We start from the raw sequence: 461,373 nt of genomic DNA, 5'->3' as shown, positions 1-461,373 counted from the left end.
ATGTTTGGCGTCAAAATGAGCTTTGCCATACATCAGATGAACCTCCAGTTCTTCGGGCATCAGGCGCAAATACGCCTTGAGTTGTCTAATCGGCTGCACTTTGCCCTCCTCCAGCAATATTTTAGAGAATTGCAGCTGGTGTTCCGCATGTGGTGCCACTTTTGTTTTGAGATGATAGGATCGCCTGAGGTTTTTGAAAAAGTGTTCCTTCTGTGTTTCATAGATGTGGAGTTGTTCTTTTGCCATCAAGGCAATTTCCTGGTTAGGATCAAACATAAGAGCTAATTCGCAATGTTCTCTAGCTTCCTTGACCCGATTTTCCTGGAGCAAAAAGATTGCATAGCTTCCATTTGTCTCTGCATTTTGCGGCTCTAGTTGAAGTGCATGGCGATACTGCTGTTCCGCTTCCTCAGTTCTGAATAACATAAAATATATAGCTCCAAGCTTCACATGATGCTCGGCAACATCTGGATCAAGCTGGATGGCCAGATGGATTTCCTGCACCGCTTCTTCAGCTGATTTCAACAAATGAGGATTAATGACAGGCCTGCTGAAAAAGTTGGGGCGGATAAATTGGCTCATCTTGAATTGAATAGTAAACTGGAGGGAGAATTTATTGATGATATTCCCGGCCTTGGCGAAATGAAATTCGGCTATTTCCGGATCCAGGCGAAGACATTGCTCCAGATATGCAGCCTGCTCATCCCATTGCTGTAAATCTTGATGAATCTCACTAAGCAGGAATAAGATCCATTCATCTGCCGGTGCTTGTGACAACGCCTGCAAGCCAACATCAAGAGCTTCTTCGTTCCGGTCCAGCATATACAGGGTCCGTGAGAGGTAGTACAACGCTTTTGAATCTGTTGGTTGTGTCTCCAGAATTTGATAGGCAAGCTGTTCAGCGGCTATGTATTTTCCACTATCATGCAAAACAACTAATTCGTTCATTAACGATTGATGTTCTCTCTCCACATTTAAATCCTCCTATATCTTGGATGCTATTTAATATTTCGACATTCCACTCCTATTCTATAAATAATTATTCAAGAAATAAGCCGCTAATGATCCAAAAACACAGAGCAGCGATTCTCCGGTAACAGGAGAATCGCTGCTCTGTGTTTTATTACGGTTCGGAGTATGTAGAGGGCCTGGCTCCACTCGTAGAAGATCTACTTATAGGCCAGCCTGTTATTTAAACGATACAGATTCCAAAATCTTATCTGTTTCAGCCTTCGACGCATCATCTACGTATGTAAGAATAAAGTTGAATGAATAGCCTTCAATTAATGTGCTGTAATATTCTTGTGTGACTACTCCCAAGTCTCCGTTATCAATGGTACCTTTCAACATGTCCATATCTTTGCCACCGACTTTTACCGTTGTGATTTCTGTAAATTCATACGGCAGCTGGCTTGCCTTCGCCTGCTTTATATAAGCTTCCAGATAGTCCTTACCGTCCTTAATACCTTGGAGCATGCTTAACTTCTCGGCAACAGAGACAATGGAAGGCCCTACTTCACCTGAGTCTAACGAAAATTTGGAAGCCATCAGCAGGTTAAGTGTTTTGGTCTTTGCCAGATCAAGCTTTTTCTTCTTATCTGCATTATCACCGGCAACAATTTCCATGCCAGCTTCCATAGTCGCCATCATCTCGTCTGCGCTCTGGTAAACCCATTCTTTTGGAAAATTAAGAGACACACCGAAGTAATCATTTTTATAAGTACCACTTTCAGTCACACCTAAGCTAACTTCTTTATCTTTCCCCCCGCATGCCGTAACCATCATCAGCATTAACACCATTACCATTGATAATAATCCTACTTTTTTCTTCATAATACCCTCCTGATGTTTCTCTCTTTTTTAAACACCAGATAATATTAGCATGCGGTCCCATCATTTCCCACTATATAAAACTATAGGGAGTGCTAAAACAATGACATCCGAGTCGCGACAGAAACAGCTTCTGAGCTGGATCGAACATCCAGCTTATCAAAAATAATTTTCTTATGATGATTCACTGTACTCTCTTTAATTTTTAATTCTGAGGCAATCGCTTTTCCTGTCAGTCCCTGAGAAATCAGTTCGAGTACGTTTAATTGACGTTCACTTAGTTGTGCTGAAAGCTGTTCAGCGGCCTGATTTACAAGCTGGTCCTGGTAATTGATCAACATATCTGCCGGAATCAGCTTGGCAATCGCGATTAGTTCACTTTTCATATCAGCATTAATCGTGGAGACATCGAGATAACCAATAATTTCTTGATTAACAATTAGAGGGATCGAAAAACAATGCCAATCTTTAAAAAAAGAGTTCTCATGATCTTCAGGTGGTAAATACACGGGACAGCCTTGGGCAATGGCCTCTGATATTGCATTTACACCACAATGATCCTCTGTAAAAAGCATCCCTAAGTGAATAGGGGACCTGCTCACTGTTCTCTCCAAGTTAGGGCTGTAATCCATCGCGAGCAGAACTCCCTCCTCATCTGTAAGAAGAAATAAAAATGTGCCGGAAAGATGTTCTTTAATATTGAAAATACAGTCCTGGAAAACTTCAATTAAAAGTTGATTCGGAGCACTTCTCCGGATAAATTGCTGCGTATTCGATAGCAAGCAGTCTTCTTTTCCAAGTCTGCCAGATGTATCGATGATATTAATCATTACTATATTTCTCCTTCCGTATATGCTCATCCAGATTGTGGATATTCCTTTAATACTTATCGGAATAACTGAAGGAGAACTTAAATTTTATGAACAACGCTTGCGGAGAATGCAAAAAAGCCGCCAAGGTTCTGGCGGCGTAAAGTTATACGTTAACGAAATAATAAAACTTGAACAATTATGTGGGGGGTAGCCCATACTGCCAAATAAGACGATATCTAAAAAAGCCATGGATACATATTAGTCTATAAAAAAATACAATATAAGTCTATTACTTTTTTTGTATAAATTGTATGTTATATAAGCGGCCGCGGCGCAAAATGAAGAATGAAGGGAGAGCACTACATGATTACGCTCAGAAAAATCACGCTGGAAAACCGGCGGTCCATCTTTAATCTGGAGGTTTCAGAAGACCAACGCCGTTATGTTGCGTCCAATCTGTCAAGTATGGCTTCATGTTATGTTCTGACCACCAATGGGGGACATCCGTTTCCGTTTGCTATTTATGCGGATGAACAGCCTGTCGGTTTTGTTATGCTGACTTATGGAATCACCGGATACGATCTCCCGTCAGTAGCAGACGGTAATTATTGCATCCTGCGGCTAATGATTGACAAGCAATTCCAGAATCGGGGCTATGGTCGGGCAGCCATGACAAAGATATTAGAATTTATCCGCACCTTTCCAGCCGGGCCTGCAAATTACTGCTGGATCCCTTATGCAGGCGAAAATTCCGTCGCCCAAAAGCTATATGAAAGTTTCGGCTTCCGTGACAACGGCGAAATCTGTAACAACGAATTAGTAACCGTATTGCAAATCTGAAATGCTGCTTAACTATTTATACGGATCAGGAATTTCTTCCCACTGGCTGGTAAAGACATCGGCTTTAATCGTGAATTCCCTGCCCTCTTTCCTGACTTCACCGAACAAATATCCATCCCCGGTAAAGCCGGAAATCCAGTCCTTGCTCACCGGCTCGAAGCCTTCGGTATCCAGGATGGGCTGTAGCAGCTTATACAGCTCCTTCTGGTATTTGCTGCCGTCAGAGATCTCCCACAAATCTATCGCTTCCCTGTTTACAAGGCTTCTCAAGGGATTGCCGGAGATAGCGTCATAGACCGTTCCGGTAAACGGATTGATTTTATAGGTGTTACCTTGCTCTTCGCCGTTCGGCGGATCTGTGAAATCCACAGTGTATTGGCCGCCGTCTTTGCCAAAGGTCCAGCCGGTTGCCGGAAGCCTTTTTTCCATCATGGACTTGATCTCTTGCTCGCTGAGCGGCGGAGCAATGAACGAGCCATAGTACATCTGTACGCTGTCAAGGGTCAGGTCCTTGCCGTAAACGGCAACAACTTCGAGCGGAAATTCATTCATAGACGCAGCGCCGGCCAAGTGGGCCACAATACGGCCGCCTGTCAGCTCATACGAAACTATGGCGCCAAATCCGACCTTCTCCCCCCATGCTGCCTCCGTGTAATCATAAACTTTGCTCATATGCTTTCCATCCAGTTCAGCAGAGACATAGGTATGGTTATCGCGGTGTGTAATGGAGGATTTCAGCCTCCGATTCAGTGCTTCGACCGGATCCTCGACCACAAGCTCTTCCAGAGTAGCCGGCTGCAGCACATGAATGTCATTCATATAAACTCCTGTGCCAGTGCCGGTCGTAATACGAATGAAGATTTCTTTAGTACCATCCCCGTTCACGTCGGCTTCATCAATGATCGGAGGCCGCGTCTCGTCTTTACCTGCATCCCACAAGAACGTGCGGCTCACTTCACCCCGTACATTAACTGTGACTTCATGTAAAAGCGTATTCTCCCCTGTGGGCTTAGCGGTCACAGTGATCCCGTTTTTCTCTCCCAACAGGGTCCCTTTGACACCGGATGCAGGGGTATCTTTATCCTGTGAAGCTGCCGGGGAAGCAGCAGGAGTACTCTTCTCCGGGACCGGCGCAGAATTCAGCTTGGCCCCGGTCAGGGTACAGCCGCTTAAGAGCATAACTACGGCCAGGCCCAACAGCGTGTTCTTTGCTGTGATTTTCTTATGCCTTGTGATCATGATTATTCTTCTTTCCATTTCCTTTTTACTGCTCGAAATGCCAGCTGCTCCGGCCAGCCGGATCGGGCCAGGTAATGTTTCCAACAGTTTGAGAAGAGTCAGCGCGTAGCTTCTGTGGCACTCCTGTTCAAGATGTGTTAAGGCCAGTGCATCACACGCGACCTCCTGATCCGCTTTCATTTGGCGTACGGCATACCACAGCAGCGGGTTGAACCAATGCAGGGCCAGCAGCAAGCTTGTCAGCAGATTCAGCGGAATGTCACAGCGTTTCACATGCGCCAGTTCATGGAGAAATACATGGTGGAGCCCGCTTGCCACCAGAATATGCAGCGTGGATGCCGGCAGCAGCAGCTTGGGTCGCATAACGCCGAGCAGCGCCGGGACGGCAATCTGCCTCGTCTCGATCAGCTTCACCGGACGACGCACCTGCAATTCGCGCAGACAGGTTTCGAATAACAGCCGGATGTCCGGAGAAATAACCTCCGGTTCCCGCCGAACCCTCGCCGTGAACCGCAGTTGCGCCATAACCGACAGGCCCAGTACCACTGCAGCTCCACCAAGCCATACCAGTCCCAGCAAATATAGCGGCGTCCAGCCTGCATCTGCAGCCAGAGCATTGCCTGCGCCCGGCTGTGTAACATTAACCGGCGAAGTCGGATTAGCCGGTGTTAGACCCGGTGTCGTCGCTAGCGGTGAAAGTCCGGCACCTGCTGTTCCAGCATCAGGTGCCGGGCCGGATTCTCCACCGGTCAACCCGGCCTCATGCTTAACGCCAACCATTGGCTGCGTTGACGGAATGGAGGCAGTCTGCGCCGGTTCTTTCTCCAGCGGCAACAGATTAAAAATGCTGAACGCGCTTTCCGGTGTCCAAGGTATGGCCAACCTCACTACCAGCGGTATCCATAGTAGATACGTCCAGGCCGGTTTTAAACGATCCTTAAACAGAAACCGGGCAGCCAGGATCAGCAGAGCCAGTACGCTCGCCATCACGGATAGCGACATTACCTTGACGAACAGATTGTATGTTGCTTCCAGCAAGCAGCTCAGTCCTTTCGTTCATCCAAAATTCTCTTCAATTCATCAATATCTTCCCGGGACAACTTCTCATCCTGCAAAAAGTTGACCAACATCGGGCGCAGAGTTCCGCCGTAGACCCGTTTCAGAAACGATTGGGTCTCTGATTGAACGCATTCCTCTTCCCGTACAAGCGGGTAATATGAATACACCCTTCCTGTCTGGTTGTAGCCGATGGCCCGCTTCTCGGTCAGACGCTTAATCAGTGTCCGTACCGTCTTCGGGTTCCAGTGCCGGCTGTCTTCCAGCGCTTCAATAATCTCACCTGCGGTGCGCGGGGCCTCTGCCCACAGTACCTTCATTACTTCCCACTCGGCATCCGAGATTTTTGGAGTTTCCGTAGACAAATTCTTTCCACCCTTCTTTCCGTTTCATGACTACACTTGTAATCCAATTCCAATAATATACAATTATATCTTATCAATGTCAACCTGAACCAGTTCTTATCTGCGAAGGTTTCATGCATGTTCAGAGTTTTCTGGCGGAACTGGCCCGTTCCCCACATTAACCACCTTGACGTTATATTCCACTAGTGTTATATTACACTCATGTAATATAAGGAGGAAGAAAATGTATAGTCTCTCCAACGTAGAATTCATCTTATTGCAAATTATTGCGGAATCCAAACAAGCGTCAGGTTACCAGATTAATAAGCTGATCGAGCAGCGGGGTTACCGGGAATGGGCGAACATAGGCACTACTTCTATTTACAACGGTTTGCAGAAATTGAAAGACAAAGGCCTGATCCGATCCGAACAATCCGGCCACAAATCTGGCAAAGGTCCTCTCCCGTCCACTTTTGTCATGCTGGAAGACGGTATGCACACTTTGAGAAAAGAAGTCATCATTAGCCTAACTACCTCACGGGAACGGGATAACCGTTTCGATCTCGGGCTGGCGGCTCTCCCTTTTATCGGGATAAATGAAGCTGTAGAAGCATTGCAGACACGGCAAAATTTTCTGGAGGAGTCATTGAGGAACATCGCGCAAAAATATGAATCGCAAGGCGGCTGCCGTTTGCCGTTGCACGTCAGGGCTCTTTTTCTTCACCCGATGAGTCTCATCGAGAACGAAAAGATCTTTGTCGCCAATCTGATCAACGAACTAATAGGGGAATTGGAGGGTCAAGTTCATGAGGATTGAAAACTTTGCTCCTTATCAGGGAGAACACTGCGAGACCACAGCCATGGGTAATCTTCTTCAACATGCAGGTGTTCAATTATCGGAGCCGATGTTATTCGGAATTGGACAAGGATTGGGATTTATTTATTGGGATTCGAAGGGAATGGACTTTCCTTTTATTGGAGGCAGAGCGAAGCCAGATGAACTGTCTGCATGCCTGGCATCCCGGCTCCAGTTGAACATGAAGGTGAAAGAAACTTCCTCTGTCACAAAAGCATGGCAGAACGTGCAAAGCTGCATAGAGCAAGGTGTTCCCGTAGGCCTTAAATTAGATTCATATTATTTAGATTACTTTACGAATAAAATACACTTTGCCGCCCACTATGCCGTGATCTACGATATGGATGACGAATACGCCTACATGTCAGACACAGGCCAACAAGGCGGGCTTGTAACCACGCAGTTATCCAGTTTGGCCATGGCAAGGAACGCAAAGGGACCCATGAGTTCCAGAAACCGTTCCTTTACGCTTGAACTGGCAGGTGACCTTCCACCGCTTCTGCCTGCAATACGATCCTCTATTCTTAATAATGCGCACGACTATTTGAATCCGCCGATCCGCAATATGGGCAATAGAGGCATCGAAAAAATGAGCAATGAAATTCTGAAATGGCCTGCTCGCAGTAAGGACATGGAGAAAGATCTATGTTTGACTGCTATGTTAATGGAAAAGGCCGGAACCGGCGGTGCCTTATTTCGCAACCTATACAGAGATTTTCTCAAAGAATGCGCAGAATTGCTCAGTAATTCAAAAATAGAAAAGGCTTATCTGCTGTTCACGGAAATCGCCCTCTTGTGGAATAGTGTATCAGCGTCAATTGACAATGCTGGAAGAACCGGAAATCAGCAGGAGCTACAACGGGGATCCGAGCTTTTAAGCGATATTGCCCAGAGAGAACGCTCCGCCATGGAGCTTTTATTGACAATATAAACTCATGGTTGGACTACAGTTAGCTCACCTCCTTCCCCCGTCTGGAAACGCATCCAGAATAAGGACAGCAGCTCTCGCACTCAGCGTAGTTTTTATCCCAAATCCTTATTTTTTAAATTAAATTTCGTTCATTTAGATGAAAGCTATATTAAAATAGTTACAATCTTCCGACATATTCTTATGAGCTTTTAGCTTAGAAAAGATTCGGGGGAGATGGTAATATGTTGCAGCAAATAAAGAAATGGCGATTCGGCTCACCAAGCATAGCAAATACTTTGTCCATTGTACTTTTAGTTATTATTGTTGTCGTCTTCTCGATCTTGGGAACATATATGTTTTCCAGCACTCGAAGCATACTTGTGAAACAACAAGAATCCATGCTGCAGACCAAGACACAGGCACTCGTAAGTCAATTCGATGCTCTATTTAAGGAAAAGGGTTCACTTGTTAAACAAATGTCAACGAATGATATTTTTAAACAATACATTGAAACCACTGAATCTCCGGAAATGGCTAAAACTTCTCCGTCTGCTGATGAAGTAGTGAAGACTCTGGCTGCCATTGTAAAAGCAGAGCCCTCTTTTGCAGATGCTTGGATTGCAAGTATTGACGGCAAAGGCTTTTACCTCTTGAACGATGGTAATGCATCTGATGGAACTTTTAATATTAAAGAACGGCCGTATTACAAACCGGCAGTCGCAGCAGACGGGCTGTACTATTCCGATCCTTATATTGACATCACTTCGGGCGATATGCTGATGGGTATCTTTTATCCGATTAAGGATGACAACAATGCGTTAATCGGTTTTGCGGCGGTTGATATAGCATCTAAAGACATCCCTGCCATTATGGAAAGCTATAAGCTCGGCAGCACCGGTTATTCCATACTCGCCTCCAAAACAGGTGATATTCTGTATCACCCTGATCAGACTAAGGTATCCAAGGAAAAGATTAATGAGTTCCCTGGAGATCTTGGAGCGATCGGCAAGAAAATGATAGCTGGCGAATCCGGAGTACAACTGATTGATGACAACGGAGAAAGCCGTTACATCGGCTATGCTATCAGTAAAGATACCGGATGGTCCGTAGGTTTGACCATTACGGAGCGTGAAGTGCTCTCAGAATTAAAAAAGTTCACCTGGGTTACGATTGGCGGATTTACTGCAGCTGCGATCCTGCTCGTTCTATTTTCTTATATCACGCTCCGTTACCTGCTCAGATCAATCCCCATACTGCTTACTAAGATCAAGCGGGTGGAAAACGGGGATTTGACAGTTCAGTTTGATGCCCATTCCAACAACGAAATTGGCCAAATTTCAAACGGAATCTTCAACATGGTCCAGAAAATTCAAGGTATGCTCCAGATGGTTGGCACCTCCGCTGAGGTATTGAACCAGTCTTCCAAGGATCTGCAATCCATTTCTTCCAGAACGGCTATAACTATGAACGATACAGCAACGGCCATTAATGAGATTGCCAATGCGACCAACTATCAGTCGATCGAAACGGATACGATATTGCAAAAAACCGGATCCCTATCGGGCCAAATTGACGAAATCGCCAGTGATGCCATAGCCATAGAGACGATGGTGCAGGCTTCTGCCGACCAAAGCGAGCTGGGGTTGGGTGTATTGGATCAGTTATCCAAGTGGGCGGAAGAGAATCACAACTCCACTCAGTCGATATCGTCTGCTATTCATGATATTGATCTAAGCCGCCATGAAATTTCAAGCATCGTGGATACAGTACATCAAATAGCCACACAAACCAATCTGCTGGCGCTCAATGCTTCCATTGAAGCCGCTCGTGCGGGAGAACAAGGCCGCGGGTTTGCCGTTGTTGCCGGAGAGGTTCGCAAGCTGGCGGAGCAGACCGCACAGGCTACACAGGAGATTGGCAGAAAGGTACATGAAATCGAGGAAAAAACTGTTGCATCCGTTAAATACACAGCACAGGGTCTTGAAATTGCTGAAGAAAACGCAAAATCTGTGGAGGCTACGAAGCAGGTATTCTTTAGCATTAACAAGGATTTGGAGGCCTTGAAATTGCGTATGATTCAGATCAGCAGCAACACTTCCAAAGTCCATAAACATAAAGATGAAATTCTCCAGGCACTGGAAATCATCTCTTCCACTACAGAAGAGAATTCCGCTTCGACGGAAGAGGTTAGCGCAAGTACGCAGGAACAACTGGACAGCATTGAACAGGTCGCTGAACTATCCCAGCAACTCAGTCATTTGTCCAAAAAACTTCAGGATGAGTTGAACCAGTTCCAGGTCGAGTAGTGCTCAAGTTATCCACTGTTAACTCGATAACAGAATCATGCTAAGCAGGCAGCGCGCACCGATATTCCATCGGCGCGCGCTGTTTGTGTTTATTTATCTCTTTGATCCGCAGCACCAAAATTTCAATAGGTATTCGTATCAATACTATTTTCTCTGCGCAGCTTACCCTTGAATATCGGCATAACCAGCATATATTGCAACATAATGAGCGCCAGCGGAAGAATCAGCATCCATATTTTCAGGTTAAACGGCATATAATCGCCAGTCTGAAGAGATAGAATCCGCAAAATCCGTTCTGTAATAAACACCGCAAACGGAAGAGTAATAACATAGAGCAATACCAGCAGCGGTCTGTACACGTCAATCAGCAAACGGCTGATTTCGGAAGATTTGTAACCGAGCAGCCGGAGTATTCTCATATCCCGGGTACTGTCCTGAAAATTAAGCAGGAGAACCAGGTATAACAGTAAAACTCCAATTACAACGCCAATCATTTGATTAATGACAGCACTTGAACGATTTGAGACAGCGCTGCTTTCCAGCGCAGCTCTTTTATCCGCAGCAGTTACCACTTTAACGTTGGCGGAAGTATTCATTTCATTACTTAACTCGCCCGAATGCAGTGAACGCTCCACCTTCATCCAACCAGCGAGGTTATCTTTGGATGTATATATCGTATCCGTATCCCCGTTTTGGCTGATCGACTGAACGACAACCGCCACATTTTGCCGATCCAGTATAAGGTTGAGAGTAGCCCCCTTCTTGATCCCATACAACCAGCTGAATGAGCGGCTGACAATGACTCCTTTCAGGTTATCCATCCTGAGGCCCTTATTATTGGCATCGAGCAGCGTGAACAGCGTCCCCCCGCTATCGAGTCCCAGCATTTGCGCTGAGACCATACTGCCTTCCTTTTGCTTCAGTTGCACCGGTTGCTGGAGATAATACATCCGGGAGGATCTGGCATTCGCATCATCATGCTGAAATTCCGGATAGGTAATGTCATAGGTATAATCGATGCCAGCCATTTGGGCATTCATGGCTGTACCGCTGGATTGATATAAGGAATAACTTAGCAAGAACAACAAGGTAGTCAGCAGAATTGCACAAGCACTAAGGATTAAGGCATTCCATTTTCGCAGTGCAACACGGAACGGCAACCGCCACTTCTCCGGTAATAGTTTGACTAACCGGTTGGCAGCCCGCAAGACACCCTTGACCGGCCGCGGTTGCGCTGAAATGTTTAACAAAGCATGGGTTTCTTGCTTCAAAAACGGAACCGCTGCATAACACGTTATAAGAACTGCTCCCCCGGCTGGAAATAAGATGCCTTTAACGGCTGACCCGAAATGAATCCCCCGTTCAAAAAACGGGAAGGAATAAGTGCTTTCCAGCATGCCCATGAGCACGTTGGATCCAAGATACCCTAACCCCATCCCCAAGAGGCAACCTATACCCGCAATTCCCAAGGTGAACCTTATCAGGACAAAAGTTATTTGCCTCCCGGTAAAGCCAAGTGCTTTTAAACAGCCTAAATCTTGCTTGTGCAGCGACATGAATCGTTTAAAAAACATATAAAAGATGAAAAAAGATATTAAACCGAGCACAATCAAAAAAGACTGCGCCAGTCCATTATTTGATTCCAGCGCCTTTTGCAGTTCTGTATCGCTGTCTATCTCAGAGGCCAATGTTAAATATGAAAAAGCTGGTTCTGCCAGCAGGCTTTCCTTTGATAGGTGATCAACGCCCTCTCGCAAGACTCCGGCATAATATTGACTCTCCTGCCCCTCTAGTCTGTCATAGACTTTCGGTAGGACGAGAACGAACGTAGCATCGGTATCATTCTGCTGAACCTCACCAAAGGGTATAAACGATAAGTAATCCGGCAAATACATTGAACCACTAATCGTAAAGCTTACTTCTCCGATTCTCCATAAATCGCCAACTTGCAGGTTATTCTGTTGCAGAAATTGCGGCAAGACCGCAATTTCATCTGCTTGCTCCGGCAGCCTGCCCTTCACGATATAGGGTATATTCAGCCGCTGAGGTTCGCTAAGCAGAAAATAAGTCTTGTTCTCACTCTTCACTTTCTTAATGCTGCGTTCTTCGGTAATCAGTTGATTCTCTAACCCCTTCAATACCTTGTTCTTGTCTGCTGTGCCGGTGAACTGGAATCTGACATCTTCCTGTTTCTGATTTCTCAAGTAGTACTCCATATTCGTTACATTCCGGTCAACTGAAAATTGCACGAAAAAATACATAAAAGAGGTTAACAAAATAATCAACAGCAGCACTGCTCCATATGCACGGTTTTGCTTCAACAGGCTAACTATTTGTTTATTTAAATAGTGCAATCCAATCCCGCCCCATTCCCCTTCAGTCTGCACAAGCTATACCCAGCTCATCTGTTCCACAGGGATAGGATTCTTGTGATGAATATCTTTAATCAGCGATCCGTCCTTAATCGTAATCACACGATCTGCGGTTCTCGCGATTTCGTAATTGTGGGTGATGAAAAGTACAGTTACACCATATTTAACACAAATCTGATGCAGCAAAGAAATAACCTTCCTGCTGTTTGTTTCATCCAGAGCCCCGGTAACCTCATCGCAAAACAGCATACGCGGCTTCTTGATCAAAGCTCTGGCAATGGCTACCCGCTGTTGCTGGCCTCCCGACAGTTCGCCTGGATATTGGTCCAAAACACCAGAGATATCCAGAATCTCCGCCAGTTCTTGCACGGAATACGCTCCACCCGTTGCAGGCGCACCAATTCTGATGTTCTCTTCTGCCGTGAGATGGGAGAGCAGCAAATATTGCTGGAAAATTTGACCGATATCCAGTCTGCGGAAATCAGCAAGCTCATGTTCGCTGAATTGTGTAATGTCTTTGTCTCCGAAGAATACACTTCCGCTGCTCGGCTTTTGTAATCCGGACATGATGTTGAGCAAGGTGGATTTGCCTGACCCGCTTGGCCCAATGATAACCGTGAAGCTACCTTCCTCTATTTCCAGTGAAATCGCTTTGAGAACGAGTTCATTATTCCTGTATTGCTTCGTTACCTCGTTAACTGTAAGGATTGTTTTCATAAGGGGGACGGCCTCCGAACAAATTATTTTGAAACCACTTGAACTGCTCCTCCAGAAACTCATCTGTAAGATCAACGGATAAACCCAGCACCCTCAGGCCCTCTAAAAATATCAGCAGCTGATTGGCAACTGTATCCGGGGAAGCTACCTCCGTCTCTTTCCGTTCATTGCCGTACTGGATCAGCCGGCTGAGAAAAGCCGCCGATTGTATGTACTGCTGCCTTAAGAACTCCCTGTCTGAATTGCTTTTATGTGAGAGGAAAAACTCATAGGCTGCAGTCATCATGCTGTTATTAATCTGGCGTAGCTCAATTCTTTGCCCGGACAAAAATAGCTCCATGATTTCACGATAGGGCTTGCCTGCCCCCATCATAGATTCAAAGATTTCTTCTGTATGTATGGCATTTGCACGCAACAGTTCGCGGAAGATATCATCTGTAGAGCTGTAATAACGGTACAAACCACCGCGGCTGATCTGGCACTCCTCTACAATATCGCTCATCGTCACAGCATGAAATCCTTTGCAAATGAATAACTCTAGTGCTTTACTCAGAATCAATTGTCTCTTTTCCACTGATTTTTTGGCCATCCTCATTCCTCCACTCGCTAAAAGAACTTCAAATCGAAATGTGACACGACTGTCGCTTTTTGAATTTATGACACCACTGTCGCTTTTGTCAATGTACATTTGTCTGTCCACGACTGGATGAGCGCTGTATTGTGTTGAACATCACAGTATAATCAATCCGTCCATCCTCCTGGCCAAAAACTGTGCTAAAATCACTTATACTAGGCATTTGACATCCGCATTAAATTACATGAGGTGAAAAAAATGGGACAAGGCTACAAACTGACCTGTGATCACTGTACATACACTAAAGATATTTATATAGGAATTGGTTTCTATTATTTCAGCTTGGAGTCCATTGCCTCATTTGTAAAAGACCTTGCGCTCAAACAACAGATTGAACATTTTCAAAAAGATCCTGCCACGACCTTCGACGCTTATGATGCTTTATATGTCTGTCCATCCTGTAATGCTGTCCGAAATGAATTATTTATGAACATGCGATCGGACACATCTCAGTTTGTAACAATCTATACTTGTAAAAGATGCAAGGATACCATGAGGCTTACACCCTTGGAACATTTGGTGCCTGTTCATTTGAGTTGCCCGGAGTGTGAACATGGACAGTTGGAATCCACATTTTTTATGGACTGGGATTAGTATTTGTGGGGGATTCTGTGAGGCAATAAAATGAGGAGTTGTAAAATGAATAGATTTTATGAGGCACTATCCTATGTAAAAGAAATTTTGTATGAACCTAATCAATTAACGATAGAATCCGTCCGGGAAGAACCCCAAAATTCAGATTATGGAGCTGGTATATTCCAGCTGAATTCTAAATCGCTCAGATTCAGAGTTGCCAAAATAACACCAACCAAAACAGGACAATTTGTCGCCATATGGGAAAAAGATGATCATCATAAAAACCAAGCCTTTTCATATGAAAAGGCCACGGACTTATTGGTTATTAATACTTTTGATGCACCTAATAATCGCTTTGGACAATTCGTTTTTCCAAAAGATGTTCTTGTGAAACATAATATCCTTACAACAACAAAGGCAAAAGGAAAAATGGCCATTAGAGTCTACCCTAGTTGGGATACCCCCACCAGCAAACAAGCTATAGCTACACAAAGCTGGCAATTGCCCTATTTTAGTATTGCTCAGAAGGGCGATTTATTACAAAACAAAAAATTAATAGGATTATACTCCAACTGATCCCATGTGCCGCTTAAATACCTGATCCGCAGCCTGCGCGAAGGAATCGGGGGTGATCGCTTGCCCCCGCATCTCCACATTTTGCAGCGTCCCGCAGAAAAGTGCGTGACTTATAGGCAGTTCATCCTTCACCTTGTAGTGACAGCCATCCCTCACCAAAAGCCCGTCCGCTGCCAACTGCTCTACGTCAAAATAAAATCTGCCCCCTGGTGTATACTCGCAGAGGCTATCCATGCAGACGAAGCCCTTTTGCCTTGAACTCACAACAATTTCCGGCGCAACTCCGCTGCCCAGCATTACAAACTCCTGAAAATCAGAGGGATCTCCAAGGGTCAGGCCAATCGGAGCCGTTTCCCTCACACCGTTAGCCGCCTGGACCTTCTGCCAGGATTTCAAGACCCCTTCCCGGCAGATCGCCGGGTAAGCGCCTGGTGTTGTGCTGTGGACCAGAACCTTAGGTTCATAAGGACGCAGGAATCTGTCAAATGGGCTATGACCTGTATACACAGCCTTTGCTTCCTCGTAATCCTTAGGCAATGCGGTAATAATCACCTTCCGCCGGTACAGATGATGATAAGCAATATAATCCATGGCCCGAAATTGCCATCCATTGCAGTGCTTGCTCAGCTTGAAGCCGAAGATCTCTGTTTTGCCCGTGAACATTTCGTATTCGGCGCATTCATCAATAGACAGCTCTACCCAGCTTTCATCGTACAATCCATCTTCCGAATATGGATTCCTCTTAGTTACTCTGTCGGCAAAATACAAACTCCCCATTTTAGCCTCACTGCCTTTCATTACAATTCCTTAATGACTTCCTTTCCATCGCTTTTAGCGGGAGCTCTCACCATAATCATAATAGATTATAGAGTATAGAGTATCTGCAAAATATCCATTCGGTCTGAGTTAAGTCAGTATATTTCTATAAATCACTTTAGATACCTCATGTCTCACCGTCCGATGCCCTGCTTTAATCCCTTTACCGATAGCAATAAGCATTACATCCAGATATCTTTCGGAAATATTCAAAGTTTCCTTTAGCTGCCTGGAATCATAACCTGACATTGTAATCGTGTCCAGTCCGGCTTCATTCACCAGCAACACTAATGACATAGCCGCAAGACTTACATCTCTGGTTAATTCCATCCGGAGGTCCTCGTCTGATTTACTGGCATAATATCCGATGGCCGCATTTGCCAGGTAGTCTCTTAATGATTCATCGAAATAACCAGCTTGAAACCCTTCCTCGTGAATCTGAATAATGTTATCGTCCTGGAACGCTTTATAATCCCCCAGCATCACCAATACAGCGGAAGCGTCTGCCACTTGTTGCTGATTGAAGGCGATAGGCAATAGTGACTTTTGGATTTGAGGATCATCAATGATCAGGTACCGCACAGCCTGTACATTATTTCCATTGGGTGATTTGCTTGCACTTTCAATGAATGAAGCCAGCAGTTCCGGGCTGATTTTATAATCCGGATCATAATGCCGGACTGAATTACGATGCTCTAAAATATTTTTCACACTCATGTTGTTCACTCCCACCTTTATTTATCTTGCTTTTCAAATTATAGTAGTAAAGATTACACAGGAAAATAACGCACAAAATTGTGGTTTACCCACTTTTAAGTGCCTATTGGGGAGGAACGGGATTTGGTCCAATATAATTCAGGGATAAATATATTTATGAATATTGTGGGCGGAAAGTGGAAGTGTTTAATTCTTTTCTTTTTGAGCCGAAATCCGGTTAGAACCAAGGAGTTTTATGAGTACATTCCGGGAATCACACAAAAAGTATTAACCGATCAATTGCGTCAGCTGGAAAAAGACGGACTTGTAAAAAGAGAGATCTTTCAGGAGGTTCCACCAAAAGTAGAATATAGTCTAACGGAGTTGGGCCAATCATTTGTGCCCGTGTTAAATACAATGTGTGACTGGGGCCATGAATATGCAGTGTTGAAGGAAATAGCGAGAGACGGACAATTTTACTGCACGCACCAAAATAATCCTCAATAGCAGGACATAAGGTGGTGTATCGGCGGGGGCCTTCCAGTTGTGCCGGATAGCCCCCCCGATCATTCCTAGAGCTAAATATCTTCCTTCTCAAAGGGGCTTACAAGCTCTGTTTGTCTTTTAATTGCATGGTTGCAATACAGGTGTCGTCATTCTCAAAAGTGGAGATGGCGGATTCCGCGGTTTTCCCGTCATGCTCTACTGTTATATGGTAGGTTTTGTCCCGCGGCAGCCACAGATCAATAAATCCATTGTCTTGTGATTTCATTGTGGTTTTGTCCATTACGGAGTTCCCCTCTGAATCCTCAATCGCGACACTGAACTCTTCATCCGTCATTTCGCCCTGACAGCCAGTCAGGCTATGGATTGCGCAAGGGTGTGTTTTATCTATGTAAGGCGCAATGGACAGAAAAAACTCATCCTCAGGCAGATTGTAGGTGATTTCTTTTGAATCGGCACCAGTCACGATAAGCTGCCCGGAAGTGATGGAAGCCGATTGGGCCGTTGTGTTGCCTGTACTGAAATCAAGTACCATTTGTTTAATATTTGGTGCTATGTCATGTTCAGGTTTTTGTTTTTCGGTGTTTCCCGCAAATAGGTATGTCCCCAGCGCGATAGCAACTGCTCCAGCAGCCGCCAGCGTTTTTTTGTTCATCTTGAATTCATCTCCTTGTCCGTTTATTTTATTGTAACCGAGATCGTACAATTGTGCGCGTGGCACAGATGATATTCGCAAAAGAGTAACAATACCAAAGAAGGCCGGTCGTCCAACTCATCCTGAGTGGATACCGGCCTTTGACAAAGGAACAAAAAGATTATGACGTTATTACGCGTGTGTTTTTCCAGCGCAGCTTATACAGTTCAGGAAGCACAACTCCGATCAGCACTATAATAACACCAGTCCACTGCAGCCAGCTTACATGCTCATGCAGTACAAATGAGGACAGCAGAACTGCAACCGGCAGCTCGGCGGCACCAAGAATCCCTGCCATTCCGCCTCCAATATGAGGAACACCGATTGCAAACAGCACAGGCGGTATAAAAGCGCCGAACAAACCCAGCAGGAAACCATACAGCAGTAATTGTCCCCACAGCAAACCGTTGAAGATGAAGGTTGGCGGGAATAAAATACATAATAATACAAATCCGCCGGTAATCATCCAGGCACTCCGGTAGGCCGGGTGTGCGGCAGGAACGGCTTTGCCGCTGAATATAATGAACATCGAATAGCTTACCGCAGACAGCAGGCCCAAAGTGAGCCCCAACATATTGAAATGGGCGGCACCTTGATCCAAAATCCCCGCGGCCAGCAATGTTCCTCCGAACAGCAGCAGCAAAGTCAGCAGTGTAATTTTATCGGGACGCTGGCGTTTGCTTACAGCTTGAATCAGCACGCTGATCCATGTGAACTGGAACAACAGGATGATCGCCAGCGATGCCGGAATATAACGGAGCGACTGATAATACAGCAGACCAGTCAACACCGTCGGAGCTCCGGCGAGCATGAGCAGCAGTCTGTGCTTCCAGGTCAGTGCTGTTGACACACGCTGCGTTGCTGTTGCTGGAATGCCGCGGCTCTTTTGTTTGCGGTTTTCTTTGACTTTTGTATAGACTGCCAGCAGCCAAGCGAGTATGCAGCCGGTCAATAACTGTGTACCGACCACTTCCCCAAGCTGATATCCTTTTCCGTAAGCCAGCACAACAATTGTTGATAGGATACCATAGCTCATGGCACCCACTAAGACGGATATGAGGTATTTCAAATCTTTCATGTTTATTAATCCTCCTGAATCTTCTGAATCGGCCGCTGCACACAAAAAATCCCAACTCCGGGGACAAGGATCATATCATTTGATCCTTGTCATCGTAGTTAGGAAGAATAGGCTTCCTGTAGAAACCCTCGCCCTGTGTGTAGCAAATGGCTGCGAGGTTATACGAGAACAGTATGTAGTTTTCTGTGTTTCGACTGTTCATATGTTACACGGCAAGTGAGCAGACGTCAACACTAATTTCTTTAAATTTGTGGTTTTGTCTTAGGAACCCCTATCTAGCAATGGAACTGAAGTGTTACTCTTCATCACAGGACGTTTCCTGACGATGATAGATATATGCTGATATTGCCAGGAAAATTATGGAGGTACCGATGAAGATCAATCACAGAAAAGAACCTTTCCGATACACCTTTAAAGAGCCGGTCTCCTTCAACTTGTTTATTGTAAGCATAAATGGAATACCCGCTCCCGCCAAACCCGTACAGGCGCTCATGTATGACATCAGCCGTTCAGGTTGTGGTCTTAAGATGCCGCTTGCGCTTAGAGTAGACAGCAATCAAATCCGGATCAGCTTAAATCTCGTGCTGCATGAAGAACCATTGCAGTTGGAGGGCACGCTGCGCTGGGGCCGTGAGGAAGCAGATAATCATTATTACGGCGTTCAGCTGGACATCCCCGAACATGAACGCGACCGGCTTCCGCGTGAACTCCGGCTGCTGGCCGGGCAAAGCAAAATCATTGTCAAATAGAGGATTGCGGCGTCAGCTCCTTGACAACCTATGCCGCAACTGATTGACATCCCTGATTGGCGGCTGCCCAAAGAGGCGGGCATATTCCCGGCTGAATTGCGACGGGCTTTCGTATCCCACCTGAAATGCCGCCTCTGCGGCTTCTGCGGTCTCTGACAACAGGAGTCGCCGGGCTTCCTGCAACCGGACCTGTTTCAGATACTGCAAGGGACTCATCGCAGTAACTTCTTTAAAATAATAGTGGAGCGAAGATACACTCATGTTGACCATTTTGGCCAAATCATGTACTTGAAGCCGCTGCCTGTAGTCACGGTTAATCCGGTCTATAACGGCTGCGATTCGCTGGGCATGGCTGCCGCTGATAACAAAAGACTTGATAGACGCTCCCTGTTCCCCCTGCATGACCCGATACAAAATCTCCCGAATCATCAATGGTGCCAGACCTTCAATATCCTCCGGGTTATCCAGCAACCGGATCAGCCGAATGACGGCGTCCAGCAGAGAGGAGCTGACGGAACCCACCGCCAGCCCCCGGCTGGAATGGTTCCCGGCTTCCCCGCCAGAACGCGGCATCTGCAGCATATCAACAATTTGATCCGGTTGAAAATTTAACTGTAGGCCCAGATACGGCCGAAGTGCCGTCGCCTCCAGGATTTGGCCTTTGATAGGAAGATGTACGGATGCCAGCAAATACGATCTCGGGTCATAACGGTAGCTCTCCTTGGCCAACATTACCAATTTGCTTCCCTGGGCAATCATACAAAGAGCCGGCTCATAGATCGCGAACTGCGGTTCCTGCTCGCAGGAAGCGCGGAATAAATGCAGCGAAGGTATTGCGCTCAGGTGCTTCCCATCGGTTCTTGTATGCCGTTCAATCAAGGAAGCCAGTTCCCCCTGCCCTTCTAAGGACAGTTCTTCTTCCGGTTGTGTCTGGTTCATCTTTACCCCTCCTCTCTCTTTACTCTAATCCAGCTTGGAGAATTAGGCAATAATCCACGACAAACGCTATACCTCCAGCACTCTGCTTCCCCGCATAATGATAAGCAGAGTCACCAGTAACCCTATGAGGAGTGTAGCGGAAATGAACAAGAATATCTCAGGAAAAACCGTAGTTATTACAGGTGCAAGCAGTGGTATAGGTGAAGCTACCGCCCGCTTGCTGGCCCGAAGCGGCGCCCATGTTGTTATGGCAGCGCGGCGGACCGGACGGCTGGAAGCAATCGCTGCCGAACTGGAAGCAGAAGGCTGCACCGCATACTTCCGTCAGGCGGATGTCACCAAGCTGGAGGATATGCAGGCTGTAGTTGACTTCACCTGCCGGCAATTCGGACGGCTTGACGTGGTCGTGAACAATGCAGGCGTCATGCCTCTTTCCCTTCTGGAGAGTCTCAAGCTGGAGGAGTGGAACCAGATGATTGACGTGAACATACGCGGCGTACTCCATGGAATTGCCGCCGCCCTGCCTATTATGAAGGAGCAAGGCAGCGGCCAGTTCATCAATATCGCCTCGATCGGCGCTTATGAGGTTTCGCCCACGGCGGCCGTATATTGCGCCACCAAATTTGCGGTCCGGGCCATCACGGAAGGACTGCGGCTGGAAAACGTGAGCGGAATCCGGGCAACGTTAATCTCGCCAGGAGTTACTGAATCCGAGCTGGCCAATAGCATTTCGGAGGAGTATGCGAAAGAGCTGATGAAGGAATACCGGAAGCAGGCACTCCCTGCCGAGGCTGTTGCACGGACAATCCTTTTTGCCATCGAACAACCGGCCGATACCGCTATTAATGAACTTGTTGTCCGTCCCTCCTAATCTATCTGCAGCTGATCAGCAGCCTATTGCTGCTCTGCCTTTACACACAACGAAGCAAGAGCCCGCGACAGACGCGGGCTCTTGCTTCGTTGTTTAGACTGTCTTCGGCTTGTACGACGTACTTGCGTAGGTTCACAGCCCGCAGTTGCCATAGCTGAACACACCGCTAGGCAATACCGCAGCCTTCCCCTATTGCTCGGCACGGAGGACAATTTTACCAGCTGCATGATGCGTTTCACTTTTTTCATGCGCCTGCCTGATTCCTTCTTCGTTCAGCCAGAAGGTACTGTCAATTACCGCCCGCAGTTTGCCTTGATCGGCAAGCTCTGCAAGCTTCTCCAGCTGACTGCCGCTGGGCTCCATCATGAATTGAACGCCGGTGACTTGGTATTTCTCCTGCAACTGCTCATCGGGTATCTCAACAAGAGAGACCAGCCTGCCGCCGGGTTTTAAGATCTCAAAGCTTTTACGCTGAATATCCCCGCCCATCGTGTCCAGCACGAGGTCATAGTCTGAGAGAACCTTCGAAAAATCTTCTTCTTTATAATCAATAAAACGATCGGCACCGAGCGATTCCAGCAGTTCCTTGTTCCTGGAACTGGCTGTTGAGGCCACTTCTGCTCCGAAATGTTTGGCCAACTGGATAGCAAACGTGCCGACCCCGCCCGAACCGGCGTGAATTAGAACCTTATCGCCTTCTTTAATCTTTCCGTGGTCAACGAGCGCCTGCCACGCTGTCATCGCTGCCAGCGGCACGGCTGCAGCTTCTTCAAAGTTGAATGCTTTGGGCATCTTGCTCACCACATCCGCATCTACCGCGATATACTCGGCATAAGTGCCGAAATCACGCGGACGTGCGAAGACACGTTCATCCGCCTTAAACCGGCTCACATTCTCGCCTACCTCAACGACCACACCGGCGGCATCTCCGCCTAATACTAATGGAAAATCACCAGTGGCAGAGCCCATAGCGCCTTGCCGAATTTTAAAATCCACCGGATTTACAGATGTTGCCCTCAGCCGAATCAATACCTGATTGGGTTCAATCACCGGCTTGGGAATTTCTTTGCCCACCAATACTTCAGGTCCGCCAAATTGTTCAATCACAACTGCCTTCATGCTTCGGATCACGCCTCTCTTCAAGAGAATATCTTCCTGAACCAAATCCAGGTTCCTTATTGATTAGCCTCCAGACCTGATTCTGCCACAATTTGTTGTATATCCGTATAATGTATCAAAGTGTAGTTTTGGAGAAATAGGCAATAACCCGCTAACAGTGAAATATTCCTTTGGAAAATAGATACAAAATGTGTATCCTAATGAGTATAGTCTTCTATGCCAACTAAAATCTGAAGGTTCGGAGGAGAATTTATTGTTATTTGAACATACTTTGAACGGGTGGGATTCCTGGAGCAGCGTTTTCCAATCGAGGGAGGCCTTTTTCCCTTTAGCCAATGCTATCTTCCGTAAAGAAGGTTTACCTTTGGCAGAATCCTTAGAGAATCTTCCTCCAGGCACCAACGCAGTCTTCAAAGCCAATGAGCTAATCATTAAAATCTACGCCCCCATACAAACTAATATGGATACGCAACAAGACTACGCCACTGAACTGGCAGTAATGAAATTTGCTATGAATCATAATATTTCCATCCCCAAGATCATCGGGCACGGTGAGTTTATGGACAAGTATTTGTTTCGTTATCTTATTATGGATTATGTACCTGCCGCATTTTCCATTCAGGAACTTTTATTAGCTTCTTCATCCGAGAAGAAAGATTTTGCAGATCACATCAAACAGATCTCTGGAAAACTCCATCAGCCGGCGCAAAACTTGCTGCCCCGCATTGACCTCAGAAATCAAGACAACCGAATGAACCGCATGGATGGGTTGAATCCGAATCTCATCAAAGAGCTGGCAAGAAGCGCTGAGAACTTGGATTATGATGAAGTGGTTTTGGTACACGGTGATATCACGAGGGATAATCTGATCATTGGTACTGATCGCTCCGTTACGCTAATCGACTTTGCAGACTGCATCATGGCTCCAGCCTATTACGAGCTGCCTGCAATCATATTTGAATTGTTCTTGTGCGATCAAGAGCTGGTGGCGGAATATATCGGTGAAGAAGACCGGGAATTGTTCCTGGATGCACTAATTAAAGGCCTTTCTATTCATCTTTTCTGTGGTTTCATCTTGAAAGATTATTTCGAAAGAATTGACACACCAAGAGATAGTGTAGCAAGCATAGACGAATTAAGGCTGTTGTTGCAAAAACAGTTGTTTCCACATTAAACAAGGAGGTTTGCAGAAAATGAGTGAAGTAGAAAATACCTCGGGTTGGGACGCTATAGACGCAGCTTTACAGAACATCTATGGAGACCAAGAGCCCAAACACTATGGAACTATAATTCCGTATATGCTGGGAGGCCCTGACCCTCTGAATGGCATCAGTGTGTATGAAGTAAAAGAGCCTGTAGCCCATTGGCATTTTGTTACCTACGGCTTCTCAGAGCTTTACGATAAAGAGAGCAGTGATCCTGATTACAGCGGTTATGGATTTGAATTGACCTTCCGGCTGTCCAAACCAGACAACGAAGATGAGCCCCCTGCCTGGGCATTGAATCTCCTTCAGAATATGGGGAGATATGTGTTTGGCAGCGGCAATATCTTCCGTTCCGGTGATTACATGGACGCGAATGGACCTATTTGTCAGGGAGCAGATACGCTTCTGACTGCCCTCTCCTTCATTGCCGATCCTCAGCTACCGGAGATCGAGACCCCTAACGGGCGGGTGGAGTTTCTGCAAATGATCGGCATTACGCAAGAAGAGCTGCTGGCTATGCAGGTCTGGAATACGCTTGGCGTTCTTTCGGCAATCTCTGAGCATATACCGCTCTACACAACTAATCTGCTGAGAGATTCGCTGCTGAGCCTCCCTGCGGTTTCTGAAGCCGTTCGGATTGGCAGTGAGACGGAGGGTTCAAATACCGGAATTCTCTATGTTGATCAGTTGTCCTGGAATCCTTCACCTGCCGGGGGCATCTCCAAGACATTGACCATCGGCGCAAAGCAGGCTGAGGTTGTTGGTAAATTGCTGCGGGGAAGAATCTTGAAAAAGCGTAACTTGACCTTATCCGGCCCGGAGACCCGGATCGTCTTCGAGCCGGGTGAGGCCAGAGAAGTACAGGAACAGGAGGATTCAGTCACAATTAAGCTTGATCCTGCTGCGGCGACAGCAATTGCCCGGCTGCTTACCCCTGTAGCCGGAACTTTCGCGGTTCCAGCTTGGCCGGAACTCATTGTGAGTATCGTACCTACCCATATCAAAGACAGTGAAGGAAATATCGTTGAAAGTATCGGATAAGCCCTTTAAAGATTTGAAGCGCTAAGAGGCTTTAATGCTGTTTTGAGAAAGGCTTCTATTTCAGGAGTAAGCTTCTTTTTCTCTCAAACACCCTTTAATAGAATTACACTTGGCCCTTTGGCTCTACGGCATAGGTGGATTGCAGTGCATAATCACTACACTTTCACCCGCATCCCCCCCGCTGTAACCGTCTTCTCCCTGCCGGATCATACGTATATTTATTCTGCGGCGGGCGCAGAATAAAAGCTATCCATTGCATAAATATAACACCTTTTGTTAGTTTCATAGAAATTATTGATAGGCTATCAAAAAAGAATTGATTGGCAAAAGGATGTCAGGTTTTAGTAAAATTCTTTTAAATTCTTAGTAAATGATGGGTTTAACCATATCCACTATACAGACAAGGAGTGTTCATCAAGTGTCTACCCTCACACCGGAAGCCTCAGCTTCGGCCGAAAGTTATGTACGGCGTATCTATGAAGAGGTCAAACGCCGCGATCCTCAGGAACGCGAGTTCCATCAGGCTGTCAAAGAAATTTTGGATAGCCTAGTACCAGTTCTGGCCCGCCACCCCCATTACATGGAGCATGCGATTCTGGAACGGCTGGTTGAGCCGGAACGCAGCATTTCCTTCCGTGTTCCCTGGAGCGATGACTCCGGTCAGATCCGCGTCAACCGCGGCTACCGGATCCAGTTCAACAGTGCTATCGGACCTTATAAAGGCGGCATCCGTTTCCATCCATCCGTCTATTCGGGCATTGTCAAATTTCTGGGCTTCGAGCAGATATTCAAAAATGCTCTGACCGGCCTGCCGATCGGGGGAGGCAAAGGCGGTGCCGATTTCGATCCCAAGGGCAAGTCGGACCGGGAAATCATGGCCTTCGCCCAGAGCTTCATGACTGAGCTGTACCGCCATATCGGTCCGGATACGGATATCCCCGCAGGTGATATAGGTGTCGGCGCGCGTGAGATCGGCTATATGTTCGGGCAATATAAACGGATCCGCGGGGGCCATGAAGCAGGTGTGCTTACCGGCAAAGGTTTGTTATACGGCGGAAGCCTGGCGAGAAAAGAAGCTACAGGCTACGGTCTCGTTTATTTCGTGCAGGAAATGCTGGCTGCGCAAGGACTGGACTTCCATGGGCAATCCGTCGTCGTTTCCGGTTCAGGCAACGTTTCGATTTATGCCATGGAAAAAGCACAGCAGCTTGGTGCACTCGTTGTCGCCTGCAGCGATTCCGCCGGGTACATCTATGATCCGAAAGGCATCAATGTCGATACTGTCAAGCGATTAAAAGAGCAAGACCGGCTGCGGATCAGCGAATATGTCAAAGAGCATCCCCATGCGGTATATACGGAAGGCAGCACAGCCATCTGGACCATCCCTTGCCAGATTGCCTTGCCTTGCGCCACCCAGAACGAGCTGGATGAAGAGGCAGCGCGGACGCTTGTAGCAGGTGGGGTGAAGGCTGTCGGAGAAGGCGCCAACATGCCCTCTACACTGCCGGCCATTGATTACTTTCTGGAGCATGGAATCCTGTTCGCACCGGCCAAGGCAGCCAATGCCGGCGGTGTAGCCGTATCAGGTCTGGAAATGAGCCAGAACGGAATGCGGCTGTCCTGGGCCTTTGAAGAGGTAGATGAACGGCTGAGGCAGATTATGAAGAACATTTACCGCAGCGCTGTCCGGGCAGCAGATGAATACGAAGTGCCCGGCAACTTGGTGGCCGGTGCCAACATCGCCGGCTTCCTGAAGGTAGCCGACACTATGCTGGCCCAAGGGGTCGTCTAAGACTGACAGGCTGACCGGCTACTGCTTAAAGAACATTCTTAAAATCAGCTAACAAAAAGACGTGCCGGAACCCGGCACGTCTTTTTGTTATGATACTTTCAGCTCTCCTATGAGTGCATCGCGTCTGATCTGTCTGTGCTGTTGTTACAGCAATTCGCGGCGCAGGACTTCCGCAGCTTTCGGGGAAAGATAGCCCAGCGGAATATCGAATACCGTCTTCGCCCCAACTGCCCCTTCATTGCTAAACCGGTAAGCGGCTCTGGCATAAGCTATAAGTACGCTGGCCGTAAACTCGGGATTGCTGTCGAGCTTCAGACCGAATTCAGCAATTTGTTTGCTGCCGTTGCCCGTGACCGCGCTGCGGATAACAAATCCGCCATGCGGCATGCCGGAATGTTCTGCGGCAAGCTCTTGTTCTGTAATAAACGTCACCGTCGTATCATAGTCGGCAAAATAATCAGGCATGTCTGTAATGGTACGCCGTACGGCTTCCTGATCTGCCCCCTCTTGCGCTACGACGAAGCAGTCGCGGCGGTGCTTCTCGCGGGTGGACAGCTGTGGCGTCTCTCCGGAGCGAATACGTTCAATTACTGCCTGCACCGGTACAGTGTACTGGACTCCTGCCTTGACGCCCGGCACACGGCGGATCGCATCGGAATGCCCCTGGCTGACTCCGGTACCCCAGAAGGTATAATCCTGTCCTTCCGGCAGCACAGCCTGCATCAACAGGCGGTTCATGGAGAAGAGTCCAGGGTCCCAACCAGTGGAAATCACACCGACTTTTCCGCCCTCTTGTGCAGCGGCGTTTACCTTTTCATAGAAATCCGGAATCTTGGCATGGGTATCAAAGCTATCCACCGTATTAAACAGCTTCACCAGCTGCGGCGTCTGATCCGGCAGATCCGTCGCCGATCCTCCGCATAAAATCATTACATCGATTCGGCCTATGTACTGTTCAACATCGGAAAGGCGTTCTGTCAGGACACCAGTTTCCTCCGCCAACGGGCCGGGATCCCGGCGTGTAAAGATGGCGACCAGCTCCATATCCGGATTTTGTTGAATCGCCTGCTGTACCCCTCTTCCCAGATTGCCGTATCCTACGATACCTACTCTAATGTTGCTGCTCATGATGATCCTCCCCTGCCGGATAATTCCGGGTAATTTAATAACTTTAATTACAAGTATATATACATCACATGAAATGTAAACATTTTTCAAGAATTAGGATCGGATAATACGTTTACTTCCTTCTTTTATTTTTCCGCAAATTCATATACGATTAAAGCTTGAATCCAATAATTATAACAATCCGGAGGAACCATCATGGCACGACCGTTATTCGCCCGTCTGCAGGGGAACAGCCGGGGCTGTCTCGCATTCGAGCCTTTTTTCCTGATCCCGTTCAGCATGTTCTCTACCTACGCAACCTTGTATATGTACGAGCTTGGCGTTACGGAGATGAATATCGGCTGGATCACAACAATTGGGCTTATCGTTCAAGTTTTGTCTTCTTTTATCAGCGGCTATTTAACTGACCGGCTGGGCCGCAAGCGGGCGATTTTATATTTTGACCTGCTTAGCTGGAGCTTGGCGACGCTGTTGTGGGCGTTCTCGCAGAACCTGTGGTTTTTTGTGGCCGCCGCCTTCATCAACGGTTTTCAGCGTGTGCCGCATGTTGCTTTCTACTGCCTGATTGTTGAAGATACCCGGCCAGCCGACCGTACCTACGTGTTCACACTGCTGCAGATCATCAGTGTCATCGGTGGTCTGTTCGCACCGCTCGGCGGTCTGCTCGTCGCCCAGTACGGAATGGTGCAAGGTGTAAGGATTATGTACATACTCGCTTTTGTCCTGATGACGTTCCAGTTTGTCGGCCGTCATCTGACCACCCGCGAAACCGCAGCCGGGCTCCAAAAAAGACAGAAGACGCGCGAGCTTGGGTTAAAGCAGAGCCTGATCGAGTACAGTGGCGCTTTCCGCGAGCTGTGGGCTGACAGCAATCTGTTGCTGATCTTCGCTGTGTACATCCTGTTCAACTTCCAGGCCACATTGAAGACGACATATCTGTCTCTTTATCTGGCAGACTATTTGCGGCTGGACAACGGCATTCTGTCGCTCTTTCCGGCAGTGTCCTCCGTCATTATGCTGCTGACGCTCTGGCTGATTATGCCTAAAATTCCGGAGCAGGGTGCGAACCGCTCCATGATGGCGGGGTTCGCGTTGTCCGCTTTATCAAGTGTTATGCTTGTGCTCTACCCGTCATCCAGCCTGCTCTGGATCGGCCTAAGTACCATCCTGTCGGCAGTGGGATTAATGATCAGCTCGCCTTATCTGGAAACCGCTGTCCAGAATGCCATCGACGATGATAAACGCGCCAAGGTCTTTTCCATGCTGTCCGTGCTGATTCTTCTCTTCACCTCACCTGCGGGCATTATCGGCGGATGGGCTTACAAGCTGGACCCGCGGATTCCGCTGTGGCTGGTTACCGCCGCCTTTGTCCTCTCCTATACTCTGCTGCATCTATACCGCAAACGAGTTAGCAAGCTAACTGTAGGCTCGGCGTTCTAATCAAGAAACGAATTGCCGTAGCATAAGAAATACAACCAGCATCGTGTAAGAACAACCCAAAGAAGCCGCGTTCAGCCCGGCTTCTTTGGGTTTACCTATACAATTGTATGTCACATTTACTTTTTCAGCAGCATTCCTGCGGTAAACTCGGCCCACTGCGGACTGTTGAACGCCGAACATAATCCCTCTTTTTGAAACCAGGAAATATCGTCGGCCAACCGCTGCGGAGTAATTTCCACTCCACTCGCAGTGAGTTCCCGAATGAAGGTCATTGTCTTTTCAACTTCATTAGCTTTGATATAACAATACAGACAATCCATAGCCAGCTTAGGCTCCTCCTTGGACGCCCTCTCCAGATAAGTCCCCCAATCATACCAGCCCTCTTCACTTAAGTCTCTCTGGTTCTCAATTGGCGGGTAGGAGGAAAAGGAGGCGTATTCGTTCTCCTTCTTAAATCCAAGTCCCTCCGCGATGGCCCGGGAGCCGGCATTGGATGAGACGCACAACCATTCAACCCTGCTATACCCTTTGTCAAAACAAAGCTGTACGACCCCGGCAACAACCTTCTTGGCCAATCCCAGCTTTCTAAACGGACCATCTGTATGAATTCCTACAGCGATGGTATCTCCTGCGGAGCAGTCACTTAAGGACCAGCTGACAATTTGATTCTCCTTACGGATATAACAGCCGCAGCCACCTTCCTCAAACCGTTCTTCACTTCCCCAGGCTTGGGCCCACTCCAAGATCCGGTCTGCATTGCCGTAATTTTGTTGCTTCAGGTCTTTCAGGTTAACGGGCTCCATGACATAACCTTCAGGAAGCGACAATTCCGGTTGTATGAACTCCCTGCTGCTGAGACTGTATTTATACCTTGTATACTCTCTAATGAATCTATTGGGGTGAATAGCTGGGATCTTGTCTCGCCATTCGCCCGAATCGGGGGTTACGTTATCCCAAAAATCCAGCTCTTCAGTAATTTCTTTATTAAAATCGGTGTCGCCTGCATTGCCGGCAAGCAAAATAGTCTCACTCGTCGCAATAAGTACGGCATCCGGATGTTCCGCTGAATTCACTTTTACCTCGCCCGGCATTTCTCCGTTCAGCACCGAAAATACGGACAACTCGTTCCGACTTTCCACAAGATGCCTTACCTTACCATATTCCTCTTTGTTCAAAACAATCATAGGTTAATCCTCCAGATCTGCTGTCAACTGCAATGATTACATAATATTCATTTTCAGACCCCCATCCATATTTTACAAGGGATTGTTTGGTTATAACCAATAATTCCAGCCCCCGGTGAAGGCTATCAGTCTGCTTTCTGCTGAGTGACAAACCCGGAGATCGAGTTTAAATACTCGGTATTGGTCAATTTCCCGGGTGCAAAAAGAGCCGTCATCACGGTCAGCAGCTGTGAATCCGCAAGCGGTTTATTCATCATGGAGTGGTCGGCTTCCGGGATTTTGACTACTGTCAGCAGTCCGGCTGAAATCTCTTTCCGGTAGACTTGCTCTGTTTCTTCCACATCCACGTTGATATCCTTGCCTCCCAGAACAAGCAGTACCGGTGAATTAAAATAGGTTAATTCTGCGGTAGCGTCAGACTGGACGTTTTTGCTGATAAAGGTCCATCTCTCTTCCGTGATGAGATGTTCAGGATCGGCTATGCTCAAATACTCCTTGTAAGAAGCCCCTGCCTTAAGCAGGTTCAACACTTGCTGATTGTATTTTTCTTTTTGAATGATTTCCTGAGCACTTATGCCGGCCTGCTTCATTTCCTCCTTAGTATTGAATTGACCTTGAGTGATCCAGTTTATAGCCGGTGAGACGAGAATGCTGAAAGCAATATGGCGGTTTTCTCTCACTACCTTGGGTATGACCCATCCGGCTTGACTGGCCCCCCATAAACCGATGTTATCGGCATCAACCATTGACAACGTTTGTGCCCATTCTATTGCATATTGAATCTCCTGTGCCCGGTCCTCCATACTCTGATCCAGCCAATTGCCCGGAGCACCCCCGATTCCAGGCTTGTTCAGAGACAAGGAAGCATATCCGTTAGTTGCCAACACCTCCCATAAAGGCCTGTAACCTTCTTCATGATCGGCATTAACCGGGCCGTCTCCATGGACAAAAACAACAAGCCCGACCTTTCCGGAGTACTCCTCCGGCAGCACCAAAGTTCCCGTTAAGATGCCTTGCGGCGTTTCAATCCGCACGCTCTTTTCAGTCATTTCGTAGTCATTCTGATAGAGTATAAACAGAACAGCGGCAGCGATCAGGCTGCCCATGATCCATAATGTCATTTTCATCGCTTTCTTCACGTGATGTTCACTCCCTGCATGTGATTACACTCGATTCCCAGGTCATTAGATGCCAGGCTGGTTCCCGGAAGATTAGATGCCTGAGCACATTGTAACGGGTCCTCCTGATGCCGAATGACAGCTTGCGATAAAGCTGGATCGCTTGGGAATTGCTGCATGAAACATGCAGTGAAAGCACTTTGCACCGGGATTGTACAGCCATATTCTTGGCATAATTCAACAGCTGTTGTCCGGCCCCCTGATTCCGCTCCCTGGAACTGACAGCAAGATGTTCAATGTAGCATTCGGTTTCATGCGGAGCATAGCTCAGCGCACCCAGTCCTGTCAGCAGCTTCAGAACCTTTACGGGGCCATATTGTCTGATCAACTGGACTATATTCACCTGACTCTGCGGATTATTCCGGGGTTCTGAAGGCTTCCATTTTAAAGAGAGCACACCGGCGATCTTCCCGTCTTTTCGGGCAACAAATTGTTTAACAGATGCATCTCTGCAGTCAAAGGTCCAAAGCTTCATTAATAATTCTGTCATCTCTCGATCGCTCAAATGAACAAGGGCTTGAAATTTGCTCCGGAAAGAGTCAACCAGCAGCTCGCACACCTGCTCATGATCCTTCTCATGAAATGGCTCAATCTGAAACTGGGATAGATGCATCGTTTTCAGTCACCCTTTCCGATAAGCCCACTTTGGCTTGGATTTGATAATGCAGCTGCTCGTTGCTGAACATGGACAAATAGGACTTTTCAATCACCACAATTTGACCTTGGCGAGTATACCCATGTTCTTGTATATATTGTTCCAGCTGCAAAACCTCTTGTTCGATCTCTTCCTCCCGATGCACAGAAAAGTTCTTCAGCAGATAGTCACCTTCTTCAAGCACGTAATCGGCAGGTTCCATGGTCTCATAACATATCCGGATCACTCCGCCACCTGTTAAGTAATGCAGATCCTGTTCATACAAATCCGAAGGAGCGGGTCGGTGTTCATACAATGTTCCGGCAGTAAGCACTTGATGCTCATCAAGAGACAGCCAGTGTCTCAAATACCGGGGACCCAAAGAAACCATCACAACTTCCTGATCACGTCCCTCCATTTCCGCCTGTTCACTCAATACCTTATGAATGAATTGTTCCAGCTTAACCAATCTGTGGATTTCTTCCTGAACTTTGGTCAGCGACTGTTCAAAAACCTGCTTGTACTGACTGCCGGAGTATGAAGTGAGACATTGCTCGATCTGACTAACCGGAATATTCAGTTTGCGCAGCAGCAAAACATGGGATAGCTGATAAATCTCATCGATCCCATACATCCGGTATTGATTGTCTTCCGTAAATGCCGGGTATAGCACGCCCTTTTCTTCAAAATAACGCAGTTGATGAACAGAAACGTTCATTAATTGTGATAATTGGCTAATCGTAAGGGTATCTCTCAAATGCGGGGCTCCTTTGTCTCTTTTGGATATCTCTACTATAAACCTTAGGTCTGACCTAAGGTCAACCGAAACATACAAAGATATCACCCAACTCTGCGCATAACGCACATTCAACAGCAAACAGACCCCCTCCCAAAACAGGAAGACGGCCTGTTTTTGAATCTAATATTCAAAGGTTTAGATTATGGCAGATACACCTCAGAAATGCCGGTAACAAAATCATCCTTGTACGTAACTTTGCATAAGGGCGAATTGTCAGAGTATTGATTGAGAAATTCAATAAATTCCTGCTTGGTTACGTCTTTATAAGAGCCCCAGTTCTCCTGGTCAAGGATGCTGTACTTCGTTTCAGCTGTTACTTTCATAAGGTCTGTAATTGTATATTTGTTAAGAATATAGAATCCGCCCGGCAAGTTTTCCTCCGTAATGTTCAAATCCTTAAACCGCGCAGAATCCTCAAGTGTCAGCCACTCAACATTGTCAAAATCAAAGGATTCACTGTCCAAGCTGAAGTTCAGAACATATCCTAAAGTAGTGCTTTCCGGAGTGACGGCAAAGTCTGCTGCTGTTGCATTATAATCCACCTCAAGCTTATCCTTGGCAACCGTTGGCCCGATAAAAGTTTTGATATACCGAATGGCCACCTGCTGAGGATCAAGAAGCCAGGCCTCCTCCCCCTCATCAGCTTGTGCCTGCAAACGGTCATAATATTCTGCGGGCGGGAGATCACTTTGCGGAGTATGGTAGTACTCATTGCCACGGGTATCCTTCCAGCGTTCAACGGCCCAAATTCCTTTATCCCCTGCTTGCGCGGGCTGTGATAACAGCAGCTGGCTGGTCTCCCCCAGGGTCAGTGGAAATTTGACCAGAATATGCTTCCCGCTATAGGTCTCATGAGATAATAGCTGTTTGCCTTCAAGGAATACACGAAGTGCGGTCTCCTGGCCGGCAATTGTACTTATATCATATTCTGCGCTCCGGAATGAGCCCAAATAATTCGGAGTATCCTGTTCATAGGAAAAAACCATTATCGGATCGCCCATGCTGCCCTCTTCGATAAGCATTCCGTCTTTCAGATCAAATGCCCCACTTACTTTAGCCGGATCATCAGGCTTCAGGCGATACTCCAGGTGCCAGATTTGCAAAGAAGCAGGCATCAGATTATCAAACTCTGCCAGCTTTTCAAACTTTGTGATGCTGCTGTCCACAATTTTGAACTTATTCGCCTCATTGCTGGCAAAACCCGCAATCTCCTCTTCGATGAACTGCTCGGCATAATCCCGTTCAGTTAATGTGGTTTGTCTCGGATTACTCATAAGACCCACACTGACAGCAGCAATGGCAATAATAACAAGGATCACTACCCAGAACGCGGGTTTCCTGTAGTTCAGGATATTGAGAATGCGTCCTTTCGTATTATTCTCACCAAAGGCAAGCGGTGAACCGCCTATGAACCGTCTGCCCGCCGAAAGTGTTAAAAGTGAAGTGGAATAATCCTTTTTGATGCCGCTGCCCAGCTGCCGGATGACACTTTCATCGCAAGACAGCTCCATATCCTCGCTCATTAGAACAAAAGCTATCCAAACCAGCGGATTAAACCAATGTATGCATAATACAGCAAATGCTAAAGGTTTGATCAGATGGTCAAGTCTTTTGATATGCACCTGTTCATGTTTCAGAATATACCCACGCTCATGTTCTCCAAGCTCTGCCGGAAGATAAATCTTGGGCCTGATTGCCCCGAACACAAATGGGGTTGCGAGTCCCTTCATCTCGTAGATATTTCCGCTGATCTGCTGTGCAGGTTTCAAGCTCCGAACTAACCGGACCGTTGCCCTTATGCTGTAGAGGAGCAGCACCGCAATTCCAAACAGCCATACATATTGGCCCACAAGCAGCCAGATATTCGTATCGGCAGCAGTACTTGTATCCACCACAGATGCAGCGGCAGTTGCAGGTTCAGCCAGCAGGTTATTTAATGCTTGCCCGCCTCCGGCTAATCCGCTTGGAATCTGGGGCGGCTGTGTGGCGATCCGCTGAAGCGGGATCTCCTGCGCTTTGGCAGGAATCAGGCTGAATACACTTTCGAAGGAGAACGGGCATACGAGCCGGAACAACACCACTGACCACAGGGCATAAGAGAAAACCTTGGGAACTTTTCTAAGCAGCAGCCGGGCCACAATCACAAACACGATGACATAGCTGCCGGTAAGGCTCATACTCAAAAGTTGCAAAAACAGCGATTCCACCGCTATTCCTCCTTATGATCCTGAATCACTTTAAGAAACTCGTCAATCTCTGTGTCGCTCAGTTTACGGCTCCTTGTGAATGCGGCCAGAAACTTTGGCAACGATCCCTGAAAGATCTCCTCTACAAACTGCTTGCTCTGCTGGGCATAGAAATCATCTTTGGAGATGAGCGCTGCCACCACACCCTCTTTGTTTTTAAAAATCCCTTTGCTCTCCAGACGTTTCAGCATCGTATAGGTCGTCGATTTTTTCCAGATCAATTCAGATTCGCACAGCTTCACGAGGTCGCCCGACGGGACTGGCTCATGGCTCCAGATGAGGTCCGCAAATTTAGTTTCCATCTCCGTCAGTCTAATTTTGTCCATTTTACAGAACTCCTTTGGGTCTACAAGCTGTAGACTAATGTAGTCAAAGTTTACAACTTGTAGACCGTTTTGTCTACCAGAAGTTCCACTTTTTAACACACGCTATATTTGGGACAGTTTATTTATAAGTGTTAATTCCCGGAAAAGAAGCAAAGAATCCTGTTAAAATAAGGAATTATCATACCTTTTATTGGAGGGAAGCTTTTGAACACTATGCTCGCATTGGCAGAAGCAGCTTTACAGCAGTATCGCATAGAAGTAGCGTCTATTCATTTTGTCGGACAAAGTGCAAGCCAGGTTTTTAAAATTGTGGATACCCGCAACAACAGCTATAGCCTGCGAATTCATGCAGCAAAAAGTGAAACCATGGACAGAGATTGGACCTCACCGGAAACGCTCCGCTCGGAAATGATATGGCTAGAGGCCCTGTCGGCGGGGACAGACTTAACAGCACCTGTACCCTGCCGGAATCATCATAGCGAATTGGTGACGGATGTAGACGGAATGAAGTGTACACTTATTAAATGGCTGGAAGGGGAACAACAACAATTCATTACTACTGTGGAAGACGCCGGACGGATAGGTGAAATGATAGGAAAGTTGCATCAGCGGGCTTTCTCATGGATTGTACCTGAACAGTTCACAAGACCGGTCTATGATGGAAAGCGGATCGGGCAAGCGCTTGATAAGCTTCACCATTGGGGCAAGGCAGGGCAAATCGAAAGAGAAAATGCTGAGCTGCTTACAGTAGCAGGCCAACGTGTGATGAACATGATGAATACCCTCGATACCACGCCAAATTATTGGGGAATCATTCATGCTGACCTGATCCCCAGCAATTTTATTTTTTATAACCAAGAATGCCGCCCTATTGATTTTGGTGCCTGTGGGTTCGGGTATTTCCTGTTTGATCTGGGGTGGACCTTCTCCTATATTCATCCGGCATACAGGGAACAATTATTGAAATCCTACTCCGGTCATTTTATGCTGCCGCCTAATCACATTGAGCTGTTGGAGGGTTTTTTTGTAGCCGCACAGCTTGAAACCATGAATTTTTGGATAGGGCTGCCTGATGCCAAGGATTGGCTGCCGGAGCATATTCAAAGACTGGCCTCCAGAGAGTTTAAGCATTATGTTAACAAAGAACAATTTCTGTTCACATGCACACCCTACTGGGAGTAATCGCATAATAAAAGAAACATATGTTCCCTTTATTTAGTTCATATGGTATAATTCATCCAAATACATTAGATTCGCTTGGAGGTTAATTATGCGGGATTCAATCTTAGAGGAAAAGCTGGAGCATCCAAAAATCTACAGAAACCTGGCTAAGCTGAACAGTCTGGAAATGTTTTATCTGGATACACGAACGGAAGGTCCGGTAATCCTTTGTCTCCACGGCAGATGGGGCAGAGCAGAAACGTGGGTTGATTTCATGCAGCATTACGGCAAACAGTACAGAATTATCACCCCCGATCAAAGAGGGCATGGACTAAGCAGCAAACCTGTATCCAAATATACGGGTGAAGAAATGGCCGGGGACATTGTTGAACTATTGGATCATCTGAAGATCGATTCGATCATTCTGGTAGGCCATTCTATGGGCGGGAGGGTAGCCGGATATCTGACAGCCATGTACCCAAATTACATACAAGCCTTAGCGATATTGGATAAATCCCCATCCGGGCCTGCCACGCCAAGCCTGCTGCCACTGGATCAGCTACCATGTGTTGAGCCTGTAACCAAGGATTGGCCGCTGCCCTTCTCCAGCCTAAACGAAGCGATGGACTATATCCGGCAGGCCATGGAATCGGAGCTTAGCTATCAATATTTCATGAACAGTCTGATCGAAACCGTCGATGGATACCAGATGATGTTCAGTCCCCAGGCGATGGCTGCCAACATACAATATAAAGTAAATTGGTATCACCTGCTGCCGGAGATCAAGTGTCCCGTTTTACTGATTAGAGCTAAGAACAGTGAGGGCGTACCGGACGAGGATTATAACAAAATGCAGTCCCTGCTAGCGAATGGTCATGCCTATGAAATGTCCCATCCCGACCATAATGTGCATCTCAGCAACAAGGAAGAGTTTTATGCCTATATGGATGGATTTTTAGGTCAACTTTAAGCAGCCGGAAACGCAAAGAGGATCAGGAAAGTTCGCCATCGGCGATCTTCTCTGATCCTTTTTTCAGTAGTTGTGAATGAATATATAAGTTGAACTTTAGTTCAACTCATATAGCGTAGCTAAACAAACCTTACTCCTGTGTCATCCACTCTATCAATGTTTGATTAAACAGCTCCGGTTGTTCAAACATCGGATTATGTCCGCTGTGCTCAAAGATTACCTTCTTCACATGGGGGTATGTCTCGTCGATAGCCTCCCATAAGGAAACAGGCCCAACCAGATAATCATATCTTCCCAGCCCGATAAAAACCGGCATACTGACATCCTTCAGCATCTGCAGCAGATTCATCCCGGCAAATACCTCGCCCCACAAATAATCCATAACCGGCATATTTGTTTGTACCTGTTCCCACATATAGGCTGCATCAAAGGAATAGTCGTAGAAGCTCTGTGCACCCATTCGAATACACATGTGAACGAACCGGCGTTCCGGGTCTAGCCTGATGTCGCCTTCTAGCAGAGCCATGTCCTGTTCGAATCCTGTCTTTCTCTCCAGACTTGCAGTCTCATTGAAAAATGCAGCGCTCTGACTTTGCCTTTCCCGGCTATTGCTTGGCGCTGAATTCAGCAGAATTACTTTGTGAACCTGCTCCGGATATTTCCTGGCATACGCCAGCGCCATGAAAGCATGCCCTGAATGCCCCATTATGACCACATCACTCAGGCCAAGCTGCTGCCTTGCGAGCTCGAGGTCATCCAGCACCCGGTCCAGCCGGTACTGCTCCGGCTTCAAGACTGCAGACGGACTGGCAAAACCTCTATGATCAAGGAATATAAACTGAAATCGTGCAAATAAATCTGCCGAGAAGAGCTGCGGATAAAAGACGCTGCTGCCTACAACCAATATCTTTGGCCCGGTTCCTTGTACAATATAATTCAGTTTAACACCGTCATTGCTTATCACTTGTCCTCTGTTCATCTCAAAATCATCCTCATTTCATTTGTTTATTTTGCGCATCCCTCCTTTCCCTTCCTGAACCCATGATATTTTCCATTGAGCGTTCCAGCACTCTGCTCCCCCCTTTTCCAAAAGATTATATCATTCTCCTGTTGTTTACAGATGGGAGAATTTAAGTGTTTAATATTATGGAAGCTGAGAACTTTCCGGATTAAGATGAAATGAATGAGGATGTGGATTGATCACAGGGGGGAAAGTGATGGTAAAGTACATCTATAAGAACAAAGAAAGTGAAGCTAAAATGCATGATTTTTACGATACAGCACTTGCTGCTCTAGATGTGATGTACGAAGAGCAGATCATTAACACCAGTTATGGAAGCACACATTTGCTTATCGTTGGAGATAAGTTAAAGCCGCCTTTATTTACCCTGCACGGTGGAAACGGTATTAACCCGTTGAATCTAAAGCTTTTTTTGCCACTGCTTGATAACTATTGCATTTATGCACCGGATGTAATTGGCATGCCCGGAAAAAGCACCCCTTATCGAAACCTATCCCCCTCGAAAGATGATTACGGTTGGTGGATCAGTGAGCTGCTGGAAGCCTTAAGATTTAACAGTATGATGTTCGTAGTCAGTTCATACAGCTCGGCTATGATGTTATCATTGGCCAAAGTTGATCCTGGTAAAATAACCAAGGCCGTGCTGCTTGCTCCTTCCGGTATTGCTCATGGTTCACTCCTGCCCATCTTTACAAAAATGATGATTCCTATGATGACGTATATGCTTCGTCCTTCGAAAGAGCGGCTGGTAAAGATCTTCGATCCGATGCTGACGGAAAAGGATGTGCTATGGTACCAATTCTTTAATCTGCTCTTGACCTGCTACAAGATGGAAATGCGTGCTCCGAGAGAGTTCAAACGAAAAGAACTGAATGGTTACTCTTCGCCATTACTAATTATTTGTGCAGCAGATGATATTTTTTTCCCTCCCCATAAGGTCTTCACAAAAGCCCGGACAGTCCTTGGAGGCTGCGATATCAAGGAGATGATCATCAAGGGGAAACATTTGCCCACAGCAGAAATCATGTGTAATGTATGTAAGGAAATTGATCAGTTATTTAAAGAAGTACACGAACATCAATAAAACAGTCAAAACTCATATCAGCAATCTGCGCAGCAAGCTAAAAAAAGCAAACCCGGCTATAGAATACATAGAAACGGTATGGGGCCTCGGCTACCGCCTGTACAAGGAGTAAACGCTGTTCCCTGTAGTTTTCCGGCAGTTTTTCGACTGTTTGTATCCGCTTAACCTTTTCTAAACCTGCCGCCTTTACACTATAGCCAGAAAGGATTGGTGGGCATGATGAACAAATATGTGCTGCGAACAAAAGGTTTGACAAAAAGCTACAAAGGTGCAAATGCCCTTAAGGATCTGTCCCTAACGATAGAAGCCGGCCGGATCTACGGTATAATCGGGTAATAGCACTACAGAGCACGGCAGGCACAACCTCCGCTGCTCTGTTTTTTTGTGCCGATGAGATGGTTTGCAAGGGTTGAAATTATAAGATCAACGCTGTATGATATATCTAATAGTTACATATCTAATAGATACATTATAGTCAGGAGCGAGGGTTATGGCCAAATCGGGAAATACAATGTTCGCAGTTCTGGGTGTTTTAACGAAAGGAGTCTATTCCGGATATGACATCAAGAAGCATTTCAGCGGCTCGCTTCATCATTTCTGGAGTGAAAGTTACGGGCAGATTTATCCTGCTTTGAAGGAGCTTGTTGCCCAAGGATATGCGGTGGAAGCCAGCACACCCATTCAAACACGCGGCCAGAAAAAGTATCAGATTACACCTGAAGGCATGGAGCATTTCCGGAAATGGCTGTCCGCCCCCATTGGCGCCCTTAACTACCGGGATGAATTGCTGCTTAAGGTTTTTTTTGCAACCCCTCAGGATAAAGAAGTCATTAGAGGTTTGTTCGAACATGAGCTGGGTGAGCTCACAAATGCCATGGAGGTTTACCGCGAACAACAGCGTGCATTAATAACACAGAAGCAACCGCCGGAAGATTTACCGATGTGGATGTTAACCCTGAATTATGGGATCCTGTCAACCGAAGCTAGACTGCAGTGGTGCAAAGAATCAATTGAATGGTTAAATCAACAGCGTTAATGAGGGAGTGAAAAAAGTGAATCAGAGTAAACTGCATAACATCCAGGGTGTAAACTTTAACATCGAAGTACAAGGAGCAGGTGAACCGCTTGTGCTGCTGCATGGCGGCTACTCCAACCTCAAGGTGTGGGATCTCCATGTGGAAAGATTGGCTCAAGCCTATCAGGTGATCCGGTATGATCAGAGAGGATATGGACAAAGCGATGCTATCACCACTCCCTTCTCCTATTATCAGGATCTGAAATCCGTTCTGGATCATCTTGGGATTACCCGTGCCAGTCTTGTCGCCTCTTCTTTTGGAGGGAGTGCTGCGATTGACTTCGCTCTGGCCTATCCGGATCGTGTCAGCAAGCTAATCCTTGTTGCCCCTTCCGTTAACGGTGCCAAGTATCCCTTGCGGCTGTCCTGGGAAGGCATGAAGGATTTCCTGAGAGTCCGCCGGGTTGGAATCAACAAGGCTGCGGAGCATTTTATGAAGAACAGCTTCTGGCACTACCTCGTTCCACAAGATCAGACGCTTCGTGCCCAATTCAAAGAGCTTTATGTCAGTAATGAAGTCTTTTATCAAGGTAAACCCAATTTGCATCGTCCTTTAATGCCTCCGGCCTACAGTCGCTTAAATGAAATCAGTCATCCAACCCTTGTTATGGAAGCCGGGCTGGATTCACCCTTCAACAAGCAGATCTGTAGTTACGTACATAAGAACATCCCAGCTTCAGAATTCGTCCAGCTGCGTCAATGCGGCCATTATCCGCATCTTGAGCAGCCTGCTGAATTTATAGAGTTAATTATTGAATTCTTAAATAAAGACTAGATGGCTCGCCCCGGGAAAAGCACACAAAAAAGCCTGCGCCAAGGCGCAGGCTTTCGTTGTTTTTCTATCGCGTTTCATTACTGCAGTAGTGATGCTAGAGTCTCCACAAGGTAGCACAACTCGTAATACCCGCGCCTACCGACCACATAAAGAACAAGTCGCCGCGTACCAGCGTTCCGTCCTTAATCGCATGGTGAAGGGTGATAAACGGACTGCTTGTGCCTGTGTAGCCATAAATATCCCCAATGTAAGGGAATTTAACGAGTTCCTCGTCCAGCTTGCCCGCGATATCTTTAATGACGCTCAAGTTTAACTGACTAAGGATATAGTGCTTCACATCACTTTTGGTATATCCATGTTCCTGAAGCAGCTGCTCAATATTGGATACCGCTGTCGGGAAAGCCACATTGACGTTATACTCCGGATGAAGATAAATTTTCTTCTCTTCAAGCGACAGATGTTCTCCGTACATTTGCGTCATGCCTCCGGCAGGGAACTGCATATCCTCCGCCTTCTGCGTATTGGTGTAGTAAGCCGAATCTATCAGGCCGGAATCCGTGTCCTCCACTCTCTCCAACAGAACCGCACAGGCCGCATCTCCGCAAAGGCCCTTGGACGCCAGGTCCCCCTCTTTGTAGAAACGGGCAATCTGCTCCGACCCTACAATGAGTGCGTATCTCACTCTGGGAGTGGATATCATGGATCGGGCTGCTTGGTCAGCAGCGACAACCATACCTACACAGTTGGCATTGCTGTCATAGATAATGCAGGAATCTTTACCCTCCAGCGCCTGATGCACAAATGCAGCATCTGTCGGAGCGCTGAAATCATGTGTTCCTGAGGAGAATACGATCATATCCAAATCGCTTCCGCTAAGCCCACAGTTCTTCAATAGCTTTTTGGATGCTTCAATAGCCATATAAAGTGTGCTCTCTTCATAGTCCGCCGCGTAATAACGATCCTTACGGCCAAAGAACTCCCAAATGCCGATAAGCTTGTCCGCTGAAGCTCCGGCCTGCAGAGCCAATTCCTCATTGCTGATCTTATAGGCAGGATGGTACACTTCGGTGCTTACTATTTTGACACTAGCCATGGTTGACCACCCTCTGCTTTAGATTTAGGATATACGATTTAGGATTTAGGATTTAGGATTTAGGATTTAGGATTTAGGATTTAACGATTGCCCAAGCCTCTTCCACCGTATCCACAAAATGTCCTTTAAATCCGGCACTTGGAGCTACTCTCTGTAATTGAGATTTGGCTACTACTTTCTTCGGATTCACCAGAACCGCATGTTTAAATCCGTTATACAGCACATAGCAGCGTTCCAGAACCGGGAGTATCTCCGGCTTGAACGGCGCCATATCATTGCAGTCAATAATCAGAGACATCTCGTGGATTGGCAAAGTCGGCATGGACGCCTCGAATATTTCCACTTCTTTTACCGTTTCAGCCAATTCGGCAAATCCATGCAAGCTGATGAAGATGGTGTTGAATTCCGGGTACATTTTAGTTTCTGCGATCATTTTTTAATGACACTCCTCTAGTTGTTTTTTTTCAATTTGCGATTGCGGGATTCATTGGAAATAGGTTCATACCCAATATTTACCGCTTTACTACTATCGTCAAATTGCACTGTTTTTTTGATAGTTTCTGAAAATTCATTTATGGCGTTCTGACTATTGTACGAAGCACAATATAGTCATTCGCGTCGCGTGAGATCAAAGTGTCTTTATTAAAATACACAAAATTGTCCGCACTGCGGTTTCGTTCCCCAAGTAAAAAGAGTTCCCCATTTCGGAGGTTCACTCCGCGGGCTACCAGTTTATTATTCATCATTTCCGAGAACACCGCATAATTGTCACCCACGATTAAGAGATCATTCCGGTCGCCAATTACCCATTCACGTTTGAGCAATACTTTAACCGGGGCTCCGGCTTTACTGCGGTCCATCGTCATATAGATGAAGTAATTTTTGGTCTTGCCGGCAGCATCCACTTCTTTGGAGTCAATCATCCAGACAATATCTTTACCATTCGAAGCTACGAGGTTGAAGGATTCATTTTCTTTCAGCTTGTAGAGCTCAATTGTTTTTGAACTTGGCAGATCATACAGATACAACGTCCCGGTGTCCCATTTGCTATAGATGAACTTGTCATCTACAAACTGGTGGACCTGATCAAAACCAAGATCATTGATGGTCTGAGTTTCCAGCGTCGTTTTGTTAGTGAAGTAAAAATCTGAGCCACTGCTGTGTGCATAATATTTGTCACCCACACCCAGTAATTCCGGAGTTTTCACTTCCAGCGGAAGCTCGCTTGTTTTTTTGGTTTTCAAATTGTACTGTACCAGCTTCTTCGGGTAGATATTAATTCGTTTAGTCACTTCAATTGTAGACTCATAATAATAAACACTGTCTCCCATAAGCTGCAAGTTCGTTTTGAACGTGTTAGTAGAAGTGACCTTCTCCGTCGTCTTCTTCTTCCAGTTATGTAAGTACAGCTGATGAGCCCCTTTGCTATCCTTCTCCAGTGAAGCGATTGTGTCACCTGTGAACTTGTAGTTGTAGTCAATCGGCATGTTATATGCAGTTTTGACATCCGTAAAAGTGTACTTCGCAGCTGCGTGGACCGGGGTGGCAATCAGGGGCCCAGCGGCCAAGACTGTAGCCAGAATAAACGCTAAGCCAGGCCTCAATTTGTGGCGAATCTTCAAAAACATGATTTTTTCAAGCTCCTTTTGTTGTATTTAGACAACAAAAAACCAAACTACATGAGCGTCCCCGCTGTCATGCCGCTTTCGTGAGCGGTTTAGACCGGTGGCTTTGCGTCTTCCGCCTTTCGGCGGAGTTGCCTTTGTTCATCAGCTGGCGCTTCCGAATCACAAACATATTTTGGTATTTATTATCTATCTAAATTTATAATTCGACAAGAGTAGTCATTATCCTCCTTTTTTCTCACATTCAAATATTGTTCGCTGTATCTGTTTTGTTACGATAGTGCGTAGATCCGTTTGACCATAAAATCGAAAAAACGCTGATTCCAGTTCTCTGACAGCCGTTCGGTCAAGTCTGCAATCAACACCACAGCGAGGTCCACCAGCTTCTGGACACCTGAAGGGAGTGCGTCCGGTCCAAGAGCATTTAACGCTCCTGTTAACTCATCCAGTTGCTGTGGACTGAGTTTGTGATGCAGTCTCTTAATGCCGAGCTGCGCTGTAGAAGGATCTGCTACATGCCGCAGAACTATCATTAGATCTGCCGCCAGATGACTGCCAAGCCGGTGTGCCCAGAGCAAATCGCCGCGGAGATACGCGGTTTCAAATTCCAGAAGACTGAAAGTGAAACCGGAAAGGATCCTCGTAATCTCTACATCCGACATGGGGAAGCTCTCTGCCTTGTAGTTGGCAAGACAACCCTCGGGATCATGCAGGACAAGGATTTGTTCGGTTTGTTTCAGACTCTCCGCAGTCACTGTATAAAGATCGAAATGCAGACCGTCTTCAAACACGCCAACAATTTGTGGTCCTACGAAGTTAGCTTCCGACCAGAATATCAGCGGTTTATAGCTCTCCATATAGGATATTCTGCGCGCTAAAAAATCCGTCAATCCCTCGCTGTGGACCAAGCAGTACAAATCAACATCCGAGTAAGCATCCTGCTCTCCTCTGGCATGTGCGCCTTTCAGAAATACCGCCCTGACTGCCGGATCATCCTTTACGGCCAAGCCTACCTGACGGATTGCTACGTCTTGTTTCATTCTCTCTTCCCCCTGCAATGTGTAGTATGATCTGAACATAATCTTTCTTTTTTATAAAAAGTGAGAAATATTGTGGCGCTGGTGCGTCTTATATACAAATAAATTAATGGGAGGCACTGGATGAAGGCACAGGACAACGACGAACAAATCATTGCCGAAGTGCTGCAGGGCAACCGGGAGGCCTTTGCGGTACTCGTAGACAAATACAAGTCGAGCTTGTATGGTCTGCTGCTCGGTATGGGCGCCAGTCACCAGGATGCACAGGATTTGGCCCAGGAAACATTTATCAAAGCATACCAGAAACTCCGCGAGCATCATGGCCAATCAAGCTTTGCCGCTTGGCTGTACGCCATTGCGATCAACCACTTCAGGTCACTGAAAAGACGGAAATCCCCAGGCCTAATAAGCAGCACCTTGCTGCAGGAGAAGGATCGCGGGCCAACCCCTGAAGAGCAATATATGCGCAAGGAAGACGAGCTTGAAATGCACCGGAAATTGTCCAAGCTTCCAGAACGTTACCGGATTGTACTGCTGCTTCGCTATACCAATGAATTATCCTATGAGGAGATCTCAGCGATAACGGGAATGCCGATGCATCAGGTCAAAAATTGTCTCCACCGCGCCCGTCAAAAGCTGAAGAAACAATGGCCGAAATCCAGGGAGGGTTCCAATGAAAAAATGGGCTTACACCAATCACAATGACTTGTCCGGCACTGATAACGATCTACTGACGGATTCACAATTGTATACAAGCTCTAATCTAGCTGATGATTTCACAGAGCGCGTTATGGAACAAGTTCGCAATACAGAGATACAGCCCGCCTCCGGGCAAAAATTATCCGAGATATCCGGAATGCAAACGGGCCGCACCCTAAAAAGAGGTTTAAAGTGGGGCAGCTCTGTTGCTGCAGTGATAGGAATTGCTTCATTACTGTTTTTCATTGGCAAATCAGGTACAGTGTCAGAGACGTTGTCCACCCCTCCACAGAAACCGTTCCTCCTTGCCAACCAGTGGGCAAAGCTTGGTCTGCTGGACGCCAAAATACTCGGAGTGGTGCAGCACCCTGGCATAGAGAAAACCGATAAAGGCTATACCTTTGTCCTGCAGGACGTAGTGGCTGATCCTACCCGTTTGGTGCTTAACATTAGCATTACGGATAAAACCGGACATGCTGCCAACGACGCAATGTCCAAATTTAATACCAGCCAATTGGAAATCCATGATGAACAAGGACACAACATCGGAGAACTTAAAGAGATCATGCCCTTGGCCAGTGACATTTATGGAAACTCTGGTCAAGCCTCTCTGCTGTTGACTTACGTATTCCCTGATGAAGGCCCAGGAAGCACCGTAGTTATTCAAGGCAATATTCATGAACTGGCTTCAAACAGCAAAACAGAAAAGGTAGTCACCGGAGACTGGAGCTTTAGCTATGAAGCAGATATGACCGCAGCACAGGCATTATCGGTAACCACAGATTTGAAGGACCATGTCTATAAAACACCGGATGGGATGAAGCTGGAGATGGATCAAGTGATGCATACACCTGCAGGTGTCACACTGAAATTCAACACCTCGCTTACTGGAGAGGCAGCCAGCCTTATTTCTGCCAATTCCACTAATTTTAGCCACGATTTTGGGGTCATGTTCCATTTTGAGGGAGAGAATGGTGAAGAACTTTCAAGAATCAACAGTTACATCTCCGGAGGTATTATCGACACTTCCTTCGGCTACACTGTCAGATCAACAGAACAAGCCGGCAAGCAGCACTGGACCTACTATTTCAAGAGCCTTCCATATGACAGCCGGCAAGTACGGTTCATCCTGGATGGTTACAATAGTCCTGTCAAATCTAACGATTCAATGACGTTCCATCCTCATGAGCTTAATGAGAAACCCGCAGTATTTAGTGCTCAAGGTGATGTGCTGAAGGTGAACAAGATGGAGATCAAGGAAACCAAGGATGAACCGGGAATATCCGGCTGGATGTCGGTCAGCGGCGAATTCACCAACAGATTTTCCAAAGACAAGTGGGTCGCCCTCGATGGTCAAGGAAAAGAATACAAGGTTATTTTTAGAGGTGCTTACACTATGGATGAGAAAGTCATATTCGGTGAGACGGGCAATCATGCAAATGAAGCCTATCTTATAGCCAAAGGCATGACTGAACTGCCCGAGGAGCTGACGCTCCGCCGGGTCATAACGGATAAAAGATTTACCGATGTGAACTGGAGCTTTGATCTGCCAAAAATCGAAGTGAAAAAACCTTGAGTTTGCTTCTATTCTATTGTGGATCTGGAACTTCTGATCGGATATGCCATTTGATGTAGTCATCTTTCAGGATGCTGTACACCTCAAGATCGACGATTCCTTTGCCTGACCATACACTGGCTTGTCTCAAAGTTCCTTCTTTCATGAAGCCGTTTTTCAGCAGCACCTTTTTGGAAGCCCTATTGGGGGGCATTACTTCAGCTTGAATCCTATTGATATCCGCATCATTAAACAAGTAACTTATCAATAGGGATAACGCTTCTGAAGCAATGCCTTTCCCCCAATGGGCTTGCTCCAAAAAATAGCCGACCGATACCATATTTACTTTCTGATTAAAATCAAATGCCTCGATAATACCAAGCAATTTGTCATTATCATTACAGCTGAATATTTATGTAATTGCATCCCTCTTCATTTATTGTCTTTGAACACTCCCGCCACCTGTAGAGGTGGGGGATTCTTGGGTCATTGCTTCCTTGAAGCAAAATGTATCGATTTTCTCAAATGTGAAAAATCGTACACCAAGCGATCCCTGTGGTTCCCACAGTTCTTTGCAAGACGGTTAAACCGCCATCATTATAATATTCTGTGCGGCATTTTCATCACGATCATGCGTTGTATCACAACCTGGGCAGACCCATTGCCGCACTGAAAGATTTTTCACTTCGGGGTTGATGAAGCCACATACAGAACATGTTTGGCTGGTCGGGGCAAAGGTATCCGAAATCTTAACCGTGCGTCCGTACCATTTCGCCTTGTAGGAGATTTGGCGTTCGAACTCACTCCATGACGCATCGGCGATAGACTTTGCCAGTTTGTGATTTTTGAGCATATTCGCCACGCGAAGGTTTTCTATACTGATCGTTTGGTTTTCACGAATCAGTTTGATTGTGAGCTGATGCAGAAAATCATGGCGGCAATTGGCGATCTTCTCATGAATGGAAGCGACCTTTTGCTTGGCTTTGTGCCAATTAGAGCCGCCTTTGCTACGGCGAGCCATACGGCGTTGCCAATAGGCTAACTTCTTTTCGAAATGGCGATACCACTTGGGATTTTGAACCCGAAATCCATCGGAGCAGACGGCAAACTCTTTAAGCCCAAGGTCAACACCAATCTCTTTGCTGGCTTGAGGCAGGGGCTTAACGTCAACTTCACAGACGATGGATACGAAATATTTCCCAGACGCATTCCGGCGAACGGCTGCAGACAGGATGCGTCCCTCTAAGGCTCTGGAATTGGCAAAGGGCATCCATCCCAGCTTGGGAAGCTTGAGTAGACGTTCTTCCACAGCAATGTTGCCGTTGGTATATTTCGTTGTGTAGCTTTGGACAGGGTGTTTACGGTTTTTGAAACGTGGAGCTTGATTCTGTTTTTTGAAGAACCGATCAAAACTATCTGCCACGTTTCGAACCGATGATTGCAAAGCAATGCTATCCACGGTTTTCAACCATTCGAACTGTTGTTTGAGTGCAGGAAGTTGTGTGGCACAACGATTGTAGGATAAGCCTTTGCCTTTCGCCTTATAGGTATCATTCCATAAGCCTAAAAATGATTGAACACAAAACGGCAACACCCGAACATCTGATGAATGAGTTGCTGTTGTTCATTTGTAGGAAAGATACGATACTTATAGGCTTTATGAATGAGCATGCCAACACAACCTCTTTCGATGAAGTATATAGGGTTATTATAGCACATGCGTTCGTTTTCTTTGCAAAAAACACCGATTCATCCCCAACCTATAGAAGGTGGGGTGTTCTCGGCTTTCTTTGATAAATAACTTATCACACTTGATACTTTTTCCTGCCCCAATCTAATAAAGCATTGACCGATCTCCAGGGATCAGGTAATAATATACATATATAACATCAATAACGCAGAAGAAGAGTAAGTAGACATATGTGAGAGGACTTGCAGAGAGCCGGTGGTAGCTGCGAACCGGTGTCCGGCATATGATCGAATGGACTTTGGAGTTGCTTTCCCGAACCGTCGGCTACGATGTTGTAGGGAAATGCCGGGCATCCCGCCGTTATCAAGGGAGCGGTCTCGAGATTATGTATTCAGCGATCTCCGCACCGTATAGCGAAGACTGGAACGCTTGCAATTCATGCAGCGGGACGGTCATTTAAGGTGGTACAACGACAACTTCGTCCTTATGGGACGGAGTTTTTTTGCATGGATAAGGGGGTGATGGCCATGGAGGATGGCTGGTGGTGGCGATTTATAATTTCTACACAACAACATTATATCAGGAGGTTTTTTAACGATGAAAGAACGTGTACTCACAGGAGATCGGGTTACCGGCAAACTTCACCTTGGCCATTACGCCGGCAGCCTGCAGAACCGGGTTATTTTACAAGATCAATATGAATCCTATGTATTTCTGGCGGATGTTCAGGCACTGACGACCCATTTCGATAGACCCGAATTGATCCGCAGCCATATCCGCGAGATTATGCTCGATTATTTGTCTGTAGGCATTGACCCCGGCAAGACAACCCTTTATGTACAGTCCATGATTCCGGAAATCGCCGAGCTGACAATCTTCTTCTCTATGTTTGTTACGGTGAATAACCTGCGGCACAATCCAACGGTAAAAGCAGAATCGAAAAACAGCAGTCTGGATGAAATGTATTATGGTTTCCTCGGTTATCCGGTAAGCCAGGCGGCCGATATTGCCTTTTGCAAAGCCACCATCATTCCTGTTGGTGAGGATCAGCTGCCGCATCTGGAGCTGGCCCGTAAAATTGTGCGCCGGTTTAACGAGCTGTATAAGCCTATATTTGTGGAACCTCAGGCGTTGATCAGTGAAACACCCCGGCTGATTGGCACAGACGGCAACGCGAAAATGAGCAAAAGCCTCGGCAACGCCATAACGCTCGATGCTTCAACGGAAGACCTTGCCCACAAAATAAAAAGAGCAGTGACAGATCCAGCCCGCGTTCATAAAAATGATCCCGGGCATCCGGGTATCTGTCCAATTTATGCTTATCACCGGGCCTTTCTTCCGCAAGACGCCGCTGAAATCCGCGAAGGCTGCGAACGCGGGTCCATCGGTTGTTCGGCCTGCAAAGAACGGATCACCTCCGCGCTGGAAATGCTTCTGGCACCGATGCGGGAACGCCGGGCCTATTATGCGGCCAGACCAAGGCTTGTCGATGATATACTAATGGCCGGCACCCGCCATACCCGGTCTCTGGCCCAGGAAACGATGAACGAAGTCCGCGAGGCGATGAGCCTTGATTATTTTAAATAAACTCGAGATGCTTTCAACGAAGGATCTGGAATAGATGACTTAACAGCTGAATAATTGTGAATAGCAAAGAGGCCGCTTCAGCAGCGGCCTCTTCTTGTTATTACATATAAATATCAACTACAGTACCTTCTGCTGTGCGCAGATTTTCAAAGTCTGCCTGTTTGATCCGCAATCCTCCAAGACGATAAGGGTTGGCAAGCCGTTCGGCCTGAACCTCCTTGCCGCCTACGGTTACAGAGCGGAGATTGCCTTCTGCACAGTGGTAGATGAACGATACCGGTGAACCGCCATATTCGAAGTCAAAACGGGTTCCATCGAGTTCATCCGGCAGTACAGGATCAATGATGAGATCACCGCCGTCCTCACGGATACCGAGCACGTTGGAGATCAGCTGATTCATGTAGATTCCGGGACCGCTGGAATAAATTCTCCAGCCGCCTTTAACGGCTACCGAACCATTCCGCAGCTCATTGAACCGCTCCTGCGCTTCGTAACGGTTAGCAAATTTCCCGTCCGAGCTGCTGAAGTAGGCATTGCTCTGACGCAGTTCAGCATTCGGCACGGCATCGCGGATCCCAATCGGATTAATGACCGCCAGTCCGTTCCATACCTGATCCCGCTTGCCGATCTTCGCCATAGCTTCTACGAACCGGATATGCGCATGCACATATTGAAGTCCGATTTCGCGTCCGAAATTAGCCGCCTGCTCCGCCCGTTTAAAATGCGTGCTGACTCCGCCGGCATATTGCGCCGGATGGTTCATCAGCCGCACACCATCCGGGCAGAGGAATTGCTCCAGGATCAGCTTGTAATGCGACTCCATTTGCTCTGGTGTGAGCAGCTCACCGATCATGCTGCGGGTCATCGGCAGCAGCCGGTATTGAATACCGGTCTCCTGATCGTCTGGATGAAGCATAGGCTTGGCATCCTGCGGATCTTCGAAATACAGGAAGCCTGGAATCACTTCCGTTCCCAGCATGTAACGGTTGAAATCACTTTTGATCCCTTCCGCCATCTGCTTCAGCTCATTTGACCAAGCTTCATCATTGCTCTGCAGCACTCCGGATAAACCGAGCACAGTCTGATAGGTAAGTGCAACTGTCCAGCTGCTGACCATATACTGCTTCAGCTGTGCGTTCGCCGGCTGGAGCGTATCATCCCAATCCCCGTCGCCGTAAGAAGACAGGAACGTATCATGCAGGAAGTGAGATTTAATGTAATCCAGCTCTTTGTTGGCATGTTCCCGCAGCGAAGCTGTCGTTTCCGTAAAGTCAAAGCTGTGCTTGCGTGTATATGGAATCTGTTCATCCAGTACAGCAAAATCAAGGGTTGCCCGCAAGTAATCCCCCAGCACTTTAAGCGGCCAGACAATAATATCGCCGTGGCTTTCTTCCTGCTGAATGGATGTGTATTTGTCGAACATGAACCACTGTGGCCAGCTGCCGTCATCTTCATACTGATGGGCAAACACGGTCAGCAGAATCTCGCGCACCTGCTCATATTTGTGTGTGGCGAGGAAATATTCCACCGGTCCCTGGCACACATCACGCGTCCCCCATGCTGCGCCCCCATACTGCTCCAGACCATGAGGCACTGAGTAATGGACCAGCATATTGTGAGTATACCACCAGGCCAACGCATTCACTTTGAACAGTCCGCCTTCGACTCCGCTTTCCTGTGTCAGCTTGAAACCATTCATGACACCGGAGAAAAACTCACGGTAACGGGTGATTTCTTCTGTGACGGGTTTACTGGAGAGCGGACGTTCTTTGCCATCCAGCAAGCCCTGTAATGTCAGCGTCCACTCTGCGCTTTCCTCCAGTTCAAGCACCGCAAGCGAAGCACTGCCCTGAACCGGTCCGTCTGCCAGCAGACTTTCATCTCCCAGACGGTAAGAAGCCCCATCGAGGAACATCTTGTAAGTGAGCTCCGGATATACCTCAGCACTCGTTCCGGACTTCTCGCCGCGGAGGCTGATCACTCCGTTCGGATCCTGAGCCATTTGGTAAGGCACCTCATACTCGGCCACATTCATCGTAATCTGGTTGCTGACGAGGAAACGGTAGGCTTGGCCGCTTACAGATCGCACATGCAGCTTTACTTCCGGTGAATCAACTGTTGTATAGTTGGTAATTACAAGCGTGTCGGAAAGAGTTTTATAGTACCAGCGCACGTAGTTAAAGCCGATTTCAAATAGCGACGGCATCGTAAGCATACGGTATTGTCCATCCATTTCCACATAAATACGCTGTCCTGAAGTCTTGTACACATTCAGCGCGTTACGGGGGTTGGACATCATTTTATTGAAATTCGTATTACCGACTACCACCTGGGAATTGAAAATCCCATACATATACGAGGTTGTGGTCATGACCTCAGCACCCAGATGAGCATTGTCCCCGCTCATCAGAATATGCCCATGCGGACGTTCGACCAGCAATTCCTTACGCTTGAGCACAATATGCTCATAGGTGCCGGTAAAGAAGGCCAGCAGCTGGCCGCCATCACGTTCTTCCTCAAATCTCTGCGGGAACAATGAGTTCAGCTCTTCTTCAAGCATGTCTACAGTTTGCAGCGGAGCTCCAAAACGTGAAGATAAGGAGGTCTGATTCAGCCAATGACCTGTTTCCTGAACATCTCCCAGGGCTTCAGCCTCATCCCACGCTTGACGCAGTGCCGAATGAAATTCCAGCTCTGTAATGGCTGCGGGATGGTCTTCACGGAACAGTCCGTAAAAAGTAAAACATGCAGCTCCATCCAGTTGAATTTTCTCGGATTTCAACGCCGTATAGGCAAATTCATATTGATAAATCTCATTGGCCAGCTGTTCCTGGTACAATGCTTCTGGTTTGTCGGTTTCCTTGTAGGATAATCCGAAGAACTGGAATCCATCAGTGGAATATCCGGTAGCTCCGGTGAGAGCACCTTGCTGCAGGTACGGGAACTTGCCGCCTTGCGGCTGATTTTGCCGGGAGCAAACCACATATCCATACTTCTCATCCTCAAATACCGCATGATCAATATATTGCGATAAATAGGCTTCATTACTGGTGACAGCTGCGGGGGAAGCAATCCCCACATCTTGACTATAGATGACGTCCAGCAGCACATTGCTGCCTTCAGCCTTCACATCCCAGAACCACACCCCACGGCTGGACAAAGTAAATACCACCTGATAACGGATATCCGCCAATAGCCCTGGGACATCCGGACCCGCAGTAATTTCACCTTGCCACACCAGGCGTTTGCCATCCTGACGGAAACGGCTGCTCGATTTCACACCTAGCAGCGGAAAGACCTGAATGCCATCCTGCAGGTGCAAACGCGCATAAAGATTTCCGGGCGCACCGTCTACGCTATTAGACAGCAGCTGATTGATCATCATCGTCCCGCCGACAGCCTGGTACAGGTCGCCGCTTTCCAGGAAAGTAAAAGTCAATCCATCCTCGTGAAGCGACAGCTTGGAGCCAGTTCCTGTTATAGTTGTCATTTCTACTCACTTCCTTATCTGCTGCGGCAGATTGCCGCTATTCGTCAGTATTTGTGTTTAACATTTCGCATTATTTAAGCAAACGGAAAGACGCTGCCTGAACATCCTTGCTGCTAGCGCCGATGAACAGGCTGAATTGGCCGCGGTCACTGCTTACGGACAAGTCACTGTGGTGATAGCGGAGCATACTTTCGTCAATCCGGAAGACAACCTCGCTGCTTTCTCCCGGAGCCAGTTCGACCTGCTTGAAGCCTTTCAGCTCTTTAACCGGGCGGACTACCTCTGCCGATACATCACGGATATAAAGTTGAACCGTTTCTGTTCCAGCCATCTTCCCGGTATTTGTGACAGTCACCTTCGCCTCAATCGGCTGATCAGCCTTCATTGTCTCCGCTGAAAGTGTAAGTCCGTCATAGGAGAAATCCGTATAACTTAGACCGAAGCCAAATGGAAGGAGCGGTTCGTTAGGAATATCAAGGTACTGGGAAATATAACGGTTGCCTGTCTCTTCTTCCGGTTTGGGACGGCCGGTGCTGAAGGAGTTATAATAAACCGGAATCTGGCCAACGGAATAAGGAACGGACATACTGAGCTTTCCGGATGGATTAACCTTTCCGTATAACAGATCTGCCAGCGCAGCACCGCCTTCACTTCCCGGGAACCATGCTTCAAGTACAGCATTGGCAAGATCATACACACCATGCAGATCGAGCGGGCGGCCGTTAAACAGGACTACAGCTAAAGGTTTGCCCAGCCCTTTCATCAGCTCAATCAGTTCCAGCTGCGCCTGCGGCAATTTGATATTACTGCGGCTGCCGCCTTCACCGCTCATCTCTGAGGATTCACCGACCGCAAGCACGATTACATCGGCATCTGCGGCTGCTTTCAAGGCCTCATTACGCTGAGACTCGCTGATCGAATCGATGCCGCTTCCCTCGGCAATAATCACATTGCCCGGATTTTCGCTGAGTATACGCATGGATTCTCCAAGCTTGACCGCCGTCTCTTTAGAACCCGTCCAGGACCACCAGCCCAGAATATCTCCGCTATTCGCAAACGGACCAATCAATGCAACCCGTTGCTCAGGCGCCAGCGGCAGTACACCTTCGTTCTTAAGCAGTACACTGGATTTCTCGGCAAGCTTGCGGGAAACCTGGCGATGCTCGGCGGAGAACACAATCTCGCGTTCAAGAACCGGATCCGCACCACGCATTGGATTCTCGAACAAGCCCAGCTTTTCCTTCAGCTTCAGAATCCGCAGCACTGCTTCATCAATCAGCGCTTCATCCACAAGGCCTTCTGCCACCAGTTCCGGCAGATGGTTCACATAGCTTGTAGTCATCATATCGATGTCGACGCCACTCCAGATTGCCTTAAAGGCGGCTTCTTTTTCGTCTTCGGCAGCACCATGGGCAATAATTTCCTTAATGGCCGCCCAGTCTGAAATGACGATTCCCTCAAAACCCCATTCTTCACGCAAAAGGCTGCGCAGCAGCTTGCTGTTTCCGGTAGCCGGAATCCCGTCCACAATATTAAAGGAAGTCATCACCATCTCGACTCCTGCGTCTACCGCTGCTTTATAGGCCGGCAAGTAGTATTCGCGCAGCTGGCGTTCTGACAAGTCGACTGAATTGTAATCACGTCCGCCTTCTGCCAGTCCATAAGCTGCAAAATGCTTCACGCAGGCTGCAACACGGGAAACATCATTTCTCAGGTCATCCCCTTGGAATCCCTGTACAAATGCCTTGGCAAATACAGAGTTCAAATAGGGATCTTCACCGGTTGATTCCATCACACGGCCCCAGCGGGCATCCCGGACCAAATCCACCATCGGCGCAAAAGTTACATGAAGTCCTGATACTGCAGCTTCACGAGCGGCAATTTCTGCACTCTGTTCAGCGAGTTCCGGGTTCCAGGAGCAGCCGATCGCCAGCGGAATCGGAAAAATCGTCTTGAATCCATGTACAATGTCCGCCATAAACAGCAGCGGGATGCCGTGTCTGTTATTCTTCAGATGTTCTTTCTGCACAGCCATCATTTTCTCTGCACCGGCTATTCCAAGTACGGAACCAGCCGCAAGTTTTGTCTCACTGCCGATACCGAGCTCCTCCATAGGTCCGGTGATTTCCGAATGATCGCCCGGTTCGTCATAAAAGGGGGCTGCGAGCTGCAGCAGCTGCGCTATCTTTTCTTCAAGTGTCATGTGCTTAACATATTTGTGATAGAGATGTTCAGTCATGGTTGTATTCCCTCCACCGAAACGAAACGTTTCTATTCTATTATCTCTTTATTTATATGGTCTTTTCTAGTATATGTTATCTCTTTTTCATAAACGTTTCTATTAATTTCGACAGCAATACGGAGCATTAAGAGTGCCAGAATCTTCTCTTGCCCGATAAATAACCGGAAGCTTGCCGCCGCGCTAGGCCAAAAACTAAGCGTTCGGCGGGATTATCGCATCCAGCTCCGATTAACTGTTGATTTTAACCGAGCTCCGTTCAATCAGTTCGATCTTGAGCTTGTAGAAATCGTTGACCTCATCTCCGTTCAACCTTTGGAACAGCAGATGTCCGGCCAGCGAACCGGATTCGTACATTGGTTGACGAATGGTGGTCAGCCTTGGCTGAAGATATTCGGCTAACTGGATATCGTCAAATCCAATGACCGAAAGATCATCCGGCACGGAAACTCCGGCTTCCTCCAATGCCTTCATTCCCCCGACTGCCATTTCGTCATTGGCATAAAACACCGCCGAAGGCAGCTCACCCTGCACCAGCATCATCTTCGTTGCTTTATAACCGCCCTCACGGACAAAGTTGCCGCTCAGCTTCCACTTCGTTTTTTCATTTAGTCCCGCCTCACGCATGGCACGCAAATACCCCTGATAACGCAGTGCATTGTCATAAGAGTTCGCAGGCCCGCTAATATAAGCAATGGAATGATGCCCTTTTTCAATCAGATAATGGGTCGCACTGTAACCACCCTGTTCGCTGTCTACCACTACATTAATAAGGCCTTCACCGGAAATGAGACGATCCATCACGACGATTGGAAAACGCGCACCCGCAGCAGCGTGAAGAAGATCTACTGTAATATTATGAGCCAGCACAATAGCACCATCTACTCTTTTTTCGAGTAAATAACGCACAGCCGTGGAATCTTTTCCACCCATCGAACTGCAGGCAATCAGGTCATAGGAGTTGGATAGCGCAACATCCTGAATGCTGCGGATGAGCTCCGAATAATAAGGACCGGACAAATCCGTTAATATGAGTGCAATCGTATTGGTCCGGCTCCGCTTCAAATCCATGGCAAAGCCGTTTTTTTGATAATTCAGCTGTCTTGCTGCTGCCAGAACTTTTTCTCTCGTTTTTGCGCTAACCTTGCTGTCCCCGCTCATCGCATACGAAGCCGTGGACAGCGCTACCCCCGCCAGCTTGGCCACATCCTTGATTGTTGCCATCCATTTCAACCCTTCCTAAGCCCTGCATTATTTCTCTCTATACTATTTTATGCCAGAGATCGTATATCCTTCTATGATATGCTTCTGGAAGAAGATAAATATGATAATAATTGGAATGACCATAAATGCCGCACCGGCCATCTGCAGTCCAAACGCTGTACCATATTGGCCTTTCAGCAAGGACAAACCTACTGAGAGTGTATACAGTTTCTCGTCATTGGCGATAATCAGCGGCCACAGGAAGCTGTTCCAGGCCCCGATAAACGTCAAAATCCCTTGCACCGCAAACACCGGCTTCACGATCGGCACCATCAGCTGGAAAAAGATCCGCAGTTCGCCCGCTCCATCCAGCCTTGCCGCTTCCAGCAGATCCATCGGAATGGTAGTCATAAACTGACGGAACAAGAATATCGCAAACGCCCCTACCAAGCCGGGCAGAACGATACCCGCCATCGTATTTACGAGATGCATTTGATTAATAATCAGATACGTCGGGATCATGGTTACTTGTGATGGAATCATCATCGTACCCAGGATAATAAAGAAGAACTTATTTTTGCCCGGAAAATCAAATTTCGCAAAAGCATAACCGGCCATCGCATTCAAAAACAGTCCGGCGAAAGAACATAACACGATAATTAGCGTATTTTTCAAATAAATTAGAAAATCCATCTTCACGAACAAATCCCGGTAGTTGTTAAACGTTGGGTGTGCCGGGAAAAGCGACGGTGGAATCACCGTAAATTCATTCTCTGGTTTAAAGGATGAACTGATCATCCAAATAAACGGCACCATCATCAGAAGTCCTCCGACAACGAGCAGGGTAATCATAATTCCTTTTTCCATCTTCTTCATCTTCAGTGCCATGCTAGTTCCCTCCTTCTTAAGCCATCAGCATCACGCTGAAGCTTAGTATTCCACTTCTTTCTTTTTGACCGCGAATTGGATAAGTGTCGCAATAATAATGATGATGAACAGTATGAATGAACCCGAAGCCGCATAACCGAATTTGCTCAGCTGGAACCCGTTATTGTAAATAAAGAGCGCCATTGACATCGTTGCATTCAGCGGTCCACCTTTTGTCATCACGAGCGGCTCTTCGAAGAACTGAATCCAGCCGATCAGGGTCGTAATGGTCACAAAGAAAGTAGCGAATCCAAGCAAAGGAACAGTGATGTAGCGCAGCTTCTTCCAGCCGGTTGCACCGTCGATTTCCGCAGCTTCATAATACGAACGCGGAATCCCCTGAAGGGCCGCCAGGAAGATGATCATATTGAGACCAATTGATTTCCAGAACGCCAGCAGGATAAGTGAAAATTTCGCCAGCACAGGATCTTGGAGCCATTGCTGCGCAGGCAGGTCAAACCAGGAAAGAACATAGTTAAACAAACCGTACGACCCGTTGTACAAATAACCCCATACTACGGCTACGGCCACAATGTTGGTAATGGAAGGCATATAATAAATCACCCGGAAGCTTTTAAACAGCCAGCCTGTTCCGTAATTCAGCAGCAATGCAACCCCCATGGAAGCAATAACCACGCAGGGAACCCCGACCACAACATAAATAAGTGTGTTGTACATCGACTTTAAGAAAATAGGATCTTTGAAAATATTAAAATAGTTATCAAAACCAATTGCACTTATATTCGAATAATCCGCAAGCCCCACCAAATCCATATCCGTAAAACTGATGACCAGTGCGATAATTATCGGGATAATCGAAAAAAGGGTCAGCAGGATTACCGCAGGCGCGATAAACAAATATGGATACTTATGCTTGTTCCACTGCTTGACAAATGAACTCACAACATCACACCCCTTCGCATTCTTTCACTTCCTTCCGTGTGGAAGGATATACAGGCATAATGCCGGAACCTCCGTAAAAAAGAGATCCCGGCAGTCCGCCTGACACAATACTTCAATAATTATTTGTTGCCCAGCAATTCATTCGCTTTGGCGTTCAGCTTGTCCAGCTCGGTTTGTGTATCTGCACCGCCCATGGTAATCTGCTCGAAAGCAGCCATTGCAGCCTGTGCAATTTCTTCATATTCTCTGACCGTTGGAGCCGGACGGGAATTTTCAAGCTGTTTACCGAACGCTGCAATCATTGGATCCTGAAGCGCTTCGTTCTTCCAAGCTGCTTTGAGTGCCGGCATGGAGTTAGAAGTTTCGAAATACTTCAGCTGTGCATCCTGTTCGGCCATGAAAGCAATGAATTTTGCAGCTTCATCCGGATTTTTACTGTAGTTGAAGATGGACAGATCAGCACCGCCAATGGAAGAGGTGTTGGTTACTTTGGCAGGCAATGTCGTTACAGCCCATTTTCCGTCAATTTCAGGGTTTTTCTCTTTTACAGTCTGGATCATCCAAGGACCGCTGATGAACATAGCCATCGTTCCGTCTTTGAATGCTGCTACAGTATCAAGGTCAGTGCCTTTAGGCGACAATCCTTCATCGTAGAAGCTTTTCAGAAAATTAACAGTTTCCACATAGGCCGGTTGATTAAACTGTGGCTTACGGTTGCTATCAATAATATCGCTGCCGTTCTGCCAAGCAAAAATTACAGGGTAGATAGAGTCTTTACCTTCAATCGGCAAGGCATAATGTCCGGCTCCGCCTTTTTCCACCAGCTTCTTGCTTGCATCCTTCAGCTCGTCCCAAGTTTTTGGACCTTCAGGGTATCCAACATCACCAAGCATATCGGTGCGGTAGAACAGCGCCCGTGTCTCAACATAGAATGGGATACCAACCGTCTGGTCTTGATATTTCGTCGTTTCAACGGCTCCGTCAAAGAAGTTCTCCGGTTTCATGCTTGGATACTTTTCGATGTATGGAGTCATATCTTTCAAAGCTCCGGCAGCGGCGAATTCAGGAATCCATGTGGTACCCATCTGAATAACGTCCGGGCCGTTTTTGGAAGCGACTGCGGTCAGCAGCTTATCATGTGCGGTATCCCATGGGATCGCTTGCACATCCACTTTGATGCCAGGATTTTTTTCTTCATACATTTTAGCAATAGGATCTACGGTATCAGATGTACCCATGAACCATACTTTAAGCGTCTTGTTATCTCCCGATGCTGCATTGTTGGAATTGTTACCGCAACCCGCCGCAACTAATGAGAAGCTCATCAACATTGCCATCATCGTAACTCCAGTTTTTTTCTTCATTTCTCTTTCACCCCTGTTTTAGTATGAGCAAAACTTAAAAAACTATGATAAAAGCCCTTACATCGAAACGTTTCGATTATTATCGAAAAAAAATTCGAATATTATCATTCTTTTTCTTATTCCCCGAGGTAGTTACAGGTAATATTAACCAAAAAAATGTAGGATGAAACCAATTTTCAGACATTTTTCGAGTTGAATGAGCATTTCCGAGAACATATTGCTAATTCATTCGATGGTTGATTCGAATCGTTTCGATAGCCCTATTATAAATCCATGTGTTAGCGATTTCAAGTGGCTTATTAAAAAAAACAGATTTTCACAGCCAACTCAAGGACGCAGTGTTAATATCTGGATTTATCTCAGCTTTTAAAAAGTAAATAATGGAATCCGCTGTATAAATCTTTACAAAAAAGGACGTACTGTACAAAACTCAGCGCGTCCTAATTGTATTGCAGCAGACTTGAAATAACCTGACTGCCCTTCTAATTAATTCATTAATTCGTTGAAATTTGGTTAGCATTAACCGATTCCCGGCAGATCAATTCCGGGACAAGTTTCAATGTTCTGCCAGCTCCGCCGTTCATCACTTCAAGCAGCATTTCAGCAGCGAGTGTCCCCATACGTTCGTACTGATGCCGCACTGTAGTCAGCGGCGGGTTATTATATGCGGTAAAAAATGCTCCATCATAGCCCATTACAGAGATATCCTGAGGCACGGAGATGCCTTTGCGGGCAAGCTCCATAACCGCGCCCATTGCCATTAAGTCATTTGCGCAGCAAACCGCCGTCAGCTCAGGTGCCCTTGCCAACAGTTTCAGGACTGCCACCGCTCCGCTCTCCCCGCCAAAATCTCCATATTCCAGTTGGGCGGAATCATGGAGAGTCCCTGTTTCGGTTAAAAATATCTCGCTGAAGCCCTTGTAGCGTTCCTCGCATATGCTTACATCCGGGGGGCCAGTAATATAGCCGATTCTTCGATGTCCTTGCCCAATCAAATAGGCGGCTGCTATTTTCCCGCCTTCCCGGTCGTCAGAAGCAACCAGTGAGCAGCGTGGTCCTACAGCCGAGCCAAGATTTACAGAGGGAACCTGCAGCTTTACCGCTTCCTTGATGAGCGGGTGATTCTTGGCAAAGGGTGGCATAAATACACAGCCTTCCAGATTTCTCATCCGCACCCATTCGGTTAAGCTGTTGGGCTTATACTCCGTAAAGGGCACTGAGAAAATTAGAATCTCCTTCTGGTAGAGCCGTAAGGCCTTTCTTAAGGTGGCAAAAATATCGTCGAACTCACGAATCGACTCCTTTTCCATCTCCGGCATGAATACACCAACCAGGTTGCTTTTACGGGTGACCAGCTGCTTGGCACCCAAATTGGGGACGTATCCAAGGGACTGGGCCGCTTCTTGCACGCGGGCTATGGTTTTCGGATGTACACCGTAACTGCCGTTCAACGCTCTGGATACGGTACTGACCGATAAGCCCAGCTTTTCCGCAATATGCTGTATCGTCACTTCCAAGCTGATCTCATCCTTTTGCGGCTTCCGCCAAGATTTTACCCGCCTCCACCTTCAAGAGCGTTTCCACATGATAGTCCTTTCCGGTTTCCTGCTCAAGCTTGCGCAGAGCTTCGCGCTGAGTGTTAGTTGCGGGTTGATGCTCTATGAGCGCGGCCAGATTGTCATGAGCGATTTTCCGCGCAAGGACAGGATCCTCAATCAGCTCAAGCATTTGGTACATCGCGGCTATCGCCTGTTCTTCACCCGCTATTCCATACCCGGAGTCTGTGCTCAGCATAAAGCGGTCGGGGAACTTTTTCATGACAGGAATGAATTGTTCCGGTGCACCTCCCCCAGCTGGATTATAAACAGAGAACCCGGCAAAAAAGTCAGCATATAAATTGGGGTGTGCGGAAAGCAGCCGCTCAATCTCTTCCGGTGTATTGTAGGCATTTATATGCGCAAAAATCATCATCGTGTCCGGATGCTCTTCCAGTGCCTGCTCCAGCTTCTCAACCGGCATACCGCTAGGCGGATCAATGTGCAGCAGCACCGGCACCTTGTATTCTGCGGCCAAATCATAGATTTGCGGAAGATAGCCATCGAGAGGATGATTGGCCTTCCAGGCCACCCGGGATACAACCGGGGACATCGTGGAGGCAGCAGCGATTTCGCCAATGCCCATATATCCCTGCTCCAGATTATTTCTCACTACCGTCAGGCTCTCTACGCGATGCAGGTCAAATCCGCAGAAATACGGAATAATAGTCTCCGGGTGCTCCTGATAAGCCTTCCATGCAAACTTATCGGAAATAACGGCACTCGGCTCAGACACATCACCAAACAGGACTACTTGCTGCACTCCATGATCTTTCCAAGTCTTTAGCATAATCATATACTTCATTAGACTGGCATCATGATTATGGGCGTCGATAAGACCCAGGTCCTTATACTTGGCAACTAAATCTGTCAGCGGATTGTCTGCCTGATCGGGAGCAATGCTGGCTTCTGCAGCGGCAGGTTCCGCTGTATTGGGCATAGAGGACTGTATGGTCTGTTCCAACACAGGGTCTGCTATATCTTTGGCTTGCTCATTCCGCAGATACAAACCAGCCAGTGCTCCGAGTACAATAATAGTACCGAGCAGCCACACCACATTTCTGCGCATCATGATCAGATACCTCCTTATTTTCGGAAACGTTCCCGATATTTACGATAATTATAATTCTATATCTATAATATGTAAATGTCATTTTCGGGAACGTTTCCGACATAGTTGTCAAACCAGCCGCCGGCGGTTCTTTTGTAAACCACCGTGGCCGTCTGTATCCTACACTTGTTTTCTGTAGGCCTTGCCTTCTTTTATCTTTTGTACTTCATACATATTTACCGTTGTGCTGATGATAAAAGCCGGTTTCTCTTGGCCTCTGCTGTTGCGGTGGCCCTGGATATGCGCATCACTTTTCTCCCAATTCTTCCACGCTTCCTCTGATTCCCAGCGGATCAGGAGCAAGACCTCCTCGTTATCCCTGCTCTTCTTGTTCAGCGTAACGCTGATATCAATGAGCCCTTCCATTTCCTCCAGCGCCCCAGGTGCACTGAACTTTTCAATCACTTTATCGCTGTTCCCCTTCTCAATGACGATGGATCTGGTCTGAATAAACATCAATGATTCCTCCTATGATGCCATAAGCGCCTCTAGCTCTGCTGCTTTTGCTTGGCATATTCTCTTGTTTCAACTCACTGTTTTATTCTAATTGATAATCGTTATCATTTCTAGTCGGATAGAAAAACAGTCTTTCTCTATTGAATAGGTGCATACTTCTTTTTTAACTGAACTCTCTCTTGTACGAAGTTTCAGGCAAATATATACTCGGTATAATTACAACCATCCTTTACTGGAGAAAGTTGGCCTGTTATGAATGTTCAGGTCAAACTTGCGGATACAAACGAAGCTTATATAATCAAAAATCTCTATCCTTTATACTTTCATGATTTATCCGGTCACTATGGACTTACGGATGGCCCCGGCCTTAACAGGCACGGCATCTTCGAAGACAGCCAGGAAATCAGAACTTTGGCCGATCAATACGAGGTGCAGAATGTTTGGTGGGAGAAACCGGGATGCCTGTATCCTTTTTTAATCAAAGTGGGTGCTGTGCCTGCCGGCTTTGCATTCATCGCTACCCCGCCTTATTGCGCCAAAGGTGTAAACTACTTCGTAAACCGGAAAAGAACATCACCGGAAAAAAGTTCTGGAGAAAGACCGTATCGGGCTATGCAAATGGCAAGTATGAAGAGAAGCTTGAAACGACCGTTGACGGCCCTAAGATGGTATTTAGATTTAATAATGGAGACAGACAGGAGCTATAGAGAATGGAAATTATAGGCGAGCGAATACAGCTAAGGGATTTTTCCGACAGCGACCGTACTTTTTTCGGGGAATTGGAGGGCCATGAGCTGACCACCCGTTTCGAGAACCACAGACCGGATGCCGCACAAATTCAAAAGGATTTTGAAGCAGCTTTATCACATGCACAGTGCACACCCCGTGAACATTTCAATTTGATCATTTGCAGAACTGCAGATAACATACCCTTAGGTGGCATCAGCCTTAAGCTGAACTGGTCAGAAATCAGGGAATGGGAAATCGGCTGGGCGCTGCATCCGGATTATTGGCGGCAGGGTTATGCTGCGGAAGCGGTTAGGCTGATGACCGGCTATGCCTTTGAATCTCTTCAGGCCCATCGAATCGTAGCATATGCCAATGCTGATAACGTCCGCTCTGAGAACCTGATGATCCGTGTGGGCATGATCAAAGATGGCGTACTCCGGGAGACAAGATATTGCAATCAAACCTGGTGTGATGAGCTGATCTATTCGATGCTTGAAAAAGACTGGGTCCAGCTTAATCTATAGGGCAGCAGCACTCCCTCAAGTATTCAATGATACCTCTCATTTACAGGGATAAAAGGAACAGGGTCAGCACGACTATGCTGACCCTGTTTATTACTATATAGATTGAACTTAAAAACTTGAGAAAAGGGAAAGGAGCAACGGAGGGGAATTTGGGAACTGGAGGAACGGTAGTGTCCGCCTGAAAGCTTTCCGAAGGAAAGCTAGCATCGAAAGCATAAGCAGTCTTCGGATTTCTACCGCTATAGCGGTTAAAATCAAGAAATTTGAAGACAACAGCGGCCGGAAGTCCAAATATTCACTGTAGTTGCGACTGGTCCTGAAATCTAAAACCACAAGTTCAATCTATATAGTTTCAGTGTGTACAAGGCAAAGGTTATTGATTAACTACAGGAATCTTAAGCTTGATCTCCGATAGGCCCTCTTCCTCTGATCCAGTCTTAATTAACAGCTCCATAGACCTTGGGTTATCCAAAAGATTGCTGCTGAGCAGATAACTAAAACCCTCATCCGTCCCGCCCCCGGAGTACGAGAGAAGCCGACCTACTCCCTTTTTCGTCTCAGAGGCAATTTCCGTTCCCCTGATCGCCACAAACAATTTGTCTCTTATCTGCCATTGATCACGCTCGTTCTCCTGCAACGCCAAATTCACCCGGGTCATTAAGGGGGAGAATTCAACCTGGGTCAGCGTTATCTCATGCCCTTCCAGTGTAAAAGTCTTGTCCGGATATACGGTTTGGGTTGGATGCTCCTTAAACTTGGAAGCTAAAGTAAAACTGATTTTAAGACTGGGAGAATATTGTACATCTTCATAAGCAATTTCCGAATTGGGGTCCTCCATCATGCCAGGGTCTACCAAAGCAATTTTAAAATCCGCTTCCAGCTGTTCAGGGAATGGCTTGTTCCGGTCAAGATCAAACGTGCTCCGCCCGATGAATTTACTGTAACTCTTCACACCCGGTCCCCTAAAATGGCTGGCCACCCGCATCGTATCTTTCAAATAACTGTTCGTTGCCTTGTCTTCAAGCTTTGCACTATTAATACTGTGAATCTCCTGAGCGTTATCTGTGGTAGCCGTATATAGAATAATAAGCTTATTCTCGTCCGCAGTAACGGCGTTCAAGGTCACCGTAAAGCCTTCGCTGCTCACCGATTTGTTGATCTTTTGAATATATCCGTTTCTAAGTCCGGAATAAACGGTTTCGTCGTCGACATCAAATGAAGAAAGATCTTTGAAATCCTCCAGCCCTGTCCAGTCAATCGTTTGCAACGGCCGGGCCGTTTGCGGCTCTGACTCGAGATAAGGAAGGACAAACAGCAGAATGGCGACCGCAGCAGCTGCGGCAAATCCCATGAATGTGCTTCTGGAGAATAAAGCCATCTTGCTTTTTCGCTTACCCCTCTCAAGCCCCTGTTGAACCGCAAACCTTATCGCGCTGCTCTGCTGCTCCAATTCCACTTCTACCTGCTGGTGCATCTGAACCGCGTTTGATAGCAATTCCTCTTCTTCCTTGTTACTGATCATTCCAGTCACCCCGATTCCTGATAATCGTCCTAAGCTGCTTAAGCCCTTTATGCTGCCAGGTTTTGATTGTCCCTTCCGGCTTGTTCAACAATTCCGCAATCTCTGTCAACGTCATGTCATTATAGTATTTAAGCAGCAGCACATGACGGTACTTGGGTTTCACCTGTTCAAGCGCCCAGAGCATTTCCATCCTGCTGGTATTATGCATTGTAACGGGCTCCTGCATCTGTTCGTCCGCTGTCGGAACACTGCGCTTGCGTCTTCTCTGCTCATCTATGCAGACATATATCAGAATCCGGATGATCCAAGATTTAAATGCCTTGGGATCTTTCAGCGTTTTCCGCTTGATCCACGCCCGGCAGGTCATTTCCTGTACCGCTTCCAGCGCATCGTTCCGGTTGCCCAAATAACTGTAAGCTATACGATACAGCTGCTCGCTATGCTCTATCACAGTGTCATAGAACACAGATTCTTCCCGCGACACTGTACTGCTAACCCTCTTCATCTCTACCCCGGACATTGTCATCTTTCCTCCTACTCCCCCTTACCTTACATAGTTAAGACGGGGAGAACACGCAAACAGTTTTCTTAAATTGTAATTTATCCTTTTCTTCATTCCGTAAAGTGGAAATTGACAAAAAAAAGCCGTAAACCCCGCCTTTCAGCGGGACTACGACTTTTCGATAAATGTATGTTATAGCACCCAGTTTCCTTTACGGAATACGGGTTCAATGGTACCATCCGCCAGTTCGCCGTCGATATCAAGCTCAGCTGAGCCGACCATGAAATCAACATGCGTCAAACTTACATTGGCGCCTTTCGCCAGCAATTCTTCGCTGCTTAGCCCAACGCCGCCTTCAATATTGACAGGGTAAGCACTACCCAGCGCAAAATGGCAGGAAGCATTCTCATCGATGCCTGTATTATAGAATACCCGGCTCATCCGGGAGATTGGCGAGTCGTGCTGCACCAGGGCCACTTCGCCCAGGTAGGAAGCACCTTCATCCGTTTCCAGAAGAGAAGTCAGATGCTCATGCCCGGACTCGGCATCGTATGCGGTAACCTTGCCGTTTGTAAAAGTAACGGTGATGCCATCCACTAGACGCCCGTTCAAATTCAGCGGAAGGGTACTGGCCACTGTGCCGTTGACGCCTGTGCGACGCGGCATCGTGTAGATTTCTTCCGTAGGCATGTTCGCTACGAAGTATACACCGTTGCCATTCTCACCGCCGCCGCCGCGCCACAAATGGCCTTCAGGCAGTTCCACATGCAGGTCCGTACCGGGGGCGCGGTAATGCAGGCTTTTGTAGCGCTTGGCATTCATCCGGTCCTGGCTTTGCTTCAGCTGGACAATATGCTCCCGCCAGGCTGCAACAGGGTCCTCACTGCCTACGCGGTTCATCTGGAATACCGCTTCCCACATCGCTTCCACTCGTTTTTCTGCTGGAAGATCGGCAAATACCTTATCCGCCCATGCACGCGTCGGCGCTTTGATGAGGGACCAGCTGATTTTATTGTTCCGGGTATAGTTCTGATATTTCTTCCGCGCCACTGCAGCAGCCTTGACGGCTGTTGACACCTTCGAGGAATCAATGCCGCGGAAAAGCTCCGGATCGGGTACTTTAATATGTAAGATAGCTCCACCCTCTTCGGCAAAACCCTCCAGCATATCCGCATGCCATTGCGGGTAATAACCAAAAGAGTCTTCGGGAGCCTTTTCGTAACGGATGCGCGTAACCGCCTCATCATCCCAGTCCACCATGACGTATTTAGCACCGGCCTCATAGGCTTTGCCTACGATCAGGCGCGTAAGCTCGGCTGTCTCCAGGGGAGAATGGATCATCAGCACTTGTCCAGGCTGTACATTTACTCCGACCTTCACAACGAGGTCCGCATATTTCTCCAGCATCACTTCAAAATCCTTCATGACTTCTTTTCCTCCATATCTAAGATTGCTGTAGTTCTACAAATCCAAACGAACTGCTCTTGTTATTTTAACGCAAAATGATCCTCGTTGCGATTCTTTATGCTTTGACCTCTACTGTTGCTCATTCCACACCAGTTTACCGGAGTAAGTACCGGATTCGTCAGACTGTATCCTAATAAGCGCCCTGCCAATTTCAGTATGATTGCTGTAGGCAGTAAGGATCAGTTCACTCTCCCTATTCTTGCTGGGTAATGGCGACCAATAAATCGTATCTCCGGATGCAATGGCCGTCTCCGTTCCGAGCTCATGCACCACATAATCCGGCGGAGTCCAGCGAAGAAAACTGCCCTCTGTTGTCTGCAGCCTGATTTCATCCGCGCCGTCAGCCGTGATCTGTATCGGAAATCCCGGCGACCTGCTGTTGGTCACCCGATAGTCCCCGATGGGGAACTTAATTTCCGGCTGTACCTCTTGCGGCTCACCGTTTGCCGCGTACACCGTTACCGTGAAGATGTCTGACAGGAAGGGGCGTTGACCCGGCTGGCGCTGGCCGTTACTCTGGATCAGAAACAAACTAAGCAGTGAAAGAAGAACCAGCGCTGCGGCGATAATGGATACGGCAGGTTGTAGTCTATAACGGCGGGTTAGTGCAGGCTTACCTGTATCCGATTCAGCTTTTTCCTGAACGGCTTTCTTCACTATCCCTTCTGCAAGCTCTGTTGAAGCCGTAATTTTCCTCATCCCATTCACATATTTATTCATCCTCCATCCCTCCCATTACGGCTTTCAGCCGCTCTCTTGCACGCTTCAGCTGTGTGCGGACTGTACCTTCTTTATACTGCAGCATTGCGGCAATCTCTGCCGTGCTGTAATTTTCGAAATAATAGAAATGAATGACTATCCGGTATTTGACGGGAAGCTTCAGCACTGCTGATACCACTTCCCTATCCTCCTTTTCAGGTATGGGCAATTCCGGTCTTTCCATAGCAGAGATGTACCTTTTCCATGGGCTTCGCAGCATGTCCTTACACCGGTTAATGGTGACTTTTATCATCCATGCGCGTTCATGATCCTGATCTGCAAACTCAGGATGATGCTGAAACAGTCTGATAAAGACATCCTGGCAAATATCCTGCGCGTCAGCCATATTCCTGACATAAGCTAAGGCCAGCCGCAGTACCATGTCCGAATGTTTCCGGACCATTTCATTTATGTATTTCTCAGTGCAGGGCAACTGTTTCTCCAATCTCTCTCCCCCCCTTCACTGATAACACGCCGGAACCCGCGAATATGTTTCACTTCTTCACAAAAAAATACGGCCCCGTGCAGGAGCCGCTGTCTGCTTCTCATAGATAGGCCAAAGGGTTCTATTAACCTGTGGCAGCATCAGTGTCTATTGTTTATCCACCTGTAACAAGGTCACGGTCTTCACAGCGTAAGTATGCTGAATCTTTTCTTCTGCGATGATATTCAGTTTGGTCAGACTGGCCACCTTTGCCGGATCGGTCTTTGAGAGCAGACGCCAAACCTCCGGGTCGGACAACGTGTTATACAGCTTTTCATCATCATATTCCTTGCGGTTCTGCGTGACAAGCTTAACCTTGTAGCTACCAATCACTTCCTCCGTCTCCCCGCGTTCACTGCAGTAGGACAAAATGTCCTGCCGCAGCTCGGCCAATTCCTTCTCAAGCTCCTTTTGTTTTGTTTTGAGTTTATAATACTGCTGAACCTTCTTCTCCATCATTGCTCACGCTCCTCTCCAAACATATGTATGCCGGATGAGGCCAATAAATAAGTTGAGCCCTATTCCATAAACTTCTATAATAAAATAGATTCTGCTGCAGTGATTCCGCCAGTAAGCAACGTCTAACCGCAAGGGTATGTTCAAGTGCGGGTAAGCTCAGTAAACTAACAAAATGGCAGGTGAACCATGTTTCAATCGTATCTATTTCCGATCTCTTACGCCTTTATGACCTTTCCTGTAGCGGCGCTGTTCTTCACGCTGCCTTTTCTCATTGTTCAATACCGGAAGCATGGATATATCAACAAGATCAGGGCAGTTGTTCTTTATTTGCTGCTGCTCTATCTGCTGAACGCCTTTTATCTCATCATGCTGCCGATGCCGGCGTCCCGGCACAACCTGCCCCCTTCGGGCAATACAATTCAGCATATCCCACTGCAATTTATTCAGGAGATTCTGAAAGAAGGCAATTTTTCCGCTCAGCAACCCTCAAGCTATCTGGCATTGCTGCGCGAGCCTGCATTTCTTCAGACCGTGTTCAATATCGTCTTGACGATTCCCTTCGGCTTGTTCCTGGGCTACTATTTCCGCACCAGGTGGGTGGTGTGCATTCTGCTGTCCTTCTCGCTCTCATTGCTGTTCGAGATCACCCAGATCACCGGCATCTACGGTATATTTGATTATCCTTACCGTATCTTTGATGTCGACGACCTGATCACCAATACGCTTGGCGGAATGATCGGATTCAGAATTGCCTTGTGGATTTCAGGATTGCTCCCAAAGATCGAACAGCTCGACAACCACGAGGATCTGGCGGCCAAAAGAGTCACCTTCACCCGCCGCAGCATCGCCTTTATGCTGGATGCCTTCGTATGGCTGACTGGGCTCACCCTGTTGAATGCCTTGTCTGTATCAGGAGCATTCTGGATATCAACCAGTGTCTTCTGTCTGCTCGTGCCCTGTCTGGCCGGAGGAAGAACACTTGGCAAATGGATCGTGCGCATCCGTATAAGCACTCAAAGGGAACGGCTCCGGCTGTGGATGCTGATCACCAGATACTTGCTGCTGTATGGGCTACTGATTGGAATGAACCGCCTAATTCTTGTTTCTTCTCAGCTCGACGGTCTGACCTCTGCCCTAGCAACAGTTGTTCGTATTGCTGTATTACTGGGGGACATGGCATTTAGTATTCATCTATTTATTGGAATCTTTAAGAAAAAACGAGTGTTATTCTATGAGAACATAAGCCAGACCTGCAACGTAATTACATGGCCGGAGAAGAAGCAGGAATCCGCTAAGGATGTTACAAATTCAGTTGTCAATTAAGAGAGTTTTTTCATGGATAGCATAAGAGGCCATGTTCCCCACTTACCGGGGACGCATGGCCTCTTTGCATTTTGAAAGTAATTTAAAACTAGGAATCCAGTTCCTTAATCGTCAGCACCACCGGACAATGGTCGCTGCCGAGGACATTAGACTCGATACCGGCCTCCACCAGCTGCGGAGCCATCCGTGATGAAGCAAGGAAATAATCAATCCGCCAGCCGACATTGCGCTCTCTGATCTTCGGCATATAGGACCACCAGCTATAGGCCCCTTCTGTGTCAGGGTAAAAATATCTAAAGGTATCCACAAAACCTGAGTCAAGCAATGTCGTCATTTTACCGCGCTCTTCATCGGTAAATCCTGAATTCCCCCGGTTGGATTTCGCATTTTTCAAATCAATATCCTGATGGGCGACGTTGAGGTCACCGCAGACTACAACCGGTTTATGCTGATCCAGCGCCAGCAGATAATTGCGGAACCGGTCCTCCCATTCCATTCTATATTCCAGACGGGTCAAATCCCGTTTGGCATTCGGAGTATATACATTTACGAGATAGAAACCGGCAAATTCCAAAGTAATAATCCGGCCTTCCGGCTCTGTATCCTCCTCTATTCCATATCGTACGGAGAGCGGTTTGATTCTGGTAAAGACCGCCGTTCCCGAATACCCCTTCTTAAGGGCATAATTCCAATATTGCATATATTCCTCACCCTGCTCCAGGACAATTTGCCCCTCCTGCAGCTTTGTTTCCTGCACACAGAAGATGTCTGCGCCGCTTTCCTTAAAGAAATCGTTAAAGCCTTTGTTCACACAAGCTCTCAGACCGTTTACATTCCAGGACACCAGCTTTATCATGTTCATTCTCCTTACATTTCGCTAGAATTATCCCCAGTGTAACATATTATAAGCTGTTTAGAGTTGCTATGCGTGATACAATAACTGGGCTTGCTTCTTCCAATCTACTAAAATATGCGGGGGTTCCTAAGGCTATGAATATACCAAAACTGCTTCGCAGCTTTAACTTTTTATATTTTGCTCTGCTCGCCATGTTCATTCCCTTTCTTCCGGTCTACCTGGATAATCAGGGTCTGAGTCCGGCGCAAATCGGATTTGTTGTCGGCACCGGCGGTTTCATAACGATAGTCGCCCAGCCGCTATGGGGAATGATCAGCGACCGGACAAAAACCATCCGTAAAGTACTGCTGTTCCTGCTGCTGTGCTCAGCCATTGTCGGCTACCTGCTGTATGTCTCAAACAGTTACAGCCAGCTGATCCTGTTCGCTATGCTGCTCTACTTTTTCCTAATGCCGATTGATCCGTTGACAGAAAGCCTCAATTTCCGTATCGCCGAGTCTTCCGGGATCAGCTACGGCTCAATCCGCACCTATGGTGCGCTCGGTTATGGTATCATGGCGCTGCTGACCGGATATGTGATGTATTATTTTGGCGCACAAGGTCTAGGGCTGCTGTTTGCCGGCAGCAGTCTGCTAGGCTTCCTGGTCAGCTGGAACATGCCGGATGCCCCGGTTACCGGGAAACCGGTCACCCTGGACAGTCTCAAGCATTTCCTCTCCAATAAAGAAACGCTGTTATTTCTGCTGCTGGTCTTTGTCAGTTCTGTACCGGCAAGAATGAACGATACCTTTCTGGGGGTATATATTATTGATCTGGGCGGAGGATCAGCATTGGTGGGACAGTCATTTTTCCTTGCGGCAATAAGCGAAATCCTTGTGTTTGCCTTGAGCTTCTGGTGGCTGCGCAAAGGCAAGGAGCTGATTATCATCGCTTTCGCGGGAGCCTTCTATTTCCTTCGTTTCTTTATTTCTGCCTGGATTACCGATCCGCAGCTGCTCACTTACCTGCAGGTTCTGCAGTTGCTCACATTTCCCGTCTTCTACTCGGCGGCTATCCAGTACCTGTACAGCATTGTACCGGAGGAATGGCGGGCTACGGGCCAGACAGTGCTGGCGCTTCTGTTCTTTGGGGTGTCGGGCATCCTGGCCTCATATGCGGGAGGTGCCATTTATGACAGGTTCGGGGGCAAAACGTTCTTTTTATGCGTATCGGCATTGTCCTTTACCGGCATGATCTTTGGCCTCATTCTTTACCGGATTTATGGTAGACATAGCCGTAAAGGAGAACATGCAGCAACTCTATAAGACCGGAAGCCGTGTCAGCGTTAAGGAGAATCAATAAAATCTGGAGAGTACAGCGATTGGAATAACGGTCCGTTCGCGGAACGTTCTAAATTGTGCTAATCTCTTAAGTCATTCGCTGCTGCATTAATAGAAACGGAGAATATAATGTTCTATCATTGGAAAGCAGAGCTGCCTCTGATTTCTAATGTAATGCCAGAGTATCCCGCCCATACTCTCTCATTTCACTCCCCCTGCTAACATCCCTGGACGTTCAACGGCCAGGGATGTTTTGCGCGCTATAGGATAAACAGATTACATACAGCTTGTTCTTAGAACTCCCCTTCAGGCATAGGTCCCGTATATATGGATTGCGGTCGAAAAATACGGTTGTTGGCGGCTTGCTCCAGAATATGCGAGGTCCAACCCACAATTCTGCCGGACGTAAACGTAGGCGTGAAGATCTCCGGGTCCAGTTCCAGTGCCTGCAGGATCGCGGCGGCATAGAACTCAACGTTAGTGAACAACCGGCGTCCCGGTTTGTATTCCTCAAGCAGGCGGATCGCCGTATGCTCGACATGAATCGCCACATCAAAGGATGGATCCTTGCCGATCATTTCCTCGGTAGCAATCTTGAGCGCTTCAGCGCGGGGATCTTTGGTCTTGTAAATGCGATGACCGAAGCCCATAATCTTGCCACCTTTATCCAGAACCTCACGGATCCATGGCTCAGCCCGCTCCTTCGTTCCAATATCCGCCAGCATCGAGATAACTTCGGAGGGCGCTCCGCCATGCAGCGGACCTTTCATCGCCCCAATGGCACCACATACGGCTGCGCACATATCAGATTCTGTGGAGAGAACCACGCGTCCGGCAAAAGTCGAGGCATTCATTCCATGCTCCATGCAAAGAATCAAGTACGCACTTAGTGCCTGCACATGGGCTTCCTCCGGAATTTGTCCATTCAGCATATACAAATAATTAGCGGCATGCCCAAGCTCTGGAAGCGGCTCCACAATAGGCAGTCCTTTTAACCTGCGGTATCTGTAAGCAATAATCGATGGCAATAGCGCAGTCAACCGCACGGCTTGCCGGAGCGTCGGCGGCCATGTTGCATTCCCCTGCTCCCCTAACGCAGCTACTGTGCTTTGCAGAACCAGCATCATCGGAACCGAAGCCGGGAGCAGATCAACAATTCTGCACAGATACTCCGGCATCGCTCTGGCCGCTGCCATTTCCAGCTTCAACATCTCCAGCTCCTCCGAACTTGGCAGATGGCCATTCCACAGCAAATAAGCTACTTCTTCGTAACTTCGGCTTATTGCAAGTTCTTTCGCCCAATATCCGCGGTAAACCAGATAACCCTTTTCTCCGTCTACCAAACCAATTTCTGTTTCTCCAGCCACTACGCCTTCCAACCCGCTTACTGTTGCCATTGCACTTAACCCCTTTTCCGATCCAATAGGAATTGAACACTATATTAGGAGTATATGCTGTAAATCCCATATTGCATATTTATAGTTTTTTATGAATGCATAAAAATAATTTATCAGGTTAATGTATCGCGGACTGCCCGATAAGCTGCTTCAGCTTGGCTTCTGTATTTGAAGCTCCTGCGGGGGTATAGATGCTGCAGCGCAGATCTGTGCTTCCGTGAACCTGAAGTGAAGTTAGATGAAACAGCATCTTACCTGCTTTGGCATGGCGGAATTCGAGCACCACATCGGGAGCTGAGCTAACCTGGCTCTCCTCCCAAAGTGCTTGAAAAGCAGGATGTTTGCCCTTCATCTCCGCAATAAAATCATCATACCAGTGATCCTCAACATATTGCCCGTAGTACGCCCGGAAAATAGCCAGATAACCCCTGACGAATTGTTCCCAGTTCACGGCAAGCCGCTGAAATTCCTTGCGTTCGAACAAGAGGCGGATCATGTTCCGTTCTTCTTGCGGCAACGAGGCAAAATCCAGAAAAACATGTGCCGCCGCTTCATTCCAGCCGACGATGCCGCAGCGCCGGTCCGAAATAAGGGTCGGGCAGGTGGTAAGCTCCTGCAGAATTTTCTGCAGTGGCGGACTAATGACGGAAACCTCCACCTGCTCAAATGGCATATTCCCGGGACCATTCTCAAGGGCCAAAGCGAATAAATAGCTACGCTCATCCTTGGTCAGCTGCAGTGCCGAGGCAATGCAATCCAGCACAGATGCCGATACTTTAATATCACGTCCCTGTTCCAGCCAGGTATACCATGTGCTGCTGACTCCGGCAAGCTGCGCTACCTCTTCTCTGCGGAGCCCGGGCGTTCGTCTGCGCGTCCCTTCCGGCAAACCTGCGTCAGCGGGAGAGATCGCCGCCCGGCGTGATTTTAAGAAATCCGATAATGCCTGAAGCCTCGTCTGATTGGACAATATCTGTTCCTGCCTTTCTGAAACCGTCCTATAAATAGTAGTAATTATACTAGTATAAACTACAACTTGTAATAGGATAAGTAAAGTGGAAAAATACTTGTATAACCCCTATGTACAAGGATGGAGGAGGACGATTATGGAACGCGTAGTAATTACCGGGATGGGCTTGATCTCGCCCCTTGGCAACACTGTAGAGCAATTCTGGAGCCGCCTGACTGCAGGCGAATCGGGAATTTCCGAAATAACTTCATTTGATACCTCACATTTCAAATCCAAAATTGCCGCTGAAGTGCGGGACTTCGATCCTGAGGGCAGATTCGGCCGCAAGGAAGCCCGCCGGATGGACCGGTTCACCCAATTCGCACTGGCTGCCGCCGAAGATGCGTGGGCGCATTCTGGTCTTCAGCGTGATCAGATTGACAAAGAACGGCTTGCTGTATATGTAGGTTCCGGGGTAGGCGGTATTCATACCTTGATGGAGCAAGGGGATGTACTGCGGACACGGGGACCGGAACGAGTCAGTCCCACCTTGATACCCATGCTGATCTCTAACATGGCGGCTGCGACGATCAGCATTAAGCTGGGAGCGTTGGGTCCTACTCTCTCCCCGGTCACCGCCTGTTCAATCGGCAATACGGCGATCGGAGAAGCGTTCCGGTTAATCCGTTACGGCGGAGCTGATTGTGTAATTGCCGGAGGCTCCGAGGCGGCGGTCAGCGAGATTTCGTTGGCCAGCTTCGGAAACGCCACTTCCTTATCCACCTGCAACGATGAGCCCGAGAGAGCCAGCCGCCCGTTTGACGGCAAGCGTGACGGGTTCGTTATCGGCGAAGGCGGCGCGATTGTCATTCTGGAATCACTCTCCCACGCCTTGCGCAGAAATGCCGTGATTCATGGAGAAGTCATCGGTTATGGCGCCAGCTCTGATGCTTATCACATGGTAGCCACCCATCCGGAAGGCATCGGTGCTTATCAGGCGATGAAGCTTGCACTCCGCGAAGCGGGAATCAAGCCGGAGGAAGTGGATGTTATCAGCGCCCATGCAACCAGCACCATTATCGGGGACCGCTCGGAAACATTGGCGATAAAGAAGCTGTTCGGGGAAGCGGCTTACCGCATTCCGGTTACCGCCAACAAATCGATGACCGGCCACACGCTCGGAGCTGCCGGCGGGCTGGAAGCCATCGCTCTGATTCAAAGCCTGAGTAGCGGCATCATTCCGCCTACCATCAATCAGGAAACCCCTGATGAAGTATGCGACCTGGATTATGTGCCTAATATTGCCCGCAAAGGCGAGCTCAAGATTGGAATCTCCAATTCTTTTGGTTTTGGCGGCCATAATGCTGTTATCGCCCTAAGCAAGTACGAGAATAGATAACATAAGAATAATTTGTATCGTGAAGCATATAAATGCTTATATTTTGTAAAAAGCTCCAGCTCACCGTTCTTCACAGTGGGCTGGAGCTTTTGGTCAAATATATAATAATAGATTTATTTGCTCTCTGCTGCTGACGAGACATGACTTCCCCAGATAGCAATCCCCTCGGCAGAAAGTGCACTGAACGTCATGACTTGGGCCTCAACGGCTTCATTCCATTCTTGCAGGAAGACACCACTGTACACGGTCCCATCTATTGTCAGCTCAGCGTTGTGTTCTCCGTTTATCGTCCATGTTCCCGTTACCGCTCCCGATATCTTACCGTCGCCGCTCAGCTGAATCAGTTCCGACTGCACTGTATTTGCAGTAATGTCCTTGCCATGATTCACATATTTGTACGCTCCGGCGACTTCCGCTGCAGTATAAGTCCCGATCTTCTCACCGCTGTAACGATGAGGAGCGACAACCGGCCAGCCGTCCTTGTTCATGAACATCTGATGTACTCGAACTTCGTGTTCTTCTCCCCGGTTAGGGAATCGCGTATGGAAGATCAGATAATATTCCTCTTTCTTCGCATCATAATAAGCCGAATTATGTCCCGGCGACAAGTAGCCAACCTCGCTTACAGCATTCTCAGTTGAACTATTGATGAACTTAAAGTTGCCCATCAGCTTCACCCCGTAAGGTGAATAAGCCGGATCATCGAACAGCTTGTCGGCCGTGCCCTTGGCGTCAATCATCGCTTTGCCTTCGGAGTCTTCAAAGGGACCATCAGGATTCTTGGAACGCGCTACGCGGATATTATAGCCGCCTTTGGTGTCCAGTCCCCCGTAGGAGAGAAACAGATAATAGTAATCGGTTTCCGGACTGTACAGCATATAAGGGCCTTCAATCCGGGCGTGATTTGCTCCCAGCAGCTTTTTGCCATAGCCTTGGTCCGGCAACGGGAAGCCGGTAGCGGCATCCAGCTCCATAATAAAGATCCCGCCGGAATAGGAACCATACACCATCCACAGCTTGCCGTCTTTATCAAAAAACACATCAGGGTCAACCACATTCGGTTTGACAGTAGCATCATAAATCTCACCGTCATTGCCTACACCAGCCATGCCGGATTTCAGGATAATCCCCTGATCCTTATACGGTCCTTCAATCTTGTCGGCTACGGCAATACCCATTGCAGACAACGGAGAATCCCCACGGCAGGCGTTATAGTACATATAGAACTTCCCGTCCGCCAGCTGAATCACATCCGGTGCCCACAGTGTGTCCGACTGGGCCCAACTCAGGGTCTGGCTCAATTCCTCGGTCACGTTGGGAATCAGCACGTTGCCGTCCGCTACGCCGGAGGAAATTTGTTTCCATGATAACAGGTCCTTGGATTTGGCTGAAGCCAAATGGGAACCGAATACATAATATGTATTGTTCACCTTGATAACAGAAGGATCATGTACTGAAACATTATCGAACTTCGGCGTACCGCCGTCACCGCTGCAGCCTGCCAATAATGTTAACGAAATCAATGTGGTCAATGTGTATTTTTTCATTATCTTACCTCCTATGTATACCCTTACATTTTGCTGCGAAAATAACATTTAGTCAATACTTTTATTTACACATATTAGTTTCGTTTTAAATATATATAAAATATAAAATTCTGCACCCACGCAAAAAAGCGCCAAGCCTTACGAAGGCCTGACGCTAATCTCAATAGTATGCCATTACTTGATCTAATTAATTCACGCTGAAGCTTTCCACCAGAACCGGCTCCGGATAAGCATTTTTCAGCACGCGTTGTCTCTTCTTCACAACTTCAGGCGGCTCTACAGCCGGAGCCATCGGATGCATCAGCCAGGATTTCACCAAATGGGAGTCCGAAACCTTATACATTGGCGGCTCTTTCTCCATATCGATTTGCATCGCATAGGTGCTGCGCAAGGCAAAGGCGTCGCCCTTAGGCGGTTTGATCAGATCGGGAGGGGTTCCTGGAATGGCTGTAAGCTTGGTGCCTTTGCTTTCCAGACTCGGCATGGAAGCGAGCAATCCCCAGGTATATGGATGTCTTGGGTCATAGAAAATTTCTTCCGCTGTGCCCATCTCGACAATTTGTCCGGCATACATAACGGCTACACGGTCGGCCATTCGGGCCACGACACCGAGATCATGGGTGATAAAGATGATTGCCGTATCAATTTTCTTCTGGATATCCTTCATCAGGTCAAGAATCTGCGCCTGAATGGTTACGTCGAGCGCTGTTGTCGGCTCATCGGCGATCAGCAGCTTAGGGTTGGCTGCGAGTGCCATGGCAATAACAACACGCTGGCGCATACCGCCGCTGAACTCATGCGGGTACTGCTGGAAACGACGCTCAGGTGAAGGAATTCCCACCAAATTGAGCAATTCGACACCCCGTTTGTATGCAGCGTCTTTGGACATTTTCTCATGTTTGAACAGAACCTCGGTAATTTGCTTACCGACCTTCATCATCGGATTCAGCGAGGTCATCGGATCTTGAAAGATCATACCGATTTCCTTACCGCGAATCTTCTGCATTTGCTTCTCACTCTTCTTAATCAGGTCTTGACCATCGAACAAAATCTGTCCACGTTTATAAATGCCCTGCGGCTCAGGAACAAGCTTCATGACCGCTTGGGAAGTTACGCTTTTACCGGAACCGGATTCGCCTACAATCGCCAGTGTTTCCCCTTTATTTACATGGAAGTTGACGCCACGGATTGCTTGCACTTCTCCGCCGCGTGTTTTGAAAGATATTGCTAGGTCCTTTACCTCTAAAAGGCGCTCCATCCTGTCACCCTCTCTGCTCTTTTCAAGATATGATAATGATTCTCAGTATATAGAAAGGCAATAAGTATTATTTTATCTATCTTTATAGTCTTACGTCAAGTGCTTTCTGAAAATGTGTCTTTATAGATTCAAGCGGTTTCACCCTTGATTACGGCGCATTCTGCTCTTCATCAGGCCCCAGACAGCCGGTGGAGCCAGGCACAGCAACAGCAATAGCGACCAGCCTATATCCGCAAAGCTAACGGTCTCTGCCTCCAGCAGCCTGTAAAAGGCATACAGTGAATACGGCAATGCTACTAACACCGCGGTTACTACGCCGGGAGTATACAGTTTCAGATAGATACTTTGCCCCAGATGTGTAAAAACATGCAGCAGGAAAACGGCAAGAACCGCCAGATATAACCAGTAAAAAGAAAAGAATACTGCAAGTACGGTCACTGTTACTATCAGAATATACACGAACAGCACATCCATAGCAAAAGCCCGCGTCGTCATGCGCATGGTACTCCTATACATTGTGCTCATGTACTTAGGAAGAGCCGCTTCCACGCGGCTGCCGTATTTGCCTGCCCAAGACTCAACAGTAAGAATTTCTTCAAAATCATGAAACATAAAGCATACAGGCAGCAACCACAACAAGCTTATCGTATCGATATGAAGATTCAGCCAACTCAGCATTTGTAAACCAGCCTCCCACAAAAGAAGTTTTTTCCGGTTAATCAGAGCAGCAAGAAGACCGGTCTCCCTTCAGAGGACCGGCCTTCCGCGTTCTATTTTATGGCTTCACCGCTGCCTGTGAATGTTCTCCAGCTCTCCGTCAGGTTATCCAAGGTCCAGCTTACATGATTCTCATCCTTATACTGCCGTGAATAACACTCAATCACAAGGATGAGGTCGAGATACAGGTCATAGAGTTTCTTACGCCGCATCTCGTTCGGGCTGTCGAAGATGAGACCATAGCCTTTGTGGAAGGCTGCTGAGTCCTCGAAGTGGCGGAAATAATACTCCTGCAACACATCGCCCCACAGCGCTCTCTCCCAATCAATTATGGAGACAATAACTCCATCCTTCACAAACAGATTGCCATTCCACAAATCCCAATGCACAAGCCGGGGTTCGGTTACCTCATCAAGGGCGGGATAATATTGCTCCAGCACCCGTTTAATTTCATCGTGGGACGCCGGTAATTTGGCTTCCAGTCTGGCGGCATCAGCAAGCAGGTTATTCATCAGCGAGGTGAAGCTCTCCCGCCATGAGGCTACCATTCCTTCCGGCATCTGTCCGAACAGGCCAAACTGCGGTCCCTTAATCTCGTTAATCAACCGCTGATACCGTCCCAGCTCCTGCTCGATGGAGGCTCTTTGTTCGATGGACAAAGTATCTTTCACTTCACTGTAGGGCTGCCCTTCAATCTTCTCCATGAAAAAATAGGGAGATGGAATTAGCTGCAGGCTTTCGTCATAACTGTATACGGCTGGCACAGGAATACCACCGGCTGTCTTGACCAGCTGTAGGGCTTCTACTTCTGCCCGCATAATATCCTTCTCATAGCTTAACGTTTCCGTCTCATCTGCAGGAGCGATCTTCAGAATCACAGTCTGGCCATCGCTTAATTCAAGATCATAAGCCGTATTAAAAAACCCCCCGGTCAGCTCCGAACAAGAGACAATCCCAGCATCTTTGCCGAAAGCCGTCTCTACCAGCAGTGCCAGCTGCCCGTCATCCAATTTGACTTTAGTGAAGCTATCCATAGTATTTACACCCACCACATATCAGCAAGCGGCTCTTCAATCAGCACTTGACGAAGATTGTCTACCGCTTTGGAGAACCCTTCTTCGATGGACATCAGTCCATCTTCGTGTTCGATACTGACTACATAATCATAACCAACCAAGCGAAGGGCACTGATGATATCTGCCCAGACCTTCACGTCATGTCCATAACCGACTGAACGGAATTGCCAAGCACGGTCAAGCATATTGGTATACGACTGCATATCGGTCAATCCGTACATATTCACATTTACCGGATCAATCACGGTATCCTTGGCGTGGAAGTGATGAATCGCGCCCTGACGGCCGAGAATATGAATGGCCTGCACCGGATCAATGCCTTGCCACCACATATGGCTGGGATCAAGGTTGGCTCCGATAGCTTCACCTGCAGCTTCTCTCAGGCGCAGCAATGTCGCTGGCGTATGCACGGAAAACCCTCCGTGCAGCTCCAAGCCAATCTTGACGTCATGCTGTGTTGCGAACGCACCCATTTCCTTCCAGTAAGGAATAACTTTATTCTCCCACTGCCAAGCCAGAATTTCCTGATAATCGTTCGGCCATGGAGCAACCGGCCAGTTGGGGTATTTGGCATCCTCATGGTCGCCCGGGCAGCCCGAGAAGGTGTTTACCACCTGAACCCCGAGTTTTTGCGCCAGTTTAACAGAGTTCACGAAATCTTCGTGGTCCTTGCGTGCCAGCTCTTTCTGCGGATGCAGCGGATTGCCGTGGCAGCTTAACGCACTGATCATCAGGCCGCGAGACTCCACCGCATGCTTAAATTCCTTCAGCGCCGTTTCATTCTCAAGCAGCAGCTTCGGATCACAATGGCTGTTGCCCGGGTTGCCGCCGGTGCCGATCTCCACTGCCTTAAGTCCTTTGGAAACTACATAATCCAGCGCATCCTCAAGCTTGCGACCGCCGAAAAGCACCATAAATACACCAAGTTTCATTGCCCTGACGCCTCCCATAGATAATAAGTCATGTTCGTTATTTAAACCCCGTAGATATCAAAATCCTTAATAATTTCATTGCTCTCCGCAGCCTCAAAAATCGCTTCAATCAGATTCTGCACACGCAGCACTTCCGCATTCTTGACGATAGGCTCAGCCGTACCTTCAATTACAGCGACAAAATTGTTGTAGAAACCGTCCGCAAGCTCTGCTGCCGGCGGCAGCGCTTCGGTAATGGTCGAGCCTTCCGAAGGCGGTGCCATCGTCTTGGTCAAGCCGACACCGGCACGGATCGGCGTGGGCTCCCGGTGTTCACTTTCACTGTTGCGGGTAACAATTCTTCCGGTCAGCGACCAGTCTTCGATTACTGCTGAACCTTCAATCCCTTTCACATACCATCTTGGCAATGTGATGAAGTTGGTCGTGCCGACCTCAACGATCGCCTTGATGCCATTTGCGAATTGCAGCACCGCTTCAAATCCGTCATCGACATCATTGCCGAGAATATAGCTCAGCGTGCTGGTCACGCTGATCACTTTACTGTCGATCATAAACAGCAACTGGTCCAGCAGATGTACGCCCCAGTCGAGCAACATACCGCCACCCTGCTCCTTCACATGGCGCCAGTCGCCGGGAATGCCATTGGCTCCATGTACGCGGGACTCAATCTGGAACAGTGCTCCAATCGTTTCCGTCTCGTACATTTGCTTGATCACGCGAAAATCCTCATCCCAGCGTCTGTTCTGATGAACCATCAGCACGCGTCCGGCTCCATCGGCCGCCGCAGTCATCTCCTTAAACTCAGCAGAGGACATGGCTACCGGCTTCTCACAGACGACATGCTTGCCGGCTTGGAGCGCACGGATGGCTATTTCTTTATGGACATCGTTCGGGGTTGCAATCAGAACCACCTCGACAACCGGGTCAGCAAGCACTTCCTCATAGCTGGCATAAGCTTTGTAACCTGCTTCTACTGACGCTTCGCGCCGTACTTCCAGTAAGTCGAACGTACCTGCGACTTCCAAGCGCTCATTCTCACCGATCAATTGTGCATGATAACTTCCCATTCCACCATAGCCGACAATAACCACAGAATGTTTGTTTGAACTCATGGATTCCACTCCTGCTTTTCTTATTGTATCCGTGTTAAATTCTCTTAGTTGTCAGAACTTCCGTCAAAATAGACTGCACGTCCAGTGCGTGCGGATTCATAAACAGCTTCCAGAATCTGCGTCACGACAAACGCTTGTTCAGGCTTGACGACCGGGTCCTTGTCTTCAATAACCGCCTCAAGCCACAAGCGGGCTTCGCGGTCAGCCTCGGTCTCTGCAGACCCGCTGTAGAAAGCAACGCCGCCGGAAGACAGGTCCACCTTCGTTTCATACAGGCGTCCGGCGCGCTCTCCGTTAATGCGCAGGCCGTCTTTCATATCCGCACCGCCTTCGGTGCCTGCAAGCAGCGTCTTCGCTTCACCGAATTCAGCGACATTCAGTGCCCAGCTTGATTCCAGCACGATGGTCGCCCCGTTCTCCATTGTAATAAAGCCGAAGGCGGAGTCTTCAACCTTAAATTGTTCAGGATCCCATGGACCGAACGCATTTGCGGCATTTTTACGCTGACCCAGCTTGTGGAAGGTAGAACCGACCACTACACGAGGTTTATAGTTGTCCATCAGCCAGAGAGTCAGATCCAGAGCATGCGTTCCGATATCTATCAGCGGGCCTCCGCCCTGCTTCTCTTCATCCAGAAATACCCCCCAGGTCGGAACGGCGCGGCGGCGCAGCGCAATGGCACGGCCATAATAAATATCGCCCAGCTCCCCGCTTTCGCACATTCCCTTCAGGTATTCACTATCTGCACGGAAGCGGTTCTGATACGCGATTGACAGCTTCTTGCCGGTGCGGCGGGCAGCTTCCAGCATGTCCTGCGCCTGCGCCGTTGTCTTCGCCATCGGCTTTTCGCACATGACATGGTTGCCGGCTTCCAGCGCCGCAACCGTAATTTCGGAGTGGCTGTCATTGGGTGTACATACATGCACGATATCAAATCCGCCCGCTGCAAGCAACTCACGGAAATCCGTATAGACAACTGCACCTTCGGCACCATAGATTTTGGCGGCCTCCTGGGCACGTTCTTCCACGATATCGCAGAATGCTACCATTTCAGCATTCTGTTGACGGGATAGGCTTGGCATATGTTTGCCGTTTGCGATACCACCGCAACCGATAATAGCAATTTTAAGTTTGTTAGACATGAACTTTTCCCCCTTGATTGGCATAGCCTCTAACCCATTTCATACTGTCCGCAACACTTTCCAGCGCCGGACGGCTGCAATAATCCTGTTCCACTACAGCCCATTCCACTCCAGCCGCATCAGCAGCCTCCAGAATCGCGGTAAGCTTCACTTCACCTTCGCCCAATACAACAGTCTCTGCCGAGCCATCTTCGAGCTTCTTCATATCCTTTAAGTGGATAAGCGGCAAACGGCCGGCATATTTGTGAATATACTGAGCAGGGTCATAACCGCCGTAGTACACCCAGCAGGTGTCCATTTCCACCTGAAGCAGCTCAGCAGGAACCTCTTCGAAGATACCGTCAAATGCGGTGCGCTCTCCAAAATGCTCCGTGAATTCAAAATCATGATTATGATAAGCAAAAACCGCTCCTCTTGCTTTGCACTTCTCTCCGATTATGCGGAAATTAGCAACAACCTCTTCCCAGTTACGCTGTTCCTCAGTCAAGAAAGGCACAATCAGGTTCCGGTTGCCGATCTCAAGATTAAAGCTGATTTCCTGCTCCGTATCGTTCAGCATGGCATCATATGGACGATGTGCTCCGAGAGCAACCAATCCCGTTTCCTGAAGCAGTCCCTTTACTTCCTCTGCTGTCCGGCCGAAAAAGTCGTAAAATTCCACTCCCGCATATCCCAGCTCAGCCACCTTGCGCAGCGTTCCTTCGAAATCCTGCTCCAGCTCTGCTCTCAGTGTATACAACTGTAATCCAATCTTCAGCATTCTTTCCTCACTCCTAGTCGATGTAGAGTTAACTTGCGTTATTCAAAACGGCGTACCCGCTTCGGCCACACTATGGAAATCACCTGAACAAAAGGGCTGTTATACAAAATGTCCTTTATATCTATTTCCTGCGCCTTCTGAACCCCACGCCTGCTTATGTAGCTTCCAGAGCCGCCATACAGCCTCCTTCGCATCATTTATATGTTTTTGCTTAGCTACATGGTAATATGAAAGCGTATATAATAAAATGAATAATATGATTAAAACATGAACAATCTGCTTATCATTTCAACAACCCAGGAGGACTCATGACATCTGCTGCTGCCTGCCACGTATTTTCCGCGGGATTCTCTTTTCACCGCAAGCCTTTCCATTCGTCACTCAATGAAGGCCTCCAGAATTATCTCCTGCGATTGCAGACGGAGGGGCGCAGCCGGACGCGGATTGACGGTGTCATCTCCACAGTGGAGACCGGAGACCTCATGCTCTTCGCCCCGGATGATCCTTACTATTTAAGCATCGACAAAGAGAACTACCCTGTTGGCAAACCGCGGATTGAAAGCGGGGATTACCATATTTTTTGCGGCGGCCCCTGGATCGAGGAATGGTGGACACGCACACAGCGTCCTGCCCTCCTCCGCTTGCCGCGCAGCGATTATTTTCTCGGCTTATTCCGCCAGCTTGTGCTGGAGCAGCGCAGGCTCTCCGACTCCTCACCAGAGATTTCAGCATGTTATCTGCAGATTTTATGTATGGAGATTGATAGACTGATGACCGAACAGCCGGTGATCTCACCTAAAGGTTATCTTGCCTACCGGATGAAGCAATATGTGGAGGAACATGCCGCTATTTCTTTTCGGCTCGAGGATGTGGCCAGCCACGTCGACATTTCTGTCTCCCGCGCGGTGCATCTCTTTAAAGAAGCTTTTGGCACCAGCATAGTGAAATATGTAAATGACGTCCGGCTGGAAATGGCTCGGGAACGGATCACCTTCAGTCCGATGCCGCTGGAGCATGTCTCCGAAACCTGCGGTTTTGCCAACTATACTTACTTTCACCGCGTGTTCCGCAGCCGGTTTGGCATGTCGCCAAAACAGTACCGGATACACAGCAGGGCACAGACTTAAATGATGAGGCCCCGTATAATTGCAAAGGAGCACCATCCCGAGAGATCTGCTCCTTGTGTTTGATCTTATTCAATTGCTGTTGTTTGCTGGGAGTAAGACGTACATGCTGGGAGATTGCACTGTAGTCATCATTTGTTCTCCGGTTTCTTGCGGCGCACCATGTTCCGGCGCGCTCTGCCTTGAGCAAAGCTTTTTGTGTTTTCGTACGTGCCATTGCAGCAACACTCCTTTTGTATCGTTATGACCGGCAAGCCGTCTGCCGATACTTTAATTTTAACATATTCACAACCTGATTTCCCGGTATAGTTAATTATAAAAATCTGGTACCCGCTTAAATCTAGAAGCTTGCAGACCAGATAATGGTATAATACAGTATCCTTGTTTTACAGGAATTCCGTTATAAAAGCTAGGCAGAATCGGAGGAGAAATCAATGAAATATGATGTATTGTATGATGGCGCTTTTGCCATGCTCAAGGTGCATTTGAGCCCGGGTGAAAGTGTCAAGGCGGAAATGGGCGCGATGGTCGCCATGTCGCCGAATGTTGAGATCAGAGGTACGGTAGACGGCGGTTTGATGCGCGGACTCGGCCGGATGCTGAGCGGGGAAAAATTCTTCTTCCAGGAGCTTACAGCCACACGGGGTCAAAGCGAAGTGTTGCTCTCCCCCGGTGCAATCGGCGATATCCAGGCGATTGAGCTTGACGGGTCGTACAAGCTGTATGTTCAGAAGGACGGCTTCCTCGCGGGAACCCATGGTATTCAGGTCAACACCAAAATGCAGAACCTGACCCGCGGCCTGTTCTCCGGCGAAGGATTCTTCATCATAGAAATCAGCGGCAGCGGAACGGTGTTCCTCTCCTCCTTCGGGGCGATTCATGCGATTAACCTCGCCCCTGGCGAGGAAGTAATTATCGACAACGGGCACCTGGTGGCTTGGCCGGATTATATGGACTACAAGGTGGAAAAAGCCGCCTCCGGCTGGCTGAACAGCTTGACCAGCGGTGAAGCTCTGGTCTGCAGATTCCGCGGTGAGGGCGTGGTGCTGGTGCAGACCCGCAATCCGGGAAGCTTCGGAACATGGATCAAATCGTTTGTGCCAAACCGGCCTTAAGCCTGAGAAATAATAACACAAACAAGCTGCCATAATTTCAAGGCAGCTTGTTTGTGTTATTGAAGCAGACCCCGCAATTGGTAGGTTACAAGCGTGCTGAGGTCTTTCTGGGTTACTTGCTCCGGCTGGCTGATATGATGCAGCACCAGCCCGTCCACCAAGGCATGCAGCGCCATGGCTTCGGCCCTCAGGTCCAATCCCTCCTTAAGCAATCCCCGGGCCGCGAGATATTCAATGGCTTGGTTAAAGCCATCATACATAGCGTTATGTACCTCCTGTTTCAGCACCTGCAACTCAGGGTCTGTAACAGCCTTTACGGAAAATGCCAGCCAGACTTCGGCCTCCACACTCCGTTCTTCATCCAGCGGCATCAGCTCACGGATAAACCGCTCGATGTCCTGCAGTGGATGATCCGTAAATTCCATAGCTTCCATACGCGCGTTGACCCGATCCGACACCATCTTCATGGAGAAGGCAAGCAATTCTGATTGGGTGGCAAAATAATGGCGCAGCGATCCCAGAGACATGTCGGCCTCGCTCGCTACACTCCTGACGGAGACTGCCTCCATCCCTTCCCGGCGGATAATTCGCCAGGCGGCCTCGGCTAACTGTTGGCGCCGTTCCTCATGATTCACTATTTTTGGCATAAGGCAATTATATCATAGTTGAATTTATAAGGTCATCCATGCTAAACTTACAGCAATTGATTTAATACACTTGTACTATTTAGGAGGAAAATACGAAAATGGCGTTATTTATTATTGGCTGTGAGATCGCCTTTTGGGTGTTTGTCCTGGCGGGGCTGACCTTCCGTTATATCCTCCGCAAGAAGCAGATAGGAGCCATATTGCTGTTCTGCACTCCGCTGATTGATCTGGTGCTCATCGCCGTTGCGGTAATTGACCTGAGAAATGGCGCGGAAGCCACATTCATGCATAGTCTTTCCGCCATTTATATCGGTGTATCCATCGCATGGGGCCACCGGATGATCAAATGGGCGGATGAACGGTTTGCTTACCGTTTTGCCGGAGGTCCAAAACCTGCTCCCAAGCCAAAACACGGCACAGCACATGCACGCAATGAAAGAATCGGCTGGCTGCTTCATCTGCTCGCTTTTGCCATTGGCGCACTTGTGATGTACGGTATGATTGTTGTGACTGGTGATTCTTCTCGAACAGAGAATCTGTTCGAAACGTTAAAAGTCTGGGCAATTATTGTAGGGATTGATGCCCTTATAAGTTTTAGCTACACTTTCTGGCCCAAGCAGGCTAAAGGCACTGTAGAGAAATAACCATTATAAGTATATATTTCCAAAGTATGATACACCTAAAGACGCAGGCTGCCAGAGCTCTGTGTCTTTTTTAAGCCCAATATTAATCTACAGGAGCCTTAGGATACCGCCTGTTTTTGCTTGTCCGCCTTGCAGCCGTTCTGCTTGCATGTCTTGTAAGTGCCTTTGAAGTCGAGCCTGTGATCGGTGACTTTAAATCCGTACTCCACTTCCAGCCGTCTTTCCAGCTCCAGCAGCCAGTCTTCCTTGATTTCTTCCAGCCTTCCGCACACATTGCAGATCAGATGATGATGCATGTGGGCATGATCATCCCGCAGATCATAACGGGCCACGCCATCGCCGAAATTCATTTTTTCTACAATATGCAGCTCACATAGCAGCTCCAAAGTCCGGTATACCGTTGCCAGCCCCAAATGAGGATAACTGGTTTTCACACGCATGTATACCTCTTCCACACTTAAATGCTCTTCCTCATTATCAAGCAGCACCTTCACGATAGCCTCACGCTGGGGCGTCAATTTATAGTTTTGCGCAGCAAACTGTTGGCTGATATTCGCAATTGGGTTCATGGCTTCTCCCGCCTTTCCGCAAGAATTTCCTTATATCTTGTACTTATAATTAGTAATCGTTACGATATAAGCATAACAAAATTGACCATAAATGAAAAGTCTATGACATGATTATAACATCACCCGCCGAATTTCCGCACAATGAATCAAAAAACATTTCAACATATCCCGCATAATTAAAGCTGTAATTAACGCGCAAAGGAATGACGCCGATGGACTATTACTTCAGAATCCAGCAGTCGCTCGACTACATTGAAGAACATCTGCAGGAGGAACTGCGGATTGCGGAGATTGCCGCCCGGGCTTATTTCTCGGCATTTCATTTCCAGAGGATGTTCCTGGCGATTTCCGGCTTCACTGTCAACGAGTACATTCGCAAACGAAGATTGTCCGAGGCGGCTAACCGCCTGCGTGGAAGCAACGAAAGCATACTGCAAATCGCCCTGTGTCTTCAGTACCAGTCCCAGGAAGCGTTCACCCGGGCTTTTCAAAGCTTTACCGGCCTGACGCCCGGTAAATACCGCAAAACTGCAGACGTTATCCAAGGACAGCCTGTCATCAATTTTCTGGAACTCCAAAAAAAAACCAAAGGAGATGTACACGAAATGGACAAACCAACTCTGATCCACTGGGAAAGAACAAAGATTATCGGCGTAGAGTACAAAACGAATCTAAATGAAGACGCGCATTACAAGGATATTCCCGGATTCTATGATGACTTTGGAAGAAACGGGCGGTTCATGGCTATTCCGGAAAAACAGTCACCGGGGATGTCCTACGGCATCGCCTGCCACTATCAGGAGAACGGAGACTTCTCATTTATCATCGGTGAAGCGGTAGCGGATACAGCGGAAGTTCCAGCGGAAGCTTATGTCCAATTCGATATCCCGGCAGGAAACTATGCCATGTTCAAGGCCCATGGCCCAGCCGGGTTGACCCAGTCAACCCGAGACTATATCTACGGAACCTGGCTGCCGAACACCAATTATGAACGGCGGGAGGGGCCGGACTTTGAAATTACGGATGTGTTGAAGTCATCGTATCCCGATAATATGCGAATAACTATTTATATTCCTGTAGATTAAACGTCTGCCCAATCCGAAATAGGCCCGGCTTCCATACCTTATATTGAGGGATTATTTTATTGATATGAGGAGGGTCCGGATGGCAAATGCAATCGCACCTACAGCAAGACCCCTTGTGACTGGCTCCATTCTGCGCAAAGTTGCTGCGGCCATGCTGCCGTTCTACCGGAAGATAGCCGGAAGCGGCAGCTTTGCCGCGCAATGGTCAAGCGCCATCGTTAACGCAGACCTTAGTCTTATGGGCAAACTGCTCGCAAAGATTCCTACTCTGGCTTCTGTGGAGAATTACGGCACAAACGGCATCGGCTACTTTATTTCCTTCCCCTTTCCGCTGCCGGTATCCTTCTATACAAATGGGACGACGATCCCGCCGGGTACCGTACAATTTACTTTTAATGCAAGGATGCACCGCAGGATTGCCGCAGCTGTACTCCCGTTTTACCGGAAGCTGGCCAGAAGCCGCAGTTATGCCGAAAGCTTTGCCGCCGCAATCCGGCGCAACGACAGGACCGCCGTTAACAAGCTGGTTCGCAGATTCGTTAAAGCAAGTTCACTGAAATCCGTCACGATAGAGGAGTATGGTGCCGCTCTATTGTTCAAGAGCAGCCTCAGCAAGTATCCTTACCGCAACCTGATGTTTCAGGAAGTGATGTGAAAACGCAGACACAGCCATTTAAAATTAAATTGTCTGCAACCTTCTCCCCAACAATAACGTCAAAGGAGTTGATAATGGCCAAGCGGCCTACCCTACTATAGAGGTGGAATCTCCATGAAACTGAAAAAAAGTGCTTTTGCAATGATAACAACCGTATCACTTCTCTCCTTCTCGCTGGGAGGACAGATGTTTGCTGCTGGCAGCAGCTTTAAAGATATTGACAACGTATCCGGAAAGTCCAAGATCAACTCCCTGAAGGAACAAGGTCTCATAAAAGGCATCTCCGATACCCAGTTTCTGCCCGGCGCCAAAGTGACCACAGCACAAGGCGTGCAGTTTATCACTGGTGGACTTCAACTCAGTCTGGCTGCCATTGATTTCAACAAGGCACCTCTGGCCAGCGCTATATTCTCCAAGGTAAAAGATAAAACCTGGTATGCGGAAGCATTCGTCAACGCCCATTACAACGACGTTGATATTCCTGCAGATATCGATCCTTCCAAGCTAATTACTAAGGAGATGTTTACCAACCTGCTCGTTCAGGGCGTGGAGAAGGTTGGCAATCTGCCACTGATCAATATTGTTCCTGTAGATATCGCTGACGAAGCTGCACTGGAGCCTTCCTACCAAGGCAGTATACAGCGTTCGCTGAAATACAAGATCAACACGCTTGATGCAAATGGCAAGTTTAATCCGAAAAGCGAGCTCACCCGCGCCGAAGCGGCTGTTATGCTGTACAATGCACTGGAGTATCTGAATTCAGTCAATGATGCATCCACACAGAACTAAATACTATTGACCGCATTTCAGGCGCTTCCCCGCGCATCATGAGATGAACTAAATACAAGTAAAGGCAGTCCGGGTCTCCCCCTGGACTGCCTTTACTTGTTCCACGCAGCTTGGATACACTGCGACTCACAAATCATCGCCGCTCAGCCGGTTCAGAAACTGCAGGGCCCGCGGATTCTCCGTCTGCTCCAGTACCTGCTGCGGAGTTCCCTGTTCCAGGATCACACCGTTGTCCATCAGGATGATCCGGTCGGCCACATCGGCAGCAAACCTCATCTCATGGGTGACGATCACCATTGTCATGCCTTCAGCCGCAAGCTGCTTGATGACCTTCAGCACCTCGCCCACCAGTTCAGGATCGAGCGCTGAAGTGGGCTCATCGAACAGCAGCACTTCGGGATCGACCGCCATCGCCCGGGCAATAGCCACACGCTGCTGCTGGCCGCCGGACAGCTGATGAGGGTAAGCCTCCGCTTTATCACTGAGGCCTACCTTGGCCAGCAGCTCTAACCCCCGCTGCTTAGCTTCCTCCTTGCTGCGTTTCTGTACAGTAACCTGCCCCTCCATTACATTGCCAAGCGCAGTCATATGCGGAAACAGGTTGTAGGACTGAAAGACCATCCCTGTTTTTTGGCGCAGGGCCATCAGTGTCTTATGCGGAATTTTCCTGTTTTGCGTAAATTCAAGGTTTAATTCCCCCAGCGACAGGCTGCCCTGATCTGGTATTTCCAGCAGATTAAAGCAGCGAAGCAGCGTTGTTTTGCCGGAGCCGGAGGGCCCGATAATCACCAGAACCTTGCCATGCTCCATGCTGAGGTCGATACCTTTTAACACCTGTAGCGAACCGAAGGATTTATGCAGGCCGCGAATTTCAATCAAGTGCTTTCCTCCTTATCTCGCCGAATAACGGTCAAACCGCTGTTCCAGGACATTTTGCAGCGCGGACAGTACGGAGCAGAACAGCAGGTAGAATAATGCAGCCTCACTATAGAGCAGCAGCGGTTCGTAGGTGGTCGCCGTGATCTGCTGCGCTGTTTTGAACATCTCAACGTACGTAATGCTTGCCGCCAGGGAGGTGTCCTTTACGAGACTGATAAAAGAGTTCGACAAGGGCGGAACCGATACACGCGCCGCCTGAGGCAGAATAATCCGCCGCAGTGCCTGCCCCCGGCTCATTCCGACGGAAAAGGCAGCTTCCCATTGGCCTTTATGTATGGACAGGATGGCTGCCCGGACAATTTCCGAAGAATAGGCTCCAACACTGAGTGTAAAACCGATTACAGCGGCAATAAAAGGATCCAGCACAATCCCTGCCGCCGGAAGTCCATAAAAGATAATAAAGAGCTGCACCAGCAGCGGTGTCCCGCGGATTACCCAGACGTAGAACCGGGCGATCAGCTTCGGGATTCTCCATGAGGAGAGACGGAACAGCGCGGTAAGAACAGCCAGCAGCAATCCAAGCGCAAAGGAAACAAGCGCCAGCGGAAGGGTATAAGCCACCCCCGCTTTAAACAGGGGCAGCAGTGAATCCATGAAAATCCCAATTTTCCGGTCATCCATCGTTCAGACATCCTTTTTGGACACTCGGCTGCATCTTCGCGCCAGCTCCATTTATTATTTGGACACATCCGCCCCAAAGTATTTCTCCGATATTTTCAGATAGGTTCCATCGCTCTTCATTTCAGCCAGTGCATCGCTGACGGCATTAACCAGCTCTTCGTTTCCTTTGAGGAAAACTGCCGCACTTTTCGATCCCTCGGCCGTTTCATCCACCTGTTTGATCTTTGCATCTGGTTTTTGCTTCTTTAAGTCGAGATAGGACAAGCCGTCATTTACGGTCGCATCAATCCGGCCCGAGGTCAGCAGGTCTATGGCCTGGTTGAAGCCATCCACAGCGACGATCTCTGCACCGTTCTCCCGGGCGATATCGGACAGGTTGCTGGTCAGCGATTGACCTGCCTTCTTACCTTTAAGATCCGCGAAGGCTGTAATATTCTGGTTATCCTCGCGCACGATCAGCGCGCCCTTGGAGACGATATACGGCTCAGAGAAATCATATTTCACCTTGCGTTCATCCGTGATCGAAACCTCGTTGAATATCGTATCAAAACGTTTGGCATCCATGCCGGCAAACAGGCCATCCCATTGGGTTTCTATAAATTCGGGTTCCACCCCCAGCCGTTTCGTAATCTCCTTCGCAATCTCCACATCAAAACCGGTAAGCTTGCCCTCTGCATCATGAAAAGTAAACGGAGCATATGTCCCCTCCGTACCAATACGCAGCTTGCCACTTGCTTTAACAGCTTCCAGTGAGTTCTGCCCGGCCGGAGCCGCCGCTTTTTCTGTGGGCGCAGCAGTAGCCGCAGGCGCTGTATTGTTATTATTGCCGCATGCCCCTGCCGGCAGCAGAGTTAGCAGCAGCAGGATAGTCAGACTAAGCTTCTTCATCACATGAACCCCTTTCAAAATCCCTCTATTTTTCACTGCATGGACACTTGCTTATCTTGCCCAAAAGCACCGCTGCTTCATCAAGTTTTTTGCATCTTTAGTCAGACCTCTACTTATGCCAGCCGAAACGGTACAGCTCCGGCAAAGAGGCGATTCCCGCCGGTATGCTCATACTGTTCACAACCGGACTGCAGCAATGTAAGCGACTGCTTCTCTTTACAAACTGCCGGGATATGGTATATTAATTAGCAATTGCAAATTCAATATTGACCTGTTTTTTCACTAGGGGAGTCGGCCGACTGAGACGGAGCTTTAAGCTCCGGACCCTTGGAACCTGATCTGGATCATACCAGCGGAGGGAAGTGGAGCAGAATTGTTCAGCGGAGCCGCATTAAGCTAACTGACTGTGACGTTCAGACCCATTTATTTCCTCCGGAAATGAATGGGTCTTTCTTGTGTTTGCTGTTGCCGCCGATCAGGCAAGTAACGTTAAACAAACTACGCCCCCAGGAGGTTTCCACATCCCAATATGCTCACTATAACCAACCTGGCTTATTCGTTTGCAGCGACTAGGAATCCGGTATTCTCCGGTCTTTCAATGACCGTCCGCCAAGGCGAATTCATTTCCGTTGTTGGAGCCAGCGGCTGCGGGAAAAGCACACTGTTCAAAATCATTGCCGGCCTGCTAGAGCCGTCCGGCGGTGAAATAACCGTACATGGACGCTCCTCTCCTTCGACACGCTCGCGGCTTGGACAGATCGCTTATATGCCGCAGCAGGACCTGCTGCTGCCTTGGAGGACCGTGCTGGACAATTGCCTGCTTCCATGGGAGCTTAAGCAGGACTCTAGCCGGCACGAGGTACTCGCCCGGATCCGCGGAATGCTGGACGGCTTTGGCCTTTCCGGCAAGGAAAATGCTTATCCGCAGGAGCTGTCCGGCGGGATGCGCCAGCGGGTCGCTCTGCTGCGCACACTAGCTGCAGGCAACGAACTGCTGCTGCTTGACGAGCCGTTTGGAGCGCTGGACGCGATCACCAAACGGGAGATGCACCGCTGGCTGCTGGAGCTGTGGGGCGGGCTGGATAAGTCCGTTCTGTTCATCACTCATGATCTTGAAGAAGCGCTGCTGCTCAGCGACCGGATTTATTTGATGACCGGCGGCTCTGACGGCGGGCTGCAGGAGCTAATCGTCACTTTGCCGAGACCCAGACATTACAAAATGAATTATGAACCGCAGTTTGTTGCCCTGCGGGAGGATTTGGAGAGTAGATTGCATGAGAGCTCTATGGTATAAGAAACAGCTGCGGACTTATGGCCCCTTTCTACTGCTTGTGGTGCTGCTTATTGCGGCATGGGAGCTCACAGCACAGCTGAACATGATCCCTTCATTTATTCTCCCGGCGCCAAGTGCAATTTGGACAGCGCTGATTGAAAAGCGGGGACTGCTGTTCGGAGAGCATTTGCCCGCCACGTTGCAGGAGTCACTGATCGGGTTTGCCCTCTCGGTTGTTTGCGGAACACTGCTGGGTACCGGCATGCATATGTTCGCTCCGCTCGCCAAAGCACTTTATCCCATGCTGATTATCAGCCAGACCATTCCGCTGATCGCGCTCTCACCTATTTTTATTATGTGGTTCGGCTATACCCTGTGGGGCAAGGTTGCTGTCGTCTTTCTGACTGCCTTTTTCCCGGTTGTGGTAGCCGTCTATGACGGCCTGCGGCAAAGCGGCAGCCTGTACAGAGACCTGCTCCTGACGCTTGGGGCAAACCGTTGGCAGATATTGCGTAAGACGCAGATTCCGCTGGCACTGCCCTCCTTTTTCTCCGGACTTAAGCTGTCCATCGTCTACTGTGTGATCGGAGCGACGATCGGGGAATGGCTGGGCGGCAGCCGGGGGCTTGGTTATTTCAGCCGCCGGATGGCCGGCAATCTGCAAAGTGCAGAAATGTTCGCCGCCGTATTGCTGCTGTCCGTTTTGGGTGTAGCCTTGTTTCTCAGTATCGCTGTGCTCGAAAAACTCATTTTGCAGAAAAGAGGATTTTACCGATGACCCATCCTGAGCTGTATCGCAATCATTCCACACATAAGAAAACACACCGCCTTATTCCATACTTATTGTTGTTATGCCTGCTTACCCTCTTAAGCGGCTGCGCCAGCGCAAAAGACCCGGATACCTCCGCCGCTTCTTCAGAGAATTCCAGCGGCAATCCGCACAAGCTGACTATAATGCTCGACTGGTATCCGAACGCAGTTCATTCCTTCCTGTATGCCGCTCAGCAGAATGGCTATTTTGCCGAAGAAGGGCTGGAGGTGGACATTCAAATGCCGGCGGACAGCAATGATGCTTTGAAGCTTGTAGCCGCAGGCAAAGCTGATCTGGCTCTCAGCTACCAACCACAGGTACTAATGGCGCGCAGTGAAGGAATACCTGTAAAATCTGTCGCAGCGCTCGTAAGGCATCCGCTCAATCATCTTCTGGTCCCCGCAGAGAGCGCGATAACCGGCCCGAAAAAACTCACAGGCAAAAATGCCGGATACTCCTCCATTCCCCTGTATGAAGCGATGCTCCGGACAATGGTCAAATACGACGGAGGCGATCCGGCTTCACTGAACCTGATTGATGTTGGATTCGATCTTATTCCTGCCCTTTCTACCGGACGCGCAGACGGCATTATCGGCGGATTTATAAATCATGAGGCATTGATATTGGAAAAAGAAGGCCACCCCGTCACTTCATTCGATCCGACGGACTACGGAGTGCCGGACTATTATGAGCTTGTACTTGTTGCCAGTGAACAGGGCTTGTTGGATTCGGAGGATGACTACCGGAAGTTCATGAATGCGGCACGCAAAGGACAGCAATTCGTACAGGAGCAGCCTCAGCAGGCACTTGAAATATTGTTTGCACACGAAGATGCTACCGCCCCGCTCGACCAAGCAATCGAGACAAAAAGTCTGGAAATCCTTCTGCCGCTGATGGTTGCAGGAAAACTGCCTTTTGGACAGCAGGAGGAGAAATCCTGGGAGAACGTGCATACGTGGCTATCCGAGAACGGACTGTTGAGCGGAGAAACGGACAGTAAGGAAGCTTTTGTTAATCTGTAGGAGCTAAGTTCAAAGGGCCGAAGTTTAGAGTTTCATGTATGTAGACTGGACTTACGTATGGGGACTTACGTATGGGACTTATATCGTGGACCATTCTTTATGGGACTAATCCAGTGTTAGCGGGACCATTATTTTTGTGCATTATTTTCACTCAAAAGCTTACGCAACAGCGTTATCTGGAAACTGTGAATGCTGTTCTATTAGATGTATGTAGGCTGAATCTAGAATCAGCAGTGTTAGGTTAATTTCTAAAGTGCATTTTTTGGATGAGTGTATTTTGTGCAGCAGATTGCTCATTTCTCTGCGGTGATCCGCATTCTGCTGTATTTCATGCAGTAGATTTCTGCATTTCCGAGCAAAAGCCCCTTTTCTGCTAGATTCTGCTGTATAGAGTGCAATAGAAGCTGTTTTGCGGCTGATTTAGGGGCCGACTGCTGTAGAAAGTGCAATAGAATGTACCTCTCTAACACATAGAGGGATGAGATGTATGAGAACAGACATGCGCTGTAACAAAACTTTGAGGAGGACTAATAATGAGTTATTTAGCTAAAGTACGTGAAGCCAATCCGCTCGTGCACAACATCACCAACATTGTGGTGGCCAACTTTACCGCCAACGGGCTGTTGGCCCTGGGCGCTTCGCCCTTCATGGCCGATGCCCATGAGGAGGTCGCGGACATCGCCGCGATGTCGGGAGCTGTCGTGCTTAACATCGGCACGCTGAACGAGCATGCCATCACCTCGATGGTGTTGGCCGGACAAGCGGCTGGGCGCCATAAGGTACCGCTGGTACTGGACCCGGTTGGAGCCGGTGCTACCGCCTACCGCACTGAGGTCACGCATAAGCTGGTCCAGGAGCTGCGCATTACCGCCCTGCGCGGTAATGTTGCTGAGGTGGCCCATGTTGCCGGGGAAAGCTGGGCCATCAAGGGCGTTGACGCCGGTGCGGGCGATGGCGATGTCATCGCTTTGGCGAATAAAGCGGCACGAAAGCTGGAATGTGTGGTCATCATTACCGGGAAAGATGATGTAATTACCGACGGCATCAGCACCTACGTCGTCAGCAACGGTGATCCCATCCTGACCAAAGTTACCGGTACAGGCTGCTTGCTCAGCGCCGTAGTCGGAGCTTTTCTGGCGGTCAGCGGCGGGTCATGGCTGGAAGCGGCTGCCGAGGCGCTCTCCTTCTATGGTGTCGCTGCCGAGATCGCAGCCGAACGGACAGCTTTTAAAGGCCCCGGCACCTTCCAAATTGAATTCCTCAACCAGTTGGCCCTGGTCACTCCGGATACCTACAAGGAGAGAGCACGGGTACAGCTGCTCACACTATAAGTCTTGCGGTAAAGGAGTGGACTACATGACAAAAGTATTCAAAGCGCTGACAATCGCCGGCTCCGACAGCGGCGGCGGTGCAGGCATCCAGGCCGATCTGAAAACTTTCCAGGAGCTTGGCGTGTACGGCATGTCGGCACTTACCGCTGTGACTGCACAGAATACTCTCGGAGTACAAGGAGTATACCCGCTCGGAGCAGAAGCTGTCACCGCACAGCTTGATTCCGTCGGAAGCGATCTGCAGCCGGATGCGGTCAAGACCGGCATGCTTTTTAGCGGTGAAATCATCCGCGCCGTTGCCGGGAAGGTACGCCAGTATGGCTGGGATAAGCTGGTGGTTGACCCGGTTATGATCGCTAAAGGCGGTTCACCGCTGCTGCAGCAGGAAGCCGTGCAGGCGCTGATTACCGAATTGCTGCCGCTCTCCCTGGTGGCAACACCTAATATACCGGAAGCAGAAAGCTTGACCGGGATGAAGATTTCCGGCTTGGCGGAACGTGAACGGGCGGCGGTGCTCATCCATTCCATGGGCGCCCGCTTTGTTGTTCTAAAGGGTGGCCATGATGACGGAACCACCGGAGTCCTCGATCTGTTGTATGACGGAAACGAGTTTATCTATCTGGAAAGCCCGCGCATTTCCACGCGGCACACCCATGGAACGGGCTGCACCTTCTCTGCGGCAGCGGCGGCCGGATTGGCACAGGGCAACACCGTTAAGGAAGCGGTCCATACCGCGAAAGCTTTTATCCAGGCGGCCATCGAAGACTGTCTTGGCATTGGAGCGGGACATGGGCCGACAAATCATTTTGCTTATGGCAACAGAATGCGGGGAAATGTGAGATGAAGAGAATCGACAGCGAAGACATGCGCAAGCTCCTAAAGCTATACTTTATAATGGGCAGTGTCAACTGCCGGATCTCACCAGCAGTCACATTGACACAGGCCATTGAAGGCGGAATTACGCTGTTCCAGTTCCGGGAAAAAGGCCCCGGGGCACTGACCGGAACAGCAGCATTCAATCTGGCCAAACAACTTCAGCAGATATGCCGCGAGCATCGTATCCCCTTCATCGTGAACGATGATATTGAACTGGCAATCGCACTTGACGCCGACGGTGTCCATGTGGGACAAGAGGATGAGCCGGCCCGCTCCATCCGTCAGCGGCTAGGTGATCACAAGATCATCGGCGTCTCTGCCCATACACAGCATGAAGCCCGGCAGGCCATCGCCGATGGCGCAGACTACCTTGGAGTTGGCCCGGTCTACCCGACCTCCTCCAAAGACGATGCCGAGGCCGTGCAAGGCACCCGGGTCATTGAAGAGCTGCGGCGCTGCGGCCTTACCATCCCGCTGGTCGGCATTGGCGGAATTACGCCGGGTAATGCCCAGCCGGTTATCGGAGCCGGAGCCGATGGAGTATCCGTCATCTCAGCCATTGCCCGGGCGTATGACGTTAGCGCAGCTGCAAAGAATTTGTTGCAGATCATACGGTATACATGACTGCACCCGATTTTTTTCGAATAGAGTAAAGCTAACTTAAAGAGCTGCCCATTACAAAAAACGCAGATACCGTAACAGACGGCTCTGCGTTTTTTTATTGGTGAAACTTATAACTTAAACCTTCCCATAACTATCGTGTTATAGTAGTTGCCGTCAGAAAGAATCCGGTCCTTCGTGATGACCCCTTCGATTTCAAAGCCGAACCTTTTATACAGCTGCACCGCTTTTTCGTTTGTTTCCAATACATACAATATGATCTTAGTGATTCCGTTCGCGTCCGCCCAAGCAAGCGACTGTTCCAAAAGATGTTTCCCGATGCCAAACCCCCAATACTCCCGCGCTGCACAGATTCCGAATTCCACTTTATGTGAGAATCTTGTAAGATGATTCCCCTCACATCTCGAAAATGCGACAATTTCGCCTTCAGCTTCCGCCACTAAAAATAAGTTTCTGTTATCTTCCGTATCCCGGGCGATCAATTGTTCAAAGCCTGAAGTGTCGATAACCCCCTCACCCTGAACTCTGTCCATGTTTTCGGTTTCGCCGTCAATCTGCAGCCTTAATTGCGATAATTTCGCGGCATCTGCTGGGTCGGCGGATCTGATGATGTAGCTTAAGCCTTTTACCTCAAAACCTTTTTGGTCAATGTTCATGCTTTACTCCTTTATACAGTGGTAGGTAAATTATAGCATTTACATCCCGCTGTTTCAGGTGTATTATTAGTTTACTTTGTAAACTGTTCACAAACGTAACTATATTCAGCAAAGGGGGTCCGTACATATGATTGATCCGCAGCAGACGAGTGAGGTTTATCATTCCTTTTTCGCGGTGTCCCGCCAGCTCAAGAAGCTTGCACACCAAAGTGCAGCAAAGCTGGGGCTGACGGTGCATCAGATCGGCATCCTGAACTCCATTCAAGACAACCCGGGCCAATCACAGAAGGAAGTTACCGAACGGCTCGTTTTTGCCAAGAGCCGGGTAAGCACTCACATTGATGCTCTGGCAGAGAAAAATTTGGTCACCCGGGTCATTTCCGAACAGGACCGCAGAGAAACCAAACTGTATATTACTCCTGCCGGAGAAGAGCTGTGCAAGCGATATAACGAGGAGGCTTTTTCCTATAAAGTACTGGGATCGGCACTGGAGCAGTTTTCCGGGGAAGAGATTGACACCCTCCTGCGGATGAACAGACAACTACTCGACAAGCTGGCACAGGCACAGGAGCAAGAGACTTAACAACAAAATTCCACACAAAGCTGGTGATGTGTAATGTCAAGAGGTTTTGGTGCAGCAGGATTTGGTGGCGGGCCTGGGCATGGCAAGCTAAAATTTGATGATGATGAGCTGCATTCGAAGATTTCCAAGCAGCTTCTGCTGCGGATTTCTAAGTATTTTCTTCCCTACTGGAAGCAAACGCTGCTGGTTATGATCGTATTATGTGTTTCTGCAGTACTGGGGCTTTTGCCGCCCATCCTGATCCAGCATATTATCGACCAGGCGCTGCCGGACAAAAATCTGCATCTGCTGTTGTTGCTGGTCCTGGCTTCACTAGGCGCAACCGTTGTCTCGGGACTGCTGGGAGTGCTGCAAAATTATTTGAATTCTTTTATATCGCAAAATATCGTCCATGATATGAAAAACCAGATGTACAGTCATCTCCAGCAGATGCCGCTGCAATTCTACTCCAGTGTCAAACAGGGGGAAGTCATCACCCGGATGACTAGCGATATCTCGGGAATTCAAGGTGTGTTCAGCAACACGATTGTTAATTTTGCCAGCAATTTATTTATCCTTGCCACCACTGCGGTGACGCTCTTTATTATGAACTGGAAGCTGACGCTGCTTGGAATTTTTGTTATTCCTCTATTCATACTGCCTACCCGCAAAATGGGCAATTTTAGCTGGAAGCTGGCTAAAAAGACACAGGAGAAATTCTCCGAACAGAATGAAGTCATTGAGGAAACGTTAAGTATCAGCGGCTATTTGTTAATGAAGCTGTTCACCAAAGAAGAAGCGGAATATTCAAATTTCAAAACGATTAATGCAGAAGCTACAAACCTGCAAATCCGCCAATCAATGGCCGGGCGCTGGTTCATGATGGTCCTCTCCACCTTTACCAGCATTGGACCGCTGCTGATCTACTTGTATGGCGGATATCTGTTCATCCAAGGTGAGCTAACAGTCGGTACAATCATCACTTTTGTCGCCTTACTCGGCAGACTGTACGGGCCGGTCTTGCAAATGACGAATTTGTATGTTGATATTAAACGCTCCGCAGCGCTTTTCGAGCGGATCTTTGATTATTTTGACATGGATCCACAGATTGTTGATTCTCCGCTTGCCCTGCACATCAACGCTTCCGGGAAGGACATCGAATTCCGTGACGTAAACTTCGCTTATCAGCAGGATAAACCGGCGCTCCGCCATATTTCCTTCACTGCTGCTGCCGGAACCCTAACCGCACTCGTCGGGCCCAGCGGTGCCGGCAAAACAACGATCACGAACCTCATCCCGCGCCTCTATGAGCTTGATTCCGGCGCGATCACCATCGGCGGCAAGGATATCCGCGATTTCACCCTGGACTCGCTTCGCTCACAGATTGGTCTGGTGACGCAGGATACCTATCTGTTCAACGGAACGATCAAGGAAAATTTGCTGTACGCAAATCCAGAGGCCAGCGAAGCAGAGATCATGGATGCCTGCAGATCCGCTTATATTCATGAATTTATTATGGAATTGCCTGAGGGTTATGATACGGTAGTAGGTAACCGGGGCATCAAACTGTCCGGCGGTGAAAAGCAGCGAATTTCCATTGCCAGGGTGCTGCTCAAAAATCCGCCGATTATCATCATGGACGAGGCCACATCCTCGCTCGATACGGTGTCGGAATACTACATTCAGCAGGCCATGCATGTGTTGCTTCTGAACAAGACCAGTCTCGTCATCGCTCATCGGCTGTCCACGATTATGGCTGCTGATACGATTCTGGTGGTTAAGGCCGGTACGATCGTCGAAGAAGGCACACATGACTCGCTGCTGAAGAATGACGGGGTCTATAGGGATTTGTATAACAAGCAATTTGAACCGAAGATACTGTCGTGATGATCCCTGATTCAAGTGGAAGCGTAAAAATACTTATATTTTCAAAAATCCGCACAGCCCGCTGAGAGTAGCGTTCTGATGCGGATTTTATTGGCTGCATTCAGCTGTTGCTTATCCGTTCAACCGGGAAAAAAGCTCCTCCAGTTCCTCTTCGCCCAAATGTCTCCAATGTCCCCGTTCCAGTCCGTTCAGACTAATATTCATAATCCGTATCCGCTCCAGTCTAAGCACTCTGTAGCCCAGCTCTTTACACATGCGGCGAATTTGCAGGTTCAGCCCTTGGGTCAAAATGATTCCGAACTCATATTCACTAACCGCATAGGTCACGCAGGGTGTGGTCACCGTTCCCAGAATCGCGACACCGGAGGACATGTCCTGCAGGAAGGTTTCAGTCACCGGTTTATCCACACTTACCCTGTATTCCTTCTCGTGTCCATTCTCCGAACGCATCATGGTGTTCACGATTTCTCCGTCATTGGTCATCAGGATCAGACCTTCGGAATGTTTGTCCAGACGGCCGACAGCAAAGATGCGTGAGGGATAACCGACAAAATCTATAATATTGCCCTCCACCTGCCGCGCAGCGGTACAAGTGATCCCAACAGGCTTATTGAGTGCCAGATATACAGGTTTCTCCTTGCTGGGGGTTACGGTCTGTCCGTCAATGGCTACAACGTCTCCCGGCTCCACGGTGGCACCCGGTTCACAAACCTCTCCGTTGACAGAAATCCGCCCGGCGGTGATCATCCGGTTCGTCTCTCTGCGCGAGTAAAGACCCGTTTCGCTGATATATTTATTAATTCTCATGCTGATCCCGCTTCCGTCCCGGAAATGAAAAACATCTGATTTCAGCGTACAAAATCAGATGCTTCAATTCACATAATCTATGAGCACTACGCTCTGTTATTTGCTGCGACCGGATGAAGTTCCCCCGCTGCTCTTGGCAGCAGCATTTCCTTTGCTTCCTTGGCTACCGGGAGCTACACCTTTCGGTTTCACCGGCTTTGCCGTTTTGTTCCAGCGCGTCCAGCCCTTGCTGCCTGTTCCTCTGCCTGTGCCGCCGCCTTTGCTTTTTGCCACAATATCACTCCGTCAGTATTCAGTTTTCGCCTTGCATTTCTCTATCTTACCATTACTATAGGCAATGTGTCAGGAAAATACACAAACAACCCGCCGGTACGAGTCCGGCGGGTTGTTATTCAGCGGATGAAATTCAGTTGTTCAGGCGATTTATTTCGGCTGAATATAACCTTCAGCCTTCAGCAGCTCGGCAATCAGTACGGCTCCTCCGGCAGCGCCTCTCACAGTGTTGTGAGACAGGCCGACGAACTTATAGTCGTATAGCGAATCCTCGCGGAGTCTGCCGGCAGAAATGCCCATGCCGTTCTCGATATCTCTGTCGAGCTGAGTCTGAGGACGGTTTTCTTCTTCGAAATAGGTGATGAATTGTTTTGGTGCGCTTGGCAGTTCCAGTTCCTGCGGACGTCCTTTGTAGCTGTTCCAGCGTTCAAGAATTTCTTCCTTGGACGGCTTCTGCTCAAAGGAGGCGAATACTGCAGCCATATGGCCGTCAGCGACAGGCACACGGATACATTGTGAAGTGATCACCGGCTGTTCGCTCTTGACAATCCCTCCGTCCGTAACCGTTCCCCAGATCCGCAGCGGCTCCTGCTCGCTCTTCTCTTCTTCGCCGCCGATGAACGGAATCACGTTATCCACCATCTCCGGCCAATCAACAAACGTTTTGCCGGCGCCGGAAATTGCCTGATAAGTTGTCACGACAACCTTCGAAGGCTTGAACTCGTTCAGTGCATGCAGCATCCCCACGTAGCTCTGGATCGAACAGTTCGGTTTCACAGCGATGAACCCAGTTTCCGTACCCAGACGTTTGCGCTGCTGTGCAATGACCTCAAGATGCTCCGGGTTGATTTCCGGTACCACCATTGGAACATCCGGAGTCCAGCGGTGCGCAGAGTTGTTGGAGATTACCGGCGTGCCGGTACGCGCATAAGCTTCTTCCAGCGCCTTGATCTCTTCCTTCTTCATATCCACGGCGCAGAAGATCAAATCCACATCCGCAGCCACTTCCTCTACCTTGGAAGCATCCTGTACCATGATGCTCTTCACTGCTTCAGGCATAGGTGTAGACAGCTTCCATCTGCCTTTGACCGATTGTTCATACGTTTTGCCTGCCGAATTCGCACTGGCGGCAATAGCTGTCACCTGAAACCAGGGATGATTCTCAAGAAGTGCAATAAACCGTTGACCCACCATACCGGTACCGCCGACGATACCCGCTCTTAACTTACTTGACATAAGAAATTCATTTCCTTTCAAGCAGCTCCTATTGATAGGTGCTTTTTAATAACCGATTATAAATGATATACGCAGCTTACACAATATGTGAACGAAAAGTAAGTATTTCCTTTAATAAATATAGCCCAATTCATCCAGGAATTTCACGATCTCCTGAAGAGTCCGCTGGTACGGAATATTATTATAATAAAAAATCCATGACCTAGGTAGATTGAACTTGAAACTTGAGGAAAGGGAGCGACGGAGGGGAAGTTTGGAACTGTAGGAGCGATAGCGACCGCCTTTGTCTTCGGATTTCAACCGCGAGCAGCGGTGGTCATAATCAAGAAATCCGAAGACAACAGCGGCTGGAAGTCCAAACATTACCCGCAGTCGCGACTGAACCTTTACTCTAAACTTTTCAGTTCAATCTATCTAGCCCTTCAAACCGAACCAGACGCGAGTCATTGCCGGATTTCCACATGGCATCTACGAATTCCTCCACGGTTGCATAAGGAATATTCTCGTCCTGTGTCCCATGAAAGAAAAGACTTGGAGGCAAAAAACCTCTCACATGATCTTTAGGAGACGCGCCAGCGAGGTCAACCGAAAGTTCCGGAAACATTTCAATGAGTACTGCTGTGTCCACCCCACCGTTGAAGATAATGAGCACATCTGGAACACTACTAACTGACAGATCACCAGACAGATCATCGGGAAGATCAGTAACTGTTTCAATCATCGCCGTGCAAAGGGCCAGGTAACCTCCGGCAGAAGCGCCTGCAATGACAATACGGCATGGATCGATCCCGAGAAGAGCTGACTGTGCTCTAACCTGCCTTACCGCTGTTTTGGCATGCTTAATGCCCGTAACAGGTGAGAATAAACCATCAACGTGCCTCGGACGGTATTCCACGCAGATCGAAACAAAACCCAGTGCAGAAAAATAATGTGCGTGATGCTGAAACTGCTCCGGCCTTGCTTTACCCGCTGAGAACCCTGCACCATGAAAAAACAAAATGGCTGGACGCAGCTCATCACATGCCGGAGGTTCAAACACATACATTTTCAGCTCTCCATACTCCGCACTACTTGTATACACGAGTTCTTTAATCGGGAAATTGAACAGTTTCGTCACCTTCCGGTACACTGAAATTGACTCATGTTTCAACTAACAGTTGCCCCACAAACCGCTGTAGGATTATGAAGCTCCCAGACGTTTGGCCAGCTCGCCTAAATCCTGTCCTTTCAGTGCGCCTTCGACCAGTGCCGGCAGCAGCGCAGGTGTGCAGGCAAAACACGGGGTTCCGTCCCGTGACAGCTGAGCCGCCAGACGTTCGTCATAGGAAGGTTTCCCTTCATCCGACAGAGCCAGCAGGGTCATCGTCCGGACTCCCGCCTCGCGCAGCTCGCGCATCCGCCGCACCAGCCCGGCCTGATTGCCGTTCTCATAGAGATCCGAGACGATGATAAAGAGTGTCTTCTTAGGCTCTTCAATGAACTGCTCACAGTACTTCACCGATTTATGGATATCCGTGCCGCCGCCCAGCTGAATGCCGAACAGCATGTCTACGGGATCATTGGCGCATTGTTCGGTAAGATCGACAACCTCTGTATCAAAAGCTACTACACGGGTGTTAAGCGCCGGGATGCTGGCGAAGATCGAGCCGATGACCGAAGCCCAGATAATGGAGTCGGCCATGGAACCGCTCTGGTCAATGTCAACAATTACCGTCCACTCTTTGCTGCGGCGCGCCCGGTCAAAATAATAAAACCGCTCGGGAATAATGATCCGCCGTTCCGAGTCATAATGTTTCAGGTTCCGCTGTATTGTCAGCTTCCAGTCCAGCCCGCTGAGCGATGGCAGAGGAGAGTGCTGCCGCTTATTCAAAGCCCCTGTCACTGCCCAGCGGATATCCGTCTCCAGCAGCTTGACCAGTTCGTCGACCAGTGCCTGAACCAGCATTCTTGCTGTGTCTTTGGTCTTTTCCGGGATCTTGCCCTTTAGCGATAAAAGGGTACCAATAAGCTTGATATCCGGCTTCACGGCAGCCAGCAGCTCCGGCTCGAACAGCAGCTGCTTCCAGCCCTTCCGCTCCATCGCATCGCTCTGAATAATCGAAACTACATCTTCCGGGAAAAAATTGCGCACATCCCCGAGCCATTTCGAGAGGTGGACCGCGCTCCGCCCCGTTCCGGCACCTTTTCCCTTGGCGGTGCCGGCATTCCCGGAGCTGCTGCCGGCACCGGTCTCATCATAGATGGCGGCAAGCGCTGCATCCATAATCAATTCCTCTTCTGTCAGCGCAAGCCGGCCGCCTTCGCCATAACCTGATAACGCTTCTTCCGCTTCCTGACCCAGAATCAGCCGCCAGCGGGATACCGTATTCTCCTGCCTGTTCTCCGCCGTCATCTAAAAGTCACCGAAGTCAAAATCATTCAGCTCATCCAGCATTTTGGCCTCTTCCTCCTTCAGCTCCCCGGTGAGAATCTCTGCGGCCTGCTCCACATTCACACCCCACAGCTCGCCCAGCAGCTCGGAAATCATCGTTTTCTCCCTTGGAGAGAAGGTGCTGAATGCCCGGCGCAGAAAAACGAGTGCACGCTTGAATTCATCATCCGCAAGAGCATTGATATAGTTGTTCAGCTGTTCCCACAGGCTCATGCGCGACAGCAGTCCGTACCGGTTGCGCATGGAGAGCCCTTCAAACCAGCCGGCTCCAAGATCGGCCGGTATCCCCGGAGATAATCTGCGCGACACTTCCGCTGCGACTTCCTCCGCAGAAATTGCAGCCCGCTCCATCAGAATGGCGCAGGCGAAGCCGGACAGCCGCGGATTGCGGTCATCCCGCTCTGCTAGCTGCTGCAGCTCCTGCAGCCATAAACCTTCATCCAGCGTTTCGCCATGCTCAAGTGAAATCCCGTTCAGCTCATTGATGGCAGTCAGCATACTGCCGGCCGCTTCGTCGTTGCAGCCGCTGGCATCCAGCAGGAACAGGCAGCCGCGCCGGAACAACTCCTCCATCAGCGGTACCAGCGGCGCGGTATCCACCTTGCGGATATCGCCAAAGCTAATAATCGTCGACAGCTCGCTGGCGGCCGCTGCGATGCCGACTACATCCCGGCTGAGGGCAGCCAGATTCTGCAGTACTCTGCTGGCCTCCTCCATCTGGGCAGTCATGCCGCATTGGCAGGCAATACGGATGAGTGCCGAAGCTTCGGCGATAGAGCGGCATTCCTGCAGCCGTTCACGCAGCACATAGGCTCCGGCCACTTCCACCGTTTCTCCCAGCAGGGTGGATTCTACAACCTGTATCTCCACCTCCGGCGACCACTGGATCACCCAGTGCTCAGCCCAGGTAGCTCCCTCCTGACCGCTTGGCCGGTTCTTGGCAAATGAAATGCCGAGCAGAGTGAGCCGGTGGAACAGCACAGAACGGTGCAGGTCCAGATAGGCCGCCTCAACGCTTGACACCCTGCGGTTCTCCCTGAGATCAAGGGACAGTTCACTGGCTACCGTCGATTTGTATTTCTCCAGTTTATAACGTTTGAGCAGCCTGTTCAGATCATCCTGAATCGGAGTCTGGCTGACCCCTTCGGCGAGGCTGCCAATGGCTGTGCCAACGTCTACTCTGGCCAGAGCTTCGGCTACAACCGACAGCTCACCGTGGCCGAGAAGCGTCTGTGCGGCATCGCGCAGATCCCGCAGCGTGGGTGCACTGCCGCCGTGCAGCGACGCCAGCGACTCCGCCAGCCGGACCGCTTCAATAACCTCTGCGGTTGAGCGGTGTGTGCCGGAGCCGCGTACACGGCGCGCCACCGAAGACAGGTACAGATGCGGCAGTTCCTCCAGCCGCCCGGCCGCTATGGCTTCCCACATCATTTGGAAATAATGGGGAGCCCCGTTCCCCGCGCCATAGCCGGACATCGTGGACAGCTTGTAATACGAATAAGGCATCAGCGTCAGCTTCGTGCTGCGTGAAGGCAGCGCAGCCAGTTCTTCATCACTCATGCTCTCCGTAAGATCGGCCAGAGCCGAAGCATGGTAGGCACCACAGATGACGACGATCTTCTGCGGCTCATGTCCGGCGGCAATCAACTTCTTGATCTGCCGCCTCATATAAGACTCACGCAGCGCATTGTAGGCATATTCGGACGGCTGCTCCCGCAGCTCCTTCTCTTCCGCCAGTTCACGCATTTGTGCGGAGAAGGATAGGACCGCTGCACGGTATGCCCCGGCATTCGCATTATGCTCGTAATTCCGCTCCCAGTACATGTCATAATCATACTCGCCTGCCAGCCGGGCAATCCGGCTGTAGAGCGATTCTTCGTCCTGCATATCTGCTGCAGAAGGTTCTTCGGCTTCAACAGCAGCGGGCTTAGCTTCCTGCCCGCTGCCCCGCTGCTGTCTCTTCATATCCTGCAAGCCCAGCGTTACCGAAGAAGGCAAATCAATAAATAACGCCTCCGCTCCATTCTCCTTAGCCCACTTCATGCCCTGATATTCCGGAGAATAGACGGCAAAAGGCCAGAGAACGGTACGCACCGGCAGCTCATCAGTAAAGGCCAAAATTGCCACCGGAGGTTTCGTAACTTTATGAGTCAGATGGCGGATTTCCTCGGAAGCATCGCTAGGCCCTTCGATCAGCACCGCTGTCGGCTGAAGCTGATCCAGGTATTCCAGCAGATGCTTTGCGCCGCCCGGTGACAGATGCCGCACCCCGAAAATATGCACTCCAGTTTCAGCAGCCTTAATCACTCGTTCATCTCCTTACATGCCTGGTACAGGCCGCGCCACTCTGCTCCTTTTTTCTTCATCACATTGTCCAGGTATTCCTTCCAGACCAGTTTATCCTTGTCATCATCCTTGACAATCGCTCCCTGAAGTCCGGCGGCCAGATCATCGTCAGTCAGCTCGCCGCTGCCGAAGCTTGCCGCCAGCGCCATACTGTTGGTCAGCAGAGAAATGGCTTCTGCCGTAGAGATAACCCCAGCCGGTGACTTCACCTTCTCCTTCTTGTCTAACGTCATTCCGCTGCGCAGCTCCCGGAAGATGGTAACCACCTTCAGGAGCGCCTCATCCGCCGGAACGGAAGCTTGCAGCTCATACGAAGAAGCAATTTCCGCAACCCGCTTCTTCACGATGGCCAGCTCCGTCTCAAGATCGGAAGGCGCCGGCAGCACAATAATATTGAACCGCCGTTTGAGTGCGGCGGACATTTCGTTGACTCCGCGGTCCCGCGTGTTGGCTGTGGCAATAATAGAGAAGCCCTTGCGGGCCCCCGCCTCCTTGCCCAGTTCCGGCACAGAGATCGTCTTCTCCGACAGAATGGAGATCAGCGCATCCTGCACCTCGGAAGCACAGCGGGAGATCTCCTCGAACCGGGCGATTCCGCCGTCCTCCATGGCGCGCATGATCGGACTCTTGACCAGCGCTTCCGGTGTAGGACCGTTCGCCAGGAGCATCGCATAATTCCAGGAATAACGCACATGCTCTTCACTGGTTCCGGCGGTCCCTTGCACAACAAGCCCCGAGTTGCCGTAGATCGCCGCCGCCAGATTCTCAGACAGCCAGGATTTGGCTGTTCCCGGCTCACCGATTAGAAGCAGCGCCCGGTCAGTGACCAGGGTGGCAACCGCCATTTCAATCAACCTTGAGTTGCCGATATATTTCGGTGTAATGATCGTTTTCCCGGCTTTGCCGCCAGTTATGAAGGTCAGCACCGCCCGGGGAGACATCTGCCAGCCGGCAGGAATCTTCCCTTTGTCCTCCTTGCGCAGCGCTTCCAGCTCCTCACGATATAATACCTCCGCAGGCAGCCGCATGTAATCCTGAAGCTGCTCTTGTCCCGTTGACATATACTCATCTCCCTCTAATGACTTTACTCTTGGCTCCGCAAATGGTTAAGCAAATACTCAAGCTGCTGTGCGCATTCGTATCTGTATACCGGAACAATAGCTTCAATACGGCTGATATAGCTGACCGGAAAACGAAGCATCATTTGGAACACGAAATAATCAAAGATATAAGGATTATAAAGCCGATCATTCTCCAGCACAGACATTAGGAGCTCCTGGCGCTCCTCCTCTTGCATATCCGTACGCTCCAGACCAATAAAGATATTCGTGATAAATTCTTGCATTCTGCGTTTCTTCTGCCCCTGGAGCTTCTCCAGGAGGTAGCTGCGGGCACGCTCATGCCCCGGCTGGGCAAAGGCGCATACCAGCTCCAGTGCGTCACGGTCAATGAACCAGTCCAGCCAGCGCGGGTCCCACTCTGCGGCAATTCTCTCCGCAGGCAACATCTCTCTCGAGTATTGGAGCCTGTCTCTGGAAGAACTCCAAGGTGATTCGTAAGCCACCCGTTCCACATTCATAATCTGCCGCTCCAGCGTTTCCAGAAGCTGCTGGTCACGCTGCGCCGCCTCCTTCGAGACGATTGATTTCAACTTGTTCATCATCGTACCGCCGAACTGGTTGTACAATTCCTCCGGGTTCAACTGCTGCTGAGCCGCACGGAAAACATTCGGCAGATAGCGCATGTTTTGTTTCGCCAGCCCCTTCAGCAGCTCCAGCGATTCCGCGATAACCGACTTTTCAGTGTACCAGGCCGCCTGATCGATAAGCGGCAGCCAGCCAAACGAGATAAAACGGGTGTATTCTCCAATCACATAGCTGTATGCTTCATCGAGCTGCGGATTCCGCTCGCTATGGAGAGCAGTTAGGTAGGGTTCGATTCCATTCCAGTATGTTTCCGACTTCTTCTTGTCCTCGTTGTCCCGGGGAGCTTCACGCAGCTCCTCCATAAATCGAACCGACAGCTGGTCTGCAACACGCGCCGAAGGCCACTTGGAGAGCGCCTCCGCCACCAGCGCCCGGTCCTTCTTCAGCGAAAATGCTTCCAGCAGACGTTCCCCGCCCTGTAGGGAACCGCCTGCTGCCAAAGCGGCAAACGCAGCTTCCCGGATGGTCTTCTTCTTGTCCGCCGTCCATTCCAGCAGTGCCGGGATATAGGCCTCATGCCCGGCAAGACATCCGATCGCCGCCACCCGGACATCATCGCTGCCGCTCTCTGCGGCTGCGTAGATCTGTTCGAGCACGCCGGCTCCCCCCACTTTGCCAATCACCTGCAGCTTGCGTACCTCACCTCTGCCGCCGGCCGGATTAAAGTGCTCCATCAAATATTCGGCGATAGCCGGGCCGTAAGACGGAAGTATCTCTGCCGCCGCAAACTCCGCAAGCTCCGCATAAGGATCTTTCAAAGCGGCAATAGCCAGCGGAAGCAGGCGCATATCCTGAAATACACCTTCCTTAAAAGCTTCGATTACGATCTCATATCTGCCGCTTCCCGTCGTGGTCAGTGCCTGTCTCACAGCGGCCAGCTTGCGGTAAGGCAGCCGGGTCTCCGCCGGGAAATAAAAGGCCCGCAAAGGACCCGGAGTTCCGTCGGGTGCCGTAACCCCCTGGGTGTAGAGCACCGATTCCAGCAGCAGCGTCAGCTCCTGCAGCTTTGCAGCGGATACAGGTTCCGCTGTACTGCCGGGCTCTATCAGAGCCGTTATACCCTCACCCAGCCTCTTGAAGACTGGAGCACGCTCACCGAGTTGCTGAAACTGCGGAAGCAGACGCTTCAGCCGGAAATCTCCGGCTGCCAGATCACTTCCGGCAATATAAAGTCTTCTCACCTCTTGGTGAAGCTCTTGCAATAATGCTGTACTCATGGGCTGTCCCCCTATAGGTATATAAATCATGTTTATGATCTCAATGATTGGTCAGTACAAGAGCCGGGTTACCGCCTCATCCTTGATTATCGTCAGCGGTTGGGCAGTCAGCCGACCCGAATCCAAATGATGCTCGAACATCACAAGTATGGCACAGTCCGTCAGCAAGGAAGCTGGCAGAAACGGCAATAAATCCACCGTCCCCTGAGGCAGCGAAGGGATATCCTCCAGCACCAGTCTGCTGCCGGACTCATCTGTGATGACATACTGGCCGCTTTCGGTTATCCCAAGACTTGCTGCATGCAGAAGCAGCACAGGCGATTTATCACTCAGCGGATTCTTGAGCTGATTTTTCACTTGCTTGAGCACCTCCGCGTAAGAGCGGTGAGCCTTGCTGTAGACCTGATGCAAGTCAGCCTCAGTAACAGGTCTCGCTGTTATTTCTTCATATCGGACCCGGGCATTCATCTCTCCGGGGTATTTGTAGAGCAAGGGAATCCGGCCAACTTCAAAGAAGCTGTCTTCTTCCCGCATCAGTTTGGCTGCCTTGTAAGGGCGATAATATACCGTCCGGTGAATCTCTCCGCTGTTCGTTTCCAGCCAGTAGCCAAGGTCGACATATTCCTGACGGGCAAGATCATCGTAGCTGTGGAAGGCTAATTGCAGAAGCTCGACCTCTTCCTTCACCAGTCCGTATTCCTTCAGTTCAGACAACTGCCAGGCATGTCCGAGCCATTCATCAATAGTAGATTCATGATCCAGGGCAAGCTCGGGATCCTCACTCCTCGCGGTCAGATAAGCCCGCCCTTTCTTAATAAAAGCATGAAGCCGTGTCAACTGCTCCATCGCATATGTATAACTCTCTTCACGGTCACGGCCTTCATCCAGCAGCAGCGCGAACCGGCGCAGTTCAATCTGTGCTCCTGACAAATAATAATTGCCAAGCTGCTTCACATGTTCTTTAATCGTCTTCAGCGTTTTGCTGTCAATGGTCGACAATCCGCTGCGGATAAGCGACAGGACCAGCTTCTCCAGCAGGTCAAGCCCTTCAAGCTGAGCGTTGATCTTTTTCTTCAGCGCAGATTTATTAACTTTCTTAGGCTTAGCTTCCCCGCCTTCGGCAGCTTGCTTCACCTTGTTCTCTTCACGTTTCTCGGCCTTCTCGCGTTTGGCAGAGATGTCCTCGGGTACATCAGCTATTGTGAAAGGCTGACCCTCGGCATAGGCATACAGCAGGCCCAGCGCATGCTTGCAGGGGAACTGCCGGCTGGGGCAGGTGCAGCGGAACACCGGCTTATCCGGCACAACGAAGTCCGCAGAGCACTCATAAGGCGTTTTGCCGCTTCCCGAGCACTGCCCGAACAGCAATTCCCCGTTCTCCGAACGGTTCAACTGCACGAAGCTTTTCTTCTTCACCAGCCCCTGACCATTCTTCATGGCAGCGGCGTTGGGTGCGAGCGAATCTACATACGATGATGTCAGTTCAGGCAAATCAGTTTCCTCCCCAAATGAGATAGCATAATAAATCGAAAGATATCAAGCAAACAATTGGATATATCTTCTATTAACCAATTAACACGGATAAGATCACATGTTTGCATTTATCTTAACAAAAATGGTTTGCTGTTCCAATGGCAATCCCTCATCCGTGGCAAAAATAGTAAAATCGTCCCACCTCTGCAGATGAAATCCCGGGAAATGAGCAAAAAAATAGGGTGACTCCGAAAGTCCCCCAGTGATCCTCATTTGAACCAGCCTTTTTCCTTGAACCTAGTAATCGCTTCAATCCGGTTGCCCACATCGAGCTTGTCGAGAATAACCGAAATATAATTGCGGACCGTACCGGTCGTAATGTACAGCTGGCTCGCGATTTCCTTCGTATTTTTGCCGTCGGCAATCAGTCCCAGTACTTCCTTCTCCCGTTGGGTCAGGGGATTGGCCTCGTTGCTGTAAGCTTCGTCCATAAGCTCCGGCGCATACATCCGTTTGCCAGCCATAACGCTGCGGATCGAGAGAGCCAGCTCTTCACTGGGGCTGTCTTTCAGCAAATAGGCATTTACGCCAGATTTAACGGCGCGCTCGAAATATCCGGCCCGGGCAAAGGTGGTCAGAATCATGATTTTGCAGCCGGATTGCTTCAGCGCCTCCGCCGCCTCAAGTCCGGTCATTGCCGGCATTTCGATATCCATGATGCAGATATCCGGTTTGAGCTGCTGGACCAGCTTTACAGCCTCTTCACCATTAGCTGCCCGGCCCACCACTTTCATATCCTCTTCCAGATCGAGCAATGAAGCCAGGGCGCCAAGCAGCATGCGCTGATCTTCAGCAATTACAATTTTGATCATCAGTGATTCGCCTCCCGTTCCGTCTGCTGGATGACTGTGGGTACTTTAATGACAATCGTTGTCCCTCCGTCCTTCACAATGTCCAACAAACCGTTTACAAATTCCAGCCTCTCTTGAATTCCCTGCATTCCATGGCCCTTATAAAATAGAGAAGTCCCCTCAATTCCCTTGCCGTTATCCTGTATCTTAACAACCAAATCTACGCGCGAGGGTTCAATGAGAATTTTGCAGACCGTGGCACCGCTGTGCTTTACCACATTCGTTACCGCTTCCTTAATACACATGCTCAGCACATTTTCCGTAATTAGTGAAGTATTCTTCAGCTTGGGACTGCCTTCCAGCTCGAACTCAATTTCCGCAGCCTGCAGGAGCTGCTTGATCCGCACCAGCTCGTCTTCAAGCCGGATGCCCCTCATCTGTGTAATCATTTCACGGACTTCTTTGAGCGCTGTTCGCGCTGTCTGGCGGACATCGTTAATTTCGACGATAGCCTGTGCCGGATTTTTGTTGATCAGCTTGCCGGCCAGATCACTCTTGAGTCCGATGAGCGACAGCTTTTGTCCCAGTGTATCATGCAGATCACGGGAGATCCGCTGGCGTTCCTCCATGATGACGAGTTCAGAGATCCGTTTATTAGCATCCTCCAGTTGGACCTCCAGCTTATCCTGATTGTTGCGGTTATACGTTGTAGCAGGCAGCAGGACCACCGCAATCATACTCACTAGGACAAAAGGGAGCTGGGAGATGAATACCGGATTGCGTGTAATCAGTTCATAGTTGATGGCGATAATCGTGGTCAGCAGGTGAATTGAATACAGCGTAAAGAATCCGACCCGCTTCTGGATATTCCCGATAAAAAAAGCCAGGAACAATGCAAAATACATATACCCGAACAGCAAGGTCATCGTTATAGAAACAATAATCTGCACACTTGTCCAGAAGTAGACCACCCAGCCCGTTGATTTGAAGGCTAGGACATAACAGGCAAAAAATACAATGATCATGAGAATTCCGTATACCCACCGGTCCATCGAGGACGAACGGAAGATAAAATAGAAGGGAAGAATGTAAAAAATGACCCATACATAAGGGCTCAGACCTGTACTTTTATGGAATATATGGTGCCACTTCTGCATGTTAGCCATCCTTTTTGCCAGCAATATTGTACCTCCATTTTAGCATAAACCTTGCAGCAACCGGCAACCCGCAACAAAAAAGAGAAAGCTCAGCACCGGTCAGCGTTCAGCGGTTCTGGCTTCCTCTCCTGTTACAGTGTCATTTAAAAGATAAGGATGGCTCTCATTCGCCTTGAAGTCCGGGTTTGCGTACCTTTAACGCTTCCACAGCCGGCTTCGGCTCCCGCAGTCTTGCCTTGATCTCCTTAAAGCCTACAAATCTTCTATTCTCTTCATCCCACAGACGGAAATGAAGGGCCTTCAAGCTGCTGCCAATCGTGATCGTTGTCGCTTTTTGCAGCGGCGGAGTGGCATTATGGGCCAGCTCCAGATTATAATTCGGCACCTTCGGACTTAAATGATGGACATGGTGAAACCCGATATTCCCAGTGATCCACTGTAAAAGTCTCGGCAGTTTGTAGTAAGAGCTGCCTTCTACGGCGGCACTTACATAACTCCATTCGTCCTCATGCTCAAAATACGAATCCTCGAACTGATGCTGTACATAAAATAACCAGATGCCGAGAAAGCCTGAGACAAATACGATCGGCAGCTGTACCAGCAGAAATGCCTGCCAGCCGATGGCCAAAATCAAACCACTATAAAGCGCTGCGATCAAAATGTTAGTCAGATAAGTATTCATCCGCTCCTTACGTCTTGCCCCTTTGGCATTAAAACGGTATTGGATCAGGAAAACGACGATAGGTCCAGCTACAAACATCACCAGCGGGTTGCGGTAAATCCGGTAATATAAACGTTTCAAAGGCTTGGCAGCCTCATATTCTTCAACTGTCATAATCCAGATATCGCCAATGCCTCTTTTCTCAAGATTGCTGCTTCCGGCGTGATGGATGGAATGACTGTGTTTCCACTGGCGATAAGGCACCAAGGTTAATACTCCCGTGATCGTGCCTATGATATCGTTGGCTTTACGGCTTTTGAAGAACGAACCGTGGCAGCAGTCATGAAAAATAATAAAGGTCCGGATCACAAACCCCGCTGCCGGAATCGCAAACAGGAGGGTAAGCCAGTAGGAGACAGACAGGCTGAAATATGCAGCCGCCCATAACAGGACAAGCGGTCCAAGTGTATTAATAAGCTGTCTTACGCTTGTTTTGCGGTCTGTTTTCTCGTAGGGAGCCACACTTTTTTTCAAACTGGAAAGCTGGGATGTCTGTTTCGTAGTCATCGTGTTTGTTTCCTCCTCGGATGTGTCCGGTTCCGGTCACATTCATCTAACTTCATTATAGAGAAGGAAGTGTCATACCCGTAAGTCATAAGTATCAAGGAGGGAGTATGACAAATGTCATACTCCCCTCAAATTAAGCTAACTTTCTAATCCGTAGCAGCGGGAGCAAAATCAGCGTACCCATCAAGAGCAGCACACCGCTCCCTGTGAAAACAGCGAACAGCGAGAATGTTCCCTTCAGATATCCGGCCATGGACATACCGATGACCATAAATCCCATAAACATCGGTCCCATAATTCCGCCTACCCGGCCCATATAGGCAGTCTCCGTATTTTGCAGAATCAGTGTGTTGATGCCGATATGAACACAAGGATAAAAGAAGCCAGTTAACGCTTGAAGCAAAATCGCGAGCAGCACATTATGCGCCGATCCCATACCGATGGTTCCTGCGGCACTCATGAGCAGCCCAGCTGCCAGCAGTATTTGCGGCTTTACCTTTTTGCCGATTCCTATAACAAGTGTCCCGCCCAGCAGCATTGCAGCTCCGTTAACCACCATCATCCATTGCAGGAAGCTGCTGTCCTTGCCCAGATTCTCAATCATCACAAATACACCCAGAGGCTGAATAAGCCCTGCTCCCAGCCCGGCAAATGCAAACGAAATTCCCAGATTTCTCAATATCGCGCTGGAGTGCACATAATGCAGTCCTGCTATTATTTCCGTGGCAATCCCCTTACGCTCCCCGGCTGCCTCATCCGGCACATCCTTAGGCAGCAGCCCCAGAATCAGCGCCGAACCGATAAACATGACTCCCATGATCGTAAGTGAAGTTTCAATACCATAGTGTTCATATATAAAAGCACCGATCATCGGGCCAATCACCATAAAAAAAGCGGTCAGCGACTGGAAGACGGCCATCACACCCTGTAGCTGTTCTTCGGGAACATGCTGCTTAAACAGCTTCATTGCGGAAGGCTGTGAGAATTGCGACAGTACCGCCGAGACAAAGGTAGCCAGCAGCAAGGCTCTCCATGATCCTGTTAAGACCACAAGAAGCACTGCAAACACTGATAATGCGGATAACCCGTCGCTTAGAATCATCGTTTTCTTCGGACGCCACCGGTCCGCAAACGTACCACCGATCAAAGCAAATAAAAAAATCGGTGCAAATTCAGCTACAGAAATCAGCGATACGTAAAACGGATCATTGCCCGTTATCTCCGTCACATACAAGAGTATCGCGAAATTGCGCACCCATACTCCAAGCTGAAGCAACACTCTGGATGCAATAATTGTTCGTACAACTTTATTACCTAACACTAGGTTCCCCTCCATAAAAAATAAACATAAAATTATAAACATCGAGAGCTCTCGTTTATTAATATATAGACGTTTTATTATTTTGTCTATATTTAATTAGATATTTATCTAATCTATCTATTGTAAACGTAAAAAAAAGCGCACAGAGAGATCTGTGCACTTCTCAAATAGAATTCAAATCGTTGCTGCGCTTTACCAAGTGTTCCGGAAATTGCCCCCAAGCTACTATGCCTGCTTCGTATATTCCTCGCGGTACTCTGTCGGCGTCTTGCCGGTCGCTTTCTTGAACACCTGTGTAAAATAACGGGGGTCCTGATAGCCGACGAGCGGAGCTACCTGGTAGACCTTTACATTGCTGTTCTGCAAAATATATTTGGCCTTTTCCATCCGGCAGTTGGTAACGAATTCAAGAAAGGTGTAACCGGATATTTGCTTAAATAACGTGCAGAAATGGCTGATGCTCAAACCGGCTACCTCCGACAGCTCTTCAATACTGAGATCTTTATGATAATTGTCTTCAATATAACGTTTGGCTTTCTCAACAACGCTGCGTCCATCTTCACGGGCCATCACTTTGTTGCTCTCCAGCATCCACTCGCGAAATTCCTGCTTCAGCACGTTAATCATTGCCGTCAGGGTACCCAGGCCGTGCAGTTTGCCAAGCAGCCCCTCCAGCGACCAGTCCGGCTGCATGTTCAGGTTCTCAAATTGCCTGTACAGCACAACAACCATCTCGATGATGATCCGTTCGGCCAGCTCCTTGGACAGCGCCTGGGCTTCAATAAAGATGGCCATTTCATCGAACAGCACCAGCATCCGCTCCATGTTCAGCGTGCGGATGCTTTCGATCAGCGAAACCTCAAGCTCCTTCGGATACTTTACGTCCCTGCCGCCTGTATCCGGTGTCTCCTCTTCAATAAACACGCCTGCCTGGCCGGAATAGAAGCGCTGGAACAGCGCCTTGGCTGCAAGCGGATATACGGTGCTCAATTGATCGATCCCCTGCGTGCTGCGGCTAATCCCTACCGAGCAGGCCAGCTTGGAGTACCTTTTAATATCAGCAACCAACTTCTCGCCAAGCTCTCTTTTGCCTTCCCCGAGCCTTCCAGGAAAGAGCAGCACCCATTCTCCATTGTAGAACGGGAACACAGAAAGCGCGCCATTATCCATTGACCACTCTTCAAGGATATTGCGGATTGCGAACAACCAGAGATGCTTCTCCTCTGCGCTCCATCTTGCAGCAAGGGCCGCATAATCGTCAAGCCTGACGACAGCCATGAAATATTCGCCCTCCAGCTCGCTGTTCTCCAGCCATTTTAAATGCTGCAAAGGCCGCGAATTGCCGAGCGTGAACTCCGCAAACATCCGCTCCCTTGCGAGCGTCGACAGCATTTGTACAGAGAGCATCAACTGCTCGTTCTCCTTCTGTTTATCCAGTTTTACCTTCGCCCGGGTCAGCATCTCCGTTAATTCATCATGGTCAATCGGCTTCAGCAAATAATCAAATGCCCCGAGCCGCAGCGCATCACGCGCATATTCGAACTCCCCATAGCCGCTGATAAAAATAAAGATCAGCTTGGAGCTGCGGGGCAGCACCTCTTTCATCAGGGCGATACCATCGATGACAGGCATGCGTATATCACTGATGATGATCTGCGGCGCTTTCTCTTCAATCAGCCGCAGCGCCACTTCACCATTTCTGGCCTCTCCCGCAATCTCAAGTCCCAGCTCATCCCAGGGAATCGCCACCTTCAAGCTTCGCAGAATAATCGGCTCATCATCCACTAGCAGCACTTTGTATTTCTCTTGCCGTGCAGTCATTACCGGCACCCCCAGGTTTATTGAACTGTAGAACTTTGTATCAGATTCCAGTATTGTTCCGAAGCGGATTGCAGCTGCGCGAGTGCCTCGTCAGCCTGCATCCCTCCGCCGATCATCTCCTCGATGACACTGAGGAAGGTCTTCTTCACTTCTGGAGACAGCAGGTTGTCGTACGGAACAAAGCTCTGGTGATTATCCTCCATCATAGCCATTACCTGAGCGAATACCGGTCCTGTCTTATCCGGATCAATGGTGATCCGCATCGAAGGTATTCTTAATCCCTCATACACAATCTGTGTCTGAATCTCTTTTGTATAGAATGCTTTCATCAGCTCCAGCGCCGCTTCCCGCTTACTTCCGCTCAGGCTGGAGGAGAGACCGATTCCTATCGTATAACCTCCCGCGATGGACGGTTCTGTCCCTTGGTTCAGAGCGGGAAAAGGAATCACGCCTACCTGATTCTGAAAATCTGCCGGAGCCGTGTCTCCCGAGAACAGATTAATATCCCAGTTACCGTTCAAATACATCGCAGCCTTGCCGCTTGTAAATAAACGGACCGCATTCTCCGTCGATAAATCATTGGATTTGGCGCTGAATGCCTCCTCCTCAATCCACTGCTCCAGATGCTGAAAAGCCTGGGAATACAAATTATTCTGAAAGGTACTCCCGTCCTCCCCGGTAACCAGCTTCTGAATCAGCTCCGGTCCGGCATACCGGTCCATTAAATAATGGGCGAATATCCCGGCAGGCCAGCGGTCTTCATTGCCGAGAGCAAACGGGATATACCCTGCTTTCTTTAGCGTCTTAATCGCAACATCCAGTTCAGCAACCGTCCCGGGAATTTTGATGCCCAGCTTGCTGAACAGCGTTTTGTTGAAATACAGCGGCTCGGCATTTCCCTCAATCGGCAATCCGTAGATATGCTGGTTGAAGGTCCATAGATGCAGATCACTGAATTGGTTCTTCAGCCCGTTCTCCTGCACAAAATCAGTCAGATCCATCAACCGGTTGGAGCGGACATACGGCTCAATCTCCGCACCGCCGAACAGCACGAACATATCCGGCGGTGTACCCGTGACCATCTCGTTTTTCAGCTTCTGCTCACGGTGAATCGTCTGGTCGAGTCCCTCGAAATTCACTTTGACGTTGGGATGTTCCTTCTGATATTCCTGAACGACCTCTTCATATATTGCAAGCAGCGGCTTGTCATGCTCCTTTATCCAGAAATGTCGGAAGGTCAGCGTAATCTTCTCTGGAGAGTTATCTTCAATCGGCTCCCTGTTGCCAAAATTTATAAATAATACCGCTCCGGCCATAAGCAGGATATAGAGCAGTATCCAGCCCCATTTCATCACCCATTTCACAGCTCCTCGCCCCTCTTTCATCCCGTTTTCGCTTATTTTCATGGCTGGATTTTGGGAATACGGATACAGATTGTCGAACCGAATCCAGGGGACGAACAAACGAGGATACCATAAGGATTGCCGAAACGGATGTTCAGGCGCTCATGCACATTCTTCAGGCCTACTCCGCTGTCGCTGTACTTCTTCGGATTGCTGTGCTCTGTATTCCATAGGCTCATCAGTGTGGCCAGATCGAAGCCCGGACCGTTATCCTTGACGATGATAATAATATCTTTACCTGTCTCTTGTGCACCGATGGTGATCACCCCATGCTCTTCCATCTGCTCAATGGCATGATATAGCGCGTTTTCCACTATCGGCTGAACAATCAGCTTCTGGGTCATCACATTTCTGAGGGTATCGGGCAAGTCAATAGCGTAAGAGAATTTGTCTTCAAAACGGAATTTCTGAATATCCAGATAGTGGCGGACATGCTCAAACTCCATTTGCAGCGGAATCAGCTCCTGATTCTGGCTGATGCTGATCCGCAGCAGCCTGCCGAGAGAAATGACCATTTTGCTGATATCCCTGTTCCCCGCCAGCACCGCCATAGAATTGATGGATTCCAGTGAATTATAAATAAAATGCGGGTTAATCTGCGCCATCAGTGCCTGCATTTCCGCTTCCTTTTTGCGGCCCTGCTCGGTTTGCACCTGCTCAATGAGTTCGCTGATCTGCGAGCTCATCCGGTTAAAGCCGTCAATCAAGAGATCGCTTTCATCATCTGAGCGCAAAGGTGTCGTGATCGGAGTGAAGATTCCTTGCTTGACCCGCTTCATACCGTTGACCGCGCTGTTAATGCTGCGCACAAGCCTTCGGATGAAATAGCGGTCAAACAAAAAGGCGGACAGCAGCGATACTGTGGATAGAATGATGGCAAGATTGCGAATAGAGTCCGATTCCGAGGAAATCAGATTCATGGGAGTGATGGCCACCAAATTCCAGTCCAAATTATGAGAAGGAAGGAAAGTAATCAGTGATTTCTCTCCTTGATAGTTGTCAATGTAATAATCCTGAGCCTGGGCGTAACCCTCCTGCAGAAAAGGAAAATGAGTTTGTTGCCCGATATGCTCACCGGATTTGTTAAAGACGATATTCCCCTGCTTGTTGACCAGCAGAATATCCCCTTTCTTCAGTGTTGCAGCTTCCCAGAAAATTTGGTCAAGCAAATCCGGCTTAACGTAAACGACCAGATAACCGATATCCTCCAGAGAATAAGAATCCTTGATAATTCTGGACTGCACCAGTACCGGATTGCCGGTAGCTTCCGAACCATTCTCTCCGGGTCCCGACCATACCGGCCGGCCCTCCGCTTCCTCCATCGCGCGGTACCAGTTCTGATGGCGCATCTCATTGAAGGGCATAGGGGCATTGTACTGATAGATGAGGCGATCCTTGCCGTAAAGACTGAAAGAAGTGATCATCGGATGATTGATCAACAAGTTGTTAATGTCCTGCTTAATGTCGTAGGTCAGTACAAAATTCGGCTGTTTGAGCGTTTCCTGAATTTTTGGCGAAATAATAGCCGAATTTGTAATGTATGAGATTTCGCTGAGTGCAAACTTAAGCTTGCGGTCTGTCTCCAGAAGTGAAATCCAGTAAAAATTGCTTGATTTCTTCTCCATGGCACTGGAAAAATTCGCATACGTAACAATCCCCATCACGATCACAGGAATGAACACGAGAAGAATAATAGCGAACAAGATTTTGCGGCGGAGCTTCATATGCCTTTCCCTTCCTCCTGCTGTCTCTGCCCATTATTATTCTTCACGGTACTCCCTATTTCCTTGTTTAACATTAAAAACCAGTTTAGCTTTTGATTGCGCCTGAGGTCAGACCGGCAATTACCCAACGGCTGAAGAACAGGAAGACGACGAGCAGCGGAAGTGTGGCCGTAAAGGTTGCCGACATAATCATCCCATAGTCAAGACCATCACGTGCACTGAACAACTGCTGCAGCGCGATCTGAATGGTAAAATGCTCTTTATTCTTCAGGACGACGAGCGGCCAGAAGAAGTCGTTCCATACCGTCATAAAGTTAAGTATGCCAAGCGTAGCCATTGCCGGAGTAATGACAGGAACAGCAATCTTCCAGAAGATCCGGAAATGTCCGCCTCCGTCAATCCGTCCTGCTTCGATCAGTTCGGTAGGCACCGCCGAGGAGATATACTGGCGCATCCAGAAGATCCCGAAGGCATTGACCATCGCAGGCACAATAAGCGCCTTGAAGCTGTCGATCCAGTGCAGTTTGGACATAATAACATAAGTCGGAATTACACCCAGCTGCTGGGGAACAATCAGCGTAGCGATGACGAACACAAATAGCATGTTCTTTAGCGGAAACTCATATTTGGCAAATGCATAGCCGGCCAGGGTACAGAAGAACACAACCGAAATCGTGACCATGGACGAGACGAACAGCGAGTTCCCGAGAGCCAGGAAGATATCCGACCGTTCCAGCACTCTGCTGAAGTTGTCGAAGAACTGGTCACCGATGGTTAACAAAGGTGGCTTATGGAACACGGCTCCCTTGTCATTGGTTCCTACAACAAACATCCAATAGAACGGAAAGACAGAGATTAATGCTCCGAGAATGAGCAGGAAATAAAACCCCAACTTACCGAAGAAACCGAGGTCATCCGGTTTTTTTCTGAAAATTCGCAATGTGCTCACGCTTTTCTCCTCCTAGACTCTCCGCCTGTGCCTCTGCTAATCAGCATATTAAGGATGGAGAATAGAATAGTGACGAGGAACAGCATAACCGCCGTAGCCGCCGCCGTACCGAAGAATCCGTTGCGGAATGCTTCGCTGTATAAATAAGTAACCATTGTAATCCCTTCCTGGCGGGTTGATCCGGTACCGGATTGGCCCAAGAATACATATGGCTCTGTGAAGAGCTGCAGCGCACCAATCGTAGATTGGAGGGATACGAAAATAATGAATGGCTTGAGGAGCGGCAGTGTGATGGAAAACAGCTGCTGTCTTCTGTTCGCACCGTCAATCCGCGCGGACTCGTACAGATCCATCGGTATGCTCTGCAGGCCCGACAGGAAGATGATCGCGTTATAGCCCGTCCAGCGCCACATAACCATGGTGGAGATGGCAATCTTTACGCCCCACCAGCCGGAGTTGAATGCCATGCTGTCCAGTCCAAGCCCGTTCAGCATCCAGTTGATCATCCCGTTGTTGCCGAACAAGGTGCTGAATACAAGCGTAACAGCCACAATCGACGTAATATTGGGCATGAAATACAGAATACGGAAGGTTTTCTTAAACCGCGTCATTCCTGAATGCAGCAGCACTGCGAGCAGCAGCGCCAGAAACACCTGCGGCAACGTGCCCATCAGTCCCATAATCAGCGTATTGGTGAAGGAAATCCAAAAGGTCGGGTCGCTTGTGACCAGATCGTAGTTCTTCATCCCGACGAATTTCATCGGATTGAGCGCGTCCCACTTAAAGAAAGATAAATAAAACGTAAAGAAGATCGGGTACAGTCCAAATATCGAGAACAGAATAAAGAACGGAGAAATAAATGTATAAGCAGTGATGCGGCTCCGTCTTTGTTCAGTTAAAAAAGGGCGTTTGCTCTCGGCATGTGGACTCGTAATTACGGGTTCAGCCATGTCACACCTCCAGGGAATATAGCAAAAACTCCGATAGGAGTCTTGATCGATGATTAAGTCTTCCTATTTCACTAAAACCGGACTCACAGAGAGTGCGGCTCTCCATGAATCCGGCATTACAGGCATCATTTCCTTATTGAAATGCTTAGCTGCGTTCCTCAAGGGTTTTCGCTTGTTTAACTGCTTCATCCCACTCTTTGGCAGGGTCGGCTTTTTTCTCAATTACGTTCTTCAGCGCGTTCTTGAAGAAGGTATCGGTTTGGTCATGCAGCGGTCCGTAGTATACCGGTTTAACACGGTTAGCCGCCTTACCAAATTCAACTGCGATTTGTTGGCCGCCGAAGAAGTCATCTTTGAAATCTACGAATGCCGGATCTTCATACAGTGCAGGAATGGAAGGCATCAGACCCTTAGCTTTGAACGATTCGAGCTGATTGTCCTTGTTGACGAGCCATTGAATGAAATCATAAGCTTCCTTCGGATGCTTGCCTTCCTTAGGAAGGGTGATGAACGAACCGCCCCAGTTTCCGGCACCTTCGGGCAGCTGAGCAATTTTCCATTTACCGGCAGAATCAGGAGCGTTGGTCTTAATATAGCCGGCCATCCATGCAGGACCCATAACTACGGCGAACGATCCGTCGGTCATGCCTTGACCCCACTCAGGAGACCACAGCAGCATATTGCTGACCCAGCCTTCCTGAATGCCTTTAACGGTGAAATCGTAAGCTTTTTTCACTTGCGGATTGGTATCTCCGATGAATTTGCCGTCAGCTTTGCTGAAGTAGATTTCATCAGGAGATTGGTCGCGGAGTGCGTTATACGTCAGATCTGTTAAGTCAGAGAAGTATTTACCGGTTTTGTCCTTGAAGGTTTTCGCTACAGTAGCGAGCTTATCCCATGAGTCAATAGCAGCACCGAACCCTTCCGGATCGCTTGGCAGTCCCGCTGCTTCAGCCAAATCCGTGCGGTAGTAGACAACGGTAGGACCGATATCCGTTGGAAGTCCGAGCTGGAAGCTGCCGTCAACAGAGGAGGCTTGCTTCCATTTCCAGTCGAGATAATTGGCTTGAATATCTTTTGCTCCCAGATCATTCAGGTTGTAGAATTTATCCTGAGCACCCAGGAAACGTTCCATGAAACCGATTTCAAGTTGGAAAATATCAGGAGCTCCCGAATTCGCCGACAACGCAGTTGTCAGATTGTTGTGGTGGGCAGTCTGGTCACCGGTGTTCTGAATTTTGATTGTAACGTTCGGATGTTCCTTGGTGTATTCTTTCGCCAGCTCTTCATAGTTAACACTGCCAAGTGTCCAGAATGAAAGCTCAACCTTCTCAGCCGGTTCCGTTTTATCTCCTTCAGTTGCCGGCGCATTTGTACTTTTAGCGTTGTTACCTGCATTATTTTTTGCAGTGTTGTTTTCAGCGTTGTTGTTACCTCCGCATGCTGCCAGTGAACCAACGAGCATAATTGAAGCAAGTGTCAACGCCAGATTCTTTGCTTTTTTCATTCCTCTGTACCCCTCTCAAAGGTTTCTCTTACAAGTCTTAGTGTACAGTAGGAGAAATCTTTTTTTGAGGAGGCAAACTTCCGATTTGAGGTGGAAATAATTACGATATGGTAAATTCCGGTTCTAATACGCCCATTTCCACAGCCGCCTCCCGATTGGAAGCATTGGATTTCTATCCTCTGCACAGGTATACTGGTTTTATTTCAAGCAATTATTCACCCATCAAAGGAGAGTACCTTTCATGCCCATCAACCGCCCTTTACTGACAGACAGTGATTTACAGGAAGCCGTTGACCGCAAGCTGCCTGTGCGCGTCTTTCAAGACGATCATCTGGTGAATTCCGGAGCGACGGTTGTCCGCTTTACAGATTCGGATGTTGTCATCCAGTCGCGGGTCAGCGATTTAACCTACTATTCCCGGCGGAGCTGCCAATTTTTTGAGGTCAGACCCTAGCTCAAATATTTTGAGAATGGAGAGGAACTGTATCTCGTAGAGACGCATCCGGCGACAGCTTTGGGGCAACCAACATTACGACGGAAATTAACAATAGTATTGAGTATAGATTGACAGGCAGGGAGACACTATAGAGCGAGGAATGGCTGGTCAGCCAACAACAATCCATAGTGAGGTGCCCCCATGTTCAAAAGATTTGACGAGATTGCTATTGAGATTCCCGAGGTTGAACGCCCCGACCCCAATGCTGCTGCTGCTGTTCAGGAACTGCTCGGCGGGAAATACGGGGAGATGTCCACACTGAACAATTACCTGTTCCAGTCTTTCAATTTCCGCAGCAAAAAAAAGCTCAAGCCGTTCTATGATCTGCTCATGAGCATCACCGCAGAAGAGCTGGGCCATGTTGAACTGGTCTCGCATGCAGTTAATAAATGCCTCTGCGGCTCCACCTCCTATAAAGAACCGGATCAAACGCCGCTGGAGCCGTTCAAAAATGCACGCAACACCTATTTTGCACTTAGCGGTGGCCAAGGCGCATTGCCTGTAGATTCCATGGGACGCCCATGGAGCGGAGAATATGTCTTTAACAGCGGCAATCTGATTCTGGACTTGCTGCATAACTTCTTTCTGGAATGCGGCGCCCGTACCCACAAGATGAAGGTTTATGAAATGACAGACCATCCGGCTGCCCGTGAGGTGGTCGGGTTTTTGCTGGTACGCGGCGGAGTGCATGTGGTGGCCTACGCCAAAGCGCTGGAAATGGCTACAGGTGTAGATGTCAGCAAGCTCATTCCAATCCCTTCCCTCAGCAATAAAGCATTTAATGAAACGCGTAAATATGAGTCCAAAGGGATTCATACGAAGCTGTACACGAACAGCGAGGGAGATTTCACAGAGATCAAACAAATCTGGAAGGGGCCCGCACCCTGAAGACGGCCAGCCCTTAGAGGTCATTGAAGGCTCCCCTAAAGGATTTCCGATTGCCGAAGCTCCTGAAGTACCGGAAGAATTCGCTCCGGGTTTTTCAGAGGAGGATTTCCTCGCCATTGCAGCACGCCTGCAGCAGGCGGCCAATATCCGCTAAATTCAAAGAAGCCGGACAAAGACCCCCGCAGGGGGATCTTTGTCCGGCTTCTCTCATTGTCATCACTGTGTCATAAACTTCCTAATTATCTCTTCATCTCATTCGTTGATGTCTTCAGCTTCTCGTTCAGAATATCCTGAAAGCTGCGAGTCTTGTCATCGGAGTTGGAAGATTTGGCTTCGACCACGGGTTGAGGTCTAAAATACTGATGATTGAAAGCCATAAGATTATGTACTGTCATATTCATTAAGGTTCAACCTCCTTCCGTAATCTGCACCTGAATTTGCGTGGTTGCGCATTTTCTTATCTCTTATTTAACCCATCATTTCCATCCCTAAACATTTTTTTTGCACTTTCAGGAAAAAAATAACCTCCGCGCCGATAATCCGGCCGGAGGCTATAATCTTCTTCGTATCGAATATTTATTTCAAGGCTGCCCAAGAAGCTTCATTCAGCTGCTCCAGCTCATCCCTAACAAGCTGGAAACTCATGGCCCCGATGTTCTCTTCCGCATGCCGGACCTTGGAAGCGCCTGGAATGGCGACCACTGTATCCCCGTGAACATGTATGAGCCAGTTTAGGGCAATCTGGCCCGGTGTCACTCTGTATTTCTCGGCCAAAACAGATAATAGATCAATCAGCGGCTTGCTGCGGGCCAGGCTTTTCTCATCCAGACCGGATTGCATCCGCCGCATCCTCGAAACTGCACGGATCTGTGAAGGATCCTTATGGAAACGTCCGGTCAGAATCCCCTGCTGCAGCGGAGAGTATGCAATGATTGAGATGCCCAGCTCCTTCGCCGCTTCCATTGTTCCATTCTCATCAATCTTCCGGTGCAGCAAATTATATTTCACCTGGTTCGAGACCAGAGTCAGACCATACTGCTGCAATATCCTGTGCGCCTCCACCATCTGTTGGGCCGAATAGTTGCTGACCCCTGCATAACGGATTTTGCCATCCTTGACCAGACCGGCCATCGCTTTCATTTCACTGGCTATTGAGGACAGGGAAAATGGCTGGTGAATCTGGTACAGATCGATGCTTCGCCCGCCCAGACAGGTGAGCCGTTCATCAATTGTAGATGAAATAGATTTCGCTGTGCGGAGCATCGGCCACCATTTGGTGGCGATCAGCGGCTTGGCATGGAGACTGCCCTCCTGCTGCAATTGATCCAGCGCATGGGCAAGCGCCTCTTCTGATTTACCTCCGCCGTAGATCTCTGCGGTATCGACCCAGTTCATGCCGCCTTCCAGACTGACACGGACGATATCAAGGATATCTGCATCCTTAAGATTACTCCAGTACCTTCCTACGATTCCGCTTCCCCGGCTGAACTGCCAGCAGCCCAGCCCGAGCGGTGAAACGGATAACGATGATTGGCCTAAGGGGCGTAAAGTTACTGCTGTTGTCTCTGTCACCAAGTTTCATCCTTCTTTCAGAACCAAGATAGTAAAAATCACTCCAGAATCAAAACTACTCCAAAATAGAGCTCAGATCCACCAGCAAATATGGTATAATTACCCTGCTCTGCAACGCCATACTACAAACAAACCGTGTTGCAGAATGGAAACACAATCATTAATGGAGGGAATTCATGTTAAAAATCTTCGGTTTTTTCATGCTGTTAAATCTGGTCGGCAATCCTTTTCTTGCCCTAATCATCCTGCTGGTCATTCTGTATTTCCTCGACCGCCGATATGTCGGCATCTTTCCAAGCATCACGAAGCCGTTCCGCCGGAGCCGGCAAATTTCCAAGCTGCGGACAACCATCTCGCTGAATCCCAATGATGTCTCCGCCAAGTTCGAACTGGCCCGGCTGCTAACCGAACGCAAACGTTTCAGCGAATCCAAAGAGCTGCTTGTGCAGATCGCTGACCGGTACGAGCAATCCGCCGAATATTGGGTGGAGCTTGGTTATGTGAATCTCAAGCTGGGACAGCTTCCCGAGGGGGAAGCGCAGATGCTTCAAGGACTGGAAATCAACCGCAGAGCACAATATGGCCAGCCTTATCTCCGTCTCGCCGAGACTTTCCGCAATATCGACCATGACAAAGCTCTTTATTATGTAGGACAATTCCAGGAAATTCAGTCCTCTTCCAGTGAAGCCTACTATTTGGCCGGCTCTATGTACAAGGCGCTGGGCAGAAATGAAGACGCCAAACGCGCTTTTGCCGAATCTACGGCCATTTACCGCTCACTGCCAAAGTACAAGAAACGCCAGGAACGCGGCTGGGCGCTGCGCAGTTATTTCGCAAAGCTGCGTACATAAATAACCGGGATGGCTCCATTATACGCCTATTCCTTCCTGCAATCATTAACGCAAAATGTAAAACCTCCGGCTTCTGCACTCCCTGTGCATACCGGAGGTTTTTTTATGCTATTTTACAGGAACGGTCATTTCAAGCTAGGAATGTGGTGAATGGTTACCTCTACGTATAAATTTTTTTCGCCCTGTTTCTTCATAAACAGCAAAGAGCAAGCTCCACTGTCCCGGAAGCCTGCTCTTTGCTGTAATTCAAGTCATGCCGAATCTTATAAATCTAATGTTTTCGGCTGATCCTCCGCTGATGCCGAAGAAAACGGCCACCAGTTCGCCCGGCCAAACATCCGTACCATAACAGGAACGAAAAATGGCAGGAAGACCAGTGCATAAAGAGCAAGACCAGCCAGAACCACAGTAGCAATCTGCATCATCGACAATACGCCGGAAGGATACATCGAGGCAAAGGTTCCGCCCAGGATCACTACAGCCGACAGAATGACTGTCCCCATATTGCGCATGGCATGCAGGATCGCTTCACGCACATCCCAGGTCTTGTTCTCATTAAAGCGGGCCATCAGGAAGATGCTGTAATCCACCCCAAGCGCAATCAGCATAACGAAGCTGAAGAATGGAGTAGTCCAGGTAATTCCGGAATAATTCAGCAGATTCACAAAGATGGCTTCCGTAATTCCCAGCGCCGTAAAGTATGTGATAACGAGTGAAACTATCAGATAAATCGGCATGATAATCGATCGAAGCAATAATACCAGAATGATGAAAATACCGCCCAGCATCAGGATAACGGTCCGCGAGTAATCCTCATTGGAAATCTTCTGCAGATCGCTATGGGTGCTGGTCACTCCGCTGATCGCGGTCTCCGCATTCTCCAGCTTCGTGCCCTTCACAGCCCGGTCCACGGCAGCCTGAATATCTCCAATGCTGTCAATCGCTTCGGAACTATAGGGATTCTCGGCGAAAACAACATCCAGCGTCATCACCTTGCCGTCACCTGCCAGGTACGTATCAAAAATCTGCTGGATGCCCTCGGCTTCCAGCGCCTCAGACGGTACGAAGAATCCGCTCAGCTCATCATCTTTGGCCTCCTGAATTTGCCCCAGGTACGCTTGAGCAGAATTCAGCCCGCCGGTGATTTGCTTCAGGCCATCCGCACTGTCATTCAAACCGTCTGTAAGCTGGCCGATTTGTCCGGTAAGCTGGCCGAACCCGTCAGCAAGCTGCTGCTGGCCGCCCTGCAGCTGGTCGAGCCCGTTTGTGATCGAAGGAATGCGATCGACAATTTGCCCTTGCCCCGCCGCCGCTTGATTCAGGCCCGTCTGCAGCTGGCCGATTCCGGCGACAAGCTTGCCCAGACCTTGTGCCAGCGCCGTTTGACCGGCAACGGCCTTGGCATATCCGGTGTTAGCCTTGTTCAGACCGGCAGCTGCAGCTTTTAGCTGACCTGAAATCTGTCCAAGTCCTGCGGCAAGCTGGGCTGTACCCGTGCCGGTTTGCGTTACCGTTCCTTTAATCGTCTGGTAATCAACATCCTGCAGAAGATCAGGATGGCTGGCTTCCAGGCCTTTGAAGGAAGTATCCAGCCCGGTAAGTGCAGCAGCCACGCCCTGGAGCTGGGTTTGCAGCCCTGCAACGCCTCCGTCCAATGCGGTCAGCCCCGTGCCGATTTGCTTGTAGCCTGCCAGTAGTGCAGCATTGGCGTCCGCAAGCTGCTCCGCGCTGGCTGCTGCCTGCGCCAGACCGGCTTTGATCTCACCTGCTCCCGCTGATCCGCTTTTAATGCCGTTCTCTATACGGGAAAGTCCATCGCCCAGCGCGGCGATACCTTGTTTCAGCTCAGCTGTGCCCTCCGTCAGCTTCGCGCTGCCCGATACGGCTTCGTTCAACTTCGGCTCGTTGTCACTTAGCTGCTTACTTGCTTGCGCAAGCCCCGTTTGAATCTTCGTAAGCCCTTCATTGCTCTGATCCAGACCCTCTGACAGTGTAGCCACTTGAGTCGGGATCAGGAAGTCATTGATCTGTTCCCCCGTAGGACGCGACATGCTGCGCACAGCTTTGACGCCGTCGACCTTTTCCAGCTCACGGCTGATTTTTTCAGCCAGACCCATATATTCAGGAGTATCCATACGGTCATCATTTTTGATGATTATTTTGCCGGGCATCGATTCTCCCGGCCCAAAGCTCTCGGAGATAATGTTGAAGCCTTTAACCGATGCGTAGTTGGAGCCGATTTCGTCCATGCTGTTAAAGGACAGCTTGCCGCCATAAGTGACCAGGAACGGCACCACTACCGCAGCTACAATCAGCAAAGCAGCCCACGGTCTTTTTAAGGAGAAGGAACCGGCAGCCCCCCAGATACGGCTTTCGCTGTGCTCCAGCTTCCCGCGGGATGGCCAGAACATCCTTTTGCCCAATACCGCCATAAAGAATGGAACGACAGTCACGAGCGCCAGCATCATCACGGCAATCCCTACGGCCACTGCAACCGCAGAACGGTACAGCATGAATTTGGACAACCCAATGGCCAGGAACCCTACAAATACCGCAAGACCGGAATAGAATACTGTCCCCCCCGCTTTGCGGTAGGTCGTGATAATCGCACTTTTCGTATCCTCAGAGGTTGCCAGCTCTTCCTTAAACCGGCTGATCAGCAGGATGCAGTAATCCGTCCCGATCCCGAACAGTACGGCCACCATAAAGATCTGCGTAAATGTGGATAACGGAAAATCAAACCGGTCCACCAGAAAAGCCACAACCGATTGCGATACAATATAGCTCAGTCCGACCGTAAGCAGCGGCACAAACGGCGCAACGAACGAACGGAATACAACGAACAGGATCAAGAGAATAAATACAACGGTAATATACTCCGATTTCTTCAGCCCTTCCTCTGAGCTGACAATGGTATCTTCCGTGATCAGTCCTTCGCTGGTCAGATAATGACCGGCTGTTACATCACTTAACAGGGCTGCTACTTTAGCGGGGAGCTCCTTGACCACTTCTTCTCCGCCTTTTACCGACAGTGCGACCATAATGGTCTTCCCGTCCTTCGCAATCAGCGTATCCTTTAATTCGGTTTGAGAAAAGGGGTCGGTAATGGAATCCAGCTTCAGCGATTCCTTGCTCGCCGCAAGCTGCTCAACGCCCTGCTTAATGCTCTCCGTATCTTCTGCGCTCAGTCCACCCGGCTTATTAAAAACAAGGGCAACCTGGTGCAGCGTCTCACCGCCCTTGGCGTCAGCCACCTCTCTCATAATCTCGGCCGCTCTCGAAGAGGTGTAGCCATCCGGAACAGCAATCTGCCCCTTCTCGCGCACCAGATCCGACATCGCCGGCGCCGTCAAAAATAACACTACTGCTACAGCCAGCCAGACTGTAATTACAGCCCATCTAGCTTTCAGTATGGTCTTCAATTGTTTCTCCCTCCTGTTTCATGCATTAAAAATGCAAGCTTCTCAAACATGGTAATAAATTTCTCAATGTCCTTTTCCTCAAAATCAAACAGATAGGGAGAGATCACTTCCTGAACCTGCTTCTCGGCGGTCTGATGCACACTCTTCCCATGCTCCGTGAGTGTCAGATATACCTGGCGGCGGTCATTCTCGTCCCGGGTCCGCTGAATCAGTCCAGCTTCGTCCAGCCGGTTAATAATTGCCGTTATCGAACTCTTGCCTACCGCAACCGCCTCGGCCAGAAATGTGGAAGTACAAAGCTCCTGACTGTTTATCAGCCGGAGAATAATAAACTGGTCATTGGTCAGTCCTTCCGGAATCCGCTCCTTGACACGGGCGCTAATCTGCCTAGTCACCACCATGTATGCATCCAAATAGCGGTTGATCCAGTGTTCCGCCTCTTCTTTCAAAATTCAAACCTCCCAACACTATTAATAGTTCACGTATGAAACTGTTTCACAGTAAAACTATATGGTCTGCCGCCCAAAAAGTCAATATGTTCCTTTCCGTGTTCCAGCAGCGGCTAATTTGCATTTTGCATAACAAAAACAGCCATTCCGCACGGGTGACATGCGTAAATGGCTGTTTGCCGGAAGGAGGTGAGAATTCTCTCTTTTCCCCTTAGCCTATTCTCGGTTATCCTTCGTCTTCAGACTCCTCAACCTCATATACACAGCGGAACATTTCGATTCCTGCGGCATTTTCACCCAGGCTGTACACCATGAACCCAAGGCTGCGGTAGAAGTCAGCAGCTATTTCGTCTTCAGTTTCTGCCAGCAGGTAACGGGGCTGACGCGCAGTTAGCAGCTCAAGAATCATTCCGCGCGCATACCCTTTGCCCCTGTTTTCTGGCAGTACGGCGATATGGCGGATGTCCAGTGAGCCGTCTTCCGTTTCTTCAAAGCCCACCAGCCCCAGCAGCAGACCTTCCTCTTCCCAGCCGCACAGCTGCAGTGCAGCCTGTGCGCTATATTCGGCTGAAGTGCGCTGCAGTGCATCCGGTTCATCAATAACAGCATAAGCCAGCAGCTCGTCCACCTCGGGAGAACCCACGAGATGCTTCAGATCTATCAGCATTTTTAAACCTCCTAAAAGTTTTGTGAGCATAGCTTCCTGATAATACTTCGTACAAAACTCACTTCGAAAGCATACGCTTAAGTTTTGTGAAACTTTAGTTTAACGATTTACCCCATGCCAAATGAAGAAAAATATAACCTATCCACACACCCAGCAAGTTAAGCAGCAAATCGTCAATATCAAAGCTGCCGACACGCAGCAGCATTTGCATGGATTCCAGCAGCAATATCCATAAAGCCATATGTAAGGTTAACCCAAACATGGAGTTAAGCCGCTGCTTCAGCAGCGGCAGCAGGAGGCCAAAGGGAATGAACACGGCGACGTTTCCCAGCAGATTCACCAGCCGGCCGGAGAAGGGCACCCCATTGTCCAAATCAAAATAGAGTTTTATGGTCCGCAGCGGCTCCAGATTATATTGTAGCGGTCCGTCCGGATGAACGACACGGCCAAAACCGATAAACATCCAGTACACAACGGCTGCACAGTACAGCATTAGCAGCATCCACGCCCATATCCGGCGCGGCTTCGGCTGAAGTTTTCCCCGGACGGAACGGTTTCCGGGCTTCTGCGTCTTACGCGGACTAGAGATTGCTTTCACCTTCCACTATCTCGATGCTGCCGTCCTTCTTGCCGATAATGGCCAGAGCGGCAATTCCAATGAACAAGCCGTGTTCAACAACGCCCGGAATGCCCTGCAGAGACATCGCAAGTTCAGGAGCGGAAGCAATCGCTTCAAACCGGCAGTCCGCAATGTAATTGCCGTTGTCTGTCTTGTACAATTCATCGCCGCTCCGCCGCAGCTCCGGCTTGCAGCCCAGCTTGGCTAGTTCAGCGACTGTCCATTCCCAAGCGAAGGGAACGATCTCAACCGGCAGCGGAAACTTGCCCAGCGTTTCTACCGCTTTGCTCTCATCCGCCACCACAATCATGCGTGTGCTGCCCATGGCCACGATCTTTTCGCGCAGCAAGGCACCGCCGCCGCCTTTGATCAGTTGAAGCCGGCCATCGAGTTCATCCGCTCCGTCAATCGTCAAATCCAGGTGGTCAACATCACCAAATGCAACCAGTGGAATGCCCAGCTCGCGGGCCTGCTCCTCCGAAGCACGTGAGGTAGCTACTGCGGTAATCTTAAGTCCCTGCTGCACTCGTTCACCCAGCTTGCGGATGGCCCAATATGCGGTGGAACCTGTGCCGAGGCCAACCTTCATTCCGTCTTCCACATACTCCACGGCTTTTTCCGCAGCCAGCTGCTTTACATTGATACTCATTTTAATACCTCCATATTATCCGTTATAATAATGAAATAGCTTTACATTATAAAATTATCATCACCAGGAGGATTCCGGATGAGAACCGAAAATCAGATTCAGTCCAAAATCAATGAATTAACACTCCAACGCAGGTCTCTGGAGTCACGTTTGACACCACTGGCCGAGGACAGCCCGCAACGCGAAGCCCTAACCGCCCAGCTTACCCGGCTGGAGGATATGATGCTGATGCTGGAATGGGTGCTGAATGCCCCTGCAGGCAAATACCACGCTTGAACATCAGATTAGAAGAGTTCCTTACCGTAACATAAACTATCCGGATCGCCAATATAAGGTCCGAACAAATCAATCGGCCGATAGCCATGCTTCACGTAGAGTGCAATGGCTTCCGGCTGTTTGATGCCCGTCTCCAGCCGGATTTCCCGGCAGCCGGCACTAATGGCCTTCGCCTCAAGATCCAGCAGCATCTTGTTGGCTATTCCTTGCTTGCGGCTGCCCGGGTCCACATAGAAACGCTTGAGCTCCATCACCGCACTGTCCGGGTCAAGCGGGCGCAGCGCTCCGCAGCCGACCGGCTTCTCTCCTTGATAAGCTACCACGAAAGTCATCTCTTTTACCTTCGGATCGGTGAAATCCACAACGTAAATGGTCTCATGCGGATAGCGGGATTTCAGATCCTCATCCAGACGGTCAATTAACGAACGCAAATCCGTGTTCCCGGGATCAACTACAACAAAATTAACATCAGTTATAGACGTCATTACCGTCTCTCCTCCACTTCAACCATAGCGCAAGTCCAGCTATATATAATTTTTAAGCGTTTCCTCATATAATTCAGCGTTACCCTTCTCAAAGCAAATAAATGAGATCTCTTTCAGCGGCAGCAACCGGGAATCCTGGGCCACCACATACTCAATGACCGTATGAAGCGCAATTTCACAGGCCAACACTTTAGGGAAATTATAAACCCCGGTGCTGATATTCGGAAAGGCTATGCTCCTCGCACCCTTTAAGCACGCCAAGTCGAGGCTGCTGGCATAACATTTGGCCAAAGTATCGGCTTCCCCGGCGCTCCCGCCTTTCCAAATCGGCCCTACTGTATGTATAATGCCCAGCAAAGGCAGCCTGCCTGCACTCGTTAATGCCGCCTCACCAGGCAGACAGCCTCCCTGCTTCTGGCGGATTACCGCACATTCCTCAGCAATTCGTGGTCCGGCAGCCCGGTGGATCGCTCCATCAACACCACCGCCTCCATAAAGGCCGGAATTGGATGCATTCACAATCATATCGCCCTGCCAGGACGTAATATCACCTTCGCGGACAGATACCGCCACATCATTAATGATGATTTGCATGTTCGGCCTCCTCTCTTGCCGTAACCTCCAAGTTCCGAATCAGCTCTTTCTCTCCCCTGCGGTCCGCCTTCTCCGGAAAGGAAGCAAACACGACCCTTGCTCCTTCAATGGAAGCTTTGCGGATGTTGCTTCTCATCCAATTCTCCGCGTCGGTCAGAACCATCTCTCCCGTGCCGGCCGGTACACGGCATAAAGCGGAAGTCGTACCCTTTTCTCCCTTAGCGAGCTGTTCTCCCGGTCCGGAAAGCACAGTGAACTGAAATAACGGAACCGCCTCCGGCCGTTCTTCATGTTCTGCGAACGCTTGATTAACTACGGAGTACATCAGTGAACCGGTAGGTGCGGCAGATTCACTCGCCTCCCGCTCGGAAATCATCCGGCTGCTCTGGTAGGCAAGCAGTCCTGCAGCAAACAACAGAAACAACACGACGCCCCCAACTACAGTAATCATTTCTGTCACCCGCCATTCTTCAGAAAATCAACAATACCGTTTCTATATTATCATGGAGAGAACATGCCCGGGAATGGTCAAAATGGGCTGAGTTTCTTTTTTCACAGGAAATCTTCATGATTAAGGACGCCGGTCCTAACTGAAAGCGATGTATATTCTATAAAGTTATTTTGAAATATTCATATTAACAGTTGAAACTTTCTGTGGCATGATCCATAATGAAGTTGTGCATACTGTTTGTCAATCCATAAGAAATCAAGGGAGGAAATTTACAATGAAGTTTTTCTTGGATACCGGAAATATTGAAGAAATTAAACGTATTACCCGCCTCGGTTTAGTGGATGGCGTGACGACGAATCCGTCACTGATCGCCAAAGAAGGCAGATTGTTCAAAGATGTAATCAAAGAAATCGTTGCTATTGTGCCTGGTCCTGTCAGCGCGGAAGTCATTGGCCTTACAGCAGAAGAAATGCTTAAGGAAGCCTATGAAATTGCTGAGTGGGCACCCAATGTCGTAATCAAGCTGCCTATGACCGAAGATGGTCTGGAAGCCTGCTACGAATTGACCAAAAAGGGCATCAAGACTAACGTTACCCTAGTATTCTCCGCGGCTCAAGGCCTCATGGCTGCCAAAGCCGGCGCAACCTATATCAGCCCGTTTGTCGGACGTCTGGACGATATCGGCGTAGACGGCATGAAATTGATCAAGGATCTGAAGACCATCCTGACCAACTACGGCCTGACTTCGGAAATTATCGCAGCCAGTATCCGCAACATCGCACATGTAGAGCAAGCGGCAATCGCCGGCGCGCACATTGCAACAATCCCGGGCTCCTTGCTGCCTTCTCTTTGGAAACACCCGCTTACAGATAACGGTATCGAACGCTTCCTGAAAGATTGGGAGAAAGTTCCGCAAGTATAATACAGCTGCTGCTATTAACATAAAGCACCTCGTGGAAATCTTATTGGATCATAATGGGTCCGATACATTTCTATGGGGTGTTTTTTGCGTCCGGTTGACTAATTTACTTGTCTTGATTATAGTTGTTATAACAAGTATTTTTAGAAAGGATGATTCTTTTGTCTAATTCCTCTCCGCAGCAATTCCTCGGATTCTTGCTCGGGTCCACCCACCGGAGGATATCCAATGCATTTGCCCGGGCCTTGAAGCCTTACGATATTACCCCCGAACAATGGTCTGTCCTGTTAATGATTGTTGACCGTGAAGGTATTAACCAGAAGGAAGTTGCCGCTGCGGCAGCCAAAGATCAACCCACAACTGCGCGGATCGTAGAGCTGCTTCAGAAGAAAGGTTTTATTACAAAATCAACAAGTCCCAGCGACCGGCGGGCCTTTCTGCTGTATCCCACCCTTGAGGGGCAGACGCTGATCGAAAGCACAATCGCTCTGGAGCAGCAGACGATCCAAGCAGCGGTTGCCGGACTTTCACCGGAAAAGATTGAAGAGCTTCGCGTTATGCTGGAGCAGATCTATCACAACACTGGAAATTCTCACCAAGAATAGGAGCAATGGTATTGAACACAACATCTGATCGTCTCTGGACAAAATCGTTTATTCTGCTGACAATTTGCAACCTGCTGCTGTTTACAGGACTGCAAATGACACTCTCCACTCTCCCTGCCTATGCCGAAGAATCCTTGAACGCCTCTTCTGTGCAGGTTAGCCTGGTCACCAGCTTATTTGCGCTTAGCGCCATCGCTTCACGGCTGTTCTCAGCCAAGGCCATGGAGAAAGGCGGCCGCAACCTGCTGATCTTCCTCGGGCTGGCCGTATCACTTGTAGCCGTCACCGGTTATTACTGGGCCGGAAGCATAACCGTACTGCTGCTTATGCGCATGCTCTTCGGGATCGGCTTCGGGATGGCCAGCACCGCCTTTCCGACAATGGCTTCGGATGTGATCCCGATTCGCCGGATGGGTGAAGGTATGGGCTATTTCGGCTTATCGACAAGCCTGGCGATGTCTGCCGGTCCATTGATCGGTCTAAGCCTGCTGCAGGGTCCCGGGTTCGGCTCATTGCTGCTTGTTACCGCGGCCGCACTGGCGCTAATCTTCCCGCTTGGCTACCGCCTGACAGCAGTGCTTCCGGGTCAGCACAAGGAACCCGCTGCGGTTCCGGCAGCGGATTTCAAAGGCGGGGCATTTCGCAGGCTGTTTATCCCATGCCTGCTGAACTTACTGCTGTCCGTGTCATACGGCGGACTGCTGGGCTTTCTCGCTCTTTACGGCAAAGAAGCCCATTTGGAACATATCGCCTATTTCTTTCTGTTTAACGCTGTTGCCATTGTTATCATTCGTCCATTGTCAGGCAAAATTTATGACCGTTTCGGTCCAGCTGCCCTGCTAATTCCCGGCAGCCTGTTCATCATCGGCGGATTGCTGCTGCTCTCCTTCGCCTCATCGACAGCCGCCCTGTTCCCCGCTGCTTTATGCTACGGGATCGGGTTCGGATCCATGCAGCCTGCCCTGCAAACCTGGATGATTCAGTCCGTTGATACACGCCAGCGGGGAATGGCCAACGGCATGTTCTTCAACTCACTGGATCTTGGTGTAGCAATCGGCACGATGCTCCTCGGATCTGTTGCGTTGTATAACACGTATGCGGTCATGTACCGCTATTCTGCAATGGCTCCCGCACTTCTGCTGATGGTTTATATTGCATATCTCTCCATCAGACGGAGAAGCAACCGGACCGCCGTCACCTCTGCTTAATTTCTAGTCGGCCGTCAGCAAAATAACAGTAGTATAACTACCGGGCGCGCTGCGGCCAGATCTGTGGTATCCGTTCGGACAATCTTTTTGTACCCGATTGGCCCTTTTCCCCTTTTTCTCCTTTGTTGGGCGTCACGGCGAACAATGTCAACAGTCCGCCGACTGCCCCCACTCCGGCCATCGTACCAAACAGCACCCAATGCCCCCGTGTCATCAGCAGCGACACCACCGGCGGTCCCAGCGACACGCCGATGAATCGCATGCTGCTGTAAAGGGAGGTGATGGTGCCCCGCTTTTCCTGCTCAATCCCTTCAGTAATCAGCGCATCGAGACATGGCAACGCTGCGCCGATTCCAATCCCGCCCAGACTAAGGAACCCGATAATCATATAAATGCTTTTGCTGAATCCGGCAATAACCATCGCCGCTGTCAACAATACCATCCCGCTGAAGCCCAGCCATTTCATCATTGACTTGTTCCGCCCGATGATCTTGCCGCCGCCAAAGGAGGATAGACACAGCAGCGCCAGCGGAATAGCCAATACAAAACCTTTCATGGCACCATGAAGGTTGTATTTCGCCTCAAGTGTCTCCGATAAATAAAAGAGCACACCAAAGGTTACGAACATGCAAATGCCGCCAATGGCAAAGATGGCATACAGCCAACGCCCATGCTGGCGTAAAATATCCGCAATGCCCGATAAAAACTGCCGGACGGAGGTCTTCTCAGCCTCTTCCTGCTCTTCTGGCTTACGGACCAGAAATAAAACAAGCAGAAACGAGACCACACACAGTACAGGAATGGCAATAAAAGGCGCATACCAGAGCAGCAACCCTAAATAAGCACCGAGAATCGGGCTAAGCACCTTGCCGAAAGTATTTGAGGTCTCGATAAGTCCTAGGCTTTTGCTGACCACCTTTTCATCCTTGAACAAATCGCCAACAAAAGGAAGCACAATTGGAAAGGCTCCGGCTGCTCCAATGCCCTGCAGCACACGCCCGCCAAGAATGATCCAGTAAGCGGTCATCCCTTTTGTGAACCAGGCAGCAGCGACACAAACTGCTCCTCCGGCCGCAGCAATGAGCAGACTCGGCAGAATAACCTTTTTCCGCCCGTAACGATCAGACAGATAACCCGCCACCGGAATCATCAGAATGGCCATCAGGCCGTATAGTGTGATCAGCATACTAACCTGAAAAGAGCTAATCTTCAGCTCCCGGGAGATTTGCGGCAGAATCGGCAGCAGCATGGAGTTGCCTAGCGTCATAATAAGCGGAATGGAAGCCAGAGCTGCCAGATCCCATTTTCTGTCCTTCATGGATTGACCACCTTTGTTATCGTTCACAGTCTCCTTTATTGTGGTTTATTAGCAGACCCGGTATGCATCCCAGCAAGTGGAAACGGCTTCGCCGTCCTCAAAAGGACAGTATCCGTTTCAGCGAGAAATAGAAGGATAATTTATAGCGTGAAGCATATAAATTCTATATTTTAAAAAGCCGTTCCCGCATCAGGTGCGAGAACGGCCAATATGATGTTATTCAGCTCACAGCGAACCGGCGGTTACAGACTCACGTACGGCGGCCGGAAGGAAATGATTGGGTGCCCCCAGGCTATAGATATGCAGCAAATGCATCGCCCGGGTACAAGCAGTATAAAACAGCTTACGCTCGCTCTCTCTGCCATACCTCTCCGCTGAGCCGTCATAAATAATGACTGCATCAAATTCCACGCCCTTGGCTAAGTATGCGGGCAGCACCAGAGTCCCTTTTTGAAAATTAGGCGTCTCCTTTGTCACGTGTCTTACCGGCAGCCTGTTTTGCAGCCCGGCATGTACACGTGCGCTCTCCTCCGCCGTTTTGCAGATGACTGCCACATAGTGATAGCCCTCCGCATGGAGATTAAGAATATCCTGCTCGACCGAGGCAAGCAGCTGCGGCTCACTTTCGACAACGGTAAGCTGTGGCGTTTCCCCGCTGCGGTTGAAAGGAACGATCCGCTCTCCCCCTGGAATCATCGCCCGTGTGAACTCAACAATTTCATAAGTCGAACGATAGCTGCGGGTTAGAGAAATCACCTCGGTATTCTCCTCGCCGTAAATACTCACCAGTCCTGCCAGGTCGCCAAGCACCTCGCCCTGGGCATAAATCGCCTGATTCAGGTCCCCAAGCACCGTCATCTTGGCCCGCGGAAACAGGCGGCGCATAAATTCCAGCTGGAACGGAGAATAGTCCTGCACTTCATCCACAATGACATGACGAATTAGCGTATTGGTCCGGAAGCCCTGGCTCAGCTCCTTTAAATATAGAAACGGCGTTGCGTCCTCATATGCCAGCTCGTTGGCCCCTATAGATTGCAGCGTTTGTCTGCAAATCTCATCCCAAACCTCCGGCAAAGTATTGCTGTTGTTGAGGGTTTCCATTAGCTCCCGGTCAGTAAACAACCGGCTGTACAGCCCTTTAACATCGACAAACCGCCCCCGTTTGGTCCATCCGCGCAGCGGCTTCAGCCGCTGGCTGACGATATACCGGGCGAGCAGGCTTTTTTCAGTATCGAAATCATCAAAGCTCTCGTTATGGCCGCCACCCTTGCGCCGCATCATCTGGTAAGCACGTTGATATTCACTGGAATCCAGCAGCTCAATCTGGTCTTCGACCCATTGGGCACTCCGCTCCTCCATGCTGAACGCAGCAATCTTCTTGAGCAGCCAGCCTGTCATCAGATCAATCCGGTTCGCCAGCTTGATATTGGAATCGTAGCTGTAGAACTGCTGCTCCATCTCATCTTTTCCAACGATCGCCCTGCCCTGGAACATCAACGGCTTGAATTGCATGCTTTCATGCTCCAGCAGATTCACATAACGGCGGATGGCATCCAGAAAAGCCACTGATGATTTATACCCGATCCCTTCTCTGCGCACTGAGGCTTCCGGTCCGTCAGGTGTATTCAGCAAACTTTCCGTCTGGCTGAAGACATCCTCCAGTTGAAATTCGTGGCCCAGCCGGTGCTCCAGATACATCTGGAACGTTGTCTGCTGCATATTCTCTTCACCAAGCTCCGGAAGAACCGTGGAGACATAACTGTTGAACAGCGGATTTGGTGAGAACAGCAGCATTTGATCGGCTTGCAGCACCTCACGGTATTTATAGAGCAGATAGGCGACCCGCTGCAGGGCTGCTGAGGTTTTACCGCTTCCGGCAGCACCCTGGACAACCAGCATCCGGCTTTTATCGTTGCGGATTACCGCATTCTGTTCCTTCTGAATCGTCGCTACAATGCTCTTCATCCGGTCGTCCGCGCTGTGGCTTAGCACCTGTTGAAGCAATTCATCCCCGATGGTTACTCCGGTATCAAACATCACTTCGATGACCCCGTCATCAATTACGAACTGCCGTTTCAGTTCCATCGTACCGCTCACGAGTCCTCCAGGTGTATCATAGGCCGCCGGACCTGGCGCTCCGTCATAATACAGACTTGAGATTGGGGCCCGCCAATCATAAATCAGGAAGCTGCCGTTATCCTCCATCAGGGAACCAATTCCGAGATAGATCTTCTCTACCTCTCCATCCGGAGTCTCAGAGAAATCAATTCGTCCAAAATAGGGAGACACCACAAGCTTTTTATATTTTTTGAGCGCTTTGCTTGACTGCAGATGATGGCGCTCGCGTTCATTTAATATTTGCGCCTGCTGCCGCAGACTGGTTGAAGTCTCGCCCAGATCATCCGGGCTGCTGAAGTTAACCGTGACCTCTTCCCAGAAATCTTTGCGCATATCCACAACATCGCTGCGGTGCAGACCCAGCTCTTCAGACAACTGCCGGATATGGCTCTTAAGCAGCTTCGTTATACCCGTTACCCGCTCCTGCTCCTCTTTCCACTCACTATCATGTTTCTCCACTGCATTTCATCCCCTTTGGAAGGTTGACATTTATTTTTACCCATGGTATAATTATTTTGAATAATTATGCATTTTTTACAATATTCATTCAATATCCTATTATTTTAGCAATTCCACCCGACTTTATCAAGTCTTTGAGTCCATTATTATAATACTTTATGATGTCATAGCCTATTATGTATATGATCCGGTCCTTTGGGACCGGATTTTTTGTTTATATAGAGTAAGTATATCAGGTAGAAGCCTGCTATTCTTTTTCATCGGCAGATGCACGGTTGATCTGATCCGCCACTTTATCGAGGCGCTCCAGTTGGTACCCGTAATCATAGATAGCTGCTGCAACAACAGATAACCGCAACTGCCCTGATTTCTCAGCGTCATAGCCCTCAATTGCCTGCTGCAGAAATCTGTCATTGTCCTCTCCAAGCGGCTCCGAGTCACTTGAACCCGGCTTCAGCTTGTCCTCGAATTTGAGCAGAATGTACTCATGGTATTTAATCAGCTGCTCCAGATGCCTGTCGAACAGCTCATCGGTCCGCTCCGTCCGTTCTGCCTGGAAATAGTGCCGGTCTACAGCCTCCAGCACCTCATACCCCTTCTGCAGGGAGGATAACAGATTTTTGTACATCACCATTTGCCGGGTTTGGCTATATTTGGCTCTTCGCAGCTGCTTCTGCTCTTCTTCAAACAGTCCATACTTATCTGCCAGCGCTTTAATCGAGCCCTCCAGCGCATGTTTCTCGTCGCGGAAGACACTCTCTTTCATCTCATGCGATACTGCAGTCCGCAGCAGCAGCGACAGGCTGGTGAACACGCTCTCGATCTGCTGGATGTACTGCTTACGCGGCTTTGGCGGAAAGACCGTAATATTGATTAAAAATGCCGATATAATTCCTGTGAGCGTAAGCAGAAAGCGGGTCAATGCAAATTCCCACTGCCCCGAAGCTTCCATTACGGAAATTACTGTAACGAGTGTCAGTCCGATCGTATCGGCACGGTTCATTTTCATGCTGATCATAATTACGAGGATACATACCAGCCCAACCGCGATGGGCTCATTGGACAACACCATTCCCCCCAGCAGCGCGATAACTGCCCCCATTGTGCTGGTCTGTATCTGGTCCAGGAAGTAGCGCCATGAACGGTAGATGGAGGGCTGCATGGCAAAGATTGCTGCAATCGCCGCACCTACTGGAGAAGTAAATTGCAACAGTGCAGATAGATAAAGTGCGAGTGTGACAGCCATTCCTGTCTTGAGTATGCGGGCGCCGAAGGCCAAAATCATCCCTCCTTACTATTTTATTAACATCTTTTATGTATATCCTGCAGAACTTCAGTCAATTTCTAATAGGGTACAACCACTATTACCCATGGAGAAGGCCGGCGAATTTTTAGTATGGCTTAAGCTGGCTTTCAGAATTCTTTCAGCTTCCAGGGAATACTGTGTACTGCAGTACCCATAACGATCACAAGAGGTGAATCATGAGCAACAACATTAAAAGAATAACAGCCTTTGCTGCAGCCGTGATGCTCAGTCTGGCTCCAGCCGCTGCATTTGCAGACAACGCTGCCGGAAGCACACCTTCACCTGCACCAGACAGCATCCATGCGGGAAAAGAACATTCCTCCCATCCACATCATGTGCGGGGCTTTAAAGCCGGAGGTTACTTTATTCTGAATGAATCGGCCAAGCTGCTTGAGATCGACCGTACAGAATTGATCCGCAGTTTGAAAAGCGGTAAAACCCTCTACACACTGGCTAAGGAAAAAAAGGGCTGGACCGAGGAGCAATATATTCAAAAACTGAGCGAGGCCGCCAGCTTGAAGCTGGATGAGTCCATCAAAGACGGGCAGTTGACATCCGACGAAGTCCAGAAGCTAAAAGCCGGACTGCCTGCTTTGCTGAAGCTGAGCATTGCCAATGCGTCGAGTGCACATCAAGCCAAACCCTAATCGTTCAAGAAAAGAAAACCACCAAACATCAAGCGGATACAACGCAGGTCTACCTGCGGGTATCCGCTTGATTAATTGTTCCGGCAGATTTGCGCTTTCGTGAATTCCGGTAGGCTTCAAATAATGCGATAGACAGCATCAGCCACGCACCGCTTGCAGTATACCCTCCGATCACATCACTCGGATAATGCACACCCAGATAAATCCGGCTCCACCCGATGCCGCCTGTCATCAGAACCGTAAAACAAATCAGTAAAAACCGTTCACGGTGCCGCCGCAAATGCCGCCAGAGCAAATAGGCGATTACACCATACAAGGAAAAGGCGGCCATGGAGTGACCGCTGGGAAAACTGTATCCCGCCTGCTCAATCAACCGGTGAATATTGGGGCGTTCCCGGTGAAACCACAGTTTCATCATTGTATTCAGCAGCTGCGAACCTAATGCAACCCATAGGAACAAAATCAGCTCCAACCGGTGCTTCAGCAGAAAGAATAGCAACGCCATCGTCAACAGCGAGATGCCGATCGCCAGACTGGAGGAACCCACCAGTGACAATCCTTTAGCCAGCGAAGTAAGTGCAGGAGATTCTGCAGATTGGACAATATGAATAATATAGGTATCAAAGGAAGCCGTCTTGTTCAGGAATACAAGTGTCGCAATCACACTGAATCCTAACAAAAACCATAAAAACCGGCGAAAACCTCTGGACCAGTACTGATAATAAAGCATAACTACCTCCTTGTCTAATTCCGCGCCGTCCACCACATTTCCAGGAAGAGTCTTTCCCGTGTTATAATTGGCCTGGAAGTCAATTCATAAAAAAGATGGAGTGCTGCCAAAGTGGAAAGTCTAAAATTACAGGAACGTTTGTTGAACCAATGTATTTCAACAAAGGTGCCCGTGACGATTTTTACAACCAACGGAGTTAAAATGCAGGGAATTGTGACCTCATACGACGCTTACACGATCACCTTGCACGGACAGGGTGACGGCAGGCAAAATGTGCTCTTTAAATCGGCAGTTTCCACGGTTGTGCCGCTTAAGCCCGTCTCACTTAAATAACAAGCCATTTTACATCACCACTAACCACCATAACGTTACAGCCTTAATTCAAAAGGAACACCGGAGCAATTCCCCGGTGTTCCTTTTGTCGGATTTAACCCGAATGAAGTCCACTTAACCGCTCTGTCTTGTGATAACTTACGAGATGAAGAATACAGCAGGCTTAACACATACCGGCTTTGACACCTCTGCTGTATTCCCTGTGAAGCTAAGGCGCCCGCTGGCAGGATCGAGGGAAAATACCACCAGATTGTTCCCGTCACGATTGGCAACAATCAGAAATGCTCCGTCAGGGGTCACTGTAAAGTGGCGCGGATGGCCGCCGCGTGTAGACACATGCTCTACCCAAGTAAGCGCAGCCGATTCGGCATCCACAGCATAGACCACAATACTGTCATGCCCGCGGTTGGAGCCGTAAAGGTAACGGCCGTCCGGTGACAAAGATATTTCAGCGCAAGTGTTCTCCCCCTCATAATCCGCTGGCAGAGTCGGCACAGTTACAGCCGTATGCAAGGTTCCGGCACTGCTGTCATATGTAAACGAAGTAATCGTGGAATCCACTTCATTAATAACATAAGCAGATTTGCCGTCCGGATGGAAGGTAAAATGCCTTGGACCTGCTCCATTGTGCAGCGGGGTTTCGTCATGAACCTCGAGCGTCTGCCGCTCCCGGTTGATCCGGTAGGAACGAATCAGATCGAGCCCCAGATCCGACACAAACAGGAAACGCCCGTCAGGACTGAATACGGACGAATGCGGATGCGGCCGGTCCTGGCGTTCCGGATGCGTTCCATGTCCAGTATGCTGAGCAGTATCCGTAAGTGCCAGCGGCAGCCCTTGCTTATCGAGCGCCACAAGACCGATACTTCCACCATGGTAACTGCATACAACGATATATTCGTTCTCCAGATCTCTGGAGATATGACAGGTTGTGGTTTGGGTTTTGCCTGCAGCAGGCATCGTTGGAATCCGCTTCCGTTCGGTCAGCTTGCCTGTCTGTGAATCAATGGCGAAGGAGACAACCTCGCCTTCCTTGCCGCCTTCACGATTCCCCTGTTCACCAATGGCATATAGCCGTTGTCCCGAAGCATCAACATTAACAAAGGTGGGATTCGTGATACCTTGCACCGTATCCAGCAGTTCCAGTGTGCCCCCTGCCTCCCCGTTGAACTCAAACACCTGAACTCCGCTCTCTTCCGCACTTGCGTAGGAGCCAGTAAACAATAACAGTTTAGTATTCTCATTCATCTCGGTATTCCTCCTCCATGGTTTCATAACTATAGTATCATCCAAACCGCCCGCAGTTTTAACGGCAGTCATCTTTATAATTTACAATTTTTCAGCGTCTATGACAAATGCAACGTAAAAAATGACAAAAAACATTTCAAAAATAAGCCTTCTCAAATCAGATTGGATATGATATAATGAAAGCGCTAACATCAATGTAAATTTTTATAAAGGGGGAACACGAATGAGCAGCCTGCTGGAAGCCAGAAACGTATATGAGGACTTCGAGGTGGAGACGGACATTCTGTTCTTTAAAGTCGGAGATCACGACTTGGTCATTTTTCACGGCAGAAACTACAACATTAAAAAGAGAATGACTGCCGAGCAATTGAATCGTTTATTATCCAATGCCAGCTATTATCATGTGTACGGAGGCTGCTACGTTAATCTGAACAAGATCAGCGCGATTGAGGACGACTGTATCTACTTCGGTGAAATGGGCCTGTACGCCAAAAATGTCCGTGTTCCCAGACGGAAACAGGAAAGTATTCGCCATCTGCTCAGAGGCCTCAGCTCCTAAGCGGATGTACTCAGAGATATACGAATACATTCTTATATCTTCTACATAAACCGGAAGCGCGTGGTGCAACCATGCAACTCCGGTTTTTCCTTTAAAATATAAGAATTTATATGCTTCACGCTATAAATTATCCTTTTATTTCTCGCTGAAACGGATACCGTCCTTTTGAGGACGGCGAAGCCGTTTCCGCTTGTCTTAATGGAATCTTAAAAAGTAAATAGACTTTTTTATACTTTCTTAAGGTTTGGAATCCTGATTTCTGGTAAAGTTGTAGAAAGACAGGCAACACCTATATTGAAGGGAGTCATTAATTATAATGGACAAAAGAGATTTGGGCGAAAACGAACACCAGAACAACAATGGAACACCGGAGGAAAGCAACACTTCCGTAAACAACAATGAAGGGTTAGTCCAAGAAGCAGCATCTACTCCAGCAACCGGTGATGTCAACGATTCCGAAACACCAGTGTTTAAAACTGCCGAATCCGTTGAGACACCTGCTGTTAGAGAAGCTGAAAGAAATGTTCCAGTAATGAACAAAGTGGGCGCTGGAGCTCCTCCACCGTCATCTTCCCCTAAGGCTGGAAAAGGCTGGATGATCGCTTCTATTGTACTCGCAGCTGCGCTTATCATTGTACTAATTAAACCGCCTTTCCAAAAAGACGACAGCAAGACGGCTGTTGCAACCGTTAATGGAACCGACATTACGAAAGCACAGCTTTACGATAAACTCATTGAAGCCGGCGGTGAAGCTACACTGAAGAACCTGATCACAACTACCCTTGTGGATCAGGAAGCAAAGAATGCCAACGTCACCGTTACCGATGAGGACCTCAATGCGGAGATTGAAGATCTTAAGACTCAGCTCGGCGGTGAAGAGGCCCTGACCGCTGCATTGTCACAAAGTAATATGACCCTTGATGATCTGAAGAAGCAAATGCCGATGCAAGTGAAAATCCGCAAGCTGATTGAACCGAAAGTAACCGTTACGGAAAAAGATATTTCCGCTTATTATGATGAGAACAAAGCTTCCTTTAACCAGGAAGAAGAAGTCCGGGCTTCCCATATTCTTGTAGCCACCCAAGCGGAAGCTGACTCCATCGTCAAGCAGCTTAAAGAAGGAGCGGATTTTGCCAAGCTGGCTAAAGAGAAGTCTACGGATACTGCTTCTAAAGAGAACGGCGGCGATCTTAACTTCTTCAAACGCGGTGATATGGTTGCTGAATTCTCCGATGCAGCCTTTAAGCTTAAAGTCGGTGAAACCAGCGGTGCAGTAAAGAGTGATTTCGGCTACCACATTATCAAGGTAACCGACCGCAAGGAAGCAAAAGAGTATACGCTGGAAGAAAAGAAAGCAGAAATCGAAAAGACCCTTAAAGCACAAAAGGTATCCGAAATGTCAAACACTTGGCTTTCGGAGCTGAATAGCAAAGCAAAAATCACCAACACGCTCACTGATGCCAAAGAATCTGCACCTCCAGAAACGAGCGCAGAACCTTCAGCAACTGAAGCACCCCCTGCCAAATAAGGCAGTTCGCAATATTTAACAGGACAAGCTTTCCCACAGAAGAGGACCAGGCGGTTAACCGCCTGGTCCTCTTCTTGTCTAATGATTTTTCTTACGGATCTGCTTATCGTGATTTTCGCCCCACTCTTTAGCTTGTGCTGTCGCAATCGAGATGGCTCGCCCTTCCTCATAACCTTCCTCCAGCAGGGCATTGGCTATCTCAATCGCCTTGTTACGTACAGGCGCCATAAAATTCTTAAGTGAATCCGGGTAATCATCCTTGTTCCACGGCATAATGAAAACCTCCTTGATTAGGCTATAGTACTTATTAGCCCGGTCAAGGAGGTTCTAAACAGCTCTATAGGATGCTTATTTAAGCACTTTTACACGGTCTTCAATCGGTTGGAATTCTTTCTCGCCCGGAGCGGTAGCAATTTTACCGAACGGCATTTGGGCGATCAGCTTCCATTCTGCAGGAATGTCAAAGCTTGTTTTCACTTCATCGTCAATTAGCGGATTGTAGTGCTGCAGTGACGCACCTAGGCCTGCTTCTGCAAATGCTGTCCATACTACAAACTGCAGAATCCCGGAAGACTGGTTGGACCAAACCGGGAAATTATCGGCGTACAGGGCAAAATTCTCCTGCAGGCTCTTCACCACTGTCTGATCTTCGAAGAACAATACGGAACCATAACCTGCTTTGAAGGAAGCCAGTTTTTGAGCAGTGCCTTCAAACTGTTCTGTTGGAACAATCTTGCGCAGGGTTTCAGCAGTGATATCCCATAGTTTATCATGCTTGTCGCCCAGAAGAACAACGGCTCTGGAGCTTTGGGAATTAAATGAAGTTGGGCTATGTAATACCGCAGCTTCAACAATCTCTTTGATTTGAGCATCGGAAATCGGAGTTTCTTTGCTGAGTGCATATATGGAACGTCTTTCTTTTACTGCTTCCAGAAAATTTTTAGACATAAAATAACTACCTCCATTTATTTAGTAACTAACTTTTCTAAATCTTAACACTTTTATTCCGGGAACACAATACTTTTTCACAACTATTTCCTGCTTCCTCTCTTTTCACCAACACTTATTGTCGCAGGAATCCCTATATTTATACCCTCTCCACTATTTTTCTATAATCACCTATGCAGGTTTCGAAACATCGCCTTACTTTCCGATATACAATTCCGCTAGAAATAAGCTACAATAATTCAGCAAAAGTGCAGAAGGAAGGTTTCAACCATGAAATTATTGTCTCTGAAGTACCCCTTTCACCTAAAAAACACTACAACTTGGGCCTTATCTATATTGCTGGCAGCGTCTTTAGGCCTCAGCGGATGTGAAGACACAAAATTGCCACCATCTTCAACAGCGGCCCCGTCTTCTTCGGAACAAAATACCGAACCGGTATCCTTTTGGGTAGCAACCGATACCCACTACCTTGATAAAGCGCTAGAAGATGGCGGAACTGCTTTCCAGTCCTATGTCAGCGGCGGAGACGGCAAAATGCTGCCTTACAGCGATGAGCTTGCGGAAGCTCTGATCTATGATGTGCAGCAGAAGAAACCGAAATTTCTTGTTCTCAGCGGCGATCTGACCAATAATGGCGAAGCAAGCAGCCATAAGGAGCTTGCAGAGAAGCTGAAACGTATTGAGAATTCGGGTACCTCTGTGTATGTCATTCCCGGCAATCATGATCTGTTCAATCCTTGGGCGAGATCTTTTGAAGGGGACAAGCAGCTTGTTGCAGAGCATATCACTGATAAAGACTTTACTGGAATGTACGGGGACTTCGGCTATAATGAAGCCGTATCCCGGGACAAGAACAGTCTGAGTTACCTCGTAAAGGCAGCGCCTGGACTATATCTGCTGATGATTGACAGCAGCCAATACAACAACAACGAGAAATACGGCTTTCCGCAAACCGACGGGCGTATTCTTCCAGGTACGTTCTCCTGGATGGATGAATGTGTAAAGGTGGCGGCCGAGCAGCATGCTTCGATCATTACGGTGATGCACCACAACCTGTTGAGCCATACCTCGATGTCCGTTTCCGGGTTCAAGCTGAACAACGGCCAGGAAGCATTGAAGATGCTGCGCCGGAGCGGACTGAATCTGGTACTGTCCGGGCATATTCATATGCAGGATATCCGCCGTGATCCACCTGTCAGTGAAGAGAATAAGGCAGCTTCTCAAGCATTGCCGGTATATGATATCGCTACAAGTGCTATGGCTGTGAATCCCCATCAATATGGAGATATGACCTTTGATCCAAGCTCCCGTGCTGTAACCTATCTTACGTCTGCTGTTGATGTGGAGGGCTGGGCCGCAGCATCTGGAATTAACGATCCCCATCTGCTTAACTTTAAGACATATGCAGAAGAAACTTTTGCCGGATCATCCTACAACAAGGCGATGAATAAACTCAAAGAAACAACCTTTACCGAAGCAGATAAGCAGTCGATGGCTGAGGTAATGGCCAAATTAAATGTGAAATACTTTGCAGGAACTGCAGCCAGTTCGATTGATGAGATTAAAGCCATGCCGGGCTACAAACTGTGGGAAGGCATGGAAGGCGGCTTCATGTCCGGCTATATCCGCAGCATGGCCGAGAATCAGGAACAGAGCCTTACATCACTTAAGATTGTCCTCACCAAACAATAGGAACCTTGTGCAAAGAGAGGAGCACTTCCAGTGGCTGATTTCAATGAATCCAAGCTAGACAGCGATCTCCCCGCCAAATTGTCCAAGCCGGCACAGCGTGCTCTTACCGCTGCCGGATACAGCCGCCTGGAGCAGTTCACTACACTCCGCGAAGCTGAGGTGCTAAAGCTGCATGGCATGGGACCCAAAGCGATGGATCAAATCCGTCAAGCACTTGCGGCCAAAGGCCTCGCGTTTGCCGAAGGATAATTTATTGCGTGAAGCATATAAATTCTTATATTCGCAAAAAGGCCGGAACTCCTATGTACAGGAGTTCCGGCCTTCTCTTCTATTGCTTCACAATTGCTTAAGGACGGTGGATATCAATATAACCGTACTCATCTACTTTAACGGTCGCATGCAAAGCTTCTGCCAACAGACGGAGTGGCACATAGGCATCACCGTACTCGTCAACGAATACTGGTTCTGAAATCTTCACTGCCTTACCGTTGATCAAGACCTGTGCAGAGCCTACCTTGAACACGACAACGTCGCCATACACATCATCGGTAACATTAATCGCCTTGTTCACAGGATCCCATTTCACCACTGCATCCAGATCCTCTGCCAGGTAGCGCAGCGGAACATACGTTGTACCGTTTTCTACAATCGGATAATAATAATCATCATCCGGGGCAATCACAATATCTTTGGCTGTAATGCCAAAATCATCCTTCAACAGTTTGTATACTGCAGAATTCTGATCAAAGCTTCTCAGCGTCTGACCCGGTGTAAGCTGGGTTTCGGAGAGGTCCAATGCTCCCTCTTTGCTGATGGCATCGGCTGTCACAGCTCCATTTACATTCCAGGTCTGGGTTTCTGCTTTAACCGAAATGCTCTGAAGGGGCAGGTCTTCACTAGCTGGAAGTGCTACCTTCAGATCTAGGTTTTGCTTGCGGATATGGAATCCGCTGTCCACTAACAGATCCACTTGCAGTTTTGTATCCTTGCCGAGAATGGTGTTCAGCTCAGGAGTTGACTTATACAGGTTCTTCACCTGATTGTCGTACACCAGGAGAAGGGCATCCACCGCCAGCTTGGCGGCATCATGTGCGACTGTTACAACACCCTCTTTGTCATCCAGCGGGAGATCTCCCAGTCCGAGATCGCTCAAGCTTTCGTCCATTCCGGATGCCTTAAGAATCGGATACAGATAATCATAGAGGCCGCTAATCAGTGCAGTAAATCCTTCAGTATCTTTGGAAACGGATTTCAGGAAGCTTTTCACTAATGCGGGCAGCTCGTCACCTGTAATTTCCGTATGTAGCTTCGTAAGGTTCAATTGCTGACCATATACGGCTTCGTTTACGGAGGATACGTTAATTGCACCAGGGTTCGGAAGATTCTTCACCACAAACGTCGTAAGGAGCTTGGAAATCTCCTGTGCTTTTGTCGGATCAAATCCTTCAACACCAAATTCTTCTTCATAACTTTCAAGCGGGAAGTAGAACGGCTGCTTTGCCCCTTCCGCTGTAAACACTATGGCTTCTTTATCCATAAACAGTGTAAATGGCACTGTCAATTTCTTATAGCCAACTGATCCGGCAGCAGATACATTGCCGTTGTCCTGCAGTTTTACATGAGCAATATTAACGGAAAAAGAATTGATAAGATCTACCATCTCCTGATCCTCGGCGCTGATTCCAGCGGCAGGTACAGCATTCAAGGAAAAGGTTGTGCTGGATTCAGAAGACTTAACATCCAGATCCCCTAGTAACGCCTTATTGACGTCGAGTCCGCCGACCGTCTGACAGCCCGCTAGAATCAGCAGCAGTGCGAGAATCGGGAGTAACCACTTGGTTCTTGCTTTCATTTTCTTCATAGCATGTCTCCTCTTACGTTTATTTTTGTGATCTATCCATCAACTCAAAATGAGGAAGGATTTGCATAGGATACGCCATCATTTGGTAACCAGCTATAAAGTTAACAAACTCCGCCATTCTATAGTTACCCAATTCTGGAAAATCAGAATCTTCACCAAGGCGAGCACCGCTAAATGTGCCGGATAAAAGGACCACCATACCCAGCGCGGAAGGCGTTTTTTCTCCAGAAACCCCCATACTCCCGGGGTCAGAGCAATGAACAGCGTAGGCACAATGCTGACCATCTGGACCAGCCAGCCGCTGTAGAACAGGTAAAACCCGTTCAAAACAAAATGTGCCAGAACTAGCCAATAGGAACGCGCATAGCGGAAAATCAGCACCAGCAACAGACCGTAGGCATTATAATCGAGCGGAAGAACATCCATTAGAAAAACCGCTGCAATTACCACAGGAATGCCAAACCAAAGGCTAGGCAACTTATCCAGGATTACAAGCACAAGAGCAGACAGAAGCAGAGTAAATACGACATTCCAGCCCCCGGGATCCAGCGCCAGATTATATGGCACCTGTGCAATCAACGCAATCCAGAGAAGCCGCCGCAGGTATCTGGCCCTTGATGATGTATGTATATGCCCCTGCACCAGTCCGTAGCAGTAAATAGGAAAAGCAATTCTCCCTACATACCGCCAGGCAAGCTCTCCCGGAAAAAAAATATAGCCGATATGGTCGATCAGCATAGTCAGCATCGCGATGATTTGCATGTCAATCCTCCTGGTTCATAATCTACATTATATATAGCTATTCATCAAGAAGTCTTTTCTATTGTAAGGTACGGATTCAGATATGAACAGCCTCTTCTTTCCAACTATGCCAAAAAGAGCCCTCCCCGCATTTATTGCGGGAACGGCTCTCTGACAGGCACATCCTTAATTACGCCGTCTTCGACTTGTTGTAAATATCGAACCCTACGGCCAGAAGAAGTACAAGCCCTTTAATACCCTGCTGCCAATCGACGCCCAGGCCAACCAGGGACATACCATTGTTCATGACGCCCATTACCAGCCCCCCGATGATCGCTCCCACCACTGTGCCGATTCCGCCGGAAGCAGAAGCTCCCCCAATGAAGCAAGCCGCGATGGCATCCAGCTCGAAGTTGGTTCCGGCTTTTGGAGTGGCGGAGTTCAGGCGGGCGGCAAATACCAGACCGGATAAGGCTGCGAGTACGCCCATATTGACAAACACCCAGAAGGTAACGCGTTTGGTTTTGACACCGGAGAGACTGGCTGCTTTTTCGTTACCGCCCAGCGCATAAATATGCCGGCCCATCGTCATATGATTCATCACGAAGGAGTAGATCGCAATTAGCACAAGCAGGATGACGAGGATATTCGGAATCCCGTTGTATTGAGCAATCACGAAGGTAAAGAGGTTGATTACAACCACCAATGCTCCGGCTTTGGCGATGGACAACCAGACCACCGACTGCTCAAAACCGTATTTCACAGAGATTTTGCGGGTTCTGAATTCCTGGTACACCACCAGAACGGAAAGAATGATGCCCACAATAAGGGTCAGCACATTCAGCGAACCGCCGCTCACGATATCGGGGACGAACCCGGAACTGATTTTTTGGAATGTCTTGGGGAACGGGGCAATGGACTGCCCATTCAGTACGATCATCGTCAAGCCGCGAAACAATAACATTCCTGCCAGGGTGACTATAAATGCGGGGATTTTGATATAGGCAACCCAGAAGCCCTGCCAGGCACCAACCAGCGCCCCCATCAGCAGTGAAAGAATGACAGCAAGTACCGGATTCAACTGCATGTCGACCATCATAATCGCCGAAAGCGCCCCGATAAATGCTGCCACCGATCCGACGGACAGGTCGATATGTCCCGTAATGATGACAAGCACCATCCCGATGGCCAGAACCAGGATATAGCTGTTTTGCAGAATCAGATTCGTAACGTTCAGCGGCTTGAGCAAAATGCCATCGGTGAGGATTTGAAAGAAAATTGAAATAAAGATCAGTGCAATGATCATGCCGTATTGGCGGATATTCTTTTTGAAAATCCCACTAATGACTGCCATGCGGTGTTGCCCCCTTGCTTCGTGTCATGTACTTCATTAACAGCTCCTGCGACGCATCCTGCCGCTCCACTTCGCCGCTGATCCGGCCTTCGCACATTGTATAAATCCTGTCGCACATGCCGATAATTTCCGGGAGTTCGGAAGAAATAACCAGCACTCCCTTACCCTCCGCAGCAAGTCCGTTGATGATCGAGTAAATCTCATATTTCGCACCTACGTCAATGCCTCGTGTAGGTTCATCCAGGATAAGGATATCCGGCTGCGCGTAGATCCATTTGCTGAGCACCACTTTTTGCTGATTGCCGCCGCTGAGGTTGACCGTTTTTTGCAAAATGCTTGGCGTCTTGATGTTCAGCTTCCTGCGGTATTCCTCTGCAACCAGCACTTCCTCATTCTCATTAATAACCCCCCGGCGGGAAAGCTTCCGCAAATTGCTGAGCGAGATGTTGCGCTTGATATCGTCGATTAGAATAAGCCCGTACTGCTTGCGGTCTTCGGTTACATAAGCCAGTCCGCTTTCTATCGCTTTATTGATGTCGTTCAAATGCACTTCCTGTCCATGCATGTAGATCTGGCCGCTGATCTTTTTGCCATAGGACTTTCCGAAGACACTCATTGCCAGCTCCGTACGCCCGGCTCCCATAAGTCCGGCAATACCGACAACTTCCCCGCGGCGGATATGAAGATTGATCCCATGGAGCATTTTGCGGTCAGCCTGTGTAGGGTGATACGCTTCCCAGTTACGGATCTCAAAGATCGTTTCGCCCAAATCCGGTGTCCGCTCGGGATAGCGGTTCGTTAGATCGCGTCCGACCATGCCTTTGATAATGACATCCTCGGTCACTCCATCCAACTTCATATCCAGTGTCCGGATCGTTTGGCCGTCCCGCAAAATCGTTACAGAATCCGCTACCTTCTCGATTTCGTTCAACTTGTGTGAGATGATAATCGAGGAAATCCCCCGTTTTTTCAGTTCCAGGATCAAGTTGAGCAGGTTCTCGCTATCATCCTCATTCAGTGCCGCCGTCGGCTCATCAAGAATGAGCAGCTTCACCTCCTTGGAGAGCGCTTTCGCGATCTCCACGAGCTGCTGCTTGCCGACACCTATCGTTGATACTCCGGTAAACGGTGATTCTTTTAAGCCGACAGTCTCCAACAGTTCTTGGGTCTTTACCGTCGTTTCGTTCCAGTTGATCACCCCATGCTTTGCCTGTTCATTGCCGAGGAAGATATTTTCCGAAATAGACAAGTACGGAATCAACGCCAGCTCTTGATGAATAATGACTATACCCAGATTTTCACTGTCTTTGATATCCTTGAACCGGCAGACTTGGCCTTCGAATAAAATATCCCCTTCATATGTCCCATGCGGATAGACACCGCTCAGCACTTTCATCAGCGTTGATTTCCCGGCTCCATTTTCCCCGCAAAGCGCATGAATCTCGCCCGCCTTGACCTGCAGATTCACATTCGAGAGCGCTTTGACGCCGGGGAACGTCTTCGTAATGCTGTTCATCTCCAAGATATAGTCACTCATTGCTTTTCACCCAGCTTTCAATTGTCACTGTTGCAGCCGATTATTTTCCCAGCTCTTCTTTGGTATAATAACCGCCATCCACCAGCACTTTATCCACATTGCCAGCATCCACAGAGACTGGCTCCAACAGGTAGGAAGGGACGATTTTTACGCCATTGTCATAGGTAGTCGTGTCATTAACCTCTGCCTCTGTGCCTTTAAGTACGCTTTCCGTCATATCTACCGCTTTTTTGGCCAGCTCACGGGTATCTTTAAATACGGTCTGGGTCTGCTCTCCGGCTAAAATCGACTTCACGGAGGCCAGCTCGGCATCCTGACCGGTGACAACCGGAAGCTTCTTGTCCCCTGAGCCATACCCCACACCTTTTAGGGAAGACAAAATTCCAATGCTGATGCCATCATATGGGGACAGAACGGCATCAAGATTCTCGCTCGCATAATTGGCGCTGAGCAGATTATCCATCCGCGCTTGAGCGGCAGCACCGTCCCAGCGTAAGGTAGCGACCTGATCCATCGTAGTCTGTTTGCTGCGGACCACCAGCTTGCCGGAGTCGATGTAAGGCTTCAGAATGGACATCGCACCATCAAAAAAGAAATAGGCATTGTTGTCATCCGGTGAACCGCCGAACAATTCAATGTTGAACGGCCCTTTGCCGTCCTTCAGGCCAAGCTTTTCTTCGATATAGGAGCCTTGCAGCACACCGACCTTGAAGTTGTCGAAGGTGGCATAATAATCAACATATTCACTTTTTTTGATCAGGCGGTCGTAGGCGATCACTTTAACGTCTGCGTCATGTGCTTTCTGCAGTACATCAGTCAGGGCCTCACCGTCAATAGAAGCGATGACAATCGCCTTTACACCTTTGGTGATCATATTCTCGATCTGCGACACCTGGTTCTCCACGACATCCTCGGCGTATTGAAGATCCGTGCCGTATCCCAGCTTCTCGAACTCCTTCACCATGTTGTTGCCGTCATTCACCCAACGCTCTGACGACTTCGTCGGCATAGCAATTCCTACCTTGCCTTTGGAATCATCCGTGCTGCCGCCTGCATTTTTTGCGTTGCCGCAAGCGGACAAGATCAATACAACTACCAGTGTCAACATGATCAATGAGTATTTTTTCATTGCTGTATTCCCCCCTGGACTATTCTGTTGCCTTCGCGGGCGTTTCCCGTTTGACAAGTCGAGTATAACAAGGGGGATACGGCCCCGTATTTACACTCAAACTACTGTTTTTATAAAATCAAAACCTTTTTTGTCAGCGTTTACATATAAACAAAAAAACCACATGAGGCCGGAGCCTGCATGTGGTTCATTAAACCTGAAGTATACGTCTGTTCAGTGCCGGTCATGCTCAGGAAAGAAGCGTCTTGCTGAGTAACTATTGAATGCAAGAACCACCGGATACTCTAACTTGCTGCTCCCTGCCACTTACGCGTCGTCACGGCCCGCTTCTCCGGGAAGTACGCCCTTACGAAACTGCAGGGGGGACACTCCTGTCTGCTTTTTGAACGAGGTGCTGAAATAATGCTGGGTCTCGTATCCTGAACGCTCTGCTACCTCATGGATGCTCATTTCCGTGGAATGCAGCAGCTGTGCCGCTTTGCGCACTCGAATCTGTGTCAGATACGTTCCAAAGGATTCGCCGAGCTCCTGCTTGAACAGGCGGCTGAGATAGACCGGAGAGGCTTGAAGAGAGCCCGCCATCGCCTCCAGAGTCAAGCCGTATTCACTGTAATGCTCAAGGATATATTGCTTGGCCCGGCGAACCAGCGGCGATAAAGGCTGCTCCTTGGCAAGCTCCGCTCTGCATTTACGGTATGAGGAGGCCAGCTCCTCAATCTCTCCTTCAACGGGCTGAATTCCCACTTCGACGGCGATTTTGAGATGACAACGCACGGCAGCTTCGACTCCGGCCATTATACGCTCTCCCGCTTCATGCCAGAGAAGAATTACGATTAGTCCTGCCGCATCGCGAAAAATAACTTTCGGGTACGTCTCCAGCAGTTCGGCGGCAATATTCTCGATGGCGAAAAGAAACAGCTGGCGTTCCTTCTCCCCCATTCCCGAGGGGTGGGCTTCCCATCTCCAGCGGATGATGCCGATCAGTTCAGGACGCTCCAGCGGCAACTGCAGAAAATGCAGCTGCTCAAGGATTTCTTCCCGGGTCAGATTTCCGTCCAGCCATTCCTGGCAGAAGCGTTCACGCAGCAATGGAAAGTTTTTGCTAATCTGTTTGGAGGCCTGCTGCAAATGCTGGTTCCGCTCTCTCACCGCATTCAGTTCATCCCGGACACCCCGCAGCACCTGCATCAGCTGCTTTGGTTCGGCAGGCTTGAGAATATAATCATTCACCTGCACCCTTATCGACTCCTGGGCAAAGACAAACTCGTCATGTCCGGTAATCACGATGATTTTGCAGCCGGGGAGCTGCTCCCTCAGCTGCTTCATCAGCTCAATCCCATGCATAATCGGCATATTCAAATCAACGAGTGCGATATGGACGGTATGGTGAAGCGCTAGCTCAAGCGCCTCCTCACCGTCCTCCGCCTCCGCAACTACCTGCAGGCCAAGCCCTTCCCAGTCCACACATTGCTTAATTCCCTCACGAATGATAGCTTCATCATCAGCAATCATGACCTTCCAGTATTCCATATGCGCTTGCTCCCTCCATTCCATAATCAATCGCGGGGATACACTTCACGAACGACAGGATGCCGGATCGTTGCAGCGGTCCCCTCACCTTGTCTGCTGTCGATGCGGAGTCCGTATGGCTGCCCGTAGGTCAGCCTAATTCGTGCCTGGACATTGAGAATGCCATAGCCGCTCCCTGTGCTGCCGGGAAGCGGCTGTTCCGCTTCCGCCGCGTCACTGCTGCTCCCGACGGCCTCAAGCCGTTGGTTCAGGATGGAGAGCTGTGCTTCCGGAATGCCTGCTCCGTCATCTGTAACTGTCAAGTACAAATCCCCCTCACGTTCTACCACCGAAATGGTGAGTTGACCCGGACCGCGCCGCTCCTTGATTCCGTGATAAATCGCGTTCTCAACCATCGGCTGAAGCAGCAGCTTAAGCACATAGAGCTCCCGGAGCCGCGGCTCCACCTCAATGCTATACGTCAGCTTGCTGCTGTAGCGGACCTGCTGGATCTTCAGATAACTGATGATATGCTCCAGCTCATCGGAGAGCGGGACAATGTCGCTGCCTTTGCTGAGTCCCAGGCGGAACAGCTTGGATAAAGACTGGACCACCTCGGCGATATCCTCCGCCCCCTTGCTGCGGGCCATCCAGTGGATCGTATCCAGCGTATTATATAAAAAATGCGGTTTGATATGCGCCTGCAGACTGCGCAGCTCCGCCTCCCGCTTCTGCCGGGCCTGCAGCTCCGTCAAGGAGAGCAGCCTGCTGATTTGGGCCAGCATGCTGTTGAAGCTGCGGCCAAGCAGCCCGATTTCATCCGAGCGGTTGCCCCAGTAGCGGATCGTCAAATCGCCGGATTGCGCCTTGCTCATGAAGGAAGCGAGCTGGCCGATCGGGCGGGAAATCGAATACGCCAGATAAAAGGATGCCGTCATCCCCAGCATACAGACCACAAACACAAATGTTACGACATTAAACGTAATCTCCCGCACGCCATAAGCCGATTCCTCCATTGGAAAGACGCCCATCGTCGTCCAGCCTGTAAAGGCCGAGGTCCTGTAAATCAACTGCAAATGGCGGCCGTCGACAGTCTGCGAGGTGATGCCGGAGGTTTCACTGAACAGGCCAGCCGGAATCTTTTGCATAAAAGGATGCTGCGGAGCATAGATCATTTCCCCGCTGTCATCCACTACCGTCAAATAACCGGTTTTGCCCAGCGTCACATCACGTGCCGTCTCGGCGATGACCCGCAGCTTCAAATCGACCAGAACCACGCCCTGCACCACCTGCGTCTCCGGATCGACAATGGCTCTGACGGCGGATACCACTTCGCTTTCTTTATAATCAACATGGGACATGACTGCGCGCCCATAAGGATGTCCGACAATTTTGAATATCCCTTTATTATCAACAGCCTCCTTGTACCATGCTTCATTAGTCATACGGGTTTCGGGGCGGGCATACATTTCATTACTGATGAAATCGCCTTCACGGTTGACCAGCATAATTCCGGCAATTTCAGAGCTGAGCGTAGTAAAGCCCTGCAGAAACTTGCGGATATTGTACTCTGCCGATTCTCCGCTTGCGCCTGCTTCCTTCAACTGCGTTTCGTCCTTCTCGGTGCCATCCAGAAAAGCCTGCACCCCCGGATCAAAAGAAATCAGGTAGGTAATCTTCTGCAAATTCTCCACATCATTTTCCAGCGCCGTATTGACCTTACCGATCAGCTGCATCGTATTCTCGTTGCTCTGCTCTTCGATAATCCGGTCCACCGTCCAGCCAATCAGCAATCCAAGCCCGATCGAAGGCAAAATGCTGATCAACAAAAAATGGATGATCAGCTTATACCGGATCGGCAGATTGTTAAACTTCAGCTTCTCCATCGTCAAGCCGCTCTTCCGCATAAGACAATCCCCCCTGCATCAGCCTGCTTCTATTTGGCATAATAGTTGTCCACATTGGCCCGGGTCACCACATCAATGCCGGTGTCTACCGTATCAGGCACAGGAATAGGCTTGTTATTGGCGTAGGCGGCAGGGTCCTCATCCAGATCACGGTGTAAATGAAACAGCTCCGTAAGCGACCAGTAGCCCATATTCCAGGTACCTTGCGCCATCGTGGCGGCGATTCTGCCTTCTTTAACAAGATCAAGTGTGCCTTTATCCGTATCGAAGCTGATGATCTTGAGCAATGACCCGGCTCCCTGCTTCGTTTCTACCGCCTCGGCTACACCTATTCCCCCATTGGACTCCGTAGCAAAAATACCTGTAAGCTTCGGGTATTCCGCTACCAGCTGTTGTGCCGCTTCCCTGGAAGCCACCTGATCACCGCGTCCATCCTTGATTGCTACCAGCTTCATCTCAGGGAATTCGCTGCGGATGGTGACACTGAAGCCGTCCGTACGCTCCTGATGATTATGCTGCTCCGGGGTCGTAATAATCGCCACCTCCCCTTTGCCGCCGGTGAGCTGGGCCATCTTCCGCGCAGCTTCAACTCCGGCATTGTAGTTATTGGTGCCAAGGAAAGAGTAGGCCTTGCTGTCCGGTGCCCCCGAGTCAAACAGCACGACAGGGATGCCGCTGTCCACGGCCTTGTTGATCGTAGCTGTGAGCAGCTCGGAATTAACTGCCGAAATGGCAATTCCCGCCGGTTTTTTGGCTATCATTTGCTCCAATACCGTCATTTGCTCATTGGCATCATGCTGGGTCGAGCCATGGTATTCGACGGAGACGTTCAGCTCCTCCGCAGCATTTTCGAAGCCCTTCAGCACGCTTTTCCAATAATCAATTCCACTTTGAAAGGTAACCATCACATATTTATCTTCTATATTGCCGCGCAGACCGGCTGTCTCCCATGGATCCGCAGCGTCAGCCTGCAGCTTGTAATTCAGCACATATACGAGAAAAATACCGATTAGCAGCACATAGACCATCCACAGCTTTTTCAAAATGTAACCCCTTTCACAAAAGAACAAGGTAGCACAGCTATTGCCATGATACCTTGTTTAATAGGAGAAGGGAATACCCTCAGAATAGCAAATCTTGTGAATAATTCTCGCCCTCCAGCAGATCGTACTCCACCATACGGTAGTCATCCAGCAGCTGTTGCTGTTCAGGAGTGAAAGCTGTCAGTGCACCGTTGGAACCGATCAGCACCTGCTTGCTCAGACCGGGCATCTCATCCTGCACTTTCCCCAGAAGTTTGTAGTACGGGGGCATAGGCTGACCCGAGAGTCTAAAGACTGTAGGACCCAGAAAGGCCGGACTGAGAGTGTTCAGCGGCTCTTTGCCAATATTAAAATTCGCCAGCATCACCAGCTTTGTCTCGTGCTTAAGCCTTGGCTCGCTGTCCCAGCCGGCATCCGTATATATTCCGGCCGACAATGCCGGCAAATGATCACCCCAAAAAACGGCAATCGTAGGACGATCAAGAGTTAGCAGCTCCTGCTGCAGATACGCCAGCGCCTCATCGGTCAGCTTGGTATTCTGTGTGTAGGTTTCAAGCTCGTCTTTATAGGACGGTGAAGTGCCTTCAACGGATATCGTATTCGGTCCATTGTGCCCCTTCGTAAACGGAAAATGATTCTGCATGGTCACCAGATGCAAAAACGCCGGGTCAGAGGACGCCTTCAGCTCCCGCAAAGCCTCCTGTACAGCCGCCTTATCGGAAATGTATCCCTCCGGTGTGATGCGTCCGGCATTGTCCAGATCCTTCTCGCTGGTAAATGCGTCAAATCCGAGAATCGGGTACACACGGTTGCGGTTGTAGAACGTCTCGTCATACGGATGCAGCGCCAGCGCCCGGTAGCCACGCTCCTTCAGAATGCTTACAATTGAAGGCAGCGAGGACATTTTCACTATTTTTTGCTGATATGGAATGGAACCGTCGTTAAGAAAATACATGGACATCCCTGTCAACGCTTCAAATTCTATATTTGCCGTATTGCCGCCAAACTCAGGTGAGAGCAGGAAACCGGAGGGTGTGGCAGATTCTTCCTCATGGATAAACTTTAGCGGATCTTCACTAAAGGAGAGCCCCGGCAGACGGGTAGGATCAAAGAAGGCTTCGTCCATCATGAACAGGATGTTCGGCTGCTGCGTTGCCTGTACGTTCGGAACCGGATCCGGCAGCTTGCTGTATTTAGCGGCGATCTCCTCAATTGCTCTGCGGCTGTAGCCCTCAGGCTCTTCGATCAGGCTCTGGCGCAAATTGCCGGCAAAGGCAAATAAAAGACCGTTCTGTTTGTAATTCACCTTCTGGTTCCAGAAAATGTTCTGATATTTCATCGAAACAGCCAAAGAAGACTGATGGGCGACCATCGAAACAAATCCGGTTATCATCGCCACCGAAAGCGCGGCAAAGAGCATTCTCAGCGGCAGGGACACCTTAATCTTCGGCAGTTTGAAGAGCAGCCAGACCACAGCGGCAATAAGCAGAACAGCAGCTGCCAGCGCAAGCGGTGGAATCATGCCTTTGGTAATATGGCTCATCTCCCCGGCATTTTTGAGCAGCATCAAATCCCAGGGAAACAGCGGTTCTCCGGTGGTGGACAATTTCTTGTAATCGACAATACCCAGCACGATGCATAACACAGCGGCTACCGCAGATCCGGCGTAGACGCTCGGCAATATCATGGAAAATACCAGCAGGAGAAAGAAAAAGAACAGGCCTCCGGCTAAATACAACCAGTAATATTCTCCGATCCAGCTGAAAACACTCATCGCATCCATATTTAATGAAGCGGCCTGCATGAAGAAATTCAGAGCAAAGCCGCATAGCAGCAGAGCGAGCAGCAGGAAGCCCAATCGTTTGGAAGGTAAAAAATAGCGCATATAATATTCACTCCTAACTATACTAAACGTGTAGTATACGCCATTTAGCTTAAAGCTGCATTAAAAGAACGCACAAAAAAAGCCCCACAAAAGTGAGGCTTGGCTTTCCTTCCCATTTGAGACCTTAGCACCGCACACATCAGTTAGATGCACCCGGCTTGTTCAGCTATGAATCTCTACTCCCTATTTCACGTACAGACGGCTGGTTTCTTCCCAGAATTCGCCCGGCTTCAGGCCGAACAATCCGATCTCATCAGCAGGAAGATCCACCTTCGGCGCATTCACCAGGTTAATCTGCGGCTCCGGACAGAAGAATCCTTCTGTAGCGCCATTGTTCCAGATCATCCATTGCTTGTACGAGGTTCCGACATCATACACGAGCGTAACGCCGGACTTGCTGTCCGTCAGTTCCATCCGGTTGCGGCCATTTTGCGGTACAGCGGTGTAGTGGTTGTCCATCGGCGCAAAAAACGGATTAACTCCTTCATCACGCAACGCGATTTCGTCTGCCGTCAGCTCCTGGAATGCACCGGTAGGCAGCATGCGCTCACTCAACTCCCAGCGCTCGCCGATGGTTGCCTTCACGCGGTAATCCTGAGGCGAGCTGTCCGGTGCAAACGGCGCATTGATCGCCGTGTGGAAGGCCAGCAGGCAAGGCATCAGCTCGCCGCCGTCATTGTGGACCAGCAGTTGCTGGGACAGCCCGGTTGCTTCTCCCAGCGTGTAGCGCAGCTTGACCGTATATTTGAACGGCAGGTATTGATAGGACGGGTGAGTCTCGTCTACCTTGATCGCCACCGTAACGAAGCTTTCGCTCTTACCGCTGCCGAATTCTTCAACTTCCCACGCAGCCGTATGTAAAAATCCGTGCAGATGGTTGCCTGTTGCAGCCTCATTCACCGGAAACTTGTAGGTTTGTCCATTCCACGGAAATTCCCCATCTTCATAACGATTCGGAGGAAACAGTACAGGTATGCCGTGAATTCCAGGGCTGGCCTTAAAGGCCTCCATCTCTGCCGCTCCCGGCTCATGCAGGAAACGGTAACCGTTTTCGGTATCACGGAAGCAAATCAGATTGCCGCCGATGCCCGGCAGGATAGCTGCCTCGTAACGTCCCGCTTTTAGCCAGACTGCAGCTTCTCCTTCATATTGTCCTTCGAATGCAGTAATCGACATGATAACTTTATTCTCCCTTCCATATGTTCGAAATGACTATCTCCTAAATAGATTACCACATCTGCCCAGAAGCGAACATGTCATTTTTACAACTGTTCCACTTCTACGCTCATTACATGTTCAATTTTCTTCACATCATAATAAATTTCCGTCGCATAATCCTGATCAGGCGCAGACAGCACCATGTCAATCAGTTGTCTGCCGTCATCCAGATCCTTGATCTTCATCCGCCGGATCGTCCGTCCCGGTCTTCTCGTCTTTCGTTGATCGGTCATCTGACGTCCCTCGATCTTCTGGATCACCTCGGTCAGCACATAATTGGGCTCCATTATGATCTTGACGGAAATCTCATGCTTGTTCAGCACCTGTGGTCCAACGGCTTTGATCAGCAGCGGCACAGCATTGACGGCAAACATCAGCAGCACAACTGCATACCCCGCTTCCACATAAAAGCCTGCTCCAACCGCGATGCCAATCCCCGAGGCCGTCCAGATCAGCGCCGCCGAAGTTAATCCGGAAATCGCGTCTCCGCCTCTGCGCAGGATTACACCCGCGCCCAAAAATCCGATCCCGCTGACAATCTGCGCCGCCAGGCGCATCGGGTCCATGTTGGGGTGGTCCGTTCCCCCGACCTTGTCATAAGCATGGATCGAGACAAGCGTCACTAAACAGCTTGCGATACTGATGACCATACTGGTCCGAATCCCCAGCGGCTTTTGTTTTAATTGCCTGTCGATACCGATGAACAGCCCGAACAGCATGGCCACAAGCAGCTTTACTATCGATTCCGTGTGCAGATCAATCTCCATAGCTCCTCCTAAAAGTATATTTGTGAATAAACAGATAGAATCAGTATACCTGAAAACAACATGAAAGCTTAGCTTTATTTATAGCATGTTAACCCCATAAAACATTTAAATCTAAATGAACAAGAAGAAACGGCATCCCCGGCCTTTTGCGTCAGCGATGCAGCCCTCTCGGGCTGAGCCTATGACAAGGAACGGATTCCGTTTCTTCTAAGGAAGAGCTATTCAGTTCATTATATGCTTGGCTGCCCTTGGTTAGAAGAGATCAGCCATGCAGCAGCGACTCGGCTCCGTCACAATAAATCTCTGTTCCTGTAATATGATCCGAATCTGCGGATGCCAGGAACAGGGCAAGTTTGGCCACCTGATCGGGCCTTCCGGGACCTTCCTCCAGCGGCTGCCCGCCGTCCGGAAAGTTCACCTCGATCTGCACTTCTTTGAGATCGTCGGAAGGATACGTATTGTCATCAATATTCGTCTTGATCGCCCCCGGACAGATGGCATTCACACGAATTTTGTATTGGGCCAGCTCCAGTGCAGCCATCTTCATAAAAGCCACCTGACCGGCCTTCGTCGTGCTGTAGGCTGAGAAACCGATATTAGAGAACACGCGGTTACCGTTGATCGAGCTGTTGATCAGTATGCTGCCTCCGTTCTCCTTCAAATGCGGAATTGCATATTTGACAGTGGCAAAGGTTCCACGGAGGTTGATATGAATCGTCTGATCCCAGGATTCAATATCCATCGTTTCAATCGGAGTCATCGCTCCGTTTATCCCGGCATTGGCGAACACAACATCAAGCCGCCCCCACTTCGCGGCCGCTTGCTTCACCGCCGCTTCCACCTGCTGCGGTTCGGCAATGTCACATTCAATGACGACGGCTTCCCCGCCTTCCTGTTTCACCTGACGTACAACCTTCTCGGCATTTTCAACCGTCCGGTCGAGCAGTACCACCTTTGCTCCGTTTCTGGCGAACTCCAGCACCGATGCTCTTCCGATCCCGGAACCGCCTCCAGTAACAATAGCTACCTTGCCTTTTAGCTTCTGGTCTGTCATATTAGCCAATCCTCCCAATCTAGATCATCTGTATACGCTTACCGGTTAAGTTCTTTCCTTAACCTTTACCTCACATACAGGGGAGTGAATCGGTGTGCACACCTTTCCTGCTCTGCTCCAGAGCAGATCATACTTTGACTCAACCCTTCAGTCCGCTGGTACTGATACCATCCACTATCTGCTTCTGGAAGATAAAGAATATCAGCATAACCGGCGTGAGACTGAGCACAGACATCGCGAACATCGGCCCCCAATTGGAAACAGATTCACTGTCGAGAAACATTTTTAGACCCATGGATACTGTGTATTTGGATGGAGAGTTCAAATACAGCACAGGCCCGAGCAAATCCTCCCAGCGCCAGTAGAAAGAGAAGATTGCTGCAGTCGCCATAGAAGGCCGGATCAGTGGCAGAATAATCTTGTAATACAATCTGAATTTACCGCAGCCGTCAATCGTCGCCGCCTCGTCCAGCTCCGCGGGAATCGTGCGGATGAACTGCAGCATCAGGAAGATAAAGAACGGGACACCGAAAAATTGCGGAATTACAATCGGTCTGATGCTGTCCAGCCAATTCAGCTTCGTATAAATTATATATTGCGGCACCAGCACTACATCCGAGGGCAGCATCAGCGTCATCATCATGATCCCGAACCACAGGCCATGGCCGGCAAATTTGTTGCGGGCGAATCCGAAGGCAACCAGTGAGGAAGAGAACACCGCACCAAAAGTAGCCACAATGACGATAACGAATGAGTTCTTGATAAAGACGCCGAACGAATATCCTGCGACCCCTTCCCAGCCATTGGCGTAGTTCCCCCACTCCCAGGGATGCGGAAGCAGCTGCTGCGCCGTGACGAACACCAAACGGCTCTCCTTAAAGGAGCTCATAATCATCCATACAATCGGGTACAGCATGATGATGGCGAGTCCGCCGATAAGCAGGTGATAGATCGGCCATTTCATTTTATTCTTCGCCATGGCTCATTTCCCTCCTCCCGATTCATAGAAAACCCATGATCTGGATGTTTTGAACAGAATTCCAGTCATAATTCCGACGAGCAGGAGCATCACCCAGGCCATAGCCGACGCATAGCCCATATTGTTGAACATAAATGCCTGGCGGAACAAATACAGGGAATAAAGCATGGTTCCGTCCATCGGCCCGCCTTCGCCCTTGGAAATAATGTAGGCCGGCACAAATGTCATAAATGCGCTGATCGTCTGCATAACCAGATTGAATAGAATCACTGAACTAAGCAGCGGCAGCGTTATTTTGAAGAACTTGCGGAAGAAGCTTGCACCGTCTACACTGGCGGCTTCATACATTTCACCGGAAATATTTTTTAGACCGGCCAGAAAGATCAGCATCGAGGAACCGAATTGCCAGACCGATAAGGTTATCAGCATTATGAGTGCGGCACCCGGATCTCCGAACCAGCTCACGGGCCCAAGTCCGAAAAATCCCAGCAGGCCGTTGATAATTCCGGTATCGCTAAAGATGTTGCGCCACATAATTGAGACAGCCACACTGCCGCCGATGATGGAGGGCAAGTAATAAACGGTCCGGTAGGCCCCCACCATTCGCGACTTTGTATTGAGGATCATCGCCACGAACAGGGCAAATCCCAACCGCAGCGGGACACCGATGAACACGTACATCAGGGTGACTTTCAGGGAATGCAGGTATTTGGGATCACCTGTGAACATCTTGGTATAATTGTCCAGCCCCACCCATTGAGGGGGGGCGAACAGATTATATTTGGTAAAGGACAGATACAAGGAAATAATCATAGGAACCAGTGTGAAGCTCAGGAATCCAATAATAAAAGGACTGATAAATGCGTATCCTGTCAGGTTTTTGCGCAGCCTCTGCCCTAGCGGTTTCTTCGCTCTATAGACGGGAGGCTGTGCGGTAAGGGGATGGCTGGAAGGCAAGGTTCTCCAACTCCAATCTTTTTAGAATTCACAGTACGGCGGGGTTTGCCTTAACGGTTCGCGAGAATTTCATTCGCTTCCTTACGGAACCGGGCAGCGGCAGCATCTGGCTTAATCTGGCCGAAGTTCATTTGCTCGGCAAGGTCGGTCAGCAGGGCCACCACTTCCGGCGATCCCACCGGCGGACTCATTGGCGAAGTCTTCGGCTCCATGTCCGCTACGAACTGGAAGACCTGTTTGCCGGAATCTGTCAGTTCAGTGGACAGTGATTCTTTGATTTTGCTGGAAATCGGCACGCCGCGTTCACCTTTGATCAGCTTGTTGGCTTCTGCATTATTGATCCAGAAATCAATAAATTTCGCCGCTTCTTCTTTAGCCTTGGAGTTGGCCGTGATCGACCAGTACATGCTTGGCTGCATATAGAGCCCTTTTTCCATGTCCGGACCAGGCATTTGCGCCAGCGCCATCGGACGGTTCACAGCAATTTGCAGGGCCACATACTGGTTCGACCACTGCCAGACCCCGACCCCCGTTCCTTTGACCACATCCGTCTCTTCAATAACCCCTTTATTCTGGCTCAGCTTATCCTGGGAAGGTACAGCCCCTTTGACAATCAAATCAGAGAGCATTCCGAAAAAGTCACTGAACATTGCATCATCTTCATAACCCAGCGCAGAACCGTCCGTGTTGTAGAGCGACACTCCTTTGGTGCGCAGATAGTAGTTGAAAAAGACATCCGCCGCCATCGAGGTGTCTATATACAACCCGGCGTCTTTGCTCTTGAGTGCAATTTCCTTATAATCGTCCCAAGTCCAGTTCTCAGGAATGCTGTCCACACCGGCTTTCTTGAGCAGTGCCGGATCGTATTGGAAACCAAGAACATTGACACCCAGTGGAATGCCGTACTGTTTGCTGTCAATTTTACCGGTCGCAAGCACATTCTCATTCACGTCTCCGACCTGAATCGATTTGTTTAAGTAGGCGCCCATATCCTCCAGCTGACCGTTCGTTCCATATTGATTAATATAGGAAATATCCATTTGCACAATATCGGGCAAGCGGTTGGCCGCCGCCTGGGGAGCCAGCTTCTTCCAGTAATCATCAAAGGAAGCATATTCCGGTTCAATCGTAACGTTCGGATTCTGCTCTTCATACATGTCGATCACTTGCTGAGTATACGAATGACGGGTGTCTCCGCCCCACCAGGCAATACGCAAGGTTACAGGCTCCGCTGAGGTTGTAGCTGCCGGCTTGTTATCTGCTCCTGCTGTCACTTCCGAATTAGTTGCGGTGGCCGCAGTGTTATTGTTTCCTCCGCAGCCGGCAAGCATGGACAAAAGCATGGGAACCGCCAATAAGGCAAATCTCTTTTTCAATTTCAGTTCTCCCCTTTTCGCAAATGGATTAAGAAGGACCCACTTCAATGGTAACGCTTCCATATGAAAATTCTCTCAAATTCAGCAGCATACTTGAATACAAAAAACCGTTCTCTTTGTTCAATAATCAGCTTCCTTGCGGCTTCATAAAGTCTGTAGGGGTCTGGCCGGTCACTTTTTTAAACACCTGGCTGAAATATTGGGCATTCCCGCCGAACCCGAACATTTCCGCCAGCTCAAATACCTTGACGTCACCGCTACGGATAATATGCTCTGAAGCTTTTGTAATCCGGTAATTAGTCACATAGTTGGAGAATTTTTCGCCGGTGATTTTTTTGAATATTTTCCCCAGGTAATCCGGGTTCATATATAACATTTTTGCGGCCACTGAACCAAGCGAGAGCTCCGCATTCCAGTAATCGGTTTCGATGATGTGCAGCATTTTATCTACGATGGAGGATTGGCGGGTGACGAAATGCCGTTCGTACATTGCCGTTAGACGGCAGGCCGCCTCTTTCACATAATCCTTAAGACTGCCGAGGGTACGCAGCTCTGCCAGCTCCGCAAGCCCTGAAGTAAAGGCGCCTCTCTCCTCCGGTATACACAGTCTGATCATCGCCGAATACAGCTGCAGCACATAGGAACGGGTCACATTGATATCAAACCGCTCTGCCGATAATACGCCGAATAAGCGATCCAGTTCACTTTCCACCGCATGCCGGTCGCCAGCTTTGATAAGGAGACAAATTTGCTCCTCCTGCAGATCAATCTCGTTTCGTCCGCTGAGTTCATCTTCAGGAATGTCACTTCCCGTAATCAGGCTGCCTTCTTCCAGATAAAAACGATGGTTCATGCACTGCAGTGTCTGCCGGTACAGGCTGCGGGAGTGGTTCATCTGCCCCTGGTCACTGACCGCAATCGTCGGATATATTTTGTAAAAAGTATTAAAAATCTCCTTCACCTCTGAGATCCGCTCCAGCAAACCCGGCTGGTCACTGCCATCCTCCGGCTGCTCCACCAGGATTAATAGATGGTTGCCGATAGTGGTGCTGAGAAGCACCTCATGAAGCATATCCTGGGCGATATTTTGCAGCGCGAACAAATGCTCATATTCACAGCCATCCTCCAGCCGGAACAGGATCAGCCTGACTGATTTATCATCCAGCGTGAGGCCAAACAGCTCTTGATAATAATCCAGGTCACGGCTTCCATAGGTTTTGTTGGAGATCCATTCCTTAAGAAATTGCGCTTTGACATGCGGCAGCACCTTCTTCAGACGCTCTTTCATGTCACCCACAAACTGCTCCCGTCTCTTGATCTCACCCAATTCCAACGTCAATTCGCTCAGCGCTTCATGTATCTGCCGCTCGTTGCACGGCTTCAACAGGTAATGTTTGACCCCGTGCTGCATAGCGCTGCAGGCATAATCAAAATCCTTATAGCCGGTCAGCATAATGAATTTGACCTGCGGAAAGCGCACACTGCACTGCTCTACCAGCTTCAGGCCATCCAGACCGGGCATGGAAATATCGGTGATCACGATCTCCGGCTTAAGCCGCTCCATTTGGGCCAGCGCTTCAATGCCGTTGCGGGCTGTTCCTGCCAGCACTGTGCCTGCCTTCTCCCAATCCACAACCTGTGAGATCCCTTCCAGGATCAGCCTTTCATCGTCGACCAACAGCAGTTTATACATGGCCATGCTCCCCTTTCAAATAAGGAATTAGTACATGAATAACCGTACCCATCCCCGGCTGACTTTCAATTTCGGTTCCCCACTCCCCGCCAAAAACCAGTTGTACACGTTCCTTGATATTCGCCAGCCCGATTCCCTCACCCCGGGTCTGAATCCGCCCCTGCTGCAGATCGCGAATAAATTGATCCGTCATACCGGGTCCATTGTCAGCTACCCTAAGATCCAGTCCGTTTGAAGTACGGCTCACGGAAATTGTAATCGTGCAGGGTTCAATATTTGGTTCCAGCGCGTAGCGGATGGCGTTCTCTACCAGCGGCTGCAGGGTCAGCTTGGGAATCAGCGCATCCTGCAGATCGGCAGGAATGTCCATTCTGAAGTCCAACCGCTCCTCAAAACGTGTTCTTTGAATCGTGACATAACTCCTCACAATACTGAGCTCCTTCTCCAATGTGATCAGCGGGTCTTTCAGCCCTATCGAGCTGCGGAGCAGGTAACCCAGTGCCTCCACCATCTCTGAAATCTGCTCCTGCTTGTTCACCTTGGCCAGCCAGTTGATCGATTCCAAAGTGTTGTATAGGAAATGCGGATTTATCTGCGCCTGTAGCGCCTTCAGCTCTGTTTCCCGGATCACCAGCTGCTTTGCGTAGTTCTCATCAATCAGTTCTCTGATCCGGCGGATCATCATTTTGAACGTACGGTTGAGCTGGCTTACTTCATCCTGGGCATTGCGCGAGACAAGTCCCAGCGACTGCTCCTCCAGATTGTCCAAGTCACCTTTTTCGATCCGTCTCATCTTCTCCGTCAGCTTCGAAATCGGCCGTGCGATGCTTCGGGCGAGACGATAGCCAAGCAGCAGCCCTAGCAGGAGAATGCAGGCAAATACGATGACGACCATTCTTTTGAGAATAGTGATCTGCTTGAACATTTCATTGAACGGTGTCGCGTTAATATAAGTCCAATCCATATAGGAGGACTCCGTCTTAGCAATGAAATACGTGCCTTGGGCGTAGCTGCCGGTCCGGTAAGGTTCAGGCCGTCCCACTTCCACTGCCAGCTCGAGCGGTGTAAGCAGCGGCTCTGCGGGATAGATTGAGCGGTTGCTGGCCGTATCAACTACAATCAGCTGGCCGTCACCCGAGACCATATTCGTGCTGTCGGCAACGATCCTTTCTACCCGTATGCGGATAACCAGCGTCCCCAGATGATCCAGTGTAAAAGTTGAGCCTGTATAAGACTTGATCTGGCGTACGGCAAGCAGTGAGTTTTTGCTGCCCTGGGTGTACCAGACGTTGCTTCCTCCACCCTCTACAGCCAGCGGCTTCAGCTGATCCTGCAGGGACTGCGATACTCCTTCCCGGTTGCCGGCTGTCATCACACCGTCATTTGCATCCATCAGCATCATGGAATACACATACTTCTCCGCACCCGCAAAAGCCACCAGCCGGTTAATAATCTTGTTATGCAGCACCAGCCGCTGATAGGGTGTGGGATGATCCAGCAGCTTGCGCAGACAATCCTGGATCTGTTCATCCGAGCCGACCGCAAAGGACAGCTGCTCCAGCTCCTTAAGCTCACTCTCTATGCTGACTGCCGACATACCAAGGACTTCAGATGACTTTTCATAAATTTGCCGGTCGTAGATCCGGTACACGTACTGAAGAAATATAAGAGAAAACAGAAACGACAGCAGCAGTAAGAAGGAAATGAGCAGAATCATTTTGTTAAAGATCCCCGAATTCCTGTAAGCGCTTTTATTATTTCTCAAGTACATTTCTCTTTTCAATCCGCCTTTCCGTATCATTTATGAGGCCAGTTCGCTTCATGGACATTATTATCATAAACGAATGACACGGTTATGGAAATATAAACCAAAAAAGACCTGAATAGCAGTTCCATGAGAAACTGCCTATCCAAGTCTATAGGGTGATGATTGTAAATGCGTATTTAAGTAGAGCACATATTATCCCAGCATCATCCGGTCATCCGCCAGCTTATGTCCGCTGATGGTTTCGAATTCACCAAGCAGCCGTTCGACGGTCAGATCTTTTTTCCGCTCTGCATCAATGTCCAGGATAATAGTCCCTTTATCCATCATGATCAGCCGGTTGCCCAGCCGGATGGCCTGCTCCATGTTGTGGGTAACCATCAGCGTAGTGAGCTTCATCTCACGGACAATCGATTCCGTCAGTTTCGTAATCAGCTCCGCGCGGGCCGGGTCAAGGGCTGCAGTATGCTCGTCCAGCAGCAAAATCTGCGGCTGGGTAAAGGTCGCCATCAGCAGGCTTAGCGCCTGTCTCTCTCCGCCGGACAGCAAGCCCACTTGGGCGCGCAGCCGGTTCTCCAGCCCGATGCCGAGGCGGCTCAGCTGTTCACGGAACAGCGCCCGTCTGGCGCTGCTTACTCCGAAGGTCAGACCGCGGTTTTGGCCCCGTTTGAAAGCCATCGCCAGGTTCTCCTCAATCGTCATATGAGGGGCCGTACCGGCCATCGGATCCTGAAAGACCCGTCCGATCCAGCGGGCGCGCTGATACTCAGGCAAATGGCTGATCGAGCTGCCTTCGATCCGTGCTTCCCCCAGATCCGGCTTCATTACTCCGGAGATCACGTTCATCAAAGTGGATTTACCTGCCCCGTTGCTTCCGATAATCGTAACGAAATCGCCGGCTTGAAGGTGAAGGTCGATGCCCAGCAACGCTATCTTCTCATCCGGGCTGCCGGGATTAAACAGCTTGGATACATTATCAAGCTTTAGCATCGGCTGTTCCCCCTTTCTTGCTTCTTAGTGCCAGCGCCGCTAGTTCAGCGCTTCTTCTGCGGGCTGTTCTCTTCTGCTTCATATACCGCTGAAGCGACGGGAACAACAGGGCAATAATGACGATAACTGCCGTAATCAGCTTCAAGTCGGAGGCTTTTAACCACGGAACCCGCAAGGCGAGCGCTACAACTATCCGGTAAACGATCGAGCCCAGCACAACGGCCAGCGTAGCCCGGAACACATTTCTGGCGCCAAAAATCGCCTCTCCAATAATTACCGAAGCCAGTCCGATAACAATCATCCCAATACCCATGGTTGAATCGGCAAAAGAGGAAGACTGAGCGATTAGTGCTCCCGAGAGCGCCACTAAGCCATTCGACAGGCTGATGCCGAGAATAGTCGTTGTATCTGTGTTTACACCAAAGCTGCGGATCATTCTTGAATTGTCGCCTGTGGCCCGCAGGGCCAGGCCAAGGTCTGTGCGCAGAAACAGATCCATCAGCAGTTTAACAGCAACGACAATAAACGGCATGACCAGCAAAGGATTTATTGAACTAAGCAGGGTGTCTTCGCCCATGATCGAAACGTTGGGCTTATCTAATATCCGTAAATTAATGGAATAAAGAGCTATCATCATCAGGATCCCGGACAGCAACCCGTTAATTTTGCCTTTGGTATGCAGCAGGCCCGTGCACATGCCGGCTGCCATACCGCCAGCCATTGCACAGAATGTAGCCAGCCAAGGGGAATAGCCCTGAGTAATCATCACTGCGGCGATCGCCCCGCCAGTTGTAAAACTTCCGTCTACAGTTAAATCCGGAAAGTCAAGAATCCGAAAGGTTATATATACCCCCAAAGCCATAAAAGCATACAGCAAGCCCGATTCCAAGGCTCCCATTATTGAATCATACATAGGTGACTTCCTCCCTCAAGCGGCAAGGGGCGTTCTTCTCGAATCGCCCCGTCATAATATCTGAACTTATTGAATGATGTTGTTGGTCTGATCGGCGACTTCGGCTTTCATGGCATCTGTAACTTCAATGCCCTGCGCCTCTGCAGCCTTCAGGTTAAGTATAAGGTCCAGCTTCTCCTGCATGGTCACTTTCATGTCGCCTGGGCTTGTGCCGTTCTTCAGCACCTCCACAGCCATTTCACCAACCTGATAGCCGTGGTCATAATATTTGAAACCGACAGTGGCAAAAGCACCCTTCTCTACCGTATCACGGTCAGCGGAGAAGAAAGGAAGCTTCTTCTCATTCGCGGTTTGGATGATCGTATCTACAGCACTTACCACCGAATTGTCCAGCGTAATGTAGAATGCGTCTACACGTCCGACAAGCGATTCAGCCGCCTGCTTCACTTCAGAAGTATTCGTAACTGCAGCCTTCACCAGCTCAATGCCGTGTTTGTCGAGCTCTTCCTTGGCGATTCCTGCCATAACTACAGCATTCGGTTCGCCCTCATTAATGACAAGACCCAGTTTCTTCACCTTCGGGAATTGTGCCGCAATAAATTGCATCAGCCGGGTGATTGCCTCCGGATTGGTATCGGAAGCACCGGAGACATTGCCGCCCGGGTGTTCCAGATCGGTTACAAGTCTGGCATCCAGTGGATCTGTAACAGCGGCGAACAATACCGGTGTATCCTTATCTACCTTCTGCACAATTGATTGAGCCGAAGGAGTGGCAATCGCGAGCACGAGATCGTTTTTGTCGCCGGCAATCTTCTGTGCGATGGACAGGTTGTTGGCTTGATCGGCCTGTGCGTTCTGGAGATCCACCCTCAGGTTCTCGCCTTCAATAAGGCCGGCATCCTTAAGCGCGGCCATGAAGCCTTCGCGCGTCGCATCCAGCGACGGATGTTCTACGTATTGGGAGATGGCAATGCTGTAGGATTCTTTGCTGCCTGCATCTGCAGGAGCAGCCGTAGCATTTGCCGGTTTGTTAGCAGCTTTTTCCGTATTCACCGCAGCATTGTTGTTCGATCCGCAACCCGAAGCTACAAGCATCAGACACAAGCTCAATCCTACCCAAATATTCTTTTTTTTCATCATATAACCCCTTTTCTTTTACGGTATCAGCGCGTGCATCAAAGTGAGCGACTCAGCACTATCGCTTTCATCTTTAAAAGCGTTAAAGCGAAAGCTTACACTAACCTCACATAAAATACAGCCAATCTATTAAACATAATATTATATGGCGGTCGTTTATCCGTCAATGACTTATCGGCTCTCCAATTTATTCTTGCAAGATCAGGAAGCTAATCCAAGATGTTCACTCCTTCTGACCCTACAAGAAAAGCTTCGATTGATGTCATTTCGGGGATGTCGCCGAATCCTTCCTTAAAGGATGCTTTTCTTGCAAGATCAGGAAGCTAATCCAAGATGTTCACTCCACCTGATCTTATAAAAAAAATCTCCTTGCGCAAACTGAACTTACAGTCTGAACATGGAGTGTGTCCGATGACATTTACTTATCCAACTAAAACAATCACGAAAACTGCTGTGATCCTTGCCATTGTTATGTCCACCAGCGCTTGCGGGTATTACAAAAACGAGGCAAAGCCAAAAGTCAATTCGGTGACACCTGCCGGCACTTTTGCGGGCAGCTATTATGAGAAGTCCCATGTCACCGACAAGCAGGGAAAGTTCTGGATTCCGCTGAAACCCGCCGCTGCCTCAATCGGCTACCGGATGAAGGATGACACCGCAAGCGGAGGTTATGCCAAGCTCGGCTATACGGATGTGATGTACATGCTGCGCCCGAACTCCACTCAGGTCTTTTCACTGGGGGAAAAAATCACCCTGCCTGACGCGCCAGTTCGCCGTGATGGTCAAATCTATATCACCCCGACAGCTTTGTCCAAGCTGCTCCAAACCGAGGTGGGCTGGAACCCCACCAGCGGTGAGATCAATATTGCTTTACCGTCAGACAAGGAAGCCCTTAGCAATACTGAAAAGAACGGTAACACCAATATAGCCAAACCGCTGCGCATCCAGAGCGCTTCGAGCATAGATACCGGTCAACTAGTCGCCTTTGCCAAAAGATTTCTGGGTGTACCTTACGATTTTGGCGCCGGTCCTTATGAGGATACCGGACGTTTCGACTGCTCCTCCTTCACAAGACATGTATTTAAAAGGTTTGGCGTGGATCTGCCCCGGCTGGCTAAAGACCAGGACAACATCGGCAGACGGGTAAGCCGCAGTGATCTGCAGGCCGGAGATCTGATTTTTTTCACCGTGCCAGGACGTTTTGACAGTGACGCCATACCGGGGCATGTAGGTATTTATATCGGCGACGGAAAGTTCATCCATACCTGGGGTGATCCCGGTGTACAGATCAGCGAACTGGACAGCGGATATTGGAGCAACGTGATACTGCATATGCAGCGCGTGCTGTAACCACATTGCAGCGTAGGCTGCTGAAGTAAAGAAGAGCCTGGTCTCCTGCTAAAGAAGACCAAGCTCTTTTTTACATTTTAAATCAACTGATGTGATCCGGTTTCACTAGTCCCAACCTTTGCCTTTGCCGCTCAGCCGGACAAACAGCTTCACCAGTTCAACTAAAACAACGATGGACACGGCTGCCCCGCAGACAATCCACCACTGCAAACCGTTCAGATGCTGTACACCAAACCAATCGTTCAGACCCGGAATAATGATGACCAGCACCAGCAGCAGTCCGGAAATCACCGATGCGCCCAGCATATATTTGTTGCTGAACAAGCCGATCTGGAACAGAGATTTCGTATTGGATCTGACGTTGAAGGCATGTGTAATTTGAAGCAGACCGAGTGTGGCAAAAGCCATCGTAACCGCGACACCCTCATCATAGTGGGTATGCGCCCAGTAATAGACGAGCAGCGTCAGTGCCGCTTCGATGATCCCCTGATAGACAATTCCAGCCCCCACACCACCGGAAAAAATACTGCTGCTGGACTTGCGGGGTTTCTTCGTCATTACATCTTCCCCGGCTTTTTCCAGCCCCAGTGCCAGCGCAGGCAGCGTATCCGTCACCAGATTGATCCAGAGGATGTGAATAGGCTCAAGAATCCGCCAGCCGACCATTGTGGCGATGAACAAGGTCAGCACTTCCCCAAGGTTAGCGGAGAGCAGGAACTGGATGGCTTTGCGGATATTGCTGTATACCTTCCGTCCTTCTTCCACCGCAACTACAATGGTCGTGAAGTTATCGTCGGCCAGCACCATGTCGGATACGCCTTTCGCGACATCCGTTCCCGTAATCCCCATGCCCACACCTATATCCGCCGATTTCAAAGCCGGTGCATCGTTCACCCCGTCTCCAGTCATGGCGACGATCTTGCCCTTTTTTCTCCACGCTTTGACGATCCTTACCTTGTGCTCCGGAGAAACACGGGCATATACGGAATAATCCTCGACCCTATTTGCAAAATCCGCCTCGCTGATCTTATCCAGTTCGCGTCCGGTCAGTACACTCTTGTCGTCATCGATGATACCCAGCCGTTTGGCGATAGCCGCAGCGGTGTCCCTGTGGTCGCCGGTAATCATAACCGGACGGATACCCGCCTTGCGGCAGACCGCTACAGCGTCGCGCACTTCATCGCGCGGGGGATCAATCATCCCGACGAGGCCGATGAATACCAGATCCTTCTCTGTTGTGTCCGGTGAAGGTTTGTCTGGCAGCTCTGCATAATCACGGTAGGCAAAAGCCAGCACCCGCAGCGCTTCATCGGCAAGCGCCTTATTGCTTGCAGTGATCTTGCGGGAATGCTCCTCTGTGAGCGGAATGAGCTCCCCGGCCTCATAAATGTGGCTGCACTTGGAAAGCAGCACATCGGGAGCACCTTTCGTAAGCCCGCGGAACTTCCCTGCCTCCACCTGATGAATCGTTGTCATCAGCTTGCGGTCCGAGTCAAAGGGCAGCTCGCTTTTCCGGGGATACTGCTTCTCCAGCTCCCGCTTGTCAGTGCCGATGCTCAGCGCATAGTCCACAAGGGCTGTCTCCGTGGGATCCCCGATAATCGCTTTGCCGCTTTTGGTCCCGCTGGCTTTATCCCCCTTTGCGTTCTCTGAATCTTGCTTGCCGGTAGTGTTGCCTTCGTCAATGCTGGAATCATTGCACAGCGTCATCGCCTGCAGCAGCAGCTCACCGCCCGGAGTTTCCTTGAGCTGTTCGGTCGCCTCAATAGTTGCTCCATTGGCGTACAGCTTCTCGACAGTCATTTTGTTGAGTGTCAATGTTCCTGTTTTGTCGGAGCAGATAATTTCTGTACTGCCCAGCGTCTCCACCGCAGGCAGCTTGCGGATAATCGCTTTGCGTCCGGCCATGCGCTGAACGCCAAGCGCCAGAATGATCGTTACGATCGCCGGCAGTCCTTCAGGAATCGCCGCAACCGCCAGCGAGATCGAGGTAAGCAGCATATCCAGCATTTCTCTGCCCTGGAGCAATCCTACGGCAAAAATGACTACACACACGCCCAGAATAATATAGGTGAAGTATTTCCCCAGTTCATCCAGCTTCTTCTGCAGCGGAGTGACATCCGTTTCTTCCTCTGCGATAAAGCCGGCAATTCTTCCGACCTCAGTCTTCATCCCTGTGGCTGTAACAACGCCAACAGCTCTTCCGTACGTGACGCTGCTGCTCATATATGCCATATTTGTCCGGTCGCCTATTACGAGATCTGTCCCCTCCAGTTTGTCGGCATGCTTATCCGAAGGCAGCGACTCACCGGTTAACGCAGCTTCCTCCGTCTGAAGTGATGCTGTTTCCAGCAGCCTGACATCGGCAGGTACGACATTGCCTGCTTCCAGCAGTACAATATCACCGGGCACAAGCTCCTCACTCTTGATCTCCGTCACCTGACCGCTGCGGCGGACGCGGGCATGCGGCGAAGACATGCTTTTCAGCGCTTCCAGGGCCTGTTCTGCCTTATTTTCCTGGATGACTCCAAGCACCGCATTCAATATAACAACCAGCAGGATAATGATTGTATCCGTCCATTCCCCGAGAATACCCGACAATACCGCAGCCGCCAGCAGAATAAAGATCATCACATTTTTGAACTGTTCAATAAATTTGGCCAGTAACGACTTTGGCTTTGCCTCCTGCAGCATATTTTTCCCGTACCGCTCCAGCAGCTGCGCCGCCTGTTCTGAAGTTAATCCCTCTTCTCTTGTCTCCAGCCGTTTCAGGACTTCCTCTTTCTCCAGCAGATGAAACGGCTGTTGATCTTGTTGATTTGCAGAGTTCGAATTCAAGCTGTCAGCTCCTCCCATATTATAAAGTGGTGTATAGCAAATCACTTATATGGAGTTTTACCCAAAATTAACCGCAGAATTCTGAAAATTTAAGGACATTTTTCAAAGCTTGCTCAGAAACATCTGCAAACAACGACGATCAGCCTTCAGTATTTTGAAAACCGGGATGCTCAAAGCCCTTAAACCTGGTTCCCTGATATACAAGCTCCCCCCGGTCTCCTTCAACAATCAATCCAAATGCCTTATTTGGTACCTGCAGTTCGACGCGGCGTCCATCTTGAAACTCAAAAGTTACATAGTAGCTCGTGTGGGCCCCGGAGTCGCCTGATCCGCCCCAGACCTCCGTCCTTTTGGTCACGGCCGAAGCGTACGCGGAGACCAAGGGACTGGCATTATTGCTGCTCCAGATACCGATGGATTTGATGATTACAAAGATGAAAATACCAATCACCAGCAAAAACATCAGTTTGAAAAACAAAGGCATTCCATAAATAAAACTCCAAAAAAAACTGCCCTGTGGAAATTGCCCAAAACCGCTAATAAAGCTCTGTCCGTTCAAATCCATCTCTCCTCTTTCAAAAAAAATATTAAAAGTACGATTTACTTTAAAATACGCTTTATTCCTCCATCAGTTTCAGTTTTTCAGCCTTGTAAAATGAAAAAAGAGCTGATTTGAATTTGGCCCGGCACAGGAACGTATGTTATGCTTTATATACAAGATACAGTAAGGAGGTGATCTCATGAGGGCATATCTAGCGTATTTTTCCTACTCAAAACTGCTTCAGGCCGCATTTATTCCGATTCTTCTGTTTACCCTGATAGCAGGAGCCATCGGTGCTTTCAGCACTGTGGAGTATGAAGGGGAGACCCTCAAATTTGAACGCTACGAGCATAAAATGGCGACGCCGGTCCGTGCACATTCAACACCTATTAAATTTGTACCCGCTGTCCGCTTACCGCATCATGGGATCACTCCGGTAGTTCTGCCGGAACCTCCCGTACCTGTACTTGTTGTTTCGCTATCCCCAATTATTTACATTACGCTGAAGCGGCTGCTGCTGCAACCGCTTAGATATACTTCAAATTTGGTGCATCGCCCCATTTAACGACAGAAAAAGAAATGCATATTTGCTCACACAGTAGAACACTCTTAAGACATATCAATTGGAGGCTGGACTTTCATGAACTATAGAGAATCAGATCTGCCGGGAATCGGCAAAAAATTTCTGCTGCAAACACGCAGCGGCGACAAGCTAGTGGTCATTGTGCATGACGACGGCAGACGCGAGCTGTACCATTTTGATTATGATGATCCGGACCAGAGTGTATCCATGGTTACACTGGACGATGATGAAGCAAGGCATATCTCTGCCATTGTCGGTGGAGTCACCTACAAGCCCAAGGCCCTGGAGTCCATTGAGGTGGCACTGGATGATTTGATCATCGAATGGTACCGCCTCGAGTCAGGATTCAAATGTATCGGGCATACGATCGGCGAACTGGATGTACGTGCACGTGCAGGCGTCACTATTATTGCGATCATTGAAAAAAACCACCAGAAACATCTGAGTCCTGGACCGGAAGTTTTGCTGAAAGCGGACTGCACCGTTGTCGCTGCCGGGGAGAGACATCAGCATAAGCAGTTCAAACACATTCTACGAAATGGATGTGGTTAATAGATGAGCCATTATATTATTTTTGAAGTAGGCCTGGCCATTGTCCTGATTGCGCTTGCCGGAATCATCTCCACTAAACTCCGCTTTTCTGTAATTCCTTTCTATATTCTAATCGGGATGGCTGTTGGGCCTCACGCGTTCAAAATTTGGCATCTCGATTTCCGCTTTATCGAAAGTGCTTCCCTGATCGAATTTATGGGCCGCATTGGTGTACTCTTCCTGCTGTTCTATCTGGGGCTGGAGTTCTCCGTGGGCCGGCTTGTCAAAGCAGGACGTTCGATCGTAACCGGCGGTACGATATATATCCTGATCAATTTTACACTGGGGCTGGTCCTCGGCTGGGCACTCGGGTTCCCTCTGGAGGAGATTCTGATTATTGCCGGAATCACCACGATCTCTTCCAGTGCGATTGTAGCCAAGGTATTGGTTGATTTGAAGCGAACCGCAAATCCCGAGACCGAAATGATTCTCGGCATCATCATGTTTGAGGATGTATTTCTCGCAGTCTACATCTCCATTCTCTCGGGCCTTGTCCTCAGCGGCTCTTCGTCGCTTGGCGGCGTACTGCTGTCCGCGCTGCTCGCGCTTGGATATATGCTGGCCCTCCTCGTTATCGGACGCAAGCTAGTTCCCTGGCTCAACCGCGTCCTGAACATCCGTTCCAGTGAAATATTCGCGCTTGTCATTTTCGGTGCCCTCTTTCTCATTGCCGGCTTCTCCGAAACGATCCATGTCGCCGAAGCGATCGGAGCATTACTTGTCGGACTGGTGCTCGCCGAAACCGAGCATGTGAAACGGATTGAGAAACTGGTCATCCCGTTCCGTGACTTCTTTGGAGCCATCTTCTTTTTCAGCTTCGGTTTGACCATTGACCCGCTCTCCCTCGGAGGAGAAGCGTTCTGGTATTCATTAGCTGCGGTAATCATAACACTGTTCGGAAATTTCTTGGCAGGAATGCTGGCGGGACGCAGTGCAGGTCTCAGTCCGCGGGCTTCGTCCAACATTGGCCTAACTATCGTCTCCCGCGGGGAGTTCTCCATTATTATGGCCAATCTTGGCAAAGCGGGCGGACTGATGGCGATCCTTCAGCCATTCGCTGCCATGTACGTTCTGATGCTGGCCATCCTTGGTCCGCTGCTTACAAAGGAGTCCAAGACGATTTACAAGCTCCTGGATAAGGTATTCAAATTCGAAAAGCGGCATCTCGCACGCAAAGCGAAACAAGCCGCCCCTGTACTCGACAAAGAGTAAATAGAGTTCCGTGTTGAAGGGAGGGACGTGTATGAAGAAACGTTTACGCGGGGAATACACCCCGCCACAGCACAAGGGAATCCGCATTCTCTCCGTCATTGGCGGAGGACTGCTGGCCGCTGTCGGGCTGGAGCTGTTTCTGATTCCGCATAAGCTGGTCCCTGGCGGAATTGCCGGACTGTCTGCTCTGCTCGCCCATCTTACCGAAATGCGGCTTGGCCTGTTTCTGTTTCTGTTCAATCTGCCGTTTATTCTTTTGTCGCGCAGGCAGATTGACTTTCGGTTTGCACTTTATACGATGCTCGGATTGATCTGCTTGACCATAGGCTCATTGGCCTTGCATCACTTTCCAGCCGTTGTCAGTGAGCCGCTTGCTGCAGCAATAGCTGGTGGTCTCTGCCTTGGCTTTGGAATCGGTATTTCAATCCGCTTCGGCGGCATCAGCAACAAGACCAGTGAACAGGGTTATGTCTTGCTAAGCGGCAGCTTGCCGAAATCGGCGGAAACCGTCATCATGCTGCTCAACTGTGTCATTCTGCTATTCGGAGGTGTGCTGTTTGGCTGGGATCAGGCGATGTACAGCATTATCGCCTATCTGCTGGCCTTTGAAGGCATCCGGATCTCGCTTCGGGACCTATCGCGCTCCCGGGCTGTCTGGATTACCAGCAGCCACTGTGATGAAATCTCCAAAGCGCTCCACCAATCGCTCGAGCGGGAGACCAAACTTGTCCAGGCTTCCGGGCCGGCGGGACAGAAAGGTACACTCTTCTGTCTTGCCAGCAAGATGGAGGAAGCCACTTTGACTTCAATTGTGAAGGAATGCGACGAGGACAGCCTCATTGTCGTGCGCGCAGCGCAGGGCCGGGGCATCGCCGATTTTTTCCGCAAAAAAATCAGCTGATAGATGACTCTGCCGGACTTTCCTGAACTGTGAATGGCTATAACCTATGAAAAAGGCGTTCCCGCTGCTGCAGCGCGGGAGCGCCTTTTCCTATCTGCCAGATCCGGGTCTAGCAACCGCCCGTTTCTTCAACGGAACATGCCCCATAACCGGATCAGGTGAAACGTATTGCTCGGATCAATCTTCTGTGCGATCACAAATTTCACGATTTGCTCTTCCTGGGCTGACGACAGCTTCTCACCCATCACTGCCGCAGCATTGCGTACCAGCCTGCGCACAACTCCTGTGTCCTGCAGCTCTTGCTTGGAAATACCGTTAATCATATTTTTGATGCGTTCCTTGACTGCCGGATTCTTCATCTTCAGCTTGATGCGTTCCACCAGCTGCGGGCTGATTCCGTATTGCTGATAACCCAAGCGCAGCACCTCCCGTCATATCCAATCATTCACAGTATATGAGGGCCGGTTGCCGCATGTGCCTATTTAATCGATAATATCCCCCTGGAATATTTGTTCGTTCTGCAGATAGCTCCGCAGCGGTGCATAATCTGGGGATGTCCAGAAGGAAGAATCCTTCAGCAGCTCCGCAGCATCGTCGCGCGCCTGCTCCAGTATCTCAAAATCCGCAGTCATATCCGCCAGCCGGAATTCCGGCAGACCGCTTTGCTTCGTACCAAAGAAATCCCCCGGACCTCTTAGCTCCAGGTCACGGCGGGAGACCTCGAATCCGTCGTCTGTATCGGTCATGGCGGTCATCCGCTCCCGGCCGATCTCCGACTTGGGATCAGCCACAAGCACACAGTAGGACGCATGCTGACCTCTACCGACCCGCCCGCGCAGCTGATGCAGCTGTGACAAACCGAAACGGTCCGCATCCATGATGATCATCAGCGTGGCATTGGGAACATCGACGCCAACCTCCACGACCGTAGTGGAAACAAGCAGCTGAAGCTCGTTGCTGTAGAAGGCGCGCATCACTTCATCTTTCTCACCCGGCGTCATCCGTCCATGCAGCAGCCCAACTTTATAGTTCGGAAAGGCCTGGGACATCTGGACATGCAGGTCTATCGCGTTCTGCACATCCAGCTTCTCCGACTCTTCGATCAGGGGGCAGATGAGATAGGCCTGACGGCCTTGATCAATCTCACGGCTGACCAGGTTCAGCACACGCTCCATCAGATCATGCTTCACCCAATAAGTCGTGATCGGGACCCTTCCTTTAGGCCGCTCTGACAAAGTCGAGACGTCCATATCCCCGAAGACCGTAATTGCCAATGTCCGCGGGATCGGGGTCGCCGTCATCGTCAGAACATCCGGGTTATACCCTTTGCGCCGGAGGACACTGCGCTGGTTCACTCCGAAGCGGTGCTGTTCATCGGTAACCACAAGCCCCAGCCCGCGGAAGAATACATCATCCTGAATCAAAGCATGGGTGCCGACCACAACGTCCACCACGCCCATTTGCAGTGAGGCCAGCAGATCCTTGCGTTTGCGCCCTGAGACACTGCCCGTTAACAGACCTACCGTGATGCCAAACGGCTCAAACATTTTGGTCAGCGAGCGCATATGCTGCTCGGCCAGAATCTCCGTCGGCACCATCAGCGCGCCCTGAAACCCCGACCTCACGGTGGCAAAGAGCGCAATGGCCGCAAGCACCGTTTTGCCTGAGCCTACATCCCCCTGCAGCAGCCGGTTCATGCAGTACCCCGACCGCATGTCCTGCAGAATCTCCAGCTCTACATGCTTCTGCGCATCCGTCAATTCAAACGGCAGACTGCGCACAAAGGAGCGGACGGTTGAGTTATCAACTGTATGCACTACACCGTCCATTCTGCCGTGGTTCAGCACCCGGAAGGCCTGTACCTTAAGCTGGAACAAAAACAGCTCTTCATACACCATTCTGCGCCGTCCCTGCTGTCCTTCGCGGGTATCCTCCGGCTGGTGGATCGTAGCAATCGCCCGCTTGCGGGGCATAAAATCATATTTTCGCATAATGACGTGCGGCAATATTTCCGGAATCATCTCTCCGAACTGCTGCATGCCCTGATTAATAACCTTGCGGATCCAGGACTGGGTGATCTTGCCGCCCACAGAGTATACCGGCTGCAGGGTGCCTGTCTTGCCCTCCCCGCGGTCCGGGAACTCATAATCCGTCACCGTAATCTGGCTGCGCTTCTGGTCCCATTTACCGGTTAACACGATCTCCCGGCCTACAGTCAACTGCTCGCGCACATAATGCTGATTGAACCATGTAGCGGTGAACATCCAGGGTTCAGCCACCATCTTACAGCTTAAGCGCGACTTGCCGCCAAACCGCTGCAGTACGGGGATGCCAATCACCTTGGCCATCAGGGTAGCCTTGTCACCATGCTTCACTTCACTCAGCGAGCGGGGACGGAAATCCTCATAACGGAATGGATAATACTCCAGCAGATCCTTTACTGTAAAAACGCCAAAGGCGTGGAGCTCGGATTGCTTTTGAGCGCTCACGCCAGTTATTTGCTTCACTTCAATTTTTTCCAAAGACAGGTTCATGTTCATCCCCTATTTACGCGGGCCAAATGAATACGGCTAAGGTACCGTTGCCGACATGGCTGCCTACGACAGGGCCGATGTTGGTCAGCACTTTCTCATTCAGGGTGAAGTGCACGGCTAATTCCTGCAGGAATTCTTCGCCGTAAGCCGGTTCAGCCGTATGACCCACAGCCACATTGATTTTGTCCACACCCGGCAGATCGTTTTTGAACAGCTCGATCATGCGGGCTATTGCCTTCTTCCGGCCTCTGACCTTCTCTACCGCATAAATAATGCCTTCTGCATCAATGGAGAGAATCGGCTTGATATTCAGCAGCGTGCCCAATATGGCGGACGCTTTGCCGATTCTGCCGCCCTTTTGCAGATATTCCAGTGTATCTACCAGGAAATAAAGTTTGCGCGATTGGCGCAGCTTCTCCACAGCTGTCAGAATTTCCTCCGGGCTTATACCTTCTTTAGCCATTCTGGCCGCTTCCACTACCATAAAGCCGAAACCGTAGGATGCGGACAGGGAATCTACCACAGTGATGGCGTCCCCTTCCTCATCCAGCATCGATTTAGCCAGGACTGCAGACTGATAAGTTCCGCTAAGTCCGGATGATATATGAAAAGATAGAATCGTACTGCCTTGATGACGCTCCAGAATACTGCGATACAAATTCATATATTCCACCGGAGACGGCTGAGATGTGGTCGGCAGCTTCGCTGAGTGGGGAAGACGCTCATAGAACTGCTCCGGTGTCATATCCACATTGTCCCTGTACGCTTCCTCGCCGAACATTAATGTCAGCGGCACAACCTCAATGCCGTATGCTTCCGCCAGAGCCGGCGGAATATCTGAGGTGCTGTCTGTGACAATTACGGTACGATTCATGGGTTTCCTCCCCAAACTATGATTAAGCAGTCCGCACGAGGCGGAGTATGCTTTGATGCTGACAGAAGGAATTCAGTCTCCGCCTATGGCTCTACCGAGAAAAGATAATAATACAGCGGCTGCCCGCCCTCATGAACCTCAACTTCAACCTGAGGATAAGCCTCTTCCAGCCAGCTGCTGAGTGATGCGGTCACTTCCGCTTCTGCTTCAGCACCGGTCAGGACTGTAACGATCTCGTCGCCGTTCTCCAGCATGCTTGTAAGCAGTTGCTTGCTTGCAGCGAGCAATTCATCGGAAGCAGCAACGATCTTCGAATTGGAAATACCGATATACTGTCCGGATTTGATCTCCAGCTCTTCAATCACGGTATCACGTACGGCGTTCGTAACCTGGCCGGATTTCACATGTGCGATGGCTTCCAGCATGTTGCTTGTATTGGCTTCCACCGCATCATCTTCCTGGAAGGCAAATGCAGCGGCAATTCCCTGCGGGATGCTCTTACTCGGAATCACCGTGATATCCCGTTCGTCCTCAAGCAGCTCTTTAGCCTGCTGTGCGGCAAGCACGATGTTGGAGTTGTTAGGCAGAATATATACATGCTTCGCAGAGATGGATGAGATCGCATTTACGAAATCCTCCGTACTGGGATTCATGGTCTGTCCGCCTGCTAGAACCGCATCGACCCCGAGGCTTTTAAAAATATCGGTAATCCCGCCGCCGGAGGATACGGCGATAAAGCCGTACGGTGCCATATCGTCCGCCGGAGGAACCGCCGGGGCAGGCACTGTGCTCTTCTCGCTAGGGATATCTGCAAACAGATCCGGCATTGGAGCGATATCCATACCGGTTGTCAGCAGATCGCGATGCTGCTCACGCATATTCAGAATATGGATCTGGGTGATCTCGCCGTAGAGCAATGCCAGGCTCATCACTTCACCAGGAGTCTTGGAATGCACATGCACTTTGATTGTGTCGTCATCGGAAATGACGATGATTGAATCCCCATTAACTGACAACGCTTTCCGAAAAGCTTCCTCATCAAAATCCGCTTTCACGGCTGCGCCAAGCTGGCGGTTGATGAAAAATTCCATATCATATAAAAATTCGATATCTTCCGTGGACAGCTGGGATTGCGCAGAAGACTGCACGGAGGACAATATATTCTCAGGTTTGGTGAGCACAGGTGCCGTTACAACGGCAGGTGCCGGAGCTTGTCCTTGTACAGACGCCGGAGATGCGGAGACTCCGCTTGTCAGATACTGATGAAATCCTTCATAAATGTAGACCAGACCTTGGCCTCCAGAGTCAACAACGCCAACCTGCTTCAGGACAGGCAGAAGTTCCGGAGTATTGGCTAATGCCTCTTTGGCTTTGGCCAGAACCTCCGTCATAAGCTCCGTAATGTCTGTTGTGCGGCGAGCGTAATACACCGCATGTCTGGCAGCTTCTTTGGCGACCGTGAGTATAGTGCCTTCTACAGGCTTGACCACCGCTTTGTAGGCCGTATCCACTCCGGTCTGCAGCGCTGCCGCGAACTGTTGCGTGTTCAATTCATCATATTGGGCTGCGGAACGTCCAAGACCTCTGAACAGCTGTGACAAAATAACGCCAGAGTTTCCCCGTGCACCCATCAGGAGACCTTTGGAGAGTACTCCTGCACATTGTCCGACAGAGGCGGTATTATTCTTTTTCAATTCGTTCGCGCCTGCAGTCATCGTCAAGTTCATATTAGTTCCCGTATCTCCATCCGGAACCGGAAATACATTTAAGGAATTGACGTGCTCTGCATGCTGCTGCAGCTTTTCCGCTCCGGCGAGTACCATTGCGGTAAAATCTGCTCCGTTTATAGAACGCTTACTCAATGAGAATTCCCCTTCCTAACTTCATGCCTAATCAATTCTATGATTAACTGGACATAATACACTAATTTATATTGTACTATAAGAGCCAAAAGAAATAAATGTTTTTGAATCGGTTGACGTAGCAAATTTTGCTGTGATATTATATTTAAGTATTGTTTTATGCAGGTGTTAGTAACAAGGAGGTGTAATCTATGTCCCGCAAATGTACTGTAACAGGCAAGAAACCGGGCAGCGGCAACCACGTGTCTCACGCAAACAACCGCAACCGTCGTTCTTGGGGAGTTAACGTTCAGAAGGTCCGTATCCTAGTGAACGGCAAACCGAAACGCGTGTACGTCAGCACCCGTGCTTTGAAAGCCGGCAAAGTTGAACGCGTTTAGTCTTGGATTATCCTAGACCTAGCGATATCTCATATGAAGCAAAAAGCACCCTTTACATACGTAAGGTGCTTTTTTTCATGTTTTCAGTTCTGATCCTTCCTCAGCTTTTCTGAAAAGTATTCAAAATCGCTTTAACAAAACCTCCCAAGAATCTTGGCAGCTTAAACGTGTAAAATTTCATCATTAACCCTCCCATCAATTCATGCCGTACGCTAGGAGACTTTCCTGTCTTTTCTGTTTGCGCAAACGAGCTGCAGAGCTCCCTTATGGAACAAAAAAAGGCTACATGAGATTTCTGCTCATGTAACCATATTTATGCGCCAACAACTTGGCCTATACCTCAAGACTAATTAGGCGGCAGCCCGATTAACGGATTGCTGTCTCTGCTGCTTCACGAATTGCTCTGATGGCGGCTGCGCGATCGCTGCGTCCAAACACGGCATTGCCTGCGACAAGGGTGTCTGCGCCCGCTTCAGCCACCAGGGGTGCCGTTGCTTCGGCAATTCCGCCGTCGACCTCGATGCGCAGCCCTTTGTGATTGGCTTCGTTCGCCCACTCCCGGATCTGCCGGATCTTGCGCAGCGTATGGGGAATGAAGGCTTGGCCGCCAAAGCCCGGATTCACGGTCATCACAAGCACCATATCCACATCCTCAAGCACCTCGCGCACGGCTGAAGCCGGAGTTCCCGGATTGATCGCCACGCCAGCCATCAGGCCCAGCTCCTTGATCTGATGGATAACCCGGTGGAGATGCACACAAGCCTCCGCATGTACCGTAATCACTGCTGCGCCGGCAGCGGCAAAATCGGCAATGTAACGTTCCGGATTCTCAATCATCAGGTGCACATCAAGCGGTAAAGAAGTGTGGGACTTCACAGCTTTGACAATGGGCGGACCCAGCGTAATATTCGGCACAAAATGACCGTCCATCACATCCACGTGAATCCAGTCTGCACCACTGGCCTCCGCTTCCGCTACTTCAGTACCAAGTGCGGCGAAATCCGCCGATAACAAAGATGGGGCAATTATAATCATCAGTTAGTACCTCCGCTTTTTGTCTTTCATTTCATTGTAGAACAGCTTGTAATGCTCATAGCGGCTGTCTGCAATTTCTCCAGCCTGCCATGCCTCAATGACACGGCAGGCTGGCTCATGCAGATGACTGCAGCCGCGGAACTTGCAATTCTCCGCATAAGGAGCAAACTCCCGGAAGCAGACCGAAAGCTCCTCCACGCCGAGTTCCAGAAAGTCCAACTGGCTGAACCCGGGGGTATCGGCCACGAAGCCGCCATTACCGATATCCATCAGCTCCACATGGCGGGTAGTATGGCGTCCCCGGCCGAGCCGCAGGCTGATTTCACCCGTCTCCAGTTCAAGACCGGGCACCAGCCGGTTCAGCAGCGTTGACTTGCCTACACCGGATTGTCCAGAGAAGACACTGATGACTCCGGCAAGCCGGTTGCGCAGCTCATCGCTGCCAGAGCCGGTTAAAGAGCTAGTAACCATCACTTCGTAGCCGATACGCTCATAGAGCTCTTTAACCATTTGCGTTGCTTTCCCATCGTCATCCGCTAAATCCTGTTTGGTCAGCACAATCAGGGTGTTCAGACCGGAATGTTCGATGTGGACCAGAAACTTGTCCAGGAGATTCAAATTCATATCCGGCTCCCGCACCGAGAACAGCAATACAGCCAGCTTTACGTTGGCAACCTGCGGGCGGATGAGTTCCGATTCACGTGGAAGCAACTCGTCAACCATCCCTTCCCCGTTTTCGGTCAGAACATAAATTATACGGTCACCTACGAGCGGAGCAACCCCTTTTTTCTTAAGAATCCCCCGACCACGGCATTGAACGGCCTCTTCCTCTGTCGCTATTACTCCGTCCCGGAGCGGCTTAACGTAATAATATCCGCTTAACGCTTTGATAATTATTCCTTCAGGCATACATAGTGAGCCTTCCTCTCCTGATTTTGCGCAAATGACCCAAGCTTGAAGCTCCCCGGGTCATTTCGCTGCCGCAGCTTCCCTGGTCAAATTCACCAGTTCAGCTTCAGCTTTTCTCTTTAGGATTTGTTTTTTTCTTTATTTTTACCGTTTGTTTTCTTGTCATTCACCAGTACATTTGCATTCTTGGAGTTATCCGGCAAATATCCGGTCTGATTCTGACCCACTTCACCCGTATTTTCGCCTTCGCCGGTAGGCGGAGACAGAATCTCCGGTTCAATTGTCTCTTCAGGCGGACTTTCAGTTGGCGCCTGAGTAGGTTCAGGTGTAGGTACAGGTGTCGCTGTCGCTGGAGGCTCAGGCACCTGCACAGTTCCGTTTTTGGCATCCGAGTAACGGATCTCAAAAGCCTCAATATAATCTCCGTTCTGGTAGATCGAGACTGCTCCGTCTTTATTCGGGGCAAGGATCAGAGGTACGGATAAGACCTGACTCTTCGCGATCGTGCGGGTTCCCCATTCCTGCTGGGCTCCATCTTTGGTGGCATCAGAGAAAACAATACGGATTTGAGTCCTCTTACCGTCACTTGACGGAGCTACAGGCACTTTAAAGACATATTCAATAGCCTCCGGCGGAAACCCTGTGCTTATGGAAATGGAGACTTTGTCGCCTGGTGCAGCAGTATCCCCTTCTTCATAAGGCCATTGCTTCATGACCTGTCCCTTTTCAACGGAATAACTGGTATCTTCCTTGACCTCATCAAGAACAAGGCCCAGCTCCTCCAGTTTCGCTTTTGCCTGCTTCTGGGTTGAACCGGTAAGATCAGGCATAGTAACCGTGTCTTTGCCTTGACTGACATAAAGCTTAATAGAGCTCGTCTCGGGATCATAATCACTCCCCGCAGCCGGTTCAGAACGAATGACCTGTCCTTCAGGAATGTTATCGTTGTGCTCTTCAACCGGGGTGATCCGTTCTTGCTCGACACCCTCCGCAATCAGCGCTTTAACGGCTTCGTCGTAGGTTTGTGTGGACAATTCCAGCATTTTAGATGGAGTCTTTTCTGTACTGACTGACAGGATGATATGCGTTCCTTCTTTGACGATTGTTTCAGCCTTTTTACCCTGTTCCCATACGATATTCTCAGCGAAATCCGGGTTGTACTGCATAACCGGTTCCGCAATGAGTCCTGCCTCATCCAGCATGGAAGTAGCTTTCTCAAGCGTTTGGTTAACCACATCCGGCACTGTCACTTCGTCAACGACCAGCTTGGCATTTACATACCACACAACACTGCCCATAGCGAGCAAGATTACAAGTGTAAGACTAATCCATAAAGCTGGGCGGCCCCATCTCCGCTTACCCGGGTTGGAAGGAATGATCTCAGCCTCTTCCCGCTGCACTTGCATCCGGTCTTCACCGCCGTTGCGGTTGCCAAGCCCCCGCTGGAGCGGCTTGATCGCCGGTATAATCCGTGTTCTGTCCTCGTCATCCCCGTCATCGTGGAACAGGGATTTGGCTTCACTGCGCCGCTCAGGCAGCAGGCATGTCTCTAAATCCTGCAGCATCTGCTTGGCCGATTGATAACGTTCCTCCGGATTTTTGCGCATGGATCTCAAGATTACATTCTCCACACTCTGCGGAATCAGCGGATTGAGCAGACGTGGCTCCTCAAATTCCTCCTGCAGATGCTTCAGCGCAACACTGATCGGACTTTCGCCCAGAAACGGCAGGACGCCCGTCAGCATCTGATAGAGCACAATACCCAAAGAATAGAGGTCAGATTTCTCTCCAGTGGTCACACCCTTGGCATGCTCCGGGGAGAAATAGTGCACTGAACCTACAACTGAACCCGTCTGGGTGATTGTAGTGGAAGTAACAGCACGGGCAATCCCGAAGTCCGTTACTTTAACCCGTCCATTACGGCCGATTAGAATGTTATGAGGTTTAATATCGCGGTGAATGATCTGGTTCTGGTGGGCATGGTCGAGCGCATCGCAAATCTGTGAAGCGATACGCACCGATTCATCTACCTGTAGCGGAGCCCGTTCCTTAATGATCTCATTCAGGTTCTTGCCTTCTATATATTCCATTACAATATAATGAACTTCGTCTTCTTGCCCCACATCATATATACTGACCACATTCGGATGTGATAAAGATGCGGCTGATTGCGCCTCCCGCCTAAACCGGCGGATAAATTCCTCATCATGCACAAATTGATTGCGCAGCACTTTAATGGCGACGTTCCGGTTTAGTAATATGTCATGCGCTCTATAGACAAGCGCCATACCGCCTCCACCGATCCGTTCGATGACTTGGTAACGGCCGCCCAATTCGTGACCGATCATCTATTCCACTCCTTTGTTTCGGGCACAGCGGCCTCTCCTTGATGTTCTAACATAGCGAGGCTGATATTATCGCCGCCCCCAGCAAGCAATGCCAGCTGAAGCAACCGATCCGCTCTTTCCTCTAACGGTATTTCTTGTATTCCAGCAACCTTACCCATATGCTCCAGGCTGACAAAATTACTCAGGCCGTCGCTGCATAGCAGCAGAAGTTCCCCCATTGCCAGATTGACAGGAGCCAGATCAGCATGGACCTCGGGATCCGTCCCCAGTGCTCTTGTCAGCACGTTGCGGCGCGGATGGTTGTCGAGCTCCTCCAGGCTGATCTGGCCGTTCTTGAACAGCTCATTGACCAGCGTGTGATCCTCGGTTAATTGCGTAGCTGCACCGTCCTTAACCAGATAAGCCCTGCTGTCCCCTATATGGCCAATATATCCCGCTGACCCCTTCAGTAGAACAGAAACGACTGTAGTTCCCATATTATGGTACTTCTCGTCGCGCGAAGCCTCGCTGTGGACGATACCATTGGCTTCTGTAATTGCGGCAGCCAGCGCTTCCCGCAGCTCTTCCTCTGAAAGATCAGGCTGTAACCCTTCAAGGGCATTCCTCATCGTCTCCAAGGCGAGCCGGCTTGCGGTGTCGCCAGCCAAATGTCCGCCCATTCCATCGGCGATAATACCGAGGGTATAACCGTGGCGCGTCGCGCCGATCCAGACCGAATCCTCATTGACGGTACGTACCCGGCCAATGTCGCTGGCATGAACTGTTCTGATCAAATATCCTCACCCCAACTCCATATGTTTGGCGCGCAGCTGTCCGCATGCGGCCGCAATATCATGGCCCTGCTCACGGCGGATGGTAACATTCACACCCTGATCGGCCAAAATACGCTGAAATTCAAAGATATCATTACGTGAAGTTCTTACATACTTGCGCTCCGGCACGTGGTTAACCGGAATCAGGTTGACGTGGCACAGCATTGTTTTGAGCACCCCCGCCAATTCCTTCGCATGCTCTGGCTGGTCGTTTACTCCGCCGATCAGTGCGTACTCGAAGCTGATGCGACGCCCAGTCTTGGCCTGGTAGTAACGCAAAGATTCAATCACGTCGTCAAACGGATAGCGGCGGTTTACCGGCATCAGCTTGGAGCGCAGGGCATCATTTGGCGCATGAATGGAAATGGCCAGATTGATTTGTGTATCTTCCTCAGCGAATTTGTAAATGTTCGGTACAATTCCGCTGGTAGAAACGGTAATATGGCGCTGGCCAATATTCAGGCCTTTTTCATGGATCATAAGACGCAGGAATCTCATCGTTGCGTCATAGTTCTCAAAGGGCTCGCCTGTACCCATAATTACAATGCTGCTGACACGCTCGCCGCGCGCATCAAGAATTTGCTGTGAACGGACGACCTGGGCAACAATCTCGCCTGCGGTCAAATCGCGTTTCAGCCCGCCAAGTGTGGAAGCACAGAAGGTGCAGCCGATCCGGCAGCCTACCTGTGTCGTTACACACACGCTATTGCCATAGTTATGTTTCATAATAACTGTCTCGATCGCATGATCGTCATGCAGACCGAACAGGAATTTCACAGTACCGTCCTTGGACTCCAGCTTCGTAATCTCGGTAAGGGCAATGATGCTGAACTGATCATTCAGCTTCATGCGCAGCGCCTTGGACAAATTGCTCATGGATTCAAAATCGCTTACACGCTTTACATACAGCCAGTCGAAGATTTGCCCGCCGCGAAAAGCGGGCTCACCGTTATCTTTCGCCCACTGCTGCAACTCTTCCAAAGAAAAATCATATATTAAAGGTTTCATTATATTCAGCACCTGTTCTTTCATGAAGTATAAAAATGTATTGATTATACGCTTAGGATATGCGTATTATTTCTCATTCTTCCTATTTTAACACAAATTTCAGAGACGGTAAAAGAAAGCCCGCCACGCACAATACCCTGCGGGCGGGACAACTGTAAATCCCTTGCCGATTTACTATTTTACGAGAGTCGTTCCAGCCGGGCAATATAGAACCCATCGCTTCCAAAATGCTGCGGCAGGAGCTGTATGCCCTCTCCTGCGGCAACTGCAGTTTCTTCAAGACGCTCCCATACAGGGGAGCTGAAAGTCACAGGTGCAAACCCGGGATTATTCTTTAGAAAATCAGCGACAATGCCGCTGTTCTCCGCCTGCTCTGTCGTGCAGGTGCTGTAAACCAGCACGCCGCCGGGTTTCAGCAGTCTGGCAACCGATTGCAGCAGCTCGCCCTGCAGGACGGCAACACTGGCGACATCCTCCGGCTGCTTGCGCCACTTCAGGTCCGGCTTGCGGCGGATTACGCCAAGGCCGGAGCACGGGGCATCCAGCAGGATGCGGTCAAAGGATTCCGGCTCAAGCGTATCCTCAAGCTCAAGTGCATCGCGGCTGCCTGTTGTTATGGACTCCAGGCCCAGCCGCAGCGCCTGATCTGCAATCAGCTTTGCCTTATGTTCATGCAGATCATTGGCATAGATGCTGCCTTCGTCTTTCATCAGCTCAGCCATATGCGCGCTTTTGCCGCCCGGGGCAGCGCAGCAATCAAGCACGTTCATTCCCGGCTTAGGATCAACAGCTTCAGCCACCAGCATAGAGCTCTCATCCTGGATCGAGATGTATCCATCACTGTACCAGGAGGTTAATGCCAGATTACCTCCACCTTTTACAACAATCCCGTACGGGCTTACTCTTGACACAGAGGCTTCCATTCCCGCTTGCTGCATCTGTGCCAGCAGATTGTCCCTGCTGATCATCGTTGTGTTCACACGCACGCTGACCGAAGGGGGTTCATTATTGGCCGCACACATGGCTTCAGCCGTTTCCATACCATATTCAGCCGCCCAGCGCCGCACCATCCAGAGCGGATGCGAATGGAGAATGGAAATCCGCTCCTCCCCGCTGAGTCCTTCTTTTAGTACAGGCAGATCACCGGCCCTCAGCACGCTGCGGAGAACCCCGTTGACCATTCCCGAAATCCCTTGGTGCCCACGCTTCTTGGCTATATTCACAGCCTCATTTACGGCTGCATGTGATGGAATCCGGTCGAGATACATGATTTGATACAGACTCAGGCGCAGCAGATTACGCACCCAAGGCTGCAGCTTGGCGATTCCCTTGGTCACGAAATCTCCCAGTACATAATCCAGCGTTAACATCCTAGAGATGCTGCCGTATACAAGCTCTGTGACAAGTCCTGTATCTTCCCGGCTAAGCCCTGATTTCTGCAGGCTGCTGTTGAGCAGCAGGTTACTGTAAGCTCCCTGCTGTTCGACCCGGACGAGAACATCGAGAGCTACCTCACGGGCAGAATCTGCCGACGATTTGCCGCCAGCAGCGCCCTTGCGGTTTGGTTTGGCAGTTGCCCCTTTTGCGCCAGTCCCCGTATTCCCCCCTCTTGAAGAGGGGGCCTGTCCACTTCGTCCTGCGCCATTGTGGCCGCCCGCGCTCAACCGAGCACCGTCCCGGGCTTCATGGCCGCGCCACGGCTAAAGTCGCCAGCGCTCATCGCTTTTTTGCCAGCAGGCTGCACTGAGGTCAACAGCACAACTCCGTCGCCGGTCTTCACCTCAACGCCCCGCTCGTTAACAGCTAATACCGTGCCTGGCGCAGACGTTCCACCCGTGCTGTTCCCGTCAGGCTTTGCTGCCGCCCACACCTTGAACGTTTCACCGTTCCAGAGCGTAAACGCCCCGGAGAACGGGACCAGTCCCCGAATGCGGTTATAAATTTCGCGCGATCCGGCATTCCAGTCAATCCGCTCGTCTTCCCGGCTGAGATTCGGCGCATAGGTGGCTTCACTGTCGTCTTGGCGCGTAGCCTGAAGGCGACCGGTAGCCAATCGCGGCATTTCTGCCTTCAGCAGATCCCGTCCGGCAAGACTCAGCTTCTCAAACAATACCCCTGAAGTATCTTCATCTCCGATGGGAACCTCAACCCGCGATATCATATCCCCGGTATCCAGCCCTTCCGCCATGTACATCAGCGTGACTCCGGTGACCTGCTCACCGTTGATAATACAGCGCTGAATCGGCGCTCCACCGCGGTATTTCGGCAGCAGCGAGCCATGAACATTGACACAGCCATTCACGGGCAGCTCCAGCACCGATTTGGGCAGAATTTGACCGTATGCCGCAGTAACAATCAAATCCGGCTTATAGGCAGCCAGCTCCGCTACGGCTTCCGGCCGGCGCAGCCGTTCTGGCTGCAGGACTGGCAGCCCCAGAGACAGCGCCGCCTCCTTCACCGGAGTTGGTACAAGTGTCTTCTTGCGGCCTTGCGGCCGGTCAGGCTGGGTGACAACGGCCACAACTTCGTAACCTTCCTCCACCAGCATCTGCAGGGAGGGCACCGCAAAAGCCGGCGTTCCCATGAACACTATTTTCATTTCATTCACTCCTCGGCTTCACTGCGTTCAGCTGTATATTCATATACCTTCTCGGCAATATCCGTGAACACTACTCCGTTGAGATGATCGATTTCATGCTGAAAAGCACGGGCCAGCAGACCGCTTCCCGTAATCGTCACTTCCTTGCCTTCACGGTCAAGGCCACGCACCGTAACAGTCTCCGCGCGGCGCACATCGCCATTTAGCCCGGGAATACTCAAACATCCCTCAGGTCCAAATTGTTCGCCTTCCATACTGAGTATTTCCGGGTTGATCAATTTGATCAAACCATGCTCCTCATCGGCATCCACTACGATCAGCCGTTTCAGGATACCCACCTGCGGTGCCGCCAGGCCAACGCCTTCAGCGTCATACATCGTGTCCGCCATATCGTCCAGCAGCTTCTGGACATTGGGTGTTACTTTCGTTACTGTTTTCGCTGTCTTGTGCAGCACTTCATCCGGTTCTTTCACGATCAGCCTGATTGCCATTACCAAAACACCTTCCTTGTTCTGAACATTTCTATAGTTAGTAAAACGAATTAATAAACCAAATCATGCCTAGAGGCAATATTTCCTTACCCATTGTAACATGTCTTCCGGTTACATCAACATCTGCGGATCAACGTCGATGCTGACCTGCAGTCCTGTGTCACGGACCGAATCCTCCAGCTCTTCAGCCACCTGCTTGGCCAGCCCAATCGCATCTATGGCTCCCCGCCATTTAATGATGCACTGGAATCTGTATCTGCCCTTCAGGCGGGGCAACGGTGAAGCCACCGGTCCCAACAGATCAAGCGCGTCCGTGGACAGCTTATCCAAGCTGCCGTACCAGCGGAGCTGTCTCGCTTTGCCCTGAAGGTTCAGCGCATAATTCTCGGCCAGACGCAGCAGCAGCGGCAGCTGTTCATGTGACAGGGTCACGAGAATCAGCCGGCAATAGGGAGGATAATGCAATTCTTTGCGGTGCTTCAACTCTTCACGGACAAAGGAGCTGTAATCATGGCCGCTGGCATGGATAATCGAATAATGCTCGGGGGTATAGGACTGGACCACAACTTCACCGGGTAGCTGATGCCGCCCCGCCCGCCCAGCCACCTGGGTAAGCAGTTGAAACGTCTTCTCCGCCGCGCGGAAATCGGGCAAGTTGAGCGCGGAATCCGCCGTAATAACTCCGACAAGTGTAACATCGGGGAAATCCAGCCCCTTCGCCACCATCTGCGTTCCGAGCAGCACATCCGCCTTTTTGTCCCTAAACTGGTTCAGCAGCTTCTCATGCGAGCCCTTTTCCGTCGTTGTATCCACATCCATCCGGATTACGCGGATGCCGGGAAAAAGTTTGCCTAATTCTTCTTCCACCCGCTGTGTGCCTGTCCCGAAGAAGCGGATATGCTCACTTCCGCATTCAGGGCATACCTTCGGCGAAGGTTCCGCATGGCCACAGTAATGGCAGCGCAAATTGTCGCTGCGGGCATGATAGGTCAGTGAGATGTCGCATTCCGGACAGCCCGCGACATAACCGCAGCTCCGGCACATCACGAAGGTGGAAAACCCTCTGCGGTTCAGCAGCAGCACTGTCTGCTCCCCGCGTTCCAGCCTGCTCTCAAGCGCAGCGTGCAGCCTGCGGCTGAACATGGAGCGGTTGCCTTCCTTGAGTTCATCGCGCATGTCTACCACATGCACCTTCGGCAGTTCATTGCCAAGCGCACGGCTCGGCATCTCTAGCAGAACTGGAGAGAAGTGAATATCGCTTTGTGCCCGGGAAGCATGATAGCTCTCCAAAGAAGGAGTGGCTGAGCCAAGAATTACTGCAGCCCCTCCCTGCTCTGCCCTGCGGACAGCCACATCGCGGGCATGATACTTCGGATTCTCCTCCTGCTTATAGGAGCCTTCATGCTCCTCGTCCATAATAATCAGTCCAAGATTGGCGAATGGCGCGAATACCGCTGAACGTGCTCCGACGGCAACTGCCGCTTTGCCCTCACGGATTTTGCGCCATTCGTCGTATCGTTCTCCGACAGACAAGCGGCTGTGCATCACCGCCACTCCGCTTCCGAACCGGCCCTTAAACCGCTCAACCATCTGCGGAGTGAGCGCGATCTCGGGAACCAGCACCACCGCCTGCCTGCCCTGATCCACTACCCGCTGGATGCACTGCAGGTAAATTTCCGTCTTTCCGCTCCCGGTTACCCCGTGCAGCAAAAACACTTCATGCCGCTGCTCATCCACCGTCCGGACAATCCGTTTATATACGGATTCCTGTTCGTCTGTCAGTGGCAGCGGAGTGCTCGGTTTGAAATCGCGTCCCCGGTAGGGATCACGGTACACTTCAATTTCGCTGATCTCAATGAAGCCCTTGTCTTCCAGCGACTTCACGGTACCGGCTGTAACCTGCAGCACCGACAAAAGATCCTTCATCGGCATGGGTAGCATCGGCTCCATGTCGATCAGGAAGGACAGCACTTCCTTCTGCCGTGCTGAACGTGCCGGGAAGCTGCCCAGTGATTCGCGGGCTGCGGCAACGCCTATCGCCAAATCTACGGCCTTCAGCTTCTTTTTGCCCATTTTATCCTTAATCGACTGGCTCTCGGACAGCACTCCCCGCCGCAGCATGAACTTCACTGTCTCCGCCGCATCTGGAAACGTCCGGGTCAATTGTTTCATGGAGACCTCCCCGGCACGTCTGACAAAATCGGTGATCTGCTGCTCCTCCTGGTCCGTATCCAGAAACAGCGGAAACAGTTCATCCTCAGGGCTCCCTGCTTCCTCTGCCGCTTCTCCGAGGGAGATCAGACGCTCGGCTTTGCCCTTAAGGGCAGTCGGAAGCATAGCCTGCAAAGCGGAGATCCGTCTGCAGGCATATCTTTGACTCATCCAGTCCCCAAGTTCTACAAGCTCTGGCGACAAAGGCGGGAGCAGATCAAGCACTTCCTGGATGGGCTTAAGGGTAGGGCCCGAGCCGGTCTCTCCCGATTCCAGTGAGACTACAAAACCCTGTACAGTCCGGTGACCAAAAGGAACAGCCACTCTGCTGCCCACTTCAATCCACAGTTTCAGGTCAGCGGGAATCAAATAATCAAATGGCCGGTCAGTGCTGCGCACGGGAACATCGACAATGACCTTGGCTATATCCATTATAAAGCAGCTCCAGCGATACGCTCTGCTGCGAGTCCCAGCAAGCGGCGCGCCACTTCATCTTTACTTACCAGGGGAAGATCCAGCACAAGGCCTTCGGCCCCATAAATAGAGACAATATTGGTATCCGTGCCAAATCCGGCCCCTTCCGCAGCCACATCGTTAGCCACAATAAGGTCCAAATTTTTGCGGACCAGCTTGTCCTTCGCGAAGGCTTCGGCGTTTCCTGTCTCGGCGGCAAATCCGATCAGGAACTGCTTGTCCTTCATTTTCCCCAGACTCTCCAGGATGTCGGTTGTCTTAACCAGTTCAAGCGTCATTGTTTCTCCGCTTTTTTTGATCTTGGATGGGGCACTCTGCTTAGGACGGTAATCTGCTACAGCAGCGGCCTTGATCAGAATATCGCATGCCTTCCACCGGCCGGCAACCGCCTCATACATCTCCTGGGCCGACTCTACCCGTACCACTTTGATGTCCGGGTCCTGCGGGGGCTTCTCATCCGTACGCGCAGCAATCAAGGTTACCTCCGCACCCATAGCCCGCGCAGCACGGGCCAGGGCAAAGCCCATTTTGCCTGAGGAGTCATTGGAGATATAACGCACCGGATCAATCCGCTCCACCGTACCTCCAGCCGTCACAATAACTTTTTTACCAGCCAGCGGACCGGATGCAGCGCTGTTCTGAAGAGCGAAGAACGCATCCACACAGCTCACAATCGTCGCCGGCTCCTCAAGCCTGCCTTTGCCTACATAACCGCAGGCCAGCAGCCCTTCACCCGGTTCAATAAACTGCACACCACGCCCGGCAAGAGTATTCATATTGCTGATTACCGCCGGATGCTGGTACATATGGACGTTCATTGCCGGTGCAACCATAATCGGAGCGGTCGCGGCCAGCAGTGTGGTGGACAACATATCATCGGCAAGGCCATGCGCCATTTTGGCGATGATATTGGCCGTAGCCGGTGCGATCAGGACAAGGTCGGCGGCATCGGCAAGGTCAATATGCGATATCGATGACGGGTCGCGTTCCTGGAAGGTATCGCTGTATACCCGCTGCTTCGAGAGTGACTGCAGTGTCAGATCAGTAATGAACTGTTTAGCCGAGGCCGTCATAATGACATGGACTTCGGCTCCCCTTTGTGTAAGCTTGCTGGTCAAATCCGCTGCCTTGTATGCAGCAATTCCCCCTGTAATGCCAAGAATAATCGTTTTACCCTTGATGTTGTTCAACATGATCTCCCCCCTGTTCCTTTCCTGCGCCAAAGCTCTATAGTTCGGATATAAAATGAAGAAAACTTGAAATTCTAATATTTCGGGCAAGAAGAAACGGCTGCATCGGCCTATCTCGAGACGGCATCCGTTTCTGCAATAATATAAGGATAATATAGCGTAAATCCTCGAGTCTTATCTCTTTAAAAAAATAACAACCTTCCGGTTGTCAGGAACAGCCCGGTACGGGCTATGGGTCACTAGGTTCATGCGCTGCCAGCCCCTTAACCTAAGAAGAAACGGTAGCGCCGCCTTATACAAAGGCGGTGTCCGTTTCTACAGTAGGCATGGCAAGCTATCCGGACTATTCTTCGCCGCGTGTTACAATGATGCGGTCTTCATAAATTTCTTCCAGGGCAACGCCAACAAACTTGTGGGATCTCGGCGACTTGATATCAGTCTTGCCGCCTTCACGGAGAGCTCTTGCCCGGCGGGCAGCTGCAACAACCAGCGAATACTTGCTGTCGACTTTGGTCATCATTTCATCAATAGATGGATATAGCACGTAAGACACCTCTTCATCTTTTACTGTTAAATATGATCAATCTTGCTGTGCATATCATCTTACCTTACAATGTTCGGCGATAATAATGCTTTCTATTCGCTTACAGGCCAGATCAATCTCATCATTCACTACGGCATAGTCATAATGCCGGATCAGACCAATCTCATCTTCTGCTACGGACATGCGGTGGTTAATCACATCAGGATGCTCCGTACCGCGTCCGCGGATGCGGTCCTTCAATTCGTCCATGGATGGAGGAAGAAGGAACACAAAGATGCCTTCCGGGAATTTGTCTTTGACTTTGAGAGCTCCCTGAACCTCGATCTCCAGAATAATATCTCTTCCGCTCTCGAGTGTTCTCTCCACAAAATCACGCGGAGTACCGTAATAATTGCCTACGTACTCCGCATACTCCAGCAGCTGGTCCGCTTCTATCATTGCCGTGAACTGCTCTCTGCTCTTGAAAAAATAATTGACGCCGTTCTCCTCACCCTCACGCGGACTGCGTGTGGTGGCGGAAACGGAATAGACAAGCTCGGGCATCTTCGGCCGCAGCGCGGTACAGACGGTACCTTTACCAACGCCGGAAGGGCCGGACAATATGATCAGCAATCCTTTTGACATAGTACACTCCATTTGTTGTTATTCGTCGTTATCGTCATCTTTGCTGGATAAGCGGTGCGCCACAGTCTCCGGCTGAACGGCCGACAGAATGACATGATCGCTGTCTGTAATAATGACGGCCCGCGTCCGGCGGCCGTAGGTCGCATCGATCAGCATATGCCGGTCTCTGGCCTCCTGGATAATGCGTTTAATTGGTGCAGATTCCGGGCTGACAATGGAAATAATGCGGTTGGCCGATACGATATTTCCAAAGCCGATGTTGATTAATTTGATTGCCATGTTCCGGTTGTTCCCCCCATAAGTTACATCTTTGCTTGATTGAACTACCTGTTATTCTAAGTTCGCTGCTTGCTCGCGTATCTTCTCCAGCTCAGCTTTCATATCAAGCGTGAGGTTCACTAGAGTCAGATGGTTGCATTTCGACCCGATTGTATTCGTCTCCCTGTTCATCTCCTGAATGAGAAAGTCCAGTTTGCGTCCTGCCGGCTCGCTTCCCTTCAGCAAAGCTCTGCATTGTTCAAAGTGACTGTACAGCCGGGTAAGCTCCTCATCAATGTTACAGCGGTCGGCAAAGGTAGCAATTTCCATTCCGAATTTATGCTCCTCAAAAGGGAAAGTCCCGTCATTCAGCGCGTTCAGCCGCAACCGCAGCTTATCACGGTATTCAACTACTACTGCAGGAGCAAGTGCGGCCATTTCAGCGTGCAGCTCCTCCAGATGCCCTAGCCGGCGCGTTAGATCAGCGGCAAGATAACCGCCTTCCCGGGCGCGCATTTCCAGCAGGGAATGAAGGCTTTGCTCCAGCCCCAGTTCAAGCATCCCGGAGTACTCTTCAAAGGATGCAAATCCTGTGGCGGCTGCCTCCTCCTTGAGCTCCATTACACCGGGCATAGAAAGTATATCACGTAAAGTCAACTCGCCCGTAAATCCGAACTCGTCCTTCAGCGCTTCCGCGGCTTTCAGATAGGACTTGACCGCCGGGCGGCTCAGCATCTGAACGGAGGCTGTCTCTTCAGTGATTTCTCTATTAATGACGACATCTACCCGTCCCCGTTTGATATGATGCAGAACTTTTCTTCGCAGCATATCCTCATAACCCGTCCAATCCCGGGGCATCCGCAGCACAACTTCGCAGTAACGGTTATTCACCGATTTGACTTCGAACGTAATCTTGTAACCGCCGAATTGCAGGGATGATTGACCGTATCCGGTCATGCTAAATGACAACGGAATCACATCCATTACACTATTGTAATTGATTATTACTAGCGAAACAAGGGGGACAATTTGCGCCCTTGTTTCTCCCAAATGTACTCCAGCAGCTGGACGCTCATCTCGTAGAACATGAATGGCGTCATCAGATAGATGCCGTTAAAATGCTCTGTCGCCGCGTCCAGCAGCTCTTTGGCAATGGCCACGCCTTCAGCCCGGCCAACCTCTCCTTCAAGACCCTGCATCCGGCTGCGCACCTCTGCGGAGAGCTGAATACCGGGAACCTCGTTATGCAGGTATTCTGCATTGCGGCCGCTTGCCAGTGGCATGATCCCGAGGAATATCGGAATATCCAGATGCTCGGTCGCTTTGGCGATGTGGGCGATCAGCTCTGGATCATACACCGGCTGGGTCATAATATAATCCGCGCCGGAAGCGATCTTCTTCTCCAGCCGCTCCACCGCCTTGTCCAAATGTTTGACATTGGGATTAAATGCGGCTCCGATCACAAATTTCGCCTTCTGCTTCAGCGGCTTGCCGGAGAAAGCGATCCCGTCGTTCAATTGCTTAATCATCCGGATGATCTCAAAGGAAGTAAGATCATAGATCGAGCTGGATCCCGGCAGATCCCCGAAACGGGCCGGATCTCCGGTCACCGCCAGCACATGGTCGATGCCTAGCGCATCAAAACCCATGAGATGCGACTGGGTCCCGATCAGATTCCGGTCGCGGCAGGCCACGTGCACCAACGGCCGGAGTCCTGTGCGGGCCTGAACCAGATGCCCGAGAGCCATGTTGCTCATCCGTGTTACGGCGAGTGAATTATCCGCAAGGGTCAGCGCATCTGCACCTGCTCTGCGCAGCGCATCTGCACCTCTCATAAACTTGGCGATGTCCAGATCACGGGGAGGGTCAAGCTCTACAATAACGGTGTGGCGCTCCTTGACCAGATCGACAAGTGTCGGTTCGCCGCCGCTGCGGTCTTCATCCTCGCCGAGATGTTCCTGCACCACAATCCGTTCCGGGCTCTTCTTCTGAGTCGGTTCTGGCAGCGGCTGTGGAGCATAATCACGCAGTGCAGCCGAGATTTCGGCGATATGCTGCGGAGTAGTCCCGCAGCAGCCGCCGATGATCCGGCTGCCCAGCCCGGCAAACACAGGAGCCATTTGGCCGAAATAATCCGGTGTGGCGCCATAGCGGTACTGCCCGTCCACATAATCCGCCACTCCGGCATTGGGATATACCGACGCTGGCAGTGTCAGACTGCCCTGAAGCGTCTTCAATGCACGCTTGATGCCGTTGGGACCGGTCCGGCAATTGAAGCCGATCACATCCGCTCCGTCCTGTTCCAAAATGCGGAAGGCTTCCGGCAATGTCAATCCATCCAGCGTTCGCGCCGTTTCATCTACAGCAAGCTGGCAAATGACCGGAAGCCCGCTGAGCTTCCGCACTGTCCGCAGTGCCAAATGCAGCTCTTCCACATCGTAGAAGGTTTCCAGCATGATGCCGTCCGGCTGCTCTTCCAGCAGTGCGGTGATCTGCTCCGTGAAATAACGCTTCAGCTCCGACGAAGAAAGATTTGCCCGTTTGCCGGCACGAATGGAACCTACCGCTCCGACTACATACCCTGCTTCACCGGCAGCTTGCCGGGCAATCCGCACACCTGCACGGTTGATTTCCCCAACCTTTGATTCCAATCCGTATTTGGACAGCCTGTCATAATTGGCAGAGAACGTATTGCTCTCCAGCAGCACGGCTCCAGCTTCAATATAGCTGCGATGCACGTCTTCAATGACCCCCGGAGAGGTCAGATTCAATTCCTCGTAGGAGATGCCGACAGGAAACCCTTTTTGATATAAAAAGGTTCCCATGGCTCCGTCCCCGACCAAAACATTCGTATTCCACGCAGAGCGCAAATCCGGCTTCACCGCAAGAACCTCCCCTATACTGTCATTAGTTTCATACTAATGTAACATAAATCGGGTTGGATGATAAGCATTCAAAGCCCAAAAGCCTAACAGCTCCATCACTGCCTTTGCATGGCAAGGAATGAAATGATTCATACTAGCCTTATTCTTATTTAAGGAGGAACCTGCCTTGAAAAAAAGAACAAGAAGGCTGCTGCTGCGCAAATACGCTGTAATCCTGTTGTTATCCACACTTTCTTTGCTTTACTTGTATTTTGGCGACTGGCTGTTCGGCTATGGGATGGGCAACATCAGATATATCATGAACTACCTGCTCTATTCCGCCTCGGAGAAGCTGGCTGCGGCAATCATGCTGCTGTCTCTGCTGGTTCCAGACCTAATCTATTGGGTTCGCGGCAGTCAGCCCGGGCGGGGAGCCGAGAAATAGCTCTTCAACGCCGTGATTATAATCAGGATGGCTGGGATAACCACTATAAACAGAGGATATACCATATACAGCAGCCTTCCGCCTTCATCCAGATGTTCGATAAAGCTGCGGGCGTCCAGGATGGAGGTAAACAGGATAATCAGCGCGCACGGATAGATCATTCTCCGGTAAGGGATGCCGAACAGCTCGGATATTCCAATCAAGGCGGCGGCAAAAAACACGGACATTTTGAAAAACACGCCGATAATCAGCACCATAACCACAAAAATATCTACCCGCTGAATAAAATCAGAAATGGAAATTTTGCTGATTGTCGGCATCAGCGGTAGCGGCGAGCGCTGAACGATATCTGCACCCAGCACCGATATATTAAGAGCCATGGTAAAGCTCAGCAGCAGCGCGGATACCAGCATGGCTGCGGCAATAATCCATGGGCCTTTTTTTACATTGGACAAGTAGGGCATCAGCATTGTAAAACTGATCATTTCGCCAAAAGGAAACATAAAGTTCTGATGTGCGACTGAGACCAGTACCGGTTTGATCCCGTCCTCCAGCATGGGAAGCAGGCGGTGCAGGTTAATTGAGCCTGACAATACCAGCATAATTGTACTGAACACACCGATGATCATAACGATAGTGGCAAAAACAAGCGAAGTTCTGGTCAGCACCTCTATCCCTTTATGCAAGACATAGGCTCCTGATAAAATCATCAGACTGCTGAGAATAAACATCGGGGTATTATGCATGGTCGCCATGGCCAGCATCGTGCTGCCGTCACGCAAATCCCGCGCTGCCAGGTTGATATATAAAATGATGTACAGCACCGCAACCGGTACTCCCAGCGTTTTGCCCAGCAGTTTCCGGGTATAGGCTGTAAAAGGCAGCTCCGGGTGTTTCCGGTACAGATAAGTGTAGCCCGCAAACACGACAATTCCTGCCAGACAGCCGACCAGTATTGAGAGCCAGGCATCCCTCCCCGACTCCATTCCCAAATTAACGACAAGTGCCGTCCCAAGTTCAAACAGCAAGGTCAAGCTGAAAAACTGGGTTAGACCAATTTTGATGGTTCCCATCATGCCCCCCCTTTATTCCGCATCACTTATTGACCTGAAAAGAATTGCTCCTCATATCCGTATGCCTGATCACAGCATCCGCCTCGATTCTGACCTCACAATGCGCAAATACAACCTCCCAGTGATCTCTGACCTTTTTCCAGCCGCGCGGATTTCTCCGTTCTACCGCCTCTCCGAAGCCGAGATAATCACTCTTTAGCTCCCTGGCTGCCGATACCGCTGCCTCAATCTGTTTTCTCGTCTCATCGGTCAGCCGGCCCGAAAGCTCTTCCAATACCTGGGGAGAGGTAAGATTAAGCACGTTAGCCGATTCCTTAAGCGCGGCCTGCTGGGTTATTTTAATAGTAATTACAGGATGCTCCGGATCCTTCGCCTGGACCTCCAGATGAACCTGGGATTTGTATACATTGAAGGAAATATAGCCGCCCGCCGGGCTCTTTACTATTACAGGCACCTCTTTAATTTTGTTATGCAAAAGTACGGTACCGAGCGCAGCGTTGCCATCCAGCCAACCCTTCAACTTATCATCCCTAAACGCCGCCATACCAGACACTCTCAGAATAGCGCTCGGAGCAATCGTCTTCATGTTATCGTTGGTGTCTGCGGAATTCCTGTCCCCTGTGGTAAACACCCCGTTAATAATCGGACCTCCTCCTACGGTCTGAATCCCCCTGACGACATCATCCACCTCCACCCTGAAGTTGTAACCGAACTGCTTCGAGGTGGTATCCAGCTTTTCCACCAGATCATTGGCGGGGATTTTGCTGAACACAGTCATCGTTGACATTAGGTCGCTCGCCGGCTGGCCTCTGGAAATGAACATCAGGCTGGTGAGCCGTGTATCGCTCTCCCGTTCCAGCACATCCAGCATGTCCTTAATTCCCTCACGGGCAAACTCCTCCGAGATGACAAGCACCCGGACATGGGCAAGCGACAGAAATCTCGCAGTTTGCCGCGAAGCGTTGGCCAGTGCCTCGAACATCGTGCGGCCGCTGCCTGTATACAAAGACACCGGTGAAGTACTCCGGGTATTCTCTCCGGAGATTTCCTCCGAGACAATCACCTGAAAGGACAGCCGATACTTCTCTTTCTCCGAGGGACCTCTGTCAATGGCCACGCCGGAGACGATGGCCCTCCTGTTCAGCTCGACACTGTCCCAGCAGCCGGTAAGAACAAGCGGCAGTACAATCTGCAGAATGGACAATAAGATCAGACAGGAAGGCTTAATCTTCATTTCGCCCTCCTTCATCGACCGGCATAGCATCGTTTTCCTTAAGAATCAGAGGTGCGAGTTCAGAATCATGACCTGTCGTGACCCTCATGTAGTCCGGCAGTTCCGCTCGCATCTGCTGCGGGGATTTGCTTGGTCTCATCAGCCACAAGGGCAACCGCAGAATCGTATCTTTCTGCCCTTTTATAGAGAGCGGAACAAACGGCGACAAATAGGGAATGCCGAAGGAACGCAGACTGTTCATATGTGCTACGAGTACAATTAAACCAAGGGTGATGCCATAGAAGCCGAACATGGCGGCCAGCAGCAGAAAGCCGAAGCGGATAATCCGTCCGGCAATCGCCATGTTATAAGCAGGAATGGCGAAGCTCGCAATCCCTGTTAATGCAATGACAATAACCATAATCGGGGTAATAATGCCAGCTTCCACAACTGCCGAGCCAAGAATCAGCGCACCGACGACCGAGACCGTCTGTCCGATAACACGCGGCATCCGCACACCCGCTTCACGTAAGATTTCAAATGCACTCTCCATCAGCATGGCCTCTACAAAAGCCGGAAAAGGTACATTTTCCCGCTGGGCCAGCAGATTGATCAGCAGGGTTGTCGGGATCATCTCATAATGATAAGTGGTCAAAGCGATATAGATAGAAGGGCCGAGAAGCAGAACGACAAAGCTCATGTAACGGACGATCCGCATCAGTATCGCAATATCGAACCGTTGGGAATAATCCTCCGCCGACTGAAAAAATTGAGTAAACACCGCCGGCAGAATCAGCACAAATGGTGTACCGTCCACGATCACTACAACTCTGCCTTCCAGCAGATTACCTGCTGCCACATCGGGCCGTTCAGAATTGTATATTGTCGGAAAGGGCGTAAAGGTCTTGTCCTGAATCAGCTCCTCCAGGAATCCGGATTCCAGCACTTCGTCAATGGCGACTTTTTGCAGGCGGTCTCTGACCTCCTGCACCAAATCCTCACCGGCGATTTCCTTCATATACATGATGGCCACATGGGTTTGGGTTTCCGAGCCGATTTTCATATACTCCAGCCGCAGCTTGGGAGACTTGATTCTCCGGCGGATCAGCGCGATATTAGTTCCCACGGACTCTACGAAGCCATCTTTGGGCCCGCGGACAACGAGCTGCGAAGACGGCTCAGTGACAGAGCGCTGTTCGCCGCCTCTGGTCTCACACACAATAGCTGAAGTGTAACCTTCCACCAGAATCGCCGTATCTCCGGAAAGCAGTGCCAGCATGATATCGTTCCATTCCTCTTTGAAGTCCGCTTCACCTATTTCCAGAGCAGAGCTTAGGATCCGTGATGGCAAGTCCACCCCTCTGTCAGCTTCGTCCATGCCATCCGTAAGCCCTGCGGTATTATCGAGCAGTGACCCCACCACAAATTCATTGACTGCGACGGTATCTGCGAGCCCGCTCAGATGAACAGCCGCGGCTTGCACAGGGTGGACTCCGCCAATTTCGATCTGGCGGACCTTGAGATCAGGGCTGTTACCAAGCTCAGTCTGTATGTTCTCTATGCTCTGTCCAAGATTTTCTGACAGTTTTGGACCGCCGCTGCTTAAACGCTGCTCGCGGACATCCTTTGCCCCGTTTCTTGTAAGATATCGCTTCGAGTTCACCACGCTCCCCCCTCTCGTACTGGTTCTTATTATTCACGGTTAACTCTGCCATTATTCGGATATGATGCCATTCTGGAACAACAAGTGGAAACGGAAATAGAAGGATGATTTATAGGGTGAAGCATATAAATGCTTATATTTGCAAAAAAAGATGACCTGCAAGCGGGCTGCTTGAGGTCATCCTTTTGTATTGCACACCTTATTCAGTTTCGATAACGAAATCCCTGCAGGATTAAACTTCTACCGAGCCGGTATATACAACCTGGGCAGGTCCGGTCATATAGACATGGTTGTCATGCTCATTCCACTCAATAAACAGATCGCCGCCCTTCAGGCTGATCGTGGCCGAGCGGTCTGTATGGCCATTCAGTACCGAGGAGACCAGCGTTGCGCAGGCTCCGGTGCCGCAGGCCAGTGTCGGTCCGGCGCCGCGTTCCCAGACACGCATATCGACATGGCTGCGGTTTAGCACTGTCGCGAATTCTACGTTCACTTTTCTCGGGAAAAGCGGGTGCACCTCAAGCTTTGGCCCCCAGGTCGCAAGATCAAACGACACGGCATCCTCCACATAGATTACACAGTGCGGATTGCCCATGGATACGGCCGTGAACTTGAATTCCGTTCCGTCCGCCTCGATGGGCTGGTCCAGCACAGGCTCGGCATCTATTGCCACCGGAATCTGCAGGCCCGACAATACAGGTTCTCCCATATCGACCGTAACCTTCTCCACCACGCCGTTCTTCACCTGCAGGGATACCTTTTGTTCACCGGCACCGATGGTTTCAATCACAATCTGCTCCGAGCTGACGAGACCCTGCTCATATACATATTTGGAGACGCAGCGGATTGCATTTCCGCATTGCTCCGCTTCTGAGCCATCCGAATTCATAATGCGCATCATATAGTCTCCGCGCTCCGACGGAAGAATGTAGACAAGACCGTCGGCTCCGATGCCGAAGAACCGGTTGCACAAGGTAACTGCAAGCTCGGAAGCATTGCCCGGCAGCTCCTGCTCACCGAATACGATAATAAAATCATTTCCAAGTCCGTGCATTTTTGTAAATTCCATTGAAAATCCCACTCCTAAAAGTTTTGTTAGCATTCACATCTTCTGAACAAGCATACCTTAAGGAGTGGTCTTAAGCTATTGACTTTATGCTGAAATTTTTGTACTTTTTATCATCGTCCGGCCTCCGCTGCGGCTGCGGTTCTTCTTACCGCCCCACACGCTGCCCGCTCCCATCAGGAAGGTAGGGATACCGGCGGTGACCAGCACCAGACACCATTCGCGGAAGCTGAGCGGTACGGTCTTAAATACCGGCTGCAGCGGCGGCAGATACATAACAGCCAGCATTAGCAAAATAGATGACAAGACGGCCAGCACCAGATATTTATTCTGGAAAGGATTGCGGTGGAACACCGAACGGGAACTGCGGCAGTCAAATACATGAATAAGCTGAGCCATAACCAGTGTAGCAAAAGCAACCGACTGTGCGCGGATGAGCTGCTGCGGGCTGCCTGGATCAATACGCAGCGTCAACCAGAAGGCGCCCAGGGTGCATAGACCGATCAGCAGGCCCCGGCTGATGATTTTCCAGCCCAGGCGGCGGGCAAAAATATTCTCCTTCGCTCCGCGTGGCTTGTGCTCCATCAGATCCTTCTCCGGCTGATCCACGCCTAGCGCCATCGCAGGCAGTCCGTCGGTGACCAGATTGACCCAGAGAATCTGGATTGGCACCAGCGGCAGCGGCAGCCCCAGCATCATAGCGAAGAACATGGTCAGGATCTCTCCGACATTGGAAGCCAGCAGGTAACGGATAAATTTGCGGATATTCTCGTAAATATTCCGCCCTTCTTCTATAGCTGCCACGATCGTTGAGAAATTATCATCTCCGAGAATAAGCGCTGATGCTTCTTTAGTGACATCGGTGCCGGTGATGCCCATGGAAATCCCGATGTCCGCCGCTTTAATTGCCGGAGCGTCATTCACACCATCTCCGGTCATAGCCACAACATGGCCCCGCCGCTGCAGAGATTTGACGATCCGCAGCTTATGCTCAGGGGAGACGCGGGCGTATACATATACAGAGTCTGACACCTTATCCAGCTCATCATCAGTCATCCGCGTTAGCTGGGAGCCGGTCAGAACGGTCCCACCCCGCTGCAGAATACCAAGCTGATGGGCAATGGCTTCGGCGGTAGTTCCGTGGTCACCGGTAATCATCACCGTCTTGATTCCTGCCCGCCGGGTTATGCTGATCGCGTCGCGCACTTCACGGCGCGGAGGATCGATCATTCCGGCCAGTCCGACAAATATCAGCTGGGATTCCGCTTCTTTTTCACTGTCCGCTGCTTCGCCTGATCGCAGCTCACGGTAAGCCATCCCTAGTACACGCAACGCTCCGGAAGCCATCTCCTCGTTCGCTTCCAGCACCTTCTGGCGCAAAGTCGGTGTACAAGGGACAACCCCACCTTCCCACAGCATATAGGTGCAGTTGCTCAGCAGCACATCCGGCGCTCCCTTGGTGCAGATCATGCGTCCGCCGGGATGCCCCACGATCACAGACATCAGCTTGCGCTCAGAATCGAAAGGAAACTCCTTCTCTCTGGCATACGTTACAGCAAGCGACTGGGCAGTAAGCCCCATCTTCGCGGATAAAGCGACTAATGCGCCTTCGGTAGGATCGCCCTTGAGCTCCCATACCGACTGGGTGTCTGCCGCCTTGTCCGTTTCCCCCTTATCCTTTCCCTTGCGTTTCCCCCGGCTGTCACTGGACAGAGACTCAACAATTTCGGCATTGCTGCATAAAGCCCCGACCTGAAGCATGCGCCGCAGGCTTTGATCATGCTTGAGATCAACGGCTCGCCCCTTCTCCATCACTTGTCCGCTGGGAGCATAACCTTCGCCCGTCACGTCCATACTGCGTCCTCCGGTCCACAGCCGCGTTACCGTCATCTTGTTCTGGGTCAGGGTGCCTGTCTTGTCAGAGCAGATTACGGAGGCGCATCCGAGAGTCTCTACCGAAGGGAGCTTGCGTACGATCGCTTTGCGTTTGATCATCCGCTGCACACCAAGTGCGAGCGCGATAGTGACAATCGCCGGCAGACCTTCCGGAATGGCTGCAACTGCAAGACTGACGCCTGCCAGGAACATCGCTGTAGCGGGCTGACCGTGCAGAATGCCAGCAACGACGACGACAATGGTCAGACCGAGCGAAACGTAGATCAGGATCTTCCCAAGCTGCTCTAGGCGGTGCTGCAGCGGCGTTTCCTGCGATTCAGTGTTTTGGATCAGATCGGCAATTTTGCCCATCTCGGTATCCATCCCTGTACGGACTACAACCGCCCTACCTGTGCCCCGTGTTACCATCGTCCCCATGAAGCCGATATTTTTCTGGTCCCCCAAGGGAATCTCCTCGGCATGAATCGGTTCCGCGTGCTTAGAGACGGGCAGCGATTCGCCGGTCAGTGCAGATTCCTCGGCATAAAGTGCGCTGCACTCCAGCCAGCGGATGTCAGCTGGAATCCGGTCGCCGCTTTCCAGCAGAACGATGTCGCCGGGCACCAGCATTTTTGCCGGTATAACTTCCTGCTTTCCGCCCCGCAGCACTTTGGCAGAAGGTGCCGAGAGCTGCTTGAGTGCGCGCAGTGAACGCTCGGCACGGAATTCCTGGACAAAACCCAGAACTCCGTTGAGTAAAATAATGGCGATGATCGTAATTGCATCCAGATATTCACCTAAAAGTCCGGATACCAGCGTCGCTCCCATCAACACAAGCACCATAAAATCCTTAAACTGATTCAGCAGCAAGGTGATCGGAGAAATTGTCTTCCCCTCCGAAAGCTCGTTATACCCGCTCTCTTTGCGTCTCTCCTCCGCCTCCTCTCCGCTTAGGCCTACTCCAGGATGAATGTTCAGCATCCTCTGCAGTTCCTCCGCACCGAGCCGGTGCCAACTTTTTTGTTCCATGACTATTCTTTCCCCTCCCGGTCGTTTCTTGACTTCCGGCGGCGCACAGCTTTTCCACCTGTTCATGACAAAGTCTATTCATGGTCGTCCCAAAATATCACAGCTTCAGAGCTTCTCCTTTTGCGCGAATGTGTTAAAGTATGGCATCATAGAGAAGAGAAATTTATTATTATGCGACAGGAGAACATTATCATGGCATTAGACGGCATCGTTACAAGAGCGATCGTGCATGAGCTTGGGCCTTTCATCGGTGCACGCGTCGGCAAAATATATCAACCAAACGCTCACGACCTTATCTTCATCCTGCGCGGCGCAGGCGGCGGAGGCAAGCTGCTGCTGTCGGCCAATCCGACCTACCCGCGACTGCATCTGACAGACCGGAACACGGTTAACCCTGCGGAAGCACCGATGTTCTGCATGCTGATGCGCAAGCACTGCGAAGGCGGCACGATTGAGAGCATCACCCAGGTCGGCATGGAACGCATCATTCATATAAACATCAAGACACGGGATGAGCTGGGAGACGTTTCGGCCAAAAAAATTATTATTGAGCTCATGGGACGGCACAGCAATATCATTCTGACCGATCTCTCCACGGGCACGATCATCGACGGTATTCATCACGTTACCCCATCGATCAGCAGCTACCGGAATGTCATGCCCGGCATCGCCTACCTGGAGCCGCCGCAGCAGCACAAGCTGAATCCGCTGGAGATCGGCAAAGAGGATTTTGTTACATTGTTCTCCTCGGCAGAAGAAGCAGCACTGCTGGCAGGCACCCGGGAGGAAGAAGAGCCCGAAGAAATTATTGAGGGCGAGATTGCGGACCTGCTGCGGTCTCTGGAAGAGCCCAAAGCGGATGGTTCAGGCGGTCCATCGCCAACAGCCGATCCAATCGGATGGATGGTGCATGCCTTCAGCGGTATGAGTCCGCTGATTGCCGGAGAAATTGTGCGGCAGCGCAGCGCCGGCGGTTCCGAAGCCGTGGAGCCCGGACGCGATCAGCAGGATGATGCTTCTGACGACAGCAGCGGGAATCCACTCCTGTTGTGGGAGGCCTTTAATCAGGTGCTGGCTCCGGTACGGGAATTCCGGTTTTCACCGGTTATAGGGACGAATGCCAAAGGCAAACCCGTTTTCTCGGCAATTCCGCTGGCATTGCCGGATGAAAGCTTGAAGCATTACAGCTCGATCAGCGTTTGTATGGAAGACTATTACGGGGATAAAGCGGAGCGGGATACCGTGAAGCAGCGCGTCAGCGATCTGATTCGCTTCCTGGGCAATGAGCGGAGCAAAAATATTAAAAAGCTCGCCAATCTCCAGAAAGACCTGGAAGAAGCGGAAGATGCCGACCGTTACCGGATTTGGGGCGAGCTGCTGTTTGCGTCACTGTATGCCGTGTCCAAGGGCGACAAGGAAGCCCGGCTGGTGAACTATTACGATGAGAACCAGGCGGAGACGACCATTCCGCTTGATCCGCTGCTGACGCCTTCGGACAACGCGCAGCGTTACTTCAAGAAATACAACAAATACAAGAACAGCCTGCGGGTCATCGGTGAGCAGCTGATCAAAACCCATGAGGAAATTGCTTATATGGAAACACTGCTGCAGCAGCTGGCCCACGCCTCGCTCAATGATATCGAGGAAATCCGCGATGAGCTTGTCAGCCAGGGTTACATGCGCGACCGCAGCAAAAAGGGCAAAAAGAAGAAGAAAACCACCCGTCCTACCTTACAGGTGTTTACCTCCTCCGAGGGCGTGGACATCTATGTCGGCAAAAACAACCTGCAGAACGAATACGTCACGAACCGGCTGGCTTCTGCCAACGACACTTGGCTGCACACGAAAGATATCCCCGGCTCGCATGTCGTGATCCGCAGCGAGGAATTCGGTGATACCACCCTGGAGGAAGCGGCTCAGCTTGCCGCCTACTTCAGTCAGGCCAAGCAGTCAAGCAGCGTACCAGTGGACTGCACCCTGATCCGCCATGTCCGCAAGCCAAGCGGTGCAAAGCCCGGCTTCGTCATTTACGATCACCAGAAGACACTGTTTGTCACACCGGATGAGGCGCGGATCAAAAGTCTGCCGAATGCTTTGAGAAGCTAGCTCCGTGCCCTTCTTCGTTATTTCAAATATCCGGACAGACCAAAGAACCTCCAAGCCTGACGAAACATCGTCTGGGGCTTGGAGGTTCTTTATCTATTCTGGTGTTTAAAATCGTCAATGTTCATAACTATTACTTTCAGCTATTGTATTGACCCCTTTGGTTAATTGGATTAAGCAGGCATACTTAACTCTCTATCCCTTCAGCCGCTCCAGCACATCGGCAGAAACCGTAACGCTTCCCAGATCACCATGGAAGATTACACCCTGCCGCGCACCGTGAAAATCCGAGCCGCCGGTAACAACCAGGCCGAATTCTTCGGCCATCTCCAGATAACGCTCCTCATCGGCAGGAGTGTGGTCAGAATGATAGACCTCAATGCCCCGCAGAGAGCTTCGGGTCAGAATGCCGCGCACCAGCTCATCATCGCCGTAGATGCCGGGGTGAGCCAGCACTGGAGTGCCTCCGGCTTCAATAATCCATTCACAGGCCAGCTCAGGTGTTATCCGCGGGGGAGAAACATAAGCCGCTGCACCGGTTGCCAAATATTTATCGAAGGCCTCGCGCATATCCGCTGCCGCGCCCAGCCGAACGAGTTCATCAGCGATATGGGGCCGCCCGATACTTTCATCAGGCTTCAACTCACGGCCGATCCCTGCAACAACATTGTCCAGCGTAATATTGATGCCAAGTCCGCGCAGCTTGCCGATAATAGACGCATTGCGCTTGGCACGGGTATCTCTTTGCTCTGCAAGCCGCGAGAGAAACAGTTCCTGATGAGTATCGATATAATATCCAAGCACATGAATCTCCTTACCTTCTGCACGGGTGCTGATTTCTACGCCGGGTACAACAGTAATCCCGTACTTCAGGCCCGCCTCCAGCGCTTCGGCAACGCCGCTTACCGTATCATGGTCGGTAATTGCTACTGCGGCCAGCCCTTTATGACGGGCAATCCGCACATTTTCCGCCGGTGGCTGCATCCCGTCCGAAGCCTGTGTATGGGTATGTAAATCACATCGGCCATGTACTTCTGGTTTAGCACCATCTATTATGTTGCTGGCTTCCACATCGTTCTCCATCATGCCACTCCTTGTCCCAAGTTTATAATGTACCTGTTGACTCCCATTCTTCACGAAGAATCCCCATCTTTATGGCATCATAATATTCGCCCCGCACAATCCGCGCTTTGCGGACACGGGCTTCCTCCACCATCCCGCATTTGGCGGCCAGCCCCATCATCCGGACGTTGCCGGACCAGGTGCCGATGCCGAGACGGACCGTATCCAGCGAATTGAACAGATATTCCATCCACATGCTGAAGGCTTCGGTACCGTATCCTCCAGACCAATAACGGGAGTCATAAATAGCAATTCCGATTTCAAACCAATTCGTGACTTCCGAAACCCAGTATCTGCCCACGCTTCCCTTTATCTCACCATCAATCTCGATAATCAAACGGTTCCGCGGTTTATCTGTACCCACAAGTGCCAGCATCCCGTTATATTTTTCCGCAAATTGTGCATAACTTACTTGCTCCAGAGGTTCGTAGGGACCATCCCATTGCAGAAACTCGCGATCTTCTGCCTCATAATAGAAATAATAGATTTTGCGGATATCCTCTTCCCTCAGGTCCCGCAAGACAACCTTCTCTCCGCGCAGCAAAATGACCATCATCAGACTCCCCTATCCCACTATTATTCGCATACCTCTCCTCGTAAACTTCATCCAAGGGATTCCGCAATACCATCCCAATCGCCTACTGGTCGTTCGCGTGCTGGCGTAAAAAGGTCAGAAACGTAACCGCAGAGATCGGCAGCAGCGTTGATTTTAGATGAATCGCATAGAATTGTCTCTTAAAAGAAGTATCCGACAGATTCACAATCTTCAGCAGCCCCAGCGTCACCTCATGCTTAACCGAGGAGGCTGAGATTATGGTCAGACCCAGCCCGGCCTCCACCGCTGATTTTACCGCACCTGTGCTGCCCAGCTCCATCACAACTCGCATAGCGGCCGGATCCAGCCCCTTGGCTATCAGCTGTTCTTCCATCACCCGTCGTGTTCCCGAGCCCTGTTCGCGCAGCACAAACGGATACTCCAACGCTTCCTCTAGTGTAACTTCATCCCTGTCTGCCAGCGGATGCTCACTGGGAACAATCAGCTTGAGCTCATCGCCCATGACTGGTTCAATCTCCATGTCGGGATGGGACACCGGCGCCTCGATCAGCCCGAAATTTAGCTGGTGTTTGTGAATTTCCTCCATGATCTGCGACGTATTCATCACTTTCATCATGATCGAAATATTTGGATACGCTTTGCCAAAAGGGCCAAGCAGACGCGGCAGTACATATTCTCCAATCGTCAGGCTTGCCCCGAGCTGCAGCCGTCCCTCCAGCATATGGGTAAAGGCTGACATCGCCTGATCCGTCTCCCGCATCAGTTGAATGCTGCGCAGCGCGAAGGGCATAAGCGTCCGTCCGGCCTCGGAGAGCACAATTTTTTTACTCGAACGGTCGAACAGCTTGGCTCCGAAATAGTCTTCCAATGCCTGTACCTGCATCGTTACCGCCGGCTGCGTCATATGCAGTGTCTGGGCTGCAGCAGAGAAGCTCCCCCGTTCAGATACCGTATAAAAAATATGAAGCTGATGAAAATTCATGCACTCAAAGCCCCTTCATAGATCATAAATTATTTTAAAAAAGGCATGCAGCCACCCGCCGCATACCTTCTTTGTAATTGCTGTGCATTATTTGCGTTTGCGGCGCTTCTTCATCAGCTTCATGCGGCGCGAGTTGCGCAGACGCGAATAATAAGCTTGCAGGTCACGCAGTTGGGGAGTCGCGGAGATCCGCCCCAGATAAGATACGATTACCATAACATACAGCGGACGCCCGGAGAGGCTCGTTACATCTTCCAGCTCCTTAAACTCGGCAATGACTAACGTATCCTCGTCAATCAAATACGCGTTATGCTCCTTTTGCTGGTAAGGTTTGATCCGGTTTTGCTTCAGGCATTGCCACATCCATGCACTGAGTTGTCCGCTGTCACTGCTTTCCGGGTTAATCCGGTCCAGATAGCGGCTCTTGGCATGATTGGTGATCACAATATCAGCGACCCTGTAGTCATTCAGCATGATGTGGAAGGGTTCAAACGCCCCCCACCATTCCATCCCCTTGCCATGCATTATCATCACACTCCACCGAAAGGGTCTTGGCATGCTCTCTTATTGTTGTCAATCTTACCGCATTGACGCGGGTTGTTCAAGCACGCCCCTAATCAGCGAATGCGAAACACCAGTGTTAGTTGCCGGACCCGCTTGCGATTCTGTCTGCGTCATCCACAAGACTGCTGCCTTTGATCATTTTGCATTTTTTCTTGATCCGCGCCGCCTCACCTGAAATGGCTTCGATGGAATCAAAACGCTGGAAGCGGTTGGTCACTATGGCGATGGAAATCGAGACGAGCGGAATTTCTTCCATCACTCCTGAGCGGCTTTCAGTCAGCACGTACTGCTGTGCAAGATGGCCGGTATGATAAAAGCCCTTCACCGCTGTCTCAAATTCCCTGATGATGATCCTGCAGCAATCCTCATAATCATAATTATTGATGAAAATGATAAAGTCATCCCCGCCGATATGCCCTAAAAAGCCCTCCAGACGCAGCGCACAGTGCTTTAAAATTTCCGCAGTCGCCTGAATCATCCGGTCTCCTTCCTTAAATCCATAGGTGTCGTTATAAGCTTTGAAATGGTCAAGGTCAATATAAAGTACGCTGAATTGCTCCTGCAGCAGTGATTTCACCATCCATTCATTGATGCTCAGATTACCCGGCAGACCGGTAAGTGGGTTCAGAAAACTGGCGGCTACAGCCTGAATCTCGGCAAAATTAAGCAGCAAATCTCTTACACTCACGGCCCCGAACATTACACCTTCATGGATAACGATCACATAATCATAAAGATTCTCTTCATTTCTGTTCATTGCCAGCCTGCTGACCTCGGTGATCGGTGTTTTGTACTCTACGGCAAGCGGATTTCTGTCCATCACGAGCGAAACCGCTCTTCCCATATACAGCGTATAACCGTATAAAGTGCCTATCTGCTGGTAAAATCGGATCCTCATAATTAATGCAACCGGATGCCCGTTTTCGGTTACCGCTACTCCTTGGAGCTGGGGATTGCTTTTAAATATTTGATCCACGTATTCGCATTTATGATGAGGGGAAATCTCCGGAATTTGCTCCGCGATTTCACCGATCTGAAGAAACATGCTTGTAGCCTCCTCTCACCGGAACTTTAATGATATCGGAGGGGAACGATCCATGCACGGGACGATGGACGGGCCTGCCCAGAGCGTACCCTTGACCGAATTCAATCCCCGCCTGCTGCAAAAATTGCAGCTCCCCGGCTGTCTCGATTCCCTCGGCAATCACCCGGGTCGGTGAACGTTCGGCGTATTCCCGGACCAGCTCCAAAAGTTCCTGCTGTTCCCGGTTGCCCTGAATGCCGTGGATCAGAGACTTGTCCAGCTTGATGAATTCCGGCTTTAAATACACCAGTGTCTTCAAGCTGTTATACCCGGAGCCGGCATCATCGACAGCGATCCGGAAGCCCTGCTCGCGGTAGTGGGACAGCACTTTTTCAAAGCCTACATAATCCTGTACAGCCTGCCTTTCGGTCAGCTCAAAGACAATCCGCTCAGGTGACAGCCCGAGCTCCTGCAGCAGTCCCAAGGTTTCTCCGCTTTTATGGCGGGCATCATTCAGCACCCCCGGATGCACATTGATGAAGACAAGCCGTTCACTTTCCGCACCTGCTTTCGGAAGCCGCTCCACATACCGTGAAAGCGACAGCCTGCGGCAATCCTGCTCGAAGCGGAACATCTGCTCCGTCCGTCCGGCAAACTCATAGAAATGCTCTGTAGTCGGAAAATGTACCGAGCCAGGAGGCCTGTTCAGTACCTCATGTCCGATGGTCCGTCCGGAAGACAGCTGCAGTATCGGTTGAAAAAAAGTATCCAGCCGTTTGTTATTCATAATATCCAGGAAGGCGGTCAATCTTCCCAGTTCCTTGATCTCACCTCTCATCCTTCCATTGAGATGCTGGAGGTATTGGGAAATCACCGATAATTTTGGGGGCATTGCCCACGGTTTGGTCATCATATCACCTGTATGCTTTTCTACGTGAATTTTGTCACTCTCTTCCGAGTATAAACAGGAAATATTAAGCAGCGATAAAGTGACCGTCCTACACGCTCTATTTTCCCTTTCAATATGACCGCTAAAGGTTTCAAACTATATAAGTTGAACTTTAGATTTAGCGGGCCGGCATAGAATGCAACTGCGGTGAATGTTTGGACTTCCGGCCGCTGTTGTCTACTGATTTCTTGATGAATACCTCTCTTAGCGGTAGAAATCCGTAGACAAAGCATTCCTGTATACTCTTAAATTTTGACTTTGAAATTTAACGAGCACCTCCTTATGATGAAAAGGTGTCCACGACGACAACCAAAACATCTATAAGGAAGGTACTCTTATTATGAAGTTAAAACAATCGGCTCAACAAAATCAACGCATTGAACGCATTACCAGTCATCATCTTATCATTGGTATCGACATCGCCAAGTTCACTCATGTCGCTCGTGCGACAGACTACCGAGGCATCGAACGAGGAACCTATCTTGCCTTCTCTAATGACCTGGAGGGTTATGAAAAGTTGTTTCAGTGGATGCAAGCTCTCAGGGTCCAATTTAACAAGACCGATGTCATCTTCGGTGTTGAGCCAACCGGTCACTACTGGTTTAACTTGGCGCTCTGGCTTCAAGAGAAGCAACTCGAACTCGTTCTCGTCAATCCTTTCCAGGTGAAACGCAACAAAGAAAACCGGGACAACTCTCCAACTAAAAATGACGTTAAGGATGCCTTGGTGATTGCCGACATGGTGAAGAATGGCTACTACAGTGACGTTTATCTCCACGCCGAATCGTATAGGGCGCTTAGACAACTTGTCACCACCAGAGACTATATTTCCAAACAAGTCTCTAGCGTTGTCAACCAAATGTACCGGTGGACCGACATATACTTCCCCGAGTTTCAGCAGGTATTTAAAGACATCACTTCGAAGACGGCTCTGGCGACGTTGGCCGAATTTGCGCATCCCTCCGATCTTCGTTCCTTATCGGTTCAAGATGTCATTTCAGGGTGGAAAAAACGGTTAAAACGTGCGGGAAGCCGCACGGCAGCGGCCGCCCTCATCCATGCGGCGCGGCGCAGCGAACCGTAGCCATCCCAGATTTGGTAGAGGAAGCTAAACTCAGTATATCGATACTTTTGCAGCAACTACAGCTGTATAACGACCAAATGGATCAACTGAAGGAAAAGATAAATCGGATTCTTCAAAACATTCCCACAGCGAAGATCCTGCGATCTATTAAAGGGATAAATGACATTACGCTGGCTGCGTTATACAGTGAAGCGGGTGATTTAAGCCGCTTTGTTCACGGCAACCAATTGCTTCGATTAGCCGGTTTACATCTGTCTGAGAACAGCTCAGGTACCTACAGAGGCCAAGTGAAAATCACAAAGCGAGGGCGACCCGGACTGCGAAAAATCCTCTTTATAACGGTCTTTCAGATGGTCTCTGTTAATCCGGAATTTCGGGCGCTGCATCAGCATAACAAACGAGTGAAGAACATGACCGGCATGAAGTCAATTATGAAGCTGTGCGGGAAGCTTGCTCGCATGCTTGTAGCGATGTCGAAGAGCCATTCCGATTACGATGTGTACAAAGTAAACCCAGCAGCCTAATAAACCTAGCACCCGCTTGCCAACTGGCTCATTCGCAGGATTCACAATGAAGCATGAGGTACCGCTACGACCGCCTAAAGGGCTCAGACCCGTGGACAAAGCACTGACGGACTTCATCTCCTTGATAGGTGTAACGAAGGAATGTAAGGGCATAGACCCGTTGAGACATGGGAGGGTAAACCTCAAGGATGAAGATGGAGCATGCAAATAAAGGAATATAATGGGAATTTTTCATATTCCCTTATTTCGTTATGCCCGTGCCGCCATTCACCCCCCACTCTCGTCTGCTTCGTTACCACATTCGTGTTCACAACGAATGAAATCCTGCGAATTAGCGAGCTAGCGCAAGAAAACTGAATCATAAGGAGGGAGGCGGTCGCTATCGCTCCTACAGTTCCAAAATTCCCCTCCGCTGCTTTTGCCTCTAGCTAGTTCTTTAGTTCAACTGATATAGCCCGCCAACAAAAAAAACCTCTGCCTGCAAAGCAGGCAAAGGAATATGAGGAAAGCCAAACCGAGCATACAAAAAACAGGCGCCAGCGGCGCCTGTCATCCTTCGGGAGTTTCAGCTTCAGGAATTACAATCCGTAATAACGGGACTTGTCCGGTCCGTTACTGGTGTATTCCGTCTTCAACTCATTGCGGTAAGATCTTTCAATCTTGCGCACGTAGGAAAGTCTGCGGACATTCTTCATAACTTCCTCGGCACGTTCCGCATTCACATACATGACCGCATAATGCATCTTCCGCGATACATAATGCAGTGTTCCATATTTCTCCAGATTACGCGCCGCCTTAACGTCGCTAACCCATACGATATATCCTGTCCGTTCCGCAAACATTAGCTCATCCGCCTTTCTTTCTCTCCCTCTCAGAGGCGCTTATCCGCAGGAGCATTTGCCTCCGCTGCCGCATCCGCCACCCTTAGGATTCGGGTCATTGCTTGGAACCTTGATGCTCTCCGATACAGAGAACGCAATCGCTTCCGACATGGAATGAAGAATATCATCCAGCGTCTTCTCGGCCAGCTTGAAGCGGGCAACTTCCTCGAACTGTTCAAGTTCCTGCTCCACCCGCGATACCTCATCCTTGGCCGAATGATAGTTCGGGTGAAAATGTCCGAACCGCTGTGTCTCTTCGAACAGCTCCTTCTTGTTCTGCAGCTGTTTGACCATGGCCTGGATTTCCGGGTTGCAATCTACCCGGCCTTTCCAGTATAAGTAATCCGACACTTCGGCCGATTGGTTAATCATGTCGCCTAATTCATAGGCGTATGTCAGCACTTCGGCCATATCGACCGTATTCAACTCCGCTACGCTCATGAACTTCAACTCTTTTCTACGTTAATGTTCTACCGTAAACAGTAGACTACCTTATCATAACATAACCACTTGCTCCAGCAGAAGAAGAATTTCTCAGCTCCGCAGGAATCAGCAGCTTCATTTCCTCCCAATCTCCCGGGTCCAGTTCCATTTCCGCATCACGAATCTGCGAATCGGAATCCAGCAGGCATCCGGAGACTCGCCAGGGATGTCCGCTGATCCGCCCGGGAATAAAGTCGCAAACTTCATCTCTTATGGAAAGCCGGACTTTAATCCCCCACTTCAGCGCCTGCTCCATCACCTTTTGGGCCGTGGAACCGTGATACTTCCGCCATTCCTTGATCCACATTTGCGGAACGTTTTCTTCACCGGTCCAAATGCTCTCTTCCACTTCAGCTGAGGACAGCGGTAAAGACTGATAAACAGCTTCCCCGCTAAGGATTCCCCGCTTGGGGTCCGGAGCCGGGAGAACGAAGTCAGCCAATGGCAGGCCGGGATCGCCTAGATCAAATAGTTTTTGCTTCGCGTTTCCTTCCCTGCCGCCGATGATCCGCGGCGGGGCCATTCCGGCTGCCGCAAGCTCCTTGCGCACCTGCTCCACCTGATCACCCTGCACGATAAAATGAAGCGGGCCTACACGGGTGAGGCTGCCGCCAAGCCGGGGATGGGCGGCAATATCCGCTCCATCCGCCTCACTGTTGCAGGACAGCAGAATCACCTCGGAGAATGCCGTTCGGCCAATCCCCTTTGCCCACTGTCTTAAAGATAGGTCCACCTGTTCCGGCAATCCCCCTTGTGCATGGGCAGCCAGCCAGGAAATCGCCATCTCTGGAGACAGTCCCTGTTCAGCGGCATGCTCCAGCCTTTCCCGGGTCAGCCTGAAGCTCCACAGATCATCACTATGCAGCAGCTCCGAACAACCGCCAAGCGTCCACCGGACAGTGTATGGCACTTCCGGCGGCACCAGCACCTCGAAATCCGGCTGAACAATAAACGACTGAAGGGAAGAATCTTGTAATATCTGCTTCTCCACGGACGCTGGAGCATTCAGGTCTTCCACTGTCCCGCAGCCGGGAGCTGGCCTATCCGCAGTGAACAGATTCACGCAGCTGTCCCCTGCTTCCCAGCCTGGATCGGGCGAAGGCTTGGAGTCCGTCCAGCGGAAGCACCAGTCCCCGTAATCACTATACCCCAGCTCGCACCAGCCAAACCCGGCCAGACAGCTAAACCATGCCAGACAGGAGGCTTCCACTGCTGTTTCAGGATAATCTGCCGCAAGATTTAACTTATGCAACCTGTCCAGAATATCCGGCAGGGAGAACCATTGACCAGGCGGGAACTCTCCCGCGGAAATACAGTATCGAAAATGCTGCCTGACTGGCTCCTGCAAGCCGTAGCGGTTCAAGATCAGGTTATACAAAATATCGTTCATCTGCGGCTCATTGAGCGCAAACCATTGACCCAGCCTCTCCAACTCCAGCATATAAGCCTCACTCTGCCGGCTGATCAGTCCAAGCATGAGCATTAGATCAACCAAAACCATGGCTGTCAGAGGCTGGGGCTCAGCATAAGCATCTCCGGGAATCAAACCCCGTAAATGCTCTTCGCGCAAAGAGAGCAGTGCTGCCAGACGGCTGATATTCTTCTTGTGGATCACACCTTTGGCAGTCAGAGGCAATCCTTCACGCGCTGTGAACAGCAACGCACGAAACAGCTCACCCGGCAATCCGCTGCCTGCGGCAAGCTTGAGCATCACCCTTTCGCCTGCCACTGGCAACGGGCTCATGGAGAAGAAATGCTGGTGGATAGCTGCGAGCTGCCGCACGGGAATTTGATATAGCTTCTCCCCCCATATTTTCTGCCGCAGCTCCAGTATTCCAGCCTGACGAAGCTCCTTCAGTGCAAGCTGCTGCTCGGCTCGGCACAGGGTGGCAGGACGCAAGCTGTCTGCCTTCTCCACCGCAAAGGGCTGGGCCGCATAGACCGCGCATATTATTTTCAGCACTTCCTGCGCTTCGGGCGATACCCCGTTCATAAAACTGCCTCCTCTTGCGTGTCCATGCCTCTGACGGCGTAATCGTAGCCTTGCTCGGTCAGAAACAGCCGCCGCCGCAGAGCAAAATCCTGTTCTCTGCTGTCCTCCGAGACAAGTGTATAGAAATACGCTTTATTCTCACCCGGCTTCGGGCGCAGAATCCGGCCCAACCGCTGGGCTTCCTCCTGCCGTGAACCAAAGGCTCCCGAAACCTCAATCGCCACCGAGGCATCCGGAAGATTCACGGCAAAATTGGCCACCTTGGAGACCACCAGCACCCGCAGCTGCCCTTCATTGAAGGCAGCATACAATTGGCTTCTTTCCCGCTGTGGCGTTTTCCCCGTGATCAAGGGCGCCTGCAGGCTTTCGGCCAGCTGCTCCAGCTGATCCAGGTATTGGCCGATGACCAGTACCGCAGCACCGGTATGGGACTTAATGATTTTAGCGGCAGCCGCTGTCTTGGCCGGATTCCCGGCAGCAAGCCGAAACTGCTCTTTTCCGCCAGCATAGATATACTTGCTCCTTAAGCCGGAGTTCATGGGTATCAACATCTCTATGCAATCCACAGCGGCGATCCAGCCCTCTTTCTCCAGCGACTTCCAGGGCAGATCATAACATTTCGGACCGATGAGGGAGAATACATCCCCTTCCCGCCCGTCTTCTCTGACAAGCGTAGCGGTAAGCCCCAGACGGCGGGTCGCCTGTATATCCGCCGTAGCCCGGAATACAGGAGCCGGAAGCAAATGGACCTCGTCATAAATGATCAGTCCCCAGTTCCGTTCATTAAACAGATTCATATGCAGAAACGGTCCGTCTTTGGCCCGGCGAAACGTCAGTATTTGATAAGTTGCCACAGTGATTGGACGTACTTCTCTTTTCTCACCGGTATACTCCCCTACGGCATTTGCATCCAGATTCGTCCACCGCAGCAGTTCATCACGCCATTGTCCTACGGAGGTAGAACTTGAAGTCAGAATCAGCGTCTCGCATTGCAGATCTTCCAACACAGCAAGACCTACAACCGTCTTGCCCGCACCGCAGGGTAGAACGACAACACCGCTGCCTCCCGTGCCCCCAATCCCCCGAAACATACGGACAGCTTCCTTCTGATAATCCCGAAGCCCGAATGATGCTTCCGGTTCCAGTTCCAGCCCCTCTGCTCCCCTCCAGGCCAGACTTAAAGTCTGCCCTTCACGATAACCGGCATAATCCAGCACAGGATAGCCCAGCCTGGTCAGCTCTTGCTTCAGTATCCCGCGCTGTTCAGCGGGACAGACGCTTTCCTGGGGGAGGTGCCTCCGCAGACCCAATGCCTGTAAGGATTGGTTCACTTCCAATTCATCCAGCAGTTCGGGTTGATTGGCACGTAAAATAATATAGCGGGGATCCCCCGCATGAGCATACAGCTCCAAGCTGCCGTACCGGGACATCAGCTCACCAATCTCCTGCTCCAGTTCGCCAGGAATCCCCCAGCGGGAGAGCTTTTTCAGGCTGGAAATAATATTCTCCGCTGTATGACCGGAAGCGGCAGCATTCCAGAGCGACAATGGTGTAATCCGGTAGGTGTGGTAAGCGGTTGGGCTTTTGACCAGCTCCGCGTAATCCGCCAGTGCAATTCTTGCGGCCTCGAACCCGGGATGAGCGCAATCCAGCAGGATTGTCCGATCTTTCCGGGTGATGCAGGACCCTGTTCCATTCATCGAATCCCTCCTGTGCTTGTGTCATGTTCAACCTGAGTTGGGGTATGTATCCCGTATCCCGCCCGCAGGATAGCGGAAAAAGCCCATCTCCGCGCCAGCGGACATGAGCTTCCCTTGTATTCTTATCAATGCAGCTGCCGCTGCGAGATTTCGCTCAGCGCTTCTCCCGCTTCGTCCGCGAAGATACGCTTCACCGCCAAATCGCCGAGCGATACGATGCCGATCAGCTTCTTCCCCTGGACCACCGGCAGGCGGCGGACTTGTGCTGAAGCCATGAGTTCAGCCGCCTCGTCCACAGATGCAGATTCGGAAACAGTGATGACCTCTTTGCTCATCACCGTTTCCACGGAGGTTGATCCAGAATGCTTGTCCGCATAACCTCTAAGCACAAGATCCCGGTCTGTAATTACGCCAATCAATGTTTCTCCATCATTAGAATCAACTACGGGAACAAATCCGGTGTCATAGTCTCTCATTTTGACGGCAACCTCATATACATTATCGAGCAGTGTAACCGTCGCAGTGTGCGTGGTCATTACCTCTTTGACTGTCTTCAAGAAGCCTTCCTCCTGTCATGTCGCTATGTTATACGGGAGTAGGGTTTCCTCAATGTCTTCAAATTATACGGTAAAAGATTATTCGTTCAGACAAGAATCAGCCATTGCCACCAGCAGCTTGGCGCCATGCAGCATGGCCTCTTCGTCAAAATCGAATTTGCTGTGGTGATGCGGATAAACCGCCCCTTTATCCGGATTGCCTGCGCCCACAAAGATGAAGCAGCCGGGAATCTCTTTGACATAATACGAGAAATCCTCCGCCGGCATAAGCTTCTCCATAAGGATAACATCTGCGGAATCACCTAGTGCCTCAGGAGCTACCCGGAAAAAGCGGTTGAATTCCGCTTCATGATTGACCAGCGGCGGGTAACCCATGAGGTAGTCGATCTTGGATTCCGCACCATATGCTGCGGCTATAGAGGCTGTAAGCTCTTCGATTCTCCGCCGGATTAAATAACGCGTCTCCTCATCAAACGCGCGCACCGTTCCGGTTATCCGGCAGCGTTCCGCGATGATATTCTGCGCAGAGCCTCCCTGGATCGTTCCCACGCTGACAACAGCGGGACACAGCGGATCAACGGAACGGCTGACAATGCTTTGCAGTGCAGTGACAAGCGCTGCACCGGCCACAATGCTGTCGATGGTGCGATGGGGCATGCCGCCGTGTCCGCCTTTGCCGGCAATATCAATAAAAAACTCATCGGCAGAAGCCATTAGCGGTCCGGGGGCACTGCCGATGGTGCCCAGTGGAAGCGGAGTCCACAGATGCAGGCCATAGATAGCGTCCGCCCCCTCCAGTACCCCTTCGGCTATCATGCCCTGCGCTCCACCGGGGCAAATTTCTTCCGCCGGCTGGAACAGAAACCGCAGTTCTCCTGTGATCTCTTCACGGCGGGTGCTGTAATACGAAGCAGCGGCGAGCAGCATGGCTGTATGCCCGTCGTGGCCGCAGGCATGCATGACCCCTGTATTCTGTGAGGCATACTCGCTGCTGTTCTCCTCCGTGATATTCAGGGCATCCATATCCGCGCGCAGGACCACTGTTTTGCCTGGCCGCATTCCCTTAAGGATTCCTGTCAGTCCATAACCGGCTCCGCTTCTTCTGACCTCAATTCCGAATTCGGCCAATCTGGCCGCTACATAAGCTGACGTCTCCTTCTCCTGGTATGACAATTCCGGATGACGGTGCAGATGGCGGCGCCATTTCACCATTTCCGGAAGCAGTTGTTCGATTGCTAACCTGTCCATATTCGCTCCATTCCCTTCTCCCGATAACCCGCTCCGGCCAAGACAGCAAGCGCTCCGCATCTTCATATCCCGGCCGCAAAGAGCTATATTTCTTTTATTGTAGCAGAAACGCAAAAAAGTGGGTATCTCCAGGCCCCGCCTGCCCTTGCGCAACCTTGGGAAACATACTATCATGAGGTAGACGTCTATAATTGCGATCAGAAATAATCATTATACTTCATAAAGGGGATATGTGCGCTATGATATTTGAGAACACGGGCCTCGTAGGATTGAAAAGCGATCTTCTCTATCTGGACGAAAGCGCGGCCAAGGCCGGGTTCATCCGCTGGCAATGGGAATACTATCGCGCCACTTACGACTGTAAGATCGAAGATCAGCAGAACGGCGGAGAGTACTTCCTGCGGATCAATACGCGCGCTGTCGAAGGAAAGCTGGAGAAGCCGGATACCATACTTACCATTGAAGCCGTTTACTTGGGCAAAGCAACCTTTCCCCATGGCCTGGAGTATACATCCCCTGTGCCGCAGCCTGTACTGGACACTGCCGCCAAGCGGATACTTGAACTGAAAGAGCTGTTGGAAGCTTGAGTAGCGTAAAGGGAAAGACAACCAAAAAAGTCAGCCTGCCCAAAAGAGGAACACCCGACTTCCAACTGCTTATTCTCACTTTGCTCCTTGTCGGCTTTGGACTGGTTATGGTTTTCAGCGCCAGCTCCAGTCTCACCCTGGCCAGTCAAAAATTCGGCAATGATTCGTTGTATTTTGTAAAAAAACAAGTTGTCTTTGTCATACTGGGAATCATCGTCATGTTTACAGTCATGAATATCCATTACAGCAAATTCAAAAAGTGGTACGTGCCCATCTTCATCCTTACCTTGATTCTGCTGCTTGTAGTGGCTTTTACGGAGCGTATCAACGGTGCAAAAAGCTGGCTGAGCATCGGGAAGCTGGGCATCCAGCCTACCGAGCTGGCCAAACTCTCAATTATCCTTTATTTATCTGCACTCATTTCCAAAAAAGGCGAGCGGCTGAGGGATTTGCGCACCGGTTATATTCCGGTGATGGTCATTGTGGGAATTGTGGCCGGTCTGATTATGATGCAGCCGGATCTGGGCTCCTGTCTTATTCTGGTAGCTACCAGCGGGCTTGTCATTTATGCCGGGGGAGCCAGTATGAAGCATATTCTCGGTTCAATCGCCTTGCTAGTGCTGGGGGTTGGACTTGTCATGGGGGCAAAGACAGCAATTGATTCCTTGTCCCCGCCTACAAGTGAGAACATTGCCGCCAATGATTACAGAAAAGACCGGATTTCAGCCTTCCTGGATCCGGCTCAAGATGCTTCAGACAGCGGGTATAATATCATGCAGTCTTTGATTGCCCTCGGAGAAGGCGGAACTACAGGCTCCGGATTTGGACAAAGCGTGCAGAAGCTTCATTACCTGCCATATCCGTATACTGACTTTATATTTGCGATAATCGGGGAGGAACTGGGGTTTGTTGGAACCTCGATCTTTCTCCTGCTATATCTGTACTTTATCTGGCGAGGCATTCTGATTGCACTCAGGTGCACCGATCCCTTCGGCACACTCGTCGGCATCGGAGTCATGGGGCTGATTGCCATCCAGGCCTTTGTCAACATCGGCGGGGTGACGAAGACGATTCCGTTGACGGGGGTAACCCTGCCTTTCATCAGCTATGGCGGTTCCTCTCTGCTTGTTTCCATGCTGTGCATGGGAATCATGCTCAGCATTTCGAGAGAAACCAACCGTCCCGCCAAGGAGGAGGTCACGAAATCCGTGACCACTGTCAGAGGTGTCCGGGCCCGCTAAGGGTACATAAGAGGAACTCTTGGTTAAATCAAGCTGAAACGGAAGGATAATTTATAGCGTGAAGCATATAAATTATTATATTTACAAAAAGGCAGTCCGGAGAGAACCTCCCGGACTGCCTTTTTGTCATGCCCCGCGACTCACTTGGAGAGACGGGAATAACCGCTTACGAAATTTCGTCATTCTTGAAGGCTACGCCTTCCACTTTGACATTAACCTCAACAATATGAAGCCCTGTCATGCTCTCCACTGCTTCGCGCACATTCTGCTGAAGCATCCGGCATACCTCGTGGATCGGAGTTTCATAGAGAACAATAATACGCAAATCAACTGCGGCTTCAAGCTGTCCCACTTCAACGGTAACACCCTTTTGCACGTTTTTACCGCTCAGACGCTTAGCCCAGCCTTCTGACAAGCCGCCTGACATGGCCGCAATTCCCGGAGTCTCCAAGGCAGCCAAGCCGGCAATTTTCGAGACGACATCATTTGATATCCGTATGTTTCCCATTTCCAATTGAAGTTGTTCCGCCATGCCATATCCCCCCTACACTCATTATCAATTATTGTAATTCGAAAACAGGCTAAAAAGCAAATGACTTTCTATCATGCCCGTTTACACACTGGATCAATTTGGTTATATTGAATTATGAATTCAACCTACATATACAAGACTGGAGTGTGCCACACTTGAAAAAATGGATTTCACCTTCGCTAATGGTCATTACTTTCCTACTTAGCGCAATTGGTCACTATGCAGATTGGGACCACACCCTTCAGTTCGTGGTATCTGCCATCGCTGTCATTTTTGTGGCAGGCTTCCTCGGAAGGGCCACAGAAAGCGTAGCCCACTACGCCGGTCAGCGGCTCGGAGGTTTTCTTAACGCAACCTTCGGCAATGCGGCCGAACTGATCATCGCCTTCTTCCTGGTCAAGGAAGGGCTGTATGACATGGTTAAAGCCTCTCTCACCGGTTCGATCATCGGTAATCTGCTGCTCGTTCTCGGGCTCAGCATCTTTGCCGGCGGCATGAAATTCAAGGTTCAGAATTTCAATGTCACGTTGGCCGGACTGAACGGTTCCTTGATGATCGTGGCCGTCATTGCCTTGTTTGTTCCCGCCATGTTCTTCAACACCCACTCCATCACGGAGAAGGACACCGATGTGCTAAGTCTTGTTGTCGCAGGGCTGCTTATCGCTGCGTATATCGCCTGGCTGGTCTTCTCCATGATAACACACAAGAAATACTTGGAGGATGTCACTGTGGACGGCGACGAAGAGCTGCCGAACGAGCACGCGCCCGCCTGGTCGAAGAACAAATCCATTCTTTATCTTGTACTGGCTACAGTGATGGTCGCTTTCGTCAGTGAATGGCTGGTCGGGACGCTAGAGACGTTAACCGAACGTTTCGGGTTCAGTGAGCTGTTCGTCGGTGCATTCCTTGTGGCGATTATCGGTAACGCCGCGGAGCACAGTGCCGCAATCATGCTGGCGATGAAGAACAAGATCGGCGCCGCCGTGGAGATCGCCGTCGGCAGCAGCCTGCAGATTGCCTTGTTCGTAGCCCCCGTTCTGATCTTTGCCAGCTACTTTATGGGCGATACGATGGATATTGTGTTCACCATCATCGAGATCGTTGCCATCGCCGTCTCAGTGTTTATCGCTAAATCGATCATACAGGACGGTGCAACCAACTGGTATGAAGGACTTCTGCTGCTCGTTGTTTATATGATTCTAGGTGTCTCTTTCTACCTGGTATAAGGTTGACGCCCCCCAGAAGCTGCTACACTTCATACGAAACAAAAAACGCACATGAGCGGCCCGGCGGTCCTCATGTGCGTTTTTATAAATGGTTAGAGACTTGGCTTACAGCTCGCGCTCTTCCGCCTTCTTATTCAGAGCCTCGTATAGCACGGCCAAATTGCGTTCCAGCTCGCTCAGCACAAGCTTGCCCGTTTGCTCAGGCACCAGTCCCGCTCTGACCGCAAAATCGACCTCTTTGGAGAAGCCGTACATCTGGGTATCCAGCACTTCCTCATAGAGAGGGCAGTAACGTGTCGCCAGATTCTCCATCTGCACTTCGATGAGCTTCTGAATTTTATCGGCATCTTCTTGTAGAAGAGTAATCGCTTTAAGATTAAGCTGTTCCTGCAAATCCGATGAAGTCATGCATTTTCCCCCCCATGTCTAAAAGTTACAGCTGCAAATGCTATTTAATTTAATATTAGTCGAAATCCGAACCCAATACAAGAATTCAGTTTTTAATATATATAAAAACGTCCCACCGCAAGGGCAGGACGTCTTCGGAAATAGTAGATTACTCCGCAACAACTGTAAAATTCAAACCGTGTTTGGCAAAAACTTCACTCATTGCTTTTTTCGCTTCTTCGGCATCTGTGCCATGAACATGAAGCTCGTAGCTTTGGCTGGAGACCAGAGTAGTGAACAACCCAAGAATACTCTTAACATCAATATACTTGTTGTCCGCTTGAAGAACGATAGAAGAGTTGAACTGGCTTGCCGTTTGGGCAATATCCACGATTGCCGCATTGTTACTGGACATAGGAATCCCTCCGCAACTTGATTATGGAACAAAGACTTTTCTAATCAATTCCATGATACATTGAATCCGCTTACTCGCGCAAGGTGTTTTCTTTTTATTACATCTTATTTCAGGTTTTCGGGGTTCAGACCTTGAAGTTCCGGAATAACGAAGATACCATCCTTGCGGATCAGCACATCATCAAAATAGATTTCTCCGCCGCCGTATTCCGGACGCTGAATCAGCACCAGATCCCAGTGAATGGACGAGCGGTTGCCATTATCAGTCACATCATAAGCCTGGCCCGGGGTAAAATGCAAGCTGCCGGCGATTTTTTCATCGAACAGAATGTCCTTCATAGGATGCAGAATGTAGGGGTTGAAGCCAATGGCAAATTCACCGATATGGCGTGCGCCGTCGTCGGAATCCAGAATTTCGTTCAAGCGAACCGTATCATTGCTGGACGCTTCGACTATTTTGCCGTTCTCGAATTTGAATTTCACATTTTCAAAAGTCACGCCGTTATAAAGTGTCGCAGCGTTGTAGCTGATCGTGCCGTTGACGGAATCACGAACAGGAGCACTGTAAACCTCGCCGTCGGGAATGTTTTTTTGGCCGGAGCATTTCTCGGCGCCGATGCCCTTAATGGAGAATGTGAGCTCTGTTCCCGGTCCCGCGATACGAACCTTATCAGTTGCACGCATCAGCTCGGCAAGCGCATCCTGTGCTTTGTCCATTTTGGCATAATCCAGGTTACACACCTCGAAGTAGAAGTCTTCGAATGCTTCCGTAGTCGTATTTGCCAGTTGGGCCATACTCGCATTCGGATAGCGCAGAACCACCCATTTGGTGTGCTTCACGCGTTGTTCACTATGTACCGGGTGGGAATACAGGGAGTTGTACAGCTTCATGTTCTCTTCCGGCACATCAGCCAGATCATTGACATTCTCTCCTGCACGGATACCGATATAACAATCCATTTGCTTCATCCGGTTCAGATCAATCTCCGCCCAGGTCTGCAGACTCTCACGGGTAGCATATTGAAGCATGCTGCGCAGAACAGTCCGGTCCGTCAGCTGCACGAATGCGTTACCTCCGGCTTTGCCGACTTCCTCCACAACAGCTTTAATCAGATCTCTTTCGCTGCCGATCATTTCAACGAGCACGTTCTCGCCCGGCTGCACATTTACGGAATACCCTACAAGGTTTGCCGCAAGCTTCTGAATTCTTGGATCCTTCATTCTTCTCTCTTCCTTCCTCATCACTAAAAATAAACATACTATTCTATTGTAGCACGCCCGCAAAAGAGCGCAAGATCTCATGGTCAGTTAGCTCTGCTTCACCGGAACCCATAAAAATCAACTTTGGTGATGTAAGTTTCTTCGGCGTCACTTCCGGCGGCAGTTGGATATTTTACCTTACGGGTCCAGGTCAGCCGCTTGGGCAGATTGCGCTTCACATCCACCTTCAGATAATACACCGATGAAATTTCGGCTTGCTCGAGCCTCTGCCGCAGCTCCTCGTCCTTCTGCTCCCATAATGCCATCATTGCCTCATTGACCTGCTTAGGCTTGCCTGCGGCCTCCTGTGGCTTGCTGTCACCGGACGGACGGATCAGCAGCATCTCTCTCTCCAGTTCGGCAGACAGCTGTTTCCTTGCCTCTCCTGGGGTCAGCTCGATCCGAAGTTCTTTGGTCCCTCTGGCGGCTCCTGCCCGCTTCGTTACCTTTTTCTCATTGCCCTCCAGTTCTTCCAGCTGAAGCAGCGGATTGAGCGCAGGAAGCGGATTACCTGCATTGGCTGCTGGAGCACCGGTCAGCATCGTCCATTCCCCGTCTTTTTTCTCCAATTGCGTGTAGTATGCCTCGGGAGTTTGTCTCTGTTCAAGCTTTTTCAGACCAGCTTTAGCTGCTGCCTTGGTCTTCCCATTCTCATCCGGCAGCAAAGTATACAGACTTACCTTGTTGTGATCTGCAACCTTCCCACCATAATAGAGCGCCGATTCCTGAGCCGGCTTCCCTCCCAGCAGTAATGCAGCGGCACCTTCAAAGGATACCCCGTCTGTACCGTCCATCCCGGCCAGAACAAGACTCAGTTCCTGGTCAGCCGGCTTATCCGAAATGCCCCCACAGCCGCTGCATAGCAGACAATATAAAGATAGAACTACGGCAAGGATCGCCTCGCGCCGCCATAAATGTAATTTCATCGTGTTCAAGCCTTTCCCGGTCAAGTGTAGTTGCTCCTACAAATTCACCCGGAGGCGGAGCCGAGGCCAAGTAGAAATACCCGGGTGAACAATTATTAATAGGTTCCCCCTGCTGCCCGGGCTTATACTTTGATATATATCTCAAAAAAAAGAATCCCCGCCGTCAGGCCAGAGGATTCTTTGCCGTACTATCCACTTTCTTGGTATCAATGACAACCTGATTGCGGCCGTTGTTCTTCGCTTCGTAAAGTGCCATATCGGCCCTGTAGAACAGTGACTCCACACTCACCCGTTCATCTGTCCAGCTCCATTCCGCGATGCCGCAGGATACGGTAACACGAGGTTCGGTCTCACCCATTACCCGCTTGCGGATCCGTTCGGCTACATAAAAAGCCTGCTGCACCCCCAGCTGCGGCAAATAGACCGCCAGCTCCTCCCCGCCCCATCTGGCAGCAATATCGCCTTGGCGGATGGAGGACTTCACAATTTCGCTCACCTGCTTCAGAATTTTATCGCCTTTCTGATGGCCGTAGGTATCGTTGACCGTCTTAAACTGATCAATATCAACGACAATCAAAGAGCCGCAGAAATCCGTTGTCTGCCTCTCCTTGATCTCCTCATCCAGGTAATGACGGGCATAAAGTCCGGTGAGACTGTCACGGTTGGCCAGGAACCGTACCTCAGCATGAAGCCGGGCGTTGCCTACCGCAAGCCCGATGTGACCCGCCATCGCCTGCAGCAGCCTGAAGCTGTCATAAGAGAAGAAGTATGGTTCCCGGTGAGCAAGCATAATAGCACCGCGTACTTCCCCGCCTACATTAAGGGGAGTAGCAATCAGCGACTGCGAGCAAGTTGCGTCCATGAGCTTCGAAGAGGGTCCCGGCGTATTTAAATAATCCGACAAAATGATCGGCTCGCCTGTAGTGTAGACATTGCCTCCCAGCCCTTGTCCTACTTCTATAAGTTCATTGCGCAGCGGAAGATGATTGCAGGCAATCGCCTCCAGCCCGCCTTTCTCTTCATTCATATGCAGAATGCAGCAATAATCGGCAGCAAACATCTCCAGCAGCTCTTCAAAGGCATACTGAAAAATATCGCCCAACCGCAGGCTTTGGTTCAAACGCTGTGTCATTTCATTGCTCATACGCAATTCACGAATAAGCTGGTTGGAGCGTTCATACAGCTTGGCATTCTCAAACGCTGTCCCGGCCGTATCGGCAACCATCGAGAGGAAACGCAGGTCAACCTCCGAAAAAACGGGCTTATCCATAATCATATGGAAGACACCGTACACGCCTTGCTTCCCTCCGAGCGGGAGGCCGACCTCCACATGCTGACTGTCCTCGCGCCCGGCATGCAGCGCTACCCGGCCGTCCTTGAAGGCACGCGCGCAGACATCATCACTATCCCAAAGCAGTGGAAGCGGCTTTACCTGCGGATGCGTGCTGCGGTGGTCCTGTGACATAAACAGCTCCAGACGGGCACCCGGATACATCGCAGCAATGCTCTCAATGACCTCGGTTAGAACGGCGTCGACATCAATGTTGTCGTGCATCCGCTGGACAATTTGAAACAGGAGCGAACGGCGGATGCTTTCCCGTTCGGCATGCTGGTACACTCCCGCTAGATCTGATACAAAAACATGCTCAAACCTGCGGTAAAAACAGGTCTGGAAATGCATGGCCATTGCTTCAGCCGTATTCTTTCCGCCCTGCTCATACTCGACGGCTGTCATGGAGCAGGCAAGCAGAGCGAAGATTTCCCGTTGAGCTCGGGTAAACACCGGCAAGGTCAAGAGGTACACAGCTTGTCCGTTCTTCTGTTCCGGGGCAGCACTGGCCTCTCCAGAAAGCAGGCTTAGTCCTGCAGCTTCCGCCCATTGCGCATCCCAGCCCTCCTCTCGGATACTGCCGGCACCTGAGTCTAAAGGTTCAATCCATTTCCCTTCAAAATCCAGCAGACCCCAGTCCCATGATTCCGCGAAGGGAGGGACAGCCAGTCCACGCCAGTCCGCGAAGCTTTCCGCAATCAAATTGGCTGCATACGGGAAATCATAGGATACAATATCCGTTTCCCTGAGCCATGCGGCGGGATCTATCACATCTCCGCTTGACTGCATAGTGTCCTGCAACAGCATACGAGTGTCTTTGCGGCCGTATGCTTCCTGAACTGACATAAGCGGATCCCCTTTGCGTCTCATATTATTAATCTTCCGATAACATCTAATTAGCTATATTTTACTCTCTTTTTTCCTGTATTGCATTATATTTTCCTGATTTGAGGGATTTTTTTTAGGACCAAAGAACTAACGACAAAGATAGACAAAATCTCCTTAAAGATGCACTTGACTTTAACTGTTGTTTTCATATAATATTTATTGTTGAACAAGACTGTAACAAGTCTTAATTGGGCGTAACGTTGTGTCACCCTCTACGCATTTCGTTACTGCCAGGGCAGCGGCTGAACTTCCCTGGCAGTGTGAAACCATTTGACGCTTTCACGGATACGGATTGCGGCGCAAATAGGCCCTACAATGAAATTTCAAATATAAAGGAGTCTACTATAACATGGCACGTTACACCGGACCTAAATTCAAACTCAGCCGCCGTCTGGGCATTTCCCTTAGCGGTACAGGCAAAGACCTGAAACGCCCTTTCCCACCAGGACAGCATGGCGCTAACCAACGCAGAAAAGTAAGTAACTACGGAATGCAGCTTTTGGAAAAACAAAAACTGCGCCACATGTACGGCTTGGGCGAAAAGCAGTTTAAAACTCTTTTCACTAAAGCACAAAAGATCCAAGGTATCGCGGGCGAAAACTTCATGTTCCTGCTCGAAAGCCGCTTGGACAATCTGGTTTACCGTCTTGGTTTCGCTAACTCCCGTGCAGGCGCACGTCAGTTGGTATCCCACGGACACGTAACCGTTAACGGCAAAAAAGTCGACATCGCTTCTTACCGTGTAAGCGTGGGCGACGTTATCGGACTTCGCGAAAGAAGCCGCGCTATGACTTCTATCAAAGAAGCTTTGGAAAACCGCTCCCACCTTCCAGCTTACCTGGAATATGCTGACGGATCTTTCGAAGGCAAATACATCCGTTTGCCAGAACGCGCTGAGCTTTCCCAAGACATCGATGAGAAACAAATCGTCGAGTTCTACAACCGTTAAGATTTCGCTAACAGCGAATGCAAAGCAAAGCCTCCGGAGAATTCCGGAGGCTTTTTTGTATACTTGTTCTTGTGCCAGGCGAGATAATTCTATTTAACAAGTCTTTTCCATTCCTTCTGAATTAGCTTCTGTGGTAAATTCAGGATAACTACTGAATCGGAGGAACCTGAATGCATCTAATAAAAGATAATTTAGTCATTCGTGAAGCAACTGCCGACGATGCGCAAATATTGTGCAACTGGTGGAACGATGGAATGATCATGGCCCATGCCGGATATCCTGAAGGTCTCGGTACTACAGTCCAAGAGACTCTGGATATGCTTCAGACTGCTGCCGGCTGCAACCATCGCCTGATCCTGGAAATCGATGGTATGCCCATTGGGGAAATGAACTTTAGAATATTTGCCGGGCACTGTGCAGAGATTGGCATTAAAATCTGCAACTTCAACCACCATAATCAAGGACTTGGGAGTGCGTTTCTTACTATGCTTATCAGCTCCCTGTTTAAGCAGATGGAGATTCAAAAAATCATTCTGGATACCAACCTCAAGAACTACAGGGCACAGCATGTCTATGAGAAGCTCGGCTTTCGCAAAGTTGCGGTTCATCATGACTCTTGGAGAAATCAGCTCGGGGAGCTGCAATCTTCAGTTGACTACGAGTTAACTAAAGAGAATTATGTAATAAAAGCTTCGGCAGATTAGGCTGCATTATGCAAAATAAACCCTAAGCTAATGTTAATTTGGCAAACTTCCGCTTGCCTACCTGGACAATGTCGCCCTCCTGCGGCTGGATTTCTCCGTTCGGATCCTCCTGCTTCACCCCGTTCAGCTTCACTGAGCCCTGCTGGATCGAACGTTTAGCTTCGCCATTGGAGCCTGCAAAACCAAGCAGCGTTAACAGCGTGACCAGCTTGATTGTGCCGCTCAACAACTCTTTAGACGGTATGCCGATTGTCTCAATATCCTCCGGGAGCGCACGCTGCTGGAACACCGTAATGAAGTGCTGCTGCGCGGCCTCCGCGGCTGCTTTTCCATGGTACATTCGTACTAATGTATATGAAAGACGCATTTTGACATCCCGCGGATGGGCCGTCCCGTCGGCCAGACCCGCTTTCAGGGCAGCGAGCTCCTGATTGCTGATATCTGTAGCCATTTCGTAGTATTTCAGCATCACCTCGTCCGGCACGGACATCGCCTTGCCATAGATTTCATTAGCCTCTTCATCAATGCCGATGTAATTCCCGAGACTCTTGCTCATCTTCTGCACACCGTCGATTCCTTCCAGCAGCGGCATCAGTATAACAGCTTGCGGTTCCAGACCATATTCCTTCTGCAGTGTACGGCCCATCAGCACATTGAACTTCTGGTCCGTGCCTCCAATCTCCACGTCGGTCTTAAGAGCAACGGAATCCATCCCTTGCATCAGCGGGTAGAAAAATTCATGAATGCTGATGGCCTGGCCGCCCTGGAAGCGTTTGGAGAAATCGTCGCGTTCCATCATCCGGGCCACAGTTACTTTTGCCGCCAGATTTACAACATCCGAGAAGGACATCGGGCTGAGCCATTCCGAGTTGCAGAAGATCTTTGTTTTCTCCGGGTCAAGAATCTTATAAATCTGCTTCTTGTAGGTCTCGGCATTGCGCTGCACATCTTCTTCGCTAAGCTGCCTCCGTGTCTCGGATTTGCCCGTAGGATCCCCGATACGTCCGGTGAAATCTCCGATAACCAGCTGCACTTGATGCCCGAGTTCCTGGAACTGGCGCAGCTTATGAATCACAATGGTGTGTCCCACGTGAATATCCGGCGCCGACGGATCAAGACCCAGTTTGATGTTTAGCGGAATACCCGCAGCTACGGATTTGATCACTTTGCGCTTCATTTCCCCCTCTGGCACTATTTCCACGGCACCGCGCGTAATTACTTCCATCTGACGCTCGACTTCCTGCTGTTGGCTGATTGAAAGCTCTTCCCATGTCATTTCATTATCCTCCCAGTTTTTCATCACTAATCATTCCAAAGAACGCAAAAAGAGCCTCTCATTCATCCCAAGGGACGAGTAAGAGGCTCGCGGTACCACCCTAATTAAAGATTTGCCGTGCCGGAGCACAAGCATTCTCTTTCACTTCATTGCCATAACGGGCTTGCACCCGGTCCAGGACTACTGAACAAGCGAAATGCGCTTGTAGTTCCTCCGGACAGCTCCAGACTGTAATTCAAAGGGGCCTGCTGCCGGTTCGCACCACCCACCGGCTCTCTGAAACACATGGCTTTCCTTCTACTGATGTCTTTCCACGCTTTTCGAATATCCAATTGAGTAAACTTATACCATAGGACCTTTTAAAAAGTCAACACCTCATGAATTCGACTTTCAGGCAGAAGCGCATTCAAATACGCCAAATTGTGCTATAATAGTTCCGTTAAAAGGAGGATTATCGTCGATGGTTGAGGAGAACAAAAAGAAGACCGTAAAACAGCATCCACCCCGAAGATCCTGGCTCCGCAGGTTCGGTTCAGTCGTAAAGTGGATGTTTATACTCGGCATACTAGGCACTCTGTTTGCTGGTGGTGCCTTGGCAGGCTACATAACTTCCATTGTGAAAGATGATCCTGTGCGCACCGAGGAATTGATTCAGCAGCAAGTCAGCTTGAACGCCGTCACCGGGTTTGCCTATTTCCGGGATGGGCAACCGATCGGTCAGCTTCGAACCGAAGAAGACCGCAGGCTAATTGAATTCAACGATATTCCACAGCTTGTGATTGATGCCGTCCTCGCTATAGAGGACAATAACTTCTATGCCCATAAAGGAGTGGATTTCAGCAGTACCCTTCGTGCCGTCAAGCAGAAGCTGCTCAACGAATCGGTCCAGACCGGGGGCAGTACGCTTACCCAGCAGCTCGCAAGACGTGTATTTCTGAATCTGGACCGTACGGAAGACCGCAAAGTGAAGGAAATCCTGCTCTCCCTGCGGCTTGAACGTTTCTTATCCAAACAGGAAATTATTACGGCATATCTTAATAAGGTACCCTTTGGGAACGGCTCCAACGGTTATAATGTGTTCGGTATCAAAGCCGCATCCAAGGGCATCTTCGGTGTGGAGGACCTTGAGAAGCTGAATGTTGCGCAAGCTGCCTATTTGGCCGGTCTGCCCCAGCTTCCTTCCAAGTATTCCGCATTTAACGGGGTGGGTGAATTCAACGAGACGGCCTTTAACAGAGCCATGGAGCGCCAGCAGCTCGTACTGCGGCGGATGCTGGAGGAGAATAAAATCACTTCCTCCCAGTATGATGAAGCGCGCCTCTTTGACATCAAAGGCTCTCTGGCACCGCATTCTAAGAAGGCCTATGCTACATTCCCTTACTTGATGCTGGAAACCGAACGCAAGGCGGCAGAGATCCTACTGTCGATCAACGAAGACAAGAAAAAAGCGAAAGATACCACGAGTTCGGCAGAAGACACAGTGCTTCTGGAGGAAGCCCGTCAGAAGCTAATGACCGGCGGATACCGTGTATACACTACGATTGACAAAAAAGTATACAGCGCTATGCACAGCATCTCCGAGAACAGTGATAATTTCACAAAAAACAGCAAAGCCAGAGGCAAGGAACAGACAGCCGGGATGATGATTGAGAACAAAACCGGAGCCATCCTGGGGATGATCGAAGGCCGGGACTTCAACATTGAACAGATGAACTATGCTACGCAGATGGTCCGTCAGCCCGGCTCGACCATGAAGCCGATTGCTGCTTATCTGCCTGCACTTGATGCAGGTCTGATCCAGCCTGCCGGCATCCTCGACGATGCTCCAATCATATTGAAGGATGGTTCCAAGGGATTCCACATCCCCAAGAATGCCAACAACCGTTATCAGGGTCTGGTTACCGCCCGCTATGCGCTTAACAAGTCTTTGAACATTCCTGCGCTCAAGCTGTTTAATGAGAAGGTTGGCATCGAAGACTCCTGGGCTTTTTCCAAGAAGCTGGGGATTACGACCATCCAGGATGAAGACTACAGTGCAAAAACCGGCGTAATCGGCGGTCTGCGTTATGGTGTATCCGTCGAGGAACTGACCAATGCCTACTCCTCCATCGCGAACAATGGCGCTTTTACCGATGCCTATATGATCGAGAAGATCGTCGATTCGGAAGGAAAAGTCGTTTACCAGCATAAGGTCAATCCGGAGCAGGTCTACTCCAAACAGACGGCATACCTCATGACGGATATGCTGCGCACAGTCATTACCGACGGAACTGCCAGCACTGTCAGAAAGAATTATAAACACTTCAAGGACGTACCGATTGTCGGCAAGACTGGTTCTACCCAGAATTACGGCGATGTGTGGTTTATGGGCTATTCACCGGATGTCACTCTCGGAATGTGGGTTGGCTATAAGGAGCAGATCAATACGCTCCAGGGAGATGCCCAGAAACGGCAGGCCCAGACGTTATGGACCAAGGTCATGAATGCTGTTATTGACAAGCGGCCTGAGCTGTTCGTAACGAAAGAGTTCAGTAAGCCTGACGGCATCGTCAAAAAGACGGTTTCGGCGTACAGCGGCAAGCTGCCTACCTCTTTAACCGACAAGTTTACTACAGACATGTTCAATGCCAAGTATGTACCGACTGAAAGTGATGACGGTATATCCAAAGCCAAATACATCACATACAAAGGCGTGAATTATATTCCGCTGGAAGGAACCCCTGAGGATTTCCTGAAGGAGAAGATCGTGGTGAAACGCGAGAAGCCGATTCAGGATCTGGTCAAGGAGCTGCTCGCTGCTTTCCCTGCAATGAAAGAGCATAAGGATTTGTCATATTATATGCCGGCTGATGCCAAAACCGATTTCCCGACCGAGGTGGATCCGCGTGTCGACGACGGTACAGCTCCTGCTGCTCCAGGCGAAGTAAGCGTGTCTTACAACAGCGGCAAAGCCGTAATCAGCTTTACGCCTAGCAGCTCATCAGACGTTGTAGGCTACCGGCTGTACCGTTCCATGAACGGAGGCCCATTCAAGAAACAGCTTGTACTGTCAGCTGGTGAAGGCACCGCTTTCTCATCAGGCACACCTTCCAGTGTGAATGCCACCTTCTACGTGGCTGCCGTTGATGTGGCCGATCATGAGTCAGCTTCCGGCAGTGTAGCCGGAGGTGCTACCCCGACTCCCGAAGCGACGCCTGCTCCGACAGAACTGCCGGGGACAGAACCAACGCCGGAAGGGGAGATTATACCGGGTGCCACCGAAGATCCCGGTATGATCATCGTTCCGCCAGTGAACGGAACGGAGACACCTCCTGACAGCGGAAGTGGAAGTAACGCTGCCGGAGGAAATGCTACCGGCAACGGGCAATAACCGCTATAGCGGATTGCCTGAGGCAATCCACACAGAACAGCAAAAACACCGTTTCCGCAGATTCGCAGGAAACGGTGTTTTTGTGTTATGCTGCCGGCATGGCTTAGTCCTCAATGGTCGACAAATCCCCTTCAGGCAGATGCAGCTCCCAGGCTTTCAGCACCCGGCGCATAATTTTGCCGGAGCGTGTCTTGGGCAGCTTATCTTTGAATTCGATCTCCCGGGGCGCTGCATGAGCAGATAAACCGGCTTTGACAAAAGCGGCGATCTCTTCTTTAAGCTCCGTGGTCGGATAATAACCTTCCCGCAAGGAAATAAACGCCTTGATGATCTCTCCCCGCAGCACATCAGGTTTGCCGATGACTCCAGCCTCGGCTACCGCCGGATGCTCTACCAGCTTGCTCTCCACCTCAAATGGACCAATCCGTTCACCAGAGGAATTGATTACATCATCTATCCGGCCCTGGAACCAAAAATAACCATCCTCATCCATGTAGGCTGAGTCACCCGAGATATACCATCCGGGAATCCGGAAATACTCGTCGTATTTGGCCTTATTGTTCCAAATGGCGCCCATCATGGACGGCCAAGGGGTTCGAATCGCAAGATTCCCCATGGAATAAGGCGGCAGTACATTGCCCCGGTCGTCCAATATCGCTGCTTCAATGCCCGGCAGCGGACGTCCCATGGAACCCGGCTTAATATCCATCCGCGGGTAATTGCAGATTAACTGCGCACCTGTCTCTGTCATCCACCACGTATCATGAATGCGCTGATGATAGAATTTGTCACCCCAGCGGACAACTTCCGGATTTAACGGCTCCCCTACGGACAGCACATGGCGCAGGCTGCTTAGGTCGATGCCCTCCAGGCTAGCCTCCCCTGCTCCCATCAGCATGCGGAAAGCGGTAGGTGCACTGTACCATACAGTAACGGCGAACCGCTCAATCGTCTTGTACCAGTCCTGCGGGCTGAAACGCCCGCCCCGCACCACATTGGTTACTCCGTTCAGCCAAGGGGCAAAGATGCCATAAGAAGTGCCGGTGACCCAGCCTGGATCAGCCGTACACCAATAGACATCGTCAGGCTGCAGGTCCAGTACGATTTTGCCGCTATAATAGTGTTGGATCATTGCTCGTTGTACATGATAGACACCTTTGGGTTTACCTGTGGAACCCGAGGTGTAATGCATAATCAGCCCGTCATCCAAACTGAGCCACTCGGGCTCAAGTTCAGCTGAAGCTGCCACCATCTCTTGTTCAAAGCCCAATACCCCCTGCTCCACATCGGTTGCACCGCCGACAACAATAATATGGCGCAGTTCCGGCAGCTCACTCTGCTTCACCCGGTGTAGGAGCTCCGGTGTAGTCACCAGCGCCACTGCGCCGCTGTCCTCGAGCCGGTCCTTAACCGCCGTTTCCATAAATGCCTCGAATAGCGGACCAGCCACTGCTCCGATCTTAAGAATACCCAGCAGACTGAAATACAGCTCCGGCTTCCGCGGCATAAAAATAAACACGCGGTCTCCTTTGCCAATGCCGTGCTTGCGCAGAACGTTGCCGAACCGGTTGGAGCGTTCCTGCAAATCGGAGAAGGTATATCTTTCCTCTCTCGACGAATCGCTGTAAAGTAAGGCGGTTGACGCCCCACGGCCTTCCTGCACATGACGGTCCACGGCTTCATGGGCTATATTCACCTTGCCGGTACTATACCAGGAGAAGTCCCTCTCTACATCCTCCCACCGGAATTCGCTGACTGCCTGGGAATAATCCGCCATATTTGCGTTTTGCACGGTGCCCGGCAAAATTTCGCTGTGGACTTGCCCCATTACTCTTGCCTCCCTTACTAGTTTGATTTAAGCTTTAAGGGCGAGATTGATTTCCATGAAAATCCTGTCAATGTATTAAATGTGAAGTTTTTATGTCGGAATTAGTATATCACAGCAAGCGGTTACATTCCATATTTTAGTTAAGCGAAGGGAGCCCATTCATGGAGCACCGCAAAATCCGCGTTTCCCATACCTTTGTATATAACAGCAAGAATATTACAGTCAGTGGACCTTTATCTCCAGGCCTGCTGGAGGGCCTGCATATGCATCCTGATCTGGATGCCTTCCGTAAACCAAGCGAACAGCTGGAAGCACTCATAGACATCGCAGGCCTGCCTGAGGGGCGGGTGATCGCCGCTGTCGAAGACCAAACTGTTATAGGCTATGTAACCTTTCACTATCCGGATGAAATGGAGCTTTGGTCACAGGGGGGAATGATGGATCTCATTGAGCTGGGGGCTGTAGAGGTGGCTAACGGGTATAGAGGGAGCGGGCTTGGCAAGCTGTTGATTTCCACCGCCTTTGAGCGGGAGCAGTTGGAGAACTGCATCGTATACACCACGGAATATTACTGGCACTGGGACCTGAAAGGCAGCGGGCTTGATGTATGGGCCTACCGGAAAATGATGGAGAAGCTGATGAAAACCGTAGATATGGTATGGTATGCTACGGATGATCCGGAAATCTGCTCTCATCCGGCCAACTGCCTTATGGTCCGTATCGGACGGGAAGTTCCGATGTCGTCTCAGGAAACCTTTGACAGAGTGCGCTTCAGACAGCGCTTTATGTATTAGGATAACCTGCTCTGCCCGATCACATTGCCTTCAGCATATATTCAAGTATGGCATGGGAACGCTCGGAAGCCTCTACTGTGAATTCGTGATAATTGACATTCGCCGACCCGTCAGCCTTATCTGACATTGAACGTAGGATGACAAAGGGGATTTCATTCATGAAGCACACCTGTGCAACAGCAGCCCCTTCCATCTCGGCGCAGGCGCCGTTCAGCTCCAGCCGCAGCTTGGCAACCAACTCTGCACTGGCTATAAATTGATCACCGGACAACACAACTCCGGTCATGGATTGCTGCTTAAGGTCATGACAGGCTTGTTCAGCAAGCTGCACCAGTGTTTGATCTGCCGGAAAGGCGGAAATCTCCTGATAAGGAATAACCCCTCTGGGGTATCCCAATGCAGATACATCCATATCATGCTGAATACACTGCGAAGAAATCACGATATCACCGATGTTCAGTCCAGGATGAACTGCACCTGCTACTCCTGTGAACAATACCCGCGAGACGCCGAAGCTGTCCAGCAGAATTTGCGTCGTGACCGCAGCGTTGACTTTGCCTACCCCTGATTTGCACAAAACAGCCGACTTGCCAAACACCGTCCCTGTGTAGTACTTTATACCTGCCTTAACCGTTGTCACCCTATTGTCCATACTCTCCAGCAGCAGTTTAATTTCTTCATCCATGGCTCCGATTAATCCGAACACTTCACTCATCGGTACTCCTCCTGATCATTAATTATATGTATACAGCATAAAAAGCCCCAAAAGGAGCTTTTTATGATCTTATATGCTACTTGTAAGCCAGTATTATTTGTTCACATGATTGACGGACAAGCGGAGAATCGTTTCATGCGGCAGAATGACGCGCGGATTCTCAACGGTTTCCTTCTTCATCAGCTTCGTGAGCAGTCTCATAGCTACCGCTCCCAAGTCATACATTGGCTGGGCTACAGTCGTCAATAGAGGGCGAACCATCGAAGCCATGCGGATGTTATCCACACTGATGATCGAGAAATCATCCGGCACCTTAAGGCCTTCATCCTGGATGCTGTGAATGGCGCCAATTGCCATTTCATCTGTTGCGGCAAAGATCGCAGTTGGTTTCTTCTTAAGGCCCAGGAAGTACTTCATGGCTTCGACACCGGATTCGTACCGGTAATTACCGATTCGCACGAGATCCTCCTGATACTCAATACCTGCAGCTTCCAGTGCTTTCTTGTAGCCATGGAAACGTGCATAACCGTTTGCAGGATCCTGCAGCGTTCCGCTGATCATTGCAATCTCACGATGACCGTGGCGGATAAGTGTGTTGACAGCGTCAAATGCAGCATTCTCATGATCGATATCAACCGAAGGATAGGTTCCCTTCTCATCACGCGTTGCGCAAAGAACAATCGGTACGGCAGAAGTCTGGAAGGCTTGGATATGTTCTTCCGTCACTGTTCCGCCCATGAAGAGCAGCCCGTCCACTTGTTTCTCAAGCAGGGTGTTGATGACCCGGATTTCCTTCTCTTTGCGCTTGTCTGCGTTACACAGAATAATATTGTAATGATACATATTGGCGATATCTTCAATCCCGCGTGCAATTTCAGCAAAAATCGAGTTTGAGATATCGGGGATGACAACCCCAACAGTTGTCGTTTTCTTGCTGGCGAGTCCTCTCGCCACGGCATTTGGACGATAGCCCAAACGCTCAATCGCTTCAAAAACCTTCTTCCGAGTCTGCGGTTTCACATTGGGGTTATTATTCACAACCCGTGATACCGTAGCCATAGATACGCCTGCTTCTCGAGCTACATCGTAAATGGTTACCGTCAAATTACTCTCTCCATTGCGATAAATTTTATCGTTCGACTAATTAAAATTATGATACGACACTTTGTACAATTGTGCAATGATAACGCTTCATTTTCCTTTCAAAATTCTTTCAAAGGCTGAACACATCATCCTGACGCGGGCTGTATTCACTAATGCTTCAATATAGCTCTCCACTCGCAAAACTGAAATATCAGCAGCCAGGGAAGGGGTGGAAATCAGCAATAGTTCTCATCCGCGCTGCCACAATTCAACTAACCTAGTACTATCGTAACAAAAAGCGCGTGAAAAATCCAACATTCGTGAAAAATTTTCAATGATTTTGCAGAAAAAACTTTTCATTTAGCGCTTTTTGTACATTGTAACGTCAATTGTGACAGTCTTTGAGCCGTTTCTTCCATCCATTTCAGGTCAGCCAGATCCCCTGCAACGCGATAGACATCAAGTAACAGATCAATACGGCTTTGAATAGCTGAGCGAATGCTCTCTTCCAGCTCTGAGATACCGCCGTGGAAAAAGCCCGAGGAGAAAGTTTCCTTCAGCACATTGGCCCATTCATTTCTGTCAGCAAGAGAAAGATGGAGTTTGGCTGGATGCTCCCCCATCTCACCGATCAGTTCGCCCAGATCCCGTTTGATAAAGGGCAAGGGTTCGTAACGGGCACATACTCCGCAGGTGTAGACCGGAACATGGGTAATCTTTATCTTACCGCTATAAATCAATGTATGCATATGTATAGTCATAACTCCGCCGCAGCCGCATGTCTTCTTTACCAGATTGTCTTTTTTCATCTCCCACACCTCAGGAATAATATTGAAACAACACGAGAGTCCGCCTTTTCAATAGCTATATTCGACCTCTCTCTCCATAATCCCTGCTGATTTGCATATAAAGATTTATTTGGCAATTAACCCAGTGTTTTCAATCCCGTAAGATGACTTCATATTTCAAATTTGATAGAATGTACAGGACAAGAATCATAATCCTGAAAGGAGCTGCTGAACATGAGACTGGCCGGTAAAAAGGTCATCGCACTTGTAGACGATGAATTCGAAGATTTGGAGCTCTGGTATCCCGTATACCGGGTAAGAGAAGAAGGAGCCGAAGTGCATCTGGCAGGCCTAACGAAGGACAAGACTTATGTCGGCAAATACGGGGTTCCCGCCACAGCTGAATATTCCTGGGATGAGCTCAGCGCAGCCGATTACGACGGCATTCTGGTACCGGGAGGCTGGGCGCCCGATAAGATCCGCCGTTACAGCGCCGTACTAAAGCTGGTACAGGATTTCAATGAAGCCAAGAAGCCGATCGGCCAAATCTGCCATGCAGGCTGGGTGCTGATTTCAGCCAAAATCCTGGAAGGCGTAACCGTTACTTCTACGCCCGGCATCCGTGATGACATGGAAAATGCCGGAGCCATCTGGAAGGACGAGCCCGTGGTTACTGACGGGCATATTATCTCCGCCCGCCGGCCGCCGGATCTGCCGCCTTACGGCAAAGCCTTCTGCGATGCTCTAGCCGGAGAATAAGCTGAAAGCAATCTTCTCACAAAGATAATTAAGCCCTGCCTCTCAACTTACCGAGGTGCAGGGCTTGTTGCCGCGTTAAGGCAGCTATTTGCGGATGGAGAGGGATACCGTTTCCTTCAGCGGATTCGGGTAGCCGTTCAATGTGAATGTCAACGGCTGAGGAAGCTTTGCTTTGCCTAAAGCATAATAATACAATGTTGGCGGTAAGGCCGCCTTGTCTGATGACTCCTTGCGCGCCGGAATACTGATATCGGACATAATGGTGGAGTACACCTGGCCTGAGGCATCCTTAAACTCATCGTTTAACAGAAGAATTATTGAATCAGAAAATCTGGTCTTTGGTGACGGTGAATAATATTCCAGAATCATGGTGGAACCTTCTGCAGTACTGTTTACGGAGACCTTCAAATTTTTATCGGGTGCTTTAATAATCTGCTGCTTCTCTGTGTCGATAATCAATTCCGTTGCATCCTTGGCCAGCGCATGAATTCCGTCAATCTGCAGTCTGAGCGGCTGCTTGGAATTGTTATCATTTGCAAATACCAGACTCTTCTTGCCTTCTACAACTAGTGTACGGAATGAACTTAGACTCATAAATTGATCTTCACTGCCTAATAACATTCTGGGATTAAGCAGTGCGAAAATCCGCTTTGAATTCTGCGGATTATACTCCTCTTCCACATAAATACCGGTTGTTGAAATGTATACCTCATTGACATCGACCTCTTGTCCTGCAATGGTCAGAGTACGGTCTACATGGATGAGTTCTCCTGTTTTAGCCATTTTATCGTGATCAAGGGTGACCGGTACGGACAGTTGTGCCAGAGGCTTTACTCCACTTGAAGTAGCTGTCTGTGTCTTCTCACCAAGATTCAGTTCCAATGTGATCTGATCAGGCAGTGACCTGAAATCGCCGCCCCACTGCAATACCTCATAACCGAGGGTAATACCTGGCTGCACATCTTTAGGAGACCACCCGTTAGGATAGTTCACGGCTGAATATCCTTCACCCGCAAACTGCAGACGGTTCACCTGCGACTTACGGCTCGTATTGTTTTGCAGCGAATACAATATGAGGATTCCCTTGCGGTCGGCGGCGATCCCATCCACCGTTAGCACGTACCCATTCTGCTGTGCCGAAGCACCGCTGATGCGCTGTACTAATCCCGCATCGATTGCCGACGATACCGTAATATTGCTGCTTGCCACTTTACGGTATGCCTCAAATGCATTGCTGCTCTGGGCTGATACCAGCGGACTCTGGGCATTTTGCGGCTCTGACTGCTTACCGATCCAAGGGAAGGCAAACAACATCACAATTGCCAATACCGCCGCTATACCGATCGAATACCGCTTGCCTGCAGATATACGGTAACTTCGGGGTCCAGACATCCCGCTGCGTATCGCCGCATTCAATTTGATCTCCGATATCGCCTCTACCTGCCCAGACAACCCGCCAAAATATTCCTTCAGCAAATTCTCCTCGCTACCGGCCATGTACAAGTCCCCCTTTCATTTGGTCACGCAGCTGCTTTAAGCCCTTATTCAGCCAGGTCTTGACCGTCCCCTCCGGCTTGCCGAGGACTTCCGCAATCTCTGTAAGTGTCATATCACGGTAATATTTCAGCACAAGCACCTGACGGTATTTCAATTTCACACTGTCAAGGGCCTGTTCCATGTCCAGCTTGCGGTCACTGGTCATTTCCATCACTCCAGTACTGCCTGCATTCGCAGGCTCTACGGAAACTAACCGTTTTCTCCGCTTCAGTTCATCGTTGCAGCAGTTGATCAGAATTCGTGTCACCCAAGGTGCAAACCGTTCCGGATCTTTGAGACTTTTCCGTTTGCTCCACGCCCGGTACGTAGCTTCCTGCAGCATTTCGAGTGCATCTGACTCACTGCGGAAGTAACTGAAAGCGATCCCGTATAGTATTTTCTTTTGCTCTGATACGAGCCGGATAAAAGCCTGTCCACTCTCATCACCAAACTGGACCCGTTCAGCCTCCATTAGATTTTCCATTCTCCGCTTGCTTTGCCTCCCTCATACAGCAGCCTCAAAAAGCGCCTTTTTATACTTTCATCTATACTGACTCTCCCAAGGGAAAAACGGTTTTGCTTTTTTTATAAATGGCTGTTCAAGACCAGTAACGCAAAAAGCCCGGCGCGTTCGCCGGACCCTTCACTTCTTCGAATATTATTCTGATTCCCTAAGACTAGGATGTCTTCTCTTTCGGATCTTCACCCGCACTCAGCGATAGGCCGCTCCGTCCTGCAAATGCGCTTAGCATCTCTTCTGTCTGCAAACTGGTACGGTGCCGGAAACATGCTTTGGCCATCTCACTGGCTTCCGACGCGAGTGTGTTCAGTGTACGGTGCTTCACCCGGAGCAGCGCCTGCGGCGACATACTCAGCTCGCTGATTCCCAGCTCCAGCCAGAGCGGCAGAGACCGTTCATCGGCAGCCATTTCACCACAAATACTCACGCCGATGCCTACTTGCCGCGCAGCTTCCACTGTCATGCGAATCATGCGCAATACCGCTGGATGATAAGGGTGATACATATGGGCGATCTGTTCATTCATCCGGTCAACAGCCAGCACATATTGCACCAGATCATTTGTCCCAATGCTGAAAAAGTCCACTTCTTCCGCCAGCAGATCCGCGATCATAACGGCAGCCGGAACTTCAATCATAATGCCTACCGGTACATTGCGGTTATACGGAATGCCTTGCTCGTCCAGCTCTGCCTTGACCTCGTTCAGCACCGCTTTGGCAGCTTGTACTTCTTCTACGGAAGAAATCATCGGGAACATCATCTTCACATTGCCGTAGTGGCTGGCACGCAGGATCGCAGTCAGCTGTGTTTTGAACATATCTTTGCGGTCGAGACTGATCCGGATGGCGCGGTAGCCCAGGAATGGGTTCTGCTCGTCAGGAAGCTGGAAATAATCCAGATGCTTGTCTCCCCCGATATCCAAGGTACGGATTACAACGGTGTTGCTGCCAACCTTTTCGGCGACAAGCTTATAGACCTCAAACTGCTCTTCTTCTGTCGGGAAGGAATGGCGGTCCATGTACAAAAATTCCGTACGGAACAAACCAACGCCCTCCGCTCCGTACTTCAGGGCCATATCCAGCTCTTTGACCGAGCTGATATTACCGGCCAGCCGCAGAGATACACCGTCTTTGGTAATGGCCTCCACTGTAGCAAGCAGCTCCAGCTGTTCTCTCTTACGCTGCTGCTTATCGCGTCTCGCTGCGTAGTCTCTTACCGTTAGCTCATCCGGATGAAGCTGCAGAATCCCGGTTTCACCGTCGAGCACCAGCAGATCTCCGGTCTGAATCGGATTGGGCAGTTTGTTCTCCAAGCCAGCCACCAGCGGAATACCAAGCGCCCGGGCCATTATGGAGGAATGGGAAGTTTTGCCGCCCATCATGGTGACAATTCCCAGCACATAGACCGGATTCAAATGAACCAACTGAGAGGGAGATAACTCCTTCGCCACCAGTATATAGGGCTGTGTATCAGACGGCAGAGTTACCTCGGGTGCACCCAGCAAATGCTTTAGCAGACGGTTGCCGACATCCTTGATATCAACTGCCCGCTCTTTCATATATTCATCGTCCAGCAGATCAAACATCGCTACAAAATGGTCAATGGCTTCCTTGACCGCCACTTCAGCCGCCTTGTATTGGCGTTCGATAATGCCACGGATTTCACTCATGAACACGGGATCATCCAGAATTGCCAGATGGGCGTCAAAAATACTCGATTCCTCCGGCCCCACGACTTCCCTGAATTCTCTTTTGATAAACTCAATTTCATCTTTCGAGGTGCGGATTCCTTCGTATAAACGCTCAAATTCCTTGGCCAGATCCACCGGATTTACCTGCGTATCCGGCAGGCTCCATTCCCAGTTCGGCAAGACAAAGGCCTTCCCGATGGCAACACCTGCTGCAGCGCCTATGCCTTGTATCATGCTTCAATCCCTCCAACATTGCTTTCATGTAATACCACGGACATTACGGACGATTGCCCCTTTTTCACAGTTTTAAATGGAGCATAGCTCCAGGATTTCACACGGTCAGGGTTGGTAATCACCATCGGTGTAGCAAGCGAAGCCGCATGTTCACGCAAAAAGGTAAGATCGAATCTCACCAGCAACTGGCCCGGCTCCACACTGTCCCCTTCCTGCACAAGCGCCTCAAACGGCCCCTTAAGCTGTGAAGTGTCGATCCCGATATGCATAAGCACTTCCAGCCCTTCGGGCGTTGAGATGCCCACTGCGTGCATTGTAGGGTACACGTGCATCACCTTGCCAAACACGGGTGAGACCAGCTCCCCTTTATCCGGGAAAAAGGCCACCCCGTCCCCAACCAGCTTCGCGGCAAAAATATGGTCCGGCACTTCCTCAATCGGCATCATTCGGCCCTGCATTGGAGAACTGAACAGCACCTGCGGCAGATCACGAAGCATCAGCTTGTCAATCTCCTCACGGATTAGCTCTGAGTAGGTGCCGAATACCACCTGCACGTTCCCGCCGCCCAGCTTTATAATTCCGGCCGAGCCCAATCCCTTGAGCGCCCCGGTATCAATGAATCGGTCATTATGCACAGTTAATCTTAAACGGGTGATGCAAGCCTGAACTTGTACGATGTTCTCTTTGCCCCCCAGCGCCTCCAGAATGAGCGGAGCCTGATACGGGATATTCCCTGCCCAGTCGCCCAGTTCAGAGCCTTCCTCACGCCCCGGCGTCGGAATCTGGAAACGGCGGATCGCCCAGCGGAACACGTTATAATAGACAATCCCATAACCGATCCCGATCGGGATCAGCAGCCAGGCGCGCTGCGACAGGTGCAGGTTCAGGATGAAGTCAATTACCCCTGCCGAATAAGAGAAGCCATGATGGATGCCAAGCGAATAGGTCAGCACCATCGCAAGACCGGACATGACTACGTGCAGCGCGAATAAATATGGCGAAGCGAACAGGAAAGCGAACTCAATTTGCTCCGACACACCGGTCAAAAAGCAGACCATTGCGGCACGCAAAAAAGTTTTGCGGATCTTCGGCTTCAAATCCTCCCGCGCTTCCTGAATAATAGCTAAGGCGATCGCCGGCAGTGCAAACATCATGATCGGAAAAAGTCCGGCCATAAAGATGCCCGCAGTAGGATCTCCCGCAAAAAACCGCGGCAAATCCCCCTGGACGACCGCGCTGCCGTCAGGAGTAGCATAGCTGCCCAGCTGAAACCAGAACACATTATTTAGAATATGATGGAGGCCAAAGGCCGTAAGCACCCTGTAAAGCACCCCGTAGACAAACACGCCATATCCGCCGGTCGCCTGTATATCCCGGAAAAGCACGTCCAGTCCTTGCTGAAGCAGCGGAGAAACGCCGAGCATCACCCAAGCGAATAAGGCCGAGAACAGGCCCATGAACAGCAGAACAAACCGTGAACCTCCGAAGAATTGTATGGCTTCTGGAAGCTTGATATTTTTAAACCGGTTATGCGCCACTCCGGCGACAATCCCGAGTATGATTCCGATTAATGTAGCAGGCTGAATATCCCCGTTCCCCATATGGGTAACAATCCGGTCATAAGTAAACATTCCAGCCAGTGCAGCCAGCCCAGCCGGTCCGGCTTGATTAGACAACCCCCACGCTACGCCGACAGCAAACAAATAAGGCATGAAATAAAATATTCCCTGCCCCGCATATGTAGTCACTTCGGATACCGAAGAAAGTCCCCATGCAGACCACGGTAAGCTGCCCAGACTAAGCAGGATGGCGGCCGCCGGAAGCACCATGGTAGGAAGCATTATGGCTCTGCCCAACTGCTGCAATGATCCGAGCCAATTCAAGGTGACCCTCTCCTTTCATTCTATATTGAATGGTACGCGCTGCGACTGCTTTTGTCAAAAGAATGCGGCAAGAATTAGGATACCACGGTTCCCGTGATTATGGGAAACTTTATTCGAGAAATGAAAAGGTTGAATCTGGTGCAAAGAAACTCCAAATGCTGTACAATGATCGTCCGCATGCCTATATTATAAGTAACCTGGTTTGCGGCTTGCCATTATCTCCATCTAGTGTATTTAATACAGCAGATTAGCCTTTTGAGAGCTCCTATGAGCAATCTAATGCACTTCATGCAGCAGATTTCCGTAATCTATTCAAAATCGTCCAATCCTTGATATTCTGCTGTACAAAGTGCAATAGAATCGCTTTCCAGCAATTTCACAGCGATTTCTGCTGTACAAAATACAATCATTTCGTGTTGAGGTTATATTGTTCGCATCTGCTAAGACCGCTTACCAAATCTGGTCCGGATGTATCGGTTTCAATTCATAATACCGAATCCCTCTTCCACCCTCAATCGGATGAAGCAACCCTTTGGTACTTAATGCAGATAACAGCCTCCGGGCCGTACGATAATTAATCTGGAAATAGTCGCACACATCCTTGGGGCGGAGCGGTTTAGCGATACGCCAGGCCAGGCGCAGCACTTCTTTCTCTTCGGACAAAATATCTGCGGCTAGCGTCTTTCTGGCTAAATACGGCGCAAGCACCAGCTGCAGGAGCATCCGGCATACTTCAGGACGTTGCTGAACATCGTCGAAGGAAAAGTGGAGCATCCTCCAGCCCATCCCGGTGAGGAAACTATCGCGGTTCAAGGAATAGCTGAACTTCTCGCGGTCCATGTCTTTGACATGACTTTGAAAGCCGTCGCATTCGATCCCGAACCGGCCCCCATTTTGCGGCAGAAAGGCGAAGTCCAGAAACTGCGATTTGCGGTTCCAATCGTAAACTTCATATTCCGGATGCAAATGCTCAAGCGATTCAAACAGCGGCCACCACACATTCTGCAAAAACAGCCGCTCCGCATAATTGTGACCTCTGACCAGCCTCCCCTTACGCTCCCCACTTCTCTCTGTCGTATGCTGCTCGATGAATAAACGATGTGCTTCCTCAAACTCCATCTGATCCCCTCCCGTAAATAAAAAAAGAACGCCCATCTCCCGCAAAATAATCACGGCTAAATGGACGTTCTTCGTCTAATTCCAGTATAGCAACACAGCCTGGCTATTTCTAGATGGAATAGGATCAGAGCAGCAAAACTTGCTATATACCTTCCTTCCCCACCTAGGTTAAAGGGTTCCGGGGTTCCGGGGTTCCGGGGTTCCAGAATTACGAGAGTACTGGATCCTCCCCGGACTCCCCCTGAATACTACTGCCGGCTGGGCCCGTGCATCGTGATCGCTTCCTCGACCTTGATGCAGCGGTCCATGATCGCCGTCATGCCATGCTCTGCGGCGATGTCAGCAGCCTCCTTGCTGATAATGCCCTGCTGGAGCCACAGCACATGTGCGCCGATATCAGCTGCCTCCTGCGCCACTTCGGCGCAGTATTCGCTGCGGCGGAACACATTGACAATGTCCACCGGCTCCGGTATTTCAGCCAGCGTATGGTAGCATTTCTCCCCTAGAATCTCACCGTCTACTGTAGGATTAACCGGAATAATCCGGTATCCGCGGCTCTGCATCGCATAAGCCACCATATAGGAGGTACGGTCCGATTTGTCAGAAAGGCCTACAACAGCAATATTACCTGCGGAAGCAAGAATATCACCGATTTGCTCCCGGGTTGGGTTCTCAAAGCTCATGTTTGTTACCCCTTTCGCTTTAGTGCCGAATCAGCAGGTGAAACCAAAACTTCCTATTATAAGCCGACTTCACCTGGATCAGCATCCTTTATTGTTATTGTACCCACTCCACATTTGCTCCAAGCGCGCGCAGGTGGTCGAAATATTGCGGATAGGACTTGGCGACATGATGGGCGTCCTTAATCAGCAGCGGCTTGCGGGCACGAAGGCCCACTACCGTCAGTGCCATGATTACCCGGTGATCATAATGCGCATTGATCGTTACTCCACCTTCGACACCCTCAGGCATGCCATGCACGATGATCTCGTCGCGGCGTTCCTCAACCTTAGCTCCGGCACGGGTCAGCTCCGCCAGATAGTCGGTAATCCGGTCGCATTCCTTGTAACGCAGATTCTCCACGTTGTAGAAACGTGAGGTCCCTTCAGCAAATACCGCCGCCGCCACCATCGCCAGCACGGCATCGGTTGCCGCATCGCCGTCGAATTCCACAGCCTTTAGAATGCCGTTTCCCTGTACATGTACTGTGCCGTCTTCGTGAGTAAGCGGTACTTCCATCATACGCAGCACATCCACAATTGCCCGTTCCCCTTGCTTGCTCTTCTCGGCAAGCCGGTGAATTTTCACATCCGATTGGGTGACAGCCGCTGCCGCAAGTACAGCCGCAGATCCCGGATAATCCCCCTGCACAGTGTAAGATTTGGCCGCATACGCCTGGCGCCCCGGCACCTTAAAGGACATATAATCGTCAGCAGCATGAACTACGATTCCTGCCTGCTCCAGCACCTCCAGCGTCTGGCCGACAACAACCTTCGACTTCAGATCATCCAGTACGATGATCTCGCTGTCCTCTTCAAGCAGCGGCGTCAGGAAGAGCAGTGCACTAAGATACTGTGAGCTTACTGCACCGGAGACGGTAACCCTGCCGCCAACCGGCTTGCCGCCGCGAATGGTAATCGGAAGTCTTCCATTATTATGCTCCACTTGAACACCAATCTGGCCGAGCGCTGCAATGAGATCGTCATGCGGGCGTTTGCCCAGAGAATCCGGGTACGTGTTCACGAAAGTCACCTCCGGGCTCAGCGCAGCTACAGCCATCAGAAAGCGCAGGACGGCCCCGGCATTCCCTACATTAAGTTCCTTGACGTCACGGGGATGCCGGCCAAAGCCTTGAATGACAATCTTCTCTTCATCCTCCGTAAGAACCGCTCCAAGATCGGCGATACATCTGCGGATCGCATCACTGTCCTCACTATGTGCAGGATAGTAGATCGTGCTGACGCCCTCGGACAGAGCGGCAACGAGCAGGTAGCGTGTAGTGTAATTTTTGGAAGACAAAGCTCCAAATTCTCCTTGCAAAGCTGGCGTCGGCCTAACAATAACGTCCATGATATAAGCGCTCCTTAGTTAATGTAGTTGATATATAGTGCTTCGTTTGACAGGCTATTCTCCACTTGTGTTATCATTAAACCAATCTTCCGATAGAAAAGAGGTCACAACCATGAATGAGATCCCCCAAATTACACCGCAGGAATTGCGGAAGCGTCTGGAGACAGGCGAAGACCTTGTATTGATAGACGTACGTGAAGATGATGAAGTCGCCTTTGGGATGATTCCCGGCGCTCAGCATATCCCAATGGGCGAGATCCCACAGCGCAAGGAAGATCTCCCGGCAGAAACCGAAATCGTCTTCATTTGCCGCTCAGGTGCCCGCAGCCAGCGTGTCTGCGAATATCTGCAGCAGTTCGGCTTCAAAGGCTCCAACCTCAGCGGCGGAATGATTGAATGGAATGAAAGTGCAGAGGCGTAAGCCGCACACAAGTATACTTAAAAGCTCAACCGCGGTAATGCATTAAAATATGCTGCGACACTTCTGCCGCACTCAGCTCCGAAGTATCGACTGTGCAATGCGCGAAACGGTAAGCCTCCCGGCGCTGCTCCATGATGGTGCGGACCCTTTCCTGCGCGTTGCCAGCGAGCAGCGGCCGGTTCTGATCTCCGCTGACGCGGGATAAGATGACTTCTTCCGTGGCCGTAAGCGCCACAACAAGCCCTTTTTCCAACATCATCTCGGCATTCCCTGGAGCCAGTGCTGCACCTCCGCCTGTCGAAATAATTCTGCCCTCTCCTTCAAGCATCCGCTGAAGTACTGCAGTTTCAACCTTCCGGAAATACGTTTCACCGCCATCTGCAAAAATATCGGCAATGCTCCGGCCTTCACTCTCTATAATGACATGATCCAAATCAACCAGTTCAAAGCCCAGTTCCTCCGCCAGCATGGCACCCACTGTTGACTTGCCCGTGGCCATCATTCCTACAAGGATAATATTTTTATGCAAGGTATTGAAACTCTGTTGTTGTTCTAACTCCCCAGTCATGACTACCCTCCAACCGCGACATTTGTCATATCATAACACAGGGTGAAAACTTTGCACAATGCGATTCCCGTCCTGCAGATTCCGAAAAAAAAGGCCCGAAAGCCTCCCGGGTGCGGGAAGCCGTTCGGGCCGCTGTTTGCAGCTGAGCCAAATAACCTATTCAGCTAGCCAGTTGTGGTGGAAGACGCCTTCCTTGTCCACACGTTGGAAAGTATGGGCGCCGAAGTAGTCACGCTGTGCTTGCAGCAGATTCGCAGGCAGGCGTTCCGTACGGTAGCTGTCATAGTAGGCCAATGCACTTGCGAATCCCGGAACCGGAACCCCTTGAGTTACAGCAGCGGCAACAACCTTGCGCCATGCGGATTGGTACGAACCCATGATGTCTTTGAAGAACGGATCCAAGAGCAGGTTCTTCAGCTCTGGATTGGTTTCATAGGCATCGGTGATATTCTGGAGGAAACGGGAGCGGATAATGCAGCCGCCGCGCCAGATTTTGGCCAGACTGCCGTATTTCAGATCCCAGCCGTATTCGTCGGAAGCTACGCGCAGCTGCGCAAAACCTTGTGCATAGGATACGATTTTGCTCGCGAACAACGCTTTGCGCACATTTTCGATAAATTCTGCTTTGTCCCCTTGGAAAGGCTCGGTTTCCGGTCCGCTCAGCACTTTGCTGGCTTCTACACGCTCATCCTTCATTGCAGACAGGAAGCGGGAGAATACGGATTCGGTGATCATGGACAGCGGCACGCCAAGATCGAGCGAGCTCTGGCTTGTCCATTTGCCTGTTCCCTTTTGGCCGGCGGCATCGAGGATAACGTCAACCATCGGTTTGCCGGTTTCTTCATCATATTGTGCAAAAATATCCGTTGTGATTTCGATCAGATAGCTGTCAAGCTCGCCGCTGTTCCACTCTTTGAAGATGCTGTGCAGTTCTTTGGCATCCAGACCAAGCACATCCTTCAAAAGCTGGTAAGCTTCGCAGATCAGCTGCATGTCGCCGTACTCGATGCCGTTGTGCACCATTTTCACATAGTGTCCAGCACCGTCCGGTCCGATATATGTACAGCAAGGCTCTCCGTCCACTTTGGCCGAAATTGCCGTAAGGATAGGTTCAACAAGCTTATATGCACTTTCTTGACCGCCTGGCATAATGGAAGGTCCTTTAAGCGCGCCTTCTTCACCGCCGGAAACTCCGGTACCGATGAAACGAAAACCTTTTTCTTCCAGTTCTTTGCTGCGGCGAACCGTATCAGGGAAATAAGCGTTACCGCCGTCGATAATAATATCGCCTTGGTCAAGATGCGGCAAAAGCTGCTCAATTGTGGCATCGGTAGCTTTACCCGCCTGAACCATGATCAGAATTTTGCGCGGTACTTCGAGTGACTCTACAAACTCTTCAATGGAAAAAGTACCCACCAGATTTTTGCCTTCCGCTTCGGCAATAAGATCATGTGTCTTCTCCGGGGAACGGTTGAATACCGATACGGTAAAGCCTCTGCTCTCGATGTTAAGAGCCAAATTTTTACCCATTACCGCTAAGCCAATAACGCCGATTTGTTGTTTTGCCATCTGGTCCTCCACCCTTTGCATCCTATATTTTTGTGAAATCCATTTCTCGCAGTATAAGAATACCACCCTTTGTCAGATACAGCAAAGTTCCGCCTGCGAAATAGAGAGCAATTTCATTGACAAAGTCCTTAAGTTGCAGGAAATTGCTCACAATGACTATTTTAACGTTTTTACCGCCAGAAGTGAACCCCTGTCCACAAGTTGAAATACAAAGTTAAGGGCACCCCTGCTGAGGGATGCCCTTAACCAAATGAAGCCGATCTTTGCTACCATTCAAGCATATTCAGTTCCCGCTGCAAAAAGCTGAGCTCCGCCATACAGGACTCTGCAAGTGCAGCGTCTTCACTGCGAAGGGCCTCATTCAACCGGTCCAGCTGTTCATCAACCTCAATCCTCCGCTGGCGGATCCGTTCTTCTCCTTCACCGGAGTAAAAAAGCTTTGTCAGCTCCTGATCCGTGAGCATCGGCCCTTTCTGATACAGGACACGCTGCTGATACCCTGAAATTTCCACCAGACGGATCACTTCACCAAATAAAATATTCTCAATGATAATCTGGCGGTCGCGGAAACGTTTGACTACGGCATGCCCTCGCATATCGCCAATCAGCTTCTCCATCCATTCGGACAGGCGCGCATCACGGATCATATAATCGCCCACCAGCTTGTAGCCATCCTTAATCCGCTGGAAGCGGAGCTTTACCAGCTTGCGGCCGGTGCGCACCGAAATCAAAAAAACACTTTCATTCTCACTCCAGTAAAGGGAATAGCCATCCTTTATCAAGTCCTTGATAAGATCCTGTATATGCTGTCGGTCAAACCGCAGCTCCAGATTGCAATACTCCACTTCGTCGTTTTTGTTCACGGCACTCCCCCCCTAACAGCTTTGCTTCTGCAAAACCAGCTTTATTAGCTTTTTTCCTAGGTAAAATTGACTGCCGGACCTCCACTTGCGATACTTTACTTTGCGTTCGTCTTACTCTTATTTTATACTTCATTTTATGTAGCGGTAACTTGGTTTATTGACTATTTTTACCCGTTTCCTGCTAATCCCAAACGCTTCCCGCTGTTTTTACTGGATTTAGAGGCTTTGAGATGGAAATATGCTGCAGCTGCAGCAATTTCAGCAATCCTTATATGCATGCTAATCTATCTTTTGAACAAGGAGACGCTATAATGCCATTTCAAGGATTTACACATGATGATTTTGAAGTATTTCAAATTGAGGGGCGTAAGCTGAAGGAAGTCAAGAAAGCCGAGATTACGTGCGGTCTGCGGATCGACAAGGATGATCCGATTCTGTCGGATGAGGACAAGCTCCTTGAGCTTATTCAGCAGACCTTCGAGATGCTGCTGCCCCTGTACCGTATGTCCTTCTAGACACATACATAGTCTATGGCTGCAATAAAGCCGCAGGCAGACGGATGAATTCATTCCGTCAGCCTGCGGCTTATTTGGTGTCACCGATCGGTTTAACCCCCCCAGCTCAGCTAGTTCCTGTCTTTAATTTTGTCCGATGGACAATAAGCAGATGCAGTCCGAAGAGCAGCACCATCACAAATGAGCTGGCCAGAAAAGGAGCACTATGGCTGACTGAATCCCACAGTCTGCCTGACAGTACAGGGCCTGCTACCATGCCGGAGCCTTGGAGTGTCAGGAAAAGGCCCCATACGGTCCCACGCTCCCCCTTAGGCACCTGGAAAGCAATAAAGGCGTTCCAGGCCGGAAGAATAAGCGCATAACTTACACCAACCAGTGCAACGGCGCAGAAGGCCAGCGGCAGCCAGCGCACCTGGGAGAAGAAGGCCAGTGAACCGGCTGCCAGCAGAAATCCGATGTTCAGAAACACTGTAGTCCCGATCCTGTCCACCAATTTCCCGGCGGGAATGAGCGCCAGCACTGTGATCCCCCCACCGGCAATGAGCAGCAGGCTGAACTGATTCGGCGTGACATGCAGCTCTGAATGGGCAAACAACGTAACTACCGGTGTCATAAGGCCGATGGCAAAAGCCTGCAGAAATAATGCCGGGAACAGAAGCCGGCTTACCTTCAGCGAGCTTCTAACCGCGTGCATCGTCCGCTTGAGGCTCTGCAGCGGCTGAAACGGCCTGCGCTGTTCCACAGGAGCTTCTTCACTGTGGATGTCACGCACAACATGGGGAGCATGGCCACCAATTTTGGACGGGAGCAGCAGGGCAACGGCAGCAACGGCAGCTGCACATCCCATAAGCACAAGAAATACCGTGCGGTAGCCTTGACCGCCATGATCCATCAGAAAATTCATGGTGATCGGCCCGATCCCGGTTCCGGCCAGCGAGGCCATCTCTACTGCGCCCATCGCCGCACCGCTGCTGCCGCTCTTCGTAGAACCGGCCAGCTCCGTAATCCCTGTCATTGTGCAAGGCCACAGCGGCGATGTTCCAATGCCCAGAATCAGGCAGGCTATGGATAAACTGACCGCATCTTTGGCATAGACAATCATTCCTACCGCTACTACCAGCAGCAGCAGGGCGCCCGTCATTGTCCAGCGGTAGCCGATACGCTCCATCACCCAGCCGAACGGGCTGCGGAAGAGGTTGTCCCCCAGATATTGCAAGGCAAAAGCAAAGCCTACCACCGTTACCGACAAGCCGAGGATATTCTCCATATACACAGGCAGGAGGGCGACAAGCAGCGAGCCTTTCACAAATTCCACCAAAAAGATAATAGCCCACATTTCCATAATGAAGGGCGAGGCCAAGCTGATATGCATACGTTGTGCTACTTTGCCAGACATTAGATCACATCCTAGTATTATGTTGATTGATTTGTTATACTGATGCTTGCTTGAAAAAAAACTATTCGCGAAAGGTTGTGACAGCATTAAATGGATCAACACCGTACTCCCCTCTTCACTGCTCTCAAAAAGCATGCCGCTGGAAACCCAGTTCAATTTCATATTCCCGGGCATAAGAAGGGGCTAGGAACCGATGCCGAATTCCGTGAGTTTATCGGCGATAACGCTCTATCCATAGATTTGATCAATATCGCACCGCTTGATGATCTTCATCAGCCTACCGGCGTAATACAAGAAGCTCAGAAGCTGGCTGCGAAGGCTTTCGGCGCCGACTATACGTATTTTAGCGTACAGGGCACGAGCAATGCCATCATGACTATGATCCTCTCTGTCTGCTCAGAAGGAGACAAAATAATTGTGCCGCGGAACATTCACAAATCCGTGATGTCGGCAATTATTTTCTCCGGAGCCAAGCCTGTTTTCGTCTCACCTGTACAGGATGAGAATCTTGGGATAGACCACGGCATTACCACCAGCTCGCTGGAACGAGCATTAAGGCGCCATCCGGACGCCAAAGGAGTTCTAGTAATCAATCCAACGTATTTTGGCGTATGCGCTGACCTGCGTTCGATTGTTGACCTGGCCCACAGCTACGGGGTTCCCGTATTGGTGGACGAGGCACATGGAGTATTGATTCATTTTCATGAGGATCTTCCAGTATCAGCCATGCAGGCCGGTGCCGATATGGCGGCAACCAGCGTTCACAAGCTGGGCGGCTCCATGACGCAAAGCTCGGTGCTTAATGTGAATGCCAAAACCGGGCTGGTCAACCCGCAGCGGGTACAGACGATTCTCAGTATGCTGACGACAACTTCCACCTCATATATTTTGCTTGCGTCACTGGATACTTCCAGACGCAATCTGGCTCTGAACGGCCATGAAATGGCCGAGAGAACAATAGCCTTGTCCAATTATGCCCGGGAGACCATCAACAACATCGACGGTCTGTACAGCTTTGGCAGAGAGATTCTTGGCACAGAGGCCACCTTTAATATTGATCCAACCAAGCTTAACATTCATGTCCGCCATTTGGGAATAACCGGTTATGAAACAGAAAACTGGTTGCGCCAAAAGTATAACATCGAAGTAGAACTAAGCGACATGTATAATATTCTTTGCCTGATTACGCCTGGTGATACCCAAGATTCCGTAGATAAGCTGCTTTCCGCCCTGCGGGTATTGTCAGCCATCCATTACAGCAAAGGTGAGATCTATGAGCTTAAGGTGCAGGTGCCGGAAATTCCACAGCTTGCCCTTATTCCAAGAGATGCCTTTTATGCGGATACTCAGGTAGTTCCGTTCCGCGAATCCGCAGGTTATATCATTGCGGAATTCATCTATGTTTATCCTCCGGGCATTCCGATTTTGCTCCCCGGTGAAATAATTACCCAGGATAACATTGATTATATCATCGACCATGTGGAAATCGGGCTGCCGGTCAAAGGTCCGGAGGACCGCAGCATCAACTTTGTCAAGGTAGTCGTGGAAGCTGATCCGATCTCTTGATCGGCCAGCCTTCCACAAAACATAGGCATTCATACAAAAACCCGATACTTAGGTATCGGGTTTTTGCATGCAAGCCTCAGTGCTGAATTCATGCAACCTCAGGCTGTGCTACACTGAAATCTATTCTTGCTGGGCAAGCAGCTCGTTGTAAGCTTCTTCAACGGCTTTCCATTCAGCTTCATCTTCAATGTTGTAAAGCACCATCTCTTCATCTTCTTCTTCCATGCGCAGAATGATGCCATCCGCTTCAGGGTTTTCGCGTTCCAGCAACAGCGCGTATAATTTCTCGCCCACATCGAACGTTTCTACCAGCACCATTTCTACATCTTCGCCCTGCTCGTTCGTCAAGGTCAGCACAAACTCCTCGTGCTCATGGTCGTGATCATGTCCGCAACCGCATGCTTCACCATGTTCATGGCCATGCTCATGTTTGTGATCGCTCATTGAAATACCTCACTTTGAATTGAATTATCCTACATTTGGTATCGTAACACGTATGATAAGTTCAGGTCAATTTGAGGGAGGTGCAAAATACCTAATCTAGTGCAGTGATTACCTTCTCTGACACAAGTACGTAATCTACATTCTTGGAGGCTTTAATATAGAAGCCCACACGGTACTTCCCGGACTCTTTAAAATCATAGGTGAACTCCGAGGTGGAGAACCAGAAATCTTCTTTTTTCGAACCGCCCAGCTCCTGCGACTGAATGTCCTTCACATTTCCCGATGGATCGGTAATGGCTACTTTTACTGCTGCGATGCTATCTGTCAAGCTGTCCACCTGTGACAACACCTTAAATTTGAGTTTTCCGATATTCACGTTACCAAATACATCATCGCCCTTATACAGAATAATCTGTACATTCGGCTTAAGAATGGTCACTTTGCCTGAACCGTCCCAGTTCACGACGCCTCCAGCTTCCCTGGCCGGGATATAAGCCTTGCCATCAATCAAATAGCCGCCATCGGCCATTTCCTTCCCATTGCTCCATACCCTGATTTTCTGATTTACAGCGTCCGCGAACAATAATGAACTTCCCATCAGGGAAAATACAACTACGCACAGAGCAACTTTTTTCCACCTCATAAGCAGAGACCCTCCAAATAATTCATGCTGTTAATATATACTGCCAAGGGTGACACAAGTTGCGCCGAAGTGAGATGAAAATTTCATTTCTGTCATCAAAATGTTACTATATTGAAAATAAAACGTTAACCTGCTTTGGCAACAATTAGAACTGGGGGATTTTCGGTATGACTATACAACTGCAAATGATAGGTACGGGTGATGCTTTTTCCAATAACTACTATAATAACAACGGGCTGCTGCTGGATGGCAACTTCTCGCTTCTCATAGACTGTGGTGCTACGGCCCCGCTCGCCATGCATCAATTAGGGAGATCGTTCCGTGAGGTGAACGCGACGCTAATCACACATATCCATAATGATCATGTCGGCGGACTGGAAGAGCTGGCACTAGAGTTGATGCAGGATAATAACCGGAAAATGCAGCTGCTGTTGTCAGCGACACTGGTCAAACCGCTGTGGGATCACATCTGCAAGAGCGCTCACTCAAAGGAAGGCCGTGCAGATTCCCTCGAAGAAATGTTCAATATAACTGCCCTGCGTCCAGGTGAGTCTTATACCCTTTCCCCGGAAATTACACTGCAATTGATTCTCACCCCGCATATTCGCGGCCGGGACAGCTACTCGCTGCTGCTGAATGATGATATCTTTTACAGCGCCGATATGACCTTCCAGCCTGAGCTGCTGATCAAGCTTGTCCGCAAGCATGGCGTCCGGAAGATTTTTCACGACTGTGAGCTCAGCGGATCGGGTCAGGTTCATACTACACTCCGGGAACTGATGTCTTTGCCTGATGATGTACGCAAGCTGATCTATTTAATGCATTACAGCGACCGGAAGCCTGAATTTGAGGGGATGACCGGTGACATGGAGTTTCTTGTACAGCATGAGATATATGAGCTTTGAGGTTCAGTTTTGCGTATCTTTATTTTCCGCAGTTTATAACCTTGAAGCTGTAAAAAAGCCGGACAGGCAGTGTCAACTGACACTGCCTGTCCGGCTGTTCTTATCTATGCGGTTTTAGAAGTGCGGCAGCTGATCCAGATTATTCGTGGGATCGCCATCCGCATCGCCACGGATGTATAGTTCGCCATCTCTGCCTTTGAACACATTCACTCCGGCTATGCTTCCCGCTTGAACCTCCTGCAGCGCTTGCTGGTAGTCCAGCACACGTCCTGAAGAGGTCTGGAACTTCATCAGGTCGCCGTCACCGTTTCTTTGGGCCGCTGTAAACCGTTCGCGTTCATTGTTCATCACTTAGGATCTACTCCTTCGCGCTTGGATTGGCCATTAGGCTCAACTCTAGCTTGCCCTGCTAACGAAAGAATATGTACTTTGAGGTTTACAGCGTTTTCTGCATTCTCACATGCAAAATACCCGCATCATAGAATGGCTCTGGAGAGATCACTTCATACCCCAGCTTGTTATAAAAGTCTTCCGCCTGGCATTGTCCATCAAGGATGGATGATTCGAGGCCCAGCTCACGGGCAAGCTCCTCCAGTGCCAACAGCAGGATACGCCCGTATCCCTTGCTGCGGTAGTCTTTGTCGACTGCTATACGCTGCATTTTCGCAGTGCCTGCTTTATAATAAATCAATCTTCCGGTAGCTACCGGGAGACCCTCATCCATCAGCAAGATATGATGCACATTGTCGCCGATTACATCATACTCATCAATTTCCTCTTCTTCCGGTACCTTTTGCTCTTCAACAAATACTTTTTTGCGGATGTCCAGTCCCATCTGGAGCTGTTCATCTGTCGTTACATGTACGATTTCCGCCGCCATACTTCCACAGGTCTCCTCTCTTTATATAAAAACGATAGTTGACCCATTATACAGAATTTTTATTACGCTGTGAAGAGCGCCTTTATTCAACCGAATAGACCTCAGTGGAAATCGAACGGTCGTATACATCCTCCAATACAGGCGATAAAGGGCTGTCTAAACCTTCAGGCTTTCCATCCAAGCCAGTCATGCTCTGGATCTCCACAACACTCGGTGCCTGATAGGATGAAGCACATCCAACTGCCGCCAGAAGCAGAATTATACACACTACCGCTTCCCATATCTTAATTTTGCGCATCTTTTCCCTCCTATCATCTTCTGCTCTACACAGCTTTGACGATTCGTGAGGTTATTAAACTGATTCGCGGTCTTTGTTGAATCCAGATTCAAAAACCGCATTAATCGCTTGACTTCTACCGCCTTCCTCCCGTAAGATAACCATTAATTAGGATAACCACAAAAGCTAAGAAGAGAAAGAGTACCTTGGCCAATCTTTCACAGAGAGCTCCGGCCGCTGAAAAGGAGCAAAGAAAATCCAAGGGAATATGGTCTCTGAGCTGCGCATCGAACCCCTCCAGAAGGGTTGTAGGCTGCGCCGGAACCCGCATCCGTTATCGTGCTAGGGTATACCCGCGAACAGCGGACGTACCTGAAGAGGTGAATGCCGCAAGGCATTGATGAAGTTGGGTGGTAACACGTGAGCACAGGCTCTCGTCCCTTTTGGGGACGGGAGTCTTTTTTGTTGCCCAAAAATGCTTCTGGAGCGAGTTTTGTTGGAAGGGAATTCAAGGAGTAACGCTCACAAAACTTGAGCATATGCTTCCGAAGCGAGTTTTGTTCGAAGGACATTCTGGGAGTAACGCTCACAAAACTTGAGCATATGCTTCCGAAGCGAGTTTTGTTCGAAGGACAATCTGGGAGTAATGCTCACAAAACTTTAGGAGGAGATAAAATGTCCAATATCTTTATCGGAGGGGCGTGGCCTTACGCCAATGGCTCTCTGCATCTGGGAAGGCTGGCAAGCATTCTGCCCGGTGACATTCTGGCCCGCTACCACCGGGCTAAAGGTGATCGGGTGCTGTATGTGTCCGGCAGCGATTGCCATGGAACACCGGTTGCTGTCCAGGCAGCCAAAGAGGGCGTAACGCCGGGCGAATTCGCCGACCGCTATCATGAGGAATTTGTGGAGTGCTTCGGCAAGCTTGGTTTTACTTACGATTTATACACGCGGACAGATCAGGAAACCCACCACACGGTCGTTCGTGAGCTATTTCTTAAACTTCTGGACAACGGGCACCTGTACAAAAAGACAACACTCCAGTGCTACTGCGAGCAGGATCAGCGGTTTCTACCCGACCGGTACGTGGAGGGAACGTGTCCGGTCTGCGGGCAGCAGGCACGCGGTGATCAGTGCGATTACTGCTCCACCCTGCTCGACCCGTCCGATCTGCTGGACAGATCCTGTAAAATCTGCGGAACCCCTCCGGTGCTGCGGCCTACAGAGCATTACTATCTTTCTCTTTCAAGCTTTCAAAAGGAACTGGCAGACTATGCAGCATCATCTCAGGGCTGGAGGGATAATGCCGTCCGGTTGACTCAGCGTTATCTGCAAGAGGGACTTCAAGACCGCGCGGCTACCCGTGATCTCGATTGGGGCGTGGATGTGCCGGTAGACGGATTCACCGGCAAAAAAATCTACGTATGGATCGAAGCGGTCAGCGGCTATCTGTCCGCCAGCAAGCAGTGGGCCGCAGAGACAGGAAACCGCTGGGAGGATTTTTGGCTGGAGAATCGCGACAGCATCGATGAGGATGGCAAGACAACCGCTTATTATGTACATGGGAAAGACAACGTGCCTTTTCATAGTCTGATTTGGCCGGGTATACTATTGGGAGCGGGCGGACTGCATTTGCCTGACCGTCTGTTTGCCTGCGAATACATGACACTGGAAGGGCAAAAATTCTCTACCAGCCGCAACTGGGCGGTCTGGGTACCGGATATTCTCAGCCGCTATCAGCCGGATTCAATCCGGTACTTCCTGATTGCAAACGGCCCCGAGAAGCGTGATACCGACTTCTCCTGGAGGGAGTTCATCCACAGCCATAATGGCGAGCTGCTCGGCGCCTTCGGCAATTTTGTAAACCGCAGCCTGGCCTTCATAAATAAAGCCTTCGGAGGTTATGTGCCGGACGGAATACTGGAGCCTAAGTGGAGAGCGAACTTCGACAACTTATACGCTGAAGCCGGCAGGCTGATCGAATCCGGGCGTTTTAAGGAGGCTCTGGAGTTTATCTTTGGTTATATTCGCCAAGCCAATAAATACTTTGATGAACAGAAACCCTGGCTGCAGATCAAGGAAGACCGCAACGCCTGCGGAGATACCCTCTACACCTGCGTACAGATCATTGCTAATCTGGCTAATCTGCTGAATCCGTTCATTCCTTTTTCCTGTGATGAGCTCCGCACCTTCTTGTCCCTTGATGAGGCTGGATGGCAGCAGTCCTCTGTTCCGGCAGGACAAACCATCAATGAACTGAAGCTGCTCTTCGAACGCATTGATACTGTACGGATTGAAGAGGAAACAGCCCGGCTGGAGAGCCAGATGCTAAGTAACTAATCCTTATTACACCTGCTGGCTATATGGCGGAGGATGAGTTTAGTATGTAGTAGGCAGCCTCCGCCTGTAAGTTGCAACTTTTTATTCGGGATGATATCAATTCTATTAAAGGTGAAACTATGAGAAAAACTCTAACTCTAGTTCCAATTTTATGTATATTACTTTTTCTGCCTTCTTCTTCTTTTCTAATGAAGCATTCCTTTCGGAGCGCCGACTGGGGAATGAGCATTACCGAGGTGAGGGAAAGCGAAACGTTGGATTTTAAAGAGCTCGGCGATGGTGCTCTAAAGATTCTGCAATATAAATATCCGTCACCGGAATTTGACGATGCTTGGGTGTACTATTTGTTCCCGGAACAGCAGAACCACAAGTTAGGCGGCGCCGGTTACATCTATTATATACAGGATCAAGAGGCCAGAGCAGCACTCGTCCGGAAGCTGTCGGAGAAATACGCGGGCATCTACGGTGTAGGGCAGTATAGCAATGATGCCAATTTTCAACGGTATTACTGGAATTTACCCGACAAGAGGCTGAACATTTACAACGATTTCGGAGCAGAAGCGGCGGCTCAGTTCTACTATGATTATGAATTCATTGAAACTATCAATGCAGGAACACAATAACTGGTACCGTCTCTCCAAAAAAGCCGATTTTTCTATAGCCCGGTTGATATCGTAAGGCTGTAGAAAAAAACGGCTGTACCGCAAAAGACCACTGTATTCCTCATGCTTTCTCTAATTCTACCGGTTATCCAGGTTAATTCTGGCCGGGAAACCGCCCGCCGGCTGCTGCCCCCTTCGGTGAGATGTTTTCGATTTGGGCAAGCTCTTCCGCCGACAGGGATACCTGAAGCGCTCCGAGGTTCTCCTTCACTCTATCCAGCCGCTTTGTCCCCGGGATCGGAACAACATTGTCGCCCTGCGCCAACAGCCAAGCCAGAGCAAGCTGTGAAGTCGTGCAGCCTTTTTGTACAGCCATCGCTTCAATCAGGGAGACGACTTCAAGGTTTTTAGTGAGTATGCGTCACCCCGAATTTGGTCGCAATTACAGCCTTATCCCTGCGCCCTTTAAGCGCCCGCCCCAGCAGGTATTCCTCACCATAAAGATCTGCTGTATCAAAAAGTGTCACACCCAGCTCCAGCGATCCACGGATCGTATCTACCGAATCTTCATTAGCAGCAGCTTTCAGGGAGTTAGGGCGTCTATTTCATTGTGCAAGCCTACGCGTTACGCGTCCCCGCAGTGTCAGAATAAAAAAAGTGCCCGAACAGTCATAAACACAACTGCTGCGGACACACTTTTGTGCAACTTTTACTGAGCTAGATCAATTTCCTGCAGCATTGCTGCAATGGCTTCAACGGAGCCGTTCCACAACTTCTCGCCAAGATCCCTATTGGCATGGGTTGGGTCACCTATAACGCCTGTTGTGGAATATTTGCCAAAATCCAGATTGGGATCATCCCATTCCGGCTCGCTGCTGCCAGGATTAAAGATCTGCGCTTCCCTAATATCCTCAGGATGTTTATAAAGTCCCAGCGAAGTAGTGAAGCTGTCTGCATGACCACCCGGAATGTCAGGATCAGCATGCCTGCACCAGATCTCATGAAACGGATGATGGGGAATATCGACCTTGGCTTTCCCCTCATATTCCTGATTGAACCTTACTGCCACATTGCCCAGCAAGTGACCGCCACAGCCGCGAAAAATAACCAGCTGCCTAAAGCCTTGGTCCACCAGGGAAGTCAGAACAGCGTATATTACATCTTCATACAGCTTCTGCGGAATATCGATAAAGCCGTATCCAAAGCTGCGGTGCTCCGGCGTAGGTCCAAAAGGAATTGTCGGTATCACCAGGGACTTGACTCCGTATTTCAGCTTGGCCTGCTGCGCTGCTTCAATGGACAGCTCTGTGGCCAGCCAGGTATCAAAATCAACGGTGGAGTGTGGACCCTGCTGCTCCGTACAGCCCGTCGGAATAATTGCCAGATAACCTTCCGCTGCTTTTTCTTTAATTTCCAAAAAGGTGAGTTTTCCGTATTCGACTGTCATTTGAATTTCCCCTTAGGTTGTCTAATAGTAAATAGTCGAAGCGAGGTGTTTGTTTATGCGCAGATTTTCATTGTGGCTGCCCCTCGGAACCTTTCTTGCCGCAGGAATTCTTTTGGATTTCCTGATCCATACCCTTAACGAGAAAAGAAGGCTAGCTGCAGCCATCGAAGTGAAGAATAGCAGGATTGCCACGCTGGTTCTATATCTTCCGTTTCAGCGAGACGGCAAACTCTGGTTTGGTCTCATAGGCCATGTAGGATACGATCCCTGCAAAATCCAAATAAGCCTGATAACGCGTGCGGATCGCCATGCTTGTGATCTTGTCCAGCACAAGCTCCTTAGCCACCCAGCAGCTTTCCGACGTTTCCTCTGAAACGGCAAGTTCTCCGCCCACCGGCTTACATACATAATCCAGCATTACTTTCGTCGGAACATCGGTGATGCCGTCATGCCATTTGTACATTCCGGTATTCGAATACACTCCGATCAGGTGAGAGACCTCGGTGTCTATTCCGCTTTCTTCCTTGATCTCCCGGATGAGTGCATCCATCAGATTCTCTCCGGCCTCTACTTGCCCCCCAGGGAACACCCAGCCACCATGAAACGTTTTGACCAAAAGCACTTCTCCCTGCTCATTCTCCACGATCCCGCCGACAGCCACAATATGAGTTGGCATAGCCATGTTATTGACCTCCCATGATCTTTATAGTTGAATATTGCACTGCTCAGCAAATTCATTGACTTTGGACAGCAATACAGGATAGATCATCGGATAGGTTAACTCTTCCGGTACCTCCGTGAACCCGCATATTTCTTCCATTTCATAAGCCGGCAATTGTCCGAACTTATTAACGGTGGCCAGGTAGAGCTTTCCGAAACTATCCGGCATTGACTCTCCGGTAACCGAATAAATACTTATTGGAAATAACGTATAGTCTTCCGCTCCTGTCTCTTCATACAGTTCTCTTGCCGCTGCTTCATCAGGCGTTTCATTCTCATCAATATGTCCACCTGCAAATTCCCATGTGGTACGACCACGCTGCCGAGCTAATATCCACTGCTCATTATGCCTTACGATAATAACGACGTAGGTTAGATTTTCCTCCTTTATTCCCGTCTCGTGTATAGTAACTTTCATTCACAAGCATCTCCTTAGACGGCAAAACCGATAGAGTTTTGGTGGATTACCGGATGTGACGTTCCTATTATCTCTGGTTTTTAACCTATGTATAGAATATCTTGATATTTCTTCCAAAAGTTTCTTCTATTATATAAAAGAAGCATTCATAAGTCCGCCGGCAAAAGAATCACTCACCACCGTCTTCTCCCCGCTTCTCCTCACCCTTGCCCGGAGCGTTCAATTGCGCCCATATCTCCCGGGTCAAATGTTCGCCTTTATAATAGTCCACCCTATCCTCCGTTTCATACAGCTCCTCATACGGCAAAATATTGATTTTCCCGGAGTCAGGGTATTCCGCAACATCCAACCCGTTATTCGTCCGTAAATCGAGATAGCGGCAAGGCGTCTCCGTATGATTGAACAGCTGATGCGCACCTGATGGACCGGTTTCGAAAAATATCGTATCGCCCTCATGGACTTCCTGTAACCCGGCGGGAGTTCTTAACATAGCACTGCCCGCCATAATCACAAACAGCTCTTCAGCATTTCTATGAAAGTGATACGGATACGAGTACTTGCCCGGGTCCAATGACCGGATATCAAAAATCAAATGCTTCGCCCCTACCATCCCCGCCAGCTTCTCGCTGGTGTGCCAAGCAAATTCCGGAACCGGAGACTGCCTTTGTTTAAAAGAGATATTCTGTTCATTAAAAATGGTCGCCATGGAATCACTCCCTACGCAAAAGTTAATTTAATCCGAGCATAGAGACTATGGAACAAGTTGTAAGTGAGTAAATTCATATGCCGTGAAAAAAACATTGCCATCTCCTCACATCCTGTGGTATTATAAATTTCGTTGCAGGACGGTAGCTCAGCGGGAGAGCACTATCTTGACAGGGTAGGGGTCATGGGTTCGAACCCCATCCGTCCTATACTGCATCACTACGTAAAACTCCTTATTTTATAAGGAGTTTTTCTTTTTCTATTCCCCACTCGCATTGGGGACGGAATTTTTCGCTTATAAAAACAACCACTCATGTCAGAGTGGTTGTTTTTATAAGTCTGATGCGATTGATAATCAATTTATATGTTTTATCCTGAGTGATTATTTTAGAAAAAAAGAGTTACCATAAAGGCAACTCAATGAAATTGATTTTTGTAGTTGTTAAATTAATATTTTTTCTGACTTCTTTGTATCCTTTTTCAGAAAGGAAACACTTTTGCTCGACTCCTGATAAATTTTCCCCGAAGTAGGCCACATGAAACGACTTATCCACTTGAAAGATATTAGAAACATGAATCAATGTGTTTCTGTCTGCTAGCACGAAGTTATATCCCGATGCCTCTAGAGTGCTTAGCCAGTATTTCAATGTGCCGACTGTATAGTAAACTCCTTCTATCGTGTGGACGAGTATCCTATATATGTCTCTCTCAAATTCCATATAATTAATTTTAGGTATTTCAAGAGAAAACAACCCGGTAATGCCTTTTGGGTCTTTATTCACGGATATGATACTCAAACGGACCACTCCAGTATTATTTAAGTAGTTCTTCTGGAACCTCAGGTTGATGCACATACAACGCACTGTTTGTATTTGCAATGAATAACGCTACCATCGATAAGCATGTCGCCAAACCAGACGCGATTCGAACATTCGCTTTTTTCAACATTTTTACTTCACCTCCTTTCTGGCAATTAATAGACTTAGAGATTGAGCAAAATAACTCACGGCTATAGCAGATGAACAAATTATGACATTTGTAGCAACCAAGACCAGACCGATTATTTTAAGCTTCGGATAGTGACGCTTGGGAATTCTAGTCTGCTTTTCAATCCCAATAGGCGCTAACCACAAGATGATCAAAAAACTGATTGCATTCATAACCTGTACAACTAATAAATTTAAGTTAATAAACGATAGCGCAGTAAACAATGTCGTAGTAAATATGACACATGCTACACCCGACTTAAGGTGAACACCGCCCGACGATTGCCGTAGTAATGCAAAAGAAACTAATATCGTTGAAGCTTCAGAGAAATTACCTGTGAGCAAAGATATCGCAAGTGTAATGACAATGATAAAAACAATATTTAGCACAACCTCTAATGCATACTTTAGAACCGCTTGCGATGCGGGGTGATCAGGAACAACTTTTTTTATGTTGTAGGCTATCCTCTCAGATATACGATCAATCATTTTCTTTTTCCTTCCCAGTAGAGTAATAAATGAAGAAAATTGAGATCACTAAAAAGAACAATATATTCAAATAAATTTCGTTGTAGTATAAAAGAATTGAGATTCCAATTAGGAAAATTATGATGATCGTCGTTAAAAAAATATCTTCTAATTTAAATCGAAGTTTCTCTATGTCAAAAGTAAAGCCTTTGCCTTTTCTGTAGTAGTGCCAAAAAAAGGAGCAAATAACTACGGAGGTAAGTACTTGTAATATGTATCCATTGCTTTTATTCCCTTCTATTGCTCCTATTGAACCGAATAAGATAAGTACAATAACAGTTTGTATGACTGCAAAAATAGCATATCCTGATATAGTTGCAACAACGGACAGTATGAGGGGCATCCTAACAACTGCAGCAAAAAACAATATGAATATTACTATCAATATTAAAGGTGCGATATTGCTCATATCAAGCTCTTTCCTCACCAAATAGCTCTGCAAATTTATTATTAAAGTAACAAACAAGGCTTGCCAAGCATGATGTTTCCACTTGAATCTAAAGAGCGACATAATCAAATAATAAATAGACATGAGTTCAATAGTCGAAAAGAACATGAAAAGCATTGGCTCCCATGGCAACACACAACACCGCCTGACATTATTTTCATTCAATGCATTAATTATAAATCCGAAATAGAGTTACCGTATACTACTTATTTACTACGAAATAGGTCCGCTTCCTCATGATAATTGATCGTTACGTTTTACTCGCTCCTTTCTGTTCTGACTCTCAATATCCCTTATCCCTCCCGCGTATGCCCGCCGATAGATTTTTTTGAATTATTTGTAAGTCAGTAGACCAGAAGACGAAGAAATCCCGCCAGCTCAAAAAGCCCGGCGGGTTATCATATCGTTGGGTCAAACACACGAAACCAAGGCGGATAAGCTAAACATCAAATATCCATTCAAGAGCGGCGTTCATCCCTCTAGAGCATCATTTATATATTGAACAAACAATTTGTCCGAGAACAGAACAACCTTATTGTCCTTCGTCAGCATATAGATGCTTTTAGCATCAGCACTTACATACGCAGTAGTCACATAATAATAGGGATTATTTGCCCCTACAAAACACACTTCGATAACATAGTAATTTTGCTTATTGATTGTCTTAATCTCACCATCATCCATAAGATTAGGTTCATTTCCAAGAAGGGATATAACTTTTTTATCAAGAACTTCTAAAGCTTTTACTCTCAAAGAAACAGCATTCATATTTTCTGAGAAAGCTTTGTCAGAGAAACCTGCAACTTGATGCTCTTTATTCAACATGAGGAAAGTTTCTCCATCTACACTGACATACACAGTGGTAACAACATAAGAGTTAAAATATTTTTCATCTCCTATTTCAACATTAAAAGCGTAGTATTTGTTCCCGTTGATTATTTTTATCTCATCGTTGTCGTCAATAGTTAGTTCCTGTGACTGAGCTTCTATCTTTGCTTCCAAAACTTCAAGGGCATTTCTTCGAGATATACTTTGAAAAGCTCCATCAGAATTAGAATAATAAAGCACTTCACCGTTGTACTTATCAACAAGGTACACACCGTTATTGTAACCGTCCAGATTAACGCTATAGTATCTTAGAAGCTCCTGCCCCTTGATTTTTGCTGTGCTGTTATCTCCATCTATAAAGCCCTTAGCTTTTTGTAATGCTTCAGCTTGCGTTGTAACTACCTCACTAGCCGCATGCTTCGATTCGATAGCTACGGTCTTCCACACATCTTTCCATACCACATCTGTATTCATTCCTTTGGAAATTAACTGAATGGGCACCATCATGGTATTGTTGATGTTCTGCGGCGGAACCTCAAGAGCAAGCTTCTTACCGTTCGTATAGGCCGTTTTTTGCCCCAAAGTAAAAGAAACCTCGAAGGAACCGCTTTTGATCACAATCGGCTTCTTAGCAGACTGGAATTTAATAGTAGCATTTAAAGCTTCAGTGACAGCACGCATAGGTACCATTACCCGGCCATTTTTATAAACGGCTGGCTGGTTCATGTTTAAAAGCTGACCATTCACCATTACTTGGATTGTCTGATTCATGTCGGCATGTACATAACTACCTGTGCCAGCGGAAGCCAAAATCAAACACATGATAAATAGCACTCTTTTTACTATATTTCTCATTACGAAAACTCCTTTGTTTCAAAATGATTTGACTATGTGTATGTATAATATTTTGCCTAGTACTTGTATGGTTTCGTTCACTATTGATCGGCTCAAACAACTTCTAAATAATATCGCAAAGACTCCTCATATTTTCTGATCCGTTTATTTTGCGCTCCCTCCCCCTAGTTGTTCAATAAGCATACAAAATGTGCCAATATACGTCAAAGATATGATTAATTCTTATAGTACGTTCGGAACTGCTTCATACATGGGGCTTCTTGATTCTTCATGATGTCAGCAGCCGAATAAACAATAACAAACCCGTCAGGACAAGCCCGGCGGGTTATGATACACATGCTCTACATTCAAATCTATCTATTGTCGTTTTTAAAACTAGAAATCAGCAGTAGCAATTTGAATTGAACCCGTAGCAGGACCAGCAGCTGTGGTCTGGAGAGCCGCTGCCAACAGCAAAGCAACTTCCAGCGTGAGGCTATTGACTGGAGGTATTTCATAAGTGATAACAGGAGCATTGACACGTGTAACTACAAGAAGGATCGGAAACGGACCGTTGTTATTAACGGTAATTGTAGCATTTGCTCCATTGTTCAAGTTTTCAAAATAAGATTTACCAACATTGGTAGCCAGAGAGTAAAACTGCTGAGGTAAGAGAATCGACATAAGAATCACCTCCTAGAACTAGATATAGTATTCTATTCTTCCAAAGAATAAATGTAATAGATAAGTGAATCAGTAATAAAATACATTTTACTATTATTAAATAGTGGTGAAACTATCTTCTATGCCTAGATTCAATCAAAATTAGATATAAAAAAAGACCCCGCCGCATCCGGCAGAGTCAAATCATTCATGAACTTATCCCACATAGGTAACCGGCTCTTTACGCCAGTACCCGCAGCACATCCTCGATCTTCCGCTGATGCGAAAGCACACCATAATTCATCCAGGCCATAAAATCCACCTCGTACACGTTGCGGTTGCGCACAGCGGGCAGGCTTCTCCATAGCGGCGTATCCAGCAGCTCCCGGCCTTCACCTTCCTGCCGGTCAAAAGTAATGAACAGATGATCCGCCGTCAGGCCTGACAACTCTTCACTTGTTAGGCTCACGCGCTTCTGTCCCCGGGTGAGCTGCCGGACCAACGGATGCTGCTGGAGCCCGAGATCCTCATGCAATACGCTTGCTGTATATCCCAGACCCTCACATCCATAGAGAGCAACTCCGCAGGAAGAAATTCGGAGTAACGCTACTGTCTGTCCCCGGACGCTGCGGCTGAGGATCCGCTTCGCCTGCTGGGCCTGCTGCTCATAATGGCCGATGACCTCCTGCACATGTTCCGTTCTGCCAAAGACAGCTGCTGCAGAACGCAGTGTTGCACGCCAGTCTTCCTGGTGGAACGGGAGTCTGAACAGCGGAGCAATCCGGCGGCACTCACCCAAATGCCAGCGCTGAAAGCCGTCATCCAGCATAATCAGCTCGGGCGTGTAACGGGAAAGCTCTGACCAATCTCCGCGGGAAATATCAAACGTCGGCACCTGATCCAGAGCCAGGTACTCTTGCTTGCCCCACTGGGCATGACAATATTGGGCCACCGGAGTAATGCCCAAAGCCAGCAGATAATCCTCCAGAAAAGGCGCGAATACACGGACCCCATCCTGATGAAGACTCCTGTATTGACCGGGTGTAACACCTACTGCTCCCTTGAAACGCCGGTTAAAATAATACTCATTGCTATAGCCGACAGTCAGTGCAATATCATGCAGCCGGTCCTTGGTCAGAAGCAGCTGCTGCTGCGCCCGTTCGATACGGAGGCCGTTCAAATGCTCCAAGGGAATCCTGCCGGTAATCTCTTTAAAAAGCTGTGTATAACGCGCGCGCCCAATGCCTGCAATCTCTGCCAGTTGGTCGACGGATACCGGTTCACTGTAATGCTCCTGCATATAATGAATGGAACGTTGTACCGCCTCATGATCATTCTTTGTCTGAACTGCCGGGGAATTGGCTCGCATGATCAGCAGCAGCAGCTCCTGAAAACGGGTATGACCCGCGAACCATTCGATGTCATCGGGGCTCCTGCGGCTATGATAAATGGAATCCAGCAGCAGTGCACATTGTGAAAAAGGTCTGCAGCTTAAGAGACCTGGCTGGAGCATGGCATTCCCGGTCAATTTCCCCTTTCCGCGGTGTCTGCCATCCCCAGTGCCGATAACCTCAAAAGCAAGCCGGTAAAAGCTAAGCCCCCGCTCTCCGGCCTGAATTCTGTTCATAGATCCAGCCTTAATCAGAAAGCCTGCGCCCTTGTCCAAAGGATAACGCCTTTCCTCCGCTTCGAGCCAGCCCTGCCCTTCCGATACTATGATTAATGTGTGCTCCTGAAACACAGCCATTTGTCCGTTTCCCGCAGGGGATTGGGCTATTGCTTCTATGTTAGTCAAGCTGTATAACAGCTTTTTTTCAGTGCTTTCACTGAGCTGTTCTGCCATTCTCCCGCCCCCTAATTGAGAATCATTTTCATTTCCTTAGTGTAAAACAAAAATGAAAGCCTATCAACCATGCTGTTCAAAGGTGTAAAAGATGTTTGACACTTTAACCATGTTATTTTAAAATCTATATGTAAAAACTTTTTTACACCCGTCTAACGAAGAAGGTGGAATTTAATGCAAAATCATATCAAAAAATTTCGAGAGCAAAAAGATATATCACAAGGCAAGTTAGCAGATTTATGCAATGTTAGCAGACAGACCATAAATGCCATTGAAAACAACAAATATGACCCAAGTTTGCAATTAGCTTTTGATATTGCCAAACACTTAGGAGTTAGAATCGATAAGTTATTCTTACATGAAGGGATAGAAGAGGAATGAACACCCGAAAAATAGGTGCAATCGCAGTAGGGGCAGCCGCTCTAATTGTGGTGGTTTTTACCATCTATAAGGTCATGGTTGGAAAAGACGTTGGATTTAACGAAATAATAACAATCGCAACGCTATTAATGATGTTTTTTCCTATGATCACCTGGGGAAGCAAGGCAGACAAAGATGGTATATTTGAGGATGACGAGTTAGGAAAAAAGATTACGGAGAGAAGCTCGAAAATAAGTTACTTTCTTCTTCTTTTTTTTATACTTGGAGCTTTAGTTGCTGATGAAATCGTAAATGAAACAATGAACATTTTTTTATTAGGGGTATTAGGATTAGCAATGATTACATTACCTATTGTTGAGTTTTTAGTGAGTAAGAAGTATCGCTAGCGGGAACGACAGTTCAATAAAAAAGCGGCAGTCCAGACTTTATTTCTCGTCCATGGCTGCCGCTGTTTATTTTTGGGGGTTAGTCTATCAGTTTGCCTGGCGTTTATTTCACCATTGCTTTCAGCAGATCATCCAGCTTCATTGAATTGGCTGTAATCGCGCCGGACTGCCAGTGGGAGCGTTCCATTCTGTAAATATTCCCGTTCTTCACCGCAGGAAGATTCTTCCACAACGGGCCATCAAGAATTTTGATTGCTTCCTCGTTCTCCGCAGTGTCCCATCCTCCGTTGTCAGGGAATACAATGATATGATCCGCCTCAAGATCTGGTATCACTTCTTCGGAAATAATGGACTGAAATTCAGTCATCTCCGCAGCCATAGGGACGGGAGTCAGACCGAATTGATCATAGATCACACCCGTAAAGCGGTTTTTGACACCAAATAGCGCAAAGGTTTTCTCGGCAACGTTAAGCCGGATTACAGCTACCTTCTCCTGCCCCAACGCCTGCTGCAGCTTGGCTTTTCCATCCGCTACCTTCTGGTCATACTCCGCAAGTACAGCTTCGCCCTTTTCCGGAATGCCCAGCACCTCTGCGATAGCTGTGAGCATTTGTCTTGAATCCTGCAGCACTTTCTCCGGCAGACGGTAGGTTGGCGCTACCTTGGAATATTGTTCGTATTTTGCTGCATCTGCTCCTCCGTCGGCAATGATTAAGTCCGGATTTTTTTCCAACAATGCCTCAATGCTCCCGGTAATATCGTATTCCGGCACATCCAGATTTAAATAATCCTGCTTGCCCCAGCTGGGATGATACCATTGCACGACCGGGGTAACGCCTAACGCCTTCAGGTAATCCTCCACATAGATCCCTGCCACCCGCTTAGGACTAACAGGAATTTCAACCTCTCCGAATTCCCCGACGACAGTCCGTGTGCCATTATCGGCTGAAGTATCGGTACTTGCATCGGTAGATGTATTGCTTGCTGCGGTTGGATTCGCCGCATTCTCTGTTTGAACGTTTTTTCCTCCGGCAGCATTATTATTCGTGCCGCAAGCCGCCAAAGCGGACATTGCCAGTACAAGTACAGCTGTCCAAATACATTTTCGACCCCAACTTGCCATTGATCTCTTCACTCCTATACATCATTGTGATTGATTATCATTCTCAATAATCCTAATGACAATAGTAGCACGTCTTTATCAGCTTTCAATGCACTTTCTCTGCGGCAATCTTATACAAACTTCTAAATCGCATAATATCTCACGTCGATTTGCAAACCTATAAACAAGCTGAAACGGATAATTTTTAGCGTGAAGCATCTAAAAATTCATATAATTTAAAAAACGACCCTGCCAGCAGCTGGCAGAGTCAAGAGTTCATGAACGTATATACTACATACAAGCTGGGGATATCTTCAATTTAACACCTGATTGTTAATAGAGTGTGTGAAGAAATCATGGAATGGATAAATTATCCTTCTAAACTTCTAAATCTAACCAAACGTAGTAGACTATAAATAGAATTCAGGGTGAGCGTATGCATCAAGATGAGTTAGTGTGCAAAGTGTGCGGGGGTACTTCTTTATCCAAAGGTCAAATGGAGGGGCACGCTGTTGTCAGACCCATGAACAAACCTTTTTCCTTTGGCTCTAAACTTATCCTTACCCTCTGCACACAGTGTGGAGAAGTCGCATCCATATAGGGTTGAAAAATTCGATAAATTCTAAGCGGACCTCAAACCAAGAAAGCCCTCCGTAGTTTGGAGAGGCTTTCTTGGGTTTGTAGCTAGCAATGGCGGATGTTCATTGCAGTGGCTTCAGTTGTTTAATTTCTTCTACCGTCAGGCCAGATGCTTCAGCGATTACAGGCAGATCAACGCCGAGTCCAAGGAGCTTCCGCGCAATCTCTCTTTTCGCCTGAGCTTCACCTTCAGCCTTTCCTTCAGCTTTTCCTTTTGCTTTTCCTTCAGCAACACCTTCAGTGAACCCTCTAGTCTTCGCCGTTTCATACATTGAAGCTTCATCATGTAAATATTTTTGGCGATCTTCATACTGTCTGCGGGCTTCCTCATTCTGACTTAAGAACTCCAGCGTATTCATAGCCTTCTTTAGTATAGGCTCATTCATTGTCAGCACCTCCCATTTGGATTGATCTGCGCCTTTCAAAAAGAGCAACCAATTCGCAAGACCGCCTTGCTCCAGCGAAACGATTTGCTCATCTAGCTTCGGAAGTTCCAAAAAATGAATTTCAATGTCTTCAATCAGAGAAATTCCGGTCCGGTCTTCACGCAGATGAAACACGTTATGATACATCTCATTGGGCAGCAATGTATAGTTTAGGATATTAATAGTCACACAACGCTTCAATTGGCTATAAGACTGGCTTTCCTGTAATTGGCTGGAGTATTGTTTACTCCAATAGAACAAAGTTCTCTTCTCTGTATCATATTTATTAAACAATTGCATCTCGATATTAATGATTTCGCCTTCTGTTGTTCTAGCACGAATGTCCAGTATAGACTGCTTATCGCGAGGAGAATCTTTGTCAGTGTACGGGTTAAGTAGAATGATCTCGCTTAGTGGCGGCTTCCCAGCCTCAGCAAATGTCCGGTTAAGGAAAGCGATTAGTACATCACGGTTCTCTTCACTGCCAAATATACGTTTGAACAAAAAATCATTGCGCGGATCAAGTAGCTCCATCTTGACATCTCCGTTCTTGTTCATTATAACATTATCGCTTCCAGTTGCGTATGTTCTATGTAATCCCCGACCATCTCCACATATGTGTTCCTGTACTTACTTCCCTCAATGGCGGCAGCTTCCAGGTCGTTCAGCCCTACTTTATGCCTGATTGGATTCACACCATACCAGGCCAACGGAATCGACGACTTCAGCTTTCGCACCGCTTCTTTCGTGATTCATCTCTTCAAAAAGCATTCGCTGTCCCCCTATTCTCCTGATTGAAGCTGCCAAATTAGTTCTAGTTTAAAAAGAGCTTCCCCGCAAGGCAAAATTCTTTAGTCTGGTGATTGATTTCTGTAGCGATTTATTTTACAATGAACTCATAAACGCGCGTTTATTTAAAGGGGGCACTATGCGCAGCGAAGATATTGCTAAGCTCGCCGGGGTATCCCGTAGTACGGTATCCCGCGTGATCAACAACTATTCCAATGTCCCTGAAGAGACCCGGGCCAAGGTGCTGAAGGTTATTGAACAGCATCAATACGAGCCAAACAGCTTTGCCCGGGCTCTGGCCGGCAAGAAGACCGATACGATCGGCCTTTTCGCCATCAGCATGAACGAGAAGGAGAATGCAACCCGGATCTATCAGAATAATTACTTCGCGCCTTTCGTCGATGCCGTAGTCGACACGTCGAATGCCCGCGGCTGTTATGTGCTGATTCATACCGTATACTCTCCCGACGATTTCCTGAAGGTTAAGCAGGCTTTCCTGCAGAAACGGATTGACGGCGGCATTATCGTCGGCACCCAGAAGGATATTGATATCGTACGGGAAATGGTTGGACTTGAATCCCCGCTGGTGCTGATCGATTATGACATTTCGGAGATTATGTCGGAGCATCTGGACCGCAATCATCTGGCCATTGTGAACTCCAAGGACTATGAGGGCACAGTCGAAGCCATCGAGTACTTGATCGGCCTTGGCCATGAAGAGATTGGCATGATCTGCGGACGAATGAACACGTACTCCGGACGGGAACGCTATATGGCATACGAGGATACGTTGAAGCGGCATGGATTGCAGCTCAATGAGAACTTCATCCTGCAGGGTGATTTCCTGAAGGAGAAGGCCTACGAAGAGGTCAAGAAGCTGCTGGAGTCCGGCGGCCCATTGCCGACAGCCTTCTTCTCATCCAATGATGACATGGCTATTTCAGCGATGGAAGCGTTCTCCGAACACGGAGTATCCGTGCCTGAGGATATGTCCATTGCCGGATTCGATGATGTGCAGCTTGCCTCGCGCATTCATCCCAAGCTGACCTCCGTACGTCTGCCGATTTACGAAATGTCCAAGGCCGCTGTCGAGAAAGTGATCGAGCTGTGCGATTCCGCTCAGCCGACCTTTAGCACCATCAGCTTCCCGGCCAGGCTGGTCGAAAGAGACTCCTGCCTGCCGCCGAAGAAGTAAGGCTCCCTGCAAGAATGCTGCATCATCCGTCCAGCGTATACCATTTCGCTGGATGTACCAGCATTTCTTTAAGGAGTGGCAATCATTATAATGTTTTGCAGGAAAATCCCTTTGCCCCGAGGGAATTTTTTCTCAGCTCTGTAAACGCGCGTTCACAATTGAAAGGAGACTTTCCTCTTATGAAATTCGGAACTTTTGACGACACTCGTAAAGAGTACGTAATCAACACCCCTAAAACACCTTACCCATGGATCAACTACCTCGGTAACGAGCAATTTTTCGGCCTTATCTCCAATACTGCCGGTGGTTACACCTTCTATCGTGATGCCCGGATGAGAAGATTGACCCGCTACCGGTATAACAATATTCCGCTGGATACAGGCGGACGTTACTACTATCTGTATGACGACGGCGATTTCTGGACCCCGGGCTGGATGCCGGTCAAACGCGACCTTGATTTCTACGAGTGCCGCCACGGTCTTGGCTATACTTCCATCACCGGCGAACGCAACGGTATTTCTGTGAACCAGCTCGCTTTTGTACCCATGGGCCACAATGCCGAAGTTCACCGCCTTGTTGTGAAGAACACCGGATCTGCTAAGAAATCGGTGAAGCTGTTCTCTTTTGCCGAGTTCTGTCTGTGGAATGCCCAGGATGATATGACCAACTTCCAGCGTAATCTGAGCACTGGTGAGGTTGAAGTCAAGGATTCCGTAATCTATCACAAAACAGAATACCGTGAGCGCAGAAACCACTACGCTTTCTATTCTGTAAATAAAGAAATCGCCGGCTTTGATACCGACCGCGAATCCTTCGTGGGCATGTATAATGGCCTGGATGCTCCACAAGCAGTAGCTGCCGGGGAAGCAACCAACTCCGTAGCCAGCGGCTGGTCGCCAATCGGCTCTCATGCACTGGAAATCACGTTGGAACCAGGCGAAGAGCAAAGCTTCATCTTCGTACTCGGCTATATCGAGAACCCTGAAGATGAGAAATGGGAATCCCTGAATGTCATCAATAAAAAACCGGCGCAGGCTGTCATCGAGCAATTCGCTACAGACGCTCAAGTGGATGCTGCTCTGGCTGTTCTGGCTGCACACTGGGATAACCTGCTGTCCAAATATCAGATCACAAGCGGCGACGACAAGCTGAACCGTATGGTTAACATCTGGAACCCATATCAATGTATGGTTACCTTCAACATGTCCCGCTCCGCTTCCTACTTCGAATCCGGGATTGGCCGCGGTATGGGCTTCCGCGATTCCAACCAGGACTTGCTCGGATTTGTACACCAAATTCCTGAGCGCGCCAAAGAGCGTATTCTGGATATCGCCGCTACCCAGTTCGAAGACGGCAGCGCGTATCACCAATACCAGCCGCTGACCAAAAAAGGCAACAACGAAGTCGGCACAGGCTTTAACGATGATCCGCTTTGGCTGATCCTGGGAACGGCTGCCTACATTAAGGAAACCGGCGACACTTCCATTCTGGATGAGCAGGTTCCTTTCGACAGCAACCCGGACAACACTGCTACCCTGTTCGAGCACTTGAAACGCTCCTTCGAGCATGTCACCAACAATCTCGGACCTCACGGCCTGCCGCTGATCGGCCGCGCGGACTGGAATGACTGCCTGAACCTTAACTGCTTCTCCACTGAACCAGGCGAATCGTTCCAGACGACTGCCAACATCGAAGGCCGTGTAGCGGAATCCGTCTTCATCGCCGGCCTGTTCGTCTTTGTTGGACCGGACTATGCAGAAATTTGCCGCATGCGCGGACTTAACGATGTTGCTGCGGATGCCGTAGCCAAGATCGACAACATGCGTGAAATCACACTGACCCACGGCTTCGACGGTGACTGGTTCCTGCGCGCTTACGACCACTACGGCGACAAGATTGGCAGCAAAGAAAACGAAGAAGGCCAAATCTTCATCGAACCGCAAGGCATTTGCGTAATGGCCGGTATCGGCGTGGAAGACGGTCAAGCAGCGAAAGCTTTGACTTCCGTTGAGGAACGTCTGGATACAGATTATGGTATCGTGCTGCAGCAGCCGCCATACTCCAAGTACTACCTGAACCTGGGTGAAATTTCTACGTATCCGCCGGGCTACAAAGAAAATGCCGGTATTTTCTGCCACAACAACCCATGGATCATGATTGCTGAAACGGTACTGGGACACGGTGACAGAGCATTCGATATCTATAAGAAAATCGCTCCGGCTTACCTGGAAGACATCAGCGAAGTTCACCGGATGGAACCTTATGTGTACTCGCAAATGATCGCTGGTAAAGATGCCGTACGCCACGGGGAAGCGAAAAACTCCTGGCTGACGGGTACCGCTGCCTGGAACTATGTAGCCATTACCCAATCCATTCTCGGTATCCAGGCTGATTTCGCCGGTCTGAAAGTAGATCCTTGTATCCCTGCTGAGTGGGACGGATTCGAAATCACCCGCGTCTTCCGTGGAGATACTTATGTAATCACTATTAAGAACCCTAACCATGTCTCTAAAGGCGTTGCCAGCCTCACTCTCGACGGCGCCGCTGTAGTAGGAAACATCATCGCTCCTGCCTGCGACGGTGCAGTGCACCAAGTGGTAGTTGAGCTGGGCTAAATAGCTGCCGCGACAACATGTTAACCCTTGTTTATTAAACAGGCCTCGTCTTTGCAAAATGACGGGGCCTGTTTTTTGTAGGAAGCTCACTTACCGGTTCGCAAAAAGATACAGTTATGCCGTTACCATCAACCCAAGGACAATATTCTAAAAAAAGCAACCCAATACATCCGCCATACTTGCGGGATGCATTTGGGTTGCTTTCCTTTTAGATAACGAGCTGCAGCTTAAGCCTTGCCCTCCGGTATCCACACCTTCATCTCTCCGCTGCCGCGGTTGCCCCACAGATAATAAGGGACAGCTGTAACCTTAACGGATTCCAGCGGTGCTTTCTCCCTGCTGTACAGCCCTCCGCTCCAGCCGGACGGATTGACACGGAAGCCGGTTCCTTCAACGACTACGGCTCCGCCAAGCAGCGAGTCCTTAAAGACCTCTGTGAACTCGCCTGTCTCGTTCAGGGAGATAGAGCTCAGCGGCTCACTGTTATCGGTTGCCTCGAGGCAATAGACAAGTGGTCCCCGCTGAATAGCAGTTTTCTGCGCATCAGCCCGCAGCTCGGGATGGGCATAGACACGGTGCGCTTCCATCGGAATGCTTACCTCTATGGTATCCCCGGCAGACCACACTCTGCGGATCACCCGGTATCCCAGTTCCAGGCCTGCGGCAGGATCCAGCACTTCACCATTGATGCTGATCTCCATGCCGCTGCTCCAGGAAGGGACCCGCAAGGCAATGCCGAATTCCGCAGCTTCTGCCGGATTAACCTTCAGCGACACTTTACCTTCCCATGGGTAATTACTCTCCTGGGTAACATTAACCTCCGTTCCGCCAAGCATACCCTTCCATTCACTGCCAATGTACAGATCAGTGTGCAGTGTGTCCCCGTGAACCGTGTAAATATAGTGGTTCAGCGAAGTCAGCAGCCGGGCTACATTGGGCGGACAGCAGGCGCAGCCGAACCAGCCCTGCCGCTCCGCCTTCACATGATGTTTACCCGGATTGCAGCTGCAGGCCTGCGGCCATACCTCAAGCGGATTGACATAGAAATAATGCTTGCCGTCCTGCGCCATGGACCCCAGCACATTATTATAGAGCGCCCGCTCCATCACGTCCGCATACCGGGCTTCCGGGGCTAACTCCAGCATCCGCCGGGCAAAAAAGATCAGGCCGATGGAAGCGCAGGTTTCCGCATACACCGTATCGTTGGGCAGATCATAATCGAAGGTGAACGCCTCCCCATGATGGGTGGAACCGATCCCCCCTGTAATATACATCTGCTTATCTGTCATGTTGTTCCACAGCCTCACACAAGCATCGCGCAACGCGTCATCATTTTTAAGCATCGCAAGGTCAGCCATTGCTGAATACATATAGACTGCACGTACAGAATGCCCTACCGCTTCGCTCTGCTCACGGACCGGAATATGCGCCTGATTGTAGGCTGGATCGAGATGGTCAGTTTGCCCGCTCCAGTGAGTGATCCGCCCCCGGCTCTCCCACTCCTGCCGCAGGAAATTCGGTTCCTGGCCGCGCTGGTCGATAAAAAAGCTGCTGAGTTTCAGATAGTTCTCTTCACCTGTAAGACGGTACAGCTTGATTAGTGCCAGTTCAATCTCCTGATGCCCGTCATAGCCCTTCAGCTTGCCTTCCTCCGGTCCAAAGACCGAATCGATATGATCGACCATCCTGCGCATAATATTTAGCAGCTTGTCTTTGCCTGTAGCCTCATAATACGCAACCGCAGCCTCGATAAAATGTCCGGCGCAGTACAGCTCATGGCAATCCTGCAGATTGGTCCAGCGTTTGCCCGGCTCCTTGATTGTGAAATAGGTATTGAGATATCCATCCGGCTGCTGCGCTTCGCCGATCAGGTCGATAACTTCATCTGCCTGCCGCTCCAGTATGGGATCACGCTTAAGGCTCAGGGAGTAACCTACTGCCTCCAGCCACTTCGCCACATCGCTATCCTGAAACACCCAGCCGTGAAACTCTCCTTCCTTTCTCCCTGCGGCAATCTCGAAATTGGCAATCGCATGACTGGGCTCTGCGTCCGGTACCCGGTCATGCAGCGCCTCATATTGGTATGGAATGACTACATCCTGTGCCAGCCTGATGTAACGTCCCCAGAATTCATCCTGAATCTTTACCGATTGCTGCTTGTCTGTCTGCTGCGTTTTAATAGTTCTGCTCATTTGCCTCTTCCCCTCCGCTATATTTCGTTCTCGCTATTAGCAATTATAGAGGGTAGAATAAATAAAAAATACAATCATAAGCAACCCTGTTTTTGTACTATTTCACACTCAAGATTGCGAATGACACCAGAACTGCAGGCTGCCGACAATTCGCTTTGAAAGGAGTAATCATGACATTCAGCCCTTCTTATATCCATTTGGCTGCTCCCCCGTTCCCCTACTTTCTGGAATGCGACCGCACCGTATATCAGCCGGGGGATCAGCACCCGAACCGCAACCGTATGGGGAAATTCGATCTGATTATTGTAGAACAGGGCACCCTGTTCATTGGCGAAGATGAGAAAGAATGGGAGGTTGCGGCCGGGCACACTTTGCTGCTGCTGCCAGACCGTTATCACTACGCTGTCAAACCTTGCGAGGAGATCACCACGTTTGTATGGATCCATTTTCACACGGTGGGGGAATGGATTGAAGCCGTGGGCGATCCGGTGTATGCCGGCCGTGAAGCACATTTCCAGCAGTTTCTCACACATCCGTACACGATCCGTGTACCGCAATTCGGTCCGCTCCCGGACCCCTTTGAGCGGAGCGGGCAGGCGGAGCTGCTCCTGCAGCTGAGCCGGGACAGACGGTCAAGCGCGGTATGGCAGCAACAGCGGATCTTTGAGGAGATGCTGCGGATGATGGATCTTGCGCAGCAGGACGCTGCAGGCAGCCATGCTGCCGAGATTGCGGAGCAGACGGAAGCCTACATCCGCAACCATTACGCAGAGGCGCTCACCAATGGCTCGCTCGCGGATGCCCTCCATTTTCACTATAATTATCTCGCCCGGTGCATGAAGCGCGTCTATGGGCTGACGCCGATGGAATATTTGACGGATTACCGCCTGGAGCAGGCCAAGCTGCTGCTGCTCAAGACAGAGATCCCCATTTCCGGGATTGCGGAGCGCACAGGCTTCGAGAGCGCAGCCTACTTCTCACGGCGTTTTGCCCGCAAAGTCGGCATCTCACCGCTGCGCTTCCGCAAGCGTTATTCACGGTAAGCCGAATCACTCATTAGCGAGAGCACGAAACTCATACAACTCCCGGCTGTAGGACAGTTCCCCGATACGGACACAATTAGGGGTGTATTCTCTAATCTGCCCGCCAAACTCCAGAATATCATCTTTTATTTCTTTCACGGCGACCGCTACCTTGACTTCTGACAGCGCGGCCGCCAGTAAATCAATATCGCTCTCCAGCACTTTATATGTATAGTCCATCCAACCTTCACCCGCCTTGCTGACTTTATGTATTTAATCGTAACATTTACTATTAATATATATTGTTTGGCTGTCCTGTACAAGTCTTAATTGCTTAAATCAACCCTTCCTTCGAATAAAACAGAGGATGCCGGACAACCTAACTTCACGTTTCACCACCTTATCAGTGAAGGAGTTTTGCAACGATGGGAGTTCTAAACGGCAATCCCAAAGACGAACCGCTGCACTATGGCGAAATATTTAATCTATGGCAATTTTCCGCTACCGCCAAAATGTCATTATCCACCTTACAGGCATTTCATTATCACGCTGGCGATCAGGATCTGAAAAAAATAATTGATGATCTCATGGACCAGTCGCAGCAGGAAATAAAAGATTGCGACAAGCTGCTGAAAACCCATGGCTTCACACCGCCCCCTGCACTGCCCGACCGCCCCTCCGTTAAGCTCGAGGAGATTCCTGCCGGAGCCCGTTTCTCCGATCCGGAAATCGCCGCTTCCCTTGCTGGCGCAGTTTCCCTAAGCCTAGTCGTATGCAGCCAGATTATGGGGACTTCCATCCGTGAGGATATCGGGGCCATGTTCATGAAAAATCATGCGCAAATGGCCGCTTTAGGAATGGCTGTGCTGAAATTGAATAAAAAGAAGGGCTGGCTGGTACCTCCGCCGCTGCAGCTCAAAAAGCCGGAGCCTGCTTTGGTTTAGTAATATCCCCGTCCCACCTAATCCTGCGCAAGCAGGATTTTTTGCTTTGCAGCTATTTTTTCCCATTTCTAAGCATATTCATTAAGACATGCCTAAACGTGGAGATGTTGAAGAATATGCGCTCAAGTGCAAGGTACGCCATTATTTTGCTGGGAAGTTTGCTGATTGCTGCAGGAACTAATTTTTTTCTGGTCCCCTACAAAATTCTCGATGGGGGAATCATCGGCATCGCCCTCATCATCAACTATATGTCCGGCGCAAAAATTGGACTGGCCATTGTCCTGTGCAGCCTGCCGATTTTCTTGCTTGCCTGGCTTAAAGAACGGGACATCTTCTATAACAGCGTACTGGGTTTGCTCACCTCCTCGTTTTTCATTGAATTCCTCGGACCGCTCCAGTACCATTTTCTGTACTATATTGAGCTCGGCTCCATCTCCAGCGCCATTCTCGGCGGCTTTCTAATGGGGAGCGGTTTCGGAATTATGCTGCGCTTCAAGGCCAGCACGGGTGGAACGGATCTGCTCGCCAAGTTTATGAAACGCTATATTCCGCTCAATGTCGGCGTCATTATTTTTCTGACGGATTTCCTGATTATTGGCGCGGGTGGCCTGCTGATCTCCAAGGAAACCTTCTTGCATTCGATTCTGACGATCTTTTCGGGCGGAGTGGCCACGGGGTTATGTACGCTCGAAAAATAAGCCTCTTGACTGAATGGAAATAACTATGCATATACACGATCATATGTTCGTATTATAATAAGGTCAAATTCAGCCGCTTACCTGGAGAGTGTGAACCTATGAACAGAGATCGTGTCATTATGCTATCCGATTGCCAGAGCTTCTATGCCTCGGTCGAGAAGGCTGCCAATCCTCTCTACAGCCATAAACCGCTGGTCGTTGCCGGCGATCCGGCCAGACGCAGCGGGATTGTACTTGCCGCTTGCCCCTTAGCCAAAGAGCATGGCGTTACCACTGCCGAGACCTTAAAGGAAGCGCTGGCGAAATGCCCTGAGCTTGTGGTCGTCCGTCCCCGTATGCAGCACTACATCAACGTTTCCTCGCAAATCACCGATATTCTGCGCAGCTTCAGTGATCTCGTAGAGCCTTATTCCATTGATGAACAGTTCATTGATGTCACCGGCAGCTCCGCCTTGTTCGGCAGTCCGCTGTCCATCGCGGCCGCGATCCAGGATACCGTCCGCCAGGAGACAGGCGTGTATGTGCGCATCGGCATCGGCTATTCCAAGGTTACTGCCAAGATGGCCTGCGATCTGTGGGCCAAGAAAAACGAAGGCGGCCGGTTTACACTCACCCGCGAACAGCTGCCCACCCTGCTCTGGCCGCTGCCGATTTCGCAATTGTTCATGGTCGGCCGCCGGATGTCCGCCCATTTCCATAGCATGGGGCTTACGACCATTGGCCATGTGGCCCAGCTGCCGCTGGCCGAGCTGAAGTGGCGCATGCGCGAGAAATTCCGCAAGAACTGCGATATAGACGCCGAGTTGTACTGGCGGATTGCCAACGGCATTGACGACAGTCCCGTAAACCCGCATACCCACGAGGTTCCACCCAAGAGTGTCGGGCACCAGATGACCCTGCCCCGGGACTACCGCACACTGAAGGAAATCAAGACGATTCTGCTGGAGCTATCCGAGCTGGTGTGCAGACGCTGCCGCAGCCTCAAGGTGAACGGCGCGGTCGTGTCTGTCGGCTGCCAGGGTGCAAGCTTTGAGATGCCGACCGGCTTCTCCCGCCAGACCGTAATGAACGACCCCACCAATGCCACCAATCTGGTCTATGAAGCAGCCGTAGAGCTTTTCCAGCGGCACTGGGACAACCAGCCCGTACGCAGGGTCAACCTCAGTCTTTCCACGCTCTCCGACGAAAGTGAGTACCAGCTGACACTGTTCGAATCCCGCCCCCGTTACCGCGAGCTTGAACGGGCTACCGACAATCTCAAGAACAAGTATGGAGATATGATTATCGGCCGGGCTGCGTCTTTCACCGATGCAGGACAAATTAAGGATCGGGCCGGCAAAATCGGAGGACACTACAAATAAAGTGTTAAAAAATAAATTAAAAGAATAAGGGTTGATATTTTCAGGTATTGCGGCGACAATCGAATATATAACATTCCCGGGGAGGATCGAAAGAAGTTGGATAGCACAAGCAATAACAGCAATACTTCCACGCATGAAATTATCGACCTCTGCCTGCTGGCCGGTAAAATCATGCTGCAGAGCGGTGCGGAAACTTACCGTGTGGAGGACACCATGACGCGTATGGCGGAGGCACTCGGTTTTCCCGGGGCGCACAGCTACGTGACGCCAACGGTCATCATGTTCACAACCAGCAGAACCGAACCGGTGAAGCTGTTCCGGATTGCCGAGCGGACGACCGATTTGCAGAAGGTGTCGGAGGTCAACGACATCTCGCGCCGGCTGAGCGAACGCCAGCTCAGCGCGGCAGAAGCCCGCGAGCGCCTTGGCGTCGTGGACGATGCCGCACATGCCTATCCGGCATGGCTGCAGATCGCCGCAGCTGCCCTCACCGGAGCCTGCTTCACAGTAATGTTCAAGGGGAGTCTGTGGGACGCCCTTCCGGCTTTGCTGGTGTCGGGGCTTGGCTTCGCCGCTGCAACCTATCTGCACCGGCTCGTACAGATCCGATTCTTCGCTGAATTTACCGCCTCATTCCTGATCGGACTGTTCGCGTTCTTCTCCGTCAAATTTGGCATTGGCCGCGAAATGGACAAGATTATCATCGGCTCCGTCATGCCGCTGGTCCCGGGCCTGCTCATTACCAATGCGGTGCGTGACCTGATGGCTGGGCATCTGGTTTCCGGCCTCTCCAAAGGTGCCGATGCATTCCTGACTGCGTTTGCGATCGGGACTGGCATCGGACTTGTGCTGTCGCTTTTTTAACCCACGTGAAAGAGGTAGCAATTCATGATTTTGCAACTGATAACCAGCTTTATTGCCGCTGCATCCTTCTGCATTCTGTTCAATGCCCCGCGGCGCGCGCTGTTGCAATGCGGCTTGGCCGGAATGGTAGGCTGGATCCTGTATTTGGAGCTTGATGAAAGATGGGATACGGTTATTGCCACCTTTGCGGCAACCGTAGTCGTCGGCGTCATCAGCCAATTCTTTGCCCGTTCCTTCAAGATGCCGGTCATTATCTTCAGCGTCGGAGGGATTATTCCACTTGTCCCGGGGGGACTTGCGTATGACGCTATGCGCAAATTCGTGGAGAACGACAATAACCAGGCGATTCAGATCGGCGTACAGGCGTTGCTGCTCTCGGGAGCGATCGCCACGGGACTTGTGCTCAGTGAAGTGCTTGGACAAATGTTCCGCCGGAAGAACAAGTAGACACGCGCAGGAAAGAGGCTCCCCGTACCGATCACCTATAGCTTTGACTAGAACAGGGGCGCCTCAGCTAGAGCTGCTTGGTCTACAGCGCATAAAAAGTCCGCCTGCGGCAAGGAATGCTTCCTTGCCGCAGGCGGACTTTTGGGTATATGGGATATTTACTGCAGCTGCCCAATGATCTTCTGATAGCTGACAATATCCAGCCATCTGCCGAACTTGCTGCCGATCTCTTTGAACAGGGCACTCTGCTCGTATCCATGCTTCACGAACAACCGGCGGCTCGGCTCGTTATCGGCGCACACCGTAGCCACCAGTACATGAAACCGGAGCTCCGCGGCCCGCTCTTCGATAAAGCGCAGCGCATGGCCGCCCAATCCCCGGCCGCCGCAGCCCGGCTTCAGGTAGATGCTGATTTCACCGGAGGTATCATAGGCCTGCTTATTCTTATGTCTGGCAATCAGCACATAACCCAACATTTCGCCTTCCTGCATAATGGCATAGGATTTGAACCGCGGATCGCCGCTCAGCACCGACTGGCGCATTTCCGGCAGGCTCTGCGGCTCGGTATGAAAAGAAACTGTGGTGTTCAACACGTAATAATTATATATATCCAGTACTTCAGCCAAATGCGCTTCCCCGATTTCTTCAAACAACAGCCCGCTCGCAGTGATTTCGCCCATTTATTAATCCTCCCAGATTGATGTTTCCAATTGATCCACGAACCGGCGCAGCTTGCCGGCGACCTTGAGATTAATCGCTCCGTTCTGGTACATCTGCTGCACCGTGTCGCGCTGCTCCTGAATCGCCTTCAGCTTCAGCTCCAGCTTCTCATCGTCGATTACGCCATCCTTGCTCCAGCCTTCCCCCTGCTCCAGCCGTGACTCCAGCCGCTCATATTTGTCAATAACCCGCTGCGAAGCCTGGCGGTTTTCTTCGCTCATCCCGGCACTGACCGCTGAGACGGCGGCCTGGCACATCGCGATCTTCGCTTTCCGGGCACTCTCGGCATTCTGAACCGCCCGCCTTCCTTCCTCACCGTTAAAACGGCCGGTGAACAATCCCGAGAATAAGCGTTGAATCTCTGTCAGGGAGAATTTGACCTGTGTATCGAACCGCCGGCACAGAACGGCCTCCGTATGATCCAGCAGCTCTTCCATCTTCACTGCTACCGGAGATTCAATCTGACCTTGCTCCAGCATACGCCGCAATGCTGCCCGTTCCGCATCGAGGCCGTTCAGCCGCGCTTCAACGCCAAGCCGGCGGAAGCGCTCCGTAGCCACATCATTTTCCGGTTGGGGAGCGCACAGTCTGTCGATCTTGTCAGTGAACTCCAGCAATGCAGGCTGCGTTGGGGAGCCGGGATTCTCCGTCGTCAAGCTCCGCAGCATGGTCATTCCTGCATCAATCACCACCGATCTGGCTGCAAGCTCCGTGTTCTGCGGCTGGACGGTTTCGTCAACGGCCTCTTCTTTTCCCGCAAGGATAGGCAGAAAGATACTGGCAATCACCAGCGACATGAGAATAACACCTGCCGCGAGCGCAATGATTAAATCCCGTTCCGGAAACAGGGAACCATCTCCAGCAACCAGTGGAATGGAGAAGGCACCGGCCAAGGTTACAGCTCCGCGGACGCCTGAGATCGAGATAATCAGCTGTGTTTTGAGCGGTGACTTCTCTGTCTTCAGCCTGCGGCTCTCTACTAGCGAATAGACATACACCCAGAGGAAGCGGAGTACAATGAGCAGCGCCGTAATTGCGAGCACATAGCCGGCCACCATAAAGTTATTCAGCGTTTCATCCCGGTAGATGACTTCAACTACATCGGGAACGGAGATGCCGAGAATGAGGAAGACCATCCCGTTCAGGATAAACAGCAGCACCGACCAGGTACTCGCTGACACAAGCTGCAGCTTGTATTGCGGAGATACTGCCCGGTCTTTCTCGATGGCATATACGATACCGCCGGCAACAACGGCCAAAATGCCGGATACGCCGACTTCTTCACTGATCAGATAAATAATGAACGGAGTAAGAATCTGCAGCAGCACATGGACGGTAACATCCTCCATGCCTAATCTGCGGATGAGCACGCTGAGCCGGATAAGCAAAAATGACAGCAGCGCCCCCAGCAGCAGCCCTCCCGCTGCGATGAGGATAAAGCTGAACGTTGCTTTGGGCAGGGAGAACACCCCGGTAACCGCAGCAGCAATGGCAAACTTGAAGGCCACCAGACCGGAGGCGTCATTCATCAATGACTCGCCCTCCAGAATCCGGTGAATGCCCTTCGGCAAATGAACCCTTCCGGCCAAGGCGCCTACCGCCACCGCATCGGTCGGCGAGAGAATGGCCGCCAGCGCAAACGACGCCGCCAGTGGAATCGAGGGTATCATCCAATGGATCGCATATCCCGCAACAAAGACGGTGACAAAGACAAGGCCCAGCGCCAGCAGCAGAATGGGCGCTCTAAGGTTCCAAAGTTCATCGCGGGGTGTCCGCTTGCCGTCATTGAATAGCAGTGGAGCGATAAATAATACAAAAAACAGCTCAGGCTCAAAGGTCATATGTATTCCCGTGGGCATCAGTGCAGCAATAACGCCCAGTCCAATCTGAATCAGCGGAATTGGCACAAACGGGATAAACCGGTTCACGATGTTGGAGGCCGCGATCAGCCCCAGAATTAACAGTACGGCAAGAAAAGTCTCCAAGCTGCATCAACTCCAAAACTGATTTTCCCATTATTATATCCTAAACGTTTATAAAGGGGCAAAATGCAATTCTCATATTTATGTTTAGCCGAAAAAGTTCACCGATTTATATATTGACAAATAATTATTTTTGTGTTATAATATCATATTTTTCTATTGCGCAACATCTCTGTTTTCAGTATGCTATGCATTAGCCTCACAGCATGAATCTTATCAAGCATGGGAGCACGGGCTCACTAACTTTTTAGGAGGAACATTATGCATATCGCCAAAGGAATAGACATGCTTGAAATTTCCGTTCAAGTTATGGGTGGAACAGAAACGATTTACCCCACCCTGCTTTGGGACGGACAAGCCGCCACTCTCGTAGATACTGGTTACCCGGGGCTGCTGTCCACATTTAGGGTGGCTATGGAAGAAGCCTCTGTACCCTGGAATCAGCTGCGCACTATCCTGATTACCCATCAGGATCTCGATCATATCGGGAGCCTGCCCGCTCTGCTGGAGCAGGCTGAAACCGAGCTGACCGTACTGGCGCACGAAATTGAGAAGCCCTATATTGAGGGCGATAAAATGTTGCTCAAGCATACGCCGGAAGCGCTGGCTGCCGCCGAAGCCATGCTGCCGCCTACAGTGCCGGAAGAATGGCGGCATGCCTTTCTCTCCGTGCTTGCCCATCCACCAAAAGGAAGAGTCGATCAAACGCTCATTGGCGGGGAACGGCTTCCTTGTGGCGGCGGAATCACTGTGATCCATACGCCCGGCCACAGCCCCGGGCATCTGAGCCTGTACCATCAGGCTAGCTGCACACTGATTGCCGCTGATGCCCTCACGGTGCGCGGCGGAGAACTGTACGGGCCAGATGCTGCGGCGACACCCGACATGGCTACCGCACTTGCTTCTTTGCAGAAATTCGCCGATTTGGAGATCCGGCAGGTGATTTGCTATCACGGAGGATTGTACCGCGGTGATGCGGGCCGCCGGATCGCCGCGTTGTCACAGGGGGAAGCGTAACTGGATGCAGAACAAGCAGGAGGCAAGGCCGGTAGATCCGGCCTTGCCTCCTGCTGAAATCCCGTCCGCTCCCGGTAATCGAATCAGGATTGAAGAGTTTTTGACCCAGTGGTCCTAAGGTTCAACCCTTTTGCAGAAGATCCTCGACAATACTGCGGTCTACGTCCAAGTCAAACTTGCGGCCCCAGAAGCTTCCCTGTCCTTGTGTGCGGATTCGTTCGTAATCCACCGCCCTGAGCGTTCTGGGGAACTCCGGTCCGGTCTCCCAGTCTGTATAACGTTTGATTTCATTCACTACATTATCCTTAAACGGACTATTCAAAATAATCGAATGAAAGAATATTTCGTCACCGCAGAATGAGTTCTTGAACAAACGGATGTAACCTGGAGAAGTACGGGTGAATTCCAGAATATACTCCATGCACTCACCGGTAATCGACATCCAGTTTGAGCCTTTATATAGTTTATCCGGGAGATGCTTCAGACTCCGCTTAAGCCAAGGCACCGACATCACCAGATTAATGTACCGGTTGCGCACCTCGGAGACTGCTTTTACCCGCGATACAAGAAATTTTGGATAATAGACAGAAACCCGATAGTAGCAGCCCCACATCTCCGCTTCATTAGGCAGTTGCAAATACTTCACAAATTCCTTCCCCTCGTTCTTCTGGAAGAACTCCACAATCGTCCCATTGGAGACAAGGGGCAAATCCTGCCCGCTTATGATATGAATATAATTATAGTAACCCTGCTGCTTAATCAGCTCAAAACCTTTAAGAATGCATTCAATCTGGCTGTAATGTCCCCACTGCACTTCAACAGGATCTTTTACAAAATGAATATGTTCACGGTGAACAATTTGCTCTTCTATGCCGCTCTTCTTGTCTACATGCAGGAAAAAATCCACATGTTCATCACTTAAACGATCAATCAGCAAATTGATCTGCTCAGGATTTTTATGACAAAGGATTACGTATGCCATTTTGAATTTCTGCAAAATCTACACCCTTTCACTCATTCATTTCCAATTATTATAGGGGAATGAGTGAAGATGGACAAGCAAATTATTCCGATTGCGAGTTCACCATCAGCTTCAAACCGATGTTCCATGGATCTTTGAGCGAAAGGGTGCCGTCTGCCTCAGTTACTGTATAACCAGCCTCCCGCATACGCTCAGACACTTCCGCCAGCTCCTGTCTGCTTGACAGCAGCAGTGTAAAATAATCGATGCCGGGTGCATCAGACGGAGCCGCCGGAGCACCCTGCCCCGCCCAGATATTGAGGCCCATATGGTGATGATAACCTCCCGCCGAGATAAACAGCGCCGAGTCTCCATAATGGGTTGTTGGCTCAAAGCCCAATGCATCCACATAAAATTTCTTCGCTTGGTCAAGATCACCTACATGAAAATGCACATGTCCGATCACGCTGCCGGCAGGCAGGCCGTTCCAGGTTAAGCCTTCAGCAGCGGCCAGCAGACCGTCGGCATCTACCGGGTCCGTAGTCATAATATAGTCCCCTTCTGCATCACGTTTCCATGTATCACGCGGCCGGTCCCGGTACAGCTCAATTCCGTTATTATCCGGATCCTGAATGTACAGCGCTTCACTTACCATATGATCTCCCTGACCGATATGAATCCCAGAGTCAATCAGATTGCGCAGCGTGAGCCCCAGGCTGGGGCGGTCAGGCACGAGAATGGCGAAGTGGTACAAGCCCGCTACCGAATTCCGGCGCAGAATTTGCGCGCCTTCGATCTCCCGCAGGATGAGCAGTACATGCTGCCCGTCTGCCGTCATCTCCACCTGGCGACCGGTCTGGCGCAATATCTTCAGTCCCACAACATTCTGGTAAAAAGCGATCGAACGCTCCAAATTGCTTACTCTTATCTGCACTAAACCAATTTGCACACCCTCATGCAATGTCGCTGTTGCCGTCATAATATCTCCTCCTGAATAAATGCTGGTGTCCGTGTCTAGCCGCTTATTGCAGCTTAGTCTTTACACCTTCCATTTTTGCAATTCACACTTGTAACTGTTTCCGTTACATATTAACTAACTTTAGTATAGTTGCACTCCATAAGTTTGTCAATTACTTTCAAAAAGAAAAGCCAGACCCGTCAGGTCTGGCTTAGCATTAGTGATCCACGCCCTTACCTCTATATTCAGCTGTTCTAAGCTCCTTAATATAGGGTTCCAAGTCAGGCATATGAGATTCCTGTGCCTGCTGCACAGCCAGTTCGATATCGTAGGGAACTCTGACGAATTGCAGATTTAACGGTGCCAATGCACGATCTTGATACCTTCCCTCCATAACTAAATACGAGGCCTGGGTAAGATCGAGCGGATTCCCTACACTGCCTACATTCAGTAACGTCCTTCCGTCCAGATGCTGAAGGTACGCATTATGAACATCCCCATATCCGGCTATATCCGCCATGATTGGTTCCTTGCACAATCCGGAGGATAGGAACAGGGATAAACGCTGTTCGTAATCATCCCAGGGCTGGACCCGCTCATTTAAGCTCCGCGGTGAGGCATGGAATAAACGGATGAACTTTCCGCTCATCCAGAATTCAATCGAGAACGGCAGGGAGTTCAGATAATTCAGGCGGTCCTGGCCGAGCAGCTCCCGATGCCATTGTACAACGGCGATTTCGCTGGGACGGCCGATGAATTCATCCCAGTTGCCCATCACAACTTCTTCGCAGTGCTTCTTCACCAGATCAACTGCCAGGTCTGAGCTAGGTCCTTTGCCAACAATGTCTCCGAGACAAAAAATCCGGGTGATATTACGCCCGTGTATATCCGCGAGTACCGCTTCAAGAGCCGGTACATTGCCATGAATATCAGAAATAATTGCAATTTTCTCCACTGAAGTTCCTCCGTTTGGGTCCATTCTTATTGTCTTGCTTAATCAATTCAGCAATTTGATGCCGCTGTATACTCTCTTCTCTGCGGTGGCTGTCCGAATCCAGTTCAATAAGTCCTCCCTGGTGAACAAGAACTCGTCATCAATTTTAATATAAGGAAGCTTTGCTTTTGTAAAAGGTCCATTATTGCTCAGAATTGCATTTTCCGCTTTCATAATATTGAGCACCTGCTCTTCTTCCAGCCCCAGAAAATATGCAGCCTCCTGAAGCGTCATTAATGCCTTGTCCTGTTGCTGCAGAGTATTCTGGGCTTGCAAAGCATTTCCGTTGCTACCCGCCTTTTCATGGCTGATGACCAGGCAGCCGACAATAAAACAAACACCAAGAATAAGGCTGGCCCCCAGTATAGATAGATGGTTATTTTTCATAAAGTATCCCCTTATTTCGTACTGCCCGCATATTCAATGAGCCAGCAGTCCCTGAATTCTCCCTCATGCCATTCATGCTCTACAAGCAGCTTCCTCCGCACAAAACCAAGTTTCTCATACACTCTCAGCGCCCGGTGATTCCAGCATTGCGGGTCCATCACAATTTTGTCTGCCTGCTTCGACTTGGTAAGATATTTAACTGTCTCCCCCACGAGCTGCGAACCAATTCCTTGATTCCAGAATGCAGTTTCGCCGATAAACTGGTCCATGCCGTAAATTCTGCCTTCAAAATCCGTATACCCGTACTCCGCTTTCTCTTCAGCATCAATAGGATAGAACTGTATGTATCCAACATCCTGCGATTTATAGCAGACAATCCCCCGCGTGATTCCCCCGGCTTCCTCTTCATAAAAGTGCTCCAGCACCATCTCCATTGTATGCGGACGGTCACGGCCTTCATAATACTCCAACAGAAGCGGATCGGAAAGCCATTTCACAAGCAGCTCCGCATCGGGAGCCACCAGTCTTCTAACGCTTAGTTCCTGATTGTGATATAAGATCATTGCAAAACTCCCCCTTTTACAGGCGTTTATCAATAATATGCTTATTCTCCTTAATTTCTTTACGCAGCAGCCTGATCTCCTGAATCAAAATATCCAGTTTGTGCGAAGTTTTCGAATCATCTATCGCTTTTCTAATAATCAGCATAAATACCAAGAGGCTTACCAAGCCTAAAATCACAGCCAGAAAGGTCATCATTCAAATCCCATCCTCTTTCACAAAAATCATTCCATTTCACATGTCTTGTGTCAGTCTAATTCATTTGGAATATTGTGTAAAGCTCCTGCTATGTTATCGCGCTCTCCATTTCCTTATACAGGGACAAAAAAGTGACCCTGCCAGCGTCCGGCAGAGTCAAGGTCTATTATAAGGGGGTCATGTGACTACTATAACCGGCAAAGCTTAAATCCGGATGAAAATTTAATAAAGGTTTGCTGAATTTTGTAGAACCCTCGGATTGCAGCAAACCAAAAAAATTGGAGCCTGCCGAGGCACGGCAGGCTCCTAGCAAAAATGCATCCACTGGGGGGTGGAGATCTTTAATATACTCCTGAAACCTTAAAGAAACATAAGTTTTTGCTAAAAGTTTACTTAAATTACTCTTAATCCCCTTCGCTGCTCAGTAAACAGGGATCTGATTTATAATCTGGTCCAAGGTAACCTCCTGCAGCACATTCTCCATCGCTTTCTGGGCAAGGGAGAATACAGGCACGATGGCACCGGCGATGTTCTTGCCAACCGGACAATCGGGATTCGGGTGCTCATGCACGGAGAATAAGGAATCTTCCTCCACCGCATTAACCGCCCGATAAATCTCCAGCAGCGTGATCTCAGCTGCAGTGCGGTTCAGCTTGGCTCCGGCCACACCGGGACGGACATCAACCAGTCCCGCTTTGTTCAGCATGCCTGTAATTCTGCGTATGACCACCGGGTTGGTATTGACACTGCCAGCGATCCATTCGGAGGTGCTTTTGCCTTCCTTGTTGCTGTCGATTAACGTAAGAATATGAATAGCCACCGCGAACCGGGTGCTGATGTTCATGGAAATCTCTCCTTTATTGCCCTAAACAAAAGAATGCTTTGGATGCAACAATAATAGTTACATTTTAGCACATTGTCAATGCTGTGAGGAGGTCCGCAACCTGGTCAGGATATTTTTTACTCAGCCGGGCTTTGCCCAGATTGCTCTTCACAATCTTCAGCATCCGGGGATCGCCGCTCTGTGCAAATCTGCGGAGCATAGCAAAACCTGCTTCCGGCTCGCTGGCCACAAACAGACTGAGACTATATTCTAAACCCTTGGACAACACGCGATAATGCTCCCGATCGCCTTGTCCCGGCTCAGAGGAGAGGATGCCTTCCATAATGCCGCCGGCCAGATCCAGGCTATACCGTGCATTGGTCTGCTCCTTGAGCAGCGGCGGATGGGCTAAAGCGGCAACAAAGGCGCGCTGTTCCGGCAGTGTAGCCTCCGCTTTCCATGAATCCAGCAGTCCCTGCAGAAGCGAAAAATCATATTCTCCAATGGTCTGCAGACCGATCGCCGCGGCCTCGCGCAGCCGCCATCTGGAATCATTCATGGCAGTCTTCAGCAGGCCTTCTGTCAGGGTGCGCCGCACTGCATCAGCATACCCGTAATGCGCGCAGCTGGCCTGTACAGCACAAAAAGGCAGAAACTCGCGGGGATCATTAGCAGCAGCCTCGTGGTCCGAAATAAGCGCCCATGACGAAAGCATTGCCCATGAGGTCTCCGTTACAGAAGGCCGGGCAAAAGACATCGCGAAGCTCTCTGCCAGCTCCAGATTGGCCCGTGGTCCGGGCAGGCCGCTCCCGTCCAGCATATAACCGGCAAGCAGGGGCCACTGCCCCTCCGTCTCCATCCATTCCCGAATCGGCACTGGCACCGTCTTAGTTACAGTCATCCTAATTCCCCCGTTTTCCTGCACAGCTTATTGCTGCTGTACAATGCCCTGCATCACATAAGGATAATCAATTTGCTTCTTCACGGAGAGCATGGCCTCTTCACCGGCAAGCAGTGACATGACATGCAGCCCCAAATCAATGGAGGCAGACACCCCTCCACCGGTAATTATACTGCCGTCCTGTACAATCCGACTCTTCACCACACTGCCGCAATAGGGCGCCAGCAGATCGTACGCAGCGGGATGCGTCGTTGCACTGCGTCCCTCCAGAAATCCGGCGGCTCCCAGCAGGAGTGAGCCTGTGCATACAGAAACCTTATAAGGCACATTGGCGGCTCCCCGCAGCCAAGAGAGAAAGGACTCATCAGTCCTGAGCCGTCTCGTTCCCATCCCGCCGGGCAGGAAGACTAAATCATATTGCGACAGATCCGGCAATACTGTGCCGATCTTGACCGTAAGCCCCAGCTCATCGGTCACTTCTTCCGCAACACCGCAAATATCCCATTCCAGCCCTTCACCTGGGGCGAATTGTCCCAGCCGGTAGATAACATCATAGAATCCGGCAAAATCGAGAAAAGTAATTCCATCAAAAAGAATAAAGGCCATCTTCAACATCGCTCGCTCCTCTTACCCTCGGCAGGGTTCTATGCGCTTGTCAGAATGATCGGTTTGCCCTTAGTAATTATAATGGTGTGCTCATACTGTGCTACCCGGCTATTGTCCTTCACACTCAGTGTCCACCCGTCCGACTGCTGTTCTACAAAGTCAGCCCCGGTAGACAGGAACGGCTCAATCGTAATGACCTGATTTTCTTTAAGCACCGTAGTTACCCGCGGATTATAAAACGGGAGAATTTCGAAAGGCTTCTCATGCAGTGATTTCCCGATGCCGTGGCTGCATAAATTACGTACGATTTTGTAGCCGCGTTTGCGGGCTTCACTCTCCATCACTCTGCCAATCTCATTCACCTTCATGCCTGCTCGAAGATGATTGATTACGCTCATCATGGTTTCCTCCGTGCTGCGGCACAGATGTACAAGCTTCTCGTTATAGGGCGGCAGTTGAAAAGAAACGCCGGAGTCACTGTAATAACCGTTAAGCTCGGCAGATACGTCAATATTAATCAGATCACCGGGGTTAATGACTCGTGAGCCGGGAATGCCGTGAGCCACCTCTTCATTAATGCTGATACAGGTGCTGCCCGGAAAATTATAGGTAACCTTCGGAGCCGATTTTGCACCAAATTGCTCCAGGATTTTCGCCCCCACCGCATCAAGCTCGGCAGTCGTCATACCTGGTTTTACATGTTTCTTCATCTCGGCGATAGTGTAACCTACCACCTTACCGGCTGCTTTCAGACCTTGCAAATCCTCTGCTGTATCGCTCGTCATTCTTTTAACATTCCTCTCGCTCTATAAGATGTACTCAATATTTATTATTTCGGTATAGATTGTTAACTTCTTCATTGATAATGTATTCCTGATACGCTTCTCCGAACACTAGCTTCATCTTGAGGTTTGTGCTGACGCCCGGTGGCTCTGAGAATTCCTTCCGTTTATTCAGGCTTAGCCATGAGCTTGTTAGATGAAGTATCGGTAATATGTACCCTACAATTATAACAGTCTTCAGATGCAGAGTGAAATGTCCGTGCATGGGTCTGCCTCATCCAATTTTCAGCTCCGCGCATCAAAAAAAGACCGGTCCGCTATAAAATAACGGACCGGTCTCAGAACACACTCAGATGGGATAGCTTTAACAAAATAATTTGAAGCTCTAGTTAATTGCTCCTACCGCTTTCAGCCAGGCTTCAGCAATGAGGGCATGTCCGGCCGAAGAAGGATGCACGCCATCCCCTGCCCAGAACGCTGGCTCCGCTTTAACGGAAGCCGCAGCGAACAGGCCGTCGAGCGGAACCAGCGGGGCCCCGTACTCACGTGCCAATTCACGCACAACATGGATTTTGGGATCCAAATCCTGACGCCAATTCTTGCGGTCTTCCGGCACAGGCAGTACGAACGGCTCAATCAGCACCAGCCTGGCATCCAGCGCACTCATTGTACGCTCGATCAAATCACGGTAAGCGGCTTCAAACTCGGCAGCAGTAGTTTCCTGGCCGGAGTCAAAGCGGCGCCAGGTATCATTAATTCCGATATAAATGGATACCCAGGTCGGCTTCAAGTCCAGGCAATCCTTATCCCAGCGCTGCTGCAAATCCGTAATGCGGTTGCCGCTGATTCCCCGGTTAATGAACGTCAGATTCTTCTCCGGATACTGCAGCCCGAGACGGGCGGCGGCCATCATTGCATAGCCTACCCCCAGTGATGAAGCGTCTTCATAATTGCGCCCGCAATCGGTGATACTGTCACCTTGGAACAAAATGATATCGTTTTCTTTAAATCCCATGTTTAAATCCTCCTATAAAACCACCGAATGGTATAAACATAGTCCATTATATCAAATAGAATTTCTCCGGACACCCTCAATTATGGCAGGATTTCAAAGCGCACTTCGCATTGTGAACTTATTTAAATTAATTACCAGTTATTAACTATGTAATTCAGCACAGAAAAAAGATCCCCTTCCAGCACCCGCACCTCAAGAAAAAACCAGGTGTTTTCGGGTAACCAAAAGGGGATCCTATGAACTGGATTCCAGCAAAGCCGGATAATGAATATTAATACGCCAGACTAAACAAACCTTTGATATGTGTCAGATAACGGATATTGCTTGCTTCTTTCATCATCGTTGCAGGCAAGCCCTTCAATGGCGTTGAGTTGCCGCCGATAATAGCAACACCGTCTTTACGGCCCAAGCTGGCCAGTGTGCCCGAATTGACCGGACTGAAGGTATCCAGCGATTTATTGTTCAGGTAAGCATACAGATTATAGCCGATCAGCTCACCCATCTGCCAGGCGATTTGTGCAGTCGGCGGATAAGGACGGCCGTCCGGAGCAAATACAACGGCACTGTCACCGGCAACAAATACATCGGCATGCGATGTGGATTGCAGGAATTCATTTACCGTTGCACGTCCACGGTTAACTTCAAGACCGGATTCACCGATCAGCGGATTTCCTTGTACACCGCCGGTCCATACGAATGTGTTGGCCACAATTTTCTGGCCATCCTTTAGATCAATGGTGTTGCCCTCTACATTGGTAACGGCTAGACCGGTCAGGAATTGTACGCCGCGTGCGGCAAGACTTGATGTAGCGCGTTCGATCAGGTGATCGGGCAGTACCGGGAGAATCTTTGGACCTGCTTCCACGAGCAGCAGCTTGATCGCTTTTTGATCCACCCCATAACGTTTGGTGAGCTTCGGCAGCACGTCGGCAATTTCACCTACAAGCTCAACACCCGTCAATCCGCCACCGCCGATTAGAATCGTCGCGTCAGCTTCATTGCCGGTTTTTGCGTACTCACGGATCCGGTCTTCGATATGACCGTGAATTTTATTGGCGTCGGCAGCCGATTTCAATACCATGCTGTATTGTTCAAGTCCCGGAATTCCAAAATAAGCCGTCGTGCTGCCAAGGCCCGCAACAAGGGCGTCGTAAGTAAGATTCGTGCCATCCGAGAGCGCAATTTGTTTGCTTTCAACGGAGAAGGATTTTACTTTGGCAATTTTAAGATCAATGTCTTTACCGGCAAAAAGCTTCGCCAGCGGCATAGCAACAGCTTTCTCTTCCACGCTGCCTGCGGCAAGACGATGCAATTCGGTAATAATCTGGTGGGTTGGATACTGGTTGACAACGGTGATCTTTGCTTCAGCCTTGCTCATATATTTGCGCACTGTCAAGGCACTCAGCAATCCGCCGTAACCTGCTCCTAGAATAACGATATGTTTTGACATATGATGTTTCCTCCGTCCTTACGTATGAGATTAGAATTAATTATTTCTGCTGGCTGCGTTCGCCGCTGACTTGCAGGTAAGCATTCATAAAACGGAGAAGCTTCTGAACCTGCGGATCCTTAATCATCTTCATCATTCCGAACACACTGATCGTCTCGCTGCTTTCATTTGCCCGGTCTTTCGCCTCGATCACAGTAGCCGCCATATTCTTGACGGAACCTACTACCGGCTCGGCAATTTCTTTAATAGCGCCCACCGTATCATTCTTGAGTACTTCATCGGATGCAACCGACTGTACAAAGTCCATAGACTTCGTTAATACACCTACAAGCTGTGTAAGCTGCGGCAGCTGTTCTATCAAGGTTGTTAATGATTCCTGAACTTCCGGCTTCAAAAGCTGATCCAGAACATCCTCTTTGGTTAAAGAGGCTTTCGGTGCTTCCTGTTCAGGAGTGGTTTGCGTAATTGTTTCTGACATTGTTGGACTCTCCTCTGCATTAGCTTGTAACGCTTGATAATAGTCAATTCAATAACCCATGCGTCTATTATAACACCTATTATGTAATAAACGTCACAATCTTTTTGCCTATATAACCTTATTTTGTGATTAAAATCACTTCTTTTCTGTCGTTTTTATTAATTTTCTTCTATTTGAACTTAATTTCACGATTAAGTGTAATTCATCATTGACGATTCCCAATTGCCGTGCTATCTTAAGTAAGTAACCATTTGTAAGTAAGTTTATTTACATAAGTTATTGAAATTTATTAACTATCAATTTATAACCATTTGGAGGTATTTATCATGAGTACTTTTACAGATTTGGTGCAATCCCGCAGATCAGCTATGAATTTCGTGGAAGGGATCAAGATCCCGCAAAACGAGCTGGAGGACATGTTCTCTCTCACCCGGCTCGCCCCTTCAAGCTCCAATTTGCAGCATACACATTACAAGGTGATCAGCGATCCGGCACTGAAGGAGGAAATCCGCAGAGGTGCTTATGACCAATATAAAATCCACACGGCTTCCGCCGTTATTATTGTGCTCGGAGATAAGCTTGCCTATCAGCAGGCACCGGAAATTTACAGCGGACTGAAATTGCTTGGCGCTATGAGCCAGGAGGAATATGACAACACCATTCAATCCATCAACGATGCCTATGAAGGAAATGATGCTTTCCAGCGTGATGAAGCCATTCGCAACGCCTCCCTGTCTGCCATGCAGTTCATGCTGATTGCCAAGGATAAAGGCTGGGATACCTGCCCGATGATCGGCTTTGATCCCGAAGCCATCAAGGCCACCCTCAATATCCCGGACCATCTTGTGCCGGCTCTGATGATTACCATCGGCAAAGACTACAAACGCAAGATCAGACCGCGCGGCTACCGCAAGCCGGTAAATGAGTTTGTTGAATTCTTCTGAGATGGACCCTTGCAACCCGCAAAAAGGCCTTGCCGCAGTATCGCGGCAAGGCCTTTTGTGATAATAACAACCGGTTAAATCCTAGACTCTGCGGAAACGCCAGAGCACGCTCTGGAAATCACCGTGCAGATTCGGCAATGGCAGCCCCGCAAACATAAGATGATCTCCTCCATACACGACTCCGCCTTCCAGCCACTCATAATCCGCTTCGGGATCCAGTCCTTTCAGGCGCAGATAATACAGTGAATCATTGGGCTCGGCCAGTGTCCGGGCATACACGACGACAGCCTCGGATTTATCTTCAGCCGCAATCAGCCATGCGGTCTCGTTGCCTTCAAACGGGCTGAGCAGTCTGTACTGCTCGCCGAACTGCACCAGCGGCCGCAGCTCCTTGTAGAGCGCTACCTGTGCTTTTACCGTTTCCTTCTCTTCTTCCGTAAACTTTGTCAGATCCAGCTCATAGCCGAAATTGCCTGACATTGCGATATGTCCGCGCAGTTCAAGAGAAGTATTGCGGTGTACCTGATGGTTCGGCACGGCCGAGACATGGCTGCCCATGGAGCTAAGCGGATAGACGATGCTCGTTCCATACTGGATTTTGAGTCTGCTGATCGCATCGGTATTATCGCTTGTCCAGGTCTGCGGCATATAATAGAGCATTCCCGGATCGAAGCGCCCTCCCCCGCCGGAGCAGCTCTCAAACAGGACATCCGGAAACTCCGAGGTAATCCGTTCAAGCACTCCATAAAGACCGAGCATATAACGGTGCGCCGTTTCACGCTGTCTTTCCGGCGGCAGCAGCGCGGAGCCAATTTCGGTCATATTGCGGTTCATATCCCATTTCACATAGGAGATTGGCGCGCTGCGCAGCACATCGGCTATCCTGTCGCCGATCGCCTGGCAGACATCCTCACGGGAGAAATCGAGCACAAGCTGCATCCGTCCTTCTGTTCTGCGGCGGTCCGGCACATGCAGGCACCAATCGGGATGCCGGGTGTACAGTTCGCTGTCCGGCGAAATCATCTCCGGTTCGAACCAGAGGCCAAATTGCAGACCCAGCCCGTTTACACGCTTGGCCAGATCATCCAATCCCTCCGGCAGCTTATTCGCATCCACGAACCAGTCCCCCAGTGAGCTGCGGTCATCATTGCGGTGACCGAACCAGCCGTCATCCAGCACAAACAGCTCCAGCCCAAGCTCGCTGCCGGCACGGGCGATGTCTTCAATCTTGTCGGCGGTGAAATTGAAATAAGTCGCTTCCCAGTTATTGACGAGTACTGGCCGGGTACGGTCGCGGTGGGTGCCGCGGCTCAGCCGGGTACGGTACAGCTTATGATAGGTCCGTGACATCGAACCGATGCCATCCACCGAGAAGACCAGTACAGCTTCGGGAGTCTGGAACGCCTGTCCCTGCTCCAGCAGCCAGTTGAAGTCGAAAGGATTAATCCCGATGGATAAGCGGGTTGTCTTGTACGGCTCAACCTCAACCTGTGCGCTAAATCCGCCGCTGTAAACCAGGCTGACGCCATATACTTCGCCATGGTCTTCATCCGCACCTTTGGACAGCAGAGCGATAAATGGATTCTGCGCATGGCTGCTCGCTCCCCGGCGGCTCTCGATACCCTGCATGCCGGAAGCAAGTGCTCTGCGTTCCACATATCGCTCCCTCGCCCAGGACCCGGACAAATGAAGCATATCGTAATTCGAGTCACGGAAATCCACACTCATGCTGAGTCCACGCAGCAGCCTCAGCGACTGGCTGCCTTCATTGACAAACCGCACAGAACGGGTGATGGCGTTCAATTCATTAAATACGGTATAGCTGAGGATAATCCGCAGCCCGGCCACAGGATCGAGCAGCTCGATCTCCAGTGTATCGGCTTCCTCTTCATGCTCGGTATATGTAGCTGGCAGCCCCTCAAGAGCAGGCTTTCCCCGATAAATGCGGTGTTTGTCATACAGCGCCTCGGAAGCCGTAGTTCCGTTCTCAGCCTGGATCTGGTAGGCTGGATGGCGGAAATCACCCACACCATATACCGGGTACTCCTGTGCTATCGTATCGTAAGAGATAGACATGTCCTCAGGATATGGGGCTGGCGAGAAGGAGCAGCGTTCAGTCCGCTGCAGGATGGAGGACAGACCAGTTGAACGAATTTTTCTGCCCCAATATACATGCGCCGGAACTCCGGTAGGCAGCAACTGAATCACGTAGCTGGTTGCCTTGCTCTGAAGATGAAAGATGCGTTCGTCGGAAAAATATTGAATTGCCATTGGAACCTCCTGAAAGTTTGTGAGCATCTGCTTCCTTGATTAGCATCGTACAAACTCGCTTGGGAAGCATCAGCTTTGTTTTGTAGAGCAGCATCTTACTTAATAGGCTTCGTACAACATCAATCTATTATATAGTGAAATCGCTTTAATTTCACCTCTGGTTAGCTTTCATTTCGCATAATGGAGAATGGCCGCAGCCGCCCGCTCCCGCCGCTCGGCATCTTCACTATGCAGCGCAGCCGTGAGAACAGACAGCGCTTCAGCAATTATCTCTGCATCAACTTTTACTGTGTGTTTCGTTTGCTCACTGCCTCCAAGACCCGCATCCGAGAGCCACAGATCCAGCCTTTCAGGCGGCAGCGTTCCTATATACTGCGAGACTGGCAGGGCATCTGCCAGCAGTTCACCCATCATAGGATTCAGCTCTGCACTAAACAAGCTCTTCAGCCAGGTTACTCCTCTCCGGTGACAACGGCCATCTTCCGGATGGTCACAGGCTTCCTCATAGAAATAATCGCCCAGATCGCCAAGGTAGGCCCACTCCCCGTCTGAGATCAATACATAATCTCCGTCCTGCATTGTATGTACAAAGATGTCCAGGCTGTCCAGCGCCTTTTCCAGTTCCGGCCCGTAGTAGGCAGAGGTCTGATGCAGCCGTCTGGCGATTTCTTCGCGGCTTGCCTGTTCCAAATCACCGATGCCGGGATATCCGGCGCAAACATAATTGTCCTGCACAAACTCCGTCATCCGCTCAATCCCAAGCGGCGCCGTCTTCATCTGAAACAGCTTCATATATGCTACTCCTTCCATTCTTCCTAACTCCTACGCCATAAGTGAATTATACATTAAGAGCAGCAGCAATTATCCATGGAATATTAGTTAAAAAACTAAGAATAAGCAAGGATAACAGCGCTTACAAGAGGGTTATATGTATAATGGTTCCAGATTCAAATGATACGGCTTTTTACTGCTTATGGGGATCAGGCTATACTATAGACATCAACTCAAGGAACCATACACTGCTAGAAGGAACGCTAATGCGGGCAGGTAAAATCTCTCCGTGAGCAATCTTTTGCAGCTGTAATCCCTGAGCTTGAGACTATATCTTTGATCCTGGCATTAAAGCTTTCAATTTATCCCGGAACGAAATGGTATGAGCTTCTTAAAGCTCAAACGTTGATCATCGATCCAATCGTTACCTGAGGATGATTAGAGAAGATTTAACGGTCAGGATAGGCAAATACACTGCCGCCTCGGACGATTTCTACCCGGCTGAGAACAAAGGATAGGATAAGGAGTCTGAGAAGAACATGGGTATAGTGCTTACAACATAAACCTCTATTGTTGATGAACAATCAATGATAGAGGTTTATGTGTGTTATGCGGACCACCCTTGCTTCATTTTGATGCCTATCCTCATTAACGGGAAATACTGCAGCTAATATAATCCTTATTTCAAGAAATGAACAACTAACGGAAATCCCGCCCTCTAATTTTATGTTACAAAGGATCATTGGGGTTTATCTCCATGTTAGCGGTAACAATTACCTATATTATGCCAAAAAAGGGTTTTCAGCTCAAATTAGCGGGTACTTTTTACCGCAATAGCGCAACAGCTGATATGAAATTTAGCCTCACAGCAATGCAGGCGGTTCTATAGGGTGCTTTTTTAGTTGCGTTCTATGCAGACTGCATTCCTCTGGTCCTCGTCAGCCGCAGCATGGTGTTTGCGCCTTTTTGGAATTCATAAGAGACTTTAAGCTCTTCTGTATTCCAGCCCTGAGTGTGAATATATTCTATTAAACGGTCCATTTCTTCATATCTGCGGCCGGATAGATCGATCAGAGGGAAGATGCGGATTTCTTCACTTGTCACACGCATCAGCTCCTGCAGACTCTGGAGATGAAAATCATAGTCCAGACGGTCACTATACATGAATAGAAAATGCGCGGATAATGTAAGCTCAAAACTTAGATCGGCAAAAGGCAGCTGCGGGAGCACCGCCGAAATATAACGCTCCTCATTCTGTTGTCTGTCCAAAGTGCTGGCTGTTAACGCTTCGGTTCTTGCCTGCTTCAGCTCTTCGATGGATTTAAACTCATTCCACAGGAAATTCTGCTGCACCTTCCCAAGCTGCAGCATAGCGTGCTGAATATCCTTGATTCCCTTCTCCATCAGGACTTCCGCAGAATGGCAGTAGGCAATATCAGCGGCGATGGCTTCAGCGCCGAGCTGATTCGCCGCAGCCGTGAAAGAACAAACACCCGCAGGACAATCGAGTATTCTCCGCCCGGCCAGCTCCTCACGCTGCAAATTGAACATCCGCAAATATTCCTCGAAGGTCCGCCCAATCACAACAATCCGCTGCAAATCCAGTTTCGCTCCACTCATCTGATCTCATCTCACCTTTCCTCTTCTCGTCTCGTCCCGTCTCATCTTGTCTTGTCTTGTCTTGTTGCAAAGTTAGCGTAACGACAGCTCCCGTTTCAGAAATTGATACAATCTCAAGCTGGCCGACCGGAGCGGATAGTCAGCCACTCTGCAGGCGATTCCGCAGGCCATGTCTACAGCTCCTCCTGCCAGCTGCCGCACTGCCGTTCCCGCCGGTACGGGCGCAAGCGTAGACTCAGGGACAAACGCAAGACCTAAACCAGCCTCTACGTAGAATTTCAACGCTGTCATGCTGCCAACTTCCATGGTATTCAGCGGCGGTCCGGCGAATTCCTGCAGTACGCTCTCCAATTTTTTGCGGTAGGGGCAATTGACGGCCGTAATTAGCAGCCGATGTCCGCGAAGATGATCTGGAGTCACCTCCGGCAGGTCAGCCAGCGGATGATCCTCCGGCATTAACAGCACGAATTTCTCCGTGAACAGAGGCTCAAAGTGCAGCTCCTTTCCCAGCTCCGGTGCTGAACATAACACCATGTCGAGTTCCCCGCGGAGCAGCCGCTCGGTGAGCACCGGTGTTCCGGCGATATCTACCGAGATTTCAATCTTGGGGTAAAGGCTCATGAATTGCTGCAAAAGACGAGGCAGCCGATAGCTGGCAGTAGGATCGGTTGCACCCAGACGGACATTCCCCGCCTCGCCAGATTTCATTTCCGCGAGACTGCTCTGCAACCGTTCCATGTCCTTCACAATGAGCAGGCTCTGTTCATGGAATAGCCGCCCGGCTTCCGTTAAGCTAATCCCCTTGCCGCGCTCGAGCAACTGTACCCCCAGCTGTGATTCCAGCTTTTGTATTTGCATTGTAATCGTCGACTGGGCATAATTCAGCTCCTCCGCCGCGCGGTTAAAGCTTCCTGTGCTTACGATCGTCTGGAAGGTAATCAGCGTCTTGAAATCCATTTCCATTCCTCCATCACGATTCAATATTAATGAATCCTCACTTCAATTAGTTCAATTATACAAAACCAAGTATGCTCTATAAAATAGTCTGTATCAACCCAAAAAGAAATTCAAGGAGTGAATGCAGATGGAGCTTACAAACAAAGTGGCGCTCGTAACAGGCGGGGGTACCGGCATAGGCAGAGCCACAAGCCTTGAGCTGGCACGGCTCGGGGCGGTGATCGCTGTTAATTATTCCCGTTCGGAACAGGAAGCGTTGGAAACTGTTCAACAGATCATTGATCAAGGCGGACAGGCCATCGCGGTACAGGCCGATGTTTCACGGGACGTCGAAGTCCGGGCGATGGTTGAACAAATCGCAGCAACATTTGGCCGTGTGGATGTGCTCATCAATAATGCCAGCATTACAAAGCACATCCCTCTGGAGAATCTCGATGCAGCTACGGAAGAAGTCTGGGATCAATTATTGGATGTCAACGTCAAAGGAATGTTCTTTTGCGCCCGGGCAGTGGCTCCTTATATGAAGCAAAGCAAGCAGGGAGCCATTGTCAACCTCGGCAGCATTGCCGGAAATACAGGCTCTGGCTCCTCTCTTCCTTATGCGGTGTCCAAAGCCGCCGTACATGGACTTACCAAGTCACTGGCCCGCGCGCTTTCACCGGAGATCCGGGTCAATGCTGTGGCTCCGGGAGCCGTCGCGACGAGATGGTGGACCGGCCGGGAAGCGCAGATGCTGCGCCTGGCTCCCAATCTTCTGCTGCAGCAGATCGCCACAGCGGAAGATATCGCCCGGTTCATCTGCTCGGTTGTTGTGCAGGAGGCCCTAACCGGACAGATCATTACCGTCGACAGCGGACAGACTTTATAACAGCAGGCACAGCAAAAACGCCCAACAGCCTCATCTTCCCAATTCACAAAGGAAGATGAGGCTGTTGGTTCAAGAAAATTCATGGCTTCTTGCAGCTCATTGTATAATGGATAATCCTGTTATGCCGATCCGGGTTGCGGCCGGATCAGATCAGGAAGGTTCATTCCCCCATACCAGGCTGCCGGAGAGATAGGCCGGAACACCAGCCCAATCCGCATAACCCGTACCTGACGCATTAAAGGAATAATCTCCAGTCTGGGTATAATTGCTCCAATCCGCCTTGGATGCCCGCATCTGGATATCCAGGCCCTCCCCTGCTGCCAGGGAACCCGCTGCGCTTGTGAAACCCAGCTCCACATAATAATCCGCCCCGGTTATGGCTGCCGGGAGTTTCACAAAGGTGCCGGTAACATTCGCACTGCCGGCCTGTGACCAATCGCAGAAGAAGCTTTGCGGCTGCTCGCCGTCAATCGTGTAATAATATCTGATCTTCACATCCGCCAGCGAAACGGCGCTGGTGCCCGTATTCAGCAGTTTGATCCGCGGATTCAAGACATTCGCCGAAGCCGCTGTGCTGCCGTTATACATTTGGACCTTAAGACCACCGGTCACAACCACAGAAGTATCCACTACGGCAACCGCCAGCGGCTGCGCCGCTCCGGCGCTGAAATTGAAGCTCAGCGTTGTTGTACCCACCGGCTGTGCGGCCAAATAATCTTTCTTGATCGTGACTGCTGTGCCGCTAACGGTATAATCCGTTCCGGCAGTCAACGTTGCCGCTCCGTTCTTGATCGTGCTCAACGTGTTCCCGTTCAGCGTCAGTGTTACGGCCACATCCGCCTGATTCGCCGTCTTCTTGTCGAAGCCGGCCGTGACCGGCGTAATCGCCGAATTGCTCGCTGCCGTCGTATCCACTACGGCAACCGCCAGCGACTGCGCCGCTCCGGCGCTGAAATTAAAGGTCAGCGTCGTTGTGCCCACCGGCTGCGCGGCCAGATACCCTTTCTTGATCGTGACTGCTGTGCCGCTAACGGTATAATCCGTTCCAGCAGTCAATGTTGCCGCTCCGTTCTTGATCGTGCTTAACATGTTCCCGTTCAGCGTCAGCGTTACAGCCACATCCGCCTGATTCCCCGTCTTCTTATCGAAGCCGGCCGTGACCGGCGTAATGGTGGATCCGGGGGCCGGAGGATTCACCGGCTCAGCATAGAGTGTGCCCCGGCCGTTTGTTCCGAGATATACCCGGCCGTATATCCGCGGATCACCGGTTATGGCCATGTTGATTTTCGCATACTGATGGGCGTCATCATTGATCCGTACCCAAGATGCGCCAACATCATCGGAGCGGAAGACCCCTCTGACGCCATCGATTTGAGCAACCGTATATAGTGACATATAGTTCTGGCCCGGTGCGGCCTTACCATAACCGATCAGATCCGCTTCCTCGACATTAGACAGCTTGGTGAAGCTGGTTCCCGAATTCACAGAATGCCATAAACCGTATTTGTTCTCGACTGTATTGCCTCCGGCCAGCCAGATATCGCCTTCAATGCCCGGCACTGCCTTCAAGCTGATCTGCGCCTGGTTCGGCTGCAGGCCGTCTACATTATTAGTCGGGAAACCTGCTGCCGGCGTAGCGGTAAAGGTAGCTCCGCCGTCTACACTGACATAGAATATTCCTGCATAGAACGCATAGAACTTGTTCGCGTTTACGCGGTCTGAAGCGATTTTGGCTCCGGCCGGTACCCCGCTGCTTGCCGTCCAGGAGTTGCCCGACGATTTGCTGTAGTAGACACCGATATCGGAGGTGCTCCACAGGATGGCATTGCCGCTGGCAGATACGGCGACCTGGCCTTGTCCTGCCGTTGTTTTGGTTCCATTCGACGGTTCGGCATTCGGCATATACCAATTAGAGCCGCCGTCATTCGAAATCCCAAGCGATTTCATGCTCGGCGTCTTTTCCTTATCGGCTCCGCCAACACGCACAACGAACGCCGGACTGAGCTCCGCATAATCAATACTTGTCGTTGTCGCCCAGGAAGGGCTCGTTTGGAACTTGACCGGCGCCTGGGTCACATCTTCATACCGGAAGCCTGAGACATCTCCAAGCGCCGTGATCAGATGCGCACTTCCCGACGGCGGGCTGATCAGTCCGAGCACAGCAGTCTCCTCTACGCCCTTGGCCATGACCAAAATATTGACCTTACCGCCTGTATCCCAAGCAGTCAGGTTATTCGAGCCGTAGATTGTAGCTCCTGTTCCGTACATCATCCGGTTGGAGTTGAACGGATCAATCTCCAGGTCTCCCATCATCCAGCCCAGCTTTGGTGAAGGATCAAGTGAAGTGGAGGTGGTTCCATGATCCAGCCAAGGTGCTGCGGTAATGTTCATTGCGAATTTATAGGTCCGTTCCGGATAGTTGCCCCAATCCCAGATCCGGCTCCAAGTCGCTCCGCCGTTCGTACTGCGGAAAATAACCTCATCCGGCCACCAGGCATTCAGACTGGAGACCATCACCGTATTCGGATTCTGGGCATCGACAGCAAGTCCTCCGAAGCCGTACCAATTATCCGTTCCGGTCGTCGGGCTGATATTCGTCCAGGAACCGCTGGTTTTATTAAATTTCCAGACTTCACCTTTGCTGCCGTCATAGGGCCCTACGCCATTACTGTACGTAATGTACAGATCCCCGGTTGAGGAAAGCACGCCATGATGCGGCAGAAAACCAGTGGGCTGTCCGGGAAGCGCGGACCAGGTAACGCCGCCGTCGGTGCTGCGGTACACGCTGCTTGCCGTATCCGCTACGCCGACATAAATCGTTCCCGTAGCACTGCCGGGTGTGCCTGTGCTTTTGTCAAAAGTAATCCAGGATAATCCGACGAGGTCATTGCCATAATCGAGCGTCGGGTTCTGAATATAAGTGCCTACGTTAGGAAAAGAGCTTACTTTGGACCAGGTTACTCCCGAGTCCGTACTTTTCCACAACCCGTTGCCGCTGCGTGCCCCGAAGAACAGAATGCTGTTCTTATTGGGGTCGATAACCAGACGCTCACCGGCTGAACGGCCGGGCATATTGCCCCCAACCTTGAACGGCAGCGCAGTCGTCTGCCACGTATTGCCCCGGTCGCTGGAACGCATAATCTGCCCGTTGTCATCCCAATGGTTCGTGTAGGTGCCGGTTGCCATGTATACTTTGTCCGGATCGACAGGGTCTGTAGCCAGCGCATCCACCCCGTTCTTGTTCCAGTCGACCCAGCCCACGGCATCACTGATGGAAATCCAGCTGCCAGTGGCCTGATTCCAGCGGTAGGCGCCCCCGATGTCGGTACGCGCATAGATCAGATTCGGTTCAGTTTGGTTAAAAATAATGCCCGGCACAAACCCTCCGCCCGCACCGGTGACGACACTTTTCCAGTTGTAAGCTTCACTTGCAGCAGCATGGGCAGCCGCCGGAAAGGCGGTAAACAAAGAGCTAGACATCGCAGCCAGCAGGACAATTAATCCCATTCTTCGGATACGGTTACGAATCACGAACCACGCCTCCTATGATTGCTTTACTTTGTTAACGCTTTCATTATAGAGTGTAAGCAGGATTCATAGTGAGGGAAAATGGTTCAAACTTGGAGAATTCCGTCTTCTGTTATCGTACCATTTTCACACTAATTATTACATTTATAGTAAAAAAACTCTCCTGAAGGAATGTCAGAAGAGTCTTACTATCTTAGTGCTCCAGCAGAAACTCGTCGAGTTTGTTTCCGTCCACATCATAGGCCTGAAAGGTCAATGTATTTCCGCTGACCGTAATTCCGGCGTACATCTGCTTATTGTTCTGGAAATGAACCTGATGATAGTACTGATCCTCTTTCTTCTCGTTGAATTTTGCGCCGGAGGCGTTGGTCACTACGTACACCGTTCCTCCTCCAGTACTGGCAGAATTCCCGCCCTCCGGGACCACTTTTCCGGCAAGCAGCGGATACGATCTGGAATATTCATGATTATGTCCCTGGAGCACCAGATCAACCCCATACTTGTCAAATATCTCTGTCCAGTCCTCCAGCTTCTTATACATGTTCCCGCCATATGCCGGACGGTGCAGCGCTACGATTTTCCACGGTTTATCTGTAAGGGCCAGATCCTTCTTCAGCCACTTGGCCTGGCTTTTCAGGTGGCTCTCCGTATTCAGCACCGTCACATGCACAGGTCCATAATCAAAAGAATATGAGGTTCCGGCAATGGCTTCCGGGTCGCCGTTATCCGGAAGGTTGAAATGCGAAGTAAAGCTTGCTGCCTTCCCGTCGACCTCATCATGGTTGCCGGTGACAGGCATCAGTGGAATGCCCGGCACCCACCCCTGCACATTGCCGAAAAAGTCATCCCATGCACCTGAATCCTCCGGCTCTTCCGTCAAATCCCCGTTATGTACGATAAACTTTGCCGCCGGGAAGGTCTGGAACGCCTTGTCCAGCGTATTGCCCCATAATTTGAAATCTGCCGCCGTCTCCCCTTGCGAATCGGTTACATTGATAAAGGTTACGCTGTCGCTGTCCGCTTCCGCCGTGGTGAACGTAGCTGCTGTGCTCCATTCTCCTTCTTTCCCGCTGCCTGCCCTGTAGGTATACAGCGTTCCCGGCTCAAGCCCGGTCACTACAGCTTTATGTACGCCTCTTTTGCCATCATCTGTTTTGATCACGCTGTCTATGGCCTGCACCTTGAGAACATTCCCTGCTGTAAATGCGGCACTTTTTCCTTTTACAACCTCAAGCCGTCCCTCCGCGCCCGGAGCTCCGGTAAACCAGGTGAACGCACGGCTGGTCTCCGCATCTTCCTTAAAGGTAGTGACCAGATCATACGGAGCAGTGCTTTCCCCAGGTCGGGCAGTCCGCTCCGATTTAAGCCATTCCAGGCCAAGGGCCAGCAAGACCAATACAACTACGATGATTACAACAATAATCAACACTTTAAAATCCTTCATGCCCATCCCTCCCTCATCGCTTGCTTTCCAATAAACAACAGTCCGGATTCTAGCCTTCTGTCTATAAAAGATAGCCTCCCTCATAGACAGAAGTCAAATAACCCTCCCTAAAACCTCACATAACGGCGTCATTTGTTAACGCAATGTAAAAACTTTCAGCTAACGTTCAGGCAGATTTAAGAAAATCATAAGGTCCGTCACTTAATATGGGTTCAGCAGCAAGATTTAGGCGCAGCGGTGACCAAAGCCAAACTTTTGAGAGAGAAATGGGGTGTGAGATGAATAAGAAGCTGCAATTCCGGCATGAATTGAAATTTTTCATTAACTATCATCAATACCTTATTTTGCGGCAGCGGCTGCAGAGCTTGATAGATACCGATCAGAACGCCAATGACAGCGGGGAGTACCATATCCGCAGCCTGTATTTTGATGATATTAACAATTCGGCCCTTTCGGACAAGCTGGGCGGACTTAGAGAACGCGCCAAATACCGGATCCGCATCTATAACGTACAGGACAATGTCATACACTTTGAGAAAAAAATCAAAATGGACGACTACATCGCTAAGATCAAGGAACCGCTGACCCGCGAAATGTATGATCAGATTATGGCCGGCAATTACGAGGTGCTGAACGTTCCGCAAAGTCCTTTGTTTATGGAGCTCTACAACCAGATGCGCCACAATTTGCTGCGTCCCAAAGTAATTGTCGATTATGTCCGCGAACCTTACGTCTGCCATAACGGCAATGTACGGATCACTTTTGACAAGGAGCTGCGTACGGGACTGCATGAGACGGACATTTTTGATAAAGAGCTTCAGCCGGTCCGGGCGCTTGATGAGAACTTTATTATTTTCGAGGTCAAATTTGATGAATACATACCGGAGTACATCAAAATTGCGCTGCAGCTAAACGGCTTAAACCGGCAATCCGCTTCGAAATACGTCATTTGCCGCAAATTTCTAAAAACCAATACTTGGGAGGATTATTAATGAGCATTTTATCCACACTGGGGGCAGCCACGGCCACGCAGACTATAGCTGCAACCGCAGGGCAAGAAAACGATACGGCCACAACTTTTTCCGATATGATTAAAAATTCGGTCGTAGACAACTTCGTTTCCGATATCAGCATCTCCAAAATCCTGATCACGCTCGGCGTCGCTTTTCTGATCGGATTCTTCATCTACCTGCTCTACAAACGTGTGTTCAGCGGCGTATTATACTCCAAAAGCTTCAACGTGTCCCTGATGGGCATGACTATGATCACCGCAACTGTCATTATCGCCATCAACTCCAACCTTGTGCTCTCGCTCGGTATGGTCGGCGCTTTGTCCATCGTCCGTTTCAGAACGCCGATCAAAGATCCAACGGATCTGATTTTCCTGTTCTGGGCAGCCGTTGCAGGGATCGTTACCGGTGCGGGCTTCTTCACGCTGGCAATTATCGGCTCGATCATTATCGGTCTGATTCTCTTCCTCTTCATTAAACACTCTTCAGTCGAAACTCCGTATCTGCTGGTGCTTAACTGTGAAGGCGATGACAGCGAACGCGAGGTGCACAGCCATCTGAACAAAGCCGTAAAACGTTACAACATCAAGCAAAAAACCGTAACCGCAGGCAATATCGAGCTTACGCTTGAGCTGCGTCTGGACGACAAGGAAGGCGGCTTTGTAAACACCGTCTCCGATATTACAGGTGTCAAAAACGCCTTGCTGATCAGCTATAGCGGCGACTATGTATCTTAAGTCCCGGCCTTATGGAAGCAACAGAATATTCAATGAGGAAAGGCGGTGCTAAAGATGAAGGCACGCGGTAAGCTGACCCTGCTGATTCTTTGTTGCCTGCTGCTGGTTATCGCTATGGCGGGTTGTCAGATTGCAAATCCTTCTGCGGACAATAACAGTATTACGGATACGCAGGAAAAAGCGGTATCAAGCGAGGAACAAAGTCTGGATACGGAGGTGTTCCCGAAGGACAAGGTTGTTGATGTTAAAATCACACTGGACCCGGATGATTTCCAGGATATGCTGGACAATGCCAGCGCCGAGGAATACAAGACAGCCTCCGTGGAATATAACGGGATCAAAATGGACAATGTGGCCGTGCGCACCAAAGGCAACTTAAGCCTGCGTAGCGTTGTGCAGATGGCGGACTCCGACCGTTACAGCTTCAAGATTTCTTTTGACGAGTATGTGAACCAGAATTTATTCGGCATTACCAAAATCAACCTCAACAACAATTACAGCGATGCCTCCTATATGCGGGAGTTTCTGACCTATGAGCTGGCGGAGAGCATCGGTCTTCCGACACCGAAATACTCCTTCGTCAACGTCTACGTCAACGATGAACTGAAGGGTTTCTATCTCGCGGTGGAACAGATCGGCGGCGCCTATCTGGAGCGCAACTTCGGCAATTCCTATGGTGCGTTATATAAAGGCGTAATGACCGGCCAAGGCAGTGATTTGACCTGGCTAGGCGACGATGCTTCACTCTACACGGGACTTGAAATGAAGTCCGAGAAATCAAACGATGACATTGTGGTCGACATGCTGGATGAACTGAACAACGGCACCGACTATGAGAAGTATATCGATATCGACGATGCTTTGGGGTATATTGCGCTGAATGCCGTAACCGGCAATATGGACAGCTACCTTGGAGGAAACAAGCAGAATTATTACCTCTATGAAGATGAGGGAATCTTCTCGATCCTGCCTTGGGATTATAATATGGCTTTTGGCGGGATGGGCGGCTCGGATGTGCTGATTGACGAACCGACCCAAGGCGCTCTTGCCGAACGCCCGCTGGTGGCCAAGTTGCTGGCGAACGAGGATTACAAGACGAAATATCATGAGATGATCCGCGAAATGCTGGATGGTTATCTGCAGAACGATACGTTCAAGGCGCGGATCCAGAAGCTGGACACCATGATCTCGAGCTACGTGAAGGCTGATCCATCCGCCTTCTACACGTTCGAGCAATACGAGAGTGGAATTACCTCTGTGGAGACCTTCATGTCAACCATGGCCAGTTCGGTCTCCCAGCAGCTGGACGGCACCCTTCCTTCCTCCGGTGACGGAACGGGAAGCGGCATGGGCGGTGGTCCAGGCGGCGGCTTTGGCGGCGCAGGCGGGCAGGCGCCACCGGGTGCGAATGGCGCTGGTGCAGCGGCACCCGGGCAAGGTGCCAACGGCGCGGCGGCGACCGGGCAAGGTGCCATCGGCGCGGCGGCTCCGGGGCAAGGTGCCAATGGCGCGGCGGCTCCCGGGCAAGGTGCCAACGGCGCAGCGGCTCCGGGCCAAGGTGCCAACGGCGCGGCGACATCCGGGCAAGACGCCAACGGCGCGGTTGCACCGGGGCAAGGCGCCAACGGCGCGGCGGCTCCGGGGCAAGACGCCAACGGCGCAGCGGCGACCGGGCAAGCTCCGGCAGACGGGCAGGCCGCGCAAGGCGGTGCGCCGGGTGCCATGGGCGGACCGGCGATGCCTCAAGGCGGCAACGGCCCTGGCGGTGATATGGCCGGCGGCTTCGGCGGTGGCGGTATGGGCGGCGGCTTTGGTGGTGGTGGCTTTGGCGGCGGCATGGGCGGCGGCGAGTTTGGCGGAGCTGGCGGTGCGCAGCAACAGGGCAGCACAGGCGAAGCCATTACAACCGGTGTGTCCATCGTTGTGCTTCTGCTTGCAGCTGCGTTCATCACTTTCTACAAACGCAAACGTCTATAAACTGTGCAAGCTGAACTTAAGTACTAGGTAATGTAAACCGGCGAATACCATAAAATAAGGTTAGTTGGGTTCACGGGAAAAGATTCTTACGTTCGCTTTGTATTTAACTGTATTTCATACAGCTCTAATCCAAGATATTGCGTCGAACCAAAGAATAATTGCACTGTGTGCACTTAAAATGAGGCTTTTGGAATAAACGGGTATTATTTGATATTTTTAATTGCACAAAATACAATTATTACTTAAACACCCCAAATATGGGCCATTTTTATTGCACAAAATACAGTTATTTCGGCAGGACGCGGCTCTGCAAACCTCTCAAACATGTGTCCGCGCAGCCTAGCAACTAAATACTGGTGGAAGGCAACTTCCAGGCAAGTGGAGCCTCAGACGGGTGATCGTCTGAGGCTCTTTTGTTTTTAGAATATGTTAGCTGCCGTATGCCGTACACTTCAGATCTTATCCTGAATATTCAGCTGCAAGGGCACAGAGTGATGCGAAACGTTCTTTGGAAGGCATGTACTCTCTGTTATTTCAGACGGATGATGACTCGTGCCAAATTATAGGATTTCTACCGGCTTTGTCATACACACCAAAAAGCTCCGCGCCCTTGACAGAGAGTGTCAATGCGCGGAGCTTCTTTGCAACAGCATATTCCTTTGGAATTTTGACAAAAGCTACGTTCCACCTGCATTCCGCAAATGTCTGTCTTTCCTTATTCCTTCCGCCCTCTTAACAAACTGACGGCAGCCAACAAGAAGGACAGCAATGATATCCCCAGAGCAATATAGACCAGCGGTGAGGTACCTGAGGATTTATCGAGGTCCTCCACAATGGCTTTGTGCTCATCCATGCTCATGGAGTCACCCGTGTCCGCCGATCCGTGGGAGTGACTGTCTCCGTTGCCGGAAGTCTGCACAATCGATGTTACGGAATGCGGGGATTCCGAGCCTTCTTCGCCGGACCACTGCACCAAACTGCCGTCAGCATAATGCTGGTAGGCATTCCAGGCAATATCGCCTGCGGCATCCGGGTTCTTGGCCGTGAAGTAGAAACGCTGAAATTGTCCGGCTTGAATGCCTTCGCCGGTTGCGGTCCAGCTGACTTTATTGCCTTCGATGGTTACATTCCATCCGGGCGTTGCCTCATATTGCTTGAACTCCGCCCCCTCAGGGATGCGCAGATCCACCTGAACAGTAGCGATATCCTTCTCCGACGGCACTTTCAGTGTATAGGTCTCCCATGCACCTGTACTGGATTCTGCCGGAGCAACGGTCACATGTGCGCTGGCCACAGCCGCGAACAGCATCAGTGCTGCCACGGAAGGTGCGGCTAAAGTCATCAGTTTACGAAGCATTTTATTCATATGTGTATATTTCCCCTCTTCTCAGTTTCTATGGTATCTGTCAGGTTCCCTCTTAATACCCGTTATCTCTGTGGTTTCCTCGGAAAATCCCGCTCCCGCGAGGCCAGTCCCTGCTCCAGAGCATACCGCGTCAGCTGCGTACGGTTCTGGAGCTGCAGCTTTTGCAGGATGTTTTTCAGATGATTTTTGACCGTATGCTCGGAAATCCCGAGTTCAGCCGCAATCTCCCTGTTGGTGGAACCGGAGGAGACACAGCCCAGTATTTCCTTCTCCCGCGCCGTTAATGCTTCCCGCTCTTCCTTGACCGAAGTAACGGCAAACTCCTTCAGAATCTGAAAAGCCAGCTCCCGGCTCAGCGGAACCTCCTCACTGACAATCGCCAGCAAATATTCGATCCAGGTCGAAGGCGCCAGATTCTTCAGCAGATATCCCTGCGCGCCCTGCTTCAGCGCCTCGAACAGATAGGAGATTTCATCCGACACGGTCACGATGACGATTTTGACATAAGGGTATTCCAGCTTGATCCGCCGTGTCGTCTCCAGTCCGTCCATCCCCGGCATCTCAATGTCAATCAGGATCAGATCCGGCATCCACTGTGCGGTCCAGACCATGGCCTCGGCTCCGCTCGCCACTGCTCCAATGACCTCAAAACGCTCATCCATCGCCAGAATCTCGCACATCGCCTCACGCGCATGAGCATGATCGTCTACAACCAGTACCCGGCAGCAGTTCATTCGGCGTCTCCCCCTTTCGTTATTTCAACTAGGGTCCCGGCGCTATCCGATCCCAGCGATAATCTCCAGCCCATCCGCTCTGCCCGTTCTCTCATAATCTGCAGGCCATAACTTCCACTCACTGCAAAAGGTCCTCATGCGGGATACCTGCACCGTCATCCGTGACAGCTACTTTCCAACGCTCCCGGCCGCCTTGCCCGGATATGGCTACTTTGCCCGCCCGTGTATGCTTGCGCACATTAATGATAGCCTCACGGATGCAGGACAGCAGCTCCGCCTTTTCAGCGGAAGTGAGTGCTTCGTCATCCAGACTCCAGTCCAGCGACACTTCTATCATCACCTCACCTGCCATCTGCGCCAGCTGCTCCTTAACGGACTGCTCCAGGGTGAAGTTCTGCGCAACGCTGACTTGAACCTTCAGGTTCGCAATGGCCTGGCGTACATAAGAATTAACCTCATGCACTGTTTTTTTGATCTGCTCAATGCTTTCCCCGCTCACCTCACCATTCCTGCGGTTCTGCTCCAGACGCTCAATCCGTACGGACAACAGAAACAGCGACTGCGCCATCCCGTCATGCAGCTCTTTGGCCAGACCCTCACGGGCTTCCATGGCCGTTTTGACCGCCCGTTCCTGCTCCAGCTCCCGCTGGTTCCGTTCCAATAACGAGAACAGCGGCAGCAACAGCACGAAGCTGAACAGGAATACAAGCACAGGCGTCAGATAATTCCCCATGTCCATAGAGATATAAGGCATCAGAAACTGGTGGCGCACAATCTCCCAAATGCCGACCATTACTGTCGGAAGCAGCAGAATAAGCAGCTTGATTCTCGTATACGTTGCTGTCCCCTCCCAAATCTTAATGTATAGAATAGCATTGCCAAGGTAGCGCCGGCATGACTCTTTCGGGCTATACCCTCTTTGAAATGTTACAAATATAAGTATTTAAAATATTAACATTACCGAAAATCGCCGCTCGCGAAAGCTAAACCGATAAGGTAAACTAGGAGCAAAGCGTTAATTGAAGTCCACATTACATGTTAACTTATACAGGAGCGAAAATGAAATGAAACGAATTACGATTCTAATCGCCGATGACGATGCCGAGATTGCCGGACTGGTTGCCTTGCACCTGGAAAAAGAGGGCTACCATCTGATCAAAGTATCTGACGGACGAGCCGCCGTGCAGGCGGTCCAGACCCACTCCATTGATTTGGCAATTCTGGATATTATGATGCCCGGCCTGGACGGGCATGAAGTCACCCGGCAGATCCGCGAGCAGCACCAGATGCCGATCATCTTCCTGAGTGCCAAAACCTCGGACCTGGACAAGATCACCGGCCTCGTAATCGGAGCCGATGACTATATGACCAAGCCGTTTAATCCCATGGAGCTGGTCGCCAGAGTGAACGCGCAGCTGCGCCGTTCCATGCAGCTGAGCCGGCCGGTCTCCGGCAGCAAGGCTGTGCTCGAAGCGGGCGGCTTGATTGTTGATCCTGACTGCCGCACCGTGACGTTATACGGGAACAGCATCGAGCTGACACCCAAAGAATTTGATATCCTATACCTTATGGCCAGCTACCCCAAGAAGGTCTTCAGTGCCGAGCAGCTTTTTCAGCAGGTGTGGGGTGAAGCCTATTTTGAGAGCGGGAACACAGTGATGGTGCATATCCGTACCCTGCGCAAAAAGCTTGGCGAAGATCAAAACAAAAATAAATGGATCAAAACCATTTGGGGAGTAGGTTATACATTCAATGGCTAAAATGATCCGCAGCTTCCGCTTTAAAATGATCTTGATGCTGATAATGAGCATGTTTTGTTCGGGTGTCCTTACCTTTGCGCTGTATAAAGTGCTTCAGCTTTATTACCAATCAGAGGTTAAGCTGGAGGACAAGCTGGCCCGGTTCCGGTATATGATCGGCAGCGTCGGCGATCTCAATTTCTTTCTGATCTTATTTATTCCGCTGGCCATCCTCTTTTTCTTCCTCTTTACCAAACCCTATGCCACCTATTTCCGGGAGATTTCCAAGCATATTCATCTGCTGGCAAACGGTGATTTCAAAAGCAGGCTCAATCTCTCATCGAATGACGAGTTCGACGATATTGCCGCAGACCTGAATCTGGCGAGTGAAATGCTGCAGAAAGCGGTGGAACGGGGGGATTTTGCCGAAAACAGCAAGGACAAGCTGGTCTTGAATTTGGCCCATGATCTGCGTACTCCGCTGACCTCTGTGCTGGGTTATCTGGATCTTGTGCTAAAGGAAGGTCAGCTCTCTGCAGATCAGATCAAACATTATACGACCATCGCCTATACCAAATCCCAGAGGCTTGAAAAGCTCATTGATGAGCTTTTTGAAATCACCAGAATGAACTACGGTATGCTTACCATCAACAAAGAGCTGCTTGATCTAAGCGAACTGCTGAGCCAATTAAATGAGGAATTATATCCTGTCTTTGAGAGCAATGGACTGACAGCACGCCTGAACACCCCTCCCCGGATCGAAATCGAGGGCGACGGTGAGCTGCTGGCACGCGTATTCGAGAATCTGCTGACCAATGCCGCCCGGTACGGCAAAGATGGCCAGTATGTGGATGTCAGCTGCAGTCCGCAGGCGGAGGATACCGTCATTCAGGTTATCAATTATGGCGGCAGCATCCCTGCAGAACAGCTGCCCCATCTATTCGACATGTTCTATACCGGAGACCGGGCCCGCAGCCACCAAGAAGGCGGAACTGGACTCGGCCTGTTCATTGCCAAAAATATCGTCGAACAGCATGGCGGCAGCATCTCTGTGCAAAGTGACATCATCCGCACCCTTTTTGAGGTTCGGCTGCCACGGTAGCTGTAATCTTTTCGTTACACGGATTTCAACATGCTTATTATCCGTTTCAGCATTGAATTAGTATAATTTAAGAAAAACTTTATTTTTACCCCACTTCTTTTTAAACGCTCTCTCTTATCCTTAAAGAATGAACACAAGGAGGAGACAGAAATGAAAAAAAAGAAGTGGGTTTTTTGGCTTGTCATCCTGATGCTGTTGGGCTATGAAGCGGTTCACAAGGAAGCGGAAATCACAGGAAATGATCTTACGGACAAGAGGTCCAAAGTGATCACAGCGGGTCCCGGACGAACTGACATTACAGTTATTTCCACAAAACAGATCTACAAGGGAAACCTGTTACTCGTCAACAAGAATTATCCAGTACATAAATCAGGAGTTACAAAGGACATCGTCAACCTGTTTGAGCATCAGGAACTGGTGCAAGGATACGGGCTGCTGGACAACACGATTATGCTGTCGCAAAACGTGGTGCAGCGCTTCTCAGAGATGATTGAAGCAGCTGCCACCGACGGCGTTTCGAATTTTCTGATCAGCAGCGGGTACCGGGATACGGAAGAACAAAAGCGGCTATATGAGGAAAAAGGCGCCGAATACGCGCTGCCGCCAGGCCACAGCGAGCATAATCTTGGCTTGTCGCTGGATATCGGATCTACACAGACGGCGATGAACAACGCACCAGAAGGCAAATGGCTGCAGAAGAATGCCTGGAAATACGGATTTATTTTACGTTACCCGAATGACAAGACGGCCATTACCGGCATTCAGTATGAACCCTGGCATTTCCGCTATGTCGGTTTGCCGCACAGCAGAATTATGCAGGACAACAATTTCACACTGGAAGAGTATCTCGAATTCATCAAGGAGCAGCAGACCTATTCGGCAACGGTGGATGGAGAGCCATACCAGGTTTCGTATCATTCCGTTACCGGCAATACACCGATCCCGGTACCGGCTGACCGCCGTTTTGAGCTGTCGGGCAACAATATGGACGGGGTTATTTTGACCGTGTTCCCCTGACAGGCATGGCAGTAATCAATAGAAAGTGAGGATAAGAAATGAAGCGTACACAAGCCAATAGAGAGATTGCAGTGCAGATCTTTTTCGCCTTGTATGTCTATGCGTTGTTTAAAATCATTTTATTTAAGTTCGGCTCCATAAATTTCATCTTTCTCTGGGATCAATTACAACACAGTCCGCACAACATCGACCGTGCGATGCAATGGGGCAATTTCATCCCGCTGGCCACCATATCGAACACACTCGATAACCTGACAAGTCACACACTGCTCAATCTGGGCGGAAATATCGCTTTATTCCTGCCGTATGGCATGTTCCTTATACTCCAGTCAAGCGGCCGGAGAATTTCATTATTGCATGTGTTAATTCGCTCCCTGGGTTTAAGTCTGATATTGGAATGTGCACAGGCTCTCCTCTCTATTGGTACCTTTGATGTCGACGATCTCATTCTGAATACCCTTGGAGGAGTAATCGGCTATAGTATGCTTCGACTGTTCGCGCACAAGAAAAAAGTCCAGCCCGCCACAGAATCATGACGGCTGGACTTTGTGTAACACAGATACGCATTTACAGCAGCTACAAAGGCGAGGTATAACGGCCGTACTGGATATCCAGCTCTTTGAAGGTATCCCCTTCCTGGGACAGGAAAAAGGAATTAATCCCCTCTGCGCCCCACCAATTCAGCCCGAGCAGCAGTCCGTCTGTAGTCTCGGCAGCAAATAACAACGAGAACATCTCCGGCAGGACCTCACCGCCGTCATCTACACGCCATACTGAATATTCATCCTCCTGAACAACGGCGGGATAATCCATGAACTTGAGCTTCCCGCCATCCTCTACAACAAGACTGAACAGCATGTTCTTGTTCTGTCTCACGAATTGCACCAGATACAGACCACGGTCCGGGGGCAAATCCGCCAGCTTCCAGGCGGCCTTGATTTCCCGCTGTTTAACCGCAGAAATGCTCTTTCGCAGAGGATCATCAGCGCTGAGCTGTCCGCGATCTGTTGCTGCCGGCTGAATTTCAAGCAGCGACTTGAGCTTAAACTCAGCGGAATCGGCCAAATAGTAGGTTTCATCCGGTTCTGCGCCGTCTTCATCTACCGTATAGACATACCCCCGCAGATTGGCAAAATTATTCGCCGACTCCCGGCCGTTACTGTTTTCGCTCCCAGCCTGCCATTTCTCGAACGTTAACGTGAGAATTTGGCCGTTATTGCCGACAGCCGTGTTCAGAGATTTCATCTGTTCCATCTCACTGTCATCTTCCCGGGTCATCAGGATATGCTTCCCTTCTGCATCGGCAAACCCGAACGTGGTATGCAGCCTGGCAGTTTCCATGTATTCCTTCGATGCTGAAGCCGAGGCCGGAGGGTTCGAAGTTGTTCCACCATCGGTTCCCTTGACCGGCGGTGCACTGGCTTCATCCGTAACCGCCGGAGACGGCGTTGCACTTGCTACTACGGCAGACGGCGAGGAAGTGGACGTTGTCCCTTCCTCTGTAGCCGCATTTTGCGCAGAACATCCTGTCAGCAGCACGCAAGTAATCACTATACCCCGGAAAAGCTTCATTCTACATTCCCTTCAGAGAAGTATTAGAATATCCCCATGCTCAGGTAACGCTCACCGGTATCCGGAGCGATGCAGAGAACACGTTTGCCGCTCCCCAGACGCCGCGCTTCCTGTAGCGCCGTCCACACTGCTGCTCCGCCGGAAGGGCCAATCAATATCCCCTCCGTACTGGCCAGCGCTCTCACTGTTTCCAGTGCATCCTCATCGGACACTTGGACGATTTCATCATATACACCCGTGTTCAGAATGGCGGGGACAAATCCCGGGCTGGTTCCGACCAGCTTATGCGGGCCGGGCTTGCCGCCCGAAAGCACCGGTGAGCCTTGCGGCTCCACCACAACGATCTTGATGCCGGGCAGCTCCCGGCGCAGCACCTCGCCGGTTCCGGTAATCGTGCCTCCGGTTCCGGAGGTGGCGACGAACACATCGAGCCTGCCGTCCATCTGGGCAACAATTTCCGGTGCCGTTGTCGTGCGGTGGATGTCCGGATTGGCTTTATTCTCAAACTGCTGGGGAATGAAGCTGTCCGCGATTTCTGCGCCAAGCTCCAGCGCCTTAGCAATTGCGCCCGGCATCCGCTCCGACGCCGGAGTCAGCACCACTTCAGCACCATATGCCTTCAGAATATTAATCCGTTCCTTTGTCATATTGTCCGGCATGACCAGTATGGCCTTATAGCCCTTCGCCGCTGCGTTCATCGCCAGCCCGATGCCGGTATTTCCGCTCGTCGGCTCGATAATGGTTCCGCCGGGCTTCAGCAAGCCGCCAAGCTCAGCCTGCCGGATCAGATTATACGCGGCCCGGTCTTTCACGCTGCCGCTGGGGTTGAACATTTCCAGCTTCACATACACTTCCGCATCATCCGGGCCGGTCAGGCGGTTCAACCGCAGGGCTGGCGTATCGCCGATCAGTTCCGTAATATTATTGACTACCAGGGGTGTCATAGTAAATCCTCCTAACAGTTTTGTGAGCGCTGCATCCATGAGTGTTCTTCGTATAAAACTGGCATCGGAAGCATGGGCTTTACTCCATATACTTTGTAACACCCATTGTAGGCTATGGCCCGGCACTTGTCGATTGCCGGGAATCCGGGCTGCTCATGCCGCTTCTTTATTCCGCGGCAAAAGGCCCTGTGTCGGCGGGAGGCGGCCCTGCTGTGAAACGGGTACTGCTAATTAAAGCAGCAGCACTCCGTTTCTATGGGTCTGTTCAGCTGGCTGTCTAAGGATTAACGTTGATCGTAAAGGTGGACGTATTATTTTTAATAGGAGTGACTGTATTGGTAATCTTCAAGTTGTTGAAGACTACCGAACCCATTGCCGGGCCTTGACCGGCTTCCGCCGATTCATTGGCCCAAATGCCCACTCCCGACTTGGCATCAAATGCGTCCCCGCTCTTCTGCGCACCGGAAATCGTAATATTGGAGAAGATTGTATCCGCGACAGGGAACTGCGATGAAGTGCCCACATAGTTGGTCTGAAACATAATGCCGTGGTAAGTCGGATCGATAATGTCCACATCACTGACCCGGATGCCCTGGAACACCTTCGATGCCGAGAATACCCAGATGGCCGGGAAGGTCTGGCTGCCCCAGAAGTGTCCGCCTGCACGGACAATCGAGATATTCTGGAAGTTCGTCGGCGGTGAAGCGCCAAATCCGTTCATCGGATAGCCGAAGTCCAGTGAGCTGATGGTAATCCCGGAATAACATAACGTGTCGGCGATATAAATGTTGCGGAAGGTATTGGCATAACCGCCATAGACCGCCACACCGGCTGCGCGCCAGGTCAGGATTGAGGTCAGATTCTCATAGACATTGTCCTTCATGTCCGAACCGCCGGAATCAATCGCCGAGAACAGTGCAAAGCTGTCATCTCCAGTGGCACGCGCTTCATTGTTGGATACGAGATTGTTGGTGCTTCCGTTTGTCATATTAATACCGTCGGCAAAGGTATTGCGGATACGCGAGTTTTTGATCACCATGTAGTCGGTATTCGCACCCCAGAACATACATACCTGATGCTCGGTCCAGATGTTGTCAATCGTAATGTTCGACACACTGGAGAAATCGAACACTTTACCGGGTCCGTCGATCCGCGAAGTATAATTGCCGAAATAAGCGAAGCCCGAGAAGGTCGATCCATTGGCGGAATCGGTGGCTCTGAATCCGACATCCGTATTGGACTGGCTGACTGGAGCATAAAACCGGGTGTACCACGGTCCTGCACCGACGATCTTCACGGCTTTGCCGTAGACCTGGAACTTGCTTGAGGTCTCGTAAGTTCCGGCAGGCAGATATACCCCCACAAGGTTGCCGGTGTTATCCATACGGACTTTATCCAGCGCATTCTGCACATCCTGATGGCTGAAACCGGCAGGAACCGCATATTTAGCCGGGTCCGGATTGGCAATTGGCGACACCTGCTCCAGACTGATAAAGTCGATGGCATACTTCGAGGTGTTTGCCGCATCCTTTTGCAGCCTGATCGTGCTTCCTGCCGGAATAGTGCTGTCGAACATAACGTTCGCTTCATCATAGATATGGCGCGGGGAACCGGAGCCCGGGGAGTTGCCGGGACTGGTTTCCGGGCCGTACAACCAGGCGTATTTGGAGGTCAGGCTGATCGCCTTGTTGAACACTCCATTGACGTAAATGTTCAGTGTGGCATTGGTTCCGTCACCGCTGGCCGAATCCGGAATGGAGAACCGGGTAACCAGCGTATTGGTGCTGGCCTTTGTGGTGAATTCCACATAGCTGCCGGTCGTGTTCAGCGTTACCGCCCTCCGGCCCGAAGCTTCACCGGCCAGATCACCGATGGTGCGGTTCGGGGCAAGCTTAACAGCTCCGCCGCCGACAACGCCATCCTCGGCCTCATACATGTCGTAAGGCATGTTCGCCCCGCGGCCGACAAACAGCGGCTGGGTCTGAATATTGTTGGCCCGTTTCACCGGAAGCTCATTGGTATCCACGGCAATTTCGCTCTTCACCGTGTATTTGCCGTTCGCCGCAGTCCATGTGCCCAAAGTGACCGGAGCTGTTGTGGCACCGCTGGCGATTACTCCGTTGTAGGAGCCGGTTAAGGTTTTGACCACGGCATTGGTGGTGGCATCAGTCACCGTCAGCGTTATGTTATGCGCACCGCCGGCGGAAGCTGCTGTCCCTTGGTTTTTGATGGCAACCGAGAAGGTTACGGCATTGCCTCCGGCCGGATTTCCCGGGGTCCAGCTTACCGGGGAAGCGAGCAAATCGGAGCTTGATACAGGTGTAACAGTAAGAGAAGACGGATGGGTGTAATTGTTGTTGCCTTCATTCAGTTCAATAACAGTGTTGCTCTCATCCACCTTGGCGCCCAGTGCATAGGTGGCCGCATCTTGGGCACCGATGTTAAGCGAGACATTGGCTGAGGCTCCTGCAGCAAGTGCCCCTACCGGAGTCGTCCCTACCTTGGTCGTACCCAGATAAAAGCTGACCTTTGTCGCTGTGGATGCTGCGGTTCCTGCATTTTTAATGGCTGCGGTTAAGGTCATGGCATCCGTTTCCACCGGAGCAGAAGGGCTCCAGGACATTGCCGTCACCGTCAGATCAGGATTCGCTGCCGGTGTGCCGGTAATTTGAAATTCTGCAACCTGGCCGGCATTTGAACCGGAGTTGGTGGTGAACTTCAGTTGAAGCTCACTGGCCGTTGCCGTAACCGGAATGGTCACTGAATTGCCGCTGGCCGGATTAAAGATATACAGGGTAGCCGGAACGAGACTTGTAAAGGTGGAGGTTGCCTGATTGTGTCCCAATACCTCAATTGTTTGGGTACGGGTTGCCCAGGCCGCCGCCGGATTCAGCTTCACGACAACAGAAGTAATGCTGGCATTGGCCCCAAGATTGACCGTCAGCGTATTCGGATAGCTGGCAGCCCCGCCCTCCCAGTACGTGGTGACATCGCCGTCATTCGCATGGCCAGGAACAAACGTAAATATGGATGAGGAAGCATTAATGGTTTTGCCGATGGCCAGATTCGATCCTGGACCTGTGCTTGGGGTAGCTGTAGGTGAAACCGTTGGTGTGGCTGTAGGCGTTGGTGAGGGTGTTGCTGTTGGGATTGCTGTTGGGATTGCTGTCGGTGTGGTTGTTGGTGTCGCCGTAGGTGTGGCCGCCGGAGTAAGAACCAGATGATCCATATTAACATTGCCGGTATCTCCGGAATCGTATTTATAGGAAATCGTGTTGTTGCCGGCAGCCAAAGTTAATATTTCATCTTGTGTGGACCAAGTGTCCCAGTTCGCCAGATTGGGAAACGAGGTCTGCTTAACCTTTGTTCCGTTCACGTAGACACTTAATGTTCTGGTGCTGCCTGAAGCATTGGCATACCTCAGCGAAACATTGTAGCTGCCTGCAGTGGCTGCAGTAACCGTAAAGGCTGTGGTTGCACCTTGTCCGAGATATCCGTCCACAAATGCCGAGCCTGTATAGCCGGCATGGTCGGTGTTCGTCTTGGCTCCACCGGATAATGCGGCAGCTTCCGCTTCATAAGTGCCGGTTGGCGTTGGGGTCGTCCCATAGACCTCAATCTCGGATACCTGTGCTGCCTGCCAACCCGTATTTGCAGTAAAGTTTAATTTGATGTATCTGGCGTTTGCTGCTGTAAAATTAATAGTTACCGTGTTGGATCCGCTTGACGGATTAAACGTATAACTCGCCGATGCCGCAAGGTTGCTGTACGCAGAATCATTCGTGCTGCCTTGAACTGCTAACGTCTGCGTTCTTGCCTCCCAGGCAACAGGCAGCTTCAGTACCACCTGGTTCACATTGTTGCTTGTGCCCAAATCTATCTTTAACCATTGCGGAAAAGCATTGCTTGCACTTTCCCAATACGTCCCTTGATTGCCGTCATTGGCATTCGCCGCCACATAAACGTCGCCGACCGAGCTTGCGGTAATTGTTTTGCCCTGCGCCAGATTGGCCGCCGCAGAGCTTACAGCCGGAAACAGCGCCAATTGGCCTACAAGCAACGCAACAATCAAACCATAGATGAGGAATGTTTTCCTGGCAGATGCCTTGTTTCCTGTTAACATATACGAGCCACCTTCCATAATGTTATGGATCATGTTAAAGAAAGCGCATTCACAAACAATTTGTTTCCTCCTTCACCTCCTTGATTAAAGGCTGCCCTCCTGCCCGCACTAATCCAATTTCAATTAGCCAGCTGCAGCGTCTCCCAATGCTGTACATCCACAACAAAAAGCACGATCTACTCCTTGCGCAAACATGCAGAACTACTAGCCGCAATCGCAAGATACACTGACCGAACTCGGAGACTGACTATTAACTAACTAATTATGGTAATAATATAAGATATAACTAGATTTTAACCAATGGCCGTTTCTATGCTTAGTATGTGCAATATTACGTTCTATGATTTTTTTCGCAGCATTTCTAACAGACTTAGACTGGTAGTGCGAATGTGTGGACTCCATCCCGACATTAATTGTTATTCTGTTCTATCCGGCCAAAATGTGTGGATAGCACACTTGTAATCATTTCTCGTTCTTTAAGAGGTAGCTGATCCATTCATATATAGCAGTATATAAAAAAGCGACCCCGCCGTTATCCGGTAGGGTCAAGGTCTATTGTATGGGGGTCATGTGATGAATATACCGCCTGAAGCTTAAAACCAAATGAAATGAAGGTAAAGATTTGCTGAAGAGCGTATTTCCAGTCAAGCTACACATTAAACCTTGCCACCAACCCCTGCAGGCCTTGCGCCAATATGTTCAGCGCACCTGCCGAGGAAGCGATTTGTTCTACCGATGCCATCTGCTCCTGTGAAGCTGCCGACACCTGCTGCGTATTCGCAGCCGTGGTTTCCGATATTTGCGTGACGGTGCGGATCGACTCCACAATCTCTTCGGTAGCCGCCGTGATTTCCTCGACCGCTCCTGACACCTCCTGAACCTGTCCGGCCAGAGAATCGATCGAAATGCGGATCTCCCCGAAGGAATGTCCTGCATTTTCAATGATTTCCGTACCGTCCTGCACCTCGGCAATGCTGCTCTTCATCACCAGGACCGCATCATCGGCATCGGACTGAATCCCTGCCGCCATCTCGGCAATAAGATTGGCCGATTCTCCGGATTGCTCGGCCAGCTTGCGCACCTGATCGGCAACAACGGCGAACCCTCTGCCCTGTTCCCCGGCACGCGCCGCTTCAATTGTTGCGTTCAGCGCCAGCATATTGGTCTGCGAGGCGATGCCTTGGATGACCCCTACGATGCTGCCAATCTCCTGGGAGCGTTTAGCAAAACCAAGCACCTGCTCGGACAACGACCCAATCGACTGGTTAATCGAAGCCATCTGGCGGACGGCAGCCTGCAGCGACTTATCTCCTGCCACGGCGAATTCATTAGAGCGCAGTGATGCATCGGAAATATCCTGCACACTTGCGGCGATCTGCTGGATGCCGGCCGACATTTCAACAATCGTCGTCATGTTGGTCTGCAGATCATTCATTTGTCTCTCCGAACCGGAAGCAACCGTACCCATAATGCCGGCGATCCGTTCCGTGGCCTCGGCTGTCAGCCCGCTGTCGGAGGTAAGCTTGACGGAAGAAGCCGCCAGACCATCCGCAGATTGGCTCACCTGTCCGATGATCAGCCCGAGATTATCCGTCATTTTATTGAAAGCAAGTGCCAGATCACCGATCTCGTCCTTGGTCCGGACTGTCAGCTTGCGGGTCAGGTCGGCATCTCCTTCGGCAATCTCCTGCAGTTGTTTATTTACATCACGGATCGGTTTAATAATCTTGCCGGACAGCAGCAGTGCGATGAAAATAGCCAGCAGAACCGACAAGCCCGTCACGCCAAAGCTGATGCCCATGGCCGAGCTGCGGTGCTCTGCGGACTGACTTTGCGCATGCTGGATCTCCTCATTCAGCGTATTCTCGAAGACCAGCTGCGAATCAATAATCGTATCCAGCGAAAGATTCGTGAACTTCTTTTGCGCATTCGGGAAATTTCCTTCCTTGGCTAAAGCGAAAGCATTTTCCAGCACGGTCAAATAGTTACTCCATTCACTCTCGAGACTCGTAATCCCGGCAAGCTCCGCTTCATTAAGGCCCGCATTCGTAAGCACGGTTATCGCCTCGGTAATCTCCGGAACCATTGCCTCATAAGCGGTCAGATAGGTGGTTCTTTCCTCATCTGTATTACTCATCACATATCTGGCGCCGAGCCCGTCCGCTGTGCGGATCTTGTCCGTCAGCTGCTGAACGAGCGTCAGCTTGCTGTAATTGCGGTTAATCTGCTCGGTGAGCATGGTAACCTTGCCTTGAAACAAGGTATTTCCGGCGATTGCGGCGATGAATACGAGAATGACCACTGCGAAGCCAAGTAGTATTTTTGCGCGAATTTTTGTAAACATAGGTATTTCCTCCATATCCGTATGTATTCTTTGCTGATGCAACCACACTAAATCTGTTATGTAACCAGCAGCTCGGGGCCGCCTCTTCCTATGTACTGCTAAACATTTCCTCTGCCCTTATCCTATCTCCCCAGCCTTAAGCTGACCTGAGATTGAACTGAATGTTCGCTTAAAGTGCGGAGGTGGTTGGATTTTGCGATTCAGCCGCATAGCAAAGAAACGGACACCTCCGCGATAGGTAATAAATGTCCACCTATCCCAACTATCCGCTACCGTTTTACAGAAATGAATCTGCTATATTTTAAAAGGGAAAGCGTTCTCTGAAATACGCAGAAAGAAGGAAGAACCATGAGCGATGAAAGCCATACGAACATGAATTCCACCATGTTGACTTCCACTGTGGCGATTTTTATCGATCAGAAAATCAATCGTCATATTTTTGGAATTGAAATTGCTCCAGGATCAGTGGGAACCATTGATACCATTTTCGGCTTGGCCTTGTCCCCCGTCTTTGTCTGCTGTGGACCAAAACACGCGCAACCCATATTCGCACCACTTATAAATACGGATTAGGTATATTGTTCTCTGCTTGCAGCTTGGGCTTGCTGACAAGGCTTGAACAGGATGAGCCAAGTGTTCCACGAGCTGTATCAAACACGGTTGGTCCGAGGCTTCTGGAGGGACAGGGAGCGCCCCATGCTAATCAATAACTAGGAAGCCACCTACATGAATTTTGATGAGGACAAAATACTTAGACTTGCCCGCTCGGCCACCGAGCTTGGAATCGAATTGTTTGTTCTGGATGATGGCTGGTTTGACGAACGTAATACAGACACAACCTCTCTCGGGGACTGGTACCCCAACAAGACCAAGCTGCCCAACGGCATCTCCGGCCTTGCCTCAAAGATTACTGCAATGGGGCTGAAATTCGGCCTTTGGTTTGAACCGGAAATGATCAGCAAAGCGAGCAAACTTTATGAGAAGCACCCGGACTGGTTATTATCCGTCCCCTACCGTACGGTGAGTCCGGGTCGAAATCAATATGTCCTGGACTTGACGAAGGCTGAGGTCATTGATTACTTGGATCAGACCCTCAGCAATCTGTTAGCCCACTCTGATATCTCCTATGTGAAATGGGATATGAACCGCTCTATGTCAGAAGTGTTTTCCCAAGGAAGGGAATGTGATTTTTAAGGAAAGGGTTACCATCAATACATCCTGGGGATATATGAATTGCACGAACGGGTAAGCAGTAAATTTCCTGAGGTCTTGTTCGAGTCATGCGCCAGCGGTGGCGGACGATTTGATCCGGGGATGTTATTTTACTCGCCGCAGGGATGGATTTCCGATAATACAGACGCCGTCGAACGGTTAAAAATACAATACAGCACGTCCATGGTATACCCGCTCAGCAGCATGGGGTCCCATGTTTCCGCGGTACCCAATCACCAGACATCCCGCAGCGTTTCCCTGAATACCCGAGGCAGTGTCGCCTATTTTGGCACCTTTGGCTATGAGCTCGATATCAGCCTACTGTCTGATGAAGAAAAAGCGACCGTTCAGGAACAAATCACCTTTATGAAAAAGTACCGTGGTCTCATGACGCGGGGGACGTTTTATCGGCCAGTCCCTTCCAGGGTAATGAAACAGCATGGATGGTCCGATCCAGAGACAGAAGCCAGGCGATCGTCGGCTATTACCGCATTCTTACGAAGGTAAATGACGGCTATCGGGGATTGAAGCTTGCCGGACTGGAACCTCATAAAAAATATCGCATCGCCCATTTGGGCGAATACGGCTATTTGGGTGAATACGACTATTTCGGGGATGAATTGATGGAGATCGGCATTGTTTTAAATGACCATACATCTGGTGATTACCATTCCAAGGTGCCAAGAGGCGATTTTCTGTCTCGCATTTTTATTTTGGAGGCAGACTAGAAGCAACCCGCTTCTGCAATAAGGAGGTCCGGTAAACCAATGAAATGGTTTACCGGACCTCCTATATATTATCCATATACATGTCCGAAGTATTAGACTGACTCCAATATAAAACCAGCGGCAGTCTTGTTCTGGAAATAAAATCCTGAACTACCTCTGGTTTATTAATCTAATGGTTGCAATAGGTAAGCGTTTGATATAATCTCCGGCTTTTCCCCTGCGCCACACCGGACGTGCCAGTTTCCCGGCATCCGGCGTTCCATCTAATGAAAGCTACTTGATCATTGGTTCCCCGTTACTCTAGGTTCTGGAAAAAAAAAACTGATCGGTTCCAATCCGCATTTAGTGCGGTATTGGTTGATCAGGCTCTGCATGGATTCAGTTATTCCAAGCTTAGCCATGAGCCCGTCAATTGTCTGCTTGCATGTAGAATGGATTAACCGATGAACCTCCTTTTGGAGGATACGAAGATTAGAGAATTTATCGTTGCCGCCCAGATGAAGCGGTACAAAATGATGGCAGTGAACATCTGCCGCAGAAAGATACATGCCTGTAACTTCGCATTTCCCCATTTTCATACTGTAGCGACTGATTCGGTTATCCATGTACTCTACACTTCGACTTGGGATATGGGATTTCATTAATGAAGCAATTTCGTGTTGCAAATCTGACCGTAGCTTTTGGTGGATTTGCTCTCTTCCTTCTGCTGTATAAAGGGTCAGCTGTTGACTGAAGCTCATGGTATTTCTTGTCTTCACATCAGCAAGAGGATATAAATACACGTTTGCCAATTTAAATGTCCTGAAGCCGCGACTGTAGAATTTCTTGTACGTTGGCGGCGGGTTTTCAGGGTGTTCGTATTTCCCAATCTGTTTGAGACGATTGAACATGAAGGCACGTAGATCGTAGGCAAGACGTGAGAACTCGGGGTTGACGTGGGTTGCCCATTTGAAATAGTTATGAATCCCTAGAACAAAGCTATTGAACAGCAGTGCATTCTGTGCGGTTGGGGAAGCTCTAAGTTTCTTGATGCGCGCTTTGGCTTCTTCTTTGATCTTCCGCTTGTTTTTGGCTTTAATGCCGGTATGCGCCACTCGTTTGTTGCCCTTTTTAGTCGCACGGATGGTGAAACCGAGGAATTCGGACTCCCGTTTGCGCAGATTCACAATCTGCGATTTCTCCGGGGAGATGTCCAGTTTCAGGCGTTCCTTCAGGTACAGTTTAACAGCATGATACCACTTGTGGGCAGTTCTCCAGTCTCGGCAGAGAACTTTGAAGTCGTCCGCATAGCGGACAATGTATCCTTCTTTCAGAGTAGATCGCTTTTTCGCGTACAATTCTCCTGTTCTCGTCTTGTATGACTCGTTCATGGGAAACAGTTCCCACTGCCCAGCAATCCATTGATCCAGATCGTTCAAGACAATATTGGATAGAAGAGGAGAGAGGATTCCGCCTTGTGGAACTCCTTTGAAAGGTACACCTTCTCCATCAATTTCTGCCTTTAGCATCTTCGAGATGCATGCTAATGTTCGCCTGTCCTGAATGCCAAGGTTCCATAGCTGCTTGATCAGCAATCCGTGATTTACATTGTCAAAGAAGCCTTGAATATCGATGTCGACAACATAGTGGAGTTGCGAATGATTCACTAGAAATTGCACTCTAGCCATAGCATGGTGAGTTGACCGCAACGGTCTGAAACCATAGCTATGGTTATAAAAGTGAGCTTCCGCGATTGGCTCAAGCACCTGCTTAAAGCACTGCTGAATGATACGGTCCAAAATACACGGAATTCCGAGAGGTCTCCATTTGCCGTTATCCTTTTCAATGCGCTTCCGTCTGACTTTGTTGGGGCGGTAGTTCTTTAACTTGTATTGGATATCAAGGACTAGTTCGTCTTCGGATAGCTTTTGGATATCCGTAATGGTTTTCCCATCGGTTCCAGGTGTCCGCGATCCTTTATTCGATTTCATCATTCGATAGGCGAGGAGGATGTTTTTTCTGGATGTGATGATGTCGTAGAGTTGCGGGAAAACTTCCTTTTTCGAGGCACTATCGTATAACGCTGTGAATGTGTCCGTCATGCCGTAGTAATCCCAGTATCGAAGAGCTTGCACTGTGGCATCCCTCCTTGTAGAGGTGATGTTCCCACGTTCCTACCCGATCGGTGCAATTCACGTTGGAGAATGATCGTTCTTTCCATTAGACTTGGGGCTGTTCCTCCACTCCCATTACAGAAGATTCATCAGTCGTGCCCCTGCCCTCACAAGGCTTAATGCATTTCGGCATGTGCCTTATTGCAACCGTCTTGGGTAACAGCCCTTGTTGCGACGTGCCTTGCTTTCCAAGTCCCTTACAACCTAGCTATCCATTCAGGACGTAGGTGCTTCCTCTAAGCCTGTGAGCTGGAAGCTGCCATTGTTCAGCATAGCGTATTTCATAGGGAAAATTATTACTTTACGCCACTCACACCATCGCTTGATGGCCCGCATGTTTCCATACGTTCTAACTTTAGACCCGTACATTCGGAAGTTCGTCAGTTCAAAAAAAAAGAATGAACATTCTCACCATATCCAGTTTTTCAGCCGCGCGGCATATCCATTGGCATACCTTTCCGTGAGGAGGCTTCAGCCTCTGTTCTGCCGACTCCACCTGTACTTCACACCCCATGCTCTGTCAGGCATGATGCATGCAGGAGTATTGGCGGGATGGTTTCGGGAAACATGGTTCCGTCATTTCCATCCTCGGTTATAAAGTTGAGATTCCTAATTTTGAATCTCCTGCTTTTCACACCGCCGGGTGCTTATAGCAGAACTTGTCGTACTATCCCGTTAGCCAACCATGCAGCGCAAAATCAGCGCTGCACCACAGAGAATGAAAATTTTCGCTTGGTATTTTATACTGGAAGTACGGCTGGGAGAGGAAGGTCGATGAACTATGGTGCGATTAGAGCCCATCCGTTAGTCTGACTCCAACGACCACGGTGCACCACTGAATGTTGCTCCCACTGGGAAGCACTCATAGTAGATTAATCCTATTCTGGTTGTTGCACCAGTCTCCAATCATGATGCCGTAGAAAGGTTGAATGGCGTGGATGTAATTATTGAACGGGCGTGCGGTATGGATGTCCATAAAGACAATATTACTGCATGCATCATGACACCTGAAGGAAAGGAGATTCAAACATTTTCAACTAAAACTGTATTTCTTCTTAAGTTAGTGGACTGGATTAAGGAGCACAGCTGTACTCATGTCGCCATGGAAAGCACAAGTGTTTATTGGAAACCTATTGTAAATTTAATTGAGGCTGAGGAGATCGAATTTCTGGTTGTTAATGCCCAGCATATGAAAGCTGTGCCTGGACGCAAAACTGATGTTAAAGATGCAGAATGGATTTGCCAACTCCTTCGCCACGGACTGATTAAAGCCAGTTTCATTCCAGACCGTAATCAACGTGAGTTAAGAGAGCTTGTTCGTTATCGTCGGAGTATCATCGAAGAACGTGCCAGACAGCATAATCGAATCCAAAAAGTATTAGAGGGAGCTAATATTAAGCTTGGTTCCGTTGTCTCAGATATTATGGGAGTTTCCTCTAAAAACATGCTTTATGCGATTGCTGAAGGTATAGATGATCCTGAGCAACTGGCCAACATGGCCCTTCGGACACTAAAACGAAAAAAAGACGAACTCGAACTTGCCCTCCAAGGATACGTAAGCCCCCATCAACGCCTAATGATAAAAACCATTCTAACTCACATCGACTTTCTAACTCAACAAATTGATATGCTGGATCAAGAAGTTGCACGGCGAGTAAATCCTTACCAAGAAGATATTGAACGATTAGACTCAATTCCAGGCATATCAACACGAATGGCCGAACAAATCCTGGCTGAAATCGGTACAGATATTAAAAAACAGTTTCCAAGCGCAGCTCATATGTGTTCCTGGGCAGGACTTGTTCCTGGCCATAACGAAAGTGCGGGCAAAAGGAAATCGGCTAAAACCAAAAAGGGCAATAAATATTTGAGATCAGCCTTAACCGAAGCAGCTCATTCCGTAAAAGGATCTAAGAATTACCTTGGCGCACTGTATAGGCGTACAGCAGCGCGAAAAGGAAGGAAACGAGCAGGAATTGTAGTCGCTCATGCCATGTTGAGAATCTCCTATTACCTTCTAACTCGTAAAGAAATGTATGTTGATCTAGGGGAAGACTACTTCGATAAGCAAAGGGAACAGTCCATTGTTCGACATGTTTTACGCAGACTTGAAGGACTAGGCTACTCCATTACTATCACTAAACCAGAAGGCTCTTGATCTATATAAAGCTGCAATAAAAAGCTATTCAGGCGCTCTCCCCTTTAAAAAAACGAACGAGTTGCGTCTTCTTTAGTGCTGCCTTTTTCCACACTTTGGTGCAATGAATTTTCATAGTAGCTTAATGATGCTGTTTCAAGACAGTCTAAATTTATCAAATCACCTAGGAAGTTAATACTTAAACCTCTCCTATCAATCCTTCCAGGGATTTTCCTGCAGTCTTCCGCAGGCTGCGCCGATGCTGCCGCCTTCCATCAGGCAAACCTTGATTTTTTTCTGTAAAGATGTATGTTCAGAAAGTTCGTGTATTGGAATATCAGTTCTTCCATAAACCCATCTGATAGAGCTGTCATTCGCATCATCTACACTTATCAAGTCGAATGCCTTCTGAAAACCGACTATATTCGAACTCTCTAACAACAGCCTAGCAAGGACTGGAGAAAGCAGCCAGGAATCACATACCATATCCGACTGTCCATACTCCGGATAATATTTTGCGAAAAATCCCCTAGCATCCTCATATGACTTTCGCAAACTCTCTCGCCTCATATCCGCATCAGCAGGGATATGTATATTTATTATTTTCTTTTCTTTCTGCTCAATCATTTCGTATTCAAGTGCACCGATTCGGAATTCATGAAGTGAAATCTGTCTAGGAAACCACCATCCCCACGTGAATGCATATGTCCCATACACCTTGTAATGTTCCATAATGAATCTGGTACAGAACTTCATCGTATCCGTAAAAATTGTCTCGCTGATTCCTCTTTTTTCGTATTCCTTATGTGCCTTTACTGCATGTACAAGCATAAAAGCTAGCATTTTGCTCCCATCTGGATCCTCTCCCAGAACACCTATTATTTCTTTAACTCCCTTTTCCCAGGCAAACGGATCATACAAGGCAGTAGAAAGAGGTTTAAATGTTTCCTCATCGAATCCGCCTGCAAAGCCAAGCACTTTTCTTTTCATTTGTTCCGGTAAACAAATACTTTCACAAACTTCTTTTAAAGTCATATTTACATTCTCCTGTATCAGATAATAACAACATTTAATTAATTTAGGAGCAAATTCAGCCGGATTACGGTTACAAATCAAGATATACTTCCACAACTCCATTCTAGCATACAGTACAACGATTTAAACTTTAATGCAGATAACATTGGTTTAATACTATTAGAATTAGGATTGTTCCTTAAAAGAAAGACATATTCTATCATAACCTTACGTGTAACTGTACGTTAATTGAACAGACAGCCGATGTTCTCGGCTGCCTTATTGTTATGGAGCTATCGTTTCCCTTTAGTTCAATTGCCTGTTCTAATTCATATGTTACAGTTCCCCGTAACACCTTAAAAGCGAAAGGAGTCCCTTTTTAGGACTCTCTTCGCTACGAATGGTTAGGTATTACACGATTTATACAAGGGGATGCGGTACATAGAGCTCTTCTAGGCTGGTAATTTCTTCAGGTGTCAATTTGACCGACAACGCTGAAACGGCATCCTCGAGATGGCTGATCTTGGTCGAACCGATAATCGGGGCTGTGACCTCTTCTTTTTGCAGCACCCAAGCAAGGGCAATTTGTGCGCGTGGAAGCCCCCGATTCCGGGCAACCTCTGCCACTCTTTCCGCAACCTTGCGGTCCGCCTCTTCCGTTCTTGCAAACAAAACCTTTGCAACCTGGTCTTTCTCGGATCTTGAGGTCTGTTCATTCCAATCCCGGGTTAAGCGCCCCGCAGCCATGGGCAGGTAAGGGGTGACGCCCACTCCCTCATCTTTGCAAAGGGGGAGCATTTCTCTTTCTTCTTCCCGATAAAGTAAGTTAAGTCTATTTTCCATAGAGACGAATCGTGTCCAGCCATTACGTTCCGCGACATGCTGGGCTTTCGCGAATTGCCATGCCAGCATAGAGGATGCTCCAATGTATCTGACTTTGCCCGCCTTAATCAAATCGTGAAGGGCTTCCATGGTCTCTTCAATCGGCGTATTAGAATCCCAACGGTGGATTTGGTACAAATCAACGTAGTCTGTCCCAAGCCGTAACAGACTTTTATTAATTTCGGCCATGATCGCTTTGCGGGAGAGGCCCATCGCGTTCGGGCCTTTGCGCATTGGAACGAACACCTTCGTGGCAATTACGACTTCATCGCGACGGGAGAAATCCTTTAATGCACGGCCGAGAATTTCTTCTCCTGTTCCGTCGGAGTACATATTCGCGCTACTAAAGAAATTGATTCCCAACTCAACCGCCTTTTTAATAATCGGTCTGCTTTGTTCTTCATTCAGTGCCCATGGTGTGTTTCCGCGCTCCGGCACTCCGAAGCTCATCCCTCCAAGGCTTAGCCTTGAAACTTCCAATCCCGTTCTGCCAAGTCTCACATATTCCATTGAGCTTCACCAATCCTTTATCTTTATTGGTTGACACGTCAACCTAGGGTCACTTTACCATCTTGTGGTTGATGTGTCAACCGTGTTATGATATGCCTATGGAGACTAACGAACTGAACGATGATGAAATGCAAATATGGAATATGTGGAAGGGCTCCTTTAAGCGGATCTTTGGACGTGTGGTCAAAGATATGTCCGATCAGACCGGACTGTCCGAGGGGGACTTTGGAATTTTGGATCGTTTGGCCCAATCGAGGGACGGCCAGATGCGCCAACAAGAACTTGCCGACTCGATGGGCTGGGATAAGACTCGGCTATCTCACCACTTGACGCGGATGGAAAAAAGGGGCCTTGTTCTAAGGAAACCATTAGACACGGAGCGTGGTGTTCAAGTTCTCATTACGTCCGCCGGGCACTCCGCCTTGAATGAGACTCTTCCCATTGTATCGAAGGCCATCCGGACACACTTCCTCAATCACTTAACCGATCATGACATCGAATCGATTACGAAACTGGCGGAACGAACAAAACTTTGAGCTTAGCATATTTCAGATCTCGAGCGGAAAAAGCCCTTTTATTCTGAAGGGGCTTTTTTTCGTCGCTGCCATCCTCCAGTAGACCAGAGCAATAAATCTTTATATATCTATGGATAAGAATCTGTTCAATGTCTACTCCAAAATTTTGCGTCACTTAGGGTACGGTTCACCGCGCTGTCTCTAACGGCAAGTTTTAGGGCCATCCTTTTGTGGAATGGCTCTTTCTTTTCCCTCGCTTTGTTCAACAATCGTATCCGTTAGCACAACAAAGAGAACAGCCGCAGGCTGTTCTCTTTGTTATCTGCCTTAGAAGCATGTGAACGAGCTAATCCGATTCAAATCAATGCCGAAGTACGCCCAGAAGAAACCAGTCCATCTGAACCCTGCAATAGAATTACGCCCGACGAATACCGGGAAGAACCAGAATTGCTCGCCGTTGTTCAGCCAAATGTATGTGTTACGGAACAGGCATCGTCTGATTCCCCCGGGGTCGATGGCAAAAGCGGTAGCTGGCATTTGCGGTACGAATTGCGGTGGAGGAGCCGTCGGCGCTTGAACGCCTCCCGGTGCACCTCCCGGAAGCCCCGGTCCTCCCGGCACGCCAGGTCCGCCAGGTCCGCCCGGGAACCCCGGAAATCCTCCGCCGGTCCCCGGTGTTGGAAAAAACCCCATATGTGATCGCTCCTTTCAATGATTAGGCATAATCATCATATGCATTCGCGGAAAGGGCGCTTGGGCCGATGCCCAACAATAAGATTTAATCGACTATGCACAACACGGATGGTTTCGACACAAATCCAAGCTTTACAAAAAAAAGAGTCGCACCATCATCTTGTGCAACTCTTTATCCGTAATTTAGTCTTCAATTTCAGTATAAATTTGAAAAGTCACGCCGAATTTGTCCGTTACATCGCCAAACCCAGGGCTGAAAGGTTCTTCTTTAAACGGCATATTGACCTGACCTTCTTGCCGCAAGGCTTCATAAATCCGTTTTGATTCTTCTACTTCATTCGTTGTAATGCAGATGGTGACCCGTTTCCCGTTTTCACTAGGCGAACCGCCTGGAGCATCCGATAACATGAGTTCCGTTACTCCGACCTTTAACTTGGCGTGCGCTACAAGATTACTCAGATCGTCAGTGAACGTACCAGGCATGTCCGGCATTTCACCGTAAGTCACCATGGAGAGGATTTCTGCACCGATGGCTTGTTCATAAAATTGAATTGCTTCCTTTACCCGGCCCTCCAAAGTAATATAAGGGGTAAGTTTTACCGTCATAAGATTGTTCCTCCTTAAATTTTGATTTGATTCAATGTGGTTCATAAGTATAGACGATCCGGCCACCGTAAACTCATCGCTATATTGAAAAATCCTGCTTCGCGTCCAAACCTGTAGGCAATCCAAATCGAACAAATAAATCGGAGTCAATGAAATAATGGATATGAGCGATCTTATCCTGTTCTATCTCTAGAATATGAATGCTCCACGGAGCCAGCAGCCCATCCCTTCCGGTGGGTACATACTGAGCAAAAGCTGGACTATCCCCGTTAGCCCGAATCGGCAGCAATCTGGAACCCAAACAATGGCTGCGTGTTGTATTGTAGAATGAAGACAGATTAGAGCTGCCACGAACCCACATCTTAAATGGCGGCATCGACAAGCTACCGTTCTCGTGGAATAATGCTAACAATGCATCGATGTCGTACTGTTCGAAAGCTTCCATATAACTTGCAAGCACTTGTTGATCTGCCTGAACATCTCCCCCTTGTAATTCTTCGGACCGAAGATTCGACCGAGCGATCGTCGAGCGAGCCCGTTGCAAAGCGCTGTTGACGGCTGCCGTGGTCATCCCCATCGCATTCGCTGCCTCATTCGCCGACCATCGGAAGACATCAAGCAGGATCAGTACGGCGCGTTGCCGGGGCGGCAATATTTGCAGGATCGCAACAAAAGATAATCGAATGGTTTCTCTGCTAACCACGATATTGGCCGGGTCACCAACGTTATCGGGGGCCGGCCAGATCCACGAACTTCGGGGCAAGCTGTCCCTTGGTTCCATAATAATAGACGCGGGTTCTGAGAGATCCATCGGAAGTGCCCGACGCTTTGCACTCCTTAACCTATCCAAACAAACATTAGTGGCAATCTGATACATCCAAGCTTTACGGGAAGAATTCTGCCTAATCTGGTCCCAGTTCTGCCAAGCGCGAAGCAGCGTATCCTGCACCGCATCTTCCGCTTCAAAAATGGACCCCATCATCCGATAACAATATCCGATTAGTTCAGAACGCAACTCCTCGAGCATGTCTATTCCATGCTTTTGGCTCATTTTACGTTTCCTCCTTTTTGGCGTCCAAAAAACTTATATCTTACTACTCATATTAACATTTCATAAGCGAGAAAACTTGCCTCTATTTGTGATACGGTTCACCGCGGATAATCTTAAACTATCCTGCCCGTTAGTTTAGAAAAAGCAGCCGATCACAAGAAGCCGCGGTTCTTGTAGCCGCCTGCGATCCAAGCATACCAATTTGGCCAAAACCGCGTAGAGAAGTCCGTTATCGATGAGCAGGAATGGCAATATCATAATCTGAATTACTCGGATGTCCTATTTTTACATACAGGGTTTTGATTATTTCCCTCTAAATCGACCATAAAAAAACAAGCCGGACAAATCCCGGCTTGTTTAGGCGATCGTTTATTCGGAGTACTGTAGGGCTCCAACATATATCCAGATCATTCATTGCTTAGGCAGTACTTTCAGGCGCTCAAACTCCTTGATGGTTTGGGCATTGCTAAGAAATATGTTTTTTCCACCAAGCTCGGAACCCATGGCCAGCTTATCCCCGGATGCTCTGTAAATGCTGACCGAATCGCCGGTAGAAAAATTTACTGACATTCCATGGAAGAACGTTACCGGAAATGTCCGAGGCAGCGTAACTTCAACGCCTTCTGCGGTGATTTTCCTTAGGATGCGGCAAACCGTACGGATCCCTTCCTGATCCTGTTTATTCGTTCCGATCAGCGGTTTATACATGAGATCCCCATCCTGAATATCTACAGACACGACCGTATCGGTAGAGCATGAGGATGCCATCTCCTGAAAGCTGCGCTCCTTGGGAAGCGCCTTTCGTTCTTCTTCATAAGACGGTCGTTCGTAGGACAGTCGTTCTGATTGGCTGTTGTTGTTTTGGAACGGACTGAGATAATCGAAATCCAAAACGCCGTGCCCCACGTCCCCACCAAAGCTCAACGAATCCCCAGGATATGGCGTCTGGTTGTCATGGGCATATGCCAAATCTTTTCCTGTCAGGAGCTTATCTGCCAGGACCACAGTAGAGTTGTCTTTCAGGTCGATAAGTGTCAGCAGGCCGCTGCGGTTGGGTCGGACTACCAGAAAATCGGTACCCACAGCCTGGACGCCGAACACGTCGTCCTGCTGGGTCAGCTCCGCCAGATCATACGTTGAGACGACTTTCCCATCATCGTTATATACCAACACGATCTTGCCGTCCGTCAGCACCGTATAATCAATCCAGCCGTTTGGATCATAGACCTGATAATACGACGTATTTGGCTCATACCGTTGGTCATACGACGCATGCTTCTGCTCGACGATCCGGTTATCGCGGATCAGAAGAGTGTAGACTTCATAATGAGGATGGGGACTTGCAAATCTGTCCACTAATGTCAGCACCGTATTCTTACCTTGCTTGCTAGGCTGAACAAAAACCGTACCCTGCAACTGCGCATCCAACTTGCCGATAGAAAGTACATCGGACTGTTCGTCTTTGCCCATATACAGGTCATGGGTCGTATGATTCAACCATATCGCAAACGGGTTCAGCTTGAGGTAATCGTTCGGCTTCGTCATGCGTACGTTATGTGTGGCCGCCTCCCATTTAACTTCTGCTCCAACAGCCTCCGAGAAAAAGCGCAGCGGTACATACACACGCCCATCAACCATTCGGAGGGGCGTGGACAGAGCGACTGGCTGCCCATTTACGGCTGCGCTGGTCGAGCCGAAGGGAATTTTTACCGTGAGTTCCGGATACCTCATCGTCACCGTTTTGGCCTGTGTGTTCCAGGACACCAAGGTTCCGAGCAGTTCCCCGATATCCCGGACAGGCAGATAAACCGCACCTTGGTCTAGGAAAGAAGGTGTTTTCGTCTTTACCACTTTTCCGTTAATCGTGATGTTAATGTCGTTTTTAACAGATGTAGCGAGGGCTTCAGATTTGTCCGCCCATACGGGTAGCACGATGACAAATGCTGCAGCCATGGCCAGAATCGTCGCCGGCAGAAATGAAGACCATCGTAATTTGAAGCGCATCTCGCAGGAAAACTTGGTTTTTAGGTTTTTAATCATCTGTTCATTCCTCCTTTAAGGTGGTTTTAAAAAAATAAATTCTATTGCCCATTTATCTTTGGCTTTTTATGGGTACTCAGACGGCAAATATTGTGAGTGTTGGACCGTTTCTCGAAGCATTTTTTGGACTTATTGTGTTACCTTTGGTTCTTGCTTTACTTTCACAGTGGTGGGCAAGACAGCAACCTCGTGGGGAATGACTCCTTGATGATGCAGTATGGCTCCCTGTGCCTTTAATGGCAGTAACTCAATTTGTTGTCATTGCTTCTCAAATTGCTAAACTTTACACCTCTTTTAATTTTATTGCCCAAGTGATTCCTGTATATATAGGGTGTATGATTATTATACCGATTATTGCTCTATCGTTTCTCGTATATTCCGTCTAGATACAGGGGCAGGGCGCGCTCTTATTTTTAGTGCTGGAACTCGTAACTCCCTTGTCGTTCTTCCCGTTGCACTGGCTCTTACGGAACCTATCAATGCGCTAGTGTCAGCTGTGATCGTAACGCAAACAATCGTCGTAGAGCTTATTGGGGAACTAATTTATACTCGTCTTGTTCCAAATGTCCTTATACGGGAAAAAAATAGCTAAAAGGAGAGTGTTATTACAGATTTGCTTATAAAATCAGTCTTTCGGTCTTTTAACTATCCTGCCCGTTAGTTTAATGGCTACTTAGGACATATTCCTTTCATATCCCCATAGTGGTTAACGATTTGTTTCAATCCGTCGAGCGTCTCCACAAAAAAGCTTTGATCGCTTTCGATTTCAAATATTAACTCATTGCCCTCGTGTGCAAACTCCTTGAAGTAACCTTCAATGATGACCTGCCCTCGCTTGTTAAACTTAACTTCTAGCTTTAGGTTCACTTCAGAATTTATCAATGCTGCAATCCCGTCTAAATCAGCCATACACCGTATCAACTGATCGTAGAACTGGTACACTTCACCTGTTGAGAACCACAACTGACCCTTGAGGTAATAGTTCCCACTCTTAATTTCTACAATTCCTCTAACATCATATCCACCAAAATGGCTTGTCATGTTCGGAAAATCGAATGCCTCTTCTATCGTGATTTGTACAAAACAGCCCTTTTTCCCTCGTACTACAAACTCATGCACTTTAACCAGCTCACTTAATTGGGATTTTCCACTTTGTTTAACTATATTTGCTCGTTTTCACTCCGCAGCAGGCAGCAGGTCTTGAACGGAAAACTTATTGGACGTGCTGCTCCAGGGTTTCGGGAATGCCCGGTCAGGATAGATTGAGTCGAAAAAGGAATAGCCCAGCGGATCATATATCTTTAGCTCTTCCCGAGTATTAGGTTAAGTGGACAACACAACTATGGCTCTCTTCATTTTTTATTGTAATGCTTGTTAAAAAATGTTTTCCTGTATTGGGTGGGGGTGATGCTCTCATATTTTTTGAACAAACGCATGAAATATTTTGAATCCTCGTAACCCACCTCCGAGGCAATTTGCACAATGCTCAAATCTGTTTCCGTTAGCAACTTTTTGGCATGCTTCAATCGAAAGGTAATGATTTGCTCGGAGATTCCGATCCCGGTATTCTCTTTGTAAATTCTCGACAGATAGCTTTTGTTGTATTTGAAATGATCAGCAATTTTATCAATCGTAACGACAGTTCAAATCCTTGGTCAAAGCGGACACGTGGGCTGTAACAGGCTGGGTGGAGAAATTCCGCGAGGTCAAGGATGAAGAAGAGCTTCGAAGTACCCTGGAAGCCGTACGTATAGCTGATAAGACCTTTATGCATATTCTCAACTACATTCGTCCGGGAGTTACCGAGCTCGATGTGGCGACAGAAATGGAATACTTCATGAAGCGGAACGGAGAAGACGGCCTTCCCCACCATCGTGGCATCCGGTATCCGCTCCTCCTATCCCCACGGTGAGGCCAGCCATAAAGAAATCGAGCGGGGCGACACGGTGATCTTAGATTTTGGAGCAACTTACGAGGGTTACGTTTCCGACATCACCCGAACCATTGCCGTAGGTCAGCCAGATTCACGACTTGACGATAGTTATTATCTGGTGCTGGAGGCACAAAAAGCAGGACTTCGCGCAATCCGTTCCGGAATGAAAAGCAAGGAGCTGGATTCGATCATCCGGGCTCCCTTTATCCGTGAAGGAATGAATGCCCATTTCACCCATGGCGCCGGTCACAGCATCGGATTGGACATTCATGAAGCCCCTTATATCAGCTCCCGGTCGGAGCATAAGTTTGCAGAGCATACCATTATGACGATCGAGCCGGGATTATATTTTCAAGGGGTTGGCGGAGTGCGTATCGAAGATGATGTCCTTGTCAAATCAGAGGATAACTGTACATTAAGCAAATCACCGAAAAGCGATTTGCTTGTACTACCGTTTTATTGACAGATTCAAAACAACCCATTCCAATGCCATTCCGCTCTCTCCAATCCCGTTTATTCATATAAATTCCCGTTCGCAAGCCGGGCCAGCTTAGCTTCATCCAGCACACTCAAACGGCCCTGTCTGCGTTCAATGATGCCATCCTCAATGAACCGCCGCACAATCCGGTTCAGATGGCGGTAGCTCGTTCCGAGCAAATCCGCCGTCTCCGTAAGACTTGCTGTGCGGAGCTCCTCCACACGATGCCCGCCGACGCTGTCCGCGAACATGGACATCAGATAGCTGGCAAACCGGTTCTCCACCGGGTAGAGCAGATTCAGCGCGGAGGTCTGACCGAGCGTATACAGCTTATGGCTTAGCTCTCCGACCAGGAAACGCAGCAGCGCCGTGTTCTCTTCCATTTCTTTCAGCAGCAGCTTTCTGCCGGCCACCAGCAGCAGGCTGTCGCCGACGGACTCCACCTCATTTTTAACCGGATACTGCCGCAGCAGCTCCACGTCCCCAATCACGGACATCGGTTTGGCAAACCGCACCAGCATCGATTTTCCGTTGGGGAGCAGCGTGTGGATTTTGAGCTTCCCTTGGACTAGGATGAACATGCTCTCCAGCCGGTCTCCGACCGAGCAGACCGCCTCCCCGTCGCCGTACCGCCGCAGCTCCATTCTTTCAATGACCTCAGTGCTGAACATCTCTTCCAGCCCGTTCTTCCCGGCCAGTGTACGGACAGCCTCAAGATCCAATATTGTGTTCATTCCGTGCTTCCTCCTTGACCTCATGCTGGCTTCAATGTACCACAATATATAGTAGAGTATAACCCGTCCCCGATTTCAAAATAAAGCGTCTATTCCGTAAAATATCGCTCCAGAGCCTGCTGCGCCCGGTGTTTGGATACATTGAAGGACGGCCATTCTTGTTCAGCAGTTGTGTTGTTCTGCCATTTGTCACGCAGGTTCTGTTCCAGCAGCCCATTCTCTTTCTTGCTGAATTCAATCAGCTTCGGGACCGCATCCCAGGACAATCCGCTCAAATAGGCAGCATCCAGCTTGCCGCTGGCCTCATACCGTTCCATATTTCTGCCGGCAATGATCCCGTCCATCCCAATATAATTCATCAGCACGTACGCAAGCAGACCGAGCACTATATAACATTTGGCCAGCGGGAAGTTCACCCGGCTAATCCGCACCGCCGCAATGACCAGCAGCAAACCGAGAAAGATCATAAAGGCGTGCACGAGAAAGCGGATATAGGTGTAGCCGTACGCTTCCTCATACAGCGCCAGACGGGAGTAGGCAGAATACAACATGACCATGGAGCACAGGACCAAGGTATAGAGCAGGATGTTAATCATCTTTTTCAGCGTTTTCTTCACTTCCCCTACGGACAGCAGCGACAAGAGCAAAATCGCAAAGTTGATGGCTGTAACCAGAATCAGCTCAAAAAATCCGCTCCGGGCATAATCAGCATACGTGCTGCCTTCCGGCAAAACCCCATCCCATGCACCAAACAAATATGAAAACTGCACGCTTACAAACAACACATACACGGTATTGATCGACACAAGGATTGTGGTGATAATTACCGGATCAATGGAAAAGGTAAAGGGTTCACGGACCGGCTCGCCGTCCAGTGGCGGCACGCTCCAGTCATAGTGTTTAGGATCGGCGAACCCTTGGGCAAAACCGAACAGTCCCATTCCGAGCAGAATGATCCATAAGACACGGGCTAAGCCCTCACTGAATGAGATCCGCTCCAGCAGCGCCGGTACGTCCGCCAGTATCTCATGAAATACACCGTCGGCTGAAGAGAGCAGTGAGATTACAATCAGCAGCAGCGGGCAGGAGATGAGCAGTCCAACCAGCACTTTGACCAGCACCTGCTTGCGCTCCCCTTGCAGATTCCTGCCTCCTGCTTTTTGGATAATCTTAAACACCGTAGACCAATGCCGCAGGCTCTGGGCAAAAAAGTGCTCGGCCGCAGCCCCAATCAGTGCTAACCTGCTCCAAGACGGAACGCGATAGCTCAGCATATAGGTCATATGTAAGAAAATCAGCGCCGGAATCACCAGGAAATTCAGCCCGAAGAAAAACCAGTTTGCAAACAGTGCGTATGTCAAGGAGAGCAGAAATATCGCTCCCAGCCAAACATAGCTGAACCACGTGTTCTTACGCAACCTATCCTTGGCAACATAAAGTACAAAGATATAGAGCAGGCATACAAAAATCGGTACAGAAACGCCTGCCTTCTGGCCGTAGAACAGATACTGATGCACGTCAGCCAGCAGAAATGCAGCAATTAATGCGTAAAGCGGCCGCATTGCTGTAACCGTATTTTCATCCCCCATGGTAAATCCCCCCATTTTCTTGCTTTCTTATCCCAATTTTAGCTGATAAAATAAGAAGAAAAAGAGAAAGAAATGAGTTTATATTTCCTATTTTAAGAAAGGAAGAGCCGACAATGAAACTGCACAGCCAATTTCTGAAGCTGCACTCCCATCATGGGGGGGCGGCGGAAATCTTGGTCACCCTTGATGAACTGGCTTTAACTCTGGGCTGCACCCACCGCAATGCATTGCATGTTATCAATAAAATGTCGGAGCAGGGCTGGATCGTCTGGACGCCCAGCCGGGGGCGGGGCCGCCGGTCCTCCCTGAAGTTTCTCACGGATTCCGAGACAATCGCCCTGCAATCCATGAAGCAGGCGATCAGCAGCAGAGATATCCGCAGCGCCATGGAGGGCATCCGCGGACATGCCCGTTCCTCCTCGCTGCAGGATTCCCTGCAGGGCTGGCTGATGTCCTACTTCGGCCATCACTTCGAGATCCGCAGCGACAAACGGATTGACAGCTTACGGCTGCCGGTCAACCAGCAGCTCCATACCTTTGATCCGCTGTACATGAATTTATTGGCGGAGTCCTTCGTGTCCAGCCATGTGTTCGACGGGCTGGTTGGACGCGGCGGTGAACGGGACGACATCCTTCCCGGGCTCGCCCATGCCTGGGATGTAGATGACAGCCGCACCAGCTGGACATTCCATCTGCGCAAGGATGTCTTCTTCCATCATGGCAAGGTGCTGGCTGCCGAAGATGTGGTCTATTCCTTCGAACGGATGATGACTTCGTCGCACCGGATGCTGTACAACTCTATTTTCAAAGAGATTCAGGAAGTGAAAGCCCTGAACGCTACCACGGTGCGATTTCTGCTCAAGAAACCCAATGAGCTCTTCCTGCCTTTCCTGTGCACGAGCCGGGCAGCTGTCGTTCCAAGAGATCTGGAAAGCCAGGGTGAGAGCAGCTTCGGGCGCAGACCGGCAGGCACCGGACCGTTCAAGGTAGCGGAGATGCATGAGGATTCCTGCGTACTGGAGGTATTCCCGTATTATTTTCAGGGCCGCGCCCATCTGGACCGGGTGGAAATTCTCTATGTACCGTGGGGGATAAGTAATTCTTCTCCGGAGACAAGCTCCGGCTTCCACATTGTTACGAATCCTTCTGTCTCTGACCCTTCGGCCTGGAGCCGGATTCATTCCGAGTCCTCTGTGCGGAAATTTGTGACCTTCAATACGAAAAAAAAAGGACCGCTAAGCGATCCCCTTCTTCGGGCAGACATTGTATCCTGTTTGAACGCGGATGTGGAGACGCATGGACCACAGCAGCCAGAGCCTCATCCGGTAGCGCTGCAAATTGCCACGATCCCGCAATATTCCGGTGATGCCGAATCCGTTGCCGCAAGGCTGAAGCGCCAGGGTTATACCTGCACGGTACTGACCGTCTCCCCGGAGGAATTCAAAGGCCCGGTCCGCCTGCAAGCCGACCTGATTGTTTTCTCCCTGCTCCGTGATCAGGATGAACAGCTCCGGCTGTTCGACCTGTATCTGACGCTTGCGCAGCATATCGAGCCGCGTACCCGGGCCGATATCGAAGGCCGGCTAAGCCTCATTTCCCGTGAGCCGCATTTCCAGGCCAGAGCCGAGGGCTTCAAGATCATCGAAGACAGCCTGATCCGCGATCATCAGCTGCATATCCTGTACGAAAAGCCCACCGAAACGGCTTACCTTCCATCCGTGCGAGGTGTAACCTTCAACAGCCAGGGCTGGGTCGACCTGCGCCATCTATGGTTCCCGCCGGAGCTGTAGAGCCTCCAAGGACAGTTGGCCTGGTCATTCCAGTGGCCGAAGGGGGCGATGAGCGGACGGACTTTCAGAGTTTAAGTTCAATTCCATAAGCCCGGCAGGCTGTCCGCTAGCCCTTTGCCGATCACATTGGCAGAAGGAGGCTGCTTCCCGAGCTCTCTGGCCCAGACGGAGAGCTGCCCGGTATGATGAATTTCATGAGCGATAACATGGCGCATAATTTCGCCCCAGGCATCGGTAACCACTGAGCCGTCACTGCGCTCATCTGCAAAAACATTCCGCTCCAGACCTTCATGCCAGGCCAGCACAAAGTCTTCCACCTCGGGACGAAACTTTGCATCCAGCTCCCGTACCTTTTGAAGGTTGCTGTACCGGGCGAAATCCTCTTGAAAATCCGGCTTGCCCTCCATCACCATGATCCAGCTCCACTCTACATCAGCAATATGAAACAGCGTCTTCAATATCCCGCCAACGCCGCCTGTACGCGGCTTCAGCAGTTCCTCTTCCGGTATCTCCTCACACCATTTGTACCACTGCTCGCGAACCATCCAGTTATAACGGAAAAACGTCTCCATCCAACCCCTCCAATAATGTTAAATTCATCACACTTGCAGACAGTTTAACATATAGCAGAACCGGCATGGCATGGAAAAAATAATTATACTTGTCATACAGCATCTTCCAGGAAAAAGTATATAATTATAGAATATTTTATATTGAGGAGTGAATCCGTTGCTTTTGGTTTTTGTAATCTGTCCTATAATCGTTATAGTCACTTCAATTGTTGGTTTTATGTTGATTAGAAGATGGTTCGTAATGCCGTTATTAACTTTTATTGTTTTCACAGCACTAACTTTTACCGTCTTCAATGAGTCCTTTTTCATTTGGGCGATAGTTTATGCAATATTATCAGTCATCGTAGGTTTAATGATGAAGTCAGCAAAAAAGTAAAAATCAACAAACGTAATGATTAACGGCCCCATATTGGAGTCGTTTTTTCTATGCCTAAGCGAAAAAAACCAGCCTCTGCAGGCTGGCGGGATATTCTTAATTCTTCTTTCGCTTCTTGCGGTTTTCCCAGAGAGTATCTGTGATTGCATCAAAGTTGAATCTCCACCACTTAGCTGACGCTTGAAGGGGTGGATTCTTGCGAACAGAGGAGCAACCTCCTCTTATGGGCAAGCGATCCCTGCGTTCTCGCAGTTCTACGTTTTTATTTTTATAGGTAATAGCTATACCGCTACCTGTTTGATATTATGAGCCGCATTTTCATCCCGATCATGGTGTGTTCCGCAAGCTACACATGTCCATTCTCGAATCGAGAGGTTCTTCACTTCGGGATGGATCATGCCGCATACGTGGCACTGCTGACTGGTCGGCTCGAAGGTGCCGGCAACCCGGAGGGTTCGTCCATACCAGGATGCTTTATACGTGAGTTGTCGCACCCATTCGCCCCAGGACGCATCAGCGATGGACTTGGAGAGTTTGGGATTTTGAATCATATTCGCCACACGCAGCTGTTCGATGCTGATCGTTTGGCACTCACGGATCAGCTTCGTTGTCATCTTGTGGAGAAAATCCTTCCGGGAATTTGCAATGTGTTCGTGAATACAAGCAATGTGTTTCTTGGCTTTCTTCCAGTTGGAGCCCCCTGGTGTGCGTCTCGCCAAACGCCGCTGCCACAGCGCAAGCTTTTTCTCGTATTGACGGTAAAACCTGGGGTTGGCAAAATGCTCGCCGCTTGAGCACACCGCGTATTCCTTAAGCCCCAAGTCAATGCCGATATGCGCATCTGCTTGTGGGAGTGGGGTCTTTTCGACCTCGCAAACCAGAGAGACAAAATACTTATCGCTGGCGTTTTGCAGTACCGTAGCGGACAGTATACGACCCTCCAGCTTCCGGGAGTTGGCGAAACGCATCCAGCCGAGCTTGGGAAGCTTCAACCGGTTGCCTTCAATGGCGATATTTCCGTTCGTGAATTTCGTGGTGTAGCTTTGTACTGGATGCTTCCGGCTTTTGAAGCGAGGCGCTTGATTTTGCTTTTTGAAAAAGCGGTCAAAGCTATCTGCCACATGCCGAACGGCGGACTGTAAAGCAATACTATCGACTTCTTTGAGCCAGTCATATTGGGTTTTTAGGACAGGGAGCTGTGTCGCACAGGGCTGATAGGACAACCCTTTGCCTGTCTCGGCATAGGTTTGGTTCCACTCTTCCAGGAAATGATTGAACACAAAGCGGCAGCAGCCAAACATTTGACGAATGAGTTGCTGTTGCTCGGTATTCGGGTAGATGCGGTATTTATACGCTTGATGAACGATCATGTGCGACACCCCCTTTTGTAGTATTTTTTACAGTATAGCACGTATGTTCGCTGAATAGTTAAAAACCGCCGATTCATCTCCGCCTATAGAGGTCGGAGTCTTTTCGGTTTTTGAAGATAAATTCAAAACATGCCCACACAGCCCTCCCTCCCTCATGTTAATGTGAGCTTAGATGCTTGCGGTACCCTTCTACCTTTTCATCCCGGTAGCCCATCGACTCATAGAAGACATGCGCTTCCTTACGCTGCTCACCGGAGACGAGGATAATGTAATAGCAGTTTCTCTCGTGGGCGGCTTGCTCAATGGCAGTCATAAGCTTTTTGCCGAGACCCTGGCGTCTGGTGCGGGAGGATACGACTACATTCTCGATCACCATAAACGGCCGGCAGTCTCCGACGAGATCCTGGCATTCGATCCCCATCAAGGAGCCGAGCAGTTCCCCGTCCACGTATGCGCCGAGCAAGATGTACCGGCTATCTGCCTTTACCCTGTTAAAAGCTTCAACCAGCTTCACTTGATCTGTTCTATGGCCTATCAATTCACTGTACAGCTCATTTAATGCCTCAAGAGAATCCGCTTCAATTTCCTTAATGGTGACCATTTTATGCATCCCGCTTTCATTTAGTTTTCTACCTTCTCATATGTATAAAGCTGCCCATTTCGCGGATGTCCCATCCGCTTCCCTTGATAGGATCTGCGCCGCAATTCCCGCTCCAGCTGCTTCATAAAAGCGCCATGCGTGACGATCAGCACACCGGAGCGCTGCGGTACTGACTCCAGGAGATCGACAGCCGCTTTCACGCGCTGACTGGTTGTCCGCCTGCTCTCTGGCTGGGAGCGGTGACCGAATATCCAGGACAGACGTCCGAGAGCCAGCCACCAGGGTACCGGCAGCCTGGGACCCGATACACTAACCGCAGCCACTCCAATTTCTCTCAGCTGCTCCGTGAATGTAATGCCGCCTGAGTAAATGCTGCGGGCCGTGTCCACCGCTCTGGGCAGATCACTGCACAGGCAATGATCCCACAGTTCTGCAGGCTGATTCCACTCCACGGTCCGGATATCCGCTGCATCATACAATCTCACCCATTCATTGAACTGACGGCCGCTCACCCAGCCCTGCAGCGGCGGAGCATCTACTTTGAAATGTCTGACCAATCCGAATTTCACCGTCTACCACCCGCCTGAATCGACGGTATCGACTTCAATTCCTTTTCCAGCTGTCAGATGAAGGTTCACATTGCCCTTGCCTTTGTTTCCGACAATTTTAATCCGGCTGTTTCCTTGGATAAGCGGCAGTTCCACCGAACCTTCAGTGCTGCCTTCGGCAATGACTACCGTTTCCTCTTTAGGAGTTATGAGTACGACTTTAAACTTTCCTTTGGTGATATCCTGCTCAAACTCGATGCCAAGCTTGCCTTCCTCCGCTGCCTCAATGCTCCACAAAGTATCCGATCCATAGAAGCCGGTAAACGTAAGTTCGGCATCCTGTGCAGTCACTTCACCTATACGATCCTTGTAAGTAAGACTGTCTCCGCTCTGCACGATCACCTTGTTGTTGCCATACACATCCTTCTGTTTCTGGTCGACACCACAGCCGGCAAACACCACAGCAGCCAGAACCACACCAAGACAACAAGCAATCCCCCGGTTGTACATCTTATACACTCCCCATGATTACATTCAACTTTTGACTTTCGCAGTACACACCTTGATCCTATAAACCGTCATCCCATAACCCGCAGCTCAAACGGCTCCTTCTTACCACGCTCTTTCTCTCCTTAGCTTTGACTGGACAGACAGCTCAGCACAGCCTCCACACGTTCATCTACCGACATTTCCCCTGTTAACCGCAGTACCGGACAGCCCAGCTCAGACATCCATTCCTCATGCAGTGTTCTGCTTCTGACCTCCACACCTGCCGTATCATATAAAGCGGCCCATTCCAAAAAAACCTGCATATCTGTAAATTTGCTCCCACCCGGCAGGCTTTCCTTCCCATACCGCTCATATTCTCTTGCCTTTAAGCGATCCAGCCGGAGCTCCGGTGGAATCCACAGAAAGATTACCAGGTCAAAATAAGCGCGAAGTTCATCTCCCCAGCCACAGACAGCCCCGGAAAGTATCCATGGTCCGGCATGATCCAAATCCCGCTTGATTGCAGCCAGTCTCTGCGTTTTGTCACTCTGCTTAGTGAATTTGTGCTCCCAGAAATAGTCGTCGCTATCCAGATGCACATACGGCAGCTTCTCTGCCAGCGCCTGGCCGAGCGTGGTGGTGCCGGATCCGGAAGCCCCCATAATATGTATCCTGCTGAACATGGCTCCTCCTGAACATGTAATGATTATTTATAATTGTATAATTTTTCACATAAAAGATACAGCGGCACATTTCACTCCCCGGCGGCAAATATTGAAGCGGACGCAAAGCAAATAACCCGCGAGGCCGCTGTGGCCGCAGGTTTTTCGCTTGCTCTTTGGTGACCTCAGTCCGAAATATCCGGAGGAATACGGCGCGCCGTACGGGTGGTGATAGCTGCCTTGATCACTGCCAGCCGTACCTGCTCCACCACTTTCTCATTAAAAATACTCGGAATGATATACTGCTCATTCCGCTCGTCCTCCTGTACAACCGAAGCAATGGCCTGTGCTGCGGCCAGCTTCATCTCCAGATTCACCTCTCTTGCCCTGCAATCCAGCGCTCCGCGGAAAATTCCCGGAAAACAGAGCACATTGTTGATCTGGTTCGGATAATCGCTTCTTCCGGTCGCCAGTACACGGGCATACGGTTCTGCCAGTTCAGGCTCGATCTCCGGATTGGGATTCGCCATGGCAAAGACGATGTTATCCTCGGCCATGCTCTGCAGGTGGCTGACGTTCAGAATGCCTCCGCTGGATACACCGATAAACACATCCGCCCCCTGGAGCGCCTCCGTCAATCCGCCGCTTAAACCCTCAGGATTGGTATTATCCGCCAGCCAGCGCCATTCGGCATTCCCGTAAGCTTGCTCTCTGCTGAGAATCCCCTCCCGGTCAACGGCATAAATGCTGCGGGCTCCCGCTGCCAGCAGCAGGCGGCAGATGGAGACGCCGGCTGCTCCGATGCCGACCACGACAATTCTGCAGGAAGCGATTTGCTTGTCCACCACTTTCAAAGCATTTAACAGTCCTGCCAAAGCAACAACTGCCGTGCCATGCTGATCGTCATGAAACACGGGGATATCCAGCTCGGCGGAGAGGCGCCGTTCAATTTCGAAGCAGCGGGGTGAGCTGATATCCTCCAGGTTGATGCCGCCGAAACCGGAAGAAATCGCTTTCACAATCGCGATGATTTCCTCCGTATCCTTGGTGTCCAGGCATAAAGGAAACGCGTCGATATCTGCCAATTGCTTAAAGAGCATCGCCTTGCCCTCCATGACCGGCATGGCCGCCTGCGGTCCGATATCACCGAGGCCGAGTACCGCAGTTCCGTCGGTGACGACAGCAACCGTGTTTCTTTTCATCGTCAGCGAATAGGCTTTACCCGGATCCTCGGCAATCGCCATGCAGACGCGGGCAACACCAGGTGTATACACCAGTGACAGATCCTCCCGGTTCTTGATCGGCATTTTGGGTGTGATCTCAATCTTCCCGCCAAGGTGGGCCAGAAACGTCCGGTCGGATACATTGATAACCTTAATCCCCGGCATGTTCGACAGTATCGTAATAATCTCCTTATTGCCCGCATCCTGGACGTTTACGGTAATATCTCTTGTCGTCACATCCTTGCCTGCACGGATGACGTCAATGGCCACAATATCCCCGCCCGCTGAAGCAAGCGCTGAAGCAACATCGCCAAAAGATGCAACCGATTTACGGATTTCCAAACGGATAATCATCGTTGTCGCAATGGACATAGAGTAAGCCTCCTTCTCAAAGCGTTCTATGACCAATATACTACAGTTCACAGAATGTACAAAAGAAACTTTCCCATGGAACTGTTGGCCCCACATTTACTGTGTGAGCGCCTGTCATTTACTGCACAAGGGTTCAGACACTCAGCACCTTCATAATTGCTGTATAACAGGATTCTTTGAAAGTGGCATGAAGGTCATCGTCATCGGTCATCAGCCACTGGATCAGACAACCATCGATTATTGCACGGATCACCGGCGAGGTCTTGTCCGGGGTCAGCTCCCTGGAGAATATCCCTTCCTCCTGGCCCAGGTTCAGCACTTCGGTGCTGATGGCTGCACAGCTGTCATAGAAGCGCTGGTTGATTTCCCGGTACACGGGAATCCGGCTCGCCCGGGCCAGGAAATCGAGGTACACCCGGTAAAATGAACGGTTTTGTGCGGGACCGGCAAACGCCGAATCAATATAGGCGGCAAGCTTGCCCGTTGCCGTATGCTGCTCCTGCACCGCCGACTGCTCTTTCGCCGATATTTTACCTGTCAGCCATGCCAGCAGTTCAACCAGCACAGCCTCCTTATTCTCGAAATAATAATGCACGACCCCTTTGCTGACTTCGGCATGATCTGCGATGGTCTGCAAGGTCACGGAATCATAGCCGCTTTCTGTCAGCGCCTGAAAGGCTGCGTACAGAATCTGCTTGCGTTTCTCTTCGGATTTCTTGTAGCGTACCATTGGACCTCCACGATTAGACAGTTATGTACTTAATATCATAGCACTAAAAAAGTTGACCGGTCAGAATAAATATTATATAACTGACTTACCTATCACAGATCGTAGAAGAACAGGAGCGAAAACTCATGCCTGAAACATTTCAAGCTTTGGTTGTGGACAAAACAGACACGTTTAAGGTAGCTGTACAACCGGTGACACTTGGGGAATTGCCTGCCGGTGAGGTGCTGATCAAGGTATCCTACTCCAGCGTGAACTATAAGGACGGCTTAGCCAGCATTCCGAATGGAAACATTCTCCGCAATTATCCCTTCATCCCGGGCATTGATCTGTCTGGAATCGTTGTATCTTCAGCAGACAGCCGGTTCCGGGAAGGACAACCCGTCATTGCCACCAGCTACGGCATTGGCGTATCCCATTTCGGCGGCTTCAGTGAGTATGCCCGGATTCCTGCCGAATGGGTCCTTCCGCTGCCGGAAGGTCTTTCCCTGCGCGAAGCGATGATCTACGGCACCGCCGGATTAACGGCTGCCTTGTCGATTCAAGCGCTGGAGGATAACGGAGCAGCGCCTGACAAAGGTAAGCTGCTGGTAACCGGCGCAACCGGCGGTGTCGGCGGAACAGCCGTAGCGATGCTGGCCCACAAAGGATACACGGTCACAGCCAGCACCGGCAGAACGGAAGAAGCCGGTTATCTGCAGACCCTGGGTGCAGCCGAGGTCATCTCCCGCGGAGACGTCGGCGATGGTACAGGCAAGCCGCTTGACAAGCAGCTGTGGCAGGCTGCTGTTGATTCCGTAGGCGGCGGCCCGCTAGCGGCGGTACTCAGCAAGATCACCTACGGTGGCGCCGTTGCCGCAAGCGGCTTAACTGCAGGAACGGCAGTCCCGACGACCGTGATGCCTTTTATCCTGCGCGGTGTAAGCCTGCTTGGCATTGATTCCGTCTCCTGCCCTATGGAGAAACGGCTGAAGATTTGGCAGCGTATGGCAAGTGATTTGAAGCCTGCGGTGCTGGAGGAGCTGGTCGACCGGGAGATCGCCTTGAGTGAGCTGCCCGCCGCATTGGAAGACATCCTTAAATCGAATACCAGAGGCCGGGTACTTGTCCGCCTCTCCTAGTCCTAATACAACAACAGCCACCCGGGAAATCATGCCCGGGTGGCTGTTTAAGTTTAACTGTCTACTCTGTGATCAATTCATAAGCCGTAATCCGTTTGATCCGGCGGGAAACCAGCATGGATATGAGGTAAGAGAACAAGACAAGACCTATGCCCAGTCCTATGATCATCGGGGCCTGTATATTAAAGTTCACCTGTGCGATTCCAGCACTGGACAGCAGCATTTCGAGTAAGGAATTGGTATAAAGACCGCCAAGGCAGGTACCGACGAGAACGCCCACCGTTACTACAGGGAGAAAGCTCATAGCTATCTGCGATCTCAATTGGAATGTCGTATAACCTAAGGCACGCATTATGCCCAGTTCCCGCTTCCGTTTCAGGATGCCTGTCTGAATTACCAGGTAGAGAATTAAGCTAACAGTAAGTACAGTAATTGCCAGAATCACAACCATAAGGGCGAAAATGGCCGATATATACACTTTCATCTGATCAGCAATGGATTTTTCGGCATTGGTTACAGACTGAAGCATATCCGGATATTGTGATTTCACAGCTTCAATAAACTCCGGAGAGGTAGTGCCATCCAGATAGACGTTAATAGACATCGCCTGTTGGCCCGGCATCAGCCGCTGCACACCTTCAAGTGCCAGAGATGCATCTGCGCTTAAGGATTGGCTCAGGCCGGTGATCAGAAATGGTTCGGACACTTTGCCCAAATCAACATTTATCGTATCGCCGATACTTTTCCCCAGCAGCCTGGACAAAGTGCTGGTAATCACAATTTCGTTATCATATTTCGGATGGCGGCCTTTCACCACTGTGTTATTGTCCATCTGCGCATAATCATCGGAGAAATCAGACGACACCTGACGACCGTTGATCGTTACCGTGAGGTAATCCTGAAAGATCGCTTTTTCGACGCCGTTCATCCCTCTAATCTCCTTCAGCAGCCGTTCACTGTCCTGCCCCTGCTGAACTTGAATTCCCACATTGGGTGTTTCGGCACCGGTCATTTGAAAGAAGGCCGTTTTATCCGTGGAAATATTATAGTAAAGCACAGCCGAGAAGACGGATGCAACCGTAATCGCCGTTATAATACAGCCAATCATCAGGTTCTGGCGGCTATTGGCAAGCATTGTTTTGCAGGCCAGCAGAAATTGCAGGCCTCCCTTGGCCTTATGCAATGGAAGGTGATTGCGCTTGAAATTATGCGCCAGAATCCCGCCCCGCAGCGCTGCGACCGGCTGCAGTCTGCGCACACGCCAGGCTGAACCCATCGCCACTGCCCACACAAGCACCATAAGGATAGCAATACTGAGCAACGAGTTGCCTAATGGGGTTCCGCCAGGCCAGCGCAGACCCGTCAGCGTGGCGATGATGCCTCCGAACGCTTGAACCGCAGCGTAGGAAAGCGCTACACCGGCAACACTCCCGGCAAGACCGGTCAGCGTAAATTGCAGAGCAAAGGAGGATGAAATCTGCCGGCTCGTATATCCCAGTGCCTTGAGCACACCGATGTTTACCATTCCCTCTTCAATGCTGTCTGCAATGCGGAACTTGATGACAATCAGCGACACCACCACAATAATGGCTGCAAAAACAATCAGAATCATCGCGACAATATTGATTGTGAGTGTCGAACTTTCGGCCTGTCCGATATCACCGCTCCAGTAATTGATATCGTTCGAGTCGTTAAGCTCCGGAAACTCGGCGCTGTAATCACTTAAGAATGATGCAGACTGGCTGCTGTCCTTGAACACTGCCGACTGGAGGATCCCCTCTGCATCAGCTCCCAGCTTGTGTTGAAGTTCACTGTAGGTGCTATCCGGTAAATAAAATTTCATCAGAGCCAGATTTGGCTTGCCCATTAGGGTAGACTCGAAAAATCCGGTGATCTTGTAGCTGTAAGTCACATTCTGATAGGTAAGACTGAAGGAATCACCCAACTGGTAGCCTCCACTGGCTTTCAAAGAATAGGGGGCGTAGATACCAGCCTCATCATTTGCCGGCAAAGACTCAACCAGTTTGAGCGGTGCGATGGTGCGGTTGTTATCCGCATTCAGAAGTGCAATACGCAGACTGAAATCATTATCGGTGTCTTTATCGTAGCGGAAAGCAGCCTTGGGGATGAGGATAATCCGTTCCGTTTCCTGTTCCTTTACCCCTTCATAGGATTTAATATAATCCTCAGTGGAGGGCTTAAAATGAGAGGCTGACATCGTAATCACTGCATGCGCATCATGCAGCTCATCGGCCTTCTTCTCATAGAACCTTCCCATTGAGGAGACAATCGTGATACCGATATTGAGCAGTAAGGAAGCCGTCAAAATCAGGATGAACAGGGAGAAGGCTGCTCCTTTTCTTTTTTTGATATTGGCCCAGGAGAGGTTGAGAACGTTCATCTTACCACCCCATTTCAGCAAGAAAGGCATCCAGCTTGTCATGCCTTGCCTGATGCTGCCCTTCGTCATAAGCATCCAGTCGAAGATCACCACAAATCATCCCGTCGCGCAGGTACAGGATCCGGTTCCCGCGCAAAGCCGTTTTGAAATCATGGGTCACCATGACAATGCTTTGTCCGCTCCGGTTGATCCGGGTCATGATATCGAGCACATTGGTGCTTGATGCGGAATTCAGCGCTCCCGTAGGCTCGTCTGCGAATACGATCTTGGGATCATTGATCAGCGCACGCACAATTCCGGCCCGCTGGGCTTCACCGCCGGACAGCTGTGAAGGAAATTTGCCCCATGTGGCCTCCTCCAGCCCTACCTGGCTAAGCAATTGCTTCGCTTTAGCGGTCAGCTCCCGCTTATTCCGGCTCACCAGCAGAGCGCTCGCAAGCATGTTGTCGAGCACACTCATGTTGTCGAGCAGATAGATTTGCTGGAAGACAAATCCGCAATGGTTTCTGCGAAAAATAGCTAGCTGGTCATTGCTCAGCTTGGCAATGTTGGCTTTCGCGAAATGAACTTCACCGAGCGACGGTCTATCCATACCGGACAGTGCATACAGCAGTGTCGATTTGCCCGAACCCGAACTGCCCATGATAATCGTGAAATCCCCTTCCATCAGGCTGATATCCAAATTTTTCAGCACATGCTGCTGTACTCCGCCGGAAGAGAAGCTTTTACATAATTTTTCGGTTCTGAGAATTGTATTCTGCATGAATGGATCATCCTTTGTTCATTAGTAGCCTGCAGATCTATCATACACAATCAATTCTTAATCCTTCTTTGCCGGAACCTTAACTAATCCTTAATTCGTTTACACCAGCTTTAATCGCAGGCTTACCGTAAAACCGCCATCACGATTGCTGCATTCAATCTCCCCTTGCATGCCCTGCATCAGGTATTTGGAGATATAAAGACCGAGTCCCGCTCCGGCCTGACCGGTAATATTTTGTCCCCGGTAGAATTTGTTGAACAGCAGCGGCAGCTCATCCGGGTCTACACCTTTGCCGTAATCCATAATATCGATTTGTAAATAACCGGAGGTTAGGTAAGTAACAACGGTTACCGCAGTATTTGCATATTTATAGGAGTTGCTAAGGATGTTGTCAAAAACCTGCTGCAGTCGCAGCGCATCCGCATAAATCATACACTCCGGGATCGGGTCGTGAAATATCCGGTTATCCAGATCGGCATTTTGCAGGATATCATCCAAGATACTGCTGTATTCCTCAGTTCCTTTAACCTTTAATTCCTGCAGCTCCTCCAGCGTCGCATGAAACATATCCGTTATCATCAGATCTATCTGCTCGGCTTTGGCATTAATCATGTTCAGCTGCCGTATGTCCTTCGCATCCATTGCGCGAAGCAGCATCAGTTCGCTGACCGCCTTAATCGAAGCAACCGGGGTTTTTATATCATGACTGAGGCTGGCCACCAGCTCCTTTTTGCTGCGGTTGGCTTCATATTCACTTTTCCTAGCCGCAGCGAGCTGTTCACGCATAATGTCAAAGCTTTCGGTGAAAACGCCGAACGGATTATTTTTGTTCATGTTGAGCGGAACTTCCAAATTCCCCCTGGCCACGTTCCGTGCAAAACCCTGCAGTTTCTTGAAGGGTGAGATAAAAGCCCGCTGCAAATAAAAAACATAAAGCCCGCCCAATACCAGCATCATGAAAAAGCTGACCGCGATGACCGTCGTCAGCTGGTGCTTGTTCTGCTGGTGCTTTGCGCTGTAATCCTCCCGGATAATGAGCTTGCCTGCCGTCACTCCCTGCACCGTTACGTCAAGGATTGCATCCCTGTTGCGGATGGCATCGTTCAGCCCCGTGAACATTCCGTCCGCCGATTGGTAGCGCAATAAGCCCTCTTGATCCAATACAGCGAATTGCTGCGTGACGCCGCTGTAATCGCCTTGCTCAATCCGCTCCCAGTTCTTCTCAACGGTCTTCAGCACATCGTTGGCCATAACCATATCCAGCCTCATGTCAATGCCTTCCGGGATGATGGACAGCGAAAAAACAACTCCTGCAATAAAAACGGCAAGCATTGTCAGGAGTACCCCCCTGGACCTCATCGCGAATTATCCTCCAGCACATAGCCCTTTCCCCACACGGTCTTAATATACTGCGGACTGTTGGGATCGTATTCGATCTTTTCACGCAGGTGACGGATATGCACATTCAGCGTTCCATCACCGGTAAACGAATCTTCCCATACTTTGGCGAACAGTTCTTCCTTCGGCACCACCCGGTTCTTATGCTGTGCCAAATAACAGAGCAGCTTGTACTCCATGGTTTTGAAGCGGATCTCCTCTCCGTTTACGAGAACACGGGAGAGCTGGGTATCAATCCGCACCTGGCCAAACGCCAGCTGTTCCGCTTGATCCTTGTTACCGTACCGCTTCAGCACAGCCTTTACTTTTGCCAGCAGCACACTGAGTGTATAGGGCTTATGGATGTAATCGTCTCCGCCAATATTAAGCGCAATCAGAATATCATCGTCGCTGGAACGGGCACTTATGAACAGAATCGGGATCTGCAGTGTCCCTCTTAGTTTTTTGCACAGATCAAAACCCGAGCTGTCACCCAGGTTAATATCCAGGAGAATAAGTGACGGTTCATGCTCCTGCACAAACTGCTCACATTCTGCCGCACTGGTTACATAAGCGGTCTGAACCTCAAACATATTTAGATATTCGCAGGTAGTTTCCGCCAGCACGGCCTCGTCGTCGACAATTAAGACATCATATCTCATTTTGCATAATCTCCATCTATCGTTAAAATTTACAAGCCTATAATTCCCTCTCTACGATACCATGAAAATAGAGTCAAAATAAATAAACCCGTCAATTCGACGGGTTCAGGATAGTGCTGAGGCTTCACTTGGTGATGGACGTGAGATAAGTTTACAGATTCTCCGGAGGGTTCACCATATTCTGATAAACCGGATAGGCCTGGGCATAAGGCTGCTGGTGATACTGCTGAACATAAGGCTGGCCATAATAGCCGGGACTGGCGTATGGCTGGTACCCGAAGGAGTGCGTTTGCGGGGCATGCGGAGCATGCATAGGCATGTGAGGAGCCATATTAGGGGCTGCGATATTTTCACCTGCCATCTTTGATGGTTCACAGCAGTCCGCAGGCGGTCCGATAAAGGTACCCGGTTGAAGCGGAGCCAGTGCATCCTTCACTTTAGCTTCGTTAAGACAGTAAGTATGGGCAAGTACATTCGCCGGTGTGAGACTCAGAATGTCCGAACCCAGAATCACTTCCGGGACAGGCGCATTAAAGATAGCCAGCAGATGGGTGCAATCCATGGTTGCGACCTCATAATGCCACCACCCCTGCGGCACATTCGCTACTTGGCCGGGGCAGATCGGGAAATGCAGCAGCTCGTTCGTAAAGGGATTGATTATGGAAACCACTGCCGCACCGGAGATGCAATAGACCAGCTCCGCAGCATTTTGATGATAATGCGGTTCGACGACATTGGATTTGCTGAGGAAAATATCAAGCAAAGACGTGTTATCCAGGGTGTTCAATTCCTTAATTGACAAGGTATTGATATAGTTGTTGGCATCCTTCTTAAACGTTGTATTGCTGTTTACATCAAAAGTAAACTGTGTATTGGGAGACTTGTAATCCATGTATGACGTCACTTTGCAATCCTTCCCTTCTGCTGACCGTTTTTTATTCGTTCTGCAGTAGGATATGTATCCGCCCAGGCCCAGGTGACGACTTTCTCACTCCAAGCCCAGGAATAAAATCGCCCCATGGATACAGCTTATTAAATTTCCGCAAAAATGCTGCGACCTTATTCACCGGCAATAATGGTCCGGTTTCTGCCTCTATTCTTGGCTGCATATAGCGCCCGGTCCGCCTGTCCAAGCAGTTCTTCCAGCGAAACGCCGTGAGTGGGATAATGGGCTATTCCCTGTGAGGAAGTTACCCGCATAGCCAGAGGAACCTCGCTTTTCTCCAATGTCTTGCGGATTCTTTCGGCGACGATATAAGCATCTTCAGCCTTTGTCCTTGGAAGCAGCACTACAAACTCTTCTCCGCCGAAACGGCAGCATACATCTCCTGGACGGACATTGGCGCTGATAATTCCGGCTACCTGGCGCAGCACCTCATCACCAGTCAAATGACCATACGTATCATTCACAAATTTGAACTTGTCCACATCCAGGACGATCAGGGAAAAAGGCATTCGCGCGGCGATCCACTGATTCATACTGATTTCCAGTGATCTGCGGTTCACAAGCCCCGTCAGCAGATCGGTCATCGCCTCCTGGGCCAGTTGATCATTCTGCTTCTGGATATCTTTCCAGGCCATAACGACTGCTTGGGTCAGCAGATCCGCTTCCCGGTTCCAATGAGGTTTCAGTTCAGGCACCTTCATATTGTCTTTGCCGATCCTGTTCACCAGGTCAGCTAGAAACACAAATGGCTTGGCCAACTGGTGGGCCAGCAGAAAAACAAAAATCAGCAAAATTACAAAAGGAATAATCGTATAAGCAAGAATCTTGCGCATATGGGCCATTAATTGTTCCTGAATGAAATCCACAGGTGAAACGACAACAATTCCCCAGCCATTCGCCGGAACGGCGGAAAAGCCGGCTAGCATGGACTGCCCCTTTACATTTAGCGCCTCCATTTGCCCGCTTTCACCTTTCATCAGCTTCTGTACCACCTTATTAGCGCTAACATCTTCATTCATCCGCTCTTTATCGGGATGGAACAGCACATGCCCTTCAGAGCTGACGATGTAGTAATAAGAGCCGGAATCATCTATGTTATTATTCCCGAAAATCATATTGAGGATATTGAAGTCCTGCAGATAGACGGTGCCTCCGAGCACTCCAAGATATCGCTTGTCTTCGCTGTACAGCGGCTCACTCATAAAGAAAAGCATTCTTCCCGTTGAGGTGGTGGTGTACGGTGCGGATAAATATGAGTTTTTTAACCGCAGCGCTTCCTTGACTGGAGCAGATACTATCGGTTGCCCGACGATCCCCAGCGATGCAGGTGAATTGTTAAGAACAACGCCGTCAGCGCTTATCACGATTATCGAATTAAAATAGTTGCTGCTGTTGCGCATTAGCTCTAAATAGTGGTCAATAGCTCCCGGCTGTGATGTCTCAAGCTTGGAAATCTGATCTGCGCTATACAGCAGACTGCTGCGCATGGAACGAAAAAGTGAATCTACTGTCTTGCTCATTCTCTCGGCATTGGACAGATTCAGATTAAGTGTAGTTTCCATCAGTGATCTTTTCTTAGATTCATATGAACCGATGAGTAAAATCGTTGTTGTGAGCAGAAACACGAGTGTTACCAGGGCAATAAGCAGCCAAGTCAGACTAAGCTTCTTTTTGGACCGGGCATCTGCTCCCCGTGGTAAAGGCATTCCTAAACCTCCTTGTATTCGCGAGCCTATTTGTACTAATTATAAACGATTGCGAAACAGAGTCTACACGCATACTTTTTTCCATTTCCTGCACCTGCCGGCACATCTTTCGCCCGCCTTCAGGGTATCCTTCTCAATGTCGGATGTATAAACCAACAGCAGGAGGTAAACGCATATGATGTGGATAAAAAACAAACTCACGCTAGGCCTGACCGCTGCGTTCCTGATCCTGCTAGTACTTCAGCCGCTGTTGGCCGGACAAGCTGAAGCTGCTGCTGCAAAAGGCAAGCCTGAAGCCAAGCAAAGTCTTACCTTCGTACTTGTGCACGGGGCATGGGTGGATGCCAGCTTCTGGGATGAGACGGCAGCAGAAATGCGCAAAATGGGACATACCGTGTATACGCCGGAATATGCCGGCCATGGCGGGGACAAGAATACGCAGGTTACTCATGAGCAAGTAACAAAGTCAGTGGCAGATTTCATCAAGCAGAAAGATTTGCATGAGATAATCCTGCTTGGGCATAGCTTTGGGGGCTCTGTGATCCAGAAAACCGCCGAGCAGGTTCCGGACCGGATTAAGCTGCTCGTTTTTTTTGACGCCTTTGTGCCTCTGGACGGACAAAGTGTTGCGGACCAATTCCCCGCTCCCGTCCAGGAGCTGTTCGGAAATCTGCTGAAAACGTCCGGCAACAATACGATTATGCTGCCCTTTAGCCTGTTCCGTGACGTATTCGTCAATACAGCCACACTTGAGCAGGCACAATCCCTATACCGGAAGGTTATTCCCGAGCCGGCAGGTCCGGCATTTCAGAAACTTGACCTTAAGAAATTCTACAGCTTACAGCTGCCTAAAAGTTATCTGTTCCTGACGGAAGATGCCGTGCTGCCTCAAGGGGCTTCCGGCTGGCATCCCGGCCAGTCCAGCCATTTGGGAATGTTCCGCTATATTGAAGGCACCGGTGATCATATGACAACCGTTCACACAGATCCTCGGGAAATTGCCGATAAAATCGTTCAAGCCAGCCGGGACTAAGACATCCGCGGCCGGACAAAATTAAAGAGCAGGCGGCGGGAAGTATTCCCCGACCACTTGCTCTTTTTAATTGAGCCGATTACCAGCCACTTCGAAGTACCAATGAGCTGATTTGAGCGGTATGATGACGGTTATGCCATACATATCTTTGGACTGCCGCATCCAGCGTCATTGTCCCGAGTCCCAGGCTTACAAAGGTTCGATTATAGTCCGCTTCGTCCAATGAATCCAGCAAAAGCGCAAATCTACCGTTGAGGTGCTTCAGCAGCTGAAGAGAAGATTCAATGGGCTCCTCCAGGTAATCGCTTTGTTCCGCCCATAAGTCCTGCCGGTACGAAGGTATCTCGGGGGCATCCTCAGTCAATCCCCGCTTAAAACGCAGATAGGCATACATATTCGTATCTGCCAGATGATGCACCACTTGCCGTACGCTCCAGCCGCCTGGCCGGTAGGGTGTGTTCAACTGCTCCAGTGTCAGCGGCTCTACCGCTTTGCTTAAGATATCCGCCAGCTGGCGGATATCTTGAACCGACTGATTCCGTGCTTCGCCTGTCCGGCATTCTGCCGCTTCGAACCTTCCTATAGGGTAACGCAAACGATCTACTTCCTGATCTGCTGATGTATAGCTATCCATAATTGTCCATCTCCTTCCGGAACGGCCTCTCCTTGACGTGCATCAATCGCGCAGCTTTATAGCAGCTCGTAAAACTCATCCAAATTCTTCACCGTATAATCCGGCTTCACCTCATGGTTCCAGACCTCTTGATTCCGGTTAAGCCAGCAGGCCTTAATGCCTGCTCTTGCCGCTCCCAGCACATCTGAAACAGAATCACCAATATGGATAATCTGTCCGGGCTCTACACCATAATGCGCAATAACTTCGCCAAACATCCGGTTATGGCTGTCATTCTTATACGACAGGTGCTCTTCTGAAGTAAACAGCCTGATTGGGTAACTCTTGTAGAAATCGGGAAGCATCTCCACATCTGTATCGCTGACAATACACACTTGATATTCTCCGGTAATCCGCTGCAAAAAATGCTCCGTCTCCTCATACAACTCGGACAAACGGTGTTCGGCAAATAAAATATCTACAGCCTGCAGGTAATCATAATCCATCGCCTCCTGCTGAAACACTTTCTGGAAGCAGTCGCTGTATATCTCTTTGCTGGTCCAGTAGACCCCGGAATCGCGGATTGTTGTTGCAGCCTTGTAATAGTGGCTTAACAGCAGCCCGCCAAGCTCTGTCGCCCGTTCCTCGCTATAGCGCTCCTGCAGGATCGGCCTCCACACATTTCCCGTCCGGCCCTGGATATTTACCAGTGTCTGAAACATATCCAGGCTAATTACTTTGTAAGGTTTCATGAACTTCCTCCTACAGATTAAAGCGTGCCGCTACGAACACTGCCGGTGAATTCCAGTAAATATGTGTACATGCTATACGCATCAGCACTGCTTAGACTATGACTAATTCCCTAACAGCTTGATGAAATCGGCGGGCAGATGTAATTGCTGGTTGTTGAGGATGATCCGGCGCAATTCTTCAAAGGAATCGTCCTCCTGGGCGTCTTTAATTTCCTGAATCTCGCGGTGCAGGCGTTCCATTTGCAGGTCGAGATCAGCTGCTTTATCAGCGGCTTGTTTGAGTTCGCGGGTCAGATGTTCAGGTACCGACTGGCTGTATTTATAGAAAATTTTGTGCTCAAGGCTAGCCCAGAAGTCCATCGCAATCGTACGGATCTGCACTTCAACACATACCAGCTCTGTGCAGTCCGACAGAAATACCGGAACCTCCACAAGCAGATGCAGGCTCTGGTACCCGTTTGGTTTCGGATTCTTAATATAGTCCTTAACCTCAAGCACCTTCAGATCATCCTGCTTCTGCAGCATTTCACTGACACTGTATATATCCGAGATAAACGAGCAGGTGATTCGCAGGCCGGCGATATCCTTGATGCTTGATTTCACGGCAGCCAGCGAAAGTTCGCTGTTCTTGCGCAGCATTTTACTCATAATGCTCTCCGGGGATTTGATCCGTGATTTGGTATGCTCTATCGGGCTGTAGTCATGAAGGATCTGAAACTCCTGTTTCAAAATTTCAATCTTGGTCTCCATTTCCTCCAGAGCGAATCTATAAATCATCATAAAGCGGGTCAATTCGTGTTTGATCTGTTTTAAATTCTCCATCTGGTTGTTGTCGACATTCATATTTAGTTCTCCTCTTCTAACTTCTATAAGTCCCGCATGTCCATTCGGCTGCCGATCCTTATAGTAATCTTTCATTCATCATAGCCAATCTACCGGCTGAATTCAAATCCGGCGGTACACAAAAAGGCTATCCGATGGGGTCTGCTACAGACCGGTCGGATAGCCTTTGCTATAAGCTGGCTTAGTGATACACCTATACCGTTTAGATAAATACCTCTTCAACCGACAGGCTGCGTTCCCGTGACAAATCTCTGAACGTTTCATTCACTTTTACCAGCGGCTTGAACAGATCCAGCGGATTATTCATCACGATAGTACCTATTTCCCCGTTGCTGAGCCGGACATTCTTGCCTACGAAGCCTGGCAGCATATGTCCTGTAAGCGCCTGTACTACATTACCGTTCAGCTTGCCGAAGCCCATCTCATGCACTTGGCGCAGCACAGTAACCAATCCCTGTTTGGGCTGGTTCAGCCGCGAAGTTGTAAGTCCCATGTAAATGTTAGCTACAGTGACGATTTCGGTATACGGGTGAATTTCACCTTTACGGATCATGTTCGGATAACCTGAACCATCCTCAAACTCATGATGCTGCAGCGCTACGAGTGCCGTACCTTCATCCTTCATAGAGCTGCGAATGATATCGTAGCCGTGGGAAGTATGGCGTCTCAGCTCGTCCTCCTCGATAGCGTTCAACAGTCCAACTTTATTCAGAATGGACAAAGGTACCTGGCTCTTGCCGATATCATGCAGATAGCCGGCACGGCTGATCATGTACCGTTCCTCTTTGGAATAGCCAAGCCAGGAAGCAATATAATAAGACAGCATCCCTACCAGCAAAGAGTGTTGATAGGTGTCAATATCGTCCCGGTCAAGCAGGAGCAGCAGAGAAACCACATCTTTTTGCGCATCCAGTGTTTCCAGCAGCGGCCGCAGTGTGCCGTCCACCATGGACGGGCTAAAGCTGCCCTGAGCCAGCGCCTCCATAAAAATAGATTCGTAATTTTGTATCGCGAGATCAAAATCCTCATTCAAACCGTGGGTTAAATCCGCATCTTCCCCATCACGGGACAGCAAGCGCGCCTCAATATCCACATAATCTATTTTGTGCCGCATCAGGATGGTAATTTCCTCCCGTTCTACGACAGTTCCCTTAGGGAGAACATGCAGGCCCAGACTATTGAAAGTGTCCGTGATAAGGCAATCGCCATTTTTGAGATCTGTGACATGTACTTTCAAGTATCAGCACCCCTTCTTATGTACAGGAATCAATAAATTCCCAGAGCTTTACTTGATCATAGTCAAAAGTGCTCAAAGTAACAATATGGTGAAAGTCGCATTCACGCCGCCGGCATAGTTCAAATGAATCCCCTACTTTAGCCACCCACCGGTATGATTTTACATCCATTTTAAAAATCTTTTGTATTTTAGCTGGACCCCGTTTACTTCAGCCCAGCTGGTCAACCCCTTCATCGCCTGCTCCCGGTCATCCATAAATCTGAAGCATAGATTGACAGGTACGATACGTTTGCCTCTTGGTATGATACCGATTAAAGGACCATCAATCATAATCCACTTAATCTCTCTCGGCAACAGCCTTCTATTTCGGAGAAAGATGGACTCTCTCCCCCATTTAATTTTAGTTGCCTTCCGCAGCGATTGAAACATAAAAAACAGCAGCAACAAACCGCAGACGCAGAGCCAAATTACTACGAAATAACTCAGTACCGGGTGAGGATGAGCCGTGTTAGATGAATTTATATAAATCATTTGAATTTCGATGGCGATCAGGAAAACCATACCCAGCATTGATCTTAAAGCAAAGGGAAATTTGATGTTTGTTGCAAAAGTATCCGGCATAATGTACTCCTTTCACGAGACCTGTGTTGTATACTGAAACTGCTCTTCACAAAACTAAGCGTTTGCTTCCAAAACAGTTTTGCGATGAAGTTAAACCATGGAGCGATTGCTCACAAAACTAAGCGTTTGCTTCCGAAGGCGTTTTGTGATGAAGTTAAACAAAGGAGCGATTGCTCACAAAACTTTCAGGAGGTTGTAAAATGTTCGAGCATCTCGTTATTTTTAAATTTAATGAGCATTATGAACCACAAAAAGAAGCGCTGCTGGTGCAGACACTTCTGGGTTTAAAGGACCAAATACCGGGAATCGTGGCACTTACGGCAGGTGTGAATGTCACGGAAGAGACTGAGAATATGCATGGATACACACTAGGGCTTCGCGTGACCTTTGCAGATCAGGAAGCCCTCCGCCAATACGGGCCGCATCCGGCACACCGCCATTTTGTTGAACTGCTAGAGGGGATTATTGAAAATGTCGTAGTCGTTGATTATCCCATCGCTAAGTAACGGGTTAGAACAGATCACTGATGTCGACGAGCATTTTGCCGATCAGCTTATCCTTGGCCACAAAAGGCGTCGGCCACAAATGGGCATCATAGCTGACATTCCGGTTGTCGCCGAGGAAAAAGTAATGGTCTGCAGGGACGGTGACCGGCCCGAAAGTATAGTTCATCGTTTCCTTAAGATACGGCTCGTCGAGCTTCTCCCCGTTTCTGAACAAAGCTCCATCTTTAATCTCAATAGTGTCTCCCGGTAATCCCATCAGCCGTTTGACGTATTTTTTCTGCACACCCTCTACTGGCGGAATAAACACAACAATATCGCCATGCTTCAGCGTGGTCAGCCAGAGCATTTTCTCTACGACAAGACGGTCGTTAACCTCGATCGTTGGATCCATTGAATCGGTAGGCACACGCATCGCCTCGGCAACATAAGTACGGATAAATAAGGACAGGACAACCCCGATAAGGATGCTGGGCACCCATTGCTTCAGAAACTTTTTCATTTGCCACCTCAGTTGATTAGTTTAGAGTTCAAATTGTTCAATAATTCTGGCCATTTCGCCTTCAACATCAATTCCAGAGTTATGGGGCATATGGATGACAAGCAAACCTCCGAAGATCTGCTCCGTTCTCCCCTCGTCGTCCTTGATGCGCTGCTTTATATCCCGGATTTCCTTCGAGCTTGCCGCTTCCTTGCTGAGCAGCCAGGCATATCTTCTGAACCCGGATTTCTCCACCGTCTCCACGTAATATGAAATACCCTGCTTCTCTTTCACTCTGATGATGTCGCCTAGCGCGATACCCGGGTTAAAGATCGGTGTCTCTTCAATGCGGTATTTATCCCGCGCTACCGGGGTCACATCAAGGATTTCAATCTCACGGCCAAGTTCGTCGAAGCATATGTGCAGCCCCACAGTATCCGGCATGGTCACACCTCAATTCTTATGATGTAAAGTTTATTTCAGTTTTGCGAGCGACCGGGCGATGATGCGCTCCAGCGTTTTCCAGGGCAACAGCATTTTACCGAGAATCAGCGTTCTTGTCCCTTTCCCAACGGGATAGCGGAGCTTCGGTGCGGACATTGCGGCAATACGCCCGATCAGCTCAGCCACCTGCCGGGGATCGGGAGCCGTCTCTGCGGTTCTCCGGGAATAACGCAGCACCTCTTCCAGCTTCTCCTTGTACGGTGAATCGGCCAGGCTCTGGATTCCCGCGATCCCTTTGCCCCAGATAGGCGTACGGAAAGATCCGGGCTCCACCAGCACAACCCTGATGCCAAATGACAACAGTTCCTGGCGCAAGCTCTCGCTGAAGCCTTCAACCGCGAACTTTGAAGCGGCATATGGCGCATAACCGGGAAATCCGAACCGTCCGCTCACGCTGCTGACATTTATGATAGTGCCCGTCTGCTGCTTGCGCATCAGGGGAATGATGTTCTTGGTGACCTCCACCAGACCAAAAAAGTTGGTATCCATCTGCCGGCGCCACTCCTCCATACTTACTTCCTCCATAAAGCCGCCGACAGCAAAACCTGCATTGTTAACCAAAACATCGACCCTGCCGTACTTCTCAATGATCTCCGGGACAGCCGACTCTATGGATGCCGTATCTGTCACATCCATCGTCACTAGATGAATTCGCCCTAGAACTCCAGCTTGCTCAGCCTGTTGCACCAGCTCGTCTTTGCGGCTTAAATCCCGCATAGAAGCGATAACCTGATACCCTTTCTCCGCAAGGGTAAGCGCGCTGAGCATCCCAAACCCGCTGGAGGTTCCAGTGATGAGCGCTATTTTGTCATAGGGTTGTTTGTTAGTGTGAATCACATCTACCTCCTGCTGTTCAATGTTGATCAAGCTTCAGTATACAGCAAGCCAGATTCATCGACGTCCTCCTTGTATATTCTTTCACTCATCATATCATAGAATAGGTTATATCTGGAAATGTAGTTAAGCAAGTAGACCCGGCTTCGCCGTCCTCAAAAGGACGGTATCCGTTTCAGCGAGAAATAGAGGATAATTTATTGCGTGGAGCATATAAATTCATATATTTTCAATAAAACGAACTGGCGTTCCACTTCGCTCTTGACTATCCACTAATTTCAAGCTATAGTGAGTAACAAATATATACGTGGAGCGGGCGAAGCACCTCGCAGGACAGGCATTTATGCCTTTCTTGGGGGTGCTTTTTTTGTGCGCTTTAACGCAATTCAGACGGGAGATGAAGAAGATGATCTATTCAGCAGGCAAGGAAAGTTCCAGGAACAGAAAGGCTGCGCCCGTTTATTTCAGAAGATTGGCCGCTTTGCTAATTGTATTAGCACTTCTTACGGGCAATATTCCGCTGGCCGCAGCAGCAGGAGACTGGGACTCCGCGCTGGAAGAATTTCATGATTTATATGAAGATTACACCGGACTGCAGGTTACGCTTAAAGCTGAAATTTCGAGGAATCAAACGCTGCGCAAACAAAATACCAGTGATCTTTCCGCGATTAATTCGCAGCTTAAGTCCATTAACCAGTCTCTCCTCAACAGACTGAAATCCGAGGCCGAAGCGACGCAGAAGAAGCATGCACCGTTACTGGAACAGTACACGACACTCGGCAAGCAGGCCTCAGCCGCCCGTAAAGCCAATAATCAGAAGTCTGCTGCTTCCTTGAATCTGAAGCGCAATAAACTGAAGGCATCTGCAACCGCTGCCCGTGCGGAGATCAAAGTAAAGACTACAGCCCTTGCTGAAGCGCGGAAGTCTACCGCTGCCAAAATCAAACCGACAAAGGATGCCCTTGCCCCGGTTTCTGCTCTGCGGAAGCAAATTACTGCAGAGAACAAAAAAGTAAGCGAGCTGCAAGCTATACGTTCTGAAGCTGACAAACGTTATAAAGCCGCTGTCAAAGCAGGAGACGCTGTTGCAGCCGCTGCGGGGATGAAGCTGTCTTATGCCAAGATGAGCGAAATACGCGTCATGGTTCAGCAGATGTACAGCTGGGAGCAGAAGATATCGGCTGCGCTCCGGACAGCGGAATCCAAGATTCCGAAGTAAAGCTGCTGGCCAAAGAAACAGCCACACTGCACTGCATGTTTCGGCGCAGTGTGGCTGTGCATTATATCAGCTGTACCAGCCAGCTGATGAAATAAGAAGCAGGCTCAAGCACAAGCTGGCCCAGCAAGGTTCCGAGGAAACGTGCGCCCATCAGCAGCACATAGATTTTTCCCAACTGGTCGCGATATTCCAAATGCTCCGTAGCCTTGTGCGTGATAATGCCAAGCTGCGGGTCAATGAAGATGGTCAGCAGAATCGTAGCCAGCCCGTTGATAAGTCCTGAAGCTTGAGAGGCGGTTGTGCTGAACTCTGGCGATAAATGCGCCGCGTACAATGAGGAGAGCACCCCTACGGTATAGAACGCAGTAACAAAGATATTCATGATAATAAAACGTTTGGGAATGCCGAGATATCTGAAGCTGGGCAGTTTCATCTTCGGTTTTTTGATATATTTCCGCGTGTTCTTAAGCTGGCCGATAGTTACGCTGGTCAGTAGCTTCGGTATAGAGCCCTCCACCTCCAGCTTGGAAATCACTCTTCCAAACAGGCCCACGAAGGTAGGGAATATGGCAATCGCTATCAAAGTGCCAAGCGATGAAGCCAGCATGATGATCCGCAAATAATTGATTAAGGGAAATTCAGGGTGTGTTTTGGCAAAGTCAACAAATTTGGCGGTAAGCGGTGCTTGGATCATATTAGCCGTTCTGGATACTAGTACAATAATTCCGGTCAACGATAATGCTATGGCGATCTTGTTCAGCTTCACTCCGGCAAAGCGAACGGAATACGACAGGGTTTCTGCCGTATGAATGACCATTGTCAGCAGGCATACCACAATTAGACTGTTTGTCATTTGTCGAAATCATCTCCATTTATAAATCTTCCTGCCTTTTAGCGCGAATTCTTGCGAAGCCAAAGCGGTCTGCCACATAAGAGAACAAAATCCCTGCTGAATATCTGATCAAATCAATCCAAAGGAAACCTTTGCCGAGAATTAATCCTCCCAATAAAGTGGCACGCAGCTCATTGATCCATATTTCTTGGTAGAGCTGGCTAAACTCGATGCCAAAGCTGAAGCCGAAACTCAGCACTACCGAAATCCACCGTTGTTGCCGGGTAAGCAATACGCGAAAGGCAAAATAAATCATGGCCGCCCACAGCGCATCTCCAAAATGTCTTGAGATAGACAGCGGCAGCTGGTCTGCAAATGCTCTAGAACCGAATCCGAGCACCATCATCAATAGCATAGCGATGCTGTAAGCAAGTTTTGCTCTCATGTTGTCCCTTTCCGGATTCCCGTTCTATTCAAATATGGCATGCCCGTTACCGGAATCCTGCATAAAAATCTCCCGGGGGTATGGGATGGCTATCTCGGGCAGCTCCTGTTCCTTGAAAAATTTAAATTCTTCCGCCTCTCCGTCCATGCTTCTCGGCGTGCCTTTGACAATCGAGCATTCAAACACAATTACCGAATACTCAACCATGTCCCCATTACTGTACTGGTATGCATACTTTTCGCCGCCCAATACCCCAATGATCCGCCCCGGTGTCACCATCAGCCCTGTCTCTTCAAAGACCTCTCTGCGCAGCGCCCTGGATGGAGTTTCACCGGGTTCAACCGCTCCGGCAGGCAAGCCCCACAACTGCTCTTTTCCTTTACGAATAAAGAGAATCTCCTCGTCGTCATTTCTGATTACTGCCGCTACAGATGGCACCATCAGCAGCCCGGAGCCTGTCTTCTCACGCAAAGCACGGTAATATTCCGAGATTGGCATGTTCATTTCCCCCTTTATGTAACCTTGCCAGAGTAAGTCTACAGCTCATCCTTGCGAAAGAAAATAATATTGATCTTCTCTTCCTTGGGATAGCCGCTGTACTCTGACAAATTTACTCTGTAAAAATCAGTGGTATTCTCAAGCCCGATCGCCTTGCATACATATTCGGTCTTCCCTGTGGCGGAGCTCATGCTGTCCCGTGTATTGTCCAGTGTCCAGCGCAGCTCCCGCCCATCATTGTAGACATCATGGATAAATGGCCCGCTGTCTATCCCCCAATTCAGCAGAGTAAGATTGTCACCCTTGCCATCCTCAAACCGCTGAATCATTTCTTTGATCCTGTCCAAATCCATCTGGTCAAAATGTGTAATCAAATTCGGCTGATCGTTTGACCTGGACGGCCGCTCAATGAATTCAAGGATTAATAAAGTTGCTAACACAGCGATTATGACTGCTTCCAAAAGCATAATAGTTCTACTGTATTTCATGATCCCTTTCATAATTCCTCCTGTCAGGATGTAATTTCATCATCCTCTGTCTCTATATTTGACACCACTGCCAGAGATTCCTTGTCTGAAAACACAAGAAAGAAACGGCTTGACCTTCCCGATAGGGAAGATAGCCGTTTCTGAGAGAACCATGATTCAATTGTTCATTTCTAACCTTCCCCGAGTTCCAGCCCCTTCAACCCCCGACGCCGGACCCGGCAAGTCCAAAGTAAATCAGCAAGAAACAACAGGGCAGCCATCGGCAGCACCATTCCCCATAACGGTTCAATGATCGTATACAATCCTTCCATCATCGGCTGGAGGAGGTAAATGCATGCTGTAGCCAGCCCCCACCAGTATAAGGAGAACTTCAGGCAGATATGCCCGTGCAGCTGGTACGGCAGCTCTTTATAATCCCACCATTGCCTGTGAAAAGCCGCTTTCAGCAGCCACCCGCTTGCATACTCCACTGCTGAAGGAATGATCAGCGCAAGCACAAGCAATAGCGGAACCGGCAGCTGCAAATCCTTGGCGGCCAGCAGGAGCAGCGGAGCACAGCCATACATCGGCTTAAAAGGCCCCTTCAGAAACCCCTCTTTACGAAAGGTTCCCTGACTGTAGAGATTATACGATCCTTCCAGCACCCAGCCCAGAAAGGAATAGACCATAAAGTAAAAGAAATATTCTCCCGCAACTGCAACAGCTGCATAGCTGTCCAGCGGTAGCACCGGTGTAATCACGATCTGTTCCGCCCCCTGCCTGTGAGGATTACCACACATATATTCGGGAGCTAGTATGCCATTCTAGAACTGTTGTTATGCAAAAAAACATAACCCTCGCGGGTTATGTCCAGAAACCAAAATATGAGCCCGGCACTCCGCCGGTTTATTCTTTAAGATTCTTAACATGCTGTTCCTTGAGCATTGGTGTCAGCGACTCGCCATCCGTCTGTCTTCTTAGTGTCTCCAGCTTCATATCGCTGCGTACACCAAAGTCCGAACCGTACTTTTTCTCAAGGTTGCCTGCCTGCGCTTCCCCGCGTTTCTGCCGATACCGGCCGTTCTCGTTCCGACTACGCATTTCATTTCCTCCCCGCAATTGAAATTGCTTGAGACCCTAGAAATCTGCGATGATCTTACGTCACCCCTCCCTGATATTCCGTTTCATCCTGACGTACATCCCTGCCTTCTGCCTTGGCCTGTTCAAGCAGCTCCGCCGCATCATCTTGAGGCTTGTATCCGATCAGTTCCTCCAGATACCCGATGGTATAATAGTTGTCAGTATTCGCAGAGGTCCCATACAGATTCAAATATTTCAGTTCCTCATCCGCCTCAATGCAGCATTCTACTAATTGCAGCAAATCGCGTTCAGAAATCCAGATATGTCCTGCCCGTTCCGAATGGGGGCGGTCGTCCCCGGGGAAGTTGCCGATCCTGATATTCAGCGAAGAGATTTTGCCTTGGTCTGAGTATAGGCGGCCGAGCAGCTCGATATAACATTTGCTTAACCCGTAAAAGCTGTCCGGCCTGTAAGGGTCGCTTGGACCCGTTTTCTCATCGGTCTTGTAATATCCGGTCGCATGATTGGAGCTGGCGAATACAATGCGCCGCACACCGTTCTGTACAGCCGCCTCAAATAATTTGTAAGCACTCCCTACATTGCCTTGAAGCACCTTACCCAGGAAATCGTCATTATCCTTAATCCAGGCAAAATGAAGTACCGTATCGACACCCCTGGTAAGCTCTGCCAGCCGGGCTTCATCCGCGATATCCATCTGAACGATCCCTTGCTCTTCGTCCGCTTGAATATCTGCTCCTACAACATCATATCTGCCGCTTTCTTTCAGCCCCTTGAAGAGTGCATTGCCAATTCTTCCAGCCGCCCCTGTTAGCAAGAGTTTGCGTTTCATTAATTACAAGCCCCTTTCCAGCCTACTATCCTATGCATTATTAACCGCTGGAGAGGAAATGATTACAAATGACTCAAATTTGCGGGCTGGCCAGACCCATTTTCAGGTAGTGGCGAGCCGTTTGAATGCCAACTGCACTGTTACAACACAAAAAAGCAATGCCCGTTCCCGGAAGTACCGGAAACGGGCCGCTGCTTTTTGAGAAAACAAGAATTATTATGCTTCGCGCAATAAATTATCCTTATCTTTCTTCTCGTTTTGTATATTTGCTACTCCAGGTACCCTTTAACCAAACCCAGCGGCAGCAGCTTCGGCTGCTCGCAGCTGGTGGACAGCTCCGCATAGCGCTTGGTATCGGAGCTTGTATGGAACGCATGCATAATTTCAAGCACATGATTGGCCAGCTCGCCGTTTGCGCGCGGGGTGTCTCCTGTCCCGATGCAGCGGGCCATATCCGCCACGCCAATGCCTCTGCTGTTCCCGGCATAATTGTAGATCAGCGGAATCTCCTGGAATTCCGTGCTGTGAGCCGGACGCAGCAGGATCGGACCGCCGAAGGTGTTAGGGTCCGGTACGATCAATGTGCCTTGCGATCCGTAGATTTCGATCCGCGGCAATGTGCTGTGCCAGACATCGAAGCTGGTAATCATCGTTGCCACGGCGCCGCTGACGAACTCAATGGTTCCGGCGACATGTGTAGGTACTTCTACATCAACCACTTTGCCGAACTTCTTCTCACTGGTGATCGTCCGTGTGGCAAAAGAGGTTTTGGTGATGCCGCATACCGTTTTGGCCGGGCCAAGTAAAGATACCAGAGCCGTAAGATAATAAGGGCCCATATCAAACATTGGGCCGCCACCGGCCTGATAGTAGAATTCAGGGTCCGGATGCCAGCTCTCATGACCATGGCAGAGCATGAAGGCCGTTGCTGCTACCGGCTCTCCGATATAGCCGTCCGCAATCAGCTTGGCGCAGGTTTGCAGACCACCTCCGAGGAAGGTGTCCGGCGCGCAGCCGATGAACAGATTCTTTTCCTGCGCCAGACGGACAAGCTCTGTTCCATTCTCAAGCGTTAGCGACAGCGGCTTCTCGACATACACATGCTTACCGGCTAATAAAGCTTGCTTACACACATCGAAATGAAAATTAGGCGTGGTCAGATTAACGACAATCTCAATCTCATCCGAAGCAAGCAATTCCTCTGTCGTCCATACATGAGGAACTCCATATTTCTCCGCTGCCTGCTGTGCCCGCCCCAGATCCAGATCAGAACAGGCATAGACCTCCGTGTTCACAAAAGTTCCGGTCAAATTCTCAAAATAAATGCCGCTGATATTCCCGCAGCCGACGATGCCCACCTTCACTTTACGCACAATGATTCTCCCCTTATCACGGTTTTAGTTGGCAGCCCACAAAAAGCCTTTACGCATCAGTTCCTTGGCTTCCGGAATATCAAAAACATCCGCATGATGTCCAAGAGAATTGTAGAATACCTTACCCTTGCCCCATTTCTTCGTGTATACCACTGGCATGGTGATGACCCCGTTCGCCGAATGCTCCCCTTCGCTCAGCACAAAAGTTGTTGTAGCCAATACGTCTACCGCTGGATCTACATGCAGATAATACTGTTCTGACTTCACCATGAAATCCGGGATGCCTTCCACAATCGGACTGGAGCCGGATCTCACAATATTCACTTCATAATCCACTCCATCGTTGAAGGGATGTGCCACCCACTGCGATCCGGTCAAAAATTGCCATTCTGTATTATTACGGAAGGAATCGCACATCCCGCCATGACAACCGGCAATGCCTACCCCGGAAGCCACAGCTGCAAGAACGGAAGACACCTGTTCACCCGCGATTTCACCCATTGTCCACACCGGGACAATCAGACTTAATTCCTTAAGCGCCTCGGCGTTATTGAAGCTGTCCAGCGTATCCGATACCTCAACCTCAAACCCTTCGGCCTCCAGAATACCGGCAAAAATCGCTGCAACCTCATTCGGTTCATGACCATCCCATCCGCCTTTTACAATCAATGCTTTCTTCGCCATATCAAGTTCTCCTTTTTGTCCTGGAATCAATAACCCTGTCTACCTGAAGAAATTGTAATCCAAAAGGGTACTGGCTGCTCGCCATTTTGCTTGAATGACTGGTCATTTTTTGCTAAGTTTATGTGTAAATAGCGGAAGATCAGAACAGGAGAAATTATGAGAGCTTTTCACGAGAACCGAACGTATGGATCAGCTTTTCCCTTCACTGCATTTGTGAGTGCAAATATAGATTTTCTGGCCCACTGGCATAACGATCTGGAGATTATCTATGTACTGGAGGGTTCAATCCGGATGGGGATCAACTCGGAAACACGGGTACTTCTGGCAGGCGATCTGGCCGTTTGCAGCAGCGGAGATATTCACTACTATGACAGCAAGGACAACAAATCCAAGCTTATCTTTGTTATCTTTAACCCTTCGCTGATCGGGTTTCCTGCAGGCTGGCCCCTGAATATGCGGCTCACTTCCCCTTTTAGGGAGAACCGTCCAGCCACACCGGAAGATGAGGTCATTAACAGCCGCCTGTCCGCGATCATGCAGGAACTGCTGCAGGAACATGTTCAGAAGCTTCCGCATCATGAACAGCTTATGATCGGCTTGCTGCACGAGCTGTGCGCATTGATTCTACGGAATATGCCTCTGGACATAGTCAATCCTCATAAGGATAAGCGGCGCATTACGAATATGAAGATCATGCAGGAAGTCCTTGAATACCTCGACGTCAATTACATGCATCCCATCACACTTGCCGACGCAGCACGTCACGCCAACATGAGCCTGTTCTACTTCTCCCGTTTCTTCAAAAGCATCTCGGGCATGAGTTACATCGCGTACCTCAATAGTATCCGGGTCAATCAGGCAGAACGGCTGCTGCTCAGCACGGACAAAAGCATTCTGGATATCGCGCTGGAATGCGGTTTCTCTAATATCCGTACTTTCAACCGTGTATTTAAACAGGTCAAGCTGCGGACACCGAGCGAACTTCGTTAGCGCTGCGTTACATCGCTATCCTCATGTTTTCAAGTTCAATTCATATAATAATGTCTTGCTTCTTCGCAGAATAGTAACTACAATACACTTGTTAAAACTCTTTTAAAAAATACCATGATAATCAATATCCCGAAGGAGGGTTCCTCTATGTCACAACCATCCCACAATACACAGCTGGTGAAGAAAATAAATGTTGAATTGGTTAAAAACATGCTGCGCACGTCCGGCACAGGCACGAAAGCATCCATTGCAGAGCAGACCAGATTGAGCGTGGCCACATGCGGCACGATCTTGAATGAACTGGTCCAGACTGGTGAAATCCTGGAACTTGGATGGGAGGAATCCAGCGGCGGCAGACCGGCGAGAAAGTATCAGTTCAACGCGGATTATTCCTTCATGATCTGTATGATCGTGCGTTCCGAGGGCGGCGTACAATCCATTTCCTATGCGCTCGCGAATCTTAACGGTGAAGTGATCGAGGAGACCGCAAAGGTGTTCGATCAGATTACTCTGGGCACCCTCGAAGACTGGCTGGATCAGATCATAGAGGCTCATCCGAATGTGCAGGCGATTGGCATCGGCATACCGGGGGTAGTTCAGCATGACCGGATTGGTATATGTGATGTGCCGGCGCTGGCAGATCAGCCCCTTGGTATCCTTCTGAAGCAACGCTATGAAGAGGTTGAGATCATTATAGAGAATGATATGAATCTGACGGTTTACGGCTTGTATCAGAAGCTGTTCCTGGATGAAGAGAGTCATTTTGCCGTGTTGACTTTCCCTAAGAACCATTTCCCCGGAGCCGGCTTCATGGTGAATGGACGTTTGCTTAACGGAAACAGCTATTTCAGCGGCGAGGTGTCATACCTGCCTTACGGCATTTCCAGAGAGGAGCAGCTGCGGCTGGTCCAGGGTTCTGGGGACCCCAGCAGGCTGGCAATTCATGCACTGGTATCTATTATCAGCATTATCAATCCTGCTACGATCGTGATTACCGGTGACAATATATCGCCAGGGATGCTGGACGATCTGCGCAGCGGCTGCCAGGAGATCATTCCGCCCGAGCATATGCCTGAGCTGATCATCCAGAATGATACCCGGCAGGAATACTTGAAAGGACTGATTACAACAACCATGGAAAGCCTGACCTACCGGTTCCAGCTGGTTGAACGGAAATAAAATACGCATCATCTCAAACTCAGGAGGCTATTTAATGTGAAGGCTCAAGCAAGCAATTCCAAAAGCAAACCTAACACTATCTATATCATGCAGCTCGTAACCATCTTTCTAGGCTTTGTTGTATTCGGCATCTCGGAAAATATTAAAGGACCGGCGATTCCGCGGATTCAATTTGATTTCAACCTGGATGAGCAACAGCTCGGTACGCTGCTCTCTCTGAATGCACTGGGCTATCTGATCGCCTGTTCTTTCACGGCTATTCTCGTCCGCAAATGGGGAATCAAGGCTGTCAGCATTATTGCATTCGCCTCGATGGTCATCTCGGGTGTGTTCATCTTTCTGTCACATACCTATCCGCTGTTTGCATCCTCTTACTTTCTGATGTACATCGGGAACGGCATGCTGGAGATTGGGCTGGCGATTCTGGGGGCACGCATTTTCGTAAAAAATACGGGGATGATGATGAATTTATCCCACTTCTTCTATGGACTGAGTTCGACCGTAGCGCCGCTGCTGGCTACAGGAGTGATGTCGTTAAGTGTGTTTGGACATCTGCTGGACTGGCGGGGGATGTACCTGGTCATGTTGTCGCTCTGTCTGCTGCCGATTCTGTCCGCACTGCGCAGTACCTTTCCCGGCGATGAACTGCCACACGAGGACCGCACTTCCTTCCGGACCCTGATGCATGATCCTGCGCTCTGGATGATGGTCATGATCCTGTCCTTTGGCGTCGTTTCCGAATTGGCAGTAGGCGGCTGGCTGGTTAACTTTCTGGAGAAAGCGTATGCCTGGGATACCGCCCAGGCCGCCGGCATGCTGTCGGCATTCTTCCTGTTGTTCTCACTCGGACGACTCTTACTCGGTCCGCTGACGGACCGTATCGGATTTGTGCTCTCCCTGATTATATTCTCATGCTTCTCGGCAGTATGTACCTTCATAGCTCTGGCTGGCGGGGAGAGCTTTGCATTTCTGTTCGCTTTATCGGGGGCAGGAATCGCCATCATCTATCCTACCGTTATGGCCTTTATTGCGCGCCGCTACCCCAATGGAAGTGATATAGCCATTACCTTTGTTGTGACCTTAATGGGCCTCGGAAGTGTTGTCGGAAACTACCTGATCGGCTGGGTAATTGAAACCGTCAAAGCTATGTATGGCAGTACAACAGAGCTTGGCCTGCTTCGCGGTCTGCAGGCGGGATATGGTTTCATCGGATTATGCGCTGCGGTCTGCTCCGTGTCGGGAATTGTGCTGTATCTGTATTTGAAGCGGAGACAGGAACTGATCTGACGGCTTTACGCTGTATAATTTCCCAAGCTAAAAAACAGACTATCCCCGAAAGGATAGTCTGCTTTGGCAGTTCACTTGGATTAATTTTTGGGGAGCGGGTCTGGATGAGCCGATTCTGCAGGTTTAGCCACCCAGTCATCAGCCTCCGGTTCAATATCGACACCGTTCTCCATCTTTTTGCGCTCGGCGAGAGAATCACCGTCTTTGTTTTCTTTATTGCGGAGATCCGCTTCGTTTTGCGTGTGATCTGACATGTGTATCCTCCTAGACTTTTTTTGGGCCACATAGTTATAGTTACCCGTTGACCTGGTTTGCAAACATTTTGCAGGATAGTCCTGAAAAATTGCAGGTCGGCTATTCGTAATATACCCGGAAGACAATGTCCTGCTCATAATTCCCGAACCCGCGGCCAAACAGGGTTAAGCCGCCCCGCCTTCGGGTGGTGTCCTCCGCAGTAAGCCGGAAGATCCAGTGATCCTGCTCCCAACCCACATCATCAAGGGTGACCGCAGAGATCTGCTGTCCGTCCACATACGTACCGCCTTTATTAATCCTTAGGACCTTGAGCAGTCCATATTGATTGACATCCGAGTTCCACCAGGCCGGAGTAAGGCGTCCTCTCATCACCCCGAAGTCACCGGGACTGGTCCATTTCCCCAGCTCCATACCATTCAAGGTAAAGCTGATGTCCGAAGGCCATTTCTCGTTCACATGCGGTGCCTCTGAGCCGATTTCCATAGAGATCTCGATCTCCTGAACCGTCTGGTCCATAAAAAGATAATTAGGAACCTTGTACTCGGCGTAACCTTTGGCGAACCATAAAATCCCCGCATCCACCCGTTCCGGATCGAGAAAATAACGCGGATCATCATAATACCCGATCAGCTTTTCTGTTGTGGCAATGCCGCAGGTCGGCGAAGCTTGCAGATCTGTATAATGTCCCACAGGCACCGACACCTCGACCACTTTTCTGGCGATACCCTTTGATCCCGACAGCTTAATCTGCAGGAAATTGGCCGACAGCGAACAGAACTTGTAGGTCCCTCCGTCGATTCTCTTCATTTGCGAGCTTACAATTCCTGCCTTTTGGAGCTTGGCGACATGGGAGCTCACGATTGCACTGCTGAGATAAAGTCTGGCTGCCAGCTCTTTGATATGCATTTCCTGCGTGCCAAGCAGTTCAATAATCCGCAGTCTGACCTCACTGGCCAGCGCTTCATAGACCTTAAGAGATTCTGAATCCGTTGTTAAATACATATCCTATCCTCCATTACCCGTAATTGAATTAACATTTTTATTAATCCTTAATATTTATATTGCTTAGTATAGCTTGACATACGTATTATGTAATCAGTTATTACTTTACGGATTAATATATTAATTAATCCTTTACAAAGGAGCAGATAATTCATGACGATACAATCCTCGATGATTGTCGATAAGGATTTTAAGCTGGCTGAGGTGGACCCGCGGGTCTACGGTTCTTTCATTGAACATCTGGGACGGGCTGTCTATGGCGGTATTTACGAACCGGGACATCCAACGGCAGATGAGAACGGCTTCCGCGGAGATGCCCTGCAGGCCATCCGCACGCTCAATGTTCCGATTATCCGTTATCCCGGCGGGAATTTCGTCTCAGGCTACAACTGGGAAGATGGAGTTGGTCCCAAGGCTGAGCGTAAGCGCTCTCTTGAACTCGCCTGGTGGACGACCGAAACCAATCAAATGGGTACTAATGAATTCGCAGAATGGGCAAAGCTGGCAGGCTCCGAAGTCATGATGGCCGTCAATCTCGGTACCCGGGGGATCGATGCGGCCAGAAATCTGGTCGAGTATTGCAATCACCCCTCCGGCTCTTACTGGAGTGATCTGCGGATCTCCCACGGTTATGCAGCCCCCCATGCCTTCAAAACCTGGTGTCTCGGCAATGAAATGGATGGTCCATGGCAGATCGGGGCCAAGACGGCAGTTGAATACGGGCGCCTAGCCAATGAAACAGCCAAAGCCATGCGCTGGGTGGATCCTTCACTTGAGCTTGTCGCCTGCGGCAGCTCAGGCAGCGGGATGAACACCTTCGCCGAGTGGGAAGCTACTGTGCTGGATCTCACCTACGATAATGTGGATTTCTTGTCTTTGCATACGTACTACAATAACAATGAAGACGATACCCCCAATTTCCTGGCCCGCTCCCTGGATATGGACCAGTTTATCGACAGTGTAGCCGCTGTATGCGATTATATCAAGGCCAAGAAAAAGAGCAGGAAAAAGATTTATCTCTCCATGGATGAATGGAATGTGTGGAAGTCCCAGGGTTCGAGCCGCGCCGAGCAGCATTGGCAGGTCGCCCCGCCGGAATTCGAGGATGTGTACACGCTGGAGGATGCGCTTGTTGTGGGTTGCTGTCTAATTTCGCTGCTGAAGCACGCGGACCGGGTGAAGATGGCCTGCATTGCCCAGCTTATTAATGTCATTGCACCAATTATGACCGAAAACGGCGGCCCGCTCTGGCTGCAGACCACGTACTATCCTTATATGCATGCTTCCGTCTATGGCCGCGGGACCGTTTTGCACCCGCTCATTTCCAGTCCGAAATATGATTCCAAGGATTTCACCGATGTTCCCTATCTGGAAGCAATCAGTGTATACAACGAAGAGCTGAACGAGGTAACTGTGTTTGCCGTTAACCGCCATCTGGCAGAAGGCTTGGAGCTAGCTGTGGACCTGCGCAGCTTCGGGGCTGTTACCGTACTCCAGCATACCGTACTGGAACATGAGGATATTCATGCAATGAACACCCGAAGCAACCCGGGGACGGTCCTGCCGCATGACCGCGGCACTGCCACGGCAGACGGCGGACGCGTAAGCGCCCTGCTTCCCAAGGCTTCCTGGAATGTGATCCGGCTGCAGGTGAACGGCTAGGCCAGAGGTATTAATGATACATGATCCAGGCCACGAGCGGTCCGATAATGGAGCCGACGATAGCGCACACCGTCATCGCTACGGAACTCATGGAGACGGACTGCTCGCCGTATTCCAAGGCTTTTGCCGTACCAAGTGCATGTGAAGCCGTGCCCAGACCGATCCCGATGCCGGACTCGCCCCGGATGCGGAACAGCTTGATGATGTAAGGACCGCCGATGGCTCCGGTGAATCCGGCAATCATCACAAATACGGAAGTCAGCGAGGAATCCCCGCCCAGATTGCTGGAGATTTGAATCGCTACAGCGGTCGTAATCGATTTCGGCAGGACTGAAAGAACATACAATTTGGAAAATCCCATTCCTGCCGCCATCAGCAGGCCGCTGAACATCCCGACCAGAAGTCCGGTTACCGTACCCCCAAGCACTGCGGGGAGGTTCTGCCACAACACATGACGCTGTTTGTACAACGGATAAGCGAGAGAGACAACTGCAGGTCCAAGCAGCTTGTTGATCCACTCACCGCCGATCATATAAGTGTCGTAGGAAATATGAAAGCCCATCAGCAGCACAACCACTGTAAAGGTTGCCGTCAGGGCCGGCAGGAGTACGGGGAAACGATAACGTTTGTAAAGCATGGACATCAGGAGATAAATCCCCACATTAAGCAGGATAAAGCCAACTGCGAGCAAAAATCTCATGCTTCCTTCCCCTTCTCTCTAAGGCTTCCAGTGCGGTAGCTGTTTCTGCTTCTGCGTCTGGCGCTGCGGCCGGTGAACCACTGGCTGGAATGGGCCGTTACGACCATGGTCAGCACACTGCTCACCACGAGAATGGCAATCAGCAGGAGTCCTCTGCCGCTGAAAATATCGAGGTGGTTCATAATCCCGGCAGTCGCCGGAATGAAGAACATCGGAAGATAGGCCAGAATAAAGGAGGAGCCATTCTCAATCAGCTTGAGCGGCACGATTTTGCAGAGCAGCAATATAAACAGAAGCAGAAGCCCGACAATACTGCCCGGAACCGGGAGATGCAGCAGCTTTTGCAGATAGTCTCCGGCCAGATAGAACGCGTACAATATTCCGACCTCGGCAATAATGCGGATGATTTTCATGATGCAGGAATCCCTTCAGTCTTAAAATGAATATCCTATGTAAAAATACTGACTATATTAGAGTAGCAGAACTTTCAGTAAATTTTCAATTATTTTTCGAAGCTTCTATGTATTTTCATGAGTGTAGAACAAAATAAATCCTTACATCCTAAAAAGAAACCTCTCCAGAACGGGATCGTGTTCTCACACTGCCCGCTCACATGGAGAGGTTTCTTCCATTTACATTACTCCTCTTTACTTTACACCCACTGAATCACTTGCCCGGCAGTTTGCCGAGTTTTCCCGCGCGGCTCATTGACCCGGTAACCAAAGGCTACCATGCAGGATATCCCAAAATGCTCAGGGTCCATAATACCTTCAGCAGCCAGTACCTCTTCAAGCTTCGCCTTGTCGAAGCCTTCTATCGGGCAGGAATCGATGCCGATCATCGCTGCGGCGGTCATCATATTGCCGAGAGCCAAATACGTCTGGCGGGCCCCCCACTCGAACATGGCCCGTTCATTGTCTTTCAGACCAAAGTCGACTTTCAAGAAAGAATCGTAAGTCTGCTGCTTACCTTCAGCAGCTTCGGGTGGCAGGTTCTGCACCTGTTCCATCATATGCCGGATATGATCCGATCCGGCGGCCATATCTCCGGGTTGTCTGGACAAAATCAGCACAAAATGGCTGGCGGTTGGCAATTGTCCTTGGGCCCCCCAGGCAAAGGGGCGCAGCTTCTCGCGGATTTCCGGGTTCTGTACCACAACAAACCGCCAGGGCTCAAACCCGAAGGAGCTTGGAGACAACCGTCCCGTCTCCAGAATAAACTGAAAATCATCCTCGCTGATTTTCCGGCTGCTGTCAAACACTTTCGTCGCATGTCTGAATTCAAAGGCGGATAGGATTTCATGCTTGGCTGCTGCTGTCGCACTGGCTTCCATCTTACATACTCCCTTTCTATAACTGGACAAGTTTAGTTTGACTGATTATGGCTTACAAGCATAATATTAATGTATATATAATTGATTTTGTAGTACGCACATTTTTGTTATGTAGTATACAAATTGATACTATAGGAGTGATCCCCGAATGCGAGATCGAAAAGGCGGATTTGGCCAATGCCCGGACGGCAACGAAACAGCGTGCCCCGTAGAATTTACGCTCGACGTTATTGGCGGCAAATGGAAGGGTGTGCTCCTGTACCACTTAATGGACGACAAGAAACGGTTCAATGAATTCCGCCGTATCTGTCCCGGCATTACCCAGCGGATGCTGACCTTGCAGCTCCGTGAGCTGGAGGAAGACGGGGTGGTGCACCGCGAGGTCTACCATCAAGTGCCGCCAAAGGTTTAGTATTCCCTGACCGAATTCGGCCGGACACTGATCCCGATCATCATGCTGATGAGGGATTGGGGCGAGGAATACAAAATAAAACAGCTTTCCAAAGAAAGCTGCCCTAGTTGATCCAGAAACAGGGGTGCAGGCATGATGCTGCACCTTTTTTGTATGAACTGCTTTATTTATCCCCGTTGAAGAAAACCTCTGACTTCTCCCTGTGTTCGTCCGTTACCTGTCCGGCGATTGCCCGAATGCCTGCCGCAATAATAGCCGCGTCATCCGTCAGTCCCAGACCGAGCAAGGCATCAGGAATAGCATCAATCGGAGAGATGAAATAGGCTAGTGCTCCGAAGGCAATACCTTTTGCCCACAATGGAGTTTTGGCGTCAATGGCGCAATAGTACATTGCAATCGCATCTTTGGTAAAAGGAATTTTGCCGGCGAATTTCCTGGTTTTGCTCCAGAAGCTCTTCTGCACCAGCCTCTCGTTCTCTGTGCTGTATTTGAAATGGTCCACTACGAGTTCTGCGGGAAGCTTGTTTCCGTCCTTCTCCATTAGCGATCCCTCCTGTGATTGTAGACTAATCCTTAATAAGTTCTAAAGCTCCCTCATTATAACATATACACCGTACCCCTTCGGGCAACGCTCTATATAGATTGAACTTATAATTCTTCTATTTTGGGATTGGCCGTGACTACGGTTCAATCTATATAGCTAAAATTAAAACCCTTGACCTGGTATTACTCCAGATCAAGGGTATAAAAATTACCTAACGCTGCTGCGCAGCCCCTAAATGCCGCTGGAAAAACATCGCCTTCTGACGGTTATGGAACTCGCCGACCTCATGTCCGGAGAATGGGTAATCCCAGATTTCTTTGGGCGCCGTAATGCGGTTATACGCCGCATAGATCGTTTCCGGCATACATACCGTGTCCTTCCAGCCGACAGACATCATTACAGGTGCAGTAAAGCGGTGCGCCAGATTCACAATATCGAAATAGGCAAGATTATGCAGAATGCGTTCCAGATGCTCCGGGTACCGCTTGATATAATCAGCGATCTCTGTCAAAGAGCTGGTTGAATTCAGCACCCCGAAATCCAGCCGGCAAAGATTCGGAATGTCGGCAGCGACCGCAGCGACACGCGGGTTCAGCGCGCCTGCCAGCAGGGAAAGTCCGCCTCCCTGGCTACCGCCGGTAACAGCGATGCGTGAGGGATCTATGCCGGGCAGCTGCGCGGCGGTATCCACGGCCCGGACGGCATCCAGCGCCGCAGCCATGTAGTAGGAGTGCTCCTTCTCCAGGATCCCCTGGGTGATCCAGCCTTTGGCAACGCCGCTGCTCTGGGGCAGCAGGTTACCCGTCTCACCCAGCTGGCCCCGCACATCTACAGCCAGAACAGCATAGCCGAGAAGCACCCATGAGGCATAACGTTCAGGGTATCCCCGGTCCCCGGTATAACCCGGGAAGGTAACGATACAGGGCAGCGCCTGCCCGGCTTCTGCATTCCAGGACGGCTGAATATGCCAGGCATGCACCGTGGTTTCATCAAATCCCTTGAAGCTGACTTTGTTAACCTCCATGCCCGGATAGGGTGTTTCTTCGGGAACAGTGATAATGTGCAGCGGCTTCTGCTCATATTCTGCGAGGATTCCATCCCAGTAATTGTCGGCTGACTGTGCATCAAGTGTCGGTTCAGGACGGCAGTTTTCCAATTCCTGCTTACGCAGTTCAATAGTATTCATAGCATAATCTCCTAAACTTAGTCTTTGTTATTGCAAGTTCTTGTAAGCGTTATTAATATTAATAGTAATAATAATATAAATCCAGAGAATTCAAAAGGAGATGTTCATCATTCGATACGGAACTTTGGCGCATTCAGCAGGTTGTCTGCCGCTCCAGACCTTAACCTCCACACTGCAGGCCCACGATATCAGCTTCGTGCAGCTCGCCCTGTCCAAGGCAATACAGGATATCGACACTTCCCCCGGCAAACTGAGTCCCGGCTTGGCGAATTATATCGGCGAGCAATTCGACAAGGCAGGGATCCGTATCGGTGTTCTCGGCTGCTACATCAACCCCGTTCATCCGGACCCGGTGGTCCGCAGGGCAGAAATCGACCGTTTCAAGGAACACTTGCAGTTTGCCAGACAGTTCGGCGCACCGATGGTAGCTACAGAAACCGGGGACCTGCATACGTTTCAAGAGATGGAGTCTTACCGTTACGAGGAGATCGGTTGGGAAACGCTGCGGACTACGGTGGAAGAATTGGCCGAGGAAGCGGAGAAATGGGGCGTATTTCTGGGGATCGAAGGCGTCAGTACCCACACCTTATCCACCCCGCAAAAAATGCGCCGCCTATTGGATGAGGTCCCTTCCAGCTCCATAGGCGTCGTGTTCGACCCCTGCAACTGGATCGGTGACGATGTGTCCCGGCAGGATGAAATTGTGGACAGTGCCTTCAGTCTGTTGGGTGACCGGATGATCCTGGCTCACTTGAAGGATATCTACCTCGAAGGGAACCATATCCGTCACGGAAAAGCGGGCCAGGGGCTGTTCCACACTGCAGAATTCCTGCAAAAGCTTCAGACCTTCAAGCCTATGATTGATGTCTCCCTGGAGGAAATCACTCTTCCTGAGATTCGGGAAACAGTTGCCCTGTTGACCGCTCTCGGGAAATGATTAATTGTAATGCTTCCAGTTCAAAAGATGTGCGTCTTCCTCCTGCAGCCACTTCGCTGCATACACAATCTGCCCGGTGTGATAGGAATAATGCTCTGCCGCACCGATCAGTATCTTCTGGATGCTCCACCGGTAGCTCTCCACGCCGGAATTCTCCGGGTAGGTAATGGTAACTACCCGCTCCAAATCTGCAGCCGTGAGCTTCCGGACAACGGACCAGCTCTCGGCTCTTACCGATCTTAGCAGGGTGAGCAATTCTTCCCGGCTATGTCCGCCTGTCTCCAGAAGCTCACCCGGTCTGTCCCTGATCACCGGCTGATTGCCAATCCCGCTGACCAGATGCTGGTATTCGCTGCCTGCGACATGAAGGCAAAGGTTGCCGATCGCATTCATTTTCGGTCGGGGACGGAACCATATCTTCTCTTCCGGCAGCTTGCCTACAGCTTTCTCCACATACTCCAGAGATTGATCCAGCCTTCTCATACACTCCGCAATCATTTCACTCATCCTCTTTGCCTCCTGTTCGCTAGTCCCGATTTTTGATTAATGACCGGATACCCGGTACTTTTCCTATCCTTCTGAATAAAATAGTATACAAAAAGCATCGCTGCTGATGCTGTATTCTCCAGAAGGGAGGCGATCATCTATGAGGTTCACATTCCCCATTCTCACCTTATGCCATGGCGGGGCGCAACGGATGCTGGTGGAGCTCACCAATGGTCTGACAGCTTTGGGCCACCAGGTTGTGATTCTCATGCCGCTGGGGGGCGACATTTCCTATGAGATCCACTCCACCCTGCTCCGCACCGACCACACAGTGCTGCGTGAAACCGACTTTCCGGCCAGCGATGTCATTGTTTCCAATTTCTATACCACTGTGCCTGTGGCCGAAGCCGCCAGCAAGAATGGAAAGGGAATTCATGTACGCCTGTCCTTATGTTACGAGCCGCTTTTTTTGCCGGAAAATCATGTATCCTTTCCCAGTTATCATACCACCGGCAAGCTGATCGTTCTATCTCAGTGGCAGAAGGAATTGATTGAATTAAATCATGGGATTTCAGGAAGTATTGTGCCTGTCGGCATCAGCTCCTCCTTTAATAATATGCATATCCGCCACAAACTGCAGGAGCCGCTGAACATTACCGCTATTCTGCGCAAGGTTGAGAACGGCTTCTCCTGGCATCGCGAACAGGATTATCTGGTACAGCAGCTGGATATCGTCAAACAGAATCTTCCCGTTGTAAACATCAACTTCATCAGTCCGCCGGATGAATTCTATACCTCAGATTCCCTGCAGCAGATGAAGGCCAGCGGCAAATACCGCTTCTTCACACCGCTGAATGATGAAGAGCTCTGCTATCACTACAATGGGGCGGATATTTTTGTCAGCTCCAGCATTTTTGATACCGGGTCCCTCCCGGGACTGGAAGCCATGCGCTGCGGAGCGGCGCTCGTCTCCGTGTACTCCGGCGGCAATCTCGAATATGCCCGTCATGAAGAGAATTGCCTGCTCTCCTACCGGTACGAGAACCGGCTCGCCGAGGATGTCCTCCGCCTGAGCCAGGATCATCTGCTCAGAGCCCGGTTAGCCATGCAGGGAGAAAACGATTCTGCCGGATGGACCTGGGAGAACAGCGTCAGAATCATGGAACGGAGTATCAAAAATTTCCTCCAAGGCACACCTGCTGACAATCAGCCCAAGTCCGCACTGGTACGCAGGATGAACAGCTTTAGGGCAGGCAGGAAATAACGATAGCCTCAAAAGCAAAACAGCAGCTCAACTGCCCGATTGTGGCGTTGAGCTGCTGTTTATACTGTTGCGGCTTACATACATATGTTCAATTCCCGAAAATAACATCCTGTTTTCCAAGCCGCGTGTCGTTCCATACTGCTCCCAGTGTATCCGGGAAGATCGTTGCTGCAGTAATATAATCTCCGATGAGCGGAACCGGTGTAGGTGAATTCCCGTTCGGATTCGTGGACACATCCGATACTCTCCGGTTCACAAAGGACAAGCCGCTGTTGATGGATTCCGCCACGAAGACATCCAGCAGGAAACCATCCAGACGGTTCGTATAATAAATTACCCGCACTGTTCCGTTGGAAGGTGACACCGTAATCGATGGTGAAAAATTCTGCGAGCCTGGCGGCGCACCCGTTATGCTGACAGGTTGTGACCAGAGCAAACCATCCGGCGACCGCGAGAAAAAGATGTCTGCATACCCCAGCCGGAAATCATTCCACACCGCATAGACGAACCCGCCGAAGGATCCGGCCGAAATATCTGCTCCAAGGCTAAGATTTGTCTGCACACGGAAGGCATAATTCGGTACGGGCAGCGGACTTGGAACAGGAACCGTATTGGCGATAAATGTAGCTTCACGGGTAACGGGTGGATTAAAGGTGACTCCGCCATCCAGTGAAGCCCGGATATAGGCGTCTTTGGGGGCCGACCCAAGCTCAATAAAACCGACATATACCTCACCGGCGAGTCCGACTGCCAGAGCAGCACGCTCAAGCCTCCCTCTCGGATCTGATATACGCTGCGGAGGTTCCCAGCTTAACCCCTGATCTAAGGAGCGTTGAAAGAAGATCGCCGAGTTCTGCGCCAGATCATAAAGCGGCGTGTAGCCTACATAAGCATTTCCCAGGTACGGACTGGAGGGTGAGCGGTCCACGGCAAGAAAAGGCTCATCATTGTGGATATAGAGACCAAAACCCCGCCGGACAATAACAGGGGGATTAAAGGTCACACCGTTGTCGAAAGAGGTATAGGTTGCAATGGTTCCATCATTAAACGCATTAAAAAAATGAACAGCAACAATAAAGGTATTAGGAAACGTATAGTCTATGGTGGGTGCTTCTGCACTCATATAACCCGGTGCCTGCGGCAGAATAGTTGCCGACCATGTCTGCCCCCCGTCAATAGATCTGTAGAATCCGGTCAAAGCTGTACCTGTGCTGTCATCCACCGCCACCGCGCACAGAATATTCGGACTCAACGTATTGACTGCGATGGAAGGTTCAATATGATTGCCCGGAAGCCCGGCGGTAACATTGACATTCACCAATTCGTATCACCCCATCTTCAAGTAGAGATCATTGTTAAGCGGTCGATGTATGTAAACTCAGGTTGAAGAATGCTGTTAAGGAAGTTTCCGGCAGCGTCTATGGCGAACACATTTATGACAGTATTAACAGCACTGTAGAAATTGATCTGGGCTTCATAATAATCGGCTAGATTCACAGAAAAGGTCTGAACGACAAGCTGCTGGGGATTGACCTGAAATAAGGACTCGCCCACCGGTACGCGGGTGAAATTATTGCCCCGAAAATGAAAGATCTGCAAATTGATATTAATAGCGGCTATAATCGAGTCATTCAAACAGGAAATCTGTATTCGGTCGATATGGTTGAGTCCAGCCGGCGGATTGTAAACCGCCCCCGTTGTAAAGGGCATATTTTCTGATCTCCTTTCCTTCTGCTGCAAGCAGAGAGTTTCCCGCAGGACAACGCGCAGCCCACCTCCTTCGCAATCAGGTATAATACAATTCCATATATGTCTATGTGGATATTATTTGTCCAATGAGAGAAAACTTTGCCCAACCGGTGAGAAAACGGAAAATAATAGTAAAGGTACAGGCCTGGAGCATAAAAAAAACTGCCAGGAGCATGATTGCTCCGGCAGCCTCCAAAAATTAAAGTATGGAAAGCCCCGAGAATAAAAGCGGACCGATAATAACCGGCGGGTTCACCGTACTAATTGAAGAAGCGGTTAAAGCATATCCATAATATCCGGCAGGGATTCCGCTATCTGCAAAAGAGAAATGAACGGCTTCAAAGTCGTTTACTGCCAGCCCGCTGGATTGAATGGTGAAGACCTGCACCGCATTGCGCGAGATCGTAAAAATAATGTCGGAGCTGTTTGGTCCAGTGCTTTGCAGGCCAATGGTGCCTTGAAGTAAAACTGAGCCATTAGCGCCTACAGCTAAACCAAATTGTCCCAGAACAGTGCTGTTTGGCAAGCTGTTTACGGGCAATGATGCGGACTGGCTGAAGCTCGACGGGATGCTTTTTCCGAAATCAATGAGTTGTGTCATGGCTTCACACCAACGATAGTCCTGAGAAATCCACAGGACCTACCAGATTTGCAGAATTAAGGGCAGCATTGTTAACAATCGAAACTGTCAGCGTATAGGCAAAATATCCGGCAGGCACATTGGAATCCACATAGGAGAAACTAATCGGGTCAAATTGTCCGGCGTTCAGCGCACTTGCACGAATTGAAAAAATAGCGGCTGCCCCACGCAAAATCGTGAACAGCAGGTCCGGACTTCCGAGTGTGGTTTGCACGCCAACCGAAGCATTGAGCAGGACACTGCCTCCCTGCGCTGTCGCGAGCCCAAACTGGGTCAGTGTATTGCTTGAAGGAGCGCCAAGGACCGGCACGGAAATCGTCTGGCTGAAGCTGGATATTGAGCTTTTACTGAAATCAACAACCTGGGTCATTACAAAACGCCTCCTTATCACAAATTTAACTCTATATAGGATATGGCATTATTTAAGAAGTGACTGGACCTCTTCAGCCCCTAAATCCATGACATATATACATAGGCAATCCTTGGACGAATGGATTACACTAAGATTAAGTACAATAAAGCTATCGGAGGTGAGGCTAGTCATATGAACGTATCGGACAAACAAACTGCCGTGCCCCAGTTTAAATATATGGTAAGCGGCGATTCCATCTCCAAAGGGGTGGTCTATGATGAAGCGAGAAGCAAATATGTCATTCTGGAAGAAAATTACGTGTCGCTGCTTCAGGGCAATCTGAAGGGAGCGCTGCGCAATACGGCCAGATTCGGCAACACACTGCTCAAGGGCTTCGGCAATCTGAAACGGGATGTGCTGAAGGAGAAACCGGATGTGGTACTGATCGAATATGGGGGAAATGACTGCGACTTTCATTGGGAGGAAATTATGAATAACCCCGAGGCAGAGCATAATCCCAAGACCGATTTCACGGCTTTCGAAAAAATGCTGCTGGATATGATTGATTTCCTGAAAAGCCAGGGGATTATGCCTATTCTGATGAGTCTCCCTCCGCTGGATGCGGACAGCTATTTCAAATGGGTCAGCGGAAACAACCCGGCGTCGGAAGTGAATATTCTGAAATGGCTCGGCAGCATCACTAAAATCTACTGGTGGCAGGAAAGATACAATTCCACGATTATCAAGGTCGCCGAGAGCACCCGAACCAAAATCATTGATGTCCGGGGCGCTTTTCTCCAGCAGCCGGATTTCACCAAGTTCATCTGCCGGGACGGGATTCACCCCAACAAAGAGGGACACCGCATCATCTTTGACAAGGTGCTGGATTTCATCCGAAGCAGTGAACCCCAGCTGCTGGTGGACAGCACCGGACAGGCTGCACACAGTCATTAAAGTCTAAAAGGCCTGCTGCATATGATAGATGCAGCGGGCCTTTTGCCGCCTGTTCAGGGATTATGGGATGGAAACTACCGCATTCCTGGTGGAGCAAATGATTCCGGCTCTGCGATTCAGACAATGCTGTTCCAGTAAGCTGGCAAAACTACATTTGCTGCGTCTACCGGACTCAGGAGCCGCTATCTTACCACGAACGTGCTGTATTCCTTGCCGGCGGACTGCATAGCCGCTATTCTCGCCAAAAGGCGGCCATTTATCGCCAAATGTAGAGCATAACGTCCATGAGGTCCGATTCCTCGCTGGATGCTGCTGTTTATCCGAAATAGCTGCACTGGAGTCCGGATGCAGCCGCAGCATGCAAGTAGGTCTGCTCAGAAGCCCCTCATTCAAAGCGCAAAGCGGCCAATGGGCTGGGCGGGCAACGTGTTACTCCGCTTCCTTCTCGGCAGCTTCCCGTGAATGCAGCTCTACATAATTGTCTCCGAGCACATTTTTGAAATAATTACGGTTGTAGAGCATACTTGGATGGATGGGATGATAGAGCAAAGCGGCTTCATTGAATAGATTAGCTTTCTCGCGCTGGCCCAGCCGGTCATAACATAAAGCAAGCTGAAGATTAGGCACCCAGGTGGCAAACGCCTCGTTCTTCACACCCATTGAATCATTATTCCGCGGGAGTTTAATCGCAAGCTCATACCAGTAGACAGCCGGGAGCAGCTGGCCTTTCTCTACATGCCAGGCACCTAGCCGGCAGCAAAACTCCGCCCGGGGGGTATCATACTGCAGTGTGCGGCATAATGACTGGAAGGCTCCCTCCCTGTCTCCCAGCTGCTCCCGGCATTCAGCCAGCCTAAGACAAGCCTGGTAATTATCTTCAATCCAGCCCAAACCTCCGTCGAGGAACAGCTCATAATAGCGGCAGGCTTCCTCATAAATTCCATGGTCGCGCAGCTCGTTGGCATAATAATATTGGTCACGCGGCGAGAATACCTCACCTTCCGCCACCCGCTTCTGATAGATCCGCAGATTGCGGTCCGTGTACACTTTGTCTTTTTCATGAGTGATGCAGACGTCACTGCTGTAAGCGGGCCCGTAGACCTCCAGATACTCGTGCACCGGACCTATCCACTTGAAATTGCAGCTTCTGCGGACCAGCCGGTTGCGGCGCAAAGAGGTGACGACTCTCCCCTCTCCGTCAAAAGCCAGATTGTACTGCATGTTCACACTGTCCACACCGTCTGGCAAGCTGTGCTTCAGCTCCCTGAACCGTACATGATCCACGTCCTTCAGGTAGTCATCGGCATCCAGCCAGAAGATATATTCCTTGGTAGCTTTGCTGAAAGCAAAATTGCGGGCGGCTGAGAAATCATCAATCCAGGTAAAATCATAAATAACCGCCCCATAGGATAAGGCGATCTCTTTGGTGTTGTCCGTTGACCCGGTATCCACAATGATGATTTCATCAGCAATCGCCCCTACCGAAGACAGGCAGCGGGGCAGGCTATTCTCCTCGTTGCGGACAATCATGCATAAGCTGATTTCTATCATGGTACCCTCCTCAAAGTTTTGTGAGCACAAGCTTTTCTCCTATATTGATATGCACCGCAGCAGGAATGGAACCCTTGCTCCTACCTATGACATTTCCGCATTCATCACTGACCTTAAGGAGAAAGCCCGGAGTGAAACAAGCGCAGTGTGCTTTTTTGAGGACGCTGGCGGTGTTTTTTGTTATAATATCGGAGAGTTTAAAATGATTCCCTCTGAATCATGCTTTAGAATTTCTTATACAAGAAGGAGACGTTACCTTGTCAAAGATCATAAAAACCCTAACCATTGCCGGCAGTGACTCCAGTGGAGGCGCAGGCATTCAAGCTGATTTAAAAACCTTTGAGGAGTATGGCACTTACGGCTTCAGCGCTCTAACAACCATCGTCACCATGGACCCGGATAACGGCTGGCACCATAATGTCTACCCGGTTGACTCTTCCATCGTGGCGGAGCAGCTAAAGACTATCTTTGCCGGTGGACCTGTGGACGCGATGAAGACAGGGATGTTGGGCAGTGTGGATATTGTGCTTGTTGCGGAAAAAGCGATCAAGGAAAACCTCCAGACCAATGTGGTCATTGACCCGGTTATGGTCTGCAAAGGTGAAGACGAGGTGCTGAATCCGGAGAGCGCAAATGCCATCCGTGATTTGCTGCTGCCGCTGGCTACCGTAGCCACTCCTAACCTGTTTGAAGCAGGGGTGCTCTCCGGACTGGGCAAGCTCACAACCATTGAAGAAATGAAAGAGGCTGCGCGCCTGATCCATTTGCTGGGAACCCAAAATGTCGTTGTCAAAGGCGGCAAAGCGCTAGGTGGAGACCTTGCGATTGACGTCTTCTTCGACGGCTCCGAATATACTGTACTTGAAACCGCCAAGATTGAACCTGCGTACAATCACGGAGCAGGCTGCACGTTTGCAGCTGCCATTACCGGCGGCCTGGCGAACGGCCTGTCTGTGCATGACGCAGTAGTCAAAGCGAAGGATTTCGTCTCCGCAGCCATCCGCAGCGGTTACGCCTTCAATCAATATGTCGGCCCTGTATTTCATGGCGGTTACCGCCTGGAACAGTAGGACAAGCAGGGGCTGCAGGACTGCACAGACAGGGCTGTAATTCCCTGACTGGATATGCGTCCCTCAACCTGCTACCTGCTTGCTATACGATACAAAACCGTGCCCCGTATAAGGTGTCACGGTTTTTGTTTGCCTATTGTAAAAAAACCGTTATCGTGCTGCGCAAAGCAGCATGATAACGGTTTGTTCTATACAATCGAAGCTTCAGAGAACCTCAAGGCTATTTTTGAGCGGCTGACTTCCCGGCGATCTTCTCGATGAACGAAATGAGCTTGTCCTTGTTTTCATCTTCACCAAGAACCCCAATGATGATGTTTTTGGAATTATGGTTGAGTGGAAGCGCGGATACAAACGGTGAGTCTGTAATGTCTACGCCGTACAGCTCCTCCTGTCCGCTTTCTTCATTCTTCCCCCATTTCAGGCGGGAATCGTCTTTGGCAATTGCCCCGTCTGCTACGACGGCCTCCAGATTCCCGAAGCCATCCTGCCCTCCGATCCATTCCAGGGTTGCTTCATCCAGAATGAGAACATCCGGCTGATTCGCCGCCAGTTCTACAACGGCCTTCTGCATATAGTTCATATCAAACGTATCCGAACCGGGTCCTGTTTGCGGGAGATAAACGATACTGGCCTCTACCCGCTTCCAATCAGGGTATTGGGCGATAACTGCCTTTTCCAGATCATCCGTCTTACCATCCGGGTCCTGAACCCCGAAATTGCCCAGGAACATGATTTCCGCATCAACCGGCGGCAGAGAGGCGAGGTATTTCTTATGCTGCCAATTATTATAGAGCGCGTTTCCGCCTACAGCCAGTACAATAACGATAATAATGGATACAATTACATGTGTCTTGTACAGGCGCATAAACCGTTCCCATTTACTCGCAAAACCGGAAAGCTTGCCGTATTTCGCCAATCTCTGCTCTTCGGCTTCCTGAATCTCCTGCTCGTCCAGACTATCCAGAATAAACTTGAAGGCCTGAAAATCCTCCTCCGGCGCCGACCTTTCGTCATCGGAAGCTTTGGAACGCCGCCGTTTAAGCAGCAGATCAAACCGTTTATTTATCTCTTCTCTGGATACGTTTTCAGACAGCCCCACTCGTTCATATGCCTTCTTCAGCTTCTCATTCACATTAAATTTCTCCTTTGGTATGTATGATGCCCGCCTTGCTTCGCCGCTGCCGTCTCTGTTCTTCGCTGCGTCTACTCTTTCATTATATATTTTACTGACACTCGACACAATTTCTCTCTGAATGTTCTGACATCTGTTTACGAATAACTGAATGCGTCCACTCAGAATTCCGGATGAACACTCTTTTACTCTTATCTCCGATACTAACTTATTATCTGTTAATCTCACATATATTTTTCACTTGACCCTTAAAATAAAATGTTTTATTCTATCCTTTAACTGATCTATTATATGTTTTGGGAGAGTGTGAAATTGATACAGCTGAAGAGATGCGGTTATAACGTTATCCATCCCGAAGGGTTTACGATAGACCGTCCCCATGGCTCGGGGGATTATCTATTTTTAATGTTCCGCAGCAGCATGGAGATACAGCTACAGGGCCAAAGGATCATCGCCGACAAAAACACCTACATTATCTACAAGAAAAGCAGCCTTCAGTTCTACCGGGGGGCCGGATGTCCGATGATCCATGATTGGTTCCACTTTGAGATGGAGGACGCCGAGGATTTCTTCAGTCAGCTGAATCTTCCGTTTGATACGCTGATCCGGGCGCATGACCCGTTCTATATCTCCAGAAAAGTGAATGATATTCAACTGGAGCATCTGCAAACCGGCTCCTTCCGCAGCGAAATTATTGATTACACGATCCGTTGTCTTTTTATGAAGCTGAGCGATATCCGCAATCATGTGGAGAATCACGAGCAAATCAGCAAATACTACGATCAGTTTCTGGCTCTGCGCAATGAAGTTTATAATTCGCCCTGGATTTGGTTTACCGTGGATCAGCTTGCAGAGAAGCTGCGGCTCAGCCGCTCGCATTTCCAGCATATGTACAAGCAGATCTTCGGAATCCCGGTCATGGTTGACGTCATCCACAACAGGCTCGGATATGCTTCGTATTTGCTGGAGAACACTTCCTACCCGGTAAGCCATATTGCTTCCGCTTGCGGCTATGAGAACAGCGTGCATTTTATGCGGCAGTTTAAGAAGTTCGTCGGGCTTACCCCAAGCCAGTTTCGGGTGAAATCCGCAGGCCCCGTCCCCTAACACCAGCTCAGAAGAGCATATTAAACAGCAGAAAGCGCCTGCTTCCCGGGAAGCCAAGCGCTTATGTCTATTCTCAGCTATACAAGGTTGTTATCGGAGTCTCATCACTGTCACCGACTGCTTCGGAAACTCATAAACAAAGCTGCTGCCCTCTGTCTGCAAGGCCTTCTGTTTCGGGGAGACAAGCATGGGCTGCTTGAAGCTGTTTTCGTCCTCCGGCTGATGTCCCGACATTTCGTATACTTCTATACTCAGGCGCTTGTCGGTCAATCCTTCCAATACAATCTCAGCAGCAATGCTCACTTCCTGCATATTGACTGTTTTGAGAATCATATCCCCGGTAGAATGCTCCACACTTGCTGTATAATAGAGCGGTTCTATTACAAGCAGTTTATCTTCCGTCTCGTTAATCAGCTCTCCGTCAATATAAGTGCGGATCTGCCTTCCCGAGACCTCCAGCGTAAGATTGTATTCCACATCACTTTCGACGGTGAACAGGGTATGGGTCAAGACGGAATTTCTGCCCTGTGCAATGGAAGCAACTATGGAATCCTGATTCTGCCAGCCGCCGATTTCCCAGAATAAATGATTTTGTTCATCTGCTTTGCCAAAATAGAGCACAAACCCCTTTGTCCCTCCGGTGCGTACCGCTTTCAGACTTAGTGTATAATCCGTCCAATGCGTAGGACCCAGCTCCAGCGTCCGCTTGGCTGCTCCATTTAATGCCGGATCCGGCAGATCCGCAACCTCACCGGACAGGTCCGCATAAGCCTTCACTTCTCCAGTCAGATTGTTAACCAGTGAGATCTCGGAGAAACGGGCAGCGGAAGCATCCACCGCCAGTGTGATGGCTCCGGTTATCGGTTGAACCTCCTGTGCTTGAGCAGGTGCAAAACCGCAGCTTCTCATCTCCAGCAGCTGATCGCCCTGATGGTTCATGAATAATTTCTGCACGTAATAATTGGCCGTCCCGTAGGCTTGATGATTGTTGAACCAGATCATGTCCGGCTTCCAATTTACATAATCCACATTGCAGAGCATGGGGGCATAACAGGCCAGTCCGACCGCGTGGGCGTTGTTCTGAAGCCCGGTCATGAACGCAGCTTCGACCAGCGCATTATAATAAGTGTTGCCCCATGAGGCATATTCACCGAGGAATACCTTCGGCTCACCGGCTTTAAATTCATCATACCGGTGATGATTGGCCAGGAACCACTCCGGTGCCGCATAATAATGCTCGTCTACCAGATCGGAGCCGTTTGCTCTGGCCGATGCCCAGCCCCGTTCATATTCCTTGCCCGCTGAGAAAGGGCCGCTCGAATTAATCACCTTAATTTCCGGATACTTGGCCTTGATGGCCTCATGGAAATAGGGATACCGTTCGAAAAACGGCTCGCCTACCTCTTCGTTCCCAATGCCGATATACTCCAGGCCAAAGGGCTCAGGATGGCCAAGGCCGGCACGGATGCCGCCCCATTCCGTTGAGGAATCGCCGTTCGCGAACTCTATTAAATCAAGCGCATCATCAATCCACGGCTGCAATTCATCCAGTGGTACAATCCGTTTATGATGCGGGTCGTATCCGCCGGGCAGAACCGGAATCGGCTTCGCGCCAATATCCTCGCTGAATTGGAAATATTCCAAATATCCTAATCCAAGTGTCTGATTATAACTCCAGTTGTTCCGTCTGGGCGGTCTTTGGGCTATATCCCCGATGGTGTTCTTCCATCTGTACATCGAGTTTCTGTCATCCGGGTTGAGCGACCCGTCATGGATCAGACAGCCTCCCGGAAAACGCATAAACTTTGGCTTCATGTCCGCGAGCAGCACTGAGAGATCCTCGCGCAGGCCGCCGGGCCGATTCAGGAAGGTCTTCTCCGGGAACAGGGACACCATGTCCAGACATACCTTTCCGCTTCCCCCTGCAAGGATTACAAGCCGGCTGCTGTTGTCTGTACTATCAGCTTGTATTACGGCCTCGTACCGGTCCCACTCACTGCTGTTCACGGTGATTTCCGCAGCACCATAAACGGTGCCGTCTACTCCTTCTATCGTTACAGTCAGAGACGTATCCCAACTGTTATCGCGGCGTGCGTACATGGAGAATTTATAATTATCGCCTTCTTTTACCGGGATGCCGCTGTTAAAGCCCAGATTCATGATGCCGACTCCGCCACCCTCCGACACAATGTCGATGACTGCATAATGGAGATTCCGGGCATTTAAAGGTTCTTTGTCTTCCACAGTGATTACAGCTTGCCCGTCTCCGCGTATCACCGGTTCCCAGGCAGTCAGCGCATGGTAGTCAGCCTTGTCTATGGGATCAAATTCAAAGGACCGGTTCTGGACCAGTTCGGCATACAATCCTCCGTCCGCTGCATGGTTGAGATCCTCGAAGAAGATGCCGAACAAATCGCTGAGTTCCGCCCCGCGCCGCCCCGTATGGACTGTTAATGTTCCTTCTGTCTTCATTTGTTCACCGCTTTCCTTTTGATTAATAATTATATTAATTAATTAGCTATTGTATAAATCATTATAGCCAGTACTCTTCCTATCCGTCAACCGTTCAGCAGCGGCAATGGCAGATGCCCCAAGGCCAATGATATAATTTATAAATCATGAGAAATGAAGAAGACGAGGTAACGTCAACGTGTATAAATATCTGAAAAGCTTCCTGCAGGCATGGGCGGACTATCCACTGGAGAAAGGCAGTTTTATCGGTAAGCGGTACAGAATTATAGCGCAGATTGGCGTTGGCAGCTACGGAATTACCTACCGGTGCATGGACGAACAGGAGCAGCAGATTGTAGCGGTGAAGCAGGCCAAGCCGAGTAAGAAAGGAATCGGGCAAAAGATGCTGGCCTGGGAACGGGAGGTCATTTCACAGCTGGAGCATCCCTTCATCCCGGCCTGCCGCGATTATTTCAGCGAGAACCGCTCCTATTGGCTGGTGACAGATTATGTGGAAGGCAAAACGTTAGAGGATCTGATCTTTGCAGACAGCCGGACTTTTGGAGAGCAGGACACGGTGATGTGGACACTGGCGCTTATGGAACGTGTGCAATATGTTCACTCAAAGGGTTTTGTTCATCTGGATATCCGCATTCCAAATGTGATTATGCGGGGTGAAGACCTCTATTTGATCGACTTCGGATTAGCTGCGCCGAACGGCGGAAATGACACAGCAGCCCGGCAGCAAACACAAACAGGCTTCAACAGCGTAACGCCGTCGAAGCCTGCAACCATACAAGGTGATCTATTTGATATCGGACATCTGATGCTGTTCATGCTCTACTCCCGTTTCAGCCCCACATCCGGTGCAGTTGAAGGCAGCTGGATGGAGGAGCTTGAGCTCTCGCCACAGCTGGAGCTTATTCTCATCAGACTGCTCGGTGAAGGCGTACCTTATCAGAGCACCTCCGAGTTTGTCTCCGAACTAGCGGCAAGTCTCCCCGGGCTGAGGTCTTAACCGCTCAGCTCGAATGGCTGCCGTATCTATTCTTATAATATTTATGCCCTTTATGACCGCTGCCATGACGGTAGTCCGAAGAAGAACCTCCCCGGGATCTCGGTCTGTCACTGCTGGAATGACGGGAATACTGTATTTTCTTATCGGAGCTGGAATGACGGGCATACCCTTGCCTTCCCCGTTTGCTGCTGGAGTGTTTATGCTGGGAATGCTCAACGGAATGAATCACCTTTTTCAGCAGTTTCTTAAACATACCATCGCCTCCTCTGTAAATTGGCCGGACCACTTATGTTCGTATCAGGATACTACAAGTATATGCAACAAAAAAGCTGGGGTTTAGAATATACTTAAAATTAGAACATATTTTTTGCCCTAGTGCAAATTTACGGAGTATCGGTGAACCCGAAAGATAAAGAGCCCCCTTTAATAGGAGACTCTGGCATGTACGCGTGAGGAATTCCGCCATCCATATGTGATTGAGTGCAGGATACTCCTGCTAAAGTGAAGATCCGGACTTACGCTGTATACTGCCGGACCGTTTACTCAGACAGCCGCATTTTCCTTGGCCGTCAGATGAACCGGAGTCAGCCGGTAGACGGCTACTCCGTTCCCATCCATGGAGGACCTGTATTTCGCTACCATACGTTCCGACATTTCCTGCTTATAGAAGCCCGGTGTATACTTCTCCAGAATCTTCTGAAGGACTCCAGCTGCCTCTCCCACATCGGTAACCTTGGCTGCATCACCGAACAGCATCACACTGAAATATGCGGTATCTGCCTTGCAGGGGACCGGATCAGTCAACGTGCTGTCTTCCCGGTACACGGTGAAACTTACTGCCGGATGCTCCGCGAGCAGACGCACTTTTTTGCCCGAACCCATGCCGTGGAAATATACAGAGCCTTGATGCCATACATAATTGACCGGCACGGCATAGGGATAAGCATCCCCGCCGATTCCTACAATGCCAATTCTTGCGACAGTCAGGAAATCTACGATTTTATCCTGGTCGCGGCAGTCCCTTTGCTTATAGCTGATATGCTCCATTACGGCCTGCTCCTCCTTTCCTGTTCGCTGAGCCGGTTCAAAAACTCCGCCATCCAGGTATTGCTCAGCACGATATATTCCGGATGAGCGAGCATTTCCCCCGCAGACTGCACATAGGCAGCAGGCTGCAGCTCACTCCTGTATTCCGCAATCAACTGCTCCAGCATCACTCGTGTAGTCTCCAGATGGAACTGGAATCCGAAAACCCGTTCGTTGTAAATAAAGAGTTGATGAGCGCACGCATCGCTTCCGGCAAGAACCTCCGCCCCGGGCGGCAAAGAGCTGAAGGTGTCATAATGCCATTCAAACACGATAGAGGTTTCAGAAAAAAAAGAGAAGAGCGGGTGTTCCCGGGCTTTGGCACTCCAGCGTACCGGCAGCCAGCCGATTTCAGGCTCACGGTTTGCCGTTACCTGTCCGCCGATCACATCCGCAATAAGCTGGGCTCCGAGACAAAGACCAATCACTATCTTTCCGGCAGCAATGGCAGAACGGATGAACAGCTTTTCTTCAGCCAGCCACGGAAAGCGCTCCTCTTCATAAATATTCATGGGGCCGCCCAGGATCAGCAGCCAATCAAAGCTGTCCACAGCCGGTAGCGCCCCTGACTCGTGGAACAACGTATACGTAAGACTGCATCCCTGCTCACTGGCCCAGGCCAGAATACTGCCCGGGTCCTCCATAGCTACATGCTGCAGATAATGGATTCGCATCTCAGCCAACGTCACCAGCCGCTTTTGCCAAGGAGATTCTGCCCGGATCAAAGAGCTGCTGCACCTTTTCACACATGGTCAGCACACGGGTTGAATCCTCCGGCTTCGGTGTGCCATGAAAATAATCATCCAGCGAACAGATACCGAAAATAAAATCCAGCGACCGGATCTCCTTGTTCAGCTCTTTGGGAACATCAATGACAGATTCCACTGCATTCATGAGACAGATATAATTGTGATTCAAGGGCATGATCCCGTATAGGTGGCATAAGGCGACAAGGTACCGTTCCAGCGCAACAGAGCCAACATTGAATACCAAGCTTTGCCGCTGCTTTTGATGCAAAAACTGCTCCGCACGGCGATGGTATCCCATGGCATCCCGATAATTTTCTTCAAATGCCTCTACATCCGTTTCCGTTACCAGCATAACGATTCACCCTTCCCGTATATAGTCCTTGGAGAACGCAGGTCCTACCACACACTCAAAATCCATTCCTTGTTCTTCTTGTACTCCATATCAGTGAATAAAGTATTGGCGATTTCTTCAGCCAGCCGGATCGCACCTGCATATCCAACAGTCGGATGACGATACAATCCCGCACGGTCATAGGTCGGGAACCCGACACGCACCATGGGAATATTGTTGTCGATGGCGGTAAAACGGCCCTTGGAGTGGCCCAGGATCAGGTCCAGCTCCACATCCTTGTTCTTAATGCGGGTTTCAAGTTCCATCAGATCCGCATTCAAGACGATTTCCATATCGAATTCCACGTTTTCCTGCAGCGCCTTTATCCGGAGATCATTCTTATAGGTCGTGTTGTCGTCACCCAGCAGCAGAAGGACGGGTTTCATCTCCAGATCAATACAAAACTCAGCCAGACCGATAACCAGATCGGGATGTCCATAGATCGCTACCTTCTTGTCGGCGAGGAACATGTGCACAAGATCAGCCAGGGCGTCGATGGCTATCCCGCGTTCACGGACCAAGGATTCCGGAATCGCTTTGCCCGTTAATTGTTTGACATTCTGCAAAAAGGTATCTGTATTGCGGATACCGATCGGAGTAGGTCCGATGACCGTCGGTATATCAAATTCATTCTGGAGATACTTGGCGGCTTTACCGCCTTCGTATTTATTGAGCGCAATGGTACCCAGTGCGTTGGCCGTTCCGGCCAGATCGGCAATCGTCGTATTGCCGTGCGATTCTCCGCTTTTATCCGGCAGTATCGGAGAATCAAAGCTTTCTATTTCAAACAGCACCGTCGCATCCACCTGCATTTCGGCCAGCAGGTGCTTGAGTGCCGTCACATCTCCGGGATTAACCCAGCCAGTGATCAGATTAAGCTTGCCGTTCGGCTGGTCCTTTTGGGCAAAATGCTTCACAAAAGCTTCCACAGCCACATCATACCCGCTCACCTGGCTGCCCACAAAGCTCGGCGTATGAACCGGTATCAAATGCACCTCGCGTCCGGCATACTTCTCCGCCAAAAGCCCGCTATTAAGCTTCAAAATCACGCCGTCCACATCGTCACCGATGACTTCCGTGGAACAGGTGGTGATGATCGGCACTACCTTGATATCCGGGTATCGCATGAGCAGGACATCAACTGCTTCTTCGACACGGTTTAATGCGCCGAATACCGCTCCATCCTCATGCACGGAAGACGAGGCGAGTAGAAAGTTATCCTTGAAATGCTGCGAGAACAGCAGGCGGACGAACATCACGCAGCCCTGCCCTCCATGAACGATTCCGATACAATCCTTGATTCCGATACTGGCATACTGCGCGCCTGCAGGCTGGCAAGTGAATATCGGATTAATAACACCGCCGCGTTCCTTTTGAACGATTTCACAAGTCATAGTATTACCCCCTCCGATTATTCATGTGCGCGTCCACCTTGACTGGATCTGTTGTAGAGCTGACAACTAATTAATATTGCTTGACGGTCAACTCTTTGTTCAGCGATCCGGTAATGGTTACATAATCGATCCGTTCCCTCAGCCCTTGCATCAACAGCTTAATTTCCGTTTTGTCCAAAGCCGCAAGCCACGAGAACCGCTTCTTGTACTCTTCCGCCAGAACTACGGCATCTACCCAATAGCAGCGGTCTGCGGGGGTTCCTTTGTCCACGGGTTCATCACACAGAATCTGCATGGTCTTTGAAAGAACGCCCTCGTTCTGCTTCTCCCTGTCCCAGGTGCGGGAATGAAACTGCCATAGACAATGCTTCAAAATATAATTTTCCAGCTGTGCAACTCTCTCTTTCATCAACTCTTCCATGAGATCTCCTCCATATGCCTAAACGCCGGCAAGCTGATTTTGCAGATACGGATAGGTTTTGTTCCGCAGTTTGGATACCGAATCATACCCGCCTGTATATTGTCTTAACGTTACAGAAGACCGGATTTCTTCGCTCAAATGCGCATCAGAGGTCATCCGCTGGGTAGCAAAGCCTTTATCCGTCGAAATCGCATCCTTGCTGATATCCAAGGCGGACAGCTGATGAATCGGCGAATAGATCGCATTATAAATATCGCGTGCAAATCTGACCCAGCCTTCATAGCCTTTGTAAGGGCCATTATGATAGGCATGCGCATTGAGATAAGGAACACGTACTTTCTTGGCCACTTCGCCCGGACGTTTACCGGTTAAAATGATGTCGGGCTTAAGCATCTCCAGAGCTTCCAGCCCTTCAAGCTCGTTCGGATCATCTATCGCTAGCGCACCCGTATTACAGCGGGCAATACCCTTTTCCATGTCGCCCTGATGGCCGAATTTCGTATACATGGAGACAACCTCGAGTCCCATTTCCTCATGAATGACATTGGCCCAGTGCCAGAGCTTGGACCCGCCCGGCCAGAGACATACTTTTTTGCCTTGCAGGCGTTCCTTGTACCAGTCAAGCTCCGGCTTCCATCTGGCAGTTTCCTCATCGATAATCGCCTGTGCCCGGTCCTCTATGCCGAAGAACAATCCGACTTTGCGGAGTGATGCCGACAACGGCTCAAAGCCAAATCCGTCGATGTCGAGACGCGGTATTCCATATTTCACCCGCAGCTCATTGCAGATGTATTCGGCGGAACGCGCACATTCCAGAACATTGAGGTGCGCTCTATGCATCGCTCTCAGATCATCGTAGGAGCCGTTTCCGGTAAAGGTGGACAGCACCTGAATGCCCATGGTTTTGAAATAATCAACCATAACCTCCTGGTCTCCCTGAATGTTGTACTCGCCGACATAATTGATTACATAATCGCTAGTGATTTCAGGTTCCACCGTTCCTACCTTCTGCTTGATCCAGGCGATATTAATGATATGATGGCCTCCGGATTGGCTTGGACCCGCGAACCCGGGAGAATTACAGACGAAGATATCGACTTCAGGCATTTCATCCATGACTTCCTGAGCAACCGCGCCAATGTCATCACCGATCAACGCCGTGGCACAGGTAGAGTAAATCGTCATCCGTTTGATTTCAGGAAAAGCCTCGAAAGCTTCAATGATATTTTTCTTGAGCAGCCCTTCCGCTCCGAATACGATATGCTTTTCTTTTACATCCGTCGCAAATGTGTTCTTAATCTGGAAGTTGTCATTATCGCTGATGTAGCGTTTGGTCTGCCAGGTATCATAGGTACAGCCCACCGGACCATGACTTAGGTGGATAACATCCTTCATCGGCGTGCCGATAACATGCTTGGCTCCGCAGTAGGCACAACCCCGTTCAGAGATCGTTCCGGGAATAGTGTTGAGATACCCTTCGGGAAGAGCTGACGTCAAATCCTCACCGGGACCTTTGATCACTGCATGCTGTCTCCGTTCAGGGATGCACTCGCTGCACTTAAATGTATGATGCGGCATAATCATTCCTCCTAAATAGTTTTGTGAGCATTTACTTCCTGAGTCGCTTCGAACAAAACTGGCTTCGAAAGCATACGCTAAGTTTTATGGAGCATTACTTCCTGTATTTCTTCGCAATAAATCTCGCTTCGGAAGCATCCGCTTAGTCGCCAATTCCGTATTTAACAACCATCGCTTCTAGCTCATCCATACTCAGCGGCTTGGGAATTACGAAGCTCTCATTTTCGAGGATTTTACGTCCCAGCTCTCCATATTCATGCGCCTGATTGCACTCCGCATCATACTCAACAACCGTTTTTTTGTTAAATTCAGCTTTTTGCACAATATTGTCGCGGGGTACAAAGTGAATCATCTGCGTGCCGATGGAAGCAGTGAATTCTTCCAGAAACTCTCTTTCCCGGTCCACATTCCGGCTGTTGCAGATGACACCGCCAAGGCGGACACCGCTTTGCTTGGCATATTTCACCAGACCTTTACAGATATTGTTCGCTGCGTATATAGCCATCATCTCGCCAGATGCCACGATGTACACCTCTTGTGCCTTACCGTCACGGATCGGCATTGCGAATCCACCGCATACTACGTCACCAAGTACATCAAAAAATACAAAGTCCAAATCTTCAGTGTAGGCTCCATTGTTCTCCATCAGATCAATCGCTGTAATAACGCCGCGGCCGGCACAGCCGACTCCCGGTTCAGGACCGCCCGATTCCACGCACTGGATACCCAGATAGCCCTCCTTGACCACCTTCTCCGTGGTGATATTTTCTGCACCATCATCACGGAGCATATCCATCAAAGTTTTTTGATTCATCCCGCCAAGGATCATCCGGGTGGAGTCAGCCTTTGGGTCACAGCCGTGAATGAATATTTTTTTGTCGTGGAAATAAGCCAATGCCGCCGCTGTATTCTGTTGTGTAGTCGACTTCCCGATTCCGCCCTTACCGTAGATTGCAATCTTTCTCGTCATTTCTCCACACTCCCTTTGAATTAGTCTGAATCTGTTGTTGCTATGGAATTGACTAGATCATAACAAAATTGAAAAAGCTGTCAACGGCATAGACGAACCATAATAGAGACATATCTATTATTCATTCGTAAACAGACATTTGTAACCGTTATTTTACCGATATTACATGACATATATAAAATAAATCCCGAACAAATCCATAACACTCATCTGTAAAAGCGCAATCATTTTCATGAAAAATACACTTTTGTAATATTAAAGTTAGCTTATATGACACATTCAATGAACCTACTGTTAATTCGTCTGTTTTACGGTTGAGATTGGTCATTGAGGGGATGTAAAATGACATGTATAGGAATGTTGTAGTCCTTAGGAGATATGTTATTTGACAGATCTTCAGCTTTATTACGAAGTTTATCAAAAAACAGAGGAGAGAAAACCATGAGTCAATTTGCCAGCGTCAACCAGGAGGCCTGTATCGCTTGCGGCGCCTGCAACTCCGCAGCTCCTGACATTTTCGATCTGGACTACAGCGGAATTGCCGGAGTGATCTATGAAGGAGATAAGAATCGGGGCATAACAGCCATTGAACAGGATTTGCACGAAGAATTGCAGGAAGCCTTTGACAGCTGTCCAACCCACTGCATCCAGATTGCCGCCATTCCTTTTGCCTAAGGATTCATTTCATGATCGTGCCCTCATAAGCAGAAACGGGTGCCGCCCTTGACAAAGGACAGCACCCGTATTGTGTTCTGCTATTCGTCCAAACGCCGGTGAAACTCCATCTGTTCGATTTCACAGATGCCATCACCGCACTAAAAAGGGGTCCAGCATACTTTCGCCATCATAATAGATGATCCGCTCGCCCCAGTCCCTGCCCCCGTTTCAAAGCTTTGACCAGCCACAGGGGCGGACGCTCCTTCAGCATCCGCCCTAGTTGTTCAAGCTGCGGGATAATCTCGCTCCCCTGTTCGGACTGCAGGAGGATAATACCTGCTTTCAAGACTGTTTTAGTGGCATCGCCGCCAATCTTCACTACAAATAAAACCGTACAATCCTGAATAAGATCCACCCTCTGCTGGAATTTATCGCATTCCTCCGTCTCCGGCTGCGGGGCCGGAAGCGGCCTTGTCTCCAGCAAGCGGTATCCCTTCTCCCCGAAATCAAAAATGGCAAATGATGTGCACTGCCCGAAATGACAATCCAGCGCTCTGCCCTCGTTGGACGCAAAGGCTATCTTCATCAGCTGATCCTCTCCTTGCTATTCATAATATTAGCGATTTGGTTCAGCAGATCGGCCGTTCCCCGGTAACCAACCGAAACGTTGGCCGGTGACCCAAAGCGGTTAAAGACAGGGAAGCCCAACGGAAAGTACGGAATGCCGTTCTTAAGCGCGGTCTGCTCCCCGTATGAATTGCTTAGCCACAGGTCGGCACCCCCAGCGGCCATCCGCTCCAGATCCTCCAGATCGCCAACCTGCACCGCTTCCGGGATCACAGCCACAGCCGGTGAAGCGGCGGAGATGACCGAGCCGAAGGACTTGATTCCGAGTTCCGAGAGACATTGGTACAGTGCAACCAGATGATCGGGCTCAAGCGCGGCAAGAATCCGTTTCCCTCTAAAGACCGAACGGGTATCCAGCAAGCAATCGAGCAGGAACTGCCGCTGCCAGCGGTATTTATTCTGTCCTTCACTCTGGCTGAACTGCCGGAGGAACAGGAAGAATTCATCACTTTCCCGCAGGCCGGTTACACCATGAAACATCTGATAAGGGATTTGCAGTTCCTCCTGCAGCAGTCTCGCACAAGGCTCCATCGAGCTGCCGATCGCAACCGTATACGTGCTCGTAAGCATCTCCCGTAAATAATCCAGCGGAATCCCTCCCCGGGAGAGTGCAGTATGCCCTGTCATTAAATGCCCGGTGAGCGAGGAGGACAAATCCGGCAGGACGATAACCTCGATGTCAAAAGAAGCTATCATTTCCTTCAGCTCCATCACATCCCCCGGTGTCAGATGGGATCCCGGCAGCAGATTGATCCGGCCCCGCTTCTTCTTCCGTGATAGCCTTCCGCGACTTCGGATGACTTTTTGGATCACGGAATAAACCGTTTTAGCATAACCTGATTCCAGAGAGCCCTCATAGTCGGGGAGGTACAACCCGCACATCAGCTTATCTTTGAACATCTCCTTGTGCTGCCTGTAATAAGTTTCAGCGGTTCCCAGTAGATCCTCGCCCACTACCTCTGTCAGGGAGGTGCCTATCAGCGCGACAACATCCGGATGATGCCTCTCCATGACCAGCCGGATCATCTCGCGGATGCCATCCCCACCCCCAAAAATCAAATTCTGCTCATGGATGGCAATGTTCTGCAGCGAAATCGGTTCGCGGAAATGGCGGGATAGCACCGTTTTCACTGATTCCGCGCAGCCCTGCGCACCATGCAGAACCGGTACGGCACGGTAAATCCCTTGTAGCGCAAGTACACCGCCAACCGATTGACTGGTCTGAAAGGGATTGACAGACAACGGCTTCGAGACTGCTCTGTCAGCCTTGTCCATAGCTATCCACCTCCCACGGTGAACGCCGGCGGATCATTTTCCAGATGGGCTGCTCAAGGGTATCCATTAGATCCTGAGCAAATCTTCTAACTCCATCATAACCGGCATATCCCCCATGCTGCTCTTCATCGATGTTCATAAAAGGAATCCTTTCCTTCAGAGGCACAAACGCATTGCGTCCGCTCACGATCATCAGATCGGCCTTCCGTTCCCGGTGCAGCTTAAGAATCCGGGTTTCATCGCTTTGAACGACCAGTAGTGTGTCCTCATGAATCCTCTCTTTGATCCGTGACAGATCCTCCTGTGCATTCTGATTCGTGCCAATGGCGGCGATTTTGATCCCCAGCTCATAGAGCAGCGAGATATAGATCCAGCTTTCAATGCCGTCGGTGAACAGCACAACCTTTTTGCCTTTGAGCGATTTGTAGCGGCGGAGGATTTCCTTATCAAGGCGTTCCTCTTCCCGGCGCATATAGCGGTGCAACTGTTTGTCCAGACCCTCATCCTGAAAGTGGAAGGAGAGCTGCCGCAGGGAGAAGCGAATCTCCCGGGAGCCGCAGAACGAGCCTTCAAAATAAGGAATACCGAAGGAGTCACGCATTTTCCGGGCCAAGGTAACCATCGAGCGGCTGCACACCAGCATATTCAGTTTGGCCTGATGGGCCGAGCGCAGCTCGCTGAACGTACATTCGCCGGCAATGCGCGAGATGACACGGATCCCTATTTTGGATAGCATAGCTTCAATTTCATGTCCTTCTTTGGAAAAATGATGATCGCCAATGAGATTAATATCAAAAGGGGTTAATTTTCTGGGGTCTGAATCACAGGTTCCAATGACTTTTTCGAACAGCGCTTCGCCCGCCTGGCGGTTTCCCATATTACCGCTCCCCATGAGTCCCGAATTATGCAGCGGAATGATCGGTATGCTCCATAGACCCTCGGCTTTGCGGCACACCGTATCCAAATCTTCGGCGGTGAGGATCGTAATGCAGGTGGCATAGACGAATATACAGGGAGGACGATAGTGCTCCACGATATAGTTTATAGCTTCAAACAGTTTCTTTTGCCCGCCGAGAATAATATCCATTTCCGTAAGCCCCATGGAAAATCCGAATTTCGACAACGGCCCTCCCGGCATACCGGCTTCCAGCATGCTCCAACTGTTCTGAAGACAGCCGGACGTTCCGTGCACAAGGTGCGCGGCATCAGAGATAGGAAGCAGAACAGCCTGGGAGCCTTGAAATACACAACCCTTTGTGATCTCGCCAGGGCTCGGTGCGGCACAGCCTTTAGCAAACTGGCGGTTGTGCTCACAATCAGGCTCAATGTACAGATTCGGGATACCTTTGGGCATTGAACACCCCTCCTTCTTCTATTCTGCCTGCATAAAATAGTTGAGGTAACACGTGCTTTCCAGCAGTTGCTCGTCAATGTTCCAAATTTATTTATTTATATTACTTTTATTCTAAATATAGTTCAATCTCAAAACGCGCACTCAGGTACATTGTCATAGTGCATGTTATAATTTGTGACCAACATATTACATTAAGCGTTTCCAAACAGGTTTTGTTCAGGTTTTCCGCGTGATCCCGGGAGCAGATCGCATATGTTTCTTGACATATTTCACGAGAAATCCATACATTCACTGCGTTAAGCACGCCTCAGTTATTGTCCCTTCTGTGAACAAACGCCGATAACCCGCTCTACGATCCTTAATCAAATGCAAAAAACCTTCTGTGTGATCGGCTCTTAAAGAGCACAAATCACAAGAAGGTTAACCTGCAGCAACAACTAGCACTCAATCAAATTGAATCTACATCTCCAGCAACAAGAACATCATTTCGTGTTCTTCATTGTTATTTACGAACTCCCCTGCCGGCTTAAAGCCAACACTGATATATAAAGCAATAGCCCGCTGATTAAACGCGGCCACGCTTAATCTGAATCGCTCAGGGCCGTACATCCGCCGGGCAAATTCCATACCGGACTCCAGAAAATCGCGCCCTTTGCCTTCTCCGGTGAGTTCCGGCTTTAAGCCAAGACCGATATCGAGCACCTTGTCACCTATGTACAAACCCTCACGGATTCCAACGGGAACCTGCGCGTTGCGCCCGTAACAGAAAAACCCGGCCAGTTCATTCTCAGGGCTGATCACAGCATAATAGGAGCCGTCCAGCAGTTCTTGAATGTCTTCAGGATCGTCAGACAGATTGTACATCGCATACGGCGCTTCATATCTCCATTTCACGATTTCCCGCGTATCCTGCTCTTCTATGAGCCGGATTGTATAATGCAGCATCTCATCTCTCCTTTACAATAAACAGTTGCTTATCCTCTACCTGAGTTTACACGGTTTACGGTACAGAAATAAACCGGCGAGATATTCTCTCGCCGGTTCGCTCCCTAAGGATCCGATAGGATCGCTTCTGCTCGCTTATTCCACGCTGTCGCTGATCAGGATGGACAAGGCACTCTTCGCCTCCAGACGGAAGGTCAGCACCTCTGTTCCCTGCAGCTTCACAGCAACATTCTCCGCCTTCCCGCTGTCATTGAACAGCACGGCAGCAATAGACTGGTCCGTATTCTTGAAGGCTACGGAACGAATCACCTCTTTACCCGAAGCGGATGCAATGCGTACCGCCTGCGGGCGGATAATTTTGCTGAAATGAGCCAGCGCGTAATAATCCAGTGTATACACCAGCTCCCGGGTCTGCTGGTTGACCTGCACGATTCCGCGGCAGGTGCTTGTGCCAAAGCCTGGGACCGTAGGGCCGTTATGTTCATCCAATGCCATATTCCACAGGATAAACGATTTGCTGTGATTGTTGAGAATTTCAATCCCGGTCCGTATGACATTCGAGAAGGCTTGCTCAAACGGCGGAATCCATTCTCCCCCGGAGCCTTCAGTAAAATGCACCTCTTTGCCGGCAAAGGCTTCAAAAACCTCCGATTGGGCCGACGGTTTTCCGCCGTACCAGTGCCAGGCCACACCGTCTACCTCTTCATTCGCCTGCTCTAATACTGTCAGCGGATAGTCGGGGCGGTCCCAGTTGTGATCATAGCTAAGAATTTTGGTCTCCAGCTGATGCGCTATAAATGCGGGTTTTAAATGATTTTTAATAAAATCGATTTGTACCTCGGGTTGCATCAGCATGCTTGGATAATGTGCCGGTTCATATAAGGGTTCATTTTGCGGAGTGACCGCATAAATTGGCAGCCCTTTGTCACCATAGGCCTGAATGTAACGCACGAAATAGTTCGCATAGGTGCCGTAGTGTTCTTTTTTCAATTGTCCGGCTTTCATCGATCCATTCGTTTTCATCCAGCCGGGAGCACTCCAAGGTGAAGCAAACAGCTTGATTGCCGGATTCAGCTTCAAGGCCTGCTGCAATAAAGGGATGATGTCCCCTTCATCATGAGCCACTGAAAAACGGGTCAGTTCCGGATCGGTTTCCTGTTCGGGCAGATCGTTATAGCTGTATAAGGTTCGGGCATAATCGGATGCCCCCATCGGATTTCTTAATACAGACAGGCCAATTCCGTCCTGCGGATCGAACAGCTTGGTCATGACCTCTGCTTGCTGCTCCGCATCCAGCACCTGATGGATCAGATAAGCAGCCGAATCCGTAAAGGAAGCACCGAAGCCATCCATCTGCTGGTAGGTTAGGTTGTCGTCAAGATCAACTACACTAATCTCCGCTCCCGAATCAACAGGCATCAGCTGCTCCGGAGACTGTTTCTGAAACAGCTCGCCTTCTCCCTTGGACTGGTAAATCAATAGCTCACGCATGTGTTTCCCTCCAGTTTCTATATTTTGGACTTATGCTTGCTCACAGATTATTTGATGCCCAATTTTTCTTTGTTCAGCTTCATCTTTTCACTGCGGATTTCCACGATCTTATCCCAGCTGTTGGCATCCAGGAAGGATTTGTAGCCGGCAAGGGTATTGTCGAACTCGGCTTCGCTCTTGGACCGGATCATGCTTACCAGCGCTGTGTTCCAGTTCGTATTGATTGCTGTTAATGCCCGTGCTTCCGGGGTACCCTGGTCAGGGTTAATGTTCTCAAGAATGAAATGCGGTTTCAGCTTGCCTTTGCCCCATTCCTGCATTTGTTTAATAGATTCAGGGAATGCGTCGTCGCTGATAGATTTATGACGGTCATGCCCGAAGAACATAAATTCACCCATCCGGTAATCTTTCTTGAATTTATCCGCATTGTTGAGCTGCAGGTCTTTAATGGCAGGCAGCAATTCCACCTTGCCCTGATCGTTTTTCTTATAGGTTTCGCCTTCAATACCGTAGTTCATCAGCATCTGGCCTTCTTCGCTGAGCAGGTAGGTGAACAGCTGAATGGCTTTGGCCGGGTCCTTGCTGTCTTTAGTAATGTAGCTGATCATCCAGCCGGTAATCCCGGACTGATTCAGGGTTGGCTGATTTCCAACAGTGCTTTGCGGACCGTCAATGGCAATATACTCCTTGCCCGGGTTGCCGCTCATGAAGATTTGCAGATTGCCCCCTTGCTGAGGTGTGCCGTCAAGGAAAATGGTAGCGTATTTGCCGGATTTCACTTTTTCCTCAAAAGCTGTTCCGTCATCGGCAAAGCTGTCATCGCTGATATTCCCGTCCCGGTAGACGGCATTAAGCGTTCTCAGCCAAGCCAGATAATCTTCATCCAGATTGCGGTTGTAGAATCCGCCATTGCTGTCTTCCAGCGGCACCCCGATAAAGTCCTGCAGCACATCGCCCAGGGATCCGCTGCCTTCACCGATAGAGTTGAAGCCGAAAGGAATCATGTCCGGGAACTGTGTTTTGATTTTGCCCAGTACACTCTTGAATTCTTCCGGGGTTCCCATGCTTGGCTTTCCAAGTGCTTCGTATACATCCTTGCGCACAATAAACGCTGTTTTGGCCGGGATGTTACCGCTGTCATAATCGGCTTGTGTATTGGAATAGTTCGGATAGCCATAAGTTTTTCCATCCTTCAACTGGAACCAGTTCAACGTATCCTGGGCAGCAACCTTATTGAAATACGGATCATATTTTTCGGCCAGATCATTTAACGGAACGGCCCAATTTGCAGCTTTTTGCACGATTTGGGAGTTCGAGTCAAAGATGGTCAGCAGATCCGGCATTTTGCCGCCGGCAAAAAATGTGTTTAATTTGGTATCGTCACCGGTAATGAATTTAATATTAATATTCAGATCCTCTTTGATCTTCTTGGTCACTACATCTTTGCCGAAATCGGTGTTCCACCAGTCTGCATTCACGTACCAGGTAAGCTCAGTGGTTTCTTCCTTTTTGTCCAGCGTCCATGCCGGTTTTTCCGGGTCTGGTGTGTAACGGTCTTCTATGGATACCATGTTATTTTTAGATCCGCTTTTGGAATTGCCGCCTGATCCGCAGCCGCTGACTACCAGCATGACAGCCATCAGTGAAATACACAGCTTGAGCCCTTTTGTAGCGAATGTTCTGTTCATCTTTTTGTCCATTGTGTAACCTCCCATTTTTTGTAAACGCTTACTTGAGTCTTCACAACTGTCTGCTTTTTTCTCTACAGCTCTGCAAGTGACCTCTACTCTTTTACCGCCCCCATCATCATGCCAGAGATAAAGTACCTTTGTAGCAATGGATACATTACAACAATCGGCAAGGTGGTAATGACAATTGTCGCAAGTTGAACCCCTTTGGTGGTCGTTTCGATCACAGCTGATCCTCCGATATTCTGCATGGATTGCGTTTGAGACTGCACAATAATTTCATACAGCTTCATTTGCAGCGGATATAAGTTTTGATCGGTAATATATAGTTTGGTTGTCATGAAGTCGTTCCATTGTCCGACACCGTTGAACAAGGCAATCGTAGCCATAGCTGGCATGGACAGCGGGATGAATATTTTGAGAAAAACACGCCAATCGCCAGCACCGTCGATCTTGGCTGATTCTTCAAGCGAATCCGGCACATTTCTGAAGAAATTCATCAGTATGACAACATCGTAATAGCTGAAGAGTGCGGGAATAATGTAGACCCAGAAGCTGTCGAGCATGCCCAGGGATTTGATCAACAGGTAGGTTGGAATCATCCCGCCCGAGAAAAACATGGTGATGACACCCATAGCCACGTACAGCTTGCGGCCGCGTAAATACTTTTTGCTGAGCGCATAACCGACCATCGCACAGAAAAATACATGGGTAATGACGCCGATCAGCGTTTTGGACACCGAGATAAAAAACGATTGCCAGATGCTGCTGTCCCGGAAGACAGCCCGGTAATTTTCCATTGAGAACTCTTTGGACCAGAAGATAAATCCGCCTTCCGCCAGCGCCCGGCCTGAACTGAGTGAAGAAATAATGACATTCCACAAAGGGACTAGAATAACAACGGTAACAAGCACTAGCAGCGTTATATTAATGGCATCGAAGATTCGGCTGTCGAGATCTTCCTTAACCGCCTTTCGATTCATGGGAAGGCCTCCTTCTATAGGACTGATTGATTGTCATTCAATTTGCTGGTAATCTGGTTGGCGGTCAGCAGCAGAATCACCGATACAATGGATACGCCCAGCCCAACGGCGGTAGCATAGGAGAAATCACCCTGTGTCATCCCCATACGGTACACGTAGGAGTTGATGACTTCCGCTTTAACCCGGTTTTGCGAATTCATGAGTACGAGCGTTTGATCCAGATTTGATCCCAATAAACCGCTTACAGTTAAGATCAGATTTAGACTGATAATCGGCTTCATGTTAGGCAAGGTAATATTCCAGATTTGTCTCATCCGGCCTGCGCCATCAATTTTAGCTGCTTCATAATAGGTAGGATCGATCTTGGACATGATGGCCAAATACAGAATCGTTCCCCAGCCTGCCTCTTTCCAGATATCCGACAAGGTGGCAATCCACCAGTACTTCCCGGCATCCAGCAGAATGTTCTGCGGCTTCGAGATAATTCCCAGATTAAGCAGCAGCTCGTTGAACAGTCCTGTAGTTGAGAACCAGGTAATCAGCATGCCGCCGAGCACGATCCAGGACAAAAAGTGCGGCAGATAGGAGATGGTCTGTACAAATTTCTTGAAACGTCCCATGTTCAATTCATAAATCATAATGGATAGAATGATGGGAATAACAAAACCGATGGCCAGCTTCAGAAAGCTGATTCCCAAAGTGTTGATGACCGCGTCCCAGAAGTATTTGTCGGACAGAATGATTTTGAAATTATCGAATCCTACCCAAGGAGCAGTATCCAGCGTATCAATGACCGTGTAATTCTTAAAAGCAATGGACAAGCCGTAAATCGGAATGTAGCAAAAAATAATCATAAAAATAATGCCCGGAAGAACCATGGACTGAATCTCCCATTGCCTCTTATAATCAACCACGAATTCTTTGATCTTTTGCCCCATGGATCTCTTCCCGGCTGACGGTATGGTGGCTAATTTATTCACATTCCGCACTCCCCTCGTATGAAAGTCCAAGCTATAAAAACGTTTTTATTTTTGACCGTGAAAACCCCCTAGCACATAATTATAAAAATAGACCGGAATTGTTGCTCCCTTGTTGCCCTCTATCTCTGCTTAATTCCGGCCGATCTTCACTTGACTAGAACCCCGCACGACCAGTTCCCCGGCCAATTTCTGTGCCTGTCCCTGCTCTTTCTGCTGAATCATGCGGACCAGGTGGTCTATAGCCATAATTCCTTGTCTGGCGATCTGATTGCGCACCGTGGTAAGCGGTGGTGAATAATACGGAGCGATATCAATATCATCGAACCCTATTACGCTGATGTCCGAGGGGACTTCGTAGCCATAGGTCTTCAATGCCTGAATACATCCCATCGCACTCACGTCATTTCCGGCTAAAAAGGCATCGGGTATATCGTCAGGATTGAGGTGGAGATAGGATTTCACGGCAATATAAGTACTTTCTTCCTCAAAATAACCTTGCAGAATATACTCATTCTTAATAGGCAGCTGTGCCTCACGCAGGGCGGCCAGATATCCTTCCTTACGCTGAACACTGTCCAGCATCGTATCTACCCCGGATATGTAGGCAATTTTTTTGTGCCCGAGATTGATCAAGTACTTGGCAGCCTCATAGCCAGCGATATAGGAATCGAATATTACGCTGCCCATCGTTTCGTTCTCGATCACCCGGTCCAGGAATACTGTCTTGATCTTGTCTTTCAGCATCACGTTGATGTCATCGTCATCAATTTTGAGTTCTTCGTAAATAATGACCCCATCCACGCGCCGGCCCAGGATATTGCTCATAATCACTTGTTTATCCTTGGTAACAAACACATTCAGTCCGTATCCTAAACGGTCGCACTCACGGGCCATGGTTTCAACCAGCTTATAAAAATATGGACCCGTAACACTTGTAGTGAAGAACCCGAGCATTTTGGTCGTACCGGACTTTAACAGCTTGCCGTTCAGGTTCGGAATATAATTCAACCGCTGAGCAACCTTGAGCACATGGGATTTGGTCTCCGGACTCAGCACATCCACATCATTTAATGCGTTAGACACGGTAGAAATAGAGACGCCAGCCTCTCTGGCAACGTCCTTGATTGTTATCTTTGCCATGAAATTCGTCCTTTGCTATAAAAACGTTTTTATAAATTTAAATTATCATAAAACCGTTTTCATTTCAATAGCTAATTTGAAAACATTAACAGCCCTCCGGCAAACCGAAAGGCTTGGTGAAACCCTACTTCTCCACAAAAAGAAAGCACCTCAAAATAGAAGTAGTTGCTTACAACGGCAGTCCATCCTCCAGCTTGCTCAGCGCTTCATCCAGCACTGCCGCGAAATCCTCTTCCGGGTGTTCTGCATAATGAAGCATGACCGAGATGTTCACACCGATGACCGCTCCCGCAAAAGTGCGAACTGCGAGATCATTCGGCTGACGGCCAACACGCCCTGCTACCATCTCCGCGATCAGCTGCATCATCTGCGTCATGCTGTTCATCATCGCTGACCACAGCTCGGGAATCGCAATCACAAGCTGATTCCGTTCGCGCATCGTAGCCAGCTCATCTTCAGACATATCAAGCACCTCGGACATCATGGCGTTTTTGAGTGCCTGGAGCGGACTAAGTTCGGACGGCTGTGCCTCAAAGGCAGACACGAGCAGAGGATCATAATTATCACGGGTCAGCACATCCTCCTTACTTGAGAAGTAACGAAAAAAAGTGCTGTAGGAAATTTCAGCAGCTTCGGCAATCTGTTCCACAGTGGTTGATTTATAGCCTTGCTCACGGAACAGCCGCAGCGCATGCCGTTGAACCTCTGCCATGGACTTCGCCTTTTTACGTTCACGCAATCCCATATTTCGTTTCCCGCCTGTAGGCATAGTACACACATCCTGTCCTGTTAGAATTAACTTGTAATGAATTCTTCCCTTATCTCCGTATCAGTTCACAATAAGTTCTACTACTCCCTGTCCCCCGTCCACAATAACACGGTCGCCGGTCTTCAGCCTTGCTGTCGCACTGCCGCAGCCGACAACAGCCGGGATCCCCAATTCCCTGGCTACGATAGCCGCATGTGACAACGGCGCACCGATGTCGGTTATAATGGCCGCAGCTCTTGGAAACAGTGGTGTCCAGCCCACATTGATCGTCGAAGCCACCAGAATTTCACCGGATTGAAACTGCTCTCCCTCTTCCGGTTTGGCCATTACACGCACCTGCCCTTCAACCCTTCCTGCAGCACCGGCAGAACCCTTCAGCCTTTCGGCATAAGGGTGTTCAGATAAGAGAATCGGTTGGGAAGCATCGTAGTAATCCAGCCGCCGGTGCGGGTCCTTAGCCCACTTGAACGGTTCGAAACGTCCCCGGAGCATCGAAGGCAGCGGCGGCAATGACTGATACCTTGCATACGTCTGCTTGCGTGCAGAAAAATATTGTACAGCAGTCAGATTGCCTGAAGCAAGCCAATTCAGAATCTCATCCAGATATAGAAAAAAGACATCCTCTCCAATTCCCGCAAGCTCACCCGCTTTAAGCGCAAAAGCGCGGTTCACCCGCATCGTTCGGGTCCATTCGGAACGGACGGTTTCCCGCAGCCGCGGGCCCTCCGAGGCTGCCTCTATCCGCCGGGCAATCCGCTTGGCCTTTGCCGGATACTGCCGTTCGAACGCCTTCAAGGCTTCTCCGCTCCGGACCCGCTGTCTCTGCAGGATGTCCTCCACGTCCATAGGGGCCTTGCGGAACTCAGCGATCTGCTTGTCCAGCCACGTATCGTCTTCTCCCGGGTCAGGATACGATAATTCCATTTCATTCGGTCCCCGGTGGCCATACTTCACAAGGTATTCCTTCCGGCTCATTTCTCCCTTTATTACTCTGGATATTCCGATCAGCGGTCCCAGGCTTTCCAGCTGGGCGGCTTCCCCGGCGTTGGACAGCAGCATATTGGCCTTTTCTTCTCCGACCGCCTCGCTGAGCTGCTTATGCAGCTTCTCAAATTTCTGCATTTGGGCAGAGGGTGCTTCCAGTGCCGACCACAGTGCCTTGACATTCTGCGGCCACAGCTCCTGCCTCCAGAGCGACAGCAGTTCCTCGCGGGTTGTTGCAGCTTGGAGGCGGGTTGTCAGCCGTGTGCACCACTCTGGTGAATCATTCAGGAACTGCGGAAGGGTTCTAACGGTCTCGCGAGTTTGTTTCATACTGTGCATCATCTTGGGAAGCACTGTCTTGAGCAGCTCCCGTTTGGTAAATGGATATACCGGCAGTACCATGCCTTCAGGAAGCTCTCCAAACACCCGGCTCATTTTCTTCCATATCGACTTGGTGTTCAGTCCAAATGCCGAGAACATTGATACGGAAAGACTAACATTAGTGTACACCCTTCCGCAAATATTGCCGGACATCACATAATGTCCCGGAATAATATTGTACTCTTCATCCAAGGAGCGCAGGATAGACCAGGTCAGAGGTGTTAAGACACCGGAGATGGATTCGCCCACATTGGTATTGGTCCAGAGAAAATCACCGGCCAGCGAGTCGTTGATCTCGAATGTATTGCGGTTTCCCGGGTTCAAGGTCGTAACCGGTCTCGTCTGCAGGAGGTAGACCCGCCCCTTTGCGACCGCCCACTCGATATCTTGGGGAGCTCCCAGCTCCTTCTCCAGCCGGCATGCGTACCGGTATAACTTGACTGCATACCGCTTGAAATCTCCCGGGCCTTCATATCTGCCCCGGTTCCTTGCGAGTGTGAAGGAATATGCGTTGCTCTCCCCTGAAACTAACTGCTCTCCCAGCCCATAGACATAATTCCCCGGCAGAACCGTGCGGCTGCCTGTAATGGGGTCGGCGGTGAACAGGACTCCGGAGATTTCCGAGTGAATCATCAGCTGCACTACAATGGCAACCTTATGGGAGGAGTCCATGTCCTGCATGGAGCTGTAGACTTGAACCCGTTCGCTATCCTTTGATTGATAGACCGTGTACATAGCTTCGCGAATCTGTTCGTCTGTCTCCACGTCCAGCACCGTTTCGAATTCCCCGGCAAAAGATGCCTCCGCCGAATCTTCACTTAAGGCCGAAGATCTGACTGCAAATCGTGCATTTCTATATGACATGCGGATTTTCCGCAGCCTGGCTGCACTTTCAGTCCAAGCCTCTTCCTTTAATTTATCGCCTTCAAAGGCCGAAGGAAAGACAACAAATCCCTCCGGCACAGGATAACCGGCCTGAAGCATTCTGGAGAGCATCGCTCCCTTACCTCCTGCTTCGACGTATTGCTCCGGGCTTAGCTGGGCGAATCCTCGGATCATCTGTCCCATATTCAATTGCTCCTTTTGATATATTTGAAACTTTATTTAACTTGAAACTTAGTTTCTTTTAATACTTTATTCCATTATTGTGTTAACCGTCAAGCTTTACTTCATCAATATATTGAACTTATAATTCTTCTATTTTGGGATTGGCCGTGACTACAGAGAATGTTTGGACTTCCGGCCGCTGTTGTCTCCCGATTTCTTGATTTATACCGCTACTTGCGGTTGAAATCCGGAGAAAAAGGCGGTCGCTATCGCTCCTACAGTTCCAAAATCCCCCTCCGCCACTTATCCCTAAATGTAATTCTCAAGTTCAATCTATTTAGGTAGTTCTTCAGTTCAACTGATATAGTTGATTAATTTCACCAAACAAAAAGAGACGTCCCTTTAGCCATGAAATGGCTGCTTGGGACACCCCTCGTTTGGTGAACAGGATAGACATGAGTACTTGGTGCGAATGCTCCGCGACCGGACTGTTGTTCCAATCACTGTGGTCCACACTATTTTGAACTTATTTTGCAAAATATCAACGGTTTCGATAGAATAAAATTAATTTATTACGTGCCATCAAATATTTTAAGATTGTAATATCTAGCCCATCGAGATATTAACATTCCAGAAGGAGGGTTGTCTTATGTCAAGTCATGAACAAGATCAACCTACGGAGCTGCAGGAACAACTCACCCTACTCATGCGTGGACTGGGAACCCGAACGGTAATCTATCAGCAAAACGTAGCCGCTTCCCTCGGGTTATACAATAATGATTTTTTATCCGTAGACATTCTGCGTGAGAAAGGTCCGATTACGGCCGGGGAACTGTCCAAACTGACCGGGCTGACCACAGGCAGCGTTACTGCATTAATTGACCGGCTTGAAAAAAGCGGATATGTCCGCAGGCAAAATGATCCCAATGACCGCCGCAAAGTGATTATTGTCCCGTTGTATGAGAATAAGGAAGAGGTAAGCAGCACCTACCTCAAGCTTCACTCAGAAATGCTGAACCTTGCTTCCTCGTATACGGCAGAAGAGCTTGAACTCATCACACAATTTTTGGGCAAGGCAAGTACGGTTCTGGAAGACCAGATTTATCAGCTTAGCTCTGCTACACTCAGCAAGCCCTCTTCCTGAATCCTCTGCTGCCACAAGCGGAAACGGCTTTGCCGTCTTCAAAAGGACGATATCCAGCGGTCGAATGGCCCGGGATATCGTCCTCTTTTCACATGCGGGATTGCTGCAAAAGCCATCTTTGCTTATTAAAACGGCAGGCCGGCATAAGCATTATGACTCGGTCTGCCGTTGATATGCGAATTTTTGGACAGCTTAGCCGCGTAGAATTTGAACCATGGATTCAAAGCCGCTGCTGGCCAGATGAGGATGTCTCAAGCAGGCTCTCCGGTATGCCTTGAGGATTTCGCCGTGAAGCGGATGTTCGGCCGGAACCCCTAACCGGGAGGCAAGCACTGCGCTTAAACCGGCAGTCCGAATTTCTTCCTGGAGAAGCACAGCTTCCTGATCATTAGGGTCGCCATAGAGAAGTGCGGAAGTAATGGCCGACACCAGATACGAGGTCTCTAGACCAAGCTCATGGGCAAGCATAGCAGGCCGCAGCAGCCGGTCGTTTGGTGAAAGCTTGCGAAGCGGGGAACGGGCTACGCGCGATATTTTATCGTTGAAGTTCGGGTTGATGAACCGGTCCATGATCTTATGGATATATCTGTCGTGCGCCGCAGGATCAAAACCGTATAAATGGACCAGCAACGCGCCGGTCTCCTGCAGCACTCCGCGGACACGGTCCTTAATTCCGGGGTCGGACATCGCCTCCTGAATGCTGGAGCAGCCCTCCAGGTAACCAAAATACGCTGCGCTGCAATGCCCGGTATTCACCGTAAACAGCTTCCGTTCAAGATAGGAATCGAGGGAGTCTACATAATGGACGCCTTTGATTTCCGTATAATCAGCGATTAATTCGCTGCGGGGAATGACCCATTCACTGAACGGCTCCACTACGATTTCCAGCGGATCTTTATGCGTCTGTACTGGAACGATGCGATCCACCATAACATCGGGGAAGGCGACACAGCGGTCTGCACGCCCCTTTAAAGGCTGCTTTAAATGGCGGTAGACCAGATTTTTAAGCTTTTGGCTGCTCCCAACGCCATTCTCACAGGCAATAATATGAAGCGGCTTCGGATAGGCGTTGCTGTTTAGCCTGTTCTCGATACCCTGCGCGATGGCTCCGGCAATGTCCTTCAGCGCTGTTAGCCCGACCGCTGTCGTCACGATCTCAGCCTCTGCTACAGCTTGGGCCACCTGTTCCTGATCCTTCAGATGAAGGGCGGTTACATTCTCCACAATAAAGCGGTCCCGCTCATCATTGGCAAGGGTAACAGGATAGCGCCCCCGTTCCTGCAGCTGAGCGATTTTCAGCCTATTTCTTCCGACAAAACAAACCTCATAACCGGAGTCTGACAGCACTGGGCCGATAAATCCCCGGCCAATATTGCCCGCTCCAAAATGTACGGCTCTCAAATCGGTGTCCCCCTTAAGTAATTTCAGCTCTTTATAATTTCACAAATTATAGTTGTTATACGCAGAAATTAGTACACTGTAGTGTTTTATACCTGCACACCAGAGATTTCGAAGCAACTCCGGGAAACTACGTGATCGAAGTCCAAAAGACTCAGGCTTTCGGTCTGGTGATGCGGCATATCAAATTCAAGAAAGCGGGTAATGGCATTCGGGATCACCACACAGAACATTCCAGCAGCAGCTGCAGCTCTTGCGCCGTTTGGCGAATCCTCAATAGCGACTGCCTCATGTGGTTTAATGTCAAGAGAGGACATGACCTGGTTATACAACTCCGGATCAGGCTTCACCTTCTCCACATGATCCGAGGTGCGGATGCTCTCGAAATAATCGCGTATGCCCAGCAGCTCCAAATGCCGTTCCACCCAGTCCATAGAGGAGCTGGAAGCAAGGCCAATCCGCAGTCCGGCGTCCTTGGCAGCATCCAGATATTGCTGAATTCCCGGCCGCATCTGTTCCAGCTCCATCAGCTTGCTGTGCCTCTGCTGGACCGCTGTTCTGAATGCCATCCGGTCGATAGGCAGCTTAAGGTCAGTCATCAAATATTCGTAGGGATTAAAACTGTTAAGGCTGGTGCCTATGCAAGTAGAATACTGTTCCAGCGACAGGTCTACCCCATGCTCTCCATAGGCTTCGCTAAAAGCGGTGTACCAAGCTGTTTCCGTGTCGATAATCGTTCCGTCAAAATCAAATATAATCCCTTTGATCAAATCAACCATCTCCCTCGCAGTAGTCCGGTAAGCTAAGCTCACACAAAATCGTGCAATTCGCCTCCAAAAATGCTTCCGGCTGGCGTCTGTCTGTAAAAACCATAACAAAGGTTTTCTGGCCGCGTCAACCGGGGCAGCTTATCTTCCATCATATGAGGGCGGTTACAATTGCACAAAAACGAAACCGGGGACAAGCCTAAAAAAAGCGTTTTCCCGGACGCTCCTGTTTGCACCAAAAAAACAAAAAAACCTTTCTGTACAAAGGATTTTGCGTATCTATGTCTTGCGGCCGGGACTCTGCGTATGATGCGTTTCAAGAAGACCGGCAATCCCACAACAAAAAAAATTTCTACTCTGCTGATTGGGCTTGGTCCCGTATGCCTTGCCGCGGGCAAGTTTTGCTTTGACTTTTCAAAACTTTCCGGGTTATACTTTATCTACGCTTAATTTCCAGCCTTTGGGCAGGAAAGCGGGGGAACCAGTCTTTTGGGGCGAATCATTCACAGAATGTAGGGTACCATCTTACCCGAGTCCGTCAGCTAACCTCGTCAGTAGTGGATGGGTCTGCTTTTTTAGGTATATTCATAACCAGAGACCCTTGCTAAGGGTCTCTTTTTTGTATTCTCATGACCCTGCTGGCAGCAGTTTGGCTATCGACCTCAAGGCTCCCTTACTTCTCACACTATGAGACCAAGGAGAGATGCAAGTGCAAAAGGTAAGGTACATAACGGATATCAGCAAGGTTGCCATGCTGTCTGAAACGGAGAAAGAAAAGCTGAAGGAGATCACCGGCAAATTCGCCTTTCGGGTCAATGACTATTATCTGTCGCTGATCGACTGGGACGACCCGGGTGATCCGATCCGCAGGCTCGTCATTCCAAGTGAAGGTGAACTTGCGGAGTACGGCTGCTGGGATGCATCCGATGAGGGAATGAATTATGTAGTGCCGGGATGTCAGCACAAATACAGAACAACGGCCCTTCTGATTGTCTCCGAGGTGTGTGGAGCTTACTGCCGCTACTGCTTCCGCAAGCGCCTGTTCCGCAATGATGTGAAGGAAGCACAAACCGATGTGGCTCCGGGCTTGGAATACATCAGGAATCATCCTGAGATCAATAATGTGCTGCTTACCGGCGGAGACAGCCTGATTCTCTCTACCTCCAAGCTGCGCTTCATCATCGAAAGTCTGAGATCCATTGACCATGTGAAGATTATCCGGCTGGGCTCCAAAATCCCCGTATTTAATCCCATGCGCATTTATCAGGACGAAGAACTGCTGGAACTAATCCGTACCTATTCATCGGAGGACAAACGCATTTACGTCATGGCGCATATTAATCATCCCCGGGAAATTACGCCCGAAGCCAAACAAGCATTCAGAGCACTTCATAATGCCGGGGCAATCGTGGTTAATCAAACGCCGGTGCTGAAAGGCATCAACGATGATCCGGCGGTACTCGGAGAACTGCTCGACCGGCTGTCCTGGGCCGGAGTCACTCCCTATTATTTCTTCGTGAACCGGCCCATTGCCGGCAACCGCGAGTTCGTTCTGCCGCTGGAGCGTGTCTACAACATTGTTGAGGAAGCCAAGGCCAGAACCTCAGGTCTGGGTAAAAGAGTCCGTCTATCCATGAGCCACTCCTCCGGCAAAATCGAGATACTGGCGATTGAAGACGGCAAGGCCTATCTGAAATACCATCAGTCCAGAGCGCAGGAGTACGGCAAATTTATGATCCTGGAATGTCCACCGGATGCGGAATGGTTCGATGATCTTCCCGGCAGCGAGAAGCACTGGACCCATCCTGCTTCCACTTCCCAGATCCCGCAGCTCCTATAAAAGCCAGCACAGTCCCCTTGTATCAGCATCGGGACTGTTTAGCGTGCTTACCGGCTATTCCATCCCCTGTGAGAACAGCTTGCTGATGAGTGCTCTCCGGCTGGATACGCCGGTCTTGGAGAAGATCGATTTCAGGTGATCCTGTACGGTGTACGCAGAAATATGCAGCGACTCTGCCAGCTCCTTCGTGGATAATCCCCGGGACAGCATCTCGGCCAGCTGCTTCTCCCTGGCGGTCAGCTGGCAGGCATCGGCCAGCAGCCGGAAGATCTCCGAGGACTTGGCATAGACAAAGGCAACGGCCAGCTCCGTCTTCCCGCCGCTTCCTTCAAGCCTGCTGGCCGTAACTGTCAAGTAAGCCCCATCCTCGACACGCAGGCATAATTTCGCCTTGGAAGGCAACCCTCCTGGTTCCGTATTCTCGCCAAGTGCCCGCAGGCATACGGCGTTGACCGGCCGGGGAAGAACTCCGTGATCCAACCGTTCCAGCTGCTGCAGACGACTCATCCAATATTGAGCCGCACTATTCGCGCTGACCGGAAGCAGCTGGTCCGTCAGAATCATGATTCCACTGTCCTCCGGTGCGCTATCCATCCGTCCCAGAGGGGGCTCGGAGGCATAGCTGCGGAGTGCGCCGGCAATCAGCGGAACAACAGATGCGATCACCGCACACTCCCGCTCCTGAAAAGGAGGTTCGTGCTGTGACCGGAACAAGGTTAAGAACCCCCAGCAGCCACCGCCTTCAACCAGCGCAGCCCGGAGCTCGTCTCCCAGGCCCGCAGGCTGGAGTACGTTGCGGTAACGTTCACTCCGCCCGGGCTGCCCTTCCGTTACACCGCTTAAACAGGCGACCGGCACTGCCGCTGCGGCCAACTGCTCATACTTCATATAATCCTCATGCAGATATTCATATTCAAACAGCTGCGGGTGCAGATCCTCAAGACCCTGCTCTGTGATCGCCCCGGTGGACAGCAGCGTATGCGGGTCCACGGTAGTGCAGCAGGCAGCGGTAAACGGAATGTACTGCCGCAGCTTGGAGATTACCGCCTCCCTGTATTGCGGAGATGTCATTCTCATCTCCTGCCGGTTGATTTCCAGCGTCCTCAAGCTTTTTAGAACCTCGCTCATCCTGATGTCCTTTCCAAATCCCACATATGTGGGATAGCCTATTCCGTGTTTAATCCTGATAATTAGTAATAATTCTTATTATATATCAGGAGAACTCACATTCAAGCTATAGAGACAGGAGCAGATATCATGCAAGAGAAACATTTACATCATGCCAGAGACTGGGAGCATCCCGATGTTCAGCATTACGAGACAACAATCGCTGCAAAAATACCGGGGTATCCTCTGCTCTATGACATCATGGAGCAATTGCTGAGTGCACACCTCGGCGGTGAAACTCCGGCAGACCTGCTGATTGTCGGGGCCGGAGGCGGACAAGAATTGATAACCCTCGGCGCACAGCATGAGCACTGGCGGCTCACTGGCATTGATCTGTCAACGGCGATGCTTGAGCTTGCCCGGCAGCGGATGCAGCGCACGGAGCTGGCCGCTGAAATCACTCTCCAGCAGAGCACGGTTGATGAACTGGATAAGAACAAGCTGTTTGACGCTGCCACATGCATGCTAGTGCTTCACTTTGTCAAGGAAACCGGACAGAAGCAGCGGATGCTGGAAGAAATCCATAGCCGGCTTCAGGAGGGGGCGATACTGGTTGTGGCAACCTTAAGCGGGGACGTCCGTTCTATCCCCGGGTCCTTGCCGCTAAAGGCGTGGAAAAACCACATGCTGGCTGGCGGGATTTCCGGGCAGGAATGCGAATGGTTCGAGCATTCCATCGGTGAAACCTCCTTCCCCCTTCCGGAACATGAACTTCTAACGTTGCTCGCAAGCAGCGGGTTCTCCGGTGTCACCCGCTTTTTCAGCTCCTATCTGATAGATGGCTGGTTCGCTGTGAAGCACGGAAAAGAGGTTGCGAAATGAAAACAGATATAGTGGTTGTCGGCGGGTATGGCCATGTCGGCGCAGAAATATGCCGGCTTCTGGGAGAACAGCATCCTGGAGTGGTATATGCGGCGGGACGAAGCCTGGAACGTGCGGAACAATTCTGCAGGACGACAGACGGCAAAGTGAAGCCGCTGCGGCTTAGTGTGGGAGAAGCGGTAGATGGAGAACTGCTGAAGCGGACCAAGCTGGTGGTCATGTGCCTGGATCAGCAGGATACCGCGTTTGCGGAGGCTTGCCTGCGCAGCGGAACCCATTATGTCGATGTGTCGGCAAATGGGGAATACTTCCGGCTGCTTCAGAGCCTGGGAGACACAGCAGCCGAGCTCAAGGGTACAGCTGTTCTAAGCGTGGGGCTTGCTCCCGGCTTAACCAATCTGCTATCCCTCAAAGCGGTGAATGAACTGGATACACGTGAGCGCATCGACATCTCCATCATGCTGGGTCTGGGCGACAGTCACGGCCAAGCTGCCCTGGAATGGACGGTTGATAGTCTCGGCTCTGCCTTTGAGCGTGTGGAGCAAGCACGCAAGGTTGCCGCAAGAAGCTTCACGGAACGTAAGCAGGTGAATTTCGGAGGTACGCCGGGAACGCGCAAGACTTACCTTTTCCCTTTTTCCGATCAGCAGATCCTGCCCTATACCTTGAAAGTCCCTTCTGTCGCTACACGTTTATGCTTTGATTCCCGGGCGGCCACCTCCGGCATCGCTCTTATGCGAAAAATTGGCTTAACCACCCTCTTCCGCAACAAAGTCATCCGCAAGCTCACGGTCCAGGCTTTCGGCAAACTTCGGCTGGGTTCAGAACAATATGCCGTCAAAGTCGATGCTTATGGTGTTCGGGGCGGTAAAGCTGTTGTCATGGAAGCCGGTATCGAAGGAATGCAGGAATCCGTAATCACTGCCAGAGTGGCCGCCGGGGTTGCCCTGAGTGTATATGAGGAAACCCATCCGGCGGGAATACATCATATTGAGCAGCTGTTCAAGCTTCAGGCAAACGGTACGCAGCTCTCCTTGAGTTCAGCAGCCGGGGCCTCCGGCAGAGCCGATTATCCCCTTGACGGGCTTACGTTCTGGTCCGGTATCCGCTCGCAGTAAGAGGTTCCCGATCTTTATCCTCTTGGCAATTCAATGAGGAATGTCGAGCCCTGGCCCGGCTTGCTGCTCACAATAATCCGTCCCCCGCACAGGTCGACAATCCGTTTGGCCAAAGGCAGTCCGAGCCCGTTCCCGTAAGAAGCCCGTGCTTTGTCGCCCTGGTAGAACTTTTCAAAGATATGCCGCTGCACCTCCGGGGTCATGCCGATTCCGGTATCGGTAATTTCAACACTCACGTTCTGGGGGGATTCGGTCAAGGTGACGGACAGGTTCCCGTATTCTCTTGAGAATTTTACCGCATTCCCCAGAATGTTAATCCATACCTGCATCAGCAGCTCTTCGCTGCCATAGAAGCCAGTCTCTGCCAACTGAATCTCCAGATCCAGCTGTTTGCCGCTCCACTGCGGCTCCAGGAGAAGAAGCGCCTGGCGGATCTGCTCATCCAGACTGAACTCTGTTTTTTCAATGATGATTTCCTGGTTCTCCAGCTTCGACAGCTTCAGAATATTGTTGGTCAGCATGGATAATTGCCTGGTGCTGCTAATGATCTTGCCCGCGTATTCCTCTCTCTCCTCGGCCGGAAGATCCGAATTCTGCAACAGTGCAGCATAGCCCTCAATGGCTGTGATAGGCGTCTTGAACTCATGGGATACATTCGTGACAAAATCGGTTCTTAGTGTTTCAATCCCTTGGAGCTCTTGAACCATCTTATTGAAATCCTTGGCCATCTCCCGGAATTCTTCAATCTTAATATTCTCGTACAACTGAACATTAAAGTTGCCTTTGGCGACTTCCTTGGTTGCTTCTCTCAGTCTGCTGATGGGAAGCAATATTTTTTGCCCGATGACGGCAGTGATAAGCGTTCCAGTAAGGATCCCCGTAAGCAGTACCGCTGCCAGAAATCCGAAGGCGTGGAATTGGCCCGGCTCGATTATTGTGAACCTCTTTATAATGAAAATAATAGTCATCATAAACACCGCAGAAGACAGCATGATCATAAATACCAGCATCACAAAGGCGAACCATAAATTGCTGAACCTCTTTTTCATATATGCTTCACCGCCTTATACCCGAGTCCCCGGACCGTTACAATCTCAAACTCCGTATATTCCCTGAAACGTTCCCGCAGCCGGTTGATATGCACATCCACTGTCCGGGCATCTGTCTCCGTATCCATCCCCCAGATTTCATCCATCAGCTGCTGCCTGGTAAATATTTTGTTTGGATAAGCAATCAGCTTATATAGCAGGAAAAATTCTTTCTGCGGGAGAACCGTATTCTCCCCATCTCTGTAGACCGTTACAGAATCATAATCGAGGGTCACCCCGCCCACAGTCAGCTTGCGTTCATTGACAATCTGCGCCCGGCGCAGCAAAGCCCCCACCCGCAGTACCATCTCATTGATATCAATCGGCTTCACCATATAATCGTCCGTGCCGACAAGGAACCCTTTCTGCTTGTCCTGAAAGCTGTCTTTGGCAGTAATGATCAGCACAGGCAGATTGTTATTGGATTGCCTCAGATGCTCAATCAGCTCGTAACCGTCCACTTGAGGCATCATAATATCAGAAATAATCAAATCAATATATTCCGCTTCCAAAATATCCAGTGCACTCTGGCCATCCTCTGCTGCAAGCACCCTGTACCCATGTTTCCCAAGCACTGTACAGATCAGCTGGCGCAACGTCTCATTATCTTCCACAACAAGTATAGTAATCATGAAATCACCTGCATTCTTTAGCCTTTGAATAAATTATAGTCTTTCCCTGTAGCCGGAAGCCAGTTGATGTTCAGTTCATATTCGTATGATATGCTGTCAGCAATTCATCAAGCTAGCTTTATTTGAAAGGAAGGTTTACAGATATGCTGCAGCTAAAAAACATCAGCAAGAGCTACACGACAGGAGATTTCACACAGGTAGCGCTCGATAAGGTCAGCCTCAATTTACGGGAAAATGAATTTGTCGCCATCCTGGGTCCCAGCGGCTCGGGTAAAACCACCTGCCTGAACATCATCGGCGGGCTGGATCAATATGACAGCGGAGACCTGATCATTAACGGTAAATCCACACAGAACTTTCAGGACAGCGATTGGGATGCTTACCGTAATAATAGCGTCGGCTTCATCTTTCAAAGCTATAATCTGATTGCGCATCTGAGTATTATGGACAATGTCGAGCTGGGAATGACCCTCAGCGGTGTCCCCGCAGCCGAGAAACGGCACAAGGCAAAAGAGGTGCTGGAGAAGGTTGGCCTTAAAGATCACCTGCACAAGAAACCGAACCAGCTGTCCGGCGGTCAAATGCAGCGTGTAGCCATCGCCCGGGCGCTCGCCAATGACCCCGACATTATTCTTGCCGACGAACCTACAGGAGCGTTGGATACCCAGACAAGTGAACAGATTATGGAGCTGATCAAGGAAATCGCCAAGGATAAGCTGGTCGTTATGGTTACGCATAACCCGGAACTGGCCCGGAAATACACAGACCGGACTGTGGAATTCAGAGACGGTAAAATCATTTCCGACACCGATCCGCTTCCTGACCAGAAAGTAAGCTCTGACTACAAGCTGAAAAAGACAGCAATGGGTTTCTCCACAGCGCTCAAATTGTCCTTCAAAAACATCATGACCAAAAAATGGAGAACGACCTTAACTGCTTTCGCCTCCAGTATCGGTATCATCGGGATTGCCTTAATCCTGGCCCTCTCCAACGGCTTCAATAAACAAATCAACAACTATGAAGCGGGTGCGCTCTCCAATTTCCCGGTGTCGATCAGCCAGTCTGCGATGAGCTTTGACCGCTCGGAAACTGCGGCAGATGATGCAGCAACCAGCAAGGAGGAGTACAGCGACTCGCAGGAAATCTATCCATACGATCCGAGTGCCAATACCATTATGCACACCAATGTTCTGACCGAAAAATATCTGGACTTTGTGAAGCAGATTGATCCAGCCCTGATCGACGGCATCTCTTATGCCCGTAAAGTGAATATGAACATTCTAAAATCTGATGGTAAAACGGCAACTGCCATCAATACAAGCTACTTCTCCTCATTCCCAAGCAAGGCCGGCGGTGCTCCCGGAAGTTATCTGGAGAACTATTACGACCTGCTCGCCGGTTCGTTTCCGTCCAAGGATACCGACCTTGTGCTGATCGTGGATGAATACAACCAGCTGAATGTTGCTTCGGTGGAAGCGCTCGGCCTGGATTATACTGCGGACAGCATCGGATTTGACGATATTGTCGGCCAAGAGTTTAAGCTGATCCCGAACGATCTGTACTATGTAAAATCCGGTGACCATTTCGTGGTCAATGGAACGGCTGCCAACTTAAGCGATATGTATAACAGCACAGATGCCATTCCACTTCGGATTGCAGGAATTATCCGGGCGCAGAAGGATTCTCCGATGTCCACTATGGCTGCCGGGATCGCCTATTCCGACGACCTGGCGCTCCGCTTCATTACCTCCGCTCAGGCTTCCAAGGTGGTAAAGGCCCAGGAGCAGGAAGATACCATTAACCTTCTGACCGGCGATGTGTTTCCGAAAACCTCTGCTCAGACAGAGATGATGCCTGGTGCCCCCATGATGCCAGGTGGAGCAGGCAGCAATACGGCTCCTGTGAAAGAAGATGTTCTGGCTGCTCTGGGTGCAACAAGCATCCCGGCTTCGATCTCCATCTATCCGAAGGACTTTGATTCCAAGGAAGCCATCGTGGAATATCTGGACAAATGGAATGAAGACTTGCCCGAGAGTGATATGATCGTATACACGGACATGGCGGCCATCGTTACCGGCCTGACCGGCGGGATTATGAATGCCATAACACTTGTACTGATTGCCTTTGCTTCGATCTCGCTTGTCGTTTCCATGATTATGATCGCAATTATCACCTATATTTCTGTACTTGAGCGGACTAAGGAGATCGGGGTGCTACGCGCATTAGGCGCACGCAAAAAAGACATCACGCGTGTCTTCAACGCAGAAACCTTTATCATCGGTGCCTTTTCCGGGGTTCTGGCGATAGGAATTACCTATCTGCTGACCATCCCGGCGAACATCATTATTAAATCGCTCACAGATCTTTCCAATGTCGCCCAATTAAATCCGCTGCATGCCTTGCTGCTGATCCTCATTAACGTGGTGCTCACCATGCTCGGCGGATTCATTCCGGCCAAGCTTGCCGCCAAGAAGAATCCGGTAACGGCGCTGCGCAGCGAATAATCACAACCTACTAAGGGGTGCTCCGACAACCAGAAATGGTTACGGAGCGCCCCTTTTGTATTCACTATATTACTTGATTCTTGTAAAAAACATGCTGACGAACAAATGAAATTAAAGTCAAACGGTTAGAACTTTTATCGAATAGGCAGACAGAAAAAGGACATCCAGCCTTGTTGGAGAAATTGTCGTTTACCAGACCGAAATTTCCAGATAAAGGTTATTTCCCATTCATTGTGTATCAGCAAGCCCTGGAAAAGAAGCCTCTTTTCGACATTCTAAAATTGCTTCGACTCTCTGCCTAAAACAGCCGTATGGGGAATAAGCGGGGCGATAGATAAAGCGACAACCAAAGTAGAAGGCCCGTTTGTGGCGATCAATGAATGGACGGACAGTTCGGGGAATTCATCCGCTGGAGACAAGCCGGAGGACGGCTTTCAAATAAGCGGTCAAACTGTAAAGCCCTTGTATAATATGTATGACGCTGAAGGCGTAGATTCTAGAACGTTCACGTATACGTCTGAGGGGGAGACGATATTCTCGTTCTATAACGGAATCCCTGAACCAACCGATTATTCGGGAAGCATCCGTGTTACCCTCGATGGAAAAGAGATATTGACCGGCTCTGGAGAAGATCAGCGGAGTGATCCTGATCTATTCCCGTCGATATTCAAGATTCCTCTCGAGCTGGGGAACGAGCTGAAGATCACCATTGAGGGGAACCAAAAAGTATGGGATGTCGGGTATAAGCGGATGCAATATTCTTGGAACTAAGTTCATAGCCCAGACTGCAATTTGTTTCTTCTGGAAAGTCAAAAGGTAAGCTCCGCTGCAGAGCTTACCTTTTGGCATTTCTATAGGGGCCAGGCTTACAGCTGAACCGCCACGTAGCTTCCGAATTCAACCATACCCGCTTTGTCCAGCTTGGTTGCATCATATTGCTTGATGACCTCGGCGGTCTTCTGCATCAGCTCTGAACTGTCTGCATCGGCCAGAACGCGCAGGACCACCAGGGTCTCCCCATTCTTCAACTGTTCGGCCAATTTGGTCTTGTACGCTTCCATGGAATCCACCTCAAGCCCTTGCGTCACATAATAATCATAGGCATTGCTGGTGGCCTGGAACAGGGACAGCTCATGGTCCAGCCAATAAGCCTTGTCCATCGCATACTCTACATCTGTGGCAGTGGCATCGCTGGAATTGTAGAGCAGATAGGGAAGTCCGCTATTGGTAGCATTATTGGTCGGATCGACATTGACCCATTCCGCGCCGATTTTCACTTTGTTCCAGGCGTGATTCACGCCGCTCATGGTTCCTGTGATCACCATCGAAGGGACCTGGGACAGGTCAGCGAGCAACTGGAAGGTGTGTGCATAGCTCATACATACGCCAACTTTTTTGACCAGAATGCCGTAGGTACTGAAAGAATCATTGAATTTGGCATCCACACTCTTGAACTGCTGCTCCTTGGCATTCTCCAGCGCGGCATCGTCATAGGCGGTATTGTCATTCAGATAATCGTAGATCGCCATCTGCTTCTCATCGGCGCTCATACCGTCCTTGAGTGTGGCGGCGATCACTTTATCTGCCTCTGAGAGGATCTCACGCTGTTTGGACGCAATGACCTCGGCTGAATCATCGTACTCCACATGCAGCGTCAGGTTCTGATAATCGTAGCCGTAGCTGCGGAATCCAAGAATGAGCGGGTTCTGATAGACTACTTTTTCCACTACATCGACCAGGGTTCGCGCATTCTGCGCCTCCGGGAAGGCCAGAAGCGAAATTTCGGTCTTTCCGCTGATCAGTGACAAGGCGAGATACTCTTCCAGCGCAGAATCGGCATGAATCAGGTCCGCCCGGATCGTTGAGGCAGGCACGGCCTGCTTGTTCCCCTCATCTACCTTGCTGCGGGTATTTTCCTTCTGCCGGTCAATGGCATTATCGCCGGATTCGCCCGCATTGTCGTTGTCAATGATGGTCGGAACATCAGGGGCAGGCACATACTCCGTATTATTCTCCGGCTCCACATACCCTTGATTGGCCCCTTTGCTCTGGGCGGCTGCAAGACCTGCAATATCGGCATCCGTCAACTGCGTAACCTGTACGTATCCCTTGAGCGCTGTACCTTGAATGGAGTATGGCACATCGGTTGGACCGGACTGCTGAATCGTGATGGAATCCGTGTCATATATCACAGTCCCCGAGGCTTTGGAGCCGTCAATGAACTGGACAGGTACAGTCTTGGGCAATTCGGCAGCGTTCTTGAACAATTTCAGGTTGATATTATCCTCGGAAGCTACGGTGCGCGGCAGCAGCTTGGACAGCGACACGGTATCCACCGAGCGGCTGAACCTGGACTCTTTGCCTCCCTGAACAGCGGTGACATAATATTCACCTTGCACATTGTTGTTCTGAAGGCTGGTGATGGTCTCATCCACAATGCCGAGCGCACCGCGCCCGTC

The 461,373-nt window shown here is 49.8% G+C and carries 432 protein-coding genes, 1 tRNA gene, 8 pseudogenes, 4 riboswitches and 2 other annotated features (2 of these 447 running past the window's edge); of the genes and pseudogenes, 131 read left to right on the top strand and 310 right to left on the bottom strand.

Going from position 1 to position 461,373, the window contains the following annotated elements; genetic code table 11:
- The 3 genes from MHI45_RS33945 to MHI45_RS33935 all read right to left on the bottom strand — a co-directional run.
- Positions 1–972, bottom strand: the 5' portion of a protein-coding gene (locus MHI45_RS33945) for a tetratricopeptide repeat protein (protein ID WP_341118690.1). 258 nt of this gene lie to the left of the window's left edge; only the first 972 of its 1,230 coding nucleotides appear in the window; the start codon lies at positions 970–972; its stop codon lies beyond the left edge, outside the window.
- A 216-nt stretch (positions 973–1,188) separates the two neighbouring features.
- On the bottom strand, positions 1,189–1,833 hold the full coding sequence (locus tag MHI45_RS33940; protein WP_256718201.1) for a hypothetical protein: 645 nt from the start codon (positions 1,831–1,833) through the stop codon (positions 1,189–1,191).
- A 92-nt stretch (positions 1,834–1,925) separates the two neighbouring features.
- A complete protein-coding gene (locus MHI45_RS33935; protein WP_076112762.1) occupies positions 1,926–2,660 on the bottom strand; it encodes a LuxR C-terminal-related transcriptional regulator in 735 nt (244 codons plus the stop codon).
- 345 nt (positions 2,661–3,005) lie between these two features.
- Here MHI45_RS33935 and MHI45_RS33930 point away from each other — a divergent pair, with 345 nt between their 5' ends.
- Complete coding sequence (locus MHI45_RS33930; RefSeq protein WP_038591074.1) at positions 3,006–3,482, top strand: GNAT family N-acetyltransferase; 477 nt, start codon at positions 3,006–3,008, stop codon at positions 3,480–3,482.
- 12 nt (positions 3,483–3,494) lie between these two features.
- On the opposite strand, the gene MHI45_RS33925 is transcribed toward MHI45_RS33930, so the two are convergent.
- Together MHI45_RS33925 and MHI45_RS33920 are read right to left on the bottom strand one after the other, a co-directional pair.
- The gene (locus tag MHI45_RS33925; RefSeq protein WP_341118688.1) at positions 3,495–5,759 is read right to left on the bottom strand and encodes a M56 family metallopeptidase; all 2,265 of its coding nucleotides are present in this window, start codon (positions 5,757–5,759) and stop codon (positions 3,495–3,497) included.
- 5 nt (positions 5,760–5,764) lie between these two features.
- Positions 5,765–6,142 carry a BlaI/MecI/CopY family transcriptional regulator gene (locus MHI45_RS33920; RefSeq protein WP_076112760.1) on the bottom strand — a complete coding sequence of 126 codons (378 nt, stop codon included), beginning with the start codon at positions 6,140–6,142 and terminating at the stop codon, positions 5,765–5,767.
- A 223-nt stretch (positions 6,143–6,365) separates the two neighbouring features.
- Here MHI45_RS33920 and MHI45_RS33915 point away from each other — a divergent pair, with 223 nt between their 5' ends.
- The 3 genes from MHI45_RS33915 to MHI45_RS33905 all read left to right on the top strand — a co-directional run bounded on the left by MHI45_RS33915 (position 6,366) and on the right by MHI45_RS33905 (position 10,193).
- Positions 6,366–6,938: a PadR family transcriptional regulator gene (locus tag MHI45_RS33915; RefSeq protein ID WP_076112759.1), complete on the top strand. Its 573-nt coding sequence runs from the start codon at positions 6,366–6,368 to the stop codon at positions 6,936–6,938.
- On the top strand, positions 6,928–7,908 hold the full coding sequence (locus MHI45_RS33910; protein ID WP_341118686.1) for a BtrH N-terminal domain-containing protein: 981 nt from the start codon (positions 6,928–6,930) through the stop codon (positions 7,906–7,908). The genes MHI45_RS33915 and MHI45_RS33910 overlap by 11 nt, the downstream gene beginning before the upstream one ends.
- Positions 7,909–8,129: 221 nt before the next feature.
- Complete coding sequence (locus MHI45_RS33905; RefSeq protein WP_076112757.1) at positions 8,130–10,193, top strand: methyl-accepting chemotaxis protein; 2,064 nt, start codon at positions 8,130–8,132, stop codon at positions 10,191–10,193.
- A gap of 122 nt (positions 10,194–10,315) precedes the next feature.
- Here the strand turns inward: MHI45_RS33905 and MHI45_RS33900 are convergent, their stop codons facing one another.
- The 3 genes from MHI45_RS33900 to MHI45_RS33890 all read right to left on the bottom strand — a co-directional run bounded on the left by MHI45_RS33900 (position 10,316) and on the right by MHI45_RS33890 (position 13,871).
- Positions 10,316–12,397, bottom strand: a complete 2,082-nt coding sequence (locus tag MHI45_RS33900; RefSeq protein WP_341118685.1) for an FtsX-like permease family protein — start codon at positions 12,395–12,397, stop codon at positions 10,316–10,318.
- A gap of 186 nt (positions 12,398–12,583) precedes the next feature.
- A complete protein-coding gene (locus tag MHI45_RS33895; RefSeq protein ID WP_076112755.1) occupies positions 12,584–13,282 on the bottom strand; it encodes an ABC transporter ATP-binding protein in 699 nt (232 codons plus the stop codon).
- Positions 13,260–13,871 (bottom strand): TetR/AcrR family transcriptional regulator, encoded by a 612-nt coding sequence (locus tag MHI45_RS33890; protein ID WP_076112754.1) that lies wholly within the window; start codon positions 13,869–13,871, stop codon positions 13,260–13,262. The genes MHI45_RS33895 and MHI45_RS33890 overlap by 23 nt, the downstream gene beginning before the upstream one ends.
- Before the next feature lie 243 nt (positions 13,872–14,114).
- Here MHI45_RS33890 and MHI45_RS33885 point away from each other — a divergent pair, with 243 nt between their 5' ends.
- Together MHI45_RS33885 and MHI45_RS33880 are read left to right on the top strand one after the other, a co-directional pair.
- Positions 14,115–14,510 (top strand): hypothetical protein, encoded by a 396-nt coding sequence (locus tag MHI45_RS33885; protein WP_341118684.1) that lies wholly within the window; start codon positions 14,115–14,117, stop codon positions 14,508–14,510.
- Between the two features lie 45 nt (positions 14,511–14,555).
- A complete protein-coding gene (locus MHI45_RS33880) occupies positions 14,556–15,068 on the top strand; it encodes a MepB family protein (RefSeq protein ID WP_341118683.1) in 513 nt (170 codons plus the stop codon).
- Here MHI45_RS33880 and MHI45_RS33875 read toward each other — a convergent pair.
- Together MHI45_RS33875 and MHI45_RS33870 are read right to left on the bottom strand one after the other, a co-directional pair.
- The gene (locus tag MHI45_RS33875) at positions 15,054–15,866 is read right to left on the bottom strand and encodes a hypothetical protein (protein WP_341118682.1); all 813 of its coding nucleotides are present in this window, start codon (positions 15,864–15,866) and stop codon (positions 15,054–15,056) included. The two genes, MHI45_RS33880 and MHI45_RS33875, sit on opposite strands and share 15 nt — an antisense overlap.
- Before the next feature lie 108 nt (positions 15,867–15,974).
- Positions 15,975–16,601: a nitroreductase family protein gene (locus tag MHI45_RS33870; protein ID WP_076112750.1), complete on the bottom strand. Its 627-nt coding sequence runs from the start codon at positions 16,599–16,601 to the stop codon at positions 15,975–15,977.
- Between the two features lie 123 nt (positions 16,602–16,724).
- Here MHI45_RS33870 and MHI45_RS33865 point away from each other — a divergent pair, with 123 nt between their 5' ends.
- Entirely contained in the window at positions 16,725–17,087 is a 363-nt protein-coding gene (locus MHI45_RS33865; RefSeq protein WP_076112749.1) for a winged helix-turn-helix transcriptional regulator, read from the top strand.
- Between the two features lie 97 nt (positions 17,088–17,184).
- On the opposite strand, the gene MHI45_RS33860 is transcribed toward MHI45_RS33865, so the two are convergent.
- Positions 17,185–17,739 carry a CueP family metal-binding protein gene (locus MHI45_RS33860; RefSeq protein ID WP_076112748.1) on the bottom strand — a complete coding sequence of 185 codons (555 nt, stop codon included), beginning with the start codon at positions 17,737–17,739 and terminating at the stop codon, positions 17,185–17,187.
- 160 nt (positions 17,740–17,899) lie between these two features.
- On the bottom strand, positions 17,900–18,856 hold the full coding sequence (locus tag MHI45_RS33855; RefSeq protein ID WP_341118681.1) for an EamA family transporter: 957 nt from the start codon (positions 18,854–18,856) through the stop codon (positions 17,900–17,902).
- Positions 18,857–18,931: 75 nt separating this feature from the next.
- A riboswitch (purine riboswitch) is annotated at positions 18,932–19,042 on the bottom strand.
- A gap of 185 nt (positions 19,043–19,227) precedes the next feature.
- Between MHI45_RS33855 and MHI45_RS33850 the strand changes: the two genes are divergently transcribed.
- Entirely contained in the window at positions 19,228–19,605 is a 378-nt protein-coding gene (locus MHI45_RS33850) for a PilZ domain-containing protein (RefSeq protein ID WP_076112747.1), read from the top strand.
- A 12-nt stretch (positions 19,606–19,617) separates the two neighbouring features.
- On the opposite strand, the gene MHI45_RS33845 is transcribed toward MHI45_RS33850, so the two are convergent.
- Positions 19,618–20,544 carry an AraC family transcriptional regulator gene (locus MHI45_RS33845; protein WP_076112746.1) on the bottom strand — a complete coding sequence of 309 codons (927 nt, stop codon included), beginning with the start codon at positions 20,542–20,544 and terminating at the stop codon, positions 19,618–19,620.
- Positions 20,545–20,686: 142 nt separating this feature from the next.
- Here MHI45_RS33845 and MHI45_RS33840 point away from each other — a divergent pair, with 142 nt between their 5' ends.
- Positions 20,687–21,415, top strand: a complete 729-nt coding sequence (locus MHI45_RS33840; RefSeq protein ID WP_076112745.1) for an SDR family oxidoreductase — start codon at positions 20,687–20,689, stop codon at positions 21,413–21,415.
- Between the two features lie 189 nt (positions 21,416–21,604).
- Here the strand turns inward: MHI45_RS33840 and MHI45_RS33835 are convergent, their stop codons facing one another.
- Positions 21,605–22,558, bottom strand: a complete 954-nt coding sequence (locus MHI45_RS33835) for an NADP-dependent oxidoreductase (protein ID WP_341118680.1) — start codon at positions 22,556–22,558, stop codon at positions 21,605–21,607.
- Positions 22,559–22,787: 229 nt separating this feature from the next.
- Here MHI45_RS33835 and MHI45_RS33830 point away from each other — a divergent pair, with 229 nt between their 5' ends.
- The 3 genes from MHI45_RS33830 (at position 22,788) to gdhA (ending at position 26,572) form a co-directional block, all read left to right on the top strand.
- Entirely contained in the window at positions 22,788–23,708 is a 921-nt protein-coding gene (locus MHI45_RS33830) for a phosphotransferase (protein WP_341118679.1), read from the top strand.
- A gap of 19 nt (positions 23,709–23,727) precedes the next feature.
- Complete coding sequence (locus MHI45_RS33825) at positions 23,728–24,780, top strand: suppressor of fused domain protein (RefSeq protein WP_341118678.1); 1,053 nt, start codon at positions 23,728–23,730, stop codon at positions 24,778–24,780.
- Between the two features lie 418 nt (positions 24,781–25,198).
- Entirely contained in the window at positions 25,199–26,572 is a 1,374-nt protein-coding gene (gene gdhA, locus MHI45_RS33820) for an NADP-specific glutamate dehydrogenase (RefSeq protein ID WP_256718200.1), read from the top strand.
- Positions 26,573–26,716: 144 nt separating this feature from the next.
- Here gdhA and MHI45_RS33815 read toward each other — a convergent pair whose 3' ends face one another.
- The gene (locus MHI45_RS33815; protein ID WP_341118677.1) at positions 26,717–27,700 is read right to left on the bottom strand and encodes a diaminopimelate dehydrogenase; all 984 of its coding nucleotides are present in this window, start codon (positions 27,698–27,700) and stop codon (positions 26,717–26,719) included.
- 195 nt (positions 27,701–27,895) lie between these two features.
- Here MHI45_RS33815 and MHI45_RS33810 point away from each other — a divergent pair, with 195 nt between their 5' ends.
- Positions 27,896–29,140 carry an MFS transporter gene (locus MHI45_RS33810; protein ID WP_341118676.1) on the top strand — a complete coding sequence of 415 codons (1,245 nt, stop codon included), beginning with the start codon at positions 27,896–27,898 and terminating at the stop codon, positions 29,138–29,140.
- 116 nt (positions 29,141–29,256) lie between these two features.
- Here MHI45_RS33810 and MHI45_RS33805 read toward each other — a convergent pair whose 3' ends face one another.
- The 6 genes from MHI45_RS33805 to MHI45_RS33780 all read right to left on the bottom strand — a co-directional run bounded on the left by MHI45_RS33805 (position 29,257) and on the right by MHI45_RS33780 (position 35,507).
- A complete protein-coding gene (locus MHI45_RS33805; protein ID WP_341118674.1) occupies positions 29,257–30,324 on the bottom strand; it encodes a GNAT family N-acetyltransferase in 1,068 nt (355 codons plus the stop codon).
- A gap of 125 nt (positions 30,325–30,449) precedes the next feature.
- Positions 30,450–31,463, bottom strand: coding sequence for an alpha/beta hydrolase family protein (locus tag MHI45_RS33800; protein ID WP_341118672.1), 1,014 nt, complete (start codon positions 31,461–31,463; stop codon positions 30,450–30,452).
- A gap of 7 nt (positions 31,464–31,470) precedes the next feature.
- On the bottom strand, positions 31,471–32,115 hold the full coding sequence (locus MHI45_RS33795; RefSeq protein ID WP_341118671.1) for a GNAT family N-acetyltransferase: 645 nt from the start codon (positions 32,113–32,115) through the stop codon (positions 31,471–31,473).
- Positions 32,090–32,893 (bottom strand): MerR family transcriptional regulator, encoded by an 804-nt coding sequence (locus MHI45_RS33790; protein ID WP_341118670.1) that lies wholly within the window; start codon positions 32,891–32,893, stop codon positions 32,090–32,092. Before MHI45_RS33790 ends, MHI45_RS33795 begins: the two co-directional genes overlap by 26 nt.
- A 182-nt stretch (positions 32,894–33,075) precedes the next feature.
- Entirely contained in the window at positions 33,076–35,142 is a 2,067-nt protein-coding gene (locus tag MHI45_RS33785; protein ID WP_341118669.1) for a M56 family metallopeptidase, read from the bottom strand.
- Between the two features lie 2 nt (positions 35,143–35,144).
- Positions 35,145–35,507: a BlaI/MecI/CopY family transcriptional regulator gene (locus tag MHI45_RS33780; protein WP_341118668.1), complete on the bottom strand. Its 363-nt coding sequence runs from the start codon at positions 35,505–35,507 to the stop codon at positions 35,145–35,147.
- Between the two features lie 213 nt (positions 35,508–35,720).
- Between MHI45_RS33780 and MHI45_RS33775 the strand changes: the two genes are divergently transcribed.
- Together MHI45_RS33775 and MHI45_RS33770 are read left to right on the top strand one after the other, a co-directional pair.
- The gene (locus MHI45_RS33775; protein ID WP_341119141.1) at positions 35,721–36,689 is read left to right on the top strand and encodes a phosphotransferase; all 969 of its coding nucleotides are present in this window, start codon (positions 35,721–35,723) and stop codon (positions 36,687–36,689) included.
- A gap of 88 nt (positions 36,690–36,777) precedes the next feature.
- On the top strand, positions 36,778–37,638 hold the full coding sequence (locus MHI45_RS33770; protein WP_341118667.1) for an alpha/beta fold hydrolase: 861 nt from the start codon (positions 36,778–36,780) through the stop codon (positions 37,636–37,638).
- 130 nt (positions 37,639–37,768) lie between these two features.
- On the opposite strand, the gene MHI45_RS33765 is transcribed toward MHI45_RS33770, so the two are convergent.
- Positions 37,769–38,617: an alpha/beta fold hydrolase gene (locus tag MHI45_RS33765; protein ID WP_076112732.1), complete on the bottom strand. Its 849-nt coding sequence runs from the start codon at positions 38,615–38,617 to the stop codon at positions 37,769–37,771.
- Between the two features lie 238 nt (positions 38,618–38,855).
- Here MHI45_RS33765 and MHI45_RS33760 point away from each other — a divergent pair, with 238 nt between their 5' ends.
- From MHI45_RS33760 to MHI45_RS33745, 4 genes and pseudogenes are all read left to right on the top strand, one after another.
- Positions 38,856–39,743 (top strand): alpha/beta fold hydrolase, encoded by an 888-nt coding sequence (locus tag MHI45_RS33760; RefSeq protein ID WP_076112731.1) that lies wholly within the window; start codon positions 38,856–38,858, stop codon positions 39,741–39,743.
- Position 39,744: 1 nt separating this feature from the next.
- Positions 39,745–39,855, top strand: a pseudogene (locus MHI45_RS33755) (winged helix-turn-helix domain-containing protein); the annotation flags it as partial.
- 378 nt (positions 39,856–40,233) lie between these two features.
- A complete protein-coding gene (locus tag MHI45_RS33750; RefSeq protein WP_076112730.1) occupies positions 40,234–40,779 on the top strand; it encodes a PadR family transcriptional regulator in 546 nt (181 codons plus the stop codon).
- Between the two features lie 16 nt (positions 40,780–40,795).
- Positions 40,796–41,593: an alpha/beta fold hydrolase gene (locus MHI45_RS33745; protein WP_179091813.1), complete on the top strand. Its 798-nt coding sequence runs from the start codon at positions 40,796–40,798 to the stop codon at positions 41,591–41,593.
- Between the two features lie 94 nt (positions 41,594–41,687).
- On the opposite strand, the gene MHI45_RS33740 is transcribed toward MHI45_RS33745, so the two are convergent.
- The 4 genes from MHI45_RS33740 to MHI45_RS33725 form a co-directional block, all read right to left on the bottom strand.
- Positions 41,688–42,686 (bottom strand): ketoacyl-ACP synthase III, encoded by a 999-nt coding sequence (locus MHI45_RS33740; protein WP_076112729.1) that lies wholly within the window; start codon positions 42,684–42,686, stop codon positions 41,688–41,690.
- Between the two features lie 73 nt (positions 42,687–42,759).
- The gene (locus MHI45_RS33735; protein WP_038590982.1) at positions 42,760–43,119 is read right to left on the bottom strand and encodes a hypothetical protein; all 360 of its coding nucleotides are present in this window, start codon (positions 43,117–43,119) and stop codon (positions 42,760–42,762) included.
- A 139-nt stretch (positions 43,120–43,258) separates the two neighbouring features.
- Positions 43,259–44,314, bottom strand: coding sequence for a hypothetical protein (locus tag MHI45_RS33730; protein ID WP_076112728.1), 1,056 nt, complete (start codon positions 44,312–44,314; stop codon positions 43,259–43,261).
- Positions 44,315–44,365: 51 nt separating this feature from the next.
- Positions 44,366–44,457, bottom strand: a riboswitch (cyclic di-GMP riboswitch).
- 126 nt (positions 44,458–44,583) lie between these two features.
- Positions 44,584–45,351: a nucleotidyltransferase domain-containing protein gene (locus MHI45_RS33725; RefSeq protein ID WP_076112727.1), complete on the bottom strand. Its 768-nt coding sequence runs from the start codon at positions 45,349–45,351 to the stop codon at positions 44,584–44,586.
- Between the two features lie 120 nt (positions 45,352–45,471).
- Here MHI45_RS33725 and MHI45_RS33720 point away from each other — a divergent pair, with 120 nt between their 5' ends.
- Positions 45,472–46,053 carry an RNA polymerase sigma factor gene (locus tag MHI45_RS33720; RefSeq protein WP_076112726.1) on the top strand — a complete coding sequence of 194 codons (582 nt, stop codon included), beginning with the start codon at positions 45,472–45,474 and terminating at the stop codon, positions 46,051–46,053.
- Positions 46,022–47,623 carry a DUF4179 domain-containing protein gene (locus tag MHI45_RS33715; protein ID WP_076112725.1) on the top strand — a complete coding sequence of 534 codons (1,602 nt, stop codon included), beginning with the start codon at positions 46,022–46,024 and terminating at the stop codon, positions 47,621–47,623. Before MHI45_RS33720 ends, MHI45_RS33715 begins: the two co-directional genes overlap by 32 nt.
- Positions 47,624–47,636: 13 nt before the next feature.
- Here the strand turns inward: MHI45_RS33715 and MHI45_RS33710 are convergent.
- Positions 47,637–48,014, bottom strand: a pseudogene (locus MHI45_RS33710) (GNAT family N-acetyltransferase); the annotation flags it as partial.
- A gap of 171 nt (positions 48,015–48,185) precedes the next feature.
- A pseudogene (gene tnpB, locus MHI45_RS33705) lies at positions 48,186–49,273 on the bottom strand (IS200/IS605 family element RNA-guided endonuclease TnpB).
- 302 nt (positions 49,274–49,575) lie between these two features.
- Here tnpB (MHI45_RS33705) and MHI45_RS33700 point away from each other — a divergent pair.
- Together MHI45_RS33700 and trpS are read left to right on the top strand one after the other, a co-directional pair.
- Complete coding sequence (locus MHI45_RS33700; protein WP_179091812.1) at positions 49,576–49,752, top strand: hypothetical protein; 177 nt, start codon at positions 49,576–49,578, stop codon at positions 49,750–49,752.
- Positions 49,753–49,889: 137 nt separating this feature from the next.
- Complete coding sequence (gene trpS / locus MHI45_RS33695; protein ID WP_076112724.1) at positions 49,890–50,879, top strand: tryptophan--tRNA ligase; 990 nt, start codon at positions 49,890–49,892, stop codon at positions 50,877–50,879.
- A 100-nt stretch (positions 50,880–50,979) separates the two neighbouring features.
- Here the strand turns inward: trpS and MHI45_RS33690 are convergent, their stop codons facing one another.
- The 9 genes from MHI45_RS33690 to MHI45_RS33650 form a co-directional block, all read right to left on the bottom strand.
- On the bottom strand, positions 50,980–54,369 hold the full coding sequence (locus tag MHI45_RS33690; RefSeq protein WP_076112723.1) for a GH36-type glycosyl hydrolase domain-containing protein: 3,390 nt from the start codon (positions 54,367–54,369) through the stop codon (positions 50,980–50,982).
- A gap of 70 nt (positions 54,370–54,439) precedes the next feature.
- The gene (gene bglX, locus MHI45_RS33685) at positions 54,440–56,608 is read right to left on the bottom strand and encodes a beta-glucosidase BglX (RefSeq protein ID WP_076112722.1); all 2,169 of its coding nucleotides are present in this window, start codon (positions 56,606–56,608) and stop codon (positions 54,440–54,442) included.
- A 231-nt stretch (positions 56,609–56,839) separates the two neighbouring features.
- Positions 56,840–57,832 carry a LacI family DNA-binding transcriptional regulator gene (locus MHI45_RS33680; RefSeq protein ID WP_076112721.1) on the bottom strand — a complete coding sequence of 331 codons (993 nt, stop codon included), beginning with the start codon at positions 57,830–57,832 and terminating at the stop codon, positions 56,840–56,842.
- 42 nt (positions 57,833–57,874) lie between these two features.
- Entirely contained in the window at positions 57,875–58,699 is an 825-nt protein-coding gene (locus MHI45_RS33675; protein WP_341118666.1) for a carbohydrate ABC transporter permease, read from the bottom strand.
- 42 nt (positions 58,700–58,741) lie between these two features.
- The gene (locus MHI45_RS33670) at positions 58,742–59,641 is read right to left on the bottom strand and encodes a carbohydrate ABC transporter permease (protein WP_076112720.1); all 900 of its coding nucleotides are present in this window, start codon (positions 59,639–59,641) and stop codon (positions 58,742–58,744) included.
- Between the two features lie 119 nt (positions 59,642–59,760).
- The gene (locus MHI45_RS33665; RefSeq protein WP_076112719.1) at positions 59,761–61,005 is read right to left on the bottom strand and encodes a sugar ABC transporter substrate-binding protein; all 1,245 of its coding nucleotides are present in this window, start codon (positions 61,003–61,005) and stop codon (positions 59,761–59,763) included.
- Between the two features lie 494 nt (positions 61,006–61,499).
- Complete coding sequence (locus MHI45_RS33660) at positions 61,500–62,516, bottom strand: LacI family DNA-binding transcriptional regulator (protein ID WP_256718202.1); 1,017 nt, start codon at positions 62,514–62,516, stop codon at positions 61,500–61,502.
- A gap of 13 nt (positions 62,517–62,529) precedes the next feature.
- Complete coding sequence (locus MHI45_RS33655; protein ID WP_256718198.1) at positions 62,530–63,672, bottom strand: amidohydrolase family protein; 1,143 nt, start codon at positions 63,670–63,672, stop codon at positions 62,530–62,532.
- A gap of 159 nt (positions 63,673–63,831) precedes the next feature.
- On the bottom strand, positions 63,832–64,167 hold the full coding sequence (locus MHI45_RS33650) for an antibiotic biosynthesis monooxygenase (RefSeq protein ID WP_076112717.1): 336 nt from the start codon (positions 64,165–64,167) through the stop codon (positions 63,832–63,834).
- 252 nt (positions 64,168–64,419) lie between these two features.
- On the opposite strand from MHI45_RS33650, the gene MHI45_RS33645 reads away from it, so the two are divergent.
- Both MHI45_RS33645 and MHI45_RS33640 read left to right on the top strand, forming a co-directional pair.
- The gene (locus MHI45_RS33645) at positions 64,420–64,890 is read left to right on the top strand and encodes a hypothetical protein (protein ID WP_076112716.1); all 471 of its coding nucleotides are present in this window, start codon (positions 64,420–64,422) and stop codon (positions 64,888–64,890) included.
- Positions 64,878–65,420 carry a GNAT family N-acetyltransferase gene (locus tag MHI45_RS33640; RefSeq protein WP_076112715.1) on the top strand — a complete coding sequence of 181 codons (543 nt, stop codon included), beginning with the start codon at positions 64,878–64,880 and terminating at the stop codon, positions 65,418–65,420. Before MHI45_RS33645 ends, MHI45_RS33640 begins: the two co-directional genes overlap by 13 nt.
- A 373-nt stretch (positions 65,421–65,793) precedes the next feature.
- Here MHI45_RS33640 and MHI45_RS33635 read toward each other — a convergent pair whose 3' ends face one another.
- The 6 genes from MHI45_RS33635 to MHI45_RS33610 form a co-directional block, all read right to left on the bottom strand.
- A complete protein-coding gene (locus MHI45_RS33635; RefSeq protein ID WP_076112714.1) occupies positions 65,794–66,942 on the bottom strand; it encodes a DUF4179 domain-containing protein in 1,149 nt (382 codons plus the stop codon).
- Complete coding sequence (locus MHI45_RS33630) at positions 66,932–67,462, bottom strand: sigma-70 family RNA polymerase sigma factor (RefSeq protein WP_306080840.1); 531 nt, start codon at positions 67,460–67,462, stop codon at positions 66,932–66,934. The genes MHI45_RS33635 and MHI45_RS33630 overlap by 11 nt, the downstream gene beginning before the upstream one ends.
- Before the next feature lie 174 nt (positions 67,463–67,636).
- Positions 67,637–68,869: an aminopeptidase gene (locus MHI45_RS33625; protein ID WP_076112713.1), complete on the bottom strand. Its 1,233-nt coding sequence runs from the start codon at positions 68,867–68,869 to the stop codon at positions 67,637–67,639.
- Positions 68,870–68,980: 111 nt separating this feature from the next.
- Positions 68,981–69,631 carry a hypothetical protein gene (locus tag MHI45_RS33620; protein WP_076112712.1) on the bottom strand — a complete coding sequence of 217 codons (651 nt, stop codon included), beginning with the start codon at positions 69,629–69,631 and terminating at the stop codon, positions 68,981–68,983.
- On the bottom strand, positions 69,624–70,115 hold the full coding sequence (locus MHI45_RS33615) for a sigma-70 family RNA polymerase sigma factor (RefSeq protein WP_083675798.1): 492 nt from the start codon (positions 70,113–70,115) through the stop codon (positions 69,624–69,626). The genes MHI45_RS33620 and MHI45_RS33615 overlap by 8 nt, the downstream gene beginning before the upstream one ends.
- A 147-nt stretch (positions 70,116–70,262) precedes the next feature.
- The gene (locus MHI45_RS33610; RefSeq protein ID WP_306080839.1) at positions 70,263–70,613 is read right to left on the bottom strand and encodes a hypothetical protein; all 351 of its coding nucleotides are present in this window, start codon (positions 70,611–70,613) and stop codon (positions 70,263–70,265) included.
- Positions 70,614–70,799: 186 nt separating this feature from the next.
- Here MHI45_RS33610 and MHI45_RS33605 point away from each other — a divergent pair, with 186 nt between their 5' ends.
- Complete coding sequence (locus MHI45_RS33605) at positions 70,800–71,936, top strand: VanZ family protein (protein WP_076112711.1); 1,137 nt, start codon at positions 70,800–70,802, stop codon at positions 71,934–71,936.
- Positions 71,937–72,024: 88 nt separating this feature from the next.
- Here MHI45_RS33605 and MHI45_RS33600 read toward each other — a convergent pair whose 3' ends face one another.
- Positions 72,025–72,789 carry an exodeoxyribonuclease III gene (locus tag MHI45_RS33600; RefSeq protein WP_076112772.1) on the bottom strand — a complete coding sequence of 255 codons (765 nt, stop codon included), beginning with the start codon at positions 72,787–72,789 and terminating at the stop codon, positions 72,025–72,027.
- A 137-nt stretch (positions 72,790–72,926) separates the two neighbouring features.
- Between MHI45_RS33600 and MHI45_RS33595 the strand changes: the two genes are divergently transcribed.
- Positions 72,927–74,096, top strand: a complete 1,170-nt coding sequence (locus MHI45_RS33595) for an MFS transporter (RefSeq protein ID WP_076112710.1) — start codon at positions 72,927–72,929, stop codon at positions 74,094–74,096.
- Positions 74,097–74,404: 308 nt separating this feature from the next.
- Here MHI45_RS33595 and MHI45_RS33590 read toward each other — a convergent pair whose 3' ends face one another.
- Together MHI45_RS33590 and MHI45_RS33585 are read right to left on the bottom strand one after the other, a co-directional pair.
- Entirely contained in the window at positions 74,405–75,508 is a 1,104-nt protein-coding gene (locus tag MHI45_RS33590; RefSeq protein WP_076112709.1) for a citrate synthase/methylcitrate synthase, read from the bottom strand.
- 118 nt (positions 75,509–75,626) lie between these two features.
- Positions 75,627–76,478 (bottom strand): helix-turn-helix transcriptional regulator, encoded by an 852-nt coding sequence (locus MHI45_RS33585; RefSeq protein WP_076112708.1) that lies wholly within the window; start codon positions 76,476–76,478, stop codon positions 75,627–75,629.
- 136 nt (positions 76,479–76,614) lie between these two features.
- On the opposite strand from MHI45_RS33585, the gene fabF reads away from it, so the two are divergent.
- A complete protein-coding gene (gene fabF / locus MHI45_RS33580; protein WP_076112707.1) occupies positions 76,615–77,856 on the top strand; it encodes a beta-ketoacyl-ACP synthase II in 1,242 nt (413 codons plus the stop codon).
- 113 nt (positions 77,857–77,969) lie between these two features.
- Here fabF and MHI45_RS33575 read toward each other — a convergent pair whose 3' ends face one another.
- The 8 genes from MHI45_RS33575 to MHI45_RS33540 all read right to left on the bottom strand — a co-directional run bounded on the left by MHI45_RS33575 (position 77,970) and on the right by MHI45_RS33540 (position 86,400).
- Positions 77,970–79,403 (bottom strand): glycoside hydrolase family 43 protein, encoded by a 1,434-nt coding sequence (locus tag MHI45_RS33575; RefSeq protein WP_076112706.1) that lies wholly within the window; start codon positions 79,401–79,403, stop codon positions 77,970–77,972.
- Between the two features lie 187 nt (positions 79,404–79,590).
- Positions 79,591–80,661, bottom strand: a complete 1,071-nt coding sequence (locus tag MHI45_RS33570; protein WP_038590915.1) for an ABC transporter ATP-binding protein — start codon at positions 80,659–80,661, stop codon at positions 79,591–79,593.
- Between the two features lie 138 nt (positions 80,662–80,799).
- Positions 80,800–81,339, bottom strand: a complete 540-nt coding sequence (locus MHI45_RS33565; RefSeq protein ID WP_076112705.1) for an HXXEE domain-containing protein — start codon at positions 81,337–81,339, stop codon at positions 80,800–80,802.
- A 92-nt stretch (positions 81,340–81,431) separates the two neighbouring features.
- Positions 81,432–82,412 carry a phosphotransferase family protein gene (locus tag MHI45_RS33560; protein WP_341118662.1) on the bottom strand — a complete coding sequence of 327 codons (981 nt, stop codon included), beginning with the start codon at positions 82,410–82,412 and terminating at the stop codon, positions 81,432–81,434.
- Between the two features lie 5 nt (positions 82,413–82,417).
- Positions 82,418–83,386: a sugar phosphate isomerase/epimerase family protein gene (locus MHI45_RS33555; RefSeq protein ID WP_341118661.1), complete on the bottom strand. Its 969-nt coding sequence runs from the start codon at positions 83,384–83,386 to the stop codon at positions 82,418–82,420.
- A 41-nt stretch (positions 83,387–83,427) separates the two neighbouring features.
- Positions 83,428–84,498 carry a Gfo/Idh/MocA family protein gene (locus MHI45_RS33550; protein WP_038590906.1) on the bottom strand — a complete coding sequence of 357 codons (1,071 nt, stop codon included), beginning with the start codon at positions 84,496–84,498 and terminating at the stop codon, positions 83,428–83,430.
- A 44-nt stretch (positions 84,499–84,542) separates the two neighbouring features.
- Complete coding sequence (locus MHI45_RS33545) at positions 84,543–85,640, bottom strand: Gfo/Idh/MocA family protein (RefSeq protein ID WP_076112701.1); 1,098 nt, start codon at positions 85,638–85,640, stop codon at positions 84,543–84,545.
- Complete coding sequence (locus MHI45_RS33540) at positions 85,633–86,400, bottom strand: sugar phosphate isomerase/epimerase family protein (protein ID WP_341118660.1); 768 nt, start codon at positions 86,398–86,400, stop codon at positions 85,633–85,635. Before MHI45_RS33540 ends, MHI45_RS33545 begins: the two co-directional genes overlap by 8 nt.
- 308 nt (positions 86,401–86,708) lie before the next feature.
- Here MHI45_RS33540 and MHI45_RS33535 point away from each other — a divergent pair, with 308 nt between their 5' ends.
- Complete coding sequence (locus MHI45_RS33535; protein ID WP_076112699.1) at positions 86,709–87,527, top strand: AraC family transcriptional regulator; 819 nt, start codon at positions 86,709–86,711, stop codon at positions 87,525–87,527.
- Positions 87,528–87,958: 431 nt separating this feature from the next.
- Complete coding sequence (locus MHI45_RS33530) at positions 87,959–88,639, top strand: TIGR00266 family protein (RefSeq protein WP_341118659.1); 681 nt, start codon at positions 87,959–87,961, stop codon at positions 88,637–88,639.
- Positions 88,640–88,695: 56 nt separating this feature from the next.
- Here MHI45_RS33530 and MHI45_RS33525 read toward each other — a convergent pair whose 3' ends face one another.
- Positions 88,696–89,286, bottom strand: coding sequence for a TetR/AcrR family transcriptional regulator (locus MHI45_RS33525; RefSeq protein ID WP_341118658.1), 591 nt, complete (start codon positions 89,284–89,286; stop codon positions 88,696–88,698).
- 98 nt (positions 89,287–89,384) lie between these two features.
- On the opposite strand from MHI45_RS33525, the gene MHI45_RS33520 reads away from it, so the two are divergent.
- A complete protein-coding gene (locus MHI45_RS33520) occupies positions 89,385–89,930 on the top strand; it encodes a hypothetical protein (RefSeq protein ID WP_038590853.1) in 546 nt (181 codons plus the stop codon).
- A 98-nt stretch (positions 89,931–90,028) separates the two neighbouring features.
- On the opposite strand, the gene MHI45_RS33515 is transcribed toward MHI45_RS33520, so the two are convergent.
- Positions 90,029–90,499: a Fur family transcriptional regulator gene (locus tag MHI45_RS33515; RefSeq protein ID WP_038590839.1), complete on the bottom strand. Its 471-nt coding sequence runs from the start codon at positions 90,497–90,499 to the stop codon at positions 90,029–90,031.
- Positions 90,500–90,711: 212 nt separating this feature from the next.
- On the opposite strand from MHI45_RS33515, the gene MHI45_RS33510 reads away from it, so the two are divergent.
- From MHI45_RS33510 to MHI45_RS33500, 3 genes are all read left to right on the top strand, one after another.
- On the top strand, positions 90,712–91,584 hold the full coding sequence (locus MHI45_RS33510) for an AraC family transcriptional regulator (RefSeq protein ID WP_341118657.1): 873 nt from the start codon (positions 90,712–90,714) through the stop codon (positions 91,582–91,584).
- 79 nt (positions 91,585–91,663) lie between these two features.
- On the top strand, positions 91,664–92,239 hold the full coding sequence (locus MHI45_RS33505) for a hypothetical protein (protein WP_076112695.1): 576 nt from the start codon (positions 91,664–91,666) through the stop codon (positions 92,237–92,239).
- 114 nt (positions 92,240–92,353) lie between these two features.
- Positions 92,354–93,028 carry an S-layer homology domain-containing protein gene (locus MHI45_RS33500; RefSeq protein ID WP_341118656.1) on the top strand — a complete coding sequence of 225 codons (675 nt, stop codon included), beginning with the start codon at positions 92,354–92,356 and terminating at the stop codon, positions 93,026–93,028.
- 126 nt (positions 93,029–93,154) lie between these two features.
- On the opposite strand, the gene MHI45_RS33495 is transcribed toward MHI45_RS33500, so the two are convergent.
- From MHI45_RS33495 to MHI45_RS33485, 3 genes are read right to left on the bottom strand one after another with little or no spacing between them, the layout of a single operon-like run.
- On the bottom strand, positions 93,155–93,907 hold the full coding sequence (locus MHI45_RS33495; RefSeq protein WP_341118655.1) for an amino acid ABC transporter ATP-binding protein: 753 nt from the start codon (positions 93,905–93,907) through the stop codon (positions 93,155–93,157).
- 12 nt (positions 93,908–93,919) lie between these two features.
- Positions 93,920–94,588, bottom strand: coding sequence for an amino acid ABC transporter permease (locus MHI45_RS33490; RefSeq protein ID WP_038590815.1), 669 nt, complete (start codon positions 94,586–94,588; stop codon positions 93,920–93,922).
- A 54-nt stretch (positions 94,589–94,642) separates the two neighbouring features.
- Complete coding sequence (locus MHI45_RS33485; protein ID WP_341118654.1) at positions 94,643–95,476, bottom strand: amino acid ABC transporter substrate-binding protein; 834 nt, start codon at positions 95,474–95,476, stop codon at positions 94,643–94,645.
- 274 nt (positions 95,477–95,750) lie between these two features.
- Positions 95,751–95,854: riboswitch (TPP riboswitch) on the top strand.
- Positions 95,855–96,005: 151 nt separating this feature from the next.
- Here MHI45_RS33485 and MHI45_RS33480 point away from each other — a divergent pair.
- The 6 genes from MHI45_RS33480 to thiE all read left to right on the top strand — a co-directional run bounded on the left by MHI45_RS33480 (position 96,006) and on the right by thiE (position 101,413).
- Complete coding sequence (locus MHI45_RS33480; RefSeq protein ID WP_341118653.1) at positions 96,006–96,770, top strand: ABC transporter ATP-binding protein; 765 nt, start codon at positions 96,006–96,008, stop codon at positions 96,768–96,770.
- The gene (locus tag MHI45_RS33475) at positions 96,751–97,527 is read left to right on the top strand and encodes an ABC transporter permease (RefSeq protein WP_341118652.1); all 777 of its coding nucleotides are present in this window, start codon (positions 96,751–96,753) and stop codon (positions 97,525–97,527) included. The genes MHI45_RS33480 and MHI45_RS33475 overlap by 20 nt, the downstream gene beginning before the upstream one ends.
- Positions 97,524–98,582: an ABC transporter substrate-binding protein gene (locus MHI45_RS33470; RefSeq protein WP_341118651.1), complete on the top strand. Its 1,059-nt coding sequence runs from the start codon at positions 97,524–97,526 to the stop codon at positions 98,580–98,582. Before MHI45_RS33475 ends, MHI45_RS33470 begins: the two co-directional genes overlap by 4 nt.
- Positions 98,583–99,115: 533 nt before the next feature.
- Entirely contained in the window at positions 99,116–99,913 is a 798-nt protein-coding gene (thiM, locus tag MHI45_RS33465; protein ID WP_341118650.1) for a hydroxyethylthiazole kinase, read from the top strand.
- A gap of 25 nt (positions 99,914–99,938) precedes the next feature.
- Positions 99,939–100,757 carry a bifunctional hydroxymethylpyrimidine kinase/phosphomethylpyrimidine kinase gene (thiD, locus tag MHI45_RS33460; protein WP_341118648.1) on the top strand — a complete coding sequence of 273 codons (819 nt, stop codon included), beginning with the start codon at positions 99,939–99,941 and terminating at the stop codon, positions 100,755–100,757.
- The gene (gene thiE / locus MHI45_RS33455; protein ID WP_076111369.1) at positions 100,754–101,413 is read left to right on the top strand and encodes a thiamine phosphate synthase; all 660 of its coding nucleotides are present in this window, start codon (positions 100,754–100,756) and stop codon (positions 101,411–101,413) included. The genes thiD (MHI45_RS33460) and thiE overlap by 4 nt, the downstream gene beginning before the upstream one ends.
- Before the next feature lie 107 nt (positions 101,414–101,520).
- Here the strand turns inward: thiE and MHI45_RS33450 are convergent, their stop codons facing one another.
- Positions 101,521–102,066 carry a GNAT family N-acetyltransferase gene (locus tag MHI45_RS33450; RefSeq protein WP_076111368.1) on the bottom strand — a complete coding sequence of 182 codons (546 nt, stop codon included), beginning with the start codon at positions 102,064–102,066 and terminating at the stop codon, positions 101,521–101,523.
- A 127-nt stretch (positions 102,067–102,193) separates the two neighbouring features.
- Here MHI45_RS33450 and MHI45_RS33445 point away from each other — a divergent pair, with 127 nt between their 5' ends.
- On the top strand, positions 102,194–102,649 hold the full coding sequence (locus MHI45_RS33445; RefSeq protein ID WP_076111367.1) for a MarR family winged helix-turn-helix transcriptional regulator: 456 nt from the start codon (positions 102,194–102,196) through the stop codon (positions 102,647–102,649).
- A gap of 33 nt (positions 102,650–102,682) precedes the next feature.
- On the top strand, positions 102,683–104,515 hold the full coding sequence (locus MHI45_RS33440; RefSeq protein ID WP_341118645.1) for an ABC transporter ATP-binding protein: 1,833 nt from the start codon (positions 102,683–102,685) through the stop codon (positions 104,513–104,515).
- A gap of 111 nt (positions 104,516–104,626) precedes the next feature.
- Here the strand turns inward: MHI45_RS33440 and MHI45_RS33435 are convergent, their stop codons facing one another.
- The 19 genes from MHI45_RS33435 to MHI45_RS33345 all read right to left on the bottom strand — a co-directional run bounded on the left by MHI45_RS33435 (position 104,627) and on the right by MHI45_RS33345 (position 128,915).
- Positions 104,627–105,322, bottom strand: coding sequence for a pseudouridine synthase (locus MHI45_RS33435; RefSeq protein WP_076111365.1), 696 nt, complete (start codon positions 105,320–105,322; stop codon positions 104,627–104,629).
- Positions 105,323–105,418: 96 nt separating this feature from the next.
- Entirely contained in the window at positions 105,419–105,598 is a 180-nt protein-coding gene (locus tag MHI45_RS33430) for a DUF3934 family protein (protein ID WP_076111364.1), read from the bottom strand.
- Between the two features lie 147 nt (positions 105,599–105,745).
- Complete coding sequence (asd, locus tag MHI45_RS33425; protein WP_038590783.1) at positions 105,746–106,831, bottom strand: aspartate-semialdehyde dehydrogenase; 1,086 nt, start codon at positions 106,829–106,831, stop codon at positions 105,746–105,748.
- Positions 106,832–107,231: 400 nt separating this feature from the next.
- A complete protein-coding gene (locus MHI45_RS33420; RefSeq protein WP_341118643.1) occupies positions 107,232–107,981 on the bottom strand; it encodes an alpha/beta hydrolase in 750 nt (249 codons plus the stop codon).
- Between the two features lie 30 nt (positions 107,982–108,011).
- Positions 108,012–109,223, bottom strand: a complete 1,212-nt coding sequence (locus MHI45_RS33415) for a VWA domain-containing protein (RefSeq protein WP_341118642.1) — start codon at positions 109,221–109,223, stop codon at positions 108,012–108,014.
- Complete coding sequence (locus MHI45_RS33410; RefSeq protein WP_341119140.1) at positions 109,224–111,566, bottom strand: DUF5682 family protein; 2,343 nt, start codon at positions 111,564–111,566, stop codon at positions 109,224–109,226. It abuts the gene before it with no gap.
- Positions 111,566–112,669, bottom strand: a complete 1,104-nt coding sequence (locus MHI45_RS33405; RefSeq protein WP_076111361.1) for an AAA family ATPase — start codon at positions 112,667–112,669, stop codon at positions 111,566–111,568. Before MHI45_RS33405 ends, MHI45_RS33410 begins: the two co-directional genes overlap by 1 nt.
- A 23-nt stretch (positions 112,670–112,692) precedes the next feature.
- On the bottom strand, positions 112,693–114,531 hold the full coding sequence (locus MHI45_RS33400) for a HEAT repeat domain-containing protein (protein ID WP_341118641.1): 1,839 nt from the start codon (positions 114,529–114,531) through the stop codon (positions 112,693–112,695).
- Between the two features lie 51 nt (positions 114,532–114,582).
- Positions 114,583–116,022, bottom strand: a complete 1,440-nt coding sequence (locus MHI45_RS33395) for an SWIM zinc finger family protein (protein WP_341118640.1) — start codon at positions 116,020–116,022, stop codon at positions 114,583–114,585.
- Between the two features lie 251 nt (positions 116,023–116,273).
- Positions 116,274–116,876: a response regulator transcription factor gene (locus tag MHI45_RS33390; RefSeq protein WP_076111358.1), complete on the bottom strand. Its 603-nt coding sequence runs from the start codon at positions 116,874–116,876 to the stop codon at positions 116,274–116,276.
- Positions 116,876–118,012, bottom strand: a complete 1,137-nt coding sequence (locus MHI45_RS33385; RefSeq protein ID WP_076111382.1) for a sensor histidine kinase — start codon at positions 118,010–118,012, stop codon at positions 116,876–116,878. Before MHI45_RS33385 ends, MHI45_RS33390 begins: the two co-directional genes overlap by 1 nt.
- 163 nt (positions 118,013–118,175) lie before the next feature.
- Positions 118,176–119,240, bottom strand: a complete 1,065-nt coding sequence (locus MHI45_RS33380; protein ID WP_038590765.1) for a fatty acid desaturase — start codon at positions 119,238–119,240, stop codon at positions 118,176–118,178.
- Positions 119,241–119,373: 133 nt separating this feature from the next.
- A complete protein-coding gene (locus MHI45_RS33375) occupies positions 119,374–120,561 on the bottom strand; it encodes an MFS transporter (RefSeq protein ID WP_256718136.1) in 1,188 nt (395 codons plus the stop codon).
- Between the two features lie 225 nt (positions 120,562–120,786).
- Positions 120,787–122,382, bottom strand: a complete 1,596-nt coding sequence (locus tag MHI45_RS33370) for a response regulator (protein WP_076111357.1) — start codon at positions 122,380–122,382, stop codon at positions 120,787–120,789.
- A gap of 17 nt (positions 122,383–122,399) precedes the next feature.
- Entirely contained in the window at positions 122,400–123,746 is a 1,347-nt protein-coding gene (locus MHI45_RS33365; RefSeq protein WP_076111356.1) for an ABC transporter substrate-binding protein, read from the bottom strand.
- A 38-nt stretch (positions 123,747–123,784) separates the two neighbouring features.
- The gene (locus MHI45_RS33360; protein WP_076111355.1) at positions 123,785–125,509 is read right to left on the bottom strand and encodes a cache domain-containing sensor histidine kinase; all 1,725 of its coding nucleotides are present in this window, start codon (positions 125,507–125,509) and stop codon (positions 123,785–123,787) included.
- An 85-nt stretch (positions 125,510–125,594) separates the two neighbouring features.
- Positions 125,595–126,458, bottom strand: a complete 864-nt coding sequence (locus MHI45_RS33355; protein WP_076111354.1) for a carbohydrate ABC transporter permease — start codon at positions 126,456–126,458, stop codon at positions 125,595–125,597.
- A complete protein-coding gene (locus MHI45_RS33350) occupies positions 126,455–127,408 on the bottom strand; it encodes a carbohydrate ABC transporter permease (protein ID WP_076111353.1) in 954 nt (317 codons plus the stop codon). The genes MHI45_RS33355 and MHI45_RS33350 overlap by 4 nt, the downstream gene beginning before the upstream one ends.
- Positions 127,409–127,553: 145 nt before the next feature.
- On the bottom strand, positions 127,554–128,915 hold the full coding sequence (locus MHI45_RS33345) for an ABC transporter substrate-binding protein (protein WP_076111352.1): 1,362 nt from the start codon (positions 128,913–128,915) through the stop codon (positions 127,554–127,556).
- Positions 128,916–129,156: 241 nt separating this feature from the next.
- Between MHI45_RS33345 and MHI45_RS33340 the strand changes: the two genes are divergently transcribed.
- The gene (locus MHI45_RS33340; RefSeq protein ID WP_076111351.1) at positions 129,157–129,369 is read left to right on the top strand and encodes a hypothetical protein; all 213 of its coding nucleotides are present in this window, start codon (positions 129,157–129,159) and stop codon (positions 129,367–129,369) included.
- Between the two features lie 183 nt (positions 129,370–129,552).
- Positions 129,553–130,453: pseudogene (locus MHI45_RS33335) on the top strand (manganese catalase family protein).
- An 85-nt stretch (positions 130,454–130,538) separates the two neighbouring features.
- Here MHI45_RS33335 and MHI45_RS33330 read toward each other — a convergent pair.
- Both MHI45_RS33330 and MHI45_RS33325 read right to left on the bottom strand, forming a co-directional pair.
- On the bottom strand, positions 130,539–130,700 hold the full coding sequence (locus tag MHI45_RS33330; RefSeq protein ID WP_179091770.1) for a hypothetical protein: 162 nt from the start codon (positions 130,698–130,700) through the stop codon (positions 130,539–130,541).
- A gap of 175 nt (positions 130,701–130,875) precedes the next feature.
- Entirely contained in the window at positions 130,876–131,871 is a 996-nt protein-coding gene (locus MHI45_RS33325) for an aldo/keto reductase (protein WP_179091769.1), read from the bottom strand.
- Between the two features lie 176 nt (positions 131,872–132,047).
- On the opposite strand from MHI45_RS33325, the gene MHI45_RS33320 reads away from it, so the two are divergent.
- Positions 132,048–132,722 (top strand): tetratricopeptide repeat protein, encoded by a 675-nt coding sequence (locus MHI45_RS33320; RefSeq protein ID WP_076111349.1) that lies wholly within the window; start codon positions 132,048–132,050, stop codon positions 132,720–132,722.
- Positions 132,723–132,985: 263 nt separating this feature from the next.
- On the opposite strand, the gene MHI45_RS33315 is transcribed toward MHI45_RS33320, so the two are convergent.
- The 5 genes from MHI45_RS33315 to rpiA all read right to left on the bottom strand — a co-directional run bounded on the left by MHI45_RS33315 (position 132,986) and on the right by rpiA (position 138,522).
- Positions 132,986–136,144, bottom strand: coding sequence for an MMPL family transporter (locus MHI45_RS33315; RefSeq protein ID WP_076111348.1), 3,159 nt, complete (start codon positions 136,142–136,144; stop codon positions 132,986–132,988).
- Positions 136,141–136,593: a MarR family winged helix-turn-helix transcriptional regulator gene (locus tag MHI45_RS33310; RefSeq protein ID WP_038590729.1), complete on the bottom strand. Its 453-nt coding sequence runs from the start codon at positions 136,591–136,593 to the stop codon at positions 136,141–136,143. Before MHI45_RS33310 ends, MHI45_RS33315 begins: the two co-directional genes overlap by 4 nt.
- A 226-nt stretch (positions 136,594–136,819) precedes the next feature.
- Positions 136,820–137,260: a GNAT family N-acetyltransferase gene (locus MHI45_RS33305; protein ID WP_076111347.1), complete on the bottom strand. Its 441-nt coding sequence runs from the start codon at positions 137,258–137,260 to the stop codon at positions 136,820–136,822.
- A gap of 94 nt (positions 137,261–137,354) precedes the next feature.
- Positions 137,355–137,858: a VanZ family protein gene (locus MHI45_RS33300; protein ID WP_341118634.1), complete on the bottom strand. Its 504-nt coding sequence runs from the start codon at positions 137,856–137,858 to the stop codon at positions 137,355–137,357.
- Positions 137,842–138,522 (bottom strand): ribose-5-phosphate isomerase RpiA, encoded by a 681-nt coding sequence (rpiA, locus tag MHI45_RS33295; protein ID WP_341119139.1) that lies wholly within the window; start codon positions 138,520–138,522, stop codon positions 137,842–137,844. Before rpiA ends, MHI45_RS33300 begins: the two co-directional genes overlap by 17 nt.
- An 84-nt stretch (positions 138,523–138,606) precedes the next feature.
- Between rpiA and MHI45_RS33290 the strand changes: the two genes are divergently transcribed.
- The gene (locus MHI45_RS33290; protein WP_076111344.1) at positions 138,607–138,804 is read left to right on the top strand and encodes a hypothetical protein; all 198 of its coding nucleotides are present in this window, start codon (positions 138,607–138,609) and stop codon (positions 138,802–138,804) included.
- Between the two features lie 8 nt (positions 138,805–138,812).
- Here the strand turns inward: MHI45_RS33290 and MHI45_RS33285 are convergent, their stop codons facing one another.
- Genes MHI45_RS33285 through MHI45_RS33275 form a run of 3 tightly spaced genes read right to left on the bottom strand, consistent with a single transcriptional unit; the run spans position 138,813 to position 140,334 of the window.
- Complete coding sequence (locus MHI45_RS33285) at positions 138,813–139,289, bottom strand: GNAT family N-acetyltransferase (protein WP_340898754.1); 477 nt, start codon at positions 139,287–139,289, stop codon at positions 138,813–138,815.
- 39 nt (positions 139,290–139,328) lie between these two features.
- Entirely contained in the window at positions 139,329–139,862 is a 534-nt protein-coding gene (locus MHI45_RS33280; protein WP_256718138.1) for a macro domain-containing protein, read from the bottom strand.
- A 4-nt stretch (positions 139,863–139,866) separates the two neighbouring features.
- A complete protein-coding gene (locus MHI45_RS33275; protein ID WP_144024344.1) occupies positions 139,867–140,334 on the bottom strand; it encodes a hypothetical protein in 468 nt (155 codons plus the stop codon).
- A 274-nt stretch (positions 140,335–140,608) separates the two neighbouring features.
- On the opposite strand from MHI45_RS33275, the gene fsa reads away from it, so the two are divergent.
- The 3 genes from fsa to MHI45_RS33260 all read left to right on the top strand — a co-directional run bounded on the left by fsa (position 140,609) and on the right by MHI45_RS33260 (position 143,066).
- Positions 140,609–141,256, top strand: coding sequence for a fructose-6-phosphate aldolase (fsa, locus tag MHI45_RS33270; protein WP_038590710.1), 648 nt, complete (start codon positions 140,609–140,611; stop codon positions 141,254–141,256).
- A 158-nt stretch (positions 141,257–141,414) separates the two neighbouring features.
- A complete protein-coding gene (locus MHI45_RS33265) occupies positions 141,415–141,858 on the top strand; it encodes a MarR family winged helix-turn-helix transcriptional regulator (protein WP_256718135.1) in 444 nt (147 codons plus the stop codon).
- Positions 141,859–141,869: 11 nt separating this feature from the next.
- On the top strand, positions 141,870–143,066 hold the full coding sequence (locus MHI45_RS33260) for an MFS transporter (RefSeq protein ID WP_256718134.1): 1,197 nt from the start codon (positions 141,870–141,872) through the stop codon (positions 143,064–143,066).
- A gap of 37 nt (positions 143,067–143,103) precedes the next feature.
- Here MHI45_RS33260 and MHI45_RS33255 read toward each other — a convergent pair whose 3' ends face one another.
- The 3 genes from MHI45_RS33255 to MHI45_RS33245 all read right to left on the bottom strand — a co-directional run bounded on the left by MHI45_RS33255 (position 143,104) and on the right by MHI45_RS33245 (position 148,240).
- Positions 143,104–144,384 carry an MFS transporter gene (locus MHI45_RS33255; RefSeq protein ID WP_341118630.1) on the bottom strand — a complete coding sequence of 427 codons (1,281 nt, stop codon included), beginning with the start codon at positions 144,382–144,384 and terminating at the stop codon, positions 143,104–143,106.
- Positions 144,385–144,609: 225 nt separating this feature from the next.
- Positions 144,610–146,961, bottom strand: coding sequence for an RNA polymerase recycling motor HelD (helD, locus tag MHI45_RS33250; protein ID WP_341118629.1), 2,352 nt, complete (start codon positions 146,959–146,961; stop codon positions 144,610–144,612).
- A gap of 247 nt (positions 146,962–147,208) precedes the next feature.
- Complete coding sequence (locus tag MHI45_RS33245; RefSeq protein ID WP_340898762.1) at positions 147,209–148,240, bottom strand: FUSC family protein; 1,032 nt, start codon at positions 148,238–148,240, stop codon at positions 147,209–147,211.
- A 203-nt stretch (positions 148,241–148,443) separates the two neighbouring features.
- On the opposite strand from MHI45_RS33245, the gene MHI45_RS33240 reads away from it, so the two are divergent.
- A complete protein-coding gene (locus MHI45_RS33240; RefSeq protein WP_076111336.1) occupies positions 148,444–148,914 on the top strand; it encodes a hypothetical protein in 471 nt (156 codons plus the stop codon).
- 49 nt (positions 148,915–148,963) lie between these two features.
- Here MHI45_RS33240 and MHI45_RS33235 read toward each other — a convergent pair whose 3' ends face one another.
- Entirely contained in the window at positions 148,964–149,644 is a 681-nt protein-coding gene (locus MHI45_RS33235; protein WP_340898763.1) for a phosphatase PAP2 family protein, read from the bottom strand.
- A 111-nt stretch (positions 149,645–149,755) separates the two neighbouring features.
- On the opposite strand from MHI45_RS33235, the gene hfq reads away from it, so the two are divergent.
- Positions 149,756–149,977, top strand: a complete 222-nt coding sequence (gene hfq / locus MHI45_RS33230; RefSeq protein WP_038590687.1) for an RNA chaperone Hfq — start codon at positions 149,756–149,758, stop codon at positions 149,975–149,977.
- A 138-nt stretch (positions 149,978–150,115) separates the two neighbouring features.
- Here the strand turns inward: hfq and MHI45_RS33225 are convergent, their stop codons facing one another.
- Positions 150,116–151,225 carry a lactonase family protein gene (locus MHI45_RS33225; RefSeq protein WP_340898764.1) on the bottom strand — a complete coding sequence of 370 codons (1,110 nt, stop codon included), beginning with the start codon at positions 151,223–151,225 and terminating at the stop codon, positions 150,116–150,118.
- Positions 151,226–151,448: 223 nt separating this feature from the next.
- On the opposite strand from MHI45_RS33225, the gene MHI45_RS33220 reads away from it, so the two are divergent.
- Together MHI45_RS33220 and MHI45_RS33215 are read left to right on the top strand one after the other, a co-directional pair.
- Positions 151,449–151,784 carry a hypothetical protein gene (locus MHI45_RS33220; RefSeq protein WP_038590681.1) on the top strand — a complete coding sequence of 112 codons (336 nt, stop codon included), beginning with the start codon at positions 151,449–151,451 and terminating at the stop codon, positions 151,782–151,784.
- Positions 151,785–152,100: 316 nt separating this feature from the next.
- Positions 152,101–153,312: a peptidylprolyl isomerase gene (locus MHI45_RS33215; RefSeq protein WP_076111333.1), complete on the top strand. Its 1,212-nt coding sequence runs from the start codon at positions 152,101–152,103 to the stop codon at positions 153,310–153,312.
- A 78-nt stretch (positions 153,313–153,390) separates the two neighbouring features.
- Here the strand turns inward: MHI45_RS33215 and MHI45_RS33210 are convergent, their stop codons facing one another.
- Together MHI45_RS33210 and MHI45_RS33205 are read right to left on the bottom strand one after the other, a co-directional pair.
- The gene (locus MHI45_RS33210; RefSeq protein ID WP_038590676.1) at positions 153,391–153,585 is read right to left on the bottom strand and encodes a hypothetical protein; all 195 of its coding nucleotides are present in this window, start codon (positions 153,583–153,585) and stop codon (positions 153,391–153,393) included.
- A gap of 75 nt (positions 153,586–153,660) precedes the next feature.
- Positions 153,661–154,260, bottom strand: coding sequence for a nitroreductase family protein (locus MHI45_RS33205; protein WP_076111332.1), 600 nt, complete (start codon positions 154,258–154,260; stop codon positions 153,661–153,663).
- Between the two features lie 381 nt (positions 154,261–154,641).
- Here MHI45_RS33205 and MHI45_RS33200 point away from each other — a divergent pair, with 381 nt between their 5' ends.
- The gene (locus MHI45_RS33200) at positions 154,642–155,952 is read left to right on the top strand and encodes a metallophosphoesterase (RefSeq protein ID WP_341118626.1); all 1,311 of its coding nucleotides are present in this window, start codon (positions 154,642–154,644) and stop codon (positions 155,950–155,952) included.
- A 30-nt stretch (positions 155,953–155,982) separates the two neighbouring features.
- Entirely contained in the window at positions 155,983–156,201 is a 219-nt protein-coding gene (locus MHI45_RS33195) for a DNA-binding protein (protein WP_076111330.1), read from the top strand.
- 97 nt (positions 156,202–156,298) lie between these two features.
- On the opposite strand, the gene MHI45_RS33190 is transcribed toward MHI45_RS33195, so the two are convergent.
- The 20 genes from MHI45_RS33190 to MHI45_RS33095 all read right to left on the bottom strand — a co-directional run bounded on the left by MHI45_RS33190 (position 156,299) and on the right by MHI45_RS33095 (position 181,767).
- A complete protein-coding gene (locus tag MHI45_RS33190) occupies positions 156,299–157,813 on the bottom strand; it encodes a copper amine oxidase N-terminal domain-containing protein (protein WP_083675693.1) in 1,515 nt (504 codons plus the stop codon).
- A gap of 93 nt (positions 157,814–157,906) precedes the next feature.
- Positions 157,907–158,575 carry a TraX family protein gene (locus MHI45_RS33185; RefSeq protein WP_340898772.1) on the bottom strand — a complete coding sequence of 223 codons (669 nt, stop codon included), beginning with the start codon at positions 158,573–158,575 and terminating at the stop codon, positions 157,907–157,909.
- Between the two features lie 169 nt (positions 158,576–158,744).
- Complete coding sequence (gene mmsB / locus MHI45_RS33180) at positions 158,745–159,908, bottom strand: multiple monosaccharide ABC transporter permease (RefSeq protein ID WP_076111328.1); 1,164 nt, start codon at positions 159,906–159,908, stop codon at positions 158,745–158,747.
- Positions 159,895–161,445 (bottom strand): multiple monosaccharide ABC transporter ATP-binding protein, encoded by a 1,551-nt coding sequence (gene mmsA, locus MHI45_RS33175; protein WP_076111327.1) that lies wholly within the window; start codon positions 161,443–161,445, stop codon positions 159,895–159,897. The genes mmsB and mmsA overlap by 14 nt, the downstream gene beginning before the upstream one ends.
- Positions 161,446–161,485: 40 nt before the next feature.
- Positions 161,486–162,574 (bottom strand): multiple monosaccharide ABC transporter substrate-binding protein, encoded by a 1,089-nt coding sequence (gene chvE, locus MHI45_RS33170; protein WP_076111326.1) that lies wholly within the window; start codon positions 162,572–162,574, stop codon positions 161,486–161,488.
- Positions 162,575–162,880: 306 nt separating this feature from the next.
- Entirely contained in the window at positions 162,881–164,104 is a 1,224-nt protein-coding gene (locus MHI45_RS33165) for a response regulator (RefSeq protein ID WP_076111325.1), read from the bottom strand.
- 26 nt (positions 164,105–164,130) lie between these two features.
- Positions 164,131–165,990 (bottom strand): cache domain-containing sensor histidine kinase, encoded by a 1,860-nt coding sequence (locus tag MHI45_RS33160; RefSeq protein ID WP_340898776.1) that lies wholly within the window; start codon positions 165,988–165,990, stop codon positions 164,131–164,133.
- Positions 165,991–166,019: 29 nt separating this feature from the next.
- Complete coding sequence (locus MHI45_RS33155) at positions 166,020–167,033, bottom strand: substrate-binding domain-containing protein (protein WP_341118623.1); 1,014 nt, start codon at positions 167,031–167,033, stop codon at positions 166,020–166,022.
- A 79-nt stretch (positions 167,034–167,112) separates the two neighbouring features.
- Entirely contained in the window at positions 167,113–168,918 is a 1,806-nt protein-coding gene (locus MHI45_RS33150) for an LTA synthase family protein (protein ID WP_076111322.1), read from the bottom strand.
- Positions 168,919–169,101: 183 nt separating this feature from the next.
- Complete coding sequence (locus tag MHI45_RS33145) at positions 169,102–170,094, bottom strand: aldose 1-epimerase (RefSeq protein ID WP_076111321.1); 993 nt, start codon at positions 170,092–170,094, stop codon at positions 169,102–169,104.
- Between the two features lie 86 nt (positions 170,095–170,180).
- Entirely contained in the window at positions 170,181–170,903 is a 723-nt protein-coding gene (locus MHI45_RS33140; protein ID WP_341118622.1) for an MgtC/SapB family protein, read from the bottom strand.
- A gap of 262 nt (positions 170,904–171,165) precedes the next feature.
- Positions 171,166–171,957 carry an SDR family oxidoreductase gene (locus tag MHI45_RS33135; protein WP_076111320.1) on the bottom strand — a complete coding sequence of 264 codons (792 nt, stop codon included), beginning with the start codon at positions 171,955–171,957 and terminating at the stop codon, positions 171,166–171,168.
- A gap of 139 nt (positions 171,958–172,096) precedes the next feature.
- Positions 172,097–172,936 carry a carbohydrate ABC transporter permease gene (locus MHI45_RS33130; protein ID WP_076111319.1) on the bottom strand — a complete coding sequence of 280 codons (840 nt, stop codon included), beginning with the start codon at positions 172,934–172,936 and terminating at the stop codon, positions 172,097–172,099.
- A 3-nt stretch (positions 172,937–172,939) separates the two neighbouring features.
- Complete coding sequence (locus MHI45_RS33125; RefSeq protein WP_038599556.1) at positions 172,940–173,824, bottom strand: carbohydrate ABC transporter permease; 885 nt, start codon at positions 173,822–173,824, stop codon at positions 172,940–172,942.
- A gap of 119 nt (positions 173,825–173,943) precedes the next feature.
- Positions 173,944–175,269, bottom strand: coding sequence for an ABC transporter substrate-binding protein (locus MHI45_RS33120; protein ID WP_256718133.1), 1,326 nt, complete (start codon positions 175,267–175,269; stop codon positions 173,944–173,946).
- Between the two features lie 127 nt (positions 175,270–175,396).
- On the bottom strand, positions 175,397–176,962 hold the full coding sequence (locus MHI45_RS33115; protein ID WP_076111318.1) for a response regulator: 1,566 nt from the start codon (positions 176,960–176,962) through the stop codon (positions 175,397–175,399).
- Complete coding sequence (locus MHI45_RS33110; RefSeq protein ID WP_144024343.1) at positions 176,955–178,733, bottom strand: histidine kinase; 1,779 nt, start codon at positions 178,731–178,733, stop codon at positions 176,955–176,957. The genes MHI45_RS33115 and MHI45_RS33110 overlap by 8 nt, the downstream gene beginning before the upstream one ends.
- A 189-nt stretch (positions 178,734–178,922) precedes the next feature.
- Entirely contained in the window at positions 178,923–179,717 is a 795-nt protein-coding gene (locus MHI45_RS33105) for an ABC transporter ATP-binding protein (protein WP_076111316.1), read from the bottom strand.
- The gene (locus tag MHI45_RS33100; RefSeq protein ID WP_038590622.1) at positions 179,704–180,630 is read right to left on the bottom strand and encodes an ABC transporter permease; all 927 of its coding nucleotides are present in this window, start codon (positions 180,628–180,630) and stop codon (positions 179,704–179,706) included. Before MHI45_RS33100 ends, MHI45_RS33105 begins: the two co-directional genes overlap by 14 nt.
- Before the next feature lie 66 nt (positions 180,631–180,696).
- On the bottom strand, positions 180,697–181,767 hold the full coding sequence (locus MHI45_RS33095) for an ABC transporter substrate-binding protein (RefSeq protein WP_076111315.1): 1,071 nt from the start codon (positions 181,765–181,767) through the stop codon (positions 180,697–180,699).
- Positions 181,768–182,178: 411 nt separating this feature from the next.
- On the opposite strand from MHI45_RS33095, the gene MHI45_RS33090 reads away from it, so the two are divergent.
- Positions 182,179–183,117 carry a C40 family peptidase gene (locus MHI45_RS33090; protein ID WP_076111314.1) on the top strand — a complete coding sequence of 313 codons (939 nt, stop codon included), beginning with the start codon at positions 182,179–182,181 and terminating at the stop codon, positions 183,115–183,117.
- A gap of 105 nt (positions 183,118–183,222) precedes the next feature.
- Here MHI45_RS33090 and MHI45_RS33085 read toward each other — a convergent pair whose 3' ends face one another.
- Together MHI45_RS33085 and MHI45_RS33080 are read right to left on the bottom strand one after the other, a co-directional pair.
- Positions 183,223–185,955, bottom strand: coding sequence for a calcium-translocating P-type ATPase, SERCA-type (locus MHI45_RS33085; protein ID WP_439823170.1), 2,733 nt, complete (start codon positions 185,953–185,955; stop codon positions 183,223–183,225).
- 139 nt (positions 185,956–186,094) lie between these two features.
- Positions 186,095–186,514, bottom strand: coding sequence for a DUF2500 domain-containing protein (locus tag MHI45_RS33080; protein ID WP_256718132.1), 420 nt, complete (start codon positions 186,512–186,514; stop codon positions 186,095–186,097).
- 181 nt (positions 186,515–186,695) lie between these two features.
- Here MHI45_RS33080 and MHI45_RS33075 point away from each other — a divergent pair, with 181 nt between their 5' ends.
- The 4 genes from MHI45_RS33075 (at position 186,696) to MHI45_RS33060 (ending at position 189,783) form a co-directional block, all read left to right on the top strand.
- The gene (locus MHI45_RS33075) at positions 186,696–187,061 is read left to right on the top strand and encodes a hypothetical protein (protein ID WP_076111312.1); all 366 of its coding nucleotides are present in this window, start codon (positions 186,696–186,698) and stop codon (positions 187,059–187,061) included.
- Positions 187,062–187,136: 75 nt separating this feature from the next.
- Positions 187,137–187,631, top strand: a complete 495-nt coding sequence (locus tag MHI45_RS33070) for a cation:proton antiporter regulatory subunit (protein ID WP_076111311.1) — start codon at positions 187,137–187,139, stop codon at positions 187,629–187,631.
- Positions 187,632–187,634: 3 nt separating this feature from the next.
- Positions 187,635–188,882, top strand: coding sequence for a cation:proton antiporter (locus tag MHI45_RS33065; RefSeq protein ID WP_076111310.1), 1,248 nt, complete (start codon positions 187,635–187,637; stop codon positions 188,880–188,882).
- A gap of 31 nt (positions 188,883–188,913) precedes the next feature.
- Positions 188,914–189,783 (top strand): YitT family protein, encoded by an 870-nt coding sequence (locus MHI45_RS33060; RefSeq protein ID WP_076111309.1) that lies wholly within the window; start codon positions 188,914–188,916, stop codon positions 189,781–189,783.
- 128 nt (positions 189,784–189,911) lie between these two features.
- Here MHI45_RS33060 and MHI45_RS33055 read toward each other — a convergent pair whose 3' ends face one another.
- The 4 genes from MHI45_RS33055 to MHI45_RS33040 form a co-directional block, all read right to left on the bottom strand.
- Complete coding sequence (locus MHI45_RS33055) at positions 189,912–190,199, bottom strand: stage VI sporulation protein F (RefSeq protein WP_038590600.1); 288 nt, start codon at positions 190,197–190,199, stop codon at positions 189,912–189,914.
- Between the two features lie 66 nt (positions 190,200–190,265).
- Positions 190,266–192,317: an ATP-dependent DNA helicase RecG gene (recG, locus tag MHI45_RS33050; RefSeq protein WP_076111308.1), complete on the bottom strand. Its 2,052-nt coding sequence runs from the start codon at positions 192,315–192,317 to the stop codon at positions 190,266–190,268.
- A 13-nt stretch (positions 192,318–192,330) separates the two neighbouring features.
- Complete coding sequence (locus MHI45_RS33045; protein ID WP_038590594.1) at positions 192,331–193,191, bottom strand: DegV family protein; 861 nt, start codon at positions 193,189–193,191, stop codon at positions 192,331–192,333.
- Between the two features lie 83 nt (positions 193,192–193,274).
- The gene (locus MHI45_RS33040) at positions 193,275–195,053 is read right to left on the bottom strand and encodes a DAK2 domain-containing protein (RefSeq protein ID WP_076111307.1); all 1,779 of its coding nucleotides are present in this window, start codon (positions 195,051–195,053) and stop codon (positions 193,275–193,277) included.
- A 191-nt stretch (positions 195,054–195,244) separates the two neighbouring features.
- Here MHI45_RS33040 and rpmB point away from each other — a divergent pair, with 191 nt between their 5' ends.
- A complete protein-coding gene (rpmB, locus tag MHI45_RS33035; RefSeq protein WP_019911441.1) occupies positions 195,245–195,433 on the top strand; it encodes a 50S ribosomal protein L28 in 189 nt (62 codons plus the stop codon).
- A gap of 100 nt (positions 195,434–195,533) precedes the next feature.
- Here rpmB and spoVM read toward each other — a convergent pair whose 3' ends face one another.
- The 16 genes from spoVM to MHI45_RS32955 form a co-directional block, all read right to left on the bottom strand.
- The gene (gene spoVM, locus MHI45_RS33030) at positions 195,534–195,614 is read right to left on the bottom strand and encodes a stage V sporulation protein SpoVM (protein WP_020431362.1); all 81 of its coding nucleotides are present in this window, start codon (positions 195,612–195,614) and stop codon (positions 195,534–195,536) included.
- 185 nt (positions 195,615–195,799) lie between these two features.
- On the bottom strand, positions 195,800–196,468 hold the full coding sequence (rpe, locus tag MHI45_RS33025) for a ribulose-phosphate 3-epimerase (RefSeq protein ID WP_076111306.1): 669 nt from the start codon (positions 196,466–196,468) through the stop codon (positions 195,800–195,802).
- 3 nt (positions 196,469–196,471) lie between these two features.
- On the bottom strand, positions 196,472–197,377 hold the full coding sequence (rsgA, locus tag MHI45_RS33020) for a ribosome small subunit-dependent GTPase A (protein WP_076111305.1): 906 nt from the start codon (positions 197,375–197,377) through the stop codon (positions 196,472–196,474).
- A gap of 119 nt (positions 197,378–197,496) precedes the next feature.
- Positions 197,497–199,725 carry a Stk1 family PASTA domain-containing Ser/Thr kinase gene (pknB, locus tag MHI45_RS33015; RefSeq protein ID WP_076111304.1) on the bottom strand — a complete coding sequence of 743 codons (2,229 nt, stop codon included), beginning with the start codon at positions 199,723–199,725 and terminating at the stop codon, positions 197,497–197,499.
- Positions 199,722–200,498 carry a Stp1/IreP family PP2C-type Ser/Thr phosphatase gene (locus MHI45_RS33010; RefSeq protein ID WP_076111303.1) on the bottom strand — a complete coding sequence of 259 codons (777 nt, stop codon included), beginning with the start codon at positions 200,496–200,498 and terminating at the stop codon, positions 199,722–199,724. Before MHI45_RS33010 ends, pknB begins: the two co-directional genes overlap by 4 nt.
- A 6-nt stretch (positions 200,499–200,504) precedes the next feature.
- On the bottom strand, positions 200,505–201,545 hold the full coding sequence (gene rlmN / locus MHI45_RS33005; RefSeq protein WP_218642525.1) for a 23S rRNA (adenine(2503)-C(2))-methyltransferase RlmN: 1,041 nt from the start codon (positions 201,543–201,545) through the stop codon (positions 200,505–200,507).
- A 179-nt stretch (positions 201,546–201,724) separates the two neighbouring features.
- Complete coding sequence (gene rsmB / locus MHI45_RS33000) at positions 201,725–203,209, bottom strand: 16S rRNA (cytosine(967)-C(5))-methyltransferase RsmB (RefSeq protein WP_076111301.1); 1,485 nt, start codon at positions 203,207–203,209, stop codon at positions 201,725–201,727.
- Entirely contained in the window at positions 203,206–204,144 is a 939-nt protein-coding gene (gene fmt, locus MHI45_RS32995; RefSeq protein WP_076111300.1) for a methionyl-tRNA formyltransferase, read from the bottom strand. Before fmt ends, rsmB begins: the two co-directional genes overlap by 4 nt.
- Before the next feature lie 5 nt (positions 204,145–204,149).
- Positions 204,150–204,635: a peptide deformylase gene (gene def / locus MHI45_RS32990; protein WP_076111299.1), complete on the bottom strand. Its 486-nt coding sequence runs from the start codon at positions 204,633–204,635 to the stop codon at positions 204,150–204,152.
- A 111-nt stretch (positions 204,636–204,746) separates the two neighbouring features.
- Complete coding sequence (gene priA / locus MHI45_RS32985; RefSeq protein WP_076111298.1) at positions 204,747–207,278, bottom strand: primosomal protein N'; 2,532 nt, start codon at positions 207,276–207,278, stop codon at positions 204,747–204,749.
- A complete protein-coding gene (coaBC, locus tag MHI45_RS32980) occupies positions 207,278–208,513 on the bottom strand; it encodes a bifunctional phosphopantothenoylcysteine decarboxylase/phosphopantothenate--cysteine ligase CoaBC (RefSeq protein ID WP_076111297.1) in 1,236 nt (411 codons plus the stop codon). Before coaBC ends, priA begins: the two co-directional genes overlap by 1 nt.
- Positions 208,514–208,853: 340 nt before the next feature.
- Positions 208,854–209,054 (bottom strand): DNA-directed RNA polymerase subunit omega, encoded by a 201-nt coding sequence (gene rpoZ, locus MHI45_RS32975; RefSeq protein ID WP_038590559.1) that lies wholly within the window; start codon positions 209,052–209,054, stop codon positions 208,854–208,856.
- A gap of 54 nt (positions 209,055–209,108) precedes the next feature.
- Positions 209,109–209,678 (bottom strand): guanylate kinase, encoded by a 570-nt coding sequence (gene gmk, locus MHI45_RS32970; protein WP_076111296.1) that lies wholly within the window; start codon positions 209,676–209,678, stop codon positions 209,109–209,111.
- An 18-nt stretch (positions 209,679–209,696) separates the two neighbouring features.
- Positions 209,697–209,957, bottom strand: a complete 261-nt coding sequence (gene remA / locus MHI45_RS32965) for an extracellular matrix/biofilm regulator RemA (protein ID WP_006209218.1) — start codon at positions 209,955–209,957, stop codon at positions 209,697–209,699.
- Between the two features lie 51 nt (positions 209,958–210,008).
- Positions 210,009–210,905 (bottom strand): YicC/YloC family endoribonuclease, encoded by an 897-nt coding sequence (locus MHI45_RS32960; RefSeq protein WP_076111295.1) that lies wholly within the window; start codon positions 210,903–210,905, stop codon positions 210,009–210,011.
- Positions 210,906–210,943: 38 nt separating this feature from the next.
- Positions 210,944–212,818 carry a bifunctional homocysteine S-methyltransferase/methylenetetrahydrofolate reductase gene (locus MHI45_RS32955; RefSeq protein WP_076111294.1) on the bottom strand — a complete coding sequence of 625 codons (1,875 nt, stop codon included), beginning with the start codon at positions 212,816–212,818 and terminating at the stop codon, positions 210,944–210,946.
- 169 nt (positions 212,819–212,987) lie between these two features.
- Here MHI45_RS32955 and MHI45_RS32950 point away from each other — a divergent pair, with 169 nt between their 5' ends.
- The gene (locus MHI45_RS32950; RefSeq protein WP_076111293.1) at positions 212,988–213,245 is read left to right on the top strand and encodes a hypothetical protein; all 258 of its coding nucleotides are present in this window, start codon (positions 212,988–212,990) and stop codon (positions 213,243–213,245) included.
- Here MHI45_RS32950 and MHI45_RS32945 read toward each other — a convergent pair.
- The 5 genes from MHI45_RS32945 to MHI45_RS32925 form a co-directional block, all read right to left on the bottom strand.
- Positions 213,218–214,318 carry a GerAB/ArcD/ProY family transporter gene (locus MHI45_RS32945; protein ID WP_076111292.1) on the bottom strand — a complete coding sequence of 367 codons (1,101 nt, stop codon included), beginning with the start codon at positions 214,316–214,318 and terminating at the stop codon, positions 213,218–213,220. The genes MHI45_RS32950 and MHI45_RS32945 overlap by 28 nt on opposite strands.
- 22 nt (positions 214,319–214,340) lie before the next feature.
- Positions 214,341–215,552, bottom strand: a complete 1,212-nt coding sequence (locus tag MHI45_RS32940; RefSeq protein WP_076111291.1) for a Ger(x)C family spore germination protein — start codon at positions 215,550–215,552, stop codon at positions 214,341–214,343.
- Complete coding sequence (locus tag MHI45_RS32935) at positions 215,542–217,194, bottom strand: spore germination protein (RefSeq protein WP_076111290.1); 1,653 nt, start codon at positions 217,192–217,194, stop codon at positions 215,542–215,544. The genes MHI45_RS32940 and MHI45_RS32935 overlap by 11 nt, the downstream gene beginning before the upstream one ends.
- 232 nt (positions 217,195–217,426) lie before the next feature.
- A complete protein-coding gene (gene dapF / locus MHI45_RS32930; protein WP_076111289.1) occupies positions 217,427–218,263 on the bottom strand; it encodes a diaminopimelate epimerase in 837 nt (278 codons plus the stop codon).
- Positions 218,264–218,347: 84 nt separating this feature from the next.
- Positions 218,348–221,164: a calcium-translocating P-type ATPase, SERCA-type gene (locus MHI45_RS32925; protein WP_076111288.1), complete on the bottom strand. Its 2,817-nt coding sequence runs from the start codon at positions 221,162–221,164 to the stop codon at positions 218,348–218,350.
- 192 nt (positions 221,165–221,356) lie between these two features.
- Between MHI45_RS32925 and MHI45_RS32920 the strand changes: the two genes are divergently transcribed.
- Complete coding sequence (locus tag MHI45_RS32920) at positions 221,357–223,270, top strand: Rqc2 family fibronectin-binding protein (protein ID WP_076111287.1); 1,914 nt, start codon at positions 221,357–221,359, stop codon at positions 223,268–223,270.
- Positions 223,271–223,462: 192 nt separating this feature from the next.
- Here the strand turns inward: MHI45_RS32920 and MHI45_RS32915 are convergent, their stop codons facing one another.
- The 6 genes from MHI45_RS32915 to MHI45_RS32890 form a co-directional block, all read right to left on the bottom strand.
- Positions 223,463–224,350, bottom strand: a complete 888-nt coding sequence (locus MHI45_RS32915; RefSeq protein ID WP_076111286.1) for a PHP domain-containing protein — start codon at positions 224,348–224,350, stop codon at positions 223,463–223,465.
- A gap of 22 nt (positions 224,351–224,372) precedes the next feature.
- The gene (locus MHI45_RS32910; protein ID WP_076111285.1) at positions 224,373–224,942 is read right to left on the bottom strand and encodes a GNAT family N-acetyltransferase; all 570 of its coding nucleotides are present in this window, start codon (positions 224,940–224,942) and stop codon (positions 224,373–224,375) included.
- Between the two features lie 85 nt (positions 224,943–225,027).
- Entirely contained in the window at positions 225,028–225,927 is a 900-nt protein-coding gene (locus MHI45_RS32905) for a selenium metabolism-associated LysR family transcriptional regulator (protein WP_076111284.1), read from the bottom strand.
- An 87-nt stretch (positions 225,928–226,014) separates the two neighbouring features.
- The gene (locus tag MHI45_RS32900; RefSeq protein ID WP_076111283.1) at positions 226,015–226,452 is read right to left on the bottom strand and encodes a hypothetical protein; all 438 of its coding nucleotides are present in this window, start codon (positions 226,450–226,452) and stop codon (positions 226,015–226,017) included.
- A gap of 115 nt (positions 226,453–226,567) precedes the next feature.
- Positions 226,568–227,536 carry a GGDEF domain-containing protein gene (locus tag MHI45_RS32895; protein WP_076111282.1) on the bottom strand — a complete coding sequence of 323 codons (969 nt, stop codon included), beginning with the start codon at positions 227,534–227,536 and terminating at the stop codon, positions 226,568–226,570.
- Positions 227,517–228,353 (bottom strand): EAL domain-containing protein, encoded by an 837-nt coding sequence (locus MHI45_RS32890; protein ID WP_256718131.1) that lies wholly within the window; start codon positions 228,351–228,353, stop codon positions 227,517–227,519. Before MHI45_RS32890 ends, MHI45_RS32895 begins: the two co-directional genes overlap by 20 nt.
- A gap of 451 nt (positions 228,354–228,804) precedes the next feature.
- On the opposite strand from MHI45_RS32890, the gene MHI45_RS32885 reads away from it, so the two are divergent.
- Positions 228,805–229,548 carry an IS110 family transposase gene (locus tag MHI45_RS32885; protein ID WP_341118617.1) on the top strand — a complete coding sequence of 248 codons (744 nt, stop codon included), beginning with the start codon at positions 228,805–228,807 and terminating at the stop codon, positions 229,546–229,548.
- Positions 229,467–230,072 (top strand): transposase, encoded by a 606-nt coding sequence (locus tag MHI45_RS32880; protein WP_341118616.1) that lies wholly within the window; start codon positions 229,467–229,469, stop codon positions 230,070–230,072. Before MHI45_RS32885 ends, MHI45_RS32880 begins: the two co-directional genes overlap by 82 nt.
- Positions 230,073–230,650: 578 nt before the next feature.
- Here MHI45_RS32880 and MHI45_RS32875 read toward each other — a convergent pair.
- The 6 genes from MHI45_RS32875 to MHI45_RS32850 all read right to left on the bottom strand — a co-directional run bounded on the left by MHI45_RS32875 (position 230,651) and on the right by MHI45_RS32850 (position 236,934).
- Complete coding sequence (locus MHI45_RS32875; protein ID WP_020432997.1) at positions 230,651–230,914, bottom strand: YlbG family protein; 264 nt, start codon at positions 230,912–230,914, stop codon at positions 230,651–230,653.
- 39 nt (positions 230,915–230,953) lie between these two features.
- Positions 230,954–231,394, bottom strand: a complete 441-nt coding sequence (locus tag MHI45_RS32870; protein ID WP_038590509.1) for a YlbF family regulator — start codon at positions 231,392–231,394, stop codon at positions 230,954–230,956.
- A 46-nt stretch (positions 231,395–231,440) separates the two neighbouring features.
- Positions 231,441–233,429, bottom strand: a complete 1,989-nt coding sequence (locus MHI45_RS32865; protein WP_076112030.1) for a helicase-associated domain-containing protein — start codon at positions 233,427–233,429, stop codon at positions 231,441–231,443.
- Positions 233,426–235,129 carry a DNA repair helicase XPB gene (locus tag MHI45_RS32860; RefSeq protein WP_076112032.1) on the bottom strand — a complete coding sequence of 568 codons (1,704 nt, stop codon included), beginning with the start codon at positions 235,127–235,129 and terminating at the stop codon, positions 233,426–233,428. The genes MHI45_RS32865 and MHI45_RS32860 overlap by 4 nt, the downstream gene beginning before the upstream one ends.
- A 125-nt stretch (positions 235,130–235,254) precedes the next feature.
- Complete coding sequence (locus MHI45_RS32855) at positions 235,255–235,686, bottom strand: CBS domain-containing protein (protein ID WP_038590501.1); 432 nt, start codon at positions 235,684–235,686, stop codon at positions 235,255–235,257.
- Positions 235,687–235,764: 78 nt separating this feature from the next.
- A complete protein-coding gene (locus MHI45_RS32850; RefSeq protein ID WP_076112034.1) occupies positions 235,765–236,934 on the bottom strand; it encodes a M20 family metallopeptidase in 1,170 nt (389 codons plus the stop codon).
- 239 nt (positions 236,935–237,173) lie between these two features.
- Here MHI45_RS32850 and MHI45_RS32845 point away from each other — a divergent pair, with 239 nt between their 5' ends.
- Positions 237,174–237,521, top strand: coding sequence for a YugN family protein (locus MHI45_RS32845; RefSeq protein ID WP_076112035.1), 348 nt, complete (start codon positions 237,174–237,176; stop codon positions 237,519–237,521).
- Positions 237,518–238,762: a putative lipid II flippase FtsW gene (gene ftsW / locus MHI45_RS32840; protein WP_076112037.1), complete on the top strand. Its 1,245-nt coding sequence runs from the start codon at positions 237,518–237,520 to the stop codon at positions 238,760–238,762. The genes MHI45_RS32845 and ftsW overlap by 4 nt, the downstream gene beginning before the upstream one ends.
- A 166-nt stretch (positions 238,763–238,928) precedes the next feature.
- Here the strand turns inward: ftsW and MHI45_RS32835 are convergent, their stop codons facing one another.
- Positions 238,929–239,294, bottom strand: a complete 366-nt coding sequence (locus MHI45_RS32835) for an Asp23/Gls24 family envelope stress response protein (RefSeq protein WP_019911482.1) — start codon at positions 239,292–239,294, stop codon at positions 238,929–238,931.
- A 155-nt stretch (positions 239,295–239,449) separates the two neighbouring features.
- Between MHI45_RS32835 and cax the strand changes: the two genes are divergently transcribed.
- On the top strand, positions 239,450–240,520 hold the full coding sequence (gene cax / locus MHI45_RS32830) for a calcium/proton exchanger (protein ID WP_076112038.1): 1,071 nt from the start codon (positions 239,450–239,452) through the stop codon (positions 240,518–240,520).
- Between the two features lie 105 nt (positions 240,521–240,625).
- Here cax and MHI45_RS32825 read toward each other — a convergent pair whose 3' ends face one another.
- The 5 genes from MHI45_RS32825 to MHI45_RS32805 form a co-directional block, all read right to left on the bottom strand.
- Positions 240,626–240,928, bottom strand: a complete 303-nt coding sequence (locus MHI45_RS32825) for a YlaN family protein (RefSeq protein WP_038590492.1) — start codon at positions 240,926–240,928, stop codon at positions 240,626–240,628.
- Between the two features lie 148 nt (positions 240,929–241,076).
- Positions 241,077–241,322 carry an HPr family phosphocarrier protein gene (locus tag MHI45_RS32820; RefSeq protein ID WP_038590490.1) on the bottom strand — a complete coding sequence of 82 codons (246 nt, stop codon included), beginning with the start codon at positions 241,320–241,322 and terminating at the stop codon, positions 241,077–241,079.
- 104 nt (positions 241,323–241,426) lie between these two features.
- Positions 241,427–242,542: an aminopeptidase gene (locus MHI45_RS32815; RefSeq protein ID WP_038590487.1), complete on the bottom strand. Its 1,116-nt coding sequence runs from the start codon at positions 242,540–242,542 to the stop codon at positions 241,427–241,429.
- Positions 242,543–242,640: 98 nt separating this feature from the next.
- Complete coding sequence (locus MHI45_RS32810; protein ID WP_076112040.1) at positions 242,641–243,531, bottom strand: hypothetical protein; 891 nt, start codon at positions 243,529–243,531, stop codon at positions 242,641–242,643.
- Between the two features lie 139 nt (positions 243,532–243,670).
- Positions 243,671–245,683, bottom strand: a complete 2,013-nt coding sequence (locus tag MHI45_RS32805) for a sensor domain-containing diguanylate cyclase (RefSeq protein ID WP_076112042.1) — start codon at positions 245,681–245,683, stop codon at positions 243,671–243,673.
- 391 nt (positions 245,684–246,074) lie between these two features.
- On the opposite strand from MHI45_RS32805, the gene rpsD reads away from it, so the two are divergent.
- Together rpsD and MHI45_RS32795 are read left to right on the top strand one after the other, a co-directional pair.
- Entirely contained in the window at positions 246,075–246,674 is a 600-nt protein-coding gene (rpsD, locus tag MHI45_RS32800) for a 30S ribosomal protein S4 (protein WP_038590482.1), read from the top strand.
- Positions 246,675–246,844: 170 nt separating this feature from the next.
- Positions 246,845–247,378 (top strand): GNAT family N-acetyltransferase, encoded by a 534-nt coding sequence (locus tag MHI45_RS32795; RefSeq protein ID WP_076112044.1) that lies wholly within the window; start codon positions 246,845–246,847, stop codon positions 247,376–247,378.
- A 22-nt stretch (positions 247,379–247,400) separates the two neighbouring features.
- Here MHI45_RS32795 and tyrS read toward each other — a convergent pair whose 3' ends face one another.
- Positions 247,401–248,654, bottom strand: coding sequence for a tyrosine--tRNA ligase (tyrS, locus tag MHI45_RS32790; RefSeq protein WP_076112045.1), 1,254 nt, complete (start codon positions 248,652–248,654; stop codon positions 247,401–247,403).
- A gap of 67 nt (positions 248,655–248,721) precedes the next feature.
- Positions 248,722–248,977, bottom strand: a binding site (T-box leader).
- Between the two features lie 137 nt (positions 248,978–249,114).
- Here tyrS and MHI45_RS32785 point away from each other — a divergent pair.
- Positions 249,115–252,024 (top strand): transglycosylase domain-containing protein, encoded by a 2,910-nt coding sequence (locus MHI45_RS32785; protein ID WP_083675735.1) that lies wholly within the window; start codon positions 249,115–249,117, stop codon positions 252,022–252,024.
- A 103-nt stretch (positions 252,025–252,127) separates the two neighbouring features.
- Here the strand turns inward: MHI45_RS32785 and acsA are convergent, their stop codons facing one another.
- The gene (gene acsA / locus MHI45_RS32780; RefSeq protein ID WP_076112046.1) at positions 252,128–253,852 is read right to left on the bottom strand and encodes an acetate--CoA ligase; all 1,725 of its coding nucleotides are present in this window, start codon (positions 253,850–253,852) and stop codon (positions 252,128–252,130) included.
- 161 nt (positions 253,853–254,013) lie between these two features.
- Between acsA and MHI45_RS32775 the strand changes: the two genes are divergently transcribed.
- Entirely contained in the window at positions 254,014–254,646 is a 633-nt protein-coding gene (locus MHI45_RS32775; protein ID WP_076112048.1) for a GNAT family N-acetyltransferase, read from the top strand.
- Between the two features lie 19 nt (positions 254,647–254,665).
- Here MHI45_RS32775 and MHI45_RS32770 read toward each other — a convergent pair whose 3' ends face one another.
- From MHI45_RS32770 to MHI45_RS32760, 3 genes are all read right to left on the bottom strand, one after another.
- Entirely contained in the window at positions 254,666–255,361 is a 696-nt protein-coding gene (locus MHI45_RS32770; RefSeq protein ID WP_076112050.1) for a 5'-methylthioadenosine/adenosylhomocysteine nucleosidase, read from the bottom strand.
- Between the two features lie 93 nt (positions 255,362–255,454).
- Positions 255,455–256,465, bottom strand: coding sequence for a catabolite control protein A (gene ccpA / locus MHI45_RS32765; protein ID WP_038590464.1), 1,011 nt, complete (start codon positions 256,463–256,465; stop codon positions 255,455–255,457).
- A 335-nt stretch (positions 256,466–256,800) separates the two neighbouring features.
- Positions 256,801–257,253 carry a hypothetical protein gene (locus MHI45_RS32760; protein WP_076112052.1) on the bottom strand — a complete coding sequence of 151 codons (453 nt, stop codon included), beginning with the start codon at positions 257,251–257,253 and terminating at the stop codon, positions 256,801–256,803.
- A 213-nt stretch (positions 257,254–257,466) separates the two neighbouring features.
- Here MHI45_RS32760 and MHI45_RS32755 point away from each other — a divergent pair, with 213 nt between their 5' ends.
- On the top strand, positions 257,467–257,991 hold the full coding sequence (locus tag MHI45_RS32755; protein WP_038590459.1) for a type 1 glutamine amidotransferase domain-containing protein: 525 nt from the start codon (positions 257,467–257,469) through the stop codon (positions 257,989–257,991).
- Positions 257,992–258,075: 84 nt separating this feature from the next.
- Here MHI45_RS32755 and MHI45_RS32750 read toward each other — a convergent pair whose 3' ends face one another.
- The 7 genes from MHI45_RS32750 to aroA all read right to left on the bottom strand — a co-directional run bounded on the left by MHI45_RS32750 (position 258,076) and on the right by aroA (position 267,043).
- Positions 258,076–259,488 carry a DUF4179 domain-containing protein gene (locus MHI45_RS32750; RefSeq protein ID WP_076112053.1) on the bottom strand — a complete coding sequence of 471 codons (1,413 nt, stop codon included), beginning with the start codon at positions 259,486–259,488 and terminating at the stop codon, positions 258,076–258,078.
- Positions 259,478–260,011: a sigma-70 family RNA polymerase sigma factor gene (locus MHI45_RS32745; RefSeq protein WP_076112055.1), complete on the bottom strand. Its 534-nt coding sequence runs from the start codon at positions 260,009–260,011 to the stop codon at positions 259,478–259,480. The genes MHI45_RS32750 and MHI45_RS32745 overlap by 11 nt, the downstream gene beginning before the upstream one ends.
- A 193-nt stretch (positions 260,012–260,204) precedes the next feature.
- On the bottom strand, positions 260,205–261,971 hold the full coding sequence (gene ptsP / locus MHI45_RS32740) for a phosphoenolpyruvate--protein phosphotransferase (RefSeq protein WP_076112057.1): 1,767 nt from the start codon (positions 261,969–261,971) through the stop codon (positions 260,205–260,207).
- The gene (locus MHI45_RS32735; protein ID WP_076112059.1) at positions 261,968–263,854 is read right to left on the bottom strand and encodes a glucose PTS transporter subunit IIA; all 1,887 of its coding nucleotides are present in this window, start codon (positions 263,852–263,854) and stop codon (positions 261,968–261,970) included. The genes ptsP and MHI45_RS32735 overlap by 4 nt, the downstream gene beginning before the upstream one ends.
- Before the next feature lie 450 nt (positions 263,855–264,304).
- Positions 264,305–264,973 (bottom strand): hypothetical protein, encoded by a 669-nt coding sequence (locus tag MHI45_RS32730; protein WP_076112061.1) that lies wholly within the window; start codon positions 264,971–264,973, stop codon positions 264,305–264,307.
- A gap of 248 nt (positions 264,974–265,221) precedes the next feature.
- On the bottom strand, positions 265,222–265,656 hold the full coding sequence (locus MHI45_RS32725) for a CoA-binding protein (RefSeq protein WP_076112063.1): 435 nt from the start codon (positions 265,654–265,656) through the stop codon (positions 265,222–265,224).
- Positions 265,657–265,750: 94 nt separating this feature from the next.
- Positions 265,751–267,043: a 3-phosphoshikimate 1-carboxyvinyltransferase gene (gene aroA, locus MHI45_RS32720; protein WP_076112065.1), complete on the bottom strand. Its 1,293-nt coding sequence runs from the start codon at positions 267,041–267,043 to the stop codon at positions 265,751–265,753.
- Positions 267,044–267,155: 112 nt separating this feature from the next.
- Here aroA and MHI45_RS32715 point away from each other — a divergent pair, with 112 nt between their 5' ends.
- The gene (locus MHI45_RS32715; protein ID WP_076112067.1) at positions 267,156–267,464 is read left to right on the top strand and encodes a rhodanese-like domain-containing protein; all 309 of its coding nucleotides are present in this window, start codon (positions 267,156–267,158) and stop codon (positions 267,462–267,464) included.
- A 25-nt stretch (positions 267,465–267,489) separates the two neighbouring features.
- Here MHI45_RS32715 and MHI45_RS32710 read toward each other — a convergent pair whose 3' ends face one another.
- The 3 genes from MHI45_RS32710 to MHI45_RS32700 all read right to left on the bottom strand — a co-directional run bounded on the left by MHI45_RS32710 (position 267,490) and on the right by MHI45_RS32700 (position 270,464).
- Positions 267,490–268,032, bottom strand: coding sequence for a shikimate kinase (locus MHI45_RS32710; RefSeq protein WP_038590433.1), 543 nt, complete (start codon positions 268,030–268,032; stop codon positions 267,490–267,492).
- A 156-nt stretch (positions 268,033–268,188) separates the two neighbouring features.
- Positions 268,189–269,601, bottom strand: coding sequence for an NADP-dependent phosphogluconate dehydrogenase (gene gndA / locus MHI45_RS32705; RefSeq protein WP_038590418.1), 1,413 nt, complete (start codon positions 269,599–269,601; stop codon positions 268,189–268,191).
- Positions 269,602–269,867: 266 nt separating this feature from the next.
- On the bottom strand, positions 269,868–270,464 hold the full coding sequence (locus MHI45_RS32700; protein ID WP_076112069.1) for a hypothetical protein: 597 nt from the start codon (positions 270,462–270,464) through the stop codon (positions 269,868–269,870).
- Positions 270,465–270,775: 311 nt separating this feature from the next.
- Here MHI45_RS32700 and MHI45_RS32695 point away from each other — a divergent pair, with 311 nt between their 5' ends.
- Entirely contained in the window at positions 270,776–270,979 is a 204-nt protein-coding gene (locus MHI45_RS32695; protein ID WP_256718169.1) for a DUF1054 family protein, read from the top strand.
- A 106-nt stretch (positions 270,980–271,085) separates the two neighbouring features.
- On the opposite strand, the gene MHI45_RS32690 is transcribed toward MHI45_RS32695, so the two are convergent.
- The gene (locus MHI45_RS32690) at positions 271,086–272,375 is read right to left on the bottom strand and encodes an MFS transporter (protein WP_076112072.1); all 1,290 of its coding nucleotides are present in this window, start codon (positions 272,373–272,375) and stop codon (positions 271,086–271,088) included.
- 90 nt (positions 272,376–272,465) lie between these two features.
- Between MHI45_RS32690 and MHI45_RS32685 the strand changes: the two genes are divergently transcribed.
- Positions 272,466–273,941, top strand: a complete 1,476-nt coding sequence (locus tag MHI45_RS32685) for an aminotransferase class I/II-fold pyridoxal phosphate-dependent enzyme (RefSeq protein WP_076112074.1) — start codon at positions 272,466–272,468, stop codon at positions 273,939–273,941.
- A gap of 120 nt (positions 273,942–274,061) precedes the next feature.
- Here the strand turns inward: MHI45_RS32685 and MHI45_RS32680 are convergent, their stop codons facing one another.
- Complete coding sequence (locus MHI45_RS32680) at positions 274,062–274,385, bottom strand: DUF1292 domain-containing protein (RefSeq protein ID WP_019911532.1); 324 nt, start codon at positions 274,383–274,385, stop codon at positions 274,062–274,064.
- A gap of 91 nt (positions 274,386–274,476) precedes the next feature.
- A complete protein-coding gene (locus MHI45_RS32675) occupies positions 274,477–275,028 on the bottom strand; it encodes a copper amine oxidase (RefSeq protein ID WP_038590410.1) in 552 nt (183 codons plus the stop codon).
- A gap of 167 nt (positions 275,029–275,195) precedes the next feature.
- Here MHI45_RS32675 and MHI45_RS32670 point away from each other — a divergent pair, with 167 nt between their 5' ends.
- On the top strand, positions 275,196–275,933 hold the full coding sequence (locus MHI45_RS32670) for an MBL fold metallo-hydrolase (protein ID WP_076112075.1): 738 nt from the start codon (positions 275,196–275,198) through the stop codon (positions 275,931–275,933).
- 114 nt (positions 275,934–276,047) lie between these two features.
- Here MHI45_RS32670 and MHI45_RS32665 read toward each other — a convergent pair whose 3' ends face one another.
- The 3 genes from MHI45_RS32665 to MHI45_RS32655 all read right to left on the bottom strand — a co-directional run bounded on the left by MHI45_RS32665 (position 276,048) and on the right by MHI45_RS32655 (position 277,111).
- Positions 276,048–276,284 (bottom strand): DUF3892 domain-containing protein, encoded by a 237-nt coding sequence (locus MHI45_RS32665; protein ID WP_076112077.1) that lies wholly within the window; start codon positions 276,282–276,284, stop codon positions 276,048–276,050.
- A gap of 85 nt (positions 276,285–276,369) precedes the next feature.
- Complete coding sequence (locus MHI45_RS32660) at positions 276,370–276,813, bottom strand: GNAT family N-acetyltransferase (RefSeq protein WP_076112079.1); 444 nt, start codon at positions 276,811–276,813, stop codon at positions 276,370–276,372.
- An 82-nt stretch (positions 276,814–276,895) separates the two neighbouring features.
- Positions 276,896–277,111 carry a hypothetical protein gene (locus MHI45_RS32655; RefSeq protein ID WP_076112081.1) on the bottom strand — a complete coding sequence of 72 codons (216 nt, stop codon included), beginning with the start codon at positions 277,109–277,111 and terminating at the stop codon, positions 276,896–276,898.
- A gap of 158 nt (positions 277,112–277,269) precedes the next feature.
- Positions 277,270–277,535, top strand: a binding site (T-box leader).
- 230 nt (positions 277,536–277,765) lie between these two features.
- Between MHI45_RS32655 and metG the strand changes: the two genes are divergently transcribed.
- Entirely contained in the window at positions 277,766–279,430 is a 1,665-nt protein-coding gene (metG, locus tag MHI45_RS32650) for a methionine--tRNA ligase (protein ID WP_076112083.1), read from the top strand.
- 221 nt (positions 279,431–279,651) lie between these two features.
- The gene (locus MHI45_RS32645) at positions 279,652–280,053 is read left to right on the top strand and encodes a hypothetical protein (RefSeq protein WP_076112085.1); all 402 of its coding nucleotides are present in this window, start codon (positions 279,652–279,654) and stop codon (positions 280,051–280,053) included.
- A gap of 133 nt (positions 280,054–280,186) precedes the next feature.
- Here MHI45_RS32645 and MHI45_RS32640 read toward each other — a convergent pair whose 3' ends face one another.
- The 6 genes from MHI45_RS32640 to MHI45_RS32615 all read right to left on the bottom strand — a co-directional run bounded on the left by MHI45_RS32640 (position 280,187) and on the right by MHI45_RS32615 (position 283,323).
- Entirely contained in the window at positions 280,187–280,408 is a 222-nt protein-coding gene (locus MHI45_RS32640) for an aldo/keto reductase (protein ID WP_076112086.1), read from the bottom strand.
- A gap of 31 nt (positions 280,409–280,439) precedes the next feature.
- Positions 280,440–280,619, bottom strand: a complete 180-nt coding sequence (locus MHI45_RS32635) for an aldo/keto reductase (RefSeq protein WP_083675736.1) — start codon at positions 280,617–280,619, stop codon at positions 280,440–280,442.
- Positions 280,620–280,741: 122 nt separating this feature from the next.
- Positions 280,742–281,479 carry a creatininase family protein gene (locus MHI45_RS32630; RefSeq protein WP_076112088.1) on the bottom strand — a complete coding sequence of 246 codons (738 nt, stop codon included), beginning with the start codon at positions 281,477–281,479 and terminating at the stop codon, positions 280,742–280,744.
- Positions 281,480–281,678: 199 nt separating this feature from the next.
- Positions 281,679–282,161, bottom strand: a complete 483-nt coding sequence (locus MHI45_RS32625; RefSeq protein WP_076112089.1) for an NUDIX hydrolase — start codon at positions 282,159–282,161, stop codon at positions 281,679–281,681.
- Between the two features lie 21 nt (positions 282,162–282,182).
- A complete protein-coding gene (locus MHI45_RS32620; protein ID WP_076112090.1) occupies positions 282,183–282,617 on the bottom strand; it encodes an NUDIX hydrolase in 435 nt (144 codons plus the stop codon).
- Positions 282,618–282,786: 169 nt separating this feature from the next.
- Positions 282,787–283,323 (bottom strand): cupin domain-containing protein, encoded by a 537-nt coding sequence (locus MHI45_RS32615; RefSeq protein ID WP_076112092.1) that lies wholly within the window; start codon positions 283,321–283,323, stop codon positions 282,787–282,789.
- A gap of 136 nt (positions 283,324–283,459) precedes the next feature.
- On the opposite strand from MHI45_RS32615, the gene MHI45_RS32610 reads away from it, so the two are divergent.
- Positions 283,460–283,531, top strand: a tRNA-Val gene (locus tag MHI45_RS32610).
- Between the two features lie 192 nt (positions 283,532–283,723).
- Here MHI45_RS32610 and MHI45_RS32605 read toward each other — a convergent pair.
- From MHI45_RS32605 to MHI45_RS32575, 7 genes are all read right to left on the bottom strand, one after another.
- Positions 283,724–284,119, bottom strand: coding sequence for a LytTR family transcriptional regulator DNA-binding domain-containing protein (locus tag MHI45_RS32605; protein WP_076112094.1), 396 nt, complete (start codon positions 284,117–284,119; stop codon positions 283,724–283,726).
- A 16-nt stretch (positions 284,120–284,135) separates the two neighbouring features.
- A complete protein-coding gene (locus MHI45_RS32600) occupies positions 284,136–284,270 on the bottom strand; it encodes a cyclic lactone autoinducer peptide (RefSeq protein ID WP_083675738.1) in 135 nt (44 codons plus the stop codon).
- A 2-nt stretch (positions 284,271–284,272) separates the two neighbouring features.
- Positions 284,273–284,797 carry an accessory gene regulator ArgB-like protein gene (locus MHI45_RS32595; RefSeq protein WP_076112095.1) on the bottom strand — a complete coding sequence of 175 codons (525 nt, stop codon included), beginning with the start codon at positions 284,795–284,797 and terminating at the stop codon, positions 284,273–284,275.
- Positions 284,790–285,419 carry a hypothetical protein gene (locus MHI45_RS32590; RefSeq protein WP_144024372.1) on the bottom strand — a complete coding sequence of 210 codons (630 nt, stop codon included), beginning with the start codon at positions 285,417–285,419 and terminating at the stop codon, positions 284,790–284,792. Before MHI45_RS32590 ends, MHI45_RS32595 begins: the two co-directional genes overlap by 8 nt.
- A 336-nt stretch (positions 285,420–285,755) precedes the next feature.
- Positions 285,756–286,967 carry a copper amine oxidase N-terminal domain-containing protein gene (locus MHI45_RS32585; protein WP_076112097.1) on the bottom strand — a complete coding sequence of 404 codons (1,212 nt, stop codon included), beginning with the start codon at positions 286,965–286,967 and terminating at the stop codon, positions 285,756–285,758.
- Between the two features lie 375 nt (positions 286,968–287,342).
- Positions 287,343–287,630 (bottom strand): hypothetical protein, encoded by a 288-nt coding sequence (locus MHI45_RS32580; protein WP_076112099.1) that lies wholly within the window; start codon positions 287,628–287,630, stop codon positions 287,343–287,345.
- Between the two features lie 220 nt (positions 287,631–287,850).
- Positions 287,851–289,452: a helix-turn-helix domain-containing protein gene (locus MHI45_RS32575; RefSeq protein ID WP_076112100.1), complete on the bottom strand. Its 1,602-nt coding sequence runs from the start codon at positions 289,450–289,452 to the stop codon at positions 287,851–287,853.
- A 174-nt stretch (positions 289,453–289,626) separates the two neighbouring features.
- Here MHI45_RS32575 and MHI45_RS32570 point away from each other — a divergent pair, with 174 nt between their 5' ends.
- Positions 289,627–289,833, top strand: a complete 207-nt coding sequence (locus tag MHI45_RS32570) for a helix-turn-helix transcriptional regulator (RefSeq protein WP_076112102.1) — start codon at positions 289,627–289,629, stop codon at positions 289,831–289,833.
- Positions 289,830–290,219 carry a hypothetical protein gene (locus MHI45_RS32565; protein ID WP_076112104.1) on the top strand — a complete coding sequence of 130 codons (390 nt, stop codon included), beginning with the start codon at positions 289,830–289,832 and terminating at the stop codon, positions 290,217–290,219. Before MHI45_RS32570 ends, MHI45_RS32565 begins: the two co-directional genes overlap by 4 nt.
- Positions 290,220–290,322: 103 nt before the next feature.
- On the opposite strand, the gene MHI45_RS32560 is transcribed toward MHI45_RS32565, so the two are convergent.
- Together MHI45_RS32560 and MHI45_RS32555 are read right to left on the bottom strand one after the other, a co-directional pair.
- Positions 290,323–291,342, bottom strand: a complete 1,020-nt coding sequence (locus MHI45_RS32560) for an ABC transporter substrate-binding protein (protein ID WP_076112105.1) — start codon at positions 291,340–291,342, stop codon at positions 290,323–290,325.
- A 680-nt stretch (positions 291,343–292,022) separates the two neighbouring features.
- On the bottom strand, positions 292,023–292,919 hold the full coding sequence (locus MHI45_RS32555; protein ID WP_038599518.1) for an Rpn family recombination-promoting nuclease/putative transposase: 897 nt from the start codon (positions 292,917–292,919) through the stop codon (positions 292,023–292,025).
- Between the two features lie 394 nt (positions 292,920–293,313).
- Here MHI45_RS32555 and MHI45_RS32550 point away from each other — a divergent pair, with 394 nt between their 5' ends.
- Positions 293,314–294,369 carry a LacI family DNA-binding transcriptional regulator gene (locus MHI45_RS32550; protein WP_076112107.1) on the top strand — a complete coding sequence of 352 codons (1,056 nt, stop codon included), beginning with the start codon at positions 293,314–293,316 and terminating at the stop codon, positions 294,367–294,369.
- Between the two features lie 179 nt (positions 294,370–294,548).
- Complete coding sequence (locus MHI45_RS32545; protein WP_076112109.1) at positions 294,549–296,984, top strand: GH36-type glycosyl hydrolase domain-containing protein; 2,436 nt, start codon at positions 294,549–294,551, stop codon at positions 296,982–296,984.
- A gap of 227 nt (positions 296,985–297,211) precedes the next feature.
- Here the strand turns inward: MHI45_RS32545 and MHI45_RS32540 are convergent, their stop codons facing one another.
- Complete coding sequence (locus tag MHI45_RS32540) at positions 297,212–299,176, bottom strand: glycoside hydrolase family 127 protein (RefSeq protein WP_076112110.1); 1,965 nt, start codon at positions 299,174–299,176, stop codon at positions 297,212–297,214.
- Positions 299,177–299,346: 170 nt separating this feature from the next.
- Between MHI45_RS32540 and MHI45_RS32535 the strand changes: the two genes are divergently transcribed.
- Positions 299,347–300,219, top strand: coding sequence for a helix-turn-helix domain-containing protein (locus tag MHI45_RS32535; protein WP_076112112.1), 873 nt, complete (start codon positions 299,347–299,349; stop codon positions 300,217–300,219).
- Positions 300,220–300,225: 6 nt separating this feature from the next.
- Here the strand turns inward: MHI45_RS32535 and MHI45_RS32530 are convergent, their stop codons facing one another.
- Positions 300,226–300,438 (bottom strand): hypothetical protein, encoded by a 213-nt coding sequence (locus MHI45_RS32530; RefSeq protein WP_038599512.1) that lies wholly within the window; start codon positions 300,436–300,438, stop codon positions 300,226–300,228.
- A gap of 185 nt (positions 300,439–300,623) precedes the next feature.
- Here MHI45_RS32530 and MHI45_RS32525 point away from each other — a divergent pair, with 185 nt between their 5' ends.
- The 5 genes from MHI45_RS32525 (at position 300,624) to MHI45_RS32505 (ending at position 304,512) form a co-directional block, all read left to right on the top strand.
- On the top strand, positions 300,624–301,142 hold the full coding sequence (locus tag MHI45_RS32525) for a DUF3231 family protein (RefSeq protein ID WP_076112114.1): 519 nt from the start codon (positions 300,624–300,626) through the stop codon (positions 301,140–301,142).
- A gap of 116 nt (positions 301,143–301,258) precedes the next feature.
- On the top strand, positions 301,259–301,840 hold the full coding sequence (locus tag MHI45_RS32520) for a YitT family protein (protein ID WP_076112116.1): 582 nt from the start codon (positions 301,259–301,261) through the stop codon (positions 301,838–301,840).
- Positions 301,841–301,938: 98 nt separating this feature from the next.
- Entirely contained in the window at positions 301,939–303,201 is a 1,263-nt protein-coding gene (locus tag MHI45_RS32515; protein ID WP_076112118.1) for a DNA polymerase IV, read from the top strand.
- Between the two features lie 96 nt (positions 303,202–303,297).
- Positions 303,298–304,065, top strand: coding sequence for a threonine/serine exporter family protein (locus MHI45_RS32510; RefSeq protein WP_038590337.1), 768 nt, complete (start codon positions 303,298–303,300; stop codon positions 304,063–304,065).
- A gap of 24 nt (positions 304,066–304,089) precedes the next feature.
- Entirely contained in the window at positions 304,090–304,512 is a 423-nt protein-coding gene (locus tag MHI45_RS32505) for a threonine/serine exporter family protein (protein ID WP_076112120.1), read from the top strand.
- Between the two features lie 158 nt (positions 304,513–304,670).
- Here MHI45_RS32505 and MHI45_RS32500 read toward each other — a convergent pair whose 3' ends face one another.
- Together MHI45_RS32500 and MHI45_RS32495 are read right to left on the bottom strand one after the other, a co-directional pair.
- Positions 304,671–305,192: a GNAT family N-acetyltransferase gene (locus MHI45_RS32500; protein WP_076112122.1), complete on the bottom strand. Its 522-nt coding sequence runs from the start codon at positions 305,190–305,192 to the stop codon at positions 304,671–304,673.
- Positions 305,193–305,195: 3 nt separating this feature from the next.
- Complete coding sequence (locus MHI45_RS32495; RefSeq protein ID WP_076112124.1) at positions 305,196–307,217, bottom strand: Na+/H+ antiporter; 2,022 nt, start codon at positions 307,215–307,217, stop codon at positions 305,196–305,198.
- Between the two features lie 258 nt (positions 307,218–307,475).
- Here MHI45_RS32495 and MHI45_RS32490 point away from each other — a divergent pair, with 258 nt between their 5' ends.
- The gene (locus tag MHI45_RS32490) at positions 307,476–308,231 is read left to right on the top strand and encodes an MBL fold metallo-hydrolase (protein WP_076112126.1); all 756 of its coding nucleotides are present in this window, start codon (positions 307,476–307,478) and stop codon (positions 308,229–308,231) included.
- Positions 308,232–308,352: 121 nt separating this feature from the next.
- Here the strand turns inward: MHI45_RS32490 and MHI45_RS32485 are convergent, their stop codons facing one another.
- The 13 genes from MHI45_RS32485 to MHI45_RS32425 all read right to left on the bottom strand — a co-directional run bounded on the left by MHI45_RS32485 (position 308,353) and on the right by MHI45_RS32425 (position 318,345).
- Complete coding sequence (locus MHI45_RS32485) at positions 308,353–309,213, bottom strand: beta-1,6-N-acetylglucosaminyltransferase (protein WP_076112182.1); 861 nt, start codon at positions 309,211–309,213, stop codon at positions 308,353–308,355.
- A gap of 82 nt (positions 309,214–309,295) precedes the next feature.
- Positions 309,296–310,171, bottom strand: coding sequence for a VOC family protein (locus MHI45_RS32480; RefSeq protein WP_076112128.1), 876 nt, complete (start codon positions 310,169–310,171; stop codon positions 309,296–309,298).
- Between the two features lie 196 nt (positions 310,172–310,367).
- Positions 310,368–311,105, bottom strand: a complete 738-nt coding sequence (locus MHI45_RS32475; protein ID WP_076112130.1) for a metallophosphoesterase family protein — start codon at positions 311,103–311,105, stop codon at positions 310,368–310,370.
- Positions 311,106–311,147: 42 nt separating this feature from the next.
- Positions 311,148–311,531 (bottom strand): hypothetical protein, encoded by a 384-nt coding sequence (locus MHI45_RS32470; protein WP_076112132.1) that lies wholly within the window; start codon positions 311,529–311,531, stop codon positions 311,148–311,150.
- A gap of 11 nt (positions 311,532–311,542) precedes the next feature.
- Positions 311,543–312,094, bottom strand: a complete 552-nt coding sequence (locus MHI45_RS32465; RefSeq protein WP_076112134.1) for a GNAT family N-acetyltransferase — start codon at positions 312,092–312,094, stop codon at positions 311,543–311,545.
- A gap of 16 nt (positions 312,095–312,110) precedes the next feature.
- Positions 312,111–312,290 (bottom strand): hypothetical protein, encoded by a 180-nt coding sequence (locus MHI45_RS32460; RefSeq protein WP_076112136.1) that lies wholly within the window; start codon positions 312,288–312,290, stop codon positions 312,111–312,113.
- A gap of 421 nt (positions 312,291–312,711) precedes the next feature.
- Positions 312,712–313,134, bottom strand: a complete 423-nt coding sequence (locus tag MHI45_RS32455) for an Rrf2 family transcriptional regulator (RefSeq protein ID WP_038590310.1) — start codon at positions 313,132–313,134, stop codon at positions 312,712–312,714.
- 64 nt (positions 313,135–313,198) lie between these two features.
- Positions 313,199–314,014 carry a hypothetical protein gene (locus tag MHI45_RS32450; protein WP_076112138.1) on the bottom strand — a complete coding sequence of 272 codons (816 nt, stop codon included), beginning with the start codon at positions 314,012–314,014 and terminating at the stop codon, positions 313,199–313,201.
- 27 nt (positions 314,015–314,041) lie between these two features.
- A complete protein-coding gene (locus tag MHI45_RS32445) occupies positions 314,042–314,626 on the bottom strand; it encodes a DJ-1/PfpI family protein (RefSeq protein ID WP_076112184.1) in 585 nt (194 codons plus the stop codon).
- 32 nt (positions 314,627–314,658) lie between these two features.
- Positions 314,659–315,405, bottom strand: a complete 747-nt coding sequence (map, locus tag MHI45_RS32440; RefSeq protein WP_038590301.1) for a type I methionyl aminopeptidase — start codon at positions 315,403–315,405, stop codon at positions 314,659–314,661.
- 382 nt (positions 315,406–315,787) lie between these two features.
- Positions 315,788–316,417: an SGNH/GDSL hydrolase family protein gene (locus MHI45_RS32435; protein ID WP_076112142.1), complete on the bottom strand. Its 630-nt coding sequence runs from the start codon at positions 316,415–316,417 to the stop codon at positions 315,788–315,790.
- Positions 316,418–316,688: 271 nt separating this feature from the next.
- On the bottom strand, positions 316,689–317,867 hold the full coding sequence (locus MHI45_RS32430; RefSeq protein WP_076112144.1) for an NAD(P)/FAD-dependent oxidoreductase: 1,179 nt from the start codon (positions 317,865–317,867) through the stop codon (positions 316,689–316,691).
- Between the two features lie 40 nt (positions 317,868–317,907).
- A complete protein-coding gene (locus MHI45_RS32425) occupies positions 317,908–318,345 on the bottom strand; it encodes a DUF1641 domain-containing protein (RefSeq protein WP_038590287.1) in 438 nt (145 codons plus the stop codon).
- Between the two features lie 326 nt (positions 318,346–318,671).
- On the opposite strand from MHI45_RS32425, the gene MHI45_RS32420 reads away from it, so the two are divergent.
- The gene (locus MHI45_RS32420) at positions 318,672–319,289 is read left to right on the top strand and encodes a nitroreductase family protein (RefSeq protein ID WP_038590284.1); all 618 of its coding nucleotides are present in this window, start codon (positions 318,672–318,674) and stop codon (positions 319,287–319,289) included.
- An 81-nt stretch (positions 319,290–319,370) separates the two neighbouring features.
- Here MHI45_RS32420 and MHI45_RS32415 read toward each other — a convergent pair whose 3' ends face one another.
- The 4 genes from MHI45_RS32415 to MHI45_RS32400 all read right to left on the bottom strand — a co-directional run bounded on the left by MHI45_RS32415 (position 319,371) and on the right by MHI45_RS32400 (position 324,908).
- On the bottom strand, positions 319,371–321,560 hold the full coding sequence (locus tag MHI45_RS32415) for an alpha-galactosidase (protein WP_076112146.1): 2,190 nt from the start codon (positions 321,558–321,560) through the stop codon (positions 319,371–319,373).
- Between the two features lie 168 nt (positions 321,561–321,728).
- A complete protein-coding gene (locus MHI45_RS32410) occupies positions 321,729–322,370 on the bottom strand; it encodes a hypothetical protein (RefSeq protein WP_076112148.1) in 642 nt (213 codons plus the stop codon).
- 870 nt (positions 322,371–323,240) lie between these two features.
- Complete coding sequence (locus tag MHI45_RS32405) at positions 323,241–323,951, bottom strand: SAM-dependent methyltransferase (protein WP_076112150.1); 711 nt, start codon at positions 323,949–323,951, stop codon at positions 323,241–323,243.
- Positions 323,952–324,023: 72 nt separating this feature from the next.
- A complete protein-coding gene (locus tag MHI45_RS32400; RefSeq protein WP_076112151.1) occupies positions 324,024–324,908 on the bottom strand; it encodes a LysR family transcriptional regulator in 885 nt (294 codons plus the stop codon).
- A gap of 127 nt (positions 324,909–325,035) precedes the next feature.
- On the opposite strand from MHI45_RS32400, the gene MHI45_RS32395 reads away from it, so the two are divergent.
- Entirely contained in the window at positions 325,036–325,776 is a 741-nt protein-coding gene (locus MHI45_RS32395) for an SDR family NAD(P)-dependent oxidoreductase (RefSeq protein ID WP_076112153.1), read from the top strand.
- A gap of 150 nt (positions 325,777–325,926) precedes the next feature.
- Here the strand turns inward: MHI45_RS32395 and MHI45_RS32390 are convergent, their stop codons facing one another.
- Both MHI45_RS32390 and MHI45_RS32385 read right to left on the bottom strand, forming a co-directional pair.
- Positions 325,927–329,283, bottom strand: a complete 3,357-nt coding sequence (locus tag MHI45_RS32390; protein ID WP_439823176.1) for a X2-like carbohydrate binding domain-containing protein — start codon at positions 329,281–329,283, stop codon at positions 325,927–325,929.
- Between the two features lie 214 nt (positions 329,284–329,497).
- Positions 329,498–330,748: a purple acid phosphatase family protein gene (locus MHI45_RS32385; protein ID WP_076112157.1), complete on the bottom strand. Its 1,251-nt coding sequence runs from the start codon at positions 330,746–330,748 to the stop codon at positions 329,498–329,500.
- A 278-nt stretch (positions 330,749–331,026) separates the two neighbouring features.
- Here MHI45_RS32385 and MHI45_RS32380 point away from each other — a divergent pair, with 278 nt between their 5' ends.
- From MHI45_RS32380 to MHI45_RS32370, 3 genes are all read left to right on the top strand, one after another.
- Positions 331,027–331,740, top strand: a complete 714-nt coding sequence (locus tag MHI45_RS32380; RefSeq protein ID WP_076112159.1) for a polyphosphate polymerase domain-containing protein — start codon at positions 331,027–331,029, stop codon at positions 331,738–331,740.
- Positions 331,741–331,835: 95 nt separating this feature from the next.
- On the top strand, positions 331,836–332,495 hold the full coding sequence (locus MHI45_RS32375) for a DUF4956 domain-containing protein (protein ID WP_076112186.1): 660 nt from the start codon (positions 331,836–331,838) through the stop codon (positions 332,493–332,495).
- Positions 332,496–332,549: 54 nt separating this feature from the next.
- Entirely contained in the window at positions 332,550–334,472 is a 1,923-nt protein-coding gene (locus MHI45_RS32370) for a CotH kinase family protein (protein ID WP_076112161.1), read from the top strand.
- Between the two features lie 715 nt (positions 334,473–335,187).
- Here the strand turns inward: MHI45_RS32370 and MHI45_RS32365 are convergent.
- The 4 genes from MHI45_RS32365 to MHI45_RS32350 form a co-directional block, all read right to left on the bottom strand.
- The gene (locus tag MHI45_RS32365; RefSeq protein ID WP_076112163.1) at positions 335,188–335,838 is read right to left on the bottom strand and encodes a YcnI family copper-binding membrane protein; all 651 of its coding nucleotides are present in this window, start codon (positions 335,836–335,838) and stop codon (positions 335,188–335,190) included.
- Positions 335,839–335,900: 62 nt separating this feature from the next.
- On the bottom strand, positions 335,901–336,572 hold the full coding sequence (locus MHI45_RS32360) for a response regulator (RefSeq protein ID WP_076112164.1): 672 nt from the start codon (positions 336,570–336,572) through the stop codon (positions 335,901–335,903).
- Positions 336,569–336,694, bottom strand: coding sequence for a hypothetical protein (locus MHI45_RS32355; protein WP_341118602.1), 126 nt, complete (start codon positions 336,692–336,694; stop codon positions 336,569–336,571). Before MHI45_RS32355 ends, MHI45_RS32360 begins: the two co-directional genes overlap by 4 nt.
- Positions 336,691–337,365 (bottom strand): sensor histidine kinase, encoded by a 675-nt coding sequence (locus MHI45_RS32350; RefSeq protein WP_341118601.1) that lies wholly within the window; start codon positions 337,363–337,365, stop codon positions 336,691–336,693. The genes MHI45_RS32355 and MHI45_RS32350 overlap by 4 nt, the downstream gene beginning before the upstream one ends.
- Positions 337,366–337,636: 271 nt before the next feature.
- Between MHI45_RS32350 and MHI45_RS32345 the strand changes: the two genes are divergently transcribed.
- From MHI45_RS32345 to MHI45_RS32330, 4 genes are all read left to right on the top strand, one after another.
- The gene (locus MHI45_RS32345; RefSeq protein WP_076112167.1) at positions 337,637–338,332 is read left to right on the top strand and encodes a response regulator transcription factor; all 696 of its coding nucleotides are present in this window, start codon (positions 337,637–337,639) and stop codon (positions 338,330–338,332) included.
- Positions 338,325–339,413: a sensor histidine kinase gene (locus MHI45_RS32340; protein WP_076112169.1), complete on the top strand. Its 1,089-nt coding sequence runs from the start codon at positions 338,325–338,327 to the stop codon at positions 339,411–339,413. The genes MHI45_RS32345 and MHI45_RS32340 overlap by 8 nt, the downstream gene beginning before the upstream one ends.
- A 150-nt stretch (positions 339,414–339,563) precedes the next feature.
- Positions 339,564–340,430: a M15 family metallopeptidase gene (locus tag MHI45_RS32335; RefSeq protein WP_076112170.1), complete on the top strand. Its 867-nt coding sequence runs from the start codon at positions 339,564–339,566 to the stop codon at positions 340,428–340,430.
- A 38-nt stretch (positions 340,431–340,468) separates the two neighbouring features.
- On the top strand, positions 340,469–340,966 hold the full coding sequence (locus MHI45_RS32330) for a VanZ family protein (protein WP_076112172.1): 498 nt from the start codon (positions 340,469–340,471) through the stop codon (positions 340,964–340,966).
- A gap of 40 nt (positions 340,967–341,006) precedes the next feature.
- Here MHI45_RS32330 and MHI45_RS32325 read toward each other — a convergent pair whose 3' ends face one another.
- From MHI45_RS32325 to MHI45_RS32310, 4 genes are all read right to left on the bottom strand, one after another.
- Positions 341,007–342,002 (bottom strand): hypothetical protein, encoded by a 996-nt coding sequence (locus tag MHI45_RS32325; protein WP_076112174.1) that lies wholly within the window; start codon positions 342,000–342,002, stop codon positions 341,007–341,009.
- Between the two features lie 23 nt (positions 342,003–342,025).
- On the bottom strand, positions 342,026–342,946 hold the full coding sequence (cysK, locus tag MHI45_RS32320) for a cysteine synthase A (RefSeq protein ID WP_076112175.1): 921 nt from the start codon (positions 342,944–342,946) through the stop codon (positions 342,026–342,028).
- A 277-nt stretch (positions 342,947–343,223) separates the two neighbouring features.
- Positions 343,224–347,069 (bottom strand): galactose-binding domain-containing protein, encoded by a 3,846-nt coding sequence (locus MHI45_RS32315; RefSeq protein WP_076112188.1) that lies wholly within the window; start codon positions 347,067–347,069, stop codon positions 343,224–343,226.
- A 649-nt stretch (positions 347,070–347,718) separates the two neighbouring features.
- Positions 347,719–349,413 carry a methyl-accepting chemotaxis protein gene (locus MHI45_RS32310; RefSeq protein ID WP_076112177.1) on the bottom strand — a complete coding sequence of 565 codons (1,695 nt, stop codon included), beginning with the start codon at positions 349,411–349,413 and terminating at the stop codon, positions 347,719–347,721.
- A 348-nt stretch (positions 349,414–349,761) separates the two neighbouring features.
- Between MHI45_RS32310 and MHI45_RS32305 the strand changes: the two genes are divergently transcribed.
- From MHI45_RS32305 to MHI45_RS32295, 3 genes and pseudogenes are all read left to right on the top strand, one after another.
- Entirely contained in the window at positions 349,762–349,986 is a 225-nt protein-coding gene (locus MHI45_RS32305) for a hypothetical protein (protein ID WP_256718172.1), read from the top strand.
- A 51-nt stretch (positions 349,987–350,037) separates the two neighbouring features.
- Positions 350,038–351,132 (top strand): annotated as a pseudogene (locus tag MHI45_RS32300) (alpha-galactosidase).
- Positions 351,069–351,353: a GH36 C-terminal domain-containing protein gene (locus MHI45_RS32295; protein WP_306080833.1), complete on the top strand. Its 285-nt coding sequence runs from the start codon at positions 351,069–351,071 to the stop codon at positions 351,351–351,353. Before MHI45_RS32300 ends, MHI45_RS32295 begins: the two are co-directional and overlap by 64 nt.
- Positions 351,354–351,634: 281 nt before the next feature.
- Here the strand turns inward: MHI45_RS32295 and ltrA are convergent, their stop codons facing one another.
- Entirely contained in the window at positions 351,635–353,467 is a 1,833-nt protein-coding gene (gene ltrA, locus MHI45_RS32290; protein ID WP_340893965.1) for a group II intron reverse transcriptase/maturase, read from the bottom strand.
- Between the two features lie 973 nt (positions 353,468–354,440).
- On the opposite strand from ltrA, the gene MHI45_RS32285 reads away from it, so the two are divergent.
- Positions 354,441–355,664 (top strand): IS110 family transposase, encoded by a 1,224-nt coding sequence (locus MHI45_RS32285; RefSeq protein WP_076114636.1) that lies wholly within the window; start codon positions 354,441–354,443, stop codon positions 355,662–355,664.
- Between the two features lie 192 nt (positions 355,665–355,856).
- Here the strand turns inward: MHI45_RS32285 and MHI45_RS32280 are convergent, their stop codons facing one another.
- Together MHI45_RS32280 and MHI45_RS32275 are read right to left on the bottom strand one after the other, a co-directional pair.
- A complete protein-coding gene (locus MHI45_RS32280) occupies positions 355,857–356,678 on the bottom strand; it encodes an acyltransferase domain-containing protein (protein ID WP_076114637.1) in 822 nt (273 codons plus the stop codon).
- 399 nt (positions 356,679–357,077) lie between these two features.
- Positions 357,078–358,049: an aldo/keto reductase gene (locus MHI45_RS32275; protein ID WP_076114638.1), complete on the bottom strand. Its 972-nt coding sequence runs from the start codon at positions 358,047–358,049 to the stop codon at positions 357,078–357,080.
- A gap of 98 nt (positions 358,050–358,147) precedes the next feature.
- On the opposite strand from MHI45_RS32275, the gene MHI45_RS32270 reads away from it, so the two are divergent.
- Complete coding sequence (locus tag MHI45_RS32270; RefSeq protein WP_076114639.1) at positions 358,148–358,585, top strand: MarR family winged helix-turn-helix transcriptional regulator; 438 nt, start codon at positions 358,148–358,150, stop codon at positions 358,583–358,585.
- A 306-nt stretch (positions 358,586–358,891) separates the two neighbouring features.
- Here the strand turns inward: MHI45_RS32270 and MHI45_RS32265 are convergent, their stop codons facing one another.
- The 6 genes and pseudogenes from MHI45_RS32265 to MHI45_RS32240 form a co-directional block, all read right to left on the bottom strand.
- Complete coding sequence (locus tag MHI45_RS32265) at positions 358,892–359,257, bottom strand: collagen-like protein (protein ID WP_340898907.1); 366 nt, start codon at positions 359,255–359,257, stop codon at positions 358,892–358,894.
- Between the two features lie 183 nt (positions 359,258–359,440).
- Positions 359,441–359,863, bottom strand: coding sequence for a VOC family protein (locus MHI45_RS32260; protein ID WP_076114664.1), 423 nt, complete (start codon positions 359,861–359,863; stop codon positions 359,441–359,443).
- A 79-nt stretch (positions 359,864–359,942) separates the two neighbouring features.
- Positions 359,943–360,917 (bottom strand): annotated as a pseudogene (locus MHI45_RS32255) (sigma-70 family RNA polymerase sigma factor); the annotation flags it as partial.
- Between the two features lie 408 nt (positions 360,918–361,325).
- On the bottom strand, positions 361,326–362,954 hold the full coding sequence (locus MHI45_RS32250; RefSeq protein WP_076114547.1) for a copper amine oxidase N-terminal domain-containing protein: 1,629 nt from the start codon (positions 362,952–362,954) through the stop codon (positions 361,326–361,328).
- Positions 362,955–363,623: 669 nt separating this feature from the next.
- The gene (locus MHI45_RS32245; RefSeq protein ID WP_076114546.1) at positions 363,624–364,073 is read right to left on the bottom strand and encodes a WapI family immunity protein; all 450 of its coding nucleotides are present in this window, start codon (positions 364,071–364,073) and stop codon (positions 363,624–363,626) included.
- Positions 364,074–364,306: 233 nt separating this feature from the next.
- Positions 364,307–364,576 (bottom strand): helix-turn-helix domain-containing protein, encoded by a 270-nt coding sequence (locus tag MHI45_RS32240; protein WP_256718297.1) that lies wholly within the window; start codon positions 364,574–364,576, stop codon positions 364,307–364,309.
- A gap of 146 nt (positions 364,577–364,722) precedes the next feature.
- Here MHI45_RS32240 and MHI45_RS32230 point away from each other — a divergent pair.
- Positions 364,723–365,350, top strand: a pseudogene (locus tag MHI45_RS32230) (M24 family metallopeptidase).
- A gap of 50 nt (positions 365,351–365,400) precedes the next feature.
- Here MHI45_RS32230 and MHI45_RS32225 read toward each other — a convergent pair.
- Complete coding sequence (locus tag MHI45_RS32225; protein ID WP_076114544.1) at positions 365,401–366,099, bottom strand: Crp/Fnr family transcriptional regulator; 699 nt, start codon at positions 366,097–366,099, stop codon at positions 365,401–365,403.
- An 89-nt stretch (positions 366,100–366,188) separates the two neighbouring features.
- Complete coding sequence (locus MHI45_RS32220; protein ID WP_076114543.1) at positions 366,189–367,688, bottom strand: DUF4153 domain-containing protein; 1,500 nt, start codon at positions 367,686–367,688, stop codon at positions 366,189–366,191.
- Positions 367,689–367,801: 113 nt separating this feature from the next.
- Between MHI45_RS32220 and MHI45_RS32215 the strand changes: the two genes are divergently transcribed.
- Positions 367,802–369,478 (top strand): ABC transporter substrate-binding protein, encoded by a 1,677-nt coding sequence (locus MHI45_RS32215; protein ID WP_341118598.1) that lies wholly within the window; start codon positions 367,802–367,804, stop codon positions 369,476–369,478.
- A 77-nt stretch (positions 369,479–369,555) separates the two neighbouring features.
- On the opposite strand, the gene MHI45_RS32210 is transcribed toward MHI45_RS32215, so the two are convergent.
- Complete coding sequence (locus tag MHI45_RS32210) at positions 369,556–370,050, bottom strand: DinB family protein (protein WP_076114541.1); 495 nt, start codon at positions 370,048–370,050, stop codon at positions 369,556–369,558.
- Between the two features lie 148 nt (positions 370,051–370,198).
- On the opposite strand from MHI45_RS32210, the gene MHI45_RS32205 reads away from it, so the two are divergent.
- Positions 370,199–370,426, top strand: coding sequence for a DUF2651 family protein (locus MHI45_RS32205; RefSeq protein ID WP_076114540.1), 228 nt, complete (start codon positions 370,199–370,201; stop codon positions 370,424–370,426).
- 281 nt (positions 370,427–370,707) lie between these two features.
- Here the strand turns inward: MHI45_RS32205 and tnpB (MHI45_RS32200) are convergent, their stop codons facing one another.
- The 7 genes from tnpB (MHI45_RS32200) to MHI45_RS32170 all read right to left on the bottom strand — a co-directional run bounded on the left by tnpB (MHI45_RS32200) (position 370,708) and on the right by MHI45_RS32170 (position 376,421).
- Positions 370,708–371,796, bottom strand: coding sequence for an IS200/IS605 family element RNA-guided endonuclease TnpB (gene tnpB, locus MHI45_RS32200; protein ID WP_341159870.1), 1,089 nt, complete (start codon positions 371,794–371,796; stop codon positions 370,708–370,710).
- A gap of 157 nt (positions 371,797–371,953) precedes the next feature.
- The gene (locus MHI45_RS32195) at positions 371,954–372,397 is read right to left on the bottom strand and encodes a GNAT family N-acetyltransferase (RefSeq protein ID WP_076113044.1); all 444 of its coding nucleotides are present in this window, start codon (positions 372,395–372,397) and stop codon (positions 371,954–371,956) included.
- A 20-nt stretch (positions 372,398–372,417) separates the two neighbouring features.
- Entirely contained in the window at positions 372,418–372,966 is a 549-nt protein-coding gene (locus tag MHI45_RS32190; RefSeq protein ID WP_076113043.1) for a histidine phosphatase family protein, read from the bottom strand.
- Positions 372,967–372,969: 3 nt separating this feature from the next.
- Positions 372,970–373,455: a hypothetical protein gene (locus MHI45_RS32185; RefSeq protein WP_076113042.1), complete on the bottom strand. Its 486-nt coding sequence runs from the start codon at positions 373,453–373,455 to the stop codon at positions 372,970–372,972.
- 122 nt (positions 373,456–373,577) lie between these two features.
- Entirely contained in the window at positions 373,578–374,117 is a 540-nt protein-coding gene (locus MHI45_RS32180) for an AAA family ATPase (protein ID WP_076113041.1), read from the bottom strand.
- A gap of 164 nt (positions 374,118–374,281) precedes the next feature.
- Positions 374,282–375,691: an NAD-dependent malic enzyme gene (locus MHI45_RS32175; RefSeq protein WP_076113040.1), complete on the bottom strand. Its 1,410-nt coding sequence runs from the start codon at positions 375,689–375,691 to the stop codon at positions 374,282–374,284.
- A gap of 133 nt (positions 375,692–375,824) precedes the next feature.
- The gene (locus MHI45_RS32170) at positions 375,825–376,421 is read right to left on the bottom strand and encodes a TetR/AcrR family transcriptional regulator (protein WP_076113039.1); all 597 of its coding nucleotides are present in this window, start codon (positions 376,419–376,421) and stop codon (positions 375,825–375,827) included.
- Between the two features lie 125 nt (positions 376,422–376,546).
- Between MHI45_RS32170 and MHI45_RS32165 the strand changes: the two genes are divergently transcribed.
- Entirely contained in the window at positions 376,547–377,539 is a 993-nt protein-coding gene (locus MHI45_RS32165; RefSeq protein ID WP_076113038.1) for an acrylyl-CoA reductase family protein, read from the top strand.
- A gap of 61 nt (positions 377,540–377,600) precedes the next feature.
- Here MHI45_RS32165 and MHI45_RS32160 read toward each other — a convergent pair whose 3' ends face one another.
- From MHI45_RS32160 to MHI45_RS32135, 6 genes are all read right to left on the bottom strand, one after another.
- Entirely contained in the window at positions 377,601–379,940 is a 2,340-nt protein-coding gene (locus MHI45_RS32160) for an ABC transporter permease (RefSeq protein WP_076113037.1), read from the bottom strand.
- A gap of 1 nt (position 379,941) precedes the next feature.
- Complete coding sequence (locus tag MHI45_RS32155) at positions 379,942–380,703, bottom strand: ABC transporter ATP-binding protein (RefSeq protein ID WP_076113036.1); 762 nt, start codon at positions 380,701–380,703, stop codon at positions 379,942–379,944.
- A 99-nt stretch (positions 380,704–380,802) separates the two neighbouring features.
- Entirely contained in the window at positions 380,803–382,062 is a 1,260-nt protein-coding gene (locus MHI45_RS32150; RefSeq protein ID WP_076113035.1) for a HAMP domain-containing sensor histidine kinase, read from the bottom strand.
- Positions 382,059–382,742: a response regulator transcription factor gene (locus MHI45_RS32145; RefSeq protein ID WP_076113034.1), complete on the bottom strand. Its 684-nt coding sequence runs from the start codon at positions 382,740–382,742 to the stop codon at positions 382,059–382,061. Before MHI45_RS32145 ends, MHI45_RS32150 begins: the two co-directional genes overlap by 4 nt.
- A 151-nt stretch (positions 382,743–382,893) precedes the next feature.
- The gene (locus MHI45_RS32140) at positions 382,894–383,646 is read right to left on the bottom strand and encodes a cupin domain-containing protein (protein WP_083675830.1); all 753 of its coding nucleotides are present in this window, start codon (positions 383,644–383,646) and stop codon (positions 382,894–382,896) included.
- 155 nt (positions 383,647–383,801) lie between these two features.
- Positions 383,802–385,394 (bottom strand): sensor domain-containing diguanylate cyclase, encoded by a 1,593-nt coding sequence (locus tag MHI45_RS32135; protein WP_076113032.1) that lies wholly within the window; start codon positions 385,392–385,394, stop codon positions 383,802–383,804.
- A gap of 175 nt (positions 385,395–385,569) precedes the next feature.
- On the opposite strand from MHI45_RS32135, the gene MHI45_RS32130 reads away from it, so the two are divergent.
- On the top strand, positions 385,570–386,427 hold the full coding sequence (locus tag MHI45_RS32130; RefSeq protein WP_083675829.1) for an alpha/beta hydrolase: 858 nt from the start codon (positions 385,570–385,572) through the stop codon (positions 386,425–386,427).
- Positions 386,428–386,506: 79 nt separating this feature from the next.
- Here the strand turns inward: MHI45_RS32130 and MHI45_RS32125 are convergent, their stop codons facing one another.
- The 5 genes from MHI45_RS32125 to MHI45_RS32105 all read right to left on the bottom strand — a co-directional run bounded on the left by MHI45_RS32125 (position 386,507) and on the right by MHI45_RS32105 (position 390,493).
- On the bottom strand, positions 386,507–387,061 hold the full coding sequence (locus MHI45_RS32125) for a YfiT family bacillithiol transferase (RefSeq protein WP_076113031.1): 555 nt from the start codon (positions 387,059–387,061) through the stop codon (positions 386,507–386,509).
- A 56-nt stretch (positions 387,062–387,117) separates the two neighbouring features.
- The gene (locus tag MHI45_RS32120; protein ID WP_076113030.1) at positions 387,118–387,792 is read right to left on the bottom strand and encodes an HAD family hydrolase; all 675 of its coding nucleotides are present in this window, start codon (positions 387,790–387,792) and stop codon (positions 387,118–387,120) included.
- A gap of 102 nt (positions 387,793–387,894) precedes the next feature.
- Positions 387,895–388,635: a GTP pyrophosphokinase gene (locus MHI45_RS32115; protein WP_038590140.1), complete on the bottom strand. Its 741-nt coding sequence runs from the start codon at positions 388,633–388,635 to the stop codon at positions 387,895–387,897.
- Positions 388,636–388,837: 202 nt separating this feature from the next.
- Positions 388,838–389,872 (bottom strand): HD-GYP domain-containing protein, encoded by a 1,035-nt coding sequence (locus MHI45_RS32110; RefSeq protein WP_038590137.1) that lies wholly within the window; start codon positions 389,870–389,872, stop codon positions 388,838–388,840.
- 159 nt (positions 389,873–390,031) lie between these two features.
- Positions 390,032–390,493 (bottom strand): hypothetical protein, encoded by a 462-nt coding sequence (locus tag MHI45_RS32105; protein ID WP_076113029.1) that lies wholly within the window; start codon positions 390,491–390,493, stop codon positions 390,032–390,034.
- A 200-nt stretch (positions 390,494–390,693) separates the two neighbouring features.
- Here MHI45_RS32105 and MHI45_RS32100 point away from each other — a divergent pair, with 200 nt between their 5' ends.
- Positions 390,694–390,999, top strand: a complete 306-nt coding sequence (locus MHI45_RS32100) for a Dabb family protein (protein WP_076113028.1) — start codon at positions 390,694–390,696, stop codon at positions 390,997–390,999.
- A gap of 4 nt (positions 391,000–391,003) precedes the next feature.
- On the opposite strand, the gene lepB is transcribed toward MHI45_RS32100, so the two are convergent.
- Genes lepB through MHI45_RS32085 form a run of 3 tightly spaced genes read right to left on the bottom strand, consistent with a single transcriptional unit; the run spans position 391,004 to position 392,818 of the window.
- Entirely contained in the window at positions 391,004–391,498 is a 495-nt protein-coding gene (gene lepB, locus MHI45_RS32095) for a signal peptidase I (protein WP_076113027.1), read from the bottom strand.
- Positions 391,499–391,519: 21 nt separating this feature from the next.
- On the bottom strand, positions 391,520–391,921 hold the full coding sequence (locus MHI45_RS32090) for a DUF4265 domain-containing protein (protein ID WP_076113026.1): 402 nt from the start codon (positions 391,919–391,921) through the stop codon (positions 391,520–391,522).
- Between the two features lie 30 nt (positions 391,922–391,951).
- Positions 391,952–392,818, bottom strand: coding sequence for an SDR family oxidoreductase (locus tag MHI45_RS32085; protein WP_439823185.1), 867 nt, complete (start codon positions 392,816–392,818; stop codon positions 391,952–391,954).
- A 403-nt stretch (positions 392,819–393,221) separates the two neighbouring features.
- Between MHI45_RS32085 and MHI45_RS32080 the strand changes: the two genes are divergently transcribed.
- Positions 393,222–394,034 carry a hypothetical protein gene (locus MHI45_RS32080; protein WP_076113025.1) on the top strand — a complete coding sequence of 271 codons (813 nt, stop codon included), beginning with the start codon at positions 393,222–393,224 and terminating at the stop codon, positions 394,032–394,034.
- 61 nt (positions 394,035–394,095) lie between these two features.
- Here MHI45_RS32080 and MHI45_RS32075 read toward each other — a convergent pair whose 3' ends face one another.
- From MHI45_RS32075 to MHI45_RS32035, 9 genes are all read right to left on the bottom strand, one after another.
- Positions 394,096–394,887, bottom strand: a complete 792-nt coding sequence (locus MHI45_RS32075) for a lipid II flippase Amj family protein (RefSeq protein ID WP_076113024.1) — start codon at positions 394,885–394,887, stop codon at positions 394,096–394,098.
- Between the two features lie 19 nt (positions 394,888–394,906).
- Complete coding sequence (locus MHI45_RS32070; protein WP_076113023.1) at positions 394,907–395,311, bottom strand: ribosomal maturation YjgA family protein; 405 nt, start codon at positions 395,309–395,311, stop codon at positions 394,907–394,909.
- 24 nt (positions 395,312–395,335) lie between these two features.
- Entirely contained in the window at positions 395,336–395,809 is a 474-nt protein-coding gene (locus tag MHI45_RS32065; protein ID WP_076113022.1) for an NUDIX domain-containing protein, read from the bottom strand.
- Positions 395,810–395,847: 38 nt separating this feature from the next.
- On the bottom strand, positions 395,848–396,309 hold the full coding sequence (locus tag MHI45_RS32060; RefSeq protein ID WP_076113021.1) for a DUF4362 domain-containing protein: 462 nt from the start codon (positions 396,307–396,309) through the stop codon (positions 395,848–395,850).
- Positions 396,310–396,467: 158 nt separating this feature from the next.
- Positions 396,468–397,037: a putative ABC transporter permease gene (locus MHI45_RS32055; RefSeq protein ID WP_256718216.1), complete on the bottom strand. Its 570-nt coding sequence runs from the start codon at positions 397,035–397,037 to the stop codon at positions 396,468–396,470.
- Positions 397,038–397,182: 145 nt separating this feature from the next.
- On the bottom strand, positions 397,183–397,377 hold the full coding sequence (locus tag MHI45_RS32050) for a hypothetical protein (protein WP_038590093.1): 195 nt from the start codon (positions 397,375–397,377) through the stop codon (positions 397,183–397,185).
- Positions 397,378–397,432: 55 nt separating this feature from the next.
- Positions 397,433–398,206, bottom strand: coding sequence for an NAD-dependent epimerase/dehydratase family protein (locus MHI45_RS32045; protein WP_076113019.1), 774 nt, complete (start codon positions 398,204–398,206; stop codon positions 397,433–397,435).
- A gap of 269 nt (positions 398,207–398,475) precedes the next feature.
- Positions 398,476–399,579, bottom strand: a complete 1,104-nt coding sequence (locus MHI45_RS32040; protein ID WP_179091821.1) for a Gfo/Idh/MocA family protein — start codon at positions 399,577–399,579, stop codon at positions 398,476–398,478.
- A gap of 24 nt (positions 399,580–399,603) precedes the next feature.
- Entirely contained in the window at positions 399,604–400,263 is a 660-nt protein-coding gene (locus MHI45_RS32035) for a ThuA domain-containing protein (RefSeq protein WP_038590084.1), read from the bottom strand.
- A gap of 156 nt (positions 400,264–400,419) precedes the next feature.
- Between MHI45_RS32035 and MHI45_RS32030 the strand changes: the two genes are divergently transcribed.
- The 3 genes from MHI45_RS32030 to MHI45_RS32020 all read left to right on the top strand — a co-directional run bounded on the left by MHI45_RS32030 (position 400,420) and on the right by MHI45_RS32020 (position 403,719).
- Positions 400,420–401,253, top strand: coding sequence for an AraC family transcriptional regulator (locus MHI45_RS32030; protein ID WP_038590081.1), 834 nt, complete (start codon positions 400,420–400,422; stop codon positions 401,251–401,253).
- 147 nt (positions 401,254–401,400) lie between these two features.
- A complete protein-coding gene (locus tag MHI45_RS32025; protein WP_083675828.1) occupies positions 401,401–402,432 on the top strand; it encodes an ROK family protein in 1,032 nt (343 codons plus the stop codon).
- A gap of 87 nt (positions 402,433–402,519) precedes the next feature.
- Positions 402,520–403,719: an MFS transporter gene (locus MHI45_RS32020; protein WP_076113048.1), complete on the top strand. Its 1,200-nt coding sequence runs from the start codon at positions 402,520–402,522 to the stop codon at positions 403,717–403,719.
- A gap of 80 nt (positions 403,720–403,799) precedes the next feature.
- Here the strand turns inward: MHI45_RS32020 and MHI45_RS32015 are convergent, their stop codons facing one another.
- Both MHI45_RS32015 and MHI45_RS32010 read right to left on the bottom strand, forming a co-directional pair.
- Positions 403,800–403,973 carry a hypothetical protein gene (locus MHI45_RS32015; RefSeq protein WP_173139976.1) on the bottom strand — a complete coding sequence of 58 codons (174 nt, stop codon included), beginning with the start codon at positions 403,971–403,973 and terminating at the stop codon, positions 403,800–403,802.
- A gap of 100 nt (positions 403,974–404,073) precedes the next feature.
- On the bottom strand, positions 404,074–404,976 hold the full coding sequence (locus tag MHI45_RS32010) for an ArsR/SmtB family transcription factor (protein ID WP_076113017.1): 903 nt from the start codon (positions 404,974–404,976) through the stop codon (positions 404,074–404,076).
- A gap of 153 nt (positions 404,977–405,129) precedes the next feature.
- Between MHI45_RS32010 and arfA the strand changes: the two genes are divergently transcribed.
- Positions 405,130–406,638 (top strand): arabinosylfuranosidase ArfA, encoded by a 1,509-nt coding sequence (arfA, locus tag MHI45_RS32005; RefSeq protein ID WP_076113016.1) that lies wholly within the window; start codon positions 405,130–405,132, stop codon positions 406,636–406,638.
- 10 nt (positions 406,639–406,648) lie between these two features.
- Here arfA and MHI45_RS32000 read toward each other — a convergent pair whose 3' ends face one another.
- From MHI45_RS32000 to MHI45_RS31990, 3 genes are all read right to left on the bottom strand, one after another.
- On the bottom strand, positions 406,649–407,338 hold the full coding sequence (locus MHI45_RS32000) for an LrgB family protein (RefSeq protein WP_038590072.1): 690 nt from the start codon (positions 407,336–407,338) through the stop codon (positions 406,649–406,651).
- Complete coding sequence (locus MHI45_RS31995; protein WP_038590069.1) at positions 407,335–407,751, bottom strand: CidA/LrgA family protein; 417 nt, start codon at positions 407,749–407,751, stop codon at positions 407,335–407,337. The genes MHI45_RS32000 and MHI45_RS31995 overlap by 4 nt, the downstream gene beginning before the upstream one ends.
- 239 nt (positions 407,752–407,990) lie before the next feature.
- Positions 407,991–408,671 (bottom strand): NAD(P)H-dependent oxidoreductase, encoded by a 681-nt coding sequence (locus tag MHI45_RS31990; RefSeq protein WP_038590067.1) that lies wholly within the window; start codon positions 408,669–408,671, stop codon positions 407,991–407,993.
- A 148-nt stretch (positions 408,672–408,819) separates the two neighbouring features.
- Between MHI45_RS31990 and MHI45_RS31985 the strand changes: the two are divergent.
- Positions 408,820–409,194 (top strand): annotated as a pseudogene (locus MHI45_RS31985) (winged helix-turn-helix transcriptional regulator).
- Between the two features lie 52 nt (positions 409,195–409,246).
- Here MHI45_RS31985 and MHI45_RS31980 read toward each other — a convergent pair.
- Entirely contained in the window at positions 409,247–409,624 is a 378-nt protein-coding gene (locus tag MHI45_RS31980) for a YkvA family protein (RefSeq protein WP_076113015.1), read from the bottom strand.
- A gap of 214 nt (positions 409,625–409,838) precedes the next feature.
- A complete protein-coding gene (locus MHI45_RS31975; RefSeq protein ID WP_076113014.1) occupies positions 409,839–410,813 on the bottom strand; it encodes an acetylxylan esterase in 975 nt (324 codons plus the stop codon).
- A 100-nt stretch (positions 410,814–410,913) separates the two neighbouring features.
- On the opposite strand from MHI45_RS31975, the gene MHI45_RS31970 reads away from it, so the two are divergent.
- Positions 410,914–411,750, top strand: a complete 837-nt coding sequence (locus MHI45_RS31970) for a sugar phosphate isomerase/epimerase family protein (RefSeq protein WP_076113013.1) — start codon at positions 410,914–410,916, stop codon at positions 411,748–411,750.
- Here the strand turns inward: MHI45_RS31970 and MHI45_RS31965 are convergent, their stop codons facing one another.
- Positions 411,751–412,257 (bottom strand): DinB family protein, encoded by a 507-nt coding sequence (locus MHI45_RS31965; protein WP_076113012.1) that lies wholly within the window; start codon positions 412,255–412,257, stop codon positions 411,751–411,753. It lies immediately after the preceding gene.
- Positions 412,258–412,396: 139 nt separating this feature from the next.
- On the opposite strand from MHI45_RS31965, the gene MHI45_RS31960 reads away from it, so the two are divergent.
- A complete protein-coding gene (locus tag MHI45_RS31960; protein WP_341118591.1) occupies positions 412,397–413,500 on the top strand; it encodes a glycosyltransferase family 4 protein in 1,104 nt (367 codons plus the stop codon).
- Between the two features lie 88 nt (positions 413,501–413,588).
- On the opposite strand, the gene MHI45_RS31955 is transcribed toward MHI45_RS31960, so the two are convergent.
- The 4 genes from MHI45_RS31955 to MHI45_RS31940 form a co-directional block, all read right to left on the bottom strand.
- Positions 413,589–414,818, bottom strand: coding sequence for a hypothetical protein (locus MHI45_RS31955; RefSeq protein ID WP_076113047.1), 1,230 nt, complete (start codon positions 414,816–414,818; stop codon positions 413,589–413,591).
- 20 nt (positions 414,819–414,838) lie between these two features.
- On the bottom strand, positions 414,839–415,210 hold the full coding sequence (locus MHI45_RS31950) for a hypothetical protein (RefSeq protein WP_076113010.1): 372 nt from the start codon (positions 415,208–415,210) through the stop codon (positions 414,839–414,841).
- 238 nt (positions 415,211–415,448) lie between these two features.
- A complete protein-coding gene (locus MHI45_RS31945) occupies positions 415,449–415,850 on the bottom strand; it encodes a hypothetical protein (RefSeq protein ID WP_076113009.1) in 402 nt (133 codons plus the stop codon).
- Between the two features lie 4 nt (positions 415,851–415,854).
- A complete protein-coding gene (locus MHI45_RS31940; RefSeq protein WP_038590050.1) occupies positions 415,855–416,259 on the bottom strand; it encodes a hypothetical protein in 405 nt (134 codons plus the stop codon).
- Positions 416,260–416,433: 174 nt separating this feature from the next.
- On the opposite strand from MHI45_RS31940, the gene MHI45_RS31935 reads away from it, so the two are divergent.
- Positions 416,434–417,195 (top strand): SGNH/GDSL hydrolase family protein, encoded by a 762-nt coding sequence (locus MHI45_RS31935; RefSeq protein WP_038590046.1) that lies wholly within the window; start codon positions 416,434–416,436, stop codon positions 417,193–417,195.
- Positions 417,196–417,624: 429 nt separating this feature from the next.
- Here MHI45_RS31935 and MHI45_RS31930 read toward each other — a convergent pair whose 3' ends face one another.
- Entirely contained in the window at positions 417,625–418,746 is a 1,122-nt protein-coding gene (locus MHI45_RS31930) for a tetratricopeptide repeat-containing glycosyltransferase family 2 protein (RefSeq protein WP_076113008.1), read from the bottom strand.
- A 257-nt stretch (positions 418,747–419,003) separates the two neighbouring features.
- Between MHI45_RS31930 and thiD (MHI45_RS31925) the strand changes: the two genes are divergently transcribed.
- Entirely contained in the window at positions 419,004–419,816 is an 813-nt protein-coding gene (thiD, locus tag MHI45_RS31925; protein WP_076113007.1) for a bifunctional hydroxymethylpyrimidine kinase/phosphomethylpyrimidine kinase, read from the top strand.
- Between the two features lie 220 nt (positions 419,817–420,036).
- Here the strand turns inward: thiD (MHI45_RS31925) and MHI45_RS31920 are convergent, their stop codons facing one another.
- Positions 420,037–420,948: a hypothetical protein gene (locus MHI45_RS31920; protein WP_076113006.1), complete on the bottom strand. Its 912-nt coding sequence runs from the start codon at positions 420,946–420,948 to the stop codon at positions 420,037–420,039.
- A 312-nt stretch (positions 420,949–421,260) separates the two neighbouring features.
- Between MHI45_RS31920 and MHI45_RS31915 the strand changes: the two genes are divergently transcribed.
- Entirely contained in the window at positions 421,261–422,055 is a 795-nt protein-coding gene (locus tag MHI45_RS31915; protein ID WP_076113005.1) for a helix-turn-helix transcriptional regulator, read from the top strand.
- Positions 422,056–422,145: 90 nt separating this feature from the next.
- Here MHI45_RS31915 and MHI45_RS31910 read toward each other — a convergent pair whose 3' ends face one another.
- Entirely contained in the window at positions 422,146–424,527 is a 2,382-nt protein-coding gene (locus tag MHI45_RS31910) for an alpha-L-arabinofuranosidase C-terminal domain-containing protein (RefSeq protein ID WP_076113004.1), read from the bottom strand.
- Positions 424,528–424,705: 178 nt separating this feature from the next.
- Between MHI45_RS31910 and MHI45_RS31905 the strand changes: the two genes are divergently transcribed.
- Entirely contained in the window at positions 424,706–425,524 is an 819-nt protein-coding gene (locus MHI45_RS31905) for a serine/threonine protein kinase (RefSeq protein ID WP_076113003.1), read from the top strand.
- Between the two features lie 4 nt (positions 425,525–425,528).
- Here MHI45_RS31905 and MHI45_RS31900 read toward each other — a convergent pair whose 3' ends face one another.
- From MHI45_RS31900 to nifH, 8 genes are all read right to left on the bottom strand, one after another.
- Positions 425,529–425,777 carry a hypothetical protein gene (locus MHI45_RS31900; RefSeq protein WP_076113002.1) on the bottom strand — a complete coding sequence of 83 codons (249 nt, stop codon included), beginning with the start codon at positions 425,775–425,777 and terminating at the stop codon, positions 425,529–425,531.
- A gap of 290 nt (positions 425,778–426,067) precedes the next feature.
- The gene (locus tag MHI45_RS31895; RefSeq protein ID WP_076113001.1) at positions 426,068–426,571 is read right to left on the bottom strand and encodes a pyridoxamine 5'-phosphate oxidase family protein; all 504 of its coding nucleotides are present in this window, start codon (positions 426,569–426,571) and stop codon (positions 426,068–426,070) included.
- Positions 426,571–427,335, bottom strand: coding sequence for a type 1 glutamine amidotransferase (locus MHI45_RS31890; RefSeq protein WP_218642538.1), 765 nt, complete (start codon positions 427,333–427,335; stop codon positions 426,571–426,573). The genes MHI45_RS31895 and MHI45_RS31890 overlap by 1 nt, the downstream gene beginning before the upstream one ends.
- Positions 427,286–427,711 carry a hypothetical protein gene (locus tag MHI45_RS31885; RefSeq protein ID WP_076112999.1) on the bottom strand — a complete coding sequence of 142 codons (426 nt, stop codon included), beginning with the start codon at positions 427,709–427,711 and terminating at the stop codon, positions 427,286–427,288. The genes MHI45_RS31890 and MHI45_RS31885 overlap by 50 nt, the downstream gene beginning before the upstream one ends.
- Before the next feature lie 44 nt (positions 427,712–427,755).
- Positions 427,756–429,144: a Fe-only nitrogenase subunit beta gene (anfK, locus tag MHI45_RS31880; RefSeq protein ID WP_076112998.1), complete on the bottom strand. Its 1,389-nt coding sequence runs from the start codon at positions 429,142–429,144 to the stop codon at positions 427,756–427,758.
- A gap of 70 nt (positions 429,145–429,214) precedes the next feature.
- Entirely contained in the window at positions 429,215–429,565 is a 351-nt protein-coding gene (gene anfG, locus MHI45_RS31875) for a Fe-only nitrogenase subunit delta (RefSeq protein ID WP_076112997.1), read from the bottom strand.
- Positions 429,566–429,583: 18 nt separating this feature from the next.
- Positions 429,584–431,143: a nitrogenase iron-iron protein, alpha chain gene (gene anfD / locus MHI45_RS31870; RefSeq protein WP_076112996.1), complete on the bottom strand. Its 1,560-nt coding sequence runs from the start codon at positions 431,141–431,143 to the stop codon at positions 429,584–429,586.
- A 142-nt stretch (positions 431,144–431,285) separates the two neighbouring features.
- Positions 431,286–432,113 (bottom strand): nitrogenase iron protein, encoded by an 828-nt coding sequence (nifH, locus tag MHI45_RS31865; protein ID WP_038590008.1) that lies wholly within the window; start codon positions 432,111–432,113, stop codon positions 431,286–431,288.
- Between the two features lie 441 nt (positions 432,114–432,554).
- On the opposite strand from nifH, the gene MHI45_RS31860 reads away from it, so the two are divergent.
- The gene (locus MHI45_RS31860) at positions 432,555–432,788 is read left to right on the top strand and encodes a ferredoxin (RefSeq protein ID WP_038599442.1); all 234 of its coding nucleotides are present in this window, start codon (positions 432,555–432,557) and stop codon (positions 432,786–432,788) included.
- A gap of 169 nt (positions 432,789–432,957) precedes the next feature.
- On the opposite strand, the gene MHI45_RS31855 is transcribed toward MHI45_RS31860, so the two are convergent.
- The 11 genes from MHI45_RS31855 to MHI45_RS31805 all read right to left on the bottom strand — a co-directional run bounded on the left by MHI45_RS31855 (position 432,958) and on the right by MHI45_RS31805 (position 446,455).
- The gene (locus MHI45_RS31855; protein WP_076112995.1) at positions 432,958–433,356 is read right to left on the bottom strand and encodes a NifB/NifX family molybdenum-iron cluster-binding protein; all 399 of its coding nucleotides are present in this window, start codon (positions 433,354–433,356) and stop codon (positions 432,958–432,960) included.
- The gene (gene nifN / locus MHI45_RS31850; protein ID WP_076112994.1) at positions 433,356–434,672 is read right to left on the bottom strand and encodes a nitrogenase iron-molybdenum cofactor biosynthesis protein NifN; all 1,317 of its coding nucleotides are present in this window, start codon (positions 434,670–434,672) and stop codon (positions 433,356–433,358) included. The genes MHI45_RS31855 and nifN overlap by 1 nt, the downstream gene beginning before the upstream one ends.
- The gene (locus MHI45_RS31845; RefSeq protein ID WP_076112993.1) at positions 434,659–436,026 is read right to left on the bottom strand and encodes a nitrogenase component 1; all 1,368 of its coding nucleotides are present in this window, start codon (positions 436,024–436,026) and stop codon (positions 434,659–434,661) included. The genes nifN and MHI45_RS31845 overlap by 14 nt, the downstream gene beginning before the upstream one ends.
- Positions 436,027–436,485: 459 nt before the next feature.
- Positions 436,486–436,971: a GNAT family N-acetyltransferase gene (locus tag MHI45_RS31840; protein ID WP_341118584.1), complete on the bottom strand. Its 486-nt coding sequence runs from the start codon at positions 436,969–436,971 to the stop codon at positions 436,486–436,488.
- Positions 436,972–437,106: 135 nt separating this feature from the next.
- Positions 437,107–438,462: a glycoside hydrolase family 30 protein gene (locus MHI45_RS31835; RefSeq protein ID WP_341118583.1), complete on the bottom strand. Its 1,356-nt coding sequence runs from the start codon at positions 438,460–438,462 to the stop codon at positions 437,107–437,109.
- A 47-nt stretch (positions 438,463–438,509) separates the two neighbouring features.
- A complete protein-coding gene (locus MHI45_RS31830) occupies positions 438,510–440,162 on the bottom strand; it encodes a sugar ABC transporter substrate-binding protein (protein WP_341118581.1) in 1,653 nt (550 codons plus the stop codon).
- Between the two features lie 83 nt (positions 440,163–440,245).
- On the bottom strand, positions 440,246–441,133 hold the full coding sequence (locus MHI45_RS31825; protein WP_341092161.1) for a carbohydrate ABC transporter permease: 888 nt from the start codon (positions 441,131–441,133) through the stop codon (positions 440,246–440,248).
- 14 nt (positions 441,134–441,147) lie between these two features.
- Entirely contained in the window at positions 441,148–442,071 is a 924-nt protein-coding gene (locus MHI45_RS31820; RefSeq protein WP_341119138.1) for an ABC transporter permease, read from the bottom strand.
- A gap of 171 nt (positions 442,072–442,242) precedes the next feature.
- Positions 442,243–443,253 (bottom strand): LacI family DNA-binding transcriptional regulator, encoded by a 1,011-nt coding sequence (locus tag MHI45_RS31815; RefSeq protein ID WP_076112989.1) that lies wholly within the window; start codon positions 443,251–443,253, stop codon positions 442,243–442,245.
- Positions 443,254–443,422: 169 nt separating this feature from the next.
- On the bottom strand, positions 443,423–444,022 hold the full coding sequence (locus MHI45_RS31810; RefSeq protein WP_076112988.1) for an acyl-CoA-like ligand-binding transcription factor: 600 nt from the start codon (positions 444,020–444,022) through the stop codon (positions 443,423–443,425).
- A gap of 60 nt (positions 444,023–444,082) precedes the next feature.
- On the bottom strand, positions 444,083–446,455 hold the full coding sequence (locus MHI45_RS31805) for a PEP/pyruvate-binding domain-containing protein (protein WP_076112987.1): 2,373 nt from the start codon (positions 446,453–446,455) through the stop codon (positions 444,083–444,085).
- Between the two features lie 628 nt (positions 446,456–447,083).
- Here MHI45_RS31805 and MHI45_RS31800 point away from each other — a divergent pair.
- Positions 447,084–447,578, top strand: a complete 495-nt coding sequence (locus MHI45_RS31800; RefSeq protein WP_076112986.1) for a MarR family winged helix-turn-helix transcriptional regulator — start codon at positions 447,084–447,086, stop codon at positions 447,576–447,578.
- Positions 447,579–447,770: 192 nt separating this feature from the next.
- Here the strand turns inward: MHI45_RS31800 and MHI45_RS31795 are convergent, their stop codons facing one another.
- Both MHI45_RS31795 and MHI45_RS31790 read right to left on the bottom strand, forming a co-directional pair.
- Positions 447,771–448,979, bottom strand: a complete 1,209-nt coding sequence (locus tag MHI45_RS31795; RefSeq protein WP_076112985.1) for a mannitol-1-phosphate 5-dehydrogenase — start codon at positions 448,977–448,979, stop codon at positions 447,771–447,773.
- Positions 448,980–449,065: 86 nt separating this feature from the next.
- On the bottom strand, positions 449,066–449,746 hold the full coding sequence (locus MHI45_RS31790; RefSeq protein ID WP_076112984.1) for an HAD family hydrolase: 681 nt from the start codon (positions 449,744–449,746) through the stop codon (positions 449,066–449,068).
- A 168-nt stretch (positions 449,747–449,914) separates the two neighbouring features.
- On the opposite strand from MHI45_RS31790, the gene MHI45_RS31785 reads away from it, so the two are divergent.
- Both MHI45_RS31785 and MHI45_RS31780 read left to right on the top strand, forming a co-directional pair.
- A complete protein-coding gene (locus MHI45_RS31785; RefSeq protein WP_076112983.1) occupies positions 449,915–450,193 on the top strand; it encodes a hypothetical protein in 279 nt (92 codons plus the stop codon).
- A riboswitch (cyclic di-AMP (ydaO/yuaA leader) is annotated at positions 450,177–450,315 on the top strand. (Overlaps the previous gene by 17 nt.)
- Before the next feature lie 131 nt (positions 450,316–450,446).
- The gene (locus MHI45_RS31780; RefSeq protein ID WP_439823184.1) at positions 450,447–451,583 is read left to right on the top strand and encodes a KamA family radical SAM protein; all 1,137 of its coding nucleotides are present in this window, start codon (positions 450,447–450,449) and stop codon (positions 451,581–451,583) included.
- A 54-nt stretch (positions 451,584–451,637) separates the two neighbouring features.
- Here the strand turns inward: MHI45_RS31780 and MHI45_RS31775 are convergent, their stop codons facing one another.
- Entirely contained in the window at positions 451,638–452,654 is a 1,017-nt protein-coding gene (locus tag MHI45_RS31775) for a helix-turn-helix transcriptional regulator (protein WP_256718214.1), read from the bottom strand.
- Positions 452,655–452,840: 186 nt separating this feature from the next.
- Between MHI45_RS31775 and MHI45_RS31770 the strand changes: the two genes are divergently transcribed.
- Together MHI45_RS31770 and MHI45_RS31765 are read left to right on the top strand one after the other, a co-directional pair.
- Positions 452,841–453,572 carry a class I SAM-dependent methyltransferase gene (locus MHI45_RS31770; RefSeq protein WP_076112980.1) on the top strand — a complete coding sequence of 244 codons (732 nt, stop codon included), beginning with the start codon at positions 452,841–452,843 and terminating at the stop codon, positions 453,570–453,572.
- A complete protein-coding gene (locus tag MHI45_RS31765) occupies positions 453,569–454,690 on the top strand; it encodes a saccharopine dehydrogenase family protein (RefSeq protein ID WP_076112979.1) in 1,122 nt (373 codons plus the stop codon). Before MHI45_RS31770 ends, MHI45_RS31765 begins: the two co-directional genes overlap by 4 nt.
- Positions 454,691–454,704: 14 nt before the next feature.
- Here the strand turns inward: MHI45_RS31765 and MHI45_RS31760 are convergent, their stop codons facing one another.
- Together MHI45_RS31760 and MHI45_RS31755 are read right to left on the bottom strand one after the other, a co-directional pair.
- Complete coding sequence (locus MHI45_RS31760; protein WP_076112978.1) at positions 454,705–455,739, bottom strand: HAMP domain-containing sensor histidine kinase; 1,035 nt, start codon at positions 455,737–455,739, stop codon at positions 454,705–454,707.
- Entirely contained in the window at positions 455,736–456,410 is a 675-nt protein-coding gene (locus MHI45_RS31755) for a response regulator transcription factor (protein WP_076112977.1), read from the bottom strand. The genes MHI45_RS31760 and MHI45_RS31755 overlap by 4 nt, the downstream gene beginning before the upstream one ends.
- A gap of 143 nt (positions 456,411–456,553) precedes the next feature.
- Here MHI45_RS31755 and MHI45_RS31750 point away from each other — a divergent pair, with 143 nt between their 5' ends.
- Together MHI45_RS31750 and MHI45_RS31745 are read left to right on the top strand one after the other, a co-directional pair.
- Positions 456,554–458,914: an ABC transporter ATP-binding protein/permease gene (locus tag MHI45_RS31750; protein ID WP_076112976.1), complete on the top strand. Its 2,361-nt coding sequence runs from the start codon at positions 456,554–456,556 to the stop codon at positions 458,912–458,914.
- A 366-nt stretch (positions 458,915–459,280) separates the two neighbouring features.
- Positions 459,281–459,685, top strand: coding sequence for a hypothetical protein (locus tag MHI45_RS31745; protein ID WP_256718288.1), 405 nt, complete (start codon positions 459,281–459,283; stop codon positions 459,683–459,685).
- 95 nt (positions 459,686–459,780) lie between these two features.
- Here MHI45_RS31745 and MHI45_RS31740 read toward each other — a convergent pair whose 3' ends face one another.
- Positions 459,781–461,373: the 3' portion of a transglutaminase domain-containing protein gene (locus MHI45_RS31740; protein WP_076114392.1), read on the bottom strand. It continues 789 nt past the right edge of the window; only the last 1,593 of its 2,382 coding nucleotides appear in the window; the start codon falls outside the window, past its right edge; its stop codon occupies positions 459,781–459,783.

It is taken from the genome of Paenibacillus sp. FSL H3-0321 (genome assembly GCF_038002865.1).
Classification (GTDB): domain Bacteria; phylum Bacillota; class Bacilli; order Paenibacillales; family Paenibacillaceae; genus Paenibacillus_AQ.
This window is presented reverse-complemented; position numbering and strand designations above follow the sequence as displayed.

Excerpts from the sequence above, each read along its gene's own strand:
- MHI45_RS33940 (WP_256718201.1), bottom strand. The coding sequence starts at position 1,833 with ATGAAGAAAAAAGTAGGATTATTATCAATGGTAATGGTGTTAATGCTG.
- MHI45_RS33935 (WP_076112762.1), bottom strand. The coding sequence starts at position 2,660 with ATGATTAATATCATCGATACATCTGGCAGACTTGGAAAAGAAGACTGC.
- MHI45_RS33930 (WP_038591074.1), top strand. The coding sequence starts at position 3,006 with ATGATTACGCTCAGAAAAATCACGCTGGAAAACCGGCGGTCCATCTTT.
- MHI45_RS33915 (WP_076112759.1), top strand. The coding sequence starts at position 6,366 with ATGTATAGTCTCTCCAACGTAGAATTCATCTTATTGCAAATTATTGCG.
- MHI45_RS33910 (WP_341118686.1), top strand. The coding sequence starts at position 6,928 with ATGAGGATTGAAAACTTTGCTCCTTATCAGGGAGAACACTGCGAGACC.
- MHI45_RS33905 (WP_076112757.1), top strand. The coding sequence starts at position 8,130 with ATGTTGCAGCAAATAAAGAAATGGCGATTCGGCTCACCAAGCATAGCA.
- MHI45_RS33895 (WP_076112755.1), bottom strand. The coding sequence starts at position 13,282 with ATGAAAACAATCCTTACAGTTAACGAGGTAACGAAGCAATACAGGAAT.
- MHI45_RS33890 (WP_076112754.1), bottom strand. The coding sequence starts at position 13,871 with ATGGCCAAAAAATCAGTGGAAAAGAGACAATTGATTCTGAGTAAAGCA.
- MHI45_RS33885 (WP_341118684.1), top strand. The coding sequence starts at position 14,115 with ATGGGACAAGGCTACAAACTGACCTGTGATCACTGTACATACACTAAA.
- MHI45_RS33880 (WP_341118683.1), top strand. The coding sequence starts at position 14,556 with ATGAATAGATTTTATGAGGCACTATCCTATGTAAAAGAAATTTTGTAT.
- MHI45_RS33875 (WP_341118682.1), bottom strand. The coding sequence starts at position 15,866 with ATGAAAGGCAGTGAGGCTAAAATGGGGAGTTTGTATTTTGCCGACAGA.
- MHI45_RS33870 (WP_076112750.1), bottom strand. The coding sequence starts at position 16,601 with ATGAGTGTGAAAAATATTTTAGAGCATCGTAATTCAGTCCGGCATTAT.
- MHI45_RS33860 (WP_076112748.1), bottom strand. The coding sequence starts at position 17,739 with ATGAACAAAAAAACGCTGGCGGCTGCTGGAGCAGTTGCTATCGCGCTG.
- MHI45_RS33855 (WP_341118681.1), bottom strand. The coding sequence starts at position 18,856 with ATGAAAGATTTGAAATACCTCATATCCGTCTTAGTGGGTGCCATGAGC.
- MHI45_RS33850 (WP_076112747.1), top strand. The coding sequence starts at position 19,228 with ATGAAGATCAATCACAGAAAAGAACCTTTCCGATACACCTTTAAAGAG.
- MHI45_RS33845 (WP_076112746.1), bottom strand. The coding sequence starts at position 20,544 with ATGAACCAGACACAACCGGAAGAAGAACTGTCCTTAGAAGGGCAGGGG.
- MHI45_RS33840 (WP_076112745.1), top strand. The coding sequence starts at position 20,687 with ATGAACAAGAATATCTCAGGAAAAACCGTAGTTATTACAGGTGCAAGC.
- MHI45_RS33825 (WP_341118678.1), top strand. The coding sequence starts at position 23,728 with ATGAGTGAAGTAGAAAATACCTCGGGTTGGGACGCTATAGACGCAGCT.
- MHI45_RS33815 (WP_341118677.1), bottom strand. The coding sequence starts at position 27,700 with ATGAGCAGCAACATTAGAGTAGGTATCGTAGGATACGGCAATCTGGGA.
- MHI45_RS33810 (WP_341118676.1), top strand. The coding sequence starts at position 27,896 with ATGGCACGACCGTTATTCGCCCGTCTGCAGGGGAACAGCCGGGGCTGT.
- MHI45_RS33805 (WP_341118674.1), bottom strand. The coding sequence starts at position 30,324 with ATGATTGTTTTGAACAAAGAGGAATATGGTAAGGTAAGGCATCTTGTG.
- MHI45_RS33795 (WP_341118671.1), bottom strand. The coding sequence starts at position 32,115 with ATGCATCTATCCCAGTTTCAGATTGAGCCATTTCATGAGAAGGATCAT.
- MHI45_RS33780 (WP_341118668.1), bottom strand. The coding sequence starts at position 35,507 with ATGGACAAAATTAGACTGACGGAGATGGAAACTAAATTTGCGGACCTC.
- MHI45_RS33775 (WP_341119141.1), top strand. The coding sequence starts at position 35,721 with ATGCTCGCATTGGCAGAAGCAGCTTTACAGCAGTATCGCATAGAAGTA.
- MHI45_RS33770 (WP_341118667.1), top strand. The coding sequence starts at position 36,778 with ATGCGGGATTCAATCTTAGAGGAAAAGCTGGAGCATCCAAAAATCTAC.
- MHI45_RS33765 (WP_076112732.1), bottom strand. The coding sequence starts at position 38,617 with ATGAACAGAGGACAAGTGATAAGCAATGACGGTGTTAAACTGAATTAT.
- MHI45_RS33760 (WP_076112731.1), top strand. The coding sequence starts at position 38,856 with ATGGTAAAGTACATCTATAAGAACAAAGAAAGTGAAGCTAAAATGCAT.
- MHI45_RS33750 (WP_076112730.1), top strand. The coding sequence starts at position 40,234 with ATGGCCAAATCGGGAAATACAATGTTCGCAGTTCTGGGTGTTTTAACG.
- MHI45_RS33740 (WP_076112729.1), bottom strand. The coding sequence starts at position 42,686 with ATGGCTAGTGTCAAAATAGTAAGCACCGAAGTGTACCATCCTGCCTAT.
- MHI45_RS33735 (WP_038590982.1), bottom strand. The coding sequence starts at position 43,119 with ATGATCGCAGAAACTAAAATGTACCCGGAATTCAACACCATCTTCATC.
- MHI45_RS33730 (WP_076112728.1), bottom strand. The coding sequence starts at position 44,314 with ATGTTTTTGAAGATTCGCCACAAATTGAGGCCTGGCTTAGCGTTTATT.
- MHI45_RS33725 (WP_076112727.1), bottom strand. The coding sequence starts at position 45,351 with ATGAAACAAGACGTAGCAATCCGTCAGGTAGGCTTGGCCGTAAAGGAT.
- MHI45_RS33720 (WP_076112726.1), top strand. The coding sequence starts at position 45,472 with ATGAAGGCACAGGACAACGACGAACAAATCATTGCCGAAGTGCTGCAG.
- MHI45_RS33715 (WP_076112725.1), top strand. The coding sequence starts at position 46,022 with ATGAAAAAATGGGCTTACACCAATCACAATGACTTGTCCGGCACTGAT.
- MHI45_RS33700 (WP_179091812.1), top strand. The coding sequence starts at position 49,576 with ATGATCGAATGGACTTTGGAGTTGCTTTCCCGAACCGTCGGCTACGAT.
- trpS (WP_076112724.1), top strand. The coding sequence starts at position 49,890 with ATGAAAGAACGTGTACTCACAGGAGATCGGGTTACCGGCAAACTTCAC.
- MHI45_RS33690 (WP_076112723.1), bottom strand. The coding sequence starts at position 54,369 with ATGACAACTATAACAGGAACTGGCTCCAAGCTGTCGCTTCACGAGGAT.
- bglX (WP_076112722.1), bottom strand. The coding sequence starts at position 56,608 with ATGACTGAACATCTCTATCACAAATATGTTAAGCACATGACACTTGAA.
- MHI45_RS33680 (WP_076112721.1), bottom strand. The coding sequence starts at position 57,832 with ATGGCAACAATCAAGGATGTGGCCAAGCTGGCGGGGGTAGCGCTGTCC.
- MHI45_RS33675 (WP_341118666.1), bottom strand. The coding sequence starts at position 58,699 with ATGGCACTGAAGATGAAGAAGATGGAAAAAGGAATTATGATTACCCTG.
- MHI45_RS33665 (WP_076112719.1), bottom strand. The coding sequence starts at position 61,005 with ATGAAGAAAAAAACTGGAGTTACGATGATGGCAATGTTGATGAGCTTC.
- MHI45_RS33655 (WP_256718198.1), bottom strand. The coding sequence starts at position 63,672 with ATGATGCGCAGAAATGTGGTGTGGCTGCTCGGTACTATTATTGTACTC.
- MHI45_RS33650 (WP_076112717.1), bottom strand. The coding sequence starts at position 64,167 with ATGTTTATTCAGACCAGATCCATCGTCATTGAGAAGGGGAACAGCGAT.
- MHI45_RS33645 (WP_076112716.1), top strand. The coding sequence starts at position 64,420 with ATGAATGTTCAGGTCAAACTTGCGGATACAAACGAAGCTTATATAATC.
- MHI45_RS33640 (WP_076112715.1), top strand. The coding sequence starts at position 64,878 with ATGGAAATTATAGGCGAGCGAATACAGCTAAGGGATTTTTCCGACAGC.
- MHI45_RS33635 (WP_076112714.1), bottom strand. The coding sequence starts at position 66,942 with ATGATCAGTAACAAGGAAGAAGAGGAATTGCTATCAAACGCGGTTCAG.
- MHI45_RS33630 (WP_306080840.1), bottom strand. The coding sequence starts at position 67,462 with ATGTCCGGGGTAGAGATGAAGAGGGTTAGCAGTACAGTGTCGCGGGAA.
- MHI45_RS33625 (WP_076112713.1), bottom strand. The coding sequence starts at position 68,869 with ATGAAGGATTTTGAAGTGATGCTGGAGAAATATGCGGACCTCGTTGTG.
- MHI45_RS33620 (WP_076112712.1), bottom strand. The coding sequence starts at position 69,631 with ATGAATAAATATGTGAATGGGATGAGGAAAATTACGGCTTCAACAGAG.
- MHI45_RS33610 (WP_306080839.1), bottom strand. The coding sequence starts at position 70,613 with ATGATGGAGAAGAAGGTTCAGCAGTATTATAAACTCAAAACAAAACAA.
- MHI45_RS33605 (WP_076112711.1), top strand. The coding sequence starts at position 70,800 with ATGTTTCAATCGTATCTATTTCCGATCTCTTACGCCTTTATGACCTTT.
- MHI45_RS33595 (WP_076112710.1), top strand. The coding sequence starts at position 72,927 with ATGAATATACCAAAACTGCTTCGCAGCTTTAACTTTTTATATTTTGCT.
- MHI45_RS33590 (WP_076112709.1), bottom strand. The coding sequence starts at position 75,508 with ATGGCAACAGTAAGCGGGTTGGAAGGCGTAGTGGCTGGAGAAACAGAA.
- fabF (WP_076112707.1), top strand. The coding sequence starts at position 76,615 with ATGGAACGCGTAGTAATTACCGGGATGGGCTTGATCTCGCCCCTTGGC.
- MHI45_RS33575 (WP_076112706.1), bottom strand. The coding sequence starts at position 79,403 with ATGAAAAAATACACATTGACCACATTGATTTCGTTAACATTATTGGCA.
- MHI45_RS33570 (WP_038590915.1), bottom strand. The coding sequence starts at position 80,661 with ATGGAGCGCCTTTTAGAGGTAAAGGACCTAGCAATATCTTTCAAAACA.
- MHI45_RS33565 (WP_076112705.1), bottom strand. The coding sequence starts at position 81,339 with ATGCTGAGTTGGCTGAATCTTCATATCGATACGATAAGCTTGTTGTGG.
- MHI45_RS33560 (WP_341118662.1), bottom strand. The coding sequence starts at position 82,412 with ATGGATAGCTTCACTAAAGTCAAATTGGATGACGGGCAGCTGGCACTG.
- MHI45_RS33555 (WP_341118661.1), bottom strand. The coding sequence starts at position 83,386 with ATGAAACTTGGTGTATTTATGGTGCTTTTCGGCGGTCGCAAGCTTGAG.
- MHI45_RS33550 (WP_038590906.1), bottom strand. The coding sequence starts at position 84,498 with ATGAGTTCAAACAAACATTCTGTGGTTATTGTCGGCTATGGTGGAATG.
- MHI45_RS33545 (WP_076112701.1), bottom strand. The coding sequence starts at position 85,640 with ATGTCTAACAAACTTAAAATTGCTATTATCGGTTGCGGTGGTATCGCA.
- MHI45_RS33540 (WP_341118660.1), bottom strand. The coding sequence starts at position 86,400 with ATGCTGAAGATTGGATTACAGTTGTATACACTGAGAGCAGAGCTGGAG.
- MHI45_RS33535 (WP_076112699.1), top strand. The coding sequence starts at position 86,709 with ATGACATCTGCTGCTGCCTGCCACGTATTTTCCGCGGGATTCTCTTTT.
- MHI45_RS33530 (WP_341118659.1), top strand. The coding sequence starts at position 87,959 with ATGAAATATGATGTATTGTATGATGGCGCTTTTGCCATGCTCAAGGTG.
- MHI45_RS33525 (WP_341118658.1), bottom strand. The coding sequence starts at position 89,286 with ATGCCAAAAATAGTGAATCATGAGGAACGGCGCCAACAGTTAGCCGAG.
- MHI45_RS33520 (WP_038590853.1), top strand. The coding sequence starts at position 89,385 with ATGGCGTTATTTATTATTGGCTGTGAGATCGCCTTTTGGGTGTTTGTC.
- MHI45_RS33515 (WP_038590839.1), bottom strand. The coding sequence starts at position 90,499 with ATGAACCCAATTGCGAATATCAGCCAACAGTTTGCTGCGCAAAACTAT.
- MHI45_RS33510 (WP_341118657.1), top strand. The coding sequence starts at position 90,712 with ATGGACTATTACTTCAGAATCCAGCAGTCGCTCGACTACATTGAAGAA.
- MHI45_RS33505 (WP_076112695.1), top strand. The coding sequence starts at position 91,664 with ATGGCAAATGCAATCGCACCTACAGCAAGACCCCTTGTGACTGGCTCC.
- MHI45_RS33500 (WP_341118656.1), top strand. The coding sequence starts at position 92,354 with ATGAAACTGAAAAAAAGTGCTTTTGCAATGATAACAACCGTATCACTT.
- MHI45_RS33490 (WP_038590815.1), bottom strand. The coding sequence starts at position 94,588 with ATGGATGACCGGAAAATTGGGATTTTCATGGATTCACTGCTGCCCCTG.
- MHI45_RS33485 (WP_341118654.1), bottom strand. The coding sequence starts at position 95,476 with ATGAAGAAGCTTAGTCTGACTATCCTGCTGCTGCTAACTCTGCTGCCG.
- MHI45_RS33480 (WP_341118653.1), top strand. The coding sequence starts at position 96,006 with ATGCTCACTATAACCAACCTGGCTTATTCGTTTGCAGCGACTAGGAAT.
- MHI45_RS33475 (WP_341118652.1), top strand. The coding sequence starts at position 96,751 with ATGAGAGCTCTATGGTATAAGAAACAGCTGCGGACTTATGGCCCCTTT.
- MHI45_RS33470 (WP_341118651.1), top strand. The coding sequence starts at position 97,524 with ATGACCCATCCTGAGCTGTATCGCAATCATTCCACACATAAGAAAACA.
- thiM (WP_341118650.1), top strand. The coding sequence starts at position 99,116 with ATGAGTTATTTAGCTAAAGTACGTGAAGCCAATCCGCTCGTGCACAAC.
- thiD (WP_341118648.1), top strand. The coding sequence starts at position 99,939 with ATGACAAAAGTATTCAAAGCGCTGACAATCGCCGGCTCCGACAGCGGC.
- thiE (WP_076111369.1), top strand. The coding sequence starts at position 100,754 with ATGAAGAGAATCGACAGCGAAGACATGCGCAAGCTCCTAAAGCTATAC.
- MHI45_RS33450 (WP_076111368.1), bottom strand. The coding sequence starts at position 102,066 with ATGAACATTGACCAAAAAGGTTTTGAGGTAAAAGGCTTAAGCTACATC.
- MHI45_RS33445 (WP_076111367.1), top strand. The coding sequence starts at position 102,194 with ATGATTGATCCGCAGCAGACGAGTGAGGTTTATCATTCCTTTTTCGCG.
- MHI45_RS33440 (WP_341118645.1), top strand. The coding sequence starts at position 102,683 with ATGTCAAGAGGTTTTGGTGCAGCAGGATTTGGTGGCGGGCCTGGGCAT.
- MHI45_RS33435 (WP_076111365.1), bottom strand. The coding sequence starts at position 105,322 with ATGAGAATTAATAAATATATCAGCGAAACGGGTCTTTACTCGCGCAGA.
- asd (WP_038590783.1), bottom strand. The coding sequence starts at position 106,831 with ATGTCAAGTAAGTTAAGAGCGGGTATCGTCGGCGGTACCGGTATGGTG.
- MHI45_RS33415 (WP_341118642.1), bottom strand. The coding sequence starts at position 109,223 with ATGACGGCGGAGAACAGGCAGGAGAATACGGTATCCCGCTGGCGGCTG.
- MHI45_RS33405 (WP_076111361.1), bottom strand. The coding sequence starts at position 112,669 with ATGTCAACGGGACAAGAGCAGCTTCAGGATTACATGCGGCTGCCTGCG.
- MHI45_RS33400 (WP_341118641.1), bottom strand. The coding sequence starts at position 114,531 with ATGAGTACAGCATTATTGCAAGAGCTTCACCAAGAGGTGAGAAGACTT.
- MHI45_RS33390 (WP_076111358.1), bottom strand. The coding sequence starts at position 116,876 with ATGATCAAAATTGTAATTGCTGAAGATCAGCGCATGCTGCTTGGCGCC.
- MHI45_RS33385 (WP_076111382.1), bottom strand. The coding sequence starts at position 118,012 with ATGCAGAAGTGGCACCATATATTCCATAAAAGTACAGGTCTGAGCCCT.
- MHI45_RS33380 (WP_038590765.1), bottom strand. The coding sequence starts at position 119,240 with ATGACTACGAAACAGACATCCCAGCTTTCCAGTTTGAAAAAAAGTGTG.
- MHI45_RS33370 (WP_076111357.1), bottom strand. The coding sequence starts at position 122,382 with ATGACTGCACGGCAAGAGAAATACAAAGTGCTGCTAGTGGATGATGAG.
- MHI45_RS33360 (WP_076111355.1), bottom strand. The coding sequence starts at position 125,509 with ATGAAGCTCCGCCGCAAAATCTTGTTCGCTATTATTCTTCTCGTGTTC.
- MHI45_RS33350 (WP_076111353.1), bottom strand. The coding sequence starts at position 127,408 with ATGGCTGAACCCGTAATTACGAGTCCACATGCCGAGAGCAAACGCCCT.
- MHI45_RS33345 (WP_076111352.1), bottom strand. The coding sequence starts at position 128,915 with ATGAAAAAAGCAAAGAATCTGGCGTTGACACTTGCTTCAATTATGCTC.
- MHI45_RS33340 (WP_076111351.1), top strand. The coding sequence starts at position 129,157 with ATGCCCATCAACCGCCCTTTACTGACAGACAGTGATTTACAGGAAGCC.
- MHI45_RS33330 (WP_179091770.1), bottom strand. The coding sequence starts at position 130,700 with ATGAATATGACAGTACATAATCTTATGGCTTTCAATCATCAGTATTTT.
- MHI45_RS33320 (WP_076111349.1), top strand. The coding sequence starts at position 132,048 with ATGTTAAAAATCTTCGGTTTTTTCATGCTGTTAAATCTGGTCGGCAAT.
- MHI45_RS33305 (WP_076111347.1), bottom strand. The coding sequence starts at position 137,260 with ATGCTGATAGATCTGAAGCATCTCGTGGGTTCTCCCGAGGTGGACGAG.
- MHI45_RS33290 (WP_076111344.1), top strand. The coding sequence starts at position 138,607 with ATGAGAACCGAAAATCAGATTCAGTCCAAAATCAATGAATTAACACTC.
- MHI45_RS33285 (WP_340898754.1), bottom strand. The coding sequence starts at position 139,289 with ATGACGTCTATAACTGATGTTAATTTTGTTGTAGTTGATCCCGGGAAC.
- MHI45_RS33275 (WP_144024344.1), bottom strand. The coding sequence starts at position 140,334 with ATGATTACTGTAGTTGGGGGCGTCGTGTTGTTTCTGTTGTTTGCTGCA.
- fsa (WP_038590710.1), top strand. The coding sequence starts at position 140,609 with ATGAAGTTTTTCTTGGATACCGGAAATATTGAAGAAATTAAACGTATT.
- MHI45_RS33255 (WP_341118630.1), bottom strand. The coding sequence starts at position 144,384 with ATGAAGGACAGAAAATGGGATCTGGCAGCTCTGGCTTCCATTCCGCTT.
- MHI45_RS33240 (WP_076111336.1), top strand. The coding sequence starts at position 148,444 with ATGAGCAACAACATTAAAAGAATAACAGCCTTTGCTGCAGCCGTGATG.
- MHI45_RS33235 (WP_340898763.1), bottom strand. The coding sequence starts at position 149,644 with ATGCTTTATTATCAGTACTGGTCCAGAGGTTTTCGCCGGTTTTTATGG.
- MHI45_RS33225 (WP_340898764.1), bottom strand. The coding sequence starts at position 151,225 with ATGAATGAGAATACTAAACTGTTATTGTTTACTGGCTCCTACGCAAGT.
- MHI45_RS33220 (WP_038590681.1), top strand. The coding sequence starts at position 151,449 with ATGAGCAGCCTGCTGGAAGCCAGAAACGTATATGAGGACTTCGAGGTG.
- MHI45_RS33215 (WP_076111333.1), top strand. The coding sequence starts at position 152,101 with ATGGACAAAAGAGATTTGGGCGAAAACGAACACCAGAACAACAATGGA.
- MHI45_RS33210 (WP_038590676.1), bottom strand. The coding sequence starts at position 153,585 with ATGCCGTGGAACAAGGATGATTACCCGGATTCACTTAAGAATTTTATG.
- MHI45_RS33205 (WP_076111332.1), bottom strand. The coding sequence starts at position 154,260 with ATGTCTAAAAATTTTCTGGAAGCAGTAAAAGAAAGACGTTCCATATAT.
- MHI45_RS33190 (WP_083675693.1), bottom strand. The coding sequence starts at position 157,813 with ATGAAGAAAATGAAAGCAAGAACCAAGTGGTTACTCCCGATTCTCGCA.
- MHI45_RS33185 (WP_340898772.1), bottom strand. The coding sequence starts at position 158,575 with ATGCAAATCATCGCGATGCTGACTATGCTGATCGACCATATCGGCTAT.
- mmsB (WP_076111328.1), bottom strand. The coding sequence starts at position 159,908 with ATGGCAGTCATTAGTGGGATTTTCAAAAAGAATATCCGCCAATACGGC.
- mmsA (WP_076111327.1), bottom strand. The coding sequence starts at position 161,445 with ATGAGTGACTATATCTTGGAGATGAACAGCATTACGAAGACGTTCCCC.
- chvE (WP_076111326.1), bottom strand. The coding sequence starts at position 162,574 with ATGAAAAAATACTCATTGATCATGTTGACACTGGTAGTTGTATTGATC.
- MHI45_RS33165 (WP_076111325.1), bottom strand. The coding sequence starts at position 164,104 with ATGGAATACTGGAAGGTCATGATTGCTGATGATGAAGCTATCATTCGT.
- MHI45_RS33160 (WP_340898776.1), bottom strand. The coding sequence starts at position 165,990 with ATGCGGAAGAGCGGCTTGACGATGGAGAAGCTGAAGTTTAACAATCTG.
- MHI45_RS33150 (WP_076111322.1), bottom strand. The coding sequence starts at position 168,918 with ATGCGCTATTTTTTACCTTCCAAACGATTGGGCTTCCTGCTGCTCGCT.
- MHI45_RS33145 (WP_076111321.1), bottom strand. The coding sequence starts at position 170,094 with ATGTCGATTACTGCATTCGAAGGACAATATGAAGGAGAAGCTGCAGTC.
- MHI45_RS33140 (WP_341118622.1), bottom strand. The coding sequence starts at position 170,903 with ATGGAGATTGATCTGCACACGGAATCGATAGTAAAGCTGCTTGTGGCC.
- MHI45_RS33135 (WP_076111320.1), bottom strand. The coding sequence starts at position 171,957 with ATGACAGACCAGAAGCTAAAAGGCAAGGTAGCTATTGTTACTGGAGGC.
- MHI45_RS33130 (WP_076111319.1), bottom strand. The coding sequence starts at position 172,936 with ATGGCGAAGAATAAAATGAAATGGCCGATCTATCACCTGCTTATCGGC.
- MHI45_RS33115 (WP_076111318.1), bottom strand. The coding sequence starts at position 176,962 with ATGTATAAACTGCTGTTGGTCGACGATGAAAGGCTGATCCTGGAAGGG.
- MHI45_RS33110 (WP_144024343.1), bottom strand. The coding sequence starts at position 178,733 with ATGTACTTGAGAAATAATAAAAGCGCTTACAGGAATTCGGGGATCTTT.
- MHI45_RS33105 (WP_076111316.1), bottom strand. The coding sequence starts at position 179,717 with ATGCTAAAGCTTGATAATGTATCCAAGCTGTTTAATCCCGGCAGCCCG.
- MHI45_RS33100 (WP_038590622.1), bottom strand. The coding sequence starts at position 180,630 with ATGTATGATTCAATAATGGGAGCCTTGGAATCGGGCTTGCTGTATGCT.
- MHI45_RS33095 (WP_076111315.1), bottom strand. The coding sequence starts at position 181,767 with ATGAAAAAAAAGAATATTTGGGTAGGATTGAGCTTGTGTCTGATGCTT.
- MHI45_RS33090 (WP_076111314.1), top strand. The coding sequence starts at position 182,179 with ATGACATTTACTTATCCAACTAAAACAATCACGAAAACTGCTGTGATC.
- MHI45_RS33075 (WP_076111312.1), top strand. The coding sequence starts at position 186,696 with ATGAGGGCATATCTAGCGTATTTTTCCTACTCAAAACTGCTTCAGGCC.
- MHI45_RS33070 (WP_076111311.1), top strand. The coding sequence starts at position 187,137 with ATGAACTATAGAGAATCAGATCTGCCGGGAATCGGCAAAAAATTTCTG.
- MHI45_RS33065 (WP_076111310.1), top strand. The coding sequence starts at position 187,635 with ATGAGCCATTATATTATTTTTGAAGTAGGCCTGGCCATTGTCCTGATT.
- MHI45_RS33060 (WP_076111309.1), top strand. The coding sequence starts at position 188,914 with ATGAAGAAACGTTTACGCGGGGAATACACCCCGCCACAGCACAAGGGA.
- recG (WP_076111308.1), bottom strand. The coding sequence starts at position 192,317 with ATGAACCTGTCTTTGGAAAAAATTGAAGTGAAGCAAATAACTGGCGTG.
- MHI45_RS33045 (WP_038590594.1), bottom strand. The coding sequence starts at position 193,191 with ATGAATCGTACCGTAATTGTCACAGACAGCACCTCAGATATTCCGCCG.
- rpmB (WP_019911441.1), top strand. The coding sequence starts at position 195,245 with ATGTCCCGCAAATGTACTGTAACAGGCAAGAAACCGGGCAGCGGCAAC.
- spoVM (WP_020431362.1), bottom strand. The coding sequence starts at position 195,614 with ATGAAATTTTACACGTTTAAGCTGCCAAGATTCTTGGGAGGTTTTGTT.
- rpe (WP_076111306.1), bottom strand. The coding sequence starts at position 196,468 with ATGATTATAATTGCCCCATCTTTGTTATCGGCGGATTTCGCCGCACTT.
- rsgA (WP_076111305.1), bottom strand. The coding sequence starts at position 197,377 with ATGCCTGAAGGAATAATTATCAAAGCGTTAAGCGGATATTATTACGTT.
- pknB (WP_076111304.1), bottom strand. The coding sequence starts at position 199,725 with ATGATCGGTCACGAATTGGGCGGCCGTTACCAAGTCATCGAACGGATC.
- rlmN (WP_218642525.1), bottom strand. The coding sequence starts at position 201,545 with ATGAAACCTTTAATATATGATTTTTCTTTGGAAGAGTTGCAGCAGTGG.
- fmt (WP_076111300.1), bottom strand. The coding sequence starts at position 204,144 with ATGAAAATAGTGTTCATGGGAACGCCGGCTTTTGCGGTGCCCTCCCTG.
- def (WP_076111299.1), bottom strand. The coding sequence starts at position 204,635 with ATGGCAATCAGGCTGATCGTGAAAGAACCGGATGAAGTGCTGCACAAG.
- priA (WP_076111298.1), bottom strand. The coding sequence starts at position 207,278 with ATGGATATAGCCAAGGTCATTGTCGATGTTCCCGTGCGCAGCACTGAC.
- coaBC (WP_076111297.1), bottom strand. The coding sequence starts at position 208,513 with ATGTTGAACAACATCAAGGGTAAAACGATTATTCTTGGCATTACAGGG.
- gmk (WP_076111296.1), bottom strand. The coding sequence starts at position 209,678 with ATGTCAAAAGGATTGCTGATCATATTGTCCGGCCCTTCCGGCGTTGGT.
- remA (WP_006209218.1), bottom strand. The coding sequence starts at position 209,957 with ATGGCAATCAAATTAATCAACATCGGCTTTGGAAATATCGTATCGGCC.
- MHI45_RS32945 (WP_076111292.1), bottom strand. The coding sequence starts at position 214,318 with ATGGGAACCATCAAAATTGGTCTAACCCAGTTTTTCAGCTTGACCTTG.
- MHI45_RS32940 (WP_076111291.1), bottom strand. The coding sequence starts at position 215,552 with ATGAAGATTAAGCCTTCCTGTCTGATCTTATTGTCCATTCTGCAGATT.
- dapF (WP_076111289.1), bottom strand. The coding sequence starts at position 218,263 with ATGGAATTTACAAAAATGCACGGACTTGGAAATGATTTTATTATCGTA.
- MHI45_RS32925 (WP_076111288.1), bottom strand. The coding sequence starts at position 221,164 with ATGGAACAAAAAAGTTGGCACCGGCTCGGTGCGGAGGAACTGCAGAGG.
- MHI45_RS32920 (WP_076111287.1), top strand. The coding sequence starts at position 221,357 with ATGGCATTAGACGGCATCGTTACAAGAGCGATCGTGCATGAGCTTGGG.
- MHI45_RS32915 (WP_076111286.1), bottom strand. The coding sequence starts at position 224,350 with ATGGAGAACGATGTGGAAGCCAGCAACATAATAGATGGTGCTAAACCA.
- MHI45_RS32910 (WP_076111285.1), bottom strand. The coding sequence starts at position 224,942 with ATGGTCATTTTGCTGCGCGGAGAGAAGGTTGTCTTGCGGGACCTGAGG.
- MHI45_RS32905 (WP_076111284.1), bottom strand. The coding sequence starts at position 225,927 with ATGAATTTTCATCAGCTTCATATTTTTTATACGGTATCTGAACGGGGG.
- MHI45_RS32900 (WP_076111283.1), bottom strand. The coding sequence starts at position 226,452 with ATGCATGGCAAGGGGATGGAATGGTGGGGGGCGTTTGAACCCTTCCAC.
- MHI45_RS32895 (WP_076111282.1), bottom strand. The coding sequence starts at position 227,536 with ATGTTTCTTCAGATCGGTGAAATCGCGGAGCAAATTCCGGAGATTTCC.
- MHI45_RS32890 (WP_256718131.1), bottom strand. The coding sequence starts at position 228,353 with ATGAGAGGTGAGATCAAGGAACTGGGAAGATTGACCGCCTTCCTGGAT.
- MHI45_RS32885 (WP_341118617.1), top strand. The coding sequence starts at position 228,805 with ATGAAGTTAAAACAATCGGCTCAACAAAATCAACGCATTGAACGCATT.
- MHI45_RS32875 (WP_020432997.1), bottom strand. The coding sequence starts at position 230,914 with ATGTTTGCGGAACGGACAGGATATATCGTATGGGTTAGCGACGTTAAG.
- MHI45_RS32870 (WP_038590509.1), bottom strand. The coding sequence starts at position 231,394 with ATGAGCGTAGCGGAGTTGAATACGGTCGATATGGCCGAAGTGCTGACA.
- MHI45_RS32865 (WP_076112030.1), bottom strand. The coding sequence starts at position 233,429 with ATGAACGGGGTATCGCCCGAAGCGCAGGAAGTGCTGAAAATAATATGC.
- MHI45_RS32860 (WP_076112032.1), bottom strand. The coding sequence starts at position 235,129 with ATGAATGGAACAGGGTCCTGCATCACCCGGAAAGATCGGACAATCCTG.
- MHI45_RS32850 (WP_076112034.1), bottom strand. The coding sequence starts at position 236,934 with ATGGACAGGTTAGCAATCGAACAACTGCTTCCGGAAATGGTGAAATGG.
- MHI45_RS32845 (WP_076112035.1), top strand. The coding sequence starts at position 237,174 with ATGATATTTGAGAACACGGGCCTCGTAGGATTGAAAAGCGATCTTCTC.
- MHI45_RS32835 (WP_019911482.1), bottom strand. The coding sequence starts at position 239,294 with ATGGCGGAACAACTTCAATTGGAAATGGGAAACATACGGATATCAAAT.
- MHI45_RS32825 (WP_038590492.1), bottom strand. The coding sequence starts at position 240,928 with ATGACTTCATCGGATTTGCAGGAACAGCTTAATCTTAAAGCGATTACT.
- MHI45_RS32820 (WP_038590490.1), bottom strand. The coding sequence starts at position 241,322 with ATGTCCAGTAACAATGCGGCAATCGTGGATATTGCCCAAACGGCAAGC.
- MHI45_RS32815 (WP_038590487.1), bottom strand. The coding sequence starts at position 242,542 with ATGAAGGATCCAAGAATTCAGAAGCTTGCGGCAAACCTTGTAGGGTAT.
- MHI45_RS32805 (WP_076112042.1), bottom strand. The coding sequence starts at position 245,683 with ATGTCAGTTCAGGAAGCATACGGCCGCAAAGACACTCGTATGCTGTTG.
- rpsD (WP_038590482.1), top strand. The coding sequence starts at position 246,075 with ATGGCACGTTACACCGGACCTAAATTCAAACTCAGCCGCCGTCTGGGC.
- MHI45_RS32795 (WP_076112044.1), top strand. The coding sequence starts at position 246,845 with ATGCATCTAATAAAAGATAATTTAGTCATTCGTGAAGCAACTGCCGAC.
- tyrS (WP_076112045.1), bottom strand. The coding sequence starts at position 248,654 with ATGACATGGGAAGAGCTTTCAATCAGCCAACAGCAGGAAGTCGAGCGT.
- MHI45_RS32785 (WP_083675735.1), top strand. The coding sequence starts at position 249,115 with ATGGTTGAGGAGAACAAAAAGAAGACCGTAAAACAGCATCCACCCCGA.
- acsA (WP_076112046.1), bottom strand. The coding sequence starts at position 253,852 with ATGGGGCAAGTCCACAGCGAAATTTTGCCGGGCACCGTGCAAAACGCA.
- MHI45_RS32775 (WP_076112048.1), top strand. The coding sequence starts at position 254,014 with ATGGAGCACCGCAAAATCCGCGTTTCCCATACCTTTGTATATAACAGC.
- MHI45_RS32770 (WP_076112050.1), bottom strand. The coding sequence starts at position 255,361 with ATGAGTGAAGTGTTCGGATTAATCGGAGCCATGGATGAAGAAATTAAA.
- MHI45_RS32760 (WP_076112052.1), bottom strand. The coding sequence starts at position 257,253 with ATGAAAAAAGACAATCTGGTAAAGAAGACATGCGGCTGCGGCGGAGTT.
- MHI45_RS32755 (WP_038590459.1), top strand. The coding sequence starts at position 257,467 with ATGAGACTGGCCGGTAAAAAGGTCATCGCACTTGTAGACGATGAATTC.
- MHI45_RS32750 (WP_076112053.1), bottom strand. The coding sequence starts at position 259,488 with ATGGCCGGTAGCGAGGAGAATTTGCTGAAGGAATATTTTGGCGGGTTG.
- MHI45_RS32745 (WP_076112055.1), bottom strand. The coding sequence starts at position 260,011 with ATGGAAAATCTAATGGAGGCTGAACGGGTCCAGTTTGGTGATGAGAGT.
- ptsP (WP_076112057.1), bottom strand. The coding sequence starts at position 261,971 with ATGATACAAGGCATAGGCGCTGCAGCAGGTGTTGCCATCGGGAAGGCC.
- MHI45_RS32730 (WP_076112061.1), bottom strand. The coding sequence starts at position 264,973 with ATGGAGTTTGAGGAAGCACATCGTTTATTCATCGAGCAGCATACGACA.
- MHI45_RS32725 (WP_076112063.1), bottom strand. The coding sequence starts at position 265,656 with ATGAGCTTTGAGAACCCAACCCGGGAGCAAATCGGTGATATTCTTGCT.
- aroA (WP_076112065.1), bottom strand. The coding sequence starts at position 267,043 with ATGGACGTTATTGTTAGGCCGACGCCAGCTTTGCAAGGAGAATTTGGA.
- MHI45_RS32715 (WP_076112067.1), top strand. The coding sequence starts at position 267,156 with ATGAATGAGATCCCCCAAATTACACCGCAGGAATTGCGGAAGCGTCTG.
- MHI45_RS32710 (WP_038590433.1), bottom strand. The coding sequence starts at position 268,032 with ATGACTGGGGAGTTAGAACAACAACAGAGTTTCAATACCTTGCATAAA.
- gndA (WP_038590418.1), bottom strand. The coding sequence starts at position 269,601 with ATGGCAAAACAACAAATCGGCGTTATTGGCTTAGCGGTAATGGGTAAA.
- MHI45_RS32695 (WP_256718169.1), top strand. The coding sequence starts at position 270,776 with ATGCCATTTCAAGGATTTACACATGATGATTTTGAAGTATTTCAAATT.
- MHI45_RS32690 (WP_076112072.1), bottom strand. The coding sequence starts at position 272,375 with ATGTCTGGCAAAGTAGCACAACGTATGCATATCAGCTTGGCCTCGCCC.
- MHI45_RS32685 (WP_076112074.1), top strand. The coding sequence starts at position 272,466 with ATGGATCAACACCGTACTCCCCTCTTCACTGCTCTCAAAAAGCATGCC.
- MHI45_RS32680 (WP_019911532.1), bottom strand. The coding sequence starts at position 274,385 with ATGAGCGATCACAAACATGAGCATGGCCATGAACATGGTGAAGCATGC.
- MHI45_RS32675 (WP_038590410.1), bottom strand. The coding sequence starts at position 275,028 with ATGAGGTGGAAAAAAGTTGCTCTGTGCGTAGTTGTATTTTCCCTGATG.
- MHI45_RS32670 (WP_076112075.1), top strand. The coding sequence starts at position 275,196 with ATGACTATACAACTGCAAATGATAGGTACGGGTGATGCTTTTTCCAAT.
- MHI45_RS32660 (WP_076112079.1), bottom strand. The coding sequence starts at position 276,813 with ATGGCGGCGGAAATCGTACATGTAACGACAGATGAACAGCTCCAGATG.
- MHI45_RS32655 (WP_076112081.1), bottom strand. The coding sequence starts at position 277,111 with ATGCGCAAAATTAAGATATGGGAAGCGGTAGTGTGTATAATTCTGCTT.
- metG (WP_076112083.1), top strand. The coding sequence starts at position 277,766 with ATGTCCAATATCTTTATCGGAGGGGCGTGGCCTTACGCCAATGGCTCT.
- MHI45_RS32645 (WP_076112085.1), top strand. The coding sequence starts at position 279,652 with ATGAGCATTACCGAGGTGAGGGAAAGCGAAACGTTGGATTTTAAAGAG.
- MHI45_RS32640 (WP_076112086.1), bottom strand. The coding sequence starts at position 280,408 with ATGGCTGTACAAAAAGGCTGCACGACTTCACAGCTTGCTCTGGCTTGG.
- MHI45_RS32630 (WP_076112088.1), bottom strand. The coding sequence starts at position 281,479 with ATGACAGTCGAATACGGAAAACTCACCTTTTTGGAAATTAAAGAAAAA.
- MHI45_RS32625 (WP_076112089.1), bottom strand. The coding sequence starts at position 282,161 with ATGGCTATGCCAACTCATATTGTGGCTGTCGGCGGGATCGTGGAGAAT.
- MHI45_RS32620 (WP_076112090.1), bottom strand. The coding sequence starts at position 282,617 with ATGAAAGTTACTATACACGAGACGGGAATAAAGGAGGAAAATCTAACC.
- MHI45_RS32615 (WP_076112092.1), bottom strand. The coding sequence starts at position 283,323 with ATGGCGACCATTTTTAATGAACAGAATATCTCTTTTAAACAAAGGCAG.
- MHI45_RS32600 (WP_083675738.1), bottom strand. The coding sequence starts at position 284,270 with ATGTTGAAAAAAGCGAATGTTCGAATCGCGTCTGGTTTGGCGACATGC.
- MHI45_RS32595 (WP_076112095.1), bottom strand. The coding sequence starts at position 284,797 with ATGATTGATCGTATATCTGAGAGGATAGCCTACAACATAAAAAAAGTT.
- MHI45_RS32585 (WP_076112097.1), bottom strand. The coding sequence starts at position 286,967 with ATGAGAAATATAGTAAAAAGAGTGCTATTTATCATGTGTTTGATTTTG.
- MHI45_RS32580 (WP_076112099.1), bottom strand. The coding sequence starts at position 287,630 with ATGTCGATTCTCTTACCTCAGCAGTTTTACTCTCTGGCTACCAATGTT.
- MHI45_RS32575 (WP_076112100.1), bottom strand. The coding sequence starts at position 289,452 with ATGGCAGAACAGCTCAGTGAAAGCACTGAAAAAAAGCTGTTATACAGC.
- MHI45_RS32570 (WP_076112102.1), top strand. The coding sequence starts at position 289,627 with ATGCAAAATCATATCAAAAAATTTCGAGAGCAAAAAGATATATCACAA.
- MHI45_RS32565 (WP_076112104.1), top strand. The coding sequence starts at position 289,830 with ATGAACACCCGAAAAATAGGTGCAATCGCAGTAGGGGCAGCCGCTCTA.
- MHI45_RS32560 (WP_076112105.1), bottom strand. The coding sequence starts at position 291,342 with ATGGCAAGTTGGGGTCGAAAATGTATTTGGACAGCTGTACTTGTACTG.
- MHI45_RS32555 (WP_038599518.1), bottom strand. The coding sequence starts at position 292,919 with ATGGAGCTACTTGATCCGCGCAATGATTTTTTGTTCAAACGTATATTT.
- MHI45_RS32550 (WP_076112107.1), top strand. The coding sequence starts at position 293,314 with ATGCGCAGCGAAGATATTGCTAAGCTCGCCGGGGTATCCCGTAGTACG.
- MHI45_RS32545 (WP_076112109.1), top strand. The coding sequence starts at position 294,549 with ATGAAATTCGGAACTTTTGACGACACTCGTAAAGAGTACGTAATCAAC.
- MHI45_RS32540 (WP_076112110.1), bottom strand. The coding sequence starts at position 299,176 with ATGAGCAGAACTATTAAAACGCAGCAGACAGACAAGCAGCAATCGGTA.
- MHI45_RS32535 (WP_076112112.1), top strand. The coding sequence starts at position 299,347 with ATGACATTCAGCCCTTCTTATATCCATTTGGCTGCTCCCCCGTTCCCC.
- MHI45_RS32530 (WP_038599512.1), bottom strand. The coding sequence starts at position 300,438 with ATGGACTATACATATAAAGTGCTGGAGAGCGATATTGATTTACTGGCG.
- MHI45_RS32525 (WP_076112114.1), top strand. The coding sequence starts at position 300,624 with ATGGGAGTTCTAAACGGCAATCCCAAAGACGAACCGCTGCACTATGGC.
- MHI45_RS32520 (WP_076112116.1), top strand. The coding sequence starts at position 301,259 with ATGCGCTCAAGTGCAAGGTACGCCATTATTTTGCTGGGAAGTTTGCTG.
- MHI45_RS32515 (WP_076112118.1), top strand. The coding sequence starts at position 301,939 with ATGAACAGAGATCGTGTCATTATGCTATCCGATTGCCAGAGCTTCTAT.
- MHI45_RS32505 (WP_076112120.1), top strand. The coding sequence starts at position 304,090 with ATGATTTTGCAACTGATAACCAGCTTTATTGCCGCTGCATCCTTCTGC.
- MHI45_RS32500 (WP_076112122.1), bottom strand. The coding sequence starts at position 305,192 with ATGGGCGAAATCACTGCGAGCGGGCTGTTGTTTGAAGAAATCGGGGAA.
- MHI45_RS32490 (WP_076112126.1), top strand. The coding sequence starts at position 307,476 with ATGCATATCGCCAAAGGAATAGACATGCTTGAAATTTCCGTTCAAGTT.
- MHI45_RS32485 (WP_076112182.1), bottom strand. The coding sequence starts at position 309,213 with ATGGCATACGTAATCCTTTGTCATAAAAATCCTGAGCAGATCAATTTG.
- MHI45_RS32480 (WP_076112128.1), bottom strand. The coding sequence starts at position 310,171 with ATGACGGCAACAGCGACATTGCATGAGGGTGTGCAAATTGGTTTAGTG.
- MHI45_RS32470 (WP_076112132.1), bottom strand. The coding sequence starts at position 311,531 with ATGAAAAATAACCATCTATCTATACTGGGGGCCAGCCTTATTCTTGGT.
- MHI45_RS32465 (WP_076112134.1), bottom strand. The coding sequence starts at position 312,094 with ATGATCTTATATCACAATCAGGAACTAAGCGTTAGAAGACTGGTGGCT.
- MHI45_RS32460 (WP_076112136.1), bottom strand. The coding sequence starts at position 312,290 with ATGATGACCTTTCTGGCTGTGATTTTAGGCTTGGTAAGCCTCTTGGTA.
- MHI45_RS32455 (WP_038590310.1), bottom strand. The coding sequence starts at position 313,134 with ATGAACATCAGCACCCGGTTCGCGGTGGCTATTCATATTCTTACGTTA.
- MHI45_RS32450 (WP_076112138.1), bottom strand. The coding sequence starts at position 314,014 with ATGACTGTAACTAAGACGGTGCCAGTGCCGATTCGGGAATGGATGGAG.
- map (WP_038590301.1), bottom strand. The coding sequence starts at position 315,405 with ATGACGAGCGATACAGCAGAGGATTTGCAAGGTCTGAAAGCAGCCGGT.
- MHI45_RS32435 (WP_076112142.1), bottom strand. The coding sequence starts at position 316,417 with ATGGGATTTAAAGAAAACGATATCATTTTGTTCCAAGGTGACAGTATC.
- MHI45_RS32430 (WP_076112144.1), bottom strand. The coding sequence starts at position 317,867 with ATGTCAAAACATATCGTTATTCTAGGAGCAGGTTACGGCGGATTGCTG.
- MHI45_RS32425 (WP_038590287.1), bottom strand. The coding sequence starts at position 318,345 with ATGTCAGAAACAATTACGCAAACCACTCCTGAACAGGAAGCACCGAAA.
- MHI45_RS32420 (WP_038590284.1), top strand. The coding sequence starts at position 318,672 with ATGAGTACTTTTACAGATTTGGTGCAATCCCGCAGATCAGCTATGAAT.
- MHI45_RS32415 (WP_076112146.1), bottom strand. The coding sequence starts at position 321,560 with ATGGCAATTCAATATTTTTCCGACGAACGCATCTTTCATCTTCAGAGC.
- MHI45_RS32410 (WP_076112148.1), bottom strand. The coding sequence starts at position 322,370 with ATGGAAGGAGTAGCATATATGAAGCTGTTTCAGATGAAGACGGCGCCG.
- MHI45_RS32405 (WP_076112150.1), bottom strand. The coding sequence starts at position 323,951 with ATGAGTGGAGCGAAACTGGATTTGCAGCGGATTGTTGTGATTGGGCGG.
- MHI45_RS32400 (WP_076112151.1), bottom strand. The coding sequence starts at position 324,908 with ATGGATTTCAAGACGCTGATTACCTTCCAGACGATCGTAAGCACAGGA.
- MHI45_RS32395 (WP_076112153.1), top strand. The coding sequence starts at position 325,036 with ATGGAGCTTACAAACAAAGTGGCGCTCGTAACAGGCGGGGGTACCGGC.
- MHI45_RS32390 (WP_439823176.1), bottom strand. The coding sequence starts at position 329,283 with ATGGGATTAATTGTCCTGCTGGCTGCGATGTCTAGCTCTTTGTTTACC.
- MHI45_RS32385 (WP_076112157.1), bottom strand. The coding sequence starts at position 330,748 with ATGAAGGATTTTAAAGTGTTGATTATTGTTGTAATCATCGTAGTTGTA.
- MHI45_RS32380 (WP_076112159.1), top strand. The coding sequence starts at position 331,027 with ATGAATAAGAAGCTGCAATTCCGGCATGAATTGAAATTTTTCATTAAC.
- MHI45_RS32375 (WP_076112186.1), top strand. The coding sequence starts at position 331,836 with ATGATTAAAAATTCGGTCGTAGACAACTTCGTTTCCGATATCAGCATC.
- MHI45_RS32370 (WP_076112161.1), top strand. The coding sequence starts at position 332,550 with ATGAAGGCACGCGGTAAGCTGACCCTGCTGATTCTTTGTTGCCTGCTG.
- MHI45_RS32365 (WP_076112163.1), bottom strand. The coding sequence starts at position 335,838 with ATGAATAAAATGCTTCGTAAACTGATGACTTTAGCCGCACCTTCCGTG.
- MHI45_RS32360 (WP_076112164.1), bottom strand. The coding sequence starts at position 336,572 with ATGAACTGCTGCCGGGTACTGGTTGTAGACGATCATGCTCATGCGCGT.
- MHI45_RS32350 (WP_341118601.1), bottom strand. The coding sequence starts at position 337,365 with ATGGTCGGCATTTGGGAGATTGTGCGCCACCAGTTTCTGATGCCTTAT.
- MHI45_RS32345 (WP_076112167.1), top strand. The coding sequence starts at position 337,637 with ATGAAACGAATTACGATTCTAATCGCCGATGACGATGCCGAGATTGCC.
- MHI45_RS32340 (WP_076112169.1), top strand. The coding sequence starts at position 338,325 with ATGGCTAAAATGATCCGCAGCTTCCGCTTTAAAATGATCTTGATGCTG.
- MHI45_RS32335 (WP_076112170.1), top strand. The coding sequence starts at position 339,564 with ATGAAAAAAAAGAAGTGGGTTTTTTGGCTTGTCATCCTGATGCTGTTG.
- MHI45_RS32330 (WP_076112172.1), top strand. The coding sequence starts at position 340,469 with ATGAAGCGTACACAAGCCAATAGAGAGATTGCAGTGCAGATCTTTTTC.
- MHI45_RS32325 (WP_076112174.1), bottom strand. The coding sequence starts at position 342,002 with ATGAAGCTTTTCCGGGGTATAGTGATTACTTGCGTGCTGCTGACAGGA.
- cysK (WP_076112175.1), bottom strand. The coding sequence starts at position 342,946 with ATGACACCCCTGGTAGTCAATAATATTACGGAACTGATCGGCGATACG.
- MHI45_RS32315 (WP_076112188.1), bottom strand. The coding sequence starts at position 347,069 with ATGTTAACAGGAAACAAGGCATCTGCCAGGAAAACATTCCTCATCTAT.
- MHI45_RS32310 (WP_076112177.1), bottom strand. The coding sequence starts at position 349,413 with ATGTTTACAAAAATTCGCGCAAAAATACTACTTGGCTTCGCAGTGGTC.
- MHI45_RS32305 (WP_256718172.1), top strand. The coding sequence starts at position 349,762 with ATGAGCGATGAAAGCCATACGAACATGAATTCCACCATGTTGACTTCC.
- MHI45_RS32295 (WP_306080833.1), top strand. The coding sequence starts at position 351,069 with ATGGTCCGATCCAGAGACAGAAGCCAGGCGATCGTCGGCTATTACCGC.
- MHI45_RS32280 (WP_076114637.1), bottom strand. The coding sequence starts at position 356,678 with ATGACTTTAAAAGAAGTTTGTGAAAGTATTTGTTTACCGGAACAAATG.
- MHI45_RS32275 (WP_076114638.1), bottom strand. The coding sequence starts at position 358,049 with ATGGAATATGTGAGACTTGGCAGAACGGGATTGGAAGTTTCAAGGCTA.
- MHI45_RS32270 (WP_076114639.1), top strand. The coding sequence starts at position 358,148 with ATGGAGACTAACGAACTGAACGATGATGAAATGCAAATATGGAATATG.
- MHI45_RS32265 (WP_340898907.1), bottom strand. The coding sequence starts at position 359,257 with ATGGGGTTTTTTCCAACACCGGGGACCGGCGGAGGATTTCCGGGGTTC.
- MHI45_RS32260 (WP_076114664.1), bottom strand. The coding sequence starts at position 359,863 with ATGACGGTAAAACTTACCCCTTATATTACTTTGGAGGGCCGGGTAAAG.
- MHI45_RS32250 (WP_076114547.1), bottom strand. The coding sequence starts at position 362,954 with ATGATTAAAAACCTAAAAACCAAGTTTTCCTGCGAGATGCGCTTCAAA.
- MHI45_RS32225 (WP_076114544.1), bottom strand. The coding sequence starts at position 366,099 with ATGAACACAATATTGGATCTTGAGGCTGTCCGTACACTGGCCGGGAAG.
- MHI45_RS32220 (WP_076114543.1), bottom strand. The coding sequence starts at position 367,688 with ATGGGGGATGAAAATACGGTTACAGCAATGCGGCCGCTTTACGCATTA.
- MHI45_RS32215 (WP_341118598.1), top strand. The coding sequence starts at position 367,802 with ATGAAACTGCACAGCCAATTTCTGAAGCTGCACTCCCATCATGGGGGG.
- MHI45_RS32210 (WP_076114541.1), bottom strand. The coding sequence starts at position 370,050 with ATGGAGACGTTTTTCCGTTATAACTGGATGGTTCGCGAGCAGTGGTAC.
- tnpB (WP_341159870.1), bottom strand. The coding sequence starts at position 371,796 with ATGATCGTTCATCAAGCGTATAAATACCGCATCTACCCGAATACCGAG.
- MHI45_RS32195 (WP_076113044.1), bottom strand. The coding sequence starts at position 372,397 with ATGGTCACCATTAAGGAAATTGAAGCGGATTCTCTTGAGGCATTAAAT.
- MHI45_RS32185 (WP_076113042.1), bottom strand. The coding sequence starts at position 373,455 with ATGTACAACCGGGGGATTGCTTGTTGTCTTGGTGTGGTTCTGGCTGCT.
- MHI45_RS32180 (WP_076113041.1), bottom strand. The coding sequence starts at position 374,117 with ATGTTCAGCAGGATACATATTATGGGGGCTTCCGGATCCGGCACCACC.
- MHI45_RS32175 (WP_076113040.1), bottom strand. The coding sequence starts at position 375,691 with ATGTCCATTGCGACAACGATGATTATCCGTTTGGAAATCCGTAAATCG.
- MHI45_RS32170 (WP_076113039.1), bottom strand. The coding sequence starts at position 376,421 with ATGGTACGCTACAAGAAATCCGAAGAGAAACGCAAGCAGATTCTGTAC.
- MHI45_RS32165 (WP_076113038.1), top strand. The coding sequence starts at position 376,547 with ATGCCTGAAACATTTCAAGCTTTGGTTGTGGACAAAACAGACACGTTT.
- MHI45_RS32160 (WP_076113037.1), bottom strand. The coding sequence starts at position 379,940 with ATGAACGTTCTCAACCTCTCCTGGGCCAATATCAAAAAAAGAAAAGGA.
- MHI45_RS32155 (WP_076113036.1), bottom strand. The coding sequence starts at position 380,703 with ATGCAGAATACAATTCTCAGAACCGAAAAATTATGTAAAAGCTTCTCT.
- MHI45_RS32150 (WP_076113035.1), bottom strand. The coding sequence starts at position 382,062 with ATGAGGTCCAGGGGGGTACTCCTGACAATGCTTGCCGTTTTTATTGCA.
- MHI45_RS32145 (WP_076113034.1), bottom strand. The coding sequence starts at position 382,742 with ATGAGATATGATGTCTTAATTGTCGACGACGAGGCCGTGCTGGCGGAA.
- MHI45_RS32135 (WP_076113032.1), bottom strand. The coding sequence starts at position 385,394 with ATGCCTTTACCACGGGGAGCAGATGCCCGGTCCAAAAAGAAGCTTAGT.
- MHI45_RS32130 (WP_083675829.1), top strand. The coding sequence starts at position 385,570 with ATGATGTGGATAAAAAACAAACTCACGCTAGGCCTGACCGCTGCGTTC.
- MHI45_RS32125 (WP_076113031.1), bottom strand. The coding sequence starts at position 387,061 with ATGGATAGCTATACATCAGCAGATCAGGAAGTAGATCGTTTGCGTTAC.
- MHI45_RS32120 (WP_076113030.1), bottom strand. The coding sequence starts at position 387,792 with ATGAAACCTTACAAAGTAATTAGCCTGGATATGTTTCAGACACTGGTA.
- MHI45_RS32115 (WP_038590140.1), bottom strand. The coding sequence starts at position 388,635 with ATGAATGTCGACAACAACCAGATGGAGAATTTAAAACAGATCAAACAC.
- MHI45_RS32105 (WP_076113029.1), bottom strand. The coding sequence starts at position 390,493 with ATGCCGGATACTTTTGCAACAAACATCAAATTTCCCTTTGCTTTAAGA.
- MHI45_RS32100 (WP_076113028.1), top strand. The coding sequence starts at position 390,694 with ATGTTCGAGCATCTCGTTATTTTTAAATTTAATGAGCATTATGAACCA.
- lepB (WP_076113027.1), bottom strand. The coding sequence starts at position 391,498 with ATGAAAAAGTTTCTGAAGCAATGGGTGCCCAGCATCCTTATCGGGGTT.
- MHI45_RS32090 (WP_076113026.1), bottom strand. The coding sequence starts at position 391,921 with ATGCCGGATACTGTGGGGCTGCACATATGCTTCGACGAACTTGGCCGT.
- MHI45_RS32080 (WP_076113025.1), top strand. The coding sequence starts at position 393,222 with ATGATCTATTCAGCAGGCAAGGAAAGTTCCAGGAACAGAAAGGCTGCG.
- MHI45_RS32075 (WP_076113024.1), bottom strand. The coding sequence starts at position 394,887 with ATGACAAACAGTCTAATTGTGGTATGCCTGCTGACAATGGTCATTCAT.
- MHI45_RS32070 (WP_076113023.1), bottom strand. The coding sequence starts at position 395,311 with ATGAGAGCAAAACTTGCTTACAGCATCGCTATGCTATTGATGATGGTG.
- MHI45_RS32065 (WP_076113022.1), bottom strand. The coding sequence starts at position 395,809 with ATGCCAATCTCGGAATATTACCGTGCTTTGCGTGAGAAGACAGGCTCC.
- MHI45_RS32060 (WP_076113021.1), bottom strand. The coding sequence starts at position 396,309 with ATGAAAGGGATCATGAAATACAGTAGAACTATTATGCTTTTGGAAGCA.
- MHI45_RS32050 (WP_038590093.1), bottom strand. The coding sequence starts at position 397,377 with ATGCGTAGTCGGAACGAGAACGGCCGGTATCGGCAGAAACGCGGGGAA.
- MHI45_RS32045 (WP_076113019.1), bottom strand. The coding sequence starts at position 398,206 with ATGAAACGCAAACTCTTGCTAACAGGGGCGGCTGGAAGAATTGGCAAT.
- MHI45_RS32035 (WP_038590084.1), bottom strand. The coding sequence starts at position 400,263 with ATGGCGAAGAAAGCATTGATTGTAAAAGGCGGATGGGATGGTCATGAA.
- MHI45_RS32030 (WP_038590081.1), top strand. The coding sequence starts at position 400,420 with ATGAGAGCTTTTCACGAGAACCGAACGTATGGATCAGCTTTTCCCTTC.
- MHI45_RS32025 (WP_083675828.1), top strand. The coding sequence starts at position 401,401 with ATGTCACAACCATCCCACAATACACAGCTGGTGAAGAAAATAAATGTT.
- MHI45_RS32020 (WP_076113048.1), top strand. The coding sequence starts at position 402,520 with ATGCAGCTCGTAACCATCTTTCTAGGCTTTGTTGTATTCGGCATCTCG.
- MHI45_RS32015 (WP_173139976.1), bottom strand. The coding sequence starts at position 403,973 with ATGTCAGATCACACGCAAAACGAAGCGGATCTCCGCAATAAAGAAAAC.
- MHI45_RS32010 (WP_076113017.1), bottom strand. The coding sequence starts at position 404,976 with ATGTATTTAACAACGGATTCAGAATCTCTTAAGGTCTATGAAGCGCTG.
- arfA (WP_076113016.1), top strand. The coding sequence starts at position 405,130 with ATGACGATACAATCCTCGATGATTGTCGATAAGGATTTTAAGCTGGCT.
- MHI45_RS32000 (WP_038590072.1), bottom strand. The coding sequence starts at position 407,338 with ATGAGATTTTTGCTCGCAGTTGGCTTTATCCTGCTTAATGTGGGGATT.
- MHI45_RS31995 (WP_038590069.1), bottom strand. The coding sequence starts at position 407,751 with ATGAAAATCATCCGCATTATTGCCGAGGTCGGAATATTGTACGCGTTC.
- MHI45_RS31990 (WP_038590067.1), bottom strand. The coding sequence starts at position 408,671 with ATGGAAGCCAGTGCGACAGCAGCAGCCAAGCATGAAATCCTATCCGCC.
- MHI45_RS31980 (WP_076113015.1), bottom strand. The coding sequence starts at position 409,624 with ATGGAGAAGGACGGAAACAAGCTTCCCGCAGAACTCGTAGTGGACCAT.
- MHI45_RS31975 (WP_076113014.1), bottom strand. The coding sequence starts at position 410,813 with ATGAATACTATTGAACTGCGTAAGCAGGAATTGGAAAACTGCCGTCCT.
- MHI45_RS31970 (WP_076113013.1), top strand. The coding sequence starts at position 410,914 with ATGTTCATCATTCGATACGGAACTTTGGCGCATTCAGCAGGTTGTCTG.
- MHI45_RS31965 (WP_076113012.1), bottom strand. The coding sequence starts at position 412,257 with ATGAGTGAAATGATTGCGGAGTGTATGAGAAGGCTGGATCAATCTCTG.
- MHI45_RS31960 (WP_341118591.1), top strand. The coding sequence starts at position 412,397 with ATGAGGTTCACATTCCCCATTCTCACCTTATGCCATGGCGGGGCGCAA.
- MHI45_RS31950 (WP_076113010.1), bottom strand. The coding sequence starts at position 415,210 with ATGCCCTTTACAACGGGGGCGGTTTACAATCCGCCGGCTGGACTCAAC.
- MHI45_RS31945 (WP_076113009.1), bottom strand. The coding sequence starts at position 415,850 with ATGACACAACTCATTGATTTCGGAAAAAGCATCCCGTCGAGCTTCAGC.
- MHI45_RS31940 (WP_038590050.1), bottom strand. The coding sequence starts at position 416,259 with ATGACCCAGGTTGTTGATTTCAGTAAAAGCTCAATATCCAGCTTCAGC.
- MHI45_RS31935 (WP_038590046.1), top strand. The coding sequence starts at position 416,434 with ATGAACGTATCGGACAAACAAACTGCCGTGCCCCAGTTTAAATATATG.
- MHI45_RS31930 (WP_076113008.1), bottom strand. The coding sequence starts at position 418,746 with ATGATAGAAATCAGCTTATGCATGATTGTCCGCAACGAGGAGAATAGC.
- MHI45_RS31910 (WP_076113004.1), bottom strand. The coding sequence starts at position 424,527 with ATGAAGACAGAAGGAACATTAACAGTCCATACGGGGCGGCGCGGGGCG.
- MHI45_RS31900 (WP_076113002.1), bottom strand. The coding sequence starts at position 425,777 with ATGTTTAAGAAACTGCTGAAAAAGGTGATTCATTCCGTTGAGCATTCC.
- MHI45_RS31895 (WP_076113001.1), bottom strand. The coding sequence starts at position 426,571 with ATGGAGCATATCAGCTATAAGCAAAGGGACTGCCGCGACCAGGATAAA.
- MHI45_RS31885 (WP_076112999.1), bottom strand. The coding sequence starts at position 427,711 with ATGCTGGTAACGGAAACGGATGTAGAGGCATTTGAAGAAAATTATCGG.
- anfK (WP_076112998.1), bottom strand. The coding sequence starts at position 429,144 with ATGACTTGTGAAATCGTTCAAAAGGAACGCGGCGGTGTTATTAATCCG.
- anfG (WP_076112997.1), bottom strand. The coding sequence starts at position 429,565 with ATGGAAGAGTTGATGAAAGAGAGAGTTGCACAGCTGGAAAATTATATT.
- anfD (WP_076112996.1), bottom strand. The coding sequence starts at position 431,143 with ATGCCGCATCATACATTTAAGTGCAGCGAGTGCATCCCTGAACGGAGA.
- nifH (WP_038590008.1), bottom strand. The coding sequence starts at position 432,113 with ATGACGAGAAAGATTGCAATCTACGGTAAGGGCGGAATCGGGAAGTCG.
- MHI45_RS31860 (WP_038599442.1), top strand. The coding sequence starts at position 432,555 with ATGAGTCAATTTGCCAGCGTCAACCAGGAGGCCTGTATCGCTTGCGGC.
- MHI45_RS31855 (WP_076112995.1), bottom strand. The coding sequence starts at position 433,356 with ATGAAGATAGCCTTTGCGTCCAACGAGGGCAGAGCGCTGGATTGTCAT.
- nifN (WP_076112994.1), bottom strand. The coding sequence starts at position 434,672 with ATGGACAAGGCTGACAGAGCAGTCTCGAAGCCGTTGTCTGTCAATCCC.
- MHI45_RS31845 (WP_076112993.1), bottom strand. The coding sequence starts at position 436,026 with ATGCCCAAAGGTATCCCGAATCTGTACATTGAGCCTGATTGTGAGCAC.
- MHI45_RS31840 (WP_341118584.1), bottom strand. The coding sequence starts at position 436,971 with ATGCTGCATTATACAATCCGGCTCATAGAAGAGCAGGATACGCGGGAA.
- MHI45_RS31835 (WP_341118583.1), bottom strand. The coding sequence starts at position 438,462 with ATGCGTGAGCTATTGATTTACCAGTCCAAGGGAGAAGGCGAGCTGTTT.
- MHI45_RS31830 (WP_341118581.1), bottom strand. The coding sequence starts at position 440,162 with ATGGACAAAAAGATGAACAGAACATTCGCTACAAAAGGGCTCAAGCTG.
- MHI45_RS31825 (WP_341092161.1), bottom strand. The coding sequence starts at position 441,133 with ATGAATCGAAAGGCGGTTAAGGAAGATCTCGACAGCCGAATCTTCGAT.
- MHI45_RS31820 (WP_341119138.1), bottom strand. The coding sequence starts at position 442,071 with ATGGGGCAAAAGATCAAAGAATTCGTGGTTGATTATAAGAGGCAATGG.
- MHI45_RS31815 (WP_076112989.1), bottom strand. The coding sequence starts at position 443,253 with ATGGCAAAGATAACAATCAAGGACGTTGCCAGAGAGGCTGGCGTCTCT.
- MHI45_RS31810 (WP_076112988.1), bottom strand. The coding sequence starts at position 444,022 with ATGCCTACAGGCGGGAAACGAAATATGGGATTGCGTGAACGTAAAAAG.
- MHI45_RS31805 (WP_076112987.1), bottom strand. The coding sequence starts at position 446,455 with ATGGGACAGATGATCCGAGGATTCGCCCAGCTAAGCCCGGAGCAATAC.
- MHI45_RS31800 (WP_076112986.1), top strand. The coding sequence starts at position 447,084 with ATGTCAAGTCATGAACAAGATCAACCTACGGAGCTGCAGGAACAACTC.
- MHI45_RS31780 (WP_439823184.1), top strand. The coding sequence starts at position 450,447 with ATGCAAGTGCAAAAGGTAAGGTACATAACGGATATCAGCAAGGTTGCC.
- MHI45_RS31775 (WP_256718214.1), bottom strand. The coding sequence starts at position 452,654 with ATGACATCTCCGCAATACAGGGAGGCGGTAATCTCCAAGCTGCGGCAG.
- MHI45_RS31770 (WP_076112980.1), top strand. The coding sequence starts at position 452,841 with ATGCAAGAGAAACATTTACATCATGCCAGAGACTGGGAGCATCCCGAT.
- MHI45_RS31765 (WP_076112979.1), top strand. The coding sequence starts at position 453,569 with ATGAAAACAGATATAGTGGTTGTCGGCGGGTATGGCCATGTCGGCGCA.
- MHI45_RS31760 (WP_076112978.1), bottom strand. The coding sequence starts at position 455,739 with ATGAAAAAGAGGTTCAGCAATTTATGGTTCGCCTTTGTGATGCTGGTA.
- MHI45_RS31755 (WP_076112977.1), bottom strand. The coding sequence starts at position 456,410 with ATGATTACTATACTTGTTGTGGAAGATAATGAGACGTTGCGCCAGCTG.
- MHI45_RS31750 (WP_076112976.1), top strand. The coding sequence starts at position 456,554 with ATGCTGCAGCTAAAAAACATCAGCAAGAGCTACACGACAGGAGATTTC.